General features: G+C 73.1%; 383 protein-coding genes, 6 tRNA genes and 8 pseudogenes. 224 read left to right on the top strand and 173 right to left on the bottom strand.

Going from position 1 to position 407,623, the window contains the following annotated elements:
- From H3H34_RS08680 to H3H34_RS08630, 12 genes and pseudogenes are all read right to left on the bottom strand, one after another.
- On the bottom strand, window positions 1–183 hold a 183-nt coding region (locus H3H34_RS08680), incomplete at its 3' end, for a hypothetical protein (RefSeq protein WP_194751893.1).
- 55 nt (window positions 184–238) lie between these two features.
- Window positions 239–646: a WYL domain-containing protein gene (locus tag H3H34_RS14140; RefSeq protein WP_194744840.1), complete on the bottom strand. Its 408-nt coding sequence runs from the start codon at window positions 644–646 to the stop codon at window positions 239–241.
- Between the two features lie 115 nt (window positions 647–761).
- On the bottom strand, window positions 762–2,042 hold the full coding sequence (locus H3H34_RS08670; RefSeq protein WP_194744839.1) for an AAA domain-containing protein: 1,281 nt from the start codon (window positions 2,040–2,042) through the stop codon (window positions 762–764).
- 54 nt (window positions 2,043–2,096) lie between these two features.
- Complete coding sequence (locus tag H3H34_RS08665; RefSeq protein ID WP_194744838.1) at window positions 2,097–4,115, bottom strand: AAA domain-containing protein; 2,019 nt, start codon at window positions 4,113–4,115, stop codon at window positions 2,097–2,099.
- Window positions 4,116–4,168: 53 nt separating this feature from the next.
- Window positions 4,169–4,627 carry a hypothetical protein gene (locus H3H34_RS08660; protein WP_194744837.1) on the bottom strand — a complete coding sequence of 153 codons (459 nt, stop codon included), beginning with the start codon at window positions 4,625–4,627 and terminating at the stop codon, window positions 4,169–4,171.
- Window positions 4,624–8,421, bottom strand: coding sequence for a type ISP restriction/modification enzyme (locus tag H3H34_RS13615; RefSeq protein ID WP_268978292.1), 3,798 nt, complete (start codon window positions 8,419–8,421; stop codon window positions 4,624–4,626). The genes H3H34_RS08660 and H3H34_RS13615 overlap by 4 nt, the downstream gene beginning before the upstream one ends.
- Before the next feature lie 22 nt (window positions 8,422–8,443).
- Window positions 8,444–9,415, bottom strand: a pseudogene (locus H3H34_RS13295) (restriction endonuclease); the annotation flags it as partial.
- Between the two features lie 405 nt (window positions 9,416–9,820).
- Window positions 9,821–9,897 (bottom strand) — tRNA-Arg (locus tag H3H34_RS08650).
- 79 nt (window positions 9,898–9,976) lie between these two features.
- Window positions 9,977–10,378, bottom strand: coding sequence for a DUF1178 family protein (locus tag H3H34_RS08645; RefSeq protein ID WP_194744836.1), 402 nt, complete (start codon window positions 10,376–10,378; stop codon window positions 9,977–9,979).
- A complete protein-coding gene (locus H3H34_RS08640) occupies window positions 10,375–11,211 on the bottom strand; it encodes a carbon-nitrogen hydrolase family protein (RefSeq protein ID WP_194744835.1) in 837 nt (278 codons plus the stop codon). Before H3H34_RS08640 ends, H3H34_RS08645 begins: the two co-directional genes overlap by 4 nt.
- Window positions 11,208–11,471 carry a glutaredoxin 3 gene (grxC, locus tag H3H34_RS08635; RefSeq protein WP_194744834.1) on the bottom strand — a complete coding sequence of 88 codons (264 nt, stop codon included), beginning with the start codon at window positions 11,469–11,471 and terminating at the stop codon, window positions 11,208–11,210. The genes H3H34_RS08640 and grxC overlap by 4 nt, the downstream gene beginning before the upstream one ends.
- Window positions 11,472–11,499: 28 nt before the next feature.
- A complete protein-coding gene (locus H3H34_RS08630) occupies window positions 11,500–12,273 on the bottom strand; it encodes a ComF family protein (protein ID WP_194744833.1) in 774 nt (257 codons plus the stop codon).
- A 16-nt stretch (window positions 12,274–12,289) separates the two neighbouring features.
- On the opposite strand from H3H34_RS08630, the gene H3H34_RS08625 reads away from it, so the two are divergent.
- Window positions 12,290–13,072: an SAM-dependent methyltransferase gene (locus H3H34_RS08625; RefSeq protein ID WP_194744832.1), complete on the top strand. Its 783-nt coding sequence runs from the start codon at window positions 12,290–12,292 to the stop codon at window positions 13,070–13,072.
- Here H3H34_RS08625 and H3H34_RS08620 read toward each other — a convergent pair.
- The 6 genes from H3H34_RS08620 to H3H34_RS08595 all read right to left on the bottom strand — a co-directional run bounded on the left by H3H34_RS08620 (window position 13,069) and on the right by H3H34_RS08595 (window position 19,294).
- Window positions 13,069–13,959 (bottom strand): alpha/beta fold hydrolase, encoded by an 891-nt coding sequence (locus H3H34_RS08620; protein ID WP_194744831.1) that lies wholly within the window; start codon window positions 13,957–13,959, stop codon window positions 13,069–13,071. The genes H3H34_RS08625 and H3H34_RS08620 overlap by 4 nt on opposite strands.
- Entirely contained in the window at window positions 13,956–15,047 is a 1,092-nt protein-coding gene (locus H3H34_RS08615; RefSeq protein WP_328831649.1) for an ABC transporter ATP-binding protein, read from the bottom strand. The genes H3H34_RS08620 and H3H34_RS08615 overlap by 4 nt, the downstream gene beginning before the upstream one ends.
- Window positions 15,048–15,151: 104 nt before the next feature.
- A complete protein-coding gene (locus tag H3H34_RS08610) occupies window positions 15,152–15,982 on the bottom strand; it encodes an ABC transporter permease (protein WP_328831647.1) in 831 nt (276 codons plus the stop codon).
- Complete coding sequence (locus H3H34_RS08605) at window positions 15,979–16,836, bottom strand: ABC transporter permease (protein WP_194744829.1); 858 nt, start codon at window positions 16,834–16,836, stop codon at window positions 15,979–15,981. Before H3H34_RS08605 ends, H3H34_RS08610 begins: the two co-directional genes overlap by 4 nt.
- A 51-nt stretch (window positions 16,837–16,887) precedes the next feature.
- Window positions 16,888–17,976, bottom strand: a complete 1,089-nt coding sequence (locus H3H34_RS08600) for an ABC transporter substrate-binding protein (RefSeq protein ID WP_194744828.1) — start codon at window positions 17,974–17,976, stop codon at window positions 16,888–16,890.
- A 340-nt stretch (window positions 17,977–18,316) separates the two neighbouring features.
- Window positions 18,317–19,294 carry a D-alanyl-D-alanine carboxypeptidase family protein gene (locus H3H34_RS08595; protein ID WP_194744827.1) on the bottom strand — a complete coding sequence of 326 codons (978 nt, stop codon included), beginning with the start codon at window positions 19,292–19,294 and terminating at the stop codon, window positions 18,317–18,319.
- 38 nt (window positions 19,295–19,332) lie between these two features.
- On the opposite strand from H3H34_RS08595, the gene lipB reads away from it, so the two are divergent.
- The 4 genes from lipB to H3H34_RS08575 are packed head-to-tail and all read left to right on the top strand — an operon-like array spanning window position 19,333 to window position 21,453.
- Window positions 19,333–20,037: a lipoyl(octanoyl) transferase LipB gene (gene lipB, locus H3H34_RS08590; protein ID WP_328831643.1), complete on the top strand. Its 705-nt coding sequence runs from the start codon at window positions 19,333–19,335 to the stop codon at window positions 20,035–20,037.
- A 54-nt stretch (window positions 20,038–20,091) separates the two neighbouring features.
- Window positions 20,092–20,520 (top strand): hypothetical protein, encoded by a 429-nt coding sequence (locus H3H34_RS08585; protein WP_194744826.1) that lies wholly within the window; start codon window positions 20,092–20,094, stop codon window positions 20,518–20,520.
- Between the two features lies 1 nt (window position 20,521).
- Window positions 20,522–20,824: an SCP2 sterol-binding domain-containing protein gene (locus tag H3H34_RS08580; protein ID WP_194744825.1), complete on the top strand. Its 303-nt coding sequence runs from the start codon at window positions 20,522–20,524 to the stop codon at window positions 20,822–20,824.
- Window positions 20,824–21,453, top strand: coding sequence for a hypothetical protein (locus tag H3H34_RS08575; protein ID WP_194744824.1), 630 nt, complete (start codon window positions 20,824–20,826; stop codon window positions 21,451–21,453). The genes H3H34_RS08580 and H3H34_RS08575 overlap by 1 nt, the downstream gene beginning before the upstream one ends.
- 24 nt (window positions 21,454–21,477) lie before the next feature.
- On the opposite strand, the gene H3H34_RS08570 is transcribed toward H3H34_RS08575, so the two are convergent.
- Window positions 21,478–23,001 (bottom strand): acetyl-CoA acetyltransferase, encoded by a 1,524-nt coding sequence (locus H3H34_RS08570; RefSeq protein WP_194744823.1) that lies wholly within the window; start codon window positions 22,999–23,001, stop codon window positions 21,478–21,480.
- A 115-nt stretch (window positions 23,002–23,116) separates the two neighbouring features.
- On the opposite strand from H3H34_RS08570, the gene H3H34_RS08565 reads away from it, so the two are divergent.
- A complete protein-coding gene (locus H3H34_RS08565) occupies window positions 23,117–24,424 on the top strand; it encodes a dipeptidase (protein WP_194744822.1) in 1,308 nt (435 codons plus the stop codon).
- A 101-nt stretch (window positions 24,425–24,525) separates the two neighbouring features.
- On the opposite strand, the gene H3H34_RS08560 is transcribed toward H3H34_RS08565, so the two are convergent.
- On the bottom strand, window positions 24,526–25,095 hold the full coding sequence (locus tag H3H34_RS08560) for a J domain-containing protein (protein WP_194744821.1): 570 nt from the start codon (window positions 25,093–25,095) through the stop codon (window positions 24,526–24,528).
- 39 nt (window positions 25,096–25,134) lie between these two features.
- Here H3H34_RS08560 and H3H34_RS08555 point away from each other — a divergent pair, with 39 nt between their 5' ends.
- The 3 genes from H3H34_RS08555 (at window position 25,135) to H3H34_RS08545 (ending at window position 27,762) form a co-directional block, all read left to right on the top strand.
- The gene (locus H3H34_RS08555) at window positions 25,135–25,410 is read left to right on the top strand and encodes a BolA family protein (RefSeq protein ID WP_194744820.1); all 276 of its coding nucleotides are present in this window, start codon (window positions 25,135–25,137) and stop codon (window positions 25,408–25,410) included.
- Complete coding sequence (locus H3H34_RS08550) at window positions 25,403–26,710, top strand: replication-associated recombination protein A (protein ID WP_194744819.1); 1,308 nt, start codon at window positions 25,403–25,405, stop codon at window positions 26,708–26,710. Before H3H34_RS08555 ends, H3H34_RS08550 begins: the two co-directional genes overlap by 8 nt.
- Window positions 26,711–27,111: 401 nt before the next feature.
- Window positions 27,112–27,762 (top strand): DUF3800 domain-containing protein, encoded by a 651-nt coding sequence (locus H3H34_RS08545; protein WP_194744818.1) that lies wholly within the window; start codon window positions 27,112–27,114, stop codon window positions 27,760–27,762.
- 592 nt (window positions 27,763–28,354) lie between these two features.
- Here the strand turns inward: H3H34_RS08545 and H3H34_RS08540 are convergent.
- The gene (locus tag H3H34_RS08540; RefSeq protein WP_194744817.1) at window positions 28,355–28,501 is read right to left on the bottom strand and encodes a hypothetical protein; all 147 of its coding nucleotides are present in this window, start codon (window positions 28,499–28,501) and stop codon (window positions 28,355–28,357) included.
- A gap of 124 nt (window positions 28,502–28,625) precedes the next feature.
- On the opposite strand from H3H34_RS08540, the gene H3H34_RS13875 reads away from it, so the two are divergent.
- The 7 genes and pseudogenes from H3H34_RS13875 (at window position 28,626) to H3H34_RS08505 (ending at window position 32,503) form a co-directional block, all read left to right on the top strand.
- Window positions 28,626–28,751, top strand: a complete 126-nt coding sequence (locus H3H34_RS13875) for a hypothetical protein (RefSeq protein ID WP_268978291.1) — start codon at window positions 28,626–28,628, stop codon at window positions 28,749–28,751.
- Window positions 28,751–29,593, top strand: coding sequence for a hypothetical protein (locus H3H34_RS08530; RefSeq protein WP_194744910.1), 843 nt, complete (start codon window positions 28,751–28,753; stop codon window positions 29,591–29,593). The genes H3H34_RS13875 and H3H34_RS08530 overlap by 1 nt, the downstream gene beginning before the upstream one ends.
- Window positions 29,594–29,640: 47 nt before the next feature.
- Window positions 29,641–30,006, top strand: a complete 366-nt coding sequence (locus H3H34_RS08525) for a FluC/FEX family fluoride channel (RefSeq protein ID WP_194744816.1) — start codon at window positions 29,641–29,643, stop codon at window positions 30,004–30,006.
- Window positions 30,003–30,953 (top strand): annotated as a pseudogene (locus tag H3H34_RS08520) (RluA family pseudouridine synthase); the annotation flags it as partial. The gene H3H34_RS08525 and the pseudogene H3H34_RS08520, both read left to right, overlap by 4 nt.
- The gene (locus tag H3H34_RS08515) at window positions 30,953–31,615 is read left to right on the top strand and encodes an HAD-IA family hydrolase (RefSeq protein ID WP_194744814.1); all 663 of its coding nucleotides are present in this window, start codon (window positions 30,953–30,955) and stop codon (window positions 31,613–31,615) included. The pseudogene H3H34_RS08520 and the gene H3H34_RS08515, both read left to right, overlap by 1 nt.
- A complete protein-coding gene (locus H3H34_RS13610) occupies window positions 31,608–31,802 on the top strand; it encodes a hypothetical protein (protein ID WP_194744813.1) in 195 nt (64 codons plus the stop codon). The genes H3H34_RS08515 and H3H34_RS13610 overlap by 8 nt, the downstream gene beginning before the upstream one ends.
- Window positions 31,803–31,810: 8 nt before the next feature.
- A complete protein-coding gene (locus H3H34_RS08505; RefSeq protein ID WP_194744812.1) occupies window positions 31,811–32,503 on the top strand; it encodes an ATP12 family chaperone protein in 693 nt (230 codons plus the stop codon).
- Between the two features lie 10 nt (window positions 32,504–32,513).
- On the opposite strand, the gene H3H34_RS13605 is transcribed toward H3H34_RS08505, so the two are convergent.
- Window positions 32,514–33,092 (bottom strand): PEPxxWA-CTERM sorting domain-containing protein, encoded by a 579-nt coding sequence (locus H3H34_RS13605; RefSeq protein ID WP_235945502.1) that lies wholly within the window; start codon window positions 33,090–33,092, stop codon window positions 32,514–32,516.
- Window positions 33,093–33,285: 193 nt separating this feature from the next.
- On the opposite strand from H3H34_RS13605, the gene H3H34_RS08495 reads away from it, so the two are divergent.
- The gene (locus tag H3H34_RS08495) at window positions 33,286–34,818 is read left to right on the top strand and encodes an acyl-CoA carboxylase subunit beta (RefSeq protein ID WP_194744811.1); all 1,533 of its coding nucleotides are present in this window, start codon (window positions 33,286–33,288) and stop codon (window positions 34,816–34,818) included.
- A 425-nt stretch (window positions 34,819–35,243) separates the two neighbouring features.
- Here the strand turns inward: H3H34_RS08495 and H3H34_RS08490 are convergent, their stop codons facing one another.
- From H3H34_RS08490 to H3H34_RS08480, 3 genes are all read right to left on the bottom strand, one after another.
- The gene (locus H3H34_RS08490) at window positions 35,244–35,981 is read right to left on the bottom strand and encodes a sigma-70 family RNA polymerase sigma factor (RefSeq protein WP_194744810.1); all 738 of its coding nucleotides are present in this window, start codon (window positions 35,979–35,981) and stop codon (window positions 35,244–35,246) included.
- Window positions 35,981–38,047, bottom strand: a complete 2,067-nt coding sequence (flhA, locus tag H3H34_RS08485; protein ID WP_268978304.1) for a flagellar biosynthesis protein FlhA — start codon at window positions 38,045–38,047, stop codon at window positions 35,981–35,983. Before flhA ends, H3H34_RS08490 begins: the two co-directional genes overlap by 1 nt.
- A gap of 171 nt (window positions 38,048–38,218) precedes the next feature.
- Complete coding sequence (locus H3H34_RS08480) at window positions 38,219–38,998, bottom strand: lysozyme family protein (protein WP_194744809.1); 780 nt, start codon at window positions 38,996–38,998, stop codon at window positions 38,219–38,221.
- Between the two features lie 157 nt (window positions 38,999–39,155).
- On the opposite strand from H3H34_RS08480, the gene clpP reads away from it, so the two are divergent.
- From clpP to H3H34_RS08460, 4 genes are all read left to right on the top strand, one after another.
- Window positions 39,156–39,836 carry an ATP-dependent Clp endopeptidase proteolytic subunit ClpP gene (clpP, locus tag H3H34_RS08475; RefSeq protein WP_194744808.1) on the top strand — a complete coding sequence of 227 codons (681 nt, stop codon included), beginning with the start codon at window positions 39,156–39,158 and terminating at the stop codon, window positions 39,834–39,836.
- Window positions 39,837–39,959: 123 nt separating this feature from the next.
- Window positions 39,960–41,471, top strand: coding sequence for a hypothetical protein (locus H3H34_RS08470; protein WP_194744807.1), 1,512 nt, complete (start codon window positions 39,960–39,962; stop codon window positions 41,469–41,471).
- Between the two features lie 182 nt (window positions 41,472–41,653).
- Complete coding sequence (locus tag H3H34_RS08465) at window positions 41,654–42,313, top strand: DUF4136 domain-containing protein (protein WP_194744806.1); 660 nt, start codon at window positions 41,654–41,656, stop codon at window positions 42,311–42,313.
- Between the two features lie 143 nt (window positions 42,314–42,456).
- Window positions 42,457–42,972, top strand: a complete 516-nt coding sequence (locus tag H3H34_RS08460) for a universal stress protein (RefSeq protein ID WP_194744805.1) — start codon at window positions 42,457–42,459, stop codon at window positions 42,970–42,972.
- 46 nt (window positions 42,973–43,018) lie between these two features.
- On the opposite strand, the gene H3H34_RS08455 is transcribed toward H3H34_RS08460, so the two are convergent.
- Window positions 43,019–43,534, bottom strand: coding sequence for a hypothetical protein (locus H3H34_RS08455; RefSeq protein WP_194744804.1), 516 nt, complete (start codon window positions 43,532–43,534; stop codon window positions 43,019–43,021).
- Between the two features lie 69 nt (window positions 43,535–43,603).
- Between H3H34_RS08455 and H3H34_RS08450 the strand changes: the two genes are divergently transcribed.
- The 6 genes from H3H34_RS08450 to H3H34_RS08425 all read left to right on the top strand — a co-directional run bounded on the left by H3H34_RS08450 (window position 43,604) and on the right by H3H34_RS08425 (window position 49,626).
- Window positions 43,604–43,680: transfer RNA gene (locus tag H3H34_RS08450), tRNA-Arg, on the top strand.
- 103 nt (window positions 43,681–43,783) lie between these two features.
- The gene (locus H3H34_RS08445; RefSeq protein ID WP_194744803.1) at window positions 43,784–44,752 is read left to right on the top strand and encodes a Coq4 family protein; all 969 of its coding nucleotides are present in this window, start codon (window positions 43,784–43,786) and stop codon (window positions 44,750–44,752) included.
- Window positions 44,753–44,811: 59 nt separating this feature from the next.
- Entirely contained in the window at window positions 44,812–46,227 is a 1,416-nt protein-coding gene (locus H3H34_RS08440) for a TolC family protein (RefSeq protein WP_194744802.1), read from the top strand.
- Window positions 46,224–47,279, top strand: a complete 1,056-nt coding sequence (locus H3H34_RS08435) for an HlyD family secretion protein (protein WP_194744801.1) — start codon at window positions 46,224–46,226, stop codon at window positions 47,277–47,279. Before H3H34_RS08440 ends, H3H34_RS08435 begins: the two co-directional genes overlap by 4 nt.
- The gene (locus H3H34_RS08430; RefSeq protein WP_328831628.1) at window positions 47,276–48,487 is read left to right on the top strand and encodes an ABC transporter permease; all 1,212 of its coding nucleotides are present in this window, start codon (window positions 47,276–47,278) and stop codon (window positions 48,485–48,487) included. Before H3H34_RS08435 ends, H3H34_RS08430 begins: the two co-directional genes overlap by 4 nt.
- Window positions 48,487–49,626: an ABC transporter permease gene (locus H3H34_RS08425; protein ID WP_194744800.1), complete on the top strand. Its 1,140-nt coding sequence runs from the start codon at window positions 48,487–48,489 to the stop codon at window positions 49,624–49,626. The genes H3H34_RS08430 and H3H34_RS08425 overlap by 1 nt, the downstream gene beginning before the upstream one ends.
- Before the next feature lie 18 nt (window positions 49,627–49,644).
- Here the strand turns inward: H3H34_RS08425 and H3H34_RS08420 are convergent, their stop codons facing one another.
- The 3 genes from H3H34_RS08420 to H3H34_RS08410 form a co-directional block, all read right to left on the bottom strand.
- Entirely contained in the window at window positions 49,645–50,304 is a 660-nt protein-coding gene (locus tag H3H34_RS08420; protein ID WP_194744799.1) for a peroxiredoxin, read from the bottom strand.
- A 173-nt stretch (window positions 50,305–50,477) separates the two neighbouring features.
- Window positions 50,478–51,545 carry a linear amide C-N hydrolase gene (locus H3H34_RS08415; protein WP_328831626.1) on the bottom strand — a complete coding sequence of 356 codons (1,068 nt, stop codon included), beginning with the start codon at window positions 51,543–51,545 and terminating at the stop codon, window positions 50,478–50,480.
- Between the two features lie 149 nt (window positions 51,546–51,694).
- Window positions 51,695–52,261, bottom strand: coding sequence for a DUF1826 domain-containing protein (locus H3H34_RS08410; protein WP_194744797.1), 567 nt, complete (start codon window positions 52,259–52,261; stop codon window positions 51,695–51,697).
- A gap of 111 nt (window positions 52,262–52,372) precedes the next feature.
- On the opposite strand from H3H34_RS08410, the gene H3H34_RS08405 reads away from it, so the two are divergent.
- The 3 genes from H3H34_RS08405 to H3H34_RS08395 are packed head-to-tail and all read left to right on the top strand — an operon-like array spanning window position 52,373 to window position 55,689.
- Window positions 52,373–52,744 carry a hypothetical protein gene (locus H3H34_RS08405; RefSeq protein WP_194744796.1) on the top strand — a complete coding sequence of 124 codons (372 nt, stop codon included), beginning with the start codon at window positions 52,373–52,375 and terminating at the stop codon, window positions 52,742–52,744.
- Window positions 52,745–52,795: 51 nt separating this feature from the next.
- Window positions 52,796–54,931 carry a TonB-dependent receptor family protein gene (locus H3H34_RS08400; RefSeq protein ID WP_194744795.1) on the top strand — a complete coding sequence of 712 codons (2,136 nt, stop codon included), beginning with the start codon at window positions 52,796–52,798 and terminating at the stop codon, window positions 54,929–54,931.
- A gap of 23 nt (window positions 54,932–54,954) precedes the next feature.
- Window positions 54,955–55,689 (top strand): class I SAM-dependent methyltransferase, encoded by a 735-nt coding sequence (locus H3H34_RS08395; RefSeq protein ID WP_194744794.1) that lies wholly within the window; start codon window positions 54,955–54,957, stop codon window positions 55,687–55,689.
- A gap of 28 nt (window positions 55,690–55,717) precedes the next feature.
- Here the strand turns inward: H3H34_RS08395 and H3H34_RS08390 are convergent, their stop codons facing one another.
- The 3 genes and pseudogenes from H3H34_RS08390 to H3H34_RS14135 form a co-directional block, all read right to left on the bottom strand.
- Window positions 55,718–56,188 (bottom strand): SgcJ/EcaC family oxidoreductase, encoded by a 471-nt coding sequence (locus H3H34_RS08390; protein WP_194744793.1) that lies wholly within the window; start codon window positions 56,186–56,188, stop codon window positions 55,718–55,720.
- Between the two features lie 32 nt (window positions 56,189–56,220).
- Window positions 56,221–56,388 carry a sodium-dependent bicarbonate transport family permease gene (locus tag H3H34_RS13870; protein WP_328831671.1) on the bottom strand — a complete coding sequence of 56 codons (168 nt, stop codon included), beginning with the start codon at window positions 56,386–56,388 and terminating at the stop codon, window positions 56,221–56,223.
- Between the two features lie 23 nt (window positions 56,389–56,411).
- Window positions 56,412–56,915: pseudogene (locus H3H34_RS14135) on the bottom strand (sodium-dependent bicarbonate transport family permease); the annotation flags it as partial.
- Window positions 56,916–57,078: 163 nt separating this feature from the next.
- Here H3H34_RS14135 and H3H34_RS08375 point away from each other — a divergent pair.
- A complete protein-coding gene (locus H3H34_RS08375; RefSeq protein WP_207790821.1) occupies window positions 57,079–58,026 on the top strand; it encodes a LysR family transcriptional regulator in 948 nt (315 codons plus the stop codon).
- Between the two features lie 10 nt (window positions 58,027–58,036).
- Here the strand turns inward: H3H34_RS08375 and H3H34_RS08370 are convergent, their stop codons facing one another.
- A complete protein-coding gene (locus tag H3H34_RS08370) occupies window positions 58,037–58,501 on the bottom strand; it encodes a phosphate-starvation-inducible PsiE family protein (RefSeq protein WP_194744791.1) in 465 nt (154 codons plus the stop codon).
- 370 nt (window positions 58,502–58,871) lie between these two features.
- Between H3H34_RS08370 and mnmE the strand changes: the two genes are divergently transcribed.
- From mnmE to H3H34_RS08330, 8 genes are all read left to right on the top strand, one after another.
- The gene (gene mnmE, locus H3H34_RS08365; protein ID WP_194744790.1) at window positions 58,872–60,149 is read left to right on the top strand and encodes a tRNA uridine-5-carboxymethylaminomethyl(34) synthesis GTPase MnmE; all 1,278 of its coding nucleotides are present in this window, start codon (window positions 58,872–58,874) and stop codon (window positions 60,147–60,149) included.
- A 66-nt stretch (window positions 60,150–60,215) separates the two neighbouring features.
- The gene (mnmG, locus tag H3H34_RS08360; protein WP_194744789.1) at window positions 60,216–62,063 is read left to right on the top strand and encodes a tRNA uridine-5-carboxymethylaminomethyl(34) synthesis enzyme MnmG; all 1,848 of its coding nucleotides are present in this window, start codon (window positions 60,216–60,218) and stop codon (window positions 62,061–62,063) included.
- Window positions 62,060–62,686, top strand: a complete 627-nt coding sequence (rsmG, locus tag H3H34_RS08355) for a 16S rRNA (guanine(527)-N(7))-methyltransferase RsmG (RefSeq protein WP_194744788.1) — start codon at window positions 62,060–62,062, stop codon at window positions 62,684–62,686. Before mnmG ends, rsmG begins: the two co-directional genes overlap by 4 nt.
- A 12-nt stretch (window positions 62,687–62,698) precedes the next feature.
- Window positions 62,699–63,454, top strand: coding sequence for a ParA family protein (locus tag H3H34_RS08350; protein ID WP_194744787.1), 756 nt, complete (start codon window positions 62,699–62,701; stop codon window positions 63,452–63,454).
- 163 nt (window positions 63,455–63,617) lie between these two features.
- Window positions 63,618–64,469, top strand: coding sequence for a ParB/RepB/Spo0J family partition protein (locus tag H3H34_RS08345; protein ID WP_194744786.1), 852 nt, complete (start codon window positions 63,618–63,620; stop codon window positions 64,467–64,469).
- Window positions 64,470–65,211: 742 nt separating this feature from the next.
- A complete protein-coding gene (locus tag H3H34_RS08340; RefSeq protein ID WP_194744785.1) occupies window positions 65,212–65,943 on the top strand; it encodes an SDR family NAD(P)-dependent oxidoreductase in 732 nt (243 codons plus the stop codon).
- Window positions 65,944–66,016: 73 nt separating this feature from the next.
- The gene (locus H3H34_RS08335; RefSeq protein WP_194744784.1) at window positions 66,017–66,616 is read left to right on the top strand and encodes a DUF2141 domain-containing protein; all 600 of its coding nucleotides are present in this window, start codon (window positions 66,017–66,019) and stop codon (window positions 66,614–66,616) included.
- The gene (locus H3H34_RS08330) at window positions 66,616–67,854 is read left to right on the top strand and encodes a glycosyltransferase (protein ID WP_194744783.1); all 1,239 of its coding nucleotides are present in this window, start codon (window positions 66,616–66,618) and stop codon (window positions 67,852–67,854) included. The genes H3H34_RS08335 and H3H34_RS08330 overlap by 1 nt, the downstream gene beginning before the upstream one ends.
- On the opposite strand, the gene H3H34_RS08325 is transcribed toward H3H34_RS08330, so the two are convergent.
- On the bottom strand, window positions 67,764–69,380 hold the full coding sequence (locus H3H34_RS08325) for a flavin-containing monooxygenase (protein ID WP_194744782.1): 1,617 nt from the start codon (window positions 69,378–69,380) through the stop codon (window positions 67,764–67,766). The genes H3H34_RS08330 and H3H34_RS08325 overlap by 91 nt on opposite strands.
- 130 nt (window positions 69,381–69,510) lie before the next feature.
- Here H3H34_RS08325 and H3H34_RS08320 point away from each other — a divergent pair, with 130 nt between their 5' ends.
- The 5 genes from H3H34_RS08320 (at window position 69,511) to H3H34_RS13600 (ending at window position 73,615) form a co-directional block, all read left to right on the top strand.
- Window positions 69,511–70,455 (top strand): SMP-30/gluconolactonase/LRE family protein, encoded by a 945-nt coding sequence (locus H3H34_RS08320; protein ID WP_194744781.1) that lies wholly within the window; start codon window positions 69,511–69,513, stop codon window positions 70,453–70,455.
- A 195-nt stretch (window positions 70,456–70,650) separates the two neighbouring features.
- A complete protein-coding gene (locus H3H34_RS08315) occupies window positions 70,651–71,967 on the top strand; it encodes an NAD(P)/FAD-dependent oxidoreductase (RefSeq protein ID WP_194744780.1) in 1,317 nt (438 codons plus the stop codon).
- Between the two features lie 198 nt (window positions 71,968–72,165).
- Complete coding sequence (locus tag H3H34_RS08310) at window positions 72,166–72,963, top strand: enoyl-CoA hydratase/isomerase family protein (protein WP_194744779.1); 798 nt, start codon at window positions 72,166–72,168, stop codon at window positions 72,961–72,963.
- 125 nt (window positions 72,964–73,088) lie between these two features.
- Window positions 73,089–73,397, top strand: coding sequence for a hypothetical protein (locus H3H34_RS08305; protein ID WP_194744778.1), 309 nt, complete (start codon window positions 73,089–73,091; stop codon window positions 73,395–73,397).
- Entirely contained in the window at window positions 73,289–73,615 is a 327-nt protein-coding gene (locus tag H3H34_RS13600) for a type II toxin-antitoxin system HicA family toxin (protein WP_235945500.1), read from the top strand. Before H3H34_RS08305 ends, H3H34_RS13600 begins: the two co-directional genes overlap by 109 nt.
- Before the next feature lie 61 nt (window positions 73,616–73,676).
- On the opposite strand, the gene H3H34_RS08295 is transcribed toward H3H34_RS13600, so the two are convergent.
- Complete coding sequence (locus H3H34_RS08295) at window positions 73,677–76,199, bottom strand: sensor domain-containing protein (RefSeq protein ID WP_194744776.1); 2,523 nt, start codon at window positions 76,197–76,199, stop codon at window positions 73,677–73,679.
- 175 nt (window positions 76,200–76,374) lie between these two features.
- A tRNA-Asn gene (locus H3H34_RS08290) sits at window positions 76,375–76,449 on the bottom strand.
- A gap of 1,142 nt (window positions 76,450–77,591) precedes the next feature.
- On the opposite strand from H3H34_RS08290, the pseudogene H3H34_RS14130 reads away from it, so the two are divergent.
- From H3H34_RS14130 to H3H34_RS08250, 8 genes and pseudogenes are all read left to right on the top strand, one after another.
- Window positions 77,592–77,687, top strand: a pseudogene (locus H3H34_RS14130) (PEPxxWA-CTERM sorting domain-containing protein); the annotation flags it as partial.
- Window positions 77,688–77,782: 95 nt separating this feature from the next.
- Window positions 77,783–78,718 carry a histone deacetylase family protein gene (locus tag H3H34_RS08280; protein WP_194744775.1) on the top strand — a complete coding sequence of 312 codons (936 nt, stop codon included), beginning with the start codon at window positions 77,783–77,785 and terminating at the stop codon, window positions 78,716–78,718.
- 37 nt (window positions 78,719–78,755) lie between these two features.
- On the top strand, window positions 78,756–80,648 hold the full coding sequence (locus H3H34_RS08275; protein ID WP_194744774.1) for a 2-oxoacid:acceptor oxidoreductase subunit alpha: 1,893 nt from the start codon (window positions 78,756–78,758) through the stop codon (window positions 80,646–80,648).
- Between the two features lie 330 nt (window positions 80,649–80,978).
- Window positions 80,979–82,016 carry a 2-oxoacid:ferredoxin oxidoreductase subunit beta gene (locus H3H34_RS08270; protein ID WP_194744773.1) on the top strand — a complete coding sequence of 346 codons (1,038 nt, stop codon included), beginning with the start codon at window positions 80,979–80,981 and terminating at the stop codon, window positions 82,014–82,016.
- A gap of 102 nt (window positions 82,017–82,118) precedes the next feature.
- Window positions 82,119–82,691, top strand: a complete 573-nt coding sequence (locus tag H3H34_RS08265) for a sigma-70 family RNA polymerase sigma factor (protein ID WP_194744772.1) — start codon at window positions 82,119–82,121, stop codon at window positions 82,689–82,691.
- A complete protein-coding gene (locus tag H3H34_RS08260) occupies window positions 82,688–83,065 on the top strand; it encodes a hypothetical protein (RefSeq protein ID WP_194744771.1) in 378 nt (125 codons plus the stop codon). The genes H3H34_RS08265 and H3H34_RS08260 overlap by 4 nt, the downstream gene beginning before the upstream one ends.
- Window positions 83,065–83,652 (top strand): periplasmic heavy metal sensor, encoded by a 588-nt coding sequence (locus H3H34_RS08255; protein WP_194744770.1) that lies wholly within the window; start codon window positions 83,065–83,067, stop codon window positions 83,650–83,652. The genes H3H34_RS08260 and H3H34_RS08255 overlap by 1 nt, the downstream gene beginning before the upstream one ends.
- Before the next feature lie 88 nt (window positions 83,653–83,740).
- Window positions 83,741–84,169 carry a periplasmic heavy metal sensor gene (locus tag H3H34_RS08250; RefSeq protein WP_194744769.1) on the top strand — a complete coding sequence of 143 codons (429 nt, stop codon included), beginning with the start codon at window positions 83,741–83,743 and terminating at the stop codon, window positions 84,167–84,169.
- Between the two features lie 326 nt (window positions 84,170–84,495).
- Here the strand turns inward: H3H34_RS08250 and H3H34_RS08245 are convergent, their stop codons facing one another.
- Window positions 84,496–86,730 (bottom strand): TonB-dependent receptor, encoded by a 2,235-nt coding sequence (locus H3H34_RS08245; protein ID WP_194744768.1) that lies wholly within the window; start codon window positions 86,728–86,730, stop codon window positions 84,496–84,498.
- Between the two features lie 78 nt (window positions 86,731–86,808).
- Here H3H34_RS08245 and H3H34_RS08240 point away from each other — a divergent pair, with 78 nt between their 5' ends.
- Complete coding sequence (locus H3H34_RS08240) at window positions 86,809–87,444, top strand: TetR/AcrR family transcriptional regulator (protein WP_194744767.1); 636 nt, start codon at window positions 86,809–86,811, stop codon at window positions 87,442–87,444.
- A gap of 75 nt (window positions 87,445–87,519) precedes the next feature.
- Here the strand turns inward: H3H34_RS08240 and H3H34_RS08235 are convergent, their stop codons facing one another.
- Both H3H34_RS08235 and H3H34_RS08230 read right to left on the bottom strand, forming a co-directional pair.
- Window positions 87,520–88,614 carry a DUF4268 domain-containing protein gene (locus H3H34_RS08235; RefSeq protein WP_194744766.1) on the bottom strand — a complete coding sequence of 365 codons (1,095 nt, stop codon included), beginning with the start codon at window positions 88,612–88,614 and terminating at the stop codon, window positions 87,520–87,522.
- 154 nt (window positions 88,615–88,768) lie between these two features.
- Window positions 88,769–89,653 carry an aminotransferase class IV gene (locus tag H3H34_RS08230; RefSeq protein ID WP_194744765.1) on the bottom strand — a complete coding sequence of 295 codons (885 nt, stop codon included), beginning with the start codon at window positions 89,651–89,653 and terminating at the stop codon, window positions 88,769–88,771.
- 82 nt (window positions 89,654–89,735) lie between these two features.
- On the opposite strand from H3H34_RS08230, the gene H3H34_RS08225 reads away from it, so the two are divergent.
- Window positions 89,736–91,103 (top strand): cryptochrome/photolyase family protein, encoded by a 1,368-nt coding sequence (locus tag H3H34_RS08225; protein WP_194744764.1) that lies wholly within the window; start codon window positions 89,736–89,738, stop codon window positions 91,101–91,103.
- Here H3H34_RS08225 and H3H34_RS08220 read toward each other — a convergent pair.
- Genes H3H34_RS08220 through H3H34_RS08210 form a run of 3 tightly spaced genes read right to left on the bottom strand, consistent with a single transcriptional unit; the run spans window position 91,100 to window position 94,400 of the window.
- Window positions 91,100–92,386 carry an ABC transporter permease gene (locus H3H34_RS08220; RefSeq protein WP_207790820.1) on the bottom strand — a complete coding sequence of 429 codons (1,287 nt, stop codon included), beginning with the start codon at window positions 92,384–92,386 and terminating at the stop codon, window positions 91,100–91,102. The two genes, H3H34_RS08225 and H3H34_RS08220, sit on opposite strands and share 4 nt — an antisense overlap.
- Window positions 92,383–93,177, bottom strand: a complete 795-nt coding sequence (locus H3H34_RS08215) for an ABC transporter ATP-binding protein (protein WP_194744763.1) — start codon at window positions 93,175–93,177, stop codon at window positions 92,383–92,385. Before H3H34_RS08215 ends, H3H34_RS08220 begins: the two co-directional genes overlap by 4 nt.
- Window positions 93,177–94,400 carry an efflux RND transporter periplasmic adaptor subunit gene (locus H3H34_RS08210; RefSeq protein ID WP_194744762.1) on the bottom strand — a complete coding sequence of 408 codons (1,224 nt, stop codon included), beginning with the start codon at window positions 94,398–94,400 and terminating at the stop codon, window positions 93,177–93,179. The genes H3H34_RS08215 and H3H34_RS08210 overlap by 1 nt, the downstream gene beginning before the upstream one ends.
- 258 nt (window positions 94,401–94,658) lie before the next feature.
- Here H3H34_RS08210 and H3H34_RS08205 point away from each other — a divergent pair, with 258 nt between their 5' ends.
- Together H3H34_RS08205 and H3H34_RS08200 are read left to right on the top strand one after the other, a co-directional pair.
- The gene (locus H3H34_RS08205) at window positions 94,659–95,408 is read left to right on the top strand and encodes a response regulator (RefSeq protein ID WP_194744761.1); all 750 of its coding nucleotides are present in this window, start codon (window positions 94,659–94,661) and stop codon (window positions 95,406–95,408) included.
- On the top strand, window positions 95,408–96,775 hold the full coding sequence (locus tag H3H34_RS08200; RefSeq protein WP_194744760.1) for a sensor histidine kinase: 1,368 nt from the start codon (window positions 95,408–95,410) through the stop codon (window positions 96,773–96,775). The genes H3H34_RS08205 and H3H34_RS08200 overlap by 1 nt, the downstream gene beginning before the upstream one ends.
- A 99-nt stretch (window positions 96,776–96,874) precedes the next feature.
- Here H3H34_RS08200 and H3H34_RS08195 read toward each other — a convergent pair whose 3' ends face one another.
- The 6 genes from H3H34_RS08195 to rpmF all read right to left on the bottom strand — a co-directional run bounded on the left by H3H34_RS08195 (window position 96,875) and on the right by rpmF (window position 100,730).
- Window positions 96,875–97,615: a ParA family protein gene (locus tag H3H34_RS08195; protein ID WP_194744759.1), complete on the bottom strand. Its 741-nt coding sequence runs from the start codon at window positions 97,613–97,615 to the stop codon at window positions 96,875–96,877.
- A gap of 10 nt (window positions 97,616–97,625) precedes the next feature.
- On the bottom strand, window positions 97,626–98,042 hold the full coding sequence (locus H3H34_RS08190; protein ID WP_194744758.1) for a MerR family transcriptional regulator: 417 nt from the start codon (window positions 98,040–98,042) through the stop codon (window positions 97,626–97,628).
- Window positions 98,039–98,341 (bottom strand): integration host factor subunit alpha, encoded by a 303-nt coding sequence (locus H3H34_RS08185; RefSeq protein WP_194744757.1) that lies wholly within the window; start codon window positions 98,339–98,341, stop codon window positions 98,039–98,041. Before H3H34_RS08185 ends, H3H34_RS08190 begins: the two co-directional genes overlap by 4 nt.
- A gap of 97 nt (window positions 98,342–98,438) precedes the next feature.
- On the bottom strand, window positions 98,439–99,419 hold the full coding sequence (locus tag H3H34_RS08180; protein ID WP_194744756.1) for a beta-ketoacyl-ACP synthase III: 981 nt from the start codon (window positions 99,417–99,419) through the stop codon (window positions 98,439–98,441).
- An 8-nt stretch (window positions 99,420–99,427) separates the two neighbouring features.
- Complete coding sequence (plsX, locus tag H3H34_RS08175; RefSeq protein ID WP_207790859.1) at window positions 99,428–100,450, bottom strand: phosphate acyltransferase PlsX; 1,023 nt, start codon at window positions 100,448–100,450, stop codon at window positions 99,428–99,430.
- A 97-nt stretch (window positions 100,451–100,547) separates the two neighbouring features.
- Window positions 100,548–100,730: a 50S ribosomal protein L32 gene (gene rpmF, locus H3H34_RS08170; RefSeq protein ID WP_194744754.1), complete on the bottom strand. Its 183-nt coding sequence runs from the start codon at window positions 100,728–100,730 to the stop codon at window positions 100,548–100,550.
- 311 nt (window positions 100,731–101,041) lie between these two features.
- On the opposite strand from rpmF, the gene nagZ reads away from it, so the two are divergent.
- Together nagZ and H3H34_RS08160 are read left to right on the top strand one after the other, a co-directional pair.
- Window positions 101,042–102,139, top strand: coding sequence for a beta-N-acetylhexosaminidase (gene nagZ, locus H3H34_RS08165; protein ID WP_328831602.1), 1,098 nt, complete (start codon window positions 101,042–101,044; stop codon window positions 102,137–102,139).
- On the top strand, window positions 102,136–102,993 hold the full coding sequence (locus tag H3H34_RS08160) for a segregation and condensation protein A (RefSeq protein ID WP_207790818.1): 858 nt from the start codon (window positions 102,136–102,138) through the stop codon (window positions 102,991–102,993). The genes nagZ and H3H34_RS08160 overlap by 4 nt, the downstream gene beginning before the upstream one ends.
- Here H3H34_RS08160 and metC read toward each other — a convergent pair.
- Both metC and sseA read right to left on the bottom strand, forming a co-directional pair.
- Entirely contained in the window at window positions 102,971–104,173 is a 1,203-nt protein-coding gene (metC, locus tag H3H34_RS08155; protein ID WP_194744753.1) for a cystathionine beta-lyase, read from the bottom strand. The genes H3H34_RS08160 and metC overlap by 23 nt on opposite strands.
- Window positions 104,163–105,005 (bottom strand): 3-mercaptopyruvate sulfurtransferase, encoded by an 843-nt coding sequence (gene sseA, locus H3H34_RS08150; protein ID WP_194744752.1) that lies wholly within the window; start codon window positions 105,003–105,005, stop codon window positions 104,163–104,165. The genes metC and sseA overlap by 11 nt, the downstream gene beginning before the upstream one ends.
- Before the next feature lie 198 nt (window positions 105,006–105,203).
- Here sseA and H3H34_RS08145 point away from each other — a divergent pair, with 198 nt between their 5' ends.
- Both H3H34_RS08145 and H3H34_RS08140 read left to right on the top strand, forming a co-directional pair.
- Window positions 105,204–105,998 carry a hypothetical protein gene (locus H3H34_RS08145; protein WP_194744751.1) on the top strand — a complete coding sequence of 265 codons (795 nt, stop codon included), beginning with the start codon at window positions 105,204–105,206 and terminating at the stop codon, window positions 105,996–105,998.
- A 271-nt stretch (window positions 105,999–106,269) separates the two neighbouring features.
- Window positions 106,270–111,003, top strand: a complete 4,734-nt coding sequence (locus H3H34_RS08140; protein ID WP_194744750.1) for an NAD-glutamate dehydrogenase — start codon at window positions 106,270–106,272, stop codon at window positions 111,001–111,003.
- 144 nt (window positions 111,004–111,147) lie between these two features.
- On the opposite strand, the gene H3H34_RS08135 is transcribed toward H3H34_RS08140, so the two are convergent.
- On the bottom strand, window positions 111,148–112,788 hold the full coding sequence (locus H3H34_RS08135; protein WP_194744749.1) for an NAD+ synthase: 1,641 nt from the start codon (window positions 112,786–112,788) through the stop codon (window positions 111,148–111,150).
- A 128-nt stretch (window positions 112,789–112,916) separates the two neighbouring features.
- Between H3H34_RS08135 and H3H34_RS08130 the strand changes: the two genes are divergently transcribed.
- From H3H34_RS08130 to H3H34_RS08115, 4 genes are read left to right on the top strand one after another with little or no spacing between them, the layout of a single operon-like run.
- Complete coding sequence (locus H3H34_RS08130) at window positions 112,917–114,083, top strand: acetyl-CoA C-acetyltransferase (RefSeq protein ID WP_194744748.1); 1,167 nt, start codon at window positions 112,917–112,919, stop codon at window positions 114,081–114,083.
- A gap of 1 nt (window position 114,084) precedes the next feature.
- Window positions 114,085–115,002: a crotonase/enoyl-CoA hydratase family protein gene (locus H3H34_RS08125; RefSeq protein ID WP_194744747.1), complete on the top strand. Its 918-nt coding sequence runs from the start codon at window positions 114,085–114,087 to the stop codon at window positions 115,000–115,002.
- Window positions 114,995–115,984, top strand: coding sequence for an alpha/beta fold hydrolase (locus H3H34_RS08120; protein WP_194744746.1), 990 nt, complete (start codon window positions 114,995–114,997; stop codon window positions 115,982–115,984). The genes H3H34_RS08125 and H3H34_RS08120 overlap by 8 nt, the downstream gene beginning before the upstream one ends.
- On the top strand, window positions 115,981–117,513 hold the full coding sequence (locus H3H34_RS08115; protein WP_194744745.1) for a class I adenylate-forming enzyme family protein: 1,533 nt from the start codon (window positions 115,981–115,983) through the stop codon (window positions 117,511–117,513). Before H3H34_RS08120 ends, H3H34_RS08115 begins: the two co-directional genes overlap by 4 nt.
- Here H3H34_RS08115 and H3H34_RS08110 read toward each other — a convergent pair.
- From H3H34_RS08110 to H3H34_RS08030, 17 genes are all read right to left on the bottom strand, one after another.
- Complete coding sequence (locus H3H34_RS08110; protein WP_194744744.1) at window positions 117,510–117,878, bottom strand: hypothetical protein; 369 nt, start codon at window positions 117,876–117,878, stop codon at window positions 117,510–117,512. The genes H3H34_RS08115 and H3H34_RS08110 overlap by 4 nt on opposite strands.
- Window positions 117,878–119,164, bottom strand: a complete 1,287-nt coding sequence (locus tag H3H34_RS08105; protein WP_194744743.1) for a hypothetical protein — start codon at window positions 119,162–119,164, stop codon at window positions 117,878–117,880. Before H3H34_RS08105 ends, H3H34_RS08110 begins: the two co-directional genes overlap by 1 nt.
- Window positions 119,161–120,144 (bottom strand): type II secretion system minor pseudopilin, encoded by a 984-nt coding sequence (locus tag H3H34_RS08100; protein ID WP_194744742.1) that lies wholly within the window; start codon window positions 120,142–120,144, stop codon window positions 119,161–119,163. Before H3H34_RS08100 ends, H3H34_RS08105 begins: the two co-directional genes overlap by 4 nt.
- Window positions 120,141–120,743 (bottom strand): type II secretion system protein GspJ, encoded by a 603-nt coding sequence (locus H3H34_RS08095; protein WP_194744741.1) that lies wholly within the window; start codon window positions 120,741–120,743, stop codon window positions 120,141–120,143. The genes H3H34_RS08100 and H3H34_RS08095 overlap by 4 nt, the downstream gene beginning before the upstream one ends.
- Entirely contained in the window at window positions 120,740–121,171 is a 432-nt protein-coding gene (locus H3H34_RS08090) for a type II secretion system protein (protein WP_194744740.1), read from the bottom strand. Before H3H34_RS08090 ends, H3H34_RS08095 begins: the two co-directional genes overlap by 4 nt.
- Entirely contained in the window at window positions 121,146–121,580 is a 435-nt protein-coding gene (gspG, locus tag H3H34_RS08085; protein ID WP_194744739.1) for a type II secretion system major pseudopilin GspG, read from the bottom strand. Before gspG ends, H3H34_RS08090 begins: the two co-directional genes overlap by 26 nt.
- Entirely contained in the window at window positions 121,580–122,674 is a 1,095-nt protein-coding gene (locus H3H34_RS08080) for a type II secretion system F family protein (RefSeq protein WP_194744738.1), read from the bottom strand. Before H3H34_RS08080 ends, gspG begins: the two co-directional genes overlap by 1 nt.
- A gap of 7 nt (window positions 122,675–122,681) precedes the next feature.
- Window positions 122,682–124,196 carry a GspE/PulE family protein gene (locus H3H34_RS08075; RefSeq protein WP_194744737.1) on the bottom strand — a complete coding sequence of 505 codons (1,515 nt, stop codon included), beginning with the start codon at window positions 124,194–124,196 and terminating at the stop codon, window positions 122,682–122,684.
- A complete protein-coding gene (gspD, locus tag H3H34_RS08070) occupies window positions 124,193–126,445 on the bottom strand; it encodes a type II secretion system secretin GspD (RefSeq protein ID WP_194744736.1) in 2,253 nt (750 codons plus the stop codon). Before gspD ends, H3H34_RS08075 begins: the two co-directional genes overlap by 4 nt.
- Window positions 126,442–127,038 (bottom strand): type II secretion system protein N, encoded by a 597-nt coding sequence (locus H3H34_RS08065; RefSeq protein ID WP_194744735.1) that lies wholly within the window; start codon window positions 127,036–127,038, stop codon window positions 126,442–126,444. Before H3H34_RS08065 ends, gspD begins: the two co-directional genes overlap by 4 nt.
- Before the next feature lie 165 nt (window positions 127,039–127,203).
- Complete coding sequence (locus H3H34_RS08060; RefSeq protein WP_194744734.1) at window positions 127,204–128,166, bottom strand: prepilin peptidase; 963 nt, start codon at window positions 128,164–128,166, stop codon at window positions 127,204–127,206.
- A gap of 76 nt (window positions 128,167–128,242) precedes the next feature.
- On the bottom strand, window positions 128,243–129,781 hold the full coding sequence (locus H3H34_RS08055; protein ID WP_194744733.1) for a long-chain-fatty-acid--CoA ligase: 1,539 nt from the start codon (window positions 129,779–129,781) through the stop codon (window positions 128,243–128,245).
- A gap of 62 nt (window positions 129,782–129,843) precedes the next feature.
- A complete protein-coding gene (locus H3H34_RS08050) occupies window positions 129,844–130,581 on the bottom strand; it encodes a PEPxxWA-CTERM sorting domain-containing protein (protein ID WP_194744732.1) in 738 nt (245 codons plus the stop codon).
- 104 nt (window positions 130,582–130,685) lie between these two features.
- The gene (locus H3H34_RS08045; protein WP_207790817.1) at window positions 130,686–132,227 is read right to left on the bottom strand and encodes a cryptochrome/photolyase family protein; all 1,542 of its coding nucleotides are present in this window, start codon (window positions 132,225–132,227) and stop codon (window positions 130,686–130,688) included.
- 53 nt (window positions 132,228–132,280) lie between these two features.
- On the bottom strand, window positions 132,281–132,769 hold the full coding sequence (locus tag H3H34_RS08040) for a glycosyltransferase (protein WP_194744731.1): 489 nt from the start codon (window positions 132,767–132,769) through the stop codon (window positions 132,281–132,283).
- Window positions 132,766–133,248 (bottom strand): glycosyltransferase family protein, encoded by a 483-nt coding sequence (locus H3H34_RS08035; protein ID WP_194744730.1) that lies wholly within the window; start codon window positions 133,246–133,248, stop codon window positions 132,766–132,768. The genes H3H34_RS08040 and H3H34_RS08035 overlap by 4 nt, the downstream gene beginning before the upstream one ends.
- Before the next feature lie 110 nt (window positions 133,249–133,358).
- Window positions 133,359–135,824: a penicillin-binding protein 1A gene (locus H3H34_RS08030; RefSeq protein WP_235945496.1), complete on the bottom strand. Its 2,466-nt coding sequence runs from the start codon at window positions 135,822–135,824 to the stop codon at window positions 133,359–133,361.
- Window positions 135,825–135,945: 121 nt separating this feature from the next.
- Between H3H34_RS08030 and cobA the strand changes: the two genes are divergently transcribed.
- From cobA to dcd, 7 genes are all read left to right on the top strand, one after another.
- Window positions 135,946–136,761, top strand: a complete 816-nt coding sequence (gene cobA, locus H3H34_RS08025; protein ID WP_194744729.1) for a uroporphyrinogen-III C-methyltransferase — start codon at window positions 135,946–135,948, stop codon at window positions 136,759–136,761.
- Entirely contained in the window at window positions 136,758–137,042 is a 285-nt protein-coding gene (locus H3H34_RS08020; protein WP_194744728.1) for a DUF2849 domain-containing protein, read from the top strand. Before cobA ends, H3H34_RS08020 begins: the two co-directional genes overlap by 4 nt.
- A complete protein-coding gene (locus tag H3H34_RS08015; RefSeq protein ID WP_194744727.1) occupies window positions 137,042–138,673 on the top strand; it encodes a nitrite/sulfite reductase in 1,632 nt (543 codons plus the stop codon). The genes H3H34_RS08020 and H3H34_RS08015 overlap by 1 nt, the downstream gene beginning before the upstream one ends.
- Window positions 138,666–139,220, top strand: coding sequence for a DUF934 domain-containing protein (locus tag H3H34_RS08010; protein WP_194744726.1), 555 nt, complete (start codon window positions 138,666–138,668; stop codon window positions 139,218–139,220). The genes H3H34_RS08015 and H3H34_RS08010 overlap by 8 nt, the downstream gene beginning before the upstream one ends.
- A complete protein-coding gene (locus tag H3H34_RS08005) occupies window positions 139,201–139,980 on the top strand; it encodes a phosphoadenylyl-sulfate reductase (RefSeq protein ID WP_194744725.1) in 780 nt (259 codons plus the stop codon). Before H3H34_RS08010 ends, H3H34_RS08005 begins: the two co-directional genes overlap by 20 nt.
- A 94-nt stretch (window positions 139,981–140,074) precedes the next feature.
- Window positions 140,075–140,548 carry a UPF0262 family protein gene (locus tag H3H34_RS08000; RefSeq protein WP_194744903.1) on the top strand — a complete coding sequence of 158 codons (474 nt, stop codon included), beginning with the start codon at window positions 140,075–140,077 and terminating at the stop codon, window positions 140,546–140,548.
- Window positions 140,549–140,570: 22 nt separating this feature from the next.
- Complete coding sequence (gene dcd / locus H3H34_RS07995; protein WP_194744724.1) at window positions 140,571–141,125, top strand: dCTP deaminase; 555 nt, start codon at window positions 140,571–140,573, stop codon at window positions 141,123–141,125.
- Window positions 141,126–141,132: 7 nt separating this feature from the next.
- On the opposite strand, the gene H3H34_RS07990 is transcribed toward dcd, so the two are convergent.
- Window positions 141,133–141,696, bottom strand: a complete 564-nt coding sequence (locus H3H34_RS07990) for a helix-turn-helix domain-containing protein (protein ID WP_194744723.1) — start codon at window positions 141,694–141,696, stop codon at window positions 141,133–141,135.
- A gap of 131 nt (window positions 141,697–141,827) precedes the next feature.
- Between H3H34_RS07990 and H3H34_RS07985 the strand changes: the two genes are divergently transcribed.
- From H3H34_RS07985 to H3H34_RS07875, 23 genes are all read left to right on the top strand, one after another.
- Window positions 141,828–142,325 carry a DUF6456 domain-containing protein gene (locus tag H3H34_RS07985; protein ID WP_408033949.1) on the top strand — a complete coding sequence of 166 codons (498 nt, stop codon included), beginning with the start codon at window positions 141,828–141,830 and terminating at the stop codon, window positions 142,323–142,325.
- Between the two features lie 232 nt (window positions 142,326–142,557).
- Entirely contained in the window at window positions 142,558–143,880 is a 1,323-nt protein-coding gene (locus tag H3H34_RS07980; RefSeq protein WP_194744722.1) for a DNA-packaging protein, read from the top strand.
- Window positions 143,881–143,957: 77 nt separating this feature from the next.
- Complete coding sequence (locus H3H34_RS07975; RefSeq protein WP_194744721.1) at window positions 143,958–144,152, top strand: hypothetical protein; 195 nt, start codon at window positions 143,958–143,960, stop codon at window positions 144,150–144,152.
- Window positions 144,152–145,309: a phage portal protein gene (locus H3H34_RS07970; protein WP_194744720.1), complete on the top strand. Its 1,158-nt coding sequence runs from the start codon at window positions 144,152–144,154 to the stop codon at window positions 145,307–145,309. The genes H3H34_RS07975 and H3H34_RS07970 overlap by 1 nt, the downstream gene beginning before the upstream one ends.
- Entirely contained in the window at window positions 145,306–145,719 is a 414-nt protein-coding gene (locus tag H3H34_RS07965; RefSeq protein ID WP_194744719.1) for an HK97 family phage prohead protease, read from the top strand. The genes H3H34_RS07970 and H3H34_RS07965 overlap by 4 nt, the downstream gene beginning before the upstream one ends.
- Before the next feature lie 66 nt (window positions 145,720–145,785).
- Complete coding sequence (locus tag H3H34_RS07960) at window positions 145,786–146,943, top strand: phage major capsid protein (RefSeq protein WP_194744718.1); 1,158 nt, start codon at window positions 145,786–145,788, stop codon at window positions 146,941–146,943.
- A gap of 72 nt (window positions 146,944–147,015) precedes the next feature.
- Window positions 147,016–149,820, top strand: coding sequence for a hypothetical protein (locus tag H3H34_RS07955; protein ID WP_194744717.1), 2,805 nt, complete (start codon window positions 147,016–147,018; stop codon window positions 149,818–149,820).
- 39 nt (window positions 149,821–149,859) lie between these two features.
- A complete protein-coding gene (locus H3H34_RS07950) occupies window positions 149,860–150,228 on the top strand; it encodes a hypothetical protein (protein WP_194744716.1) in 369 nt (122 codons plus the stop codon).
- A 37-nt stretch (window positions 150,229–150,265) separates the two neighbouring features.
- Window positions 150,266–150,541: a phage fiber-tail adaptor protein gene (locus tag H3H34_RS07945; RefSeq protein ID WP_194744715.1), complete on the top strand. Its 276-nt coding sequence runs from the start codon at window positions 150,266–150,268 to the stop codon at window positions 150,539–150,541.
- Window positions 150,541–151,074: a head-tail connector protein gene (locus H3H34_RS07940; protein ID WP_194744714.1), complete on the top strand. Its 534-nt coding sequence runs from the start codon at window positions 150,541–150,543 to the stop codon at window positions 151,072–151,074. The genes H3H34_RS07945 and H3H34_RS07940 overlap by 1 nt, the downstream gene beginning before the upstream one ends.
- A gap of 10 nt (window positions 151,075–151,084) precedes the next feature.
- Entirely contained in the window at window positions 151,085–151,420 is a 336-nt protein-coding gene (locus tag H3H34_RS07935) for a head-tail adaptor protein (RefSeq protein ID WP_194744713.1), read from the top strand.
- A gap of 27 nt (window positions 151,421–151,447) precedes the next feature.
- On the top strand, window positions 151,448–151,843 hold the full coding sequence (locus H3H34_RS07930) for a DUF3168 domain-containing protein (protein ID WP_194744712.1): 396 nt from the start codon (window positions 151,448–151,450) through the stop codon (window positions 151,841–151,843).
- Window positions 151,844–151,847: 4 nt separating this feature from the next.
- Entirely contained in the window at window positions 151,848–152,255 is a 408-nt protein-coding gene (locus tag H3H34_RS07925) for a phage tail tube protein (RefSeq protein ID WP_194744711.1), read from the top strand.
- A complete protein-coding gene (locus H3H34_RS07920; protein ID WP_194744710.1) occupies window positions 152,252–152,566 on the top strand; it encodes a GTA-gp10 family protein in 315 nt (104 codons plus the stop codon). The genes H3H34_RS07925 and H3H34_RS07920 overlap by 4 nt, the downstream gene beginning before the upstream one ends.
- On the top strand, window positions 152,563–152,757 hold the full coding sequence (locus H3H34_RS07915; protein ID WP_194744709.1) for a phage tail assembly chaperone: 195 nt from the start codon (window positions 152,563–152,565) through the stop codon (window positions 152,755–152,757). Before H3H34_RS07920 ends, H3H34_RS07915 begins: the two co-directional genes overlap by 4 nt.
- A complete protein-coding gene (locus H3H34_RS07910; protein WP_194744708.1) occupies window positions 152,750–153,307 on the top strand; it encodes a tail tape measure protein in 558 nt (185 codons plus the stop codon). The genes H3H34_RS07915 and H3H34_RS07910 overlap by 8 nt, the downstream gene beginning before the upstream one ends.
- Before the next feature lie 4 nt (window positions 153,308–153,311).
- Window positions 153,312–155,657, top strand: coding sequence for a DUF2460 domain-containing protein (locus H3H34_RS07905; protein WP_194744707.1), 2,346 nt, complete (start codon window positions 153,312–153,314; stop codon window positions 155,655–155,657).
- Window positions 155,654–156,484 carry a DUF2163 domain-containing protein gene (locus tag H3H34_RS07900; RefSeq protein WP_194744706.1) on the top strand — a complete coding sequence of 277 codons (831 nt, stop codon included), beginning with the start codon at window positions 155,654–155,656 and terminating at the stop codon, window positions 156,482–156,484. Before H3H34_RS07905 ends, H3H34_RS07900 begins: the two co-directional genes overlap by 4 nt.
- 100 nt (window positions 156,485–156,584) lie before the next feature.
- Window positions 156,585–156,890 carry an Ntn hydrolase family protein gene (locus tag H3H34_RS07895; RefSeq protein WP_328831581.1) on the top strand — a complete coding sequence of 102 codons (306 nt, stop codon included), beginning with the start codon at window positions 156,585–156,587 and terminating at the stop codon, window positions 156,888–156,890.
- The gene (locus H3H34_RS07890; protein ID WP_194744704.1) at window positions 156,891–159,056 is read left to right on the top strand and encodes a GTA baseplate fiber-binding domain-containing protein; all 2,166 of its coding nucleotides are present in this window, start codon (window positions 156,891–156,893) and stop codon (window positions 159,054–159,056) included.
- A 45-nt stretch (window positions 159,057–159,101) separates the two neighbouring features.
- Window positions 159,102–159,566 carry a DUF2793 domain-containing protein gene (locus H3H34_RS07885; RefSeq protein WP_194744703.1) on the top strand — a complete coding sequence of 155 codons (465 nt, stop codon included), beginning with the start codon at window positions 159,102–159,104 and terminating at the stop codon, window positions 159,564–159,566.
- Window positions 159,567–159,705: 139 nt separating this feature from the next.
- Window positions 159,706–160,878 (top strand): OmpA family protein, encoded by a 1,173-nt coding sequence (locus tag H3H34_RS07880; RefSeq protein ID WP_194744702.1) that lies wholly within the window; start codon window positions 159,706–159,708, stop codon window positions 160,876–160,878.
- A 234-nt stretch (window positions 160,879–161,112) separates the two neighbouring features.
- The gene (locus H3H34_RS07875; protein ID WP_235945597.1) at window positions 161,113–161,676 is read left to right on the top strand and encodes an HD domain-containing protein; all 564 of its coding nucleotides are present in this window, start codon (window positions 161,113–161,115) and stop codon (window positions 161,674–161,676) included.
- Between the two features lie 148 nt (window positions 161,677–161,824).
- Here H3H34_RS07875 and H3H34_RS07870 read toward each other — a convergent pair whose 3' ends face one another.
- Entirely contained in the window at window positions 161,825–162,283 is a 459-nt protein-coding gene (locus tag H3H34_RS07870; protein WP_194744700.1) for a PEPxxWA-CTERM sorting domain-containing protein, read from the bottom strand.
- Between the two features lie 154 nt (window positions 162,284–162,437).
- Complete coding sequence (locus H3H34_RS07865; RefSeq protein WP_328831578.1) at window positions 162,438–163,127, bottom strand: YggS family pyridoxal phosphate-dependent enzyme; 690 nt, start codon at window positions 163,125–163,127, stop codon at window positions 162,438–162,440.
- Between the two features lie 24 nt (window positions 163,128–163,151).
- On the opposite strand from H3H34_RS07865, the gene H3H34_RS07860 reads away from it, so the two are divergent.
- Window positions 163,152–163,736, top strand: coding sequence for a thiamine phosphate synthase (locus tag H3H34_RS07860; protein ID WP_194744699.1), 585 nt, complete (start codon window positions 163,152–163,154; stop codon window positions 163,734–163,736).
- On the opposite strand, the gene H3H34_RS07855 is transcribed toward H3H34_RS07860, so the two are convergent.
- The gene (locus tag H3H34_RS07855) at window positions 163,709–164,482 is read right to left on the bottom strand and encodes a hypothetical protein (RefSeq protein WP_194744698.1); all 774 of its coding nucleotides are present in this window, start codon (window positions 164,480–164,482) and stop codon (window positions 163,709–163,711) included. The two genes, H3H34_RS07860 and H3H34_RS07855, sit on opposite strands and share 28 nt — an antisense overlap.
- A 297-nt stretch (window positions 164,483–164,779) precedes the next feature.
- On the opposite strand from H3H34_RS07855, the gene H3H34_RS07850 reads away from it, so the two are divergent.
- The 6 genes from H3H34_RS07850 to H3H34_RS07825 are packed head-to-tail and all read left to right on the top strand — an operon-like array spanning window position 164,780 to window position 171,367.
- Complete coding sequence (locus H3H34_RS07850) at window positions 164,780–165,199, top strand: DUF3576 domain-containing protein (RefSeq protein ID WP_235945593.1); 420 nt, start codon at window positions 164,780–164,782, stop codon at window positions 165,197–165,199.
- A gap of 9 nt (window positions 165,200–165,208) precedes the next feature.
- The gene (leuS, locus tag H3H34_RS07845; RefSeq protein ID WP_194744697.1) at window positions 165,209–167,770 is read left to right on the top strand and encodes a leucine--tRNA ligase; all 2,562 of its coding nucleotides are present in this window, start codon (window positions 165,209–165,211) and stop codon (window positions 167,768–167,770) included.
- Window positions 167,771–167,787: 17 nt separating this feature from the next.
- On the top strand, window positions 167,788–168,279 hold the full coding sequence (gene lptE / locus H3H34_RS07840) for an LPS assembly lipoprotein LptE (protein WP_235945494.1): 492 nt from the start codon (window positions 167,788–167,790) through the stop codon (window positions 168,277–168,279).
- Window positions 168,279–169,289, top strand: coding sequence for a DNA polymerase III subunit delta (locus H3H34_RS07835; RefSeq protein ID WP_194744695.1), 1,011 nt, complete (start codon window positions 168,279–168,281; stop codon window positions 169,287–169,289). Before lptE ends, H3H34_RS07835 begins: the two co-directional genes overlap by 1 nt.
- 42 nt (window positions 169,290–169,331) lie before the next feature.
- Window positions 169,332–170,573 carry a sensor histidine kinase gene (locus H3H34_RS07830; RefSeq protein ID WP_194744694.1) on the top strand — a complete coding sequence of 414 codons (1,242 nt, stop codon included), beginning with the start codon at window positions 169,332–169,334 and terminating at the stop codon, window positions 170,571–170,573.
- Window positions 170,573–171,367, top strand: a complete 795-nt coding sequence (locus tag H3H34_RS07825) for a LytR/AlgR family response regulator transcription factor (protein WP_194744693.1) — start codon at window positions 170,573–170,575, stop codon at window positions 171,365–171,367. The genes H3H34_RS07830 and H3H34_RS07825 overlap by 1 nt, the downstream gene beginning before the upstream one ends.
- A 52-nt stretch (window positions 171,368–171,419) precedes the next feature.
- Here the strand turns inward: H3H34_RS07825 and H3H34_RS07820 are convergent, their stop codons facing one another.
- Genes H3H34_RS07820 through dnaK form a run of 3 tightly spaced genes read right to left on the bottom strand, consistent with a single transcriptional unit; the run spans window position 171,420 to window position 175,058 of the window.
- Window positions 171,420–171,953, bottom strand: a complete 534-nt coding sequence (locus tag H3H34_RS07820) for a YqhA family protein (RefSeq protein WP_207790815.1) — start codon at window positions 171,951–171,953, stop codon at window positions 171,420–171,422.
- Window positions 171,954–171,967: 14 nt separating this feature from the next.
- Window positions 171,968–173,101, bottom strand: coding sequence for a molecular chaperone DnaJ (dnaJ, locus tag H3H34_RS07815; protein WP_207790814.1), 1,134 nt, complete (start codon window positions 173,099–173,101; stop codon window positions 171,968–171,970).
- Between the two features lie 52 nt (window positions 173,102–173,153).
- Window positions 173,154–175,058 carry a molecular chaperone DnaK gene (dnaK, locus tag H3H34_RS07810; RefSeq protein ID WP_194744691.1) on the bottom strand — a complete coding sequence of 635 codons (1,905 nt, stop codon included), beginning with the start codon at window positions 175,056–175,058 and terminating at the stop codon, window positions 173,154–173,156.
- 232 nt (window positions 175,059–175,290) lie between these two features.
- Here dnaK and H3H34_RS07805 point away from each other — a divergent pair, with 232 nt between their 5' ends.
- Together H3H34_RS07805 and H3H34_RS07800 are read left to right on the top strand one after the other, a co-directional pair.
- Complete coding sequence (locus tag H3H34_RS07805; protein ID WP_194744690.1) at window positions 175,291–175,782, top strand: copper chaperone PCu(A)C; 492 nt, start codon at window positions 175,291–175,293, stop codon at window positions 175,780–175,782.
- Window positions 175,742–176,305, top strand: a complete 564-nt coding sequence (locus tag H3H34_RS07800) for a vgr related protein (RefSeq protein WP_194744689.1) — start codon at window positions 175,742–175,744, stop codon at window positions 176,303–176,305. The genes H3H34_RS07805 and H3H34_RS07800 overlap by 41 nt, the downstream gene beginning before the upstream one ends.
- Here H3H34_RS07800 and H3H34_RS07795 read toward each other — a convergent pair.
- From H3H34_RS07795 to hrcA, 3 genes are read right to left on the bottom strand one after another with little or no spacing between them, the layout of a single operon-like run.
- Entirely contained in the window at window positions 176,260–176,583 is a 324-nt protein-coding gene (locus H3H34_RS07795) for a putative quinol monooxygenase (RefSeq protein ID WP_194744688.1), read from the bottom strand. The genes H3H34_RS07800 and H3H34_RS07795 overlap by 46 nt on opposite strands.
- Window positions 176,583–177,119 carry a nucleotide exchange factor GrpE gene (locus H3H34_RS07790; protein WP_194744687.1) on the bottom strand — a complete coding sequence of 179 codons (537 nt, stop codon included), beginning with the start codon at window positions 177,117–177,119 and terminating at the stop codon, window positions 176,583–176,585. Before H3H34_RS07790 ends, H3H34_RS07795 begins: the two co-directional genes overlap by 1 nt.
- Entirely contained in the window at window positions 177,116–178,186 is a 1,071-nt protein-coding gene (gene hrcA, locus H3H34_RS07785) for a heat-inducible transcriptional repressor HrcA (RefSeq protein ID WP_194744686.1), read from the bottom strand. The genes H3H34_RS07790 and hrcA overlap by 4 nt, the downstream gene beginning before the upstream one ends.
- Window positions 178,187–178,298: 112 nt before the next feature.
- On the opposite strand from hrcA, the gene rph reads away from it, so the two are divergent.
- The 4 genes from rph (at window position 178,299) to H3H34_RS07765 (ending at window position 181,297) form a co-directional block, all read left to right on the top strand.
- Window positions 178,299–179,015, top strand: a complete 717-nt coding sequence (gene rph, locus H3H34_RS07780; protein WP_194744685.1) for a ribonuclease PH — start codon at window positions 178,299–178,301, stop codon at window positions 179,013–179,015.
- Between the two features lie 2 nt (window positions 179,016–179,017).
- Window positions 179,018–179,620, top strand: a complete 603-nt coding sequence (rdgB, locus tag H3H34_RS07775; protein WP_194744898.1) for an RdgB/HAM1 family non-canonical purine NTP pyrophosphatase — start codon at window positions 179,018–179,020, stop codon at window positions 179,618–179,620.
- Window positions 179,617–180,987, top strand: a complete 1,371-nt coding sequence (gene hemW, locus H3H34_RS07770) for a radical SAM family heme chaperone HemW (RefSeq protein ID WP_194744684.1) — start codon at window positions 179,617–179,619, stop codon at window positions 180,985–180,987. The genes rdgB and hemW overlap by 4 nt, the downstream gene beginning before the upstream one ends.
- A gap of 61 nt (window positions 180,988–181,048) precedes the next feature.
- Complete coding sequence (locus H3H34_RS07765; protein ID WP_194744683.1) at window positions 181,049–181,297, top strand: hypothetical protein; 249 nt, start codon at window positions 181,049–181,051, stop codon at window positions 181,295–181,297.
- A gap of 16 nt (window positions 181,298–181,313) precedes the next feature.
- Here H3H34_RS07765 and H3H34_RS07760 read toward each other — a convergent pair whose 3' ends face one another.
- Entirely contained in the window at window positions 181,314–182,327 is a 1,014-nt protein-coding gene (locus H3H34_RS07760; RefSeq protein ID WP_194744682.1) for an NADP-dependent oxidoreductase, read from the bottom strand.
- Entirely contained in the window at window positions 182,324–182,983 is a 660-nt protein-coding gene (locus H3H34_RS07755; protein ID WP_194744681.1) for a DUF2459 domain-containing protein, read from the bottom strand. Before H3H34_RS07755 ends, H3H34_RS07760 begins: the two co-directional genes overlap by 4 nt.
- A gap of 112 nt (window positions 182,984–183,095) precedes the next feature.
- On the opposite strand from H3H34_RS07755, the gene H3H34_RS07750 reads away from it, so the two are divergent.
- Window positions 183,096–183,779 (top strand): TetR/AcrR family transcriptional regulator, encoded by a 684-nt coding sequence (locus H3H34_RS07750; RefSeq protein WP_194744680.1) that lies wholly within the window; start codon window positions 183,096–183,098, stop codon window positions 183,777–183,779.
- Window positions 183,780–183,790: 11 nt separating this feature from the next.
- Window positions 183,791–184,465, top strand: coding sequence for an HNH endonuclease (locus tag H3H34_RS14005; protein WP_328831567.1), 675 nt, complete (start codon window positions 183,791–183,793; stop codon window positions 184,463–184,465).
- Window positions 184,466–184,484: 19 nt separating this feature from the next.
- Here H3H34_RS14005 and H3H34_RS07740 read toward each other — a convergent pair whose 3' ends face one another.
- From H3H34_RS07740 to prfB, 6 genes are all read right to left on the bottom strand, one after another.
- The gene (locus tag H3H34_RS07740; protein ID WP_194744679.1) at window positions 184,485–185,912 is read right to left on the bottom strand and encodes an NAD-dependent succinate-semialdehyde dehydrogenase; all 1,428 of its coding nucleotides are present in this window, start codon (window positions 185,910–185,912) and stop codon (window positions 184,485–184,487) included.
- Window positions 185,909–186,682 carry a twin-arginine translocase subunit TatC gene (gene tatC, locus H3H34_RS07735; protein WP_194744678.1) on the bottom strand — a complete coding sequence of 258 codons (774 nt, stop codon included), beginning with the start codon at window positions 186,680–186,682 and terminating at the stop codon, window positions 185,909–185,911. Before tatC ends, H3H34_RS07740 begins: the two co-directional genes overlap by 4 nt.
- The gene (tatB, locus tag H3H34_RS07730) at window positions 186,679–187,101 is read right to left on the bottom strand and encodes a Sec-independent protein translocase protein TatB (protein WP_194744677.1); all 423 of its coding nucleotides are present in this window, start codon (window positions 187,099–187,101) and stop codon (window positions 186,679–186,681) included. Before tatB ends, tatC begins: the two co-directional genes overlap by 4 nt.
- Before the next feature lies 1 nt (window position 187,102).
- Entirely contained in the window at window positions 187,103–187,354 is a 252-nt protein-coding gene (locus tag H3H34_RS07725; RefSeq protein WP_194744676.1) for a twin-arginine translocase TatA/TatE family subunit, read from the bottom strand.
- A gap of 38 nt (window positions 187,355–187,392) precedes the next feature.
- Window positions 187,393–188,046 (bottom strand): SMC-Scp complex subunit ScpB, encoded by a 654-nt coding sequence (gene scpB / locus H3H34_RS07720; RefSeq protein ID WP_194744675.1) that lies wholly within the window; start codon window positions 188,044–188,046, stop codon window positions 187,393–187,395.
- Window positions 188,036–189,164 (bottom strand): peptide chain release factor 2 gene (gene prfB / locus H3H34_RS07715; protein ID WP_194744674.1). Its coding sequence is split into 2 segments (ribosomal slippage): window positions 188,036–189,094 and window positions 189,096–189,164, totalling 1,128 coding nucleotides; the frame shifts between segments, so codons are not numbered across the junction. Before prfB ends, scpB begins: the two co-directional genes overlap by 11 nt.
- An 84-nt stretch (window positions 189,165–189,248) precedes the next feature.
- On the opposite strand from prfB, the gene H3H34_RS07710 reads away from it, so the two are divergent.
- A complete protein-coding gene (locus tag H3H34_RS07710) occupies window positions 189,249–190,685 on the top strand; it encodes a protein adenylyltransferase SelO (protein ID WP_207790813.1) in 1,437 nt (478 codons plus the stop codon).
- On the opposite strand, the gene H3H34_RS07705 is transcribed toward H3H34_RS07710, so the two are convergent.
- From H3H34_RS07705 to H3H34_RS07690, 4 genes are all read right to left on the bottom strand, one after another.
- Window positions 190,649–193,345, bottom strand: coding sequence for a cation-translocating P-type ATPase (locus H3H34_RS07705; RefSeq protein ID WP_194744672.1), 2,697 nt, complete (start codon window positions 193,343–193,345; stop codon window positions 190,649–190,651). The two genes, H3H34_RS07710 and H3H34_RS07705, sit on opposite strands and share 37 nt — an antisense overlap.
- Before the next feature lie 63 nt (window positions 193,346–193,408).
- The gene (locus H3H34_RS07700) at window positions 193,409–195,562 is read right to left on the bottom strand and encodes an RNA degradosome polyphosphate kinase (protein ID WP_194744671.1); all 2,154 of its coding nucleotides are present in this window, start codon (window positions 195,560–195,562) and stop codon (window positions 193,409–193,411) included.
- Window positions 195,563–195,569: 7 nt separating this feature from the next.
- Window positions 195,570–196,241, bottom strand: a complete 672-nt coding sequence (locus H3H34_RS07695; RefSeq protein WP_194744670.1) for an HdaA/DnaA family protein — start codon at window positions 196,239–196,241, stop codon at window positions 195,570–195,572.
- Window positions 196,234–197,475, bottom strand: coding sequence for a heavy-metal-associated domain-containing protein (locus H3H34_RS07690; RefSeq protein WP_194744669.1), 1,242 nt, complete (start codon window positions 197,473–197,475; stop codon window positions 196,234–196,236). Before H3H34_RS07690 ends, H3H34_RS07695 begins: the two co-directional genes overlap by 8 nt.
- Before the next feature lie 76 nt (window positions 197,476–197,551).
- On the opposite strand from H3H34_RS07690, the gene purM reads away from it, so the two are divergent.
- Both purM and purN read left to right on the top strand, forming a co-directional pair.
- Window positions 197,552–198,625, top strand: coding sequence for a phosphoribosylformylglycinamidine cyclo-ligase (gene purM / locus H3H34_RS07685; protein ID WP_194744668.1), 1,074 nt, complete (start codon window positions 197,552–197,554; stop codon window positions 198,623–198,625).
- Window positions 198,618–199,247, top strand: coding sequence for a phosphoribosylglycinamide formyltransferase (gene purN, locus H3H34_RS07680; protein ID WP_194744667.1), 630 nt, complete (start codon window positions 198,618–198,620; stop codon window positions 199,245–199,247). The genes purM and purN overlap by 8 nt, the downstream gene beginning before the upstream one ends.
- A 6-nt stretch (window positions 199,248–199,253) precedes the next feature.
- Here the strand turns inward: purN and H3H34_RS07675 are convergent, their stop codons facing one another.
- Window positions 199,254–200,888 (bottom strand): GMC family oxidoreductase, encoded by a 1,635-nt coding sequence (locus H3H34_RS07675; RefSeq protein ID WP_194744666.1) that lies wholly within the window; start codon window positions 200,886–200,888, stop codon window positions 199,254–199,256.
- A gap of 414 nt (window positions 200,889–201,302) precedes the next feature.
- Between H3H34_RS07675 and prsK the strand changes: the two genes are divergently transcribed.
- Window positions 201,303–203,483 (top strand): XrtA/PEP-CTERM system histidine kinase PrsK, encoded by a 2,181-nt coding sequence (prsK, locus tag H3H34_RS07670; protein WP_194744665.1) that lies wholly within the window; start codon window positions 201,303–201,305, stop codon window positions 203,481–203,483.
- A gap of 11 nt (window positions 203,484–203,494) precedes the next feature.
- Window positions 203,495–204,886 (top strand): PEP-CTERM-box response regulator transcription factor, encoded by a 1,392-nt coding sequence (prsR, locus tag H3H34_RS07665; RefSeq protein ID WP_194744664.1) that lies wholly within the window; start codon window positions 203,495–203,497, stop codon window positions 204,884–204,886.
- Between the two features lie 112 nt (window positions 204,887–204,998).
- Here prsR and H3H34_RS07660 read toward each other — a convergent pair whose 3' ends face one another.
- A complete protein-coding gene (locus H3H34_RS07660; protein ID WP_194744663.1) occupies window positions 204,999–205,454 on the bottom strand; it encodes a hypothetical protein in 456 nt (151 codons plus the stop codon).
- A 310-nt stretch (window positions 205,455–205,764) separates the two neighbouring features.
- Between H3H34_RS07660 and H3H34_RS07655 the strand changes: the two genes are divergently transcribed.
- A complete protein-coding gene (locus H3H34_RS07655; RefSeq protein ID WP_194744662.1) occupies window positions 205,765–206,412 on the top strand; it encodes a TetR/AcrR family transcriptional regulator in 648 nt (215 codons plus the stop codon).
- Window positions 206,413–206,547: 135 nt separating this feature from the next.
- Here H3H34_RS07655 and H3H34_RS07650 read toward each other — a convergent pair whose 3' ends face one another.
- The 5 genes from H3H34_RS07650 to H3H34_RS07630 all read right to left on the bottom strand — a co-directional run bounded on the left by H3H34_RS07650 (window position 206,548) and on the right by H3H34_RS07630 (window position 214,188).
- Window positions 206,548–209,775: an error-prone DNA polymerase gene (locus H3H34_RS07650; RefSeq protein ID WP_194744661.1), complete on the bottom strand. Its 3,228-nt coding sequence runs from the start codon at window positions 209,773–209,775 to the stop codon at window positions 206,548–206,550.
- A gap of 85 nt (window positions 209,776–209,860) precedes the next feature.
- Window positions 209,861–211,375 carry a Y-family DNA polymerase gene (locus H3H34_RS07645; protein WP_194744660.1) on the bottom strand — a complete coding sequence of 505 codons (1,515 nt, stop codon included), beginning with the start codon at window positions 211,373–211,375 and terminating at the stop codon, window positions 209,861–209,863.
- Window positions 211,284–212,096, bottom strand: a complete 813-nt coding sequence (locus H3H34_RS07640; protein ID WP_194744659.1) for a damage-inducible mutagenesis protein — start codon at window positions 212,094–212,096, stop codon at window positions 211,284–211,286. Before H3H34_RS07640 ends, H3H34_RS07645 begins: the two co-directional genes overlap by 92 nt.
- A gap of 105 nt (window positions 212,097–212,201) precedes the next feature.
- Window positions 212,202–212,864: a potassium channel family protein gene (locus H3H34_RS07635; RefSeq protein WP_194744658.1), complete on the bottom strand. Its 663-nt coding sequence runs from the start codon at window positions 212,862–212,864 to the stop codon at window positions 212,202–212,204.
- Complete coding sequence (locus H3H34_RS07630) at window positions 212,857–214,188, bottom strand: TrkH family potassium uptake protein (protein WP_328831556.1); 1,332 nt, start codon at window positions 214,186–214,188, stop codon at window positions 212,857–212,859. Before H3H34_RS07630 ends, H3H34_RS07635 begins: the two co-directional genes overlap by 8 nt.
- A gap of 122 nt (window positions 214,189–214,310) precedes the next feature.
- On the opposite strand from H3H34_RS07630, the gene H3H34_RS07625 reads away from it, so the two are divergent.
- Window positions 214,311–216,935, top strand: coding sequence for a M1 family metallopeptidase (locus H3H34_RS07625; protein ID WP_194744657.1), 2,625 nt, complete (start codon window positions 214,311–214,313; stop codon window positions 216,933–216,935).
- On the opposite strand, the gene H3H34_RS07620 is transcribed toward H3H34_RS07625, so the two are convergent.
- Together H3H34_RS07620 and H3H34_RS07615 are read right to left on the bottom strand one after the other, a co-directional pair.
- Window positions 216,932–217,651 carry a pirin family protein gene (locus H3H34_RS07620; protein ID WP_194744656.1) on the bottom strand — a complete coding sequence of 240 codons (720 nt, stop codon included), beginning with the start codon at window positions 217,649–217,651 and terminating at the stop codon, window positions 216,932–216,934. The two genes, H3H34_RS07625 and H3H34_RS07620, sit on opposite strands and share 4 nt — an antisense overlap.
- A 93-nt stretch (window positions 217,652–217,744) precedes the next feature.
- Window positions 217,745–217,978 (bottom strand): hypothetical protein, encoded by a 234-nt coding sequence (locus H3H34_RS07615; RefSeq protein ID WP_194744655.1) that lies wholly within the window; start codon window positions 217,976–217,978, stop codon window positions 217,745–217,747.
- Window positions 217,979–218,061: 83 nt separating this feature from the next.
- Between H3H34_RS07615 and H3H34_RS07610 the strand changes: the two genes are divergently transcribed.
- Window positions 218,062–218,712 (top strand): class I SAM-dependent methyltransferase, encoded by a 651-nt coding sequence (locus H3H34_RS07610; RefSeq protein WP_194744654.1) that lies wholly within the window; start codon window positions 218,062–218,064, stop codon window positions 218,710–218,712.
- Window positions 218,713–218,714: 2 nt separating this feature from the next.
- Here H3H34_RS07610 and H3H34_RS07605 read toward each other — a convergent pair whose 3' ends face one another.
- The 3 genes from H3H34_RS07605 to H3H34_RS07595 are packed head-to-tail and all read right to left on the bottom strand — an operon-like array spanning window position 218,715 to window position 219,555.
- Window positions 218,715–218,978: a DUF6489 family protein gene (locus H3H34_RS07605; RefSeq protein ID WP_194744653.1), complete on the bottom strand. Its 264-nt coding sequence runs from the start codon at window positions 218,976–218,978 to the stop codon at window positions 218,715–218,717.
- On the bottom strand, window positions 218,975–219,307 hold the full coding sequence (locus tag H3H34_RS07600; RefSeq protein WP_194744652.1) for a TraR/DksA family transcriptional regulator: 333 nt from the start codon (window positions 219,305–219,307) through the stop codon (window positions 218,975–218,977). The genes H3H34_RS07605 and H3H34_RS07600 overlap by 4 nt, the downstream gene beginning before the upstream one ends.
- Entirely contained in the window at window positions 219,304–219,555 is a 252-nt protein-coding gene (locus H3H34_RS07595) for a YdcH family protein (protein WP_194744651.1), read from the bottom strand. The genes H3H34_RS07600 and H3H34_RS07595 overlap by 4 nt, the downstream gene beginning before the upstream one ends.
- Window positions 219,556–219,701: 146 nt before the next feature.
- Here H3H34_RS07595 and radA point away from each other — a divergent pair, with 146 nt between their 5' ends.
- The 6 genes from radA to H3H34_RS07565 all read left to right on the top strand — a co-directional run bounded on the left by radA (window position 219,702) and on the right by H3H34_RS07565 (window position 226,624).
- The gene (gene radA / locus H3H34_RS07590) at window positions 219,702–221,069 is read left to right on the top strand and encodes a DNA repair protein RadA (RefSeq protein WP_194744650.1); all 1,368 of its coding nucleotides are present in this window, start codon (window positions 219,702–219,704) and stop codon (window positions 221,067–221,069) included.
- A 40-nt stretch (window positions 221,070–221,109) separates the two neighbouring features.
- A complete protein-coding gene (locus tag H3H34_RS13590) occupies window positions 221,110–221,760 on the top strand; it encodes a CvpA family protein (protein ID WP_194744649.1) in 651 nt (216 codons plus the stop codon).
- A complete protein-coding gene (cysS, locus tag H3H34_RS07580) occupies window positions 221,757–223,043 on the top strand; it encodes a cysteine--tRNA ligase (RefSeq protein WP_194744648.1) in 1,287 nt (428 codons plus the stop codon). The genes H3H34_RS13590 and cysS overlap by 4 nt, the downstream gene beginning before the upstream one ends.
- Before the next feature lie 107 nt (window positions 223,044–223,150).
- Window positions 223,151–223,612: an iron-sulfur cluster assembly scaffold protein gene (locus H3H34_RS07575; protein ID WP_194744647.1), complete on the top strand. Its 462-nt coding sequence runs from the start codon at window positions 223,151–223,153 to the stop codon at window positions 223,610–223,612.
- Between the two features lie 3 nt (window positions 223,613–223,615).
- Window positions 223,616–225,433 carry a monovalent cation:proton antiporter-2 (CPA2) family protein gene (locus tag H3H34_RS07570; protein WP_194744646.1) on the top strand — a complete coding sequence of 606 codons (1,818 nt, stop codon included), beginning with the start codon at window positions 223,616–223,618 and terminating at the stop codon, window positions 225,431–225,433.
- A 3-nt stretch (window positions 225,434–225,436) separates the two neighbouring features.
- Window positions 225,437–226,624 carry a CaiB/BaiF CoA transferase family protein gene (locus H3H34_RS07565; protein WP_194744645.1) on the top strand — a complete coding sequence of 396 codons (1,188 nt, stop codon included), beginning with the start codon at window positions 225,437–225,439 and terminating at the stop codon, window positions 226,622–226,624.
- Between the two features lie 87 nt (window positions 226,625–226,711).
- Here the strand turns inward: H3H34_RS07565 and rplI are convergent, their stop codons facing one another.
- The 7 genes and pseudogenes from rplI to H3H34_RS07530 all read right to left on the bottom strand — a co-directional run bounded on the left by rplI (window position 226,712) and on the right by H3H34_RS07530 (window position 234,500).
- Window positions 226,712–227,269, bottom strand: coding sequence for a 50S ribosomal protein L9 (rplI, locus tag H3H34_RS07560; RefSeq protein ID WP_194744644.1), 558 nt, complete (start codon window positions 227,267–227,269; stop codon window positions 226,712–226,714).
- A 10-nt stretch (window positions 227,270–227,279) separates the two neighbouring features.
- The gene (gene rpsR / locus H3H34_RS07555; RefSeq protein ID WP_194744643.1) at window positions 227,280–227,504 is read right to left on the bottom strand and encodes a 30S ribosomal protein S18; all 225 of its coding nucleotides are present in this window, start codon (window positions 227,502–227,504) and stop codon (window positions 227,280–227,282) included.
- On the bottom strand, window positions 227,504–227,875 hold the full coding sequence (rpsF, locus tag H3H34_RS07550; protein WP_194744642.1) for a 30S ribosomal protein S6: 372 nt from the start codon (window positions 227,873–227,875) through the stop codon (window positions 227,504–227,506). The genes rpsR and rpsF overlap by 1 nt, the downstream gene beginning before the upstream one ends.
- Before the next feature lie 167 nt (window positions 227,876–228,042).
- Window positions 228,043–228,150: pseudogene (locus H3H34_RS14125) on the bottom strand (PEPxxWA-CTERM sorting domain-containing protein); the annotation flags it as partial.
- Window positions 228,151–228,963: 813 nt separating this feature from the next.
- The gene (locus tag H3H34_RS07540) at window positions 228,964–230,142 is read right to left on the bottom strand and encodes a DUF445 domain-containing protein (RefSeq protein WP_194744895.1); all 1,179 of its coding nucleotides are present in this window, start codon (window positions 230,140–230,142) and stop codon (window positions 228,964–228,966) included.
- A 67-nt stretch (window positions 230,143–230,209) separates the two neighbouring features.
- Window positions 230,210–233,299, bottom strand: a complete 3,090-nt coding sequence (locus tag H3H34_RS07535) for an efflux RND transporter permease subunit (RefSeq protein ID WP_194744640.1) — start codon at window positions 233,297–233,299, stop codon at window positions 230,210–230,212.
- A gap of 4 nt (window positions 233,300–233,303) precedes the next feature.
- The gene (locus H3H34_RS07530) at window positions 233,304–234,500 is read right to left on the bottom strand and encodes an efflux RND transporter periplasmic adaptor subunit (protein WP_194744639.1); all 1,197 of its coding nucleotides are present in this window, start codon (window positions 234,498–234,500) and stop codon (window positions 233,304–233,306) included.
- A gap of 305 nt (window positions 234,501–234,805) precedes the next feature.
- Here H3H34_RS07530 and H3H34_RS07525 point away from each other — a divergent pair, with 305 nt between their 5' ends.
- Together H3H34_RS07525 and H3H34_RS07520 are read left to right on the top strand one after the other, a co-directional pair.
- Window positions 234,806–234,973 (top strand): hypothetical protein, encoded by a 168-nt coding sequence (locus tag H3H34_RS07525; protein WP_235945488.1) that lies wholly within the window; start codon window positions 234,806–234,808, stop codon window positions 234,971–234,973.
- 87 nt (window positions 234,974–235,060) lie between these two features.
- Window positions 235,061–235,786 (top strand): SIMPL domain-containing protein, encoded by a 726-nt coding sequence (locus H3H34_RS07520; RefSeq protein ID WP_194744638.1) that lies wholly within the window; start codon window positions 235,061–235,063, stop codon window positions 235,784–235,786.
- Window positions 235,787–235,908: 122 nt separating this feature from the next.
- Here the strand turns inward: H3H34_RS07520 and nrdR are convergent, their stop codons facing one another.
- Genes nrdR through rpiB form a run of 4 tightly spaced genes read right to left on the bottom strand, consistent with a single transcriptional unit; the run spans window position 235,909 to window position 238,635 of the window.
- The gene (nrdR, locus tag H3H34_RS07515; protein ID WP_194744637.1) at window positions 235,909–236,370 is read right to left on the bottom strand and encodes a transcriptional regulator NrdR; all 462 of its coding nucleotides are present in this window, start codon (window positions 236,368–236,370) and stop codon (window positions 235,909–235,911) included.
- Entirely contained in the window at window positions 236,370–236,882 is a 513-nt protein-coding gene (locus H3H34_RS07510; RefSeq protein ID WP_194744636.1) for a hypothetical protein, read from the bottom strand. Before H3H34_RS07510 ends, nrdR begins: the two co-directional genes overlap by 1 nt.
- A gap of 25 nt (window positions 236,883–236,907) precedes the next feature.
- A complete protein-coding gene (gene glyA / locus H3H34_RS07505; RefSeq protein WP_194744635.1) occupies window positions 236,908–238,203 on the bottom strand; it encodes a serine hydroxymethyltransferase in 1,296 nt (431 codons plus the stop codon).
- 3 nt (window positions 238,204–238,206) lie between these two features.
- The gene (gene rpiB, locus H3H34_RS07500) at window positions 238,207–238,635 is read right to left on the bottom strand and encodes a ribose 5-phosphate isomerase B (protein ID WP_194744634.1); all 429 of its coding nucleotides are present in this window, start codon (window positions 238,633–238,635) and stop codon (window positions 238,207–238,209) included.
- Between the two features lie 88 nt (window positions 238,636–238,723).
- Here rpiB and H3H34_RS07495 point away from each other — a divergent pair, with 88 nt between their 5' ends.
- Genes H3H34_RS07495 through H3H34_RS07480 form a run of 4 tightly spaced genes read left to right on the top strand, consistent with a single transcriptional unit; the run spans window position 238,724 to window position 242,011 of the window.
- Window positions 238,724–239,770 carry a phosphotransferase family protein gene (locus H3H34_RS07495; protein WP_194744633.1) on the top strand — a complete coding sequence of 349 codons (1,047 nt, stop codon included), beginning with the start codon at window positions 238,724–238,726 and terminating at the stop codon, window positions 239,768–239,770.
- Window positions 239,767–240,996 (top strand): acyl-CoA dehydrogenase family protein, encoded by a 1,230-nt coding sequence (locus H3H34_RS07490; RefSeq protein ID WP_194744632.1) that lies wholly within the window; start codon window positions 239,767–239,769, stop codon window positions 240,994–240,996. The genes H3H34_RS07495 and H3H34_RS07490 overlap by 4 nt, the downstream gene beginning before the upstream one ends.
- On the top strand, window positions 240,993–241,526 hold the full coding sequence (locus H3H34_RS07485; protein WP_194744631.1) for an NUDIX hydrolase: 534 nt from the start codon (window positions 240,993–240,995) through the stop codon (window positions 241,524–241,526). Before H3H34_RS07490 ends, H3H34_RS07485 begins: the two co-directional genes overlap by 4 nt.
- On the top strand, window positions 241,523–242,011 hold the full coding sequence (locus tag H3H34_RS07480; protein WP_235945486.1) for a hypothetical protein: 489 nt from the start codon (window positions 241,523–241,525) through the stop codon (window positions 242,009–242,011). The genes H3H34_RS07485 and H3H34_RS07480 overlap by 4 nt, the downstream gene beginning before the upstream one ends.
- Before the next feature lie 15 nt (window positions 242,012–242,026).
- Here the strand turns inward: H3H34_RS07480 and H3H34_RS07475 are convergent, their stop codons facing one another.
- From H3H34_RS07475 to H3H34_RS07460, 4 genes are all read right to left on the bottom strand, one after another.
- A complete protein-coding gene (locus H3H34_RS07475; protein ID WP_194744630.1) occupies window positions 242,027–242,248 on the bottom strand; it encodes a ribbon-helix-helix domain-containing protein in 222 nt (73 codons plus the stop codon).
- Between the two features lie 110 nt (window positions 242,249–242,358).
- Complete coding sequence (gene phbB / locus H3H34_RS07470) at window positions 242,359–243,081, bottom strand: acetoacetyl-CoA reductase (RefSeq protein ID WP_194744629.1); 723 nt, start codon at window positions 243,079–243,081, stop codon at window positions 242,359–242,361.
- A gap of 29 nt (window positions 243,082–243,110) precedes the next feature.
- Window positions 243,111–244,175 (bottom strand): ferrochelatase, encoded by a 1,065-nt coding sequence (gene hemH, locus H3H34_RS07465; RefSeq protein ID WP_194744628.1) that lies wholly within the window; start codon window positions 244,173–244,175, stop codon window positions 243,111–243,113.
- Complete coding sequence (locus H3H34_RS07460; RefSeq protein WP_194744627.1) at window positions 244,162–246,396, bottom strand: xanthine dehydrogenase family protein molybdopterin-binding subunit; 2,235 nt, start codon at window positions 246,394–246,396, stop codon at window positions 244,162–244,164. Before H3H34_RS07460 ends, hemH begins: the two co-directional genes overlap by 14 nt.
- Window positions 246,397–246,741: 345 nt before the next feature.
- On the opposite strand from H3H34_RS07460, the gene H3H34_RS07455 reads away from it, so the two are divergent.
- The 20 genes from H3H34_RS07455 (at window position 246,742) to H3H34_RS07360 (ending at window position 264,265) form a co-directional block, all read left to right on the top strand.
- Window positions 246,742–247,938: a sigma-54 interaction domain-containing protein gene (locus H3H34_RS07455; protein WP_194744626.1), complete on the top strand. Its 1,197-nt coding sequence runs from the start codon at window positions 246,742–246,744 to the stop codon at window positions 247,936–247,938.
- Window positions 247,935–248,273, top strand: coding sequence for a flagellar hook-basal body complex protein FliE (gene fliE, locus H3H34_RS07450; RefSeq protein WP_194744625.1), 339 nt, complete (start codon window positions 247,935–247,937; stop codon window positions 248,271–248,273). Before H3H34_RS07455 ends, fliE begins: the two co-directional genes overlap by 4 nt.
- A gap of 10 nt (window positions 248,274–248,283) precedes the next feature.
- On the top strand, window positions 248,284–249,882 hold the full coding sequence (gene fliF / locus H3H34_RS07445) for a flagellar basal-body MS-ring/collar protein FliF (protein WP_194744624.1): 1,599 nt from the start codon (window positions 248,284–248,286) through the stop codon (window positions 249,880–249,882).
- Window positions 249,883–249,885: 3 nt separating this feature from the next.
- On the top strand, window positions 249,886–250,917 hold the full coding sequence (locus tag H3H34_RS07440) for a flagellar motor switch protein FliG (protein WP_194744623.1): 1,032 nt from the start codon (window positions 249,886–249,888) through the stop codon (window positions 250,915–250,917).
- The gene (locus H3H34_RS07435; RefSeq protein WP_194744622.1) at window positions 250,910–251,473 is read left to right on the top strand and encodes a FliH/SctL family protein; all 564 of its coding nucleotides are present in this window, start codon (window positions 250,910–250,912) and stop codon (window positions 251,471–251,473) included. Before H3H34_RS07440 ends, H3H34_RS07435 begins: the two co-directional genes overlap by 8 nt.
- Window positions 251,470–252,840, top strand: a complete 1,371-nt coding sequence (locus H3H34_RS07430; protein WP_194744621.1) for a FliI/YscN family ATPase — start codon at window positions 251,470–251,472, stop codon at window positions 252,838–252,840. The genes H3H34_RS07435 and H3H34_RS07430 overlap by 4 nt, the downstream gene beginning before the upstream one ends.
- A complete protein-coding gene (locus H3H34_RS07425; RefSeq protein ID WP_194744620.1) occupies window positions 252,837–253,274 on the top strand; it encodes a hypothetical protein in 438 nt (145 codons plus the stop codon). Before H3H34_RS07430 ends, H3H34_RS07425 begins: the two co-directional genes overlap by 4 nt.
- A gap of 797 nt (window positions 253,275–254,071) precedes the next feature.
- A complete protein-coding gene (locus H3H34_RS07420) occupies window positions 254,072–254,491 on the top strand; it encodes a hypothetical protein (RefSeq protein ID WP_194744619.1) in 420 nt (139 codons plus the stop codon).
- A gap of 50 nt (window positions 254,492–254,541) precedes the next feature.
- Window positions 254,542–255,084, top strand: a complete 543-nt coding sequence (locus H3H34_RS07415; RefSeq protein ID WP_194744618.1) for a flagellar basal body-associated FliL family protein — start codon at window positions 254,542–254,544, stop codon at window positions 255,082–255,084.
- Complete coding sequence (locus tag H3H34_RS07410; protein WP_194744617.1) at window positions 255,084–255,971, top strand: FliM/FliN family flagellar motor switch protein; 888 nt, start codon at window positions 255,084–255,086, stop codon at window positions 255,969–255,971. Before H3H34_RS07415 ends, H3H34_RS07410 begins: the two co-directional genes overlap by 1 nt.
- Window positions 255,968–256,633, top strand: a complete 666-nt coding sequence (locus H3H34_RS07405; protein ID WP_235945484.1) for a flagellar motor switch protein FliN — start codon at window positions 255,968–255,970, stop codon at window positions 256,631–256,633. The genes H3H34_RS07410 and H3H34_RS07405 overlap by 4 nt, the downstream gene beginning before the upstream one ends.
- Window positions 256,630–256,995, top strand: a complete 366-nt coding sequence (locus tag H3H34_RS07400) for a flagellar biosynthetic protein FliO (RefSeq protein WP_194744616.1) — start codon at window positions 256,630–256,632, stop codon at window positions 256,993–256,995. The genes H3H34_RS07405 and H3H34_RS07400 overlap by 4 nt, the downstream gene beginning before the upstream one ends.
- The gene (gene fliP / locus H3H34_RS07395; protein ID WP_194744615.1) at window positions 256,992–257,804 is read left to right on the top strand and encodes a flagellar type III secretion system pore protein FliP; all 813 of its coding nucleotides are present in this window, start codon (window positions 256,992–256,994) and stop codon (window positions 257,802–257,804) included. The genes H3H34_RS07400 and fliP overlap by 4 nt, the downstream gene beginning before the upstream one ends.
- A 5-nt stretch (window positions 257,805–257,809) precedes the next feature.
- Window positions 257,810–258,079: a flagellar biosynthetic protein FliQ gene (locus tag H3H34_RS07390; RefSeq protein ID WP_194744614.1), complete on the top strand. Its 270-nt coding sequence runs from the start codon at window positions 257,810–257,812 to the stop codon at window positions 258,077–258,079.
- 4 nt (window positions 258,080–258,083) lie between these two features.
- The gene (locus tag H3H34_RS07385) at window positions 258,084–258,872 is read left to right on the top strand and encodes a flagellar biosynthetic protein FliR (protein ID WP_194744613.1); all 789 of its coding nucleotides are present in this window, start codon (window positions 258,084–258,086) and stop codon (window positions 258,870–258,872) included.
- Window positions 258,865–260,019, top strand: a complete 1,155-nt coding sequence (locus H3H34_RS07380) for an EscU/YscU/HrcU family type III secretion system export apparatus switch protein (protein WP_194744612.1) — start codon at window positions 258,865–258,867, stop codon at window positions 260,017–260,019. The genes H3H34_RS07385 and H3H34_RS07380 overlap by 8 nt, the downstream gene beginning before the upstream one ends.
- 34 nt (window positions 260,020–260,053) lie before the next feature.
- Window positions 260,054–261,289, top strand: coding sequence for an N-acetylmuramoyl-L-alanine amidase (locus tag H3H34_RS07375; RefSeq protein ID WP_194744611.1), 1,236 nt, complete (start codon window positions 260,054–260,056; stop codon window positions 261,287–261,289).
- Between the two features lie 41 nt (window positions 261,290–261,330).
- Window positions 261,331–262,203 carry a polysaccharide deacetylase family protein gene (locus H3H34_RS07370; RefSeq protein WP_194744610.1) on the top strand — a complete coding sequence of 291 codons (873 nt, stop codon included), beginning with the start codon at window positions 261,331–261,333 and terminating at the stop codon, window positions 262,201–262,203.
- Entirely contained in the window at window positions 262,200–263,096 is an 897-nt protein-coding gene (locus H3H34_RS07365) for a polysaccharide deacetylase family protein (protein WP_194744609.1), read from the top strand. Before H3H34_RS07370 ends, H3H34_RS07365 begins: the two co-directional genes overlap by 4 nt.
- Window positions 263,093–264,265: an alpha-hydroxy acid oxidase gene (locus H3H34_RS07360; RefSeq protein ID WP_194744608.1), complete on the top strand. Its 1,173-nt coding sequence runs from the start codon at window positions 263,093–263,095 to the stop codon at window positions 264,263–264,265. Before H3H34_RS07365 ends, H3H34_RS07360 begins: the two co-directional genes overlap by 4 nt.
- On the opposite strand, the gene H3H34_RS07355 is transcribed toward H3H34_RS07360, so the two are convergent.
- Complete coding sequence (locus H3H34_RS07355) at window positions 264,262–266,367, bottom strand: xanthine dehydrogenase family protein molybdopterin-binding subunit (RefSeq protein WP_194744607.1); 2,106 nt, start codon at window positions 266,365–266,367, stop codon at window positions 264,262–264,264. The two genes, H3H34_RS07360 and H3H34_RS07355, sit on opposite strands and share 4 nt — an antisense overlap.
- Entirely contained in the window at window positions 266,364–266,813 is a 450-nt protein-coding gene (locus H3H34_RS07350; protein ID WP_194744606.1) for a (2Fe-2S)-binding protein, read from the bottom strand. Before H3H34_RS07350 ends, H3H34_RS07355 begins: the two co-directional genes overlap by 4 nt.
- A 225-nt stretch (window positions 266,814–267,038) precedes the next feature.
- Between H3H34_RS07350 and H3H34_RS07345 the strand changes: the two genes are divergently transcribed.
- The 6 genes from H3H34_RS07345 to dapE all read left to right on the top strand — a co-directional run bounded on the left by H3H34_RS07345 (window position 267,039) and on the right by dapE (window position 279,091).
- Window positions 267,039–272,552, top strand: a complete 5,514-nt coding sequence (locus tag H3H34_RS07345) for an AMP-binding protein (protein ID WP_194744605.1) — start codon at window positions 267,039–267,041, stop codon at window positions 272,550–272,552.
- Between the two features lie 16 nt (window positions 272,553–272,568).
- Window positions 272,569–276,279 carry an SDR family oxidoreductase gene (locus H3H34_RS07340; RefSeq protein ID WP_235945481.1) on the top strand — a complete coding sequence of 1,237 codons (3,711 nt, stop codon included), beginning with the start codon at window positions 272,569–272,571 and terminating at the stop codon, window positions 276,277–276,279.
- Window positions 276,276–277,217 (top strand): acetyl-CoA carboxylase carboxyltransferase subunit alpha, encoded by a 942-nt coding sequence (locus H3H34_RS07335; protein WP_194744604.1) that lies wholly within the window; start codon window positions 276,276–276,278, stop codon window positions 277,215–277,217. Before H3H34_RS07340 ends, H3H34_RS07335 begins: the two co-directional genes overlap by 4 nt.
- 25 nt (window positions 277,218–277,242) lie before the next feature.
- Entirely contained in the window at window positions 277,243–277,449 is a 207-nt protein-coding gene (locus tag H3H34_RS14000) for a thioredoxin domain-containing protein (RefSeq protein ID WP_328831528.1), read from the top strand.
- A 144-nt stretch (window positions 277,450–277,593) separates the two neighbouring features.
- On the top strand, window positions 277,594–277,899 hold the full coding sequence (locus H3H34_RS13995) for a glutathione S-transferase C-terminal domain-containing protein (protein ID WP_328831526.1): 306 nt from the start codon (window positions 277,594–277,596) through the stop codon (window positions 277,897–277,899).
- Between the two features lie 52 nt (window positions 277,900–277,951).
- Window positions 277,952–279,091: a succinyl-diaminopimelate desuccinylase gene (gene dapE / locus H3H34_RS07325; RefSeq protein WP_194744603.1), complete on the top strand. Its 1,140-nt coding sequence runs from the start codon at window positions 277,952–277,954 to the stop codon at window positions 279,089–279,091.
- On the opposite strand, the gene H3H34_RS07320 is transcribed toward dapE, so the two are convergent.
- The 5 genes from H3H34_RS07320 to rsmI form a co-directional block, all read right to left on the bottom strand.
- Window positions 279,063–280,484 carry an aldehyde dehydrogenase family protein gene (locus H3H34_RS07320; RefSeq protein WP_194744602.1) on the bottom strand — a complete coding sequence of 474 codons (1,422 nt, stop codon included), beginning with the start codon at window positions 280,482–280,484 and terminating at the stop codon, window positions 279,063–279,065. The two genes, dapE and H3H34_RS07320, sit on opposite strands and share 29 nt — an antisense overlap.
- The gene (gshB, locus tag H3H34_RS07315) at window positions 280,481–281,452 is read right to left on the bottom strand and encodes a glutathione synthase (RefSeq protein ID WP_194744601.1); all 972 of its coding nucleotides are present in this window, start codon (window positions 281,450–281,452) and stop codon (window positions 280,481–280,483) included. The genes H3H34_RS07320 and gshB overlap by 4 nt, the downstream gene beginning before the upstream one ends.
- A gap of 138 nt (window positions 281,453–281,590) precedes the next feature.
- On the bottom strand, window positions 281,591–282,409 hold the full coding sequence (locus H3H34_RS07310; protein ID WP_194744600.1) for a SirB1 family protein: 819 nt from the start codon (window positions 282,407–282,409) through the stop codon (window positions 281,591–281,593).
- Window positions 282,406–282,780 carry a YraN family protein gene (locus H3H34_RS07305; RefSeq protein WP_194744599.1) on the bottom strand — a complete coding sequence of 125 codons (375 nt, stop codon included), beginning with the start codon at window positions 282,778–282,780 and terminating at the stop codon, window positions 282,406–282,408. The genes H3H34_RS07310 and H3H34_RS07305 overlap by 4 nt, the downstream gene beginning before the upstream one ends.
- On the bottom strand, window positions 282,767–283,657 hold the full coding sequence (gene rsmI / locus H3H34_RS07300) for a 16S rRNA (cytidine(1402)-2'-O)-methyltransferase (RefSeq protein WP_194744598.1): 891 nt from the start codon (window positions 283,655–283,657) through the stop codon (window positions 282,767–282,769). The genes H3H34_RS07305 and rsmI overlap by 14 nt, the downstream gene beginning before the upstream one ends.
- A 10-nt stretch (window positions 283,658–283,667) precedes the next feature.
- Here rsmI and H3H34_RS07295 point away from each other — a divergent pair, with 10 nt between their 5' ends.
- Window positions 283,668–284,909: a penicillin-binding protein activator gene (locus H3H34_RS07295; RefSeq protein WP_235945478.1), complete on the top strand. Its 1,242-nt coding sequence runs from the start codon at window positions 283,668–283,670 to the stop codon at window positions 284,907–284,909.
- Here the strand turns inward: H3H34_RS07295 and tilS are convergent.
- The 3 genes from tilS to H3H34_RS07280 all read right to left on the bottom strand — a co-directional run bounded on the left by tilS (window position 284,906) and on the right by H3H34_RS07280 (window position 287,909).
- Entirely contained in the window at window positions 284,906–285,883 is a 978-nt protein-coding gene (gene tilS, locus H3H34_RS07290; RefSeq protein WP_194744597.1) for a tRNA lysidine(34) synthetase TilS, read from the bottom strand. The two genes, H3H34_RS07295 and tilS, sit on opposite strands and share 4 nt — an antisense overlap.
- The gene (ybgF, locus tag H3H34_RS07285; protein ID WP_194744596.1) at window positions 285,871–286,806 is read right to left on the bottom strand and encodes a tol-pal system protein YbgF; all 936 of its coding nucleotides are present in this window, start codon (window positions 286,804–286,806) and stop codon (window positions 285,871–285,873) included. Before ybgF ends, tilS begins: the two co-directional genes overlap by 13 nt.
- 71 nt (window positions 286,807–286,877) lie before the next feature.
- Window positions 286,878–287,909, bottom strand: a complete 1,032-nt coding sequence (locus tag H3H34_RS07280) for a helix-turn-helix domain-containing protein (RefSeq protein WP_194744595.1) — start codon at window positions 287,907–287,909, stop codon at window positions 286,878–286,880.
- 184 nt (window positions 287,910–288,093) lie between these two features.
- Between H3H34_RS07280 and typA the strand changes: the two genes are divergently transcribed.
- Together typA and H3H34_RS07270 are read left to right on the top strand one after the other, a co-directional pair.
- Window positions 288,094–289,914, top strand: coding sequence for a translational GTPase TypA (gene typA, locus H3H34_RS07275; protein WP_194744889.1), 1,821 nt, complete (start codon window positions 288,094–288,096; stop codon window positions 289,912–289,914).
- A gap of 26 nt (window positions 289,915–289,940) precedes the next feature.
- The gene (locus H3H34_RS07270) at window positions 289,941–290,372 is read left to right on the top strand and encodes a nucleoside deaminase (RefSeq protein ID WP_194744888.1); all 432 of its coding nucleotides are present in this window, start codon (window positions 289,941–289,943) and stop codon (window positions 290,370–290,372) included.
- 26 nt (window positions 290,373–290,398) lie between these two features.
- Here H3H34_RS07270 and H3H34_RS13860 read toward each other — a convergent pair whose 3' ends face one another.
- The gene (locus tag H3H34_RS13860) at window positions 290,399–292,180 is read right to left on the bottom strand and encodes a hypothetical protein (protein ID WP_194744594.1); all 1,782 of its coding nucleotides are present in this window, start codon (window positions 292,178–292,180) and stop codon (window positions 290,399–290,401) included.
- A 21-nt stretch (window positions 292,181–292,201) separates the two neighbouring features.
- On the opposite strand from H3H34_RS13860, the gene H3H34_RS07260 reads away from it, so the two are divergent.
- Window positions 292,202–292,765, top strand: coding sequence for a shikimate kinase (locus H3H34_RS07260; protein ID WP_194744593.1), 564 nt, complete (start codon window positions 292,202–292,204; stop codon window positions 292,763–292,765).
- Window positions 292,766–292,767: 2 nt separating this feature from the next.
- Complete coding sequence (gene aroB, locus H3H34_RS07255; protein WP_207790846.1) at window positions 292,768–293,877, top strand: 3-dehydroquinate synthase; 1,110 nt, start codon at window positions 292,768–292,770, stop codon at window positions 293,875–293,877.
- On the opposite strand, the gene ribH is transcribed toward aroB, so the two are convergent.
- From ribH to H3H34_RS07215, 8 genes are all read right to left on the bottom strand, one after another.
- Window positions 293,874–294,287: a 6,7-dimethyl-8-ribityllumazine synthase gene (gene ribH / locus H3H34_RS07250; RefSeq protein ID WP_194744592.1), complete on the bottom strand. Its 414-nt coding sequence runs from the start codon at window positions 294,285–294,287 to the stop codon at window positions 293,874–293,876. The two genes, aroB and ribH, sit on opposite strands and share 4 nt — an antisense overlap.
- A 150-nt stretch (window positions 294,288–294,437) precedes the next feature.
- Entirely contained in the window at window positions 294,438–295,709 is a 1,272-nt protein-coding gene (gene ribB / locus H3H34_RS07245; protein ID WP_194744591.1) for a 3,4-dihydroxy-2-butanone-4-phosphate synthase, read from the bottom strand.
- Window positions 295,710–295,753: 44 nt separating this feature from the next.
- Window positions 295,754–296,362, bottom strand: a complete 609-nt coding sequence (locus tag H3H34_RS07240) for a riboflavin synthase (protein ID WP_194744590.1) — start codon at window positions 296,360–296,362, stop codon at window positions 295,754–295,756.
- Between the two features lie 10 nt (window positions 296,363–296,372).
- Entirely contained in the window at window positions 296,373–297,344 is a 972-nt protein-coding gene (ribD, locus tag H3H34_RS07235) for a bifunctional diaminohydroxyphosphoribosylaminopyrimidine deaminase/5-amino-6-(5-phosphoribosylamino)uracil reductase RibD (RefSeq protein WP_194744886.1), read from the bottom strand.
- Window positions 297,345–297,358: 14 nt separating this feature from the next.
- Window positions 297,359–297,808 carry a hypothetical protein gene (locus tag H3H34_RS07230; protein WP_194744589.1) on the bottom strand — a complete coding sequence of 150 codons (450 nt, stop codon included), beginning with the start codon at window positions 297,806–297,808 and terminating at the stop codon, window positions 297,359–297,361.
- Window positions 297,808–298,920 carry a DNA polymerase III subunit beta gene (dnaN, locus tag H3H34_RS07225; RefSeq protein ID WP_194744588.1) on the bottom strand — a complete coding sequence of 371 codons (1,113 nt, stop codon included), beginning with the start codon at window positions 298,918–298,920 and terminating at the stop codon, window positions 297,808–297,810. The genes H3H34_RS07230 and dnaN overlap by 1 nt, the downstream gene beginning before the upstream one ends.
- A gap of 90 nt (window positions 298,921–299,010) precedes the next feature.
- Entirely contained in the window at window positions 299,011–300,183 is a 1,173-nt protein-coding gene (locus H3H34_RS07220; protein WP_194744587.1) for a thiolase family protein, read from the bottom strand.
- 63 nt (window positions 300,184–300,246) lie between these two features.
- The gene (locus H3H34_RS07215) at window positions 300,247–301,785 is read right to left on the bottom strand and encodes an ABC transporter substrate-binding protein (protein WP_194744586.1); all 1,539 of its coding nucleotides are present in this window, start codon (window positions 301,783–301,785) and stop codon (window positions 300,247–300,249) included.
- Between the two features lie 66 nt (window positions 301,786–301,851).
- Between H3H34_RS07215 and H3H34_RS07210 the strand changes: the two genes are divergently transcribed.
- The 19 genes from H3H34_RS07210 (at window position 301,852) to ftsZ (ending at window position 322,654) form a co-directional block, all read left to right on the top strand.
- Complete coding sequence (locus H3H34_RS07210) at window positions 301,852–302,844, top strand: cysteine synthase A (protein ID WP_194744585.1); 993 nt, start codon at window positions 301,852–301,854, stop codon at window positions 302,842–302,844.
- Between the two features lie 50 nt (window positions 302,845–302,894).
- A complete protein-coding gene (locus H3H34_RS07205) occupies window positions 302,895–303,182 on the top strand; it encodes a hypothetical protein (RefSeq protein WP_194744584.1) in 288 nt (95 codons plus the stop codon).
- Between the two features lie 31 nt (window positions 303,183–303,213).
- Complete coding sequence (locus tag H3H34_RS07200; protein ID WP_194744583.1) at window positions 303,214–303,966, top strand: hypothetical protein; 753 nt, start codon at window positions 303,214–303,216, stop codon at window positions 303,964–303,966.
- Window positions 303,967–304,228: 262 nt separating this feature from the next.
- Entirely contained in the window at window positions 304,229–304,693 is a 465-nt protein-coding gene (locus H3H34_RS07195) for a division/cell wall cluster transcriptional repressor MraZ (protein WP_194744582.1), read from the top strand.
- Window position 304,694: 1 nt separating this feature from the next.
- Window positions 304,695–305,633 carry a 16S rRNA (cytosine(1402)-N(4))-methyltransferase RsmH gene (gene rsmH / locus H3H34_RS07190; RefSeq protein WP_328831517.1) on the top strand — a complete coding sequence of 313 codons (939 nt, stop codon included), beginning with the start codon at window positions 304,695–304,697 and terminating at the stop codon, window positions 305,631–305,633.
- Window positions 305,630–306,310, top strand: coding sequence for a hypothetical protein (locus H3H34_RS07185; protein ID WP_194744581.1), 681 nt, complete (start codon window positions 305,630–305,632; stop codon window positions 306,308–306,310). The genes rsmH and H3H34_RS07185 overlap by 4 nt, the downstream gene beginning before the upstream one ends.
- 59 nt (window positions 306,311–306,369) lie before the next feature.
- Window positions 306,370–308,034 (top strand): peptidoglycan D,D-transpeptidase FtsI family protein, encoded by a 1,665-nt coding sequence (locus tag H3H34_RS07180; protein ID WP_328831514.1) that lies wholly within the window; start codon window positions 306,370–306,372, stop codon window positions 308,032–308,034.
- The gene (locus tag H3H34_RS07175) at window positions 308,031–309,473 is read left to right on the top strand and encodes a UDP-N-acetylmuramoyl-L-alanyl-D-glutamate--2,6-diaminopimelate ligase (RefSeq protein ID WP_194744579.1); all 1,443 of its coding nucleotides are present in this window, start codon (window positions 308,031–308,033) and stop codon (window positions 309,471–309,473) included. The genes H3H34_RS07180 and H3H34_RS07175 overlap by 4 nt, the downstream gene beginning before the upstream one ends.
- On the top strand, window positions 309,470–310,843 hold the full coding sequence (locus tag H3H34_RS07170; protein ID WP_194744578.1) for a UDP-N-acetylmuramoyl-tripeptide--D-alanyl-D-alanine ligase: 1,374 nt from the start codon (window positions 309,470–309,472) through the stop codon (window positions 310,841–310,843). Before H3H34_RS07175 ends, H3H34_RS07170 begins: the two co-directional genes overlap by 4 nt.
- Window positions 310,840–311,913 (top strand): phospho-N-acetylmuramoyl-pentapeptide-transferase, encoded by a 1,074-nt coding sequence (mraY, locus tag H3H34_RS07165; RefSeq protein WP_194744577.1) that lies wholly within the window; start codon window positions 310,840–310,842, stop codon window positions 311,911–311,913. Before H3H34_RS07170 ends, mraY begins: the two co-directional genes overlap by 4 nt.
- On the top strand, window positions 311,910–313,235 hold the full coding sequence (gene murD / locus H3H34_RS07160; RefSeq protein ID WP_194744576.1) for a UDP-N-acetylmuramoyl-L-alanine--D-glutamate ligase: 1,326 nt from the start codon (window positions 311,910–311,912) through the stop codon (window positions 313,233–313,235). Before mraY ends, murD begins: the two co-directional genes overlap by 4 nt.
- Window positions 313,228–314,394, top strand: coding sequence for an FtsW/RodA/SpoVE family cell cycle protein (locus tag H3H34_RS07155; protein ID WP_235945474.1), 1,167 nt, complete (start codon window positions 313,228–313,230; stop codon window positions 314,392–314,394). The genes murD and H3H34_RS07155 overlap by 8 nt, the downstream gene beginning before the upstream one ends.
- Complete coding sequence (locus H3H34_RS07150; protein WP_194744574.1) at window positions 314,391–315,518, top strand: UDP-N-acetylglucosamine--N-acetylmuramyl-(pentapeptide) pyrophosphoryl-undecaprenol N-acetylglucosamine transferase; 1,128 nt, start codon at window positions 314,391–314,393, stop codon at window positions 315,516–315,518. Before H3H34_RS07155 ends, H3H34_RS07150 begins: the two co-directional genes overlap by 4 nt.
- Complete coding sequence (gene murC, locus H3H34_RS07145) at window positions 315,515–316,987, top strand: UDP-N-acetylmuramate--L-alanine ligase (RefSeq protein ID WP_194744573.1); 1,473 nt, start codon at window positions 315,515–315,517, stop codon at window positions 316,985–316,987. Before H3H34_RS07150 ends, murC begins: the two co-directional genes overlap by 4 nt.
- The gene (gene murB / locus H3H34_RS07140; protein WP_194744572.1) at window positions 316,984–317,889 is read left to right on the top strand and encodes a UDP-N-acetylmuramate dehydrogenase; all 906 of its coding nucleotides are present in this window, start codon (window positions 316,984–316,986) and stop codon (window positions 317,887–317,889) included. Before murC ends, murB begins: the two co-directional genes overlap by 4 nt.
- Complete coding sequence (locus H3H34_RS07135) at window positions 317,880–318,836, top strand: D-alanine--D-alanine ligase (protein ID WP_194744571.1); 957 nt, start codon at window positions 317,880–317,882, stop codon at window positions 318,834–318,836. The genes murB and H3H34_RS07135 overlap by 10 nt, the downstream gene beginning before the upstream one ends.
- Window positions 318,833–319,714, top strand: a complete 882-nt coding sequence (locus H3H34_RS07130; RefSeq protein WP_194744570.1) for a cell division protein FtsQ/DivIB — start codon at window positions 318,833–318,835, stop codon at window positions 319,712–319,714. Before H3H34_RS07135 ends, H3H34_RS07130 begins: the two co-directional genes overlap by 4 nt.
- The gene (gene ftsA, locus H3H34_RS07125) at window positions 319,714–321,021 is read left to right on the top strand and encodes a cell division protein FtsA (protein WP_194744569.1); all 1,308 of its coding nucleotides are present in this window, start codon (window positions 319,714–319,716) and stop codon (window positions 321,019–321,021) included. Before H3H34_RS07130 ends, ftsA begins: the two co-directional genes overlap by 1 nt.
- A 19-nt stretch (window positions 321,022–321,040) precedes the next feature.
- Window positions 321,041–322,654 (top strand): cell division protein FtsZ, encoded by a 1,614-nt coding sequence (gene ftsZ / locus H3H34_RS07120; protein ID WP_194744568.1) that lies wholly within the window; start codon window positions 321,041–321,043, stop codon window positions 322,652–322,654.
- Between the two features lie 30 nt (window positions 322,655–322,684).
- Here ftsZ and H3H34_RS07115 read toward each other — a convergent pair whose 3' ends face one another.
- The 3 genes from H3H34_RS07115 to queF are packed head-to-tail and all read right to left on the bottom strand — an operon-like array spanning window position 322,685 to window position 325,534.
- Window positions 322,685–323,854, bottom strand: a complete 1,170-nt coding sequence (locus H3H34_RS07115) for a deoxyguanosinetriphosphate triphosphohydrolase (RefSeq protein WP_194744567.1) — start codon at window positions 323,852–323,854, stop codon at window positions 322,685–322,687.
- A 48-nt stretch (window positions 323,855–323,902) separates the two neighbouring features.
- Window positions 323,903–325,033 (bottom strand): CaiB/BaiF CoA transferase family protein, encoded by a 1,131-nt coding sequence (locus H3H34_RS07110; protein WP_194744566.1) that lies wholly within the window; start codon window positions 325,031–325,033, stop codon window positions 323,903–323,905.
- A gap of 48 nt (window positions 325,034–325,081) precedes the next feature.
- Window positions 325,082–325,534: a preQ(1) synthase gene (gene queF, locus H3H34_RS07105; RefSeq protein WP_194744565.1), complete on the bottom strand. Its 453-nt coding sequence runs from the start codon at window positions 325,532–325,534 to the stop codon at window positions 325,082–325,084.
- Between the two features lie 78 nt (window positions 325,535–325,612).
- Between queF and H3H34_RS07100 the strand changes: the two genes are divergently transcribed.
- The 3 genes and pseudogenes from H3H34_RS07100 to H3H34_RS07090 all read left to right on the top strand — a co-directional run bounded on the left by H3H34_RS07100 (window position 325,613) and on the right by H3H34_RS07090 (window position 326,435).
- Window positions 325,613–325,688 (top strand) — tRNA-Thr (locus tag H3H34_RS07100).
- A 220-nt stretch (window positions 325,689–325,908) separates the two neighbouring features.
- Window positions 325,909–326,121: pseudogene (locus H3H34_RS07095) on the top strand (BrnT family toxin); the annotation flags it as partial.
- A gap of 26 nt (window positions 326,122–326,147) precedes the next feature.
- A complete protein-coding gene (locus H3H34_RS07090; protein WP_194744564.1) occupies window positions 326,148–326,435 on the top strand; it encodes a BrnA antitoxin family protein in 288 nt (95 codons plus the stop codon).
- A gap of 905 nt (window positions 326,436–327,340) precedes the next feature.
- Here the strand turns inward: H3H34_RS07090 and H3H34_RS07085 are convergent.
- A complete protein-coding gene (locus H3H34_RS07085) occupies window positions 327,341–328,564 on the bottom strand; it encodes a tyrosine-type recombinase/integrase (protein WP_194744563.1) in 1,224 nt (407 codons plus the stop codon).
- A 305-nt stretch (window positions 328,565–328,869) separates the two neighbouring features.
- Between H3H34_RS07085 and H3H34_RS07080 the strand changes: the two genes are divergently transcribed.
- Window positions 328,870–329,376 carry a glycine zipper 2TM domain-containing protein gene (locus H3H34_RS07080; RefSeq protein ID WP_194744562.1) on the top strand — a complete coding sequence of 169 codons (507 nt, stop codon included), beginning with the start codon at window positions 328,870–328,872 and terminating at the stop codon, window positions 329,374–329,376.
- A 63-nt stretch (window positions 329,377–329,439) separates the two neighbouring features.
- Here the strand turns inward: H3H34_RS07080 and H3H34_RS07075 are convergent, their stop codons facing one another.
- Genes H3H34_RS07075 through nadA form a run of 4 tightly spaced genes read right to left on the bottom strand, consistent with a single transcriptional unit; the run spans window position 329,440 to window position 333,729 of the window.
- A complete protein-coding gene (locus H3H34_RS07075) occupies window positions 329,440–329,751 on the bottom strand; it encodes a DUF952 domain-containing protein (protein ID WP_328831505.1) in 312 nt (103 codons plus the stop codon).
- Window positions 329,748–330,605 (bottom strand): carboxylating nicotinate-nucleotide diphosphorylase, encoded by an 858-nt coding sequence (gene nadC / locus H3H34_RS07070; RefSeq protein WP_194744561.1) that lies wholly within the window; start codon window positions 330,603–330,605, stop codon window positions 329,748–329,750. The genes H3H34_RS07075 and nadC overlap by 4 nt, the downstream gene beginning before the upstream one ends.
- Complete coding sequence (locus H3H34_RS13580; protein WP_194744560.1) at window positions 330,602–332,674, bottom strand: prolyl oligopeptidase family serine peptidase; 2,073 nt, start codon at window positions 332,672–332,674, stop codon at window positions 330,602–330,604. The genes nadC and H3H34_RS13580 overlap by 4 nt, the downstream gene beginning before the upstream one ends.
- Window positions 332,675–332,718: 44 nt before the next feature.
- Entirely contained in the window at window positions 332,719–333,729 is a 1,011-nt protein-coding gene (gene nadA, locus H3H34_RS07060) for a quinolinate synthase NadA (RefSeq protein WP_194744559.1), read from the bottom strand.
- Between the two features lie 67 nt (window positions 333,730–333,796).
- Here nadA and H3H34_RS07055 point away from each other — a divergent pair, with 67 nt between their 5' ends.
- Window positions 333,797–334,969, top strand: coding sequence for a 3-hydroxyacyl-CoA dehydrogenase (locus tag H3H34_RS07055; protein WP_194744558.1), 1,173 nt, complete (start codon window positions 333,797–333,799; stop codon window positions 334,967–334,969).
- A gap of 49 nt (window positions 334,970–335,018) precedes the next feature.
- On the opposite strand, the gene msrB is transcribed toward H3H34_RS07055, so the two are convergent.
- Genes msrB through H3H34_RS07025 form a run of 6 tightly spaced genes read right to left on the bottom strand, consistent with a single transcriptional unit; the run spans window position 335,019 to window position 341,070 of the window.
- On the bottom strand, window positions 335,019–335,429 hold the full coding sequence (gene msrB / locus H3H34_RS07050) for a peptide-methionine (R)-S-oxide reductase MsrB (RefSeq protein ID WP_194744557.1): 411 nt from the start codon (window positions 335,427–335,429) through the stop codon (window positions 335,019–335,021).
- A complete protein-coding gene (locus tag H3H34_RS07045; RefSeq protein ID WP_194744556.1) occupies window positions 335,429–336,100 on the bottom strand; it encodes a phosphorylase family protein in 672 nt (223 codons plus the stop codon). Before H3H34_RS07045 ends, msrB begins: the two co-directional genes overlap by 1 nt.
- Window positions 336,097–338,034: a squalene--hopene cyclase gene (shc, locus tag H3H34_RS07040; RefSeq protein ID WP_194744555.1), complete on the bottom strand. Its 1,938-nt coding sequence runs from the start codon at window positions 338,032–338,034 to the stop codon at window positions 336,097–336,099. The genes H3H34_RS07045 and shc overlap by 4 nt, the downstream gene beginning before the upstream one ends.
- The gene (hpnE, locus tag H3H34_RS07035) at window positions 338,031–339,329 is read right to left on the bottom strand and encodes a hydroxysqualene dehydroxylase HpnE (protein WP_194744554.1); all 1,299 of its coding nucleotides are present in this window, start codon (window positions 339,327–339,329) and stop codon (window positions 338,031–338,033) included. Before hpnE ends, shc begins: the two co-directional genes overlap by 4 nt.
- Complete coding sequence (locus H3H34_RS07030; RefSeq protein ID WP_194744553.1) at window positions 339,329–340,222, bottom strand: squalene/phytoene synthase family protein; 894 nt, start codon at window positions 340,220–340,222, stop codon at window positions 339,329–339,331. Before H3H34_RS07030 ends, hpnE begins: the two co-directional genes overlap by 1 nt.
- A complete protein-coding gene (locus H3H34_RS07025; protein WP_194744552.1) occupies window positions 340,219–341,070 on the bottom strand; it encodes a squalene/phytoene synthase family protein in 852 nt (283 codons plus the stop codon). Before H3H34_RS07025 ends, H3H34_RS07030 begins: the two co-directional genes overlap by 4 nt.
- An 81-nt stretch (window positions 341,071–341,151) precedes the next feature.
- Between H3H34_RS07025 and H3H34_RS07020 the strand changes: the two genes are divergently transcribed.
- Window positions 341,152–342,324 (top strand): glycosyltransferase, encoded by a 1,173-nt coding sequence (locus H3H34_RS07020; RefSeq protein ID WP_328831497.1) that lies wholly within the window; start codon window positions 341,152–341,154, stop codon window positions 342,322–342,324.
- Here H3H34_RS07020 and H3H34_RS07015 read toward each other — a convergent pair.
- The 3 genes from H3H34_RS07015 to H3H34_RS07005 are packed head-to-tail and all read right to left on the bottom strand — an operon-like array spanning window position 342,309 to window position 345,384.
- Window positions 342,309–343,277 (bottom strand): NAD-dependent epimerase/dehydratase family protein, encoded by a 969-nt coding sequence (locus H3H34_RS07015; protein WP_194744550.1) that lies wholly within the window; start codon window positions 343,275–343,277, stop codon window positions 342,309–342,311. The two genes, H3H34_RS07020 and H3H34_RS07015, sit on opposite strands and share 16 nt — an antisense overlap.
- Window positions 343,274–344,329: an SMP-30/gluconolactonase/LRE family protein gene (locus H3H34_RS07010; protein WP_194744549.1), complete on the bottom strand. Its 1,056-nt coding sequence runs from the start codon at window positions 344,327–344,329 to the stop codon at window positions 343,274–343,276. The genes H3H34_RS07015 and H3H34_RS07010 overlap by 4 nt, the downstream gene beginning before the upstream one ends.
- On the bottom strand, window positions 344,296–345,384 hold the full coding sequence (locus H3H34_RS07005; RefSeq protein ID WP_194744548.1) for a sulfotransferase family protein: 1,089 nt from the start codon (window positions 345,382–345,384) through the stop codon (window positions 344,296–344,298). The genes H3H34_RS07010 and H3H34_RS07005 overlap by 34 nt, the downstream gene beginning before the upstream one ends.
- Before the next feature lie 112 nt (window positions 345,385–345,496).
- Here H3H34_RS07005 and H3H34_RS07000 point away from each other — a divergent pair, with 112 nt between their 5' ends.
- Together H3H34_RS07000 and H3H34_RS06995 are read left to right on the top strand one after the other, a co-directional pair.
- Window positions 345,497–346,726 (top strand): parallel beta-helix domain-containing protein, encoded by a 1,230-nt coding sequence (locus tag H3H34_RS07000; protein ID WP_194744547.1) that lies wholly within the window; start codon window positions 345,497–345,499, stop codon window positions 346,724–346,726.
- 3 nt (window positions 346,727–346,729) lie between these two features.
- Window positions 346,730–347,749, top strand: coding sequence for an SO2930 family diheme c-type cytochrome (locus tag H3H34_RS06995; RefSeq protein WP_194744546.1), 1,020 nt, complete (start codon window positions 346,730–346,732; stop codon window positions 347,747–347,749).
- A 141-nt stretch (window positions 347,750–347,890) separates the two neighbouring features.
- On the opposite strand, the gene H3H34_RS06990 is transcribed toward H3H34_RS06995, so the two are convergent.
- Window positions 347,891–348,703 (bottom strand): universal stress protein, encoded by an 813-nt coding sequence (locus H3H34_RS06990; protein ID WP_194751885.1) that lies wholly within the window; start codon window positions 348,701–348,703, stop codon window positions 347,891–347,893.
- Between the two features lie 179 nt (window positions 348,704–348,882).
- Here H3H34_RS06990 and H3H34_RS06985 point away from each other — a divergent pair, with 179 nt between their 5' ends.
- Window positions 348,883–349,359, top strand: coding sequence for an SgcJ/EcaC family oxidoreductase (locus H3H34_RS06985; protein ID WP_194744544.1), 477 nt, complete (start codon window positions 348,883–348,885; stop codon window positions 349,357–349,359).
- 19 nt (window positions 349,360–349,378) lie between these two features.
- On the opposite strand, the gene fahA is transcribed toward H3H34_RS06985, so the two are convergent.
- From fahA to H3H34_RS06950, 7 genes are all read right to left on the bottom strand, one after another.
- Window positions 349,379–350,662, bottom strand: coding sequence for a fumarylacetoacetase (gene fahA, locus H3H34_RS06980; RefSeq protein ID WP_194744883.1), 1,284 nt, complete (start codon window positions 350,660–350,662; stop codon window positions 349,379–349,381).
- A complete protein-coding gene (hmgA, locus tag H3H34_RS06975; RefSeq protein ID WP_194744543.1) occupies window positions 350,659–351,951 on the bottom strand; it encodes a homogentisate 1,2-dioxygenase in 1,293 nt (430 codons plus the stop codon). The genes fahA and hmgA overlap by 4 nt, the downstream gene beginning before the upstream one ends.
- Window positions 351,948–353,039: a 4-hydroxyphenylpyruvate dioxygenase gene (hppD, locus tag H3H34_RS06970; protein WP_194744542.1), complete on the bottom strand. Its 1,092-nt coding sequence runs from the start codon at window positions 353,037–353,039 to the stop codon at window positions 351,948–351,950. Before hppD ends, hmgA begins: the two co-directional genes overlap by 4 nt.
- Before the next feature lie 42 nt (window positions 353,040–353,081).
- Window positions 353,082–353,534, bottom strand: coding sequence for a MarR family winged helix-turn-helix transcriptional regulator (locus H3H34_RS06965; RefSeq protein WP_328831492.1), 453 nt, complete (start codon window positions 353,532–353,534; stop codon window positions 353,082–353,084).
- A 24-nt stretch (window positions 353,535–353,558) separates the two neighbouring features.
- Window positions 353,559–354,572 carry a zinc-dependent alcohol dehydrogenase family protein gene (locus tag H3H34_RS06960; RefSeq protein ID WP_194744541.1) on the bottom strand — a complete coding sequence of 338 codons (1,014 nt, stop codon included), beginning with the start codon at window positions 354,570–354,572 and terminating at the stop codon, window positions 353,559–353,561.
- Between the two features lie 8 nt (window positions 354,573–354,580).
- Window positions 354,581–354,958, bottom strand: a complete 378-nt coding sequence (locus tag H3H34_RS06955; protein ID WP_194744881.1) for a VOC family protein — start codon at window positions 354,956–354,958, stop codon at window positions 354,581–354,583.
- Between the two features lie 84 nt (window positions 354,959–355,042).
- Window positions 355,043–355,756, bottom strand: coding sequence for a protein-L-isoaspartate(D-aspartate) O-methyltransferase (locus tag H3H34_RS06950; protein ID WP_194744540.1), 714 nt, complete (start codon window positions 355,754–355,756; stop codon window positions 355,043–355,045).
- Between the two features lie 744 nt (window positions 355,757–356,500).
- Between H3H34_RS06950 and H3H34_RS14120 the strand changes: the two are divergent.
- From H3H34_RS14120 to uvrA, 4 genes and pseudogenes are all read left to right on the top strand, one after another.
- Window positions 356,501–356,599 (top strand): annotated as a pseudogene (locus H3H34_RS14120) (PEPxxWA-CTERM sorting domain-containing protein); the annotation flags it as partial.
- Between the two features lie 116 nt (window positions 356,600–356,715).
- A complete protein-coding gene (purU, locus tag H3H34_RS06940) occupies window positions 356,716–357,579 on the top strand; it encodes a formyltetrahydrofolate deformylase (protein WP_235945465.1) in 864 nt (287 codons plus the stop codon).
- Window positions 357,580–357,736: 157 nt separating this feature from the next.
- Window positions 357,737–358,393: a PEPxxWA-CTERM sorting domain-containing protein gene (locus H3H34_RS13575; protein WP_194744539.1), complete on the top strand. Its 657-nt coding sequence runs from the start codon at window positions 357,737–357,739 to the stop codon at window positions 358,391–358,393.
- A gap of 184 nt (window positions 358,394–358,577) precedes the next feature.
- On the top strand, window positions 358,578–361,424 hold the full coding sequence (gene uvrA, locus H3H34_RS06930) for an excinuclease ABC subunit UvrA (protein ID WP_194744538.1): 2,847 nt from the start codon (window positions 358,578–358,580) through the stop codon (window positions 361,422–361,424).
- Between the two features lie 58 nt (window positions 361,425–361,482).
- Here uvrA and H3H34_RS06925 read toward each other — a convergent pair.
- Window positions 361,483–361,569, bottom strand: a tRNA-Leu gene (locus H3H34_RS06925).
- Between the two features lie 213 nt (window positions 361,570–361,782).
- On the opposite strand from H3H34_RS06925, the gene H3H34_RS06920 reads away from it, so the two are divergent.
- From H3H34_RS06920 to H3H34_RS06905, 4 genes are read left to right on the top strand one after another with little or no spacing between them, the layout of a single operon-like run.
- On the top strand, window positions 361,783–364,065 hold the full coding sequence (locus H3H34_RS06920; protein WP_194744537.1) for a S9 family peptidase: 2,283 nt from the start codon (window positions 361,783–361,785) through the stop codon (window positions 364,063–364,065).
- On the top strand, window positions 364,062–365,237 hold the full coding sequence (locus H3H34_RS06915; RefSeq protein WP_194744536.1) for a toxic anion resistance protein: 1,176 nt from the start codon (window positions 364,062–364,064) through the stop codon (window positions 365,235–365,237). Before H3H34_RS06920 ends, H3H34_RS06915 begins: the two co-directional genes overlap by 4 nt.
- Before the next feature lies 1 nt (window position 365,238).
- Window positions 365,239–365,976, top strand: a complete 738-nt coding sequence (locus tag H3H34_RS06910) for a hypothetical protein (RefSeq protein ID WP_194744535.1) — start codon at window positions 365,239–365,241, stop codon at window positions 365,974–365,976.
- A 23-nt stretch (window positions 365,977–365,999) separates the two neighbouring features.
- A complete protein-coding gene (locus tag H3H34_RS06905) occupies window positions 366,000–368,852 on the top strand; it encodes a M16 family metallopeptidase (protein WP_194744534.1) in 2,853 nt (950 codons plus the stop codon).
- A 420-nt stretch (window positions 368,853–369,272) separates the two neighbouring features.
- Here the strand turns inward: H3H34_RS06905 and H3H34_RS14115 are convergent.
- The 3 genes and pseudogenes from H3H34_RS14115 to H3H34_RS13850 form a co-directional block, all read right to left on the bottom strand.
- Window positions 369,273–369,374 (bottom strand): annotated as a pseudogene (locus tag H3H34_RS14115) (PEPxxWA-CTERM sorting domain-containing protein); the annotation flags it as partial.
- A gap of 564 nt (window positions 369,375–369,938) precedes the next feature.
- A complete protein-coding gene (locus H3H34_RS13855; protein WP_194744533.1) occupies window positions 369,939–370,724 on the bottom strand; it encodes an acyltransferase family protein in 786 nt (261 codons plus the stop codon).
- The gene (locus H3H34_RS13850; RefSeq protein ID WP_194744532.1) at window positions 370,721–371,047 is read right to left on the bottom strand and encodes an acyltransferase family protein; all 327 of its coding nucleotides are present in this window, start codon (window positions 371,045–371,047) and stop codon (window positions 370,721–370,723) included. The genes H3H34_RS13855 and H3H34_RS13850 overlap by 4 nt, the downstream gene beginning before the upstream one ends.
- Before the next feature lie 89 nt (window positions 371,048–371,136).
- On the opposite strand from H3H34_RS13850, the gene H3H34_RS06885 reads away from it, so the two are divergent.
- From H3H34_RS06885 to H3H34_RS06875, 3 genes are read left to right on the top strand one after another with little or no spacing between them, the layout of a single operon-like run.
- Window positions 371,137–372,555 (top strand): SLC13 family permease, encoded by a 1,419-nt coding sequence (locus H3H34_RS06885; protein ID WP_194744531.1) that lies wholly within the window; start codon window positions 371,137–371,139, stop codon window positions 372,553–372,555.
- 49 nt (window positions 372,556–372,604) lie between these two features.
- The gene (locus H3H34_RS06880; protein WP_194744530.1) at window positions 372,605–373,546 is read left to right on the top strand and encodes a ribose-phosphate pyrophosphokinase; all 942 of its coding nucleotides are present in this window, start codon (window positions 372,605–372,607) and stop codon (window positions 373,544–373,546) included.
- 18 nt (window positions 373,547–373,564) lie between these two features.
- Window positions 373,565–373,831 carry an EF-hand domain-containing protein gene (locus H3H34_RS06875; RefSeq protein WP_194744529.1) on the top strand — a complete coding sequence of 89 codons (267 nt, stop codon included), beginning with the start codon at window positions 373,565–373,567 and terminating at the stop codon, window positions 373,829–373,831.
- A 112-nt stretch (window positions 373,832–373,943) separates the two neighbouring features.
- Here the strand turns inward: H3H34_RS06875 and H3H34_RS06870 are convergent, their stop codons facing one another.
- Together H3H34_RS06870 and H3H34_RS06865 are read right to left on the bottom strand one after the other, a co-directional pair.
- Window positions 373,944–374,576, bottom strand: a complete 633-nt coding sequence (locus H3H34_RS06870) for a PAP/fibrillin family protein (RefSeq protein WP_194744528.1) — start codon at window positions 374,574–374,576, stop codon at window positions 373,944–373,946.
- 84 nt (window positions 374,577–374,660) lie between these two features.
- Complete coding sequence (locus H3H34_RS06865) at window positions 374,661–375,689, bottom strand: NAD(P)H-quinone oxidoreductase (RefSeq protein ID WP_194744527.1); 1,029 nt, start codon at window positions 375,687–375,689, stop codon at window positions 374,661–374,663.
- A 114-nt stretch (window positions 375,690–375,803) separates the two neighbouring features.
- Between H3H34_RS06865 and H3H34_RS06860 the strand changes: the two genes are divergently transcribed.
- The 12 genes from H3H34_RS06860 (at window position 375,804) to H3H34_RS06805 (ending at window position 384,731) form a co-directional block, all read left to right on the top strand.
- A complete protein-coding gene (locus H3H34_RS06860) occupies window positions 375,804–376,001 on the top strand; it encodes a DUF1192 domain-containing protein (RefSeq protein ID WP_194744526.1) in 198 nt (65 codons plus the stop codon).
- Window positions 376,002–376,007: 6 nt separating this feature from the next.
- Window positions 376,008–376,670 carry a heme exporter protein CcmB gene (locus H3H34_RS06855; RefSeq protein ID WP_194744525.1) on the top strand — a complete coding sequence of 221 codons (663 nt, stop codon included), beginning with the start codon at window positions 376,008–376,010 and terminating at the stop codon, window positions 376,668–376,670.
- Window positions 376,671–376,743: 73 nt separating this feature from the next.
- Window positions 376,744–377,118 carry an MCP four helix bundle domain-containing protein gene (locus H3H34_RS06850; protein WP_194744524.1) on the top strand — a complete coding sequence of 125 codons (375 nt, stop codon included), beginning with the start codon at window positions 376,744–376,746 and terminating at the stop codon, window positions 377,116–377,118.
- A 115-nt stretch (window positions 377,119–377,233) separates the two neighbouring features.
- A complete protein-coding gene (locus H3H34_RS06845) occupies window positions 377,234–377,983 on the top strand; it encodes a heme ABC transporter permease (RefSeq protein ID WP_194744523.1) in 750 nt (249 codons plus the stop codon).
- Between the two features lie 27 nt (window positions 377,984–378,010).
- Window positions 378,011–378,121, top strand: a complete 111-nt coding sequence (gene ccmD, locus H3H34_RS06840; protein WP_194744522.1) for a heme exporter protein CcmD — start codon at window positions 378,011–378,013, stop codon at window positions 378,119–378,121.
- A 2-nt stretch (window positions 378,122–378,123) separates the two neighbouring features.
- Window positions 378,124–378,612 carry a cytochrome c maturation protein CcmE gene (ccmE, locus tag H3H34_RS06835; RefSeq protein WP_328831477.1) on the top strand — a complete coding sequence of 163 codons (489 nt, stop codon included), beginning with the start codon at window positions 378,124–378,126 and terminating at the stop codon, window positions 378,610–378,612.
- Between the two features lie 7 nt (window positions 378,613–378,619).
- Window positions 378,620–380,554: a heme lyase CcmF/NrfE family subunit gene (locus tag H3H34_RS06830; RefSeq protein ID WP_194744521.1), complete on the top strand. Its 1,935-nt coding sequence runs from the start codon at window positions 378,620–378,622 to the stop codon at window positions 380,552–380,554.
- Between the two features lie 6 nt (window positions 380,555–380,560).
- On the top strand, window positions 380,561–381,085 hold the full coding sequence (locus H3H34_RS06825) for a DsbE family thiol:disulfide interchange protein (protein WP_194744520.1): 525 nt from the start codon (window positions 380,561–380,563) through the stop codon (window positions 381,083–381,085).
- Window positions 381,076–381,468, top strand: coding sequence for a cytochrome c-type biogenesis protein (locus tag H3H34_RS06820; RefSeq protein WP_408033948.1), 393 nt, complete (start codon window positions 381,076–381,078; stop codon window positions 381,466–381,468). Before H3H34_RS06825 ends, H3H34_RS06820 begins: the two co-directional genes overlap by 10 nt.
- Window positions 381,465–382,082 carry a tetratricopeptide repeat protein gene (locus tag H3H34_RS06815; RefSeq protein ID WP_194744519.1) on the top strand — a complete coding sequence of 206 codons (618 nt, stop codon included), beginning with the start codon at window positions 381,465–381,467 and terminating at the stop codon, window positions 382,080–382,082. The genes H3H34_RS06820 and H3H34_RS06815 overlap by 4 nt, the downstream gene beginning before the upstream one ends.
- Window positions 382,079–382,702 carry a glutathione S-transferase gene (locus H3H34_RS06810; protein WP_194744518.1) on the top strand — a complete coding sequence of 208 codons (624 nt, stop codon included), beginning with the start codon at window positions 382,079–382,081 and terminating at the stop codon, window positions 382,700–382,702. The genes H3H34_RS06815 and H3H34_RS06810 overlap by 4 nt, the downstream gene beginning before the upstream one ends.
- 196 nt (window positions 382,703–382,898) lie before the next feature.
- Window positions 382,899–384,731: a potassium transporter Kup gene (locus H3H34_RS06805; RefSeq protein ID WP_194744876.1), complete on the top strand. Its 1,833-nt coding sequence runs from the start codon at window positions 382,899–382,901 to the stop codon at window positions 384,729–384,731.
- Between the two features lie 112 nt (window positions 384,732–384,843).
- Here H3H34_RS06805 and H3H34_RS06800 read toward each other — a convergent pair whose 3' ends face one another.
- Window positions 384,844–385,155, bottom strand: a complete 312-nt coding sequence (locus H3H34_RS06800; RefSeq protein WP_194744517.1) for a hypothetical protein — start codon at window positions 385,153–385,155, stop codon at window positions 384,844–384,846.
- A gap of 269 nt (window positions 385,156–385,424) precedes the next feature.
- Between H3H34_RS06800 and hemC the strand changes: the two genes are divergently transcribed.
- From hemC to H3H34_RS06775, 5 genes are all read left to right on the top strand, one after another.
- Window positions 385,425–386,348, top strand: a complete 924-nt coding sequence (hemC, locus tag H3H34_RS06795; RefSeq protein WP_194744516.1) for a hydroxymethylbilane synthase — start codon at window positions 385,425–385,427, stop codon at window positions 386,346–386,348.
- Window positions 386,345–387,067, top strand: coding sequence for a uroporphyrinogen-III synthase (locus tag H3H34_RS06790; protein ID WP_194744515.1), 723 nt, complete (start codon window positions 386,345–386,347; stop codon window positions 387,065–387,067). Before hemC ends, H3H34_RS06790 begins: the two co-directional genes overlap by 4 nt.
- Entirely contained in the window at window positions 387,060–388,085 is a 1,026-nt protein-coding gene (locus tag H3H34_RS06785; protein WP_194744514.1) for a hypothetical protein, read from the top strand. The genes H3H34_RS06790 and H3H34_RS06785 overlap by 8 nt, the downstream gene beginning before the upstream one ends.
- Window positions 388,086–388,161: 76 nt before the next feature.
- Window positions 388,162–389,463: a UDP-glucose dehydrogenase family protein gene (locus H3H34_RS06780; protein ID WP_194744513.1), complete on the top strand. Its 1,302-nt coding sequence runs from the start codon at window positions 388,162–388,164 to the stop codon at window positions 389,461–389,463.
- The gene (locus H3H34_RS06775) at window positions 389,463–389,867 is read left to right on the top strand and encodes a DUF423 domain-containing protein (RefSeq protein WP_194744512.1); all 405 of its coding nucleotides are present in this window, start codon (window positions 389,463–389,465) and stop codon (window positions 389,865–389,867) included. The genes H3H34_RS06780 and H3H34_RS06775 overlap by 1 nt, the downstream gene beginning before the upstream one ends.
- Here H3H34_RS06775 and H3H34_RS06770 read toward each other — a convergent pair.
- Both H3H34_RS06770 and H3H34_RS06765 read right to left on the bottom strand, forming a co-directional pair.
- Window positions 389,861–391,624 (bottom strand): gamma-glutamyltransferase family protein, encoded by a 1,764-nt coding sequence (locus tag H3H34_RS06770; RefSeq protein WP_328831472.1) that lies wholly within the window; start codon window positions 391,622–391,624, stop codon window positions 389,861–389,863. The two genes, H3H34_RS06775 and H3H34_RS06770, sit on opposite strands and share 7 nt — an antisense overlap.
- Before the next feature lie 4 nt (window positions 391,625–391,628).
- A complete protein-coding gene (locus H3H34_RS06765; RefSeq protein ID WP_194744511.1) occupies window positions 391,629–393,893 on the bottom strand; it encodes a TonB-dependent receptor in 2,265 nt (754 codons plus the stop codon).
- Window positions 393,894–394,256: 363 nt separating this feature from the next.
- On the opposite strand from H3H34_RS06765, the gene H3H34_RS06760 reads away from it, so the two are divergent.
- Window positions 394,257–395,561, top strand: a complete 1,305-nt coding sequence (locus tag H3H34_RS06760; protein ID WP_194744510.1) for a polyhydroxyalkanoate depolymerase — start codon at window positions 394,257–394,259, stop codon at window positions 395,559–395,561.
- 177 nt (window positions 395,562–395,738) lie between these two features.
- Here the strand turns inward: H3H34_RS06760 and H3H34_RS06755 are convergent, their stop codons facing one another.
- Window positions 395,739–397,556 (bottom strand): ABC-F family ATP-binding cassette domain-containing protein, encoded by a 1,818-nt coding sequence (locus tag H3H34_RS06755; protein WP_194751883.1) that lies wholly within the window; start codon window positions 397,554–397,556, stop codon window positions 395,739–395,741.
- Window positions 397,557–397,661: 105 nt separating this feature from the next.
- On the opposite strand from H3H34_RS06755, the gene H3H34_RS06750 reads away from it, so the two are divergent.
- The 6 genes from H3H34_RS06750 (at window position 397,662) to katG (ending at window position 404,287) form a co-directional block, all read left to right on the top strand.
- Window positions 397,662–398,000 (top strand): PepSY domain-containing protein, encoded by a 339-nt coding sequence (locus H3H34_RS06750; protein ID WP_194744508.1) that lies wholly within the window; start codon window positions 397,662–397,664, stop codon window positions 397,998–398,000.
- A gap of 84 nt (window positions 398,001–398,084) precedes the next feature.
- Window positions 398,085–398,741: a response regulator transcription factor gene (locus tag H3H34_RS06745; RefSeq protein ID WP_194744507.1), complete on the top strand. Its 657-nt coding sequence runs from the start codon at window positions 398,085–398,087 to the stop codon at window positions 398,739–398,741.
- On the top strand, window positions 398,695–400,101 hold the full coding sequence (locus H3H34_RS06740; RefSeq protein ID WP_408033951.1) for a sensor histidine kinase: 1,407 nt from the start codon (window positions 398,695–398,697) through the stop codon (window positions 400,099–400,101). Before H3H34_RS06745 ends, H3H34_RS06740 begins: the two co-directional genes overlap by 47 nt.
- A 93-nt stretch (window positions 400,102–400,194) precedes the next feature.
- Window positions 400,195–400,269: transfer RNA gene (locus tag H3H34_RS06735), tRNA-Thr, on the top strand.
- Between the two features lie 112 nt (window positions 400,270–400,381).
- A complete protein-coding gene (locus H3H34_RS06730; protein WP_235945459.1) occupies window positions 400,382–400,930 on the top strand; it encodes a sterol desaturase family protein in 549 nt (182 codons plus the stop codon).
- Between the two features lie 1,149 nt (window positions 400,931–402,079).
- On the top strand, window positions 402,080–404,287 hold the full coding sequence (katG, locus tag H3H34_RS06725) for a catalase/peroxidase HPI (RefSeq protein WP_194744506.1): 2,208 nt from the start codon (window positions 402,080–402,082) through the stop codon (window positions 404,285–404,287).
- Between the two features lie 57 nt (window positions 404,288–404,344).
- Here katG and H3H34_RS06720 read toward each other — a convergent pair whose 3' ends face one another.
- Both H3H34_RS06720 and H3H34_RS06715 read right to left on the bottom strand, forming a co-directional pair.
- Entirely contained in the window at window positions 404,345–405,682 is a 1,338-nt protein-coding gene (locus H3H34_RS06720) for a vWA domain-containing protein (RefSeq protein WP_194744505.1), read from the bottom strand.
- Window positions 405,679–406,410: a MerR family transcriptional regulator gene (locus tag H3H34_RS06715; RefSeq protein ID WP_194744504.1), complete on the bottom strand. Its 732-nt coding sequence runs from the start codon at window positions 406,408–406,410 to the stop codon at window positions 405,679–405,681. Before H3H34_RS06715 ends, H3H34_RS06720 begins: the two co-directional genes overlap by 4 nt.
- Before the next feature lie 508 nt (window positions 406,411–406,918).
- Between H3H34_RS06715 and H3H34_RS06710 the strand changes: the two genes are divergently transcribed.
- The gene (locus tag H3H34_RS06710) at window positions 406,919–407,248 is read left to right on the top strand and encodes an Arm DNA-binding domain-containing protein (protein ID WP_194744503.1); all 330 of its coding nucleotides are present in this window, start codon (window positions 406,919–406,921) and stop codon (window positions 407,246–407,248) included.
- Window positions 407,249–407,623 lie beyond the last annotated feature (375 nt).

Below are 407,623 nucleotides of genomic sequence, written 5' to 3'. Positions count from 1 at the left end.
GCGGAACCCGCCCCCGCCCCACGTCCACGCCCTCGTCTTCGCCCGAAAGCTCACCCCCCAGGGCTGGGCGAGCTTCTCCCCCATCACCAGCCACAGGAACCACCCGGCGCTGGTGAGGGCGTGGGCGAGATGGCGACCATAAAAGTCGGGTAGCAGTCTTCCCAGTCCTGGTACTGCGGTCATGGCATATCGCACCGAGGAAGCTTTATCCCTGTGAAGTCTATCTGAAAAATATCGTCTATAAAAAGTAGTAGGCAATCTCTAAGCTGCCTCTTATTCTTTGTCCATCTGTGCGAACCTCGAGGATACGGTCAACACGGAAACAGCGCTCATCAGCACGCAAGTGGCAATGGCCGAACAAGTAAACATAGCCCCGCTGACTCGTCACCAAAACAGACCGAGCAGCTACGGTCCGGGTAGTCACTTCCCCTTCGTAGTCAGCATACTCGATTTCAATGTCCTTCTTGATGGGGTGCCGTCGGGCTCGAACCTCACCGTCCGATAGAGAGTAACATCGCTCGATGGGAAGATCGGCTTTAGCGCCGACGGACCTAGTTTGTCGGCGAGACGGTCGGGGCGCCGGCTCGATCTGCGCTACGGGTTCTGTAGATGCGAATGGCGAATGCAGGATGAGAGGGACGTCCACGTCCTCTTCATCCGGACTTTCAGCACGGGGCACCTTCTTTTTTCGGGACCAGAAGGCTCGGACGGCTAGGCCAATGACAATCAGCCAGAAGGCCCCCCCGACGGTTAGCAAAACGCTATCCACGCTGCCACTCGCAGACCTGGGCGACGCACCCCTCCAGGTCGTCCCGGATCTCCGGAACCCAGAAGCGCATCACGCCATAGCCAAGCTCGAACAGCCGCTGATTGCGCAGCTGATCACGACGACATAGTTCGCCCGTCCAGTTGCGATGGTAGCGTTCACCATCTACTTCGATGACCAATCGACGCTCGCCGTTGGTCACAAGGAAATCGACCACGAACTTTTCAATGGGAAACTGCGGAATTGGCCGAATTCCAGCTTGGTATAGAGCCCGATAGAATATCCGCTCCCAGTCCGAGACACGCTCCGGATTGCTCACAACGGGATAATCGGGGCCCAGGTCCGCGACGCAAGCCGCCTCCTCCTGCTCCTTTGCAGAGGCAAGATCCGCAACATAGGAAGCGAAGCGCGAAAGATAGCCGATCTCGGAGCGAGCGCAGGCGGTCCGATCTCCGACGACCAACAGCTGGGCGCGGGCGCGCGTGATGGCAACGTTGAAGAGATTGCCGTTCGCCTTCAGGAATGCCAACGCTCCTTGGGGGACCCCCTGGGCAACAACAGGGGAGAAGATCATCAGATCCCGCTCGTCACCTTGAAACTTGTGGACCGTGTCAGCCAGAAAGCTTTGGCGGATCACGGCATCGCTCAGCTCTTCATCGCTATTCACGGTCTCGGTGATGGCATTGGCCTGGGCGCGGAAAGGCGTGACAACCCCAAGCGAACCCGCGTACCCCTTGGCCAGCACCAGGTCGCGCAGCGTGTCGACGACGGCCTTGACCTCTGGCATGTTGACCGCGCCTCCGGTCGGCGGAAGCTGGCAAGCCCCTTTCACATGGATCCAGCGAATGCCCGGCTCACCCCGGCCCGGTGTCTTCAGACGGTCATAGCGCGTGGCGACTCGCAGTCGTTCCTCGTAGAATTCTGCATTCGAAAAATTGATGATGTCCGCATGTGACCGGTGGTGGTCAACAAGTCCGACAATGGCATCGCTGCGGACCTGCACCGCGGCTAGGCCAAATAGAAACTGCTGCGCATAGGACCAATGCATAAAGTCGTCGATCAGGCCGAACTTCTCCAGAAGACTGTGATCCTGCCCGCGCTTAAGCCCAGAGATGTGGGATAGCTGCTTCGGATCACCGATGACTGCAACAGCCTTGGCACGATAGAGCAGAGGAAGAGCCGAAGCAATATCGCACTGGCTCGATTCATCGAACACAACCAGATCGAACTGCCCCGCCTCAAAGGGAATCCTGCGGTGTGCTGAGAGGTTGGTCACAGCCCAGCAGGGCAGCAAATGAGACGCAGACCGAAGGAGTTCGTAATATTTGGCCTATACTCTGCCAGGTAATTGAGAGGCCCCATCGACTCCCGCTTCAATCAACATATTCAAGACAGTCGTGTATTGGCCAAGACGGTCGCGCTCCAAGGCCGGAAGTCGGGAGGGCTGCACCCGAAGCCAGAGCTTCCACATGTGAAGCGAATGCTCGGCAATCCGCTGCTGGAGCCTTGCCTCGTCAGCAGAGATGGCCTCCAGGCTTCGGCTGCCCTGAAGTGTGCGCAGAGCAGTCCAATACGCCCGCGCCTCCTCTAGGCTGGCCAGGCGCGTCTGCGCTTCCTCGATCAAGCTCCGTAACTGGCCCAGATCACTTTCGTCGGGCTGAGCCGGTAAGCCCTTAAGATCGATGCTGTCCAGCAAGTCTGCTGCGTCCGCAGAAGCCGACCTCAGTGCCTCTAGGCGCCCACCGCGGACAAACAGCCAGACAAGGCTGGTGAAGAATGGAGCTCTTGATCTATCCGCTCTCTCGACGGCGTAGTTCAGGCGTTGGATCGCGTCGTGAATAGGGGCAAGCCGGATCGATTCCGCCTTCGCGAAGAGCTCAGGTCCGAGTATCTGGCGGGCTGGCTCCGATGCCCGATCAAGCTGATCCACGTGGTTGCGGAGTGCGACGAGCCGCTCAGCCTCACTGGCCAGTCTTTCGTGGTGCGCAACCAGATCTCGGTGGATGCGCTGAGCCTCTTCAAACTCCTGTTTTTCCGAATCTGTCGTCGTCGCCGATAGCAGGGCCAGCAAATATTCGGCAACTTTGACTTGATGGGCCTGTGACCCGACTCGCAAGAGGATGGGTCGAGAGCCGAGCGCGTTGATGCGGGTCTCGACGACGTCCACCGCCTTGTTGTTCTTGCTGGCGAACAGGATCCGCTTGCCTACCCAGGCGGCATTGACGAGCAGGTTGGTGACAACCTGCGACTTGCCGGTGCCTGGCGGGCCCGTGATCACCGTCACCGGTCGTGACAGGGCAGCCGCAACGGCCTGGCGCTGCTCGCTGTTCATCGGCAACACTTCGATCAGCGGATCGGAAGGTGGCGGTTCGTCGGGCGTGTCGGAGGGGCCACGGAGCCACCGCCCGAGCGCCGTCGCGGCGAACTTCGCCTCCGGAAGCCTCGCCAGTTCCCGGAGCTCCTGTTCGAGACCTTGCGTGTAGGGGGATTTCTCCGCCATGATGATCACGGCGCGGTTGAAGATGCCCTCGGCTGCCACTTCGGCAAGTGCAGCCCGTTCCAATCCGAGATTGCCTGGATCAATCTCCTCCTGCCACGGCCATTCGGGGCGAACGGCCTGGAGCCTGAGCGCCAGTTCATCGAGCTCGGGCGGTTCGCCTTCCACCCCCAGCCCCAGCTCCTGCTCGAGCTGGACAAGCTCGTTCATCAGCTGGTCGCGCTCGGCATTGGTGAAGCGCTGAAGCGGCCTTTGGTTGACGATCGGAAAGTTGAGATCGACCCTGAGGCGCCCACCTTCCTGCTCGATGGGAAAGAGGAGGATGGGTTCCACCTTCCAGCCTTCCCAATCGGAGCGTGTGGATTTCAGGTGATGGAGGGCAGTCGGATAGCCGAGATAGAGCCCATAGCGGCCACGCTCCGTGCGCTTGCGCCCCAGCATGCGGCGGGCAGCCTCGGTTTCAGCGAGATCGAAAGCCCCTTGCGGCAGGCTCGGCAACTCGAAGAAATCCGGATCGCCATATTTCGAGGTCAGGAAGGTCGAGACGCCGGCGTCGTCATGGCCGAGGCAGGCAAGATAATAGCGGCAGAGTTTCGCAAGGTCGGTGTCGGCATAGCGTTCGGGCTCCTCGGCAGCCTCCTCGGGCCGCGGGCGACTGGTCTCCACGACCGACCAGCGGTAGCTCCGGTCCTGCCTCACCCGGCCCTTCAGGGGTCCGTACAGTATTGTGTTGGCCAAGCGCCTGTCGACACCAATTGCGCGGGCAATCTCCGTAGCCGTCTTCTTTGGATTCTCCAGCAGATACGCCAATATCCGCTCTGGCAGCGAAGGCTCGTGCGCGGTGGCCATCATTCAGCCTCCAAATTGCGCCTCATCAAACGGGGGCATTGAACTCTCGAGCGTCATCACAACGGCGTCTCGTGCTCAATCGCGCTGGCATCGACGATGTCCATGCTCTCCGCATAGGCGCGGCAGCCTTCGATGAAGCTCCAGCTGTTGCCGCTGCAGTCATCGGGGTCGGAGATCCCCATCCGGGAGGCCCATTGGTAGCCGGCTTCATGCCCGCTGCAGTCCACCGTGCAGCCGTAGCCCATGAAGCTCCCGCGCGAGCCGTCGAGCGCGTCCCGTCGGTCATCATATTCTGCATAAGTCTCTCCGGCGACGATCGCGTCCCCGAACGCCAGGGCATCGGCTTCATCCTCAGCCGCCATGTCTTCGCCGGCGTCGCTCGAGGCTTCGAGATCGGCGAACGCAGCGTTTTCGGCAGCACGCATTAGGTCGGCATCATCGGCTGCCTTCCGACGATCGGCGTTGGCGATGACGAGCAGAACGCAAGCGGCTGCCAGACTGACCGGCCACTTCATTCCCCGATCTCCAGCCTCGGCAATCCCTTCACGATCTCGACCGTCCTCATGCTGACGGTGATGACGCGGCAGAGGAGGTCGAGCGGGTAGCGCGGGTTGTTCTTCGTCTCAATGGCGTAGCGGTTGGCATCGTTGGTGATTCCGCTTGCCGAGTCGGTCGAGACCCCCTGCCGCTCCATCACCCATTCGATCGCCGGCTTGCCGTTCACCACATAGCCGTAGGCCTCAAGCGGAATCCCCGTCACCGTGATGTTCGGGTTGTAGATGATGGTCGTGCGGTCGAGGTTGGGGCGCTTGCCGGCAAAGCGCATCTTCTCCACGCGGAAGAAGCGCACCGGGTCATCGATGACGGCAAGGTCGAGCGAGCCTTCGGCAATGGTCACGGGCCAGGGCTCCACCGCCTCGAAGCCAAGGTGGAGCTCGGCAAGCTTCCGCCCGGCCTCGGCGAAGGCGCGGAAATCCCCCACCCGCTTCACGCGGGGGATGCGCGGCAGTTCCTTCGAGAGGTTGGCGGCGTAGCGCGCGCGATAGTCGGGCGAATGGAGAAGGCCGTAGACATAGTGGAAGAGGTCATCCTTGCTGATGGGCTCCCCCGGATAGGCCGCCTCGAAGTGGGCAAGCCCGGCATCGGTGATGGCGTCGCGCCGCACCAGGCGAGGCCGGCCCTGTGCATCGCGCACCGGCTTGCCCCACGCATCGCGTTCCTCCTCCCATAGCCAGCGGGGGAAGCATTGGGAGCCGGACTTCGCGGCAACATATGAAAGGTCGATCAACCGTTCCGCCATGAGGCAGGAAAAGGGCGTAACATTTCCGGGAGAAGGAAGCGCGATCACCCGGTTCCCGCACTCCGGTCGGCCGGGCGGAAAGAGCCGAGGCATTTGGTAGACCATTTCGTTCATGGCGCGGCTGTAGTAGAGCCACTGGGGCGTGAAGGGCCGGTAGAGGCCCGGTGTCGGAGCACTGGGCTCAAAAGCGTGGGTCTTTCCGCGGACGAGGTCGTTCCGGAGCGCGCGCGTCCAGCTGATCCGCTTCGAGTCCTTCGAGACAAACGCGTCGACCAGCGCCTCGCGCCGCTTTCGCTCGGCTCTCGGCACGGCCGCATCGAAACGGGCCAGCTCCTCGCCGTAGAAGCCGATCATTCGCTCCATGTTGCGCTCAAGCTCGTCGCGGCTGGCGTTCCACGCCCAGGCGTCCCGCTGGGTCTTGACCCCAGCCGAATAAATCTCGAAGAGCGGCTCCTCGACGCCCTCCTTGTCGCCCAGCGGAGTAAGGCGCGCGAAGCGTTCGTCGCGCTGGCCGATCCAGTCGGCATGCTCATTGGGGGTGATGCGCTGCCACAGTCCCTGCGCCGCCATGCCCATCACGCTTTCCAGCGCCTTCACCCGCGCAAGCTTCTCCTCGCGCGAGAGATAGTCGCCGATGTCGTGGAAGAAGATCCGGCCCTGCTCCAAGGCGCTGGGGTTGCGCGCGAGGATCAGGATGCAGATCGGCGCGCGCGTTCCTTCACCGAAGGCATTGCCCGCCTCCTGTCGCCGTCGCTCGCCCGAGGTGCGCGCGTTCCCCCGCAGGTGGAAGACGTGGATCGAGGAAAACTCCTCGGCCAGCGTGCGCCGGAGGCCATCGGCCGTGTTGCCGTCCACCCAGCCGGCGTTGGTCACAAAGCCGATGACCCCGCCTTCGGCCACCCGGTCAGACGCCCAGCGGATGGCGCGGATGTAGCTGTCGTAAAGCGAGTTCAGGTTCCGTGCCGTCGAGCGCGCGGCGTAGGTCTCGCGGATCCTCTGGTCGAGCTTCGGATACTTCCGGTTGGCGGCGGCATCGTTCGCGTTGTCCTGCCCCACCGAATAGGGCGGGTTGGCGATGATGACCTTCAAGGGCACCTCCTTCTGCCGCTGCCGGCGGTCGCTGTTCTCCGCCATCAGGTCAGAGAAGAGATCGCGCTCCTGCTCCCACAGCTCGAAGGTGTCCGTAAGGCAGATGCCCGGAAACGGCTGATAGTCCCCGCCGGCTGCCGTGTGGAACGCCGCCTCGATGTTGATCGCCGCGATGTAATAGGCGAGCAGCACGATCTCGTTGGCGTGGAGCTCCTCCTCGTACTTGCGCCGGAGCGCTTCCGGCGGAAGGAGCCCCAGCTCGATCAGCCGCACGAGGAAGGTGCCGGTGCCGACGAAGGGGTCGATGATATGCACCCCCTCGTCCGCAAGGCTGCGCCCGAACTCGGCCTTCAGCACCTCGTCGACCGAGCGGAGGATGAAATCGACCAGCTCGACCGGCGTGTAGACGATGCCGAGCCGCTGGGTGAGCCTGGGGAAGGCGGCGCGGAAGAACTTGTCGTAGAGCTCGACGATGATCTTCTGCTTCGCCTCCGCCGTCTCGACTCCCGCCGCACGGCGGCGGACGCTGTCGTAGAAGCCTTCGAGGCCGCTTGCCTCCTTCTCGATATGCTCGCCCTCCAGCGCCTCCACCACGCGCTGGAGCGCCCGGCTCACGGGGTTGTGGGCGGCAAAGCTGTAGCCCTCGAACAGCGCCTCGAAGACGGGGCGGGTAACAAGATGCTGGGCCAGCATCTCGATCGCCTCCTCCTCGGTGAGGCCGTCGTTGAGATCATCGCGAAGTTCCGCAAGGAAGCTGCGGAACGCTTCGGCGGCCGGGCCATCCGCCGATTTGACCGCTGCCCGGATGCGCAGGATATGCTTCTGCGCAATCTCCGCCACATCCTTCGCCCAGTCCTCCCAGTAGGTGCGGGTGCCGCAGCGCTTCACGATCGCAGCGCGAATGGCGCGCGCCCATTCGTCGAACTGGAAGGCATATTGCTCGCCCTCGGGCCGCTCCGGTGGGGCGAGATCGTCATCGTCGGGCGGGCTTCCGTTGCCGATGTCGATCGTCTCCGGTGTCTTCTCGGGCCGGCGCGGCAGCGTGTCGGTCATGATCTCGATGTGGATCCGGCCCCCGGCGGTATCGCCATGGGCCATGCGGTTGATCGCGCCATCCAGCCGCTCGTCGTGCGACCTGAGCGCGTTCAGCACCTGCCAGATGATCCGGTAGGGCTCGTTGGCATCCAGCGCGTCCGCCGGCTCGATCCCCGGCGCCACCGCCACCGGCAGGATGACATAGCCCCGCGCCTTGCCCGGCGCCCGGCGCATGACGCGCCCCACCGCCTGGACGACATCGATCTGCGACTTCCGGGGGTGGAGGAACAGCACGGCATCGAGCGCGGGCACATCCACCCCTTCGGAAAGGCAGCGCGCGTTGGTGAGGATCCGGCACTCCCTGCCGCTCTCGGCTTCGCGCAGCCAGGCAAGCAGCGCATCGCGCGCCTTGGCCCGGAAGGTGCCATCCACGTGTCGGACGTGGCAGGCGAGCTCGGGTAGCGTCTCGGCATCGGGAAGCCCTGCCATCGTCTGGCACCACTCGGCTGCGACCCGGGCGAACTGGCTCTCGAACAGCCTTGACGCCTTGATGCTGCGGGCAAAGGCGATCGCCCGCGCCATTGGCCGCGAGTCGTGCCCTACATCCTCGCCAAGCCCGGCCTTCAGGAGCGCCTTGTAGCAGCCGACGATCCGCGTCGCGTCATCCAGCTGGAGCTCGGTGCCACCGTCGGACAGCGCCGCCCTGACTCCGCGGGCGATCGCCTGCTCGTCGACCGCGAGAACGATGACCTTGTAGTCCGCGAGGAGCCCCTTCTCGACCGCCTCGCTGAAGCTGGAAGACGAAGAAGGTCTCGCCGAGCAGCTCGGGATCGTCCATCGACGCGAGAGTGACCGCCCGGCGGTCGGCCTCTGCCTTCGCCGCATCGCCGAACACGCGGGGCGTCGCTGTCATGTAGAGGCGCCGCCTGCCTCGAATCCACTCGGCGTCATGAACGCGGATGAAGTTGCTCTCGTCCTCTTCCGAGAGCGATGCGCCGGTCGTCCTGTGCGCCTCGTCGCAGATGATGAGATCGAACTCCGGCAGTCCGAACTGGTGCTGGGCCCGGTGGATGACATCCAGCGACTGATAGGTGGCGAACACCACTGTCATCCGCTCGGGGTCATGCCTCGTCGCATGGGCGGCAAGCGCATCGGCCCGGGTAGAGGCGGGGATCTCGAGGTCGCTTGCCGTGATGTCAGCAAGATCATCGTCGGCGGGCTTGCGCATGCCCACCTGGCTGTCCGAGCAGACCGCGTAGGACCGCAGCCCTACCTCGCTGTCGATCGACCATTCCCTGACCGTCTGCGACATGAGGGCAAGCGAAGGGACGAGGAACAGCACCCGCCCACCCTTGCCCCCCAGCTCCTCCGCGATCTTGAGGGCAGTGAACGTCTTGCCCGTGCCGCACGCCATGACCAGCTTGCCGCGGTCGATTCGTTCGAAGCCCTTCCGCACGGCCTCCACGGCGTCGCGCTGATGCTGGCGCGGCTGCTTCTTGGGATGGAGGCGGACTTCCTCGCGCTCGACATAGGCGGTCCAGTCGATTCCACTGTCCTCGAGCTCGTGCAGGCCGACTCGCAGCGTCTCAACCTGTTGCCCTTCCAGCATCGCCTCTGCTGGCTCCGACCAGTTTACCCTCGTCGAGTCGACAAACATGCGGCGCGAGAAGGGGTCGCGGCCTGAGGCATTGAAGAAGCTGTCGATGTCGCTCTTCTGGATGCGATCGCCTTCCGCCCGATACTTGCACTGGACCGCGCACCAGCGGCCCGGCTGCCCGGGGAGCTCGGCACAGAGGTCGACGCCAACATCCTGGGCGTTCTCGCCCCTCTCCTTCGCCCACTCCGCGTAGGTCAGCACCCGGCCATATTGTCCTCGCTGGGTCGGCGCATTCTCGAGTCAGACCTTGACCACGCGCTCGAAGGCCGTGCCCATGTCCCGCTGCGTGGGTGCAGCATCCCCGATACCGCATCAACAACTCCCGCAGTCCCGCCAACCAACCCTCCCCCGCCGACCTGTCGCGGTATCGGCATCTTTCTTGCCCGAAACTTGCCAGCCGTCCAGCGCTGTCGGTGACCCCGCAGAGGCAGGGATAACTCGCCTCCTCTGCTTGCCTTGGGCCTTGGTTCCTGTCGCATTTCTATCGGAAAATCCGGAACGTAAGCCGAACGATCTGTGCTCCCACTGTGCCCCTCAGTGTGCCCCGCTCAACGCTTGATTCGCGCTTTGTTCCAGCCGGCCCGTTCCACGCCGGACCGCGTAACCACTGATATTGCTAGGGAATTCTGGCGGTCCCGGCAGGACTCGAACCTGCGACCTCCGGTTTAGGAAACCGCTGCTCTATCCGGCTGAGCTACGGGACCGCACGCCTGCCCTATCGCCCGGCCGTCCAGACCACGCAAGCGCCCGCGCACCCGCGTCGGCCCATCCCCCGCAAGCCTCTCAGGCATCGGCCGCCGAGCGCGGGCGGAACGGCAGCGGCGCCACCGGCACACCCTCGTCGAGAAGCGCCCGCACCTCCTCGGCACTCGCCTGGCCATAGGCCCCGCGCACCGTCTCGCCCCGCTCGGCCGCCGCATGGCGGGCGCGCGCCTCCTCGGCAAAGCGGGGCCCCACGTCGTCGCACGCCGCCTCGATCGCCGCGCGCAGCCGTTCGAGCGGGTGCGACTCGCGCCCGGCCTGCCGCGCGACGGCGGGGGCCTGCGGTATCTTGCGCACCTCGCGGCTGTCGCACTCCGGGCAGGCCAGGAGTCCGCGCGCCTGCTGCTCGGCGAAGTCGGCCGAACTGCCGAACCAGCCCTCAAAGACGTGGCCCGCCTCGCAGCCGAGCGCGTAGACGATCATGCCGCCATGCCGGCCCGGTCGGGCGCCGGCACCGGCCGGGCATGGGCCAGCGCCGGGATTCGGCCACGCACCTCGGCCACGCGCGCGAGGTCGATCGTCACCAGCGCCTCGCCCGGCGCCTCGCCCATGTCGAGCAGCACCTCGCCCCAGGGGTCGACGACAAGGCTGTGCCCATAGGTCTCGCGGCCGTCGGCGTGCGTGCCCGTCTGCGCGGCGGCCACCACGAAGCAGCCGGTCTCGATCGCCCGCGCCCGCAGCAGCACGTGCCAGTGGGCCTGCCCCGTCGGCCGGGTGAAGGCGGCGGGCACGGCAAGAATCTCGGCCCCGGCGCGCGCCAGCGCCTGGTAGAGCGCCGGGAAGCGGAGATCGTAGCAGATCGAGAGCCCGAGGTGCGTGCCGGCCACCTCGGCGACCGCGGTCGCCTCGCCCGGCGCGAAGCTTGCCGACTCCCGGTAGCGGCTGCCGTCGGGGAGATCGACGTCGAACAGGTGGAGCTTGTCGTAGCGGGCGAGGATCGCGCCGTCCGGCCCCACCACGAACCCCCTGTTGGCAAGCCGGTCGGAGCCTGGCCTGCGCACCGCGAGCGAGCCGAGGTGCACGGCAACCCGGTGTGCGCGCGCGGCTGCCCGGACGGCTGCCAGCACCATGTCCTCCGCCTCGGTCCGCGCTGCCGCGGACAGCCGCGCCGGGTCGCGGTCGAGCAGGCCCGACATCTCGGGCGTGAACACGAGGCCCGCGCCGGCGCGGGCAAGCCGGCCGATCGCCCCGACCAGCGCTGCCGCGTTCGCCGCGGGGTCGAGCCCCGTCGTCGTCTGGACGAGCCCGAGCCTCATGCCGCCCCGGCGAGCAGCGGCGCGAGCCCGCCGGCGCGCTCGAGCGCAAGAAGGTCGTCGCAGCCGCCGATGTGGCGGCCGTCGATGAAGATCTGCGGCACCGTCGTCCGCCCGCCGCTGCGCGCCAGCATCTCCGCCCGCTTCGGCCCGCCGAGCGTGATGTCGTACTCGGTCACCTCCGCGCCGTGGGCGGCAAGCACCGCCTTCGCCCGGGTGCAGTAGGGGCAGAGGAACTTGGTGTAGATCTCGACCTTCGCCATGCCGGGCCCTGTGAACGGACAGGCCAAGCTAGGGTTGCGCTGCCTCGCGCGCAACCCGGGTGAAGGTCCGCACATGGACTGCCGACGCGCCCGCAGCGCGAAGCGCCCCGGCGCAGGCGCCCGCCGTCGCCCCGGTCGTCAGCACGTCGTCGACGAGCACGACCGCCCGGCCCTGAAGCCGCGCCCGGCCTGCCTCCGGCACCGCGAAGGCGCCGGCCACGTTCGCCTGCCGCGCGGCCCGCCCGAGCCCGCGCGAGGGCGGCGTCGGGCGGGTGCGGACGAGAAGCTCGGGCGCGTGGACAAGGCCGCTCGCCTGCGCGAGCGCGCCGGCGAGAAGCGCCGCCTGGTTGGCGCCGCGCTGCACGAGGCGCCAGCGGTGGAGCGGCACGGGGATGACGAGCGCGCGCTCCGGCAGCGGCCCGGCGGCCAGCATCATCCGCGCCATGAGCGGTGCCAGCTCCTCGCGGCCGGCCTTGAGGCGCACCACGAGGGTCCGTGCGGTGCCGGCGTGGGCGAAGGGTGCCAGCGCCGAGGCGAAGGGCGGCGGCGCGTCGCGGCAGGGGAGGCAGATCTCCTCGCCGGCGCCCTCGGGGCGAAGCGGCACGCCGCAGCGCCCGCACGCCGGGTGGGGCAGGTGCGGCAGGCTGGCGAAGCAGGCCGCGCACAGGCCATGGGGCGTGGCCACTGGCGCCTTGCACGCTGCGCAGGCCGGCGGCATCAGCAGGTCGAGCACGGCCGCAGCAGAGGCCCGGGCGAGTGACCGGGCGCGGGCGAGGGCAGGGGGCGCAAGGGCAGCCGCCATGGGCAAGGGCTAGCGCATGGGGCAGGATGAGGCCAGCCGGCCGTTCGACTCCCGGCTCCGCCGGCGGGCGCGGGCGCGGGGGCGCGCGACAGGCGGGGCAGGCTTCCTCCTCGCTCACGCCGCAGACGAGCTCGCCGCGCGCGAGGCGCTGATGCCGGAGGGGCCGCCGGGCCCGGTGCTGACCTGGGGCGCGGGGCCCTTCACGCCGCCGGGTCACATCGCCGCCGACCTCGTTCCCGAACGCCTTCCGGCCACGGGCCTGCGCCTCGTCTGCGCCGAGGACCAGCTGCCGTTCGGTGATGCGACGCTCGCGCGGATCCGCTCGGTCATGGGGCTGCACGGCGTCAACGACCTGCCCGGCGCGCTCCTGCTTGCCCGCCGCGCGCTCCTGCCCGGCGGGCGCTACCTCGCCGTCTTCCCCGCCGGCATCGCGCTGCCGCAGGTGCGGGCCGCCTTCCTCGCCGCCGATGCCGCGCACGGCGGAGTGGCCGCGCGGGTCGGCCCCACGGTCGATCCGGCCGGGGCGGCGGGTCTCCTCCAGCGCGCCGGCTTCGCCGAGCCGGTCGCCGAGGTGGTCGAGGTCAGGGCCCGCTACCCGGGTCTCGCCGCGCTCGCGCGCGACGCCCGGGCCATGGGCGAGACCGGCTGGCTCGCCGCGCGCAGCCGGGTGCCGGTGACCCGCGGGGCGTGGGCGGCCGCCGAGGCGGCCTTCGCGCGCGGCGCCGAGGCCGACGGCAAGGTCCCCGTCACCCTCGAGCTCCTCTTCCTCTCGGCCCGCAAGCCCCCAGGTCAGCCCTAGCCGAGGCCGGCCAGCGCGGCGAGGCGGGGCCTCACCGCCTCGGGCGACGTCACGGGAAAGAAGTGCCCGCCCGGCACCCGCGCCGCCAGCCGGCAGGCGGGGTGGCGGGCGAAGGCGGCGAAGTCCGCCTCGCCCACCGTCGAGCCGTCCGCGGCAGCCAGCAGGGCAAAGGGGGTGCGGAGCGCGGCGAGGCTCGCGGCAAGGGTGGTGGACACGCCGCGGAAGCTCGTCGCCTCCCAGCCCGGCGTGCAGCGGAGCCCTCCATCGTCGTCGAGGCCGTCCTCGAGATAGGCCTCGAGCGCGGCCTCGGGCCAGCCGGCGAAGACCCCGCGCTCCCGAAGGCGGGCCCGGGCCTCGGCGCGGCCGGCAAAGCCGGGCCGGCGGCGGAGCGCCCCCTCGGCCATGGGGTTGGGCGGCTCTTCGCCTGCGGCGCGCAGCGCCGCGTAGGCGGGCGCATGGTCGAACGGCACGAAGGCCGGGTCGAGGAGGAGGAGGGCTTCCACCCGCTCCGGGTGGGCAGCGGCAAGCTCGGCCGCCACGGTTGCCCCGAAGCTGTGGCCGGCAAGGCGCACCGGGGCCCCGGGCGAGACCGCGGCGAGGAAGGCAAGCAGGTCGGCACGGTAGGGCAGCCAGTCGACCGGCACGTCGCCGGGCGTGGCGGGCAGGCGCGTCAGGCCATGGCCGCGCATGTCGGGAAGCCAGATGGCGAAGTCCCGCGCCGGCTGCCCGGCGAGCGGGCCGAGGAGGTCGGCGTAGATGGCGCCGCACATGCCGGTTGCGTGGACGAGGACGAGCGGCGCGCCGCTGCCGCCCTCCGGCGCCGGCCAGGCCCGCGCGTGCATCGCCCCGCCCGCGACGGGCACGAAGGTTCCGGGCGGCAGCGTCACTGGAGGAGGACGGCCGCCGCCTCGGCGTGCCAGCCCAGCCACACGGGCTCGTCCCAGGTGAAGTCCTCCTGGTCCCAGCGGGTGAGGTTGGGGCGGATCACGCGGACCATCTTGCCCGTCTCGAGCCGCACTTCATAGACCGACTCCGAGCCGAGGTAGGCGATGTCGGCAATCGTGCCCGGCATCACGTTGTAGCCCTCGGGCGTGCCCTCCATCACCGGCGGCGCCGCGCCGTTCTCGCGCTTGTGGAGCTCCATCTTCTCCGGGCGGATGGCAAGCCAGATCTGCACCGTCTCCGAGGCGCCGGTGCCATGGTCGAGCCAGGCGGTAATGCCCGCCTCGGGCAGGTCGATGATGGCGTGGTCGCTCTCGTCCACCCTGACCCGGCCCTCGAACAGGTTCACCGAGCCGATGAAGTCGGCCACGAGGCGCGAGGACGGGAATTCGTAGAGGTCGGCAGGCGTTGCCACCTGGACGAGGCTTCCCTTGTGCATGACCGCGCAGCGGGTCGCGAGCGCGAGCGCCTCGTCCTGGTCGTGGGTCACCATCACGAAGGTGATGCCCACCCGGTCCTGAAGGCGCGAGAGCTCGAAGCGCAGCTCCTCCCGGAGCTTGGCGTCGAGTGCCGAGAGCGGCTCGTCGAGCAGCACCACGCGCGGCCGCTTGACGAGCGCGCGGGCAAGCGCGACGCGCTGGCGCTGCCCGCCCGAGAGCTGGTCGGGCCGCCGGTCCCCCAGCCCTTCCAGCTGGACGAGGGCGAGTGCCTCGGCCACGCGCTCGCGCCGCTCGGCCGCGCGCACGCCATCCATCTTCAGGCCATAGGCGATGTTCTCGCTCACCGTCATGTGCGGGAACACGGCATAGGACTGGAACACCATGTTGACTGGCCGGCGGTTGGGCGGCGTGCGGGTATAGTCCTCGCCGTCGATGAGGATCCGCCCCTTCGTCGGAGTCTCGAAGCCGGCCAGCATGCGCAAGAGCGTGGTCTTGCCGCAGCCCGACGGGCCGAGGAGGGCGAAGAACTCCCCCTCGGCGATGGCGAGCGAGACGTCATCGACCGCGACGACCGGGCCGAAGCGCTTGGTCACGCCCTGGACCTCGATGATGGGCCGCGCGGCCGCGGCGGGGCGCGGGGCGGCGGGGCCGGGGCCGGGGGGGAGGGGCGGAAGGGGTGGGCGTGGCGTGGCGGTCGTCAAGGCGCGAGCTTTTCTCCGGCAAGCGCCTGCACGCGAAGCGCAAGCGCGGTCAGCGCAACGGTCAGCACGAGGAGCACGGTCGAGACGGCGTTCACCTCCGGCGTCACCCCGAAGCGCACCATCGAGTAGACCTTGACCGGGAAGGTCACCGTGTCGGGTCCTGCGGTGAAGAAGGTGATGACGAAGTCATCGAGCGAGAGGGTGAAGGCAAGGAGCGCCCCTGCGACGAGGCTGGGCTTCAGGTGGGGCACCACCACGTCGAGGAGCGCGCGCCACGGCCCGGCGCCGAGGTCGCGCGCGGCCTCCTCGGTCTCGCGGTTGAAGCTTTCGAGCCGCGCGCGGACGATGACGGCCACGAACGGAAAGATGAAGGCCACATGGGCAATCACGATGGGCCCGAGCGAGAGCGGCCACGGCAGGCCGGCGGGCCAGGGGAGGATCCGGGCGAAGAAGATGAGCATGGCCACCCCCATGCAGATCTCCGGCACCACGATCGGGAGCGCGAAGGCGGCGCTGACGAGCCCGAGGCCCGGGAAGCGGAAGCGCCACAGCGCGATCGCGGCCAGCGTCCCGAGCAGCAGCGACAGCAGCGTGGCGAGCGCGGCGATCGCGAGCGAGTTGCCGAGCGCCGCCAGGAGCTCGAGATTGCCGCCAAGCCTTGCGTACCAGTCGAGCGTGAAGCCGCGCCACACCGTCGTCTGGCGGCTGTCGTTGAAGCTCATCGCCACCAGCACGAGGAGGGGGAGGTAGAGGAAGAGGCCGACGCTAGCGAGCACGAGCCGGAGCGGCCAGCGCCGCGAATAGTCGAGGAGGTCGGGCGCGCTCACGGCTCGGCCCTTCTTCCCCGGAACAGCCCCTGCGCGGCGAGTGCGAGGAAGGTGAGGTACATGAGGAGGAAGGCGAGCGCCGCGCCGAACGGCCAGTCGTTCGCGCGCTTGAACTGCCGCTCGATGACGTTGGCGATCATCTGGCTGTCGGGCCCCCCCATGAGGTCGGGGGTGAGGTAGCTGCCGAGCGCCGGGATGAAGGTGAGAAGGAGTCCGGCGAGGATGCCGGGCCGGGCGAGCGGCAGCACCACCCGGAAGACGGTGGCAAGGTGCGAGGCGCCGAGATCGAGGCTCGCCTCGATGAGCGAGCGGTCGAGCCGGTCGAGGCTGGCGTAGATGGGCAGCACCGTGAAGGGCAGGTGGACGTAGACGAGCCCGAGGATCACTGCGCCGTTCGTGTAGAGGAGCGGCAGGGGCGGCAGGCCGAGCGCGCCGAGCGCCCCGTTCACCAGCCCTTCGTCGCGCAGCACCGTCATCAGCGCATAGGTGCGGATGAGGAGGTTGGTCCAGAAGGGGAGCATGACGAGCACGAGAAGGAGCGTGCGCACGCGCGGCTGCGCGAACGCGATCGCCAGCGCCACGGGAAAGCCGAGGAGGAGGCAGACGAAGGTCGCCGCGCCGGCGATCGCGAACGACTTCAGGAAGATGGCAAGGTAGACCGGCTCGAGCGCGCGGGCGTAGTTGGCGAAGGTGCCGGAAATGGCGATGTCGGCCACGCCGACGTTGGTGCCGAAGCTGTAGGCCAAGACCACGGCGAGCGGCGCTGCGAAGAACAGCAGGAACCAGCCGAGCGGCGGCCCGAGGAGGGCCGCGAACGGCCCCGGGGCCTGGCGCCAGTCGACCCGCTTCTCCATGCCCGCCCGCGCCCCCTTCGTGCCTCGCCCCGCGCCCCAGCCCCCGGCGCCTCAGGCGGCGCGCATGCGGGTGATGAGCTCCTCGAACAGGCGCTGCATCTCTGCGCCCTCGAAGCGGCCCCACTCGCTTGCCTCCCAGCCGGGCCCCGAGGGGAAGATGACCGGGTGGGTGCGGTAGCTCTCGGGCATCAGCGCCTTCGCCGCGGCATTGGGCGTGGGATAGAGGATGGTCTCGGTGATGCCCCGGCCCACCTCGGCATCCAGCAGGAAGTTGAGGAAGTCGTGGGCAAGCTCCAGGTTCCTCGCCCCCTTCGGAATGGCGAGCGCATCCGCGTTGATGAGCGAGCCCTCGCGCGGCACCACGAAGTCGATGTCGGGGCCCTCGCGCATCCGCTGGGCGATGTCGCCGTTGTATTCGAGCACGAGATCGACCTCGCCTGCCAGCAGCAGGTCCTGCCCGTCGTCCTCGTGGAACCGGCGGATGTTGGGCTTCTGCCGCCCCAGCATGTCGGCCACCCTGCGCGCCGTCTCCGCGTCCACGCCCACGAGCGACGTCCCCATGTACTTGGCGCCGAGGCGGATGAGGTCGGCGGCATCCGTGATGAGGGCAATCCGGCCCTTGTAGAGGTCGCTGTCGAACAGCCACTTCCAGCTGTCGGGGGTGCCTTGCACGCGGGACCTGCGGTAGCCGATGCCGAGCACGAGCCAGGTGTAGGGCACGGAGTGGCGCGGCGCCGGGTCCCACGCGGCTTCGCGGAACTCGGGCGCGATGTTGGCGAAGTTGGGGATCTTCGCCATGTCGAGCGGCTCCAGCATGTCCGCCTCGCGCATCCGCGTCACGAACTCGTTCGACGGCACGATGACGTCGTAGCCCGGGTTGCCGGCCTTGAGCTTGGCGAAGAGCTCGTCGTTGGTCGCGAAGTAGGAGGGGGTGACGCGCACGCCCGTCTTCGCCCGGAAGTCGTCGAGCGTGGTCGCGCCGATGTAGTCCTGCCAGGTGTAGAAGTTGAGCCGGCCCTCGTCCGACTTGCCGCAGGCGGAGAGCGACAGGCCCACCGCTGCCGCCCCCATGCCGGCGAGCAGGCCCCGGCGCGTCAGGCCACCGGGTGCCGCCCAAGGGACAGGTGCCAACCGCGTCATTCCGACCCCCTTCGCCTGCGCGTCCAAGGAGTATCCGCAACCGTGCCGGCGGTGAAGCCCCCACCCCGCCACCTTGCCGCCCCGCCACCTTGCCGCCCCGCCACCTCGCCGCCCCGCCACCTCGCCGCCCCGCCACCTCGCCGCGCGAGGGTCGGCCTCCCGCGTGCGGGCCTCCCGCGTGCGGCCTCCCGCGTGCGGACCTCCCGCGTGCGGCCTCCCGCGTGCGGCCTCCCGCGTGCGGACCTCCCGCGTGCGGGCCTCCCGCGTGCGGGCCTCCCGCGTGCGGACCTCCCGCGTGCGGACCTCCCGGGGTCGGGCCGTGCGGCGGTCGGCCGCGGCGTCAGCGGCGCGGGGCCGGGTCGGCGCTCCCCTGCTCCACAAGCGTCGAGAGGAGGGCATCGTTGAGGTCGGCGGGCTCGGCGAGGAGGTCGGCCACCTGCACGCGCTCGCCGGCCTGGCGCGCGGCCAGCACCCGGAAGCCGGAGGCGAGCAGGGCTTCCACGTTCGAATCGCGGCCGGGCCGGGTCGGGCTTCCCAGCACCACGGCCAAGAGCCGCCGCCCGTCGCGCACGGCAGAGGCTGCGAGCGTGAAGCCGGCGGCGTTGGTGAAGCCGGTCTTGATCCCGTCGACGCCGGGCATCGTCCTCAGCAGGTGGTTGTGGTTGGGCATGACCCGGCCCTGGAAGACGAACTGCTGCTGCTGGAAGTAGCCGTAGTACTGCGGGAAGTCGCGGATGACGGCGAGGCTCAGCGTCGCGATGTCGCGCGCGGTCGTCACCTGCCGCGCGTCCGGCAGGCCCGAGGGGTTGACGAACCGGCTGCGGGTCATCCCGAGCGCGTGCGCCCGGTGCGTCATGAGGCGGGCGAAGTTCGCCTCGCTTCCGCCGACATGCTCGGCAAGCGCCACCGCCACGTCGTTCGCCGACTTGGTGGCAAGCGCGCGAATGGCCTCGTCGACCGACAGCGTCTCGCCGGCCTTGAGCCCCAGCTTCGAGGGCCGCTGGGCTGCGGCCCGTGCGCTCATCGTCACCCGGTCCTCGAGGCGGAGCTGGCCGGCCGCCAGCCGCTCGAACACGAGGTAGAGCGTCATCACCTTGGTGATCGAGGCCGGGAAGCGCTCGGCGTCGGGCTGGCGGGCGTAGAGCACCTCCCCGGTGCTTGCATCCATGAGGAGCGCGGCATAGCGGGACTGGCCGAACAGGCTGGTGGCTGCCGCCGGCGCGGGCGCAAGCGCTGCAAGCCCCGCGAAGACAGGCGGCGATGCGGCGATCGCGAGCGCGGCAAGCGCCCCGGTCAGCTTTGCATTCCAGCCACCCATCAGAGGGATGCTAACCCGGGTTGCCACGGAACGGAAGGGTGCACGGAACGGAAGCGCTGCGAGCGGCGGGCGTGGACCTCGAGGTCACCCCCGACCTCGTGCCCTATGCCGATGCGCTCGCGCGCATGGAGCGGGACGCCGCCGCCATCGCCGCAGGGGCTGCGCCCGAGCGCCTCTGGTTCCTCGCGCACGAGCCCGTCGTCACCGCCGGCACCTCGGCCCGGCCCGAGGAGCTCGTCGCCCCCGGGCGGTTCCCCGTGGTCATGACCGGCCGCGGCGGCCGCTTCACCTGGCACGGCCCCGGCCAGCGCGTCGTCTACGTCCTCCTCGATCTTCGCCGCCGCGGCCGCGACATCCGCCGCCTCGTCGCCGGGCTCGAGGGCTGGGCCATCGCCGCCCTTGCCCGGCTCGGAGTCGAAGCCCGCCGCAGCCCCGCCGGCACCGGAATCTGGGTGGGCGAGGGCGCCGAGGAGGCGAAGATCGGCGCCATCGGCCTCCGCGTGCGCAACGGGGTCAGCTTCCACGGCATGGCGCTCAACGTCTCGTGCGACCTCTCCGCCTTCTCCGCCTTCGTCCCCTGCGGGATCGCCGGCGGCCGGGTCACGCGCCTCGCCGACCTTCTGCCCGGCACGGAGGCGGCGGCGCTCATGGCCGCGCTCGATGCCGCGCTCGTTGCCGAAGCGCCGGCCTTCCTCGCCTGCCTCGGCGGGGCGCCGCCACCCCTTACCGCCGATTGCGCTTGAGCCCTCCGGGCAAGGTCGCTAGGCGGCGCCAACAGAGCTTCCGAGGGAGTGGCGATGCGCGGGGTCCTGCAGGCGCGGCAAGGCGCAGGGCGCTGGCCGGCACGGCCGGCCGGCCGCGGCGCGCTCCTTGCCCTCGCCCTCCTTGCTGCCGCCTGCAGCGGCGGGAAGGACGCAGGGGCAGCCGGGGACGACACGGCAGCCGCTGGCGCCGAGGCCACGGCCAGCGACGCCGAGCTTGCCGGGCTCGAGGCCGCCATCGGCGACAGCTCGGTCGCCGAGGTGGTGGCCGACGACCCCGCCGGCCGCCTCGGCGAGGCGCCCGCCGGCCCCGTCATGGCCGACCCGCTCGCCACCCCCATGCCCGAGGCGCCGGTGCCCGCCGCGGATGCCGCCGCGTCCCAGGGGCCGTCGAGCGGCGGCGGCGCCCCGGCAGCAGGGCCAGCAGCCACAGCAGTTCCCGCAGTTCCAGCAAGAGGAGAGTGAGATGAGCCTCAGCGACATCACCGCCGGCATGAAGGAGCGGATCGAGAAGAACGGCGCCATCCCCGGCAAGAAGGTCGTGTTCGACTTCGGCGAGGACGGCGCGGTCCTCATCGACGGCACCGGCGAGACCCCGGTCGTCTCCAACGACGGCTCGGCAGCCGACTGCCGGATCAAGGTCTCCATGGCCGACTTCACCGAGATCGCCGCCGGCCGCCAGAACGCCCAGATGGCCTTCATGATGGGCAAGCTCAAGGTCGAGGGCGACATGTCGATCGCCATGCAGCTGGGCAAGATCCTGGGCTGATGCGTCCTGCCCCTGCCGGCCGGCGGGCGGCAGCCGCGCTTGCCGTGCTCGCGCTCCTGGGCCCCGCGCCTGCGGCGGCCCAGGCAGCGTCCCCTTCGCCGGCGGCCGTCCCCGGGGACGTCGGGGGCCTGCCGGGGATGACCCCGCGCGAGCTTTCCGCCTATACCACCTGGTCGCTTCGCGCCGGGCTCAACGTGGCCGCGCTCCAGTGCGGCTTCTCGAAGTCGCTGCGCGCGGTCGATACCTACAACGCCTTCCTTCGCCAGCACTCCGACGAGCTCGCCGCGGCGGTCAAGACGCTTGCCGCCTACTTCAACCGCACTGCCGGCGCCCGCGCTGGCCCGCGCGCCTTCGATACCTTCAACACCAAGCTCTACCAGGGCTATTCCACCTTCGAGGCGCAGTACGCCTTCTGCGACCACTCGGCCATGCTCGGCCGCGCGGCGCTTGCCGTGCCCAAGGGCCGGCTCGGCCCCTTCGCCGAGGCCGAGCTGCCGGCGCTCCGGCAGGTGCTCGCCGCCAGCTTCCGCAACAGCCCGCTTGCCGAGCGCACCCTCGGCTACGTCGAGCTTCCCGATCTCGCCGCCGGCTGCCGGCCCCGCGGGCGGCCGCCCCGCCTCGTCTGCTGAGGCCCCCGCCCGCCGCGCGGCCGGTCAGCCGGCAAGCGTCGCGAGGTTGACCGGGTCGCCGGGTGCGACGCGGATGGGCCGCCCCACCGCCGGCCGGTCGATGAGCTCGGCGCACCCCTCGCGAAGCTGGGCGAGGAAGCGCACCTCGCCCGCGTCCAGCCGGCCGATGATGATGGCGAAGGCCGGCTCGCCCCGGTCGTGGACCACCGTCATCGTTTCGATCCGCCCCGCGCCTTCCGGCTTCTCGGTGAAGGGCGGCGAGGGGATGGCATCGAGCGCCGCCTGCGGGGCGGCGGGGTCGACCTCAGGGAAGGGCCGCGGCGCGGTGGACCAGACGCCGAAGGCATGCTTGGTCAAGTAGCCGCCATTCGCGAACACGAGGCCCCGCGTCCCCGGCGCCGCCCGGCACCGCGCCGCCACCTCGGCGATGGCGTGCATGGAATAGTTGTTGCCCGGCCCGCCGAAATAGGGAAGCCCGCCGGTCAGCGTCAGCCCGCGCGGGTCGTCGTGGGCAAGGCCCATCATGTCGGCGGCAATCTCGACCGCGCTCGGGAAGCAGGAATAGAGGTCCATGTGGGCGATCCCGGCCATGTCGGTCTCCGCCATGGCAAGGGCGTGCGCCGCGCCCTCGCGGATGGCGGGCGACGACCAGTAGTTCAGCCGCTCGGAAACCAGGATCTTCTCCACCGTGTCAGCCGCCCCGTGGAGGAACACGCGCTTCGCCGCCGGCACCCCCAGCCGGTCGGCAGCTGCCGAAGACATCAGCAGCACGGCCGCCGCCTGGTCCACGAACATGTTGCTGTTCAGATACTTGGTGTAGGGGTAGCCGATGTAGCGGTTGTCGTCGGTCGGCGTGATCAGCTCCTCGGCGCTGCGGGCGACCGGGATCTGCGCATAGGGGTTCCGCGCCGCCACCTCGGTGAACCGGGCCATGAGCGCGCCGATCGCCTGCCGGTGCGCCACCGGGTCGCGGCCGTAGTGGGCGCAAAGCGCGTTCTCGAACAGGGGGTAGACGTTGACGGGAAGGGCGATCCCGTGGGCGAACTCGTGCGGCGAGACGAAGCGCATCTCCCTGCCCAGCGTCTCGGCATCCGTCGGGCTCTCCTCCGCCCAGTCGAGCGTGATGCCGGCCTTCTGTGCCCGGCTCTGGGTGCGGATGGGCTCGCAGCCGGCAAGAAGCACCACCTCGTGGGCGCCGTCGGCGATCTCGCGCATGAAGCGGGTGGCCAGCATCTGCGGGGTGTTCCCGCCCACCGGCCCGTAGACCATCCGCCGAGGGCTCGCGCCGATCCGCCGGGCGATGCCGTGGGGCAGGTTGTTCTGCCGGCCGAAGGGCGCGCCGAAGCCCGAGTCCTGGAACAGCCGCACCACGACGATCGCGTCGATCGCAGACGTGATTGCGGCCGGGTCGCCGCCGGCATCGGCGATGGCCGCGCGGGCGACACGGGCCATCATGTCCTGCGGCGAGAGGCCTTCGCCGGGTGCGCTGTCGCGGTCGACGAACTGGGCGACGCCGACGAGGACGGGGGTGCGGGGGTCGAGGGTCATGCACCGCCGCTGCGCGGGCCCGGTTGCCCGGGCAAGCCCCCCAAAGCGCGAGCCGCCCCTCATCCTCCCCCCCGAACGCCTTGACGCCGCCGCGGGCGCCACGCGAGGGAAGGCCATGCGCTCCGCTCCTGTCTCCGTGTCCGCCCGGCTCCGCCCCCTCGCCCGCCCGCTCGCCGCCACCCTCGCCCGCGCCCTCGCGCCCTTTGCCGCGCTGGCCGTCGGCCTCGCCCCCGCCGCCTCCGCGCCCGCCGGCCCCGCCCGGCCGTCGCCCGAGGCCCTGGCCGAGCGCGTCCTCGCCTCCGTCCCCCTCGTCGACGGCCACAACGACTGGCCCTGGGCCATGCGCACCCACTTCGGCCTCGAAAAGGCGCGCGAGGCCGACCTTTCGGCCGACCCCGGCGTCCGCCGCCCGCAGCCCGGCCACACCTCCATCCCGCTGCTGCGCGCCGGGCGGGTCGGCGCCCAGCTCTGGTCGCTCTACGTCCCCATGCGCCTGCGCGGCGAGGAGGCGGTCCGCACCAGCTTCGAGCAGCTCGAGCTGGTCAGGCACTGGGTCGCCCGCCATCCGGAGACCTTCGCGCTCGTCACCACGGCCGACGAGCTCGAGCGCGCCTTCCGCCGCGGGCGCATCGCCTCGCTCCTCGCCTTCGAGGGCGCGCACCAGGTGGACGACGACATCTTGACCCTCCGCCGCGCCCACGCCGCCGGCCTCAGGGCCATGACGCTCACCCACTCCCAGCCTTCCGCCCTGTTCGACAGCGCCACCGCCGAGGCGCGGCACGGCGGCATGGCGCCTGCCGGCCGGGCCATGATCGCCGAGATGAACCGGCTCGGGGTCCTCGTCGATCTCTCCCACGTCTCGCCCGCGGTCATGCACCAGGTGCTCGACATCGCCGCGGCCCCGGTCATCTTCTCCCACTCCTCGGCCCGCGCCGTCACCGACCATCCCCGCAACGTCCCCGACGACGTGCTGAAGCGCCTGCCTGCCAACGGCGGGGTGGTGATGGTCACCTTCGTCCCCGCCTTCGTGAGCCAGGCCCGCGCCGACTGGGAGACGCGCCGGCAGGCGCAGCGCCTCGTCGCCGGCCAGGGGGCAGAGGCCGAGGCGCGCATGGCCGCCTGGGAGAAGGCGAACCCCCGGCCGGTCGCCACCCTTGCCATGGTCGCCGACCACATCGAGCATGTCGCCCGCGTCGCCGGCCACGACCATGTCGGGATCGGCGGGGACTATGACGGCGTGCCCGACCTGCCGCAGGGCCTCGAGACGGTCGCCACCTACCCCGCGCTCTTCGCCGAGCTTGCCCGCCGCGGCTGGAGCGAGGCCAATCTCCGCAAACTCGCCGGCGGCAACTTCCTGCGCGTGCTCCGCGCGAACGAGGCCACGGCGCGCCGCCTCGCAGCCGCCCGCCCGGCCCCGCGCTGAGCCGCCGCCCGCCCCCGCCGCTTCGCCCCGCCCCCCGCCGCTTCGCCCCACCCCCGGCCCCCGCCGCTTCGCTCCCCCCGCGCCCGGCTCCGGGCCCCGGCTCAGCGGCCGGCGAAGCTGCGGCTTCGCACCAGAAGATCGTGCGCGGCCCGCACCTCGAGGAGCCTTGGCTCGAACCGGCGGTCGCCGGCATTGGCATCGGGGTGGTAGCGGCGCACCAGCGCGCGGTAGCGGCGCTTCACCTCGGCGAGCGTCGCCGTCTCGGCCAGGCCCAGCACGGCGAGCGCCCGCCGCTCCTCGGGCGGCAGGCGCGGCCGCTCGGCGGCGGGCGCCGTGCCGAACAGCCCGAGCGGGTCGTCGAGCCGCACCCTTGCTGCCGGGCGGCGCCGCTCCGGGCCCGGCGCGAAGCGCGGGTAGGGGCTCTGCGCGGCGAAGATCTCCTCGGCCGTCATCCCCTCGAACCAGTTCCACGCCGCGTTGAACGCGCGGACATGCTCGAGGCAGAGATACTGCCAGCGCGGCGGCCCCGCTGGCGGCGCGAAGGCGCTCGGCGGCCGCTCGACCGGCGCGCGATACTCGCCCGGCGCGGTGCAGCCGGGGTGGGCGCAGGTCCGCCCGCCCGGGAAGCGGCCGCCCGCCGCGCGGCCCGTGGGTCTTCCGGCATCCGCCATCGCGGCCCTATATGGCAGGCGGCAGCGGAAGGGGAGCCGATGGCGGGCATCGAGGAGGAGATCCGGCGGCGGCTCGCTGAGGCCCTTGCCCCCAGCCGGCTCGAGGTGGTGAACGAGAGCGCGCTTCACGCCGGCCACGCCGGCGACGACGGCTCGGGCGAGAGCCACTTCCGCGTCACCGTCGAGAGCGCTGCCTTCGCCGGCCTCGGCCGGGTCGCGCGCCAGCGCCTGGTGAACGCGGCCCTTGCCGACCTGCTCGCAGGACCCGTCCACGCGCTCGCGCTCCGCTGCCTGGCCCCGGGCGAGGATGGCTGATCTCTTCGCCTCCGACGCGCCAGCCCCCGCCCCCGCTGCGGCGAAGCCGGTGCCGCTTGCCGAACGGCTGCGGCCGCGGCGCCTTGCCGACGTGGTCGGCCAGCCGCACCTCGTCGGCCCCGAAGGCGCGCTCACCCGGCTGCTCGCGGCCGGCCCGCTGCCCAGCCTCATCCTCTGGGGCCCGCCGGGCACGGGCAAGACCTCGATCGCCCGGCTGCTGGCGGAGGCAGCGGGCATGCGCTTCGCCGGGGTCTCGGCGGTGATGACGGGCGTGGCCGAGCTCAAGGCCCTGTTCGCTGCCGCGCGGGCCGCCGCCACCCCCACCCTCCTCTTCGTGGACGAGATCCACCGCTTCAGCCGCGCCCAGCAGGATGCCTTCCTCGGCCCGGTCGAGGACGGCACGGTGACGCTGGTCGGAGCCACCACCGAGAACCCGAGCTTCGCGCTCACCGCCGCCCTGCTCTCCCGCGCCCGGGTGCTGGTGCTGCGGCGGCTCGATGCGGCAGCGCTCGAGGCGCTCCTCGCCCGTGCCGAGGCAGACGCCGGGCGCGCCCTCCCCGTGACGCCCGCCGCCCGGGCCGCCCTCGTCGAGAGCGCCGACGGCGACGGCCGCTTCCTCCTGTCTCAGGCCGAGACGCTCCTTGCCGGAAGCGCCTCCGCCCCGCTCGACCCGGCGGCCATGGCCGCCCTCCTCCAGCGCCGCGCACCCGTCTACGACCGCGACCGCGACGGCCACCACGAGCTCGTCTCGGCGCTCCACAAGTCGCTGCGCGCCTCCGATCCGGATGCCGCGCTCTACTGGCTCATGCGCATGCTCGAGGCCGGCGAGGACCCATTCTACCTCCTGCGCCGGCTGGTGCGCTTCGCGAGCGAGGACGTGGGTCTGGCCGACCCGCAGGCGCTTTCCGTCGCGCTCGCCGCGAAGGAGGCCTATGCCTTCCTCGGCAGCCCCGAGGGCGAGCTCGCCATCGTCGAGGCCTGCCTCTATCTTGCGGCCGCGCCCAAGTCGAACGCGGCCTATGTGGCCGGGAAGGCAGCGCGCGCCGCGGCCCGCGCGCACGGCTCGCTCCCCCCGCCGCGGCACCTCGTCAACGCCCCGACGCGCCTCATGCGCGAGCTCGGCCACGGCGCGGGCTATGCCTATGACCATGACTGCCCCGACGCCTTCTCGGGCCAGGACTGCTGGCCCGAGGGCATGGCGGCCGAGACCTTCTACCGGCCGAGCGGCCGCGGCGCCGAACAGGCCATTGCCGAGCGCCTCGCCCACTGGGCGAAGCTCCGCGCCACCCGCCGCCCCTGAGCCCTGCCGCACCCGCCCCTCAGAGGTCCGGCGACCATGCCTCAGAGCACCTGCGCGTTCTCTACAAGAGTGGAAAGCGGTCCAAGCTGCGTCAGTCCTTGCCGCGTGACCCAGGTGCTAGATCCATCTTGGCCTGCAGGAAGATAGACGCCGTCCATCTTGCATCGCCGGCTGTAGACAATAAGGCCTCGAGGGATCTCGCAATGAACCACAATCCATAAGACGTATGGCTTCCATTGAAACCTCGCGCCATTGTGTTGGTCGGGTGCCGCAAGGCCAGAGCGTTGACAGACAGCTTCCTCAGTCTCCGCCATCATCGGAATTGCGAAGCGCTTGACGGTACGCGTCCGATAGGATATTTCGCTTCGATACGCACGAGTGCCTAGTCAACGAGGGTGCCGGTGATTTATCTCTTTGCGGACGAAGCTGGTGATCTCATATTTAAAAGGCCCCCAGAGGGCAGTCGGTACTTTATCTTGTGTACTGTGCTGACGAGCTCGCTAGACCTTTGCGTTGGCTTGGCGGAGTTGCGACGCAAGCTGATTTGGGAAGGGCGGAAGCTTGGTGACTGGTTTCACGCGACTGATGATCACCCAGACGTAAGAGACCGGGTGTTCAACGAGCTTTTGAAGCATGACTTCACCGTTCAGGCGACAATTTGCGAAAAGTCAAAGGCCCAACCGCAAGTGAGGAGGTCTAAGGCGCGTTTCTACCAATACCCATGGTATTATCACTTCAGCTATGGCCTCGCAAAGCGCTTTAGCTCGAATGATGAGCTGTTTATCACTGCGGCCTCCGTCGGCTCTCGTAAAGAGCGAAAGGTGTTCAGCGAAGCCATTGCGGACGTTATGGGACAGCACCTGTCAACGGACTGCTGGCGAGTTGATTTCAGGGTGGCGAAGGCCGATTATGGACTTCAGGCGGTGGACTACTGCGCCTGGGCTCTACAACGGGCGTGGGAGCGCGATGACAATAAGTATCTTCAACGGATCCGTCCGCCTATATCGTACGAGTATGACCTCTGGAATCATGGAACCAAGCACTACTACTGAGAAGTGCGAAATGGCATGCCACCAGTCTTGACCGTCTCTTGGAGTGTCTTGGGGGTTATGACCAATTACAGATCAATTGTGTTGAGTTGCTGACTGATACAGAAGATTGGAGGCAGTCAGTGCCTTTGGCCTCGCGCCTTGCGGGAGATTTCTTTGTTCGTGCAGGCTGTTCTTAACGATGTGTGACAGGCGCGTTTCACGCTCAACGAGAGACAACCCCTTGTCCTTGTCCCTATGGTTTTATGCATCCTCGGGTACTCGTTGCCGTCCCTGTTGGGGCGCCCCGCGGCCCCGGCGAGGGCGCCGTCAGCGCCGGCAGGTGCGAGACGCCGCTCTGCAAGGTTTCGCCGACGCGGTGTTTCGGGAACCGGGCGCTACGGCCGTTCGCGGCAGCCGCCCTCTGAAAGAGGCGCGGGAGCACGCGCCGGAGTCAGGGATCGCTACCCGATCCGGCACGCTCCGGGGTGTCCCCGGTCCCTATGCCAAAGAGCTTTGACACGGGGCGAAGCAGCCCCAAAACACCAGGTCAGCGTTCCTCGACACGGAAGCCCGTCATGCCCGCCCCGGCCTCTCCTTCCGTGAATCTCCGGCCTCAGCCAACGCCGCGCCCTTGCCCGTGCTCGCCGCCGGTCGGGTCGCCGCGCTCCCGGGCCATCGCGTCCATGGGCCGGGCCATCTCCTCTTCCCAGCCGTCGTCCTTGCCCTCCTCGTCTCGACAGTGGCGGAGCATGCGCTTCACGCTTGGCTGTTCCGCCGTGGCGCCTGAGCTGTGGGAAGGCGCCCGCCGATCACCAACCGGGTGAAGGCACTGCGCGAGGCGCATCGGGGCATGACGCAGGCCGAACTCGGCGCAGCGGTGGGGGGTGACGCGCCACATCATCATCGCCATCGTGCAGGGTCGCGACGCCCCCAGCCGCGAGACTGCCTTCCGCATCGCCCGGCGGTTCGGAGGCGGCCTCGAGGATGTCTTCGGCCGGGAGGGTGCGTGATGCTGCCGCGCTTTGCCCGCTTCGTCGCCGTCGACTGGTCGGGGGCGAGGGGCGCGCGGCATCGCGGCATCGCCGTCGCCGTCGCCGAGGCGGGCAACGGCCCGCCCCGCCTCGTCCCTCCGCCCCACCGGTCCGGCTGGGCCCGCGCCGAGGTGGCCGACTGGCTCCTCGGCCTTCCCGGCCCGGCGCTCGCCGGCTTCGACTTCTCCTTCGCGCCCCCCTTCCTTGACCGCGGCGCCTACCTCTCCGGCCTTGCCACCCCCGACACCGCGCCCGGCTTCTGGGCCTTCGTCGAGCGCCACTGCGAGGGTGACCCCGATCTTGGCGCCCACGGCTTCATGGAAGGCGTGGCCCGCCCGCATTTCTGGATGGGCGCGGCCGATGGCGAGAAGCGCGCCTTCCTGCGGTGGCGGCGCTGCGAGGCCGCGTTCAACGCCGGCGGCGGCGGCAAGGCGGCCACCGTCTTCGACTGCGTCGGCGCAGCGCAGGTGGCCCGCGCGAGCTTTGCCGGCATGCGCCTCCTCCACCGGCTCCGCGGGCCCTACGCGGTGTGGCCCTTCGACCCGCCGGGCCCGCGCACCGTCGTCGAGATCTACACCCGCGCCATGCTGCGCCACGCCGGCGGCCGGGGCCTGAAGCTCCGCGACGCACCCGCGCTTGCCGCCGCGCTCGCCGCCTTCGGCAGCGAGGTGCCAGAAGGCAGCTTCTCCGACCACGAGACGGATGCGCTGGTGGCGGCGGCAGCGCTCCGGCACCTCGCCGGCGAGGCCCGCTGGTGGTCGCCCCCCGGCCTCGCCCCTGACATCGCCGCAACCGAAGGCTGGACCTTCGGCGTCAGCTGAAACTTCGGGGGGTGCGAGCGGCCCGCGCGCTCGCCTATAGGGCGGCCATGACGCCCTTCCTCCTCGTCGGCCTCGGCGGCGCGCTCGGCGCCTGCGCGCGCTACGGAGTCGGCCGGCTCGTCGGCGCCGGCCTTTGGCCGTCGGCCACCTTCGCGGTCAACCTCGCCGGCGGCCTCCTCATGGGCCTGCTCGCCGGCTGGCTGGCAGCCAGGGGGGGAAGCGAGCAGGTCCGCCTCTTCCTCGGCGTCGGCCTGCTCGGCGGCTTCACCACCTTCTCCGCCTTCAGCCTCGAGCTCTGGCTCCTCCTCGAGAAGGGCGAGTGGCTCGTCGCCGCCGGCTATGCGCTCGCCTCGGTCGTCCTCGCGGTCGCCGGCCTCGGGCTCGGCCTCCTCCTCATGCGGAACCTCGCGTGAGCCGGGTCTTCACCGTGGCCGAGGCCGACGACGGCATCCGGCTCGACCGCTGGGTCGCCCGCAACCTCCCCGGCATTCCCTTCACGGCGGTCGCCCGCTGGGCGCGCACTGGCCGCCTCCGGCTCGACGGCGGGCGGGCCAGGCCCGGCGACCGGGTGCAGGCCGGGCAGCAGGTCCTGCTCCCCGACGAGGAGCCGCGGCAGGCCCCGCCGCCAGCGCGCGAGGCGCCCCCGCTCTCGCCCGAGGAGGCCGAGTTCGCGCGCAGCCTCGTCATCCACCGCTCGGAGCACGCGCTCGTCCTCGACAAGCCCCCCGGCCTTGCCGTCCAGGGCGGTACGAAGACCGCCACCCACGTCGACCGCCTGCTCGATGCGCTCCGCTTCGACGCGCGCGAGCGGCCCCGCCTCGTTCACCGGCTCGACAGGGACACCTCTGGCGTCCTCCTGCTTGCGCGTTCGGCCCGTGCCGCGGCCTTCTTCGGCCGCTGCTTCGCCCAGCGCGACACCAGGAAGATCTACTGGGCCCTCCTGGCGGGCGTGCCCGAGCTGGCGGACATCCGCGTCGACCTCCCGATCGGCAAGCAGCCCGGCACCGGCGGGGAGAAGATGCACCCTGACCCGAAGGGCCAGCCTGCGGTCTCCCGCATCCGCGTGATGGACCGGGCCGGCAACCGCGTCAGCTTCTGCGAGATGCGCCCGCTCACCGGTCGCACCCACCAGCTCCGCGTCCACGCCGCCGCCATCGGCCACCCCATCGTCGGCGACGGCAAATATGGCGGTGCCGCCGCCTTCGTGACCGGCGGCGTCTCGCGCAAGCTCCACCTCCACGCCCGGCGCCTCGTCATCGACCTGCCTGGCGGGGGAAAGCTCGACGTGACGGCCGAACCGCCGCCCCACTTCCGCGAGAGCCTCGAGCTCCTCGGCCTCGCGCCCGACCAGGGGTCCGCATGAGCCCGCCGCGGCTTGCCGTCTTCGACTGCGACGGCACGCTCGTCGACAGCTCGGCGAACATCGTCCGCGCCATGGAAGGCACCTTCGCCGCCTTCGGCCTTCCGCCGCCCGACCCGCACGCGGTGCGGCGCGTGGTCGGCCTCTCGCTCCTCGAGGCGATGCGGGCGCTCCTGCCCGAAGCCGAGCCCGCCCTCCACGCCCGCCTCGCCGAGGACTACAAGGGCGCCTTCCAGCGCCTGCGCGCCGACCGCCGGCTCGACCCTGAACCCATGTTCGCGGGCGTGCGCGAGCTCCTCGAGCGGCTGGCGGGGGACGGCTGGCTGCTCGGGGTCGCCACCGGCAAGAGCGACCGGGGGCTTGCCATGTGCCTCGCCCACCACCGGATCGCCCACCACTTCATGACGCTCCACACCGCCGACCGTCACCCCTCCAAGCCCCACCCGGCGATGCTCAGCGCCTGCCTCGCCGACGCCGGAGTGGCACCTGCCCAGGCGGTCATCATCGGCGACACCGTGTTCGACATGGGGATGGGGGTGGCCGCCGGCGTGCGCGCGCTCGGAGTCGACTGGGGCTATCACGAGGCCGCCGAGCTGCGCGCGGCAGGCGCGGCTGCCGTTGCCCGCGACGCCGCCGAACTCCTCGCCCTTCTCGATGGCTGAGCGCGACCCCTTCGAGCGGCGGCTGTGGCAGATGACGCTGCTGCGCCTCCTCGGGCTGGGACTTGCGGTCGCCGGCCTCTGGGTTGCCGGCACGTCCCCTCTGGGCCCTCAAAGCCCCTTCGCCGGCCTCGGCCTCATGCTGGCCGGGGCGGCGCTCGTCACCTTCGCCCCCCGGCTGTTCCGCTAGGGCCGGGCGTGCGGCGGTTCTGGCGCGAGGTGACGACCGCACCCGCCGGGGGCGGGCATGGGCTGCTGCTCGACGGCCGGCCGGTGCGCACGCCGAAGCGCGCGGCCCTCGTCGTGCCCTCGCCCGCGCTCGCCACTGCGATCGCCGCCGAATGGGCCGGGGCCGGCGAGACGGTCACGCCTGCCGACATGCCGCTGACCGGGCTTGCCAATGCCGCCCTCGACATCGTCGCGCCCGACCCCGCCGGCTTTGCGGCGGGCCTCGCCGCCTACGGCGCGTCCGACCTCACCTGCTACCGGGCGGAGGGGCCGGCCGATCTCGTCGGGCGGCAGGTGGCGGCGTGGGAGCCGGCACTCAAGGCCGTCGAGCAGGCCCACGGCCTCGTCTTCCGCCGCACGACCGGCATCGTCCACGTGGACCAGCCCGCCGGGACGCTTGCGCGGCTCGAGACGCTGCTTTCGGCGCGCGGCCCCTTCCGCCTCGCCGGGCTTTCCCCGCTCGTCACGCTCTCGGGCTCGGTCGTCCTCGCCCTCGCGGTCGCCGACGGGCTGCTCGAAGCCGGGCCGGCCTTCGCAGCGGCCGAAGTGGATGCGCTCTGGCAGGCCGAGCGCTGGGGGGAGGATGCCGAGGCCGCGGCCGCGCGGGCGAACCGGCAGGCGGCCTTCGTGGCTGCCGCGCGCTTCCTCGCGCTGCTCGGCTAGGTGCCCGTCCTCAGGCCGCCACCACCGCCTGCCGGCGGCGGCGGGCGGCAGCGCCCACGAGGCCAAAGCCGGCGATCAGCATCGCCCAGGTGGCGGGCTCCGGCACGGCGCCGGCGATGGCCAGCGAGACTCCGCCACGGTTGTTGGCGGGGCTGTCGTCGCGAACGTGGAAGCTCAGCTTCGCGCCGCCGGCCGGCACCACCAGCTCGAACACCCGGTCGGCGAGCGCGGCGAGCGCGCCCTCGGGCGTGCGGTAGAGGACGGGGCTGCCGATCGCGAAGCTCGTCGCGGCGCTCCCGTCGGCGGGGTGGAGGGTGACGATGGTCTCGGTCTGCCAGCCGAACCGGCAGTTGGCACCCGCCCGGTCGCAGCCGGCCGCAGCGCGACCATTGGCATTGTAGGCGGTGAACAGCCCGTCGGTGAAGCGCAGCTGGTAGCGCCCCTCGCCGAGGCCGATGGTGAGCGCGTTCGCGCCCGAAAGCGAGGCGTGGGCGCGGGCATCGACATCGACGATCGTCACGGCCCCGGCGGCGCCTGCCGCGGAGGCGAGCGTGGCAAGGGCAAGCGTCTTCAGCGTGCGGAGGAGCATGGCGGGCCTTTCTCGGGTTGGTCGGGGTGGCGCCGGGGTCGCGCCGTCCCCCTCCATATGGGGAGGGTCGCGGCCGGTGCCAGCATGGTGAATGCAACCAAGTGTTGCGCGCGCCCCGGCAGGCGCGGCGCGGCGGGGGTTGACGGCAGCGCGGCGGCGCGGCTTCGCGAGGGCAGCGTCAGGGGAGAGACGGATGCTGAAGGTGCTCGAGGAACTGGAACGGCGGCGCGCCGCAGCGCGGCTTGGCGGCGGCGAGAAGCGCATCGCCGCCCAGCATGCCAAGGGCCGGCTGACCGCGCGCGAGCGGCTCGAGATCCTTCTCGACGAAGGCAGCTTCGAGGAGCTCGACATGTATGTCGAGCACAACTGCACCGACTTCGGCATGGGCGAGACGGTCATCCCGGGCGATGGCGTGGTCACCGGCTCGGGCACGATCAACGGCCGGCTCGTGTTCGTCTTCTCGCAGGACTTCACCGTCTTCGGCGGCTCGCTTTCCGAGCGGCACGCGCAGAAGATCTGCAAGATCATGGACATGGCCATGAAGGTCGGGGCGCCGGTCATCGGCCTCAATGATTCGGGCGGCGCCCGCATCCAGGAAGGGGTGGCAAGCCTCGCCGGCTATGCCGAGGTGTTCCAGAGGAACGTGCTCGCCTCGGGCGTCATCCCGCAGGTCTCGCTCATCATGGGGCCGTGTGCGGGCGGGGCGGTCTATTCGCCGGCGATGACCGACTTCATCTTCATGGTGAAGGACTCGTCCTACATGTTCGTGACCGGGCCCGATGTCGTGAAGACGGTCACGAACGAGGTGGTGACGCAGGAGGAGCTGGGCGGCGCCATCACCCATTCGACCAGGTCGGGCGTGGCCGATCTCGCCATGGAGGACGACATCGACGCCCTCCTGCGCACGCGCGAGTTCGTGGACTTCCTGCCGCTCAGCAACCGCCAGGCGCCGCCCGTCCGGCCCTCTGATGACCCGTTCGACCGCGAGGAGCCCTCGCTCGACACGCTCGTCCCCGCTTCGGCCACCAAGCCCTACGACATGCACGAGCTCATCCAGAAGGTGGCCGATGACGGCGAGTTCTTCGAGCTCCAGCCCAACCATGCCGCCAACATCCTCGTCGGCTTCGGCCGGATCGAGGGGCACACGGTCGGCTTCGTCGCCAACCAGCCGATGGTGCTGGCGGGCTGCCTCGACATCGCCGCTTCCAGGAAGGCGGGCCGCTTCGTCCGCTTCTGCGACGCCTTCAACATCCCCATCATCACCTTCGTCGACGTCCCCGGCTTCCTCCCTGGGGTTGCCCAGGAGCACAACGGCATCATCAAGAACGGGGCGAAGCTGCTCTTCGCCTATGCCGAGGCCACGGTGCCGAAGATCACCGTCATCACGCGCAAGGCCTATGGCGGGGCCTATGACGTCATGGCGTCCAAGCATCTGCGTGGAGACCTCAACTATGCCTGGCCCACCGCCGAGATTGCGGTGATGGGGGCGAAGGGGGCGGTCGAGATCATCTTCCGCTCCGAGATCGGTGACCCGGAGGCGATCGCCCGGCGCACGGCCGAATATGAGGCGCGCTTTGCCAACCCGTTCGTGGCGGCGTCGAAGGGCTTCATCGACGAGGTGATCATGCCCCATGCAACCCGGCGGCGGATTGCGCTGGGCCTGAGGAAGCTCCGCACCAAGGTTCTTGAGAACCCCTGGAAGAAGCACGACAACATCCCGCTCTAGCCGCCGCCCGGCCCCTTCCGGCCCCGCCCCGACCCGCTTCGCCTGCCCCCTGCACCGGGGGCGGCGGGCGTCTGCGTCCGGATGGACCGCCCCGCCCCGCCCCGTCGCGCCGCGCCGTCGTGCCGACCCCTTCGCTCCGCGCGCCCGTCCTGCCGCCCGCCTCTGCCGCCCGTCGCGCCGCCCGCCTCTGCCACCCGCGTCCTGCGCCCGGCCCACCTCAGCCCGCCGGGCCCTGCCGCCGCCCCGCGCCGCCGCCTGCGCCCGGCCCCTCCCCGACCCGCGCCCCTGGGCCCTACCGCCGCCCCGACCCGCGCCGCCCGGCCCTGCCGCCGCCCCGCCCTGCCGCCGCCTGCGCCCCGCCGCCTCGCGTCCGGCCCCTCCCCAACCCGCGCCGCCCGGCCCTCCGGCCCTGCGCCCCCGGGGCCTCAGTCCTCCCAGCCGGCGAGCAGCTTGCGCACCTTGGTGAGCGCGGCCTTCTTGATCTGGCAGATCCGCGCCGCGCCCACGCCGAGGATCTGGCCGATCTCCTCGAGGTTCATCTCCTCCACGAAGTAGAGCTGCAGCACCATTGCCTCGCGCTCGGGGAGCTTGCGGATGGCCTCGGCGAGGTGGGCGCGCAGTTCCTTCGACTGGAGCTGGTCGAGCGCGTCGGGCTGGTCGTCGGCGAACCAGATGGAGTGGTCGGAGTAGACCTCGTCGATTGATTCGTAGCGCACCCCTTGCGTGCTGGCGTTGGCTTCGAGGAGTTCGGCGAGCGGGATGCCGAGGTCGTCGGCCAGTTCCTGGTCGGAGGGCGGGCGGCCGAGTGTTCCTTCCAGCCGCGCACGGGCGGCGTTGAGCTCGCGCCGGCGGCGCAGCGCCGAGCGGCACATGGTGGCCTGTTTCCTGAGCGCGTCGATCATCGCGCCGCGGATCCTGACGGTTGCGTAAGTGGCGAAGGCCGCGTGGCCGCGGTCCTCGAACGAGCGGGCGGCCTCGATGAGCGCGATCATGCCGATCTGCACCAGTTCCTCGACATCGAGCGCGGAGGAGACCCGGGCGTGGGTGTGCCAGGCGATCTTGCGCACGAGGGCCAGGTGGTTGTGGATCAGGCGCTCCGGCTCCACCCGGGCGAGCGCGGCGGGGGTGTAGAGCTTGAGGTCGAGACCGAGGCGGGCGTCCATCAGGCGTCCTCCGGCTGTGGCAGGCTGTGGTCGTTGGCGCCGACGACGGCGATCACCTCGACGGCGCGGCTGTCGGGAAGCTCGGTGAAGCCGATGACGGGGAGGTCGAGCCCGGCGCTCCGGAGCAGGCGCCAGAGCGGCCGCCGCGGGCCCGGCTGGCTGACGAGGGCCACGGCAAGCCCGCCCGCCTTGGCGAGCGCCTCGCGCACGGCCTCCACCACGCGGTTGCCGAGGCCTGGCTCGAACGGGAAGGCGGCAGTGGGGGCGGCGCGCACCGCGCCCATCAGCAGCGCCTCGAGCTCGGGGGCGAGCGCGATGAGCCGGAGCGGCTGGTCCGGCTCGGCGATGGCGCTGGTGATGAGCCCGCCGATCCGCGTCCGCGTGGCCTCGAGGAGTTCGGCCGGGTCGGTCGTGCTGGCCGCGGCTTCGGCGATGGCGCCGGCGATCCGGGCGAAGTCCCGGAGCGGCACCCCCTCCTCGAGGAGCGCGCGGGCGAGCGCCGTGAGCTGGGTGAGCGGCAGGGTCTTCGGCCCCAGCGCCTGGGCGAGCTGCGGGTGGCGGCGGCCGAGCTCGTCGAGCAGCGCCTGCACCTCGTCGAGCCCGAGGAGGGTTGCCGCGTGCTGGCGCAGCAGCTTGTGGAGGTGGGTGCCGATGACGGTGGCCGGGTCGACGACGGTGTAGCCCGCCTCGATCGCGCGCGCCTCGAGCGCCGGGTCGATCCAGCGTGCCGGAAGCCCGAAGGCCGGGTCGCGCGTCTCGCGGCCCGGCACCGGGGCGAGGATGGTCTCGGCCTCGAGCGCGAGGAGGTCGTTGGGCCAGGCCTCGCCGGCGCCGGCCCGTTCGCCGGCCACCGAGATCCGGTAGTGGTGGGGCGCGAGCGCCAGCTCGTCGCGCACCCGGACCATCGGCAGCACGAAGCCGAGCTCGCGCGAGAGCTGGCGGCGGATTCCGGTGATCCGGCTCATGAGCGGCGCCCCGGCGGCCTCGTCGACGAGCGGGATGAGCCCGTAGCCGATCTCGAGCGTGACGGCGGCGGTCTCGCCCACTTCGCTCCAGTCGATGAGGGCAGGCTCGGCCGCCGGGGCCGGCGGCGGCGGCGCCGGCTGCCCCGCGGCGCGATGGAGCCGCCAGGCGACGACGCCTGCGGTTGCCGCCGCGCCGGCGAGGATGGCGGTCGGCATCGCCGGCACGAGCGCCAGGAGCCCGAGGATGCCGGCCGCCGGCGCCCAGGCCGAGGCGTCGGCGAACTGGGTCCTGACCTGCGCCTCGAGCTTGCGGTCCTCGCTGGTGCGGGTCACGAGGATCGCCGCCGCGATCGAAAGGAGGAGGGCGGGGATCTGCGCAACGAGCGCGTCGCCCACTGCCATCACGAGGTAGAGCGAGGCGGCCTCGCCCACCCCGAGCCCGTGCGAGACGGTGCCGATGACGAGCCCGCCGATGATGTTGATGAGGAGGATGAGGATGCCCGCGCCCGCGTCGCCCTTCACGAACTTCGAGGCGCCGTCCATCGCACCGTAGAAGTCGGCCTCGGTCGCCACCTCCTGCCGCCGCGCCTTCGCCTCGTCGGGGGTGAGCATCCCGGCGTTCAGGTCGGCGTCGATTGCCATCTGCTTGCCCGGCAGCGCGTCGAGGGTGAAGCGCGCCGAGACTTCCGAAACCCGCCCCGCGCCCCGCGCGATGACCATCAGGTTGATGATCATGAGGATGGCGAAGACGATGAGGCCCACCACGAAGTTGCCGCCGATGAGCACCTTGCCGAACGCCTCGATGACGCGGCCGGCGGCGTCGGTCCCCTCGTGGCCGTCCATCAGCACCACCCGGGTGGACGCAACGTTGAGCGCCAGCCGGAACAGCGTCGCGAACAGCAGCACGGTCGGGAAGGCGGAGAAGTCGAGCGGCCGGTTGGCGTGGAGCACCACCATGAGCATCACGAGGGCAAGGAGGATGTTGCCCACGAAGAAGAGGTCGAGGAGCGGTGCCGGAATGGGCACCACCATGAGGAGGACGATGGCGAGGATGCCCGCCGGGAGAAGCGCAGCGAGGCCGCCGTCCGGCCCGCCGAGCAGCCGGCCGAGGAGCGTCCGGCCCGCCCCCGCCCCGGCCGCTGCCGCCGCCCCGGCCGCTGCGCCCGCCCCGGCCACGCCTGCCGCCCCCGCTCCGGCCGCTGCCCCCGCCCCTCCCGCGCCCGCCGCGCTTCCGGCCACCCCGGCCATGCCTCCCCCCGCGCCCGCCACGGCTCAGGCGCCCAGGCTCGCCAGCAGCAGATAGGCCGCCTGCGCGGCGCGCCTTGCCTCCGGATCGGATGCATCACGGGGCTGAAACATGGCTGGCGCCCCCCGCTCCGGCGCGTCGCTGCCGGCACGCGGCCGCGACTCCGGCACGGCGGTGCCGATTCGCCCGCTGCCGGCGCCTTCGCCCACCGGCGCGCCCGTCTCCGAGTCGAGCCCGAGTCGCCGGGCGAGGAGCGTGTGGATCTCGCCGAGGCTCCGCGCCGCGCCGCCTGCGAAGAAAATGCCGCGGTTGGCCTTGGCGGCCGCGGGGAACAGCGCCGCGCCCGGAGCCCCGGGGTCGTCGGCCAGCGCCTTCAGGAACCGGACTGCGCCGCCCGGCCCCAGGAAGTGGGCGAGGTAGAGGTCGGTCGCCGAGGCTGCCCGCCCCAGCGCCGCGGCTAGCCGCGCGCCGTTCTCGGCCATGAAGGCCCCGGCCATGAGCGCCGCAACCTGCGGGTCCTCGCGCAGCGCCAGCGCTTCGGCCCGGCTCTGCGGCGCGATCCCGTGGCGGCTGCCGTGCCGGGCGAGCATGGCAAGCCAGGTCGAATCGAGGAACTGGAAGAGCCCGGCGGCAGAGGAGGTGCGCGCGCGCGCGTCGGGCCGGAAGCCGCTCTCGAGCCGCGCCGTCTCGAACAGCGCGCGGAAGTCGGCGCCGGTCGCCGCCGCCGCCGCGCGGATCGCCGGGGCCACCGCTGCGCCGGCCCGCTGGAGCGCGGCCGGCAGCCGGGAGAGAAGGTCCGCCTGCATGCCGGGAGGCGTAGCAAGCGCCGTGCCAGGCTTGCCGCGGAGACGGTTTCGGAACGGTTGTTTTCAGCCCGGCAACCTTGCTGCGCCGCCCGCCCGCGTCCGCCCCGCGCCGCCCTCGCCCCTTGACGCCGTGCCGCCGAAGGCCGACGAGAGGGTCATGATCGACGCCCGCACCCTCGAGGCCCTCGTCCCCGGCCTCTCCGCCTCGGCGGCCGCAACCCACGCCGGCCTCGTCCCCATCGTCATCGAGCAGTCCTCGCGCGGCGAGCGCTCGTTCGACATCTTCTCGCGCCTGCTGCGCGAGCGCATCGTCTTCGTCACCGGCGGTATCGAGGACACCATGGCCTCGCTGGTGGTGGCCCAGCTGCTCTTCCTCGAAGCCGAGAACCCGAAGAAGGACATCTACATGTACATCAACTCGCCGGGCGGGGTGGTCACCTCCGGCATGGCGATCCACGACACCATGATGTACATCCGCCCCCGGGTCGCCACCGTGTGCATCGGCCAGGCCGCCTCCATGGGCGCCTTCCTGCTCTGCGCCGGCGAGCCGGGCCTGCGCGTCGCGCTCGCCAACGCCCGCATCATGATCCACCAGCCCTCGGGCGGCGCCCAGGGCCAGGCCACCGACATCGAGATCCAGGCGCGCGAGATCCTGCGCATCCGCGCCCGCATGAACGAGCTCATGGCGCGCTACACCGGCCAGCCGCTCAAGGTCATCGAGGACGCGGTCGAGCGCGACAAGTTCCTCGACGCGCAGGAAGCCAAGGCCTTCGGCCTCGTCGACGAGGTCATGGAGAAGCGCCCCGCCCCCACCGAGGAGGAAAAGAAGGCCGCCTGAGCCTTCGCCTCCGGCGCGGCGCGCCCTTCCCGGCCGGGCGGCACCCCTGCGGCGCCCCGCGACCGGGCCGAAAGATTGCGCAGGAGCAAGGTCTGCCGGCGTTCGGTCGTGTACCGGGTGCCGATGCGTGTTGCTCTTTCCGCTGCGCTCGCCGCCGCTCTCGCGGTCGCCGCCCCCGCCCGGGCCGACGAGACCCTGGACCTTCGCGCCACCAGCCCCGATCCGCGCCTGGGAGAGGTTGTCTCCCGCGTCTTCCTGCGGGACTGCCGCGGCGCCCGCCGCACGATCGACCGCCTCTGGGCTGACCCGGGCGTCGACGCCATGGGCCTCCTCGTCGCCTCCATCTGGGTCTCCGAGGCGTGCGAGCCGCCCGGGCGCCGCCCGGCGCTCCTCGCCGAGGCTGTCGCCCGTGCCGAGAGCCGTGACCCCGATGACCCGACGCTCGCCGCCATGGCGCTCAGCGTCATCCCGGCCGCGGCCGACCCCGCCGCCGCCGAGCGCCGCCATCGCGCCTTCCTCGCCCGCTTTCCGGACAGGGTTCCGGCCCTCAGCCTCGTCGTGCTGCGGCGCAATCTCGAGCCGATCGCCTCCGGCCTCGGCCAGGAGACGGCCGATCGCCTCCGTCTCGACCTGCTTCGCGCCGGCGCCGGCACCAGCCTGCGCCAGCAGCTCGACGTCCGCGACGGGCTCCTGCGCCACGAGGTGCGCTTCGCGCTGGCCACCGGCGACACCGCGCTCGCACAGTCGCTTGCCGACCAGCTCGTCCACCCGGGCGAGATCCGCCTCCTCCTCATGGACCGCGACTTCGCGCCGCTCTGGGCCGCCACCGAGGCGCGGGTCGGCCCCGGCATGGCCGCCGCCACGGCCCGCGGGCTCGAGGCTGCCCGCGCCTGGGCCCGCGAGACGGCGGAAGGCACGGCCGTGCAGCCGCGCGCCCTGCGCAACCTCGCGCTCGCCCTCTGGAACGCCGGCCACCGCCCCGAGGCCCTGGCCGAGGCGGGAGCCTTCTCCGCCCGCGCCCTCGAGGCCGGGAAGCCCGACGCCAGCTGGCTTCGGCTTGGCGCCACGCATGTCCACCTGCTTGCAGCCGACGGGCGCATGGCGGAGGCCGAACGCCGTTCGCGCGACCTTCTCGCCGCCGCCGGCACAGCGCCCGAACTGGTGGCCCCGCCGCTTGCGGTGCGCGCCCGGCTGCTCGTGCGCCACGGGCTCCACACGGAGGCGCTGGCGCTCGCCGAAACCTGGCGGCCACGGCGCGACGACGCCGCGCTTGCCCCGGCCGTCCCCGCTCTCCTCGCCGCCGAGGCCTGCGCCCGGCAGGCCCTCGCCCGCGCCGACGCCGGCGGGGCGCTGCGCCGCGCGGTCGAGGCCGCGGCTGCCGCCGACACCGGCACCGACTCGGCCGAGGCCCTCCTCTGCCTCGGTGACGCGGAGGCGGCGGAAGCCGAGCTCCTCGCCCTCCTCGCCGACCCGGTGGGGCGCGATGCCGCCCTCGTCGTCCTGCTGCCCGCGCCGTCCGGGGCGCTCGCCGACCCGCTCGCTGCCCCGCTCGCGCCGCTGGCCACCCGGCCGAAGGTTGCGTCCGCGCTCGCCCGGGTCGCCCGCCCGCTCCCCGCCACCCTCCTCCCGCGCTGACCGCGCCTCCCGCGCTGATCGCGCCCGCCCGTCCCCGGGGCCCCGTGCGCGCTCCGCCGCGCCGAGGCCCCAAGGCCGCGGGCGCAGTGCCGCACCCCGGCCCCGCCCCCCGGCCGGAAAGCTTCTGTTCACGCCCCGTGGCGCACTGCTATCACACGCAAGAACACCTGAGGGTCCGGTCCATGACCACTGCGTTCCGCCTCCCCGCCGCCCGCGCGTCGGTCGTCCTCCTCCTCGCGCTGGTGCTGGCCGCCTGCGCCACGCCGTTCCGCGCGCAGGTCTCCCGCTTCCAGGTGCTCCCGCCCCCCTCGGGCGAGACGTTCGTCATTGAGCCGGCGGAAGCCCGCAACCAGGGCTCCATCGAGTTCCAGACCTACGCCGCCGCCGTCCGCCAGGCCATGGAGCAGCAGGGCTACCGCGCTGCGCCCGATGCCTCGAGCGCCCAGCTCGTCGTCAGGCTCGACTATGGCGTCGGCCCGCCGCGCGAACGGGTCGACACCCGCCCCGGCGCCTGGGGCGCCTGGGGCGGCTGGGGCTGGGGTCCGGTCGGCTGGGGCGGCTGGGGCCGCTGGGGCTGGGCCGACCCGTGGTGGGGCTGGCCGGGCTGGGGCCCGGGCTGGGGGCCGGAAGTCTACACCTACACCGTCTGGCCGAGCTTCGTCGAAGTCCACATCCTCCGCGCTGCCGACGGCACCCGCCTGTTCGAGGGCCGCGCCCAGGCCACCACCCGCTCCTCCGACCCGGCCTTCCTCGTCCCGCGCCTCGTCGAGGCGCTGTTCACCGGCTTCCCCGGCAACTCCGGCCAGACGGTCACCGTCCGCCTGCCCGAGCGGCGGAGCTGAGCCCCGGAGCGCCGGGGGTCGCGAGGCACGGGAGGGCCGCACGGGAGGGCCGCACGGGAGGCGGCTTGGGGGGCGGTGGGGGGCCGGAGGGCTCGGAGACCCCGCGATTGCGCCCGCCCCGGCCCGCCGCTAGGCTCCGCCCCATGCAAGGGGAGGAGGGCGAGGCCGCCGCGCGGCTGGCCGAGGCGCAGGCGCCGACGCCGGCCGGCACCTACCTCGTCATCGTCGACGAAACGCCCGAGTGCGAGCTCGCGCTCCGCTTCGCCGCCCGGCGTGCCCGCCGCACCGGCGAGGATCTCGCCATCGCCCACGTCATCCGCCCGCCCCAGTTCGTCCAGTGGGGCCGCGTGCAGGACATGATCGCCGCCGAGGCCGAGGAGGCCGCCGCCGCCACGCTCGCCTTGGCCGCCCGCGAGGCCGAGGCGCTCCTCGGCCGTCCCGTCGCCACCGTCCTCCTCCACGGCAAGCCGGCCGACGCCGTCACCGCCCACCTGCGCGACCATCCCGAGATCCGCTCCCTCGTGCTTGCCACCGCCGCCCGCGGCCGCCCGGGCCCGCTCGTCGAGCACTTCGCCGGCGAGCGCGCCGGCACGCTGCCATGTCTCGTCATCCTCGTCCCCGGCGGGCTCGATGCCGCCGCGCTCGACCGCCTGACCTGACCCGCCCGCCCCCGCCGCTCCGCCCGCCCGGCCGCCGCGCCCGGCCTCAGCCGAGCCGCGCCGCCGCCTGCCGCTGCCGGTCGGCGAGGGCGTCCGCCTCGCGCGCCACCCGCGCCGCAAGCGCCTCGAGCCTCTGGCGGTCCGGGTCGTCGGCGGGCGCCGGGTCAGCCAGCCGCTGAAGCGGCGCCAGCATCGCCTCCACCTCGCCATAGCCGGCCAGCGCCTGGTCGAGGCGGGAGAGGAGCAGCTGCGCATCGGCCCAGGCATTGCTCCCGGGCGCGGCCCCGCGCGCCCGCGCGAGCGCCGGCTCCAGCGCCCGGAGCGCGGCCTCCGCCTCGCGTGCTGCCGCTGCCGCCCGCGCCTCCGCCTCGACGAGCCCCGCCACCAGCGCCTCCCGCTCGGCAGCGGCAAGGCCGGGCGGGGAGACCGGCACCTCCACCACCTCGCGCGGGCGCTCGTGCGGGCGCGGCAGCAGGTCGGGGAAACCGCCGCCGGCCGCGCAGCCCCCCAGCAGCCCGGCCCAGAGGAGCGCAAGAGAGACGGGCAGACGCAGCGCGCGCATGGGGTGCCCCTGCCCGCCCGCAGCCGCGCTTGCAATCCGCGGTCCATCGGCTATGCGGCGGGCGGCGACGCGCCCGTAGCTCAGCTGGATAGAGCAACAGACTACGAATCTGTAGGTCGGACGTTCGAATCGTTCCGGGCGCGCCATCGCCCACCGGGCCAGCCTCCCGCGGCGGCATCGCGTCCCGCCCCTTGCGCTCCCGCCCCGCCCCGCCCATTCTTCCCGGCATCGCGGGCGGGAGGAAGCGCCATGGCCACGGCAGCAGAGCGAAGCGCGTTCGAGGAGGCGGTCGAGACCGGCCGCATCGCCCCCGGCGCCGAGCCCTGGTGCGCGGCCGCCCTCATGGCCCACGCCGCCTTCGTCGACCCGCGCGCCGTCCCGGCCGTGTTCGACACGCTCGCCCGCGCCATCCTCGATTCGCCGCCCGCCGCCCGGGCCGAGGTCCTCGCCTCCGGCCTCCCCTTCCTCGCCGAAGGCTCGCCGGCCGCCCGCCCGCTCCCGCGGGCCCTCTGGGAGGCCTTCTGGGCCATCGCGGGGGCCATGCCGGCCGGCCCGGTCGATCCGCTCGCCTTCACCGCGTCGGTCGTCGCCCTCGGCACCCATTATGATGCCGACATGCTCGCCCGCACCGAGGCCGCCCTCCTCGACTGGCCCTGCGTCCCGGAGCTGCTCGCGGCGCCTGAAGTGCGCATGAAGACGGCCGACCTCGCCGGCCGCCCGCCCGAAAGCCTCGGCAGCCGGCTCCTCGCCATGCTCGAGGCCCAGGGCTATGACCTCGAGGTGATCGACGCCGACACCGTGGTCCTCCCCGGCCCCTACCCGGCCCAGAACCGCACCAACCGCCGCATCCTCCAGCTCCACGACATCTGGCACCTTGTCGCCGGCTACGGCTTCACCGGCGCCGGCGAGGTCGCCATCTCCGGCTTCCAGCTGGCCCAGTTCGGCCAGAACTACTCCACCCGCTTCCTCGCCACCGTCGCCACGCTTCTCGCCTTCCACGCACCCCCCGTCGCCGAGCCGATGCTGCGCATCATGCTCGAGGGCTGGCGCCACGGCCGCGAGACGCCTGCGCTTCTCGCCCTTCCCTGGCACGCGCTCCTCGACGAGGAGATCCCCGCGCTCCGCACGCAGCTCGGCGTCCGCCCCTTCGAGAGCCCGACGGCGCGCCTCTTCGAGGAGATGGAAGCGCAGCAGAAGGCAGCGCTCGCGGCCGCCTGAGGCCCCCGGCGCGGGCCCGCGGCGCCGGGCTTGAGCCTTCGTCCGCCCCGTGCCAAGCCATGTCCGTGGGCAGGGGCAGGCAGGCGGCGCGGCAACGGGCGTGGGGGTCGCGCGCCCTCGCGCGTGCCGCCGTCCGCGCCTGCGCCCTGGCGTCCGCGCCCGCCCTCGCCCAGCCCGCCCTCGCCCAGCCCGCCCTCGCCTACGCCGCCGCGCAGGAGCGCCTTCTCGCCCAGTCGGACGCGCTCGCCGCTGCCGCTGCCGGCCTGCGCGCTGCCGAAGCCCGCGCCGAAGCCGTCGAAACCCTCGGCCGCCGGCCCGAGGTCGAGGTCGAGGCGCAGGTGCTCGACTTCCGCAAGACGCTCTTCCTTCCGCTCGGGCCGCTCGCGCCGGTCGCCGAAGCCTTCGGCCTTCCCGATCCGCTCCGCTTCCGCCTCGAGCGGCCGGTCCGCCGCCCGCTCGTCACCGCCACCTGGCCGCTCTACGCCGGCGGCCAGATCGGGGCCGCGAAGGCCGCCGCCGGGGCCCGCGTCGGCATCGAGGAGGCAGGCCGCGACGCGGCGGCCGAAGAGGCGCTCGCCCGGCTCGCGCGCGCCTACTTCGGCGCGCAGCTCGCTGCCGAGGCGCACGCCATCCGCCGCGCCGTCGTCGCAGGCGTCGCCGCGCACGTCGCTGCCGCCCGGGCGCTCGAGCGCGAGCAGCAGATCGCGCCCGCCCAGCGCCTCCAGGCCGAGGCCGCTCTCGAGGAGGCCGAGCGCGAGGCCGAGCGCGCCGCCGCGGACCTCGCCGCGGCCACGGCGGCGCTCGAGGGGCTGCTCCGGCTCGACGGCCCCGTCCGCCTCTCCACGCCCCTTGCCGTCCCGCCCGCGCCGCTCCCCCCGCTGGCGGAATTCCTCGCCGCCGCCGAGGCCCGCCACCCGGCGCTTCGCCGGCTCGAGGCAGGCACCCGGCTCGCGGAGGCCGGAGTCGCGGCCGAGCAGGCGAAGCTCCGCCCCACCGTCTACGCGGTCGCCCAGGCCAACCTCGACACCCGCAATTCCCTCCTCGTCGACCCTGACTACATCCTCGGCGTGGGGCTGAAGTACCAGCTCGTCTCCGGCGCGAACCGCCGCCGCGAGGTCGCCGCCGCGCGCGAGACGGTCGCGCAGGCCGAGGCGAGCGCGCGCGAGGCCCGCGCCCAGCTCGAGACGGGCGTGCGCGTCGCCCACGCCCGCGCCGAGGCCGCCCGCCGCCGCCACGCGCTCTACGCCCGCACCATCGCCGCCGCCGACGAGGCGCTTCGCGTCGCCCGCCTCTCCTTCCGCGAGCTCCAGGGCACCAGCCGCGACGTGACCGACTCCGAGCTCCAGGCCGGCCGGGTCCGGGTCGAGCAGGCCCGCGCCGCCTACGACTATGTCGAGGCCCTCGTCGACCTGCTCGCGGCCAGCGGCCAGCTCGCCGAGCTGCCCCGCTTCCTCGCCGCCGGAGCCGCGCCGTGACCGCCGCCGACCCTCCCGCCGCCGACCCTCCCGCCGCCGACCCTCCCGCCGCCGGGGCCGCGCCCGATGGCGGGCCCGTCCGCGGCGCCGCGCTCGCCCTCGCCGGCGCCGCGGTCGCGCTCCTGCTCGCGGTCGGGCTCTGGCTCGGCTTCCGCCCCGCTCCCGGCCAGCTCCAGGGCCTGGTCGATGCCCGCGAGCTGCGCGTCGCCAGCAAGGTCACCGGCCGGCTCGCCGCCATCCACGTCCGCGAGGGCGAGCGGGTCGAATCCGGCCAGCTCCTCGCCACCCTCGACAGCCCCGAGGTGGCGGCGAAGGAGCGGCAGGCGGCCGCCGCGGTCGAGGCGGCCGAGGCCATGGCCGCGAAAGCCGAGGCCGGCGCGCGGCCCACCGAGATTGCCGCGGCCGAGGCGCAGTGGCGCCGGGCGGAGGCGGCGGCCGAGCTGGCCCGGGTCACCTTCGCCCGCATCGACCGCCTCGCCCGCGAAGGGGTGGTGCCAGGCCAGAAGCGCGACGAGGCCCGCACCAACATGGTCGCAGCCGAAGAAGCCGCGCGCGCCGCCCGCGCCCAGTATGAGACCGCGGTCGAGGGCGCCCGGGTCGAGGACCGGCGGGCGGCGAAGGCGCAGGCCGCCCAGGCCGCCGCTGCCCGCGCCGAGGTCGAGGCGGCCCGCGCCGAGACCCGCATCGTCGCGCCTGCCGCCGGCGAGGTCGGCCGCCGCCTCGCAGAGCCGGGCGAGATCGTCGGCGCCGGCTACCCGGTGATGCTGCTGACCGAAACGGCCGCCCCCTGGGTCACCGTCACGCTCCGCGAGGACCAGATGCCCGGCGTCCGCCCCGGCAGCGCGCTGGTCGGCACCGTCCCCGCGCTCGGCGACCGCCGCGTCCGCTTCACCGTCGAGATGATCGCCCCTGCAGGGGACTATGCCACCTGGCGCGCCACCCGCCAGTCGAGCGGTTTCGACGTGCGCGGCTTCGAGGTGAGGCTCCGGCCTGCCGAGCCGGTCGAGGGCCTCCGGCCCGGCATGTCGGTCCTCTTCGCCTGGCCGCAGTGAGCGGCGCCGTCCCCGCTGCGCCCCGCCCGGCCGCCCCGTTCCCCGCGGCCGCGGCTGGGGCGCGCGCCGGCTTCCGGGCGAGCCTGCGCCGCGAGATCGCGTTCCTGGGCCGAAGCCCGGTGGACCTCGCCCTCCTCGCCGTCCTGCCCCTCCTGCTGTGCGCGCTCCTCTCCTGGCAGCTCGCCGGCGGCGTGGTGCGCGGCCTTCCGGTTGCCGTGGTCGCAGCCGACGGCAGCGCCATCGGCCGCGGCCTCATGGCCGCGATCGAGGCCGCGCCGGGCCTGCGGCTCGCCGCCAAGCCTGCCGACATGGCCGAGGCCGAGCGCCTGCTCCGTGCCGGCGCCGTCCGCGCCGCCGTGCTCGTCCCGGCCGACGCGCCGGCGCGGATCCACGCGGGCGCCGCCCCCGTCCTCCTCCTCGTCAACGCGAGCGTGCCGGCTGCGGCGGCGACGGCCGAGCGGGAGATGGCCGCCATCGTCGCCCACGCCAACGCCGTCCTCGCCCGCGAGCGCCTCGCCGCCGTCGCGCCGCCCGGCGCGGTCCGGCCGCCGCCGGTCGCGGCCCTCGCCACGTTCGCGTGGAACGCGCCGGCAAGCCAGGAGTTCCAGCTCCTGAGCCTCCTCCACCCCGCCATCCTCCACCTCCTCTTCATGCTCGCGGCCGTGTCCGCGCTCGGCCGCGAGCTTCGCGACGGCACGGCCCGCAGCTGGGCGCCCGCGGGCCCGGCGGCGCTTGCCGGCAAGCTCCTCCCGCACCTCCTCGTCTTCCTCGGCTGGAGCGCGCTTGCCATCCTCTGGCTTGCCGGCGTGCGCGGCTGGCGGGTCGAGGGCTCGCTTCCCCTCCTCCTCCTCGGCAGCCTTGCCATGTATCTCGCCTATGCCGGAGTCGCCCTTCTCCTCGTGGGCGCCACCCGCACGCTCTCGCAGTCGCTCTCGCTCACCGGCCTCTACGCCGGGGCCTCCTTCGCCTTTGCGGGTGCCATCTTCCCCCAGCAGCAGGCCAACGCCTTCGGCCGGGTCTGGAGCGACCTCCTGCCCTTCACCCACTTCGCCCGCCTGGTGGCCCGCACCTGGGTGGCCGATGCGCCGCTCGCCCTTGCCGCCCAGCCCCTCCTGCCGATGCTCGCGATCGCGCTTGCCGCCGGCATCCCCGGCGCCCTCCTCTACCTCCGCGCCGCGCGCGCGCCTTCGGCCTGGGGCCGGCGCTGATGCTCTCCGCGCTGCGCGCCTTCCTCGCGGCGGTCCTTGCCGACCGCGCCGCCGCGCTCCTCCTCGTCGGCGCGCCGCTCCTCTACGCCCTCTTCTACCCCAGCGCCTACTCCGGCGAGGTGGTGCGAAAGGCCCCGGTCGTCGTCGTCGACGAAGACGGCAGCGCGATCAGCCGCCGCCTCGTCGCCGCGCTTGCCGCCGAGCCCCGCGTCCATCTGGTCGCGTCGCTTGCCAGCCCGGCCGAGGCCCAGCTCTGGCTCGCCGAAGACCGCGCCGTCGCCGCCGTGCTCGTGCCCGCCGACTTCTCGCGGCGCATCGCCCGGGGGGAGACGGGGACCGTCGCCCTCGTCGGCCACGGCGCCCACCTGCTTCAGGGTTCCGCCGCGCTCGCCGGCGCTGGCGCCGCACTTGCCGAGACCGGGCGCGAGGCCGCGCTTGCCCAGGCCCGCGCCGCCGGCCCGCCCGCGCCGCCGGCGCTCGCGCTCGTCACCCGCCCGCTCTTCAACGTCCGCGAGGGCTATGGCGCCGCCGTCTTCCCCGGCGTCGCCTTCGTCATCGTCCACCAGACGCTGCTCCTCGGCCTTGCGCTCGTTGCCGGCACCGCGCGCGAGCGGCTCGGCCGCCCGCTCCGGCTGCCGCTCCGCCAGCTCGCCGGGCTCGCGCTCGGCGGCCTCGTCCTCGGCATGGTGCAGACCGTCTGGTTCGTCGGCTTCGTCTTCTGGCTTCACGACTATCCGCGCGCCGCTGCGCCTCTGGCCGAGGTCCTTGCGGGCGCTGCCCTGTTCGTCGCCGCCACCGTTGCCGCCGCACTCGCCGCCGCGAGCCTCGTCACGGCCCGCGAGCAGCCGCTCCAGCTCGGGCTTGCCCTCTCGCTCCCCCTCTTCTTCCTCGCCGGCATCAGCTGGCCGGCCGAGGCCACGCCCCTTCCCCTCCAGGCCTTCGCCCGGCTCTTCCCCACCACCTCGGGGCTCGAGCTCATGGTCGGCCTCAACCAGATGGGCGGGCGGCTCGCCGATCACCTGCCCGCCGTCCTCAACCTCCTCCTGCTCGCGCTTGGCTACGGCCTTCTCGCGGCCGCCCGCCTCGCCGCTCCGGCGCCCGCGCCCGCTCCCGGCGCTGCGGCGGGCCGGCGGCGCTGAGCCGCCGGCCCCGGCCCGTCAGCCAAGCGTCCTGCGGCTGAAGTACCAGTCCACCGTGTCGAAGCCCTGGCCCATGCGGGCGTCGGCATCCGCCACCGTCTGCGGCGGCGGCACGATCACCGGGTCGCCCGGCCGCCAGCCCTCCGGCGTTGCCACCTTCTCGCGGTCGGCGGTCTGCAGCGCCTCGAGCAGCCGCAGGAACTCCTCGATCGAGCGCCCGTTCGACATGGGGTAGTAGACCATCGCCCGCAGCACGCCCTCGGGGTCGATGAAGAAGGTCGCGCGCACCGCCTGGGTGTCGGAGGCGCCGGGGTGGATCATCCCGTAGGCCGAGGCGACCTCCATCGAGATGTCCTCGATGATCGGGAAGGGGATCTCCACGCCGAACTTCTCGCGGATGTTCCGGACCCAGGCGATGTGGGCGTAGTTCGAATCGATCGAGAGCCCGAGAAGCTCGGCACCCAGCGCCCGGAACCGCTCGGCGTTGCGCGCAAAGGCGATGAACTCGGTCGTGCACACCGGCGTGAAGTCCGCCGGGTGGGAGAAGAGGATGAGCCATCTGCCCCGGTAGTCGGCAAGCCTGCGGGGCCCATGGGTCGTCTTCGCCGCGAAGTCGGGGGCTGGCTCGTTGATCCGGGGAAGGCCCCGGCGCGGCTCGGTCGAAGCGCTCTCGGTCATGCTCGGTCTCCTGTGCCTTGCCTTGCTCTTGAGGCTATCCTCATAGCCTCATGAACCTCCGCGCGCCAGCGAAGCCTTTCGCTCGCCGTCATCGACTCCTTCGATCAACCGGCCCCAGTCTCCCCGCGCGCGCCCGCGCGCGCGCCGGGTCTTCCGCCCAGCCGCCCGTGCCGCTAGCGGCTGCCGCCCGCCTCTGGCGCGATCCCCTGGAAGCGGAAGGGCTCCGCCCGCACGAACCGCGCCGTGACATCGCCCGAAAGCCCGTGGGCCTGCCGCTCGCCAAGCGCCAGCTTCCGCACGCCCGCCCCCGGCCGGAAGTCGACCTTCCGCAGATCCACCCAGATCGCGCTCGGCGCGAAGGTCGAGTCAAAGAGGTAGAGCTTCCGCTGGTGGTCGAAGAGCGTCCGCCAAAGCGTCGAGGAATTGTTCGGCGACTGCGGCGTCACGAACCCGAAGGGCGTCGAGACATTGCGGATCACCCCCATCATCGAGGCCAGCGCCACGTCGGGCGAAAGGTCCTTCGGCAGCGCGTCCACATAGAAGCTCGCGCGCACGAACCGGTCCGCCGCCCGCGACGAGCCGGGCAGCATCGCCGTCCCCCCCACCGCCTTCCAGTAGGCGTCAAGCGCCAGCTGGGCATCGTAGAAGGGCTCGTTGGTCATCACCCGGTAGGCGCGGCCGTGGTGGATCACCTGCTTGCCATCGACATACTCGATCACCGCCGAATCGCCGCTCGCGTCCGAGATCGACAGGTGCACCGTCGTCAGCCGCCCCGGCTGGCCGGGGAGATCGTCGGTCACCAGCGTGAACGGCTCGGCCCGCATCGCCTCCACCGCCTCGGCCACGGTCGCGAAGTTGTCGAGCACCCACTGCGCCCAGAGCGAGATCGCAAGCCCCGGCTTCGCCCCCGGCCCGAACGGCGCGTAGCGCGAGGGCGTCAGCCACAGCAGGTTCGCGGCAAGCCCCGCCTCGTTCACCCCGTCGGTCGTCGCCACCCCGAAGCCCGAGGCCACCACGCTGCCGTGCTTCGCAGTCCACGTCAGCGTGTTCGCGCCCGTCTCCCCGGTCCGGGCGATGCCGCGCGGCAAAATCCAGAGCTCCGTCGGAATGTCGACGGCAAAGTCCATCGAGCGCGCCGTGATCACCTGCCCCGAGCTTCCCTGCCACACCGCCCGGGTGCAGGCCGCAGCCGGTCCTGCCGCCGGCGCTGCCGCCACCGCCAGCGCCGCTGCCAGCGCCACCCGCAAGCGGTGGCCGCGCCCCCGGCCTCCCCGCCTCGCGCCTCCGTCCGTCCCGTCCCCGCCCATCCTCGCCTCCTCCCGACTGCGCCTCTGCCCCACCTAGCAGGCCGGCCCGTCCCGGCCAACGCCATCCGCCTCCGCCCGGTTCATCACCAGGCCGCCTCCGCCCGGTTCATCACCAGGAGCAGCCGCCTTGCCCCCGTCCCGGCAAGCGGCGGGGAGCGGTGCAGGCAGGGCGGGTGCCGCCCCGGTCCGGCGCCCGGGAACAGCCGCCCCTTGAGGAGGGCGACGTGGCCGGTCGGCACCCGCCGGAGCGGCGCACCAGGGTCGTCGCCGCCGGCGTGCTCCGTCCCCAGCCCGGCGAGGGTAAGCAGCAGCCGCACGTCGGTCCAGTCGGCATGCAGCTTCCGGCAGGCGTCGTCGGCCACGCCTTCCACCCGCAGCTCGAGCGCCCCGGCGCCCGTGACCGCCGCGAACCGCCGCGCCAGCCGGTCCGCGAGCCGGCGCAGCGCCGCCGGCACGCCCGGAAGCAGCGCCGCCACCTCCCCGGGCGCGCCCGAGACCCGCTCGGCGAACGGCGCCTCGGCGGCGAGCGCCCGCACCCAGCGGGCGCCAGGCCCCGCCACCGGCACCGGGTCCACCACCACGGAGATCTCCGGCGCGAGGATCGCCGCCCACGGGTCGCCCGCCGCCACCCCGTCCCCCACTCCAGCCATGCCGCCGTCCGACAGCCCTTGCATGTAACACTGTCTCATGCTTCTGGCCCCGCCATGTCCTGGGGTCAAGCACCGCGCCGTCACCGCGCTCCCGCGTGCGCGCGCCCCCGCGTGCTCGGCCTTGCCGCCCTCCTCCTGGCGCTCGCCGGCCTGCTGCCGCCGGGGTGGATGCCGCGCGCCGGCGCGGCCGGCCTCGAGCTCGTCATCTGCACCGCCGCCGGCCCGGTCGCCGCCACGCTCGACCCGGGCGCCAATGAACCGGGCGCCGATGACCCGGGCGCCGGCGCGCCCGGCAAGGCCGGCCCCGCCGCCTCCTGCCCGGCCGCACTGGCCAAGGCCCCGGCGCCGCCGCTGGCCCCGGCCGTCGCGGCCCCGTCCGCGCTCCGCCCCCCGCCCGCGCCCCTCCCCGCTCCGGCCGCCCTCCCGGCGGTCACGCCGCCGGTCCGCCTGCCGCCGCCCCACGCCCCGCCTGCCTCCGCCTGAGCGTCCCGTCCCGGGCGCCTGCCCGGCCCTTCCACGCATCGCGGAGGTTCCATGTTCGCTGCCGTCTCCTGCGGGCGCCGCGCGCCCGCCTGCCGTCTCGCCCTGCTGCTCGTCCCGTTCGCCCCCGCTCTCGTCCCCGCGCCCGCGCGGGCGGGCGCGGAAGATGCCGCCGGCGAGCGCCCGGTCATCGTCGTCACCGGGCGGCTCTCCCCCTCGCTCACGGTCGACTCGTCCGAAGATGCCGCCCGCGCGGTCGACCGGCTTCCCGGCGGCGCCTCGGTCGTCGCGCTCGACGATGCCGAGGGTCGCCGCCGCGCGACCCTCGCAGACGCGCTCCGCCTCGCTCCCGGCGTCTTCGCCGCCCCCCGCTTCGGCCCGGAGGATCTCCGCCTCTCCGTCCGCGGCTCGGGCCTCGTCCGCACCGGCCACGCCAAGGGCCTCCTGCTTCTGCGCGATGGCGTGCCGGTGAACGCGGCCGACGGCAACTTCGACCCGCCGACCCTCGATCTCGCGAGCGGCGCCTTCCTCACCATCCTGCGCGGCCCGGCCGCGCTCGGGGTCGGGGCCACCACGCTCGGCGGCGCCATCCTCCTCGAGTCGCGCACCGGCCGCCTCGACCCTGGCGGCGGCACCGACGGCGAGGGCGGCAGCTTCGGCAGCTGGCGGGGCGGGGCCTTCGCCGGCGCGGCAGGCCGCAACCTCGACGGCTTCTTCGCCTTCTCCAGCTCGGCGACCGACGGCTGGCGCGAGCAGTCGGCCACCAGCGCCACCCGCGTCTCCGGCAACCTTGGCGTCCGCCTTGCGCCCGCGCTCGAGACCCGGGTCTTCGCCGGCCACGTGGATTTCCGCAGCAAGTGGCCGGGCGTCCTCACCTTCGCCGAATACGAGGCCAACCCGCGCCAGGCCTCGCTGGTTGCCCGCCGCCGCGACCAGGACAACGACATCCGCCAGTCCCACGTCGCCAGCCGCACGGTGTGGGCGCCGGGCGACCACCGGGTCACCTTCGCGCTGGCTCATGACGACCGCTTCAAGGACCACGCCACGCCCCAGGGCATCCTCGAGGAGACCAACCGCACCACCAGCGCGAGCCTCGGCTGGGCGCTCGGCGCGGACTCCGGCCCCGAGCCCTTCGCGGCCAATCTTGGCCTCCGCTTTGCCGCAACCGAGCAGGAGGCGCGGACCTTCGCCTACGCTGGCGGCCTCATGAGCCCGCTGTCGGCGGTGAAGGGCGCGCTCTCGTCCAGCCGCGACCGGCTGGCCCGCAACCTCGAGGCCTTCGGCCGGGCGGAGTGGGCGTTCGCGCCCGGCCTTGTCGCCACCGCGAGCTTCGCGGCCGTCCGCACCAGCCGGCGCGACGAACCCGGCCCCGGGGATCCGCCCACCGGCGGCCCGGCCTACGACCAGCGCTTCTCGGCCTTCCTGCCCGGCGCGGGCCTCCTCTGGCGCCCGGCCGCCGGCGTCACGCTCTTTGCCGGCTGGGCGCGGAGCTTCGAGGCTCCCGCCTTCTTCGACCTCGGCGGCAACATCCCCCTCCAGCCCGACCGCATTCCCCGCCTCGAGGCCCAGCGCGCCGGCACCTTCGAGATCGGCAGCCGCGGCCGGGCCGGCGCCTTCGGCTGGGACGTCACCCTCTACCGCAGCCGGATCGAGGGCGAGCTCCTCCGCCTCGATGCCGCCGGGGCCCTGAACCCGCCCATCGTGAACGCCGGCGTCACCCGCCGCCACGGCCTCGAGGCGGCCGCGACCGCCGACCTTGCCGCCCTCCTCGGCCTCCCGCCGGCCACGCTCGACCTTGCCGCCAAGTGGGACTGGCTCTCCGCCCGCTTCGTCGACGACCCGGTCTACCGCCGCAACCGCGTGGCCGGCCTTCCCGAGCACGCCGCCTATGTCGAGCTTGCCGTCCGCCCGGCGGAAGGGCTCGAGCTCCGGCCGAACGTCACGCTCCGCTCCCGCACCGAGACCGACCTCTTCAACACCCCCGGCGCCGCGGCGGATGGCTTCGTCCTCCTCGGCGCGTCGGCCCGGCTCCAGCGCGGCCGCGTCGTCCTCTGGGTCGACGGCCGCAACCTTGGCAATCGCACCCACGTCTCGGCGGTCAATCTCGTCAACCGCGCGACGCCGTCGTCCGCCCTCGTCTTCCCCGGCGACCCCCGCGCCGTCTACGGCGGCGCATCGCTCCGCTTCTGACCCTGCCCATGAAAGGAGTTCCCATGCCCCGCCCCCGCTCCCCCGCCGCCTCCGCCCTTGCCGCGCTTGCCCTCGCCTCCGCCGCCCCGGCCGTCGCGCAGCACGCGGGCCACGCCCCCGGCGCCTCCCACGCCCCCGCCTCCCACGCAGAGGAGATGAACCAGCGCTGGCTCGCCCCCGACCTCGACGCCGCCGCCTGGGCCCGCCGCTTCGAGGACCCGGGCCGCGACGTCATCGCCAACCGCGAGGCGATCGTCACGGCGCTCGGCCTTCGCCCCGGCCAGGCGGTCGCCGACGTCGGCGCCGGCACCGGGGCCTTCCTCGGCGCGCTCGCCCGCGCGGTCGGCCCCGAGGGCCGCGTCTACGCGGTCGACATCTCGCCCGGCTTTGCCGCCTTCATGGCCGAGCGGGCTGCGCGCGAGGGCCTCGCCAACGTGACCGTCATCCTCGGCCGCGCCGATGACCCGACGCTCCCGCCCGCCGCGCTCGACGCCGTCCTCACCGTCAACACCTTCCACCACTTCGAGGCACCCGAGGCCATGCTCGGCCACCTCCGCCGGGCGCTGAAGCCCGGCGGCCAGCTCGTCGTGGTGGATTTCGACCCCGCCCGCCGCAGGGCGGGGCAGGGGGCGGGGATGGACGCCCTCGACAAGGCGAGCCTCGTCCGCCTCGTCGAGGCCCACGGCTTCCGCCTCGCCGAGGACGTCCCCCTCCCCACCCTCCGGGAGAACCACATGCTCCGCTTCACCCGGCGCTAGCCCGGGCGCGGCCCCTCGCCCGGGGGCCTCAGGGCGCCGGCTCCGGCATTGCGCTCGAGTGGTGGTGGAGGATCTTCCACGTCCCGCCCTCGGGCACGTAGACGAAGCTGTAGCGCGCCCTCACCTGCCGCGGCGCCCCGTCCGGCCCCTGGAGCGTGAAGGTGTAGACCCCGACGTCGGTCGCCACGTCGCAGCCGATGGTCACGTGCCGCTCGTCGATCTTCCCTTGCGGCTTCTGCTTCAGGAAGGTCACGAAATAGTCGGTGATGAGCGCCGGCGTCGTCCGCGGCAGGTTCGAGACGGTGGGCAGCAGCACCGCAGCCCTGGCATAGTTCGCCGCCACCCGCGCCGGGTCGAGGGTCGCAAGGCTCGCGTTCCACCGGTCGAAGAGCCGGGCCACCTCGGCCTCGCTGATCGCGTCGCACGTCTCGGTGCGCGCGGCGGCCGGCCCGGCTGCCGCCGCCGCCAGCATCGAAAGGGCAAGCATCCTCGTCGGCATCTCGCGTCTCCTTTCCGTCACGGTCGAGAAGGTCACAGCCCGGCCCACGTCCGGGCGAACATGTGCACGAGCGGCACGCCGGCCAGCATCCGCCCCGCCACCCTGCCGAAGCGCCGCAGCTGCCGCGCCGCTGCCATCCCCATCTCCAGGATGAAGAGCACCAGCACGCCCCGGAACAGGTCCACGAAGAAGGGCTCGATCCGCTCTCAGGGGTCTCGCCGATCGCCGCGCCCATGAGGAGCCCGCCGCCGAGCAGCAGCCCCCGGCCCCGCAGCGTCTCGAGGAACAGGCCCGGGAGCGGCGCGCCCGGCGCCTCGGCCCGCGCGCTCGCGAAGCGGTCGAGAAAGAGCGCCACCAGAATGGCACGCTCGAGGAGCGCAACGAGCCCGATGACGTAGCCGTCCATCGGCGTCCCCATGGTGTCGGCATAGGTCCGCCCCACGAGGAAGGTCACCGACGGGACCGAGCCGTCGAGCGCGGCCACGCCCGTCGCATCGGGCACCGAAAGCTCCAGCACCCGCCGCGCCACCAGGAAGGCGCCCGCCGGCAGGAGCAGCACGAGCGCTGTTCCCGCCGCAAGCCCGGCGGCAATCTCGGCGGGGCGCACGTCGGCCCGCTCGTGCCGGCCCCGGATTTCGATCGCGAACCGCAAGGGAGATCGGGGGGATCCGGATGACGGGCTCGGGGCTCCCGAGGTCCGAGCGCGCGCGCTGCGCCACCCCCCCATGAGGAAGGCGATGGTGATGGGCGAGACCAGGGTCCCGATCAGCCGCGTCGTCGGTACCCGGCGCCCCTTGGGCACGGCACCGCTGCTGGACGCCCCCCTCCGCTCCCAAGACCGAAGAATTCCTGTCGAACGCATCGCTCGGGTTGCCGACCGGGCGTGCGCCATGCCCCCCAGCTCTATCCGCGGTCCCCTGACCGGGGCCGACCTCGCCCGCCTGCGCACCTTCCTCGCGCTTGCCGAGACCGGCAGCTTCACCCGCACGGCCGCGCGCGTGCTGCGCACCCAGTCGGCCGTCTCGGCCCAGATCCGCCGCCTCGAGGCGCTGCTCGGCGCGCCCCTCTTCGCCCGCACCACCCGCCGCGTCCTCCTCACCCCGGCCGGCGAGCGCCTGCTCCCCCACGCCCGCGCGGTCGTCGAGGCGGCGGGCGCCCTCGTCGCCGCCTTCCGCGACGGCGAGGTCGTAGGCGACGTCCGCCTCGGCTGCCCCGAGGACGTCGCCGGCACCGACCTCCCCGCCATCCTCGCGGAGTTCGCCCGCGCCCACCCCCGGGTCCGGCTCCACGTCGGCTGCGACCTCACGCTCCACCTGGTCGAGCGGTTCGAGGCCGGCGCCTTCGACCTCGTCGTCATCAAGCAGGATCCGCAGGCCGTGCTCCCGGGCGCGCGCCTGCTCCGCCACGAGCCGCTCGCCTGGGTCGCCGCCCGTGCCCTTCCCGCCCCCCTCCCGGGCGCGCGGCTGCCGCTGGTCCTCGCGCCCGCCCCTTGCGTCTACCGCGCGCGGGCCATCGCGGCCGCGGCCGCCGCGGGTCTTGCGCCCGACGTCGTCTACGCCTCGCCGAGCGAGGCGGGGCAGGTCGCCGCCGTCCGCGCCGGCCTCGGGGCCACGGTGCTCCCCCGCCGCCGTGTCCCGGCCGGTCTTGCGGTGCTCGGGCCCGGCTGGCCGCCGCTCCCGGAGTCCGCCATCTGCCTGCTTGCGACGGCCCGGCCGACGGCCGCGGTCGAGGCCTTCGCCCGCTTCGCCGAGGCCCGGCTCGCCGCGCCATCCGACCCCGCTCCGGCCTCCCCGGCCTCCCCGGCTTGCCCGGAGCCCGCGGCGCCGGCCTCCGCCTGACCGCGGCGCCTCAGCCGCGCCCCATCTCCTGGGCGCGGATCAGCCAGTAGATGAGCCCCAGGCTCACCGTCACGAACCCGAGCGCGGCGATGGTCGCGGCGTCGGTCTTCTCGAGGTCGAGGATGATGAACTTCCTCAAGAGCGCCAGCAGAGCGACGAGGATCACGGTGCGCACGTGGAACACCGTGTCGCGGTTCTCGACCGAGACCACGATCGAGCGCTTGAACTCGAGCGCGATCATAACGGTGAAGATGGCCCCGAACACCGACTGGAACACGGCGTGGTCGGTCGGGTCGAGCGAGCCCTTGACCACGAGGCCGAGGAGCACGCGCAGGAAGAGGTTCCACATCGCCGCCAGGATGATGACGACGAGGAGGATCGAGAGGGTGAAGGTGACGAGCTGCTCGAAGCGCTGGTAGGCCGACATCACGGCAAGCCGCGCGCGGAATTCGCGCCAGTCCGAGCCGAGCGACATGTCAGCCCCTCCCCGCCCGCAGCCCGGCGCGCCGCTCGCGCGGGGCACGCCCGCCCCGGGCGGGCCCGGTCGCCGCGTCTTCCGCCCTCCGTGCCGTCATGCCGCCTTCCCGCCTCCTCCGCCAAACCTCCGGCAGGTCCAGCGATGCTCCCCCCGCGCCGTCATGCCGCCTGCCCGCCTCCTCCGCCCACTCGTCCGGCGCCCGCGCCCGCGCGGCCCGCCCGGCCCCGCCCGGCTCCCGCCCGGCCCGCGGAACCCCCGGGCGGCGCCCGCGGCTGCCGCGTGCCGCGCGGCAAGATAGGAGCCCGTGGGCCGCGCGCAACGGCACGGCCCTTGCAACCCCGGCGCCGCGCGCGCAACCGGCCACCCGATGATCTTCGCCCTCTCCTCCGGCCTGCCGCCCTCGGGCGTCGCGGTCCTCCGGCTGTCGGGCGCCGGCGTCATCCGGGCTGCCGCGCAGCTCCTCGGCGGGCAGGCCCTGCCGCCGCCGCGCACCGCCATGCTGCGCAGCATCCGCCGCGTCGCCGACGGCCGGCTTCTCGACCGGGGCCTCGTCCTCGTCTTCCCCGGGCCCGCCAGCTTCACCGGGGAAGACATGGTCGAGCTCCACCTCCACGGCTCGCCCGCGGTCGTTGCTGCAGTGCAGCAGGAGTGCCTCGCGCTCGGGCTCCGGCCGGCCGAGCCGGGCGAGTTCACGCGCCGGGCGTTCGAGAACGGCCGGCTCGACCTCACCCAGGCCGAAGCGCTCTCCGACCTCCTTGCGGCCGAGACCGAGGCGCAGCGCGAGCAGGCGCTGGCGAACGCCGGGGGCCGGCTGCGGCGGCAGGCGGAAGCCTGGCGCGAGGCCATCCTGGCGCTGCGTGCCGAGACCGAGGCGGACCTCGACTTCGCCGACGAGGCCGACGTCGCGCCGGCCCTGACCGCGGGGCCCATCCGGCGGCTGGCGTCGGCCATCCGCGAGGCGCTGGCGTCCGCACCGGTGGCCGAGCGCGTCCGCCACGGGCTCGTGGTCGCGGTCGTGGGCCCGCCCAACGCCGGCAAGTCGAGCCTCGTCAACGCGCTGGCCGCGCGCGAGGTCGCGATCGTGACCGACGTGCCTGGCACCACGCGCGACGTGCTCGAGGTCCATCTCGACCTCGGCGGGGTGCCGGCGGTCCTCCTCGACACTGCGGGCCTGCGCGAGACGGCCGACGTCGTCGAGCAGGAGGGGGTGAGGCGCGCGCTCGCGCGGGCCGAGGCGGCCGACCTCGTGCTGGCGGTGGGGGAAGGGGAGGTGCCGGCCGGGGGCGAGGTGCTGCGGGTCGTGAGCAAGGTGGACCTGTCGGGCGAGGCGCCGGGGGTGCGCGAGGGGGTGGCCTATGTCTCGGCTCGCACCGGCGCGGGGCTCGAGGCGCTGCGCGCCCACCTCGTCGCCTGGGCGCGCGGGCGGGTGCCGAGGGGCGAGCCTGCGCTCGTCACCACCGCGCGGCAGGCGCACCTTCTGGAAGAAGCGGCGGGGTTCCTCGAGGCGGCGGCGGCGGAGGCGGACGCGGTGCTGCGGGCGGAGGCGCTGCGGCTGGCGGCGGCGAGTCTCGGGCGGCTCACGGGGGCGATCGGGGCGGAGGAGGTTCTGGGGGCGATCTTCGCGCGCTTCTGCATCGGCAAGTGAGGCCAAGAAAATGACACTCACCATGCCATCATTGTTCCACGTGGAACATTCGGCTAGGAGCGGCGCATGACGAGTCCCGATGTCATCGTCGTCGGCGGCGGCCATGCCGGCGTCGAGGCGGCGGCGGCTGCCGCCCGCCTCGGCGCGCGCGTCGCGCTCGTCACCCTCTCGGCGGCCAACCTTGGCCAGATGAGCTGCAACCCGGCCATCGGCGGGCTCGGCAAGGGGCACCTCGTCCGCGAGATCGACGCGCTCGACGGGCTCATGGGCCGCGCGGCCGACGCCGCCGGGATCCAGTTCCGGCTGCTCAACCGCAGCCGGGGGCCCGCCGTTCAGGGCCCGCGCGCCCAGGCCGACCGCCGCCGCTACGCCGCCGCCATCCGCGCACTCCTCGCCGGGGAGCCGCTCGTCACTCTCGTCGAAGCCGAGGTCACCGACCTCCTCGTCGAGGCCGGCCGCTGCGCGGGCGTCGAGACCAGCCGCGGGCCGATCCGGGCGAAGGCCGTGGTGCTCACCACCGGCACCTTCCTCGGCGGGGTCATGCACGTCGGCGAGCGCAGCATTCCCGGCGGCCGCACTGGCGAGGCGGCAGCCACCCGCCTTGCCGCCCGCCTGCGGGCGCTCGGCCTGCCCGTCGCCCGGCTCAAGACCGGCACGCCGCCGCGGCTCGACGGCCGCACCATCGACTGGGCCGGGCTCGACATCCAGCCCGGAGACCCGGAGCCCGTCCTGTTCTCGGCGCTCTCGGCCGGCCCGCCGCCCGCCCCGCAGGTGGACTGCTTCCTCACCCGCACCACGGCAGCCACCCACGCCCTCATCCGCCAGAGCCTCGACCGCTCCCCCCTCTACACCGGGCGGATCGAAGGGGTGGGCCCGCGCTACTGCCCCTCGATCGAGGACAAGGTCGTCCGGTTCGGCGACCGCGAGGGCCACCAGGTCTTCCTCGAGCCCGAGGGGCTCGACGACCCGCTCGTCTACCCCAACGGAATCTCGACCAGCCTGCCCGCAGACGTCCAGGAGGCGCTCGTGCGCTCCATCCCGGGCCTCGAGCGGGCGCGGATCGTCCGGCCGGGCTACGCCGTGGAATACGACCATGTCGACCCGCGGGCCCTTGCCCGCAGCCTCGAGCTCCGCGCCCTCCCCGGCCTCTTCCTCGCCGGCCAGATCAACGGCACCACCGGCTACGAGGAGGCTGCCGCCCAGGGCCTCGTCGCCGGGCTCAACGCCACCCTCGACCGGCCGGTCGTGTTCGACCGCGCCTCCTCCTACATCGGCGTCATGATCGACGACCTCGTGACCCACGGGGTGACCGAGCCCTACCGCATGTTCACGAGCCGCGCCGAGTTCCGGCTGCGGCTTCGGGCCGACAACGCCGGCGACCGGCTCACTCCGCTTGGGCAAGCGCTCGGCTGCATCCGGGCGCCCCGTGCGGCCCACCAGCGCGCCCGCGCCGCGGCGGTCGCCCGGCTCGAGGCGATGCTCGCCCGGCCTGCCACCACCCGGGAGCTGCAGGCCGCCGGCGCCGAGGTTTCCGACCAGGGCCAGCGCCTGCCGCTCCGCGACTGGCTGCGCTTCCCCGGCGTCACCCTCGACCATCTCGCCCGGCTCGCGCCCGAGATCGCCGAGGCGCCGCCGGCGGTCCGCGAGACGGTCGCAACCGATGCCCGCTACGCCGTCTACCTCGAGCGGGCCGAGGCCGAGCTTGCGGCGCTGCGGGCCGACGAGGCCGTCCCCATCCCGCCCGGCTTTGCCTTCGCCGGCGTGCCCGGGCTTTCGGCCGAGATGGCCGAGCGGCTGGCCGCCGCTGCGCCCGAGACGCTGGGGCAGGCGAGCCGGGTGCGGGGGATCACGCCGGCGGCGCTGACCGCCCTTGTTGCCGCGCTGCGGAGGCCGGCGGCCGCGCGCGCCGCGTGACGCCCGAGGCCTTCGCGGCTGCCCTCGCCGCGGCCGGCGTGAATGTTCCACGTGGAACATTCGAGCGGCTCGCCCGCTACGAGGCGCTGCTCCGCGACTGGCAGGGCCGCATGAATCTCGTTGCGCCTTCCACCCTCTCCGCCGTCTGGGAGCGCCACTTCCTCGATTCGGCCCAGCTCGCTGCCCTCGTGCCGCCGGGCCGGCTCTGGCTCGACATCGGCTCGGGCGCGGGCTTTCCCGGCCTGGTGCTTGCCGCGATGGAGCACGGGCGGTTCCGGCTCGTCGAGTCGATCGGCAAGAAATGCGCCTTCCTCCGCGCTGCCGCGGAGGCCATGGGCCTCGCCAACGTCGAGATCGTGAACGCCCGGGTGGAGGACCTTCCGCCGCAGCGGGCAGACGTCATCACCGCCCGGGCCGCCGCGCCCCTTGCCCGGCTCCTCGACTGGTCGCTCCGCCACGGGACGCCCGGGACCTCCTGGATCTTCCCCAAGGGCCGGACCTGGGACGCGGAGGTGGCGGACGCCCGCCGGGCTTTCCGCTTCGCCCTCGACGTGGCAGAAAGCCGGACCGACCCCGAGGCGCGGATCCTCCGCATCTCGGACCCCCGGCGGGCGAAGGGCTGAAGGCGAGGCCGCATGCGCACGATCGCGATCGCGAACCAGAAGGGCGGCGTGGGGAAGACCACCACCGCCGTCAACCTCGCCACCGCGCTCGCCGCCACCGGCGCCAGCGTGCTCCTCGTCGACTTCGACCCGCAGGGCAACGCCTCGACCGGCCTCGGCCTCGGCCGCGCCGAGCGCGACCCCTCGGCCTACGACCTCCTCGCCGACCCGGGCCGCGCCGCGGCCGCCGCCCGGCCGACCATGGTGCCGGGCCTCTCGGTCATCCCGGCCACCCAGGAGCTGGCCGGCGCGGAAGTGGAGCTCGTGGGCGAGGACAACCCGACGGGCCGCCTGCGCGCCGCGCTCGGCCCGCTTGCCGGCTTCGACTGGTGCTTCATCGACTGCCCGCCCTCGCTCGGGCTCCTCACCCTGAACGGGCTCGTCGCCGCCGACCGGGTGCTGATCCCGCTCCAGGCCGAGTTCTATGCCCTCGAGGGCCTCTCGCAGCTCCTGAAGACGGTGGAGCAGGTGAAGGCGCGCTCCAACCCGCGGCTCGACCTTGCCGGCGTGGTCCTGACCATGTTCGACCGGCGCAACAATCTTTCTGAACAGGTTGCGCAGGACGTGCGAGCGGCGCTTGGGACGCGCGTGTTCCGCACGATGATTCCACGGAATGTCAGGCTCTCGGAAGCGCCCAGCCACGGCCTCCCGGCCCTTCTCTACGACCTCCGCTGCCCGGGCTCGGAAGCCTACATGGCGCTGGCGCGCGAGTTCCGCGAGGCCGCCTGAGGGGCGAGGGCCAGAGGGCGGAAGGCGGGAGGCAGGGCGGGCGACGGGCGGCGGGACGGGCGGCGGGCGGCAGGACGGGCGGGAAGACGGGCGGGGGGCCGGGCGGCGGGACGGGCGGCAGGACGGGCGCGCGGCGGCGCGGCGGGAAGAGGAGAGCAAGGGCATGGCAAAGGCGGCAGGACGGCTGGGCAAGGGGCTCGCGGCCCTTCTCGACGAGATGGGCACGGCCCCGCCGCTCGCGACCGCAACCGGCACGGTTGCAATCGACCTCATCGACCCCAACCCGCGCCAGCCGCGCCAGGACTTCGACGAGGCCCGGCTCGAGGAGCTGGCGCAGTCGATCCGCGAGCGGGGCATCCTCCAGCCGCTGCTGCTCAGGCCGCGTGGCAGCCGCTACGAGATCGTGGCGGGCGAGCGGCGCTGGCGCGCCGCGCAGCGGGCGGGGCTGCACGAGGTGCCGGCGATCGTCCGCGACTTCGACGACGCCACCACCTTCGAGGCCGCGATCATCGAGAATGTCCAGCGCGCGGACCTGAACCCGCTCGAGGAAGCGGACGCCTACAACCGGCTGGCGCAGGAGTTCGGCCACACCCAGGAGACCATCGCGCGGCTGACCGGCAAGGCCCGGAGCCACATTGCCAACCTGCTGAGGCTTCTCGATCTTCCGCGCAATGCGCAAGCCGCCGTCAGGGCCGGGCAGGTGAGCCTCGGCATTGCCAAGCTGGCGCTCTCGGCGCCGGACCCGGAGCTCTTCATCCGCGAGGCGGCGGCGCGCGGATTTTCGGTGCGGCAGGCGGAAGCGTGGCTGGCCTCGGCCGGCCGGCGGGCGAAGGTGGCGCGGGCGCGGGCTGCCGCGCGCGACCCGGACATTGCCGCGCTCGAGGCGAGCCTCGCCGACGCGCTGGGGCTTGTGGTGATGATCCGGCAGGGGGCGGGGACGGGGCACGGGGAGCTCGTGATCCGCTACGAGAGCCTGGACCAGCTGGACCAGGTGATCGCCCGCCTGCAGGGCTGAAGGCGCACGGCGCCCGCGGAGCTGGCGCCGAGACGCCGGAAGCGCGGCCGGCGGGGCAGGCCGCACCGGCGGCTTGGCTGCCGGGAGGCCTGAGCCCGACCGACGAGTCTGGCTGAAGGCGCACGGCGCCAGCGGAGCTGGCGCCGAGACGGCGGAAGCGCGGCCGGCCGGCGGGCCCGCTTTGCGGGCTTTGCCCGCGAACGCGGGACCGACCGGACCGACGACTCTGGCTGAAGGCGCACGGTGCCCGCGGAGCTGGCGCCGAGACGCCGGAAGCGCGGCCGGCCGGTGGGCCTGCTTTGCGGGCTTTGCCCGCGAACGCGGGACCGACCGGACCGACGACTCTGGCTGAAGGCGCACGGTGCCCGCGGAGCTGGCGCCGAGACGCCGGAAGCGCGGCCGACGGGGCAGGCCGCGCCGGCGGCTTGGCTGCCGGGAGGCCTGAGCCCGACCGACGAGTCTGGCGGGCGGCGCACGGTGCCAGCGGAGCCCAGGCCGAGACGCCGGAAGCCCGGCCGGCACCGCCCCGCGGGGCCGCCCTTTCCCGTTGGATGGACGGAGGGCGGCCCCGCGGGGCGGTGCGGCACCCTCGGGAAAGCGCCGGCCGCGCCTGAGGGAGAAAATGACCGAACTGGCGGCCGCGAGGAGCCTCTGCGTGCCGATATGGCAGGCTTCGACGCGCCGCCGGCGTGCGGCGGGCTGGCGGTTGGCGGCAGCCCGGACGGCGGCTAGGCAGCGCGCGATGCCAGACCCTGTCCCGCCCGCGCCCGCCCCTTCCTCCGCCCCTGTCGCTGCGCCCGCCTCGCCCCGAACGACGCTCGTGGTGGGGGCCTCGGGGGGCATTGGCCGGGCGCTCGCCGACCTCGCCGAGGCGCGCGGCGAGCGGGTGCTCCGCCTTTCCCGGCCGGAAATCGACGCGATGCGCCCCGAGACCTTTCTCGCGGCGGCCGACGCGCTCGACGGGCCGCTCGACCGGGTGGTGGTGGCAACCGGCCTCCTCCACCGCGACGGGCGGATGCCGGAGCGGGACTTCCGGATGCTGGACCCCGGATGGCTCATCGAGACCTATGTGGCGAACGCGGTGGCGCCCGCGATGGCGGCCAGGGCCTTCCTGCCGAAGCTGGCCCGGGAGGGATGCGCGGTGTTCGCGGTGCTGACGGCGCGCGTGGGCTCGATCGGCGACAACCGGCTGGGCGGCTGGCACGGCTACCGGATGGCGAAGGCGGCAGCGAACCAGCTGGTGAAGACGCTTGCCGTCGAGATGGCGCGGAAGAACCCGAGAGCGTGCCTCGTCGCGCTCCATCCGGGGACGGTGGACACGGGGATGTCGAAGCCGTTCCAGCGGAACCTGAAGCCCGGGCAGCTGGTGACGGCGCAGGTGGCGGCGGCCAATCTCACGCGGGTGATGGATGCGCTGACGCCCGCGGACTCGGGGCGGTTCCTGGCCTGGGATGGAAGCCCCATTCCCTGGTAAGGCGCGGCCGGCTGCCGCGGGGGTGACGCCGCGCTGCCCCGATTGCGCCGCAATGCCTTCCTAGCTGGGCCGGATGCGACCGACGCTGACCCTTGTTGCCCTGCTGGCGCTTGCGCCCGTGCTGGCCGCCGAGGCCGCCCCGGGGCTTGTGGAGGGTGCGCCGAACACCCGGCCGATCGTGATGGGGGACGATGCGCCCGCCTGCGCGCCCGGGAGCCGCGAGGCGGCCGTGCGCGTGCGGGTGGAGGGCTTGCGCGCGCGCAGCGGCACGGTGAGGGCGGAGCTCTACCCCGCGACCGAGGCCGACTGGCTGAAGCCCGACCGGCTGCTGGAGCGCGAGGGGCGGCCGTTCCGCCGGGCGTGGCTGCCGGTGCCGGCGGCGGGGCCCGTCGAGCTGTGCCTGAAGGTGCCGGCGCCGGGGGTCTATGGCGTCTCGGTGGTGCACCAGCCGAGCCCGCGGTGGAAGTTCGACATCTTCCGCGACGGGGCGGGTTTTTCGGGCAACCCGCGGATCGGCCGGGCGAAGCCGCGGCACGACGAGGTGGCGTTCCAGGCAGGCGCGGGGCGCGTGGAGCAGCTGGTGGTGATGAACTACCTGCAGGGGCTTGCCTTCCGGCCGCTTCGGCGCGCGGAGGAGCGGGTGGCCGGGCGCCGGCCGGAGGCGGCCGAGTGATGCACATCGTCGATGTCGCCGAGTTCTACGCGCCGCTCGGCGGGGGCGTGAAGACCTACATCGACGCCAAGCTCGCGTTCGCGGCGGCTGCCGGGCACCGGGTGACGGTGCTGGCGCCGGGGCCGGAGGACCGCGAGGAGGTGCGGCCGGGCGGGGTGGTGCGGTATCTCAAGGCGCCGGCCATTCCGGTCGACCGGCGCTACCACCTGTTCGCGGGCGTGAAGCGGCTCCATGCCGAGCTCGATGCGCTGAAGCCCGACGTGGTGGAGGCCTCCTCCTTCATGCTGGGGGCGGTGGCGGTGGCGACCTGGCAGGGCCGGGCGGCGCGCGAGGCGCGGCGCGCGCTCGTGCTCCACGCCGACTTCGTGGCGCAGCACCCGCAGACCTGGTTCCGCAAGCTGCTGCCGCCGGCGTGGGTGGACGGGGCCTGCTTCTGGTACTGGGGCTATCTTGCGCGGCTGGCGCGGCGGTTCGACCGGGTGGTGGCCGGCACGCGCTGGATGCAGCGGCGGGTGGCGGCCGAGGCCGGGATCGCAGCCGACATGGTGCCCTGGGGGATCGACCTCGAGCTGTTCCGCCCGGAGAAGCGGGACGAGGGGCTGAGGGCCGAGCTCCTCGCGCTGCTTGGCCTGCCTGCGGAGGCGCGCCTGATGGTGGCCATCGGCCGGCACCACCACGAGAAGCGCTGGCCGATGCTGTTCCGCGCGGTTGCCCGCGCCGGCCGCGAGGTGCCGCTGGGGTTGGTGCAGCTGGGCGACGGGTTCGACCGGGCGCGCGTGGAGCGGGCAGCGGCGGCCGCAGGCAACGTGCGGCTCCTCGGCCACGTGGCGGACCGCGAGCTGGTGGCGCGGATCCTCGCCTCGGCCGACGGCTTCGCGCACGCCAGCCGGGCCGAGACCTTCGGCCTCGTCGCCTCGGAGGCGCTCGCGTCTGGCACGCCGCTGGTGCTGCCCGATGCCGGCGGCTGCTCGGACGCGGCCGACCCGGCCTGGGGCGAGAGCTACCGCGCCGGCGACGAAGCCGACGCGGCCCGGGCGCTCGTGGCCTTCGCCCGGCGCGACCCGGCGGCGCTGAGGGCGGCGGCGTGCGTGGGGCGGCGGCGGTGCGTGATCTCGACTGCCGAGCACTTCGCCCGGCTGTTCGCGCTCTATGCGGGCACCGTGCCGCCGGTTGCGGCCGAGGCGGTGGAGACGGGCGCGGAGGCGCCGGTGGCGCTGCCGGGGATGGCGGCGGCCTGAGCCTCGGCCGGGGCGGGCGCGGCAGCGGGCGCGGCAGAGGCGGAGCACGCGGCAGCGGGCGCGGGGGCCCAGCGGCGGTGGAAGCCGAGCACGCCATCCTCAAGCGGGGCGTGGCGGATGAGGCGCAAGTCCTTCAGATAGTTCTGGTGGACCTTCCAGGGCACCTTCGACCCGCGCTTCGGCAGGAGCGGGAGCGCGCGCTGGACATAGCCCGAGGTGAAGTCGAGCCAGGGCTCGTGCGCGAGTTCGGGGTCCCGGTTCTCGGCCACCGCGACGGCCGCGCCCTTCGCATCGAGCGCGTTGAGGAGGCGGCAGGCGAATTCGGCCGTGAGATCGGCCTTCAGCGTCCACGACGCGTTGGTGTAGCCGAACACCGAGACGAGGTTGGGGATGCCCTCGAACATCATCGCCTTGTAGGTGAAGCGGTCGGGGAGGTGCTGGGGCACGCCGTCGATCGAAACCGCGAGTCCGCCCATGAGGCGAATCGTGAGGCCGGTCGCCTTGACGAGGATGTCGGCCTCGATGTGGCGGCCCGAGACGGTGGTGATGCCGGTTGCGGTCACTTCCGCGATGGTGTCGGTGACGACCTCGGCGCGGCCGGAGCGGATGGCCCTGAAGAGGTCGCCATCGGGGACGAGGCACAGGCGCTGGTCCCAGACATTGTAGCGGGGCGTGAAGTGGGCGGCGATCTGCTCTGGCGGGAGCTCGGCCTCCAGCATCGCGAGAAGCCGCCTGCCGACCTGCTCGGGGCGGCGGCGGGCAAGCTCGAAGACCCAGCGCTGGAGGGCGATGTTGCGCCAGCGCACCAGCCAGTAGGCAAGGCGCCCGGGAAGGAGGGCGCGGATGGCGTTCGCCACGCGGTCCTCGCTCGGGCGGCTGACCATCCAGGTGGGCGAGCGCTGGAGCATGGTGACGTGCGCGGCCGTCTTGGCCAGCGCAGGCACGAGGGTGACGGCAGTCGCCCCCGAGCCGACGACCACCACGCGCTTGCCGGCATGGTCGAGGGCGTCTGGCCAGTGCTGGGCGTGGAAGCGGATGCCGGCGAACCGCTCCTCGCCGGGGAGCGGGGGGTCGTGGGGCTCCTCGTAGCTGTAGTAGCCGGCGCAGGCGAGGAGGAGCCGGCAGGTGAAGCGGCGGGGGCCCTCGGGCGTTTCGGCGGTGACCGTCCAGCGGTTCGCCTTCGTGTCCCAGTCGGCGGCGGTGACGCGGTGGCGGAAGCGGATGAGGCGGGTGATGCCGGCCTCCTCCGCCGTTTCGGTCAGGTAGCGGAGGATCGCGGGGCCGTCGGCGATCGCCTTCGCCTCGCGCCAGGGGCGGAAGCGGTAGCCCAGCGTGAACATGTCGGAATCCGAGCGGATTCCGGGGTAGCGGAAGAAATCCCAGGTGCCGCCGAGGCGGTCGCGGCCCTCGAGGAGGAGGATGCGCCGGCTCGGGCAGCGGTTGAGGAGGTGCCAGGCCATGCCGATGCCGGAGAGGCCGGCGCCGACGATGAGGGCATCGAGATGGGGGACGGGCTCGCTGGTCATGGAACTCCCTCGCGCCGAGCGTGGCAGGGGCGGCGGCCAAGCGCAAGCATGGACGGCCGCCGGCGCGCGTGGCAGGGCAGCGGGCGCAGGGAGGCGCAGGGAGGCGCGGGGCAGCGCGGGGAGGCAGGCGATGGCGTGGATGGCGGCGTCCGACTTCGTGGCCGTGGCGAAGGGCATCGACCGGCCCGAGGACGTGGTGGTGGGACGCGACGGGCGGGTCTTCGCCTCCGAGCACCAGGCTTGCGTGGCCGAAATCCACCCCGACGGCAGCTTCACCCGGCTGGGGCCGAAGGGGGGCGCGCCCAACGGCATCACCATGGACGCCGGGGGCCGGATCATCGTTGCCAACTTCGGGATCTATGACGGCGAGCCGGGGCCGCTCGAGCGGTTCGACCCGAGAACGGGCCGCCACGAGACGCTGGTGGCCGGGATCGGCGGGCGGCGGCTCGTCTCCTCGAACTACCCGGTGGTCGCCGCCGACGGCACCATCTGGTGCACCCATTCGACCTGGGCTGCGACCTGGCCGCAGGCGCTCGACGGGCGCAGCGACGGCTTCGTCTTCGCGCTCCTGCACTCGGGCGAGGTGCGGGTGGCGGCCGAGGGCCTGCGCTTTGCCAACGGCTGCGCCTTCGACGAAGGGGAGCGGCACCTCTATGTCTGCCAGACGAGCGCGGCGAACGTGCTGCGCTTTCCCGTGCTGGGGCCGGGGGAGCTCGGGCCGGGCGAGCCCTACGGGCCGCAGCTCGGCACCCTGCTTCCCGGCCCCGTGGACCCGGCGAATCCGCCGCCGCCCGAGATCTTCCGCAACCTCGGCTATACCGACGGCTGCGGCTTCGATGCCGACGGCAACCTCTGGGTGGCGCTGCCGGCGGCCAACCGGATCGTGGCCATCACCCCGTCGGGGGCCGTGGAGACCGTGGTCGAGGACCCGGAGGGGCTGCTGTTCGACCACCCGACCAACGTGACCTGGGGGGGTGAGGACATGCGCGACCTCTATGTCGGCTCGATTCGCGCGGACTTCGTGCTGAAGGCCAGGAGCCCGGTGCCCGGGCAGCGGATGGTGCACCAGCGCTGAGGGCGCCGGGGCCGCCCGGGCCGGTGGCGGGCGCGGGGGGGCAGGGCGCGCGGGCGGCCGGGACGGCGCGGAAGGGGCGGGGGCGGAAGGGGCTGGGGCGGAAGGGGCGGGGGCGGAAGGGGCGGGGGCGGAAGGGGCTGGGGCGCGGCGGCAGGCGCGCTTGCGAAGCCCTGCTGCAGGTGCGAGGGGGCGGCCATGGCGGAGCGCAAGACCCAGATCGTGATCGCGGGCGGCGGGGCCGGCGGCCTCGAGCTCGCCCGCCGGCTGGGCGCGAAGTACGGCCGCCGCAGCCACGACATCATCCTCGTGGAGCGCAACCGGACCCACATCTGGAAGCCGCTCCTCCACGAGGTGGCGGCCGGCTCGCTCGACGCCAACCTCGACGAAGTGGGCTACCGGAGCCACTGCCACCGCTGGGGCTACCGCTTCTTCCACGGCAGCCTCTCCGGGATCGACCGGGAGGCGCGCGAGGTGATCCTGGCACCCATGCTGGACGAGGACGGGCGCGAGCTCGTGGGCGAGCACCGGATCCGCTACGACTGGCTGGTGGTGGCGGTGGGTTCCGTCACCAACGACTTCGGGACCCCGGGCGTGCGCGAGCACTGCCTCTTCCTCGACGACCGCGCGCAGGCCGACCGGTTCCGCAACCGGCTCCTGAACCACTGCCTGCGCGTGTCGCGGAAGATGTCGCTCGGCCACGGGACCGACGAGTTCGTCGACGTGGTGGTGGTGGGCGGGGGCGCGACGGGCGTGGAGCTTTCGGCCGAGCTCTACAACGCCGCCGCGGGCCTCCGGCACTATGGGCTCGAGGTGTTCGACGAATCGCGCCTGCGGGTCACCCTCGTCGAGGCGGGTCCGCGGATCCTGCCGGCGCTGCCCGAGCCGCTGGCGGCGGCGGCGAAGGCCGAGCTGGAGGCGCTTGGGGTGAAAGTGCGGGAGGGGACGAAGGTGGTGCGGGCCGAGGCCGGCGCGATCGTGACGGCGGACGGCGAGCGCATTGCCGGCGACCTCCTCGTCTGGGCGGCGGGCGTGCGCGGCGCCGACTATCTCAAGGACATCGGCGGGCTCGAGACGACGCCGAACGCCCAGCTGGTGGTGCGGCCCACGCTCCAGACGACGCGCGACGACCGGATCTTCGCGATGGGCGACTGCGCCTTCTTCCGGCCCGAGGGCGCCGACCGGCCGGTGCCGCCGCGCGCGCAGGCGGCGCACCAGATGGCCGAAACCGTGTTCCGCAACCTGGTGGCGGCCCAGGAGGGCCGGCCGCTTCAGCCCTTCGTCTACCGCGACCGGGGCTCGCTCGTCTCGCTCTCGCGCTTCTCGACCGTGGGGAGCCTGATGGGGAACCTGGTGGGCGGGCGGATGGCGGTGGAGGGCAGGCTTGCGCGGCTGATGTATCTCTCGCTGTACCGGATGCACCTGCTCGCCATCCACGGCTGGCTAAAGGGGATGGCGCTCATCCTCGTGGGGCATGTGAACGCGGTGGTGCGGCCGAAGCTCAAGCTGCACTGAGCCGGAGCCGGGGGCCGGAGGGCGGGGCCGGAAGGCAGGGGGCGGACGAGGCCGCAGCCGCGAGGGGCCGGGCGGGGCAGGCGGCGGGGCCGGGAGGAGGCGGCGCGAGGGGCCGGGCGGGGCAGGCGGCGGGGCCGGGCGGGGCAGGCGGAGGGGCCGGGCGGGGCAGGCGAGAGGGGCCGGGAGGAGGCAGCGCGGATGGCGTTGAGGCTCGAGCGCGACGGGGATGTGCTGAAGGTCACGCTGGCGCGCGCGGAGCGGCGCAACGCGCTGACGGTTGCGATGCTCGCCGAGCTGGAGCGGGTGGCGGACGCGCTCGCGGCCGACGCGGAGGTGCGCGCCGTGGTGCTGATGGCCGACGGGCCGGACTTCTCGGTTGGGATGGACATTGGCGCGATGGAGGGGGGTGCCATGGAGGCGGGCGCGGGCGGGGAGCGGCCTGCGCTTGGCGTGCTGCGGCGGATGGCGCGGCAGGGGGCGCGGACGCTCCGCGCCTGGCTCGAGGTGGACCAGCCGGTGGTGTGCGCGATGCGGGGGGTGGCGACCGGGGGCGGGGCGTGCCTGGCGAGCGTTGCCGACTTCCGCGTGGCAGCACCCGACGCGCGCCTCGGCTATGGCGAGGTGCGGCTGGGCATTCCGCTGATGTGGAACGCGATCGCGCCGCTGCTGGCGCTCACCGGCCCGGCGCGGGCGAAGCGGCTGGTGCTGACGGGCGCGCTCTTGGGGGCGGAGACGCTTGCGCGCTGGGGGCTGGTGGACGAGGTGGCCGACGACCCCGAGGGGCGCGCGCTGGCGCTGGCGCGGGAGCTTGCCGCGCTGCCGCCGGTGGCGGTGCAGATGGCCAAGCGGAGCATCAATGCGCTGGCCCATGCGCTTGGCGGGGCGGTGCTGCATGCGGATGCCGACCAGTGGCTGCTTGCGACCCTGACGGCGGACCACCGCGAGGCGCTCGCGGCCTTCCGCGAGAAGCGGGCCGGGCGGTTCGAGGGGCGGTAGGAGCGGAGCGACCGACCATCGGCGACGATCGCATTGCGCCGTCAGGCTTGCTATATGGGAAGTGAACTTGAGGTTGCGCGTGCCGTTCTGGGGAGAGCGGTCACCGGACCGGAGGATGGTTGAGCGTGCGGCACGATCTGCTTTGCTACGCCTATCCCGTCGGCGAACGGTGGGAGGCGATCTGCGTCGATCTCGACATCGCGATCGAGGCGGAAAGCCTGCCTGAGGCGCAGGCGACGCTCCGCGATGCCATTCGGAGCTATATCGAAGCTGCGATGGAGGAGGAGCCGGAGACGCGCAAGAAACTTCTGTCTCGTCGCGCGCCATGGTCCGTTCGACTGAAGCTGTGGCTGGCGTTTCAGCTTCAGCTCTTGCGCCGCCGGGCATCGGATCGGTCACTCCCGGCGGTGTTCGGGGTTCCGTGCCCCGCCTGAGAGCCACTTACCGGGACGTCATCGAGGTGCTTCTGGCTTCCGGGTTCGTCCGGCAGCCGACCGGCGCTACAAGCCATCAGCAGTTCAGGGGCGAGGTGGCGGGGATAGTCCGGATCGTGACGGTGAAGCCGCATCGCATGAACGACGACGTTCCGCTCGGAACCTTGAAGTCCATCATCCGCCAGTCCGGACTGCCCGAGCGGCTGTTTCGTCGATAGGGACACAAGCGGAAGCAGAAATCAGCCGGAGCGGGGGGCGGCGCGGGGGGCGGCGCGGGGCTCAGCCGGAGCGGGCGCCGGCGGTGTAGGTGCGGCGGCGGACGGCCTGGGCCGCGGGCCGGCCGGGACTGGTGGCAGCGACGACGGCGCGCGCGGCATCGAGGGGCATGGGGCGGCCGGTGAGCCAGCCCTGGATATGGGTGCAGCCATGGGCCTCGAGGAAGCGGCGCTGGGCCTCGGTCTCCACGCCCTCGACGACGCAGGCAAGATCGAGGCCGCGGGCGAGGCCGAGGATGGTGCGGGTGAGGAGCTCGCCGCGGCGGTCGCGGCCAATGGCGGCGGTGAAGCTCCGGTCGACCTTGAGGCCGTCGACCGGAAGCGTGCCGAGGTGGACGAGCGAGGCATGGCCGGTGCCGAAGTCGTCGAGCGCGATGCGGACTCCGGCGGCGCGGAGCGCGTCGAGATGGGCGGCGAGGCGGGCGATGCCGCGGTCGAGGAGGACGTGCTCGGTGATCTCGAGCTCGAGGGCGCAAGGGGGCACGCCGGCATCGGCGAGGAGGGCGAGGACGTCGCGGGCGAAGTCCTCGGCCATGAGCTGGGCGGTGGAGACGTTGACGCCCACGCGGATGGGGCGGCCGGCCGCGGCGGCAAGCTGGCGGGCGGCGTCGAGCGCCTGGGCGAGGACGGCGCGGCCGAGGAGGGCGGCAAGGCCATGCTCGTCGGCGGCGGCGACGAACTCGGGCGGGGGGACGGGGGTGCCCTGGTCGGTCCAGCGGGCGAGCGCCTCGAAGCCGTCGACGCGGCCGGAGGCGAGGTGGACCTGGGGCTGGAGGGCGATGGCGACCTCGCCGTGGGCAAGGGCGCGGCGGAGCCGCTCGGCGAGGCGGCGGCGGCTGGCGAGCTCCTCGGCGAGATGGGCGGTGTAGGCGACGGCGCGGCCGCGGCCCTGGCCCTTGGCGGCGTAGAGGGCGCGGTCGGCGCGGCGGAGCAGCTCCTCGCAGTCCTCGATGTCGGGGGTGGCGGACGCCGCGCCGATCGAGAGCGAGGGGACGAGCGTCATGCCGGCAAGGCGCAGCGGGCGGGTGCAGCGGGCGAGGAGCTCGGCGGCGCGGGCCTCGGCCTGGTCCGCGCCGACCTCGGCGAGGAACAGGGCGAACTCGTCGCCGCCGAGGCGGGCGGCGAGGTCGGTCTTGCGGACCGCGCGGGCGAGGCGGCGGGCGACGAGGCGGAGGAGAAGGTCCCCGGCCTCGTGGCCGTAGCTGTCGTTGACCGACTTGAAATGGTCGACGTCGACGAGGAGGAGGGTGCCGGCGGGCGGCGTGCCGGGCCCCATGCGGGCCTTCATGGCCTTGAGGATGGCCATGAAGCCGGCGCGGTTGAGGAGGCCGGTCAGGGCATCGCGGCTGGCGGCGTCGCGCGCCTGGAGCTCGGCGGACTTCAGCGCGCTGATGTCGGTGCGGACCCAGATGAGGTTGCCCGAGGGCGAGCGCTTCGAGGAGGAGAGGAGCCAGCGCCCGTTAGGCAGGCGGGTCTCGAGCCCGTCGACTCCGGCGGCAATCATGGCGGCGCCCTCGCGGGCGAGGTGGTCGAGCCTGCCGCTGCCATCGTCGGCGATGCCGAAGGCGCGATTGTACCAGGCGCGGGCCGAGGTCTCGAGCGGGCAGCCGGGAACGAGGACGTCGGCGATCTCGGGGAACCAGTCGAGGAGCCTGCGGTTGGCGAGCAGCAGCCGGTTCTCGCTGTCGTAGGCGGAGATGAGGACGGGGACGCTGTCTATGACATCGCGCAGCAGCGTCTCGGCGTTGCGGCGGGCGGTCACCTCCTCCTCGATGCCGACGAACCCGGCGAGCGTGCCGTCCTCGCGGCGGACGGGGGAGATGGCAAGGCGGATCCAGTAGGATCGGCCGCTGGCGTGATAGTTGAGGATCTCGCCTTCGAAGGGTTCGCCGGCGCGCAGCGCCGCGCCGATGGCGCGCACGGTGGCCGGATCGGTGCCGGGGCCCTGGAGGAGCGACCCCGGCTTCCGGCCGACGAAGGCGGAGACCGGCCGGCCGGTGAGGCGCGCGAAGGCCGGGTTGGCCCAGACGGCGCGGCCGTCCGGGTCGGCGACGATCGCGGCGTTCGACATCTGCTCGACGACGAGGGCGAGGCGGCGGTGCTCCTCGGCGCGGGCGGTCGTCTCGGTCACGTCCTCGCAGGTGCCAAGGAGCCAGCGCATCGCGCCATCGGGGCCGGGGAGCGCGCGGCCGCAGGAACGAAGGAGGAGGGGACGGCCGGCGGCGGTGACGAGGCGGTTGGTCTGGTCCCAGGGGTCGCCGGTGGCGCGGGCGGTGGCGATGGTGGCGGCGAGGCGGTCCCGGTCTTCGGGCGCGTAGAAGGCGAGTGCCGAGGCGAGGTCGGGGGCGAAGCCGGCGGGGACCTCGTGGATGCGGCGGGTGAGCGCGCTCCACCAGACGCGCTCGGTTGCGAGATCGACCGCCCAGACTCCGAGGCCGGCCGCCTCGAACAGGGGCTCGAGCCGGCGCAGCGCCGGGACGGGGGAACCCGCGGCGCTGCGGCCAAGCGGAGGGGCGAAGTGGCGCAACGGAACTGCCTCGACACCATGGCCCGACGCCGCGCCGCGCGCACGTCGGGCCCTGGAGGTGAACGGCTGGGCGCGGGGGAAGCTTAGGGGCGCGGGCGGGAACGGGGCGCTCTGGCTCCTCGGGTAGGATTGGCTCGCGCCGATCCTCCTCTCTCCGGAGCCCGCGCTGGCGCGCTGGCTCCTCGGGTAGGATTCGAACCTACGGCCGTCCGATTAACAGTCGGATGCTCTACCGCTGAGCTACCGAGGACCAGCAGGGGCGGGAATCGCCGCCGCGGAACGCGATGTCAAGCCGGGCGAACCGGCTTCGCCGATCCTCCTCTCTGCGGTGCCCGCGCTGGCGCGCTGGCTCCCCGGGCAGGGTTGGCTGCGCTGGTGCGCGACGCTCTTCCCGCCGTGGTGCCGGCGGCGCTCCGGCTCGAACCCGCGGCCGCCCGATGAACTGTCGGATGCTCACCCGCCGAGCGACCGAGGACCAGCAGGGGCGGGGAAATCGCCGCCGCGGAACGCGATGTCAAGCCGGGCGAACCGGCTTCGCCGATCCTCCTCTCTGCGGTGCCCGCGCTGGCGCGCTGGCTCGGCGGGCAGGGTTGGCTGCGCTGGTGCGCGAGGCCCCTCCCGCCGTGGTGCCGGCGGCGCTCCGGCCGGAACCTGCGGCTGTCCGATGAACTGGCGGATGTGCACCCGCCGGGCGACCGGAGACGAGCAGGGCGCGTGCGTCGCCGCGCTGCTGCGGAATGTCGGGACGGGCCGACCTGGACGCGGCGGCCCTCCCCGGGGGCGATGCCCGTTGCCGGGGAGGCGAGGGGAAGCTAGCCTGATGTCGGGGCAGCGCGCCCACGGGTCGTCCCGGCGCGAAGGAAGGAGGGATCCATGACACGGGTGCGAGGCGGGCTTGCGGCGGCGGCGCTGGCGCTGGCGCCGGCGGCGCAGGCGGCAACCAACATCATTCCGGCGGGCTTCAGGGTGATCAGCTGGCCCGGCACGGCGGGCGTGCTCCGGGCCGGCTCGCCCTGGGGCCCCGGCTCGACGCTGTCGAACCCGTTTGCGCCGGTCGACGGCCTGTTCCGGCCGGAGATGACCCAGTGGAACAACGGCAGCTTCTGGTGGGACCAGCACCCGAGCGTGAACCCGTTCGAGCTGTTCTGGACGGTGATCCTCGACAGGCCCTACACCCTCAACCGGCTGGTGGTGCAGGCCGACAACAACGACAGCTACATCGTCGAGGCCTGGGATGGCGCGCGCTGGACCGTCGTGTTCGACGTTCCGGAGGTGGACGGCTTCGGGCTGATGACCCGCGACAGCGGCATCCTCCCCGCTTTTACGACCGACCGGCTGCGGTTCCGGGCGACCGGCGGCGATCTCTACCATGCGCTCTCGGAGCTGCAGGCCTTCGCGGTGCCCGAGCCCGCGACCTGGGCGATGCTGATCGCCGGCTTCGGCCTGGTGGGCGGCACGCTCCGGCGGCGGAGGGCGCTGCCGGCCTGACGGGCGAACGCCAGGGCGGGGACGCGGGGGCCGGGGCCGGGGCGGGAGACACCGCGCCATCTTGACCGGGGCGGCGCCTGGCGTCGGGTGGGGTCATGTTCGTCTTTCACGAGGCCTATGCGGCGGCGCTGCCCGCCGGGCGTCGGTTTCCGGGCGGCAAGCACCGGGCCGTCAAGGACGCGCTTGCCGCCGTGGTGCCGGCGGCGCGGTTCGTGGAGCCCGGGCCGGCGGGACGGGAGCTGCTCCTCGCGGTGCACGGAGCGGCCTATGTGGAGGCGGTGCTGGCAGCGCGCGTGCCCGCCCCGCTCGAGCGGCGGATCGGCTTTGCCGTGACGCCCGCCGTTGCCATGCGGGCGCGGCTCGCGGTGGGCGGAACGCTGGAAGCGGTGGCGCTGGCGCGCGCGACGGGCTTTGCCGCCAACCTTGCCGGCGGCGCCCACCACGCCATGCCGGACTGGGGCGCGGGCTTCTGCGTGCTCAATGACCTGGCAGTGGCTGCCGCAGCGGAGGTGCGCGCGGGGCGGCGGGTGCTGGTGGTGGACATGGACGTGCACCAGGGCGACGGCACGGCCATGTGCCTCGCGGGCGTCGAGGGGGCCTTTACCTTCTCGATCCATGGCGAGCGGAACTTCCCCGTGCGCAAGGCGGTCTCCGACCTCGACGTGGGGCTTCCCGACGGCTGCGGCGACGACGCCTACATGGAGGCGCTGGCGGCCGGGTTGGCCGCAGCCTTTGCCCGCGCGCGGCCGGACCTCGTGCTGGTGCAGGCTGGCGTTGACGTGCACGAAGGCGACGCGCTGGGGCGGCTTGCGCTTTCCGACGCCGGGCTTCGCGAGCGGAGCCGGCTGGTGCGCGAGGCCTGCCTTGCCGCCGGCGTGCCCGTGGCGGCGACGCTCGGCGGCGGCTACGGGCCGGAGCCGGGGGTGCTGGCGCGGCGGCACGCGCTGGCGCTGGCGGGGCTGGCCGGCCTCCCCTCGCCATCGTTGCAGGATGATGAAAAGGCGCTTCCCCGCGCGGGGCTTGGCGCCTAGGTTCGGCGCCCGAGCAGAAACCGAAGCGGAGCAGACGATGGCCACCCTTGCGCAAGCCCCGGCCGGGGACGCCTCCGGCCAGCCCGGGCTCGACCCCCACGCCGACCATGTGGTGGTGCGCTTTGCCGGCGACTCGGGCGACGGGATGCAGCTGACCGGCGGGCAGTTCACCATCTCGACCGCGCTTGCCGGCAACGACCTTGCGACCTTCCCCGACTTTCCCGCCGAGATCCGCGCGCCGCAGGGCACGCTGTTCGGAGTCTCGGCCTTCCAGATTCACTTCGGCTCGAGCCGGATCGACACGGCAGGCGACCAGCCCGACGTGCTCGTCGCGATGAACCCGGCGGCCCTGAAGGTGAACCTCAAGGACCTGCGGGTGGGCGGCATGATCATCGCCGACTCGGGCGAGTTCGGCGAGCGCAACCTGAAGAAGGCGGGCTACGAGACGAACCCGCTCGAGGACGGGAGCCTGGCGAAGTACCAGCTGCTCGCCTTCGACATCAGCCGGCAGACGCTGGAGGCGGTGAAGGAGTTCGGCCTGGGCAACAAGGATGCGCTCAGGTGCAAGAACATGTGGACGCTGGGGCTGGCGCTCTGGATGTTCGGCCGGCCGAGGAAGCCCGTGATCGACTGGCTGACGCGCAAGTTCGGCCCCAACGCGCTGCTGAGGGACGCCAACATCGCGGCCTTGAACGCCGGCCACGCCTATGGCGAGACGGCGGAGCTCTCGGGGCCGCTGAAGCAGTTCCGGGTGGCGCCGGCGGCGGTGGAGCCCGGCTTCTACCGGACCGTCACGGGGGCGGAGGCCCTGTCGCTGGGCCTGGTGGCCGGCGCCAAGCTCGCCGGGCTGCCGCTCTTCTTCGGCGGCTACCCCATCACCCCGGCCTCGTCGCTCCTCCACGCGCTGGCGCGCCTCAAGGAATATGACGTGACGACCTTCCAGGCGGAGGACGAGATCGCCGCCATCTGCGCGGCGATCGGGGCGAGCTATGCGGGGAGCCTTGGCGTCACCTCCTCCTCGGGGCCGGGGATTGCGCTCAAGACCGAGGCCATGGGGCTTGCGGTCATGACCGAGCTGCCGCTCGTCATCGTCAACTCGCAGCGCGGCGGGCCCTCGACCGGGCTGCCCACCAAGACCGAGCAGTCGGACCTCTACCAGGCGGTCTATGGGAGGAATGGCGATACGCCGATGCCGGTGATTGCCGCGAGGAGCCCTTCCGACTGCTTCGAGGTGGCAATCGAGGCGTGCCGGCTGGCGCTCATGTTCATGACGCCGGTGATGCTCCTGACCGACGGCTACATTGCGAACGCCGCCGAGCCGTGGCGCGTGCCGAAGGTGGAGGACTTCCCGCCCATTCCGGTGCGCTTCCACACCGAGGTGCCAGCGGAGGGGCACATCAACCCCTATGCGCGCGACCCGGAGACGCTGCGGCGGATCTGGATCAGGCCGGGGACGCCCGGGCTTACCCACCGGATCGGCGGGATCGAGAAGAGCTACGCGACAGGGAACATCGACTACAGCCCGGAGAACCACCAGAAGATGACCGACACGCGGAAGGCCAAGGTGGACGGGATTGCCCGCTACATTCCGGCCCAGCGCGTGGAGCTGGGTGAGGAGACGGGCGACCTTGCCGTGGTGGGCTGGGGCTCGACCTTCGGCCCCATCCGCCAGGCGGTGGCGCGGTGCCGGGCGCGGGGGATCAGGGTATCGCACATCCACCTGCGGCACCTGTGGCCGCTGCCGGCGAACCTTGGGGCGCTTCTTGCCGGCTTCCGCCGCGTGCTGGTGCCGGAGATGAACACGGGGCAGCTGAAGACGCTGCTCCGCGACCAGTATCTGGTGGATGCGCGGCCGTTCTCGAAGGTGTCGGGCCAGCCGTTCCGGATTGCCGAGATCGAGGCGGCCATCGAGGGCATGCTGGCCCACTGACATGCCGCCGGGGAAGGCAATCGGACAGCGCGGCTCATGGTTCGCGACCGCCGGGGGCGGAAGGCTTCCGTGCGTCCACAAGCATGTCTTCCGGAACGGTCGATACGAGGCGCCGCGCGCCTGGCAGAGTGACCCGAAGCACGTCGAGCTGGTGGAGGGCATCAGGCGGCTTCGGCGGGTCATCCTGAGCGACGACAAGGTGATCGGGGACGGCGAAGGGTTCGAACGGACGGGCTATATCGCGATCTGGGAGGTGGACGACGTCTCCATGGGAGAACGACGTGCTGACCTTCCGGTTCGTCAGGCGACTGGAAGACCTGAGGTGATCCGATGAACGAGATGACGAAGCCGGTGCCGGCGACGCGGCCGGAGGACTGGGCCTCGGATCAGGAGGTGCGCTGGTGCCCGGGCTGCGGGGACTATGCCATTTTGAAGGCGGTGCAGCGGACCATGCCGGAGCTCGGCGCCCGGCCCGAGACCACGGTCTTCATCTCCGGCATCGGCTGCTCGAGCCGCTTTCCCTATTACATGGAGACCTATGGCTTCCACACCATCCACGGCCGGGCGCCGGCGATCGCAACAGGGGTGAAGCTCGCCAACCCCGAGCTCGACGTGTGGATCGTGACCGGCGACGGCGACGGGCTCTCGATCGGCGGCAACCACATGCTCCACCTGCTCAGGCGCAACCTCGACTGCCAGGTGCTGCTGTTCAACAACGAGATCTATGGGCTGACCAAGGGCCAGTATTCGCCGACCTCGCGGGTGGGGACGAGGAGCCCGTCGACGCCGTGGGGGTCGGTCGAGCGGCCGGTGTTCCCGTGCGAGTTCGCGCTGGGCGCGGGCGCGCGCTTCATCGCCCGTGTGATCGACACCGCGCAGAAGCAGATGCCCGACGTGCTGAAGCGGGCCTACCGCCACAAGGGCACGAGCTTCGTCGAAATCTACCAGAACTGCGTGGTCTACAACGACGGAGTGTTCGAGGACTTCACCGACAAGCGGAACGCGGCCAACACCCAGATCTGGCTGGAGCACGGCAAGCCGATGCTGTTCGCCAACGGGACCAAGGGCCTGGCCGTCAACCGCGAGACGCTCAGGATGGAGGTGGTGGACACCTCCGACGGCGACCTCTCGCGCGTGACGGTGCACGACGAGACCAACAAGGCCATTGCCAAGATGCTGGTCTCGATGCGCTTTCCGGAGTTCCCGGTGGCGCTCGGCGTCATCTTCTGCGACCCCCGGCCCAATTTCGGCGAGGCGCTCGAGCGGCAGAAGACCGAGCACACGCAAGGCCTGGTGGCCGACCTCGACGCGCTCCTCAGGAAGGGGCCGAGCTGGGAGGTCAGGCCGCAGGACGCCGGGCCGGCCTGAGGCCGGGGCCGGGCAGCGCCGCGCGGGGCTGCCGAGGAGGCCGCGGGGGATCGGCAGGGCGGCGCCCGTAAGGACGGGCGGGAGCCGACGAGGGCCGGAGCCATGCGCCTGCCGACGGAACCGCTTGCCTCCGAGCCGGATGCCGAAACCCGGCTGTTCCTCCGCGTGCGGGACGGCGACCCGGGGGCCTTCCGGCAGCTGGTGCGGCGGATCGCCGGCCCGAGCCTTGCGCTTGCCACGCGGACGCTCGGCGACGTGGCGCTGGCCGAGGAGGCCGTGCAGGAGGCGCTGACGAAGCTGTGGCGCGAGGCGGCGCGCTTCGATGCGGGCCGCGGCGGCTTCTGGCCCTGGTGGCGGCGGATCCTCGTGAACGCCGCGCTCGACGGCCGGCGGCGGCTGCGGCCCGCGGCACCGCTCGAGGCGGCGGGCGACCCGCCGGACCCGGCGCCGGGGCCGGGCGAGCAGGCCGAGGCCGCCGACCTCGACCGCCGGCTGGCGGCCGCGATGGCGAGGCTTCCGGCGCGGCAGCGGGCCGCGCTTGCGCTCTTCCACGGCGAGGGCCTGGCGATGGCCGAGGTGGCGGACGCGCTGGGCACGAGCGCCAAGGCGGTGGAGGGGCTGCTTGCGCGCGGGCGGGCGGCCTTGCGGGCGATGCTGGACGGAGAGGCGCGATGACGGACGAGGGACGGCAGGGGACGCGGCGGCCGGTGGACGGCGCGGCGCTCGATGCGGCGCTCGATGCGGCGCTCGATGCGGCGCTGGCGCGCTGGGCGCGGGCGCCGTTCGCCGCGCCGGCGGGGGAAGCCGCGGCGATCGCGCGTATCGTGGCGCATGGAGACGGTCTTGCCTCGGCGCCTTCCCGACCGGCCCTGCCGGCGCGGCGGCGCTGGTGGCCGCTTGTGACGGGGGTGGCGGTGGCCGCCTCGGTCGCGCTGCTGGTGCTGGTGCCGCGGCCGGGGCCGGACCTGCCTGAGGATGGCGCCGGCGCAGGCGAGGCGAGCTTCGCGCTCCTGTTCACGCCGGTGCCCGAGGAGGAGATGCCGTTGTGATGCGAAGGTTCGTGAAGGTGGCCGCGGCGGCGCTGCTGGCGGCGCCCGCACTGGCGCAGGGCGCGCCCCCTGCGCCCCCTGCCTCGCCCGCAGGCCCGGGGAAGGGCTGGGAGCCCCGGGCCGAGCGGCCCGAGCTGCGCGGGCCGAAGGGCGCGCGGATGTTCGGCGATGTCTCCGAAGAGGGCCGGGCGACCCTTTCGGCGGCGATGCGGGCGACCACGCCCGAGGAGCGGGCCGAGCTTCGGGCCGCGCGCGACCGGGTGAACGCGCTGATCGGCGCCGAGCGGCTGGATGTGCCGGCGCTCCGGCGGGCGATGGAGGAGGAGCGGCGGATCGCCGACCGGCTGCAGGCCAAGCGGCAGGCGGCCCTGCTCGAGGCGGTGCAGAAGCTCTCGGTGGCCGACCGCAAGGCCTTCGCCGCCGACGCCATGGCCGGCCGGCGGCGGGCCGAGGAACGGGCTGCGGCCTGGCGGGCCTGGGCCGAGGAGCAGCGCGGGCGGATGCGCGACCGGCCGGCGCCGCCCCCGCCGCCGCCCCCGCCGCCGCCTCCGCCGCCGCCGCCGGGCGGGGGCGCGATTTCCGGCTGACCGGGACGCGCGGGGACCTTGCCCCTTTCGCCCCGCTCGGACAGGGAGGAGGCGGGGCGCAAGGGGGCGGCGACGCGGGAGACGGACGATGCGGAAAGACGTTCTGAGGGCAGGCCTTCTCGCAGTGGCGCTGGCGCTGGCGGCGGGCGCCGGGCCGGCCGAGGCGCAGGGACGGCGGGGCATGCAGGGTTCGGACATGTTCGCCGGCATGTCGCCGGAAGGCCGGCGGGTGATGAGCGCGGCGCTGCTCGACTCCCGCTCCGACCCGCTGCGCGCGCAGGTGGAGGCCGCGCACGAGGCGACGCTCAGGCTGCTCGAGGCCGACCCGCTCGACCGCGAGGCGCTCGCGCGCGCGATGCAGGAGGAAGACGCGCTGCTTGCCCGGCAACTCGAGGCACGGCGGGAGCGGCTTCTCGAGGCGTTCGCGAAGCTCTCGGCGGCCGACCGCCGCGCCTGGGCGGCGGGCAACCGGGCGCGGCGGGCGGAGATGCCGGGCCGCGGCCTCGGGCGGCCCTAGGCCGACGGGGCGCGGCCCCCGGGGAGCGCGCGGCCGGCGACAGTGGGGCGCCGGGGCTCCCGGAAAGGGGAGAATGTCTTGGCCTGACCCCGTGTGGCTTCGGGGAGAGTCGTGGGTCTGGTCAGGCCCGCGAAGGGGACCCGCCGGCCAGGGGCCCCCGCGACGCCTGCGTCGCGGGGTGGGCTCGGCCAGGGGCCCCCGCGACGCCTGCGTCGCGGGGTGGGCTCGGCCCGGGGTCCACGCGGCGCCTGCGTCGCGGGGTGGGCTCGGCCCGGCCTGCGGCGGCTCCGCCGGTCAGGCTTCGCCCGAGGGCAGCCGCCTGCGGCCTAGTAGCGCCACTCGACCGTGCCGGTGAAGGTGCGCGGCGGGCCGTAGAAGCCGATCACCGAATCGCCGAAGAGCGCGCCGGGGAAGTTGTAGCCGCCGACGCGGTAGCGCGCATCGGTCAGGTTCCTAGCATGGAAGCCGAGCCGGAAGCGGTCGTTGGCGCTCGTCCAGTTGATGTTGACGTCGACGAGGACATAGCCGTCCTCGTCGAGGAGGGGAGTCTTCACCTCGAAGAGCTGGTAGGAATCGCGGAAGGCGAGCATCGGGTTGACGGCGAGCGTGCCGCGGGCGAGCGCGACCTCCCAGGTGAGGCCGGCGTTGATCGTCCAGGCCGGGGTGTTCTGGAGGAAGCGCTCATTGGAGACGTCGACCGGTGCCGTGCCGCCGAAGATGAAGGTGAGGAACTCCCGGTAGTCCCCGTGGGTGTAGCCGATGCCGAGGTTCGCCGAGACGCCCATGGGAAGGCGGGCGGTGGCTTCCGCCTCGAAGCCCCAGATGACGAGCTGGCCGGCATTGTCGACGAAGCTCGCGATTCCGCCGAGCGCGTTGGGGACCTGGATGGTGACCTGCTGGTCGCGGTAGTTGGAGCGGAAGCCGGCGAGCGCGACGAAGAGCGACCGGTCGAGGAAGCTGCCCTTGAGGCCGGCTTCGACCGTGCCGATGGTCTCGGGGGCGTAGCCGTTGACCGTGGTGGGGGTGAAGAGGGCATCGCCGCGCATGTCGAAGCCGCCTGACTTGAAGCCCTTGCCCCAGCTTGCGTAGACGTTGACCTCGGGCGTGAGCGCGTAGGTGGCGCTGATGCGGGGGGTGACGCGGTCGTCGGTGCGGTCGTTGGTGTAGTCGGTGCGCACCAAGCCGGGGATGGCGGCCGGATTGCCGAAGAGGGGCGAGCGAATGCCGGTGAAGTTGCGGCGGAAGACGGTGCCTTCCTTGCGGTCCTCGGTCCACCGGAGGCCGGCGGAGAGGGTGAGCCTTTCGGTCAGGGCGTAGGAGAGGTCGCCGAAGAGGGCGATCGAGCGGGTGTCGACATCGCCCGACGTCAGGATGGTGAGGTTGGCGCCGCCGAGGACGGTATCGAAGGCGCCGGCGGCATTGCCCTCAAGATAGAAGACGCCGGCGACGCCCTGGAGCCGGCCGAGGCTGAGGAGCGCCTGGACTTCCTGGGTGAACTGCCAGTCCTCGTAGAAGGCGGGGACGTCGAGGACCGGGCCGGGGGTGTTGTCGAAATCGATGAGCGTGTCGGTGCGGCTGCCGCGATAGGCGGTGATGGACTTGAGCGTGAGCGCATCAGAGGCAGTGAACTCGGCCGTGGCGGAGACGCCCCAGGTGGTGACCCTGTTGTCATCGCCGAGGCCGGCGCGGGTGTCATACTTCGACGGCAGCGGCGCGAAGACGGGGTTGCCGGCGAAGCCGATCTCGCGGTGGCCGTGGCGGGGATTGCTCGTGTCGACCATGCGGTCGCCGGCGAGGCGGAGGAAGAGGCGGTCCCCCGGAGTCCATTCGGCGGCAGCGCGGAAGGCAAGCACGTCCTTGTCATAATGCGCGGCGCCGGTCGTCAGGTTCTCGCCGAAGCCGTTGCGGTTGTACCAGCCGACGGCGCCGCCGACGGCGAGCGTCTCGCCCAGCGGCAGGGAGGCGCGGACGACGGCGTCGGCCTGGCCGTAGCTGCCGAACTGGCCGCGGACCATGAGCGAGGGATCGCGGCCGAGGCGGCGGGTGACGTACTTGATGGCGCCGCCGATGGTGTTGCGGCCGTAGAGCGTGCCCTGGGGCCCGCGGAGCACCTCGATCCGGTCCATGTCGAGGATGTCGAGGACGGCGCCCTGGGGCCGGGCGATGTAGACGTCGTCGACATAGAGGCCGACTCCGGGCTCGAAGCCCCAGAGCGGATCCTGCTGGCCGACGCCGCGGATGAAGCCGATGAGCGTGGAGTTGGAGCCGCGGGCGACCTCGAGGGTGAGGTTGGGGGTCTGGCGCTGGAGGGCCGTGATGTCGGGGGCGCCCTGGGCCTCGAGGGTGGCGCCGGCGACGACGGAGAGGGAGATGGGGACGTCGACGAGGCTTTCCTCGCGGCGGCGGGCGGTGACGACGATGTCGGTTGCCTCGCCCTCGGCGATGGCCGGGGCGGGGGCCTGCTGGGCGCGGGCGGGGGCGAGGCCGGTGACGAGGCTGGCGAGGAGGGTGGAGGCGAGGGTGGAGGCGCGGAGGGTTGCGCGGGCGGCATGGGTGGACATGGGGCTCCCCGAGGCTTGATTGGCGGTTGGCCAGGCGATTACTGAAAGTTGAATCGGATTTCAACTGAGGAGGCGGGTATGGGCGGTGCGGGCGATGGCGGGGCGGACGGTCCGGCTGGGGCCGTGGCGCGGGCGCCACGCACGAAGCGGGGGGAGCGGACGCGGGCCGCGCTCATCGACGCGGCGGCGGCCGAGTTCGGCGAGAAGGGGTTCCACGCGACCGGCATCACCGACATCACCCGCCGGGCGGGGGTGGCGCTGGGGAGCTTCTACACCTGGTTCGATTCGAAGGAGGCGATCTTCCGCGCGGTGGTCGCCGACATGTCGGGGCGGGTGCGCGACGCGGTGGCGCCGCGGCTTGCCGGGGTGGAGGGGGCGCTCGCGCGCGAGGCGGCGGCGCTTGCCGCCTTTCTCGAGGTGGTGGCGAGGGAGCGCCTCCTCTACCGGATCATCGACGAGGCCGAGTTCGTGGCCCCCGACGCGCACCGGGCGCATTACGAGACGACGGTGGGGCGGATTGCCGAGCGGCTGCGGGCAGGCGCGGCGGCGGGCGAGCTCAGGGACGGCGTGGGCGAGGTGGAGGCCTGGGCGGTCGCGGGGATGAACGTGTTCCTCGGACTGCGCTACGTGCTGTGGGCAGGCGACGGGGACCCGGGGGCCGACGAGGTGGTGGCCCGCGCGAACCTGCTGCTGGCGGAGGGGCTGGGGCGCTAGCGGAAGGGGATGTGGGGGCCGCAGTGGCCGATGATGACGGCGCGGCAGGCTCCTTCTAGGTCCGCGGCGCCTTCGTCAGAGGGGGATTTTTGCGATGCGCGGACGAAGCGCCGTATCGAGCCGGACAATGGCATCGATCATCCGGTCCTGGATGGCGGGCCATTCCGCTCGGTCGGAACGGTAGCCGCCTGGCTGCCGGAACTCGATCGACCGCCCGAGCTGTCCTTCGGACTCGATCCAGCTCAGGGCCGAGCCGAACTCGGCCTCGATCGCGTCCTTCTCGGCAAGGAGGTCGTCGAATGCCGGCTTGCTGTTCGAGATCCAGAGAAAGACGCTGTTGTCGAATTTTCTGATCCCGTAGCCGATAGACATTCCGGCGCGGCCGATACCGCCCAAGAGCCAAGGGCTGTACCCTGGGGTTCGCGTGGCATGGATTCTGGTCTTTTGCTTTGCCCGTTCCAGCAGACCTTCCCAAAACTGGTAACGCAGCAGGTCACGCTCGCGCAGTTCCTTGCGCTCTGCCTGGCGCTTGGCGCCGATTTGCGTCTGGAATTCGGCAGCCTCGGGCAGGGGGATCAGCTGCTGGATGTCGACAAGGAGGCGCCCATCCTCGATCCGGTAGGGCTTCATCCGGATGCAGCGGATGTCGATGTCGCGGTCGCGAAGCCAGAGAACCGAGGTGGTCAGTTCCTTGCCGAAATCTTCCTCGACAAGGATGATGCGGACGTCCGTCGCGAAATCCTCTTCCCTCGGCTCGCTCCATCCTAGGAATTCGAGAATGGCACGGCGCGCTGCCTCATGGTCGGCCGGGCCAGTCCCGTGCCTCGCCCGGTCCTGGGCCAGCGCGTCCGCTGCCTGATCGAAGGTCATGGAGGACACCATGGCGGCATAGCGGATGGCCTGCAGTTCCATGTGGCTGCCGTCGCCGGTGCGTTTCAGCTCCACAACCACCAGATTGGCGTCGCGGTCGAGGCAGAGAAGGTCGATGCGGCGGCTGCTGTCCACCCAGTTCCCATATTCCTCGGCCAGCACCATCAGCCCTTCCTCGAGGCAGCCGATATTGCCCTTGACGAGGCGCTGAAGATCCCTGCGTTCACGCAAGTTCTCGTCCCGGAAGCTGGTGCCTTGGACGGCTGTCAGCGAATTGGCGTCCAGGATAAAGACGGCCACGGTGGCTACGCCTCGCGCCCGGCGTTGTCGCGGCCGGGCGCAAGCCCGGGTTGTCGCGAGGATCGTCCTGCTGTCTGTGATGCCTCCATGCAGGTCGCCTTCGCCGATGGATACTGGCTGGTTGTGGCGTGGGAGGCAAGCGGTGGGCCGGAGGTCAGGGGCGCCAGCCGGTCTGGCGGGCGATCTCGGACCAGAGGAGGGTGGCGAGGCGGGTGGCCACGGGGCCGGGCCGGCCCGCGTGCGCCGTGCCGGTGCCGACGGGGGCCCCGTCGAGGCGGGTGATGGGAAGGAGCGGCCCGGTCGTCGAGGTCAAAAAGAGCTCGGGGGCGGTGCGGGCCTCGTCGAGCGTGAAGGGGCGCTCGGCAACCGCCATCCCGGCCGCGCGGGCAAGCCGCATCGCGGTCTCGCGCATGATGCCGGGGAGGATGCGCGCGGAGAGCGGGTGGGTGACGAGGGTGCCCGAGGAGGCGACCATCCACAGGTTGGTGGAGGCGCCCTCGGTCACCGTGCCATCCTCGAGGTGGAACATGGCCTCGAAGGCGCCGAGCCGGCGCGCCTCGGCCTTGCCGAGGACGGCGCCGAGGAGCCCGGTCGTCTTGAGGTCGCAGCGCTTCCAGCGCTGGTCGGGAAGCGCGACGACGGCGACGCCTTCCTGCTGCTGGGCGAGGCGCTGGCGGAAGTCGAAGGGCCGCGCCGTCATGACGAGGTTGGGCCGGACCCCTGCCGGGAAGCCATGGTCGCGCCGCGCGGTGCCGCGGCTGACCTGGATGTAGAGGAGGCCGTCGGCCAGGTGCGAGCGGCGCCAGAGCGTCTGCGCGATGGCGTCGAGCGCGGCGTCCGACGGCGCCCCTTCGATGAAGAGGGCGGCAAGCCCGCGCCGGAGGCGCCAGCGGTGCGCCGCCCAGTCGAGCGGGCGGCCGGCGAACATGGCGACGACCTCGTAGACGGCGTCTGCAAACTGGGTGCCGCGGTCCTCGACCGGGAGGCCTGCGTGGGCAAGCGGCAGGTAGCGGCCGTTGACGTAGGCGGTGGCGGGCATGGGCCGGCGCCCTAGGGCGACCGTGCCGGCGCGGCAAGCCGCCGGCGTTGCCGCGCGGCCGGGGGCCGGGCATGGCGGCCGGATGGTCGAGATTCTCTGGTTCCGGCAGGATCTCAGGCTCGCCGACCAGCCGGCGGCCAGTGCGGCGGCAGCGGCGGGCGAGGTGCTGCCGGTCTATGTGTGGGACGAGGTGTCGGACGGCGTGCGGCCGCCGGGCGGCGCGTCGCGCTGGTGGCTGATGCGGAGCCTTGCCGCGCTCGATGCCGACCTCAGGGCGCGGGGCGGGCGGCTCCTCGTGCTGGAGGGGCGGGCGGCGGACGTGCTGGCGAGCCTGGCGCGCGAGACCGGCGCGCGGGCCATCCACGCGACGCGCCAGACCGAGCCCTGGTGGGCGCCCATCGAGGCGAAGCTCGGCGGGCTTCTCAAGCTCCACGGCTGGCCGACGCTGCACCCTGCCGGTGCGCTGGTGACGAAGGCGGGCGGGCCGTTCCGGGTGTTCACGCCCTTCTGGCGGGCGCATGTGGCGAAGGGCGCGCCGGCTGCGCCCTGCCCTGCCCCCGGGACGATGCGCTTTGCCCCCGTGCCCGGGGGGCTGGCGGGGCGGGGGGTGCCGCGCTTTTCGCCGCGCTGGGCAGCCGGGTTCGATGGCGTGCCGGGCGAGGCGGGCGCCAGGGCCGCGCTCGCTGCGTTCCTGCCCAAGGTTTCGGCCTATGCGGCGCGGCGGGACTTTCCTGCCGAGGACGCGACCTCGCGGCTTTCGGCCCATCTCCACTTCGGCGAGATCTCGCCCCGCGCCTGCTGGCACGCGGTCGAGGGGCGCGACGGCGCGGAGGCCTGGCAGCGGCAGCTGGTGTGGCGCGACTTCGCCCACGAGCTCATCCGCCAGCACCCGGACTCGGCGGAGGTGCCGCACCGGCAGGCGTTCGCGGCGATGGCATGGACCGACGTGGAGCGGGAGCCGGGCCGGGGGTGGCTTGAGGCCTGGCAGGCGGGGCGGACCGGCTATCCGCTGGTCGATGCCGGGATGCGCCAGCTGTGGCGGACGGGCTGGATGCACAACCGGGTGCGCATGGTGGTGGGGAGCTTCCTCGTGAAGCATCTCGGGATCGACTGGCGGCTTGGCGAGCGCTGGTTCTGGGACACGCTCACGGATGCGGACCTTCCGAACAACGCGATGGGCTGGCAGTGGGTGACGGGGTGCGGGGTGGATGCCCAGCCCTTCCACCGGATCTTCGCGCCGGTCGGGCAGGCCGAGCGGTTCGACGCGATGGGCTACATCCGCCGCTGGGCCCCCGAGTACCGGAGCGTGGAGCCTGTCGACCCGATCGTCGAGCATGGCGCGGCGCGGGCGGCGGCGCTTGCCCGGCTGGCGGCCATCCGGAAGGAGGCGGGCGGCGCGGCGGACGGCGGCGCGGCGGACGGCGGCGCGGCGGACGGGGCCAGGGGCTAGCTGCGCAGGGCCTCGATGGGGGAGAGGCGGGCGGCGCGGGTGGCGGGATACCAGCCGAAGAAGATGCCGATGGCCGCCGAGATGGCGAAGGCGGCAACCACCGAGGCCGGCGAGATGATGGTGGGGAAGGGCAGCAACTGCGAGGCAAGCAGGGAGAGGCCCGTGCCGAGGAGGACTCCGAGCGCGCAGCCGACGAGCGAGAGCATGAGGGCCTCGAGCAGGAACTGGAGGCGGATGGCCGCGCGCGGCGCGCCAAGGGCCATGCGGATGCCGATCTCGCGCGTGCGCTCGGTGACCGAGACCAGCATGATGTTCATGATGCCGATGCCGCCGACGACGAGGCTGATGCCGCCGATGGCGCCAAGCAGCAGCGAGATGGCGCCGGTGGTTTCCTGGAAGGTCTGGCCGACGGCGGTCAGGTTGGTGATGGAGAAGTCGTTTTCCTCGCGGGGGCCGAGGCCGTGGCGGCGGCGCAGCAGCTCGGTGATGGCCTGCTCGACGGCCGGCATCGCCTCGGGGGTTGCGACCGCGACCGAGATGGTGCGCACGAACCGGCGGAAGGCGCCGCCCCCCTGGACGAGGCGGAGCGAGGCGGTGAGCGGAAGCACGACGACATCATCGCGGTCGACGCCGCCGATGCCCTGGCCGCGCTCGGGAAGCACGCCGATGACGGTGAAGGTGACGCCGCGCACGCGGAGGAGCTCGCCCAGGGGATCGCTCGCGCCGAAGAGCTGGCGGGCGACCGTCTGGCCGATGACGGCGACGCGGGCGGCCTGGCGCTCCTCCATGGCGGAGAAGGCGCGGCCGTCTTCGGGATACCAGTTCTGGACGGTGAACCAGGCGGGCGTGGAGGTGGTGACCTGGGTCAGCCAGTTGGTGGGGCCGGCCACCACCTGCGCCGTGAAGCCGGAGGAGGGGGCGGCAGCGATGACGTCGGGCAGGCGGGCGATGGCCTCGGCGTCGTCGAGGGTGAGCGTGGGCCGCGAGCCCGCGCCCTGGCTGAAGCCGCCGCCGGTGCGCGCTGCGCCCGAGTTGACGATGAGGAGGTTGGAGCCGAGGGCGGCGATGGAGCGCTGGACCTGGCCCTGCACGCCGTTGCCGATGGCGAGCATGAGGATGACGGCCGCGACCCCGATGATCATGCCGAGCATGGTGAGGCCGGAGCGCAGCCGGTTGGCGGCAAGGGCTGCGACCGCCTCGGCGAGCATGGGGCCGAGGAGAGGGGCGACGCCCGGGGCCGGTGCGCGGGCGACGGGCGGGGCAAGCGGAAGCGGCGCGTTCACGAGGCAACCACCTCTGGCGAAGCGGCGGGGCCGGGGGTGGCAAGGACGCGGGCAGGGGGCCCGTCGTCGACGATGCGGCCGTCCTGGATGCGCACCACGCGGTCGGTCGCGGCGGCGACGCCCGGATCGTGGGTGACGAGGATGACGGTGACCCCGTTCTCGCGGTTGAGCGCCTTGAAGAGCGCGAGGATCTCGGCGCCGGTGCGGCTGTCGAGCGCGCCGGTGGGCTCGTCGGCAAGGAGCAGGCGCGGCCCGACGGCAAGCGCGCGGGCAATCGCGACGCGCTGCTGCTGGCCGCCGGAGAGCTGGGAGGGCCGCGAGCCGCCGCGGTCGCCGAGGCCGACGCGGGCGAGGAGCGCCTCGGCCCGGGCGCGGCGCTCGCGCGCGGGCACGCCCGCGTAGACGAGGGGAAGGGCGACGTTGTCGCGCGCGGTGAGGCGGGGCAGCAGGTTAAACTGCTGGAAGACGAAGCCGATGGCGCGGTTGCGCAGGTGCGCGAGCGCGGGCTCGGACATGGCGGAGGTGTCCTCGCCGTCGATGAGGAAGCGGCCGGCGCTCGGCGTGTCGAGCGCGCCGATGATGTTCATGAGGGTGGACTTGCCCGAGCCGGACGGCCCCATGATGGCGAGGAACTCGCCCGGGTTGACCGTGAGGCTGACGCCGGCGAGCGCGCGGAAGCTGCCGGCCTCGGAGGCATAGTCCTTGACGATGTCCTCGAGGACGAGGAGGGGGCGGGGGCGGGGGCCGGGCCCGGGGCCGGAGGGTGGCGGGGAGACGGGAGGGCCGGGCATCAGCCGCCTCCCCCGGGCCGGCCGCCGGTCGGGCGGCCGCCGCTTCCCGCGCGGGGGTTCTTGAGGTCTGCAAGGATGACGCGCTCGCCCTCGGCGAGCGGGCCGGAAAGCACCATCGTGGAGTCGTCGTCGGAGGCGCCGACGCGCAGGCGCCGGGGCTCGGGCCGGCCGCCCTGTCCCAGCACGAAGACGGTGGCCGGGAAGCCCTCGGCCACCTCGCCGGGGGGCCGGCTGCTGCGCGCGCGGCCGCCGGCGCGGCGCTCGGCGTCGCGCAGCGTCTTCGGGTCGAAGTCGGCCGGGCGGAAGGCGAGCGCACCATTGGGGATGAGGAGGACGCCGCGGTGGTCCTTGACCGCGAAGCTGGCGGTTGCCGTCATGCCCGGGAGGAGCGCGCCGTCGGGGTTGTCGACGGCGATGATGACGGTGAAGGTGACGACGTTCTGCTGGGTGGAGGGGTTGAGGCGGATCTCGTCGACCCTGCCCTGGAAGCGGCGCTGGCCCCAGGCATCGACCGTGAAGCTGACGTCCTGGCCGACCCGGACCCGGCCGATGTCGGACTCGGCGACCGCGGCCTCGATCTGCATCTTGGTGAGGTCGGCGGCGATGGTGAAGAGGGTGGGAGTCTGGAAGCTGGCGGCGACCGTCTGCCCGACGGCCACGTCGCGGCTGATGACGATGCCCGAGACCGGCGCGCGCACGACCGAGAAGAGGAGGTTGGCGCGGTCCTGGGCGACGGCGGCCTCGGCGGCCCTGACGTCGGCCGCGGCGACGGCGGCGGTGGCGACGGCCTGGTCACGGGCCTGGGCGCTCAGGAACTCGCGGGCGAACAGCTGCTCGGCGCGGCGGCGGTTGGCCTCGGCGAGCGCGGCCTGGGCGCGGGCGCGGGCGAGATTGGCTTCCGACTGGCCGAGGCGGGCGCGGAACAGGCGCGGGTCGAGCTCGAGGAGGACCTGGCCGGCCGTGACCCGGTCGTTGTAGTCGGCGTGGATCTTCTCGACCGTGCCGGAGACCTGGACGCCGACGTTGACGACGGTGACGGGGCTCAAGGTGCCGTTGGCGCTGATGCGCTCGGCAAGGTCGCCGCGGACGACCTCGGCGGTCTGGTAGCGCTCGGCGGCGCGCTCGCCGCGGCCGAACTGCCACCAGGCGAGCCCGCCGGCGGCAGCGAGCACGACGAGGACAAGGGCGAGGCGTATCGCAGCGCCGGACCGGCGGGCGGTCATGGCGCTGCGCTTTCGGCGCCACCCCTCGCGGGCGCAGGCGCTGCGGGGCGGTTGCCCGCGGGGAGGCAGCACGACGGCGAGGCCACGGACGTCCTACGGCGCAGGGCTGGCCGATCCCCCGGCGGGGCGGCGGATGGTGGGGCGAGGCACGGACGCCCGTTAGGGGCGGGCGTGCGGGGAGGCAAGGCCGGGGCTTGCACCGATGATGCGAAATCGGCCAGTTGGCGACGGGGGCGGAACATGCTCTAGGAGAGCCCCATGGATCAGGTGATGGCGACAGCGGCGACGGAACGGGCGCCGCGGATCCTGGTGGTGGACGACGACGTCGGCATCCGCTCGCTGGTCTCGACCTACCTCAGCCGCGAGGGCTATGCGGTGGAGGTGGCGGGCGACGCCGCGGCGATGGACCGGGCGCTGGCCGAGGCAACGGCAGCCGGCGAGCCGTTCGATCTCGTGGTGCTCGACCTGATGCTGCCGGGCGAGCCGGGGCAGGAGGCCCTGAAGCGCATGGCGCCCAATGCGCTGGCCCCGGCCGTGGTGGTGCTCTCCGCGCTCGGCGACGTGGCCGACCGGATCGAGGGCCTGGAGCTCGGGGCCGACGACTATCTCGCCAAGCCCTGCAACCCGCGCGAGCTTCTCGCGCGGATTCGCGCCGTGCTCCGGCGGCGGGCGGCGCGCGGGGCAGGTGCGGGAACCGTGGTGGGCTTCCGCGGCTGGACGCTCGACCTCGTGCGGCGCGAGCTGCGCACGCCCTCGGGCGTGCTCATCAACCTGGCCGACTCCGAGTTCCTGCTGCTCAAGCACTTCGTGGAGCACCCGGGCGAGACGCTCTCACGCGAGACCCTGCTCGCGCTGGCCGGCTCGGCCGAGGCGGGGGGGCGCGCGATCGACGTGCAGGTGAGCCGGCTCCGGCGCAAGCTCTCGGTGGAGGGCGAGCTGGCCGAGGACCTCATCCGCACGGTCAGGAACGGCGGCTACATGTTCACGGGGCGGCCGGTCTGGGGCTGATGCGGCGGCGCTCGCCCCCGCTGTTCCTCGCCATCTTCGGGCTGGTGCTGCTCACCCTCCTCGTGTCGCAGCTGGTGGCGGCCGGGCTCCTCGTGCTCGTGCGCCCGGGCGGACCCGCGGCCATGTCGACGGCAGCCGTTGCCGCCGAGATCCGGGGAGGGAGCGGCCAGCTTCGGGTGCGGACGCGCGCCCTGCCGCCGCCGCGTGCCCAGAGCGAAGCGGAAGCGCGGGTGGCCGCCGAGCTCGCCCGCGCGCTCGGGGTGGAACCTGCCGACGTGCACGTGGACATGGCGCGGATGCAGCGCGACCGTTTCATCCTGGTGGACATGGGCACGGCGGATGCGCCCGACGTGCGCCCGGTGCTGGTGGGGGACTTTTCCGTTTCCGTGCGCGGGAGCGACGGGCGCTGGCGGAGCTTCTCGCCGGTGGGCGAGGCGGTGTTCGACACGGTGGAGAAGCGCTACGTCCTGCTGTTCGTGGCGGGCGCGCTCCTGATGCTGCCGGTGGCCTGGTGGCTCTCGCGCCTGCTCGCGCGGCCGTTCGCCGAGTTTGCGCGCGCGGCCGAGCGGGTGGGACAGGACCCGGAGGTGCCGGTGCCCATCATCCGCGCGCCGCTCGAGGCGCGCCTTGCGAGCGAGGCGCTGGCGGCCATGGCCCGGGCTCTCGCCGGCCAGGTCCGGCGGCGGATCGCGATGGTGGGCGCGCTGGCCCACGACTTCCGTACCCCGCTGACCCGGCTTGCCTTCCGGGTGGAGGGGCTGCCCGAGGAGGTGCGGGCGCCGATGGCCGCCGACATCCGCGAGCTGGACCAGATGGTGACGGCAACCCTTGCCTTCGTGCGCGGCGGGCCGGTGCTCGGCGAGCGGACGCGCCTCGAGCTGGGCTCGCTCGTCGAGGAGGTGGCGGACGCGCTCGGCGGGTCGATCGCCTTTGCCGAGGTGCAGCCGGCGGTGGTGCTCGCGGACCCGCTCGCGCTCAGGCGGATGTTCGCGAACCTTCTCCAGAACGCGCTCACCTACGGCGAGCGGGCGACGGTGACGGTGAGGGTGCGCGCCGCCCATGCCGAGGTGGACATCGCCGACGAGGGGCCGGGGCTGCCGACGGAGGACCTCGTCAGGGTGTTCGAGCCCTTCTACCGGGCCGACCCCTCGCGCAACCGCGGCGGGATCGGCCTTGGCATGCCGATCGCCGCGGCCGTCGCCCGCGCGCACGGCGGCAGCGTGACCCTGCGGAACCTCGAGCCGCGGGGCCTCCGGGTGAGGGTCAGGCTGCCGCTTGCGCCGCGCGGCGAGGCGCAGGTGCGGGCCGGCGCGGAGGCCGGGGGAACCGCGGGGACCGAGGCGAACCGGGCCGGCGCGCGGGCCTGAGCCGCGACGACCGGCGGGCCGGAGGGCCAGAGGGAGCGGGGGACGGGGGCAGGCGGGCGAAGGGGTGCAGGGCGCGGCGGAGGGGCGCGGCGGGGGCGGTCAGGCCCTGAGGAGGGCCATTTCGACTGCCGACCAGAGCCGGGCAAAGGCACGCGCAGCAGGGCTGCCGGGCGCCGTGACGGCAAGGGGCGCGCGAGTCTCGGCCATGGCTTCGACGACGGCAGCGGCGGGGATGACCGGGCGCTCGGGGGCGGCCTCGACGAGGCGGCGGTGGAGGCCGCGCCGGCGGTCGACCATGTTCCAGAAGGCAAGGACCGGCGGCGCGTCGGCGCCGAGGCGGGCGAGCTCGCCGGCGAGCGCGGCCTCGGCCGCGGCCGAGAGCGGCGCCGGGATCGCGGGAACGACGAGGAGGTCGACGGCGCGGAACAGCCGGTCGGCGAGCGCCGAGCGGCCGGGGGGCACGTCGAGGATGATGCGGTCGAAGCGGGGGCCAAGCGCCTTCAGGTGCCGGCGCATGGCCTTGGGCTCTGCAGCGGCGGCGAGGTCCGCCTCGAGCCGGCGGAGGCTGCGGTCGGCGGGCAGGAGGGAGAGGTTGGGAAAGGCGGTGGGCTCGACGAGGGCCTCGAGCGGCGCGTCTCCGGCAAGGACGGCGCGGGCCTTGACCCGCGCAGCGGGCGGCGGCGGCGCGGCGCGGAGGAGGAGCGTGGCCGCGCCTTGCGAGTCGAGGTCCCAGAGAAGCGTGCGGCGGCCGCCCGAGGTGGCGGCAGCGTGGGCGAGGTTGACGGCCGCCGTCGTCTTGCCGACGCCGCCCTTCAGGCTGAAGACCGCGAGGCTCTTCACCGCCCGCGGCTCAGGCGAGCGCGCGCGCGAGGCGGTCGCGGATGGCGGCGAGGCGGCCGGCGAGGGGCTCGGGCAGGGCCGGGAGGGCGGCGGGCAGGGCCGGAGGCGGCGCAGCGGGCGGCGCCGGCTCCGCTTCGCCGGCGAGGCGGGCGACGAGGCCGCGCGCGCCCTGGCTCGCCAGCAGCCGCTGCACGCCCTTCACCGTATAGCCCTCGGCATGGAGGAGGCGGTGGAGCGCCCGGCACAGCGCGACGTCGGCCGGGCGGTAGTAGCGGCGGTTGCCGCCCCGCTTCATCGGCCGCAGCTCGGGAAAGCGCGTTTCCCAGAAGCGGAGGATGTGCTGCGGCACGCCGAGCTCGGCCGAGACTTCGCTGATGGTGCGCAGCGCCGCCGGCGCCTTGCCCGGCAGCGGGGCGGCCTCCGTCATGGGCACCCGCCGTTGATCCGCTCGCGCAGGATCTGGCTGGCGCGGAAGCTGAGCGTGAGGCGCGGCGCGATCGGCACCACCACCCCGGTCTTGGGGTTGCGGCCGACCCGCTGGCCCTTCTGCCGGAGGAGGAAGCTGCCAAACGAGCTCAGCTTCACGTTCTCGCCGCGCAGCAGCGCCTCGGTGATGCAGTCGAGCACCTGCTCGACGAGCTCGGCCGACTCGGCCCGCGAGAGCCCGATCTCGTGGTGCAGCCGCTCGGCAAGGTCCGCGCGGGTCAAGGTGCGGGTGTCCGGCATGCGCCCCTCCATGGCCCACTCTAACCTGCGGGGGTGACGGGGGAAAGATGGGGCGACGGGGAAGGCGCGGGGGGCGCGAAGAAAGGCGGAAGCTGTTTCAGACGCGCAACAGCGCTGCACCCCAGGTGAAGCCGCCGCCCATCGCCTCAAGCAGGCAGAGCTGGCCTTCGCGGATGCGGCCGTCGCGCACGGCGGCATCGAGCGCGAGCGGGATGGAGGCGGCGGACGTGTTGGCGTGCTCGTGGACGGTGACGACGACGCGCTCCATGGGAAGCCCGAGCTTCCGGGCGGTTGCCTCGATGATGCGGAGGTTGGCCTGGTGGGGGACGACCCAGTCGATCGCGGCGATGGGAAGGCCGGTCTCCTCGAGCACCTCGTGGCAGACGCTGGCGAGGTTGTGGACGGCGTGGCGGAACACCTCGCGGCCGGCCATGCGGAGCTTGCCGACGGTGCCGGTGGAGCCGGGGCCGCCATCGACGTGGAGGAGGCCCTCGTGGCGCCCGTCGGCGTGGAGGCGGATGGCAAGCAGGCCGCGGGCTGCGCGGACGTCGTCGGCCTCGGGCGGGTCGCGGCGCTCGAGGACGACGGCGCCGGCGCCGTCGCCGAAGAGGACGGCGGTCGAACGGTCCTCCCAGTCGAGGAGCCGGCTGAAGGTCTCGGCGCCGATGACGAGGGCGCGGGTGGCCTGGCCGGCGCGGAGCATCGAGTCGGCGACGCCAAGCGCATAGACGAAGCCGGAGCAGACCGCGGCGACGTCGAAGGCGGGGCCGCCGGCGATGCCGAGCCGGGCCTGGACCCGGACGGCGGTGGCCGGGAAGGTGAGGTCGGGGGTGGCGGTGGCGACGAGGACGAGGTCGATCGCCTGCGGCGGGAGGCCTGCGGCGGCGAGTGCGGCGGCGGCGGCCTCGGTCGCGAGGTCGGCCGTCGTGGTGGAGGCGTCGGCGATTCGGCGGGCGACGATTCCGGTGCGCTCGCGGATCCAGGCGTCCGACGTGTCGAGGCGGGCGGCGAGGTCGTCGTTGGTGACGCGGGTGGCGGGAAGGGCGCTGCCGGTGCCGAGGAGGACGCTGCGCGGCATGGAAGGGCTCAGGCCGCGTTGGCCGCGCCGGCGGACGGCAGGTGGGCGCGGACATTCTCCATGTCGGCGCGGATCCGGCCGAGGATGTTGTCGGCGACGAGATCGCGGGCGACGCAGATGGCGTTGGCGAAGCCGCGCGTGTCGGCGGCGCCGTGGCTCTTCACGACGACGCCGTTGAGGCCGAGGAAGACCGCGCCGTTGTGGTTGTTGGGGTCGAGCTGGTCCTTCAGTGCCCGGAGCGCCGGGCGGGAGAGGAGCGCGCCGAGGCGGGTGAGCCAGGAGGCGCGGTAGGCGCGGGCGAGAAGCCCGGTGACGAGCTTCGCCGTGCCCTCGGCCGTCTTGAGCGCAATGTTGCCGGAGAAGCCGTCGGTCACGACCACGTCGACCTGGCCCTGGCCGATGCCGTTCCCTTCGACGAAGCCGGCGAACTCGAGCGGGAGGTCGGTGGCAGCGGCGCGGAGCAGGCGGGCGGCCTCCTTCAGTTCCCCGGTGCCCTTCATGTCCTCCTCGCCGATGTTGAGAAGGGCGACGCGCGGCCGGGGGAGCGCGAGCACCGTGCGGGCGAAGGCCGCGCCCATGACCGCGAACTGGACGAGGTTGTCGGCATCGCACTCGGTGTTGGCACCAAGGTCGAGGACGACCGAATCCGAGCGCATGGTGGGCATGAGGGCGACGAGCGCCGGGCGCTCGATTCCGGCAAGGGTGCGCAGCGCGATCTTGGCCATGGCCATGAGCGCGCCGGTGTTGCCGGCGGACACGGCAGCGGCCGCCTCGCCCGCCTTCACCGCCTCGATCGCCTGGCCCATGGAAGTGGTGCGCGCCCGGCGGATGGCCTGGCTCGGCCGGTCGGTGCCGAGGACCACGCCTTCGACCGGCACGACCTCCGCCTCGGCGGCCACCTTCGGCGCGCGCGCGAGCGCAGCGCGGATGGGCGCTTCCTGGCCGTAGAGGCGGAAGCGCAGGTCCGGGTAGCGCTGGCGGGCGATCTCGGCCCCGGCGAGCACCACCTCCGGGCCGTGGTCTCCGCCCATGCAGTCGAGCGCGAGGACGTGGGTCACGCCCGGGCCCGGGTGCGGCGGGGGGCAGGCGGACGGCGCGCCGCGGAAGCCACGCGCACGGCGGCGGCCGTCAGGCCTCGGGCTGGGCGAGGACCTCGCGGCCGTCGTAGAAGCCGCAGGCCGGGCAGACGTGGTGCGGCAGCTTGAGCTCGCCGCAGTTGGAGCATTCGACCGCGAGCACCGGCTTCAGCGCGTGGTGGCTGCGCCGCATGTTGCGCCGCGAGGGCGAGGTCTTGCGCTTGGGAACGGCCATCGGGCACCTTCGAGAACCTGAACCTTCGGGCGGGACGCCCTGCGCCGGCCGGGTGCCCGGCTGGCGGAATCGAGCGCGCTTTCATAATGGAACCGCGCGCGGATGCAAGACCGGGGCGGGCGGCGGGCGCGCCGGACGGGGGCACGGCGGGCGGGGGCACGGCGGGCGGGGGCGCGGCGGGCGGACCGGGTGTGGCGGAACGGGTGTGGCGGAACGGTGGAAGGGGTGAGGGTGGAAGGCGGGCAGGTGCGCGGCGGCGGCAGGCGGCAGGGCGGCAGGGCGCCGGGGCAGGCGGGCCGGGAGCGCAGCCGGTGATCCCGGCGATCTTCGGGCTTTCCGGACCGGTGCTGACGGCCGACGAGCGCGCCTTCCTCAAGGCCTGCCGGCCGGCCGGCTACATCCTCTTTCGCCGCAACATCGGCACGCCCGAGGAGGTGCGGGCGCTGACCGATTCGCTCCGCGCCCTCCATGGCGATGCGCGCCTGCCCATCCTCATCGACCAGGAGGGCGGGCGGGTGGCCCGCCTGCCCTCCCCGCCGTGGCCGGCCTTCCCGGCCGCCGCGCGCTTCGCCGAGGCCTGGGACCGGGCGCCGGCGACCGCCATGGCGGCCGCGCGCGCCAATGCCGAGGCGATCGCCCGGACGCTCCTCGCGCTCGGCATCACGGTCGACTGCCTGCCGGTGCTCGACGTGCCGGTGCCCGGCGCCGACCCGGTGATCGGCGACCGGGCGCTGGGCCGCGAGCCGCTCCAGGTGGCGGCGCTCGGCCGTGCGGTGCTCGACGGGCTCCAGGCCGGCGGCGTGGTGGGCGTGGTGAAGCACGTGCCGGGCCATGGCCGGGCGACGGCCGACTCGCACCTCGCGCTGCCCGTGGTGACGGCGAGCGCGGAGGCGCTCGAGGCCGACCTCGCCCCCTTCGTGCGGCTGGCGGATGCGCCGATGGCGATGACCGCGCATGTCGTCTACGCCGCCTGGGACGGGGAGCTCTGCGCCTCGCTCTCGCCGACGGTGGTGGGCGAGGTGATCCGCGGGCGGATCGGTTTTGACGGACTCCTGATGTCGGACGATCTCGGCATGGCGGCGCTCGCCAGCCAGCCGGGCGGAGAGACCATGGGTGGCCGCGCGGCGGGGGTGCTGGCGGCCGGCTGCGACGTGGCGCTGCACTGCTCGGGCGTACTGGCCGAGATGGAGGAGGTGGCCGCAGCCGTGCCGGAGATGGGCGAGGCCGCCCGCGCCCGCCTTGCCCGTGCGATGGCCTGGGCGGAGCGGCCGTGGCGCGGGGCCGAGGCCGGGGCGGGCGAGCCGGGGAGGGAGGCGGACGGGGTCGCGCCGACGGTGTCCGCGCTTCTTGCCCGGCGCGACGCGCTGCTGGCCGCTGCCGGGGTTCCGGGCGCGGACGCGCGCGCGTGAGCGGGGCGGCGGGCGCGGGCGTGGGGGCGCAGCAGCGCGGGGCCGACCCGGCGGGGCCGGCGGCTTCCGGAGGGGACGGTGCGGGGGACGGCGGCGCGTCCGGAGGGGGTGGCGCGGCGGCGGCCGACGAGGTGCTCCACGTCTCGCTCGCGCAGTGGGAGGGGCCGCTCGACCTCCTTCTCGCGCTCGCCCGGGCGAACCGGGTGGACCTTGCCGCAATCCCGATCCTGCCGCTCGTCGACCAGTATCTCGCCTTCATCGCCCGCGCCCGGGCGCTCCGGATCGAGCTTGCCGCCGACTATCTGGTGATGGCGGCGTGGCTCGCCTACCTCAAGTCGGCGCTCCTCCTGCCGAAGCCGGCGCCCGAGGAGGCCGATGCCGAGGCGATGGCGGAGCGGCTGCGCTGGCGCCTTGCCCGGCTCGGGGCGATGCGCGAGGCGGCCGCCAAGCTCCTTGCCCGCGATCTCCTTGGCCGCGACGTCTTTGCGCGCGGCGCGCCCGAGGGGCTTCGCCGGGTGACGAAGGCGCGGGTGGAGGCGAGCCTCTACGAGCTCCTGGCCGCCTATGGCGCGATCGCCGGGCGGCGCGAGCGGGGCAGCTGGGCGCCGCCGGCGCGGCCCGAGCTCATGACGCTGGAGGAGGCGCTCGCGCGGGTCGAGCGCCTGCTCGGGGAGCGGCTGGACTGGACGGTGCTGGCCGAGTTTCTGCCCGAAGGCCTCGACGGCGCGGCGCGGCGCGGGGCGCTGGCGGCCGGGCTTGCCGCTGCGCTCGAGCTGGTGCGGCAGGGCCGGGCGGAGCTTGCGCAGGCAGGGGCCTTCGCGCCGCTCTTCGTCAGGCCGAGGCGGGCGGACTGACGCGGTCGAGCGCGGCGGCGAGGTCGGCGATGAGGTCGGCCGGGTCTTCGAGACCGATCGAGACACGGAAGCGGGCCCCGGCGGGCGGCGGGGCGAGGCGCCGGTGCGGGCGGGCCGGGACGATGAGCGATTCGAAGCCGCCCCAGGAGTAGCCGAGGCGGAAGTGGTGCATGGGGTCGCAGAAGCGGGCGGCGATGTCGGGGCCGTCGACCGCGAGTTCGAAGGCGAAGACGCCGGAGCTTCCGGTGAAGTCGCGCCGGAAGCGCGCGTGGCCGGGGCAGGAGGGAAGCGCCGGGTGGAGGACGCGGGTGACGAGCGGCTGCTCGGCGAGCCAGCGGGCGACCGCAAGCGCCGAGGCGGCGTGGCGCGCGAGGCGGACGCCGAGCGTGCGGTAGCCGCGCAGCGCAAGCGCGGCATCGTCGGCCGAGACGCACTGGCCGAGCGCATGGGCGGTGCGGCGGAGCTGCGGCAGCAGCGCGGGGGTGGCCGAGACCGCGCCCATGAGGAGGTCGGAATGGCCGCCGACATATTTGGTCAAGGACTGCATGACCATGTCGCAGCCGGCGGCGATGCCCTTGAACACCCAGGAGGCGGCCCAGCTGTTGTCGAGGAGGGTGGTGACGCCGGCCGAGCGGGCGGCAGCGGCAAGGCCGGGGACGTCCTGGACCTCGAACGTCATGGAGCCCGGGCTCTCGAGGAGGAGGAGGGCGGTCCCGGGGCGGAACAGGCGGGCGATGCCCGCGGCGTCGAGGAGCGGATCGTAGACGTCGGCGGCGATGCCATGGTCCCGGGCGAAGCCGAGGACGAAGCTGGCGGTGGGCTCGTAGGCGCTGTCGGGAATGAGGACGTGGCTGCCGGGCCGGCAGACGGCGAGGATGGCAGTGGCGAGCGCCGCGACGCCCGAGGGGAAGAGGAGGGTGCCGGCCGCGCCCGGCTCGAGCGCGGTCAGCGCCTCGGCGAGCGCCCAGTGGGTGGGGGTGCCGCGGCGGCCGTAGTAGAGGCGCGTATCCGGCGCGCGGGCGGCGGCCTCCATCTCGGCAACCGAGGCGTAGACGACGGTGGAGGCGCGGTAGACCGGCGGGCTGACGATGCCGTGCGTCCACTCCGGGCGGCGGCCGGCGGCCGCGAGCGCGGTTTCGGGCGAAGGCGGGCGGTGCGGGTCGTGCCCGTCAGTCGGCACCGGTGACGACCGGCGTGTCGGGCTGGCTGCCCCATTCGGCCCAGCTGCCGTCGTAGAGGGCGGGCGCGGGCGCGCCGAGGAGCGTGGCAGCGAACACGATGGTGGCGGCAGTGACGCCGGAGCCGCAGGTGGCAACCAGGGGCTTCAGCGGATCGATGCCGGCGGCGGCGAAGGCGGCGGCGAGGCCCTCGCGGTCCCTGTAGCGGCCGTCCTCGCGGAACAGGGTTGCGTAGTGGAGGTTGCGCGCGCCGGGCATGTGGCCAGGGCGCAGGCCCGGGCGCGGCTCGGGCTCGGTGCCGGCGAAGCGGCCGGGCGAGCGGGCATCGGCGATCTGGGCGGCGCCGGTCTTGAGGAGCTCGCGCATGGCGGCAAGATCACGGACGCCGCTGCGGTCTTCCCAGGCGGTGAAGTGGCGGTGGCGGACGACCGGCCGGCCGCTCTCGAGCGCGCCGCCGGCGGCCTTCCACGCCTCGAGCCCGCCGTCGAGCACGGCGACCGCATGGGCGCCGAAGACGCGGAACATCCACCAGGCCCGCGCCGCCGAGCGGAGCGGGGAGTTGTCGTAGACCACGATGCGGCTGCCGTCGCCAAGGCCGAGCGCCTGGGCGCGGCTGGCGAACTTCTCCGGCGGCGGCAGCATGTGCGGGTAGGGGCTCGAAAGATCGGCCACCTCGTCGAGGTCGAGGAAGACGGCGCCGGGGATGTGGCCGGCCTCGTACTCGGCGCGCGCGGAGCGGCCGTGCTCGGGGAGGAAGACGGTTGCGTCCACCACCCGGAGGTCGCTCGCGTGGAGCTCCTGCCGGAGCCATTCGGCGCTGACGAGATGATCCATGCCCTGCCCGCTTCTGCGCTTCACCGGGGCGCTGGCGCGCCCATGGCCCGCCTTAGCGGCGCCCTTCCTGCGCCACAAGCGGGCCGGCCCCCGCAACTTCCGCCGGCCGCTGCCGTGAAGCGGTTCTGGACCACGGCGCCTCGCGCAACGGGCGCTGCGGCCAGGTCGCGGCAGGCGAGGCGGAGAGGCGGTCCGGCCATGGACCAGACGGAGCAGGAGCGGGAGCGAGAGCGGGTGGTGCCAGGGCCGGTAGCGCGCAGGCGGGCAGGGCCGGAGCGGGCTGGGCCGGAGCGGGCAGGGCCGGAGCGGGCAGGGCCGGGCGCAGGCGCGGGCCGCGAGGCTGGCCCCTGGCCGCGCGGCCAGCGCCACGGACCGCACGCCGACTCCTCGCCCGCCGACCCAGGGGCGCTCGCCCTGCCGCCCGTTGCAATGCCGGTCCTCGGGCTCGAGCGCCGGCTGGTTCGGCGGGCGGAAGCCGTGTGGGAGCAGCTCCGCCCGGCCGGCAGCCTCCCGCCCGCCGCCGCCATCCACGCCTTCGAGACTCCGCTCTTCGCCGAAAGCGCCGCCCTCTTCGCCCTGCCGCCCCACCCGCTCGCCCCCGACTGCCCCCACCCCCGGATCCTCCGCATCGGCACGCGCCTCGGCGAGCTCGGCCTCGTCGAACCCGGCCCCGTCGCCCCCGACACCGCGCCAGCCGCAACGGTCGCCGCACGGCTCGCCGCCATGGTCGCCCGCGCGGTCGCCGAAGGCGCCCCCGTGGTGGTCGAGATCGACACCACCGCCGCCGGCCCGCGCAGCGGCGGCGCGGACAGCCGCCGCGGCATCCTGCTCCGGGCGATCGCGCTGCCCTTCGCGCCACCCCCGCGCGAGGCCCCGGCCGGGCACCTCGCGGTGGTGGTGGCCTCGTGGCGCACGCTCCTCTCCGCGGAGGAGACCGCCGACCTCCAGCGCGAGCTGGCCGCGGCGATGGAGTGGCTGCGCGGCACCCACTGAGCCGCCGCGCCGGCGGGCCGGCGCGGGAAGCGGCGGGCAGGGGGCGCGGGGGCGCGGGGGTGCGGGGGTGCGGGGGCGCGGAGGGCCGGGGGCAGGACCAGGGGAGGAGCGCAGGAGAAGGCGCGAGCGGGGAGGGACGCGGGCGCGTTGAACCCGCCCGCCGGCTGGCCTAAGGCGCCTGTGCCCCCTCTGGCCGCAGGGCCGGAACGGGGCGGAGACAGGGCGGCGGGAGAGCCCGGACCGGCCGAGCCGGAATCAGGAGAGCCCGGAGATGGCGAGCACGGCACCCGGCAGCGAAGACGGCTCCGCACGCCGCGACCCCCGGCAAGCGGACGCGGCAGGCGCCGCGGAGGCTGCAGCCGGGGAGGCTGCGGCGGCGGCGGCGGCAGGCGACCCGGAGGGCGCGGCCGACGGGGTCAGGGCGGCGTTCCTCGCCGCGCTCGAGCGCGCCGGCCCGCGCTGCGAGCTCGAGGCGCTCGCGCCCGGCCAGCGCGACCGGCTGCTCGAGCTCGCCTGGGAGACGGCTCGGGTGCGCCAGCCCGGGCAGCACCGGGTGAGCGTGGGAGTGGCCGACGCCGAGGCGGGCCTGCGGCGGATGCCGGTGGTGCTGGTGACCGACGACATGCCCTTTCTCGTCGACTCGGCGACCGGGGCCATCACCCGCGCGGGGCTCGAGATCCACTGCCTCATCCACCCGGTACTCGCCGTCCGGCGCGACGCGCGCGGCCGGATGGTGGCCCTGGGCGAGCCCGGCGACCCGCGCGAATCGGTGGTGGCGATGGACGTGGAGCGGGCGCCGGCCAGGAAGCGCGCGGCGCTCCAGGCCGAGCTCGAGCGCGTCTATGCCGACGTCCGCCTCGCGGTCTCGGACTGGCAGCCGATGCTGGAGCGGCTGCGGCTTGCCGCGCGGCGCCTGAACGACCGGCCGCCGCCGGTGGCGCCGCACGTGCTTGCCGAGACCATCGCCTTCCTCGAGTGGCTGGCGGCGGACAACTTCACCTTCCTCGGCGTGCTGGACGACGCCGGGCCGAAGGGGATCCTCCGCGCGCCCGACCGCTTCCCGCCGCCGGAGCCGCCCGCAGGCGACGCGGCGAACGGGCTCATCGTCTCGAAGTCGCGCCTGGTCTCGACCGTGCACCGCTCCGTGCCCATGGACATGGTGACGGTAAGGCACTTCGACGGCGAGGGTCGGGTGGCGGGCGCGGCCCTGTTCCTCGGGCTCTTCACCTCTGCCGCGCTCAACGAGAGCCCGCGCCGCGTGCCGCTCGTGCGCCGCAAGGTGGCCCATGTGATGGAGCGGCTGGGCTACGACCCGCGCGGCCATGCGGGCAAGGCGCTCGCCCACGTCATCGAGACCTTCCCGAGGGACGAGCTGTTCCAGATCGACGCCGAGCGGCTCCAGGAGATGGCCGAGGGCCTGCTCTCGCTCATCGACCGGCCGCGGCCGCGGCTGTTCCTGAACCTCGACTCCGCCGCCCGCGCGCTCTCGGCGCTGGTCTACATCCCCCGCGACACCTACTCCGCCGAGCTCCGGACGCGGGTGGGACGGCTGCTCGCCGAGGCAAGCGGCGGCACGCTCTCCCGCTATGACGTCGAGCTCCGGAGCGAGGGACTCGCGCGGGTGCACTATGTGCTCCACGACGCGGTCCGGGCTGCCGACGAGGCTGCGCTCAACGCCGCCCTCGAGCAGCTGACGCGCGGCTGGGACGCGGCCGTCGAGACCGCGCTCGCCGAACGCGCGGGGCCGATGCGCGCCGCGCGGCTTGCCATCACCCACGGCCGGGCCTTCTCGGCCGGCTACCGCGCCGAGTTCTCGCCCGCCGAGGCCGCCGAGGACATCCTGCGGCTTGCCGACCTCTCGACGCCTGCCGACCGCGACGTGAAACTCTATGTCCGCGACGGCGACGGCCCGACCACGCTGCGGCTCAAGATCTACCGGCTGGGAGAGGTCATCCCGCTCTCGGACGCGGTGCCGATGCTCGAGAACTTCGGCTTCCGCGTGATCGAGGAAGTGCCGTTCGACCTTGCCGGCGGCGCGATCGGCTGGATCCACGACTTCAGGCTGGAGGGTGCGCCGCGCGGCGAGGACTTCCCCGCCTTCGCCGAACGGCTCGAGCCGGCGCTCGACGCCGTGCTGACGGGGCTCCAGGAGAACGACCCCTTCAACGCCCTCATCCCGGCCGTCGGGCTTTCGGCCGAGGAGGCCAACTGGTTCCGCGCCTGGTTCCGCTATCTCCGGCAGACCGGGGTCTCCTACGGCATCTCGACCGTCGTCGACGTCCTGAAGCGCAACGCGGGGCTCACGCGCGCGCTCGTCGACCGCTTCCGCGCCCGCTTCGGACCCGGGGCCGACCCCGAGGCCGAGGCGGCGGCCGACGCCCGGTTCGGCGAGCTGCTGGCAGGCGTGAGCGCGATCGACGACGACCGCATCCTCTCGCTCTTCCGCGATCTCGTGGCCGCGATGCTGCGCACCAACGCCTTCCTGCCGGGCGGGCCGGAGGCGCTGGCGTTCAAGCTGGACAGCGCACGGATGCCCTGGCTGCCGAAGCCGCGGCCGTGGCGGGAGATCTGGGTCTATTCGCCGAGGGTCGAGGGCATCCACCTGCGCGGCGGCCGGATCGCCCGCGGGGGCTTGCGCTGGTCGGACCGGCGCGACGACTTCCGCACCGAGGTTCTCGGGCTCGTCAAGGCGCAGGTGGTCAAGAACGCCGTCATCGTGCCGACCGGGGCCAAGGGCGGTTTCTACCCGAAGCAGCTGCCCGACCCTGCGAACCGCGAGGCCTGGCTGGCCGAGGGCGAGGAAGCCTACCGCGTCTTCATCCGCGCGCTCCTTTCGGTGACCGACAACCTCGACGCGGAAGGCCGGGTGGTGCCGCCCGCGCACGTGGTGCGCCACGACGGCGACGATCCCTACCTCGTGGTGGCGGCCGACAAGGGCACCGCGACCTTCTCCGACACTGCCAACGCGATCGCCGAGGACGCGGGCTTCTGGCTCATGGACGCCTTCGCGAGCGGCGGCTCGGCCGGCTACGACCACAAGGCCATGGGGATCACCGCCCGCGGCGCCTGGGTCTCGGTGACAAGGCACTTCGCCGAGATGGGCATCGACGTCCAGAAGGACCCCGTGACGGTGGCCGGCGTGGGCGACATGTCGGGCGACGTGTTCGGCAACGGGATGCTGCTCTCGAAGGCGCTGAAGCTGGTGGCGGCCTTCGACCACCGCCACATCTTCCTCGACCCCGACCCCGACCCGGCCGTCGCCTTCGCGGAGCGGCGCCGGCTGTTCCGGCTGCCGCGGTCCTCCTGGGCGGATTATGACGCAGCGAAGCTCTCGAAGGGCGGGGGCGTTTTCCCGCGCACGCAGAAGGCCATTCCGGTCTCGAAGGAAGCGGCTGCCGCGCTCGGGATCGAGCCCGGCCCCCTCGCGCCCTCCGAGCTCATCGCGGCGATCCTGAAGGCGCCGGTCGACCTCCTCTGGTTCGGGGGGATCGGCACCTTCGTCAAGGCCGCCGCCGAGAGCAACGCCGAGGTGGGCGACCGGGCGAACGACGCCCACCGGGTGGACGCGGAGGCGCTCCGCGCGAAGGTGGTGGGCGAGGGAGCCAACCTTGGAGTGACGCAGCGCGGGCGGATCGCCTTCGCCAGCCGGGGCGGGCGGATCAACACCGACTTCATCGACAATTCGGCCGGAGTCGACACCTCGGACAACGAGGTGAACATCAAGATCGCGCTGAAGCGGGAGATGGATGCCGGCCGGCTGGACCGGGAGGCGCGCGACCGGCTGCTCCACGCGATGACGGACGAGGTGGCGCACCTCGTGCTCGCGCACAACGCCGCGCAGACGCTGGCGCTCTCGATCGCCGAGGCCGGAGCGGCGGGCGCGCTGCCCGCCCACCTGCGGCTGATGGCAGCACTCGAGGCGCGCGGCCGGCTCGACCCGGCGCTCGAGCATCTCCCCGATGCGCGCGAGGTGGAGGAGCGGCGCCGCACCGGCCGGGGGCTGACGCGGCCCGAGCTCGCGGTGCTGCTCTCCTACGCCAAGATGGACCTGAAGGAGGCGCTGGTGGCCGCGCCGGTGGTGGACGATCCGCTCGTCGAGGCGGACCTCTTCGCCGCCTTCCCCGCGCCGATGCGCGAGCGCTTCGCCGACGCCATCCGCAGCCACCCCCTGCGCCGCGAGATCATCGCCACCCGGCTTGCGAGCCTGCTCGTCGACCGCGGCGGGCTGACGCTGGCCCACGGGCTTGCCGCCGAGCTTGGCGTCGAGCCGGCGCGGGTGGCCGCAGCCCATGTCGCAGCGCGGCACCTCTTCGCGCTCGATTCGCTCTGGGACCAGATCGGCGCGGCGAAGCTCGCCGAGCCGGTCAGGCTCGCGCTCTATGGCGAGATGGCGCTGGGGCTGCGCGCGCTGGTGGCGGACCTCGCCGTCAGGACCGGGGCCGAACGGCCGAGCGCGCTGGTCCAGCGGCTGGAGGCGCCGCTCGGGCGGATCGAGGCGAAGCTCGACCGGCTGCTCCGCCCCGAGCCGCGCGCACAGGTGGAGGCGGTGAAGGCGCGGCTGGCGGCGCTCGGCACGCCGCCGCGGATCATGGCGCGGATCGCGACGCTCCATGCGCTGACCGGCGCAGTCGGCATCGCGGCGCTGGCGACCGACCTCGGGCTCGACGAGACCAGGGTGGCAACCGCCTACACGCGGCTCGGCGAGGCGCTGGGGCTCGACTGGGCGCGCGGCGCCTCGGCCGCGATCGTCTCGCAGGATGCCTGGGAGCGGCTGCTGCTGGCCGGTGTGGTCAGGAGCTTCGAGACCATGCGGTTCGACCTCATGCGGCGGATCATTCCGGCCGGAGGCGACCCGGAGGCCCGGGTGGAGGCGTGGCTCGCCGCGCACCGGCCGGCCGCCGAGGAACTCGGGCGGATGATCGCGAGCGCGCGCGCCGCGCCGCCGAGCGTGGCGATGGTGGCGCACCTCGCCAACGTGGCCCGGGCGGTGCTGGCGGGCGACTGAGCCCCGGCCGGACCGCGGCGGCGGGGCGGCGGGCCGGCGGGGCGGCGGGCGGCGCGACGGGGGCCGGGGGGCGGCGGGCGGCGCGACGGGGGCGTCCGGACAGGCGCCGGGCCGGCGGGGGCGGCGTGGAGCTGGCCCCGGGGGCTAGCCGGTGCGGAAGGCGTTGGTGATGGGGTAGCGCCGGTCCCGCCCGAAGTTCCGGGGGCCGATCTTCACGCCCGGAGGCGCCTGGCGGCGCTTGTACTCGGCAACATAGAGGAGCCGCTCGACCCGCGCGACGGTTTCGGGGTCGAAGCCGCGGGCGGCGACCTCGGCGGCCGAGAGCTCCTCCTCGACCAGACCCTCGAGGATGGGATCGAGCACGTCATAGGGGGGGAGCGAATCCTCGTCGCGCTGGTTCGCGCGGAGCTCGGCGGTGGGCGGCTTCACGATGACCCGCTCGGGCATGACCGGCCCATCCGGGCCCTGGCCGAGGCGGGGGCGGTGCGCGTTGCGCCAGCGGGCGAGCTGGAACACCGTCGTCTTGTAGGCGTCCTTGAGGACGGAATAGCCGCCGGCCATGTCGCCGTAGAGGGTGGCGTAGCCGACCGACAGCTCGGACTTGTTGCCGGTGGTGACCAGCATGTGGCCGAAGCGGTTGGAAAGCGCCATCAGCGTCACCATCCTGAGGCGCGACTGGATGTTCTCTTCCGCGAGGTCGGGCGGGTGGCCGGCGAAGTGCGGGGCGAGCATCGCGCCGAGCGCGGCGACGCCTGGCTCGATGCCGATGGTGTCGAGCCGGACGCCCAGCAGGCGGGCGCAGGCGGCGGCGTCTTCCACGCTCTCGCGGCTGGTGAAGCGCGAGGGGAGCATGACGCACCAGACACGCGCGGGGCCCAGCGCATCGACCGCGATGGCCGCCGAGAGCGCGCTGTCGATTCCGCCGGAGAGGCCGAGGACGACTCCGGGGAAGCGGTTGCGCGTGACATAGTCCCGCAAGCCGACCAGCATGGCGTGGTAGATTTCCTCGGGGCCGCGGTCGGGGAGATGGATGGGGGCGGGCGCGAAGCCTTCCTCGCGGGACCAGTCGAGGCGGGCGAGGCCCTCCTCCCAGTCGGCCATGCGGGCCATGACCGTGCCATCGGGGTTCAAGGCGAAGCTGCCGCCGTCGAAGACCAGCTCGTCCTGGCCGCCGGTGCGGTTGACGTAGAGGAGGGCAAGGCCGGTCTCGCGCACGCGGGCGCGGGCGAGCGCGAGGCGCCGCTCCTCCTTGCCGATCTCGTAGGGGCTGCCGTTGGGGACGATGAGGAGCTCGGCGCCCATGCGGGCAAGATGCCGGGCGACGGGCGCGGTCCACATGTCCTCGCAGATGGGCAGCCCGAGCTTCACGCCGCGGAAGGGGACCGGATCGGGCAGGCGGCCGGGCTCGAACACGCGCTTTTCGTCGAAGACGCCGTAGTTGGGGAGATCGTGCTTGGTGGAGACGGCGACGACGCGGCCTGCCTCGAGGAGGGCGTAGCCGTTGTGGAGGCCCTGGGGGGTGCGGTGGGGCGTGCCGACGAGGAGGCCCGGGCCGGCGCTGGCCGTGGCGGCGGCGAGGCGCTGGAGCTCGGCTTCGGCGGCCTCGACGAGGGCGGGCTTCATGACGAGGTCTTCGGGCGGGTAGCCGACGAGGGAGAGCTCGGGCGTGACGAGGAGGTCGCAGTCTCCGGCCTGGGCGCGGGCGGCGAGGATGGCATCGGCATTGCCGGTGAGGTCGCCCATGACCGGGTTCATCTGGAAGGCGGCGATGCGGAGGCGGGCCATGGCGGCTGCCTAGGCCATGGGCGGCGGCGGGGAAAGCCGGCCCTTGGCAAAAGCGGGGGGATTGAGGGGAGGCGGCGGGCGGCGCATGGAGGAGCCGCGACCCAGGGGACGAAGCGACGGAGGTGGCGATGGGCGAGGCCTATATCGTGAAGGCGCGGCGGACGGCGGGCGGCCGCAAGGGCGGCAGGCTCCGCGAATGGCACCCGGCGGACCTTGCCGCGCAGGTGCTTGACGATCTCGTCGGCGAGCTTGACCCGGCGATCTTCGAGGACGTGGTGATGGGCTGTGTGGGCCAGTTCGGCCAGCAGTCGACCAACGTGGCCAGGAACGCCGTGCTCGCCTCGAAGCTGCCGGAGAGCGTGCCGGGAACGACGGTCGACCGGCAGTGCGGGAGCTCGCAGCAGGCGCTGCACTTTGCCGCGGCGACCGTGATGGCAGGCGCGATGGACGTGGTGATTGCCGCCGGGGTCGAGAGCATGACGCGGGTGCCCATGGGGCTTCCCTTCAAGCTGGCGCGCGACGCCGGCGCAGGCAGCTACAAGAGCCCGGCGATGGAGCGGCGCTACCCCGGGATCCAGTTCAGCCAGTTCACCGGTGCCGAGATGATCGCCCGGAAATATGATCTTTCGAAGGACGCGCTCGACGCGTTCGGCTTCGGCTCGCAGCAGAAGGCGGCGGCCGCCGCGCGGTCGCGCGCGTTCGACGCCGAGATCGTGGCCGTCGAGGGCGTGGACGCCGAGGGGAACCCGGTGGAGCATCGGGTGGACGAGGGGATCCGCTTCGACGCGACGCTCGAGGCGACGAAGGCGGTCAAGCTCCTCTCCGAAGACGGGCGGCTGACGGCTGCGACCTCGTCGCAGATCTGCGACGGGGCGAGCGGCGTCATCGTGGCGAACGCGGCGGGCCTGAAGAAGCTGGGGCTCGAGCCGATTGCCAGGGTGCACCAGATGACGGTGATCGGCGAGGACCCGGTCATCATGCTGGAGGCGCCGATCAATGCGACGAAGCGGGCGCTCGCGAAGGCGGGCATGACGATCGACGACATCGACCTCTTCGAAGTGAACGAGGCCTTCGCGAGCGTGCCCATGGCGTGGCTGAAGGAGACCGGCGCTGATCCTGCGAAGCTCAACGTGAACGGGGGGGCGATCGCGCTCGGCCACCCGCTCGGTGCCTCCGGCACCAAGCTCATGGCAACGCTCGTCCACGCGCTCCGGGCGCGGGGCAAGCGCTGGGGCCTGCAGACCATGTGCGAGGGCGGCGGGCTTGCCAACGTGACGATCGTCGAGGCGCTCTGAGGTGGGCGCGTTCGAGGAGATCCGCCTCGAGGTGGACGACGGCATCGCGACGCTGACGCTCAACCGCCCGGAGAAGCTCAACGCCTTCACGGGCCGCATGATGCACGAGATGATCGCCGCCTTCGACGAGACGGATGCGCGGGACGACGTGCGGTGCGTGATCGTGACGGGGGCCGGGCGGGCCTTCTGCGCCGGGGCCGACCTTTCGGCAGGGGCCAGGACCTTCGACTATGCCGCGCGCGACGATGCGCTCTCGACGCGGGCGGGGGCGGCGGGCCCGGTCAGGCCCGATGGCACGACCGACTATGCCCACGAGGCGGTGCGCGACGGCGGCGGGCGGGTGACCTTGCGGATCTTCGAGAGCCTGAAGCCGGTGATCGCAGCGGTGAACGGGCCGGCCGTCGGCGTGGGGGTGACGATGCAGCTCCCCATGGACATCCGGCTTGCGTCTGCCGACGCGCGGTTCGGCTTCGTCTTCGCCCGGCGCGGGATCGTGCCCGAGGCCTGTTCGAGCTGGTTCCTGCCGCGGATCGTCGGCATCTCGCAGGCGATGGAGTGGTGCGCGACAGGCCGGATCTTCGGTGCGGAGGAAGCGCGCGCCGGTGGCCTCGTGCGCTCGGTCCATGCGCCGGACGCGCTTCTGCCGGCAGCGCGGGCGCTGGCACGCGAGATCGCCGACAATGCCGCCCCCGTCTCGGTTGCGCTGACCCGGGCGATGCTGTGGCGGATGCTGGGCGCCGACCACCCGATGGAGGCGCACCGGGTGGACAGCCGCGCCATCTGGGCTCGCGGGCGGCAGGCGGATGCCCGGGAGGGGGTGATGAGCTTCCTCGAGAAGCGGCCGCCGCTGTTCCCCGACCGGGTCTCGGCCGACATGCCGGACTTCTTCCCCTGGTGGGAGGAGCGGCCCTATGCCTGAGGCGCGCGCCTCGGGCGTGGCGGAGGAAGGGGGGAGAGCGGACGCACCGGACCTCAGCGCGACCGACGAGCCGTTCCGGCCGGCAGCCGGCGACCCGGCGCTGAACGCGCCGCTGGCCGGGCTCGGCGGCGCGAAGCCGCCGGCGCCGGCCTGGTTCGAAGCGGCGGTGGCCGCCCCCCACGTGCGCGCGCGGGTGATGGTGGAGGGGGCGGAGGTGGAGTGGCTGGCCTGGGGCGAGGAGGGCCGGCCCGGGCTCCTCCTGCTCCACGGCAACGGCGCGAACGCCGACTGGTGGCGCTTCACCGCGCCGCTCCTCGCGGCGGGGGGCCTGCGGGTGGCGGCGCTCTCCTGGTCGGGCATGGGGAACTCGGACCACCGGGCGCGCTACACGACCGGGCTGTTCCTGGCCGAGGCGCTCGCGGCGGCCGAGGCGGCGGGGCTTGGCGAGCGGTTCGCGGTGGCCGGGCACAGTTTCGGCGGGGTGCCGGCCGCAGCGCTCGCCGCGCACCATGCCGACCGGGTGGCGCGCGCGATCATCATCGACACGCCGTTCGGGCTGCTGGGGGACCGGCGGCCGCCGCGCGGGCCGGCGCGGCCGCACCGGGTCTACCCGGACCTTGCGTCTGCGCTTGCGCGCTTCCGCTGGGCGCCGGTGCAGCCTTCGCCCAACCTCTACATCGCCGACTTCATCGCCCGGACCTCGCTCAAGGCCGTGGAGGGCGGCTGGACCTGGAAGTTCGACCCCTTCCTCTGGGAGCATTTCGCCTTTGGCGACGCCAACCGGTGGCTCGCCGGCGCGAGGGCGCCGCTCGACTATGTGTGGGGCGAGCAGTCGCTGCTCGTGGGGGCAGGCGTGGTGGCAGGCGTGCGGGCGCTCGCGCCCGCGGGCACGCGCTTCGTTCCGATCCCGGAGGCGCACCACCATGTGATGGCGGACCAGCCGCTGGCGCTCGTCGCGGCGCTGCGGGCGCTGCTCGCATGAGCGCGCGCGACCTGCCCTTCGTGCCGATGGGGGCGCTGGTGGCAGCGCACGGCCGCGACCGGGCCGAGGCGCCGGCGCTGACGGTGGGCGAGGCAACCTGGAGCTGGGGGCGGCTTGCAGCGCACGCGGCGCGGGTGGCCTCCGCGCTCGCGCGCGAGGGGCTCATGCCGGGCGACGCAGTGGCGACGCTTGCCGGGAGCAGCCATGCGCACGTGGCGCTGTGGCTGGGGGCGCTCATGCGCGGCGTGGCGGTGGCGCCGCTGCCGACCTCGGCGACCGCGGAGCAGCTTCAGGCCATGGTGGCGGACTCGGGCGCGCGGCTGCTGTTCCGCGATGCCGCAGGCGCCGGGATGCTGGCGGGCGCGGAGGTGGCGGTGCGGCAGGTGGCCCTGGACGCGCTCGACGGCTTCCTTGGCGATGCGCCGGCCGAGGCGCCCGTGCCGGAGCTCGATGCGGCCGCGTGGCAGGCGCTGCCGTTCAACATCATCTACTCCTCCGGCACGACCGGGGTGCCGAAGGGGATCGTCCACAGCCACGCCATGCGCTTCGCGCACCTGGTGGGCGGGCGGGCGGCGGGCTATGACGCGAGCGCGGTGACGCTGCTCTCGACGCCGCTCTACTCGAACACGACGCTGGTTGCGGCGCTGCCGACGCTCGCCTGGGGCGGGCACCTCGTGCTGATGCCGAAGTTCGACGCAGGCGAATGGCTCAAGCTTGCCGAGCGGACGCGGGCCACCCACACCATGCTGGTGCCGGTGCAGTACCGGCGGCTGCTCGCCCACCCGGACTTCGACCGGTTCGACCTCTCGGCGCTGAAGACCAAGTTCGCGACCTCGGCGCCGTTCGATGCGGCGCTGAAGCGCGAGGTGCTCGACCGCTTTCCGGGCGGGCTCATCGAATATTACGGCATGACCGAGGGCGGCGGCGGCACCGTGCTGGTGGCGCACGACCACCCGGACAAGCTCCACACCGTGGGCCACCCCATTCCGGGCCACGAGATCCTGCTCATTGGCGAGGACGGGGCGCCGGTGCCGGTGGGCGAGGTGGGCGAGATCGTCGGCCACTCGCCGGCGACCATGCTGGGCTATGCCAACCGGCCCGAGGCGACGGCTGCGACCCAGTGGCGCCACCCGGACGGGCGGATCTTCATCCGGACCGGCGACCTCGGCCGGTTCGACGCCGACGGTTTCCTCGAGATCGTGGGGCGCAGCAAGGACATGATCATCTCGGGCGGGTTCAACGTCTACCCCGCCGACCTCGAGGCGGCGCTCGCTGCCCACCCGGACGTGGAGGAGGCGGCGGTGGTGGGCGCGCCCTCGGCCGAATGGGGCGAGACGCCGGTGGGCTTCGTGGTGCCGCGCGCCGGGGCGGAAGCGGATGCCGAGGCGATTCGCGCCTTTGCCAACGCGCGGCTTGGCAAGGTGCAGCGGCTCTCTGCCGTGCGGCTGGTGGAGGCGCTGCCGCGGAGCGCGATCGGCAAGGTGCTGAAGCGGGAGCTCCGGGAGATGCTCGCGCGCGGGACCGGCTAGCGGCAGGCCCTGAGGCCGGCGACCGCGATGGCGAGCTCGTCGGCACCCGGGCGCTCGAGGCGGAGCACGCCGGAGGCGACGTTGGCCGCCGGCAGGCCGGGCGCGGGCTCGAGGCTGATGTCGAGGGTGACGCGGACGGCGGCGCTGCCGTAGGCGCCGGGCTCGGGAAGGCGCGGGAGCTCGGTCTCGCGGCCGTCAAGCACGAGGCGGAGCGTCTGCCGGGCCTCGGCCAGCATGGCGATGCGCCGCGGCGGCTCGCCCCGCGTCCACAGCACGATGGCGCAGCCCGAGCCGGGGGGGAAGGGCTGCGGCGGAAGCTCGGCGAGATCGGCCGTGGCGGCAAGGAGGGCGGCAAGCGCGAGCATCAGCGGACCTCGAGATCGGCGGCGAGGGTGGAATCGGCGTTGCGGCGGACCTCGACCCGGACGAGCGCGAGGCCCTCGGCCTCGGCCCGGGCGAGAAGGGGGAGGAGGAGGCCTGCGCGGATCGCCGGCAGGCGGGCGGTGGCGGTGCCGTCGGCCCGCGGCTCGACCGTGGGGTCTGCCACGCCGGTCTCGGCGAGGAGGCGGGCGAGCGCCGGGCCGGCGGGGCCGGGCGGGCGGGGGCGGACGGCGGCGAGCCCCTCGGCGTCGCGGCGGACCTCGGCGAGGCGGGCAAACGCGGGTGGCGTGCCTTCCGGCGCGGGCGGGCGCGGGGCGCCGAGCCGCATCACGTCTCCCTGCTGGACGAAGGCGAAGGGGCCTTCTGCGAGGCGGGCGGCGACTGCGTTGATGGGCGCGGCCTCGCCGGCGAGCGTTGCGGCAAGGCCGTCCGTGGCAGTGAAGGCAAGGCGGGCGAGACGGACGCCCGGCTCCGGCTCGAGCGCCGCCATGAGGTGCGCGAGCCGCGGGGCAAGCTCGGGGACGCCGCGTTCGGTCCGCAGGCGGGCGACGGCCGCGGCCGCGGCCTCTGCCGAGTCGAACGGCTGACCGGCAACCCGGGCGGCGATGGCGACGGTGGCTTCGTCGGCGAGACGGGCGGCGGCTGCTGCGCGCAGCCGCTCGGCCACCGGTGGCACGAGGGCGAGGAGGAGGGCGAGGCCGGCGAGGAGGGCGGCCGCGGGACGGAAGCCGGGAGCCTGCCAGAAGGGCCGGCGCGGCGCGAAGCGGCCCTGGAGGAGATCGAGCCCGGCATCGTCGAGCGGGAGGCCGGCAAGCGGCGGCGCGCCGGCGGCGTCTGGAAGGAGGGCCTCGGCGGCTGCGGCGGGGAGGGTGGCGGCGAGCGTCTCGGTGCGGAGCAGCACGCGGTCGCCGAGGCGGGCGGCCGACGTGCCGCCGGGGGGCGGCGGGGGGAGGAGGAGGGCGGCCGGGACGAGCCGGGCGGGCGGCGCGGGCGCGGCGGCAAGGGCGGCCTCGACCGCCTCCGGGTCGGCGATGGCGAGCCAGGCCTCGCCGTCGGGGGCGACCGGGCCGAGCGCGACGTGGGTGGCCTCGGGCGGGGTGGCGGCGAGTTCCGCGGCGAGCGCCTCGGCCTCCGCAGCCCGGGCGCGGGCGCCGGTGGCAGCGAGGCGGACGCGGTGGGCGACGACGCCGTGGGCAAGGACGCCGACGGGCGGCGTGTCCCCCGCCTCGAGGGGGGTGGGGCCTTCGGGGCCGAGGAGGAGGAGGCTCATGCGCCGGGCTCCGGCTGGGCCGCTGCGCCTTCGGGGCCGGGCGCGCGGCGGACGGGGGGACTCCACTCGGCGCGCGCGACCCGGGCGGGAGTCGCGGCGGCATCGAGGAGGAGGCGGCGCTCGACGCGCCAGGCGGGAGTCTCGACCGTCACGACGAGCCGGTACCAGCGGCTGGTGGTGCCGGCGAGGCGGGCGGTCTGGTCGGCGGGATCGTTCGTCTCCCCTTGCTGGCCCCAGAAGTCGGACATGGAGCGGAAGCCGCCCTCGGGGCGGGCGGCGAGCGCGCGCATCGCCCGCTCGCGGGGGAGGCCGAGGGCTTCGAGGAGCGGCAGGTCGGCTTCGGTCAGCGCGTTCACGTTGAAGGGGGCGGCCTCCATGGTGGGGAGGGTGCAGAGGTGGCGGGCGAGGCGGGCGAACACGGGGGCGGGTGCGCCGACGAGCGCCTGCCATTCGGCCGGGTCGACGAGGAGGAGGCCGCGGCCGCCGAGCGCGGCGCGGCTGGCCTCGGCGAGGCGGGCGGCCTCGGCGGGTGCGAGGCCGGCGCTGGCGAGGAGGGTGGCAAGCGACTTCGCCGCGCCGTCGGCGACGCTCGAGGCGGCAAGGGTGTTGAGGTTGAAGCAGGCGGCGGCGTCGGCGAAGCGGAGCGTGACCGCGCGGCCGTCGAGCGCGAGGCGGATGGGGCGGGCGATGGCGGCCGAATCCCGCCCGGCGGTGGCGCGCAGGCGGGCGAGGAGCGCCTGGGCAAGCGCGGTGGCCGAGGTGGCGGCGAACTGGGCGTCGGCGAGGGTGGCGGCCTCGTCGGCGGTGGCGGTGGCGGCGCGCAGGCGGGCGAGGCCGACGGCGGCGAGCCCTGAGAGGAGCGCCAGCATGACGAGGACGGCCATGAGGGCCGCGCCGCGCTCGCGCGCGGGGGCAGGCGCGGCCGGGAGCGCCGGGGGGCGGGCCGGAAGGAGGGAAGGCGGGGCCGGGCGGTGGCTCATGCGGCGACGAGGAAGAGGAGGACGACCGGCGGCCGGCCTTCGGGCACGAGGGTGAGCTCGACGGCGCGGGGCAGGGCCTGGGGTTCGCGCGGCTCCCAGCGGTCGGCGAAGCCCTGGCCGGCATCGACCCGGACGCGGACCTCGCGGATTGCGGCGAGCATCACGTCAGGCGTGGAGGGCGCGCTGCCGTCGACCGCGGGCCAGGACTGGCGGAGCAGGTTCCGGCCGTCATGGCCCCAGGCGATCTTCTGGACCCGCGCGGGCACGCCGGTGACGCCGCCGCGGACGAGGACGAAGCCGGAAGGGGTGAGGGTGAAGGCCTGGAGCCGGTCTCCGGACTGGCCGAGGCTGAGGCGGGGCGCGGCCTGGCCGAGATCGGAGGCAAGGAGCGCGCGGGTGCGCTCGAGCTGCTGGAGGGCGGCGGTTGCCGTCTCGGTGCGGGCGAAGGCCTGGACGGCGGAGCCGGAGACGAGGGTGACGACGGTGGCCACCACGGCGAGGAGGAGGAAGGCGACGAGCACCTCGACGAGGGTGAAGCCGCGCGTGCCGGCGGGGGGCCGGGGGGGCGCGGGCGACGGCAGGCGGGTGGCGCGAGTCATCGCGGGCGGATGACCTCGCGGCGGGCGAGCACCGGGCCGCCCTCGGCCGGGCTCACGCGGATGTCGAGGGTGACGAGGCCGGGGAAGGCCTCGGGCGACGGCGAGGGGCCGGGCACCGTCTCGACCCGGAAGGGGATGCCGCCGTTGACCGACGGGCTGGCGGTGGGGCCGGCCGGGGCGGCGGGGGCAAGGAGGAGGCGGATGGCCTGGTTGTCGGCCTCGATGCGGGCGAGCGTGGTGGCGGTGAGCGCGGAGGCGCTGCGGAGCTGGATGCCCTGGAACTCGACGAGGGCGAGGCCGGCAACCGCCACGAGCGACAGCGCCACGAGCACCTCGACGAGGGTGAAGCCCGCGGTGCCGGCGCGGCGGGGGCCGGGGCGCGGGCCGGTGGGAGCCTGCGGGCTACCAGTTGCCGATGTCGGCGGCATCGCCGTCTCCGCCCTCCTGGCCGTCGGCGCCGAAGGTCCAGACGTCGAACGGGCGGCCGTCGCGGCCGGGCTGGGCATAGTTGTAGGGCCGGCCCCAGGGATCCTCGGGGAGGCGCTTTAAGGGCGCGCCGACGGCGGTGGGCTTCGTCAGGATGGCGAGGCCCTCGGCGGCGTCGGGGTAGCGGCCGGTCTCGAGCCGGTAGAGCTCGAGGCCCTGCTCGATGAGCGCGATGTCGGCCTTCGCCTTCTGGATGCGCGCGGTGTTCTGCGCCGGGAGCACGTTCACCACGACGACGGTGGCAAGGAGGCCGATGATGGCGAGCACGACGAGGAGCTCGACGAGGGTAAAGCCGCGCTCGCGGCGGCGGGCGGCGGGGCGGGGGCGGTGCGGGCGGGGGTGGGGGGGCATCAGGAGGCTCCGATGGCCTGGCTCGCAAGGGCGTTCAGGCGGAGGATGGGAAGGAGGACGGCGAGGATGATGAGCCCGACGACGCCGCCGAGGACGACGATGATGAGGGGCTCGAGGAGCGAGAGGAGGACCCGGCTCCGGTCGGAGAGCTGGCGGTCGATCGCCTGGGCGGCGCTGTCGAGGAGGGGGGCGAGGCGGCCGGAGGCCTCGCCGGAACGGGCGAGGGAGAGGAGGAGGGCCGGCGCGCGGGGGAGGAGGGCGAGCGAGGGGGCGAAGCCTGCACCGGCGCGGACGCGGGCGGCAATCGCCTGGGTGCCCTTCTGCCAGGGGCGGGTGCGCATGGCGGGCGCGACGAGCTGGAGCGCCTCGGCGACCGGGAGGCCGGCGGCGAGCATGACGCCGAGCAGGCGGGCGAAGCGCACGCCCTCAGAGGCGGCGACGAAGCCGCCAATGACGGGGGTGGCGATGAGGGCCCTGTCGAGCCGGGCGCGGCCGCCTTCGCGGCGGCGGGCGACCAGGACGGCAAGCAGGCCGGCGAGGATGAGGAGGCCGAGCACCCAGCCCCAGCTGCGCAGCAGCGCGGAGGCGCCGAGGATGAGGCGGGTGACGAGGGGGAGCTCGGCGCCGGCCTCGGCATATTGTTCGGCGATTCCGGGGACGACGAAGACGAGCATGCCGACGATGACCGAGACGGCGACGAGGACGAGGAGCGCGGGGTAGGCAAGCGCGGCAAGGAGCTTCGAGCGGAGCGCGAGCTCGGCCTCGAGCGTGTCGGCGAGGCGCTGGAGGAGGAGGGGAAGGCGGCCGGAGGCCTCGCCGGCGGCGACGGTTGCCCGGATGTCGGGCGGGAAGGCGGCAGGGGGGAGGGCGTGGGCGAGGCTGTGGCCGGCCTTCACCTGCCGGTTGACCTCGGCGAGGACGGCCTGGGTGCGGGGCTTCGCCGGCTGGCGGGCGAGCGTGTCGACGGCATCCGAGACCGGCATGACGGCAACCAGCGTGGCGAGCTCGCGCACGAGGGCGGCGCGGTCTGCGGCCGAGAGGCGGGCGCCAGCGCCGGGGCGGGCGAGGCGGGGAAGGGTGGCAGGGGCGTTCATGGGGCCCTCATGCCGCGGCCGGGGCCTCGGCGCGCGGCGGCGCGGCGCCCGGAGGAGCGGCGCCCGGCGGCGGCGCGCTGCCGCGCTCCTCGAGGAAGAGGGGCATGGCTTCCTCAGGGGTGGTGCGGCGGGCGGCGACCAGCGCCCGGGCGGATTCAGGGAGGCTGCGGGTGAGGCCGGCCGCCTCGATCGCGGCTTCGCTCGCGCCGTCGTTGACGAGGGCGCGGACGGCGGAGTCGATGCGGATGAGCTCGAACAGGCCCTGGCGGCCGACGAAGCCGGTCATGCGGCAGGCGGGGCAGCCGTTGGCACGGGCGACGGGGGTGCCGGGGGGAAGGCCGATGCGCCCGGCGAGCGCGGCGGCGAGCGGCTCTTCCGAATGGCAGGCGGGGCAGACGAGGCGGACGAGCCGCTGGGCGACCACCGCGCGCAGCGTGGCCGCGATGAGGAAGGGCTCGACTCCGAAGTCGCGCAGGCGGGTGATGGCGCCGGCGGCCGAGTTGGCATGGACGGTGGAAAGCACGAGGTGGCCGGTGAGCGCGGATTCGACGGCGACGCCCGCGGTCTCGCGGTCGCGGATCTCGCCGACCATGACGACGTCGGGGTCCTGGCGAAGGATGGCGCGCAGCCCCGCAGCGAAGGTGAGGCCGATGCGCGGGTCGACCTGGGTCTGGCCGACGCCGGGGACGGCGTATTCGACCGGGTCCTCGACCGTCAGGATGTTGCGGCGGCCGTCGTTCAGGAGCTTGAGCGCGGCGTAGAGGGTGGTGGTCTTGCCCGCGCCCGTGGGGCCGGTGACGAGGATCATGCCGTTGGGGCTGGCGAGCGCGGCGCGCAGGCCCGCCTCGGTCGCGGAGTCGAGGCCCAGCGTCTCGAGGGTCAGGCTGACGGCGGCCTGGTCGAGGATGCGGAGCACCACGCGCTCGCCGCCGCGGGCGGGCAGGGTGGAGACGCGGACGTCGGCCTGGCGGGCGCCGAGGGCGACCGAGATGCGGCCGTCCTGGGGGAGGCGGCGCTCGGCGATGTCGAGCCGGGCCATGACCTTGACCCGGCTGACGAGCATGGGGGCGACTTCGCCGGGCAGGCGGAGCACTTCCTCCATGACGCCGTCGCGGCGCATGCGCACGACGGTGCCGTCGGGCGCGGGCTCGAGGTGGATGTCGGACGCGCCCTGCTGGACCGCCTGGGCGACGAGCGCGTTGATGAGGCGGACGACGGGGGCCTCGTCGTCGCTGTCGAGGAGGTCGGCGGCATCGAGGCCGAGGAGGCCGCCCTCGCCAAGGCCCGAGGCCTCGGCGAGCGCGGCGATGCCGTCGGCGGCGTAGGTCTCGGCGAGCAGGCGGTCGAAGGCGGCGGCGTCGAGCCGGTCGAGGCCCGCAGGGACCCGGGCGGGGCCGAGGGCGCGGCAGGCCTCGGCGACGGCGGCGAGCGTGGCGGCAGGCGACAGGGCGAGCCGGCCGTCAGGGCGTGCGAGGACGCCGGCGCGGCGGGCGAAGGCGTAAGGGAGGCGGGGCGCGCTCATCCGGGCCGGGTGCCGTTCTTGGGCGAGAGGAGGGCGGGATCGGGCGCGGGCGGAGCGGCAGGTGGGTCCGCCGGCCGGGGGAAGGGGGGCTGGCCCTGGTATTCGGGGCCGGGGAAGGGGCGGGGCCGGTAGGGCGGCAGCGTGCGGAGATAGTCGAAGGCGAGCGCGTCGAGGCTGGAGAAGCCGGTCGTGGCCTCCTGCATCTCGCGCAGGTAGTTCCAGCGGTTGGCGGTGACGGCGGCGGCCTGCTCGCGGCCGCGGACGATGGTGGGGCGGAGGAAGACCATGAGGTTGGTCTTCTCGCGGCTGCTGCTGCGCGAGCGGAAGAGTTCGCCAAGCCCGGGGATGTCGCCGAGGCCGGGGACCTTCTGGAGCGAGCGGCGCTCCTGGTCGGACAGGAGGCCGCCGAGCGCGAGGATCTCGCCGTCGGCGACCGTGACGACGGTCTCGACCTCGCGCTTGTTGAGGACGAAGTCGCGCTCGGCGACGGTCGAGGCGATGGAGGAGACGGTCTGGCGGATCTCGAGGCGGATGGTGCCGCCGGCGTTGATCTGCGGGCGGACCACGAGCTGGACGCCGACGTCCTGGCGCTGGACGGTGCGGAAGCTGTTGTCGAGGTTCTGGCCGAGCGCCTCGCCGGTGGTGATGGGGATTTCCTGGCCGACGAGGAGCCGGGCCGGCTGGTTGTCGAGCGCCACGACCGAGGGCGTGGCGAGGATGTTGGAGGCCGCGTCGTTGCGGGCGGCGCTCACGATGGTGCCGAAGACGGCGTTGCCGACGTTCCAGCTGAAGACGCCGGCGCCGCCGGCGACGGGGGAGGCGGCGGCGGCGCGGATGGCGTTCTGGACGAGGGCGTTGGCGAGCGTGGGGTTGGCGATGGCGCCGCGCTCGACCGCGACTGCGCCGGCGAGCGCCAGGATGTCGGGCCCGGCGTTGGTGAAGTTGGCGGCAAGGAAGGGGGTGGCGGCGTCGGCGGGCTTGGCCAGCCACTGGACTCCGAGCTGGCGGGCGAGCGAGTCGGAGATCTCGACGATGATGGCCTCGACCTGGACCTGGGCGCGGACCTGGTCGAGCTGGCGGACGACCTCGCCGAGCTCGCGCTGGACGTCGGCGCGGGCGGAGATGACGAGGGCGTTGGCGCCGTCGTAGCGGGCGATGATGGCCTGGCGCGGGCGGGGGCCGGCGGCGACGCCGAGGTCGGCGCCGGCGGCGGGCAGGGCCTGGACCTGCGGGACGGGCGCGGGGGCGCCGCCGGCATCGCGCGGGGCGGCGCCGAAGGGAGTGCCGGCGAGCGCGGAGAGGGGGGCGGTGGAGGCGGTGGGGTTGGGCGTGGGCGTCTGGCCGACGAGGGACTGGAGGACGGGGAGGATCGAGGCGGCGTCGGCGTGCTCGAGGAAGATGACGCGGGTCTCGGCGCCCTCGGCGGCGCGGCGGTCGAGCTCGGTGGCGAGCGCGACCATCTGGGCGACGATGGCGGCGTCTCCGCGGATGGCGATGGCGTTGGCGGCGTCGATCGCGACGACGGTGGCCGTCGGGCCCATGTTGTCGGCGCCGCGGCTGCGGCGGAGGAGCTGCTCGAGCGCCTGGGCGACTTCGCGCGGGCCGGCGTGCTTCAGGGCGACGAGGCGGGTGCCCGAGCGGTCGCGGTCGATCTCGCGCAGGGTGGCGCGGGCGCGGGCGACGACGTCGGCGAAGTCGGTGACGATGATGGCGTTGCCGGCGCGGTTGGCGGCGACCGTGCCATTGCGGCTGAGGACGGGGCGGAGCGATTCGACCGCCGAGTTCGAGTCGATGTTGGCCAAGGGGATGACGGCGGTGACGAAGCGGTCGCCGCCCCGGACCGAGCCGGCCCCGGCTTCGGCGGGCTGGACGCGATACTGGCCGGCGCCCGTGGGGACGGCGACGAACCCGTTGGCGCGCAGCGTGGCGAGGAAGAGCTCGAAGTAGGCGGCGCGCGAGAGGGGCCGGTCGGAGATGACGGAGACGCTGCCGGAGACGCGCGGGTCGATGACGAAGCTCGCGCCGGTGACGCGGGCGACATCGGCGATGAAGGTGCGGATGTCGACGTCGCGCAGGTTGAGGGTGGGCTCCGACGCTGGCGCCGGGGCGGCGGGCGGCGCGGGCGGGCCGGGCTGGCGCGGCGGCTGCTGGGCGGCGAGCGGGGCGGGCGCGAGCGCGAGGCAGGCGGCGGTGGCGGCAGCGAGGTGCCGAGGTGCGCGGCGGGGCCGGGGGCGGTGGGGAAGGATCAATCGGCGTCTCCGGGGGCGGGCGCGGGCTCGAGCGCGGGTTCGTCTGGCATGGCGGGCGCGGGCGCGGCGGGCGTGGCCGGGCCGGGTGACGGCATGGCGGCCGGGGGCGGGGGCGGGGGCGGGGGGGACGAGAAGACGGCCGGGAACGGGCCGGAGGCCTGGTCGAGCCAGAGGGTCTCGGGCGTGCCGGCGCGGTCGAGGATGACGTGGTCGCCGTGGACGGCGGTGAGCGCGACGCCGTCGAGCACGGTCTCGCCGGGCTCGCGGATCTCCTGGCGGCCGTCGGGCCCGGCGAGGATGGCGACGCCGCGGCCGGAGATGGGGTCGAGGCGGACGCCCTTCAGCACGAGGGGGAGGGCGGTGACGGGGAGCTCCTCGGCCGCGGGCGCGGGCGGGGTGCGGGAGAAGGGATCGAATCGGGCGAGGATGGCGGGATCAGGGGGCGGCGCGGCACGGGGGAGCGGCGGCACTGGCTGGCGAAGCGCGGCGGCCGCGCGCACGCCGAGGAGGACGGTGAGCGCGAGGAGGAGGGCGAGGACGAGGAGGGCGAGCGGCGGGAGCGGCAGGCGGAGCGCGGCGGAGCGGGCAGTCATGCGCGGTCTCCCTTCACGGCGGGCGGGGCGGGTGCCGGCCCGGCGCCGCGGCCGCCTTGCGGCAGAAGTCTTACAGTTCGGTTGCGGCGGAGGCCATGGCGCGCGGGCGGGGCGGGAGCCGAAGGAGCCGAGGGGGACGAGGGGGCGCGGGCGGGCATGGGCTCCTCAGCTTGCGTCGGCGAGCGCGGCGGCGAGCCAGAGCGGCCAGGCGGCGGCGGCGAGGAAGGCGCCGAGGGGCACCTCCGGCCAGCCGGCTTGCGGCGGGCTGGCAAGGCCTTCCCCGGGCCCCTGCCCGGCGCCCCGCCCGCCCTGCCCGGCCGCCTGCCCGGCGCCTGCCCCTGCGCCTCCCGCGCCTGCCCCTGCGCCTCCCGCGCCTGGCCCGGCCGTCTGCCCTGCGCCCTGCCCTGCTCCCACTGCCGTGCCTTCCGCGCCTGCCCCGGCCCGCGCCCGAACGAACGCGGCCCAGAGGAGGCCGGCAAGGGCCGCCAGCAGCAGCAACGGCGGAAGAAGGACGGGGTTTACCCAGGCGCCAAGGGCGGCGGCGAGCTTGACGTCGCCAAGCCCGAGCCCCTCGCAGCCGCGGAGCCGGAAGTGGGCTTCGCGGACGAGCCAGAAGAGGAGGAGGAAGCCGCCGGCGGCGGCGGCCTGGGCGGGGAAGCCGGACGGATCGCGGGCGAGCGACAGGCCGAGGCCGAGGGCGAGCAGCGGCAGGGTGAGCCAGTCGGGCAGCCAGTGGTGGCGCAGATCGAGCGCGGCCGCGGCAAGGAGGAGCCAGCCGAAGAGCGCGCCGGCAAGGCCGGGGCCGGGGCCGAGGAGGCCGAGGGCCAGCGCGCCGACGAGGGCGGCGGCGGCCTCGAGCGCGGGGTGGACGGGATCGATGGCGGTGCCGCAGTGGCGGCAGCGCCCGCGCTGGGCGGCGAAGGCGAGGAGGGGCAGGAGCGCGGCGGCGGGGAGGGGCGCGCGGCAGGAGTCGCAGCGGGAGCGGCCGGTGAGCGGCAGGCCTTGGGCTGCGCGGACGACGAGGGTGGCGAGGAAGCTGCCGACCGCGAGGCCGAGGAGGCCGCCGAGGCCCGCGAGCCACGGGCTTCCGGGCGGGAGGAGGGAGGCCAGGGGCCAGGGGCCGGGCATGGCCGTGTTGACGGCCGCTCGCGCGCTTCTGTCAAGGCGCGCGAGGGGCGGGCGCGGGACGCGGGGACGGCGACGGTCAGGCGACCTGGCGGTCCATGCCCTCCCAGTAGGGCTTGCGGAGCTCCTTCTTGAGGATCTTGCCCGAGGGGTTGCGCGGCAGCTCGGCGACGAAATCGACCGACTTCGGGATCTTGTAGCCGGCAATGAGGGGACGGCAGTGGGCGATGAGCTCGTCTGCGGTGGCTTGCGCCCCTTCCTTCAGGACGACGATGGCCTTGACCGCCTCGCCCCACTTCGGATCGGGCACGCCGATGACGGCGGCGTCCTTCACTGCCGGGTGGGTGTGGAGCGCGTTCTCGACCTCGGCGGGGTAGATGTTCTCCGCACCCGAGACGATCATGTCCTTCACCCGGTCCTGGATGTAGAGATAGCCGTCTTCGTCCATGTAGCCGGCGTCTCCGGAGAGATACCAGCCGTCGCGGATGGCCTTCGCGGTTGCCTCCGGCCTGTTGTGATAGCCGGCCATGACCGAGACGGAGCGGATGGCGATTTCGCCGATGGTGCCGCGGGGGAGCTCGCGCATGTCGGAATCGACGATCCGGATCTCGTTGCCGGGGAAGGGCTTGCCGCAGCCCTTCATGCGGGCGTTGCCCTCGACGCTGTGGTCCTCGGGCGGGAGGTAGACGACGGTGCCGGAGGTTTCGGTGGCACCATAGCACTGGACGAACTGGGCGTTGGGGAAGCGGGCGATCGAGCGGGAGAGGACGTCCAGGGGGATGGGCGAGGCGCCGTAGAGGAGGGCGCGGACGCAAGCGAAGTCGGCGCCCTGGGCGGACGGGTCATTGAGGATCATGTTGAGGACGGCGGGCACTGCGAACATGCGCGTGACCCGGTGGGTGGCGATGGCTTCGACCATGGCCGGGATCTCGGGGCGGGGGAGGATGACCATGGTGGCGCCCGCGTGGAGCGCGTGGAGCGCCCAGCCGGTGCCGCCGATGTGGAAGAGCGGCATGGCGACGAGCGCCACGTCATCGTCGCGCCAGAGCGACCAGGATTCGCCGGTGAGCGCGCCCTTGGCGATGGTGCCAAGCAGGCTGCGGTTGGTGAGGAGGGCGCCCTTGGGAAAGCCGGTGGTGCCCGACGTGTAGAGCTGGAGGGCGACGGTTTCGGGGCCGGTGTCGGCGAGGGCGTCCTCGGGGGTGGCGCTGGCGAGGAAGGCGTCGAACTCGTCGGTCCAGACGATGGTGAGGCCGTGCGCGCCGGCGCCGGCGATGACGGGGCCGAAGGCGCGGTCGGCGAGCAGGAGGCCGATGCCGGCGTCGTCGAGGACATAGGCGACCTCGCCGGCGACGAGCCGCCAGTTGATGGGAGTCATGATGGCACCCAGCCGGAAGCAGGCGCACATGAGGACGACGTAGGCCGGGTGGTTGAGCCCCATGTGGCCGACCCGGTCGCCGGGCTTCACGCCCGCCTTGCGGAGCGCACCGGCGGCGGCAAGGACGCGGGCGTGAAGGCCCGCCCAGGTCTCGGCGGTGCCCTCGTAGAGGATGGCGGTGCGGTCGGGCGTGGCGGCGGCCCAGTGGGCCGTCATGTCGGCGAGACGGGCGAATTCCATGGCTGAACCTCCCGGGAGCGCCTTGTGCCGCAGGCGGGCGCGCCATGCCGCTCGCGGTTGCGCTAGGCCGAAAGCGGCCGGCGCTGGCGGCTGAGCGCGACGCCGACGATGCCGAAGCCGGCGACGAACATGGCCCAGGTGGCGGGCTCGGGGACGAAGGCGTAGGCGAAGCTCGCGGCGAAGCTTGCCCGGGCGATCTCGAGCACGGCCCCGGGGGAGAGGACCAGGGCGAGCTCGAGGCTGGCGGCGCGCGAGAGTGAATCGGCGCCGAAGGGGCCGGTGAAGAAGCCGCCGGAGAGGTCGGCGGAGTCGCCGAAGCTTGCCGGAAGCGTGCCGGAGACTCCGGTTCCAGCGAAGCGGAAGGTCCAGGTGCCGAAGGCGTTGGCGAAGGCCAGCCGCCCCGCGGTCTGGACCGAGAGGTCGATGCTGCCGGCAAGGCGGAAGGCGAGGGGGGCGTCTGCCGCGCCCTCGTTCACGAAGCGCAGGAGGGGGGCGGCCTCGAGGCCGGCGGTGGCGGCGTGGACGCCGTAGGCCGGCTGGGCGAGCGCCGCGCACTCGGCGAGCCCGGCAAAGCCACCGGCGGCGAAGACTCCGCCGGCGGAGGCCGCGCTGCCGCCGGCGCCGTCGGCGAGACCGAAGTCGAGGATCTCGACGGGCGCGAAGCTGAGGAGGGTGAGGCCGGCGGCGGTCGCCCCGTGGGCGACCGTGGTGCTGCCAGTGGCAGACGCAAAGGCAAAGGGAAGCGCGGCTGCGGGCGCGGCGAGGAAGGTGGCGAGAGCGGCAGCGGGCGCGAGCTTCATGTGACGGCCCCCTGACAGACACTGCGTGGGGCGGTAGCCGCGGGCCGTTGCCGGACGGCGTCGGGGCGGCCCCCCGATGCGGCCTGCTGCCGCGGGCGGCGCCGTCAGGAGAGGGTGGCGAGGAAGGCGGCGGCGTCGTCGCGGATGGCCTGCTGGCGGGCAGGCGGGAAGCGGCGCCAGGCATCGAGCGTGCGCCACATGCGCTGGTTCGACGCGAAATGGCGTTCGTTCCGGGCGATGAAGTCCCAGTAGAGGCGGTTGAAGGGGCAGGCCCCCTCACCGGTCTTCGCCGTCACGTCGAAGCGGCAGTGGCGGCAGTGGTCGCCCATGCGGCGGATGTAGGCGCCCGACGCCGCGTAGGGCTTGGAGCCAAGGAGGCCGCCATCGGCCCACTGGCTCATGCCGATGACGTTGGGCGCCTCGACCCATTCGTAGGCATCGGCATAGACGACGAGGAACCATTCGTGGACGTGGAAGGGGTCGACGCCCGCGAGCAGGGCGAAGTTGCCGAGCACCATGAGGCGCTGGATGTGGTGGGCGTAAGCCAGGTCGCGCGTCTGGGCGAAGGCCGAGTCGAAGCAGGCCATGCCGCTTGCGCCCTGCCAGTAGATGGCCGGAAGCGGGCGGGTGGCGGCAAGGGCGTTGCGGCGGACGTAATCCGGCCCTTCGGCGAGGTAGATGCACCGCACATATTCGCGCCAGCCGAGGATCTGGCGGACGAAGCCCTCGACGGCGTTCAAGGGCGCGTGGCCGGCGGCGTGGGCGGCGAGCGCCGAGTCGACGAGCTCGCGCGGGGTGAGGAGGCCGAGGTTGAGGGCAGGCGAGAGGAGCGAGTGGAAGAGCGTCTCCTGCCCATGGGCGAGCGCGTCCTGGTAGTCTCCGAAAAGGGGCAGGCGGTGAGTGACGAAGTCGGCGAGGGCGGCGAGGGCGTCGCTGCGGGTGACGGGCCAGGCGAAGCGGTCAAGCGTGCCGAAGTTCGACGGAAAGCGGGCTGCGACCATGGCGAGCACCTGCGCCGTGATGGCATCGGGCGGGAAGCGCGGGGGCGGGGGCGGGACGAGGCCCCTCGGCAGCGGCCTGCGGTTCTCGGAATCGAAGTTCCACCGGCCGCCGACGGGTTCATCGCCGGCCATGAGGACTCCGGTTTCGCGGCGCTGCCAGCGGTAGAAGTCCTCGAGGCGCAGCCGGCGGCGGCCCGCGCGCCAGGCGGCGAAGGCGGGGAGCGAGACGAGGAAGCGGTCGTCCTCGCAGATGGTGGCGCCGGGGATGGCGCGCTGGAGGGCGCGGACGCGGTGCTCGCCGGCTTCCGTCATGCGGATGGCGGTGGCGCCGTGGCGGGCGGCGGCGGCGCGGATGGCGGAATCGAGGCCGGGCGGTGCGTCGGGGTCGTCGAGGCGGTGGTAGGCGACATGCCAGCCGTCGGCGCGGAGCGCCTCGGCAAAGTGGCGCATGGCCGCGAAGACGAGGGCGAGCTTCTGCCGGTGGTGGGGGACGTAGGAGGCTTCCTCCATGACCTCGGCCAGGAGGATGACCGAGGAGGCGCGGTCGGCGCCGCGGAGGCTGGCAAGGGTGGGGGTGAGCTGGTCGCCGAGGACGGGGAGGAGGAGCACGGGTGTGCGGGTGGCGCGGGCGCGCGCGATGTGCAACGGGCGCCTCTGCCGCAGCCGGCAGACGCGACCGGACGGTGTGGCGCGGGGCGTCAGCCGAGGATGAAGCGGCGGACGGCGGCGATGAGCTCGGGGCTGGCGGTGGCCGAAAGCGCGGCCTCGGGCGCCTCTGGCGCGGCGAGGAGGCGGTCGAGGAGGGCGGGAAGCTCCCGCTCGTCGGCTGCCACGTGGAGGCCCGGCCGGCCGGCGAACTTCTCGGCGGTGGCGAGCTGGTGCTCGTTCCGGTGCTCGCCGAGGCTGGCGCGGCGCGGCAGCATGAGGAGGGGCTTCATGGCGGTGAGGGCGGAGATGATCGAGCCCATGCCGGCGTGCGCCACCATGAGCCGGCAGGCGGCGACCTTCTCCTCGTAGAGGCGGGCGGGGAGGAACTCGGCCCATTCCATGTGGGCCGGGCGGTAGCTCGCGGGCGTGAGCGCGCCGAGCTGGCCGAAGACCGGCATGGTGGCCGTGGCCGCCCACTGGTCGACGGCGCGGACCAGCCGGTCGAAGGGCTCCTGGGTGCCGACGGTGAGGAAGATCACAGGACCTGGCCCTCGTAGCGGGGGCCGCCGGGCCGGGCGAGCTCGGGCCACTGGGTGAGCCACAGGTGGGCGATGGGGCCGGCGCGGGCGCCGGAGAGGGAGAGCTCCTTCGCGTTGGCGATGCTGTCGAGCCACAGGGTGCGCGCGCCGAGGAGGCGGCCGAAGCGGATGGCGAAGTAGCCGACCGAGGCGCCGGTCGTGACGATGACGTCGGGCCGGAGGCGGAGGAGGAGGAGGAGAACCTCGACGGCCTGGCGCAGGAGGCGGAGCTTCTGCCAGCGGTTGGCATCGGTGAGGACGTGGTAGCCGGGTGCGGGCTGGCCGCGGGATGCGGCGAGACGGGCGACATGGTCCCGGAAGTCTGCCGAGGTGGTGGCGTAGGCGACTTCGCAGCCGTCCCAGGCGGGGGCGAGCCGGAGCAGCTGGATCCAGTGGCCGCCGGCGGAGGCGACGGCGAGGACGCGGGGGCTGCCGCTCATGGGCGCGTCGGCCGCAGGCGCGCCGGGCGGAGCGGGGCCGGGCGGAGCATGCGGCTGCGTCTAGCCAGCGGGGCGGGAGCTGCCAAGCGCTGCGGGCGGTTGACGGCGGTTCAGTAGATGCCCCCATGCTCGGCGAGGAAGTCGCGGTCGGTGCGGATGGCGCGGCCGGCGCCGGCGGCAAGCGGGGGCGGCGGCGGCGGGCCGACGATGCGGCGCGGCTCGGTCTCGGGCTTGAAGGCCTCCCAGATGACCGCGGCCTTGGGCGCATCGGACGGCCACACGCCGAAGACGCGCCGGCCCGAGCGGCGGTCGATGCGGACCATGCGGATTCCGGCAGGCGCGAGGAAGGGCGAGGGCTCGGGCGGGTCCTCGGCGTAGGTCGCGGTGTACCAGTCGCGCCAGATGGGGACGGCGACATTGCCGCCCTGGACCCAGCCGCCGAGGTTCTGCGGCCGGTCGAAGCCCATGTAGAGCCCGGCGACGATGTCGGACGTGCCGCCGACGAACCAGACGTCCTTCGGACCCGTCGTGGTACCGGTCTTGCCCATCAAGGGCACGCCGAGGTTGTTGAGGCGGGTGGCGGTGCCGCGCTCGACCACGCCTTCGAGCATGTGGACGACCTGGTAGGCGGTGCGCGGGTCGAGGACCTGGCGGCGGGTGTCGACCGGCTGCGGCATGGCCTGGCCCTTCCAGGGCGCGCGGCAGCCGGGGCAGCGGCGGGTGTCGGCCTGGAAGATGGGGCGGCCGTTGCGGTCCTGGACGAGGTCGAAGACGACGGGCTCGATCTCCTTCCCCCCGTTCACCAGCATGGAATAGGCGTTGACGAGCTTCATGGGCGTCGTCTCGCCGGCGCCGAGCGCGATCGCGAGGACCGGCTGGTAGTCGCCGATGCCGAGGTCCCTGGCGAGCTTGACCACCCTGTCCATGCCGGTCTGGGCGGCGATGCGCACCGTCATGAGGTTCCGCGACTGCTCGAGGCCCCAGCGCATGGTCTGGAGGCCCGCCGAGCCGCCGCCGAAGTTCCGGAAGCATTTCCGCCCCAGCCGCGCCGACTGGTAGACGCAGAAGGTGCCATCCGAGACGAGGCTTGCCGGCGTCATGCCGGCCTCGAGGCCGGCGGCGTAGACGAAGGGCTTGAAGGCGGAGCCGGGCTGGCGCAGCGCCTGGGTGGCGCGGTTGAAGCTGGCGCCGCGCGAATCGAACCCGCCGACCATGGCGAGGACGCGGCCGCTGTGGGCCTCCTGGACGACGAGGGCGCCGGAGACGAGCGGGATCTGCCGCAAGCCCCAGCTGCCGGCGCCGGTGGGCGCAACGGGGACGACGTCACCGGGCTTCAGCTGCTGGTGGGCGGGGACGCCGCCGCGGGACATCATGGCGTCTCCGGCGAACATGGTGCCCGTCGAGCCGTCCTCGAAGCCGAGGCGGAAGCCGCCGCCGGTGCGGGCGAGGATGACGGCGGCGCGCCAGCTCTCGTAGCCGACGGGAAGGTCGAGCGCGCGCAGGCGTGCGGGCCAGCCGTCGCCGAGGTCGATGGTGGCGGCAGGCCCGCGCCAGCCGCGCAGCCGATCGTAGCGGACGAGGCCGTCACGCAGCGCCTTCTCGGCCGCCTTCTGGATTGCGGGGTCGATGGTGGTGCGGACCCAGAGGCCTCCGGCGTAGAGGCTGTTGGGGCCGTCCGCGGCCGTCTCGCCGAAGCGGGCGATGAGCTGGCGGCGGACCTCCTCCATGAAGTCGCGGCCGTAGGGCGCGACGTTGGCGGTGGCGCGCGGCTCGGCGGCAACCTGGATGGGAAGGGCCCGAAGGCGGGCGAGATCCTGGCGCGGGAGCCAGCCGTTCGCCGCCATCTCGCCCAGCACCCAGTTGCGGCGCTCGAGCGCGCGGGCGTAGTTGCGGCGGGGATCGAAGGCGGAGGGGGCCTTGGGGAGGCTGGCGAGGAAGGCGGCCTCGTGCGCGGCGAGCTCGGCGGCCGGCTTGCCGAACCAGGTGCGGGCCGCGGCCTCGACTCCATAGGCGTTCCGGCCGAGGAAGATCTCGTTGAGGTAGAGCTCGAGGATCTGCTCCTTCGTCAGGATCTCCTCGATGCGGCGGGCGAGCACCGCCTCGCGCAGCTTGCGGGTGAGGGTGACCTCGTTCGAAAGAAGCAGGTTCTTGGCGACCTGCTGGGTGATGGTGGAGGCGCCGACCGGGCGCGACTGGCCTGAGAAGAGGCCGCGGATGTTGGTGACGATGGCCGTCGCGATGCCGGGGAAGTCGAGGCCGCCGTGGGAGAAGAAGGTCTTGTCTTCCGCCGAGAGGAAGGCGTGGACGACGACCTGGGGGATCTCCTCGTAGGGGAGGAAGATGCGGCGCTCGCGGGCGAAGGCAAAGAGGGGCTCGCCGGTGCTGCTGCGGATCTGGGTGGGAAGCGGCGGCTGGTAGGCGGCGAGCCGCGCGGCATCGGGCAGGTTGCGGAAGAGGGTGGCCCAGAGGAGGCCGGCGGCGACGGCGCCCACCACGAGGAGCGCCGCGGCGGCCACCGCGAGCCGGCGGAGCCAGCGGCCGCGGGCGGAGCGGGCGGGCCGATCGGGCGCGTGCATGGCCGCACCCTAGTCCGTTCCCCGGGATTCGGCAAAAGCGCGGGCGGAGCAGAAGACCGGCTTTGCGGGGGGCAAGGAGGCGTGGCTGGCGGCCGCGGGCGCTTCGGGCCAGTCGGGCGCCATGGCCGAGACTGCGGACGGACGCGTGATCCTGGTGGGCGCCGGGCCTGGCGCACCCGACCTTCTGACCCTGCGCGCGGTCCGTGCACTCGAGGCGGCCGACGTGGTGGTGCACGACGGGCTCGTCGACGGACGCGTGCTGGAGCTTGCGCCGGCGCACGCGCGGCGCGTGTCGGTTGCCAAGCGCCGCGACCGCCACACGCTGCCGCAGGAGGAGATCAACGCGCTTCTGGTCGCCGAGGCGAAGGCGGGCCGGGTGGTGGTGCGCCTCAAGGGGGGCGACCCCTTCGTCTTCGGGCGCGGCGGCGAGGAAGTGGCGGCGTGCCGCGCGGCGGGCGTGGCGGTCGAGGTGGTGCCGGGGGTGTCGGCTGCGCTGGGCTGCGCGGCGGACGCCCACCTGCCGCTGACCCACCGGGACCTTGCCTCGGCGGTGAGCTTCGTGGCCGGCACCTGCCAGGGCCTCAAGGAGCAGGACTGGCGGGGGCTTGCCGGGCCGGGGCGGACGCTCGTCGTCTACATGGGAGTGACGACGGCAGGTGCGATCGCCGAGAAGCTGATGGCGGACGGCGTGTCGCCCGACATGCCGGTTGCCATCCTCGAGCGGGGGACGCTGGATGGCGGGCGGGCGCTCAGGACGCTGCTTGCCGACCTTGGCGACGCCGTGGTGCGGGCGCGGGTGGCAAGCCCGGCGCTTCTCGTGGTGGGGCGGGTGGCGGGGCTTGCCAACGCCGAGGACCTGACCGGGCTTGCAGCGCTGGTTGCCGCCGGAAGGAGGGACGGGGTGCTGGCCGCCGGCGCGATGGAGCAGGCGGCGTGAGGCTCCTGACCGGCAACGTCTCGCGGACCGGCGAGGTCGTCTGGTGGGCGGGCGACCGCTGGAGCCCGGACGTGGCGGACGCGGTGGGTCTCGAGCCGGCCGAGGGCGAGGCGCTGCTCGCGCGCGAGGCGGTGGCCGAGAAGGTGAACGACCTTGCGCTCGTGGAGGCCGAGCCGGGGCCGGACGGGCGGCCGCGGCCGCGGCACATCCGCGAGCGGATCCGCGCCTTCGGGCCGACGGTCCGGCCCGACCTCGGCCGGCCGGGCAGGGACTGGCGCTGATGTACCGCTACGATGCGATCGACCGGGCGCTCGTGGACGCGCGGGTTGCCGAGTTCCGCGACCAGGTGGCCCGGCGGCTCTCGGGCGCGCTCGACGAAGACCATTTCAAGCCGCTCCGGCTCAAGAACGGGCTCTACCTCCAGCTGCATGCCTACATGCTGCGGGTGGCCATTCCCTACGGCACGCTCTCGTCGCGGCAGCTGCGGATGCTGGCCCATGTGGCCCGCCGCTACGACCGCGGCTACGGCCATTTCACCACCCGGCAGAACATCCAGTACAACTGGATCAGGCTCGAGGAGGCGCCCGACCTGCTCGCCGACCTCGCGTCGGTCGAGATGCACGCCATGCAGACGAGCGGCAACTGCATCAGGAACATCTCGGCCGACCAGTATGCCGGGGCGGCGGCGGACGAGGTGGCGGACCCGAGGCCCTGGGCGGAGCTTCTGCGGCAGTGGTCGACGCTCCACCCCGAGTTCAGCTACCTGCCGCGCAAGTTCAAGATCGCGCTGACCGGGAGCGCTGCGGACCGGGCGGCGATCCGCTTTCACGACATCGGCCTGCAGCTGGTGCGCGGGCCCGACGGGGCGCTCGGCTTCCGCGTGTTCGTCGGCGGGGGGATGGGGCGCACCCCCTTCGTTGCCCCCTTGATCCGCGACTTTCTGCCGGCCGGCGCGTTCCTCTCCTACATGGAGGCCATCCTTCGGGTCTACAACCGCTTCGGAAGGCGGGACAACATCTACAAGGCGCGGATCAAGATCCTGGTCCACGACCTCGGGGCGGAGGAATTCGCGCGGGCGGTTGAGGCGGAGCATGCGCACCTGCGGACGCTCGGGATCGACGCGCCGGAGGCCGAGGTGGAGCGCATCGCCGCCTTCTTTGCCGACCCGCCGTTCGAGACCGGGCTTGCCGACGCGGTCGAGGATGGTGGCGACCCGGCCTTTGCGGCCTGGCTTGCGCGGCAGGTGGAGCCGCACCGGGTGCCGGGTTACCGGATCGTCAACGTGAGCCTGAAGCCCGCCGGCGGAATCCCGGGGGATGCGAGCGCGGAGCAGATGGAGGCAGTGGCCGATCTTGCCGAGCGCTTCAGCTTCGACGAGGTCAGGGTGACGCACGCGCAGAACCTGGTGCTGCCGCACGTGCGGGCCGCCGACTTGAGGGCGGTCTACGAAGGCCTGGCGGCGGTGGGGCTTGCCGCGGCCAACCTTGGCCTTGCGAGCGACGTCATCGCCTGCCCGGGGCTCGACTATTGCACGCTGGCCAACGCGCGCTCGATCCCCGTGGCGATGGCGGTGGCGGACCGGCTGCGGCCGCGCGAGGCGGAGCTCGGCGAGCTGAAGATCAAGGTCTCTGGCTGCATCAACGCCTGCGGCCACCACCACGCCGGGCACATCGGGATTTTGGGTGTCGACCGGAAGGGGACGGAGAACTACCAGCTGCTGCTCGGCGGCTCGGGCGCGGAGGATGCGAGCATCGCGCAGATCCTGGGGCCGGGGTTCACGGCCGACGGGGTGGTCGACGCGGTGGCGAAGGTGACGGAGGTCTACCTGCGCGAGCGGCGGTCGGGCGAGCGCTTCCTCGACACCTTCCGGCGGATTGGCGCGCAGCCGTTCAAGGAGGCGGTCTATGGGTGAGGCTGCGGTGGCCGAGGCGGCGGTGGCTAAGGCGGTGGCTGAGGCGGCCGTGGCGGAAACGGCGGCGGTGGCGGCCGCAGTGGCGGAGGCCGGGCCCCGGCTGCTGGACGGGGGCATCCTTGCGCTGGACCCGCGGGCGCGGGCGGGGGCGCCCGAGCTCGTGATCGCGCCCGGGGAGGACGTGCGCGCGCATGGCGGCCTTGGCAACCTCGCGGTGATCGGCGTGGCCTTTCCGCGGTTCCGCGACGGGCGGGGCTATTCCTCGGCCAGGATCCTCCGGGAGAGTGGCTTTGCCGGCGACGTGCGGGCGGTGGGCGACGTGACGCTCGACCAGCTCCTGTTCCTGAAGCGGGCGGGCTTCTCGTCGGTGGCGCCCGAGCGGCCGATCGACCCTGCGGCCGCTGCCGTGGCGCTGGCGCGCTTTCCCGCCTTCTACCAGGGCGGGGCCGACGGCAGCGTGCCGGCCTTCGCGCTGCGGCACGGCACGGGATCCGGGCGGGGGCCGGCGGGGAGGAACGGCACGGGGCATGACGGCGCGGCTGGCTGAGGCCTCTGCGGACGGGCCGGGGGCGGCGCAGCGAGCGGACGGAGCGCCGGGCCGGTTCGGCCCTGCGGACGCCGGCCTGCTTGCCGCGCGCTATGCCGATGCCCCGGCCGAGGCGCTTGTCGCGGCGGCCTTCTCGGACCCGGCCTGGGGGCGGGTGTGCGTCGTCTCCTCGTTCGGGGCGGAGTCCGCGGTTCTTCTCGACATGGTGGCGCAGGTGGACCGGGCGGCCCCCGTGCTGTTTGTGGACACGGGCCGGCTGTTCCCGGAGACGCTCGCCTATGCGCGGGCGCTTTCCGCGCACCTCGGCCTCTCCGACGTGCGCTGGATTGCCCCTGAGGCGGACGAGCTGGCGCGGCTCGACCCCAGGGCGCTGCGCTGGAGCTACGACCCCGACGGCTGCTGCGACGTGCGCAAGGTGCGGCCGCTGGCCCGCGCGCTTCAGGGCTTTAACTGCTGGATTTCGGGCCGGAAGCGCTACCAGGCCGAGACTCGGGCGAACCTGCCCAAGGTGGAGGCGGATGGCGTGCGCCTCAAGCTGAACCCGCTGGCCGACTGGCCGGCAGCAGCCATCGCGGCGCGGGCGGCCGAGCGGAAGCTGCCGCCGCACCCGCTGGTGGCCGAGGGCTATCCCTCGATCGGCTGCATGCCGTGCACGACCCGGGTGGCGCCGGGCGAGGACCCGCGCGCCGGGCGCTGGCGCGGCTGGGACAAGACCGAGTGCGGGATCCACGCGCCGCCGGGGAGCGAGCCGGCCTTCTGAGGCGGGAGGCGAAGCGGGGCGGGGTGGCGGGTGCTTGCCACCGTTGCGCCGGATTTCCTAGGCAGGGGCCCGGTCACGGAAGCGCCGGGTGTTGCTGGACAGCCATCGGATCATCGCCATCGAGCTCGACGAGAGGACCGTCCTGTGGCGGAACGCCGATGTCGAGCAGGAGCGGCGCGTGGCGATCTTCGACCTGCTCGAGGGCAACAGCTTCCGGCCGCTCGGGATTGCCCACGATGGCCCCTACCGGCTGTTCCTCCGGGTGGAGGAGGGGCGGCTGGTGATGGAGATCTCCGACGAGGCGAAGGTGCCGCTGGGCGCGATCCAGCTGGGGCTTGCCCCCTTCCGGCGGACGGTGCGCGAGTATTTCGCGATCTGCGACAGCTATTACAAGGCGATCAGGAACGCGAGCCCGAGCGCCATCGAGACGATCGACATGGCCCGGCGCGGCATCCACAACGCAGCCGCCCAGCTGCTGCTCGAGCGGCTGGAGGGGAAGGTGGAGATGGACTTCGATACCGCGCGGCGGCTGTTCACGCTGATCTGCGTGCTGCACATCCGCCAGTGACGGAGCCAGGGAGGAGGCGGGCATGGGGGTAATGCCGGACTGGTGGATCCGCGAGCAGGCGCTGACGAACGGCATGATCGAGCCCTTCGTCGAGGCGCAGCGGCGCGAGGGGTGCGTCTCGTTCGGGCTGTCGTCCTACGGCTACGACGCGCGGGTGGCCGACGAGTTCAAGATCTTCACCAACGTGGACAATGCGCTCGTCGACCCGAAGGCCTTCTCGGCGGCGAGCTTCGTGGACCGCAAGCAGGCGGTGTGCGTGATCCCGCCCAATTCCTTCGTGCTGGCGCGGACGGTGGAATATTTCCGGATCCCGCGCGACGTGCTGGTCATCTGCCTCGGCAAGAGCACCTATGCCAGGTGCGGGATCATCGTGAACGTGACGCCGCTCGAGCCGGAGTGGGAGGGGCACGTGACGCTCGAGTTCTCGAACACCACGCCGCTTCCGGCGAAGATCTACGCGAACGAGGGGGCGTGCCAGTTCCTGTTCCTGAAGGGCGAGGGCGTGTGCGAGACGAGCTATGCCGACCGGGCGGGCAAGTACCAGGGCCAGCGCGGGGTGACGCTGCCGCGGCTGTGAGGCCGGACTAGAGGCGGCGGATGAGCATGGCGGCGCGGCCGATCCAGGGCGGATCGGCCACGACGACCTGGCGGCTGCCGGGCGCGGGCGGGAGGATCTGCAGGCGGCCGGCCTCGACGGCGGCGAGGCGGCCGAAGGCGAAGCGGCCGACCGGGCGGGGGACAAGGACATCGGTGTTGACGGCCTCGGCGAAGCGCTCGGGCGGCAGCTGCTCGAGCCAGAGCGTGTCGCCCGCACGATAGTCTCCGGCCGAGGCCTGGACGAGGAGGGCGATGGCGCCGGCGACGGGGACCGGGACCGGGGCCATGAGCGGGGCGGATGGGGCTTGTGCGCCGTCGCGGCCGAGGACGGCGGCGACGGGCAGGCTGGTGGCCGAGCGCTCCGGCAGGAGATCGGCCGGCGCGACGTCGAGGGCTTTTGCGATGCGCTCCATCCAGGGGAGGGTGAGGCGGCGCATGCCGGTCTCGAGGCGGCCGATGGTGACGGCGGTCGTGGGCGGATCGCAGCGTGCGGCGAGTTCGGCGAGCGTCAGTCCGCGCGCCTTGCGGAGCTCGCGCAGGCGTGACGTCATGATCCCTGTTCCTCCCCCAAGGTCTTCCCGGCCGTCTCCGGCGCCTTCGCTGCCTCTGGCTCTGGAAACCCCATGTCCTACACAAATGCCAATATGGCAAGACCGCGCGGCACTGTCGAGAGGAGACTGCCGTGATCGATGCGAAAGCCTATCCGAATCGGACAATCGGGCGCAGGCGGCTGGCACCTGCCGACGCGATCGACCGCCAGCTGGTCGCGGTCAACCTGGACGAATCGCCGCTCTCCTGGCTGCACCGGCGGAAGTTCATCGACGACCGCCAGCTGGCCGCGGGCGAGCGGCTGCGGCGCGACCATCATCTGGCCCGGCTGGATGCGCGCGTGACCATGCGCTGGGATCTCGCCGCACCTGCGGACAGCGCAGCGCCCCGCGGCGCGGACGCGCAGATCCTCGGCAGCCTTGCCGCCCGCGCCCGCTTCCATGCCGCCATGGAGGCGGTGGGGCCGGGGCTTGCCGACATCCTCTGGCGGGTGGTGTGCGCGGGCGAGGGCCTCGAGCCGGCCGAGAAGGGCCTGGGCTGGCCGGTGCGTTCGGGCAAGCTGGTGCTGGGCATGGCACTGGAGCGGCTGGCCCGGCACTATGAAAACCATAGTGGTTCTTTTTCTGCTTGACAAGCGTCACGCTCTGGTATAGGGGAGTGGTCACGCTCCGGAACTGGGTCTGGAGCGCCTCCCCTCCCCGACGGCCCGCCGCGCGACCCTCGCGCTGCCGGGCCACCTCCGGCCGCCGCCGGGGCCCCGCGCCCCGGCGGCGGCCCGCCTTTCCGCCCCCTGGCAGCCGGCCACGCCGGTATCAGGGCAGGGCGCGACCGGGGAGGTGACCCGCGAAGGACTGTCGGTGAAGATGACCGAGCTGCCGGCGCCGTCGCTCTCGCTCATCGAGCGGCTGGCGCTCCTCCCGCCCGAGGCGCGCGCGGCCTGTCTCGCCGGCGTGCCGCTTAAGGACCAGTGGCGTCTCCTGAACGACTGGCGGTTCCGGGCGCGGCCCGCGCAGCTGGCCCCCGAAGGCGACTGGGCGATCTGGCTCATCCTCGCAGGGCGCGGCTTCGGCAAGACCCGCGCAGGCGCCGAGTGGGTGAACCGGACCGCGCTCATGACCCCGGGCTGCCGGATCGCCCTCGTTGGCGCCACGCTTCATGACGCCGAGACGGTGATGGTGCGCGGCGAATCGGGCATCCTTGCGACCGCGCCCCCGGAGAACCGGCCGCTCTTCCTGCGCTCGAAGCGCGAGCTCCACTGGCCGAGCGGGGCAGTGGCGACCCTCTTCTCGGCTGGCGAGCCCGATGCGCTGAGGGGCCCGCAGTTCCATGCCGCCTGGTGCGACGAGATCGCCGCCTGGAACCGGCCGCGGCCGGCCTGGGACAACCTGCGGATGTGCCTGCGGCTCGGCGCGCGGCCGCAGGTGGTGGTGACGACGACGCCGCGGCCGACCGCCTTCCTGCGCGCGCTGACGAAGATGGACGGCGTGGTCATGACCCGCGGGTCCACCTTCGACAACCGGCTGAACCTGCCGGCCTCGTTCCTCGCCGACATGGAGGCAGGCTACGGCGGCACCGCGCTCGGCCGGCAGGAGCTCTCGGGCGAGATCCTCGAGCGGATCGAGGGCGCGCTGTGGAGCCGGGATGGCCTCGAACGCTGCCGGATGGCGCCCGAGGGGCCGCTCGACCGCGTGGTGGTGGGCGTGGACCCGCCGGCCGGGCCGGGGACCTGCGGGATCGTGGTGGCGGGACGGGATTCGGCCGGCAAGGCCTATGTGCTCACGGACGCGAGCCTGCCCGATGCCTCGCCCGACGCCTGGGCAAGCGCCGTGGTGCGCGCCCACGCCGAGCATGGCGCGGACTGCATCGTCGTCGAGGTGAACCAGGGCGGGCGGATGATCGAGTCGGTGCTCGAAGCCCATGGCCACCCGCGGCTGCCGCTGAAGCCGGTCAGGGCCAGCATCGGCAAGGTGGCCCGCGCCGAGCCGGTGGCCACGCTCTACGCGCGCGGCCTCGTCGCCCATGCGCGGCCCTTCCCCGAACTCGAGGACCAGCTGTGCGGCCTCATCCAGGGCGGAGCCTACCGGGGCCCGGGAAGCTCGCCCGACCGGGCCGACGCGCTGGTCTGGGCACTGACCGAACTCATGCTGGCGCCGCGCCCGCCGGCGCCGACGCTGCGCAGCATCTGAGCGCCGCCCGCGGCAGCGACAGCGCGCGCGGCCCGACCTCCCGGCGCCGGCGGGCGCCAGACGAAGAGGACCATGACATGGACAGACTGCTGACGTGGCTGGCGATGCGGGCCCGCGAAGGCTCGACCTGGGTAGGCCTGGCGATGATCGCGGTGGCGGTGGGCAGCGACCCGATGAAGGCGATGCACCTTGCCCAGGCGATCTCGTTCATCGTCGGCGGCGGACTGATCGCGGTGGGCCCGACGCCGGCGCCGCCGACGGAGCGCCGCTGATGCGCTGGCCGGTCTTCCAGCGCAAGGACATGGCCTTCCCGCGGCCGGCGGCCGCCGGCCTGCGGGCGGGCGCGACCGAGCTTCCGGCGAGCTACGAGGCCCGGGTGGAGGAAGCCTATGGCCGCAACGCCATCGCCCAGCGGGCGGTGCGGCTGGTGGCCGAGGCCGCCGGCCACGCGCCCCTCGTGGTGGCAGGCGCGGACCACCCCGCCCTCGCGCTGCTCTCGGGCATGCTGCGCGAGACGATCGCGACCCACCTGCTGCTCCATGGCAACGCCTACGTGGTGTTCGGGCTCGATGCCGCCGGGCGGCCCGCCGAAGCCTGGCCCCTGCGGCCCGAGCGGGTGCAGATCGAGCTCGACGCGGACGGCTGGCCCCGCGCCTATCTCCACAAGGCGGGCGGGCGGGCGCAGCGCTTTCCGGCCGACTGGGATGGGGAGCGCCCGCCGCTCCTCCACCTGCGGATGGTGAACCCGCTCGACGACCATCTCGGCCTTGGCTGCCTCGGTGCCGCGGCGGATGCGGTTGCGCTCCTCAATGCCGCGGCGCGGTGGAACCGCTCGCTCATCGCCAACGCGGCGAGGCCCTCGGGCGCGCTCGTCCACGAGACGAAGGACGGCACCCCGCTTTCCGCCGAGCAGTTCGAGCGGCTGCGCGAGGAAGTGGAGGGGGCCTTCCAGGGCGCGGTCAACGCCGGGCGGCCGATGCTGCTCGAGGGCGGGCTCAGGTGGCAGCCGATCGCGCTGACCCCGGCCGAGCTCGACTTCGGCCGGGCACGGGAGGCGGCCGCGCGCGAGGTGGCGCTCGCCTTCGGCGTGCCGCCGATGCTCCTCGGACTTCCGGGCGATGCGACCTACGCCAACTATGCCCAGGCCAATGTGGCGCTGTGGCGGCTGACGGTGCTGCCGCTTCTCGGCCGGATCACCGACGGCTTCTCGCGCCAGCTTTCGCGCTGGTGGCCGGGCCTCAGGATCGAGCCGGACCTCGACGCCATTCCGGCGCTCTGGGCCGACCGCGAAGCGCTGTGGCGGCACGTGGCGGCCGCCGACTTCCTGAGCGTGGACGAGAAGCGCGAGCTCCTTGGCTGGGGCCGGCGCGGGCGGACGGGCGAGGCGCCGGGCGGCGCGGACGCGGCGGTTGCGGGAGACGCGGCATGAGCGGCGCAAGCGTCAGGGTGCGCGGCTACGTGAGCCGCTTCGACACCCCGGACCGCTCGGGCGACGTGGTGCGCCGCGGCGCCTTTGCCGGCAACCGCGCCGACGTGCCGCTGCTCTGGCAGCACGACGTGGAGCGGCCGATCGGCCGGGTGGTCTCGCTCGTCGAGGATGCGCATGGCCTGCGGATGGAGGCGCTGGTCAGTGCCGACTGCCGCGACGGGCGCGACGCGCTGGCGCTCATGCGGGCGCGGGCGGTCGACGGCCTCTCGTTCGGCTACCGGGTGAAGACGGCGCGCCCCGTTCCCGGCGGCGGCCGGGAGCTTCTGAAGCTCGAGCTTCTCGAATGTTCGGTGGTGACCCTGCCGATGCACGAGCGCGCGCGCGTGACGGCGATCGTGGCCGACGCGTGACCGCCTTGAGGGATTGGCCGGTGGCCCGGTCCCCCTGTTCCTGACTGCAAGCGTGGAGAGCAGACGATGACCTACGAGACCAAGGCCGACGCCCTCGCGGCGCCGGCGGCGCCGGCGTTCGTGGCAAGCGAGATCGACCCGGCCGAGATCGCGACGATGAAGGAGACGGTGGCGGCGGTGAAGTCGGAACTGGCGGCGCTGAGCCGCCAGCTGGTGGAGCGCGCCCGGCCTGCGCTGGGTGGCACGCGCGCCGACCCCGAGCGGGCGGCCTTTGCCGACGGCTATCTCCGGAAGGGCCTCGACGGCGGCTTCGAGGTGAAGCGCTTCCAGGGCAATGTGCCGGGCGACGGCGGCGTGGCGGTGCCGCGCGAGATCGACCAGATGATCGAATCGACGCTCCGGTCCATCTCGCCGATCCGCTCGGTGGCGAACGTGGTGAAGGTGGGCAGCGCGAGCTACCGCCGGCTCATCACGACCGGAGGCTTTGCGAGCGGCTGGGTGAGCGAGTCGGCCGGCCGGCCCGAGACCAACACGCCGACCTTCCAGGAAGTGGCCATCCCGATGGGCGAGCTCTACGCCAACCCGGCGGCGACCCAGGCGATCCTCGATGACGCGATGTTCGACGTGGAGGCCTGGCTTGCGAACGAGATCGCGCTCGACTTCGCCCGGGCCGAGGGGACGGCGTTCGTGACGGGGACGGGCACCGACCAGCCGCGCGGCTTCCTGACCTACCCGGTCGCGACGACCCCCGACGCGACGCGGCCGTTCGGGACGGTGCAGGTGGTGCCCTCGGGTGCAGCTGGCGCCTTCCCGGCCGCCAACCCCTCGGACCGGCTGATCGACCTCGTCCATGCGCTGCGCGCGCCCTACCGGCAGGGGGCGGTGTGGGTGATGAACGCGAACACCCTCTCCGTCATTCGCAAGTTCAAGGACTCGACCGGCCAGTTCATCTGGCAGCCGGCGCTGGCCGCCGACCAGCCGGCCACCCTCCTCGGCTACCCGGTGATCGAGGCGGATGCGATGCCCGACATCGCCGCCAACTCGCTCTCGATTGCCTTCGGCCAGTTCCGGACGGCCTACACGATCGCCGAGCGGGCGGAGACGACCGTGCTGCGCGACCCCTTCTCGAACAAGCCGTTCGTGCACTTCTACGCGACCCGGCGCGTGGGCGGGGCGCTCGTCAACAGCGAGGCGATCAAGCTGATGCGCTTCTCGGCCAGCTGATGCTTCGGCCCCGGGGCCGCCGCGGCGCGGCGGCCCCCCTTCGTTTCGAACCCCTTCGCCCAGGATCGCTTCATGGGACTTGTCACCGCCTGCGCCGTGGAAGCCGACGGCTGGACACTTGCCGTGAACTGCGCGGTGGGCGCGCCTTCGCTCGAGGCCGACTTCGCGCTCTTCCCCGGCCCCAACGCGGTGGACCAGACCGAAGCAACGGCCCGCGTGGTGGCGACCGTCTCGGGCCCTGGCCATGGGCGCGGCCCCGGCGGCGCGGCAGTGCCGGGCGTGCGCACGCGCGAGGTGGTGGCCCATTCGCTGCGCTACGCCCCCTACCCCGACTTCCCCGGCACGCCCGTGCCCTCGGGCTTCTCGGGCGAGGCGTTCAAGCCCAACAACCGGCCGCTTGGCGAGCAGGATCTCGGCGGAGGCATCCGCCAAATCCGCCTGATGCTGCACAAGCCGGTTGCGCCGGGCGAGACGGTCTCGGTGCGCTTTCGCGCCGGCTGGCGGACCGGGGCAGCAAGCGACCAGGTGGTGGCGGCGACCAACGGCTCGACGACGCCGCTCGAGCTGCCCTCGGCGCGCTGGGCAACCGTGCCCTACGAGGCCATCCGCGGCACGCCGGCCGCGCCAGCCAACGCCGTGCAGGTGGACCTGGTTGCCGCGCATGGCCTGCCCGAAGGCAAGGCGGGGCTGGCGGCGGTCAGGATCATCGCGACCGACGGGACCCGGCGGAGCGTGCCAACGTGGCTCGCGATCGGCACCTCCACCCGCTACGGCGACTCCGTCCGCCTGTGGACCGGGCAGGTGAGCCTGGAGGTGGAGGGCGAGCCCGGCACCTACCTCGGCGACGGACTGATCGCGCTTCACTGGACGCTTTTCCCCTGGTTCGGGCCGGTGCGCCATTCCTCGGGCGCCCTCGACCCGGCGACTGCGGCGCCTTCCGCGCTGCATCCGGGCGCGTCTGCCCCGAGTGCAGGTGCAAATGCCGAAGCGGAGCGGCCGCTCCTCCTCGCCTATGACCGGACGGGCACCCGCTACGGCTACACGACGCAGGCCAACCCCGGCGGCGGCACCAACCCGCTGGGGCACGCGCCCTCGACCTACTACCGCTACGTGTGCGTGGTGGTGGACCCCGCCGGCACGCGGACGAGCAACGTGACGAGCCGCAACGAGGCCGAGCGGTTTGCCGGGCTGGGCAACACGCCGGAGGAGGCGCGGGCCAGCGCGCTCGCGCTTCCCGTGGCCGACCGCTGCGCGAACCAGGCAGTGGCCGGCTCGGTCGTGCGCTGGCTCTCCCGCACGCTTCCGGCCGCGAACGGGGTTGCCGCAAGCGCCAATGCCATGGACGGCGCCGAGATCTTCTTCGTGGCCGGGACCCACGACTGGAGCACGGCCACCGCCGTTTCGGGGACCTCGAACGAGACCTGGATCACCTGGCAGGGTGCCGCCGGTGCAGTGATCCGCGGGGCGACGTCTGGCACCCACAACTACGGCGGGCATGCGCGGCTGCGCACGCGCAACCTCGAGTTCCGGATGCGGAACGTCGGATTTCCGACCGCTGCCGGCCGCTACCACTGGTTCGACGCAGGCACGCTCATCCGCGACGACAACCCGGCAACGCCGCTTTCGACCTTCGGGGTGAACCCGACGACCGGAAGCGACATGCCGAACTGGGCGACCGCGATGACCATGGACCTGGTCTCGGCCGGGTTCACCCAGCTGAGCTGCGCAACGATGGTGGCGCGCTCGTGCGTGGCCCGCCAGAGCTTCGCCTCGCCGGTCGTCATCGGCTGCGCGAAGGCGCTGCCTGCCTCGACCCAGACGCCGCTCTTCGCGCCGGCGCTCCATGGAACCGCGAGCCCACGCTGCCGCGAGGACGTGCACTGGTGGTTCAACGACCTCCGGCACGTGCACGCGGCGACCTGGGCGTTCCAGACGCCGACCTACACGGACACGGACGGGCGCCTGAAGAGCGTGCGCCTCAACGTGGTGGGCAACCTGTTCGAGAAGTCCGGCGGTGCCGATGGCCCTGCCTACCAGCAGGGCGAGCTCAACGCCACCGAGTTCGACATGCGGGGCGCGATCATCGAGCACAACACGTTCATCGGCGACCGCGCCAACCACATGTACAACCAGCCCGGCTGGACGACGCTCGAGAATGCGCTGACGCGCTACAACAGCTACGCCGGGTGCCGGATCGCCAACAACTACTATGACCGGATCGTCTCGAAGCACGGCGAGTTCTTCACCGGCTCGCTGGCCAGCGCGCGAGGACCTGGAGCCCACGGCTACCGCGGGCACCTCGTGCAGGGCTGGCAGGTGTTCTTCGGGCACCTGAACGAGGGGAACGTCGACGGCTGGCGGATCGTCCTCGGCTCACTGAACGGCGCGACCATCGAGAACCGCGGCCTGCGCTGCATCGTGTCGCCGGTGGAGGCGGTGTCGTCGGTGCCGCCGGGCAACGTCGCATGGCCGCGGTTTTCGGCGCCGGCCGGGGTGGCCGATGGCGGCGCCGGCAACGGCGACTACCGGCCGCTTGCCGGAAGCCCGCTCCTCGGCCGTGCAACGACCGCCCAGGTGGATGCCGACCGCGCCGGCACGCTCAGGACCGGCGCGACATGGACGGCGGGCGCGATCGAGGCCGAGCCCATGGGGCCGCCGGAGGCCACGCTCGGGACCGGTTCGGGACGGCATGCGCACCGGGCGACGACCCCGGCGCTCGGCGTGGCCTTCGCAGCCGCGGCGACGTCGGCGCGCCACGCGCTGGCAAGCCTCGCGGCGTTTCTGGGTTTCGCACCCGGGTCAGGAGGCGGCACGCGTGGCATGCGGGTGACAAGGGTGCCGCGCGACCTGCGCACCGCGCGCCCCGAGCGGGATTGACGGGCCTGCTGCCGGGGCCCCGCGAAGAGGAGACGGACGATGGCGAAGTGGGTCTCTCCCACGGTTCTCGATGCTGCACTTCAGGCGGTGGCGGCCGCCGACCGGATGGTGGCGCTGGCCGCCCAGCCCGCGACCTTCGCCGAGGCGATGGCGGGCCGGCTGGCCGAGGCGCCGATGGCGCCGGCGGATTTCGCCCTTGGCGCTGGCGACGTCTCGGGCCGGAAGGTGACGGTGGCCGCGAAGTCGGGCCTGCCCGTGCTGGCGGGCGGGACGGCGAACCATGTCGCGCTCCTCGACACGGCAGCCTCACGGCTCCTCTACGTGACCACCTGCCCCGACCAGGCGGTCGCGCCGGGGGGAACGGTGACGATCGCCGGCTGGGCGATCGAGATCGCCGACCCGGTGTGAGCGGGCGACGGCCCCCTGGCGGACGGAGGAGCGGACGATGTTTCTGAAGGACCCCGATGCACGCCTCGACTACCGCTTCGACTGGTCGGACTGGACCGAGGGCGGGGTGGCGCTCGCGGCAAGCGAATGGGCGGTGGAGCCGGCGGTGGCCGGCGGCCTCGTGGCCGAGAGCCCGGCGATCGAAGGGACGGCGACGCTGGTGTGGCTGACCGGCGGCGCGCCCGGCCAGGTCTATGCCGTCCGCAACCGGGTGACCTTCTCGGATGGCGCGATCGACGAGCGCTCGATCGTGGTGAGGGTGGAGAACCGCTGATGCTGACGATGGAGGCAGCGCCGCCGGTGGCGCCGCTGGGCGAGGCCAAGGCCTATCTCCGGATCGAGACGGATGCCGAGGATGCGGTGCTTGCCGGCCTGATGCGGGCGGCAACCGGCCTTGTGGAGGCATGGCTCGGGCGGCTCCTGGTGGCGCGCGCCGTCGAGGAGCGGTTCGCATCTGCCGGCGCCGAGGTGCGGCTGTCGGCCGGGCCGGTCATCGCGCTCCTCGAGCTCTTCGCGACCGATGCGACGGGTGGGGAGGTGGCGGTGGAGCCCGGGGACTGGCGACTCGCCCTGGGGCCTGCCGGTGACGGCACGGTGAGGCTGCTGCGCGGCCCCGGGCGGCTGCGGCGGGCGCGCTACCGGGCGGGGATGGCCGAGGACTGGAACGGGCTTCCCGATCCCCTGCGGCTCGCGGTGCTGCGGACCGTCGGTCACCTGCACGCCCACCGGGACGGGAGCGCGGAGGCCGGCCTGCCCGCGAGCGTCTGCCAGATGCTGGCGCCGTGGCGCCGGCTGCGGCTTTCGTGAGGAGGGGAGGATGACTGCGGAGATTGCCGGGCGGCTGAAGCAGCGGGTGCGGCTGGAGCGGGCCGTCCATGCGCCCGATGGCGCCGGGGGCTCGCACGAGCAGTGGCGCACGGTGGGCGAGCACTGGGCCGAGATGCGGCCGGTGGATGCGCTCAACCTCTCCACCCTGGTGGCGGAGACGCGGGTGCCGTTCCGGCGGTGGCGCATCATGCTGCGCAGCAGTGCGGAAGTGGCGCTCGGGATGCGCCTCAGGTGGCGCGACCTCGATCTCCGGGTGACGGGGATCGACCGCGACCCGGCCGCGCCGGACCGGCTGATGGTGGTGGCCGAGGAGTTCGGGGGCTGAGCGCCCCCATGCTTGCGGAGAGACGGGATGGACGCGAGCCTCAGGCTCCAGCGGCTGCTGGTGGCAGCCCTCGAGGCCCATCCGCCGCTGCGCGCGGCGGGAGTGGCGGTGCATGACGGGCCGCCGGCCGACGCGCGGCCCCCCTTCATCGGCCTCGGGCCGGACAGCATGCAGCCCTGGGCCTGGAAGGACGGCGGCGGCCACGAGCACCGGCTGACCGTTTCGGTCTGGATCGGCCGGGACGGCATGGCGGGCGCCAAGGCGCTGATGGGCGAGATCGAGGCGGCGGTCCTCGGGATGCCGCGGGCGGGGGAGGGCCTCAGGATCGTGGCCCTGCGGCTGCTGCGGTCTCTGGTGAAGCGCAACCCGCGCAGCTGGACCGAGGGGCGCCTCGAGTTCCTTGCGCGCACGATCAGGGAGTGATGTCATGGCGGTCGAGAGTGGCGCGGCCTTTCTTCTGAAGCTTTCCGACGGCGGCGAGCCGGAGCAGTTCCGGACCGTGGCCGGGCTCAGGACCACCCAGCTCAGCATCAGCGCGCAGCAGGTGGTGGTGACCAACAAGGGCTCGAACGGCTGGCGCGAGCTCCTGGGCGGGGCCGGAGTGCGCGCGGTCTCCATCTCGGGAGCCGGGGTGTTCACCGGCTCGGCGGCGGAGCTGCAGCTGAAGAGCCGGGCGCTCTCGGGCGCGCTCGACCGGTTCGAGGTGAGCTTCGAAGGCGGGGAGCGGCTGCGCGGGACCTTCCAGGTGGTGCGCCTCGACTATGCCGGCGACTTCAACGGCGAGCGGAGCTACACGGTTTCGCTCGAGAGCTCGGGCCCGGTGGAGGCGCTGTGAACGCCGCTTCCGCGAACCCGCTCCGGGGCGAGGTGGAGCTGGCGCTCGCCTCGGGAGCGGTGCGCCTGCGGCCGAGCTTCGCGGCGCTGGTGGCGGCCGAGCAGGAGCTCGGGAGCCTGCCGGCCCTCCTCGAGCGGGTGGCGGGTGGCGACGTGCGGCTGGCCGATGCGGCGGCGCTCCTGTGGCATTGCCGCACGGGCGACGCCTTTGGCGAGCGCGCCGCCTTCGAGGCGGCGCTCGCCGAGGCCGGGCTCCGGCGGGTGCTCTCGGCCTATCGTGCGCTCCTTGCCGCCGTGTTCGGCGGGGCATGACGCGGTTTTCGGAGTTCGCGCTGGCAGCAGCGCGGCTGGCCACCGGGCGGCTTGGCTGGACTCCGGACCAGTTCTGGGCGGCGACCGTCTGCGACCTGGTGCTGGCGTTGGAGGGTCGGTTCGGCGGCCAGATCCCGGCGGCGGTGCGCGCGGATCTGGAGCGGCTGATGCGGGAGTTTCCCGATGGATGACGGGTTCGACTCGATGGCGGTGGCCGTGAGGGCGGACATGGACGCCTTCCGGCGCGACGTGCTCGAGATGCGGCAGACGCTCGAGACCGGGCTTGGCGCGGGAGCGGAGGCTGCCGGACGCGGAATCGAGGCGGCGCTGGCGCGCGCGGCGCGCGGCGGGCGGATGGAGTTCGAGGATCTGGCGAAGGTGGCGGCGCGCGCCCTCGGCGAGATCGCCGCGGCCGCGCTCAGGATCGAGTTCGGCGGCGGCGGGCTTTCCGGGATGCTCGCCGGGCTTGCGGGAGCCGGCCTGCCTGGCCGGGCGACGGGCGGACCCGTCAGCCCCGGGCGGGCCTATCTCGTGGGCGAGGCGGGGCCGGAACTCTTCGTGCCGACCGCGAGTGGGCGGATCGAAGCCGCGGGCGCGCGCGCGGCGACGGTCGTCAATCTCTCCGTGCAGGTGCAGGGGGGTGCGGCCGGGGCGGGCGCGCGGCAGCCGCAGTTCCTCGCCGAGACGGGGCGGCAGGTGGCGCGCGCCGTACGCCAGGCGCTCGTTCAGGCGGAGCGCTGAGCCCATGCCCTTCCGTCTTGCGAAACGGTCCGACCCGGTAAGGGAGGACGTGGTGCGGCGCTTCGCGCCGCGGCTGTGGACCGTCGACTTCCCGCGGCCGATGATGGCGGCGCTGACCAACCCCGAGCCCCGGACCATCCGCGTCGACCTCGCGTTCCTCGCCCGGCGGGATCTCGCCGGGCTCATCTGGGAGTCGGAGGACCGCTGGTCGCACCCGCTGTGCGCCTATCGCACGATGAAGGACTATGCGGGCGTGACGCTCGCGTTCGACTGGGTGGCAGGCCCGGGCCTCAGGGCGCTCGACGCCGTCAACGGCCCGACGCTGACCATCGAGGGGCGTGATGCCGGGGGCCAGCCGCGGACCTGGTACGTGCGGCTGTGGAACTATGCGGAAGGCAGCCCGGCGAACGCCCGGATCCGGCTGCCCTTCTCGGCGCTCGACGCCGGGTTTCTGCTGCCGGCCGAGGCGCAGCGGGTCCACCCGAACGACATCGACCGCATGTTCATCTCGCTGATGCCCGAGGGGCACGCGGACGCGGACGGGCCGCTCCCGGCGCCCGTCGAGACCTGGGTCGAGCTCAGGGACGTGACGGTGACGGGCGGGAACGCAGCGCTGGTCGTGAACGACGCCTTCCTGCCGGAGCACCGGCTGCGGATCGCGAGCGGCTTCGACGACAGCTACAATCAGGCGCCCGAGCGGATCGTCGACCAGTGGCTGGCGCTGGGCTACCGCGGCGTGGTGACCCACTATGTGGGGATGAGCCACTACCCGGCCCTCGTCTTCGATGGCGAGCGCTACGTGGCCGACCCCTCGCGGGAGATGAACGCGCCCACCCGCGCCTGGCACCAGGCGTTCGCGGCGGCGCTTGCAGCGTACGGATATGACCTCATCGTCTCGCTCTCCTACGAGCTGTTCGATGCCTATGCGCCGGCGGCCTGGGTGCAGCGGAAGGGGAACGGCGAGCGCGGGCTGACCGGTTGGGACCCGCCGTCGGCGCTGCTCTCGCCGACCAACGTCGACGCGATGGCGTGGCTCGGCCGGGTCGCTCGGGCCTTCATCGCCATCTCGCGCGAGAATGGCCTCCGGCCCTGGTTCCAGGTGGGCGAGCCCTGGTGGTGGGTGGGCCCCGACCACCGGCCCTGCTTCTACGACGCGGCAACGGTTGCCGCGCACGTGGCGGAAAGGGGGAGCGCGCCGCCTGTCATCCATGACATTCGCGGCGAGCGCTCGGCAGCGGAGATCGCCTTCCTCGACTGGCTCGGCGGCAAGCTCGCGGCCTCGACGGCGGCGCTGGTCGCCGCGGCGCGCACCGATGCCGGCCCGGAGTTCCGGAGCTTCCTGCTGTTCTTCTCGCCGCAGGTGCTCGACCCGGCAGCCCCCGAGCTCATCCGCGCCAACATGCCGGCCGGCTGGGCGCGGCCCGCGTTCGACGTGCTCCAGCTCGAGGACTATGACCTCGTGGTTGCGGGCGACCAGCACCTCCGCCGGCGCGGCTGGGCGGAGGTGGCGGGCCGGCTCGGCTACCCCGTGGACGAGATGCACTATTTCGCCGGGTTCGTGCTGAGCGGCGGGGATGCGGCGGCCCAGTGGCCGCGGATCATGGCGGCGGCGGCCGATGCCGAGCGCCGCGGCGTTACCGAGGTGTTCGTGTGGGCCTGGCCCCAGGTCCGCCGGGACGGGCTGCTGTTCCACGGATCGCTCGAGGAGGAAGCGATGCAGGCCTTCCACGACGTGCGGTTCCCGCTTGCGATCGGGCTCGATGCGGTGAGCGGGCCGGAATTCCTGACCGACGTGACCATCCTGCCCTCGGGCCACGAGCGGCGGAACGTGATGTGGGACCAGCCGCTCATGCGCTTCGACGCTGGCCTTGGCGTGCGCTCGGAGGAGGACCTGCGGACGCTCCTGCGCTTCTTTCGCGCGCGGCGCGGCCAGGCGATCGGCTTCCGCTTCGAGGACCCGCTCGACAGCAGCTCGGCGCTCGACGGCGGAGCACCGACCCCGTTCGACCAGCGCCTCGGGGTGGGCGACGGCCTCCAGACCCGTTTTCCGCTCATCAAGGACTATGACCCGGACATCGACGGGGCGGTGCGGCGGATCACCCGGCCAGTGCCGGGGAGCGTTCGCGTGTCGGTTGCAGGCGCCGAACGCCTCTCCGGCTGGACGGTGGCGTCCGGAGGCTTCGTGGTCTTCGACGAGCCGCCGGCGCCGGGAGCCGAGATCCGCTGCGGGTTCCGCTTCGACGTGCCGGTGCGCTTTGCAGTCGACCGGCTGGACGTGTCGCTCACCGGGTTCCGCTCGGGAGCGGTGCCGTCGGTTCCGCTGGTCGAGATCCGCGAGGATCCGCAGTGACGGGCCGCTGGTTTCGCGACGGGGTCGCGACCATCTGTCTGTGCTGCCGGCTGATGCGGCAGGATGGCGTGGCGCTTGGTCTGACCAGTCACGACCGGCGGATCACGGTAGATGGGCTGGTGTTCGAGCCGGCCGCTGGCATGGCGCCTTCGGCCATTTGCTGCTCGGCGAGCTTCGAGGCCGACAGCATGGCGGTGGAGGGCTTTCTCGACTCCGCCCGCATCACGGAAGCGGATCTGCGCGCCGGACGATGGAATGGTGCGACCTTCGAGCTGTTTGCCTGCGACTGGCAGCGGCCGGAGGCGGGCGTGCAGATGCTGATGCGGGGACTCATCGGCGATGTGCGGCGGCTGGGGCTGGACGGGGACGGCAGCTTCACCGCGGAGCTGCTCTCGCCGCTCGTCCGCCTCGCGCGTGCGCGCCGCCTTGCGGTCTCGCCGACATGCCGGGCCGAGCTTGGCGACGCGGTGTGCGGGGTGGACATGGCGGGGCGGACGCGCGACGTGCGCGCGGTGGCCGTCGGGGCCGACGTTCTCGAGCCGGTACCGGCGCTCGATTCGCCCGAGCGGTTCCTGCATGGCCGGCTGCGGGTGCTGACGGGCCCTCTTGCCGGGCTCGATGGACGGGTGGCCGCGGTGGAGGGGCCACGCGTCTTCGTTTCGGCTCCGTTCCGCTTGGCCGATGGGGACGCACTGCGCCTCCGGCTGTGGGAGGGGTGCGACAAGACCTTCGCGACCTGCCGGGAGCGGTTCGGCAATGCGGCGGCGTTCGACGGCGAGCCGCACCTCCCGGGCAACGATGCCCTGGTGCGCTACGGTGTCGGCTGAGGGGGGAGGCGCGACAGGGGAGCGGGTGGCGGCAGCCGCGCGGGCGCTTGTTGGAGTACCGTTCCGGCCGCAGGGCCGGGGGCCGGCAGGCGTGGACTGCGTGGGCCTCGTGCTCCTGGCGCTGGAGGCGGCGGGCGTTCGTCTCAATGTGGTCCAGGACTACCCGCTCCGGCCCAATCGGGTGGAGGAGGCGGAACGGCGGCTTGGCCAGCTCGGCCTCCTGAGGGTGGACGGGCGGGATGTCCGCCCTGGCGACATCGTGCTGACCGAGCCCCAAGCCGCGCTCGTGCACTTCGTGGTCGCGACTGGAAACGGTCTCGTCGAGGCGCACGCTGGCCTGCGTCGCGTGGTCGAGCGGCCGTGGCGGCCGGACGAGGCCATCGTGTCGATCTGGAGCGTGGCGTAGATGGGATCCGTTCTTCTCTCGACCGTCGGCACGGCCGTCGGCGGGCCGCTCGCCGGCGCCGTTGCAGCCTCTGCCGGTGCGGCACTCGACTCCGCCCTGTTCGGGCGCGGGCACAGGCAGGCTCCACCCGAGTTTCGGGCGCCGACGTCGGCCTATGGCGACCTGGTGCCCGCGGCCTATGGCAGGGCCCGGCTGTCGGGCGTGCTGGTCTGGGCGACTCCGTTCAGGCGGGCGGTCCGAGCCAAGGGTGGCACCTCGGACCGCACGGCCTACACGGCGTCGTTCGCGGTCGCCCTGTCTTCGCGGCCGATCGAAGCGGTCGGCCGGATCTGGGCCGACGGGCGCCTCATCAGGGACGCAGGCGGGGCTTTCGCGTTCGACGTGACGATGCGCGTGCATCGCGGCACGCCCGGTCAGCCGGTCGACCCGCTGATCGCGGCTGCCGAGGGCATGGATGCCTGCCCGGCCTACCGGCGCCTGGCCTACGTGGTGTTCGAGGACTTTCCGCTGGCGCACTTCGGCAACCGCATTCCAGCACTGAGCTTCGAGGTGGTCGCCGACCCGGAGGGTGTGGCGCCGGCCGCGTGGGTGGAAGAGCAGTTTCGGGAGGCGGGGCTCGCCGACGTGACGTGCGCTGCGGCGGAGCCGCTCGAGGGATACGTCGGCCTCGGCCGGTCGGTGCGCGAGGACGTGGTCGCGCTCGGCGAGGTTCTCGGCATCCGGCCGTCGTCGGCTGCCTCGCCCGTTCGCCTCGCAACCGTCGGTCGCTCCTGGACCGTGCCGCGTGGCGAGCTCGGCGCGAGGGGCGCCGGCTCGGCCGAGGCCAGGGCCGTGGTCTCCTCGGCCAACGCCGATGCACCGGGCGCCTGCATCGTGACCTATCTCGACCCCGACCGGGACTATCAGCTGGGAAGCCAGCGGTACGGGACCGGAGCGTCCGATCGCGCCCTCGAGCTTTCGGCGGCGGTCGTGGCGAATGCAGGGGATGCCCTGGCGGTTGCGAAGCGGCGACTGGCGGACGCGGCTGCGGCGCGCGAACGGCTCGAGATCGCGCTGTCGTGGGATTGGCTCGAGATCGCGCCCAACGACCTCATCGTGCCTGAGGGCGATGGGCGGGCCTGGCGGGTGGTCGAGACCCGGATCGAGCCCGGCGTCGTGCGGCTGCGCTGCGAGGCGGTGCCGGGGGGGCAAGTTGCGGGCCATGCGACCGATCCGGGCCGGGTGCTGCCCGCGCCTGTGGAGCGTTCGGTGCCGACAAGGTTGGCGATGGCCGAACTGCCGGGCGCGATTGCGCCGGGCGGCGGGCCTGCGCTCAACGTGTGTGCGCTCGCGGAAGGGGGATGGGCGGGAGCCGCGATTGGCTGGGCGTTCGGCGGGGACGACGGTTTCCTTCCGCTCGGGACCCTGCGGGCGGGCGTGCCCTACGGCGAGCTTCTCGAGCCCCTGCCCGAGGGACCCGCGGAGATCTGGGACGAAAGCCTGTCCGTCGTGCTTGCCTGCCACAGCGGCGCCGAACTCATGCAGTCGCGCGCGCGGCTGGCCGTGCTCAACGGCGCCAACCTCCTCCGCATCGGTGACGAGGTGATCCAGTACCGGACAGTCCAGTCGGAGGGGGCGGACCGGTTTCGCCTGCGTGGCCTACTGCGCGGCCGGCTGCTAACCCGCGCCGCCGCCCATGCCGTCGGGACCTTCTGGCACGGTCTGCCGCCTGCGGCGCTGCTTGCCCTCCGGCTCGAGCCGGCGTGGACGGGCCGCGAGCTCCTTCTCGAGGCCTCGGGCGCCGGCGATCCGGCGGGCGGGACGCTTGCGACCCATCTGCTGACGGGGGCTGGGAGCGCGCCGCTTGCGCCCTGTCATCTCCGGCTGGCGCCGGAGGAAGGCGGCGGACTTCGCCTGCGCTGGATCGCGCGCGACCGCGGAAACCTCGATTGGGCGGGGCAAGCCTCCCCGGAGGCTCGCGCCTATCGCGTGCGGCTGGACTGGGAGGGGTCCGGACTTCCTCAACCCCTGACCCTGCTTGCGACAGGCGACTCGGTCGCCATACCCGCCCCTGTGGTCGCCGAAATCCGGGCGCGCGGACTTCGCGAAGTCGGCTGCGAGATCGTCGCCGAAGGCGACGGCCCGCTCGCGCTGCGCTCGACCGGCTGGCGCTCGGTCCGCATCTGAACGGACCTGCGCCGCCACCAAAGGTTCATGCTGCGGAGGAGCCCCATGGAAAACAGTGTCCGCTTCGGCCTGCCGCTTCTCGTGGCGGGACAGGGCCAGAAGGACATCACCCACAACGAGGCGATCGTGGCGCTCGACTGCCTGCTCCACGTGGCGGTCGAGTCGAGTGGCCTCCTGCAGCCGCCCGCGTCCGCCCAGGCGGGCTCCGCCTGGATCGTGGGCGCACCCGCCGAGGGCGCCTGGGAGGGACAGGAGGGGCGCATCGCCTGCCTCACGCCTGGCGGATGGCGCTTCTTCGCGCCGGCTGCTGGTGTTGCCGTCTGGAACGTGGAGTTGGGACGAGCCCAGCGGTTCGACGGGACAAGTTGGCGGCTCGAGCCCGTGCCGGCCAGCTCGGTTCCGGCGGCGCCAGCGGTGAGTGGCGGGACCGTGGTTGATGCGGAAGCGCGCGCAGCGGTCTCGGCCATCGTGGCGCGGCTGCGAGACCTCGGCCTGTTCTCGACGACCTGACGGGAGGGCCCGCAGCGAACGCTCTCAACCTGTTGCCCCGCCGTCACAGTTCCTTTCCCGTTGCCGCTTGCCATTGCGCATGACGCTCGGCTAGATGGCCCAGCACTGAACTCGACAGGTGCGTCGGAAGGGGATCAGCATGAACAGGTTTGCCATCGGAGTGGCGCTCGCGACCACGGCGCTGGCCGGGGCTGCGCACGCGCGGGACAAGGCCTGGTACATCGGGCTGGAGGGCGGTGGCATGATCGCCCAGTCCGAGAGCTTTGACCTAACGACCACAGGCGCCTCGCCGCGCACCACCGAGAACGCGCTGCGCAACAAGTATGAGGTGGGCTACGACATTGGGGGCGTCATGGGCTACGACTTCGGCGGCCTGCGTGCCGAGTTCGAAGTCGCCTACAAGGACGCGAACCTTGATGCCGTTACAGTGAACGGCGCCATCCCCGCCATTCGGGGCGGCGGGTGCGGAACAGCTGGCTTGGTTGGCCCATGCACCCGTACGGGCGTGCCGGTCGCGGGCGTCTACGACACCGCCGACGGGAATGCCCGCATCCTCTCGTTCATGATGAACTTCCTGCTGGACTTCGGCGGCAACGACGGGAGTCGCTTCGGCGCCTCCGTCGGCGGCGGTGCGGGTATTGCGCGAACCCAAGCCCACATCTGGCAACTCTCCAAGTTTGGTTCTGCCTTTGCCGACGACAGCGACACGGGCTTCGCGTGGCAGGGCATCGCGGCGATCCGCTATGCCCTCAGCGACAAGGTCGACCTTGGCCTCAAGTATCGCTACTTCAACGTCAACTCGGTCGATCTTCAGACCACGAACGGGCTTGACCTTTCGGGCAAGTTCCGCAGCCACAGCCTGCTTGCGGGTCTCACGTTCAACCTCTTCGAGCCGGAGGCTCCGCCGCCTCCGCCTCCGCCTCCGCCTCCGCCTCCGCCTCCGCCGCCTCCGCCGCCTCCGCCGGCGGTGACGCCGGGGCCCTTCCTGGTCTTCTTCGACTGGGACCGCTACAACATCACCCCCGAGGCCGCGGCCATCCTCGATCGGGCTGTTGAAGCCTACATGCAGACGGGTCAGACTTCGGTGGTCATTGCGGGCCACACCGATACCTCTGGCTCCGCATCGTACAACATGGGTCTCTCCCAGCGTCGTGCCGACGCGGTGAAGGCCTACATGGCGTCCAAGGGCATCCCCGAGAGCCAGATGACGACCCAGGCGTTCGGCGAAGAGCGGCTCCTCGTTCAGACGGCAGACAATGTGCGCGAGCCGCAGAACCGCCGCGCTGAGGTCACCTTCGGCGGCCGGATGTAGCGGCTACGTTCCGGAGCATTGTCGAGAAGGGGCCCGGAGGCATTCCCTCCGGGCCCCTTTCCTTCGGGATGTTTCCCGACGCTGGACGAGCCAGCGCTGTCACGGCGCACTTGACCTTTCCGGCCGACCCGGTCAGCTTCCCCTCTAGTCGCGAGCGCCTCGGGCCGTTGCCGTGAGGCGGGCCGGTCAATGGAGGGAGAGGTGGAACAGGAGACGCGGGCCCGGTTCCGGGCGATGACCGAAGGCACGGCCGAGGACTGGGCCATCATCGCCTCGCACGCAATCCCGTTCAACCGGGCGGGCGGGCAACGCGTGCTCGATCACCTCCGGTTGCTGCAGGATGACCATGGCGGCTTCCCGGTCGACCGCCTAACCCACTGCCTGCAGACCGCGACCCGTGCTTACCGCGACGGGCGGAGCGAGGAGTACGTGGTGATGGCGCTACTCCACGACATCGGCGATACGCTCGGCGCCTACAACCACCCCGACATCGCTGCCGCGATCCTGAAGCCGTTCGTCTCCGAGGAACTCCACTGGATCTGCGAGAAGCACGGCATCTTCCAGGGCTATTACTTCTTCCACCACCTAGGGCTTGACCGGGACATGCGCGAGCAGTTCAGGGGCCACCCGCATTTCGAGGCCTGCGCCGAGTTCTGCGAGAAGTATGACCAGACCGCGTTTGACCCGGCCTACGATACGGCGCCGCTCGCCTTCTTCGAGCCAATGGTGATGCGGCTGTTCGAGTTCCCGAAGCGCAGCATCTACCTGCCGCGGACGGAAGCGGCGGCTGCGGCCTGACGGCCTCCTGCTCCTGCCTCCCCCGCCTCTCGCCGCCCCGGACCTCCGCCGCCCCTTGAACCTGTCCAGAAGAGTTACGGGCGCCCCTGTCCGGAGACATCGGCCGGAAGCTTCGCTCGCTGACGCTGCCCCCGGCGACGCCTGCGGTTCAATCCTCCGCTACCGGCCCGGTCTCCGCCGGAGACCTGCGGCGCAGTGCCAGGCCGATGAGGCCGAAGCCCGACACCATCATCGCCCAGGTCGCCGCCTCGGGGATGGCGCCGGTCACGGGAGGCGTCGGGATCGGCCGCGGTGCGATGACCGGGCCGATGAGAGTTCCCGGGCCGGGGTCGCCGGGCACTACGAGCGGCGGCTGGCCGGTGCCGGGGAGCGAGGGCGGCAGCGGCCGGCCGAGAGCGGTGACGTTCGGCATGTCCGGGAGCAGGCCGTGGCCGAGCGGGGCAACGATCACCGGGCAGTCTGGAAGCTTCGGGCGCGGCCGCGCTGCGGCCGGGCGCGCCGCGGGCTTGGCAGCCTTGGGCGCGCGCGCCTCCCTCCGTTCCGGGGCCTTGACCTTCTGCACCGCAACCACCGAGCCGGCGCCCATCCCGCCGGCGAGCAGCAGCACGCAAAACTCCTTCAGTCCCATCGTCCGACCGCTTCCATTCGGGGTGCGCCGTGCACCCCTCACGTCTTACGGACAATTCGGGCTTCTCTTGCGCTGTTTCAAGTCCGGTGCGCCAGTCTTTGCAATGATTTACCGATGACATGGTAAACAGCCGTCAGCGTGCGCCGAACAGCGCCGAACCCACCCGGACATGCGTTGCCCCAAGCGCTGCCGCAATGTCCCAGTCCCCACTCATCCCCATGCTGAGCCCCTCAAGCCCGTGCCGTCGCGCCAGCTTGGCAAGCAGCGCGAAGTAGGGCGAAGGCTCCCTGTCCGCCGGCGGAACGCACATCAGCCCCCGGACCGGAAGGCCGGCATCCCGCGCCTGGGCGAGCAGCGTCGGCAGCTCCGGAATCGCCACGCCGCCCTTCTGCGGCTCCGCGCCAATGTTCACCTGGACGAAGAGCCTCGGCGTCCGCCCGGCGCGCGCGACGGCCCGCGCCAAAGCGGTCACCAGCGACGGCCGGTCGAGCGAATGGATTGCGTCGAACAGTGCGACCGCCGCCTCGGCCTTGTTCGACTGCAGCTGGCCCACGAGGTGGAGCTCCACCTCGGGCCATTCCTCCTTAAGCGCCGGCCATTTCGCCTGCGCCTCCTGGACCCGGTTCTCCCCGAACAGCCGATGCCCCGCCTTGAGGAACGGTCGCACCGCTTCCGCCGGAAAGGTCTTCGCAACTGCCACAACGCGGGGCGGCAGATGCCCGCCACGCGCGGCGGCAGCTCTCAGCCCATCGGCAAGCCGCGCAAGGCGCTCTGCCGGGCCGCCTGCAAGCGTCGGCGGGGGAGGGGCAATGGCCTTCTTCACGCGCCCGGCCTACGGCCTCGGGCCATGCTCCGGCAACAGCTTCCCCGCACCTGGCTCTTCACCGACGAGCGCCTCGGCGACTGGCTCCCTGCTGCGATCGCGGCGCTGCCTTGCCGCAGCGGGATCGTCTTCCGGCACTACGGGCTCTCGCCCGCCGCTCGCCTCGCCTGCCTTGCCCAAGTGCGGCGGGCCGCGCGGCGCCGCGGGCACCTCGTTCTCGTCGCACAGCCGCCGCACGGCACCCGGTCCGACGGTGTCCATCTCCCCGGCCACGTCGCCCGGCTGCCGCTTCCCCGGCCCCGGCTTCTCACCGCTGCCGTCCATGACATGCGCGAACGCGCGCGGGCAACGCGACTTCGCGCCGATCTCCTCTTCGTGTCGCCCGTCTTTGCGACCGCCTCCCACCCGGGCGCGCACCCCCTCGGCCTCCTCGGCCTGGCCCGGATCGCCCGCCGCGCGCCCGCTCCGGTCGTCGCACTCGGCGGCCTGAACCTCCGGCGCTTCCGCAGACTTCCTCGTGGCGTTCGCTCCCGCCTGCACGGGTTCGCGGCCATCGTCGGCTGGGCGCCGTGCCGGCCGGGTCAGAACGACAGGGCGCCGCCCACGTAGACGCGCTCGTCCTCGCGGTTCGGCTCGAGGGGGCCAGGCGAGAGCGGGGCCGTCCGGTAGCGGAGCCCGCCGGTCACCGCGAGCGACCGTGACAGGCTGACGGCGCCCGCGGCCTCGAGCCCGAGCCGCTCGCTCCGGCCGGCCGCCAGCGGCGCACCGATGAGCGACCCTGTCTCGGTCGAGGCGATGATCCCGGTGCGCCAGCGACGTCCGCCGTAGGCGAGGCCGATGTCGAGCTCCTGCCGCTGTGCGCCCGCGCCGCCAGGGTTGATGCGGCTGACCCCTCCCGAAAGCGAGAAGCGCTGCCAGTCGAGGCTCATGTCCACGCTGTAGCCCGACGCTCCGGCGCTCGGGTTGCCGCCGGCCCCAAGCACGCTGCGGAGCGATGGCGACGCCGCCTCGGTCGTCGCCACGACCGGCCGCGTCGTCACCCCGACCGTCACCGGCCGCCGGTCCGACGACCGGGACGGCGTGAACCGGAAGCTCCGCTCCGGGCCGGGTACGCCGCCAGGCAGGCCGGCTCGCGCGGCATCCCCGGGGAGCGTGAAGTTGAAGCGGCTGAAGTCGAGCGAAGGGGCTGCCGAGGCCTGCGCCGGTTCCGCGCGAAGGCCGAACCCGGGGCCTTCAGCGTCCGGCGCCTTCCGGGATGAGGCTGCGGCGGGAGTGCCCGCAAAGAGAACGGCAAGCCCGAGGGTCACGGCGCCCGTCGCTGCCCACTCCACCACCGATTCGCCCAGCCGGACCATATCTCCCCCTACCTCGCCTCGCGCCCGAGTCCCACGGTCGAACGCGCTCGCCGGCCGCCCTGCCGCATTTTCGCCCCCTTTTCGCCCCGCTGTGGCGGGGCTGCAACGGAGGCCGACACCCGGCCGCTGCCAAGCACCCTAGCGCGCTGGCATGAAGCCCGGATGACGGGTATGCCCTCTCCCGCTGCGTTCCGGCAGCGGTGCCAGCAGGGAGAGAAACGGTTGGCTCGAGCGCACAAGGCAGTCGGCGTTGGCCCGGCCCGGCATGGCCGCGAGGGCGTCCGGTCAGGAGGTCTTCTGCTTTTCGCGGTCCTCGCCGCCGCGCTCGCGCTTGCCGGCTGCAAGCGGCGGGGGAAGCCGGAGCCCGCAGTTGCCCGCCCGGAGATCACTGCCATCGGAGTTAACAGCTGGCTGTGGCAGTCGGCGCTCTCGACCCTCCAGTTCATGCCGCTGGCCACGGTCGACTCGGCCGGCGGCGTCATCGTGACGGACTGGTATCAGAACCCGAACCAGCCCGACGAGCGCATGAAGGTGCAGGTGCTCATCCTCGATGCGGCGCTCCGGGCCGACGCCCTTCAGGTCTCGGCCATCCGCCAGGTCCGCCAGGGCGGGCAGTGGGTGCAGGCCCCCGTCCGGGCCGGCACGGTCCAGCGCCTCGAGGAGATCATCCTCGAGCGTGCGCGGAACCTGCGCCAGGCGGCGGTCATGCCGCGCTAGGGGGAGAGCGTGAACGCCCCCGAGCTTCCCCGGCAAGCGTCCGCCGATCCTGAGACCTTCTCCCCGTCCGAAGCTGACGCCCGCTGGCAGCGCGTCTGGGAGGAGCGGCAAACCTTCCGTGCGCCGCGGGCGCCGACCGGCCGGCCGCGCACCATGATTCTCGAGATGTTCCCCTACCCCTCGGGGCGCATCCACATGGGCCATGTCCGTAACTACACCATGGGCGACGTGCTGGCCCGGGTGCGGCGCATGCAGGGGCATGACGTTCTCCATCCCATGGGCTGGGATGCGTTCGGCCTGCCGGCCGAAAATGCCGCGATCGAGCGCGGCATCCACCCCGAGACCTGGACCCGCGCCAACATCGCCACCATGCGCGCCCAGCTCCGCCGTCTCGGCCTCGCGATCGACTGGACCCGCGAGTTCGCCACCTGCGATCCCGCCTACTATGGACACGAGCAGGCCCTCTTCCTCGACTTCCTCGAGGCCGGCCTCGTAACCCGCCGCGAGGCGGACGTGAACTGGGACCCTGTCGACCAGACGGTGCTCGCGAACGAGCAGGTGATCGATGGCCGCGGCTGGCGCTCCGGCGCGCCCGTCGAGCGCCGTAAGCTCACCCAGTGGTTCTTCCGCATCACCGCGTTCGCCGAGGAGCTGCACGCCGCGCTCGCCACCCTCGACGGCTGGCCGGAGAAGGTCCGCCTCATGCAGGAGAACTGGATCGGCAAATCGCGGGGCCTCAGGTTCCGCTTCGCGCTTGCGGATCCGCCGCCGGGCCTGCCCGCCCACTTCGACGTCTTCACCACCCGGCCCGACACGCTCTTCGGCGCGAGCTTCGCCGCCCTCGCCCCGGACCATCCGCTGTCGCTCGCCCTTGCCGAGACCAACCCGCGCCTTGCCGCCTTCATCGCCGAATGCCGGCGAACAGGCACGTCCGCCGCCGAGATCGAGACGGCGGAGAAGCGCGGGTTCGACACCGGCCTTGCCGTCATCCACCCGCTCCTGCCCGAGCGCCGTCTCCCGGTCTTCGTCGCCAACTTCGTCCTCATGGACTATGGCACCGGAGCCCTCTTCGGCTGTCCGGCGCACGACCAGCGCGACCTCGACTTCGCGCGGAAGTACATGCTTCCTGTCCTCCGCGTGGTGGCCGCTCCCGGCGAGGACGAGGCGCCCATCGGCGAGGAGGCCTATGTCGGCCCCGGCCGGCTCGTGAACTCCGGCTTTCTCGACGGCCTCGAGGTGGAGGAGGCCAAGGCCGCAGTCATCGCCCGTGCCGAGGCGGAGGGCTGGGGCGAGGGCACCACCCTCTTCCGCCTGCGCGACTGGGGAGTCTCCCGCCAGCGCTACTGGGGCACGCCCATTCCCGTCATCCACTGCCCGGTCTGCGGCGTGGTACCCGTGCCCCGCGACCAGCTTCCGGTCACGCTCCCGCCCGACGTCGCCTTCGACCGGCCGGGCAAGCTCCTCGACCTCCACCCCACGTGGAAGCACGTCCCCTGCCCGGCCTGCGGCGGTCCCGCCGAGCGCGACACCGACACGCTCGACACCTTCGTCGACTCCTCCTGGTACTTCCTCCGATTCGCCGGCCCGTCGGACGCTGCCCCGTTCGACCGCGCCGAGGCGGAGAGCTGGCTGCCCGTCGCCCAGTACATCGGCGGCGTCGAGCACGCGATTCTCCACCTGCTCTACGCCCGCTTCTTCACGCGCGCGCTCCACGCGCTTGGCCGGCTCGGCTTTGCCGAACCCTTCGCCGGCCTCTTCACCCAGGGCATGGTCACCCACGAGACCTTCCGCGCCGCCGACGGCCGCTGGCTCGAGCCTGCTGCCGTCGAGCGGCGCGGCGACCTCTGGGTGGAGCGGGAAACGGGGCTTCCGGTCACCCAGGGGCGGGCCGAGAAGATGTCGAAGTCGAAGAAGAACGTCGTCGACCCCGACTCCATCCTCGACCGCTACGGCGCCGACGCCGTTCGCTGGTTCATGCTCTCCGACAGCCCGCCAGACCGCGACCTCGCCTGGTCGATTGCGGGCATCGAGGGAGCGGCGCGCTTCGTCCAGCGCCTGTGGCGCATCGCCCGCCTCGCCCGCGATCGCGCCGGTGGCGAGGATCTCGTGCTGCGCCGCCTTGCCCACCGCACCATCGCCGGCATGACGGCCGACATCGACCGGCTCCAGTTCAACAAGGCGGTGGCCCGCGCCCACGAGCTTGCGAACGGAATCGAGCGCGCCGGTCCTTCCGTCGATCGCGCCTTCGCTGCCCGCACTCTGCTCCTCCTGGCGTCGCCCATGGTGCCTCATGTCGCCGAGGAGGCATGGGCGATGCTCGGCGAGGACGGCCTCATCGCCGATGCGCCCTGGCCGGTCGCCGACCCGGCGCTCCTCGTCGACGACGAGGTGACGCTCGCCATCCAGGTCAACGGGCGGCTGCGCGACACCCTGGTCGTCCCCCGCGGGCTCGACCGCGCTGAGCTCGAGGCCCGTGCCCTGGCCGCTCCCGGTGCCGTCCGGGCCCTTGCCGGCAAGGCCCCGCGCAAGGTGATCGTGGTGCCCGACCGGCTCGTCAATCTCGTCGCATGAGTCCGCCGCGCCCCCTCTTGCCCCTCCTCGCCGCGGTCGCGTGTCTCGCCGTGCTTCCCGCCTGCCAGCTCCGCCCGGTCTACTCCGCGTCGACGGGTGCGGCCGCCACCGGCCTTCTCGGTGGCGTGGAGGTCTCTCCCATCCCCGAGCGCACCGGCTTCCTCGTGCGCGACCAGCTCGTCAGCCGGCTTGCCCCGCAAGGGGCAGGCGCGGCGCCACGCTACCGGCTCGACGTCACCCTCGACGACCGGATCGAAGGATTTGGCGTGCGCGGCGACAACACGATCGTTCGCGAGCGGCGGACGCTCAGGGCCCGCTACGCCCTCGTCGAGACGGAGACTGGCCGCAAGGTGTTCGAGTCGGTCGCTGGCGCCGATGCCGGGATCGACGTCGTCGCCTCCGAATATGCGGTGGTCGCAGCCGAGGTCACGGCAAGCGAGCGGCTGGCCGAGGCCATCGCCGAGCAGATCGTCGGCCGGCTTGCCATCTTCGCCCGCCGGGGCAGCTGATGCTCCTGAAGCGGGCCGCCTGGCTCGCCGCGCTCGAGGCGCCCGATCCCCGGGTGCGTCTCTGGCTCGCCTTCGGGCCTGACACGGGCGGCGTCGAGGCCCTTGCCGCCGCCGCCCGCCGCGCGCTTTCGGCCGCAGCCACCACCGACCTCGGCGGCGTGCCGCTGGCCGAAGCGCCCGGGCGACTTCTCGAGGCCGCCGCGAGCCTCTCCCTCTTCGGCGAGCGGCAGCTGGTCCGTATCGATGGCGCCGGCGACGAGGCGGCCGAGGCCGTCCGCCTGCTGCTCGAAGCCCCGGCCGTCGCCAACCCCGTGCTCGTGACGGCGGGCAATCTTCCGCGCGGGTCATCCTTGCGCCAGCTGGCCGAGGCGCATCCGCTTGCCCGTGCGGTCGCCGCCTACGAGCCCGACGCGCGCGAGTGGCCGCGCCTCGTTGCCGAGGCAGCGATGGCGGCGGGCGTCCTTCTCGGCCCGGGGCAGGATGCCGCGCTCTGGGCGGCGGCCGACGGCAACCTCCAGGTGCTGGCCGCGGAGCTTGCGAAGCTCGCCACGGCGGTCGCGGCGAGCCCGGAACGGCCCGCGCGGGTGCCGCCCCCCCTGTTCTCGGCCCTTGTCGCCGGAAGCCCGGGCGAAAGCCTCGACCGCCTCCTTGACGCGCTGGTCGCCGGCGACCTTCCCGCGCTCGACCGCGAGCTTCAGGCCTGGGGGTCCGAAAGCAGCATTCCGCTCCTGCGGATGGCCGGCCGCCGGCTTCTGCTGCTCGCCGCGCTGCGCCGCGCCGTCGATGCCGGGGCGACGCCGCGGACCGCGGTCGAGGCGCGTCGCCCGCCGGTCTTTCCCCTGGCACTGCGGGACCGGCTGGTCGCCGCGCTCCCGCGCTGGCCGCTTGCGCGCCTCGAAGCGGCGCTTGCCGCCCTCGTCGAGGCAGAGCGGGCCATCAAGCGTTCACGAAGCCCCGGCGACCTTCTCGGGCGCGCCGCCCTCCTGGTCGCCGCCGCCCCCCGCCCCTGAGACCCTTGGCCTTTGGCCATCCGCCGCCTACCTTGGGCGTGCATGGCGACGCTCCCGCTCGACCGCCGCGGCTTCTTCGCCGACCGCAACCGGGCTTTCTGGACTCTCCAGATCGGCGGCTGGACCGGCTACTTCCTGCTCCGCACGCTGGGCGGTCTCGCCAACGCCATGGGCGTGGCCTTCATCCTGCCCGCCATCCTCGTCACCGTCACCGGCTTCTCCATCACCCTCCTCATGGCGTCCGCCTACCGGCGGATCATCCGCATGCGCCCGGTCTGGGTGTGGAGCCTCACCATCCTTATCCTCGGCACCGGCGCCGTGCTCTTCTCGACGATCGAGGTCTGGGCCCACGCAACCTTCTACCGCCCCGACTGGCGGCCGAAGGGCATCGAGTTCATGGGCGCGATCCTGCTCACGCTTGCCGTCCTCGGCGCGTGGACCGCTCTCTACTACGGCATCAACTACTATCTCATGCTGGACGAGCAGGCCGAGCGCTTTGCCCGCCTCGAGGGGCAGGCAAGCCGGGCCCAGCTTGAGATGCTGCGCTACCAGCTGAACCCCCACTTCCTCTTCAACACCCTGAACTCCATCTCGACCCTCGTGCTCCTCGGCGACACCGAGAAGGCGAACGCCATGCTCTCCCGTCTCTCCTCCTTCCTGCGCTACACGCTTGTCGGCGACCGCGAGGGCCTCGCGACCGTCGCCCAGGAAGTGGAAGCGCTGAAGCTCTACCTCGACATCGAGAAGATCCGCTTCGGCGAGCGGCTGCGCGTCGCCTTCGACATCGCGCCCGAGGCGGCCCCCGCGCGGCTGCCCTCGCTCCTCCTCCAGCCCCTTGTCGAGAACGCGGTGAAATACGCGGTGACGCCGCAGGAGGAGGGGGCCGACATCCTGGTCTCGGCGCATGCCGAGCGCGGCCGGCTTCTCGTCGAGGTCGCCGACACCGGCCCCGGCATCGGCCCCGGCGGCCCCGGCCCCTCGAGCGAGGGAACCGGTCTCGGCCTCGACAACATTCGCGAGCGGCTCCTCCAGGCCTATGGCGCCGACCACCGCTTCGAGCTGTCCCCGGCGCTGGCACCCGAGGCCGTCCAGGCCCGCCAGGCCCGCGGGGAGGGCGGCGGGCCCGGGCTTCGCGTCACCATCGATCTTCCCTTCCAGACGGCCCGCGAGGAGCCGTCCGGGCCGGCCCACCGCGCCGAGGCGGCGCTCGGGCTTGCCACGCGTCGCCCGGCGGCGCCGGCCCCGCTTCTTGCTGCGGGCCATGAACCGAAAGAGGTCGCCTGATGCCCATCCGCACCCTTCTCGTCGATGACGAGGCGCTCGCCATCCGGGGTCTCCGCCACCGGCTTGCCGCCCACCCCGACATCGAAATCGTCGGCGAGGCCATGAACGGCCGCGAGGCCATCCGCACCATCCGCACCGAGCGCCCCGACCTCGTCTTCCTCGACATCCAGATGCCGAGCTTCGACGGCTTCGCGGTCGTCTCCGCACTCGCCGACGTCGCACCCCCGCTCGTCATCTTCGTGACCGCCTATTCCGACCACGCCATCCGCGCATTCGAGGCGGAGGCGGTCGACTATCTCCTGAAGCCGGTCGAGGAGGATCGGCTTGCCCAGTCGCTTGACCGCGTCCGCGCCCGGCTTGCCGAGAAGCGCCTCCGCGAGGAAGCCGAGCGCCTCGCCGCGCGCCTTGCCGAGGTGGACCCGGAGGCAGTCGCCTCGCTCGAGCTTCCCGCCGACCCGCCGTCCGATCGCTACGAGCGGGTCATCAACGTCCGCGACCAGGGCCAGATCTTCCGGGTGGAGGTCGACTCGATCGAGCGCATCGACGCCGCCGGCGACTACATGTGCCTGACGACGGCTGACCGAACGCTGGTGCTGCGCGAGACAATGAAGGATCTCGAGCGCCGGCTTGATCCCCGGAAGTTCCAGCGCGTCCACCGCTCGACCATCGTCAACCTCGACAATGTCCGGCAGGTGAAGCCGCACACCAACGGCGAGTGCTTCCTGACGCTCGCCTCGGGTGCCACGGTCAAGGTTTCCCGCTCCTACCGCGAGGTGGTCGCCCGCTTCCTCTGAGGGCGCGCCCGCGCGGCAGGCAATGTTCCACGTGGAACATGTTCCTGTGGGGTCACTTCCGCCCCTTGGCCTGGGAGGAGATCCACTCCGAGAGCGCTGAGAGCAGGGTGGAGACCACGAAGGTGACGTGGACCACGACCAGCCAGAACAGCGTGGTCTCGGCCGGCGGGTTGGGCCCGTCGAGCCCCATGAAGAGCTTGAGCAGCTGGATGCCGGAGATGGCGACGATCGAGCTGAAGAGCTTCAGCTTCACGTCGCCGAAGCCCAGCGCGCCCATCCAGCCCGGCCGCTCGGCATCGGTGTCGATCCGCGAGACCATCATCTCGTAGGAGGCCAGCACCACGATGACGACAAGGTTCGCGACGAGCGCGATGTCGATAAGGGCGAGCGTCGCCAGGATGACGGTGTCGACGTCGAGGGCAAGGAGCTTCGGCAGGTAGGCGAGAAGCGTGCGGGCGAAGACGACGAACAGCATGAGAAGCGCGAGGAGCAGCGCCGCGTAGAAGGGCACGACAAGCCAGCGCGCCGCGAAGAGCGCGCGCTCGACCATGACCTGCCAGCGCGGTTCCGGGCGGGGAGCCGTCACGGACGGGGGCGGGCTCAGTCGGCCAGCCCGTCGAACGCGTCCTTGACGCGTTCCCAGAAGCCCTTTGCCTTGGGGCAGTTCGCCTCACCTTCCTCGATGCAGCGGAACTCCTCGAGCAGTTCCCGCTGCCGGGGGGTGAGCCTGGTGGGCGTCTCGAGCTCGACCTGGAGCACCAGGTCGCCTGGACCGCTGCCGTTGAGGCTCGGGAAGCCGCGGCCGCGCACCCGGAACTGGCGGCCGGTCTGGGTGCCGGCCGGGATCCGGAGTTCGACCGGCTGGCCGTCGAGGCCGGGGATGGTCAGCGTGCCGCCGAGCGCCGCCGTCACGAAGCTCAACGGCACCTGGGCGAAGAGGGTGGTCCCGTCCCGCTTCCAGACGGGGTGGGGCTTCATGTGAACGAAGATATAGAGGTCCCCCGGCGGGCTGCCCCGAGGGCCGGCCTCGCCCTCCTGGGCAAGGCGGATGCGGGTGCCCTCGTCGACCCCGGGCGGAACCTTGACCTTGAGAGTCTTTCGGCGGACGACCCTGCCCTCGCCTCCGCAGGTGGCGCAGGGGTCGGAGAGCTGGGCGCCCTCGCCATGGCAGGCAGGGCAGGTGCGCTCCACCACGAAGAGGCCGTTCTGCATGCGGACCTGGCCACGCCCGCCGCAGGTCTGGCAGGCCACCACGCGGGCACCCGGCTTCCCGCCCGAGCCGCCGCAGGCGTCGCAGGTCACCGCCGTCTCGAAGGCGATCTCGGCCTCGGTGCCGTGGAAGGCCTCCTCGAAGCTGACCTCCAGATCGTAGCGGACGTCATTGCCCCGGCGCGGCTGCCGAGCGCTGCGGCCCCGGCCGAAGAAGTCTCCGAAGACGGTCTCGAAGATGTCGTCGATGCCGCCGAAACCGGCGCTGCCGAACGGCCCCGCTCCGCCGAAGGGGCCCTCGCCGCCGTTCCTGAAGGCGGCGTGACCGAAGCGGTCGTAGGCAGCGCGCTTCTGGGGGTCCTTCAGCACCTCCCACGCCTCGTTCACGGCCTTGAACCGCGCCTCGGCCTCGCGGTCGCCCGGGTTGCGGTCGGGATGCCACTTCATCGCCGCCCGGCGGTAGGCAGCCTTGAGCGTGGCCTCGTCGGCGCCGCGCGGCACCTCGAGCAGCTCGTAGTAGTCCATCTGACCCTGCACGGCGCCGAACCCTCAGTACGACCGGGCCCCGGTCACGCCCTCACTTCTTGCTGTCGTCCACCTCGGTGAAGTCGGCGTCGACCACGTCCTCCGACGCGGAGCCCGACGCCGCCCCGCCCGTGCCCGCGGCCTGCGCCTGCTCGGCCTGGTAGATGGCCTGGCCCATCTTCATGGCGGCAGCGCCAAGCGCCTCCGTCTTGGCCTTGAGCGTTGCGGTGTCGCCGCTGTCGAGAACGGCCTTCGAATCGGCGATCGCGGCCTCGACCGCGGCCTTGACGTCGGCTGGCACCTTCGCGCCGTGCTCGGCGAGCTGCCGTTCGGTGGTGTGGAGCAGGCTGTCGAGCTGGTTGCGCGCCTCGGCCTTCTCGCGGCGCGCACGGTCTTCGGCCGCGAACTGCTCGGCCTCCTTCACCATCCGGTCGATGTCTTCCTTCGAGAGGCCGCCCGAGGGCTGGATCCGGATCTGCTGCTCCTTGCCCGTACCCTTGTCCTTGGCCGAGACCGAGACGATGCCGTTGGCGTCGATGTCGAACGTGACCTCGATCTGCGGCACTCCGCGAGGCGCAGGCGGGATGCCGACCAGGTCGAAGGCGCCGAGGAGCTTGTTGTCGGCCGCCATCTCCCGCTCGCCCTGGTAGACCTTGATGGTGACGGCCGACTGGTTGTCCTCGGCGGTCGAGAAGGTCTGGGACTTCTTGGTGGGGATGGTCGTGTTGCGGTCGATCATCCGGGTGAAGACGCCGCCGAGCGTCTCGATGCCGAGCGAGAGCGGGGTCACGTCAAGGAGGAGGACGTCCTTCACATCGCCCTGGAGCACCCCGGCCTGGATCGCCGCGCCCATGGCCACCACTTCATCCGGGTTGACCGACGTGTTGGGCTCGCGGCCGAACAGCTCCTTCACGAACGCGCGGACTGCGGGCATCCGGGTCATGCCGCCAACGAGGATCACCTCGTTGATCTGGCCGGCCGTCACCCCGGCCTCTTTCATGGCGTCGAGGCAGGGCTTGCGCGTCCTCTCGATGAGGTCGGCCACCAACCGCTCGAGCTCGGCCCGCGTGATGGTCTTGACGAGGTGCTTCGGCCCCGTCTGGTCGGCCGTGATGAAGGGGAGGTTCACTTCGGTCGAGGCCGAGGAGGAGAGCTCGATCTTGGCCTTCTCGGCGGCCTCCTTCAGGCGCTGGAGCGCGAGCCGATCGTTCCTGAGGTCGATGCCCTGCTCCTTGCGGAACCCCTCGGCGAGATGGTCGACGAGCTTGGCGTCGAAGTCCTCGCCGCCGAGGAAGGTGTCGCCCGCGGTCGACTTCACCTCGAACACGCCGTCTCCAAGCTCGAGGATCGAGATGTCGAAGGTGCCGCCGCCAAGGTCGTAGACGGCGATCGTCTTGGCATCCGTCCGCTTGTCGAGCCCGTAGGCGAGCGCAGCGGCGGTCGGCTCGTTGATGATGCGCAGCACCTCGAGCCCGGCGATCTGGCCGGCGTCCTTGGTGGCCTGGCGCTGGGCGTCGTTGAAGTAGGCCGGAACCGTGATGACGGCCTGCGTCACCGTCTCGCCGAGGTAGCGCTCGGCAGTCTCCTTCATCTTCTGGAGGATGAAGGCGGAGATCTGCGAGGGGCTCCAGTCCTTGCCACCGGCGTGCACCCAGGCGTCGCCGTTGGGCCCGGGCACGATCCGGTAGGGGACGAGGCCCATGTCCTTCTTCGTCATCGGGTCGTCGAAGCGACGGCCGATGAGGCGCTTGACTGCGAAGATGGTGTTTTCGGGGTTGGTTACCGCCTGGCGCTTGGCCGGCTGGCCGACGAGCCGCTCGCCATCCTTGGTGAAGGCCACCTGCGAGGGCGTGGTGCGCGCGCCTTCCGCATTCTCAATGACCTTGGGCGTCGCGCCTTCCATCACCGCGACGCAGCTGTTGGTGGTGCCAAGATCGATCCCGATGACCTTCGCCATGTCCTCTGCCTTCCTTTCCCGGACCGTACCCAGAGGGGACCGCCCGTTGTCGTTATCCAGTCTCAAGGCCCCCGCCTTTCGGGCGGGCATGCCGGCCAGACGGGGATATAGGTGGGGGCGAGACCGCATCAATGGGCCGCAGGCCTTGCAGGCAACGCGGCCCGTTCGCGACATTCTGGCGGTTGCGACAGGCGAGGGTTGCAGCCTAGAGCGGCGACGTCAGGAGATGCCGATGCGAAAGACTGTCGTGCGCGGGTTCGGCCTTGCGGCCTGCGCCGTTTCGACGATGCTGCTCGTGGCCGCGATTGCCGGCGGCTCGGGGCTCGAGATCCCGGCGCGGGCCGAGGCTTCGGCGCCGCGCGTGACGGGGGCGTGGATCCGGCTGCCGGCAGCGCCCGGTCGCCCGGCTGCCGGCTACCTCGAGCTGGCGGCCCCTCCCGGCGAGGCACTCGTGGGGGCATCGTCGCCTCGCGCGGGCCGGATCGAGCTCCACTCCATGACGAACGTCGACGGCGTGATGCGCATGCGCGCCGAGCCGCGGTTCGAGGTGCCCGCCTCGGGGCGCCTGAGCTTCGCGCCGGGCGGCGCGCATCTGATGCTGTTCGACCTCGCGCCCAACCTCAAGCCGGGAGACCGCGTGCCGGTGACGCTCCGGTTCGCGAGCGGTGCGGAAGTGACGGTGAGTGCCGAGGCCCGCGCGCCCGGAGCTCACGCCGGTCACTGAGCCCGGCGGCAGCCGGGCGCTGACTCCCGGCGAGCGGGGGCTCGCCGCCGACGTGTTCGGCGACGCGCTCGCTCCTGACCCGGTGCGGCTCCACCGCGCCAAGTGGTGGATGTGGCAGCCTGCCTGGGTGGCAATGGCGCCCGACGGCCACGTCTGGTTCCACCCGAACGGCACCGACTGGTCGGAGGATTTCGCCGCCGAGCCGCTCGCCGCGCGCGGCCATTTCGTCCACGAGCTCGTCCACGTGTGGCAGCACCAGCAGGGCATCCGCCTGCCATGGCGGCGGCTGCCCTTCGCCCGCTATCGCTACCTGCCGCTGGCGCCGGGCCCGCCGTTCCACGCCTACGGCATCGAACAGCAGGCCGAAATCGTGCGCGAGGCCTATCTCCTCGCCGCAGGCTGGCGGCTGCCGGGCCGGCCGCCGCTCGCCGCCTACCAGGCGCTCCTGCCCTTCGCCTCGGCGCTCTCCGGCCGGGCTCAGGCAGGAATCGAGGGGAAGGGCAGTTCTTCCGCGATGCGATAGAGCCTGACCTCGAGGTCGCGGAGCAGGCCCCCCGCGCTGCGGGTGAACTCCGCCATGTGCGGGGCCCTGAAGTGCGCCTCGAGCGCGGCCGCATCGGCCCAGCATTCCGAGATGGCGATGACGGCGGGCTGGCCGGCGCTGCCCTCGTCCTCGATGGCAAGCGCGTAGTGCAGGCACCCGGGCTCCGCGCGCGAGGCCGCCATCATGGCGGCAAGCGCTGGGCGAAGCGCCGGGAGCGACTCGGGGTCGGCTCGCGCGTGGCCGAGGATGGCGAGCATCAGCCCTTGGCCGGGTCGGCAGCCTTGGCGACGCTGACGAGCGCCGGGCGGAGCAGCCGGTCCTTGAGCAGCCATCCCGCCTGGAGCTCGGCGACCACCGTGCCGGGTTCCGCCTCGCTTTCCACCTCGACCATGGCCTGGTGCTGGTTGGGGTCGAGCGGGCGGCCCACGGCCTCCACCCGGCGGATGCCGTGGCGCTCGAACACCTGCAGCATCTCGCGCTGCGTCGCCTCGAGGCCGGCCAGAAGCGGCTTCAGGGTCTCGTCAGGCTCCTTCGGCATGGCAGCGAGCGCGCGCTCGAGGTTGTCGGCCACCACCAGCATGTCGCGGGCGAAGGCGGCGGCTGCGTAGGCCACCGCGTCGGCCTTCTCGCGCTCGAGCCGGGTGCGGGTGTTCTGCGCCTCGGCGATGGCGCGCAGCGCCTGGTCGCGCTCGAAGTCGCGCGCGGCAGTCAGGGCCACGATCTCCTCGCGGGCGAGCCGGAGCTGCTCCTCGAGCGGGTGCTCTTCGGCAACGTCGGTCGTCTCTTCGGTCATGCCTGTCCCATCAGTCTGGAAAGCCGGCTGGCAGTGAAATCGACCATGGGCACGACCCGGGCATAGTTCAACCGGGTGGGCCCGATCACGCCGACAACGCCCACCACCCGCCCGTCGGCGCTGCGGTAGGGCGCGGCCACCACCGAAGAGCCCGAGAGGGCGAACAGCTTCGTCTCGGCGCCGATGAAGATCTTGAGCGCGTCGGCCGCGCGCGCCTCGTCAAGCAGGCGGGCGAGCTGCGCCTTCGTCTCCAGCTCCTCGAGGAGAAGGCGGGCGCGGTCGACGTCGGCCGAATCGAGGAGATGCGCCTGGCCGCGGACGATGAGCACCGGCCCGCTCGCGTCCCGGCTCCAGGCGGCCAGGCCCTCCTCGACGAGACCCGCCGTCAGCCGGTCGAGCTCGGCACGGCCGCTTGCGATCTCGGCCTTCAGCCGGGCGGCGGCATCCGCGAGCGTCATGCCCGAAAGCCGCGCGTTCATGTAGGCCTCGGCCTGCTGGATGGCGGCCGCGGGCAGTGGCTCGGCAAGCTCGAGGATGCGGTTCTCGACCGTGCCGTCCGCGCCGACCAGGACCGAGAGGATGCGGCCCGGAGCCAGGGGTACGAGGTTCAGCTGGCGGATGACGGCATCGGCCTTCGGCGCCACGACCACGGCGGCGCACTGGGCAAGGCCGGAGAGCGCGCTCGTGGTGCGGGCCAGCACATCCTCGAGGCTTGCGCCGCTGGCGCGGGCCTCGGCCTCGATCGCCGCCGTCTCCTCGGGCGAAGGCTCCGAGACCTGCATCATGGCATCGACGAACAGGCGCAGGCCCCGTTCGGTCGGCATCCGCCCGGCAGAGGTGTGGGGGGCGGCCAGCAGGCCCAGCTCCTCGAGGTCCTGCATGACGTTGCGGATGGAGGCGGCGGAGAGGTTGAGGCCGCCGTGGCGCGCGAGCGTGCGCGAGCCCACGGGCTCGCCGGTTGCGAGATAGGCTTCGACGATGTCGCGGAAGATGGCGCGCGCCCGCTCGGAGAGGTCGCCGAGCGTGCCCGCCTTCGGGTCCGCGGCGCGAGACGGTGCAGCCTTCATGGCAGACGCGGATGTAGGTCATCCCCTGCGCCGTCTCAACCGCGCCCCGGTTGGACGCACTGCACCCGGCACGCTAGGGCGCCAGCGCCTGCAACCTGCAAGAGAGCCGCCCATGCGCCCTTCCGGCCGTGCGCCCGACATGATGCGCCCCGTCGAGATCATCCCCCATGTCAACCCCCACGCCGAGGGCTCGGCCCTTGTCAAGTTCGGCATGACCCACGTGCTGGTGACGGCCTCGGTCGAGGAGCGGGTTCCGCCGTGGCTGCGCGGCCGCGGCGAGGGCTGGGTGACGGCCGAATACGGGATGCTCCCGCGCGCGACCCACACGCGCGGCGAGCGCGAGGCCGCGCGGGGGAAGCAGTCGGGCCGGACGCAGGAGATCCAGCGCCTCATCGGCCGGTCGCTGCGTGCGGTGACCGACCTTGCGGCGCTCGGCGAGCGGCAGGTGACGCTCGACTGCGACGTGCTCCAGGCCGACGGCGGCACGCGCACGGCTGCCATCTCGGGCGCCTGGGTGGCGCTTCGCCTCGCGCTCGACCGGATCCACGGCCAGACCCCCTTCGCGCAAGATCCGCTGCCACGGGCGGTGGCGGCCGTCTCCTGCGGGGTGTTCGAGGGCACACCGGTGCTCGACCTCGACTATGCCGAGGACTCTGCCGCCATGACCGACGGCAACTTTGTGCTGACCTCGGATGACCGCGTGGTCGAAGTGCAGGCGACCGCCGAAAAGGACCCGTTCGACGAGGAGACGCTCCTCCGTCTCCTCCGCCTTGCCCGCATCGGCTGCGCGGAGATCTTCGCCCACCAGCGGAAGGCAGTGGGGCGGTGAGCCTGCCACGCCCGGAACGGCTGGTGGTGGCCACCCACAACCCCGGCAAGCTCGGCGAGATCGAGGCGCTCGTGGCCCCGCTCGGCATTGCCTGCGTGGGGGCCGGCGCGCTCGGCCTTCCCGCGCCGGAGGAGACGGAGACGAGCTTTGCCGGCAACGCGCTGGTCAAGGCTCGGGCGGCCGCGCGCGCGGCCGGCCTGCCGGCACTCGCCGACGACTCGGGCCTCTGCGTCGACGCGCTCGGCGGCGAGCCCGGCGTGCGCACGGCCGACTGGGCCGAGACAGGGGAGGGCCGCGACTGGGACATGGCGATGCGCAAGGTGGAGGAGCGGCTCGCGGCGCTGGGGCCCGACGCGCCGCGCGATGCGCGCTTCGTCTGTGCGCTGGCGCTCGCCTGGCCGGACGGGCGCGAGGCGGTATTCGAAGGAGAGGTGCGAGGCCGGCTCGTGTGGCCTCCGCGTGGGGAGCGCGGCTTCGGCTACGACCCCATGTTCGTGCCCGACGGCCAGGACGCAACCTTCGGCGAGATGGACCCGGGCCTGAAGCACCGGATCAGCCACCGGGCGGACGCGTTCGCGAAGCTGCTTTCGGCCTGGGGCAGATGAGCGGGGCCGAGGCGCCGTCGGTCGGGCCCGCGTTCGACGGCAAAGCCGCTGAAGCAGCCACGCCGGCCGGAGCTCCAGCGAGTCCGGAGACGAAGGCTGCGCCTTCGCTCCGGCCGCTTGCGCGCGAGTCGTCGGTCGGGCCCGCGTTCGACGGCAAAGCCGCTGAAGCAGCCACGCCGGCCGGGGCTCCAGCGAGTCCGGAGACGAGCGCCGGGCGCTCGCTCCGGCCGCTTGCGCTCTACATCCACTGGCCCTTCTGCGTCACCAAGTGCCCCTATTGCGACTTCAACAGCCATGTCCGCCCCGGAGTCGACCCGGCCGACTGGGAAGCCGCCTATCGCGCCGAGCTGGCCCACGAGGCGGCCGCAACGCCGGGCCACCGGCTCGTCTCCGTCTTCTTCGGCGGCGGCACGCCCTCGCTGATGCCGCCGGCCCTCGTCGGCCGGCTGCTCGAGGCCGCCGCCCGGCTCTGGCCGCTTGCGCCCGGCCTCGAAGTGACGCTCGAGGCCAACCCCTCCTCGGTCGAGGCGGCGAATTTCGCCGCGCTTGCCGCAGCGGGCGTGAACCGGGTGTCGCTCGGGCTCCAGGCGCTCGACGATGCCGCGCTCCGGCAGCTCGGGCGGCCGCACGATCTCGCCGAGGGGCTCGCCGCGCTCGACGTGGCCCAGCGCCAGTTCCCGCGGGTCTCGATCGATCTCATCCATTCGCGGCCTGGCCAGACGCCCGCGGACTGGGAGGCCGAGCTTGCACGAGCGCTTTCCTTCGGGACCGGCCATCTGTCGGCCTACCAGCTCACGATCGAGCCGGGCACGCGCTTTGCGACCCTTCACGCGAAGGGTCTCATCGACCTTCCCGCCGAGGAGGACGCGGCCGAGATGCTCGAGCTGACGGAGGCGCTGTGCGCGGCGGCTGGCCTTCCGCTTTACGAGGTCTCGAACCATGCCCGGCCGGGTGACGAGTGCCGGCACAACCTCCAGTACTGGCGCTACGGCGCCTACGCGGGCGTGGGCCCCGGCGCGCACGGCCGCCGGGCCGGCCGGGCCACGGTGCGACAGCGCCGGCCCGAGGCGTGGCGCGCGGCCGTCGCCCGGACGGGCCATGGCATCGAAGCGGAGACCTCGGTTCCGCCCGCGGAGGCCGCCCGCGAAGCCCTGCTGATGGGCCTGCGGCTTGTCGAAGGCATCGATCCCGACCGGTTCGAGCAGGCCACCGGCGTGCCGCTCGGGCGGGCGATCGATGCGGACGCGCGTGCCCGTCTCGAGGCGCTGGGGCTCCTTGCGCCCGGGCCGCGGCTTGCCGCGACCGCCGCCGGTCGGCGCGTTCTCGACCGCCTGCTCGTCGAGCTGGCTCTCGATCCCGTGCTCTGACGGGCGCTTGACGCCGGCGGCCGCCGCGCCACATCAGGGCAGCTCAGGAGGAGATGCGCCGATGCTCGGCCAGATCGTGACCGCGCTAGCCGGACGCCAGCTCGCCCGCACCGTCGGCGGCGCGGGTGCCGGGCCGATCGGCGCCCTTGTGGGGGCGGCGCTGCCCACCGCCATTCCCTTCCTCGCGAAGCGTCTCGGGCCGGCCGGCATGGTGGCAGCCGCGCTCGGCAGCTACATCGTCGCTCGCGCCATGGCCCGGCGGGCGGGCTCCGCGGCAGCTTCGCCGCCCCCGCCCCCGCCACAGGCCTGAGCCGCCTCGGGGGCGGCTACTCCGGCGAGACCGCAACCAGGAGCTTGCCGAAGTTCCCGCCCGAGTAGAGCAGCTTCACCCATTCGTCGGCGCGGTCGAGGCCGGGGCGGATGTCCTGCCGGGTCTTGAGCTTCCCCTCGAGCATCCAGCCGGCGAGCTCCTGAACGCAGTGGGGGAAGCGGGCGGCAAAATCTGTCACGATGAAGCCCTGGATCCGCAGGCGCCGCATGAGGATGAGGGTCCAGCGGCCCGGCTCCTCGGCTGCATCGGTCGCGTTGTAGCGCGAGATCATGCCGCACAGCGGCATCCGTCCGAAGAGGCGCATGCGCTGAAGCACGGCCGACATGATCGGGCCGCCCACCTGCTCGAAGTTGATGTCGACGCCCTCGGGGGCGAGCCGATCGAGCGCGGCGCCTACATCCTCGGCCTTGTAGTCGATGGCGGCATCGAAGCCGAGCTCGTCCACCACGAAGCGGCACTTCTCCGGGCCGCCGGCGATCCCGATCACGCGGCAGCCCTTGAGCTTGCCGATCTGGCCGACGATCTGGCCGACGCCTCCGGCTGCGGCCGAGACCACGAGCGTCTCGCCCGGCTTCGGCTGGCCGATCTCGAGGAGGCCGAAGTAGGCGGTGGGGCCCACCACGCCGAAGGTGCCGAAGGCCTGGGGCACGGAGATGCCAGGGATCTCCGGCATGGGCTGCAGGCCGGTGCCGTCGGAGACGAGAAGGTCGGTCCACTGGCCCAACCCGGCGACGAGCTGGCCTTCCGGAAAGCCGGGGTGGCGGCTGGCCACAACCCGACCGACGATCCCGCCGCGCATCGGCTCGCCGAGGCCGACGGGCGGCATGTACTGCTCCATGTCTGACATCCAGATCCGGTTCGTCGGGTCGAGCGAGAGATAGTGGACCCGGACATGGACCTGGCCATCGGCGAGTGGCGGCACCGGCTCCTCGACATAGACGAGGTCGCCTTCGGCGATGTCGCCCACCGGGCGCCGGGCCAGCTTCCAGACATGCCGCGTGCCGCTCATTCCCTCTCCTTTCCATTCGCGTTCGGGAACCGCCACAGGAGGCCCTGCGGCAGGGGGGTCCAGCGCCCGACGCGCACTCCGGCCGCGGCGAGCGCGTCCCGGGTCCACTGGTTGCAGGTCCGCCACGGGCTGTAGCGGCCATGGGCGGGGAGGAACAGGTCATCCTTTCCATAGCCCGGAAGGGGCGGGCCGGGCGCGATTGCCGCCTCGATGTGGGCGGCAAGACGGAGGTAGGCCTCCTCGGAAAGCCGGATCGGCCGGCCCGAGGGCGCCTCGAGGCGATACACGTGGAGAAGCGTGGCATGGCCGGCGACGAGCGCGCGGAGCGCGAGCCGGAGGTCGACGTCAGCCCAGGTGGGCGTGGCGAGGAAGAAGTCCCGCTCGCCCCAGGAGACGCTCACGAAGTGCTCGGCCGTGCGGCCATCGGCAAAGGTGGGGAAGCGGCGGCGCCAGTCGTGGCCGGCCGCTGCCACGGGAAGGACGAGTTCGGTGTGGACAACACTGGAGTCGAGGTGGATGGTGACGGGGCGAGGGCCCGGGTCGGCAAGTGGCCGGTTTTGAGGCACGAGAGCGCCGAGCAAGGCGGCGAGGAGGTAGAGGGGGGGAAGCGCGAGCGGCACGAGGGCGAGTCGGGCAAGGGCGGGGGGCCGGGCCATGCCGTATGCTAGCCGCGGCGAGAGTGCGGTCCCAAGGTCCGTTCCCGGACGGTTTTTTGACTGGCACTCAAATCTGAGTCATAGGGCGGCGGAAGCAAGGAAAGGACTGGCATTGGCGACACGCGCGATTGATTCGGCTGGCGAGCCGCAGCGGCGGGCGGCTGCGCGGGTCAAGGCTGCGCCGGCGCCGCGCCGCTACGCGCCGGAGGAGACGCGCGCGCGGGTGCTGGAGGCGGCCTACCAGCTCTTCTCGCTTCAGGGCTACCAGGGCACCGGCACGGCCGACATCGCCCGAGCCGCCAATGTGTCGGAAGGGTCGATTTTCTACCACTTCGGCTCGAAGCGGGCGCTGCTCGCAGAGCTCGGGCGGCTGCACGGCGAGAAGCTGGTGGCGGCCATGCAGGGCGACGATGCGCTCGAGACGCTCGACCCGCGCGACGCGATCAGCCGCTGCTTCCGGTTCTGCGAGCTCAACACCACCTGGGAGGCGATCCAGGGCGAGGAGGAGTGCAAGGGGGGCTACCAGAAGGCGGCGCCTGACCCCGAGGCAGAGCCCTTCTTCCTCGCCGCCCGCGAGGTGACGCAGGCGTGGGTGGAGCGGCACGTCGAGGCGTGGAACCGGCACCATGGCATCACCGGGGTGGACCCGGCGATTGCCGCTTCGCTCACCTTCGCGGCCGTGGGGGATGCGCTCCACCTGGCCTTCCGCCACGGCGTGACGCCCGAGGAGCGCGCCCACATCCTCGAGCAGACCATCCGCTTCGTGAAGGCGGCCTGCATGGGGGGCGAGGGCTAGGACCGCGCGGCGTGGCGTCGCGCTGGAAGGCGGCGGTCTGGGCGGCGGTGCAGCGGCAGGCGGTGCGGAGCCGCGGCGCCTTCACCCGCGGGCAGCTGGTCGGGGCGGAGCTTGGCCGCATCGTTTCCGACGCCGGCTCGACGGGGCGCACGCCGGCGCAGACTCTGAGCCGCGCGCTTCAGGAGCTGCGTGATGCCGGGCTTCTCCTCTTCGACGGCCGCGGACGCTACCGGCTGGCGAAGAGCACGGCCGCGGAACCCGAGGTGGACAAGGCGATCGCGACCCAGGTGGAGCTCAGGGTCATGGCGCGGCTGGGGCAGGGCCGATTCCGGCGCGAGCTGCTGGCGCGCTGGGACGGCCAGTGCCCGCTCACCGGAATTGCCGAGGGCGGGTTGCTTCGTGCCTCGCACATCATCGCCTGGCATGCCTGCACCGAGGAGAGCGAGCGGCTGGAGCCGGACAATGGCCTGCTGCTCTCGGCGCTCTGGGACGCGGCGTTCGACCGGGGCCTGGTGAGCTTCGCCGACGATGGGGCGCCGATCGCCTTTCCCGCGCTGGGCCGGGCCGCGCGCACGGCCTTGCGGATCGAGGGCGCGCCGAAGCTCGGCCGGCTTTCGGCCGGGAACCGGAAGCGGCTGGCCGCGCACCGCGCCTTCTGTGCCCTGGGGGAGTGGCCGGCGCCCTGATCCGGCCGGCCCGCGCGGACTAGACGGCGATGTTCACGTACTTGAGTTCGAGATACTCGTCGAGGCCGTAGCGGGAGCCCTCGCGGCCGAGGCCGGACTCCTTCACCCCGCCGAACGGGGCGACCTCGTTCGAGATGATGCCGGTGTTCACCCCGACGATCCCGTACTCGAGCGCCTCGGCCACCTTCCACACCCGGCCGAGGTCGCGCGCGTAGAAATAGGCGGCAAGGCCATATTCGGTCGCATTCGCGGCTTCGATCACCTCGTCCACCGTCTCGAACCGGAACACGGGGGCGAGCGGGCCGAAGGTCTCCTCGGTTGCGACCTTCATGGCGCCCGTCACGCCGGTGACGAGCGTGGGCTGGAAGAAGGTGCCACCGAGCGGGTGGCGGCTGCCGCCCGCGGCGAGCCGCGCACCGTGGGCAAGGGCGTCGGCCAGATGCTCCTCGACCTTCTCGACTGCGGCCATGTCGATGAGCGGCCCGATCTCGGTGCCCTCGGCGTCACCGGGGCCGACCCGGAGGGCTTCGACCCGCGCGGCGAGCTTTTCGACGAAGGCGTCATGAATGTCCGCCTGGGCGTAGATTCGGTTGGCGCAGACGCAGGTCTGGCCGGCGTTGCGGAACTTCGACGCGATCGCGCCTTCGACGGCGGCATCGAGGTCGGCATCGTCGAAGACGATGAAGGGAGCATTGCCGCCAAGCTCGAGGGAGAGCTTCTGCACATGGCGGGCGGCCATGGCCATGAGGCGCTTGCCCGTCTCGGTCGAGCCGGTGAAGGAGAGCTTGCGGACCGTCGCGTTGGCGGTGAACTCTTCGGCAATCTCGGCGGCCGGGCCGGTGACCACCGAAAGCAGCCGTGGGTCGAGCCCGGCTTCGTGGGCGAGGCGGGCGAGCGCAATGGCGGTCAGGGGCGTGGAGGTGGCCGGCTTGACGATCATGGGGCAGCCGGCGGCGAGCGCGGGCGCGGCCTTGCGGGTGATCATCGCGGCCGGGAAGTTCCACGGCGTGATCGCGGCCGTCACGCCGACCGGCTGCTTCAGCACGAAGATCCGGCGGCCGGGCGTGGGGGAGGGGATGATGTCGCCATAGGCGCGCTTTCCTTCCTCGGCGAACCACTCGATGAAGGAGGCCGCATAGGCGATCTCGGTGCGCGCCTCGGCGAGCGGCTTGCCCTGCTCGGCGGTCATCAGGCGGGCGAGCGCCTCCTGCTCGGCCATGACGGCCTCGAACCAGCGGCGCAGCACTGCGCTGCGCTCCTTCGCGGTCTTGGCAGCCCAGGCCGGCATGGCCTCGGCCGCGGCGGCGATGGCGCCCGCCACTTCGGCGCGGGTGAGGCGCGGCACATGGGCGAGCACCTCGCCGGTTGCCGGGTTGGTGACGGGGATCTCGGCGCGGGCAACCGTCGCCCCGCCGACCGGCAGGGCACCATCGGACAGGCTGGTCATTCGGCGACTGTCTCCTCAGGCGCAAGCCGGGCGCGCCGGCGCTCGGTCAGGCGGATGGCGACGATCGCGACCTCGTAGAGGATGCAGAGCGGCACGGCGAGGAGGAGCTGCGAGACGACGTCGGGCGGGGTGAAGATGGCGGCGATGACGAAGGCGATGACGATGGCGTAGCGGCGGCCCTTCACGAGCTGGTCGAGCGTGAGGATTCCCGCGCGGGTGAGCAGCATGAGGAGGATGGGGAGCAGGAAGGCGGCGCCGAAGGCGAACAGGAACTGCATGACGAAGGAGAGATACTGGCCGACCGAGGGCAGCGCCTCCTGCGTGACGCCGCCGAGCTCGCCCTGGAAGCCGAGCAGGAAGCGGAGCGCGACGGGGATGGCGACGAAATAGGCGAAGGCGGCGCCCAGGGAGAAAAGGAAGGGGGTGGCGACGAGGAAGGGCAGGAGCGCGGCCTTCTCCTGCCGGTAGAGGCCGGGCGCCACGAAGCGCCAGGCCTGCGTGGCGATGACCGGGAAGGCGAGCATGAGGGCGCCAAAGAGGGCGACGCGGACCTGGACGAAGAAGGCCTCGAACACCTGGGTGAAGATGACCCGGTCCTGGCCCGCGGCAACCAGCGGCTGGACGAGGATGGCGAAGAGGGGCCGGGAGAAGGCGAAGCAGACCAGGAAGGCAGCGACGAGGGCCGCGAGCGACCAGAGGAGGCGGGTGCGCAGCTCGATCAGATGCTCGATGAGCGGCTGCTTCGTCTCGTCGATGTCGGAAATCTTCATCGCGCCGGCTCCGGCGGCGGGGCAGGTGCATCAGGCTTCGGGGCGGCATCTGCGGGGCTGGGCGAGCCAGCGGTCGGTATGTCGGCGGGCGGCAGGCCGAAGTCGACCACCGGCGGCTCGCCGGCGTGGTTAGGTTCGGCGGTCGGCGCCGCGCCGGGGGGGAGCGGCGCGGCCATGTCGGGCAGCGGGGCGGCGGCCATGATGGCCTCGTTGTGCCGCTTCCACTCCTTCTCCATTTCCTCGAGCTCGGCCTGGCGGACCATCTCGTCGAAGCCGGCGCGGACGTGGCGCGACATGGCGCGCGCCTTTCCCACCCAGCGGCCGACCGCCCGCATGGCGACCGGCAGGTCCTTCGGGCCGATCACGATGAGGGCGACGGCGGCGACGAGCAGCAGCTCGGACCAGCCGAGGTCGAACATCTCAGGGCTGGCGGCTGGGGTCGCTTGCGGGCGTCGCCGGGGTCACGGTGGAGTCGGCGCCGATCCGGGGCGTGACCGGCGGCTCGGCCGCCTTCGCAGGCGCTGCCGGAGTCTCGTCGTCGGCAAGGCCCTTGCGGAACGCCTTGATGCCCTTGGCGACGTCGCCCATCATCTCCGAGATCCGGCCGCGCCCGAACAGGAGCAGCACGAGGACCCCCACGACGATCCAGTGCCAGATGCTGAAGCTGCCCATCACGTCCTCCTGAAGGGCGCGCCGCGCCCGCGGCCCATCTAGGTCTCGCGAGACGATTCTGCCAGCCCGGGGGTATCGCCGCCGGCAGCCTCGGGCGGCAGCGGGTCGAGGAGACCGGCGGCTCTGAGCTCCGCAAGGCCCGGGAGATCGCGCCGCGAGGCAAGTCCGAAGTGGGCGAGGAAGGCCGGGGTGGTCGCATACTGGAGCGGCCGGCCCGGAGTCTCGCGCCGGCCGGCCGGGCGGATGAGGTCGGCCTCGAGAAGCGAGTCGAGTGTTCCGCGCGAGATCTGGACTCCACGAATGTCCTCGATCTCGGCGCGGGTGGCCGGCTCGTGGTAGGCGATGATGGCAAGCGTCTCGAGGGCGGCACGGCTCAGCTTGCGCGGAGCCTCGCGCACCGCCGTCAGCACCGCAGCGCAGTCGGGCGCGGTCTGGAAATGCCAGCGGCCGCCCCGGCAGACGAGGTTGACTCCGCGCGAGGCATAGTCGGCCTCGAGGCGGGCGAGCGCGGCGCCGAGGTCGCCTTCCCCGGCATAGGCGCGGATGTCGGCCGGCGCGAGCGGCTCGGCGGCAGCGAAGAGCACCGCCTCGACCCGGCGGGCGTAGGCGGCAAGCGCGCAGGCGCGATCGTCCGGCGGCAGCTCCGGGCCCTCCGCGTCGGCGCGGGCCGCGGTGCTGCCGTCAGTCGACATCCTCGACCTCGACCCTCTCGCCCGTCACTCGCTGGGCGAGCGCCGCGGCGATGAACGGGTCGAGCGCGCCGTCGAGCACCTCGTGCGGCGAGGTGGAGGTAACGCCCGTGCGCAGGTCCTTCACCAGCTGGTAGGGCTGGAGCACGTAGGAGCGGATCTGGTGGCCCCAGCCGATGTCGGTCTTGGCGGCGTTCTGGGCGTTGGCCTCGGCCTCTCGCCGCTGGAGCTCGGCCTCGTAGAGGCGGGCGCGGAGCATCTTGAAGGCGGTGGCCCGGTTCTTGTGCTGGGAGCGCTCGGACTGGGAGGCAACCACGATGCCGGTGGGAAGATGGGTGATCCGCACGGCCGAGTCGGTCGTGTTGACGTGCTGGCCGCCCGCGCCCGAGGAGCGGTAGGTATCGATCCTCAAGTCCTTCTCGTTGATCTCGATTTCGATCGAGTCGTCGATCTCCGGGTAGACCCACACGCTTGCGAAGCTGGTGTGGCGCCGGGCGTTCGCATCGAACGGGCTGATCCGCACCAGGCGGTGGACTCCGCTCTCGGTCTTGGCCCAGCCGTAGGCGCCCTCGCCCTTGACGAGAAGGGTGGCCGACTTGATGCCTGCCTGCTCGCCGGGGTGGGAGTCGATGAGCTCGGTCCGGAAGCCGCGGCGCTCGGCCCAGCGCTGGTACATGCGGAACAGCATCTCCGCCCAGTCCTGGCTCTCGGTGCCGCCGGCGCCGGCGTTGATCTCGATGAAGGCATTGTTGGCGTCGGCCTCGCCGGAAAGCAGGGCCTCCACCTTCTCCTGCTCGGCGCGCGCGGCAAGCCGCGCAAGCGCCTCCACGCCCTCGGCCTCGAGCTCGGAATCGCCCTCGGCCTCGGCGAGCTCGATCAGCTCGACCGTGTTCCGGAGCTCGTCCTCGAGCGTCCGGGTGGCGGTAAGGGCTTCCTCGAGCTTGCGGCGCTCGCGCATGACCGCCTGCGCCGCCCGCGGATCATTCCAGAGCGCCGGGTCCTCGGCGCGGGCGTTCAGCTCCTCGAGCCGGCGCTGGGCGCGGTCCCAGTCAAAGAAACCTCCTCAGCAGGCCGACGGCCTGCTCGACTGTCCGCGCATGGGCTTCGGCTTCGGCACGCATCTTCAAAGCATATAGGGGCAGCACCAGGCAAAGGAAAGCTCGGGGATGTTTGCAAAAGGCCCCCTGCGCCCCCATGGATGGCCCGTGGCGCCGTTCCGCTTCGACACCAGCTACGCCCGTCTTCCCGAGGCGCTGTTCGCCCGCGTGGCGCCGACCCCGGTCAGGGCGCCGCGCCTCGTCATCTTCAACCAAGGGCTCGCCGCGGAGCTGGGGCTGGGCGCGGCGGAGGACTGGGCGGCGCTGCTTGCGGGCAACCGGCTGCCCGAGGGCGCGACCCCGCTCGCCCAGGCCTATGCCGGGCACCAGTTCGGCCACTTCACCATGCTGGGCGACGGGCGGGCGGTGCTGCTCGGCGAGCATGTCGCACCCGACGGCAGGCGCGTAGACATCCAGCTCAAGGGCGCCGGCCGCACCCCCTTCAGCCGCATGGGCGACGGCCGCGCGGCGCTGGGGCCGATGCTCAGGGAGTATCTCGTCTCCGAGGCGATGCACGCGCTCGGGGTTTCGACGACGCGCAGCCTCGCCGTGGTGGCAACCGGCGAGCCGGTGGTGCGCGAGGAGGTGCTTCCCGGCGCGGTGCTGACGCGGGTGGCGGCAAGCCACATCCGGGTCGGCACCTTCCAGTTCGCGGCCGCCAAGCGCGACCGCGAGGCGCTCGCTGCCCTCCTTGCCCACACGATCGCCCGCCATGCCCCCGAGGCGGCGGAGGCCGAGCGGCCGGCGCTGGCGCTCCTCGAGGCGACCAGCCGCAAGCAGGCCGCGCTGGTCGCCCGCTGGATGGGGGTGGGGTTCATCCACGGCGTCATGAACACCGACAACATGACGCTCTCGGGCGAGACGATCGACTATGGCCCCTGCGCCTTCATGGATGCCTTCGAGCCCATGACGGTGTTCAGTTCGATCGACCGGCAGGGCCGTTACGCCTACGCGAACCAGCCGGTCATCGCCCACTGGAACCTGGTGCGCCTCGCCGAGGCGCTGCTGCCGCTCATCGACCCTGACGAGACGGCGGCGATCGACATGGCGAACGCGGCAGTGCAGCGATTCCCCGCGCTGTTCGAGGCCGAGTGGCTCGCCCAGTTCCGGGCGAAGCTGGGGCTTGCCACGGCCGAGGAGGGGGACCGGGCGCTCGTCGAGATGCTGCTGTCCGTGATGCGCGACACCGGCTGCGACATGACGGGCGGCTTTCGCGCGCTCGCGGAAGGGGCGGCATGGCCGGTCGACGCGGCCGACCAGGCGGCTTTTGCCGGGTTCGAGGCAGCTTGGGCGGCGCGGCTCGCCCGCGAGGGCACGGCGCTTCCCGACGCGCGGGCGCGGATGCTGGCTGCCAACCCCGCCATCATCCCTAGGAACCACCGGGTCGAGCAGGCGCTCGCGGCAGCGGGCGAGGGCGACATGGGCCCGTTCGAGCGGCTGCTTGCCGCCGTCACCCGGCCCTATGCCCCGCGGCCCGAGGACGCGCCGTTCCGCAGCCCCCCGCTCCCTCACGAGCGGGTGCTGGCCACCTTCTGCGGCACCTGAGCCCGGGCGGCGAGCCGCCGGGCGATCGCCTTCTCGGCCTCGACGAGGAGGAGCAGGAGCACGCCGACCGCCACCACCATCAGGAGCTCGAGCGCGGTGAGCGGCGTTGTCGAGAAGACGCGCTGCATCGGCGGCCAATAGGTGAAGAGGAGCTGGGCGGCAGACACCAGCACGACCGCAATCAGGACTGCGGGCGTGCCGGCAAGGCCGCGAAGGCTGAGCCCGGCCGCATGGGCGTAGCGCACCGCGAACAGGTAGAAGACCTCCATCGCGACGATGACGTTGACGACGAGCGTGCGGGCGTGGGCGAGGTCCCACCCGGAGGCCTTCGCCCAGGCGAACATGCCGAAGGCGCCTGCAGTGACGAGGAGCGAGACGAAGGCGACCCGCCACAGAAGGCGCCCGGAGAGGATGGGCTGCGCACGGTCGCGCGGGGGGCGCAGCATGGCGCCCTCCTCGCCGGGCTCGAAGGCGAGCGCGAGGCCGAGCGTGGTGGCCGTCACCATGTTGATCCAGAGGACCTGGAGCGGGGTCAGGGGAAGGACGAGGCCGAGCGCAAGGGCGGCGAGGATGGTCATGGCCTCGCCGCCGTTTGTGGGAAGCGTCCAGCCGATCACCTTCATGAGATTGTCCCAGACGGTCCTGCCCTCGCGCACCGCTGCGGCGATCGAGGCGAAGTTGTCGTCAGCGAGGACCATGTCGGCGGCTTCCTTGGCGGCCTCGGTGCCCTTCCGGCCCATCGCGATCCCGATGTCGGCGCGCTTCAGCGCCGGCGCGTCGTTCACGCCGTCGCCCGTCATGGCAACGACATGGCCCTGGCGCTGGAAGGCCTCGACGAGCCGCAGCTTGTGCTCGGGCGCGGTGCGGGCGAAGACGGCGGTGCCGTCGAGGCGGGCGGCAAGCGCGGCGTCGTCGAGCCGGTCGAGCTCGGCTCCGGTCAGAACGCCGGGTTCGTCGGCGAGCGCGAGCGCGCGGGCGATCGCCTGCGCGGTGCCGGCATGGTCGCCGGTGATCATCACGACGCGGATGCCTGCCCGACGGCAGGCGGCAACGGCCTCGATGGCCTCGGGCCGGGGCGGGTCGATCAAGCCGGCGAGGCCGAGGAGGCGTGCGCCGGCAAGCGACGCGGGCGAGGCGACGTCGGCCGCCTCGGCCTCGGCGAAGGCCAGCACGCGCAGGCCCTCCGCAGCGAGCGCGGCGGCTCTCGCCTGCCACTGCGCCTCGGCGTCAGCGTCCAGCCCGCAGAGCGGCAGCACGGCCTCGGGCGCGCCCTTGATGGCGGCAAGCCGGCGGCCGTCGGCGCGGACGTCAAGCGTGGCCATGAGCCGGGTCTCGGGCGCGAAGGGGAGGACCGCCTCCCGCCGCGCTGCCGCGCGCTCTCCCGCAAGGTCCGCCTTCATCGCAAGGGTGACCAGAGCGCCCTCCATCGGGTCGCCGTCGACCACCCACTGGCCGTCGCGCTCGGTCACGCGGGCATCGTTGCAGAGAAGGCCGACGCGGGCGAGGTCGGCGACCTCGGGGTCGACTCCGCCGTCGATCTCGCCGTCCGGCGCATAGCCCACGCCCGAGACCGCGCGCGTCGACGAGGGCAGCGCCAGCACGGTCACCGCCATCTCGTTGCGCGTGAGCGTGCCGGTCTTGTCGGAGCAGATCACGGTGACCGAGCCCAGCGTCTCGACCGCAGGCAGGCGGCGGATGAGGGCGTGTCGCGCGGCCATGCGCCGGACGCCGATGGCGAGCGTGACGGTGAGCACCGCGGGCAGGCCTTCGGGAATGGCTGCCACCGCGATCCCCACCACCAGCATGAAGGCCTCGGCGAACGGCAGGCCGCGGACCACGACGGCAAAAGCGAAGGCAAGTACCGAGAGGCCGAGGATGACGAAGGTGAGCTTGCGGGCGAAGCGGCCCATCTGCTCCATGAGCGGCGTCGTGGTGCGGCCGACGTCGGCAAGCATGCCCGAGATGCGGCCGAGCTCGGTTGCGGACCCCGTTGCGACGACAACGCCCCGGCCCTGGCCGGCCGTCACGAGGGTTCCGGCAAACGCCATGCCGGCCCGGTCCCCGAGCGGGGCGTCGGCCGGCACGGCAGCGCCGGTCTTGGTGACGGGAACCGACTCGCCGGTCAGCACTGCCTCGTCAAGGCGCAGGCCGCTCGCCTCGAGGAGGCGAAGGTCGGCCGGCACCCGGTCCCCGGGCTCGAGGAGCACGATGTCCCCCGGCACGAGGGTGGCGGCCGGCACCGTGGTGCGCGCGCCCCCGCGCACAACCGAGGCCATGGGGTCGATCATCGCGCGGATGGCGGCGAGCGCCTGCTCGGCGCGACCCTCCTGCAGGAAGCCGATGGCGGCGTTGACGAGGACGACCGCGGCGATGACGAGCGAGTCCGCGCCGTGGTCGAGCCCGGCCGAGATGGCAGCCGCCGCGATCAGGAACCAGATGAGCGGGTTGTCGAACTGGCGGAGCAGGCGGCGGAGCGGGCCGTCGCGCCGCCGCTCGGGCAGGCGGTTCGGCCCGTGCCGGGCGAGCCGGGCCTCGGCCTCGGCCGGATCGAGGCCAGCGGGCGTCGCGCCGAGCCGGGCGAGGACCGCGTCGGCCGGGCATGCGTGGGGCGGAAGATCGCCTGCCGAGTCCGCCGCTCGTGCCGAAGGTGCCTCGCCCATGCCGCCATCGTGGCGGCACCGCGTGACGGGTGCAACCGTCGCCGGGCTGCGTCGCTGCAAGGCTCAGGCCGCGGCCGCGTCCGTCTCCGCGGGCGGGCCGACAACGAGCTTCGGCACCCGCCCCTCGCGCAGCGCCGAGCCGCGGCCCGAAAGCGAGGGGTTGGCCATGAAGTAGCGGTGGAGGTTGAAGCCCTCGCCCTCGGGCTTCAGGCGGACGTAGCTGCCGTCCGCGCGCATCTCCCAGCTCTGCTCGTTGTCCTTGAGGTTGGCCACCATCACCTGGTCGAGGATCTGGGCGTGGACCGTCGGGTTCTCGATGGGGACGAGGAGCTCGACCCGCCGGTCGAAGTTGCGCGGCATCCAGTCGGCCGAGGTGATGAACACCTTCGCCTTGCGCGACGGGAGCGGCCGGCCGTTGCCGAAGACGACCACCCGGCTGTGCTCGAGGAAGCGGCCGATGATCGAGCGCACGCGGATGTTCTCGGAGAGGCCGGGGATGCCGGGCCGCAGACAGCAGATGCCACGCACCACCGCCTCGATCCGCACGCCAGCCTGGCTTGCCTCGTAGAGCTTGTCGATGATGACGGGGTCGACAAGCGCGTTGAGCTTGACCCAGATGGTGGCAGGGCGCCCGGCCCGCGCATGGGCGATCTCGGCGTCGATCAGCTCCATCAGCCGGGGCCGGAGGGTGAGCGGGGACATGGCAAGCCGCCTGAGGCCGCGCGGCTCGATGTAACCGGTGACATAGTTGAAGACCTGCGCCACCTCACGGCCGAGCGCCGGGTCGGCAGTGAAGAAGGAAAGGTCGGTGTAGATGCGCGCCGTGACCGGGTGGTAGTTGCCGGTGCCGAGGTGGAGGTAGGTGGCAAGCTCCTGCCCCTCGCGGCGCACCACCATCGAGGCCTTGGCATGGGTCTTGAGCTCGATGAAGCCGTAGACCACCTGCACGCCGGCGCGCTCGAGCTCGGCGGCCCAGGTCAGGTTCTGCTCCTCGTCGAAGCGGGCCTTGAGTTCGACGAGCGCGGTGACCGACTTGCCGGCCTCGGCCGCGTCGATGAGCGCGCGGACGATCGGCGAGTTCTTCCCCACCCGGTAGAGCGTCTGCTTGATGGCAACGACGTCAGGGTCTTCCGCCGCCTGGCGGAGGAAGGCGAGCACGACGTCGAAGCTCTCGTAAGGGTGGTGGACGACGATGTCCTTCGCGCGGATGGCCGCGAAGCAGTCCCCGCCGAAGTCGCGGATCCGCTCGGGGAAGCGGGGGGTGTAGGGCTCGAACTTGAGGTCGGGGCGGTCTTCCTCGACGAGCTGGGCGAGGTCGGCAATGCCGAGGATGCCGTCCACCTCGGTCACGTCGGCATCCGTCACGCGCATGGCCGAGCGCACCAGCTGCTTCAAATTGTCGGGCGTCTCCGCGGTGATCTTGAGGCGGATGACCTGGCCCCGCCGGCGCTGCTTGATGGCGGTCTGGAAGAAGCGGACCAAGTCTTCCGCCTCCTCCTCGATCTCGATGTCGCTGTCGCGGATGATGCGGAAGGCGCCGCTGCCGAGCAGGGTGAAGCCCGGGAAGAGCAGGGGCAGGAAGTGGCGGATGACGTCCTCGAGTGCGATGGTGCGCACGGCCGCGCCCGGCAGGCGGACGAAGCGCGGCAGCATCGGCGGCAGCATGAGGAGCGCGACCAGCGTCTCGCCATCGGCGTCGCGCCGCATCTCGAAGATGAGGCTGAACCCCTTGTTCGGGATGAAGGGGAAGGGGTGGGCCGGGTCGATTGCCTGGGGGGTGAGCACCGGGAAGATGCGGGCGAGGAAGTGGCCTTCGAGGAAGCGCGTCTCCTCGGCGGAGAGATCCGAGGGCTTCAGGATCCGATAGTCGGCGGCGGCGAGCAGCCGGACGATTTCCTGGTAGACCGCCTGCTGCTGCTGCATGAGGCGGTCGGCGGCCTCGGCGATGGCGGCAAGCTGCTGCGCGGGTGTCGCCCCTTCCGCGGAAGGCAGGTCGATGCCTGCATCCACCTGGCCGCGCAGGCCGGCCACGCGCACCATGTAGAACTCATCGAGGTTGTTGCCCGAAATCGAGAGGAAGCGCAGCCGCTCGAGAAGCGGGTGGGCAGGGTTGGTGGCCTCCTCAAGCACCCGGGCGTTGAACGCGAGCCAGGAGAGCTCGCGATTCACCAGCCGGTCCGACATGAGGCGGTTCGGCACCGCGGAGAAGGCTTCCATGGGCCTTCTATGCGCCCGGATCGTGAACGGGGAAAGACGGCAGCGCGTCTTCCGCGGCGGTGCTGCGTGCCAGGTCGAGGAGGGCGGCGCGCGCCAGAGGGATCGACAGCGGCCGCCGCTCGGCGAGCGCGGCGGCATCGAGCGCGGCGACGGCCGCGGCAACCGCAGCGAAGCTGCGCTCGATTCGCTTCAGCACATAGGGGCCGAGCTCGGGCGGCGGCGTGATCCCCCGGTCCCGCCAGAGCTTGGCGAAGAGGTGGAGGAGAAGAGCGTCGTCGGGCGGGCCGATCCTGACGATGGGGGTGGCCGCGAGGCGCGAGCGAAGGTCGGGAAGCTTCACGTGCCAGTCCGCAGGTGCGCTGCGGGCGGCAAGGAGGAGCGGGCGGCGCGCGTCCACCGCCTCGTTCCAGGCATGGAACAGGGCCTCGTGCGAGACCGCGCGGTCGGCGTCGTCGAGGAACCGGGCGTTGGCGCGGCGGGCGAAGATCTGGCCGAGGTGGGTCTTGCCCGAACCCTCCGGCCCCACGAGGAGCGCCACGGGCACGGGCCAGATGGCCCAGCCGTCGAGGAAGCGGACGGCCTCGGCATTGGCGGGCGAGACGTAGAAGTCCTTCTGGCCCCGCGCTGCCTTCCAGGCGAGCGGAAGCGGCAGCTGGCCTCCCCTCCCGCCCTCAGCCATCCCCGCCTCCCGGCAGCGCTGCCGGGTCGGGGGGAGGCGCCGGGGCCGCGGGCGGCGGCGGGGCCTCCTCCGCGCGGAGGCGGCGGAGAAGCCGGCCCTCGAGCCGGAGGCCCTGCTCTTCCACGGCGCGCGCAAGCGACTCGAGCTCGAGCGCGGTTGCAACCGCCAGCGTCGAGCGGCCGCCGATGACGAAGCTCTGCAGCCGGACCGAGGTCACACCCGGCGTTTCCCGGAGCGCCCGCTCGATCGCCTCGAGGGTCGCGCTGTCGGGCGTGTCCACCTCGAGCGTGACGTTGGCGACGGCGACCCGGGCGCCAAGCTCGGGCGCGAGCTCGGGCACCTCGGCCTCCTCCTGGGCGGGCAGGGACAGGAGCGCGTCCGGAACGAGGAGCCCGGAGGCCATCGCGGTGGTGTAGACCCGGTCGGCCTCGCGCACGGCAGCGTCGAGGAGGGCGGGAATGTCGCCGTCCTCCCGCGCAAGCTCGAGCCGGGCGAGCAGCCGCGCCGAGGGGCCGAAGCGCAGGAACAGCCGGGCGCGCGCCGGGCCGCCGAGGTGGGAGCGCTCGAGGACAAGCTCGGGGATGAGGACGTCGGCGGTCTGGTAGCGGTCCATCAGCAGGCGCCAGAGCGGGATGTCGAGCCGCTCGGCCTGCCAGGCGGTGAGCAGGAGCGAGTCGGTGGCGTTCGCGCGCAGGCGCACATAGTCCACCGCCGACTCGCCGGCGCGGAACCGGAGCCACGCCTCGACCCAGGGATTGCCCGGCTCGTAGCCCATGCGTGTGCCGGCATCCTGGAGGACTGGAAGCACGAGCATCGGCGGCGACTGCACGAGCGGGGCGTAGCGGCCGAGCCAGGGCGCGGCGCGGGCCCGGTCGAACACGACGGCAAGGCGCGCGATGTAGCGGCCGTTGCGGACCGCCTCGCGCTCCACCTCGATCGCCGCCACCATCTGGTCGAGCGCAGAGTCGGTGACGCGCGGGGCCTGGGCCGGCGGCGCGCCAGACAACCGCGCCCAGAGCTGCGGCCAGGCGAGCCTCTGGGCCTGGCGCCAGCCCGCCTCGCGCGCGGCGCGGTTGGTCTTGGCCGTCTCGTCCACCTCGATTCCCGGCACGACGAGTCCCCCCGATTCCCCCACCGCCTCGGGCGCGGCCGGCATCGGGTTGGCGCGCTGGGCCGAGGCCGGGGCCGCAAGGAGCGCGAGGATGGCGAGACAGGCGGGCGCGCGGGCTGGCACTCGGGCTCCTTGCCCCGCCGCGCCCGGCGAGGAAAGGGGTTGGGCCTCCGGGTGGCTGCGGCTAGGGCAGGCGGCCATGCAGGAGTCGCCCCCGCCGCGCCCTTCGACCTACGCCGAGGCCGGAGTCTCGATCGCCGCGGGCAACGCGCTCGTGCGTGCCATCGCCCCGCTGGCCCGCGCCACCCGGAGGCCGGGGGCGGATGCCGAGCTCGGCGGCTTCGGCGCCTTCTTCGATCCGAGGGCGGCCGGCTTCCGCGACCCGCTGCTGGTGGCGGCGACCGATGGCGTGGGCACCAAGCTCCGGCTCGCCATCGCCACCGGGCGCCACGGCGGCGTGGGGCAGGATCTGGTCGCGATGTGCGTGAACGACCTTCTCGTGCAGGGGGCCGAGCCGCTGTTCTTCCTCGACTATTTCGCGACCGGCCGGCTTGACCCTGACGTTGCCGAAGCTGTCATCGCCGGCATCGCCCGCGCCTGCGCCGAGGCGGGCTGCGCGCTCGTCGGCGGCGAGACGGCGGAGATGCCGGGCATGTACGCGGCCGGCGACTATGATCTCGCCGGCTTCGCGGTGGGGGCTGTGGAGCGCGGGCAGCAGCTGACGGGGGCCGCCATCCGGCCCGGAGACGCCGTCCTCGGGCTCGCCTCCTCGGGAGCCCACTCCAACGGCTATTCGCTCATCCGCCGGCTGGTCGAGGGACTCGACCTTGACGCGCCCGCCCCCTTCGCGCCGCACGAGACGCTTGCCGACGCCCTCCTCCGCCCGACCCGGCTCTACGTGCGGAGCCTCTTGCCCCTCATCCGCGCCGGGCAGGTGCGGGGCCTTGCCCATGTGACGGGCGGCGGGCTTCTCGAGAACCTGCCGCGCGTGCTGCCCGAGGGCACGCGTGCCCTCCTCGACGGCAGCGCCTGGCGCTGGCCGCCGCTCTTCGGCTGGCTCGCCGAACGGGGGGCAGTGACACCGGCGGAAATGCTGCGCACCTTCAACTGCGGGGTGGGCATGGCGGTCGTCGTGGCGCCCGGCGAGGCGGACGCGGTGGCGGCTGCGCTTCGCGCGGCAGGCGAGACGGTGCTCGCCCTTGGCCGGATCGAGGCCGGGCGCCGGGGGGTCGAGATCGCGGGCGACGGCTGGACTGCCGCGCACGATGCCTGAGCCCGACGGCGCGGGCGGCGGGCCGACGCGGCCGGGCCGGCGGGTGCGGCTGGCCATCCTCATCTCGGGGCGGGGCAGCAACATGGAGGCGATCGCCCGGGCGGCGCAGGCTTCCGACTATCCGGCCGAGGTGGTGCTCGTGGTCTCGAACCGGGCGGAGGCGGCGGGTCTGGCCCGGGCCGCGGCGCTCGGCGTGCCGACCGCGGTGGTGCCGCACCGGGAGTTTCCTTCGCGCGAGGCGTTCGAGGAGGCGCTCCATGCCCTCCTCGCGGCCCATCGCGTCGAGGCAGTGGCGCTTGCCGGCTTCATGCGGGTGCTGACCGAAGGGTTCGTCCGCCGCTGGGAGGGGCGAATGGTCAACATCCACCCCTCGCTGCTGCCGCTCTACCCGGGGCTCGACACGCATGCCCGGGCGCTGGCCGCTGGCGACCGCGAGGCGGGGGCCACCGTCCATCTCGTGACGCCCGTCCTCGACTCCGGCCCCGTGCTGGCACAGGCGCGGGTGCCGGTGCTGCCGGGCGACACGCCCGAGACGCTTGCCGCCCGCGTGCTCGAGGCCGAGCTTGCGCTCTATCCGCGGGCGATCGCCGACTGGTTGCGCCCCTGGGCCGCCGCAGGCTGAGGCACCTCAGGCGGCAAGCGCTCGGCGCGCGTCGGCGAGGATCGAGTCGGCCAGCTTCTCCGCCATCATGATGGTCGGCGCGTTGGTGTTGCCCGAGACGAGGCGCGGCATGAGCGAGGCATCGACGACCCTGAGGTTCCCGATGCCGTGAACCCGCCCGGCCGGGTCGGTGACGGCAAGCGGGTCGGACGCCGGGCCCATGCGGCAGGTGCCGACCGGGTGGTAGATGGTGGAGCCGTGCTCGCGGACGTGGGCGAGGAGATCCTCGTCGCTCGTCACGGCAGGGCCGGGGAGGATCTCGCGCTCCATGTAGGGCGCGAGCGCGGGCTGGCTCGCGATCACCCGCGCGAACTTCATGCCGGCGACGATCGTCTGGCAGTCGAGCGGGTCGGCAAGGTAGTTGGGGCGGATGGCGGGGGCCGCAAAGGGGTCGGGCGAGGTCACGTGGATGGTGCCGCGGCTCTCTGGCCGGAGCTGGCAGGGCGCGATGGTGAGGCCCGGCGCGCGCTCGAGCTCCCACTCCTGGGTCTCGACGAAGCGCGCCACGTCGACCGTGGCGGGGAGGATGTGATACTGGACGTCGGGCCCGGCAAGGCCCGGGCGCGAGCGCCAGTAGGCCTGCACATGCGCAGCCGAGAGGGTGAGGAGCCCCCGGCGCGTCGCGAGGTAGCGCAGCGCCTCGACACCGAGCCGCCAGCCCCGGCTCATCTGGTTCACCGTGACCGTGCCCGGCTTCAGCCGGAACTGGCACGAGGTGACATAATGGTCCTGCAGGTTCGCCCCCACGCCGGGGAGGGCATGCCGCACGGGAATGCCGGCGGCTGCGAGCACCGCAGGGTCGCCGATGCCGGAAAGCTCGAGGAGCTGGGGTGAGTTGACCGTGCCGCCGCAGAGCAGCACCTCGCGCGTGGCGCGCACCTCGATCGACCGGCCGCCCTGGCGGTAGCGCACGCCCGTCGCGCGCCGCCCCTCGAACAGCACCGCTTCCGCCTGCGCGCCCGTCTCGACCCGGAGGTTCGGCCGGCGCATCGCCGGGCGAAGGTAGGCCATCGCCGCCGACCAGCGCCGGCCGTTCTTCACGGTCAGCTGGAAGTAGCTGATGCCGTCCTGCTCGGGGCCGTTCACGTCGTCGTTGAAGCGCAGGCCGGCCTGCATGCCCGCGGCCACCACCGCGTCGGACACAGGGTGGCGGGTGGTCGCGTCGGAGACGTGGAGCGGACCGTCGGTGCCGTGCCACGGGTCGCCCAGCCGCTCGTTCGCCTCGGCCCGGCGGAAGTAGGGCAGCACGTCGGCATAGCTCCAGCCGGTCGCCCCGAGCTGCGCCCAGCCATCATAGTCCGCCGGCTGGCCGCGCACGTAGAGAAGGCCGTTGATGGACGAGGAGCCGCCGAGCACCTTGCCTCGCGGCCAGACGTGGACGCGCCCGCCGGAGCCCGGGTCGGGCTCGGTCTGGAACAGCCAGTTGACCTTCGGGTCCTTGAGCGTCCGGGCGTAGCCGACCGGCACGTGGATCATGAGGCTCCGGTCCTCCGGGCCGGCCTCGAGCAGCAGCACCCGCAAGGAGGGGTCTGCCGTCAGCCGGTTGGCCAGCACGCAGCCGGCCGAGCCCGCGCCCACGATGACGTAGTCGACCTCGCTCACGGCGTCTCTCCCTCCACCGCTCCCCCGGGCCCGACGCCGCCAAGATCCCGCGCCTGGCCCTTGCGCCGGCGCAGATTGGCGCGGAGCGCCGCGGCGAGGCGGGCGGCACGATCCCCCGCCGCGCCAGCCGCGCCGCCCCTTCCCCTGCCAGCGCGACCCTGCGTTGGGCTCTCTGGCTCGTGTGGCCTCTTTCCCTGCACCTGACCGCCGGACCCGTTGCTGCGCGCCAACTGTCGGAAGATTTGCCACCCCTTGTAAAAAATGGCTACACGGCTGTCGAGGTCGGCCGTCCAGACTTGGCGCGGCTGGCCCGCCGGGGCATCAGGCGCGAGGCCGGACGGATGCGGGCCGGCGCGGGTTGGAGAGCGGCGCGCAGGTCAAGGGCGGCGGTCGGGAGTCGGGGAGGTCGGGGCGATGGCGGCCGGAGTGGCGGGCTCGGTCAGCGGCATCGGGATCGTGAGCCACCTCGTCGCGTGCGGCGCGTTTCTCGCACTCGCCGTCTGGCTCCTGTTCCACGCGCGCGAGCGCATCTTCGGCCTTCTCGTCGCCGGAGCCTCGACGATCGTCGCCGGCTGGGCCGGGCTGACCGCGCTCGCCTTCGCCTACGGGTTCGAGCGGGTCCCGGGCGTTGGCCAGGCCGAGACGCTCCGGACCGCGGGCTGGCTGGTGGTGCTGCTCCTCGTCCTCCAGCGCCCCTGGGGGATGGACCGGAACCTCCGCTCCGGCTTCGTCGTTGCCGCAGGCCTCGGCTTCCTTGTCGCCCTCGAGCTTGCTCTCGACTCGGTCCTCGGGCCCGCCGTCGCCCTACGCCCCGACCTCGTGAGCGCACCGGCCCCCCTCCTCTCGGTCGTGGCGCGACTGGTGCTCGCCATTTCGGGGCTGGTTCTCGTCCACAACATCCACGTCTCTTCGCGCGACACGCGCGGCCCCGCGATCCGCTTCTTCCTGGTCGCCCTCCTCGTCGTCTTCGCCTACGACCTCAATCTTTACACCCTCCAGTTCCTGCTGGGCGAGCTGTCGGTCGTGCTCGTCGAGCTCCGGGGTGCCGTCAACGCGCTTGCCGTTCCCCTGCTCTTCATCGCCTTCCGGGATGAGGCGACCAACCGCTTCGCCCTCTCGCGCGACGCCGCCTTCTCGACCATCAGCTTCGCGGCCATCGGCGTCTACCTCATCTTCATGTCGCTGCTCGCCTACGGTCTCCGGCTCGCCGGCGGCGACTGGGGCGTCGTGCTGCAGGTGATGTTCCTCGCCGTCACCCTCGTCGGCGGCGCGTTGGTGGCCCTCTCGCCGGCGGTCCGCGCCCGCCTTCGCGTGCTGATCGCCCGCAACTTCTACCGCTACCGCTACGACTACCGGGCGGAATGGTTGCGCTTCCTCGACAAGCTCGACGCCGTGGGGAGGCCCGGCGCGGCCCCGCAGCCCATCCGCGAGCGCGTGATCGAGGCGGTGGCGACGGTCGTGGACGCCCCCGGGGGGCTCCTCCTCGAGCCGGACGAGGAGGGCGGCTTCCGCGAGACCGCGCGCTGGAACTGGGGCGGGCTCGATCCGGAGGCGGTGGCCGAGGCATTCCGGCCGGACTCGCCGCTCGTCGCCTTCATGGCCGAGACCGGCCGGGTGGTCGACTTTGACCAGGTTCGCACCGATGCGCCGGGCTCCGGCCGCAACGAAGGTCACCCGCGGCGGGCGGACTGTGCGGAGGTGCTGCTCGCCGACCGGACCGTCTGGCTCGCCGTTCCGCTCCCGCATCGGGGCCGGCTGCTGGCTGCTCTCCTGCTCGAGCGAAGCCTTGCCGTCCGCGACCTCAACTGGGAGGACTATGACCTGCTGCGAACCCTGGGGCGCCAGGCGGCGAGCTACCTCGCCGAGGCCGCAACCCAGATGGCACTCGACGAGGCGCGGAGCTTCGAGGAGTTCAACCGCCGCTTCGCCTTCGTGATGCACGACCTCAAGAACGTCGTGAGCCAGCTCGCGCTCGTCACCCGCAATGCCGAGAAGCACATGGAGAACCCCGCGTTCCGGGAGGATCTGCTCGCGACGCTCCAGGCCAGCGTGACCAAGATGACCGACCTCCTGGCGCTGATGGGCCGGCAGCAGGAGGCGGACACCCCGGCCCCGCCTGCCGCGGACGCTCCGGCCGAGGTGGTCGATCTCGCGCGGGTTGTTGCCGTGGTGGCCGCTTCCGCCCGCCGCGCTCATGCCGCGCTGGAGGTCGAGGGGATCGAGGAGAGCGTACCCGTGGCCGGAGACGCCGGGCGGCTCGAGACGATGCTCGCCCACATCGTCCAGAACGCGATCGACGCAAGCGCGCCCGATGCGCCGGTCACCATCCGCCTCGAGCGCACGGCGCGCACCGCGCGCCTGTCGGTCATCGACCGCGGCCATGGCATGTCGCGGGCCTTCATCCGCGAGGAGCTGTTCCGGCCGTTTCGGTCGAGCAAGGCGAAGGGCTTCGGCATCGGCGCCTTCGAGGCGCGCGAGATCGCCCGGACGCACGGCGGGCGGATGGAGGTCACCAGCAAGCCCGGCGAGGGAAGCCGATTCACCATCACGCTGCCGCTCGCGGCGAAAAGCCGCCCGCGGCTCGAGCGGGCCTGAGGAGACGAGCCATGCCGAGAAGCGCAACGAGTGCCAGGCGCGTCGAAGGGACGGAACGTCCCGTCCTGCTCGTCGTTGAGGACGACCTCGGGCTCCAGCGGCAGCTGAAATGGGCCTACGACGGCTACGAGGTGGTAGCCGCCGCCGACCGGGAGGCCGCGCTCGCCCTCGTCGAAGAGCACCGGCCGGATGTCGTGACGCTTGATCTCGGGCTGCCGCCCGACCCCGACGGTGTGAGCGAAGGCTTCGCGACCATGGAGGCAATCCTCTCTCGGGCGCCCCATACCAAGGTCATCGTCGCCTCCGGCCACGGCGCCCGCGAAAGCGCCCGCCGGGCGATCGCCATGGGCGCCTTCGACTTCTACCAGAAGCCGGTCGACATCGACGAGCTCGGCTTCATCGTCGGCCGGGCGTTCCATGTCGCCCGGCTCGAGGCGGAGAACCGCCGCCTTCAGGAGCAGAGCGCGGCAAGCCCCCTTGCCGAGGTGGTCACCGGCTCGCCCGAGATGCTCCGGGTCTGCGCCATGGTCGAGCGCGTGGCCTCCAGCAACGTCTCGGTGCTGCTGCTCGGCGCGTCGGGCACGGGCAAGGAAGTGCTCGCACGCGGCCTTCACCGGGCCTCGCCGCGCCGGGACGGCCCGTTCGTCGCCATCAACTGCGGCGCCATCCCCGAGAACCTGCTCGAGGCCGAGCTGTTCGGCTACGAGCGCGGCGCCTTCACCGGTGCCTTCAAGACGACCGAGGGCAAGATCGAGCTGGCCCAGGGCGGCACGCTCTTCCTCGACGAGGTGGGCGACATTCCAATGCCACTCCAGGTGAAGCTGCTGCGCTTCATCCAGGAGCGGGTCATCGACCGCATCGGCGGCCGCAAGCCCATCCCGGTCGACGTGCGGATCGTCTGCGCGACCCACCAGAACCTGAAGCAGATGATTGCCGACGGCAGCTTCCGCGAGGATCTCTATTACCGCATCGCCGAGGTGAGCATCACCATTCCGCCGCTCAAGGACCGGGGCGGAGACCCGGTTCTGCTCGCCAACCACTTCCTTCGCCGGCACGCGGCCGCGCAAGGAACGGTGCCGCTGCGTCTCTCACCCGGCGCGCTCGCTGCCATCAACGCCCACGGCTGGCCCGGCAACGTCCGCGAACTGGAGAACAGGGTCAAGCGCGCGGTCATCATGGCCGAGGGCCCGGCGATCACCGCCGAGGATCTCGATCTGGTCGACTCCGCGGAGACCCGCCCGGTGACGCTGCGGGAAGCCCGTGCCATCTCCGACCGGCGGGCGATCTCGGCCGCGCTCGCCGCGTCAGGGGGCAGCATCAGCCAGGCCGCCAAGCTGCTCGGGATCAGCCGGCCCACCCTCTACGACATGATGCGCGACCTCGGCATCGACGGCGACGCCTGACCGGGCGGCCCTTGAGCGCCCGCACCGGCGCGGGCGAGGCCGGCAGCGATGCCGCCCGGGCTTCGGGAGCCGCCCGGCCGCCTTGGCGAAGGCACGGGTGGGACCGGCGCGATCAGTTCCGGCCCCGGGCCGCTTCCGCCTCGGCAATGCGCGCGGCCACTTCTGCGATCAGCCGGTCGATCCGTTCCTGCTCGGCGCGGGGGTCGACCGGCTCCGGGCCCCGCGGGGAAGGATCGATGGGCCGGCCGGCCCCAGCGCGACCCGCCGCGCCGGACGCCGACGTCGTGGCAGAGGTCCGTGCGTTCCATGGCCTCTCGCGCAGGTTCGAGAGGATCCAGCGGGCAAGCCGCGTGTCGTCGGGGGCGCGTGCCCCCGAGCCGGAACCGAAGGGCGCCATCGTCTCGGCCACGCCGCCGATCGCCCGGCTGAGAAGCCGGGTCTCGAGCACCTCGAAGGCGCACTCGAGAACCGAGTCCCAGCGCGCTGCGAACAGCGGGTCGCGGGCGCGCTCGGCAAGCGCCGACGTGCGCGTGCGTCCCACGAGCCGAGCTGCCTCGACCACGGACATGCCCTCGGCAAGGCGGGCAATGAAAGTGGTGCGCTCCCGCTCGGTCCACGGGGCGGCCGGGTCACGGGGGCGTCGCGGGCGGCGCACAGCCCGTGCCTCGGCGTTGCGCGCGGGGTGGCGCGGCTCCTTCCGCTTCCGCGTCCCCGCAGCGGATGGCGTTCTCGACGGAACGGAGGCGTCAGCGCGGTTCGCTCGATTCATGCATCATTCATAACCATAATGGACATTGTAGGACAGATGCGTCATTCTGTCAGAAGCCCTTGCGCTCGCCGGCTTGCCGCTGGCCTTCCGGCGACGTAACAATCGAGCGATGCACGTTTCGGAGCCGGGACCGGTTGCCCTTCGGGAGGATCCCCAGCCTGCGGGCCGGCCCGACGGCCGTCGCCTCCGCTCCCTCTCCAGCCGCAATCGGATCGTGGCCGCCCTCGTCGCCCTCGTCGAGGAGGGCAATCTCGCGCCCACGGCCGAGACGGTGGCGGACCGGGCCGGCCTCTCGCTCCGGACCGTCTTCCGCCACTTCGAGGACATGGACCGGCTCTACCTCGAGATTGCGGGGGTGATCCTCGATCGCGCGCAGACGTTCATCGACAAGCCGTTCGCGGCAAGCGGCTGGCCGGAGATCCTGCCGGAGATCGTCGCCCGCCGGGCCGAGTTCTACGAGGCTGTCGCGCCGTTCAAGCGGGCGCTCGACATCTACCGCAACCGGTCCGCGGCGCTCGATGCCGCGGGTGCCGAGATTGCCCTCATGAGCCGGAACGTCTTCCTCGCGCGCGTGCCCGAGGACGCGCGGCCGGATCCCGCGAGCCTTGAGGCCATGGTTCTCCTGATAAGCATCGAGAGTTGGCTCCAGCTGCGCAAGGTCCACGGCCTGGACATTGCCGCTGCCCAGGCGGCGGTCCTGGCCGGCGTGCGGGCGCTGGCGGCCAATGGCCGGTCCGGACTCATGGCCGCCAGCTAGCCCTCGTCGGGTCTTGGGCATTGGCAGGCCGCGTTCCGGTCGGGGGCGGCCGTGGTGCTTCGGCAGGCGGCCGCCTTCAGGTGGTGGGCAAAGGTTCCGGTGCATGCTGCGCCATTGGCCAGCCAGCGCGGCCGTTCAGCGCGCGACCCGAATGGCCCGCGGGTGGCCGATGCCCGAGGAGCGGAAGGCAAGGCGCGGCGCTTCGTCCCGCACGCGGGCATCCGGGCCGCCGCCGCCGCGCGCCTCGTCGCCCCGGCTTGCCGGCACCCTCCAGTCCCGTTCGCCGACGGTGGCAAGAAGCGGGGAGAGGTCGGCAAGGCGGCGGGCGACGAGGTGGATCACCTCCCCCTCGCGCTGGACGACGCCGTCGACGCCCAGCATCGAGGCCGAAAGGATGAGGCGCCGCTCGGCCTCGAACAGCTGCGGCCAGATGACGACGTTGGCCTGGCCCGTCTCGTCCTCGAGCGTTGCGAACATGACGCCCTTCGCCGAGCCCGGCTTCTGGCGGACGAGGATGATGCCGGCACCCCGGAACGGCCGGCCGTCTGGCACCCCGGCAAGCGCGGCGAGCGGGCGGTGGCGGGTGCGTGCGAGCTCGGCGCGGAGGAAGGCGAGCGGGTGGGCGCGCAGCGTGAGTGCGGTTGCCCGATAGTCCTCGACCACTTCGGCGCCTTCGCGCATGGGCCTGAGCACCACCTGGGGCTCCGGCCCCTGCTGCGCAGCATCGGCCGCAGCAAAGAGGGGGAGAGGCGTTTCGCCGAGGCCCTTCACCCCCCACAGCGCCTGCCGCCGCGAGAGGCCGAAGGCGCGGAAGGCATCGGCCTCGGCAAGCCGCTCGAAGGCAGCGCGGGAGGCGCCGCTGCGGCGGTGGAGAAGCGCAAGCTCGGACACACCGGCGCGGGCGGCGAGGATCCGCTCCGCGTCGGCTTGCGCGAGACCCTTCACCATGCGCAAGCCGAGCCGCAGCGCAAGCCGGCCGCCCTCGCCCGGTTCCAGCGTGCAGTCCCACTGGCTTGCCGCGATGCAAACGGGCCGCACCTCGACTCCATGCTCGCGCGCGTCGCGGACGATCTGGGCGGGCGCGTAGAAGCCCATCGGCTGGGAATTCAGAAGCGCGCAGGCGAAGACCTCGGGGTGGTGGCACTTCATCCACGAGGAAGCATAGGCGATGAGGGCGAAGGAGGCGGCGTGGCTTTCCGGGAAGCCGTAGGAGCCGAAGCCCTCGATCTGGCGGAAGGTCTTCTCGGCGAACGCGGCATCGTAGCCGCGGGCGACCATGCCCGCGACCAGCTTGTCGCGGAAGTGGGAGACGCCGCCAGTGAACTTGAAGGTCGCCATCGAGCGGCGGAGCGCATCGGCTTCTGATGCCGTGAAGCCGGCGCAGACGATCGCCACCTTCATCGCCTGCTCCTGGAAGAGCGGCACGCCGAGCGTCTTGCCCAGCACGCGCTCGAGCGCGGGCGAGGGGAAGCTGACCGGCTCCTTCCCCTCGCGGCGGCGGAGATAGGGGTGGACCATGTCCCCCTGGATGGGGCCGGGGCGGACGATCGCGACCTCGATCACGAGATCGTAGAAGGTGGCGGGCTTGAGCCTCGGCAGCATCGCCATCTGCGCCCGGCTCTCGATCTGGAAGACGCCGAGCGTGTCGGCGCGGCGGATCATGGCGTAGGTCGCCGGATCCTCGGCCGGGATGGTGGCAAGGTCGAGGTCGAGCCCCTTGTGGGTGCGCAGCAGGGCGAAGGCGCGGCGCAGGCACCCCAGCATGCCCAACCCCAGCACGTCGACCTTCATGAAGCCCAGCGCCTCGATGTCGTCCTTCTCCCACTCGATCACCTGCCGGTCGGGCATGGCCGCGGGCTCGATGGGGACGAGGCGGTGGAGCGGCGCCTCGGTCAGCACGAAGCCGCCGGGGTGCTGGGAGAGGTGGCGCGGCGTGCCGATGAGCTCGCGGGCAAGCGCGAGGGTGAGCGCCAGGCGCCGGTCCGTCGGGTCGAGCCCGAGGTCTGCCGCGTGGCGTGCCTCCACCCCTTCGGACGACCAGCCCCAGACCTGGCCGGCAAGCGCTGCGGTCACGTCCTCAGGAAGGCCGAGCGCCTTGCCCACCTCGCGCACCGCGCCCCGCGCGCGGAAGCGGGAGACGACGGCGGTGAGCGCCGCGCGGTCGCGGCCATAATGGTCGTAGATCCACTGGATGACCTCCTCGCGCCGTTCGTGTTCGAAGTCGACGTCGATGTCGGGCGGTTCGTTGCGCTCGGTCGAGATGAAGCGCTCGAAGAGAAGCTCCGAGCGGACCGGGTCGATCGCGGTGATTCCGAGCACGTAGCAGACGGCGGAGTTGGCCGCCGAGCCGCGCCCCTGGCAGAGGATGCCGCGCGAGCGTGCGAAGCGGACGATCGCATGAACGGTCAGGAAATAGGGCGCATAGCCCATCTGGCGGATGAGGCCGAGCTCGTGGGCGAGCTGGGCACGGACGGCGGGCGGGACGCCATGGGGGTAGCGGGCGGCAGCCCCCTCCCAGGTGAGCTTCTCCAGCGTCTCCTGCGGGGTGAGCGACGGGTCCGGCCGTTCCTCGGGATACCGATAGCGGAGGTCGGCGAGCGAGAAGGCGAGGCGCTCGGCAAGCCGCTCCGCCTCGGCAAGCGCCTCGGGATAGAGCGCGAAGCGCCGCGCCATCTCGGCAGGGCCGAGCAGGTGGCGGTCGGCATGGTGGGTGCGCCGGGCGCCCAGCGTGTCGATGGTGCATTTGAGCCTGATGCAGGCGAGCACGTCGGCGAGCATCTGGCGCGACGGCGCGTGGTAGAGCGTGTCGGCAAGCGCGATGGTGGGAAGGGCGAGGCGGCGGGCGAGCGCGTCGAGCCGGGCAAGCCGCGCCGCCTCGCCCGGAAGCCGGCGCAACGCGAGGCCGATGCGGCCCGAGCGGGGGAAGATGGCAGCGAAGGCTTCGGCGTCGGCAAGGGTCAGGCGCGCCGGCACCAGCACCGCCTCGAGGCCATGGGCGTGGGCCGCCACATCCTCCCAGCCGATGCGGCACTGCCCCTTCCCGGCGCGCCGCTTGCCGATGGTCAAGAGCGTCGTGAGCTCGCCCCAGCCGGCAAGGTCGCGCGGGTAGACGAGGAGCGAGGCGCCGGCCGTGCCATCATCGCGGGTGAGGTCGAGCCGGCAGCCAGGAATGTGGCGCAGGCCCGTGGCCTTCGCAGCGAGATGGGCGCGCACTAGGCCCGAGACCGTGTTCCGGTCGGTGATGGCGAGCGCCTTCCACCCCTGCGCGGCGGCGGTTGCGAACAGCTCGTCGGCCGAGGAGGCGCCGCGCAGCAGCGAGAAGTGGGACGTGACCTGAAGGAGCGTGGAAGGCGCGCGACTCACGTCGCCAAGCTAGCCTGCGTTCTTGTTCCGTTCCACCCTGACCGATGACCGGCCCTCCTCCGCGCGCGTCGGGCCGGGGGTGTCGTCAGCCGCCGAACAGGCCGTGGAGGTGCCAGGAGAAGTCCCCGGTGGCCGGGTCCTCGCCGTCGCCGCGGCGGAACAGCCAGAAGCGGGTGCCCTCCTCGTCCTCGACCAGGAAATAGTCGCGCACGGCGCCTTCCCCGGCGGTGCCCGTCCACCATTCGCCGTGCATCCGCTCGGGGCCGTCGGCGGCGCGCACGCGGTGGCGGCGGCCGCGCCAGACGAAGAGCGCGGGCGGCCGGTCGGGCAGCATGGCGATCGCCTCGACCCGCTCGGGCGGCTCGACGAGGCGGGTGGGGCGCGGGAGATGCGCGGGCCAGCCGCCGGCGACGGGCGCAAGCGGCGACGCGCGCGCGACGCTTGATTCCGGGAAGGCGGCGGCGCGCGGGGCGAGGCGGAAGACCGCGCCTTCGCCGAGCCGGGCGGCGAGCCGGTCCACCGTCTCGGCCATGCCCGGCGCCATGTCCGCCCCCCGCTGTTCGGGCGGGAGCGGTGCGGCAAGCGGGCAGGCAAGGGTTGCCGCCTCGATCCCGAAGCCGGGGTCCACGCCTTCGACGAGCAGGTGGAGGAGGCGGGAAAGATGCGCGACCTCGCGGCTGGGGGCGGCGGTGCCGGCGCGGACGGCGGCGACCGAGCCGTCGAGGCGCTGGAACAGGAGGTCGAGCCGGCGCGCGCCCTGCCCCCTTTGCGCGAGCTTCTGGCAGAGCAGCGGGACCAGCCGGTCGATGAGGGCGTGGAGTGCCTCGGCGTGGGACACCGGTTCGGCGAGGCGGAGCGTGGCGGCGAGCGGCTCCGGGTGGGGGAGGAAGGCGAGCGGCTCGCCCGCGCGGCCGAGCGCCTGGTCGAGCCGGCGGAGGAGGTCGAGCCCGAAGCGCCGGCCAAGGCTGGCGCGCGGCAGGGCGAGGAGATCGCCGATGCTGGCGATCCCCAGCCGGACAAGGCCTGCGGTGTCCTCGGGAGGCAGGCGCAGGGCCGCGACCGGAAGGGGCGCGAGCGCCTCGGGCTGGGCATGGGGTGGCACCACCAGCGTCGCCGCTGGCCCGAAGCGGGCGAGCGCATGGGCGGCACCGGCCGTGTCGGCAAGCGCAGCGCGGGCCGAGAGGCCGGCGCGCCCAAGCCGGGCGACGAGGCCGTCGAGCATCCGCGCTTCGCCCCCGAAGAGGTGCGAGGCGCCTTCCGCCTCGAGGAAGAGGCCATCGGGCAGGTCGAGGGCGACGAGCGGGCTCATCCGCTGGCGCAGCCAGTGGCCAAGCCGTTCAAGCGCTTCGGCATCGGCGGCGGCGTCGTGCGGCTCGGCATGGAGGCCGGGCAGCCGCGCGCGGACGCGGGCGAGCGGCTCGCCCGGCCTGACGCCGAGGTGCAGCGCCTGCTGCGAGGCAGCCGCCACCTCCTGCCGGTTGCCGCTGGTGCGGACGAGGACGAAGGGCTCAGGCGGCGGCCCGGCCGGCGCGCTGCGGCGGGCGCGCAGCAGCCGCTCCGCCGGCCAGTTCGGCAGCCACAGCGAGACGAGACGGGGCATCGGATGCTCCGGAGACGTCGACGAGCCAGGTGCGGGGAAGCGCTGCGGCGGCAGCGCCGCGGGCGCGGGCGAGGGTGAGGGCGAGCCGCGCCGGCCCGAGGCCTGCGCCGCCGACCCCGGCGAACAGCGGGCGCGTGGCGGGAAGGGCGGAGGGTGCAGGCGCGACCTGCCAGGCAGTGCGGGCGGCGGTGGGAAGGGCGGGCCCCGGCGTGCGGACGAGGAGGAGGGCGAGCGTGCCGCGGGCCTCGCAGCGGAGCTGGAGCCGGCGCGAGGCGGTCATGAGCCAGGGGCCGGCCCTGCCGATCTCGCCGACCACCACGGCGGCTGCGCCCATCGCCTCCTCCATGGCGGCGAGCGTGGCATGGTCCCCATCGGCGCAGGCGACGACGAGACGGCCGGGCGCGAGGCCGGCGCGGGCAAGCCCGGGGGCGAAGAGGTCGCGCAAAGGTGTTGCCCACAGCACCTCGCCACCAGTGCTGGCGAGGCGGCGGGCGGCGAGGTGCGCGGCGAGGAAGGCGGTTGCGGCATGGGCATGGGGGGTGTCGGGGAGGAGGAGGTGGAGGGCGTGGGCTTCGAGCCCGCCGCCGAGCGCCGTGTCGATTGCGGCGGCGCCGAGCGGCAGGCGTTCGACCGGGCCGGAGGGGCCGGTCTTCGCGAGGGTGGCGAGGCGGGCCAGCCGTTCGGGTGGGACGGGGGCGAATCGGGGTGGGGCGGAGCGCATCGTTCGTCTTTTGTTCTATTTCTGTTCCGAGCGTGCAAGCGGACTCTTTGTCCCCCTCCCCCCAGCGCGGGCCGGCGATGCCCGTCGTGCCCCGCGCCGGCTCTCTCAGGCCAGCTGGGTGAAGCGCTCCACCTGCTCGGTCGGCCCCGAGACGATGAGGATGTCGCCGCGCTCGATCACCGTCGCCTCGGTCGCGTAGGTGAAGCAAGCGCCCGGCCGCTTCACGCCCACCACCGTCACGCCGTACTTTTCGCGAATGTGCGTGTCGGAGAGCGGCCTGCCCACCAGCACTTCGGGCGGGGTGGTCTTCACGAAGGCGTAGCCGTCATCGAGCTCGATGAAGTCCATCATCCGTGTCGAGACCAGGTGGGCGACGCGGCGGCCGCGGTCGGCCTCGGGCATCACCACGTGGTGCGCGCCGGTGCGCTGGAGGATGCGCTTGTGGCGTTCGTTCACCGCCTTGGCCCAGATGACCGGCACTCCGAGTTCGGACAGCGCCAGCACCGTCAAGACGCTCGCCTCGAGGTCGCTGCCGATGGCCACGACCGCTGCACCCAGCTCGTGCACGCCAAGCCGCTTCAGCGTCGCCGGGTTGGTCGCATCCGCCTGGACGACGTTCGCGAACTCGTCGGCCATCTGCTGGACGATCTCCATCCTCTCGTCGATCGCGAGGAAGTCGCGGCCCATGCGCGCGAGCTCGCGGGCAACCGCGGTGCCGAAGCGGCCGAGACCGATGACGGCGACGGCATCGATGCGGCTTTCAGCCAATGATCGGGCGCTCCTCCGGGAAGCGATACTGCGGCCGCCCGGCGCGGAGTGCAACCGCGGCGGCCACCGTGATGATGCCCACCCGGCCGACGTACATGAGGGCCGCCATCACCACCTGCCCCTCGGGCGGCAGTGCGGCGGCAGCCCCGGTCGAGAGCCCCACGGTCGCGAACGCCGAGATGGCATCGAAGATCACGAACTGGATGGGAATCTCGGCCATGGCGAGAAGGATGAGCACGGCCAGGCTCACCGTGCCGACCGAAAGCAGGGCAAGGAGGAGGGCCTGGCGCTGCACGTCGGGCGCGATCCGCCGGCGGAAGATGTTGGCATCCGCCTGGCTGCGCGCCTCGGCGAGCGCCACGAAGCCGAGGAGGAAGAAGGTCGTCACCTTGATCCCGCCGGCGGTCGAGGCGCTGCCGCCGCCGATCATCATGAGCCCCCAGGTGAGCGCCTGGGTCTCGTCGTGCAGCGCCGTCATGTCCATCGTCGCAAAGCCGCCGCTTCGGGTCATCACGGAGTGGAACAGGGCTTCGAGAAGCTTCCAGCCGGCAGGCGCAGGGCCGAGCGTCTGCGGATTCGCCCATTCCGCCACCAGCGTGACGAGCCAGCCCAGGAGGAGCAGGAACGCGCTTCCGGCAAGCGTCAGCTTGGTGTGGATCGACCAGGCCGACGGCGTCCGCCACTCCTGCCGGAGCTCGTGGAGCACGGGAAAGCCGAAGCCGCCGAGCAGCACGCCCAGCATGAGGCCGCAGAGGAGGAGCGCGTCGCGCGCCATGCCGGGCATGGCAACGGCGGAGAGCGCGAAGCCGGCGTTGTTCCACGCCGAGACCGCGTGGAACAGCCCGTTCCAGAGCGCGTCGGGAAGCGCCATGCCGTCGCCCAGCAGGAAGTTCGCGGCAAGGACCAGCGCGAGCACCCCTTCGACCGCGAAGGTGAGCGTGACGACCACCCGGATCACGCCGCCGACATCGCCCATGTCGAGCGAGCGCAGCTCGGCCCGCTGAAGGATTCGCGATGACAGCCGGTTCCGCCCGGTCACCAGAAGGCCCAGCAGCGTCGCTCCCGTCATGATGCCGAGGCCGCCGAGCTGGCAGAGCAGCAGGATGACGGCGTGGCCGAGGCCCGACCAGTAGCTCGCCGTGTCGACGACGGTGAGGCCGGTGACGCAGAAGGCCGAGGTGGCGGTGAACAGGGCGACGACGAAGGGAGCCGCGCCTTCGCCCGCGCGCGCGGCCGGCAGCATGAGGAGCGCGGTGCCAAGGGCGATTCCGGCGAGGAACGCCGCCGGAATGATGCGTGTGGGATGGAGGATGGTGGATGTCACGCTGCCCTGCCGGCCCTTCTTGCCCCACTTCGCCCGGCCCGCAAGGGACGGGTCTTGGCGGCGCGCAAGGCGCAGCCTAGGCTCGCGCCAGTCCGGACCGCGGGTCCGATGCGGAGCGACAGATGGTCCGGATCCTCCTTGCCCTGCTTGCCCTCGTCCTTTCGCCGGCGTCGTGGGCCGGCGTGCCGGCCGGCGAACTGCCGGACACCGCCCGACCGCTCGCCTACCGGATCGCGCTGCGGATCGATCCGGCTGCCGCGCGCTTCTCGGGCGAGACCGTCATCGACGTCGCGCTCGAGGCCCCGGCCGAGACCCTCTTCCTTCACGGGCGCGGGCTTGCCATCACCCGTGCCGAGGCCGTGACGGCAGCGGGCAGGCGGATCCCCACGACCACCCGGCAGGTTCACGACACCGGCGTCCTCGAGCTCCGCTTCGCCCGCGCGCTTCCCCCCGGCCAGCACCAGCTGCGCTTCGTCCACGAGGCCCCCTTCATGACCGCAGCGGAAGGGCTCTACCGCGTGCAGGTGGGCGAGCGCTGGTATGCCTGGACCCAGTTCCAGGCCATCGACGCCCGCCGCGTCTTCCCCGGCTTCGACGAGCCCCGCCACAAGACCCCCTTCACCCTCTCGCTGACCGTGCCGGAGGGGGTGAAAGCCTTCGCCAACACGCCCGAGGTCGCGGCCCGGCCCGTCGGGCGGGGCTGGACCCGGCATGATTTCGCACCCTCCGAGCCGCTGCCCACCTATCTCGTCGCGCTTGCCGTCGGCGACTTCGACGTCGTGGAGTCAACCATCCCGCCGAACGCGGTGCGTGCCCGCCCGCTGCCCTTCCGCGCCATCGCAACGAAGGGGCAGGCGCCGCAGCTCGCCTTCGCCGTCACCGAGACGCCGAAGATCCTGGCGCTCGCCGAACGCTACTTCGGCACGCCCTATCCCTTCGCCAAGCTCGACGTGATCGCCTCCCCCATCATGGGCGGCGCCATGGAGAATGTCGGGCTCGTGACCTTCGATGACACGCTCCTCCTTCTCGGTGCCGATGCGCCGCTCCAGCAGGTGCGCGCCTTCGGCGTGGTGATGGCCCACGAGCTTGCCCACATGTGGTTCGGCAACCTCGTCACCCCGCGCTGGTGGGACGACATCTGGCTCAATGAGAGCTTCGCGACCTGGATGGGCAACCAGCTCGCGCTCGAGTGGCGGCCCGACCTCGGTATCCGCGAGCTCGAGCTTGCCGAAGCGCTCGAGGCCATGGACGAGGATTCGCTCGCGGTCGGCCGGCCGGTCCGCCAGCCGATTGCCGACAGCGCCGACATCAATGCCGCCTTCGACCGGCTGACCTACCAGAAGGGCGGCCAGATCATCCGCATGTTCGAACGCTACCTCGGGCCCCAGACCTTCCAGCGCGGCGTCCGCCTCCACCTCGAGCGCTACCGCTTCGGCACCGCCGACTCGCAAGCCTTCTTCGCCTCGATGGCCGAGGCGAGCGGCAACCCCGGCCTCGTCGACGCCTGGCGGAGCTTCGTCGACCAGGAGGGCGTGCCGCTGGTGCGCTTCGCCACCGCGCCGGGCGGTACCTACACGCTCGCCCAGTCGCGCTATGCCCCGATCGGCGGCGCGACCGACGACGGCCGGCTCTGGCGGGTGCCGGTCTGCGCGTCCTCGGGCGAAGGCGTGGCCTGCACGCTCCTCGACGCGCGCGAGGGGCGGATCGGCCCCGTGACTGGGACCGCGCCCTGGGTTGCCGGCAATGCCGGCGGGGCCGGCTACTACCGCTTCGACCTGCCGCCAGCGGACTGGAGCCGGCTGCTTGCCGCGGGCCCCGCCCTCCCCGCCGCCGAGGCGATGACCGTAGCCGACAGCATCTGGGCCGGCTTTGCCGCGGGCACGACGCCGTTTTCGCGCGTGCTGGCCGCGGCCGAGGCCTTCGCCCCGCACCCCGAGCGGCTGGTGGCCACCTGGCTCGCCTTCGATGTCACGCGGGTCGCGCGCGAGGCGCTTCCGGCAGCGGAGCATGGCCGGCTGGAGGCCCGGCTGCGCGCCCTCTACGGCCCCCGGCTTGCCGCCCTCGGCCTCGACCCGGCGCGCGGCCGCTACGCGAGCGAGAACCCGGACACCCGCCAGCTCCGCCAGACGCTCGCCGCCATCCTCGCGCTCGACGCCCGCGACCCGGCCGTGCGGGCAACGCTGCGGACGGCCGCCGAGGCCGCGCTGGCCGGCAACCCGGACGCGCTCGACCCGGCCTTCCGGGCGATGGCCTTCGCGGTGCTGGCCGAGGAGGGCGGGCCGGCTGCCGCCGACCGGCTGCGGGACGCGCTCGTCGCCTCGGAGGATCCGCTGTTTCGCCGCCATGCCGCAAGCGCGCTCGGTGCCCAGCGCGACGTGGCAGGCGCGGCCCATGTCCTTGGCTTCGTGACCGACGCGCGCCTCCAGAACCTCGAGGCGCTGTCGATCCTCGGCGGCCTCTTCCAGCGCCAGGCCACGCGGGCGACGGCGCTCGCCTTCGTCGAGCGTGACTGGGTGCGTCTCAAGCCCCGGATCGGCGGCCTGCTCGGCGGCTTCGCGGGCGCAGCCGGCGGCTTCTGCGCGGAGGCGGACGCGCGCGAGGTGGAGCGGGTGTTCCGTCCGAGGCTTGCCGAGCTGGGGGCAGGAAGCCTCGAGCTCGACCGGCCGCTCGCCGCCATCCGCCGCTGCGCTGCGCTTCAGGCCGCGACCGGCGCCGATGTCCGCCGGAGCTTCGGCCTGCCGCGCTAGGCGCCGCCCACCGGCGTCGCCGGCAGCGTCTCGACGAGCAGCAGTTCGCTGGCCTCGAGCGCCTCGATCTCGAGCGCATCAAGGTCGCGAATGGCCACGCCGTCGCGCGCGGCAACCTCGATCCCGTTGACCCGGAAGCGCCCCGTCGCGCCGACGAGATAGGCGCGCCCGCCAGGCGCCAGCGCGACTTCGGTCCTCTGCCCGGCCGCGAGCGTCGCACCGAGCAGCCTGGAGTCGGCCTCGATGGAACATGCGTCCTCGTCGCCGAGGCCCGAGGCGAGGGCCACGAACCGCCCGGCGCGCGCGGTCTTCGGGAAGGCCTTCATGCCCCAGGCCGGGACGATGCCGCGCACGCGGGGCTCGATCCAGATCTGGAAGATGCGGGTCTCGACGGGCTCCTCGTTCCACTCGGCGTGGGTGACGCCGGTGCCGGCCGACATCACCTGCACGTCGCCGGCTGCGGTCCGGCCGCGGTTGCCCAGGCTGTCCTCGTGAGTGATTGCACCCTCGCGGACATGGGTGATGATTTCTCTGTCGCGGTGCGGGTGCGGCGGAAAGCCCGAGCGCGGGGCGATCCGGTCGTCGTTCCAGACGCGCAGGCTCCCCCACCCCATCCGCTCCGGATCGTGGTAGGAGGCGAAGGAGACGTGGTGGCGCGCGTCGAGCCAGCCGTGGTTGGCCGCTCCGAGCGTCGCCAGCGGGCGGACGTCGATCATCTGGGTCTCCAGATGTTGGGGGTGTGCCAGAGAGGTGGGCACGTCTCGGCGCCTGGCAACGCCGCAGGGCGAGGCGCTCCCGCCCTCTCGGCCTCAAGGCTCGGGGAAGGCGGTGCGGCAGATGGGCGAGAGCTTGTCGCGGTTGGCGGCAAGGCAGCGCCTGACCCCCTCGCGGCGGGCGAGCGCGACCTGGCCGGGGCACAGACGGAAGGCATCGTCCCGGCAGCTGCGCCGCAGCGTCTCCCGGTCGGGCGAGGCAGGAGGGGCAGGGCCGGTCGCGCCGGCGGAGCCGGCGGCAGCGAGAAGCGCGAGAAGGGCAAGGCGCATGGGGGCGTGCCCCTCGCCCGGCAGGCGGGCTGGCGTCAACCCGCCCCTTTGACCTGCGCCGCCTCCTCCGCCATGCCAGGGCCATGGCTCGCCTCCTCGCGCTCCTCCTCCTGATCCTTGCCCCTTCCGTCCCGGCGCTGGCGCAAGGGGTTGCAGCGCGGCTCCAGGCCCACCCGCTCGAGGACCCGGCGCGCGGAGTCATTGCCAACCGCCCGGCGATCGTCGCCGCGCTCGACCTGCGGCCGGGCCTGGTGGTCGCCGACATCGGCGCCGGAACCGGCGCCTTCATGGAGCCCATCGCCCGGGCCGTCGGGCCGCAGGGGCGCTACATCGCGGTCGACATCGACCGCGACTCTGTGGGGCTGATGCGCGACCGGGCCCGCGCGCTCGGGCTCGGCAATGTCGAAGTGCTGCTCTCCCGGCCGGAGTCGGTGATGCTGGCGCCCGCGAGCGTCGACCTGATGGTCGTGATCGACGCCTACCACCATTTCGACCCAGTGAAGCCGATGCTCGCCTCGATGCTGGCGGCGCTCCGGCCCGGCGGGCAGCTCGTGGTCGTCGACTTCGACCGCACGCCGCAGTCGCCGAAGTGGGTCCGGAACCATGTCCGCGCGGACAAGGCGACCTTCGTGCGGGAGATCACCGAGGCCGGCTTCCGCCTCGACCGGGATCTCGCGGTGCCGGGCCTTGCCGGCCACTTCGTGACGCGGTTCGTGAAGCCGGCGGCCCGCTGAGGCTACTTCTCTTCGGGCTTGGCGCCGCCGCCGAGCCCCGCCGCCGTCCAGAACAGCTGCTGCCAGCGCTCCATGTTTTCGGTGAGGCCAGGCACGCCGGCGGTCCAGCTCCGCATCATCCGCTCGACGTCCGCAGGAGTCAGACCGTTCGTCATCAGCTCCTGCATCCGCGCGACCCACGCCTCGTGCAGCGGCGTGACGTCGGGGAGCCCGAGGAACTGCCGGGCCTCCACAGGAGTTGCCTCCACCTCGATCTCGATCTTCACCGACCGTCTCCGCCCGCCGCGCAGTCGATGCAGGTGACGGCAGTCGGCAGCGCCTTCAGCCGGGCCTCCGAAATCGGGCCCCCGCAGACCACGCAGGTGCCGTAGCTGCCATCGGCAATCCGCGCGAGCGCCCGCCGGATGGCGGCCATTTCCTGAAGCTTCGCGCTTTCCAGCGCCTCGAGCGTGACCTGCTCCTCGATCTCGTTCGCCTGCTCGGCGAAGTCGGCGTCGAGCGGCTCGCGGAGATCCGCCTCGATTTCGGCGAGATCCCCGCCGAGCTCGGCATAGCGGCGCCACAGGCGCACGCGCAGGCTCTCGACCTCGCTCATGCCGCCCCTCGCGCTTCGGCCAGCACCGTCGCCAGCTCGTCGAGCACGTGGAGGCGCGCCTTCTTCAGCTCCTCGGTGCGCGCGTCGGAGGCCGCCTCGAGCCCGAGGCCGATCTGGCCGATCTCCTGGTCGAGCGCGGCATAGCGGTCGGCCAGCGCCCGGAAGTGTCGGTCCTCGGCCTTGAGCCGCCTGAGCAGCGCCTCGTCGTGCGGAAAGATGTCGTGCAGGTCCTGGGGAAGATGGCTCATTCCTGTCCTTTCCTTGGGCGCTCCCTCGCACACCCTGCCGGCGCCGCACCTTGACCGCGGTCAGGAACCGGCCGGGTGTCACCCTAACAGCGCGGGCGGCGCGCGTCACCTTCCGTTCGCGGCCGCGCGCGCCTAGGGTTCTGCCCATGGCACGGCCCCAGGTTCGTCACGTCTGCACCGCCTGCGGCAGCGTGCAGGCGAGGTGGAGCGGGCAGTGCCCCGACTGCGGGGCCTGGAACACGCTCCAGCCCGAAGCGGTGCCGGCTGCCACCCCGTTCGCGCGCCGCCATGCTCTCAAGACCGGCGGCCAGACGCTGGCGCTTGCCGCGCTCGATGCCGCCGTCGCCCTGCCGGAGCGGGTCTCGACCGGGATCGGCGAGCTCGACCGCGCGCTCGGCGGCGGGCTGGTGCCGGGCTCGGCCATCCTCGTCGGCGGCGATCCGGGCATCGGCAAGTCCACGCTTCTCCTCCAGGCGGCCGGCCGCATGGCCCGGGCCGGACGCGCCGTTGCCTATGTCTCGGGCGAGGAAGCGGCCGACCAGGTGCGCCTGCGCGCCCGCCGCCTCGGCCTGGCCGACGCCCCGGTGGCCCTGGCCGCCGCCACCTCGGTGCGCGACATTCTCACCACCCTTGCCGCCCGGCCGGCGCCCGACCTCCTTGTCATCGACTCCATCCAGACCATGCACTCGGACCAGCTCGAGGGCGCGCCGGGCACGGTCTCCCAGGTGCGGGCCTCCGCGCTCGAGCTGGTCGCCTTCGCGAAGGAACGCAACACCGCCCTCGTGCTCGTGGGCCATGTCACCAAGGACGGGCAGATTGCCGGCCCCCGCGTGCTCGAGCACATGGTCGATGCCGTGCTCTACTTCGAGGGCGAGCGCGGTCACCAGTATCGCCTGCTCCGTGCAGTCAAGAACCGCTTCGGCGGCACCGACGAGATCGGGGTCTTCGCCATGGCCGCCGACGGGCTTGTCGAGGTGCCCAACCCCTCGAGCCTGTTCCTGACCGAGCGGGAGCGCCCGGTCCCAGGCGCGGTCGTCTTCCCGGCGCTCGAGGGCACGCGGCCGGTCCTCGTCGAGATCCAGGCGCTGACCGTGCGCGTGCCAAGCGGGGCCACGCCCCGGCGCGCGGTCGTCGGCTGGGATGCGGGGCGGCTCGCCATGGTGCTCGCCATTCTCGAGGCCCGCGCCGGGCTCGCGCTCTCGGGCCACGAGGTCTATCTGAACGTGGCGGGGGGCCTCCGGGTGACCGAGCCGGCGGCCGATCTCGCCGTTGCCGCCGCCCTCGTCTCCGCGCTTGCCGACCGGCCCGTGGCAGAGGGCACGGTCGCGCTGGGCGAGCTTGCGCTTTCGGGCGAGGTACGGCGGGTGGCCCATGCCGATCTTCGCCTGAAGGAAGCGGCGAAGCTCGGCTTCACTGCCGCGCTCGCTCCGCCGGGCACCCGCGGAGTCGGCGCCCTTGGCATCCTCCCCTGCGCCAGTGTCGCAGCCCTCGTCTCCCGCCTCGGCCTGCGCTGAGGCCCTTCCGCGGGCTCCGGGGCGAAGGTAGGAAGCGGCGATGGCTGCGCTCACCGGGTTCGACTATGTGGTGCTTGCGCTCGTCGGGCTGTTCCTGCTCGTCGGGCTTGCCCGCGGGCTCGTCACCGAGGCGCTCTCGCTTGCAGCCTGGGTGGCGGCGGCGGTCGCCGTGCGGCTGTTCCACGAGCCCGTCACCCTGTTCCTCGTGACGAAGACGGGGGGCAAGCCCTCGGCCGCCATCCTCGCCTTCCTCCTCCTCTTCTTTGGAACGCTGCTCGCTGGGCGCCTGCTGGCATCGGCTGCCGGGCGGACGACTCGGGAATCGGCGCTCGGGCCCCTCGACCGGCTCGCTGGCGGCGCGTTCGGCGCGGCCAAGGGCGGGATCCTCGCCACCGTCCTCTTCCTGCTCGTCCTGTTCACCACCGGCTTCTTCGACCCGCGCCGGGAATCACCCGAGTGGCTCACCCGCAGCGCGAGCGCCCCCTACCTCACCCTTGCCGCCACCAGCATGATCCACTGGATGGAGGAGGCAAGCGGCGAGGACCTGCCCGACCTCCCCGGCCTGCCCCGGGGCCATCCGCCCATCGGGCCCGGGGCGCTGCCGGGCCGCGAGGGCGAGCCGGCCTACCTGCCCGAGGACAACCGGCGCCTCGAGGAGCTCATCGCGAAGGGCGAGGCGGTCGAGCTGTGACCGCGTCCGCCCTCCGGCTCTGGAACAGCGCGACGCGGCAGAAGGAGGTCTTCGCGCCACGGCCGGGCAGGCCCGTCACCATGTATGTCTGCGGGCCGACCGTCTATGGCCGCGCCCACATCGGCAACGCGCGCGCGGCCGTCGTGTTCGACCTCCTCTTCCGCCTGCTCCGCCACCTCTACGGCGCGGAGCGGGTGCGCTACGCCCGCAACTTCACCGACATCGACGACAAGATCATGGCGCGCGCGGTGGCGGAGAACGTGGCCCCGGCCGTGATCGCGGCGCGCTACGAGGCCGCCTACCGCGAGGACATGGCGGCACTCGGCTGCCTGGAGCCCACCTTCACCCCGCGCGCGACCGAGCACATCGAGGGGCCGCACGGCATGATCGCCATGATCGAGGCCCTCATTGCCCGCGGCGTCGCCTATGAGGCGGAAGGCCATGTGCTCTTCGAGGTGGCGAAGTTCCCGGGCTACGGCAGCCTGTCGCGCCGGCCCATGGAGGAGATGGTGGCGGGCGCGCGCGTCGAGGTCGCCCCCTACAAGCGCGGGCCGGCCGACTTCGTGCTATGGAAACCGAGCCGCGAGGACCAGCCCGGCTGGGAAAGCCCCTGGGGCCGCGGCCGGCCCGGCTGGCACATCGAGTGCTCGGCGATGATCCGCTCGGTGCTGGGCGAGGAGACGATCGACATCCACGGCGGCGGGCTCGACCTCCTGTTCCCGCACCACGAGAACGAGCAGGCGCAGAGCTGCTGCGCGCATGATGGCGCACCGCTCGCCCGCTTCTGGGTGCACAACGGCTTCCTCCAGATGGGCGAGACGAAGATGTCGAAGTCGCTCGGCAACATCGTCACGCCCCGGGAGCTGCTCGATGCCGGCTGGCCGGGCGAAGCGATCCGCCTTGCCCTCCTCTCGGCCCACTATCGCCAGCCGCTCGTCTGGACCGACCGGCTGCTCGAGCAGGCGAAGGCCCAGCTCGACCGGCTCTACCGCGCGGGCGGCAGCGGCGACGGCGTGCCCGCCGGCCTGCTCGATGACCTCAACACGCCCGAGGCGCTTGCTGCGCTGCCGGAGGGCGCTGCGGTGCTGGGTCTCCTTGGCGATGCCGCCTGGTTCACGACCGGCGCCGACGCGGCACGGGTGGAGGACGAGCTCGCGCGCTACCGCGCAGCGCGCGCCGCGCGGGACTGGGCCAAGGCCGATGCCATCCGCGACGCGCTGAAGGCCGAGGGCATCCAGCTGGAGGTCGCCAAGGACGGCAGCGTGAAGTGGCGGAAGCTGTAGCGCGGGCCGGAGGCTCTCGCGCTTCTCGTTGGCGCAGCCTCACCAGATGCACGGGTGCGGAGACCGGCCCGGTCCGCGGCTTTCCTTTTGCCCCGGCTTCTTCCTATATGCGCCCCGTGGACGCGCCCCTCTACAACGCCCGGATCCTGAGGCTCGCCACCGCCATCCCGCATCTCGGCACGCTCGAGGAGCCGGAGGCGCGGGTGCAGAAGGTCTCGCCCATCTGCGGCAGCCGCGTGACGGCGATGCTCGACCTCGATGCCGAAGGCCGCGTGGCGCGCTTCGCCCAGGAGGTCCGGGCCTGCGCGCTGGGGCAGGCGGCGGCCGCCATCCTCGGCGAAGGCGTGCTGGGTGCCGACGCGCCGACGCTCCGGGCCGCCCATGCCGCGCTCGAGGGCTACCTGAAGCGCGCCGAGCCGCTGCCGGAGGCCGTGCTGGCCCGCTTCCCCGAACTCACGCTCTTCGAGCCGGCGCGGCCGCATCTCGCGCGCCACGGCTCGATCTGCCTTGCCTTCGACGCCGCCGCCACGGCTGCCGAGCAGGCCCGACAGGCCCGACAGGCCGCCTGAGCCTTGGCCGGCCCGGCGAACACCGAGGTTCTCCGGGAGGCGGTCATCTACCTTGCCGCCGCGGCCGTCGTCGTGCCCATCGCCACCCGCCTCAGGCTCGGCGCGGTGCTCGGCTACCTCGGGGCGGGCGCGCTCATCGGGCCGATGGCGCTCGGCCTCGTGCGCACGCAGGAGACGGTCGCGGCCTTCGCCGAGTTCGGGGTTGTCCTCCTTCTCTTCGTGATCGGGCTCGAGCTGCGCCCGGCGCGGCTCTGGGCGCTCCGGCGCGAGATCTTCGGGCTGGGCACACTCCAGGTCCTCGTCTGCGGGCTGGCGCTGTGGGGTGCGTTCGTCCTGACCACCGCCTTCACCTGGCAGGCCGCCCTCGTGCTGGGGCTTGCCCTCTCGCTCTCCTCGACCGCGCTCGTCGTCGGCCTCCTCAAGGAGCGGGGCGAGCTTTCAACCCCCGTCGGCGAGCGGGCGTTCGCCATCCTTCTCCTGCAGGACATCGCCATCGTCCCCCTGCTCATCGTGGTGGCGGCCTTCTCGCGCGCGCCGGCGCCCGACGCGCCAGAGGGGCTCACCCTCGTGCTCTCGAGTCTTGCTGCCATCGTCGGCCTCGCGTTCGCCGGGCGCTTCGTCCTGAACCCGCTGTTCCGCCTCGCTGCCCATGTCGGCAACCGCGAGGTGTTCGTGATCGCGGCGCTCCTCACCGTCACGGGGGCGAGCTTCCTCATGGCAAGCCTCGGGCTCTCGATGGCGCTCGGCGCCTTCGTCGCCGGCGTGATGCTGGCCGACAGCCCCTACCGGCACGAGGTGGAGGCCGACATCGAGCCCTTCCGCGGCCTGCTTCTCGGGCTGTTCTTCATCTCGGTCGGCATGGGGCTCGACCTCTCGGTCCTTCTCGAGCGGCCCCTCCTGGTGCTCCAGCTGGTCGCGATCCTCATGGCGACGAAGCTCCTCCTCGTTGCCGCGCTTGCCCGCCTGTTCGGCTCGAGCCCGCGGGCCGCGTGGCGGCTGGGGCTGCTGCTCGCGCAGGGCGGCGAGTTCGCGTTCGTGCTGTTCAAGGCCGCGGTCTCGGGCCTCCTCATCACCGAGGGCGCCGCGTCGCTGTTCGGCGCCGTCGTCACGCTCTCGATGGTGGCGACCCTCGTCCTCCTCGCCCTCGTGCGGCGCTTCGTGCCCGAGAGGCCGCAGCGCGAGCCCCAGCGGCCCGACCTCGAGGGCCCCGCGCCTGCGCGGCCGGGCGCCGTCATCGTCATCGGCTACGGCCGCTTCGGCCAGATCGTGACCCAGATGCTCCACGCCCGCGGAGTCGATGTCGTCCTCATCGACCGGAAGCCCGAGCAGATCGATCTCTCGCGCCGGTTCGGCTGGCGGGTCTACTATGGCGACGGCTTCCGTCCCGAAGTGCTGCGCGCGGCCGGCGCCGAGCAGGCGCGCCTCGTCATCATCACCACGGGGGGCGGCGCCTGGGATCCGGCGCTGCTCGAGCCGCTCAAACTCTCCTTCCCGCACATGAAGTTCGTCATCCGGGTGCACGACCGGCTGCACGCCATGCGCATGATCGCCGCCGACCAGGAGCTGGTCGTGCGCGAGCTCTTCTGGAGCGCGATCGAGATGGGCCGGCTCGTGCTAAAGGAGCTCGGCACGCCGGAGGAGGTGATCGACGAGATCGTCGAGGAGTATGTGCGCCGCGACAGCGAGCGGCTGGCGCTGCAGGTCGCCTCGGGCGACCCGATGGCAGGCCAGGACCGGATGTTCCGCCCCGGGCATGACTGGCGGCCGGAGCACCCCGAGACCTCGCTCGGCGAGATCCCGGTCGCCGAGGCGGTGAAGTAGCCCATGGGCGCGCTCGAGGGGCTTCGCGTGCTCGAGGCCGGCACGCTGATTGCCGGCCCCTTCTGTGGCCAGCTTCTGGCCGACCACGGCGCGGAGGTCATCAAGATCGAGCCGCCGCCGGCGCGGCGCCCGGGCGGGGACCCGATGCGGCAGTGGGGGCAGGGCAAGCCGGTGTGGTTTCCGGTCATCGCCCGCAACAAGAAGACGATCACCCTCGATCTCTCCGACCCGCGCGGCCAGGCGCTCGTACGCCGGCTCGTCCGGCGCGCCGACATCATGGTCGAGAACTTCCGCCCCGGCACGCTCGAGGGCTGGAACCTCGGGTGGGAGGTGCTCCGGGCCGAGAACCCGGGCCTCATCCTCGTGCGGGTCTCGGGCTACGGCCAGAGCGGGCCCTATGCCCGGCGCGCGGGGTTCGGGGCCATTGGCGAGGCGATGGGGGGGCTGCGCGCGCTCGTCGGCGAACCCGACCGGCCGCCGGCGCGGGTCGGCATCTCGATCGGGGACTCGCTCGCCGCCACATTTGCCTGCCTCGGGGCGCTGATGGCGCTTCACCACCGCCACCGCACCGGCGAGGGGCAGGTGGTGGACAGCGCCATCTACGAGGCGGTGCTGGCCGTGATGGAATCGACCGTGCCAGAATATACCGAGGCCGGCGTGGTGCGGGAGCGCTCGGGGAGCATCCTTCCCGGCAACGCGCCGTCCAACGTCTATCCCTGCCGTGACGGCGAGATCCTGATCGGCGCCAACCAGGATGGCGTGTTCCGCCGGCTGTGCGAGGCAATGGGCGCGCCCGAGCTTGCGCGCGATCCGCGCTACGCCACCCATGCCGCCCGCGGCGCCAACCAGGCCGAGCTCGACGCGCGCATCGCCGCGTGGACCGCCGGCCTCGCGGTTGCCGAGGCGCTTGCGCGCCTCGAGGCGGCTGGCGTGCCCGCAGGCCGGCTCTATCGCGTGCCCGACATGCTGGAAGACCCGCACTTCGCCGCGCGCGAGGCGCTCGTGGCCGTGCCCCACCCCGAGTACGGCAGCCTGATGATGCAGGCGGTCGCCCCCCGCCTGTCGGCCACGCCGGGCGCGGTGCGCTGGGCGGGCCCGCCGCTCGGCGCGCACAACGACGAGATCTACCGCGGCCTGCTTGGCCTTTCCGACGCCGAGCTGGCCGACCTTCGGCAGGCCGGCGTCATCTGAGAAGACCTGGCCCGTGGAAGCCCCGCCCGCCGCGCGGGGCAGCTTCCCGCCGGCCCGCACTGCCGGGCGGGAACCCGAGGCGAGGGGTCAGGCCTCCGGCGTGGCGTCCGGCGCAGCCTCGGCGGGCGCCTCGGCCTCCTCCTCCGCGGCGCGGTCGAGCGCGGTCACGTCCACGCCCTGGGCCTGAAGCTCCGCTTCCTCCGCCGAGCGGGCGACGTTCGCCGTCACCATGACCGCCACTTCCGGGTGCAGCACCACCTTGACCGCGTGCAGCCCCAGCGTCTTGATCGGGCGGTCGAGCACGATGGCCTGGCGCGCCACCTTGTGGCCCGCCTCGGCCAGCGCTTCGGCGAGGTCGCGCGCCGCGACCGAGCCGTAGAGGGCGCCCGTGTTCGAGGCCTGGCGGATGAGGACGAGCGAGAGCCCGTCGATGACCTTTGCCTCCTCTTCGGCCACGGCCCGGCGCCGGGCATTCTCCGCCTCGAGCTGCGCGCGCTCGGCCTCGAACTTCGCGCGGTTCGCCTCGGTCGCCCGCAACGCCTTGCCGCGCGGCAGGAGGAAGTTGCGGGCGTAACCCGGCTTCACCTTCACGACATCGCCGATCCGGCCGAGCTTCTCCACCCGTTCGAGCAGGATGACTTCCATCTCCGCCTCCCTACTGCACGACGAAGGGCAGGAGGCCGAGATGGCGCGCCCGCTTGATCGCCTGCGCCAGCTCGCGCTGCTTCTTCGCCGAGACGGCCGTGATGCGCGCGGGCACGATCTTGCCGCGTTCGGAGATGAACCCCTGGAGCAGGCGGACGTCCTTGTAATCGATCTTCGGCGCGTTGGGACCCGAGAAGGGGCAGGACTTGCGACGGCGGAAGAAGGGGCGTGCCATCACCAGCCTCCCTCGTCGCGGCCGCGGCCACGGCCGCCACGGTCCTTGTCGACCTTGCGCACCATGGCCGAGCCCTCGGTCTCGAGCGCGTCGACCTTCACCGTCTGCCAGCGGATGATGTCCTCGTTGAGCGCGACCTGGCGCTCCAGCTCGGCAATCGCGGTGGCCGGCGCCTCGATGTTGAGGAGCACGTAGTGCGCCTTGCGGTTCTTGCGGATCCGGTAGGCGAGGTTCCTGAGGCCCCAGTACTCCGTGCTGGCCACCTTGCCCTTCTGGCCGGTGATGATGGCGGTCAGGGCTTCCGTCAGCCCCTCGACCTGCGCAGGCGCCAGATCCTGGCGCGCGAGGTAGACATGCTCGTAGAACGGCACTGGCAACTCCTCTTGCCGATCGCAGCGGTCGGCCCGGGGTGCCCGGGCTCCGCCCTCCGGCTGGCTTCGTGAAGCGGCGGCGTTAGCGGCCCGGCCCGGAAAAGGCAAGCTCCGAAGCGGCAAGGCCTCGCCGTCGCCGGCGAGGCCCCCCGCCCCTCGACTGGATGTCAGGCGCTGACGCTGGCGACCGACTCGCGGCGCCGGCGCATGGCCGAACCCGCGAGCCCGAAGCCGGCGATCAGCATCGCCCAGGTGGCTGGCTCGGGGATGACGCCGGTCTTGTAGAGGATGGCCGTCGAGCCAGCGCCCCAGTTGAGGTCGATGACATTCGTCACGCCCGGAAGGTAGAGGCGATAGAAGGCCGTGCCGCCGCCGGGGAAGCCGGCCACCGGGCCATCCCGGCCGGCGCCGAAGTGGATTGCGATCCATGTCTGGCCGATCATCGGCACCCCGAAGTCGGCCGGGCCGTCGCCCGTGTCGTCCCTGGGCGCTGCGCCGAAGAAGGCGGCGGTGATGGGCGGGCCGTCGTAGCCAATGAGGTCGAGCGCTGCCTGCTGGTCGGCACGGGCGCTTGCCGTCCCGGCGATGAGGTTGCCCTGATAGAAGCCGGCGCAGGCGACGGCGTTGGGCGTGATGTCGGTGTTCGCGCAGGGCACGATCACCGGCCCGAGCGCGAGTGCGGGCACTTCTGCGAAGGCAGCGGCCAGGACGGCAGCGCCGATTGGAATGAGAATGCGCATGGTCCAACCCCGTCTCTCCGCGGCCCCTCCCGCCGCGTCTGCTGCAGAACCGTCACCCCCTCTTCCGCACTCCACAACATTAGCGAAACTGCATCCGGAATGACGACAGAAACATTCTTAACGGACGGCAAAAAAGTTTGAACGATCGTTTCCGGCGTTGCAGCCGGCACGTCGCCCTTGGCAACGGTGCGAAGCGAAAAAAGGACGGCGCGGGGAAACGCCGCCGCGCCGTCGAGTCTGCCACAGGAGGAGACCCGCGTCGCCGCGCGCCTCCCGCCAACGCACATAGGGTGCGCGGAAATGTCGCGCAAGATGACCGAATGATGACGGAGGGCAACCGGCCGGGCCTCAGTGGGCACCGACGGCGACGAAAATCGCGTGGAGAAGCACCCCGATCGAGCCGCCGATCAGCGTGCCGTTGAGGCGGATGTACTGGAGGTCGCGGCCGACGGCGGACTCGAGCTTGGCGGTGATCGTCGCGGTGTCCCAGCCCTTCACCGTGTCGGAGACGAGCGCGACGATCGCATCGCCATGGTCGCGGACCAGGCCGACGACGGCGCGCCGGGCAAGGCTGTTGACGGCGCTTGCCAGCGCTCGGTCCTCGCGAAGCGCCGTGCCGATCCGCCGGGCGAGATCGCCCGCGCCATCTCCTTCCGCGAACCGGCCGATCGCCGCGCGGGCCTGCTCCCACAGCCCCTCCACCCACTGCCCGACGGCGGGGTTGTCGATGAGCGCCTGCTTCCACCGCTCCACCTTGGCCTGCGTCTCGGGCAGGTGGCGGAGGTCGAAGATGAAGGTCTCGAGCGCGAGATCGGCCCGCCGGCGCACCGGATGCTCCGGGTCGGCCGCGACCTCCGCGAGGAAGCCGCGCAGGCCGGCGAGGATCTCGTTCGCTACCCGCTCGTCGACCGCAATCAGCCGTAGCAGCCAGTTGGTCCGCTCCTCGATCATCGCTCTCAGCGCCGGCTCCTCGGCATCGAGCGTGCGCGACGCCCAGGCGACGAGGCTGTCGATGACCGGGTGATGCCGGCCTTCGGCGAGCGCCGCCTCGAGCGTGCCGGCAAGAAGCGGGGCGGCATCCAGCGCGCGCAGGCGTCGGAGCACGCCCGCCTTCACCCGTTCGCCGAGCGCGTCGGCAGCCGGCGTGTCGGCCAGCTGCCGGACGAGGCCGACAAGGCCCTGCCGCACGCGGGCGGCACCATCCCCCGGCCCCGTGGCGCCTTCGGCGAGGAAGCGGCCGAGGAGGCCGGCGGCGTCGAAGCGCTCGAGCCGTCTCGCGACGATCCGGGGGGTCAGGAAATTGTCGCGGAGGAAGGCGGCGAGCGCGTTGCCGATCCGATCCTTGCTGGCCGGGATGATGGCGGTGTGGGGAATGGGAAGGCCGAGCGGGTGGCGGAACAGGGCGGTCACTGCGAACCAGTCGGCCAGCCCGCCGACCAGCGCTGCCTCGGCGAAGGCCTGCACCCAGGCGAAGCCCGGGTGAATCGCCTGCATCGCCCAGGTCGAGGCGGCGAGCACGATCGCCATGAGCACGAGAAGGCCGGTCGCAAGCCGCCACAGCCGGCGGGCGACGATCTCGCGCTCGCTCGGAGCCTCATTCCGCAGGTTGCGGCATCCCCTTCCGGGGCTCGGGCGGGCCGCCCGTCAGCAGGCGGGCAAGCCGCGGCCCGATCCAGCGTTCGAGATCGTCAGCGAGCGTGAAGCCGGCCGGAACGATGATGAGGGTGAGCACGGTCGAGAGCAGGAGGCCGCCGATGACGACGATTGCCATGGGCGCCCTGAAGCTGGTGTCGCCGTGGAGACCGAGCGCCACCGGGAGCATCCCGGCCGTCATGGCGATGGTCGTCATGATGATCGGCTGGGCGCGCTTGTGGCCGGCATCGACGATCGCGGTCTCGCGGTCCACGCCCTGGCGCATCTCCTCGATCGCGAAGTCGACGAGGAGGATCGAGTTCTTGGCCACGATCCCGAGCAGCATGAGGATGCCGATGTAGACCGGCATCGAGATGACATTGCCGGTGAGGATGATGGCGATGATGCCGCCGAGCGGCGCGAGCAGCAGCGAGCCCATGTTGACGAAGGGCGGCAGCACGCGGCGGTAGAGCAGCACGAGCACCGCAAACACGAGGATCACGCCGGCGACGATGGCGAGAATGAAGTTGGCGACGAGCTCCTCCATCACCTCGGCCTGGCCGAACTTCACCTGGCGCACGCCTTCCGGAAGGTTCGCCATGGTGGGCAGCCGGTTGATCTCGGCAAGCGCCGGGCCGAGCTCCATGCCGTTCAGGTCGGCAACGAGGGTGATGCGCCGGCTCTGGTTGTAGCGCCTCAGCGTGGTCGGCCCGGTGCCGAAGCCGATGTCGGCGACCACCTTGAGCGGCACCGAGCCGCCGCTCGCGGTGGGCACGGGCAGGTTCTCGAGCGCGGCAAGGTCGGCACGCGCGGCCTCGACGAGGCTGACCCTGATCGGCACCTGCCGGTCGGAAAGCGAGAACTTGGCGAGGTTCTGCTCGATGTCGCCGATGGTGGCGATGCGGATGGTGCGCGAGAGGTCCGCGACCGAAACGCCCATCTCGGCGGCGATGTCGAACTTCGGCCGGATGAGGATCTCGGGCCGGTCGAGGTCACCCTGGATCCGCGCTTCGCGCAGGAAGGGAAGGCCCTGCATCTCCTTCTCGACCTTGCGGGCGGTTGCCTCGAGCAGCGCCGGGTCGTCGCCGGCAAGCATGATGTTGATGTCGCGCCCGCCGCCGCCGGGCCCGAACGACTGGAAGTAGAGCCTGACGTCGGGAAGCGCGGTGAGCGTCGGCGAGATGCGCCGTTCCCATTCCTTGGTGGTGACCGCGCGCGCCTCGCGCGGGACGAGGTCGATGTAGAGCGTGGCCCTGCGGACGTCCCCATCGCTGCCGATGAACTCGAAGATCGAGCGGACCTCGGGTTCGCGGCGGAGGAGGGTAGTGATCTCGTCCACCTTGGCGACGGTGTCGGCGAGCGTCGCGCCCGGCGGAAGCTCGATGGCAAGCTGTGCCGAGCCGCTGTCGTTGTCGGGCGCGAAGGTCTGCGGCACCTGCGCGAAGAGGAGGACGGTGAGCGCGAAGGAGAGCGCGCCGACGGCCACCGTCTTCCAGCGGTTGTGGAGCGACCAGCGCAGGAAGGCGAGGTAGCGGTCCATAAGCGGGCCGTCGCCGTGGGCGCGGGCGCCGTGGGGCTTCAGGAAATAGGCCGCGAACAGCGGTGTGATGAGCCGGGCGACCAGCAGGCTCATGAACACCGCAACCGAGACGGTGAGCCCGAACTGCTTGAAATACTGGCCCGAGATGCCCGGCATGAACGAGACGGGCAGGAACACGGCGATGATCGCGAAGGTGGTGGCAACCACGGCAAGGCCGATTTCGTCAGCCGCCTCGAGGGCGGCCTGAAACGGCGTCTTGCCCATGCGCATGTGGCGGACGATGTTCTCGATCTCGACGATGGCGTCGTCGACGAGGATGCCGGCAACGAGGCTGAGCGCCAGCAGGCTCACGGTGTTGAGCGTAAAGCCCATGACCTCCATGAACCAGAAGGTGGGGATGGCCGAGAGCGGAATGGCGAGCGCCGCAATCACGGTCGCGCGCCAGTCGCGCAGGAACAGGAACACGACGAGGACGGCAAGAAGCGCGCCTTCGACCATCGCGGTGATGGCACTGCGATACTCTTCCTTCGTGTACTTGACCGTGGTGAAGAGCTCTTCGAATTCCACGTCCGGATACTCGGCGCGGAGCTCGTCAAGCACCTTGTTCATCCGCTCGTAAACCTGGACGTCGGAGGCGCCCTTGGCCTTGAACAGGCCGAAGCTCGTCACCTGCCGGCCATCGAGCCGGGCGATCGTGCGCTGCTCGGAGGTGCCGTCGCGCACCTCGGCGATGTCGGAGAGGCGCACGAAGCGGCCGCCGGGAAGCGAGATGCGCGTCTCGCCAAGCTGCAGCGCACTCTTCGCCCCCCCCAGCACGCGGACCGCCTGCTCGGCGCCCGAGACTTCGGCGCGGCCTCCGGGCACATCGAGGTTGAGGTTGCGCAGCTGCGCGTTCACCTGCGCGGCGGTGATGCCATAGGCCTGCAGCCGGTCGGGCTTCAGGTCGACGCGGATCTCGCGGGAGACTCCGCCGCCGCGCGACACCTGGGCAACGCCGGGAATGGCGACCAGCCGCTTGGCAATGGTGTTGTCGACGAACCACGAGAGTTCCTCGAGTGACATGGCGGTCGACTTGACCGCCACATAGGCGAGCGCCCCGCCCTCGATGTCGAGGCGGGTCACCTGCGGCTCGAGGATCCCCTCCGGAAGGTCGGAGCGCACCTTGGTGACGGCGTCGCGCACGTCGTTGACGGCACGGTCGACCGGTGTGCCGATCTGGAACTCGACCGTCGTCAGGCTCAGCCCCTCCTGCACCACGGAGGAGATCGACTTGATGTTGCCGATGCCGGCAACCGCGCCCTCGATCTTGCGGGTGATCTGGGTCTCGATCTCGGTCGGAGCGCCGCCCGGCTGCGAGACCTGGACGTTCACGATGGGCGCCGAGATGTCCGGCATCGAGTTGATCTTCATCCGGCTGAAGCTGAGCGCGCCGAGCAGGCTCAGCATCACAAACAGCAGGATGGGCGGGATCGGGTTGCGGATTGCCCAGCTGGAGATGTTGCGCAGGTCCATGCGCTCAGGCCCTCCGGAGAACCGGGGTCACCTTCTCGCCCGGCCGGATGAAGGCGCCGGCCGAGACGACCACCTTCTCGGTGCCCGAGAGGCCCTCGGCGATCGCCACGCCCGCCTCGCTGATCCTCGCGATGCGGACGTCGCGGCGCACCACCCGGTCATCGGCATCGACCACGTAGACGTAGCTTCCCGACTGGTCAGCGAGGACCGCCGACTGCGGCAGCACCGGTCGAAGCGCGCGACGAGTCTCGATTTCCGCAACCGCAAAGCCGCCGGCCCTGATGGAGGGATCCGAGGGAAGCGCGATGCGCGCCGTCCCCAGCCTGCGCTGCGGGTCGATCAGGGGCTCAACGAGCCAGACGGTCCCGGTCACGCTCTGCGCGGCGCCGGCCGGCGTCACCATCACCGGCTCGCCGACGGCAAGCGCCGGCATATCCTGTTCGGCGACCTCCGCGCGCAGTTCCATCTGGCCGCCGGCGGCGATGCGGAAGAGCGCGCCCGACGCCGGCGAGACCACCTGCCCGGGCTCCACCATGCGGTCGAGCACGAGGCCGGCCTCGGGCGCGCGGATGACGAGCCGAGCGAGCCGCTCCCGCATCTCGCGCACCTGGGCGCGCGCAACCTCCGCCCGGGCCCGGGCCGCGTCGCGCGTCGCGGTGCGGCGGTCGATGTCGGCCTGCGACACGAAGCCACGCTCGACGAGCTTGAGGGCCCGGTCGAGTTCCGACTGCGCGAGGCGCACGTCGGCTTCTGCCTGGGCGACCGCCGCCTCGAGCTGGGCGAGCTGGGCGCGCTGCACGCCCGAGTCGATCTCGGCCAGAACCTGCCCGGCCCGGACATACTGGCCGGCTTCGGCGCGGATGGCGACGATGGCGCCGCCCTCGCCGACGACACCCACCGGCAGCTCCCGCCGCGGGGCGATCGTCCCCGTCACCCGGATCCGCTCGGCCACCTCCACCTGCCCGGGCACCATCACCGAGACGGCCGGTGGCCCGGACGGCGGGGCGGTCGGCCCCGGGGCCTGCGCCCGCTCCACCAGGTACCAGACGAAGCCGGCAAGCGCCGCCACGACGAGAAGGGCGATCCCGACCCGCTTCCACGGCGCGCGCGCCACGAACGGACGCGCCGCAGCGCTTTCGACGCGCGCCAGACCGTCTGGCGTCAGCCCGTCCATCTGCTGGGAGGGGAGATGCATGTTCATGGGCCCAGGTTCCACTTGGTTCGACGAGGCGCACGCCTCAAGCCCCCGGTCGCTCCCCTCAAGAAACCGGACGCCCGCGGCCATACATCAAGGCCGGGGAGGTGGAAAGCCCCCAGCCCGAGCAGTCGGCCGCCTTGCCGGCTTGCGGGGTTGGGCGCGCGTCCACGACCTGCTAGACCCGCAAGGGCGCAGGGCAGGGAGGCGAACCCATCGGCTACGGTCTCTTCGGCTGGATCATCGTCGGGCTGGTTGCCGGCGCGCTGGCGAAGGCAATCCACCCGGGCCGGGACCCGGGCGGCCTCGGCGTGACCCTTCTCGTCGGCATCGCCGGCGGCATCCTCGGGGGCTTCGCCGGCCGGCTCGCCGGAGCAGGTCCCGACTCCACCCTTCTCAACCTGCTGCTCGCAACCGCGGGCGCGCTCCTCCTGCTCGTCCTGTGGCGGGCGCTCGAACAGCGCGGCCGGCGGCGCTGACATGTGGGTGCGACGCGCTGCCGCGCTTCATGCCTGCGAAAGCCGGCGGCGGCGAGGGAGCGCCGCGCCCGAAGGAGCCATGCCCCGATGCCCACCCGTCTCCGCCGTTCCGTCCTTCCCCTTGCCCTCCTCCTGCTTGCCGCAGCCCCTGCCGTGAAGGCGCAGGTGCCGCCCCCGCCACCGGCGACGCTCGTGGTCCGCGCCGAGGCCACCCGCACGGCCGCGCCCGATCTCGCGGTGCTGAGCGCGGGCGTGGTGACCCAGGCGCCGGATGCCGCTGCAGCCATGGCCGAGAACGGCCGGCGCATGAACGCGGTGGTCGCCGCGCTGCGCCGGGCCGGCGTCGAGCCGCGCGATCTTCGCACCAGCCAGCTCTCCGTCCAGCCCCAGTATCGCTACGGCGAGGGCCGGGCGCCCGCGATCACCGGCTACCAGGCCGCAAACCAGGTGACGGTGCGGCTGCGGGATCTCGCGCGGATCGGCCCCGTGGTCGATGCGCTGGTCAAGGAGGGTGCCAACCGCATCGACGGGCCGAGCTTTGCGATCGAGAAGCCCGAGCCGCTCCTCGACGAGGCGCGTGCCGAAGCGGTGAGGGCGGCGCGCGCTCGTGCCGAGCTGCTTGCCGCCGCTGCCGGTGTCCGGATTGTCCGCGTGCTCGCGATCGAGGAGCAGGGGGCAGCACCCGAGTTCCGGCCGGTGATGCGCAGCATGGCGGCCGCGCCGATGGACTCGGCCGTGCCTCCGGTCGAGGCCGGCGAGAGCGAGCTCCGCGCCGGGGTCACCGTCACCTACGAGATCGCCCCGGCCCGCTGAGCCCCGGCCCCTCGCGCCCCCGGCCCCTCGCGCCCTCGGCCCCTCGCGCCCCCGGCCCCTCGCGCCCCCGGCCCCCCGCGCCCCCGGCCCCTCGCCCCGCTGCCTCGCGCTTCCCGCCCGTCTCAGGCCTTGACCGACTTCGACAGCTGGCCGACGAAGGTCTCGAAGTCCTTCGCTTCGCGGAAGTCCTTGTAGACGCTGGCGAAGCGCACATAGGCCACGGGGTCGAGCTGCTCCAGGCCCTGCATCACGAGCGCGCCGATCTGGCCAGCCTCCACTTCCGTCTCCCCAAGCGCCTCGAGCTGGCGTTGCACGGAGGAGACGAAGCGCTCGATCCGGTCGGGGTCGATGTCGCGCTTGCGGCAGGCGATCAGGATCGACTGCGCCAGCTTCTCGCGGTCGAAGGGCTCCTTCTTCCCCGACTTCTTGATGACGACGAGCTCGCGCAGCTGCACGCGCTCGAAGGTGGTGAAGCGCGCGCCGCAGTTGTGGCACTGGCGGCGGCGACGGATCGCGGTGCCGTCCTCGGTCGGACGGCTGTCCTTCACCTGGGTGTCTTCCGAGTGGCAGAAGGGGCAGCGCATCAGCCCTTCCGCGTGAGGGTCCGCAAGTAGCCGAGCCCGCCGCCGATGAGGGCGCCGAGCAGCGGGTTCAGGATGAGGAGCCCGGCCGCCGCTCCCACCCCGGCGCCGATCGCCACGTTGCGGCCGAGCGGGGTCTTGAGCACCGCGCGCGCCGTGCCCGTCACTTCCCGGCCCTTCTCGCTCTCGAGCGCCCGGCGGCCTGCCGCCTGCGCCCGTTCGAGCGCCTGCTCCGCCGTCTCGAACGCCTTGTCGGCCACCTCGGCCACCTTCTGCCCCGTCTCGGTCTCGAGGAGCTTCCGGCCCTTCTCCACCGCTTCCTCGGCCAGCTGCTCGACCCGCTCGGCAAGCGGCGCCGGGGAAGCCGCCCCGGCCGTCGCGCCGTCGGTCGGCGCCTTCGCGTCCGCCTTCGGCGCGCGCGGCTTGCGCGGCGTCTTCGGCTTGGCGGGCGCATCCGGAGCGGCAGCAGCGGCCGGCTTGCGGCGGACCCTGGGCTTCGGCGCCTCCTCGGTCATCTCTCGGTCCTCCCGCGCTGGCGCGTCATGCGTAGATGGGGAAGCGGGCGGTGAGCGCCTTCACCCGCGCGCGCACTTCGGCTTCCACCTTGCCGTTGCCCTCGTGGCCGTTGGCCCTGAGGCCGTCGAGCACGTCGGCGATCATCTCGCCGATCGCGGCGAACTCGGCCTGGCCGAAGCCGCGGGTGGTGCCGGCCGGCGAGCCGACGCGGATCCCGCTCGTTTTCGTAGGCGGCAGCGGGTCGTTCGGCACGCCGTTCTTGTTGCAGGTGATGCCGGCGCGCTCGAGCGCCTCGTCGGCGTCCGCCCCGGTCAGGCCCTTGGGCCGCAGGTCGACGAGGGCGAGGTGGGTGTCGGTGCCGCCGGCGACCAGCGCGCAGCCGCGCCGCTCGAGCGTGGCCGCAAGCGTCTTGGCATTGGCGACGACGGCCGCTGCATAGTCGCGGAAGGCCGGCCGCAGCGCCTCGCCGAAGGCGACGGCCTTCGCCGCGATCACGTGCATGAGCGGACCGCCCTGAAGGCCGGGAAACACGGCCGCATTCAGCTTCTTGGCAAGGTCCGGGTCGTTGGCGAGGATCATCCCGCCGCGCGGGCCTCGGAGCGTCTTGTGGGTGGTCGTCGTCACCACATGGGCGTGGGGGAAGGGCGAGGGGTGGACTCCGGCCGCGACCAGCCCGGCGAAATGCGCCATGTCGACCATGAGATAGGCGCCGACCCGGTCGGCGATCGCGCGCATCGCCGCGAAGTCGATGATGCGCGGATAGGCAGACCCCCCGGCGATGATGAGGCGAGGCTGCTCGGCCACCGCCTGTGCCTCGACGGCGTCATAGTCGATCCGGTGGGTCTCGGGGTGGACGCCATAGTGGACGGCGCGGAACCACTTGCCCGACTGCGCCGCCTTCGCCCCGTGGGTGAGGTGGCCGCCGGCGTCGAGCGACAGGCCCATGATCGTGTCCCCCGGCTTGAGCAGCGCGAGGAACACCGCGCCATTGGCCTGCGCGCCCGAGTGGGGCTGGACGTTGGCGAAGGCGCAGCCGAAGAGGGCCTTCGCCCGCTCGATCGCGAGGCTCTCGACGATGTCGGCGTGCGCGCAGCCCTGGTAGTAGCGCTTGCCCGGATAGCCCTCGGCATATTTGTTGGTGAAGACCGAGCCCTGCGCTTCGAGAACGGCCCGGCTCACGATGTTCTCTGACGCAATGAGCTCGATCTGCTCCTGCTGGCGGGCAAGCTCGCCCCTGACGGCGGCGGCGACCGCCGGGTCGGCCTCGGCAAGCGAGTCGGTGAAGAAGCCGTCGAAGAGGGGCAGCGGTTGGGTGCTCATCGTCTATCCCAGCTTGGCGACGCGGGCGGCGTGGCGGCCGCCGGCGAAGGGGGTGGCAAGGAAGGTGGCCAGCGCATCGCGCGCCGTCTCGGTGCCCACGAGGCGGGCGCCGAGCGCAATCATGTTGGCATCGTTGTGCTCGCGGGCGAGGCGCGCGGAGAGATGGTCGTGGACGAGCGCGCAGCGCACGCCGGGCACCCGGTTGGCGGCGATCGCAATGCCGATGCCCGACCCGCAGACGACGACGCCCAGGTCGGCCCGGCCGCCGGCCACCGCCTCGGCGCAGGCGCGGCCGAAGTCCGGGTAGTCGACCGAGGTCTCGGCGTCATGGGCGCCCAGATCCTCGAGCGCGTGCCCGCCGGCGCGCAGATCCTCGGCAAGCAGCGCCTTCAAGGAAAAGCCCGCATGATCGGAGGCGATGGCAATGCGCAAGGCGCGACCTCAAGCGCTGGTGGACAGGCAAGTCCTATGCACCAACTTCTGGCCATGGCCAAGCGCGCCCGCCGGTGGCATCGCGGCCATGATGGAGGAGCCGTTCCGCCCCGCCGCCACCCCGCAAGACTGGCCGGCGATCGCCGCCTCGCTTGCCGCGCGTGGCCACGCGCTCGATCTCGCCGAGCCGCCGCGGCAGTTCGCCGGCGGCCTTGCGAACCTCAACTACCGCGTGCGGCTCGACGGCGCGCCTGCAGTCTTCCGCCGCCCGCCGCCAGGGCCGCTTGCCCATGGTGCGTCCGACATGGTGCGCGAGGCGAAGGTGCTGGCGGCGCTCCACCCGGTCTTTCCGCTGGCGCCCCGGCTGCTTGCCTTCTGCCCCGACGCCAGCGTCATCGGCGTGCCCTTCCAGCTCCTCGAATGGCGGCCCGGCCTCGCTGTCGCTGGCGAACTGCCGCCCGGCCTCGGCGCGCAGGCCCATCGCTGGATGCTCCCGGCCCTCGTGGGGGCGCTCGCCGCGCTGCACCGGCTCGACCCGGCCGGGGTCGGCCTTGGCGACCTCGGCCGCGCCGAGGGCTTCGCCGCGCGCCAGCTCTCGGGCTGGGCGCGCCGGGCGCACGCCGCCTTCGCCGACGAGGCGCCGCCGGCGCTGTCCCCCCTTCTTGCCCGGCTAGAGGCAACCCTGCCCCCCGACGTCCCCGCGCGGCTCCTCCACATGGACCCGAAGTTCGACAACCTGCTCGTCGATCCCTCTGCCGCCACCGCCACCGCGCTCATCGACTGGGACATGGCGACGCGCGGGCCCCCCACCTTCGATCTTGCGGTGCTGCTCTCCTACTGGATCGAGCCGGGCGATCCGCCGGCGACCCACGCGCTCCAGGCCGTGCCCTCGCTGGCACCGGGCTGGCCGGGGCGTGCCGCCGTCGTCGCCGCCTATGCCGCAGCCGCCGGCCAGCGCCCGCCGCACCTCGGCTGGCACCTCGCGCTCGCGCGGCTCCGGCTGGCGACGGCCTGGATGCAGCTCTATCGGCTTTGGCAGCGCGGCAGCCTCGAGGGCGCGCGCTACAGCGGGTTCGCCCGGCTCGCCGGCGCAATCCTCGCCCAGGCGCTCGACCAGTTCGGAGAGGAGCCATGATCGACTTTGCCGTTCCGCCTGCCCTCGCCGCGCTCGCTGCCCGCGTGCGCGCCTTCGTCGCCGACGAGATCGTGCCCTACGAGCGGGACCCGCGGCTCACCCACCACGGCCCGACCGATGCGCTGCGCGCCGAGCTCGTCGGGAAGGCGCGCGCCGCCGGCCTGCTGACCATCCAGGCGCCGAAGGCCCTCGGCGGCATGGGCCTCTCCCACGTCGAGCAGGCGCTCGTGTTCGAAGCGGCCGGCTGGTCCACGCTGGGGCCCATCGCCATGAACTGCGCTGCGCCGGACGAGGGCAACATGTTCCTGCTTTCGAGGATCGCCCGGCCCGACCAGGTGGAGCGCTTCCTCCTTCCCATGATCCGCGGCGAGCGGCGCTCGGTCTTCGCCATGACCGAGCCCGACGGCGCCGGCTCCGACCCGGGCCAGCTGAAGACCGAGGCGGTCTTCGACGGCGAGGCCTACAGCATCACGGGGCGCAAGTGGCTCATCACCGGTGCGGAAGGGGCGAAGACCTGGATCATCATGGCCCGCGTCGCCGACAATCCGCACGGCCCCTCGGGCCCGACCCTGTTCCTCTGCGAGGGCGGCACGCCTGGCATCGTCATCGAGCGGCGGATGAACTCGATGGACCGCAACTATGTGGAGGGCCATGCGGTGGTGCGGTTCGAGGGCCTGCGCCTGCCGCCCGAGGCGGTGCTGGGCGAGGTGGGCGAGGCCTTCCGCTACGCCCAGATGCGCCTTGCGCCGGCGCGGATGACGCACTGCATGCGCTGGCTCGGCGCGGCCAGCCGTGCGCAGGCCATTGCCCTCGATCACGCCCGGCGGCGCACCGCCTTCGGCAAGGTGCTGGGCGAGCACCAGGGGGTCTCGTTCATGCTCGCGGAGAACGAGATCGACCTCAAGGTCTCGCGCCTCCTCGTCTGGGAGACGGCATGGCGCATGGACCGGGGCGAGAAGGCGCGCCACGAGAGCTCGATCGCCAAGGCCGAGGTCTCGGAGCGGCTGTTCCGGGTCGCCGACCGCTGCGTCCAGGTGCTGGGCGGCATCGGCACGACGGACGAGACGGTGGTCGAGATGATCTACCGCGACATGCGCGGCTTCCGCCTCTACGACGGCCCGACCGAGGTTCACAAATACGCCATCGGCCGCCAGCTGATGCGCGCGGGAAGCGCGTTCACGGCAACCCCCGAAGCCGACGACGCGCTCCCGCGCGCGGCCGAATGAACGGGGGGAAGGCGGCGGAACGGCTCTGGCAGGGCCGGTTCCTCGAAGTCCACGCGGCGCCCTGGGGCGAGGGCGGGCGCTGGGAATATGTGACGCGGGTGAACCGCATCGCGGCGGCCGTCATCCTCGCCGTGACCGATGCCCGCGAGGTGGTGCTCGTCGAGCAGCACCGGCCGCCGCTCGGCAGGCCGGCGATCGAGCTTCCCGCGGGGCTCGTCGGCGACGAGACGGCGGGCGAGGATCCGCTTTCGAGCGCGCGGCGCGAGCTTCTCGAGGAGACCGGCTTCATGGCGCGGCGATGGGAGGATTTCGGCACCTTCGCCTCCTCGCCCGGCATGCTGGGGGAGATCTTCCACTTCTTCCGCGCGACCGGCCTCGAGCGCGTCGGGCCCGGCGGCGGCGCGGGCGACGAGCGGATCACCGTGCACCTCGTGCCGCTTGCCGAGGTGCCGGCGTTCGTCGCCGCCGCCCGCGCGCGCGGCTGCGCCATCGACACGCGCCTCCTCGCGCTCCTGCCGCTGCTGCCATGACGTCGCCTGCCCCGACGGGTGCCGGCAACCGCGCCGCGGTCGCCGCCGCCATGCCCTCGCTCCTGGCCCACGAAGGCGTGTGGGAGGGGGAGTATCTCCACCTTGACGCGGACGGGGCGCTTCTCGACCGGCACCACGCCCGGGTGGAATGCCATTTCCCCGACGACGGACCGTTCCACTATGTCCAGCGCAACCTGTTCCGCTGGGCGGACGGGCGGGAGCGCAGCGCCGAGCTTCCGGGCGTGCTTCGGGAGGGCCGGCTGTGGTGGGACGTGCAGGCCTTTGCCGGCTGCGCCTGGGAGGGCGGCGAGGGCGTCATCCTGCTCCGCCTCGACCGCCGCGACGCCCCGGGCCTCTCCTTCACCGAGGCGATCGTGCTGGGAGAGGGCGGCAAGGAGCGCGCGCGCACCTGGCACTGGTTCCGCGGCGGGCGGCTGGTGCGGCGCACGCTGTGTGCCGAGCGCCGCGTGGCAGGGCCGGGCTGAGGGCCGGCCGCCGGTTCAGCGCCCGAGCGCTTCCTCGAGTGCGAAGAGCCGGAGCGCGCGGGCGAGCGGCACGCTGCGCGCCTCGTCCACCTGCGCCACGAGTGCGCTCGTTGGCACACCGCGCCGCGCGGCCGCGGCGTCGAGCACGGCCCAGAATTCCGGCTCGAGCGCGACCGAGGTGCGGTGGCCCTGGATGGTGAGGCTGCGCTTCTCGAGCCCGTCGTCGCGCCCCGGCATGGGCAGACCTTCCTCCCCGGCTCCGGAAGGGCCGGCGCCTCTCGCCCGGCCCGGGGGCCGCTTTGTCCCTGCCCCGCCGCTCCGGCCCCGCCGACCCCCGGCCGCCGGCCTCAGTACATGTGCTGGCCGCCGTTGATCGAGAGCGTCGAGCCGGTGATGAAGCCGGCGTCCTCGGCGGCGAGGAACACGACGCCCCGGGCGATCTCGTGGGCCTGGCCGAGGCGGCCCATGGGGATCTTCGCCACGATCTTCTCGAGCACGTTCGGCGGCACGGCGGCCACCATGTCGGTGTCGATGTAGCCGGGCGCCACCGCGTTCACCGTCACGCCGAAGCGCGCCCCCTCCTGGGCGAGCGCCTTGGTGAAGCCGTGGATGCCCGACTTGGCCGCGGCATAGTTCACCTGGCCGATCTGGCCGGCCTGGCCGTTGATCGAGCCGATGTTGACGATGCGGCCCCACTGCCGCTCGCGCATGCCGGGGAACACCGCCTTCGCCATGTTGAAGCAGCCGCCGAGGTTCACGTCGATGACCTCCTTCCACATCTCGTAGGTCATCTTGAGAAGCGTCGCGTCGCGCGTGATCCCGGCGTTGTTGACGAGGATCTCGACCGGGCCGTGCTCCGCCTCGATCCGCGCGACCGAATCGAGACAGGCCTGATGGTCGGCCACGTTCCAGCGGTAGGCGGGGATGCCGGTGCGCTCGGTGAAGGCCTTCGCCCGCTCCTCGCTGCCCACGTAGTTGGCCACCACGCGCCGGCCCGCCTCCTTCAGCGCCAGCGAGATCGCCTCGCCGATGCCCCGCGTTCCCCCCGTCACCAGCGCAAGCCGTTCCATCGGTTCCTCCCTCTCTCCCGGCAGGAACCCTAGACCGCGCCCGTCACCCCTTCAAGCTGGAGCCAGCCGGAAAGCTCCTGCCGCACCAGCACTTCCAGCATCTCCATGCCCGTCTCCGTCGCATTGAGGCAGGGGAGGTAGGCATAGTCGGTTCCGCCCGCGGCAAGGAACGCCGCGCGCGCCTCGATCGCGATTTCCTCGAGCGTCTCGAGGCAGTCGGCGGAGAAGCCCGGGCAGGTGACCGCCACGCGCCGCACGCCGGCGGCGGCAAGCTCGAGAAGGCGCGGCTCGGTGTAGGGCTGGAGCCACTCGGCCGGCCCGAAGCGCGACTGGAAGGTCACTTCCACCCGGTCGGCCATGCCGAGCGCCTCGCCGAGGAGGCGCGCCGTCTTGCGGCACTGGCAGTGGTAGGGGTCCCCCTTGAGAAGGGTCGAGACCGGCATGCCGTGGAAGCTCATGACGAGCCGCTCGGGCACGAAGGGCAGGGCGGCGAGCTGGTCTCCGACGAGCCGCGCAAGTGCGGCAATGTGCGCCGGGTGGTCGAAATAGGGGGGAAGCGTGCGCAGCGCCGGCATCCAGCGCTCGCCGGCCAGCTGGCGGAACAGCTCCTCGAGGGCCGTTCCCGTCGTCGCGCTCGAGTACTGCGGGTAGAGGGGGGCCACGAGGATCCGGTCGCAGCCGGCCTCGCGCATCGCCCGCAGCCGCTCGGCGATCGCCGGCGCGCCGTAGCGCATGGCGAAGTCGACATGGACCTCAGGGCCGAGCCGGGCGGCGAGCGCCTCGGCCTGCGCCCGGGTGATGACGCGAAGCGGGCTGTCGTCCGCCTCGCGGTCCCAGATGGCGGCATAGGCCTCGGCCGTCCGCGCCGGCCGGCTCAACAGCACGAAGCCGTGGAGCACCGGCAGCCAGATGGCGCGGGGGAGCTCGACCACCCGCGGGTCCGAGAGGAACTGGCGCAGCCACGGCCGCACGGCAGCAGCGGTCGGCGCCTCAGGCGACCCGAGATTGATGAGGAGCACGCCGACCCGGCCGACCGAGACGGGCGGATGGTCCGCCGGCCGGTGCGGGTCGCTGCCCCGCTCAGGCGTCTGCATCAGCAAGCGGCAGTCTCCGCGCGCGGGTCCCCGTCGCCCGGGCGAGCGCGTTCGCAAGGGCCGGCGCAGCCGGCGGCGTGCCCGCCTCTCCCACGCCGCCGAGCGGCCCGCCGCCTTCGATGATCCGGGTGGTCATGACCGGCGTTTCGGCAAGCCGCAGCAGGGGGTGGGTGTCGAAGTTGCGCTGGACCGCCATGCCGTCCTCGAAGTCCACCCGCCCGTGGAGCGCCGCGCACAGGCCCTGCAGCACCCCGCCCTCCACCTGCGCCTTCACCGAATCCGGGTTGATGGCCCGTCCGCAGTCGATCGCCGACCACACCCGGGCGATGCGCACCGCGCCGTCGACGACGCCGGCCTCGACGACGACGCCCACGATGGAGCCGAAGCTCTCGTGGAGCGCCACGCCCTTGGCGAGGCCTTCCGGCGAGGGCTCGCGGAACCGGCTGTCCTCGGCGACGGCGCGCAGCACCGCGGCGTGGCGCGGCCGCTCCTCGAGGTGGGCGAGGCGGAAGGCCACCGGGTCCTTGCCTGCCCGCTCCGCCAGCTCGTCCATGAAGCACTCGACGAAGAAGGCCGAGAAGCTGTGGCCGACCGAGCGCCAGTAGCCGAGCGGCACCGGGGTCACGACCGGCACGTGGGTGGCCCGGAAGGCGCCGGTTGCGTAAGGGATGGTCTCCGCCCCCTCGATCGCCTGGGCGCTCGCCGAGTCCGGCGCAGGGGCGAAGCGGGGCATGTTGCGGCTCATGAAGCTCGCCGAGAGGTTCGGCACCGCGATCCGCACGTCGAGGGCCGCAACGCGCCCGTCCTGCCCAAGCGCGCCGCGCAGCCGCGCCGCTGCGGCAGGGCGGAAGCGGTCGGCCTGGAAGTCCTCCCCGCGGCTCCACTGCAGCTGCACCGGCCGGCCGATGGCCTTGGCGATGAGCGCGGCCTCGACGAAGTGATCGGCCTCGGCCTTCCGGCCGAAGCCGCCGCCCAAGAGCGTCGGATGCACGGTGACCTGCTCCTCGGGCACGCCGAGCGCGCGGGCGACGGCCATGACGGCAAGCGTGAGCGACTGGGTGGGCCCCCAGAGCTCGACACGCCCCTCCTCGATACGGCAGGTGGCGACCATCGGCTCCATGCAGGCGTGGGCGAGGAAGGGCACGGCATAGTCGGCAACAAGCGGCCGCGCACCAAGCGCCTCCTCCACCGAGTCCGCCCCCGCCACCCGCTTGCCCCCGGTGTCGCCTGCGGCGGCCGCCTCGAGCGCGGCGGCAATCCAGTCGCCGGCCGGCTCCCCGTCGGTCTCCCACACCGGCTCGAGCCGTTCGAGCGCGCGCATCGCCTCGAAGGTCGTCGCTCCCGTCGTCGCCACCCAGTTCGCGCCGCGAATGGCCCGGCTGCCCTCGGGCCCCCTGACCGTCACCAGCCGGCCGTTGCCCGCGGGGCCGTGGGCGATCGCGGCGAAGACCATGCCGGGCACGCGCACGTCGGCGCCGAAGCGCGCCGAGCCGTCCACCTTGGGCGGCAGGTCAAGCCGCGGCAGCGGCCGGCCCACCAGCCGCCGCTCTCCCTCCGGCCGAAGCGTTGCATGCTCGGCATCTGCCGGGTCCGCCACGCGGACTGCGTCGGCAAAGGGCATGCGGTTCGCCTTGTGGATGACGAACCCGTCCCGGGCGTCGACGGCATCCGCCGGCACGCCCCACGCTCTTGCCGCCGCGCCGCAGAGCATGGCGCGCGCTGCGGCGCCTGCCTCGCGCAGGATGTCATGGTAGCCGCGGATGGAGGTGCTGCCGCCGGTCAGCTGCAGGTTCATCCGGCGGATCACTTCGGCCCCGGCGAAGGCAGCGATGTCGCGGATGACCGGCGGCAGCCCGGCGGTCCCCAGCTTCGCCATGCCGACGTGCGCATAGGCCGGGTGGAGAGGCGCGGGCTCGACGGCGACCGTCCGCCAGTCGGCGCCCATCTCGTCGGCGAGGATCTGGGCAAGGCCCGACCAGGCGCCCTGGCCCATCTCGGCCTGCGGCAGGGCGAGGATCACCCGGCCCTCGGGCGAGACGCGCACCCAGGCGTTGAGCGCGACCTCCCCGTCCCGCGCCAGCGGCGGCGCGCCCCAGTCGCGCGGCCAGACGAGGAAGCCGATGGCAACCCCGAGCGTTGCCCCGGCGCCGATGAGGAAGCCGCGCCGGCTGACGCGTGCGCCGCGCGCAGGGGCGGGTTCAGGGGAGGACCGCTGCAGCATCGCGCGCGCGTAGCATGGCGGGCGCCGGCCACCAACAGGCCTGGCCGCCGCATGGCATGGCCGGCCGCTGCGCTGGTTCCGCTGTGCCCCCGCCCCGCCGCTCGTCCCCTTGGCTGCCGCGCCGCCCCGCCCGCCCCTCCCCGGCCGGCTTTTCCCGCCTCGGGAGCGTCAATTTCCTGACGCTTCCGCCGTCAACGTCTTGACGGCTTTCCGCCCGCCCGCGGCCCCCGGGGCCCTGCCGCCCGAGGGACCGGGGGTTGGCACGGAACTTGCACCCCTCCGCCCCGGTAACGGCCGGGGTCCGCAAGGGTTGCGCGGAACCCGGCAAGATCCGGGAGAAACGCCTTGGAAGAGACGAACCTGGACCGCCTCTGCCACTCCGACGTCCCCGACTTGGGCGCGGATCCGGCATCGCCCGCGCAGCTTGCCGAAGCGCTCGCGCGCGCCGGCGTCAGCCCGCCCGCATGGCCGGCCGACAGCCCGCTGCAGCGCCGCTTCCGCGCGGTGCTTGCCCGCGTGCTTGCCGCCCCGGATGCGCCTGTCGCCGAAGACCCGGCAAGCCAGGCCCTGTTCCGCGAGGCCGCCCGCGCCGCCGCCACCCAGGTGAGCGTGCTCATCGAGGGCCCGTCGGGCACCGGCAAGGAGCTCGTCGCCCGCGCCGTCCACGCGGCCAGCGCCCGCGCCACCGGCCCGTTCGTTGCCGTCAACTGCGCCGCCCTCCCCGAGACGATGCTCGAGGCGCTCCTCTTCGGCCACGAGAAGGGGGCCTTCACCGGGGCGGCGGGTGCCTCCATCGGCCTCGTCCGCGCGGCTGACGGCGGCACCCTCTTCCTCGACGAGCTCGGCGAGCTGCCGCTCCCACTCCAGGCCAAGCTGCTCCGCGTCATCCAGGAGCGCGAGGTGCTCGCGATCGGTGCCGTCCGCCCCGTCCCCGTCGACGTCCGCCTCGTCGCGGCCACCAACCGCGACTTGGCCGCCGCGGTCGCGGAAGGCCGGTTCCGCGAGGATCTCTACTGGCGGCTTGCCGTCTTCCCGCTGCGCACGCGGCCGCTTGCCGAGCGCCCGGCCGACATCCTGCCGCTCGCCGCAAGCTTCCTCCTGCGCTTCGCCCGTGCCGAGGGCCGGCCGCTCCCCGTGCCCGACGACGGCGCGCTCGAGGCGCTCCTCGACCATGGCTTCCCCGGCAACGCCCGCGAGCTCGACAACCGCCTCCAGCGCGCGGCGATCGTCGCCGGCGCTGCACCCATCGGCCGGCTCGACCTCGGGCTGCCGTCCCCGGCCGTCGCGCCCGTCGGCGCCGCCCACGATCCCGAGAGCGCCGGCGGCCTCATCCTCGCCGTCCGCCTGCGCGAGGCCGAGGCCATCCGCGAGGCGATCGCCGCCACCGGCGGCCGCAAGGGGCTGGCGGCCGCCCGCCTCGGCATCAGCGAGCGCACCCTGCGCTACAAGCTCGCCGCCCTCGCCGGGCGGCCGCGCACGCCGGGCGACGGCCGGCGGCGGGCCGCCGGCGGCAGCACCCGCGGCGGAGACACGCTCCAATGAGCGCGATCGACGCCCGGCTCGGCCTTTCCGGCGTGCTGGCACTGCGCGCCCAGCTCCTCGAGCGCAGCCAGACTCTCGGCAAGGCAACGCTTGCGGCCTCCGCGAGCGCGCCCTCCGAGAGCGGCAGCGCGAGCTTCGCCGACGCGCTTGCAGCCGTGAACCGCCTCCAGAAGGCAAGCGAGGCGAAGACCGCTGCCTTCGAGCGCGGCGAGACCCACGATCTCGCCGAGGTGATGCTCGCCCGGCAGAAGGCCTCCATCGCCTTCGAGGCGACGCTCCAGGCGCGCAACCGCCTGCTCGGCGCCTACCGCGACATCATGAACATGCCGGTCTGAGGGGGCGCCCGTGGCCGATCCCGTTCCCGCCCTTGCCCCCGGCGCCGACGGCGCGGAGGCGCCACGCGCCACCCGGCTGCCGGCCTTCCTCGCCGGCCCGCTCGCCCGGCTGCGCGAGAACCCGCTCCTCTCCCGCGCGCTTCTGCCTGCGCTCGGCGTGGCGGCCCTCGTGCTTGCCGCCATGCTCTGGCTGCTGTTCGCGCCTGCCGAGCGCACGGCCCTCTTCCGCAACCTGCCCGATGCCGACAAGGCCGCGGTCTTCGCGGCCCTCGAGGCGAACGGCCTCGACGTCGCGCTCGATCCGAAGAGCGGCGCCGTCCTCCTGCCGCCGCAGGACCACGCCCGGGCGCGGATGCTGCTTGCCGCGGAAGGCCTGCCCAAGGCGGCGCCCGGCGCGCTCGACATGCTGGGTGACATGCCGCTCGGCACGTCGCGCGCGGTCGAGGCGGCGAAGATCCGCAAGGCCGGCGAGCAGGAGCTCGCCCGCGCGATCGAGACGCTCGACGGCGTCGAGCGCGCGCGCGTCATTCTCGCCGTGCCCGAGCCCTCGCCCTTCGTGCGTGAGCGGCCCGAGCCCAAGGCTTCGGTGACCGTGACGCTCGCGCGCGGGCGCTCGCTGTCCGCCGAGGAGACCCGGGCCATCGCCCATCTGGTCGCCGGGGCGGTGCCCGGGCTTGCCGCCGACTCGGTCGCAATCGCCGATCAGACCGGCCGCCTGCTCGCCGGCGGCCCGGGGAGCGCCAGCCAGACCGCGCTTGCCCGGCGCCTCGAGCTCCAGCTGCGCATGGAGCAGCGCGCGCGCGACGCCATCCTCGCCCTTCTCGGCCCCATCGTCGGGCCCGAGGCGCTGACCGCCGAGGTCGCGATCGAGCTCGACCTCTCCACCCGCGAGGCGGCGACCGAGCGCTTCGACCGGGACGGCGCGCTCCGCTCGGAATCCCTCTCCTCCTCGACGGCGACCGAGCCGCGCGCCATCGGCATCCCCGGCGCGCTCACCAACACCACGCCGGCCGCGCCCCAGATGACGGCCCAGGCCCCGCCGCCCGCGACGGGGCCGACCGAGTCCACCACCCGCAGCGAATCCGCCACCCGCAACTACGAGCTCGGCCGCTCGGTCGAGGTGATGGCGAACGCGGGCGGTACCATCCGTCGCATGACGGCGGCCGTCGTCATCCGCGACGATGCGCTCGGGCCGCCTGCGCAGCGCGCTGCGATGCTGCGGCAGATGGAGGCCCTCGTCCAGGGCGCCATCGGCTACGACCAGGCGCGCGGGGACCGCGTCACGGTCGTCGCCCGCCCCTTCGCCCCGCCCGCGGTCGAGACGGTGCCCGTCTGGCGCGAGCCGCTGGTGATCGAGGGCGCGAAGTGGCTTGCCGCCGCGCTCGTTGCCGTCGCCATCCTCCTCTTCGTCGTGCGGCCGCTGCTTGCGAAGTGGCCGAGGGAGGCCCCCGCGCCCCAGCGCCCCAGGCCGGTCGAGACCGCCATCCGGCTCGAGCCCCGGGTGATCGACTATTCCGCGAAGCTGACCGAGGCCCGGCTCCTTGCCTCGACCGACGCTGCCCGGGCCACCGCCGTCGCAAGGCGGCTCCTGGCCGAGGAGGATGTCTGAGCCGTGCCGCAGCTCCCCGGCCCCACCCTCAGCCTCGCCGAGCCGGCGAAGCTCACCGGCGCGCAGAAGACCGCCCTTCTTCTCCTGCTCCTCGAGGAGGACCAGGCGGCAGCCCTCCTCGCCCGCCTCGAGCCCGCGGAAGTCGAGGCGGTCGGCAGGGCCATGCTCGATGTCGCGGAAGCGAACCCCGCCACCGTCGACCGCCTGCTCGACGAAGTGCTGGCCATCGCGGATGAGACGGTCGCGCTCGGCGAGGGTCCTCAGACCGTCCGCCAGCTTTTCGGCAAGGCCCTTGGCGACGACCGCGCCGGCGGCATGATCGACCGGCTCGGCGAAAAGGCACGCCCCCAGGCCTTCGCCCGGCTCGGCTGGATCGAGCCCTTCGCCATCGCGACCGTGCTCGAGACGGAGCATCCGCAGGCCCAGGCGCTCGTGCTTGCCCACCTTCCGCCCGAGCGGGCGGCGCGCGTGCTTGCCCAGCTTCCCGCCGAGCTCCAGCCCGACCTCGTGCGCCGGGTCGCCACCATGGGGCCAGTCAGCCAGCACGTGGTCGACGCCCTCGACGACGCCCTTTCCGCCCGGCTTGCCGCCTCCCCACCGCGCCAGCCCATCACCGACCTCGGCGGGATGAAGCGGGCCGCCGACCTCATCAACCTCTCCGGTCTCGACGAGGAGCTGGCGCTCGCCGCGCTGGGCGAGGCCGACCCGGATGCCGCCGACATCCTCGCCGAGACCCTCTTCACCTTCGAGGATCTCGACCGGCTCGACGACAAGGCGCTCCAGACCGTCATCCGCAACGTCGAGGCCGACGTGCTCGTGCCCGCCATCCGCGCCGCGAGCGAGGCGCTGAAGAGCCGGATCCTGAAGGCGATGCCGGCGCGCGCCGCCCAGGCGCTCGAGGACGAGATCGCCAACCGCGGCCCGGTCCGGGTGGAGGACGCCGAGGCCGCCAAGAAGGCCATTGCCGCTGCCGCGCGCCGCCTCTCCGCGGACGGCGTGATCAGCCTCCCCGGCAAGGGCCCGGCCTATGTCTGAGGCCGGCCCGCCCGTGCGGCCGGTGCCGCTCCGGCTCTTCCTTGGCGGGGACGCGCCCCCGGCCGAGCCTCCGCCCCCGCCTCCGCCCGACCCGGAGGCCCTCTTCCGCGACGGGTTCGAGGCCGGCGTAGCGGCCGCCCGCGCCGAGGCGGAGGCGGCGCTGGCGGCCGCCGAGGAACGTCATCGCCTTGAGCGCGCGGCCGCCGACGCGGCCGCTGCGGCGCTTCTCGACTCGCTCACCGATGCGCTGGCCGAGACGGCACTCGCGGTCGCTCGGGCCGTGCTCGCCGGCGAGCCGGCGGTGCGGCCGGAGCTGGTCCGCCGCCTCGTCGCCGACGTGCTGGCCGCAGCCCCCGCCGAGGCGCGCGGCCGCCTTCATCTCCACCCCGAGGCCCTGCCCCACCTCGCCGGGGCCGAGCCCCCCGGCTGGGTCCTCCTCGGCGACCCGACGCTCGATCGGCACGAGGTCAGGGCGGAGCTCGGCAGCCGCCAGATCCTCGCCAGCCTTGCCGAGCGCCTCGCCCACGCCGCCGGCGAGCTCGCAGGCCGCGCATGAGCGTCGAGCTTCTCCCGCGCGCTCATGCGGCCGCCGCGCGGGCGGCCGTGGCCGCCGCCGTTCTGAAGGATGCCGCCGCCGGCCTGGTCTTCCCGCCCGTCGAGTCCGGCGTCGTCACCGCCTTCGATGGCCTGCTGCTCACGGTCGAGGGCCTGGCCGACGGGCCCGGCGTGCTTCTCGAAGTGGAGGCGGAAGGCCCGCCGCTTCCTGCCGAGGTCATCGGCTTCCGCCGCGATGCCCTTCTTGCGATGGCGCTTGCCCGCGGCTCGGTGCGGCCCGGCGCCCGAGCCCGCCGGGTGGGCCGGGCCGACCGCGTCGCCCTGGGCCCCGAGCTCCTTGGCCGCGTCGTCGATGCGATGGGCCGGCCGGTCGACTCCGCCGGCCCGATCCGCGCCGCCGCCTCGGTTCCGCTCGACGGCCGGCCGGTCGCGCCCCTCGACCGCGCCGAGGTGCGCGAAGCCGTGCCCACGGGCGTGCGGGCGATCGACGCCCTCCTCACCCTCGGCCGCGGCCAGCGCATCGGCCTCATCGCTGGAACCGGGGTGGGCAAGTCCACCCTCATGCAGGATCTCGTCCGCGGCGTGCGCGCCGACGTGACCGTGGTCGCCCTCGTCGGCGAGCGCGGCCGGGAGATCTCGGGGTTCGTCGCCGGTCTCGGCGAGGCGTCCCGCGTCCATGTCATTGCCGTGCCGGCGGATGAGGCCGCCCCCTTGCGCGTCCGCGGCGCGCGCCGGGCGCTCGCGGTTGCCGAAGGCTTCCGTGGCCAGGGCGCGCACGTCCTTCTCGTCATGGACAGCCTGACCCGCGTGGCCCACGCCCAGCGCGAGGTGGGCCTTGCCGCCGGCGAGCCGCCCGGCCAGCGCGGCTACCCCGCCTCGGCGCTGGGCCTCATTCCCCGGCTCGTCGAGCGGGCCGGCTGCGACCGCCGGAGCGGCGGCGCCATCACCGCCGTCTTCACCGTGCTGGCCGACGGTGACGACCTTGTGGCCGACCCCGTGGTCGATGCCGCCCGCGGCGTGCTCGACGGCCACATCGTCCTCACCCGCGAGCTCGCCGCCCGCGGCCGCTTCCCCGCCATCGACACCTCGGCCTCCGTGAGCCGCACCATGGCCGCCTGCGTCGACCCGGCGCACCGCGCCGCGGCCGCGGCCTTCCAGCGCGACGCAGCCCTAGTCGAGGCCAACCGCGACCTCGTCGCCATGGGCGCCTACGCCGCCGGCCAGGACCCGGTGCTCGACCGCGCCATGGCCCGCGCGTCGCTCATCGAGCAGTTCCTTACCCAGCCGCCCGGCACGCCCGAACCCATGGAGACGACGCTTGCCCGGCTCCTCGCCACCTGGGGCGAGCCGGCAGGAGAGGCGCCATGACGGCGCGCCTCCGGCAACGGCGGGCCGGGCGCCTTGCCGCGCTCCGCGCGCGGGAGGCGGAGGCCGCCGCCCGCCTTCTCGCCGCCCGGCTGGTGGCCGCAGGCCAGGCCGAGGCGCTCGCGCAGCGGGCTCGGGCTCTCGTCACCACCGCCGGGCCGCCCGCCGGGGCGGTCCCGGCCGCCACGCTCGCCGCCGGTGCTGCGCTTCGCGCGCTCCTCGCGCCCGTCCTCGTCGATGCCGAGGCGCGCCGTCGCGACGCGGCGGTCGCAGCCGACGCCCAGGCACGTGCCGCCGCTGCAGCCCGCGCCCGGGCGGACTCAGCCCGCCGCGCCGAACGCCGCGTGCACGCCGAGGCGCTTGCCGAACGCGAAGCCGCCGACGCGGCCGATTCTCCCCGTCCCTCCTGCGCCCGCGCCCCGGAGCCCGCCCCATGATCCCGGTCCTTCCGCCCGACCTCCCGCGCTTCCCCGCCGGAACTCCGGACTCCGGCCCCGAGCCCGACGATGGATTCGACCTGCTGCTTGCCACTGCCGACGCTGAGGCGGCCGAGGTCGCCGCAACGGCGCCAAGTGCCGCGCGCCGGCGCAGCCTCGGGCAGGGCTCCGATGTCTCCGCCGAGGCGCAGCTCCCTTCGCCGCTCGCCGCCCTGATCGCCGTCTCGGCAGAGCCTGCCGTTGCCCCGTCTCCCTCCGCCGAGCTTCCGCCTGGCGGCGCACCGGGCACGGGGGCGGACGTCCTCGAGGCGTCTCCCGCCGCATCGGGGGAGTTGCCCGCGCACATGCCCGCCTCCGGCCCCGCGGTGTCGGCCGCCGAGCCGCCCGCCGGGCCAGGCGGAGCGGCGCCGCCGCTGCCGCAGATCTCGGCCGCGGCCGCCCTCGACCCCGCGCCTGCGCGTCCGGCGCCCTCGGCTGCGGCACCGTTGGCCGCGCCGTCGCCTCGGCCTTCGCCCCAGCCTGCCTCGCCGGGCCCGCCGTTCGCCATCACTGTCGATCCTCCCCGCCCCGACCGTCCCGCGAAGGGTGCGGACGCGGCTGCCAGCCGGTCGCTGCGACCCGCGGGCGCGGCCGCCCCCGCCCCTGCGCTTGCCGAGTCGGCAGGCCCGGCGCGCCTCCTGGCGCCCGTGCCGCTTCCCCTCGCCCCCGCCCCATCCCCCGGTTCGCAAGGCTTGCAGACAGGTCAGACAGGTCCGGAATGGACCGACAGCCCACCCGAAGACCCCGCGTCCTTCTCCTTGCCCGACTCTCCCGCCGAAGCGGCCGAAACTGCGCCGCCTTCGGGGCATGTGGTGGGGGCGCGGCTTGCCGTGGGCAGTTCCGACCGCCTCCTCGTCACCCTTGCCGCTGCCTCGGCGGCCAGCCGCGACCTCCTCGAGCGCGAAACCGGCCAGCTCGCAGCCGACCTCTCCGCCGCTGGCGCCAGAGTGGAGGCAATCCGCGTGGACCTCGCCCCCCGCGTTAACCCAGATGGGCGTGGGGATGCGGCCGGCGGGCAGCATCCCGGCCCGGGGCAGGGTGGTGGAGCACCCTGGGAGCCGGCGCCGCCGCAGAAGCCGGCAGCGCTCCGGCAGCCCGATGTCCCGGGCGAGCATCCGGCGCGCGGGGCAGGCCAGCTCCGCCGGGCCGACGGGGGAAAGGTTGACCGCTATGCATGAGGCACGTGCAGCCGCGTCCGCGCGCCGTTTCGCTGACGGAGCCGCCCGCCATGGCTGAGGCGCTCACCATCACCGAGGACGCTCCCGCACCCCCGGCCAAGAAGCCGGGGCTCCTCAAGCGGCTCCTCCTGCCGCTCCTGCTCCTCGTCCTCGGCCTCGGTCTCGGCGCCGGCGGCATGCTCGTCGCGCCCACGCTCTTCCCCGACCTCTTCCCCTCCACCGCCGGGGAGGGCGAGGGGGAGGGTGCCGCACCCAAGCCGCGCAAGGTGAAGCATGCGCCGCTCAGCTACATCGAGCTGGACAACAGCTTCACCGCCAACCTCAAGGGCAGCGGCCGCTACATCCAGATCAAGATCGCCATGTCGACCCACGGCGGCGATCCCGTCGCCAAGGCGGTCGAGCAGCACAAGGTGGCCATCGTCGCCGCAACGCTCGCCGTCCTCGCCGACACGACGAGCGAGGACCTCGAGGCGCCAGGTGGCCGCGACCGGCTGGCCACGCGCATCCGCATGGCCATCAACGACGTCCTCATGCGAAAGTCGGGCGCGGCCGGCATCGACGACGTCTTCCTGACGAGCTTCGTGGTGCAGTGATGGCAGAGGCCCGGTCCGCGCTCCGCTGGCGGCCGGCGAGGGCCGAACCCGCGTCCGCGCCGCCGCCGCCACCGCCTCCGCCGACCCTCCCGCCGGGCACCGTCGATCTTCCGGCCTTCATCGGGTCCGTCGCGCCAGACCTCACGCGGCTCATCGGCGCCAGGGTCTCGCTCCGGGCCAGGGGCTGGCCGGAGGAATGCCCGGACCTCGTCGAAATCGTTCGCCTTCCGCTCGCTGGGCAGTCCATGCGCATCCTCCTCGACCAGGATGCACTCGAGGCCATGGTCGAGGCGATGTTCGGCGGCACGCCGTCGATGAGCCCGCACCGGGCCACAATCCTTCGCCTGCCGCCGTCGAGCGGCACCTGGGTCGCGGCCGGCCGCCTCATCAGCCAGGCCATGGCAGCCGGGCTCGCGGCCTCCGGAACGCGACCGACCGGGGCGGCCGTGCCCCCGCCCCGCATCCTCGCCGAGCCCGCGGACCGCAGCGTCCCGCACCTGTGGTTCGATCTCCTGGTTGCTGGCCGGCCCGGCAGCCTCGCACTGTCGCCGGTCCCCGCCCCGAACACGGCGGCGCCCTCTGCCGGCGTCGACGGGCAGGCTGCGGAGCCCCCCGCGGCCGCTCGGGCCGATGCCGCCGCCCGCCAGCCCGCGACGCCCGATTCCGCCGAATGGCGCGCGCGGGCCATGCGGCTTGCCCGCAGCGTCGAGATGGCCGTCGGCGTGCGCGTTGCCGAGCTGCGGCTGCCGCTCGCCGAGGTGCTGGCGCTGAAGCCGGGCAGCATCCTTCCCATCGCGCCGCCCGCCTCGCTCGGCCTCACCGTGGAGGGCGAGCCGCTGCCGCTGCCCGGCCGCGCCGCCGGATCCGCCGAGGAGACCGGCCAATGAACCAGATGACCCCAGGGCGGATGTCGCCCGAAAAGGCAAGGCCGGTCCGGCCGGGCAAGCGCCAGGGGCTCGAGATCGCCTTCGACCCCGAGGCCGATCCACTCGAGGACCTTGCCGATGCGGCCGCGTCCGCACCGCGCCAACGCGCGGCTGCAGGCGAGCCGGGAAACGATGCTCGCCAGACGCCCAACCTCGAACACCTCGACGAAGGGAGCGAAAGCGCCGCGCCCGGCCCAGCCGAACCCGAAGTTCCGGCAGCCGATCCGTTCGCTCTCCCCGGGGCTCCGGCCGGGCGTGGTGCGGATGCGCGGGAGACCGGGCGCGGGGTCGATGCAGAAGGTGCGTGCGGTGCGCCGTCAGGCGCGGCCCGTCCGGGCACCCGCCGGGCCGACCCGGCCGCTGCGGCGCGGCTCCTCGGCATTCCCGTGCCGCTTGCGAAGATCGAGGTGACGGTTGCCGTCGAGGTCGGCCGCACCCGGCTCACCCTCGCCGATCTCGTCTCCATCGAGCCGGGCGAACTCGTCGCGCTCGACCGCATGGCCGACGCACCCGTCGACGTCCTCGTCAACGGCAAGCCGTTCGCGAAAGGCGAGATCGTCGCCATCGGCGACCGCTTCGGCGTTCGGCTCACCGAACTCGTCGACTCCGGAGACCTGCCGTGATCGCCGACTTCCTCCTGCGGCTTCTCGTCGCCCTGCCGCTCGTGCTTGGTCTTGCCGTCGGCGCCCTTCTCCTCATGCGCCGCGGCTGGCTGCCGCTTCCCGCCGAGCTTGCGGCCCGCTGGCGAGCGGCTGGCGCCGGGCGCGGCGGCGCCTCGGCCGAGCCCTGCGGTTCCCGGCTCGACATCGTGGCCAGCCGCATGCTCCAGCCGGGCGTCCGCGTCGTGCTGCTGCGCCACGCCGGGCGCGACCATCTCCTTGCTGTCTCGCCCCAGGGCGTCACGGTGCTCGGCTCCGAGCCGGCACCGACCGAAGCCGTCGCCGAGCCCCTCCTCCGGCCGGTCCGCAGCGGAGCGGCGGCATGACCGGCCGCCTCGCCTCGTCCGCCCGCCCGCTGCGCCACCTCGCGGTGCTCGCGCTTGGCGTTGCCGCGCTGTTCGCGGCCGGGGCCGCCCGGGCGCAGGGCATCGCCCCGGCCGAGGCCGAGGGCACCCTGTTCGGCGGGCTGAAGGCGCTGGCCGAGGCCGGCGGGGATCGGGGCGCCCTGTCGCTCTCGCTCCAGGTGCTGCTCCTCATGAGCCTGCTCACGGTGCTGCCGTCGATCATGCTCATGATGACCGCCTTCCTGCGCATCATCATCGTGCTGGCCATCCTCAGGCAGGCGCTCGGGCTGCAGCAGGCCCCGCCCAACCAGCTCCTCGTGGGGCTCGCCCTCTTCATGACCTTCTTCGTGATGCAGCCTTCGCTTTCGGCCATCAACGCCGAGGCTGTGCAGCCCTGGGCAGCGGACCGCATTCCGGCCGAGGTCGCCATCGCCCGCGCCGGCGACGTGCTGCACGGCTTCATGATGGCCAACACGCGGGCGACCGACCTCAAGCTCTTCGCCGACATGGCCGGCGCCGGCCCCTTCGCGAAGCCCGACGAGGTGCCGATGCGGGTGCTCCTGCCGGCCTTCGCCACCTCCGAGCTCAAGACCGCCTTCCAGATCGGCGTCCTGCTCTTCCTGCCCTTCCTCGTCATCGACCTCGTGGTCGCAAGCGTCCTCATGGCGCTCGGCATGATGATGGTCTCCCCCGTCATGATCGCTCTCCCCTTCAAGCTCATGCTCTTCGTTGCGGTCGACGGCTGGAGCCTGGTGATGGCCTCGCTCGCGGCAAGCTTCGCCGGCGGGTAAGCCGCATGGGCGAGGACCTCCTCTACGACCTCGCGCGCCGCGGCCTTCTGGTGCTGACCCTTGCCGCGCTTCCGCCGCTCGGCGCCGCGCTGGCCATCGGGCTCGTCATCGGCCTCGTGCAGGCCGCAACCTCCATCAACGAGGCCACCCTCTCCTTCGTCCCCAAGCTCGTCGGGGTCTTCCTCGTGCTCGTCCTGTTCGGCGGGCTGATCGGCGGCCTCCTCGTCGACTTCACCCGCGAGGCGATCGAGGCGATCCCCGCGCTCGTCCGCTGACACGATGCTCTCGCCCGACCTTTCGCGCGCCGTCGCCGACCCGGAAGCCTATCTCGTCGGCCTGCTCTGGTGCTCGCTCCGCGCCGGCGGGGCGCTCGCCCTTCTCCCCTCGCTCGGCGGTCAGTCGATCCCCGTCCAGGTCCGGGTGGGCCTTGCGGCTGCGGTCGGCGCCTTCCTGCTCGCCGGGCCCGAACCACCCCGGCCGCCCGCCGACCTCCTCGGCCCCGCCGGGCTCCTCGGCGCGGCCGGCGAGCTTCTCATCGGCCTTGCCATCGCGCTTGCCCTCCATGCCGCCTTCGCCGCGGCACTGGTCGCCGGCGAATGGATCGCCCAGTCCATGGGCCTCGGCTTTGCCATGGTGGTGAACCCGACCGCCGGGCCCATGTCGGTGCTCGGCGCGCTCTTCCTGCTTCTGGCCTGGACCCTCTTCCTCGCCGCCGGCGGCCACCTTCTCGTCATCGAGGTGGTGGTCGAGAGCTACCGCGCCATGCCCTCGGCCGGCGCGCTCCTCGAGCCCGAGCGCCTGTCCGCCATCATCGGCTGGGGCGGGTTCGCCCTCGCGAGCGGTCTCGTCGCGGCGCTGCCGATGGGCGGCGCCCTCCTCCTCGTCAACCTCGTCATCGCCGTTGCCGCCAAGTCAGCCCCCCAGCTCAACCTCTTCGCCGTGGGCTTTCCGCTCATGCTCGCGGGTGGCATCGTCGCCCTGCCGCTTGCCCTTCCCGGCATGGCGACCGCGCTCGGCAACACCCTCCTCGACCTCCAGACAATGCTCCGGGCGGTGCTCCTTGGCTGAGCAGCCCGACAAGGACGAAAAGACCGAGGCGCCGACCCAGCGGCGGAAGGAGGAGGCGCGCCGCGAGGGGGACCTGCTCGCCTCGCGCGAGCTTGGCACTGCCTTGAGCGGCGTGGCCGGTGCCCTGTGGCTCTTCCTGTTCGGAGAGTCGCTCTCCGGCCGCTTCCGTGACGCCGGCGCCCACGCGCTCGCCTTCGGCCACGACGATCTCGTCGGCTGGAACCCGGTCGCCACGCTCCTCGGCCTCCTGGGCGCCATCGCCATCCCGCTCGCCGCCCTGGCCCTGATGGTGATCGTGGCCGTTGTCGCCGGCCGGGCCGTCACCGGCGGGCTCGTCTTCTCCGCGAAGCTGCTCGTGCCCAAGCCGGAACGGCTCGACCCGCTCAAGGGCTTGGCGCGGATCTTCGGCCGCCAGGGCGCGATCGAGCTCGTGAAGTCGCTCGCCAAGGCCGCCCTCCTCCTTGGCGTCGGCGCGGCCTTCCTCTGGAACGCCCGCGGCCTGCTCCTCGGGCTTTCCGCCGTGCCGCTCGAGGCGGCCATGCCGGCGCTTGCCGATCGCGCCGCGCTCCTCTTCCTGACTCTGGCCGCCGGGCTCGTCGTGATCGCCGGCGGGGACCTCCCCGTCCAGTTCCTGCAGTGGCTGCGGAAGCTCCGCATGACACGTCAGGAGCTCAAGGACGAGATGAAGCAAACCGAGGGCCGGCCCGAGGTGAAGGCGGCTTTGCGGCGGATGCAGGCGCAAGTGCTGAAGGCCGCCAACCGCAAGGCCGTCGCCGAGGCCTCGGTCGTCCTCGTGAACCCCAGCCACTTCGCGGTTGCGCTGCGCTACCGCCCGGGCGAGGATGCCGCTCCGGTCATCGTCGCCCGCGGGCGCGGCCCGGTGGCACTTGCCATCCGCGCCCTCGCCCAGGAACTCGGGGTGGTGACACTTGCCTACCCCGCCGTCGCCCGCGCCCTCTACTTCACCGGCCGCGTTGGCCAGGCCATCCGCGCCGATCTCTACGTCGCAGTCGCCACCATCCTCGCCTTCGTGATGCGCATGAACGAGCGGCCGGCCGATGCACGCGCGTGGGACCATCCGCCCGAGGTCGAGGTGCCGCCAGGACTGCGCTACGATTCCGAGGGGCGTCGCGAAGCCGCTGTTTGAGCGTTCATGCCGGCGGTGGCATGGGCGCTGACCGATGCCCGGCCGGATCCTGCTCGTCGTGCTGCTCCTGCTTGGTGCCGTCGGCGCCGTGGCGCAGCCCGTCGCCGTGGCCCGGTCGCTGGCGGTCGAGGCAACGGCCGAGGGTGCCCGGGTGCGCCTCGGGCTGGGGCGCGCGCCGGCGGGCGAGGTGACACGGTTCCACCTGACCAGCCCCGAGCGCCTCGTCGTCGACATTGCCGGCGCGCGGGCCGACCGGCGGGAGGCCCCCGGCACCGGACCGGTGCGGGCAGCGCGCGTCGCCCAGTTCGACGCCCAGACCGTCCGGCTGGTGGTGGAGGGCGCCGGCCCCTTGCGGCTTGCCGGCGCCCGGTTCGTTCCCGGTCCTTCGGGCAGCACCGTTCTCGAGCTCGATGTGGCCGCAACCGACGCCGCGGCATTCGCCGCCGCGGTCCGGCAGGGGCGCGCCACGCTTGCCCTCGCCCGGCCCGAGCCCGGGCCGCTTGCCGAGATCGCCGCGCTCCTCGACGGCAGCGCCGGCCCGCCCGCCACCCCGGCCGCGGTGCCGGCCGAAGCCGTCCGCCGGGCAGCCCGCCGTCCTGTCGTCGTCCTCGACCCGGGCCACGGCGGCCGCGACGTGGGCGCCATCAGCGTGACCGGCGGTCATGAGAAGGACGTGACGCTGGCCGTTGCCCGGGCAGCAGCCCGCGTGCTGGAACGCTCAGGGAGGGTCGAGGTGCGCCTGACCCGCAGCGACGACCGCTTCCTGACGCTCGGCGAACGCGTCGCGCTCGCCCGCGCCTGGGGCGCCTCGCTCTTCATCTCCATCCATGCCGACAGCGCGCCCAACCCCGAGGCACGCGGCGCCAGCGTCTACACCCTCTCGGAGACGGCCTCGGACCGCGAGGCGGCGCGGCTTGCCGCCAAGGAGAACCGCGCGGATGCGATCGCCGGGCGCGACCTCTCTGCCGTTGATGGCGAGGCGCAGGGCGTCCTCATCGACCTTGCGCTTCGCGATTCGATGAACGCAAGTGCCGACTTCGCCCAGGCGCTCCAGCAGCGCATGGAGCCCATGGGCATCCGCTTCCGTAGCCAGTTCCACCGCTTCGCCGGCTTCCGGGTGCTGCGCAACCTCGGCGTCCCCGCCGTCCTCCTCGAGTGCGGCTATCTCTCCAACGCCGAGGATTCGGCCTTCCTCTTCTCGCGCGAGGGCCAGCGCCTGCTCGGCGAGGGCATCGCCCGTGCCGCCGAGGCATGGCTCACCGGCAGCTGAGGCTTGGCAAGCGGCCCCGGGCGCGGCCATAGGCCCCGCGCATGCAGGATCCGGGCCTCTATCCCTACCGCGGCTGGCGTGACCGCGCGAAGCTCGTCTGGCCCGGCGGCAAGCCGATTGCCGTCTGGGTCGCCCCCAACCTTGAATATTACGAGATCGACCCGCCGCCCCACCCGAAGCGCCGCGCCTGGGCCCGCCCCCACCCGGATGTCGTGGGGTTCTCCCACCGCGACTATGCCAACCGCGTGGGCCACTGGCGCATGGCGGACGCCATGTCGGAGTTCGGCTTTCCCGGCTCGGTCTCGCTTTCGGTCGCGCTCTGCCAGCATCACCCCGAGGTGGTGGCCGACGCCGCTGCGCGCGGCTGGGAATTCTTCAGCCACGGCATCTACAACACCCGCTACGCCTACGACATGGAGCCGGACGAGGAGCGGGCCATCATCCGCGATTCGATCGAGACCGTCCGCGCCGCCACAGGCCAGACTATCCGCGGCTGGCTCGCACCTGCCCTGACCCACACGGTCAACACGCTCGACCTCCTCGCCGAGGCCGGGCTCGCGTACACCTGCGACCTCTACCACGACGACCAGCCGACCTGGGTCACGACCCGGAACGGCCCGCTCGTCGCCATTCCCTACAGCCTCGAGGTGAACGACCACTACGGCTTCTTCGTCTACAACATGAGCCCCCGCGAATATGCCGAGACGCTGATCCGCCAGTACGAGCGCCTTGCCGCCGAAGGCGAGGCGGGTGGCACCGTCATGTGCATCCCGCTCCATTCCTACCTCATCGGCCAGCCGCACCGCATCGGCCCGTTCCGCGACGCGCTGCGCCACATCGCCCGCGACGGCCGCGCCTGGATCACGACAGCGGGCGAAATCGTCGATGCCTTCCGCGCACAGGTGGCGCCATGACGCTGGGGCCCGCCTACCTCGCCTATCCGCGCCGCCGCCACGGCTATGACCATGATCTCTACCCCTGGTCGGCCGCGCACCTGCGCCCGCCGGTGCAATGGCCCGAGGGCAGGCCGCTTGCAGTGATGGCCGTGATCAAGGCCGAGTTCTTTCCCCTCACGCCCGTGGACACGCCGTTCCGCGCGCCCGGCCACATGCAGACGGCCTTCCCCGACTACCGCCACTTCACCGCGCGCGACTATGGCAGCCGGGTCGGCATCTGGCGCCTGCTCGATGCCTTCCGCGCGAGGGGCCTCGCGGCCTCGGTCGCGATGAACGTGGCGCTTGCCGAGCGGGCGCCGGCGCTCCTTGCCGCCATCCGCGCCGAGGGCCACGAGATCGTCGCCCATTCGACCGACATGAACGGAACCGTCGACGGCAGCCTCCCGCCCGAGGCCGAGGAAGCGCTCGTCGCCGAGACGGTCGCCCGCTGGGCGGCGCTCGGCGAGCGGCCGCAGGGCTGGCATGCAATCGCCCGCTCGCAGAGCTTCCGCACGCCCGACATCCTGGTGAAGCACGGGTTCGGCTTCACGCTCGACTGGGTGAACGACGACCAGCCCTGGCGCTTCGCCAATGGGCTGTGGAACCTGGCCCTGAACCACGAGCTCTCCGACCGGCAGATTCTCAACGTCTGCCAGGCGTCGGTCGACAGCTATGCCGAGCAGATCGTGGACGCCGCCGACTGTCTCGCCGCCGAGGGCGGCCGGGTGCTGGCGCTCGAGCTCACGCCCTACATCATCGGCCTGCCCTACCGGATCGCCGCCTTCGAGGCGCTCCTCGACCATCTCGCTCCGCGCGGCTGGTTCGCGGGCCCCAGCGCCATCCTTGCCCACTGGCGGCAGCAGACGGCATGAGCCGGCCCGGCGGCGCGCCGCGCCGGCTCGCCGACTGCCACAATGTCGAGGATTTCCGGCAGCTCGCCCGCCGGCGGCTGCCCGCGCCCGTGTTCCACTACATCGACGGCGGTGCTGACGACGAGGTGACGAAGGCGCGCAACACTGCGGCCTTCGAGGCCTGCGATCTGGTGCCCGACGTGCTCCGGGGCGTGGCCGAGGTGGACCTCTCGACCCGCGTGCTCGGCCAGCGCATCGCCATGCCGCTCTTTCTCTCGCCCACCGCCCTCCAGCGCCTGTTCCACCATGAGGGCGAGCGCGCCGTCGGCCGCGCGGCCGAGGCTTTCGGCACCTTCTTCGGCATCTCGAGCCTTGCCACCGTCAGCCTCGAGGAGATCGGCCGCACTGTCAGCGCCCCGAAGATGTTCCAGTTCTACGTCCACCGGGACGAGGGCCTGAACCGCAGCCTCATCGAGCGGGCGAAGGCCGCCGGCTTCGATGCGCTGACCGTCACCGTCGACACCCAGGTGGGCGGCAACCGCGAGCGGTGCCTGAAGACCGGCTTCACCTCCCCCCCGCGCATCACCCCGGCCTCGTTCCTCTCCTACGCGACCCGCCCGCGCTGGGTGTTCGACTTCTTCGGCCGCGAGCGCTTCCGCCTGCCCAACCTCGACACCCACCTCGCCGAAGGCAGCCGCACGGCGATGGGGATCGGCGACTATTTCACGAAGATGCTCGACCCCGCGCTCGACTGGGCGAAGGCCGAGGCCATCCGCCGTGCCTGGGGCGGGCCCTTCTGCCTCAAGGGCATCATGAGCGTGGCCGATGCGCGCCGGGCGGTCGCCATTGGCGCCGATGCCATCATGGTCTCGAACCACGGCGGCCGCCAGCTCGACGGGTCGCGCGCGCCCTTCGACCAGCTTGCCGAGATCGTCGATGCCGTGGGCGACCGGATCGAGGTGATCTGCGACGGCGGAATCCGCCGCGGCACGCATGTGCTGAAGGCGCTCTCGGTCGGCGCCCGGGCCTGCTCGGGCGGCCGGCTCTACCTCTATGCCCTCGCCGCCGGTGGCGAGGCGGGCGTGATGCGCGCGCTCGGCCTGCTCAGGGCCGAGATCGAGCGCGACATGAAGCTCATGGGCAAGCGCCGCCTCGACGAGCTCTCCCGCGACAATCTCCGCTGGCGCTAGGCGGAAAGGATGGGCAGCCGGCGGATGGGCCGGCCGGTCAGCGCGAAGAGCGCGTTGACGAGCGCCGGCGCCGCTGGCGGCAGCGGCGGCTCGCCCACACCGCCGATCGCCTCGCCAGATTCGATGAGGTGCACGTCGATCCGGGTGGGCGCATCGGGCATCCTGAGCAGCCGGTAGCCATCGAAGTTGCGGTTGGCGACCGCACCGCCGGCAATCTCGACCGCCTCGCCGAGCGCGGCCGACAGGCCCTGCACCACGCCGCCTTCCACCTGCGCCAGCGTGCCGTCGCGGCTGATGACGCGGCCGCAGTCAAGCGCGACCGTCACCCGGTGCACTTTCGGCAGGCCCTCCTCGAGGCTTGCCTCCACCACTTCGGCGCAGAGGCTCCCGTAGCTCTCGACATAGGCGATGCCGCGGGCGTGGCCCGGGGGCAGCGGCGTTCCCCAGCCGGCCTCCTGCGCTGCGGTGTCGAGCACGCGGAGCGCGCGCGCATCATGGGCAAGGAGCCTGCGCCGGAACCGCCAGGGGTCCACGCCCGCCGCCTTCGCCACCTCGTCGAGGAAGCATTCGAGGAAGTAGCCGTTCTGGGTGGACCCCACCGCCCGCCACGGCGCGGTGGGAACGGGAAAGCGCGCCATCGCATAGTCGAGCCGGTAGGCCCCGAAGCGGTAGCGGGTGTCGGCGAGCGACTGCACCGAGCTGGCATCGAGCCCGCCCTCGGGGATGGGCGTGGCGGGTGCTGCAAAGTCCATCACCATCGACGGGCCGGCGGTGCGGATGGAAAGGCCGAGCAGCCGGCCGTCTTCCGCCAGCGCGGCCTGCATCCGTGCCATCTGCGCAGGCCGGAACCAGCCCTGACCGAGCTCCTCTTCCCGCGACCAGTGGAAGTGGACCGGGCGCTTCACCGCCTTCGCCACGAGCACGGCATCGCGCATCCCCTCCATGTCGCGCAGCCGCCGTCCGAAGCCGCCGCCGAGCAGCGTGGTGTGGATGCGCACCTTTTCCGCCGGAAGGCCCGCGGCCGCCGTGATTGCGGCCATGAGGCGATCCTGCGCCTGGGTCGGCGCCCAGACCTCGAGGCTGCCGTCGGCATGAAAGCGCACGATGCAGTTCCAGGGCTCGAGCGGCGCATGGGCGAGATAGGGCACCTCGTAGTCCGCCTCGATGACCCGCGCGGCTGCCGCCCGCGCGGCCGCGAAGTCGCCGTCGGCGCGCGGGGCGGCCGCCGCCTCCGCTCGACCGAGCGCAGCGGCCATGCCCTTCGAGATGGCGGCGCTGTCGAGGCGGTCATGGGGGTTTGCCCGGAAGCGGAGCCGAAGCGCCTCGGCACCGCGGATCGCTGCCCAGTTGCTCGTTGCGACCACGGCGGCCCCGGTCGGGAGGCGCACCACGTCGAGGACGCCGGGAATGGCGCGCGCGGCCCGGTCGTCGACCGCCTCGACCTCGGCACCGGTCATCGGCCCGAGCCGCGCCCAGGCATGGACGAGGGCCGGCAGCGTCATGTCGGAACAGAAGACCGGCTCGCCCCTGACCTTCGCCGGAATGTCGAGGCGGGCCACTGCCGTGCCGGCGAGCGGGTGGCGCGCGCGCAGCACCGGGTCCGCCGGCAGCGGCCGCGCGGCAGCGCCTGCTGCATAGGCGCCGATCCCGCCCAGAACCCGGGTACCGTGCCGGACCTCGCCCTCGGCGATATCGAGCGCGGCCGGGTCGAGGCCGTGCCGTGCGCCCGCCTCGGCAAGCAGCACGGCCCGCGCCTGCGCCGCGGCCCGGCGCAGCGGGCCCTCCCAGGCGCGCACGCCCCAGCTGCCGCCCGACGACATCTGCCCGTTGCGCCGGAACGGGTCGGCGGGATGGGCGGTCTCGACGGTCACTGCGGCAAGCGGCACGCCGAGCTCGCCGGCCACCAGGAGCGCGTGCGCCGTGTGGGTGCCCTGGCCCATCTCGGTGGTGGGGGACCAGAGCCTGACGCGCCCGTCGGGCGCCACCTCGAGGAAGGCCGTGAGCTGAGCGGAGCCGGCGCCCGGCGCGGCCGAGGCGGGGCGGACGGCAAGCGCCACCACCAGCGCGCCGGTCGCGGCAAGGAACTCCCGGCGGGTGGTCATGCCGCAGCCCCGGCGGCCGCCCGGATGGCAGCGCGGATGCGAAGATAGGTGCCGCAGCGGCAGAGGTTCCCGGCCATGGCGGTGTCGATCTCGGCGTCGGTCGGCTGCGGCGTCTCGGCAAGCAGGGCAGCGGCCTGCATGATCTGCCCCGGCTGGCAGTAGCCGCACTGGGGCACCTGCAGCGCGATCCACGCCTTCTGGAGCGGATGGTCCCCCCCAAGCCCCTCGATCGTCGTCACTTCGCTCCCTGCGACCGCTTCGAGCGGAGTGATGCAGCTTCGGACTGCCCCGCCGTCCACCAGCACGGTGCAGGCGCCGCACTGGCCGATCCCGCAGCCATATTTCGCGCCCTTGAGGTCAAGCAGGTCCCGCAGCACCCAGAGAAGCGGCATGTCCCCTGGGGCGTCGACCCTCCGCGTCTCGCCATTCACCACCAGCTTCGCCAATGACTCCGCCTCCTTGCCCGAGACCCAAGCCTAGCCGCGGAGCCTGGGTCCGTCGAGCGTGCCGCACGCGCGATGATGCACCGCCACATCGCGCAGGCAGCATTCGTTGCAAATGCGGGCGGGAAGGCTTCCGGCGGCGCGGCTTTTGTGGAATCGGCCGCCGATGCCACGCACGCATGACAGCCATGACCGATTCGCACGGCGGGGCCGGAAGGGGAGCAACTGATGGCCGACCAGCCCGATCCGCGCCCGTTCCGCCCCGCGGTGCCGGAGGCGCAGGTGAACCCGTTGCGCACCCGCGCCGCCTTCGAGCGCGCCCGCGCAGCCGTCCTTGCCGACCCGGGGGCCTTTCACGGCGCGATTGCCGCGCGCCTCCTCCACTGGTTCTGGCCCGAGGTGGGGCCGGCCGGCGCCTGGCTCGCGCGTGACGAGGCCTCGGGCCGCTGGACCGGCTGGGACGCCGCCACGCTCGAGCCGCTCGTTGCCGACCTGCCGGCAGATGCGGTGCCGTGGCGCCGCGCCTTCAACGCCGATGAAGCGCCACACTTCCGCTGGTTCGAGGGCGGGCGCACCAACGCCGGCTTCAACGAGGTCGACCGGCACGTGATCGCCGGCTTCGGTGCCGAGACCGCCCTCGTCTTCGAGGGCGACCGCTGGGACATGTCCTTGGATGGCGGCCGGGGCGGGCCGGTCGACTGCTGGTCGGTCTCGCGCCGCGAGCTCCTCGTCGAGACCGCCAAGTGCGCGGTCGCGCTCCAGGCGCTCGGGCTTCGCGCCGGCGACCGGATCGCCCTCAACATGCCGTCCATCCCGGCGCAGATCTTCTGGACCGAGGCAGCGAAGCGCCTCGGCATCCTCTACACGCCCGTCTTCGGCGGCTTCTCCGACAAGACGCTGTCCGACCGCATCGCCGACGCTGGCGCGCGCATCGTCATCACTGCCGACGGCGGCTACAGGAACGCCCAGGTCGTCCCCTTCAAGGCCGCCTACACCGACCCTGCGCTCGACAATTTCGTGCCGGTGCCGGTGGTGCTCGAGACGCTTGGCAAGGCGCTTGCCGACCCGGCGCTCGGCCTTGCCGAGGCCCATCGCGACCGCGTGCTCGAGACGGTCGAGGCAACGCTCGCCGGCGAAGTCACGGTCGAGCGGGCGGATGCGATGCGCGGGGTCGGCCGCGCGCTTGCTGCGCTGGGGAAGGAAGGCCGGCTCGACTCCGCGGCGGCCGCCCGGGTGCGGATTGCCGCCGCCGCGGCGCTGGTCGCAACCCCGCCCCGGGTCGAGGCGGTCATCGTCTGCCGCCACGCCGGCGTTCCTGACCTCGTCTGGCGCGAGGGCCGCGACCGCTGGGCCCATGAGCTCACCGCCGCCGCGCTCGAGACCCTGCTCGCCAACGCGCGGGCCGCGGGCTTTTCGGTTGCGACCGAAGCCGAGCTCCTCGCCCTTTCCGACCGCGATCTCGTCCGCGCCATCTGGGCGAGCGTGCCGCCGTTGCCCGTCGATGCCGATTACCCGCTCTTCTTCATCTATACCTCGGGCTCGACGGGGAAGCCCAAGGGCGTCGTCCACGTCCATGGCTACACCGCCGGCATCGCCCACACGATGGCGGTCGCCTTCGACGCCCGGCCCGGGGACACGCTCTTCGTCGTCGCCGATCCGGGCTGGATCACTGGCCAGAGCTACCTCATCTCCGCGCCACTCCTGACGAGGGTGACCACGCTCGTTGCCGAAGGCTCGCCCGTCTTCCCCCACGCCGGCCGCTTCGCGGCGATGATCGAGCGCCACGGCGTCACCATCTTCAAGGCGGGCGTCACGTTTCTCAAGTCGATCATGGCCGACCCGGCGAACCTTGCCGACCTTCGCCGCTACGACCTCTCGCGCCTGCGCGTCGCCAGCTTCTGCGCCGAGCCCACCTCGCCCGCGGTCCAGGCCTTCGCCATGGCCGAAGTCACGCCCTGGTACATCAACAGCTACTGGGCGACCGAGCATGGCGGGATCGCGTTTACCCACATGTTCGGCAACGCCGACTTCCCGCTGCGCGCCGACGCCCACTGCTGGGCGCTGCCCTGGGTGGTGGGGGACGTGTTCGTCGAGGATGCAGAGGGCGCGGGCGTGCCGCTTCCTTTCCGCCGCGCGGACACGGGCGGCGTGCCCTTCCGCCGCGCCGCCGATGGCGAGAAGGGCGAGATCGTCCTTCTTGCGCCCTACCCCTATCTCGCGCGCACCGTCTGGGGCGATGCCGAGAACTTCCGTGTCGAGGATGGCCGCGTCGCTCCCGGCTGGAAGGGGGATGCGGCGCGCTGGGAGGCGAACTACTGGACGCGCTGGCGCGGCGGCTACGCCTACACCCAGGGCGACTTCGCCATCCGCCACCCCGACGGCAGCTTCTCGTTCCACGGCCGCTCGGACGACGTCATCAACGTCTCCGGCCACCGCATGGGCACCGAGGAGATCGAGGGCGCGATCTTGCGCGACAAGGCGCTCGACCCCGGCTCGCCGGTGGGCAATGTCCTCGTCGTCGGCGCGCCCCACCGCGAGAAGGGCCTGACGCCGCTCGCCTTCGTCGTGCCCGCACCGGGCCGGAGGCTCACCCACGAGGACAGGAAGCGCCTTGCCGAGCTCGTCCGCAGCGAGAAGGGCGCAGTCGCGGTGCCCCAGGACTTCCTCGAGGTCTCGCAGTTCCCCGAGACGCGGTCGGGCAAGTACATGCGCCGCATGGTGCGCGCGCTCGTCGAGGGCGGCGACATCGGCGATGCCTCCACCCTGCGCAACCCCGAGAGTCTCGACGAACTCCGGGCCGCCATCGCCGCCTGGCAGCGCCGCCAGCAGCTTGCCGACACGCAGCAGATCTTCGAGCGCCACCGCTACTTCCGGGTGCAGTACAACGCGGTGTCGGGCCGCACGGTCGCAACCGTCACCGTCACCAACCCGCCGGTCAACGCATTGAACGAGCGCGCGCTCGACGAGCTCGCCATCGTCGTCGAGCATCTCGCGCGGAACGACGCGGTGGCCGCCGTGGTCTTCACCGGCGAGGGCTCGGCCTCGTTCGTGGCGGGCGCCGACATCCGCCAGATGCTGGAGGAAATCCACGACGAGGAGGAAGCGCGCGTGCTGCCCAACACCGCGCAGCTCGCCTTCGCGCGGATCGAGCGGATGGGAAAACCCTGTATCGCCGCGATCCAGGGGGTCGCGCTCGGCGGCGGCATGGAGTTCGCGCTGGCCTGCCATGTCCGCGTCGCCGAGCCGACCGCGCGCTTCGGCCAGCCCGAGATCCGGCTGCGCCTGCTCCCCGGCTACGGCGGCACCCAGCGCCTCCCCCGGCTGCTCGCCGAGCGGCGCGGCACCGCCGGCCTCGTCGACGCGCTCGAGCTCATCCTCGGCGGCCGCAGCATCGACGCCGAGGCGGCGCTGGCCATGGGCCTCGTCGAGGAGGTGGTGGAGGGAGCCGACGATGCACTCTCCCGCGCCCACGCACTCGTGCGCGCCTTCCTCGCGGAGGGCGAGGCGAGCGTGCTCGGGGCGGCCTTTGCCGCGCGGCAGGCGATGACCGCGCGCTGGGAGCTGCCGGCGACCACCGCCGATCTCGCCGAAGCCGAGGCCGACCCTCACGTCGCCCGCATCCTTCGCCAGCTCGCCTGGGCCGGGCGGGGGAGGGCAGGGGCGCGCGCGCTCGATGCCATTCGCACCGGCTGGCGCGAGGGGATGGCCGCCGGGCTCGCGGCCGAGGCGCGCCACTTCGCGCAAGCCATCGTCGACCCCGAGGGCGGCAAGGCGGGCATCCGCCAGTTCGTCGAGAAGGTGAGCCCGCCGCTCCCCGTCCGCCGCGACGGAATCTTCGACTATGCTGCGCAGCAGGAGCGCGCCGCGGCGCTCGCAGCGGCGGGCAAGCTCCTGCCGGTCGGCGCGCCCTTCTTCCCCGGTGTCACGCCGGTGCCGCCATTCCAGCTTGCCCACGGCATCGCCCGCGACCCCGAGACCGGCGCGCCCCGCTTCGGCCCGCCCGCCACCCACGAACGCGAGCTCGTCGTCCCCGTGCCCGAGCCGGGGCCCAATGACGCCCTCGTCTACATGCTGACGTCCGAGGTCAACTTCAACGACATCTGGGCGCTGACCGGCATTCCCGTCTCCCCCTTCGACAACCACGAGGAGGATTTCCAGACGACCGGCTCGGGCGGGATCGGCCTTGTCGCGAAGCTGGGCAGCGAAGCGCGCGCGGAAGGGCGGCTCAAGGTCGGCGATCTCGTCGCCGTCTATTCGGGCACCAACGACCTTCTTTCCCCCATGGTCGGGCTCGACCCCATGTTCGCCGACTTCGCGATCCAGGGCTACGAGACCGACACCGGCAGCCACGCCCAGTTCCTGAAGGTGCAGGCGCCGCAGCTCCACCCGGTGCCGGCCGACCTCACGCTCGAGCAGGCGGGAAGCTATGTGCTGAACCTCGGCACGGTGGTGCGCTGCCTGTTCACCACGCTCAAGGTCCAGCCCGACCGCACCATCTTCGTCGAGGGTTCGGCGACCGGCACCGGGCTCGACGCGCTGAAGTCGGCCGTTCGCACCGGCCTCCACGCGACCGGCCTCGTCTCCTCGGCGGAGCGCGCCGCCTTCGTGACGGGGCAGGGCGCGGTCGGCGCCATCAACCGGCGGGACCCGCGCTGGGCAGACGCCTTCACGCCCGTGCCCGAGGACCCGGCCGAATGGGCAGCCTGGGAGGCCGCCGGCGAACCGCTCCTTGCCGCGATGCGCGAGCTGAACGGCGGCCGGCTTGCCGACTATGCCGTCTCCCACGCCGGCGAGACCGCTTTCCCCCGCACCTTCCAGCTGCTCGCCGAAGGGGGCCGGCTCGCCTTCTACGGCGCGTCGTCGGGCTATCACTTCTCCTTCATGGGGAAGCCCGGCCGGGCGAGCCCGGAGGAGATGCTCAGGCGGGCCGAGGCGCGGGGCGGCGAGGCGCTCCTCGTCTTCTACGGCACGCCCGGTGGCGCACTGCTGGATGAGACCGGGCTCGAGATGATCGAGGCGGCCAGGCGCTTTTCTCTCAGGACCGTGGTCGCCACCGCAACCGAAGGCCAGCGCGCCTTCCTCGCCGGGCTCGGCCTCGAGGATGCCGTCGAGGGCCTCGTCAGTCTCGAGGACATCGCCCGTCGCAGCGGCAGCGCCTTCCACTGGCCCGAGACCATGCCCCGCCTGCCGGATGCCAAGGCGGATATCGACCGGTTCCGCGCCGGCGTGCGCGACTATCAGGAGCGGACGCTCAAGCCCTTCGGCAACGCGGTCGGGCGGATCCTCCGCTCGGCCGACAACCCCCGCGGCGCCCCCGACCTCGTGTTCGAGCGGGCCCACCAGGATTCCCTCGGCGTCTCGACCAGCCTGGTCAAGCCCTTCCTGGGCCGGGTGCTCTACGCCGAGGACATGTCGGGCCGGCGCTTCACCTTCTACGCGCCGCAGGTCTGGACCCGCCAGCGGAAGATCCTCATGCCGACCGCCTCCATCCTCGGCACGCATCTGTGCAACGCCTGGGAGGTCAGCCGCATGAACGACATGATCGCGGCCGGCCTCCTCGAGGTGACCGAGCCGACGGTGGTGCCGTGGGCGGAGCTGCCGCAGGCGCACCAGGCGATGTGGGAGAACCGCCATTCGGGCGCGACCTATGTCGTCAACCACGCGCTGCCGGCGCTGGGCCTCAGAAGCCGCGACGAGCTGTTCGAACTCTGGGCCGCGGGCGTGACGCCCGGGTCCGCCTGACACCGGGGAGACGGGGATGACGACGATGGCGGCCGCACGCAGGCGCCCGGCGAGGAAGGCCGGCGCCATGCCCGAGCTCACCGGCCGGCTGGCCGGAAAGGTCGCGGTGGTGACGGGTGCGGCCGGCAACATCGGCGGCGAGATCACCCGCCAGTATCTGAAGGAAGGCGCGATCGTCGTGATGACGGGGCGTACGCCCTCGCGCATCGAGGCGGCGCGCGAGGCGGTGCTGGCGGCAACCGGCGCTCACCCCGAGCAGGTCGCGACCGTCGTCCTCGACGGTGCCGACCCGGACTCGGTCCGCGCCGGGGTTGCCGAGGTGGTCGCCCGCTTCGGCCGCATCGACATCCTCGTCAACAACGCCGGGTCGGCCGGGCCGAAGCAGCCGCTCGAGAATGTGCCCATCACCGAAGACGAGCTTGCGGCCCTCAGGGCCCGGGGGCTTGCCGACGACGAGACGGTGCCGGCCGCCATCCGCAACATCCTGGGCGTTGCCTGGAACATGGCGCGCGCCTCGGCGCCCCACATGCGTGCCGGGGGGAGCATCATCAACGTCTCCACCATCTTCTCGCGCACGCCCTACTTCGGCCGCACCGCCTATGTGGTGCCCAAGGCAGCGCTCAACGCGCTCTCGCGCGAGCTCAGCCTCGAGCTCGGGCCGAAGGGCATCCGCGTCAACCTCGTCTACCCCGGCCCGATCGAGAGCGACCGCATTCGGACCGTGTTCGCCGCAATGGACCGGATGCGCGGCGACCCGCCGGGCACCACCGCCAAGCAATATTCGGACATGATGTCGCTCAACCGGGACCTCTCCCGCACCGACGGCGAGAAGGCCTTCCCGACGCCCGCCGATGTGGCGGCCACCATCGTCTTCCTCGGCTCGGACGCGAGCGCCGCCTTGAACGGCCACGACATCGAGGTGACGCACGGCATGACCGTGCGCAAGGAAAGCCGCTCGACCTGGCTCGCCCGACCGACCATGCGCTCGATGGACGGCACCGGGCTTGCCGTGCTCATCGCCGGGGGCGAGCAGTGGGAGGACGCGCTCGAGATCGCGAAGGTGAAGGTGGCGGCCGGCGCCCACGTGCTCCTCGGCCTCTCGCGCCAGGCCGATGTCGCGCTGGCCCAGGCCCGCGCCCGGGCCGAGGGCGCGACCGAGCGCCTTTCGATCGTCCGCTTCAACCGCACCGACCTTCCCGGCATGGAGCAGGCGCTCGAGGACTTCACCGCGGAGGCACTTCCCGTCACCTCCGCGCTCGTCATGCCGGCCAGGGGGCCGGGCGTGCTTGCCGGCACCGTGGTCGACGCGAGCGACGAGGACGTGACTGCCTTCATGGACGTCGAGCTCCTTGGCGCGATCGCGATTGCGCGGACGCTCAGCCGCTACTGGAAGCGGCACGACAGCCTGGTGCAGGACCCGCGCTTCGTCTTCCTCTCCAACCCGACCGACGGCCGGGGCGACATCGTGGCCAACCTGCTGCGCGCCGGGCTCGAACAGCTCATCCGGGTGTGGCGGGACGAGTCCGAGCTCGACGTGAAGTATGGCCGCCGCCGCCAGGCCGAGTGGGGCAACCAGATCGTCCGCTTCACGAACGACGAGGCGGAGAACCTGCGCTTCGCCGCCGGGCACGCGGCGCGGATCCTGCTCAAGGAGAACCGGATCCAGGAAGTGACGCTCTACCTGCCGCAGAAGATCGGCGAGGCGACCGGCGCGCGCAAGGCCATGCCGGGCTTCTCGGAGAACATCACCGGCCTCCATCGTGGCAAGGTCGCCCTGATTACCGGCGGCTCGGCCGGCATCGGCGGGCAGGTCGCGCGGCTGCTCGCGCTCGCCGGCGGCAAGGTAATGATGGTTGCGCGGCGCGAGAGCGAGCTGGCGGTGGCCCGTGCGCGTATCGTCTCCGAGCTCGAGGACGTGGGCTTCGCCGGCGTTGAGCGGCGCGTGCGCACGCTCTCCGGCATCGACGTCGCCGACTTCGACTCGCTCCAGCGCGCCGTCGACGAGACGGTGAAGGCCTTCGGCCGCATCGACTATCTCATCAACAATGCCGGCATCGCCGGCGCCGAGGAGATGGTGGTCGACATGGACCCGGAGGCCTGGCGCCGCACGCTCGATGCCAACCTCGTCTCCAACTATGTCCTCATGCACCATGTGGTGCCGCTCATGAAGGCGCAGGGCTCGGGCTATGTGCTCAATGTCTCGAGCTATTTCGGGGGGGAGAAGTTCCTGGCCGTCGCCTACCCCAACCGCGCCGACTATGCCGTCTCCAAGGCCGGCCAGCGCGCCATGGTCGAGAGCCTCGCCCGCTATCTCGGCCCCGAGATCCAGTTCAACGCCATCGCCCCCGGCCCGGTCGATGGCGACCGGCTGCAGGGCACGGGCGGCAAGCCGGGCCTGTTCGAGCGGCGCGGCCGGCTCATCCTCGAGAACAAGCGGCTGAACGCGGTCCACGCCGCGGTGGTGAAGGCGGTCAGGCGCGGCGCGCGCGTCGAGGCGGTGCTGGCCCGCCTTGCCCGCAACGACACCGCACAGCTGAGCCATGACCCGAACTCGCCGCGCGAGCTTCGCGACCTCGCCCTTGCCTGCGCCCGCGAAGGCGACGGCGTGTGCACCTGGGACCGCTACCTGCTGACGCCCAAGGTCGCAGCCCGGCTCGTCGGCCGGCTACGGCTCGGCGGCTATTTCCTCGATGCGCCGGGCTGGAGCGACCGGCCCGACACGCCCGAGGCCAACGAGGGCTGGCTCCTGCGCGTGCCGCCCGAGGACGTCCCCTGGCTGCCCCCCGAGCGAATCCGGGGCGAGGCAGTCAAGGTGCGCTCCGGCGTCCTCTCCCAGCTCCACCTCGGCCGCATGCCGACCGAGGCCGACGTCGCCCAGGCGACCGTCTTCTTCCTTGCCGACCGGGCGGTGTCGGGCGAGACCTTCATGCCTTCTGGCGGGCTTTCGGTCGAGCGTTCGACCACCGAGCGGGAACTCTTCGGCAGCCCCAAGCAGGAACGGCTCGACATGATGCGCGGCAAGACCGTGTGGCTCATCGGCGAGCACCTGACCGACTATCTCGCCGAGGCCGCCCGCCAGCTACTCGAGGACTGCCATGTCGCCCGAGTCGTCTTCCTCGCCGCGAGCGAGGCGGGTGTGGAGGCGCTCCAGCGGCAGCTCGGCGAACTCGCCGGAAGCGGCCTTGAATGCCTCCTCTGCGCGCCCGGGGTCGAGGCGGCGATGGACGAGGCGCTGGCCCGCTGGGGCCGGCCGACCACGGTCGTCTCCACCCCCTTTGCGCCACTTCCCGACCGGCTGTTCGAGCCCGAGCACCCGCTCGAGCCCGAGGCTTTCCGCCAGATGGTGGAAGACAACCTCACCCACCATTTCCGGGTGGCGCGCAAGGCCTCGCTCTACGACGGCTGCCAGCTTGTCATCTGCTCGCCCGACGTGCCCATGGGAACGCCCGGCCCTGCCTTCGCGCTGGCCAATTTCCTCAAGACCACGCTGCACGCCTTCACCGTCACGCTCGCGGTCGAGAACGAGCGGCTGGTGCACGACGTGCCAGTGAACCAGATCAGCATGACCCGCCGGGTCCGCTCGGAGGAGCCGCGCAACCTCGATGAGCATCTGGAGGAAGTGAAACGGTTCGCGCGCGCCGTCCTGCTCGCTGGCGCACCGCTTCCCGACGCCGAGGATTCCCGCTACCGCGCCCGCATCTATCGCGGCATGGCCATGACGGTGTGAGCACCTATCTCGAATTCGAGGCGGGCGTGGCAGCGCTCGAGACGAGCGCGGCACGGGCGGAAGGCGAGGGCAGGGCGGCCGAGGCCGCCGAGCTTCGCGAGCGCGCCACCCGCCAGCTGAAGGACCTCTATGCGCGCCTCACCCCCTGGCAGCGGACGCTCGTCGCCCGCCACCCGGCGCGCCCGCACATCCCCCACTATCTCGCAGGCCTCTTCACCGAGGTGATGCCGCTCGCCGGCGACCGGCTCTATGGCGAGGATCCGGCGATCGTCGGCGCGCTCGCCCGCTTCGAGGGCCAGAGCGTCGTCGTCATCGGCCACGCCAAGGGGGAGGATACCGAGAGCCGCCTGCGCCACAACTTCGGCATGGCCCGGCCCGAGGGCTATCGGAAGGCGCAGCGCCTGATGCAGCTCGCCGACCGTTTCGGCCTGCCCGTCATCACCTTCGTCGACACGCCGGGCGCCTTCCCCGGCGTGGATGCCGAGGAGCGCGGCCAGGCCGAGGCGATCGCCCGGACCACCGAGACCTGCCTTGCCATCGGCGTCCCGCTGGTTGCCCTCATCGTCGGCGAGGGCGGCTCGGGCGGCGCCGTCGCCATCGCCGCAGGCAACCGCGTGCTCATGCTGGAGCACAGCATCTACTCCGTCATCTCGCCCGAAGGCTGCGCCTCGATCCTCTGGCGCACGCCCGCGGGCCGCGGCAGCAAGGCCCCGGAAGCCGCCGAGGCGATGAAGGTGACGGCTGCCGACCTGCTGCGGCTCGGCGTCATCGACCGCATCGTCTACGAGCCCGTGGGCGGCGCCCACCGCGACCACGCGCTCACCATGACCCGGGTGAGAACCGCGCTTGCCGAGGAGCTGGCCGCGCTCGAGGCCCAGCCGCGTGCGGCGCTGCGCGAGGCCCGGCGGGAGAAGTTCCTGAAGATGGGCGCGCTCTGACGCCCGCCTGACCGGGGTTTTCGCGATGACGCTTCGCCTGTTCATCGGCAACCGCGCCTATTCCTCCTGGTCGCTGCGCGGCTGGCTCGCTGCGAAGCAGTCGGGCCTCCCCTTCGAGGAGATCTTCCTGCCGCTCTACGAAGCCGACTGGGAGGAGACGAGGCGCCGGGCCGAGCTTGCACCCTCGGGCGGCAAGGTCCCCATCCTCTGGGATGGCGCGGTGGCGTCGTGAAACGCGCTTGGAATCATCGACCATCTCGACCGCCTCTCGGGCGGCACCCGCTTCTGGCCGGCGGACTCGGCCGCGCGCGCCTTCGCGGTCTCGGTCGCGGCCGAGATGCAGGCGGGCTTTCAGGCGCTGCGCGGCTTCTGCCCCATGAACACGCGCCGGCAGTATCCGGGCTTCGCCCTCGCGGCCGATGCCAGGGCCGATGTCCGCCGCGTCGAGGCGCTGTGGGAGGAAGGCCTCGCCCGCTTCGGCGGGCCGTGGCTCGCAGGCCCGGACTGGGGCGCGGCGGACATCATGTTCACCCCCGTCGCCAGCCGCTTCACCACCTATGATGTCGCCCTGTCCCCGGCGGCCGAGGGGCTGCGCCAGCGCCTCATGGCCCACCCCTTCATGGCCGAATGGTGCGCGGCCGCCGAAACCGAGGGCCACGTCCTTGCGCGCTACGAGCGTTGACCGCGACGCCGCTCCGCCTTGCAGCGCTGCTGCCCTGCGCTAGGGCAAACCGGTGAGCGTCATCGAGCTTGCCCGCGCCCTCGTCCGCTGCCCCAGCGTCACACCCGCTGACGCCGGCGCCATCCCGCTCCTCGAGGCCGAGCTTGCCGCGCTCGGCTTCCAGACCTTCCGCCTCCGCTTCGGCGAGGCCCCCGACGGGCCGGTCGAGAATCTCTTTGCCCGCCTCGGCAACGGCGCCCCGCACTTCGCGTTTGCCGGCCATACCGACGTCGTCCCGCCGGGGGACCTTTCGCGCTGGTCGGTCGACCCCTTCGCCGGCCATGTCGAGGGCGGAGTCCTCGTCGGCCGCGGCGCTGCCGACATGAAGGGCGCGCTCGCCGCGATGGTCGAGGCCGCCCGCCGCCATGTCGCGCGCGGGAGCCCCGGATCGCTATCCTTCCTCGTCACCGGCGACGAGGAGGGCCCGGCCACCTTCGGCACCGACCGCCTCCTCGACTGGATGGCAGCGCACGGCCACGTGCCCGACTTCTGCCTCGTCGGCGAGCCCACCTCCGTCCGCCGCCTGGGCGATTGCGTGAAGATCGGCCGCCGCGGCAGCCTCAACGCCTGGATCACCGTGCTCGGCGCCCAGGGCCATGTCGCCTACCCTGACCGGGCCGACAACCCGGTGCGGCGCCTCGTGCGGATTCTCGCCGAGCTCCAGTCCCGCCGGCTCGACGAAGGGAGCGCCTGGTTCGCGCCCTCGAACCTCGAGGTGACCGACCTCGAGGTCGGCAACCCCGCCACCAACCTCATCCCCGCCAGGGCTTCCGCCCGGCTCAACATCCGCTTCAACGACCAGCACCGGGGGGCCGAGCTCGCCGGCTGGATCGAGCAGGTGGTCGCCACCCACGCGCCCGCGGCGGAAGTGAAGGTGCGCATTTCGGGCGAGGCCTTCCTGACCGAGCCGGGCCCCTTCTCGACCCTCGTGCAGGACGCGGTCGAGGAAGTGACGGGGGTGAGCCCTGCGCTCTCCACCTCGGGCGGCACGTCGGACGCGCGGTTCATCCGCCGGCTCTGCCCCGTGGTCGAGTTCGGCCTCCCGGGCGAGACGATGCACCGGGTCGACGAGCAGGCGTCGCTCGCCGACATCGCGGCGCTCGCCGACGTCTACGACGCCGTCCTCAGGCGGGTGTTCGCTGCGCCTCGCTGAAGGCGGCAAGCGGCAGCGGCGTGCCGCCCTGCGCGTAGAGCACCCGGCGCCGGAGGAAGCGGAGCAGCCCCTCGTCGCCGGCGCGCGACGGCCCGAGACCGGAGAGCCGAAAGTTCGTCTTTGGTGCGTCGGCGAGGAGCGAGGTGAGCGCGCCGTCGTTGAGCGAGACCGCACCCGCCTCGAGCCGCCGGCCCACCGCCTCGGCCTCGGCAAGGCTGCCGGCCACCACCGCGGCCGAGAGGCCATAGTCCCCGGCGTTGGCGAGCGCGACTGCCTCCTCCTCGGTGTCGAACGGCATCACCGGCATCACCGGGCCAAAGGTCTCCTCGCGCCACACCGCCATGTCGGGCGTGACGTCGACGATCACGGTCGGGCGCAGCCACAGCCCGCCATGGTCCTCGATGCGGCCGCCCGTCAGCACCCGCGCGCCCTTCGCCACGGCGTCTGCGATCTGGGCGGCCACGATCTCCGCCTGCTTCGCGAAGATGAAGGGGCCGAGATCGCCCGAGTCGATGTCGGGCCAGTTGAGCGTGACCGCCTCGGCCGCGGGCACCAGCGCGGCGAGGAAGGGCTCGAGGAGGGGCCGGGCGACGAGGATCCTCTCGATCGACTGGCAGGCCTGGCCGGTTGCCCGGCACGAGGCCGAGAGTGCGATGGCGGCCGCCCGCTCCGGGTCGGCCGAGGCCAGCACGAGGAGCGGATCCTTGCCGCCAAGCTCGAGGCTCGCTGGCACGAAGGCGCGCGCCGCGGCCTCGGCCACCCTGCGACCGGTCGCAACCGAGCCGGTGAAGGCGAGGAAGTCGACGAGCGGCACCAGCGCCGCCCCGGTTGCGCCATCCCCTTCCACCACCGCAAGCGGAACGTCGCCCACGGCCTCCACTGCGGCCATCAGCGGGCGGATGAAGCGCGGGGTCACTTCCGAGGGCTTGACCAGTACGGCGCAGCCCGCGGCCAGTGCCGGCACCGCGTCGGCAAGGCCAAGAAGCAGCGGGAAGTTCCACGGGCTGATGACGCCGACCAGCGGGTAGGGAACAAGCGAGACGCTGTGGGTGACGCCGGGCATCGCGCCCGGCCGGTCGCGGACGGCTGCTTCTGCGATCAGGGCGGGGGCGCGGGCGGCCCAGCGGCGGAGACTTGCCGTCACCGTGTCGATCTCGCGGGCGGAAAGGGCGCGCCGGCCGGTGTCGGCCTCGAGCGCGGCCTGGAGGGCCGGCCGCCCCGCTTCGATCGCGTCGGCGAGCGCGACGAGGCGGCCGGCCCGGCCCTCGGGGCCCAGCGCCTCCCACGCCGGCTGGCGCGCGCGCAGCCCGGCGGCAATGGCGGCGAGCGCCGCGCCGTCGAGCGGGGCGATGGCATGGTCGAAGGCCCCGGTCCGCGGATTCCTGACCTTCATCGTGCTGCTCTCCGCCGCTCGATCGCGTCCCAGATCCGGCCGGCGGTGTTGGTGCCATTGAACGCGTCCATGGCGACGATGCCGGTCGGCGAGGTCACGTTGATCTCGGTGAGCCACCCGCCGATCACGTCGATGCCGACGAACACGAGGCCGAGGTCCCTGAGATGCGGCCCCAGCCGGTCGCAGATGGCCTTCTCGCGCGGTGTCAGCGTGGTGGCGTGGGCCGAGCCGCCGGCGGCGAGGTTCGAGCGGATCTCGCCGTCGCGGGGCAGGCGGTTGATGGCGCCCGCCGGCTCGCCGTCGACGAGGATGATGCGCTTGTCGCCCTGCGCCACCTCGGGGAGGAAGGCCTGCACCATGAAGGGCTCGCGCCAGACGTGGCGGAACATCTCGACGAGCGCGGCGAGGTTGGCATCCGTCCGCGCCACGTGGAACACGGCCGTGCCGGCATTTCCGTAGAGCGGCTTTACCACCACCTCGCCGTGGCGGGCGCGGAACGCCTGCGCGGCCTCGAGCGAGCGGGTGACGAGGGTGGGGGGCATGAGGTCGGCGAACGCGAGGACGAAGAGCTTCTCCGGCGCGTTCCTGACCGACGCCGGATCATTGACGACGAGAAGGCCCTCGGTTGCGGCGCGCTCGAGCAGGTGGGTGGCCGTCACATAGGCCATGTCGAACGGCGGGTCCTGCCGCATGAGGACCACATCGAAGGCGCGCGCGAGCTCCGCCCGGCGGGGCGGGCCGAGCCAGCGAAAGTGGGGTTCGCCGGGTGCCGCGGGGCGACGCACGCTAATGTCGCGGACGGTCGCCTCGACCCGGCCTTCCACCCAGTCGAGGTCGCCCGGCAGATAGTGGGCGATGGCGTGGCCCCGGGCCTCGGCCTCGAGCATGAGGGCGAAGGTCGAATCGCCGGCGACGTTGATTCCCTCGATGGCGTCCATCTGGACGGCGATCCTGAGCGGCCGGGCCATGCGCCCCGCCCTAGCGGCCGCTGACGGCCGTGCCTAGCACGCCCACGCGGCGCGGCACCTCCCTCCGCGCCCGGGCCCCTCGCGTGGCACGCCCACCTCCGCCCCCGGCCCGGTGCGCTGCCGCCCCTCGCCCCCGGCCTAGCGGGCGAGGGCGTCTTCCGCCGCGCGGATGCGCTTCAGCACCGCAGGCTCGCGGGTCGTCTCGCGCATGCTCGAGAGCGACCGGCGCGCGGCCGCCTTGTCGCCAGCGAGCTGCTCCAGCCGCGCCCGTTCCCACCACAGCTCGGCCGAGGCCGGGGCGATCAGCGTGAGCCGCTCGGCAAGAGTCCGCGCCCGGGCAAGGTCGCCGGCCTTGCGCGCGCGCACCGCCTGGTTGGAGAGCAGGCGCACGAGCGTCTCGCGGTTGGAGAGCGGCTGGAGGTGCCGCGCCTCGGGCCGGGCGTTGCGGCCGAGCGCGCGGGCGACCAGCATCTCGAGCCCTGCCGCCCCCAGCGTGCGGCCGTGGGTGAAGGGGTCGAGCAGGACCGAATCGGCGGTGCCGCCGAGGCGCACGATGACGTGCCCGGGAAGCCCGATCGGTGCCGCCTTCCACCCCATGCGGCGGGCGAGCCCCACGTAGAGGATGGCGAGTGTCACGGGCAGGCCGCGCCGCCGCTTCAGGAGCGCGAGGAAGTCGGCATTCTCCGGCGCGTCGTAGGTGTGGCTGTCGCCGGTGAAGCCTTCCTCGTGGGCGAGAAGCGTCACCAGCGCCTCGGCGCGCTCCGCCGTGCCGCTGGCAGTGCCCGCCATGGCCGCAAGGCGCTGCGCGAACCCGCCGATGAGGCTCCGGGCCCGGCCGAGGTCGGGCCGCGCCCGGTCGGCAGCGGCCACGACCAGCGCCGCCTCGTCGAGCACGATGTCCGCCTCGTCGAGGAGGCCGATGGCGGCAAGCGCGTCGGGGCCGGGCACGTCGGTCATGGGCGCACGCCGCGAATATGGCGCGGCCAGGCCCAGGGCGCCAGTGCAATCAGGTCCACGCGCACGTTTGCCGCGACCGGGCGTGGCCAGCGCCGCCAGCCGGCCTCGGCGGCAAGCTGGCTGGCCAGGCGCTCGAGCCGGCGCACCGCCTCGGGCTTCAGGGCGAACACGGCTTCGTCCAGCGTGCGCCGGTACTTCACCTCGACGACGACGAGCGTGTCCCCCTTCTCGGCGAGAAGATCGATCTCGATCGGCGCCCGGCGGATCCGGCGGCCGCGGATGCGGTAGCCCTTGAGCTGGAGATAGAGCGCGGCCACGCGTTCGGCCCACCGCCCGGCCTGCTCGGCCGAAGCGCGGTCACGTCGCGTCACACCCGCCCTCCCCCTCGTCTTCGGCGGCAAGCGCAAGCGCCCGGGCGTAGAGCGCTCCGCGCGGCACGCCGAAGGCGGCCGCCACGCTCGCTGCCGCCCGCCCCGGCGGCATCGTGGCGAGCGCGCGTCTGAGCGCTGCCTCGACCTCGTCATCGGTGGCCGCCTCCTCGGCCCGCGGGCCCACCAGCACCACGATCTCGCCCCGGGGCGGGGACTGGGCGAAGCGCGCCGCAAGCTCGGCGAGCCGGCCGGTCACCACCTCCTCGTGGCGCTTCGTCAGTTCCCGGGCGACCGCCGCCGGCCGGTCGCCGAGAATCGCCGCGAGCGCTGCGAGCGTTGCGGCAAGCCGCGGCGCCGTCTCGTGGAAGATGAGCGTGCCGGGTACGGCGGCGAGCGCGGCGATGGCCGCCTCGCGCGCGCGGGGAGCGGCGGGCAGGAAGCCGGCGAAGAAGAAGCGGTCGGCGGGCAGGCCCGAGATGCTGAGCGCGGCGACCGCAGCACAGGGGCCGGGCGCGGTGGTGACCGGAACCCCCGCCTCCCGCGCTGCCCGCACCAGCACGAAGCCCGGGTCGGAGACGAGCGGCGTGCCCGCATCGGAGACGAGCGCGACCGACTCGCGGGCCATGCGCGCGACGAGCGCGTCGGTGCGTGCGCGCTCGCGATGGTCGTCGAGCCGCAGCATCGGCCGCCGGCTTCCGGCCGCGCGCAGGAGAGTTGCGGTCACCCGCGTGTCCTCGCAGGCGATGAGGTCGGCCCGGCGGAGGATGTCGGCTCCCCGCGGCGACAGGTCGGCGAGGTTGCCGATGGGCGTAGCAACGATGTAGAGCCCGGGCGCCAGCGGAGCCGGGGCCGCGGGGCCATCGCGAGGGGCGGTCACGGGAGGAGCTATGGCGACGATGCTCGAAGGGGCGCAAGCCTCGGTCCGGTTGCCGGGCGGCCGTGGCGCCTGGCGCGGGCTCGCGCTCGCCGCGCTGGCGGCGCTTGCGGCCTGCGCGCCGCGGACGCCGCCCCCCGCGCCGTCGCCCCCGCCGCCGCCCGTCGTCGAGGAGGCGCCGCCCGATGCCCCGCCGCCCGAGCGCCGCCACCAGGTGGCCGTGCTCGTCCCCCTTTCCGGTGCCAATGCCGCCGTCGGCCAGTCGCTTGCGAACGCCGCCAACCTCGCGCTCGCCGACACCGGCCGCACCACCGTACGGATCACCAGCTACGACACCGCCGCCCCCGGGGGCGCGGCCGCTGCTGCCGGCCGCGCGCTCGCTGACGGCGCGAAGCTCATCCTTGGTCCGCTGCTGGCGGCCGACATCCCTTCTGTTGCCGCACCTGCCGCCCAGCGCGGCGTGGCCGTGCTCGCCTTCTCGAACGATGCCGCGCTGGCGCGGGACAATGTCTACGTCCTCGGCTTCCAGCCCGCCCAGTCGATCGAGCGGGTGGTGGCGCATGCGCGCGGCCGGGGCATCACCCGGTTCGCGGCCCTGGTCCCGAACGGCGCCTATGGCGAGCGCGCGGCGGTAGCCTTCACGCGCGCTGTCCAGGCAGGCGGCGGCGAGGTGGCGGCCGTCACCAGCTTCGCCCGGGCCCGCGAGCAGCTCCCTGCCGCGGCCCGCCGCATCACCGCCTATGACGCCCGCGTCAAGGCGGGGACGCCGGGGAACCCGGCTCCCATCGGCTTCCAGGCGCTCCTCATCGCCGACTCCGGCGCAACCGCCAACGCGCTCGTGCCAAGCCTTGCCCAGTTCGGCGCACGCCCGCCGCAGGTCATGCTTCTCGGCACCGAGCTCTGGGCCGCCGACCCGGGCCTTGCGCGCGTGCCGGCGTTTCACGGGGCGCTCTTCGCCGCCGTCCCCGATTCGCGTTTCGCTGCCTTCGAGCGCCGCTACCGCGAGCGGTTCGGCTCCAACCCCTCGCGCCTTGCCAGCCTTGCCTACGATGCGACGCTGCTCGCGATCGGGCTTGCCGGCCGGTGGGAGATCGGCACGCCCTTCCCGCCGGCGCTCTTGCGCGACCCCAAGGGCTTCGCCGGCGTCGACGGCATCTTCCGCTTCCGCGACAATGTCGTCGAGCGCGGGCTCGAGGTCCGGCGCATCACGCCCTCCGGCTTCGTGACCGAGTCGCCGGCGCCCACCAGCTTCTAGGCGCTCGGGTGCCCGGCCGGGCGGCGCCGGGGCGGCGCGGGGAGAAGCCGCCACCGGCCATCGGCCAGGGGCCGCGCGGCGATGCCGCCCAGCGTCGCGCGGCGCCCCGCCTCGAGAGAAGCGATGAGCCGCGCGAGCGCCGGCCCGCGCGGCGCCGGCGCCCCAAGCGCAGCGAAGCCTTTGAGCAGCAGCCGTCGCCTGAGCTCGCCCGGCAGGGCCTCCGGGTCCAGCTCCCAGCCGCCGCCCTGCGCTCGGGCGCGTGACGCCCAGGCCCGCTCCGCCGCCCAGGCGAGCGCCTCTTCCGCGTCGGCGAGATGCGCGGCGCTGGCGGCGAGCCGCGCCGGTGCCAGCCACCGGCACGAACCGAGGAGCGCGCGTGCGCGCGTGCGGTCGAAGCGGGGGTCGCGGTTCGAGGGATCGTCTGCCGGAACGAGCCCCGCCTCGCGGGTGATGCGGGCAAGCGTGGCCCGGGGCCAGTCGAGCAGGGGCCGGAGCACGGGGAGGCCGGCAATCACCGCCCGCGCCCGGATCCCGGCAAGCCCGGCAAGGCCGCTGCCGCGCGCGAGGCGCAGCAGGAGCGTCTCGGCCTGGTCGTCCAGGTGGTGCGCCGTGAGGAGTGCCGCCATGCCGTTGCTCCGGCACCAGTCGGCCATGGCCGCGTAGCGCGCGGCCCGCGCGTCCGCCTGCAGGTTCGAAGGTCCCGGCGGGGCGATGGCGAGGATGGCGTGGGGCACGCCGCGCGCGGCCGCGGCCCGCGCCACGGCCTCGGCTTCCGCGCGGGCCTCCGGCCGGAGCCCGTGGTCGACGGTGAGTGCGGCCACGCGGCCCGCGAAGGCCTCCGCGGCAAGGACGAGGAGGGCAAGCGAATCCGCGCCGCCCGAGACGGCGAGCGCCAGCGGCGCCGATGGGTCGGCCGCGGGGCCGAGAAGCGCGTGGACGGTTGCCGCGAAGTGCCCGGACGTCAGGGTCCGCATTGGGCGTCTGCGCGGGCCCTGCGGTTTTCGGCCTCGAGTGCGCCGGTCAGCCGCTCCGGGTAGGCCGTGCGCAGCTGGTCGAGCGCCTGGCAGGCCGCCTTCGGCTGCTTCATCGCCGTCAGCGCCTTGCCCAGCCAGAGCAGGCTCTCGGCCGCGCGCTGGCCGCGCGGCCAGGTCTGGTAGCCGGCGAGGAAGAGCTTGGCCGCCTCGGCATGCCGGCCGAGCTGCATCTGCGAGCGGCCCGCCCAGTACTGGGCGTTCGACGCCCGCGGGTGGTCGGGGTGGGCCTTGGCGAAGGCCTCGAGCTCGGCGGCGGCCTTCTGGTAGTCGCGCGCGGTGTAGAGGCCATAGGCGGCAAGATAGCGGGCCTCGGGGTCGGTGGCGGCAGGCGGGGCCGGGCGCGGCGCCGGCGTGGGCGCGGTTGCGGGCGGAGCGGCTGGGCCGCCGGCCGCAGGGGGCTTCGGCGCTTCGGCCGGGGCGGGGGCGCTTGCGCCGGGGCTGGCTGCGGCCGGCCGCCTGCCTTCGAGCGAGTCGAGCCGGAACTCGGTGTCGGCGCGCGCGCGCTCGAGGGCGGTTTCGAGGGTCTTGAGGCGGAACTGCAGCTCCTCCACCTGGCCGGTCAGCGTCCGCTGCTGCGCCTCGAGGCGGTCGATCCTCTGCACGAGCTCGAACAGCTGCGGGCCGGCATCGGCCGGCGCCGCCTCCGGAGGCGGGGCGGGCGGCGGGGCCGGCTCGGCGGCGAAGAAGCGCGGGTCGCCGCCCGGGAACACCTTCCGCTGGACGGCACGCATCTGGCTCTCGAGGGTGGAGACCCGCTTCTCCACGTTGCGGAACTGCTCGGCAGTGGCGACCGAGACCCCCTGCGCGGCCGCCGCTCCCGCGGCGAGCCCGGCAATGGCGGCGAGCGGCAGGCGAACCCGCATTCCTTCCCCTTTCTCGCGCAATGGGCCCCCTGAAGGCCCCCGGCATGCTGAGCGCAAGCTGAATCGGCGGGTCAGCCGGCTCCGCCCGGCTCTTTCGCCACGTTCTCGGGCTTGCCCTCGCCGACGCGGGCGCGAAGGTCTTCCGGCAGCAGCGACTGGGCGGCCAGCACTTCCCCCGGCCCCCCGAGCGGCGGCAGCGGCGCGCCGCCGATCGTCACCTCGAGCGCGCCCGCGCGCCCGGCGCGCAGCACCCACGGCCGGCCGGGCGGGATATCGAGCGCCTCCCCCTTCTTCAGCGTGCCCTCGAACAGCCGCTCGCCCCGCGGGCCTTCCTGCACGCGGATCCAGACGTCCTCGCGTGCCGCGAGCCGCACCGGGCCGTCTGCCGGTGCAGGCGCGGCCGGCGCGGGCGGCGGAGGCGCGGGCTCCGCCAGCGCTGGGGGTGCCGCGGAACCGGAGGGCGGCGGCGGGGCGGGAGGGTCGAAGGCTCCTGCGCCCCAGGCGACGAGAAGGCCGATGCCGAGGAGGCCGGCGGCAACCGAGGCCATGACGAGCCCGCGGCCGGGCATTCGCCGGGCGTCGAGGGGTTCGATGTCGACAAGCGTCGGCTCGGGGTCGCTGCGCCGGGATTCGCGGCGGTAGCGCTCGGCTGCCTCTGCCGGGTCAAGGCCCACGGTCCGGGCGTAGGCTTTCACGAACCCGAGCGTGTAGGTCATGGCCGGGAGCCGGTCGTGGGCGTCCGCCTCGATGCTGGCAAGGATTCCGGGCCTGACCTTGGTGCGGTCGGCCACGTCGGCGATCGAGAGTCCGGCCCGCTCGCGGGCGCGGCGCAGGTCGGCGCCGAGGCTTGCGGGCTCCGCGACCGGAAACGGCCGGACATTGTCGGGGAAGTCGCCGCTCGCGCCGGTGCCGTCTTGTGCGCTCCCGGCTTCTTCCGCCTCTGCGCCTGCCCGCGCGCCCTCCGCTCGTGTCTCCGCCCCCGCCGGGACCGCGTCGTCGTCGGGTGCTGCGCCGTCGTGGCCGCGCGCGCACGCCGCTTCATCGGGGAGGTCTGCGTCCGCAGACCGCCGCCCGCCCGGCACGCTCTCACCCGGCAACGCCATCCGCCTCTCCATGGCGCAGCTCCGACCCGAGTCAAGCGTGCTAGACGAACTCCATGAAAGACCGATGAAAGGCGGGCTCGGCCGGGTGATGACGGCGGTCCCGGCCCGGCCCGGCCTTGCCGGCGCCGAGGGGGCCGGCTATGCCGCCCTCGCCCTTTCCGCCCCTGCAGCCGGAACCTGTTCCATGCCGCTCCGCAACGTGGCGATCATCGCCCATGTCGACCACGGCAAGACCACGCTCGTCGACCAGATGTTTCGCGCGTCGGGCACCTTCCGCGACAACCAGAAGGTGGCCGAACGCGCCATGGACTCGAACGACCTCGAGCGCGAGCGCGGCATCACCATCCTCGCCAAGTGCACGAGCGTCGACTGGTGCGGCACCCGCATCAACATCGTCGACACGCCCGGCCACGCGGACTTCGGCGGCGAGGTGGAGCGCATCCTCTCCATGGTCGATGGCGTGCTCCTCCTCGTCGATGCCGCCGAGGGGCCGATGCCGCAGACCAAGTTCGTCCTGTCGAAGGCGCTTGCCCTGGGCTTGAGGCCCATCGTGGTCGTCAACAAGGTCGACCGGCCCGACGCGCGGCCCCAGGCGGTGCTCGACGAGGTGTTCGACCTGTTCGTGGCGCTCGGCGCGAACGATGCCCAGCTCGACTTTCCCGTGCTCTATGCCTCGGGCCGCGCGGGCTACGCCGGGCCCGACCCCGACATCCGAGGGGGCACGCTCGCCCCCCTGTTCGAGCTCATCCTCGCCCACGTGCCCCCGCCTGCGGCCGACCCGCACGAGGCCTTCCGGCTCCTCGTCTCGCTGCTCGACCGCGACCCCTTCGTCGGGCGGATGCTGACCGGCCGGATCGCCAGCGGCCGGCTTCTCGTCAACATGCCCATTCGCGCGCTCGGGCCCGGCGGCGCGGTGGTCGAGCAGGGCCGGGCCACCAAGATCTTCGCCTTCCGCGGGCTCGAGCGCGTGCCGGTCGAGGCGGCCGAGGCAGGCGACATCGTCTCGATCGCCGGGCTCGAGACGGCAACGGTTGCCCACACCATCGCCGACCCCGCGGTCGCCGAGCCCATCCCGGCACCTCCCATCGACCCGCCCACCTTGAGCATCCGCTTCTCGGTCAACGACAGCCCGTTCGCCGGCCGCGAGGGCAGCAAGGTCACGAGCCGGATGATCCGCGAGCGCCTCCTGCGCGAGGCGGAGGGCAATGTCGCCATCCGCGTGGCCGAGAGCGAGGAGCGCGACAGCTTCGAGGTGGCGGGCCGCGGCGAGCTTCAGCTCGGCGTCCTCGTCGAGACCATGCGCCGCGAGGGCTTCGAGCTCACCATCGGCCGGCCGCGGGTGATTCTCGAGACCGATGCGCTCGGCCACCGCCTCGAGCCCCACGAGACCATCGTCGTCGACGTCGACGAGGCCTTCCAGGGCATCGTCGTCGAGAAGCTGGCGCTGCGCAAGTGCGACCTCCTCGACATGGCGCCCTCGGGCGGCGGCAAGCTGCGCCTTACCTTCTTCGGCCCCACCCGCGGCCTCATCGGCTACCACGGGGAGTTCCTCTCCGACACCCGCGGCACTGGCATCATGAACCGCCAGTTCGCCCGCTACGCGCCCTGGCGGGGGCCGATTTCCGGCCGGCAGAACGGCGTTCTCGTCTCGACCGAGACGGGCACGGCCGTCGGCTACGCGCTGGGCAGCCTCGAGGAGCGCGGCGTTCTCATGATCGCGCCCGGCGAGCCGGTCTATGCCGGCATGATCATCGGCGAGAACGCCCGCGGCGAGGACCTCGAGGTGAACCCGCTGCGCTCCAAGCAGCTCACCAACTTCCGCGCTGCCGGCAAGGACGAGGCGCTGCGCCTCACGCCGCCGCGCCGGCTCGGGCTCGAGCAGGCGATCGCCTTCATTGAGGAGGACGAGTGCGTGGAAGTGACGCCGAAGTCCATCCGCATCCGCAAGCGCTTCCTCGACCCGCACGAGCGCCGGCGCCAGGCGCGCGCGGCGAAGGCGGGGTGACGCAGGGAGCAGCCTTCTGGTCGGCCATGCCGCAGGCGCTCGAGGCGGCGCGGGCGGCCGCCGCGCGCGGCGAGGTGCCGGTGGGCGCCGTGGTGACCGGCCCCGATGGCGCCGTGCTGGCGGCCGCCCACAACCGCACCCGGCTTGACCGCGACCCGACCGCCCATGCCGAGATCCTTGCCATCCGCGCGGCGGCGGCAGCGCTGGGCTCCGAGCGGCTTGCCGGCTGCACCCTCTGGGTCACGCTCGAGCCCTGCGCCATGTGCGCGGGCGCCATTGCCCATGCCCGGCTTGCCCGCCTCGTCTACGCCGCCCCCGACCCCAAGGGCGGCGGCGTCGCGCATGGCGCGCGGGTGTTCCAGCAGCCCACCTGCCACCACCGCCCCGAGGTCATCGCCGGAGTCGGCGAGACGGAGGCGGCGACCCTGCTCCGCGCCTTCTTCGCAGCCCGCCGCTAGCCCCGCGTCGCCGCCTCGGCGACGATCTAGCCGCGCGTCGCCGCCTCGGCGACCATGAGGCCCGCCTCGTCGCGGAGCCCGGCGGCGACCAGCGCCGCCACGATCCGCCGGAAATGGTCGGGCGGGAGATCGGCCATGGGCCCCTGCATGCCGGTGGCGGCAAGCACCAGCGCTTCGCCCCGCCGCCCGGCGGCGAGCGCGGCATCGATGGCAGCCGTCCAGCCGTTGGCAAGCCGCGGCACCGGGTCCCCCTCGACCCGGCGGCCCAGCCCCTCGAGCCCGGCGCGCAGCAGCGCTCCGCGATGGGCGGTGGTTGCACGGGCGAAGCGGTCCGGCTCGGCCGGCACGTCGGCGTCCACCCCGGCAAGAAGGCCCGCGACCCTCGCCGCCACGTCACCGCCGGCCTCCGCGGCCACTGGCCACCAGGCCCGCGCGTTGCCGACGAAGCCGGCCGCGAGCATGGCCTCGACGAGCGCCGGCGCCTCGTCTGCCAGCCCCGGGTCGGGCGCGACCCGCGCGGCCGCCTCCGCTGCCACCACCCGCCAGCCGTGGCGCGCTGTGGACTCCTCCGGCACGCGGGCGAGAAGCGCGCGCAGCGCTGCCAGCCGCTGCGCGCGCGCCGGCGCCTCGAGCGCCTCGCGCAGCTGGCCGCCCGGCCGTGCCGCCGCTTCGCCCGCAGGCGCCGCGCCGGCGTCGAGCGCAAGAATGCGGCCCGCTTCCGCTGCGCTCAGCGCACCCACCGCCGCCGCTTCCGGGACGAGCGCTGCCCGCTGCTCCACCGGCACGCGCGGCAGGCGCACCATCCACGCCCGCATCGCCGGGGGTGCAGCCTGCGCGAGCTCGGGCGGAATGGCCGTGCCCGTCGCGCCGGCAAGGCCCACGCGCCAGGCCGAGAGCCGGTCCACCTCGCGCCACACGGGGTTGCCTGCCGAACGCGTCGCTGCGGCGGTCGAGGCCACCCGCTCGGCGAGCTGGATGTCGAACGGGTCGGCAAGCCTGCGCCGCCGCGCGGCGTCGAAGAGCTGGTTGGCGCTGAACGGGTCCCCGGCGAGCGCCGAGCACCAGCCGTCGGCCAGCACGAAGGCCGGGTTGTCGTCGGAGACGGCGCGGCCGTCGGCGACGAACGCGCACAGGCCGATGGGGTCGCCGGCAGCGAGCGCGGCGTGGGCGGCGGCGGCGATGAGGCGCGGGGTGTAGTCCGCACGCCGCACGCGCAGGAGCATGCGGTGCGCATCGGCCGCGGCCCCGACGGCGACGAGCGCGCGCACCCGCGCCGCGAGCCAGTCGCCCGGGTGGATGCCGGGTGGCGGCGCCGCCTCGGTCAGGAGCGCCCGCTGCACCACGATCTGGCCCCAGCGGCTGGCCAGCGGCCCGTCGAGCCGGTTGAGGAGCGCGGCGAGGAAGCGGCCGTCGGAGCCGGCGAAGAGATCGGGCGCAAGGCCGACCGTGGCCTCCGTGACGAGGCCTGCGCTGGCCGCCGGGCGGCTCGGCCCCGGGAGTTCGGGCGGGGCGGCGCCGGGGAGAGGGCCGGGGGTGACGGGTGCCGCCGCCGGCCCGGCGGCAGGGGCCGAAGCGGCCGGCGCGGCGCCGGGAAGGGCCGCAGGCCCGGGCGGCGGGGCGGCGGGCGGCGGCGGGCGCACGGGCTCCCGGGCCGGCACCTCCTCGAGGACGTCCGGCAGGAGCGAGGTGGGGGCCTCGGAGGGGGCGGGCGGAGCGGGCGGGGGGGTGGGGGCCTCCTGTGCGGTCGCCGCCGCCGCGAGGGCGGCCGCCATGGCGGGGAGGAGCAGCCGGTTTGCCTTCGCGCGCACGCCCGCCCTATAGCCGCCCGGATGGCGACGGAAAGAGCCGCAGCGACGGGCCCGGCCGGCGCGGTCCGGCGCCCCCTCGTGCTCGTCGGCATGCCGGGCTCGGGCAAGTCCGCCATCGGCAGGCGGCTCGCCGCCGCGCTCGACCTCCCGTTCGTCGACAGCGACGCCGAGATCGAGGCTGCAGCGCAGATGAGCATCTCCGAGATCTTCGCCCGCTTCGGCGAACCCCACTTCCGCGACGGCGAGCGGCGGGTCATCGCCCGCCTGCTCGATGGCACCCCGCGCGTCATCGCGACGGGCGGCGGTGCCTTCCAGGACCCGGACACGCGCGCGCTTGCCCTTGCGCGCGGGTTCGTCGTCTGGCTCGATGCCGACCTCGACACGCTTGTCGCCCGCGTCGGCCGGCGCGATCACCGGCCACTCCTCGCGGGCAGGGATGCGCGCGCGGTGCTGGCTGCCCTGCTCGCCGAGCGGGCGCCTGCCTACCGCCAGGCCCACCTCCGCGTGGTCTCGGGCGATGCGCCGCACGAGGCGACCGTTGCGGCCATCCTCGCCGCGCTCACGGGTCAGGAGATGGTGCCGTGAGCCTGGGCGCCCGCATCGACGTGCCGGTCGACGTTGCCGGCCGCCCCTATGCCGTCAGCATCGGCCCCGGCCTCATCGCCGAGGCCGGGGAGCGGGTGCGGGCGCTCTGCCCTGGCCTCCGGCGGGTGCCGGTCGTGACCGATGCCACTGTCGCCGACCTCCACCTGCCCGCCCTTGCCGGGGCTCTCTCCGCGGCCGGGCTCGAGGCCGTGCCCGTCGTCGTGCCGCCGGGCGAGGGCGCCAAGAGCTTTCCCGAGCTCGCCCGCCTCGTCGATTCGCTCCTTGCAACCGGCGTGTCGCGCTCCGGCCTTCTCGTCGCGCTTGGCGGCGGGGTGGTGGGCGATCTCGCCGGCTTTGCCGCCGCCATCCTGAAGCGCGGCGTTCCCTTCGTCCAGGTGCCGACCACGCTCCTTGCCATGGTCGACTCCTCCGTCGGCGGGAAGACCGGCATCAACACCGCGGCCGGCAAGAACCTCGTGGGGGCGTTCCACCAGCCCGTCGCGGTCTGGGCCGACACGGACGTGCTCGCCACCCTGCCCCTTCGCGAGCGGCGGGCGGGCTATGCCGAGGTGGTGAAGTACGGCCTCCTCGGCGATGCCGCCTTCTTCGCCTGGCTCGAGGCGCACGGCCCCGCGGTGCTCGGCGGCGACGCCGATGCCCTTGCCCACGCCGTTGCCACGAGCGTGCGAGCAAAGGCAGCGATCGTCGCCCGCGATCCGGAGGAGCGGCACGACATCCGCGCGCTCCTCAACCTCGGCCACACCTTCGGCCATGCGCTCGAGGCCGAGTGCGGCTTCTCCGACCGGCTGCTCCATGGCGAGGCGGTCGCGGTCGGCATGGCCCAGGCGTTCCGCTTCTCGGTCGCGGAAGGGCTCTGCCCGCCCGAGGACGCCGCGCGGGTCGAGGCGCACCTCGCCGCCGTCGGCCTGCCGACGCGGCTGCCGCTCCCCGCCGGTCGGCTGCTTGCCCACATGCTCCACGACAAGAAGCGGACCGAGGCGGGCCTGCCCTTCATCCTCGTGCGCGGCATCGGCCGGGCGTTCGTGGCCCACGGCGTGCCGCTCGCCAGGGTCGAGGCCTTCCTTGCAGCGGAGGAGCAGGCAGCCGCCTAGGCGGCGATGCCGAGCTCCTCGCGGAGCTTCAGGAGCGCAAGCGCCGCCGCCACCGCCTCGGCCGCCTTCCCGACGCGGGCGAGCGCCTGCGCCTCGGTCTCGACCGTCAGGATGCCGTTGCCGATGGCGAGGCCGTCGAGCGCGAGCGCCATCAGGCCGCGGGCGCTCTCGTTCGCCACCACATCGAAATGGTAGGTCTCCCCGCGGATGACGCAGCCGAGGGCGACATAGGCATCGTAGCGGCCGGTCCCGGCGGCAAGCGCGATGGCCGGCGGAATCTCGAGCGCGCCCGGCACCTCGACCAGCGCGTGGGAATGGCCGGCTGCCTCGAGCGCCTGGCGCGCGGCGGCGAGCTGGGCGGCGTGGATGTGGGCGTAGAAGCCCGCCGCAACGATGAGCACATGCGCCATGCCGAACCCTTTCCTTCGCCCCGCCCCCTGTCGCCCCGCCCCCTGTCGCCCCGCCCCCTGCTTCCCCGGTCTGCCGCTCCGCGCCCCGCCAGCCCCTTCGCGCCCCGGCTGCCCCGGCCCGGCCGCCTTCGCCCCCTGGCCCCAGCCCGGTCAGTCGATGCGCCGTTCCGCCACCACCTCGAGCCCGTAGCCCGACAGGCCCACGAAGCTCCGGTGCGCGTTCGACAGCAGCTCGATCTCCCGCACCCCGAGATCGACGAGGATCTGGGCGCCGATGCCATAGTCGCGCTGCTCGAGCGGCTCCTGCACGCCGGCCTCGCGCGCGGCGATCATGCGCGACAGCCGGTCGGGCCGGTTGTCGCGGATGATGACGACGATCCCTGCACCCGCCTCGCCGATGATCTCCATCGAGCGCTGCAGCGCCCCCGTGCGCGGGCCGTCCTCGCCGAGGATGTCGGCAAACGGCGAGAGCACGTGCATCCGCACGAGCGTCGGCCGGGCAGGGTCGACCCGGCCCTTCTGGAGCACCAGATGCTCGGCATATTCCGCCTTGTTGATGTAGGTCTTGACCTGCCATTCGCCGCCGTGGCGGGAGACGAGCCGGGTCTCGGCGATGCAGGCGACCAGATTGTCGTGCCGCCGGCGGTAGGCGATGAGGTCGCGGATGGTGCCGATCTTGAGCCCGTGGGTGCGGGCGAAGGGGATGAGGTCGGCGAGACGCGCCATCGTGCCGTCGTCGTTCATGATCTCGCAGATGACGCCCGAGGGGTTGAGCCCGGCGAGCCGGGCGATGTCGACCGAGGCCTCGGTGTGGCCGGCGCGGACGAGGACGCCGCCGTCGCGGGCGACGAGCGGGAAGACATGGCCGGGCGAGACGAGCGCCTCCGGCCCCTGGGCGGCATCGATCGCAACCGCGATGGTGCGCGCGCGGTCGGCAGCCGAGATGCCGGTCGAGACGCCGTGCCGCGCCTCGATCGAGATGGTGAAAGCGGTCTCGTGGCGGCTGCCGTTGGCCGGTGCCATCATCGGCAGGCCGAGCTGTTCGACGCGCGCGCGCGTGAGCGCAAGGCAGATGAGGCCGCGGCCGTGGCGGGCCATGAAGTTGATGGCCTCAGGGGTTGCCATCTGCGCCGGGATGACGAGATCGCCCTCGTTCTCGCGGTCCTCGTCATCGACGAGGATGAACATCCGGCCGTTGCGCGCCTCGTCGATGATGGTCTCGATGCCGACGAGGGGCGAGGCGGCAGCTTGGTCGAGGAAGGCCTCGAGCTTGGCGATGGTCTCGGCGGTCGGGTTCCAGGCGGGCGAGGCGAGCTGGCGCAGGCTGTTGGGGTGGAGCCCGGCGGCGCGGGCGACGGCGGCGCGGCTCATGCCGGTTGCGCGCACGTGGGCGCGGATGCGGTCGAGAATCGCGGTGGCCATGCGGGGGCATTGTCACATCGGCGTGTGACTTTCAACCGCCTGCATCACACTCGGGTGTCGAGCATCCGCTTCAGGTAGCGCGCGAGAATGTCGATCTCGAGGTTGACCGCGTCCCCTTCCGCCACCGTGCCAAGCGTGGTCCACTTCGCCGTGTGGGGAATGATGTTGAGGTCGAAGAGGCAAGAGTCCGCCTCGTCGCGCACCGCGTTGACGGTGAGCGAGACGCCGTCGACGGCAATCGCGCCCTTCTCGGCGATTGCGCCGGCGAGCGCGTAAGGGGCAGCGAGCGTGAGCGCGATGCTGCCCTCGCGCGCGACGCGCGCCACCACCCGGCCCACGCCATCCACATGCCCGGTCACGATGTGGCCGCCGAGCTCGTCGCCGACCTTGAGCGACCGCTCGAGGTTGAGCCGCCGCCCTTCCCTCCACATGCCGGGCGCGGTCCGCGCCCGCGTCTCGGCCGAGACGTCCACCCGGAACCGCCCGTCGGCCTTCCCGGTCACGGTAAGGCAGACGCCCGAGCAGGCGATCGAGGCGCCGAGCGCCACCTCGCCAAGGTCGAGCCCGCAGGCGATGGTGACGGCGAGGTCCTCGCCCGGCCGCGCGGCGACCGCGTCGATGGTGCCGATGTCGGTGATGATCCCGGTGAACATGGGGCCCGGCCTAGCGGGCGCGGGCAGCCGGCGGAAGGGCCCGCACCAGGAGCTCGAGCCGGTCGTCGCCGAGCCGGCGCTCGTCGACACGGCGGAAGCGGCCGTGGGCCGCAGCGAGGTCGTCGACAGCAAAGCCGGAGATGCCGCGGCCCTCGCCGAGGAGGATGGGGGCCCGAAGCAGCAGCAGCCGGTCGACGAGGTCGGCGGCAAGCAGGCTCCCGGCAAGCCGGCCGCCCCCTTCGACGAGCAGCCGGAGCCACCCGCGCTCCCGGGCAAGCGCCAAGAGGGCGGGAAGGTCGGGCGCGGCAAGCCACCCCTCGGGCGCGTCGCCCCGGCCCACGGCCACCCGCGCCGGCTGCCGCCCCCGCCAGCCGGGCAGGCGGACGTCGAGCCGGGGCGCGTCGGCTGCGAGGGTGCCGCGCCCGACCACCACGGCATCGGCCCGGGCACGCTCCATGTGGCCGAAGGCGCGCGCCGTCTCCCCGGTGATCCAGCGGCTGCGGCCGTCGGCGAGCGCGATGCGGCCGTCGAGCGAGAGCGCGAGCTTCAGCGTGATCTCCGGCCGCCCGAGCGTCACGCGCTGGACGAAGCCGGCGAGCTCCGCCTCTGCATCTGCCAGCGCGAGCGCGGTCACCGGGATGCCGGCGGCCCTGAGCCGCGCGATGCCCTGGCCGGCGGTGCGCGGGTCGGAGTCCGTCATGCCGGTCACCACGTGGGCGACCCCGGCAGCCACGAGGAGGTCGGCGCAGGCGGGCCCGCGGGGGGAGAGGTGGGCGCAGGGCTCGAGCGTGACGTAGGCGGTCGCGCCGCGCGCCGCCTCGCCGGCGGCGGCAAGGGCCACCGCCTCGGCATGCGGGCGGCCGCCGGCGCCGGTCCAGCCGCGGCCCACCACCCGGCCGTCGCGGACCAGGATGCAGCCGACGTTGGGGTTGGGGGTGGAGGCGCCGGCAGCCCGGCGCGCGAGGGCAAGCGCGGCCCTCAGGTGCCGCAGGTCGGTCACGCGGGCGGCGCGGCGGTCTCCGCAGGTGCCCCCCGGTCTGCGGCCGGGCCACTCCCTTCGTCTGCCGGCGGAGCGGCGGGGGCCTTGCGGCCGGGCACGGGCGCCGAGAGGTCCGGCCGGCCCGACCAGTCCTCGATGTAGATGATGGCGGGCCCCGGGGTCATGAGCCCTGCCCGGGAGAGGGCAAGGAAGGCGCCGACGAGCGCGCCGCCCATGAGCGTCGCGACTGCCAGGAACGGCAGCTGGCGCGTCGCGAGGCGGCGGAGGCGTTCGCGCAGCGAGACCGGCTCAGGCCCCCGGTTCCAGCTGAACCCGCCGGCGCGGTCGAGCTCGACGTTGGCGAAGCGCTCCATGGCGCGGCGGCGCGCGGCCTCGCGCTCGGCCCGGCGGTTGCGGAACGGCAGCGGCAGCGGCTCGAGCGGCTTCGGGCGGAGGCTCCGGAACATCAGACCCGCATCGGCATGAGGACGTAGAGCGCCTTCGCGCTCTCGCCCTCGCGGATGAGGGTGGGGGCAGCCGCGTCGGCGAGGTGCACTTCCACCTGGTCCCCTTCCACCTGGGCGAGGATGTCGAGCAGGTAGCGGCTGTTGAAGCCGACGTCGAAGCCCGGCGCGCCATAGTCGGCCGGCAGCTCCTCGGAGGCGGTGCCGTTCTCGGGGCTGGTGACCGAGAGCGTCACGCGGTCGTGGTCGAGGCTGAGCTTGACGGCGCGCACCTTGTCGGAGGCGATGGCCGTTACCCGGTCGACCCCTTCGGCCAGCGTGTGCGGGTCGATCCGGAGCAGCCGGTCGTTCGCCGTCGGGATCACCCGGCTGTAGTCGGGGAAGCTTCCCTCGATGAGCTTCGAGGTGAGGACGGCCGCGCCGATGGTGAAGCGGATCTTGGTGGGCGAAAGGGCAATCGCGACCGTGCCGTCGCGCTCGTCCAGGAGCTTGCGCACCTCCGCGATGCACTTCCGGGGCACGATCACGTCGGGCATCGACTCCGCGCCCTCGGGCAGCGGCAGCTCGAAGCGGGCGAGCCGGTGGCCGTCGGTTGCGACTGCGCGCAGCACCCGGGGGGAGACGCCGGCGGGCGCGTGGAGGAAGATGCCGTTCAGATAGTAGCGGGTCTCCTCGGTCGAGATGGCGAAGCGGGTCTTGTCGATGAGCTCGCGCAAGGTCTCGGCGGGCAGCTCGAAGGTGACGGGAAAGTCGCCGTCGCCGATGACGGGGAAGTCCTCGCGCGGCAGGGTCTGCAGCTGGAACCGCGCCCGGCCGGCGGTGACCGTCACCCGCCGGTCGGCCTGCGAAAGCGCCACCTGCGCGCCGTCGGGCAGCTTTCGCACGATGTCGAAGAGGGTGTGGGCGGAGACGGTGGTCGCGCCCGGCACTTCGACATCGGCCGGAACCGTCTCGACGATCTGCATGTCGAGGTCGGTCGCCATGAGGCGCAGGCCAGCGGGCTCGGCCACGAGGAGGACGTTCGACAGGATGGGGATGGTGTTGCGGCGTTCGACGACCGACTGGACATGGCCGAGGGCTTTCAGGAGGGTTGCGCGCTCGACGACCAGTTTCATGCCTCACTCCCCCGTGCCGGCCGGGCACCGGCGCCGATTTCCCAGCGTCTAACGCGCCGCGGCGCGCGCGCAAAGGGGCTTGCGTGGCGCTCAGTCCACCCTGAGCGTGACCGCGGTCGCCTCGCCGCCGCCGATGCAGATGGCGGCAAGCCCGGTGCCGCCGCCGCGGGCCTTGAGAGCGTGCACGAGGGTGACGAGGATGCGCGCGCCGGAGGCGCCGATCGGGTGGCCGAGCGCGCAGGCTCCGCCGTTCACGTTAAGGCGTGCGTGGTCGAGCCCGAGCTCCTGCATGGCGATCATGGCGACGACGGCGAAGGCCTCGTTCACCTCGACGAGGTCGAGGTCTCCGACCGAGAGTCCGGCCTTCGCCAGCGCCTTCCGCGCCGCTGGCACGGGGGCGGTCGTGAACCAGGCCGGCTCCTGGGCGTGGGCCGCGTGCGAGAGGATGGTGGCAAGCGGCCGCAGCCCGCGCGCCTCGGCGGTTTCGCGCCGCATGAGGACGAGGGCGGCCGCGCCATCCGAGATCGAGCTGGCGTTCGCTGCCGTCACCGTGCCGTCGGGGGCGAAGGCGGGCTTCAGCTGCGGGATCTTCTCGGGCTTCGCCTTGCCCGGCTGCTCGTCGACGGTGACGGGGCCCGCTCTCGTCTCGACCGCCACCGTCTCGGCAGCGAAGGCGCCCGTCTCGATCGCGGCGCGGGCGCGCATGAGGCTTGCGATCGCATAGTCGTCCTGGGCGGCGCGGGTGAACTGGTAGTGGCTGGCCGCCTGCTCGGCGAAGCTGCCCATGAGCCGCCCGGGCTCGTAGGCGTCCTCGAGACCGTCGAGGAACATCGAGTCCATCACCCGGCCGTGGCCCATGCGCAGGCCCCCGCGGGCCTTGGGCAGGAGGTAGGGCGCGTTGGTCATCGACTCCATGCCGCCGGCCACCACCACGTCGCGGCTGCCGGCCTTCAGCGCATCATGCGCGTGGATCACCGCCTGCATGCCGCTGCCGCACATCTTGTTGAGCGTGACGCAGGGGGTCGAGTCCGCAAGGCCCGCGCCGCGCGCGGCCTGGCGCGCCGGGGCCTGGCCCTGGCCGGCCGGGAGCACGCAGCCCATGAGCACCTCGTCGACATCTGCGGGTGCCAGCCCGGCGTCGCCGACCGCCGCGCGGATGGCCGCTGCGCCGAGCTCCGGGGCGGCGAGGTCGCGGAAGTCCCCCTGGAAGCCCCCCATCGGCGTCCGCCGCGCCGCCACGATCACCACGTCCGATGCTGCCATGTCGTCCTCCCGTTCGCCTCTCATTCTTCCCGCCCCGGCGGGGCCTCGCCCTTCGAGTCCCTCTCAGTCCGCCCGGCGCATGGCCGCGAGCGGATGCACGCCGCCCGCGTTGGGCACGAACCCGCGCACCCGTTTCGAGACCAGCGCCCAGCGCAGCGGCTGGATGAGTGGGATGGTCGCCACATCCTCCTGCCACAGGCGTTCGGCAAGGGCGAGACGCGCCATGCGTTCGGCAAGTGTCGGCGCTTCCCAGCCGGAGGCAAGCACCCGGTCGGCTTCCTCGACGCAGAGGCCGAAGGCGTTGGCGCTGCAGCGCAGGCCGAGAAGGAAGGGCAGGGGCGAATCGATCGCGGCCTCCGCACTCGCGAGCGCGAGGTCGAAGCTTCCTTCCGAAAGCGCTGCCGCGTGGCCTCTCGGCGAGCGCTTCTCCACCACCACCTCGGCGCCGAGCGCCGACCAGCCGGCCACCAGCACGGTTGCGACCCGCTCCTCCTCGACCGAGTTGCCGATGGCAAGGCGCAGGCGCAGCCGGTTCATGGAGTCGAAGCCGGCCTCGGCAAGCCGCTGCCGGGCCTCCTCGAGCCGTTCGGCGGGCGCAAGGCCAACCCACTCCGGGTCGGGCGGCGGCACGTAGCCGGAAAGACCGGGGGGCGTCAGGCCATGGAGGGGCACGGCCGCATCGGTGCCGTAGATGGCACGGCCGATCTGCGCGCGGTCGATGACGCGGGTGAGCGCCTCTCGCACCGCGAGCTCATCGAGCGGTGGCCGCCGGCGGTTGATGGCGACGAACAGGGTGGCGCGCGCCCGCTCGAGCACCAGCGCTTCGCGCGGGGCGCCGACCCGCGCTTCCGAGACGCCGGCGTGGAAGCCGCCGAGCACAAGGTCGGTCTCGCCGCGGGCGAAGCGGCGCACGGCCTCTGCCACCGCCGCAGTGCGGAGGACCACGCTGCCCACGCCGACGTTCGCGGCATCGAAGAAGCGGGGGTTGGCAACCAGCCGACGGGTCCCGGGCTCGGCAGCTTCGGCGGGCGCGAAGGGCCCCGGCATCGCCGGGGGCATGCCCCGCCCGCGGTGGCGGGGGCGGATGGCGAGCTCGGGCCGCGCGAGGAGCTCGAGGAGCTCGGGCTGGGGCGTGGAGAGCCGCACTTCCACCACGTCGTCGAGCGGTGCGAAGACCCCCGAGACTCCAGCGAGGAGGCCGCGCGTCAGCGGGTCCGCGCCTGCGCGCGCTGTCGTCAGCGCGCGGGCGACCTCCCGGCCGGCCAGCGTCTGGGTGTCGGCGCCTTCCGCCTCGCGCAGCCGGAAGACGATGAAGCTGCCATCGTCGCTCACCCGCCAGCTGCGGGCGAGGCCGGGCACGATACGCCCGGCAGCGTCCGCGCGGGTGAGCCCGACCCCCGTCGACTCGGCAACAAGGCGCGCTGCGGCCTCGTCCGTCAGCACGTCGATGCGCAGCGTGTCGGCCGCGCCGCCGCCGCGCCCGCAGGCCGCGAGGGCGCCGAGCAGGCAGACGAGGAGCGCCGTGCGCCACCGCCGCGCCGGCCGGGCGGGCGCGACGCCACCGGGCGCGAAGGGCGGGGCAGGCGAAGGCGAAGGGTGCACGGGCGCCATGCCTTTCTCCAGGAGCGCGGCGCTGGCAAGCCGCGCGCGACCTGCTATCCGCGCGGCATGACACGGATCGGTCAGCAACTGGGCGACCTCGTCGGCAATACGCCCCTCGTCCGTCTTTCCGGCCCCTCGGCGCGGACCGGCTGCACCATCCTCGGCAAGTGCGAGTTCATGAACCCGGGCGGGTCGGTGAAGGACCGCGCGGCGCTCTTCATCATCCGCGACGCCGAGGAGCGCGGGCTTCTCAAGCCCGGCGGCACCATCGTCGAAGGCACGGCAGGAAACACCGGGATCGGGCTCGCGGTGCTCGGGGCGGCGCGCGGCTACCGCGTGCGGATCGTGATGCCCGAGACCCAGAGCCAGGAGAAGAAGGACGCGCTGCGGGCGCTCGGCGCCGAGCTGGTGCTGGTGCCTGCCACGAGCTACGCCAACCCCGGCCACTATGTGCACACCTCGCGGCGGCTCGCCGAGGAAACGCCGGGGGCGGTCTGGGCCAACCAGTTCGACAACATCGCCAACCGCCTCGCCCACATCAAGACGACGGCGCCCGAGATCTGGGAGGCGACCGGCGGGCGGCTGCACGGCTTCACCTGCGCGGCCGGCACCGGCGGCACCATCGCTGGCGTCGGCATGGGTCTGAAGGCGTTCGACCCCGCCATCCGCATCGCGCTCACCGACCCGGAGGGCGCGGCGCTCTACAGCTGGTTCACGACCGGCGAGCTCAGGGCCGAAGGCTCGAGCGTGGCCGAGGGCATCGGCCAGAGCCGGGTCACGGCCAACCTCGAGGGCGCGCCGATCGACTGCGCCTACCGCGTCCCCGACCGGGAGGCCATGCCCATTCTCCACGAGCTCATGGCCGAGGATGGGCTCCACCTCGGGCTGTCCTCGGCCATCAACGTGGCCGGCGCCGAGCGTCTCGCGCGCGACCTCGGTCCGGGCCACACCATCGTCACCATCCTCTGCGACAGCGGCAGCCGCTACCTCTCCACCCTCTGGAACCCGGTCTGGCTCCGGGCCAAGGGCCTGCCGCTGCCGCCCTGGTATGACGCCTGACCGCGCCTCCGCCTCGACAGCAGGGTATTCTCCTGCTAACCGACGGGGCCATGCAACGGCTCCGTGCGGGTCTGACCGGGCTTGCGCTCGTCTTCCTCGTGACTCTCGTGGGCTCGATCGCGCTCTCTCCCTCCGACACCCAGTCGCCGCGTCCGGCCGACCCGGGCGAGCCGCTCGCTGAGCTCGGCGTCGCGCCGTCTCCGGGCGATCGGGCGGCCGGAACAGAGCCGGTCGCGCCGCCCGCGGCGCCTGCGCCGCCCGTTGCCGGCCCGGGCGAGGAGCGCCCCATCGCCGGCAGCCGCAGCCCCGCGTCCGGCTCCGACCAGGTCCTGATCTGAGCAGGGTCCGGCGCCAGCCCTCCGCTGCGCCATGACGCCGCGGGCGGCTCTCCTCCTGGTGGCGGCGGCGGTCGTCTTCGGCGCCGTCTTCCTCCTGCGGTCCGGGGGGGTCGCGGATGCGCCCGCCGTCTCCCGCATCGAGATGGCACAGGGCCGGGACCAGCTCGTCCTCGAGGCGCGCCGCGACACCGGCGCGTGGGTGCTCGCCTCCGCCCATGACGCCCCCGGGGACGCGGAGCGGATCGCCGCGTTCGTCGAAGCCGTGCGCGACCTCGAGGAGGGTGCACCGGCAGAGCGCCCCGCCGGCGAGCCCCTCGAAGTCCGGCTCACGGCAGAGGACGGCACGGTCATCCGCCACCTCGCGCTCTGGCCCGGCATCGCCGAGGCCCGCCCGATCGGCAGGCTCTTCGTCTCCACGCTCCCGGTGCCGGACCTTGGCCCGTCGGCCTGGTCGCGCCTCGCGCCCCCGGCGATCGACCCGGCCGGCCTCGTCGCCGCGCGGCGGATCACGCCTGCGGGCGCCACCGCGCTCGACCCTGCCGCTCGCGCCGCGCTTGCCGCCGAGCTTGCGTCCCTCTCGGCCGACGGCTGGGTCCCCGCCCGCAGCCTCGACTGGAGTGCGGCCGAGTATCTCCAGGTGACGCGCGCCGACGGCGCGATCCTCGAGGTCCAGCGGCTCGCGCGCCCCGACGGCCGGCGCTTCGTCCGCCTGACGGCCGAGCGCGATCCCGCCTTCCGCGCCGTACGCTTCTTCGCCTTCCCGGTGGCGGCGCCCGCGCCATGAGCGTGGCTGCCCCACAGGCTTGTCCACAGGCGCGGGGCGCCTGCGGGCAGGATCCGCCGTGCGCGCGAAACCCGTGGCTTCGCAGGAGGTTGGCAGAAATCCCGCCGTTTTGACCACGAATCTCCATTGCTTTCCCATGAAAGCCCATGCTATCCCTTTTCCCCAGGGACGGCCGCGCGCGACTCCCGCCTCACCAGCCCGGATCCCCGCCCCGGGCTGACCCGGGCGGGGCGGGTGCCGCCGCCCGGGCGCGGGGACAGGAATGCGGGGCTTCTTCCAGGGCACCTATCTGAACCAGGTCGATGCCAAGCATCGGCTCTCGGTACCCGCCCCCATCCGCGAGACCATCGAGGCCCGCTCTGGCCGCCGCACCGTGGTGCTCGCTCCTTCCGAGCACGCGCCCTGTCTCGTCGGCTACGATGTCACCCACCTCGAGACGCTGCACCGCCAGCTCGAGCAGCGTTTCGCCGGCGATTTCGGCCCGGCGCGCGGCAACCTCGCCCGCACGCTCTTCGCCAGCGCCGAGACGCTTGCCTACGACGACACGGGCCGGATCATCCTGAGCCCCATCCTGCGCGACCTCGGCGAGCTTGCCGGGCCCGCGCTGTTCCTTGGGGCGGGCGACTATTTCGAGCTCTGGTCGCCGGCGCGGTTCCTCGAGACGGAGGGAATCGATCCGCGCCTCGTGCGCACGGTGCGCGCGCTCCTCCAGGCCAAGGGGGGCTGAGGTGGGCGATGCGCACCGCCCCGTGCTTCTTCCCGAGGTGCTCGCCGCGCTCGCGCCGGAGCCCGGGGACCATGTGGTCGATGCCACCTTCGGCGCCGGCGGCTACGCCCGCGCCTTCCTTGGCCGCGGCGCGCGCGTGACCGCCTTCGACCGCGACCCGCGGGTCGCGCCCCGCGCCGCCGAACTTGCCGCCGCCCACCCCGGGCGCTTCGCCTTCATTGAGGCGCCCTTCTCCCGGCTCGAGGCGCACCTGCCGCCCGCCTCCGCCGACGCCGTCGCCTTCGACCTCGGCGTCTCCTCGATGCAGCTCGACGACCCGGCCTACGGCATGTCGTTCCGCCACGACGCCCCGCTCGACATGCGCATGGGAGCCGACGGGCCGACCGCTGCCGACGTCGTCAACGCCGCCGGGGAGGAGGCGCTGGCCGACATCCTCCACCGCCTCGGCGAGGAGCCCGCGGCGCGCCGCATTGCCCGCGCCATCGTCCGCGCCCGGCCGATTTCCACGACGGGCCAGCTTGCCGAGGTGGTCCGCGCCGCGCTCGGGCACCCCAGGGGCCAGCGGCGGGACCCGGCCACCCGCACCTTCCAGGCGCTGCGCATGCACGTGAACGACGAGCTCGGCGAGCTGGCCCGTGGCCTTGGTGCTGCCGAGCGGGTGCTGAAGCCCGGCGGCCGGCTCGCGGTGGTGAGCTTCCACAGCCTCGAGGACCGAATGGTGAAGCGCTTCCTCGCCGAACGGTCCGGCGCCCGCCCGTCCGCCTCGCGGCACCTGCCCGAACGGGCGCGCACCGGCCCTGCCCCGAGCTTCGAGCGCCCGGCGCGGCCGGTGAAGCCCGGGCCGGCCGAGATCGCGGCCAATCCGCGCGCCCGCTCGGCGATTCTCCGCAGCGCCCGCCGCACCGCGGCGCCGGCCTTCCCGCAGGAGCTTGCCGCATGAGTCGCGAGGGATGGATCGCGCCCGCGCGCCGGGGCGGGCGCCGGCCGCCACCTGCCCGGCGCCCGGCGCCGGCCCTCGCGCTCGCGCCGCAGGCGCGCAATGCCGGCCGGCGGAAGCGCTCGGGCGAGCTCCTGGCCGTGCTCGTCACGCTGACGGTTGCCGTCGGCAGCTACACGGTCTCCGCCCGGGTTTCGGCCGAGCGGCAGCAGGTGGAGGCGCTCGCCCGGGCCAATGCCCGGCTCGCGCGCGAGGTGCGCACGCTCGGCCAGGAGCTGCGCGTGCGGATGCGCCTGCCGCAGCTCCAGAGCTGGAACGACGCGGCACTGCGGCTGCAGCCGGCAAGCGCCGAACAGCTCCTCGGCGGCGTCGCCCAGCTCGCCGTCTATGCGCTCCATGCGCCGCCCGCGCCCGGGCCGGTGCTCGTCAGCGGCGAAGCCGAGGCGCTGCCCCGCCTCGCCATTCTGCCGCCGCCCGCCGCTCCGGCCGCGCGACAGGACGCGCCCGTCACGCCCCAGGCGCCCTCGGCGGTCGCATCGCCGACCCCGGCCGTGCCGGGGCTCGTGCTTGCCGCCGTTGCCGCCGAGCCTGCGCCCGGGGCCGAGGCGGGGCCAGAGGAGGGAAGCGGAGACGGGCCCGGCGGCGAGCCGGCCGCACCCGCGCGTTCCGGCGGCAACTGATGCCGCCGGCCTGGCCCGCCACCCTGGCAGAGGCGCGGCCCGGTTCCCGCGCGCCGAGCGTGCGCCTGCCGGGCGCGCGCCAGGCGGCGCTCGGGGTCGCCCGCCAGCGGCTCGTCATCGGCCTGCTCGCCTTCTGCGCCCTCATCCTCCTCCTCGGCGCCCGGCTGGTCGAGCTTGCCGTCGCGGCGCCGCCGGCGGCGCGTGCCCATGCGGCCGCTGCGCCGGCCCGCGCGGACATCATCGACCGCAACGGCGTCGTGCTTGCCACCAGCTACCGGGCGATGGCGCTCGGGGTCCGCCCGCACGACGTCATCGGCGACCGCGAGGCGCTTGCCCTGGCGATCCACGCCATCCTTCCCCGCCGGCCGCTCGAGGCCATCCGCGCCGCGCTCCATCATGACGCGCCCTTCACCTTCATCGCCCGCCGGGTCATGCCAGATGAGGCCGAGGCGCTCCGGGCGCTGGGCCAGCCGGCGCTCGTCCTCGAGCGCGAGCCGGAGCGGCTCTACCCCCACGGCGCGCTCGCCGCGCACCTCCTCGGCTTCACCGGAATCGACGGCGAGGGAGCGATGGGCGTCGAGCGCGCCTTCGAGGAGCGGTTGACCGACCCTCGCCGCAGCAGCGAGCCGCTGGTGCTCTCGATCGACGCCCGGGTGCAGCAGGTGCTCGAGTCCGAGCTGGCTCGCCAGAAGGAGCGCCAGAGCGCCGAGGCGGCAGCCGGCGTCGTGATGGATGCCGAGACCGGCGAGGTGCTGGCGCTTGCCTCGCTGCCCGCCTTCGATGCCAATGCCCCCGGCGGGCTGGCCGGTCTCCCGAGCCACATGAACCGGATCACGCTCGGCGTCTACGAGCTCGGGAGCACGCTGAAGCCCCTGACGGTCGCCATGGGTATGGAGGCCGGCACCATCCGCTCGCTTGCCGAGACCTACCCGACGAGCGGTCTCAGGGTGGGCCGCCACAGCATCCGCGACCTTCACCCCAAGGGCCGGCCCCTCACCGTGCCCGAGGTGCTCATCTTCTCGTCGAACGTGGGGACGGCGAAGATGGCCGAGGCGCTGGGCGCCGAGCGCCAGCGCATGTTCCTGCGCCGGCTCGGGCTTCTCGACCCCGTGCCCATCGAGATCCTCGAGAAGGGACGCACCCTCCACCCCTCGGAGGCCAGCTGGGGCCTTGCCTCTCTCCTCACCATCGGGTTCGGGCACGGCATCGCCGTGACGCCCCTCCATCTCGCCAGCGCCTATGCCACGCTCGTGAACGGCGGCGTGCATCACCCGGCCACCATCCTGAGGCGGCCGGCCGGGCGCGCCGTGCCCGGCGAGCGCGTCTTCTCCGAGGAGGTGTCGGCGGCCGCGCGGGCGATGCTGCGGGTTGCCGTGACCGAGGGCACCGGCCGCCGCGCGGATGCGCCCGGCTACCGCGTGGGCGGCAAGACCGGCACGGCCGAGAAGCCCCGGCCCGGCGGCGGCTACGACCGCGGCCGCAACATCACCACGTTCGCAGGCGCCTTCCCCATGGATGCGCCGCGCTACGTCGTCGTCGTGATGCTCGACGACCCGCGCGGCGACCCGGAGGCCGGTGGCGGACGCACCGCCGGGGCCACCATCGCGCCCGCCTTCCGCAACGTCGTGCTGCGGATCGCTCCCGTCCTCGGAGTCCGGCCCGACCCGGCGCGCGAGCCCGACCTCTCGATGATCGCCGGCCTCTACCAGGAGCGCCGCCGGTGACGCTCGCGGGCACGCCGCTTGCACCGCTTGCCGGCCGCATCACCGGCTTTGCGATCGACCACCGCCAGGTGGCCCCCGGCAACGTGTTCGGGGCCTTCCGCGGCGCCAGCTTCGATGCCGAGACGGTCATCCCCGAGGCGGTGCGCCGCGGCGCGATCGCGGTCGTCGCCCGCCCGGAGGCCCCGGTCGAGGGCGCGCTCCACGTCGCCGCCAGCAACCCGCGCGCTGCCTTCGCCCGGCTCGCCGGGGCCTGGTACGCTCCCTTCCCGCGGGTGACCGCCGCCGTCACCGGCACCAACGGCAAGACCTCGACGGTCGAGATTGCCCGCCAGCTCTGGCACCTGCTCGGCGAACGGGCGGCCAGCATGGGGACGCTCGGCGTGACGACCGCCGACGAGCGCGTCCGGGCGGGCCAGTCGGCGCTCACCACGCCCGACGTCGTCACCTTCCTTGCGACCGCCGCGGGGCTTGCCCGCGAGGGCATCACCCACCTGGCGTTCGAGGCCTCGTCCCACGGGCTTGACCAGCACCGCACCGAGGGCCTGCCGGTTCGTGCTGCGGCCTTCACCAACCTGTCGCGCGACCACCTCGACTACCACGGCACGATGGAGGCCTATTTCGCCGCCAAGCTCCGCCTCTTCACCGAGGTGGCCGAGCCCGGGGCGCCCGCCGTCGTCTGGCGTGACGACCAGGCCGAAGGCGCGGACTGGGGCGCCCGGGTGCGCGCGGGCGCCGCAGCGCGCGGCCTTCCCGTGCTTGCCGTCGGTCCCGACGGGGATTTCCTCCGCCTCGTCGACCGCCGGCCCACGCGCCTCGGCCAGGAGCTCGGAATCGTCCACGAGGGCCGCCGCCACGCGGTGCTGCTGACGCTCATCGGCGGCTACCAGGCAGCGAACGCGCTGGTGGCCGCCGGCCTCGTCGTCGCGCTCGGCCACCCGGCCGATGCCGTGCTTGGCGCGCTTGCTCGCATCACCGCCATCCGCGGCCGCCTCGAGCGCGCGGTGGTGACGCCTGCCGGCGCGCCGGTCTACGTGGACTATGCCCACACGCCCGACGCGCTGGCGGCCGCCATTGCGGCGCTTCGCCCCCACACGGCGAACCGGCTCATCCTCGTCTTCGGCTGCGGCGGCGACCGCGACCGCGGCAAGCGGCCGCTGATGGGGCGGGTGGCCGGCGAGATGGCCGACCTCGCGATCGTGACCGACGACAACCCGCGAAGCGAGGACCCGGCCGCGATCCGCGCCGCGATCCTCGCCGGGCACCCGGGCGCCGTCGAGGTGCCGGGGAGGCGCGCCGCGATCGCCCGCGCCATCGCCGAGGCCCGTGACGGCGACGTGGTGCTGGTGGCGGGCAAGGGCCACGAGCAGGGGCAGATCGTCGGCACCGAGGTGCTGCCCTTCGACGACGTGACGGTCGCGCGCGAGGAGGCCGGGCGGTGAGCGGCCTTCCGCCGCCGCTGTGGACGGCAGCGGAGGTCGCCGCCGCGACCGGCGGCACCCCGTCGGCCGGCTTCGCGGCCGGCGGCGTCAGCTTCGACAGCCGCGAGGTGCTGGCCGGCGACCTCTTCGTCGCGCTTCCCGGCACCCGCCACGACGGCCACGCCTTCGTGGCCGATGCGCGCGCGGCAGGGGCTGTCGCGGCAGTGGTCGCCCGGCCGGTCGAGGGGCCGCACGTGCTGGTGCCCGACACCATGGCGGGGCTCGAGGCCCTGGGGAGAGCGGCGCGGGCGCGCACCGGCGCCACCATCGTCGGCGTGACCGGCTCGGTCGGCAAGACGGGGGTGAAGGAAGCGCTGCGGCGCGCCTTCCAGCGCATCGCGCCCGATGCCACCCACTGGTCGGAGAAGAGCTACAACAACCACACCGGCGTGCCGCTTTCGCTGGCGCGGATGCCGGCTGCCACGCGCTTCGGCGTGTTCGAGATGGGCATGAACCACGCCGGCGAGATCCGCGCGCTCGTCGCCCAGGTCCGCCCCCATGTCGCGCTCGTCACCTGGGTGGCCGCCGTCCACATCGAGAACTTCGCCGACGAGACGGGCATCGCCGAGGCCAAGGCCGAGATCTTCGAGGGGCTGGAGCCGGGCGGCACCGCCATCCTGCCGGCCGACAATGTCCATGCGCCGCTGCTGCGCGCCCGCGCCAAGGCGCGCGCGGCGCGCGTGCTCGCCTTCGGCGAGGGGCCGGGCGCCGACGTTCGGCTGCTCGACGCCGCGCCAGACGCCGACGGCACCGACATCGTCGCCGACGTCCTCGGCGAGCGGGTTGCGTGTCGGGTGGGGCTGCCCGGCCGGCACTGGGTCTCGAACGCGCTGGCCGTGCTTGCTGCCGTTGCCGCAGCGGGCGGCGACCTTGCCGAGGCGGGCCTGGCGCTTGCCGCGCTCGACGGGCTCGACGGCCGCGGCGCCCGGATCCGCCTCGCGCTTCCCGGGGGGGAGGCGACCCTCGTCGACGAGAGCTACAACGCCAACCCCACCTCCATGGCCGCGGCCTTGGCCGTGGTGGGGGCGATGCCGGCGCGGCGGCGCCTTGCCATCCTCGGCGCGATGAAGGAGCTCGGCCCCCACGCGCCCGCGCTCCACGCGGGGCTTGCCGGGCCCGTCGCGTCGGCGGGCATCGCCGCGCTTGCCCTCGTCGGCGAGGAGATGCAGGCGCTTCGCGTCGACGGCGCGACCCATCTTGCCGACTGGCAGGAGGCGCTTGCCTGGGCCCGGGCGATGCTTGAGCCCGGCGACGTGCTGCTGGTGAAGGGCTCCAACAGCGTCGGCCTCGGCCGGCTGGTCGCCGCCCTCGCTGCGGAGGGCCGCCCATGATCTACCATCTCGTCGAGTGGCTCGGCTTCCCGGGGCCGCTCAACGTCGTCCGCTACCTCACCTTCCGCGCCGGCGCGTCGACCTTGACCGCGCTCCTCCTCGCCCTCCTCATCGGCAGGCCGATGATCGCCTGGCTGCGCGCCCGCCAGGGCAAGGGCCAGCCCATCCGCGCCGACGGGCCGGAGAGCCACCTCCTCACCAAGAAGGGCACGCCCACCATGGGCGGCATCATGATCCTCGTCTGCATGACGGCCTCCACCCTTCTCTGGATGGAGTGGGACCGCCCCTTCGTCTGGACGGTGCTGTTCGTCACCCTCGGCTTCGGCACCATCGGCTTCCTCGACGACTACGCCAAGGTCACCCGCAACTCGTCGGCCGGCATCTCGGGGCGCATGCGCCTCCTCCTCGAGTTCCTCATCGCCGGCGCGGCCGTCTGGTTCATCTCCCGCCAGACCGGCACCACCCTCTACGTCCCGCTCCTCAAGGACGTCGGGCTCGAGCTCGGGCCCGGCTACATCGCCTTCGGGGCGCTCGTGATCGTGGGCGCCGCCAATGCGGTCAACCTCACCGACGGTCTCGACGGCCTTGCCATCATGCCGGTCATCATCGCCGCGGCCACCTTCGGCATCATCGCCTACCTCGTCGGCAACTTCGTCTTCGCCGACTATCTCGGCGTGCGCTTCGTCCGCGGCGCGGGCGAGCTCATCGTCGTCGTGGGCGCGATCGTCGGCGCCGGGCTCGGCTTCCTCTGGTTCAACGCGCCGCCGGCAGCCGTCTTCATGGGCGACACCGGCAGCCTCGCGATCGGCGGCACCATCGGCACGCTCGCCGTCATCACCAACCACGAGCTCGTGCTCCTCCTCGTCGGCGGCCTCTTCGTCGTCGAGGCGCTCTCGGTCATCGTCCAGGTGGCGAGCTTCCGCATGACCGGCCGGCGGGTCTTCCTGATGGCGCCCATCCACCACCACTTCGAGAAGAAGGGCTGGTCGGAGCCCACCATCGTCATCCGCTTCTGGATCATCTCCATCGTGCTGGCGCTTGCCGGCCTTGCGACGCTGAAGCTCCGATGAGCGGACCCGCCCTCCACGCGCCGTCGCTTGCCGGCCGGCGCTACGCCGTGTTCGGCCTTGCCCGCTCGGGCCTGGCCGCGGTCGGCTTCCTGCGCCGCTCGGGCGCCGACGTCGCGGCCTGGGACGACCGCGCCGAGGCCCGTGCGGCGGCCGAGGCCGCCCACCCCGGCCTCGCCCTTGCCGACCCGATGGCCGTACCACTTGCGGGGCTTGCCGGCCTCGTCGTCTCGCCCGGCGTGCCCCTGAACCGCCACCCGCTCGCCGCCCGCGCGCGCGAGGCCGGCGTTCCCGTCATCGGTGACATGGAGCTGTTCCAGGCCGCCCGCGCCACCTTCGGCTCCCACCGCCTCGTCGGCATCACCGGCACCAACGGCAAGTCGACGACGACCGCGCTCCTCCACCACATCGTGGCCGGGGCGGGCGTGCCCGCCGCCCTTGCCGGCAACATCGGCACCCCCATTCTCGACGCCGCGCCGCTTCCCGCCGGCGGCGTCTGGGTCGTCGAGATCTCGAGCTTCCAGGTGGACCTCTCCCGTACGCTTGCCTGCGACCTTGCCATCCTCACCAACATCACCCGCGACCATCTCGACCGCTACGCCTCGTTCGCGGCCTACGCTGCCGCCAAGGCCCGGCTGTTCGCCATGCAGCCCGACGGCGCCACCGCCGTCATCGCGACCGACGATCCGCAAACGCGCGCGATCGCCGATGCCGAGGCCGCGCGGCTCCGCGTCATCCGCGTGTCGGCGGCCGACATCGCGCCCGCCGAGCAGGCCGGCTGGCCGGCGCTCGCCGGCCCCCACAACGCCCAGAACGCCGCCTGCGCCATCGCCGCCGCCCGCGCGCTCGGCCTTCCCGCAGACGCCATCGCCAGGGGGCTCGCCACCTACCGGGGCCTCCCCCACCGGCTCGAGACGGTGGCAACCGTCTCCGGCGTCCGTTTCGTCAACGACAGCAAGGCGACCAACCCCGAGAGCGCAGCGCCCGCGCTCCGGGCCTTCCCCGGCATCCACTGGATCGCCGGTGGCCAGGCCAAGACCGACGACCTCGACGCCTGCCTCCCTCATCTCGGCAACGTCCGCGCCGCCTATCTCGTGGGCGAGGCCGCCGCGCGCTTCGCGGCGATCCTCGCGCCGCACGTGCCGGTGGTGCGCTCGGGCACCGTCGAGCAGGCGGTGCGCGATGCCGCCCGCGCCGCCCGGCCCGGCGAGACGGTGCTGCTCGCCCCGGCCTGCGCGAGCTTCGACCAGTTCCGCGACTATGCCGAGCGCGGCGAGGCCTTCCGTGCCGCCGTCGAAGCGCTCGGGGAGACGGCCCATGGGTGACCTCTTGCGCCTCGGCCGTGCCGACCGCTCCTTCCTCGCCCGCTGGTTCTGGACGGTGGACCGGCCGCTCCTCTTCCTTCTCCTCGCCCTCATGGGCTTCGGGCTCATCGCGGTGGCTGCCGCCTCGCCGGCGGCGGCGCTCCGCCTCTCCGACGCCGCAACCCGCATCCCTCCGCTCTTCTTCCTCGAGCGCCAGCTGCTGTGGGCCGCGCTCGGGCTTGCCCTCATGCTCGCCGTCTCGATGTTGGAAAAGCGCGCCGCGCGCACGCTCGCGCTCGCCGGCGCGCTCCTCGCGCTCGTGGCGCTTGCCGCCGTTCCCTTCATCGGCACGGACGTGAACGGCGCCACCCGCTGGATCCAGCTGCCCGGCTTCCAGCTCCAGCCCGTCGAGCTCCTGAAGCCGCTCTTCGTCGTGCTCTCCGCCTGGCTGCTCGCCGCCCGCTTCGATGACCCGAGCCTGCCGGTCATCCCGCTCTCGGCGGGCCTCCTCGCCCTTGTCGTCGGCCTCCTCGCCCTTCAGCCCGACTTCGGCCAGGCCGCGCTTCTGATGGCCGTGTGGCTGGCCATGGCGGCGCTTGCCGGCCTGCCCCTCCTCCTCGTCTTCGGCGGCCTCGGCCTCGGCCTCGTCGGCCTCGCGCTTGCCTATGTCACCAGCCCGCACGTCGCCCGCCGCATCGACGGCTTCCTCCACGGCGAGGGAGACACCTACCAGGTGGACCGCGCGCTCGACTGCTTCCGCGCCGGCGGCCTGTTCGGCACCGGGCCCGGCGACGGCACCGCCAAGTTCCGCCTGCCCGAGGCCCATACCGACTATGTCTTCGCGGTCATCGGCGAGGAGTTTGGCGCCATCGCGGCCTTCGCGCTTGCCCTACTATATCTGGTGATTATACTCCGGGTCGTTCTACAACTTGTGGAGGAGGACGATCCGTTCACCCTGCTCGCGGGGGCCGGGCTCGCACTCCAGTTCGGAGCCCAGGCCTTCATCAACATGAGCGTCAACCTCGCGCTCGCGCCGTCGAAGGGCATGACGCTTCCCTTCGTCTCCCACGGCGGCTCCTCCTACCTCGCGACCGCGCTCGGCATGGGCCTCCTGCTCGCCTTCACGCGCCGCAACCGGCACGTGCAGGCCTCCCCCTATCTCCGGGCGCAGCCGGCATGAGCGCGGGCGCGATCCTGCTGGCCGCGGGCGGCACCGGCGGGCACATGGTGCCGGCCGATGCGCTCGCCGGCGAGCTCCGCCGCCGCGGGCGCGCGGTCGCCCTGGTGACCGATGCGCGCGGCACCCGCTTCCCCGGGCTGTTCGAGGGCGTGCCGGTCCACGTCATCCCGGCCGCCACCGCCGCCGGGCTCGACCCGGTGGGCTGGGTGCGGGCCGGGCGCGCCATTCTGGCCGGCCGCAGCGCCGCCTGCGGGCTCCTGCGCGCGCTCGGCGCGCGTGCGGTGGTGGGCTTCGGCGGCTATCCGGCGCTCCCGGCGATGCTCGCCGCCCGCGCCGAACGGCAGGCGGCCCTCCTCCACGAGCAGAACGCCGTGCTCGGCCGGGTGAACCGGTTCCTCGCCCGCCGCGTCTCGCTCCTGGCCCTCTCGTTCGAGGAGACGGCGCGCGTGCCCGCAGGCGTCCGTACCGTCGTCACCGGCAATCCCGTCCGTGCCGAGGTGCTGGCCGCGCGGGAGCGGCCGTTCGCGGCTCCTGCGCCGGATGCGCCGTTCCGGCTTCTCGTCGTGGGCGGCAGCCAGGGGGCGCGCATCCTCTCGCAGGTTGTCCCGGCAGGGCTTGCCCTGCTTCCCCCGGCGGAGCGGGCGCGGCTTGCCGTGGTCCACCAGGCGCGGCCCGAGGATCTTTCCGCAGCGGATGCCGCCTACCGGGCCGCCGGCATCGCTGCCGAGTGCCTGCCCTACATGGTCGATCTTCCCGCGCGGATGGCGGCCGCCCATCTCGTCGTCTCCCGCGCCGGTGCCTCGACCCTTGCCGAGCTCACGGCGATGGGCCGGCCGGCCATCCTCGTCCCCTTCGCCGCCGCAACCGACGATCACCAGAGCGCCAACGCCCGCGCCTTTGCCGCCGCGCGGGCCGGCCGCGTGCTCGCCGAGCGGGACTTCACGCCGGCCGCGCTGGCCGGGGCGGTCGAGGGGTTCCTGCGCTCGCCCGAGAGCCTGGTTGCAGCCGCGGCCGCGGCGCGTGCGCTCGGTCGGCCCGATGCCGTGCGCCTCCTCGCCGATCTCGTCGAGGCCGAGGCCGGGCTGGCCCCTGCCGCTCCCCCTGCCGCGCGGGAGGCGGCATGAGCGCGCCGCCGCTCGCTTCCGGCCGGGCCCGCTTCACCCGCGAGGTGGGGCCCATCCACTTCGTCGGCATCGGCGGCATCGGCATGTCGGGGATTGCCGAGGTGATGGCGAACCTCGGCTTCCGCGTGCAGGGCTCCGACATCGCCGAGAACGCAACCGTCGAGCGGCTGCGCGCGCGGGGCATCCCGGTTGCCATCGGCCACGCCGCCGCCAACCTCGGCGAGGCGCAGGTGGTGGTGGTCTCGACCGCCATCAGGCCGGGCAACCCCGAGGTGGAGGACGCCCGCGCCCGGCGCATCCCCGTGGTCCGGCGCGCCGAGATGCTCGCCGAGCTGATGCGGCTGAAGTCCACCGTGTGCGTGGCCGGCACCCACGGCAAGACGACCACCACCTCGATGGTGGCTGCCCTGCTTGACGCCGGCGGGCTCGATCCCACCGTTATCAACGGCGGCATTATCAACAGCTACGGCTCCAACGCCCGGCTGGGCGCGGGCGAGTGGATGGTGGTGGAAGCCGACGAGAGCGACGGCAGCTTCCTCCGCCTGCCGCCGACGCTCGCCATCGTCACCAACATCGACCCCGAGCACCTCGACCACTACGGCAGCTTCGACGCTGCGCGCGCCGCCTTCCGCGCCTTCGTCGACAAGGTGCCCTTCTACGGCGCTGCCATCCTCTGCCTCGACCACCCCGAGGTGCAGGCGATGCTGCCCGACGTCGCCAGCCGGCGGATCGTCACCTACGGCTTTGCCGGCCAGGCCGACGTCCGCGGCGACCGGGTGGAGCCGGTGCCGGGCGGCAACCGCTTCGACGTCACCATCCGCCGCCATGGTGCCGAGCCGCGCGTGATCGCTGGCGTCGAGCTCCCCATGCCCGGGCGGCACAATGTCCAGAACGCGCTCGCCGCGATCGCCGCGGCCGATGTCCTCGGCCTTGCCGACGCGGAGATCCGCGAGGGCTTCCGCCGCTTCTCGGGCGTGAAGCGCCGGTTCACGAAGGTGGGCGAGGTGCCCCTCCAGGGCGGCCCCGTCACCATCATCGACGACTATGGCCACCACCCCGTCGAGGTGCGGGCAGTGCTGGCCGCCGCCCGGGAAGGCGCGCCGGCCCGGGTCGTCGCCGTGGTCCAGCCGCACCGCTTCACGCGCCTGCGCGACCTCTTCGAGGAGTGGCGGACCGCCTTCAACGACGCCGACACGGTGGTCATCGCCCCCGTCTACCCGGCGGGCGAAGCGCCCCTCCCGGGCATCACCCACTTGGCGCTTGCCGAGGCGGTGCGCGAATCCGGCCACCGCGACGTGCTGACGGTCACGGGGGAGGCCGAGCTTGCGCCCCTGCTTGCCTCCCGGCTCGGGCCGGGGGACATGGTGATCTGCCTCGGCGCCGGCGACATCACCCGCTGGGCAGCCCGGCTCGGGCCGGCGCTGGCCCGGGCGCTCGGCCACCCCGGCGCTGCGGGGGAGGGGGCATGACGGCCGCGGCCACCCTTCTGGCCGACGTCCGCGGCACGGTCGCGCGCGACGCGCCGCTTGCCGATCTCATCTGGTTCCGCTGCGGCGGCCGGGCCGATCTCCTGTTCCGCCCCGCCGACGAGGCCGATCTTGCCGAGGCCCTGGCCAGCCTCCCCGCCGACGTCCCGGTCTTCCCGCTTGGCGTCGGGTCCAACCTCATCGTTCGCGACGGCGGCGTGCGCGGGGTTGTGGTGCGCCTGCCCAAGGCGTTCGCGCGCGTCGCCATCGAGGGCAGGCGCATCCGCGCCGGCGGCGGCGCCCTCGGCATCACGGTGGCAAGCGCCGCGCGCGACGCGGGCATTGCCGGGCTCGAGTTCCTGCGCGGGATCCCGGGCACGGTGGGCGGCGCGGTGGCCATGAACGCCGGAGCCTATGGCCGCGAGGTGGCCGACATCCTCGTCGAGGCCCGGCTGGTGCTCCGCGACGGCCGCATCGAGACCTGGCCGCGCGCGCGGCTCGGCTTCGGCTACCGGGAAAGCGCCGTGCCCGAAGGCGCCGTCGTCGTCGAGGCGCTGTTCGAGGGCGCGCCCGGAGACCCGGCAGCGATCGCCGCCGAGATGGACCGCATCGCCGCCGAGCGCGAGGCCAGCCAGCCGCTCCGTTCGCGCACCGGCGGCTCCACCTTCCGCAACCCGCCGGGCCAGAAGGCCTGGGCGCTCATCGACCGCGCCGGCTGCCGCGGCCTCCGGCTGGGGGGTGCGATGGTCTCGGAGAAGCACGCCAACTTCCTCCTGAACACCGGTGGCGCCACGGCTTCCGAGCTCGAGGCGCTCGGCGAGGAGGTCCGCGCCCGCGTGAAGGCTGCAACCGGAGTCGAGCTCCGCTGGGAGATCGTCCGCGTGGGAGAGCCGCCATGCGGGTGACGGTGCTGATGGGCGGCTGGTCGTCCGAGCGGGAGGTGAGCCTCGTCTCCGGCCGCGGCGTGGCCGAGGCCGCCCGCAGCCTCGGCCATGGCGTGACCGAACTCGACATGGGCGAAGAGCCAGCCGCCGGCGCGACGCTTGCCGAACGCCTGCTCGCCACCCGCGCGGACGTCGTCTTCAACGCGCTTCACGGCACGCCCGGCGAGGACGGCACGGTCCAGGGCCTCATGGACCTCCTCGGCCTTGCCTACACCCACTCAGGTGTCGCCGCCTCGGCGGTTGCCATCGACAAGGCGCTCACCAAGGCCCTCCTCGTGCCGCAGGGCATCCGCATGCCGGCCGGCCGCGTCGTGACCCGGGCGGAGCTGTTCGCCGCCGACCCGCTGCCGCGGCCCTATGTGCTGAAGCCGGTCGCCGAGGGCTCGTCGGTGGGGGTGGCCATCGTGACGGCGGATGGCGGTCTGCCCACGCCCATTCCGGCCGGCGCCGAGGGCCCCTGGCAGCAGCACGAGACGCTCCTGGCCGAGCCCTTCATCCCCGGCCGCGAGCTCACGGTTGCCGTGCTCGAGGACCCGGCGACGGGCGTGGCCGAGCCGCTCGCGGTCACCGAGCTCCGGCCCGACTCGGGCTTCTACGACTATGCCGCGAAGTACACGCCCGGGCGCACCGTCCACCTCTGCCCGGCCGAGCTTCCCGCCGAGGTGGAGGCCGCCGCGCTCGAGGCTGCGGCCCGGGCGCACCGGCTGCTCGGCTGCCGCGGCGTCTCGCGTGCCGACTTCCGCTGGACGCCGGAGGCCGGCCCCGCCGGGCTCTTCCTCCTCGAGGTCAACACCCAGCCCGGCATGACCCCCTTGAGCCTCGTTCCCGAGCAGGCCGCCGTGCGCGGCATCGGCTACCCCGCGCTCGTCGAGCGGCTCTTGGCAGTCGCGCTGGAGGGCCGGCGATGAACCGGCCGCTTGCCCGCCCGGCAGCCGTCGCGCCGGCCGCGCCGCCGCTCCGGCTTGCCATGGCGCCGAGGCGCGTCTGGCGCCTTCTCCTCCTCGGGTTCGGCGCGCTCGCGCTCGCGGCAGCTGCCGTGTGGGCGGTGGCGCTCGGCCTGCCGCAGCGCCTGCTCCTCGCCGCGGCCGTCGCCAGCGCCGATGCGGGCTTTGCCGTCCGCCAGGTCATCGTCGAGGGCGACCGCCGGCAGGATCGCCTCTCGATCTACCGCGAGGTCCTCTCGGGCGGCACCGACGCGATGATCCTCCTCGATCTCCCTGACCTTGCCGCGCGCCTCGCCCGGCTTCCGTGGGTGGCCGAGGCCGAGGTCCGCCGCATCTGGCCCGACACGGTCAAGGTCAGGCTCCACGAACGTGAGCCGGTCGCGGTCTGGCAGGCCGGCGGCCGCTACCGCCTGCTCGATGCCGGGGGCCGGCCGCTTCCCATGCTGCCGGCCGCCGAGATCGCCGGGCTGCCGCTCCTCGTGGGCGCGGGCGCCGATGCCGCCGCGCCCGGCTTCCTGCGGATGATGGCCCGCCACCCCGAGCTTGCCGCGAGCCTCGTCGGCGCGGTGCGCGTCGGCGGCCGCCGCTGGGATCTCCGGATGAAGACCGGCGAGACGATCGCGCTGCCTGAGGATGCGGCCGCACCCGCAGCGCTTGCCCGCTTCGCGGCCGCCCACGCGGCCCGGCCGCTCCTCGGCCAGGGCTTCGCCCGCTTCGACCTCCGGATCGAGGGCCAGATGGCCGTCCGCCTCACGCCCGAGGCCCGGATCGAGGCCGAGAAGCGCGCCCGGGCGCGCCTGCTCGCGCCCGCGCTTCCGCCTGCCCCGGAGGTCCGCACCTGATGGCCGTTGCCGCCCTCTCTCCTGCCCAGCTGCTGCGCCCGAAGGCCGACCGGGTGATCGCCGCGCTCGACGTCGGCACGTCGAAGGTGGCCGCGCTCATCGCCGAAGTGGACGGCGAGGGGCCGCCGCGGGTGCTGGGTGCGGGCGTGCGCGCCTGCAACGGCCTGAAGCGCGGCCTCGTTGCCGACATGGCCCGCACCGAGGACGCGGTGCGCGCGGCGATGCAGCAGGCCGAGCGCGCGGCGGGAGTCGAGATCGAGCGGGTGCTCGTCGCCATCTCGGCCGGCGGGCTCGAGAGCTCGGTCACCTCGGTCGAGATCGACATTGCCGGCCACCGGATCACCCAGGCCGACCTCGAGCGGCTGCTCGGCGAGGGCCGCGACCGCATCTTCGAGGCCATCCGCGGCAGCGGCCGGTCGATGCTCCACGCCGAGCCGGCGCTCTTCATGGTCGATGGCCTCGAGGGCGTGACCGACCCGGTCGGCTTCCACGCCCACCAGCTCGGAGTCGACATCCACGTCATCACCGCCGCCACCCCGCCCTGCCGCAACCTCGACCTCGCCGTCCGCAACGCCCACCTCGACGTCGAGGCCATCATCGCCTCCGGCGTCGCGGCTTCGGCGGCCGTGCTTGCCGAGGAGGAGCGCGAGCTCGGCGTGGCGCTCGTCGAGATCGGCGCAGGTGTCACCACCATCGCCGTCCACGGCGGCGGCGTGCTCGCGGGGCTTGCCTCGGTGCCGATGGGCGGCGCCGACATCACCGCCGACATCGCGTCGGCCTTCGCGACCCGCCGGGCCGCCGCCGAGCGGCTGAAGACGCTCCACGGTGCTGCCCAGGCGGTGCCACGGGACAACCACGATATGGTGGACATCCCCCCGCTCGACCCGGATGATGCCGGCGAGCCGCGCCGGGCGCCGCGCGCCGAGCTCATCGCCGTCATCCGCACCCGGCTCGACCTGCTGTTCGGCGAGATCGCCGCCGCGCTCGACCAGCTCGGCTTCCGCGGGACCGCCGGCCGCCAGGTGGTGCTGACCGGCGGCACCGCCGAGCTGCGCGGCATCGCCGACTTCGCCGCGGGCGCGCTTTCCAGAAGCGTCCGCATCGGCCGCCCGCGCGGGCTTGCCGGCCTTCCCGAGAGCCACGCCTCGGTCGCCCATGCGACGCTGGCCGGGCTCGTGCTCGCCGGGGCGCGCCCCGGCCTCGATCTCGCGCGGATGCCTCTTCGGGCCGCCCCGCGCGGACTCGCCCCTGCCGCGCCTGCCTCCTGGCTCGGCAGGCTCGTTGCCGTCCTGAAGCGCCAGTCCTGACACCCGAGGGAGACGAGAGATGCCGTTCGATTTCCAGAAGTCCGGTTTCACCGAGCTGAAGCCGAGGATCACCGTCTTCGGCGTGGGCGGGGCGGGCTGCAACGCCGTCGCCAACATGATCGCCGACGGCCTCGCCGGCGTCGATTTCGTGGTGGCCAACACCGACGCCCAGTCGCTGGCCCTTTCGCCCGCCGAGCGGCGAATCCAGCTCGGGCCGCGCATCACCCAGGGGCTCGGCGCCGGCGCCCGGCCCGAACTCGGCGCTGCCGCTGCCGAGGAGGTGATCGGCGAGATCGACTCGGTGCTCGAGAGCACCCACATGTGCTTCATTGCCGCCGGCATGGGGGGCGGCACCGGCACGGGCGCCGCCCCGGTCGTCGCCCGCGCCGCGCGCGAGCGGGGCGTGCTCACCGTCGGCGTCGTCACCAAGCCCTTCGCCTTCGAGGGCGCGCGGCGGATGCGCGTGGCAGAAGCTGGCATCGCCGAGCTCGAGAAGCACGTCGACACCCTCATCGTCATCCCCAACCAGAACCTCTTCCTCATCGCCTCGCCGCAGACCGGCTTCCGCCAGGCGTTCCAGATGGCCGACCAGGTGCTGAACCAGGGCGTGCGCGGCATCACCGACCTCATGCTCCTGCCTGGCCTCATCAACCTCGACTTCGCCGACGTGCGCACGGTGATGAGCGAGATGGGCAAGGCGATGATGGGCACCGGCGAGGCCTCGGGCGAACGGCGGGCGATCGAGGCCGCCGAGAAGGCCATCTCCAACCCGCTTCTCGACGAGGTCTCGCTGCGCGGCGCCAAGGCCGTCCTCATCAACATCACCGGCGGCGACGACCTCGGCCTCATGGAAGTGGAGGAGGCCGCCCAGCACATCCGCGACATGGTGGACCCCGATGCCAACATCATCCTCGGCTCAGGGTTCGACCCGGCGCTCGAGGGCCGCATGCGCGTCTCGGTCGTGGCCACCGGCATCGAGGGCAACCAGCGGGTGATCCCGGGCCTTGCCGAGACCTTCGCCCGCCCGCAGCCGGGCGCCATGTTCGGCCGCACCGGCGCCGGCATCGGCCGTGCGCAGCCCGGGGCCGGGGAAACCCCGCCGCCGCCGGCCCCCGGGCCGGCCGCGCCGCCGCCCTTCGCGCCGCCCCCGCCGTTCGCCGGCCCCCCGCGGATGGCGCCGGGCAGCACGCCGGCACCTGCGCCGGCGGCCACGCTCGCCCCTGTGCCCGAGGCTGCGCCCGCGCCGGCCGCCCCCTTCCCGGCGGTTCCGGAGGCCGCGCCCGCGCAGGACTCGCCGGCCGCCCCCGAGCCCGCCCCCGAGCCCGCGCCCGCGGCGGCCGAGGCCGAGGACGACATCCTCGATCTCCCCGAGCCGGTCTCGGGCCCGCGGCCGCCCGCCGTCGTCGAGCTGCCGCTCCCCGAGCCCGAGGCACGCCCGGCCTCGCCCGCAGCCCCGGCGCCGGAGGAGGAGCCGGTCCGCAAGCCCACCCTCTTCGAGCGGATGATGAACCTCTCGCGCCGGCCGAAGCCGGAGCCTGCGCCGGTCGAGACGCTCGCGCCCGAGCCGGAGCCCAGGGAGACGGCGGACGACGGGGTCACCATCCCCCCGTTCCTGCGCGTCCAGCGCAACTGAGGGCCGGCCGCGGCCGGCCGGCGCGCGGGCTCAGAAGAGGGCGAGGTCGGCCGGCATCGGGTTGGTGCCGGTGAGCTCGGCGTGGGTGCGGATGGCGTAGCGGTCGGTCATGCCGGCGATGAAGTCGCCGATCACCCGGTCGGCAACGTCGGGGGCCGCTTCTGCGTGGAGCGCGCGCCAGCGGCCCGGCAGCCTTGCCGGGTCGGCCTGCAGCGCCGCGAACAGCCCGCGCACCACCGCGGCCGCCGGCTCGCGCAGAGCCTGGACGCTCGCCGCCTCGTACATCCGCGCGCGCAGGAAGGTTCTCAGCGGCGCGAGCTCTTCCTCCATGCCCGGCCCGAAGGCGACGGTCGCACGGCCGGCCCGGCGGATGTCGTCAGGGAACTCGGGGGAAAGCGCCCGCAGCCGGTCGCGCGTCTCGGCGAGAAGGCTGTCGACCATCGCGCCGATGAGCTCGCGCACCAGCTGGGGCACAAGGAGCCTGCGCCGCGTCTCGCCCGGCCACTCCGCCTTGACCTGCCGCCAGAGTACGCCGATGAGCGGCACTTCGGCCGCCGCCTCCTCCACGTCGACGAGCCCGGCGCCCAGCGCATCGTCGAGGTCGTGGGCGTTGTAGGCGATGTCGTCGGCAAGAGCCGCGAGCTGCGCCTCGAGCGCGGGCCAGCTCTCGAGCTCGAGCGGGAAGGCCGCGTCCACTTCGGCGAGCGCCCAGCCCGGCGTGCCCGTCACGGGGCCATTGTGTTTGGCGAGCCCCTCCAGCACCTCCCAGGAGAGGTTGAGCCCGGCAAAGGCGGGGGTGCGCAGCTCGAGTTCGGCGAGCACCCGGAGCGCATGGCCGTTGTGGTCGAAGCCGCCGACGTGCGCCATGGCCGCCGCCAGCGCCTCCTCACCCGAGTGGCCGAACGGCGGGTGGCCCACGTCATGGCCGAGCGCCACCACCTCGGCGAGATCCTCGTTGACGGCGAGCACGCGGGCAAGCGTGCGGGCGATCTGCGCCACCTCGAGGCTGTGGGTCAGTCGCACGCGGAAATGGTCGCCCTCCGGCGCCACGAACACCTGCGTCTTGTGACGCAGCCGGCGGAAGGCGGTGGCGTGGATCAGCCGGTCGCGGTCGCGGGCGAAGGCGTCCCTCAGGCGCGACGGCGGCTCGGAGTGAAGCCGCCCGCGCGAGCGGGCCGGGTGGCAGGCGTAGGGCACCATGGCTGCCTCCCTGCCAGAGCGGCCCCGCCGAAGCCAGCCGCGCCCGGCCTAGCGGCCGAGCGCTCCGGAAGCGCGCAGCGCCGCGATCCTCCCTTCGTCGTAGCCGAGCTCGGCGAGCAGCGCGTCGGTGTCGGCGCCGGGGGCCGGCTGCGGCGTGGGCATGGCGGTTGCGGTGGCCGAGTAGCGCGGCGCCGGCATGGGCTGCACCATGCCGCCCACCTCCCCGAAGGTGCCGCGCGCCACATTGTGGGGGTGGGAGGGTGCCTCGGCCATGGAGAGCACGGGGGCGAAGCAGACGTCCGTCATTTCCATCAGGCGGCACCAGTGGTCGCGCGGCTGGGTCGCGAACAGCGCCGCCAGCTTCTCCTTGAGCGCCGGCCACTGCGCCTGGTCCATCTGCGCGTCGAACGCGGGGTCGGCATCGAGCCCGGTCAGCCGCCGCAGCTCGGCGTAGAACTGCGGCTCGATCGACCCGATCGCGATGTAGCGGCCGTCGGCGCAGGCGTAGCTGTCGTAGAAGTGGGCGCCGGTGTCGAGCAGGTTCACGCCCCGCTCGTCCTTCCAGGCGCCAAGCCCGCGGAAGCCCCAGATCATGCCCATGAGCACGGCCGCGCCCTCGGTCATGGCGCAGTCGATCACCTGCCCCTCGCCGGTGCCGCGGGCGTGGAGGATGGCCGAGACCATCGCGAAGGCGAGCAGCATGCCGCCGCCGCCGAAGTCGCCCACCATGTTGATCGGCGGGGTCGGCTTGTCGCCGGCGCGGCCATAGGCGTGGAGCGCGCCGGCAAGCGCGATGTAGTTGATGTCGTGGCCCGCGGCGTGGGCATAGGGCCCGGTCTGGCCCCAGCCGGTCATCCGCCCGTAGACGAGCTTCGGGTTGTCGGCGAGCAGCACGTCGGGCCCGAGGCCGAGCCGCTCCATCACCCCTGGCCGCAGCCCCTCGATCAGCCCGTCGGCGGTCTTCGCGAGGTCGCGCACCACCGCGACCCCGTCGGGGGACTTGAGGTCCACCACGATCGAGCGCCGGCTGCGCCCCAGCACGGGCTCGGGCGCCTGCCGGCCCGGCCGGTCCACGCGGATCACCTCGGCGCCATGGTCGGCGAGCATCATGCCGCAGAAGGGCCCCGGGCCGATGCCCGCCATCTCGATGATCCGCACGCCCCGGAGCGGCCCCGCCATTCCCGTCCTCCCTCTCGTTCGCCTGCCTGCTAGCGGCCGGGCCCGTTCTCATCCCCTCCCGCGATAGGGAGGAACGCCCTGGTCCGGCACCCAGAGGCCGGCGGGCGGTGCGCCGGTCTGCCAGAAGACGTCGATGGGGATGCCGCCGCGCGGGTACCAGTAGCCGCCGATCCTGAGCCAGGCAGGCGCCATCTCCTCGGCGAGCCTGCGGCCGATGCCGACGGTGACTGCCTCGTGGAACCCGGCGTGGTTCCGGAAGCTGCCAAGGAAGAGCTTGAGCGACTTCGACTCGACGATCCGGGCGTCGGGCACATAGTCGATGACGAGGTGGGCGAAGTCGGGCTGGCCGGTCACCGGGCAGAGCGAGGTGAACTCGGGGCAGGTGAAGCGCACGAGGTAGGGCACGCCCGGGTGCGGGTTGGGCGGGTAGTCGAGGACGGCGGCCTCGGGCGAGGCGGGCAGGGGGCTTGCCTGGCCGAGGTGGCGGAGCGGGTCGGTCACGCTTGCCGCCTAGTCCGGCCGTGCCTTGAAACCAAGGCCCGCCGCTGGTAGGCCCCTCCTGTCCTCCCGAGGGCCCGGGCCGCTTTAGCTCAGCCGGTAGAGCACATCATTCGTAATGATGGGGTCGTCAGTTCGAGTCTGACAAGCGGCACCATAGTTTCCAGACAGACCGCTGTTTCGACTGGGGTCTTTGGACGGCTTCCGAGCCAGGCCATGCGGCTGCCCCTGGGGCGGCGCCGTCCGAGGCCGGCTGAGGCGGGTTCCACGATACCTTGTGGGGCGGCGGTGCCCCGCCGGTTGCCAGCTTCCCGCTTGGCCCGGGCTTCAGCAAGCCTGGCCTTGTCGCGGGGGTTTCGCGTCGCCACGGGAAATCGGTGGACATCGCGTTCGATCCGGCCAAGGATACCGCGACCATCGCCAAGCACGGCCTGTCGCTGGCCCGGGCGGTCGAGGTCGAGGTTCTGGCCGTGGTGCCGGACGCGCGGTTCGAGGAGCCGCGCTTTCGCCTCTTCGGCCTCATCGACGGCCGGCCGCATTGCACCGCCGTCACGCTGCGCGAAGGGCGGGTGCGGGTGATTTCGCTCCGCCGCGCGCAGGAAGGCGATCAGACGCCATGCCGCGCAGGACTGAGCGTCCGCCCGTGTTCGACGATGACAACCCCGAATGGACGGCGGAGGATTTTGCCCGCGCCCGGCCGGTTTCCGAGTTTCCGGAGCTTGCCGCCGCCTTTCCACGGCGGCCCGGGCGGCCGAAGGGCTCCACGCGCTCGGACAGGCAGCAGGTGGCATTGCGGCTGCCGCGCCATGTGATTGCCCATTTCCGGGCTGGCGGGCCGGGCTGGCAGACGCGCATCGTCGCAACCCTCGAAGGCGCAGTGCGCGAGGCCGAGAAGCAGGGCTAGCGCCGCGTCCGGGGGTGGGGGGGTAGGAACCTTCTGGCGCGGGCTGCTGGAAACCGCCGGCCAGCCGGTTTTAGGCGCGTGGGGAGATTTTCGCCCGGAGCCGGGCTTCCAAGAGGTCCGCGAGGTCCGTGCCCTCGGCCTTGGGCCGGATCAGCTCGGCATGCCGGCCCCCGTCCGTGTCGCGCCGACACAGGGTCCGCGCTGCGTCGAGACCCGGGGCGTCGCTGTCCGCTCAGGCCCGGAGGAACTCGATGCCGGGCAGGATCGGGAACCGCGCCAGCTCTCCGGCCGAGAGCGCGGCCCAGGCGGGGAACCAGGGCCGCCGCCGCGCGCCGCAGGAGGTCCGCAAGCGCCTCGGGGTCGAGGCCCGAGCGCCACGCCGGCGCCTCGACCGCCGCCGCCAGCCCCTCCGGGTTCCCGACAAGGGACGCCATCCGCGCCGCCCGGTCCAAGGCCCTGACATAACTCCGGACTTCCTGCCGGATGGCGACGGCAGCCGGCTCCTGCGAGGGTTCGCCCGGCTGTCCGGAGGCGGCAAGGTCGTGCCCGGCCGGCCGAGTCCGAGCGCTCAGGGCCGCGAGACGCGCGATCTCCCCGGGCCGGAACAGCGTCCACCGCCGATTCTGGCCGGCCGGAGCGCCCCGACCTGGATTCATCGGAAAAGCTTAGCTCTTGAGACGCATAGCCGCTCGCAGCCTGCGCGCACGGTGACGAGCACAACGGCACCTTATCGGAGGTGGGGGGGCATGGCTTACACGGAGCGCGGCTGCCCCGGTGGCATCCCGCCAATCGCGGCAGGAGCGTCCCGCCGCCCGCCCGAAGGACCGTCCCTCGGCGCATCCCGCCCCGGCTCGCGCCGGTCACCCGCGCGCGCCGTGGCGAACATGTCAAGAACGCTCAGCGAGTCAACCGCAGTCTCCGGCCTCCAGCCCCACGCCGCGCAGCGGCACCACCCGGCCCGCTTCGGCCTCGCCGGTGACGAAGGCGGCCCATGCGTCGAGGAGGCTGCGCTTGCGCTCGATCATCGCCGCGCGCTGGTAGGCCCGTTCCACCGCGCCGCCCTCGGGGGCATGGGCAAGGCACGCCTCGGCCACCTCGCGGCTTGCGCCCGTCTCCGCCGCCCATGACCGGAAGGCCGAGCGGAAGCCGTGGACGGTCGCGCCCTTGTGGCCCGCCTCGCGCAGCAGCCTGGCAAGCGCCACGTCGCTCAACGGCTTGCCGCTCGCGGGGCTCGGGAACAGCAGCGGGCAGTCCGGATGCAGCGCCTGCCCCTCCTCCCGGCAGCGTTCGAGGAGCGCCAGCGCCGGCTTCGAGAGCGGCACCAGATGTTCGCGGCGCGCCTTCATGCGGCTGGCGGGGATGGTCCACAGGCCCGCCCCCGCGTCGATCTCGGCCCATTCTGCGCCTCGCGCCTCGCCCGAGCGGCAGGCGGTCAGGAGCACGAAGGCGAGCGCCCGCGCCGCCCAGGTGTCGCGCGCTGCAAGGTGGCGCCCGAAGCCCGGCACCTCAGGTAACGGCAGCATGCCATGGTGCGCCACCTCGCGCCGCACCGAGGGCAGCGCCTCGGCCACCTCCTCCCAGTCGATGCCGCCGCAATGGCCCTGCGCCTTGGCAAGCCGGAGCGTGCCCCGCAGCCGCTCCATGAGCTTGCGCCCCGTCTCCTGCCGCGCGATCCACACCGGTGCGAGCGCGGCCACGATGGTCTTTTCGTCGATGCGGTTGACGCGCCGGCCCATGAGCGCCGGCAGGTGGCGGGCGAACAGCCTGGGCGTTGCCCGCGCCGTGTGGCCGTCTGCGCCGCCCTTCCAGCCCGGCGCTTCCTTGGCGATCCACGCCTCGAGCGCCTGCGCCAGCGTCGGCACCGCCCGCGCGGCCCTGCGCTCGGCCACGGGGTCGCGGCCCTCGGCAATGGCGCGGCGCATTTCGGCGGCCCGCTGCCGCGCCATGGCAAGGGACACGTCAGGCCAGCGGCCAAGGCCGATGTCACGCTGGCGGCCGTCCATGCGCACCCGGAGCACCCAGGAGCGGCTATTGCCCCGCACCCGGAGCGCGAGGCCCGAGCCTGCCCCGTCGAAGTGCCAGCCCTCGCCGGCCGTCTCGACGCGCCGCGCCGAAAGCCGCCTGCCCATGCCCCGCGCCTCCGCCTGTCCACGCAGCGGTCCATACACCTGCATGCGTTTGGTGCATGCCCTGAGTGCGCCGGTCAAACACAACGGAAGTCTAAGACGCTGAAGCCTTTGTCTTCGAGAGACGCGGTGGCACGCGCTGAGACACGGGTCGGTCCCGCCCGCGGCATCACGCCTTCCGTTGCCTGATCCTGGCCTTCCTTCGCGCCGTCCCGCACAGGGCACGCTTGCCCGCAGCTGAACTGGATGTTGCGGCAAATTCAGGGCCCCTGAGGCAGCATGCATGGGCCAACCTGAGGAGACGACCGATGCAACCGAGGATCCTGCGCGCAGCGCTTGCCACCGCCGTTTCCGCGGCGCTTGCCGCACCGGCGCTCGCCGGCCCGCCCGGCTGGGCTCCGGCCCACGGCTGGCGGGAGGCCCGCTGGGATGACCGCTGGGATGACCGGCGTTTCGACCGCCGTGCGTATGAGCGGGGCTTCGAGGATGCGCTGCGCGACCGGCGCTACCGGGTGCGGGGCGACGCGCGAAGCTACGAGGCCGGCTGGCGCGACGGCCTTCGCGAGGCCCGCCGCGATGACCGGCGCTGGCGCGACGCCCGCTGGGACGACCGCCGGGACGGGCGGCGCGACGCCCGCTGGCGCGAGGAATGCCGCCATCGCGACCGCGGCACCGGCGGGCTGGTAGCCGGAGCGGCGCTCGGCGGGCTTGTCGGCAGCCAGGTCGCCCGCGACCGCACCGCAGGCGCCATCGCGGGTGCCGCGGCCGGCGGGCTCATCGGCCGTTCGATCGACCGCAACGACGGTCGCTGCTGACCCGACGCGGGCCGCCCCGGCGGCCCTGCCGACCCCCGGGGAGCGGACCAGACCAACGGGCTCTCAGCCCCCTGCCCGGGGGCGGCACTCCTCGCGGCGAAGCGGGCGGTAGAGGTGGGGGAAGAGCTGGCCGCCGCGCGAGGGCTCGAAGCGCAGCGCCGGGTCCCCGGGCGGAAGGACGACCTCGGCGACGATCAGCCCTGCCTCGCCGGCGAAGTGCTTCGCGAGCGTGCCCTCGAGCTGCTCCTCGGTCGAGAGGTGGATGAAGCCGTCGCGCCGATCGTCGGGCGAGCCGGCGAAGCCCCCATCCTTCTGAAGCGTTTCCCATTCGGCCGCGCGGAACACCTTGAGGAGCGTGACGGAGGCGCGCGTCACGGCGCATAGTCCATGCCGATGTCGGCGGCCGGTGCCGACTGGGTCAGCCGGCCGACCGAGATGAAGGTGACCCCGGTCTCGGCGATGGCGCGGATGGTCTCGAGCGTGACGCCGCCCGAGGCCTCCGTCGGCACCCGGCCGGCGACGAGGGCGACGGCCGCGCGCAGCGTGGGCACGTCCATGTTGTCGAGGAGGAGGCGGTCGGCGCCGGCAGCGAGCGCCTCCTCGATCTGGTCGAGCCGGTCCACCTCGACGGTGATACCGGCAAGCCCGGCGGCCTTGCAGGCAGCGACTGCGGCCCGCACCGACCCGGCGGCGGCGATGTGGTTGTCCTTCACCATCGGCGCGTCGAAAAGGCCCATGCGGTGGTTGGTGCCGCCGCCCATGCGCACGGCGTATTTCTCGAGCGCGCGTAAGCCCGGCAGCGTCTTGCGCGTGTCGAGCAGCGTCGCGCCCGTCCCGGCGATGGCGTCGACATGGGCGCGGGTGAGCGTCGCGATGCCCGAGAGGTGCTGGAGCGTGTTGAGCGCGCTGCGCTCGGCGGCGAGCAGCGCCCGGGCGTTGCCCGAGACGCGCAGGAGCGCCGTGCCGGCCGCGACCGGCGTGCCGTCCTCGGCGAGGGGTTCGCAGCGGCTCTCCGGGTCGAGCGCAGCGAAGAAGCGCGGCACGAGCCACAGGCCGGCCGGAACGAGCGGCTGCCGCGCGGCAAGGACCGCTGAAAGCGTCGCGCCGGCCGGAATGGCTGCCACGGCGGTGATGTCGCCCTCGACCGAAACCCGCCCGCCGAGGTCCTCGGCAAGCGTCGCTGCCACGAAGGCGCCCGCGTCGAACCCGGGAAGCGAGGGCGAGGTCACTTCAGTTCGCGGTTCAGGTAGGCGAGGAACAGCGCGGCGCGATAGGCGCTCTCCTTCAGGTTCGCGACCCCGGCGTGGCCGCCGTCCACATTCTCGTAGTAATAGATGGGGTGGCCGAGCTCCTCCATCCGCGCGGCCATCTTGCGGGCATGACCAGGGTGGACGCGATCGTCCTTGGTGGAAGTGTAGAAGAAGACGCGCGGATAGCGCACGCCGGCGCGGATGTTCTGGTAGGGCGAATAGCGGGAGATGAACGCCCAGTCGTCGGTGTCGGGGTTGCCATATTCGGCCATCCACGAGGCGCCAGCGAGGAGGAGATGGTAGCGGCGCATGTCGGCGAGCGGCACGCCCACCATCGCCCCATCGTAGAGGTCGGGGCGCTGGGTGTAGGCGACGCTTGCCATCAGCCCGCCGTTCGAGCGGCCATGGACGGCGATGCGGCTGGCCAGCTTCCGGCGCTTCAGGTCCTCGGCGATGGCGTGAAGGTCGTCATAGCTCGCCTGCCGCTTCTCGCGCAGCGCCGCCTGGTGCCAGCGGGGGCCGAACTCGCCGCCGCCGCGGATGTTGCCGAGCACATACTGCCCGCCCTGCTCGAGCCACATGATGACGTCGGGGCTCGGATACGCCGGCACCATCGGGATCTCGAAGCCGCCGTAGGCAAAGAGCAGGGTCTTCAGAGGCCCCTTCGTCCCCCTCGGGCGGACGACGAAATAGGGTACGCGCGTGCCGTCCTTTGAGGTCGCGAAGCGCTGCGTGACCTCGAACCGGCTGCCGTCGAAGAAGGCGGGGTTGCGCGCCAGCTCGCGAGGGGGAGTCGTGCCCGAGGCGAGCATCAGCCGGTCGGGCGTGGTGAAGTCGGCAACCGTGAAGGCGAGCGTGTCCCGGGTGTCGGTCGCCAGAAGGGTCACTGCCGAGTTGGGAGGCACGGGCACGTCGCGCACTGCCCAGCCGCCTGCGGTCGGCGTCAGCCGGAGGACCCGCGCGGCGACATTGTCGAGGAGGTGGACGTAGAGGGCCTGGCCGGTCGCCTGCACGTCTCGGATCGCCTGGGTGGGGCCGGGCGTGAACACCCGCTCGACCGGCCCCAGCGGCGTGACGTTCGGGACCGTGTAGGCGACGAGGCTGCCGGCAGGGATGCCCGCGAAGTCCGAGCGGAGCAGGGCGAAGGCGCGGGGGCCCTTGCCGTCGCCGAGGTCGGCGATGAAGCGGAAGTCGGCGTCATCGGGGAGCGGGGCCGGGGCGAGCGACCAGTCGGCCATCAGGTGCAGAAGCTTGCCGGTCCAGAAGGTGACGCGGCGGTCGATGACGTGGCGGCGGCCCTCGCCGGTGCCGAACGCCTGGGGCCACATGCCCATGTCGGTCGCCTCTCCCTCGGCGAGCAGCCGGGCCGAAGCGAAGGGGGTGCCCCGCTCCCACAGCCGCACCTCGCGGGCATAGCCCGAGGTGGTGACGGGCTCTGCCGCAGTCGCCACGAGGAGCCGGTTCTCGTCGAGCCAGGCGACCTGCTGCTTGGCGTCGGGCAGGCGGAAGCCGCCGTCCGCGAGCGGCACGAAGCGGCGCTCCGCGGTGTCGAACTCGCGGATCTCGACCGAATCCTTCCCGCCGACCGACAGGCGGACGAGGCAGCGGCGGACGTCGGGCGGCAGGCACGTCGCGCCGCCCCACTGCCAGTTCCTCTTCTCCTCGGCCTCGAGCGCGTCGAGGTCGAGAAGGGTGGTCCATTCCGGCGCCCCCGCTTCCCACGCCGCGCGGGGGCTCATCCGCCAGAGCCCGCGCACGGCCTTCGCATCGCGCCAGACGTTGAAGACCTGCGTGTCGGTCAGGCCCGAGGGCAGGGCACCGGTTGGCAGCGCCAGACGTCGGGGGTCCTCGAGGATTTCCTGGGCGCGGGCCTGCCACGCGCGGAAGCCGGGCACCGACTCGAGCTCGGGGAGGTAGCGGGCGTTCTCTGCGCGCACCCAGGCAAGCGCCTGCTCGCCCTCCACCTCCTCGAGCCAGAGATGCGGGTCTTCGGCGGCGGGTAGAGGGGCGGCGGCAAGCAGCATCAGGGCAAGAAGGGCCTTTCGCATCCTGCCGCTGCTAGCGGCAACGGCCGCCGGCGGGCAAGGCGCGCTCAGTCGCCGGTGACGGGCGGGTCGGTCTGGGCGGGCGTGAGGTCGGTCGCGGCGCCGCTCGCAATGGCAAGCATCCGGTTCAGGGGCAGGAGCGCGCGCAGGCGCAGGTCCTCGGGCACCTCGATCCGGGGTTCGAGGTCGCGCAGCGCCAGGTAGAGCTTCTCGAGCGTGTTCAGGGCCATGTAGGGGCACATGTTGCAGCTGCAGCGGCCGTCGGCGCCCGGCGCGCCGATGAAGCGCTTGTGGGGGGCGGCCTTCTCCATCTGGTGGATGATGTGCGGCTCGGTGGCCACGATGATGGTCTCGGCCGGGCTCTCCAGCGCGAACTTCAGGATGGCCGACGTGCTCCCCACCATGTCGGCATGGTCGAGGATGTGGGCCGGGCACTCGGGGTGTGCGGCAACCGGCGCCTCCGGGTGGAGCGCCTTCAGCTTGAGCAGCTCGGTCTCGGAGAAGGCCTCGTGGACGATGCAGGTGCCCTCCCACAGCAGCATCTCGCGGCCGGTCTTCCGCGCAAGCCAGGCGCCGAGATGCCTGTCGGGCGCGAACAGGATCGGCCGGTCCTTCGGCAGCGCGTTGATGATCTTCTCCGCGCTCGAGGAGGTCACGATGATGTCGGAGTGCGCCTTCACCGCTGCCGAGCAGTTGATGTAGGTGAGGCTGATGTGGTCGGGATGCGCCGCCCGGAAGGCCGCGAATTCCTCGGGCGGGCAGCTGTCCTCGAGGCTGCAGCCGGCGTCCATGTCGGGGAGCACCACGATCTTCTGCGGCGAGAGGATCTTGGCGACTTCGGCCATGAACCTGACCCCGCAGAAGGCGATGACGTCGGCATCGGTCTCGGCGGCCTTGCGGGAGAGCTCGAGGCTGTCGCCGACGAAGTCGGCGAGGTCCTGGAGCTCGGGCGTCTGGTAGTAGTGGGCGAGGATCACGGCGTTGCGCTCGCGGCGCAGCCGGTCGATCTCGGCCCTGAGATCGAGGCCCCGGAGGTCTTGCGCGGGCGCGATGTTCATGGTCGGGGGTCTCCTCCGCTCTCTCATGTAGGGTGCGGAAGCCTGGAGCAAAAGCGGGGAGGACGGCATGGACGACGTGGAAGCGGCCCTTGCGCACATTGCCGCGGCGGAGGCGAAGGCGCGCGAGGTGGAGGGCATCGGGCCGGAAGTTTCGACGCGGCCGGTCGCGCGCGTCGGCGTGGTGGGCGCCGGCACCATGGGCGGCGGGATTGCCATGACTTTCCTCAACGTCGGCATCCCGGTCACCATCGTCGAGCGCGACGCAGCGGCGCTCGAGCGGGGTGTGCGGGTGATGCGCGGCAACTACGAGCGCTCGGCCGCGCGCGGCAAGCTGACGGGGCAGGAGGTCGAGGCGCGGATGGGGCTGCTGACCCCCGCGCTCGACCTTGCCGCGCTTGCCGACTGCGACCTCGTGATCGAGGCGGTGTTCGAGAACATGGACCTCAAGAAGCAGGTCTTCGGCGAACTCGACCGCGTGGCGAAGCCCGGCGCCATCCTTGCCACCAACACCAGCTACCTTGATGTCAACGCGATTGCCGCGGCCACCGGCCGGCCGGAGGACGTGCTCGGCATGCACTATTTCTCGCCGGCCAATGTCATGAAGCTGCTCGAGATCGTGCGGGGCGCGAGGACCGCGCCCGATGTCTTGAAGACCGCGATCGAGGTGGGCGTGCAGACGGGCAAGGTGCCGGTGGTCGCGGGCGTGTGCCACGGCTTCATCGGTAACCGGATGCTGAGCAGGCGCCAGCAGGCCGCCCAGCAGCTGCTGATGGAAGGGGCGATGCCCTGGGACGTGGACAGGGTGCTGACCGATTTCGGCTTCCCCATGGGCCCGTTCCAGATGTCGGACCTGGCCGGGCTCGACATCGGCTGGAGCCGCGAGACGAGCCGGGGGGAGACCATCCGCGATCGGCTGTGCGAGATGGATCGGCGCGGCCAGAAGACCGGCGCCGGCTTCTACGACTATGACGCCGAGCGGCGCCGCACGCCCTCGCCCGTCGTCGAGCAGCTGATCCGCGACTATGTGCGCGAGAAAGGCGGGACGGTCAGGGAACACACGGCAGACGAGATGCTCGACCGGCTGCTCATGCCGATGGTCGAGGAAGGCAAGGCCATCCTTGCCGAGGGGATCGCCCAGCGCCCGGGCGACATCGATGTCGTCTGGGTCAACGGCTATGGCTGGCCGCGCGCGACGGGCGGCATCATGTGGTGGGCCGGGATCGGCCGCGACCGCCTCTAGTTCGCTCGCGGACTCGACTGCGGCCCGGCCGGCGGGGCTCGCGGTCGGCTCAGGCCGGCTCGAAGAAGAGGGCGACGCCGTTGATGCAGTAGCGGAGACCCGTGGGCGGAGGGCCGTCGGGGAAGACATGGCCGAGGTGGCTGCCGCAGCGCGCGCAGTGCACTTCCTCGCGGATCATGCCGAAGCTGGTGTCGATCGAGACTCCGACCGCGCCGGGCACGGGGCGGTCGAAGCTCGGCCAGCCGGTGCCGCTCTCGAACTTCCCGGCGCTCCGGAACAGCGGGTTGCCGCAGCCGGCGCAGCGGAAGGTGCCCGGGCGCTTCTCGGCAAGAAGCGCGCAGGAGCCGGGCGGCTCGGTGCCATGCCGGCGCATCACCCGATACTGCTCGGGCGTCAGGCGGCGGCGCCACTCCTCGTCGGAGAGCTCGACCGGGAAGCGGAGCGTCTGGCTGTCATCCATCACCCGCCTTCATGGGAGGGGACGGCGAGCCGTGCAAGGGCGGGCGCAAGCTGCCGCAGCCGAGCGTGGGCCGCAGCCGAAGCGCGGCCGAGCGCGACGAGGGCAGGAAGATCCTGCGGGCGGGCGAGGAGGCGCAGAAGGGTTCCGGCGATGTCGACCGAGCCGTCGGAGCGCACGCTCGCCCGCGCGGCCGGCGGGATGGCGGCATCGGCCGGGTCGGCGATGACGCGCAGCGCCAGGAAGCGGACGCAGGCGGCGGCCGCGGCGCGGGCGACGGCGTGGCTCTCCATGTCGACCGCGACGGCGCCAGTCGCGGCGTGGAGCGCGGCCTTGTCCGCGGGGCTGGCGACCAGCGTGTCGGACCCGAGGAGCGTGCGGCCGTCGAGCGCGAGGCTGAGCGCGGCGGCAAGCGCGGCATCTGCTTCGAACCCCCTGCCCTCCGCCGTCACCACGCGCGCCGGCACCAGCAGGTCGCCGGGGGCAAGGCCGGGGGCGAGCGCGCCGGCAAGCCCCACCGAAAGCAGCGCCTGGGCCCCCTCCGCGGCCAGCCGGCGGGCATGGGCTTCGGCCATCTCCGGCCGCGCGCCCGAGACTGCGACTCCGGGCAGGCCGAGCGCGGCAGCCTCTGATGCCAGGCCGCAGACGATGCCGACCCTCGTGGTCGGGTTCACATGCCCCACGGCAGGTCGCGGGCGTTCGAGTCCTTCAAGGCCTGGTAGCGCGCCACCGCCCAGAGCGGGAAGAAGGCGGCGTAGCCATGGTATTTCAGGTAGAAGACGCGCGGGAAGCCGGTGCCGGTGTACATGCGCTCCACCCAGCGCGGGCCTTCCTCGCGCGGGGCCTCCTCGAGCCAGCGGATGCCGCGCGCCACTTCCGGCGCATCCACCTCGCCCGCTGCCATCAGGCCGAGGAGGGCCCAGGCCGTCTGGCTTGCGGTGGACTCGATGGCAAAGCCGCGGCGGCCCGGCTCGTAGGTCTCGAGGCCCTCGCCCCAGCCGCCGTCGTCCCGCTGCTGCGCCTTGAGCCACTTGACCGCCTTCTGCACCCAGGGCTCGGCGGGGTCCACTCCGGCGGCGCGCAGCGCCACCAGCACCGACCAGGTGCCGTAGATGTAGTTGGCGCCCCAGCGGCCGAACCAGCTGCCGTCCGGCTCCTGCTCGCTCCGGATCCACGCCAGCGCCCGGGCGATGGGCTCGGCGTAGCGCTCGCGGTCCACCTGGGCGAGGAGGCCGACGCAGCGCGCGGTGACATCAACGGTGGGCGGGTCGAGGAGCGCGCCATGGTCGGCGAACGGAATGGCGTTCAGGTAGAAATGCTCGTTCTCGGGCTCGAAGGCGCCCCAGCCGCCGTTCGAGGACTGCATCCCGACGATCCACTCGCAGGCCCGCTCGATCGCCTCGGCATATTTCGGGTCGCCCTGGCGGTGCATCGCCATGGCGACGACGGCGGTGTCGTCGACATCGGGATAGTCGGGGTTGGCATACTGGAAGGCCCAGCCGCCGGGCCGCACATCGGGGCGGCGCACCTTCCAGTCCCCCCGGTGGTCGAGGATCTGCCGGTCCTTCAGCCAGTCGAGGAGGCCCAGCAAGCGCGGGTCGTCGCGGTCCCCGGTCTCGAGGAGGGCGTGGGCAGAAAGCGCCGTGTCCCACACCGGCGAGACGCAGGGCTGGAACCAGACCATGTCGCCGCGCTCGACCTTGAGGCGCTCGATCGCCCGCCGCGCCGTCTGCATGGCCGGATGGTCGTCGGGGTAGCCGAGCGTGCGGAACATCATGACCGCATTGGCCATGGCGGGGTAGATGGCCCCGAGGCCATCCTCGCCGTTCAGGTGCTCAAGCACGAAGGCCTCGGCCTTCCTGATGGCGGAGCGGCGGATGGGGCCGGGGATGAGCGGCTCGAGCGCGCGCAGCACCCGGTCGAGGACGAGGAAGGCCTCGCCCACCTTCGTGCCATTGGGGTTCACCTGATACTGGCGGACCTTCTCGGGCGGCACCACGAAGAGCTCGGCAAGACCGCGCCCGGTGGGGTTGACGGCGCGGGCCTTCATGGCTGTCAGCACGAAGAGCGGCACCATGACCGTGCGGGACCAGTAGGCCACCTTCGAGATGTGGAAGGGAAACCACAGCGGCAGGTGCATCACCTCGACCGGGATGACGGGGACGCCGCGCCACGGGATGTGGCCGAAGAGGGCAAGGGCGATGCGGGTGAACACATTGGCCTTCGCCGCACCCCCGCGGGCCAGGATCCACGCCCGCGCGCGCACCATGTGCGGCGCATCGACAGGGTCGCCGATCAGCTTCAGGGCCCAGTAGGCCTTGACGGTTGCCGACAGGTCCCCGGCGCCCGCCCTGAAGAGCGGCCAGGAGCCGTCTGGCGCCTGCTCGGCGCGGAGGTAGAGGGCGATCCTGCGCTCGGTCTCGGCGTCCACCTCGCCGAGGAAATGCTTCAGCAGCACATACTCGGCCGGGATGGTCGTGTCGGCCTCGAGGTCGAAGACAATGTGGCCGTCGGCCTTGCGGAAGGCATAGAGCTTCTCGGCCCGTTCGCGGATGAGCTCGCGGCGCGCCTCGCGCGTGAGCGCCGTGCCGTTGACGGCAATGTTCATCGCCCACTCCCTGATGCCGCACGCGGTGCCGCTCCGTTCGACCTCGCGGGGGTCCCGAGCAGCCTCGCGGCGGTCTCGCCCGACCTTGCCGCCCCCTCGATGGTCGCAGGCAGGCCGGTATCGATATGATCCCCTGCAAGCACGAGGTTGGGAAGCGCTGTCAAGGCCTGGGCGCGGCGGGCGGCGTTCGCAGGAGTCTGCAGGAAGGTGGCGCGGCGCTCGTGGACGAGGCGCGCGGCGAGCGGCCGGAGGTTCTCCGGCAGGCCGAGCGCGGCGCGCGTCTCCGCCCAGAGCGCGTCAAGCAGCGCCTCCTCCTCGGCATCGGTCCCCTCGACGAAGCCGGCAGCCGAGATGGTGAGCGAGATCAGCTCGTCCTTCAGGAAGATCCACTGGGTGCGCGCTCCGGTCACGCCGAGGAGTGGAGGGCCAGCGACGGGCGCTGCGAGCCGGAAATGGGCGTTGAGGATCGACGAGGCCTCCTCGGGCGCCCGCGCGTCGGGCCAGAGCGCGTTCACGCGCTGCGGCGGCACGGCGAGCACCACGGCATCATCCGGGCCGAGCGGCACCGCCTCGCCGGCGACGTGAAGGCCCGCCACGCGCCCGCCCTCGACGCGGAGCGCCTTCACCTGCGCGCCGAAGCGGACGTCGGCGCCGGCGCGGCGGAGTGCTGCAAGCGCTGGCTCGACGAGGGCGGCGCCAAGGCCATGGGGGGCGAACATCGGGCGGCAGAGGCGGCCGTCGCGCCAGGCCTCGATGACCGTTGCCCGCATCAGCCGGGCCGAGGCGAGCGTTGGGGGCAGGTTCATGACCGCCAGGCTCATCGGCTCCCAGAAGCGGGCAAGCGCAGGGCCCCGGGGCCGGACGGCCTCGGCGATCGTCGCGTGCTCCCCGGCCCAGAGCAGGGGCAACGCGGCCACGAAGGCGCCGAGGCCGACGCCCGCAGGCCGGCGCGACGGGACAATCGGCCACCAGGGCAGGGGGCCGTCGTTGATGTGCACCTCCCACCGCTCGCCTGAGGCGAGATCGACAAAGGGAAAGCGCGCCTCCGGCGCCATCCTGAGCGCGTGGGGAGCGCCGGCGCGGGCGAGATAGGCCAGGGTCGAGCGGTTGCCCGAGAGGACGAGATGGTTGCCGTTGTCGATCCGGCAGCCGAGCCGCGCGTCATCGTAGCTGCGGCAGCGGCCGCCTGCCTGGCGCGCCATCTCCCAGACGGTCACGCGCCAGCCGCTCTCGGCCAGCGCGAGCGCCGCGGACAGGCCGGCGACGCCGGCGCCGACGACGTGCGCGGTCGCCATCAGCCGCGCGGGCGCCCGGGGCCGAACAGCGCGCAGGCAAGCCCGCGCACCAGCTTGGCGCGCCGCGAGAGCAGCGGCTCGGGCAGTGGCCGGGCCCAGCCGAGCGCCTCCATGCGGTCGAGATAGGCCTCGTAGGCGCCCATCATGACGAGCGCGGGGGCAAGCCGGATGCGGCGGTGGGCAGGCGCGAGCCGGCGCGCCTCGTCATAGGCCGCCCGCGCCTCCTGGCCGAGGTCGCGGGCAAGCGCGGGCAGCGCCGGGTGGCCGGGCACGCGCGCCGGGTCAGCCGGGATGCCGTGCGCGGCGAGGAGATCGGCCGGAAGGTAGAGGCGGCCGATGGCGGCATCGGCCTCGATGTCGCGCAGGATGTTGGTGAGCTGGAAGGCGTCGCCGAGGGCAAGCGCGAAGCGGTCGGAGACGGGGCCGGCGAAGGCACCGAAGATGCGGATGGAGAGCGCCCCGACGGCGCCCGCGACGCGGCGGGTGTAGCGGGCAAGGAGGGACCGCTGCGGCGCGACGATCGGGCCGTCGGCATCCATGGCCATGCCTTCGATCAGGAGGTCGAACTCGCTTCGCGGCAGCGCGAAGGCCCGGACTCCGGGGAGCAGGGCATGGCCGATGGCCGAGGCGGGGCGGCCGGCGTAGAGGGCGTCGATCTCGGCGCGCCAGGCGTCCAGCGCGCGGTGCTTCTCGGCCGGCGGGAAAGGCCCGTCGGCGATGTCATCCACCACCCGGCAGAAGGCGTAGACGGCGTGCATCGCCTCGCGGCGGGGCCGCGGCAGGATGGCCATGCCGGGGCCGAAGCTGGTGCCCGAGGCTTCCGTGATGGCGCGCGCAAGCGCCGCCGGGTCGCCGTCCGCAGCGCGCGGCAGGAGCGCGGCGAGCGCGCTCATGCCGCCCGGCGCAGCAGGCTGGCGACAAGCCCGCGGCCCAGCGCCGCTGCGAAATCGGCTCTCGAGAGCTGGACGCGGGTGGCGAGCGGATCCTCGCGGCGCAGGCGGGCCGCGAGTCTGCGGGCGAGCGCGCGGATGGCGGCGGCCTCGCCGGCGAGCGAGCGGGTGCTGAGGGCCACCAGGCCGTCGGCCGTGTCGAGCAGGCGGTCGACCTCGTCGAGGAGCCGGTCCATCACCCGCCGCAGGCCCGGCGAGACGCGGCGGGCGGCAAGCGCCCCGACCGTCTCGCCTTCCGCCTCGAGCCAGTCGAGCGGCACATAGGCGCGGTCGAGCCGGGCCAGGTCCTCGCCCATGTCCTGCAGGTGGTTGAGGATCTGGAGCGCGGTGCAGAGCGCGTCGGAGGCGGGGTAGAGGGCGGGGTCTTCGCGGTGGAGGTCGAGGAGAAAGCGCCCGACCGGGGCGGCCGAGTGGCGGCAGTAGGCGAGAAGCTCGGCGAGGCTCCGGTAGCGGGTCTTCGTCGCGTCGGCGCGGAAGGCGACGAGAAGGTCGGTTGCGCGGACGGTCGAAATGCCTGTCGCAGCTAAGCTCGCGGCGAGGGCTTCCGCCTTCGAGAGCCCGCGAGCCCGGCCCTCGAGCACGGCCTCGAAGGCGTCGAGCCTGCGGATCTTCTCCTCCGGCGCCAGGCAGGGCGCATCGGCGATGTCGTCGGTTGCCCGGGCAAAGGCGTAGTAGGCGAGGAAATGGGGCCTCAACTGCGGGGCGACGAGGCGCGAGCCCACGGGAAAATTCTCGTCGCCCGCGCCCTTGCCGCTGTTCGCCTCGATGTCGCCGTCGGCGAAGACCTGCATCGGCTGCTTCTAGCGCGCGGGCGCGCGCCGGGGGAAGCCCGGGCCTTGCCAGCGCGCCCCGGGCCCGGCCATGGCGCGGGCGTGGCGCTCACTCTCGTCGGCCTCGCAGCCCTCCTGGCCTGGGGCTACCTGCTGCTGCTCCGCCACGGCTTCTGGCGCCTGCGGGAGCGGTTGCGCCCGGCGCCGCCGCCTGCCGCCTGGCCCGAGGTGGCCGTGCTCATCCCGGCGCGGAACGAGGCGGCGCAGGTGGGGGAGGTGGTGGCCGCCCACATGGCCTCGACCTACCCGGGCCGCTTCTCCCTCATCCTGGTCGACGACGGATCGGAGGATGGCACGGCCGCAGTCGCGCGGGCCGCTGCCGGCCCGGCGCCGCCCCGCCCGCTTCACGTCATCGAGGGCCGGCCGCTGCCTCCGGGCTGGTCGGGCAAGCTCTGGGCGCTCGAGACGGCGCGGGAGGCCGCCGGCAGGCTCGCTCCGGCCGCGCGCTGGCTGCTGCTGACCGACGCCGACATCCGCCACGGGCCCGATCTCCTCGCCCGTCTCGTGGCCCGCGCCGAGGCGGCCGACCTTGCCTTGCTCTCGGTGATGGCGCGGCTCGACTGCCGGGGCTTCTGGGGCACCCTTCTCATCCCCGCCTTCCTCTACTTCTTCCTGAAGCTCTACCCGTTTGCGGCCGTGAACGATTCGGCAAGCCGGGTGGCCGGCGCGGCTGGCGGGGTGGTGCTCATTCGCCGCGACGTGCTGGAGGCCATCGGCGGCTTCGGGGCGCTCAAGGGCGCGCTCATCGACGACTGCACGCTGGCCGCGCGGGTCAAGGCCGGGCCGCCGCGCCGGCGGATCGAGCTGGTGCTCGCCGACGGCTTCGCCGACGCGGTCAGCCTGCGCGACAACCGCGGGCTTGCCGGCATCCGCGACATGGTGGCCCGCACGGCCTATGCCCAGCTTCGCCATTCGCCGCTGCTGCTTCTCGGCACGGTCGCGGGGCTCGCCCTTGTCTACCTTGCCCCGCCGCTCCTGTGGCTCCTGTGGCCGCTTCACGGCAGCGCGCCGGCGGCCATGGCCGGCGGGCTCGCCTGGCTGGTTATGGCGCTCACCTACCGCCCCATGGTGCGCCACTGCAGGGTGCCGGGGGTGATGGCGCTGTCGCTGCCGGTGGCGGCCGCCTTCTACGCCGGGTTCACCCTGCTCTCCGCCTGGCGCCACTGGCGCGGGCGCGGCGGCCAGTGGAAGGGCCGGGTCTACCCTTCGGCCTGAACGGCGGCGACGGCGCGCGCCACCGTCTCGCGCCAGCCGGGCGGGTCGAAACCGAGCTCGGTGCGGGCGCGGGCGTTGGAGAAGTCGACCGGCCGGGCCGCGAGCCTGACCCCCGTCAGGGGCGCACCGGCCGGCCTGCCGGAAAGCCAGGCGCCCCACTCGCTGAACAAGCCGGCGAGATAGGCCAGGCGGTAGGGCACCTGCCGCGCGGGCGGCCGCACGCCGGCAAGCCGCGCGACCTCCGCCGCGATCTCCGACAGCCACGCATCCTCGCCGCACAGCAGGTAGCGCCGGCCGGTCGCGCCGCGTTCGAGCGCGGCGAGCACGCCCCGGGCCAGCGCCTCGACATCGACGAGGTTCATACGCGTCTCGAGGATGGCAGGCAGCCGCCCCTGCACCAGGTCGCGCATGAGGCGCATGGGTGCCGTCGGCGTGCGGTCGCCGGGGCCCACGGGCGAGGAGGGCAGCACGATAACGGCGTCGAGCCCGCGCGCCACTTCGGCGGCGACCGCCTGCTCGGCGAGGCGCTTGTAGGCCGGGTAGCCGCCCATGAGAAGGTTGGGCGGAAGTTCCACCGTCTCATCAAGCGTCTGCCGCTGGCCGCGCGGGCCGCCGACGAGCGTCGTATAGGAGGAGACGAACAGCATCCGGGCGCCCGCTGCGCGGGCGGCGGCTGCCACCTTCTCGGTGCCAACGAGGTTCACCTCGAACCAGCCCGGCCGGTTGTCGGCCGAAAGCGCGGTGACCGCCGCAGCGTGGATCACGGCTGCGGCGCCCTCCATGGCCTTCGCCACGTCCCGCCCGTTCGTCACCGAGGCGCGGATGGCCCGGTGCGCGAAGCCCTCGGGAAAGCGCACGTCAAGGCCCGTCACGTCCCAGCCGGCCTCCGCGGCGAATCGGCACAGATGCTGCCCGAGGAAGCCGCCCGCGCCGGTGACGAGGAGGCGCTTCATGCGCGGCCTCCCTTGTGGCAGACGAGCAGCCCGGGCGCGCGCACCGCGCCCGCGACGAGCATGCCGTCGGCAAGCAGGCCGACGGTGACGCCGGGAATCAGCCGGCCCTCGGGGTCGTCGAACAGCCATTCGACCGCGCCGGAGGCGGGGTCGAGCGCGACGACGCGCGAGGGGGCGCGCTCCCGGTGGCCGAAGAGGTGCAGGCCGAAGCGCCAGAGGCTCGGGATGACGCCGACGACCAGCCGGCCGTCGGGCGCCACCGTCAGGTTGTCGGGGTGGCCGGGCACGGCAAGCGTCCGCCCGTCCGAGAGGCGCACCCGCTCTCCCCGCGTCTCGGCCACTGCGATCACGTCTCCCTCGAGCACGGCGATACCATTGGCGAAGGCGAGGTCGCGGGCAAGCACCTGCGGCGCTCCGTCGCCCAGGAGAAGCAGGCTGCCGCCTGCCCGGGGCACGAGCAGTTCGCCGAGGAGCGTCCGGGGGCAGCGGGCGCGGTCGAGCGAAGCGACGAGCTCGCCCTTCCAGAAGGCGACGTCGTTCAGGGCGCAGAAGCCGGCCCCGCGGCGGACGCCTTCGAGCCGCGCCTCCGGGCCGGACAGGTCGAACTCGAGAACGACCGGGTCGACCCGGCCGTCGGCGCCGATGCGCCGGTTGACGACGGCAAGCCGTTCGCCGTTCACGGCGATGCCATGGGGCCGGAGGCCGCCCGCGATCCGGCCTTCCGGCACGAGTCGCACCGCGCGCGGCGCTGGGTCGGCAAGGTTGCCGAGCGGCAGCGCCCACAGCCCGCCCTCGGGCACGGCGTCGCCGGGTTTTGCGCGGCGCACGGCGAGCCGGTCGTGGGCGGAGAGGAGGAGCCGGTCGCCGGCGAGCGCCAGGTCCTCGATTCCGGAGATGGGCGCCCCCGTTGCAGAGTCGCGCACCGCGGCCACGCGGCAGTCGGCAGGCCCGAAGCGCGGCGGAGGCCCGGGCGCGCGCGCGCAGGCCGCGAGCAGCGCGCCTGCCGCAAGGGCGAGGCTCAGGCCGCGGGCGACGGCGTGGCGTAGCCCCATTTCGCGATCCAGTGGGCCCAGCGCTGCGAGACCTTCGCGACTGCCTCGGCGTCACCCCGGAAGCGGTTCTTCTCGAAGCTTTTCACCGTCTCGAGATAGGCCGCCATTTTCGGGCGCACTGCGTTGAAGCCGGGCAGCGCGAGCGCCTCGTAGATGTGCGCGACCGTCTCGAGCGGTCGGGCGTCGAGGTCAGCGTAGGCCACTTCCACGAAGTCGGGCGCGGCCCAGCCCCGGGTCTGCTCCTCGAAGGCGGTCATCATCCGCGCGTAGGTCGAGAGCACCACCTCGTCGATGTCGACATGGTCGAAGGGCTGGAGGGCGAGCGCCTCGAAGAGCCGTGCCCAGAAGTTCCGCATCGAGAGGAAGACGTCGAACGGGTCGCGGTGAATGTGGATGAACTTCGCCCGCGGGAAGAGCTTCCGCAGCATCCCGGCGCGGGCGGTGTAGACCGGGTTCTTGACGAGCGCGGGCTTCCGCCCGGCGGCCCAGCTCACTTTCCGCGTGAAGAGCACGAACGCCTCGGTCCACTCCGCCACGTCGGCCTTCGAGGCCCCCTCGAAGAAGAGGCCGCGGGGCACGAAGCGGTCGAAACCGGAGGGCAGGTAGATCCCGTGGTAGAAGGAGATCGCCGACATGTTGGCGATCGCGATCTCGTCCTCCTGCGGGCTCGTCGGTGTCACCGCCACCCTGTCGATGTAGCGGCCCTCGGGCAGCGCGCGCTCGAGAAGCGGCCGCAGCAGGCGGCCCAAGGTCAGCATCTCCCACGGCATTCCCACCGCCACCGGAGGCACGTAGGCGAAGTCGGCCTGGCCCAGGATGTTGACGAGGTGGGTGGTGCCCGAGCGCCAGTGGCCGAGCACGAAGAGCGGCGGCGGAAGCTCGGAGATGGGGGGAACGAGGGCGGCGGTCACCGCCTTCTCGAGAAGCGTGAAGGGAAGCCGCCCGAGGATGGCGGCGCGGATGGGGAGCAGGCGCGACGCCGGCACCTGCCCGCCCGCCTCGCGCAGCACGCGCGAGAGCGTCGCCCAGTCGGCCCCGTTCAGGGGATGCGCCACGCCCGCCTCCGCCGGTCCTTCCGAAGGCGGGCGGCTTAGCCGCTGGCGCCCGGCTGGACAACGGCCGCCCCCGCGCGCCATTCTGCCGGCAACGGGAGAGGGGAGGAACGGCATGGGAAACGCGCTGGCACTGGGCCTTGCGGCACTGCTTCTGATGGCCGCCGCCCCGCCGGGGCGGGTTCTTCTGGTTACGCCCGGCCCGCACGCGGCCGAGCGCGCACAGGAAGCCCTCATCGACGCCAAGCCCGGAGACACCGTGCGGTTCGCGGCCGGCACCTTCGCCTTCCAGACGGGCCTGTCGCTCGACGTTCCGGGCGTGACCGTCGAGGGCGCCGGAGAAGGCAAGACCATCCTCGACTTCTCCGGCCAGGAAGGCGCGGGCGAAGGCCTGCTCGTCACCTCGAGCCGGGTGCTCGTCAGGAACCTGACCGTCCGCGACACGAAGGGGGATGGCATCAAGTCCAAGGGCTCGGACCGGGTGACGTTCCAGGACCTCAGGGTCGAGTGGACCGGCGGGCCGAAGCCGACCAACGGGGCCTATGGAGTCTACCCGGTCTCCTCGACCAACGTGCTCATCGAGCGGGTGACGGTCAGGGGCGCCTCCGACGCGGGCATCTACGTCGGCCAGTCCAGGAACATCGTCGTTCGCGACAGCCTCGCCGAGTTCAACGTGGCCGGCATCGAGATCGAGAACAGCATGCACGCCGATGTCTTCGGCAACACGGTCAGGCACAACACGGGGGGCATCCTCGTGTTTGACCTCCCCAACCTGCCGGTGATGGGGGGGCACTCGACGCGCGTGTTCAACAACCGCGTGATCGACAACGACACGCCCAACTTCGCCCCGCCCGGCAACATCGTCGCCTCGGTGCCGGTCGGCACCGGCATCATGGTGATGGCCAACCGCAACGTCCACGTCTTTGGAAACGAGGTGGCCGGCAACGCGAGCGCTGCCTTCATGGTCATCGCCTATGCGCAACCCTTCGAAAGCGAGGGTTACAACCCGCTCCCGCGCGACGTGGTGGTCCGCGGCAACCGGGTGGGGCGGAACGGCTTCGCCCCCGCCTTCCCCGGCGGGCGGGAGATTGCTGCAGCGGTCGGTGGAACGCTGCCCCCCGGCCTGTGGGACGGGGTGGACCGCTACGTGACCGCCGGGCGCGAGCTGGGGGAGCCGGTCCACGTCCACTTCCTCGACGTGCCGGCGCTCACGCTTGGCCTCGGCGTCGCGGGGGCGCCGCCGGAGACGGCCAGCCCGGCGCCCAAGCCCGCGCCGCCGGCGCCGCCGCCGGCCGAGCCGGCGCCCGTGGTGCTCCCGGCCGACCAGCCGGGCCTCGGCCGCTAGGCCATGCGGCGGCTGCTGGCGCTGCTGGCGGCCCTCCTCGCGGCCATGCTGCCGGCGCCGGCGCTGGCCGCGGTTGCCTTTGCCGCGCTCCAGGCCGAGGCCCCGCCGGCGACGCTCTCGGCCACCGGGCTCTTCGCCGACCTGGAGACCAAGCGCCTTGCCCCCGGCGTGGTGCCCTACACGGTTGCCGCCCCCCTCTTTTCCGACCATGCGGAGAAGGTCCGCGCAATCGCCCTTCCTCCGGGTGCACGCGCGAGGCTTCGGGGAGACGGCCTCCTCGAGCTGCCGGTTGGCACCGTGCTCATGAAGAGCTTCGGCTACCCCGCCTCGGCCGCCGGGCCCGCCGTCACCATGGAGACGCGGCTCCTCGTGCGCCGTGCCGACGGCTGGGTGGCGCTGCCCTATGTGTGGGATGCCGATGGCCGCGAGGCCCGGCTCCGGCGCGCGGGCGCCCGGGTGCCGGTGCGCTTCGCTGCCGGCGGGGAGGTCCATGCGCTCGCCTGGGCCGTGCCCAACGTGAACCAGTGCAAGACCTGCCACGCGGTGGGTGCCTCGCTCCAGCCGCTAGGCGTCAAGGCGCGCAACCTTGCTGCGACCGGCGATCTCGCCCGGCTCGCCCGCCTCGGCCTGCTCGACGGCGCCGAGCGGCTGGCCGAGGTTCGCGCCGTGCCCCGCCCTGACGATGCCGCCCAGCCCCTCGCGCTGCGGGCGCGCGCCTGGCTCGATGCCAACTGCGGCCACTGCCACGCGCGCTCGGGAAGCGCCTCCAATTCCGGGCTCTACCTCGACTGGGAGGAAGCGGACCGGGTCGCGCTCGGCATCGGCAAGCGCCCGGTGGCAGCCGGCCGCGGTTCGGGCGGGCGGGAGGTGGCGATCGCGCCGGGCCACCCGGATCGCTCGATCCTTCTCTTCCGCATGGAGTCGACCGAGCCCGGCGTGATGATGCCGGAACTCGGGCGCACCCTGCCCGATCCTGAAGGCATCGCCCTCGTCCGCGCCTGGATTGCCTCGCTCGGACGCTAGGGCAGGACCCGCCGGTCCGGTCGGCCCACGAAGCGCGCGGGCCTTGCTGGGGGACGCGAAGCGGGCGTCGGGGGGTGGGGCCCGGCGGCCCTGCGGCGAGTCTGCCGGTCAGGCCTTGCCCGGTCGCAGCGGCCTTGCCGCCTAGTGCGCCATCACCAGCGGGACTGGGCTCGAATCGAGGAAGTCGCGGGTCACCCCGCCGAGCAGGAACTCGATGGTGCGCGAGCGGCTGTAGGCCCCCATCACCATCCAGCCCGCGCCAAGCTCGCGCACCGTCTGGGCCAGCGTCTCGGCCACGCCCTGGCCGCCGGTGCGCCGGTCCTTGACATGTGCCGAGATGCCGTGGCGGGAGAGGTAGCGGGCAGCCTCGGTCGGGGGCAGGTCCCCGCCCTCGGGCGGGTCGACCACCACCACCACCACTTCCTCGGCAAGCGCCAGCATGGGCACTGCCGCGCGCAGGGCCTTGGCGCTCTCCATGCTCGCCTTCCACGCCACCACCGCGCGCTTGGTGAGGTCGATCCCGACATGGCCGGGCGGCAGCGCGAGCACCGGCGTCTCGGCGCGCACCAGCACCTCGGCCACCGAGGCCTGCGGCGTGGTGCCGGGGGAGGAGAGGCTCATCACGATGAGATCCATGAGGATCGAGCCCTCGATGAGGAGGTCGGCGGGTTCGCCCACCGCATCCTCCCACGAGAAGGGCACGTCCTCCTTCGCAAGGTCCGCCTCCACCTTCTGGCGGAACTGGCGGGCGGCCTCGGTCTCCTGCTCGATGAGCTCGGCCACCAGCGCTGCGCCAGCGCCGAAGCCTGCCGCATCCGCTCCGAAATAGGCGGGAATGCGCCGTGGCTGGAGGCAGTGGACATGGCCGCCGAACGCGCGGGCCACGTCGAGCGCGGCCTCCTTCCGCCCCGGAAAGTCCGCATCGGGCGCCACGTGCAGCAGGATCGACTTCATCACCATCCCCTCCTCGTTGCCGCGACATTGCGCAGCCGCCTTGTTGCCATCCAGCCATGGCCGCTAAGGCATGTCCTTGACCGCGCGCAAGATGACGCCGTTCAGATTCCGGACGGGATCGCTCACCTATAGCGGTGAATGCCCCGATCCGCGGGCATCGTGAACACGAGGGGAAACAGATGCATCCTGCTCCCGCCCTTGCCGCGATCGCCGCCGCGGCCGTTGCCGCAGTCCCGGCCGCGGCCCGTACGCCAGCCCGCTGCGCCAGTGTCACGCCCGCCCAGATCGAGGCGCAGTTCGAGCGCTTCAATGCCGCCTGGGCCACCCGGAACCCCGACGAGGTGGTCGCGCTGTTCGCGCCCGACGCGACGCTGCTTGCGACCGTCTCCAACGCCGAGCGCACCAGCCCGGAGAAGATCCGCGACTATTTCGTGAGCTTCCCGAAGGGCGAGCCGGTCGGCCGGATCGAGACCTCCACCGTCACCGTCGACTGCAACCTCGCCACCCGCACGGGCAACTGGGTGGTCAACATGAACAACGCCAACGGCGAGCGGGTGGATGTGCCCGCGCGCTACAGCTTCATCTACAAGTGGGACGGCAAGGACTGGAAGATCGCTCACCTGCACTCGTCGGTGCGCCCGCCGGTCAGCCCCTGACGGCTGCCGGGCGGGGCCGTCAGCCGACCACCTCGCCCGTGCAGGCGCCGAAGCCGAGGCGAAGCCCGCCGCGCTCGGCCCGGGCGGTGAGCATCACCCGGTCGCCGGCCTCGAGGAAGGTTCGCGTCTCGCCCGTTGGCAGGACAAGCGGCCGCCTGCCGCCCTCGGTCAGCTCGAGGAGCGAGCCGGCGGAGTCGCCTTCCTCGCCGGAGATGGTGCCGGTGCCAAACAGGTCACCCGGCCGCAGGTTGCAGCCGCCGCTCGTGTGATGGGCCACCATCTGCGCAGGCGTCCACCAGAGGTCGCGGCTGCTGCCGCGGCTGATCCGGGCAGGGGGCAGGCCGGCCTTCCGCATCGCGGTCGTCTCGAGATGCGCCTCGACCACGAGGTCGAGCCCGCCTTCGCGCTGGTCGCCTGCGTCGAGGAGATAGGGGAGCGGTGCCGGATCGTCGGCCCCGCGCGCCATGGCCGGCGCGCGGAAGGGGGCGAGCGCTTCCGGGGTCACGACGAACGGCGAGACGGTGGTCGCGAAGTTCTTGGCGAGGAAGGGCCCCAGCGGCTGATACTCCCAGGCCTGGATGTCGCGCGCCGACCAGTCATTCAGGAGACAGTAGCCGGCGATGTGGTCGGCCGCCTCGGCGATGGACACGGGCTCGCCGAGGGCATTGCCGGGCCCGATCCAGATGCCGAGCTCGAGCTCGTGGTCCAGGCGTTCGCTCGGCGCGAAGCGCGGCCCGTCCGGCCCCGGGATCTGGCCCATGGGGCGGCGCACGGGGGTGCCCGAGACGACCACCGACGACGCCCGGCCGTGGTAGGCGATGGGCACGTGCCGGTAGTTGGGGAGAAGCGGGCTGTCGGGCCGGAACAGTGCGCCAACCCTTCGGGCGTGGTGAATGCCGGCGTAGAAGTCGGTGTAGTCGCCCACCTCGCAGGGCAGGAGCAGGCGGACACCCGCGATAGGGTGAAGGCGCGGGGTGGCGTGCGGCTCCGCCGCCGGGTCGGTGAAGAGGGCGAAGAGCGCATGGCGCAGCCGGGTGCGCGCCTCCCGGCCCAGCGCCATGAGCTCGTTCAGCCGGTCGTGAAGCAGCTCCTCGAGCGCCTCGTCGACGCCGGGAAGCAGCCCGTCTGCAAGAAGGCCGGGCAGGTCGGCCACCCGGTCGCCGATCGCGACGCCAGCCCGCGGCCGGCCATCCGCCACCGCGAAGAGGCAGAAGGGCAGGTTGGTGACCGGGAAGTCCGGGTGGCCATCGGCGCCCGGCACCCAGGAGCGGGCTGCGGGATCGTGGGTGGCGTCGAGGCTCATGGCAGCCGCGCCGGCGGGAAGCCGTTCCACGCCGCGTCATAGTCGCGCTGGCGGCTCGGGTGGGCGAGCGCAGCGTCCGAAAGCGCAAGCGGCCCCCTGGTCTCGAACATGAAGGCCAGCCCCTGGTCGAGCTTCACCGGGGCAAGCTCGGCCTCGGTGGCACGGCGCCAGCTCTCGACGTCCGGCCCGTGGGCGACCATGCGGTTGTGGAGCGAGCTGCCGCCCGGCGCGAAGCCGCCGCCCTCCTTCGCATCATAGGTGCCAGAGATGAGGCCCATGAACTCGCTCATGACGTTGCGGTGGAACCAGGGCGGGCGGAACGTGTCCTCGGCGACCATCCACCGCGGCGGAAAAAGGACGACATCGCAGTTGGCCGTGCCGGGCGTGTCGGAGGGCGAAGTGAGCACGGTGAAGATGGAGGGGTCGGGGTGGTCGAAGCTGACGGTTCCCATCGCGTTGAAGCGGGCGAGGTCGTAGCGGAACGGCACCAGGGTCCCGTGCCAGGCGGCGACGTCGAAGGGGGAATGGGGAAGGTCGGTCGCGAACAGCCGGCCGCCGAGCTTGAGGTAGAGCCGCGTGGGGCCGTCGGGCTCGAACGCGGCGTGCGGCGCCTCGAAGTCGCGCGGGCTCGCCAGCGCATTGGCGCCGAGCGGCCCGAGCTCGGGCAGGCGGAACGGGCTCCCGTGGTTCTCGAGCGCCCAGCCGCGCGCCGGGCCGTCCACCTCGACCCGGAAGCGGACGCCGCGGGGCAGGAGCGCGATGTGGCCGGGCGGCACGTCGAGCGGGCCGAACTCGGTCATGAGGCGGAGCCGGCCCTGCTGCGGCACCAGCAGCCACTCGCCGTCGGCCGAGGCGAAGGCGCGGCCCTCCATGGGCGCGCTGCAGGCGTAGAGAAAGATGGAGACGCCAGTGCCCTCGGCGGCCGAGCCGGTCGCGGCCCAGAGCGTGAGGCCGTCGAGCCAGTCGGTGGGCGCGTCGGGCAGGGGATGCGGGCTCCAGCGCTCGCGGTTGGGCGAGAGGTGACGGGCCGGGGCGAGGCCGGGGTGGGACACTTCGGCGAAGGGCCCGTGCATGGCCGAAGGCCGGCGGCGGTAGAGCCAGCTCCGGCGGTTCTCGTGGCGGGGAGCCGTGAAGGCGGTGCCGGAGAGCTGCTCGGCATAAAGTCCGAAGGCCGGGCGCTGCGGCGAGTTGCGGCCCACGGGCAACGCGCCCGGCACCGCCTCGCTCGCGAGGTGGTTGCCGAAGCCGGCGAGCCGCGCTGCGGCGACGGGGGCGAAGGGCCGGTTCACGCCCGCATGCCCTCGGGCAGCACGCCGCGGCGGATCTGGTCGAGCTCGAGGCTCTCGAACAGGGCCTGGAAATTGCCCTCGCCGAAGCCGTCGTTGCCCTTCCTCTGGATGACCTCGAAGAAGATCGGCCCCACCATGTTGGCGGTGAAGATCTGCAGCAGAAGTCCGCCGCCGGTCTCGGGTGCGCCGTCGACGAGGATCCGCCGCGCGCGGAGCGCTGCCACGTCCTGCCCGTGGCCCGGCAGGCGCGAATCCAGCAGCTCGTAGTAGGTGTCGGGGGTGTCCTGGAAGGTGACGCCGTTGGCACGGAGCGCATCGACGGTCGAGAGGATGTCGTCGGTCGCAAGCGCGATGTGCTGGATCCCCTCGCCATTGTAGGCGCGCAGGAACTCGGCGATCTGCGAATGCTCGTCCTGGCTTTCGTTGAGCGGGATCCGGATCTTGTTGTCGGGCGCCACCATCGCCTTCGAGAAGAGGCCGGTGGCGCGCCCGCGGATGTCGAAGAAGCGGATCTCGCGGAAGTTGAAGATGCGCTCGTAGAAGTCAGCCCACTTCGCCATGTCGCCCCTGGCGACATTGTGGGTGAGGTGATCGAGCGTGTGGAGGCCGACCGAGCGGTCATTGCGCGAAGCGCCCGGCACGGGCCGGAAGTCCACGTCATAGATCTCGGCGGCCCCGTAGCGGTCGACAAGGTAGAGGTTGGCCCCGCCGATGCCCCGGATGGCCGGGATGTTGAGCTCCATCGGGCCGATCTTGCCCTCGACCGGCTCGGCTCCGCGGCGCACCGCCTCCTCGAAGGCGAACCGCGCGTCCTTCACCCGGAAGGCCATGGCGTTGGCCGAGGGCCCGCGCTTCGCCCGGAACTCCGCCACCTGCCCTTCGGGCTCGGCGTTGAGGAGGAAGTTGATGTCGCCCTGCGCGTAGCGGCGCACGTTCTTGGAGCGGTGGGTGGCGACATGGGTGAAGCCGAGAGCTTCGAAAAGCCGGCCGAGCGCGTCAGGGTCGGGCCCGGTGAACTCGACGAACTCGAAGCCGTCGAGGCCGAGCGGGTTGTCCTGCGGGTCGCTGTCGCGCGCGGCCGTCGCCATGGTGGCCTCTCCTTCCCGGGAAGGCGGTTCCCGTAACACAAGTTACGGTCTGGCGCAAGCCGCGAGGCGGGCCAGAAGCGCCATGAGCATGGCCCGCTCGGCCTCGGTGAAGCCGGAGAGCAGCTCGGCCTCGATGGCGAGCGCGTGCGGTGCCACCTCGGCGTGGAGCCGCTCGCCCTCCGGCGTCAGCGCCAGAGCGAGCGTCCGCCGGTCCTTCGCGCGGGTGCGCGCAAGGAGGCCGCGCGCGACGAGCGCCTTCGCCGCGCGCGACACCGTCATCTTGTCCATGGCGGTCTTCTCGACCAGCTCGGCCTGCGTTGCGGCACCCTCGGCCACCACCGCGAGCACCCGCCATTCCGGGATGCGGAGGCCGAAGCGGGTGCGATAGACCTGGGCGACCCGGTCGGCGACGGCATTGGCTGCCACCGACAGCCGGTAGGGCAGGAACTCTGCCAGGATCAGCTGCTTCGCCCCCACGGGCCCGGAGTGTGCCACGCCCGCCCCGGGGCGCAAGGGGTGTCAGGGCCGGAGCACGAGGGCCCCTTCGACCTGCCCGGCGCGGAGCCTCGACAGCGCGGTGTCGGCCTCGGCGAGGGGGAGCGTCTCGACGTGGGGGGAGAGCCCGGCCCGCGCGGCGACAGCGAGAAAGGCGTGGCCATGGGCACGGGTCAGGTTGGCAACCGAGCGAAGCTCCCGCTCGCCCCACAGGAGCGCATAGGGGAAGGTCGGGATGTCGCTCATGTGGATCCCGCCGCAGACGACGCGGCCGCCCTTGCGCACGGCGGCGAGCGCGCGGGGCACGAGTTCGCCTGCGGGGGCGAACAGGATCGCGGCATCGAGCGGCTCGGGCGGCGACGTGTCGCTGCTGCCGGCGAAGCTGCAGCCAAGGCGCCGCGCGAAGGCTTGGCCGGCCGCATCGCCGGGCCGGGTGAAGGCGAAGACCTCCCGGCCCTGCCAGATCGCCACTTGCGCCACGAGGTGGGCGGCAGCCCCGAAGCCGTAGAGCCCGAGGCGCGCGGCGTCACCGGCAGCCTCGAGCGCCCGCCAGCCGATGAGGCCGGCACAGAGCAGCGGCGCGGCGTGCGCGTCATCGAGCCCGTCGGGAAGCGGAAGGACGAACCGGGCGTCGGCGAGCGCGTGGGTGGCATAGCCTCCGTCCCGGTGGCAGCCGGTGAAGACCGGGGCATCGCAGAGGTTCTCGCGCCCGTCGCGGCAGAAACGGCAGGCACCGCAGGCCCCGCCCAGCCACGGAATGCCGACGCGTGCGCCTTCCGCCAGCGTCTCGGGCACGCCGTTGCGGCCGGGCTCGACGCCGGGCCCCAGCGCTACCACGCGCCCGACCGCCTCGTGGCCCGGCACCACGGGAAGCCGCGCGGGCACCTCGCCGTCGAGGATGTGGAGGTCGGTGCGGCACACGCCGCAGGCGGCCACTTCCACGAGGAGCTCGCCCGGCCCGGGCTCGGGGACCGCGCGGGCCTCGGCGACCAGCGGGCCGCCTACCCGGCGCAGCACCATCGCCCTCCCCGCGGTCATCGCCGCCTTCAGCCCATGCGGTGGAGCGCGCAGACCTTGTTGCCGGCGGGGTCGCGCAGATAGGCGAGGTAGAGGCGCATCGGGCCCTCGCGCACGCCCGGCGGATCCTCGATGGACGTGCCGCCCGCCGCCACGCCGGCCGCGTGCCAGGCGTCCACCTGCTCCGGCGAGGCAGCCGCAAAGCCGATCGTGCCGCCGTTGGCGCAGGAGGCGGGATTGCCGTCAATCGGAATGGTGATGGCGAAGATGCCGGTCGGCGTCATCCAGAACACGCGGCCCTTGCCGTCGGCGAAGCCGGGCGGGTGGCCGAGCGCGCCGAGGATGGCGTCGTAGAAGGCCTTCGAAGCCTCGAGGTCGTTGGCGCCCACCATCACGTGGCTGAACATGTCACCTCCTCCGTCTCCCGGCTGAAGAACCGCGACCGCCATGGCCCCTCCGCGCCGCCCGGTCTCCTGCGCAAGCCGAGAGGGTCAGCCGGCATTGGCTTCCGCGCCTGTCAGCGGTACGAAGCGCACGTCCGTCACGGTCCGTTCGGAGACCGCTCCATCCTCCGCCCGGGTGACGAGGATGAGCCGCTGGATCCCGCCCTCCGGCCCGACCGGGACGACCATCCGCCCGCCCGGCTTCAGTTGCTCGACGAGCGCCGGCGGCACCCGGGGGGCAGCGGCCGTCACGATGATGGCGTCGAACGGCGCCTCCTCCGGCCAGCCGAGGCCGCCATCGCCGGTGCGGACCGCAACCGTGCCATAGCCGAGCCGCTCCAGCCGCTCGGCCGCCTCGGCGGCAAGCTCGGGGATGATCTCGATCGAGAACACGCGCGCGCCCATTTCCGCGAGGACGGCCGCCTGGTAGCCCGAGCCGGTGCCGACCTCGAGCACCCTGCCCCCGGGCTTCAGGGCGAGGAGGTGTGTCATCAGCGCGACGATGGTCGGCTGGCTGATCGTCTGGCCATGGGCGATGGGAAGCGCCCGGTCCTCATCTGCCGCGTGGCGCCACGCGCCCGGCACGAACGCGGCGCGCGGCACGGCAGCGAGCGCGGCGAGCACGCGCGCATCGTCTGCCTCTCCCGGTCCGATGAGCCGGGCGTAGCCGTGGACCGCCTCCACCATCCGCACCTCCGGCGCCGGGCCTGCCTCCGGCGCGGCACAGGCCGCGACGAGGAGCAGGGCCAGTATCCGGCGCATGGAAGGCCTTTAGCAGCTCTGGCGGGCAAATGCGCGCGGCACGCGGACCGACCGGGCCACCCGCGCGGCGGTCAACGCCATGCCCTTGCATGGACCCGCCGAAACTTGACTCGCCGGAGTTGTGCCAATACCGTTGATACTTGATGCCGAAGGGGCGGCATCGATCGGGGGGCTCATGAAACCGCTTGCAGGATCACTCGCTGCCATCGCGCTCGTCGCCGGGGCCAGCTCGGCCCATGCGCTCACCGTCCACACCGCCCCGTTCATCGGGGTGGTGACCGCCACCAACGCTTTCGAAGCCGCTCCTGCCGGCTGCTGCTACGACGGCACGGCGGGCTATACCGAGCAGGGCATCACCGCCACCTATGTGGGGCGCCCCGGCACGATCACCTTCGGCTTCCCGTTGAACGGCGCGAGGACCTGGTATCCGGACGGCGGCGGCTATGGCTACACGCGGCTCACCTTCGGCGGGCCGGTCAGCGCCGTCCAGTTCCTCGTCGGCAGCGGATACGCCTGGTTCGATCCCGCGCCTTTCCTCTTCTATGACGTGCTCCTCGGCGGCGTCTCCATCGGCACCGGCATCGCCGGGGGGGGGCGGTGTTCGGCTCCAGCGGCTTCTGGTACGGGTTCTCGGGCGCCACCTTCGACGAGGTCCGTCTCCAGGTCCGCAACGACGGCGGCGCGGCGTTCGACCCGGTCGCCTACGAGGCCGGCGCGTTCGACATGATCCAGATCGGCGCGGCGGGAGTCATCCCCGAGCCCGGCACCTGGGCGCTGCTCGTTGCCGGCTTCGGCCTGGTGGGCGGCGCGCTCCGTCGCCGCCGCGAGGCGCTCGCCGCCTGAGCGGGTGCAGCGGGGCTGCGCGCCTCCTTCCGCCGGAGAGTGCGGCCCGCGCTGCGCGGCAATCGGCGCGGCAATCCTCGCGGAAATGCCCGTGCCCCCCTGCGCCCGGCGCGGGCATGGCCGGTGCCATGGCCGCCGCCCGCCGCATCCTCCGCTTCACCTGCCCGGACCGCCCCGGAATCCTCGCCGAGGTCGCCCCCGCGCTCGCCGCCGACGGCTGGGACATCCGCGAGGCGCGCCTGTGGGGCGACCCCGAGACGGGCATCTTCTTCGTCCGGATGGAACTTGCCGGAACCGCGGACGCAGCACCGCGGCTTCCCCTCCTCCTCGCACCATTCGTGCACTCGCTCGGGCTTGCCTTCACGCTGGCCGACCAGGCCGCGAAGCTGCCGGTTCTGGTCGCGGTCTCGAAGGCCGACCACTGCCTCCTCGACCTTCTCCACAAGACCCGGATCGGCCAGCTCCCCATCCGCATCACCGGGGTGGTCTCGAACCACCCGGATCTCCGCGCCGTGACGGAGTGGCATGGGCTTCCCTTCCACCATCTCGCCGTGACGGCCGAGACACGGGCCGCGCAGGAGGCCGCGCTCGAGGCGCTGATGGCGGAGACGGGCGCCGAACTCCTCGTGCTCGCCCGCTACATGCAGGTGCTTTCGCCCGGTCTTGCTGCCCGGCTCGCCGGCCGCTGCATCAACATCCACCACAGCTTCCTGCCGAGCTTCAGGGGCGCCCGGCCCTACCAGCAGGCCCATGCCCGGGGCGTGAAGCTCATCGGCGCAACCGCCCACTATGTGACCGAGGCGCTCGACGAGGGCCCGATCATCGAGCAGGACATCCGCCGGGTGACGCACGAGACGACCGCTGCCGAGATGGCCGCGCTTGGCCGCGAGACGGAAGCGAGCGTGCTCTCCCGCGCGGTCAAGTGGCACGCCGAGCAGCGGATCTTCCTCGACAACGGCCGCACCGTGGTCTTCGCCTGAGGGCGGACGCGCGCGACGGGGCCCCGCCCGGCGACGGTCGGCAAGATCCTGTCCACCCTCATCCTTAACGCGCGTGAATAAAACTTGACTGGGCGCCGGCACCGTCATAACCTTTTCTGCCGCTGGCGAAGTGCCACCGCAAACAGGGGAACAGAAGATGCGGAGATTGCTTGCCGCCGTCGCGCTCGTCGCCGCGGCCACCTCGGCCCATGCGCTCACCGTCCACACCGCGCCGTTCATCGGCACGGTCACGGCCACCAACACCTTCGAGCTCGCTGCACCGAGCGTCGGCTATCCCGGCGCCTCGGGCTACACCGAGGATGGAATCACCGCGACCTATGTGGGGACTCCGGGCAGCATCTGGTTCACCGGCCCCGTCCTCGAGGGCAACCAGAGCTGGTATCCCGATGGCGGCAGCAATGGCTACACCAGGCTCACCTTCGGCGGGCCCGTCGATGCGGTCCAGTTCCTCGCCGGGAGCGGCTGGTTCGGCGGTTCGCCCGTCCTCTACTATGATGTGCTGTTGGGCGGCGTTTCGATCGCGACCGGCGTTGCCGGCGCTGTCCCGGTGTACCTGGGCGGCGGGGTCTGGTACGGCTTCTCCGGCGCCACCTTCGACGAGGTGCGCCTGCAGGTCCGCACCGATGGCGGCACGTTCTTCAATCCCATCGCCTACGAGGCCGGCGCCTTCGACAAGATCCAGATCGGCGCGGCGGGAGTCATCCCCGAGCCCGCGACCTGGGCGATGCTGATCGCCGGCTTCGGCCTGGTGGGCGGCGCGCTCCGTCGCCGCCGCGACGCCCTCGCCGCCTGAGCGGCTCCGGCCGCCGGGCCTGTCGCGCCCGGCGGCACCGGCTCCGTCATCCGCGCCTGCGTCACCGGTAGCCGCTGGCCTTTGCCGGCGGGCTGGCGCATCCTGCCTCCGTCCCCCTAATCGGAAACGGCGATGGAACGCAGGCGGCCATGAGTCGAACCCCCTTCCTTCCGGTGCGCGCCCGATGCTGACGCACATCCGCGTGCGTGGCGCGCGCGAGCACAACCTGAAGGGCATCGACGTCGACCTGCCGCGCGACCGGCTCGTCGTCATCACGGGCCTGTCCGGCTCGGGCAAGTCGAGCCTCGCCTTCGACACCATCTACGCCGAGGGCCAGCGGCGCTATGTCGAGAGCCTCTCGGCCTACGCCCGCCAGTTCCTCGAGCTCATGCAGAAGCCCGATGTCGACCACATCGAGGGCCTCTCGCCGGCCATCTCCATCGAGCAGAAGACCACCAGCCGCAACCCGCGCTCAACCGTTGCGACGGTCACCGAGATCTACGACTACATGCGCCTGCTCTGGGCGCGGGTCGGCGTGCCGCACTCGCCCGCAACCGGCCTGCCCATCGAGGCGCAGACCGTCTCGCAGATGGTCGACCGCGTCATGGCGCTGCCCGAGGGCACCCGCCTCCTGCTGCTCGCCCCCGTGGTGCGCGGCCGCAAGGGCGAGTACCGGAAGGAGCTCGCGGAGTGGAAGAAGGCGGGCTTCCAGCGGGTCCGCATCGACGGCGCCATCGTCGAGATCGACGAGGCCCCCGCGCTCGACCGCAAGCTGAAGCACGACATCGACGTGGTGGTGGACCGGCTCGTGGTGCGCGAGGGGCTTGCCCAGCGGCTGGCCGAGAGCTTCGAGACCGCGCTCAGGCTGGCCGATGGCCTCGCGACGGTCGACCTCGTCGACTCGGGCGAGAGCCTGCTCTTCTCCGCGACATTCGCCTGCCCCGTCTCCGGCTTCACGCTGCCCGAGATCGAGCCGCGCCTCTTCTCCTTCAACGCGCCGCAGGGGGCTTGCCCCAGCTGCAACGGCCTTGGCGAGAAGCTGTTCTTCGATCCCGACCTCGTCGTGCCAAACCCCCTCATCAGCCTCGAGGATGGGGCCGTCGTCCCCTGGGCGAAGTCGTCGCCGCCCTCGCCCTACTACATGCAGGTGCTGGCCTCTCTCGTGCGCGCCTATGGCGGCTCGCTCGCCACGCCGTGGGCGCAGCTGCCCGAGGCGACGCGCCACGCCATCCTCCACGGCACCGGCGGCAGGGCCATCCCCCTCGTCTTCGAGGATGGCCGCAGGCGCTACGAGGTGGAAAAGCCGTTCGAAGGGGTGCTGGCGAACCTCGACCGCCGCTTCCGCGAGACCGAGTCGACATGGATGCGCGAGGAGCTGGCCCGCTACCAGTCGGCAGCGCCCTGCGAGGCGTGCGGCGGCGCGCGGCTCCGGCCCGAGGCGCTCTGCGTCAAGGTGGCCGGCGAGGACATCAGCGCGGCGACGCGCCGCTCGGTCGCCCAGGCAGCCGACTGGTTCCGCGCCCTTCCCCATCGGCTGACCGCCCGGCAGAACGCCATTGCCGAGCGGATCCTGAAGGAAATCAACGAACGGCTCGGCTTTCTCGTCAGCGTCGGCCTTGGCTACCTCGGGCTCGACCGCGCCTCCGGCACGCTCTCGGGCGGGGAGAGCCAGCGCATTCGGCTTGCCTCGCAGATCGGCTCGGGGCTGACGGGCGTGCTCTACGTGCTCGACGAGCCCTCGATCGGCCTCCACCAGCGCGACAACGACCGTCTGCTCGAAACGCTGAAGCGCCTGCGCGACCTCGGCAACACCGTGATCGTGGTGGAGCACGACGAGGATGCCATCCGCGCTGCCGACCACATCGTCGACATGGGCCCCGGGGCCGGCCGGCACGGCGGCGAGGTGGTGGCCGAAGGCACGGTGGCCGAGATCGTGGCCAACCCGCGAAGCCTCACCGGGGACTATCTGGCCGGCCGCCGTGCCATTGCCGTGCCTCCCCGGCGCCGCCCGGGCAACGGCCAGCGGCTCGTGCTGCGCGGCGCACGGGCCAACAACCTGAAGGGGGTGACCGTCGAGATCCCGCTCGGCACCTTCACCTGCGTGACCGGAGTCTCGGGCTCGGGCAAGTCCTCGCTCGTCATCGACACGCTCTGGCCTGCCGCCGCCCGCGCCCTCAACGGCGCGCGCACGCCCGTCGGCGCGCACGACGGCATCGAGGGCCTCGCGTTCCTCGACAAGGTGGTCGACATCGACCAGTCCCCCATCGGCCGCACCCCGCGCTCGAACCCCGCCACCTACACCGGGGCCTTCACTCACATCCGCGACTGGTTCGCGCAGCTCCCCGAGGCCCGGGCGCGCGGCTACAAGGCGGGACGCTTCAGCTTCAACGTGAAGGGCGGCCGCTGCGAGGCCTGCCAGGGCGACGGCGTCGTCCGGATCGAGATGCACTTCCTGCCCGACGTCTACGTCCAGTGCGAAGTGTGCCGGGGCCGGCGCTACAACCGCGAGACGCTCGAGGTCACCTTCAGGGGTCATTCCATCGCCGACGTGCTCGACATGACGGTCGAGGACGCGGTGCGACTGTTCGAGGCGGTGCCGCCGATCCGCGATCGCCTGCGCGTGCTCGCCGAGGTGGGTCTCGGCTACATCCACGTCGGCCAGCAGGCGACGACCTTGTCCGGTGGCGAGGCGCAGCGGGTGAAGCTGGCCAAGGAGCTCTCCCGCCGGGCGACGGGGCGCACCCTCTACATCCTCGACGAGCCGACGACGGGGCTCCACTTCGAGGATGTGCGCAAGCTCCTCGAGGTGCTCCACGCCCTTGTCGACCAGGGCAACACCGTGGTCGTCATCGAGCACAACCTCGACGTCATCAAGACGGCGGACTGGATCCTTGACCTCGGCCCCGAGGGTGGCTCGGGCGGCGGCGAGCTCGTGGCGGCGGGAACGCCCGAGGCGCTTCTCGGCGAGCCGCGGAGCCACACCGCGCGCTACCTCGCGCCCCTTCTCGCCCGCGCCCGCGCGGCCGAATAGCTGCGTTGCCCCCTGCCATCCCGCCCGCGCGCAGGGCGCCTCGCAACCCGTCGATGGATGGTGCGGTCGAGAAGACTCGAACTTCCACGGCCTTTCGGCCACAGCGACCTCAACGCTGCGCGTCTACCAGTTCCGCCACGACCGCACGTCAGGGGAGCGCGGGGCACGCCCCGCCTCGGGTAGCGCCGGGCGCCTAGCAGCGGCGGCCGGGCAGCGCAAGCCTCGCGCGGCACGTGCCAAACGCCCCTTCGGTGGCGCGGCCCGATGCGGCACGGCGGTTGCCGAGACCCGCACGAGGCGTCACAAGAGCCGCGGATGGCCGGGCGCATCCGGCCCGGGCGCGCGCGAAGGGGAAGGGATGCGGCAGGCACTCGGGCTTCTCGTGGGGGCAATGCTGATGGGGAATGCCACGACCGCGCGCGACCTCCCGCTCGAGCGGGTGTTCGCAAGCCCGCCGCTCTCCGGCACCGTGCCCCGCGCTCTCACCCTCTCGCCCGACGGGCGGCATGTCGCCTACCTCAAGCCCCGCGCCGAGGACCCGCTCAGGTCCGACCTCTGGGTGCGCGAGGTGTCAACCGGCGCCGAGCGTCTCGCGGTCGACAGCCTGGCGCTCTCGCCCGCGCCCGCGAGCCTCTCCGAGGCCGAGCTCCAGCGGCGCGAGCGTGCGCGCCTCGCGAGTGCGCGCGGCATCGTCGAGTATCGCTGGGCGCCCGACGGCCGCGCCCTTCTCGTCCCGCTCGACGGCGACCTCTGGCTCCAGCCGCTTGACGGCCCGGCCCGCCGCCTCACCCGCTCGGAGGAGAGCGAGGTGGACGCGAAGCTCTCGCCCGACGGACGCTTCGTCTCCTACGCGCGCGGGGCCAACCTCTTCGTGACCGAGATCGCGACCGGCAGCGAGCGCGCCGTCACGACGGAGGGGGAGGGGCCGGTCTTCTACGGCCAGGCCGAGTTCGTGGCCCAGGAGGAAATGAAGCGGATGACGGGGCAGTGGTGGTCCCCCGATTCCGCGCGCCTCGCCGTGACCCGGGTGGACGAGCGCGCCGTCGCCACGGCCGTCAGGGCGGCGATCGGCTCCGACGGCACGCGCGTGACCGCGCAGCGCTACCCCTTCGCCGGCACGGCCAACGCCCGGGTGTCGCTCGAGATCCGCGCGCTCGACGGGGGCGCGCCCGTGATGGTCGACCTCGGGCCGGACCCCGACATCTACCTCGCCCGGGTGACCTGGGCGTCGCCCTCGCGCCTCCTCGTCCAGACGCAGCCGCGCGACCAGAGCCGGATCGACCTGCTGGACGTGGACGCCGCCACCGGCCGGAGCCGCCGCATCCTCTCCGAGACCGCGACGGCCTGGACCAACCTCCACGACAACCTGAAGCTCCTGCGCGACGGCGGCTTCCTCTGGACCTCCGAGCGCGACGGCTTCTCGCATCTCTACCGCTTCGACGGCCGGCGGCTGGTGCAGATCACCCGCGGGCCGCACGTGGTGGACGAGCTCCTCGCCGTCGACGAGGGAGCCGGCCTCGCCTTCGTGACGGGCTTCTTCGAGACGCCGCTCGAGAAGGCGCTCTATGCCGTCAGGCTCGACGGGCGCGGCCGGCCCCGCCGGATCTCGCCCGCCGGCATGTCGGCCGAGGCGGTGATGGACGAGCGCGGCACGGTTGCGCTGGTGACCGCCTCGTCGCCGGCGCAGCCGCCGCAGGTCTCGCTCGTGGACCGCGAAGGCGTGCGCCGCTTCTGGATCGCCGAGAACCGGCTCGAGGACACGCCCTACGCCCCCTATGCCGAGGCCCATGTGCTGCCGCGCTTCGGCACCCTCAAGGCTGCCGACGGGCAGCTCTTGCACTGGATGATGCTGGTGCCGCCCGGCCTTGCTGCGGGCGCGCGGGCGCCGGTCTTTCTCGAGGTCTACGGCGGCCCCGGCGTGCAGCGGGTGCGGCGGCAGTGGGGCGCGATGCTCCACCAGTATCTCGTGCGCCGCGGCTTCGTCGTCTTCCAGATCGACAACCGCGGCAGCGCCAACCGCGGGACGGCCTTCGAATTCCCCATCCACCGGCGGCTCGGCACGGTCGAGGTGGAGGACCAGCTCGCGGGGCTCGCCTGGCTCAGGCAGCAGCCCTTCGTCGACCCGGACCGGGTGGCGGTCTACGGCTGGTCCTACGGCGGCTACATGGCGCTCAGGCTGATGACGAAGGCGCCGGAGGCCTTCGCGGCCGGAGTGGCGGGCGCGCCGGTCACCGACTGGCGGCTCTACGACACCCACTACACCGAGCGCTACCTCGGGAACCCCGCGCGCGACCCTGCCCCCTATGACGCGAGCGCGATCGTGCCGGATGCCGCACGCCTTGCGCGCCCGCTCCTTCTCCTCCACGGCCTTGCCGACGACAACGTGGTCTTCGACCATTCGGCAAAGCTCATGGCCGCGCTCCAGGCAGCGGGCCGGCCATTCGAGACCATGGTCTACCCCGGCCAGACCCACGCCATCCGCGAGCCGGCGCTTGCCACCCACATGTGGACGACCATCCTCGCCTTTCTCGAGCGGTCGCTGTGCCTGCCGCAGCGCGCCGGGACCGCCCCTTGCGGACACGCCGGCAAGGGCCACATGGAGCCCCGAGAGGCGGCGCCTGCCAAGGGGACGAACGGATGACGACCGAGACCAGGCTCACGCTCGAGGCCCCGCCACCGGTGATGACCGTCGAGCCCGAGAAGGCCGCAGGGCTCGTGCCCCTTTCGGATGCGGAGAAGACGAAGCTCGAGGCCAAGGTCGACGAATTCGTCGCCGACCTCGTCGCCCAGGACGCCAACAGCCCCGAGTTCGGCAAGCGCGTGGATGCGATTGCCAGTCTCGGCCGCGCCCAGATCGCCGAGGCCGCCGGCCATTCGAACCGCTTCCTCGACCGGCCGGTGAAGGCGATGGACCGGGAGACCAGGATCGGCGCGGATCTCTCCGAGCTCCGCCGCACGGTCGAGGATCTCGACCCGGCGAAGCGCGGCTCGCTGCTTGCGCCGCGCAGGCTCTTCGGCATCATCCCCTTCGGCAGCAAGGCGCGGGCCTATTTCGACAGCTACCGGTCGGCGCAGAGCCACATCGCCGCCATCCTCGACCGGCTTGCGAGCGGCAAGGACGAGCTTCTGCGCGACAACGCCGCGATCGACGTCGAGCGGCGCAAGCTCTGGGAGACGATGGGCAAGCTCGAGCAGATGATCCACGTCTCGAAGACGCTCGATGCGAAACTCGAGGCGAAGGCCATGGAGCTTGAGGCGACCGACCCGGAGAAGGCCCGGGCCATCCGCGAATCCGCGCTCTTCTACACCCGCCAGCGCACCACCGATCTCCTGACCCAGATGGCGGTCACGGTGCAGGGCTATCTCGCGCTCGACCTCGTCAAGAAGAACAACCAGGAGCTGGTGAAGGGCGTGGACCGCGCCTCGACAACCACGGTGGCCGCCCTGCGCACCGCCGTCACCGTCGCCCAGGCGCTCACCAACCAGAAGCTGGTGCTCGACCAGATCACCGCCCTCAACCAGACGACGGCGAACGTCATCGACGCCACCGGCACGATGCTCCGCACCCAGACGGGCGAGATCCACAAGCAGGCGGCCTCGTCCACCATCCCGCTCGAGACGCTGAAGCAGGCCTTCGCCAACATCTACGCCACCATGGATTCGATCGACCAGTTCAAGATGCAGGCGCTGGCCTCGATGAAGCAGACGGTGGACGCGCTCACCGACGAGGTGGAGAAGTCGCGCGGCTACATCGCCCGGGCGGAAGGGGCGGCCCAGGGCGCCGAGTCGCCGTTCGAGCCGCTGAAGGGCTGACGTGCCCGGCCGCCCTCCTGCAACCGCGCGCGAGTCGGAGCAGGCGCTCCTCAAGGCGGAACTCCTCCTCGAGGGCGTGCGCGCGCGCTCGGAGTCGCGCGAGGTCCGCCGCGTGCGCCGGCGCCGGAAGGTGCGGCGCATCGTCAACAAGCTGCTATGGGTGGTGGGCAGCTGGGTCGCCATCGTGATCGGCGCCTTCGCCTTCTCGGGCCTCGTCATGCCGCTCGGCTTCTGGGGCCTCCTCATCGTCCCGCTCCTCATGCTGTTCGCGACGCTCGTCGTCGTCCGCCTTCCGGGCAGCCCCGGCCCCGAGGAGCGGCCCCGCTTCGAGGGCGTGGCCGCGCGCGACCTCGCCCCCCGGCTCGACCAGTGGCTCGATGGGAAGCGGCCGCTCCTTCCCGCGCCGGCGCGGCGCGAGCTGGACCGGATCCTCTACCAGCTCGACACGCTCGGGCCCGAGCTTGCCGCGCTTCCGCCCGAACGCCCCGAGGTGGCCGAGGCGCGGCGGCTCATGGCCGACCACCTCCCGCGCCTCATCGAGACCTGGGAGGCCGTGCCGGCAGGCGTCCGCGCGCGCGACCCCGAGGCCTCGCTCCACCTGCGCGAGGGGCTGCGCCTCGTCGGCGCCGAGCTCGAGCGCCTCAACCACCGTCTTGCCCAGGAGCGCCTCGAAGCGCTCGAGGTGGAGGGCCGGTTCCTCGAGAAGCGCTACGCTGGCCCGCCGCGGCCCGAAGCCTGACGCCCCCACTGGAGAGACTCCCGATGTGCCGCCCCTTCTGCCTCGCCGTGCTTGCCGCCGTGCTCGTCGCCGCCGGCCTCGCGCCCTCTGCCGAAGCCCGAACGCGGGCCGCGGCATCTGCCGCCGGCCCTGCTGCCGATGCGCCGGCGCCGCTCGCCGAGCTCGTCCGCCGGGTGGACATTCCCTACGAGCAGTTCACCTTGCCCAACGGCCTTCGCGTCATCGTGCACACCGACCGAAAGACGCCGATGGTGGCCGTCTCGGTCTGGTATGGCGTGGGCTCGGCCGACGAGCCGAAGGGCAAGACCGGCTTCGCCCACCTCTTCGAGCACCTCATGTTCAACGGCTCGGGCAACTGGGACGGCGAGTTCTTCGAGCCGCTCGAGGACGTGGGGGCCACCAGCTACAACGGCACCACCTGGTACGACCGCACCAACTACTTCCAGAACGTGCCGACCGGCGCGCTCGACCTCGCGCTCTTCCTCGAGGCCGACCGCATGGGGAACCTGCTTCCCGCCGTCACCCAGGCCAAGCTCGACAACCAGCGCGGGGTGGTCCAGAACGAGAAGCGCCAGGGCGACAACCAGCCCTATGGCCTGACCTTCTACGCGCTTGCCGAGGGCCTGTTCCCGCCGGGCCACCCCTATCGTCACTCGACCATCGGCTCGATGGCCGACCTCGACGCGGCAAGCCTCGAGGACGTGCGCGCCTGGTTCCGCCAGCACTACGGCCCCAACAACGCCGTCCTCGTCCTTGCCGGGGACATCGATGCGGCAACCGCCCGCGAGAAGGTGACGCGCTGGTTTGGGGCGATCCCGCGCGGGCCCGAGCCGGTGCGGCCCGCAGCGCCGCTTCCCCCGCCCGCGAACGGGCGCGACATCATCCGCGACCGGGTGCCCAACGCCCGGCTGCTGTTTGCCTGGACCGCGCCGGGCCTCCTCGACCCGGCGTCCACTGACCTTGCGGTCGCAGCCGCCGTGCTCGCAGGCGGCCCGTCGTCGCGCCTCTACAACGACCTCGTGCGCGACCGCCAGCTCGCGGTCGGAGTGTCGGGCAGCGTGCTGCCCTTCCGCCTTGCCTCCATGCTGGTCATCGGCGTGGACGTGAAGCCTGGCGTGGACCCGGCGGTCGTCGAAGCCAGGGTCGAGGAGCTTCTCGCCGCCTTCCGCCGCGAGGGGCCGACGGCCGACGAGGTGCGGCGGGTGGCAACCGTCGCGGTTGCCGGGCGGATCCGCGGGCTCGAGCAGGTCGGCGGCTTCGGCGGCAAGGCGGTGGCTCTGGCCGAGGGTGCGCTTTACGCCGACGACCCGGGCTTCTACCGCAGGCGCCTCGAGGAGCTCGCCACTGCCACGCCCGCGCGGGTGCGCGCGGCAGCAAGGCGCTACATGGCCTCGCCCGGCTTCCGCCTCGCCACCCTTCCCGGCGAGCGTGGGGCGCGCGAGCTGGCCCTTGTCGGCGAGTCCGGCGTGCCGCCGGCCGCGGCCGACGCGCCCGGGGCGAGCGCGGCCACGCCCGACCGGGCGAAGCTGCCGCCGGTCGAGCGGCGCGAGGGCCTTGCGTTTCCCGCGATCGCGCGCGCGCGGCTTTCCAACGGCATTCCCGTGGTCTTCGCGCGGCGCGACGCCGTGCCCGTCGTCGAGGTGATGGCGAGCTTCGCGGCCGGCAACGCCGCCGACAGAGCCGACCGGCCGGGCACCGCGGGCCTCATGCTGGCGCTGCTGCGCGAGGGCACGACGCACCTCACCGGGCGCGAGATCGTCGAGGCCGAGGAGCGGCTCGGCGCCCGCATCGCCGTGGGCTCGGGTGCGGACCGCACGCGCGTCGTCCTCTCCGCGCTCGTCCCGAACCTTCGCCCCTCGCTTGCCCTCATGGCCGACATCATCCGCAACCCGGCCTTCGCCCCGGCCGAGGTCGAGCGGCTGCGTGCCATCCGGCTTGCGGCGCTCGCGCAGGAAGAAGCCAACCCCGGCGCGCTGGCCGGCCGGGCGCTCGCGCCCCTCGTCTACGGCCCCGGCCACCCTTACGCGCTTCCCGCCTCCGGACTCGGCACGGCAGAGGGGCTCAGGGCCGCAACGCGCGAGGATCTCCTCGACTGGCACGCCCGCTTCGTGCGGCCCGACCGCATGACCCTCTTCGTGGTGGGCGACACCACGCTCGACGCGCTTCTTCCCGAGCTCGAGCGCGCCTTCGGCGACTGGCAGGCGCCGCCCGTGCCCGCCGGCGCGGTGCCGGAAGCCCCCCTCCGGCAGCCGGAGGCGCCGCGCATCCTCCTCCTCGACCGGCCGAACTCGCCGCAGGCGTTCATCGCGGCCGGCCAGCCGCTGCCAGTGACCGGCCGCGACGACCGGCTCGACCTTGCGCTTGCCAACGAGACGCTGGGCGGCAGCTTCACCTCGCGCCTCAACATGGACCTCCGGGAGGCCAAGGGCTGGAGCTACGGCGTGCGCTCGGCCGTCGCGCCCGTCGTCGGCCAGATGGCCTTCCGGATCCTCGCACCCGTCCAGGCCGACCGAACCGGGGACTCGATCGCCGCGCTGATCCGCAATGTCCAGGCCTTTGCAGGACCCGAGCCGGTGCGGCCCGAGGATCTCGCGCGCGCCATCAACTCCAACGTCTACGCGCTTCCGGGCGAGTTCGAGACCTCGGGCGCCGTGCTCGGCGCGCTCGAGACCATGGCGGTGCTCGGCCGGCCTGACGACTATTATGCGCAGCTTCCTGCCCGCTACCGCGCGCTTGACCAGGCGGCAGTGACGCGCGCGGCGGCCACCCTCCTCGATCCGGCGCGGCTCCAGTGGGTGGTGGTGGGCGACGCGAAGGTGGTGGAGCCGCAGCTCCGGGCGCTTGGCCTGCCGCTCGAGGTGCGCGCCGCGCCCTAGGTCCCCGGTCCCCCGGAAGGGCCGGCCCGGACCCGATGACCGGCCAGAGCGCGGCATGCCCGGCCAGCGTGGCACCTTGCTGCCTCAGGCGGTCGGTGTGCCATGGGAGGGCATGCCGTTCGTGCTGGCCATCTCCGTCGTCGGCTGGCCTCGACTGGATCGGCGGCGGAACCCTTCGCGATCTGCAGCTCAGGCTCCCGGTCTTCTGCGTGCGGGAGCCGGCCTATCTGATGCTGTGCGTCGCCGTGTCGGCGGCCATCTCTTCACGGCCCATCTCGCCCTCAGCCGCTGGCGGGCGCTGCTCCGGGCAGACGCCTTGGGCCTTGCGCTGTTCGCGGTGGCGGGCCCGGCCGGGGCGGTCGCCCGACGACATTCCCCGCTGACGCCCGCGTCCGGCACCGGGCGGGCGCAGGAAAGGACTCAGGCCGCGACGACCACGCGACGGCGGCGGAGACCCGCGCCGACGAGACCGAACCCGGCGATCATCATCGCCCAGATGCCGGGCTCGGGAATGACTCCGCCCCCAGCGAGCAGGATGTCGCCCGGACCGCGGATGGTCATCTCCCACTGACGGAAGTCGTCATTGGAAAAGCCGCTCGTCACGGCGAAGTAGGTGACGCCGGCCAACAGGCCGAAGTCGAACCCGGACCGGCCGATGAAGCCCAGGTCATCGTTGCCCGCGAGAAGATTGGTGAACTGGGCGAGCGGGTTGAAGCTGTCCCGGTAGAGGTGGAGGTAGTTGTCCCAGTTGACCGGGTTGATCCCGAGATTCACGAAGGGATAGAGGCCATCGGCGGTCACGGTGAACTCGGTCACCTCGTAGGGCACGTTGGTGCCAACGCCCGACAGCGGCGGCACCGGCGGATTGCCGGCGACCGGGCGGTTTCAGGTGGGCTTGCCGGTTGTGTCGCCGGTGACGACGAGAACGCCGGCGAGCGCCGGGGTGGCAAGGATCGAGCCGGCCAGAAGTGCCGCGGCCAAGGCACTGCGCATGGTGGTCCCCTCCATTGAGGAAGGAGCCTCCGCCCCCGCGGATTTCGGGAAGCTATCGGACGGTTTCCATCCTGACAAGACGGCGAGGCCGGATCAGGCGGCAGCGCGGCGGCCGGCGAGCGAGAAGCGCTTGCGCAGCACGAGGGCCGGCTTCTCGACGAAGTGCCAGGAGGCGGCCGCCACGAGCAGCACCGGAAGCGCGGCCATCAGGGCAAGGAGCCACCAGTCCCGCACCCCCGTCCACAGCACCAGAAGCTGGAGGATGGGAAAGTGGAAGAGATAGATGCCGTAGCTGAAGTCGCCGCCGCCCAGGATCTCCGGCTTCGGCAGACGGGCGAGACCGAGCCAGACGGTGAGATAGGCGAGCACGGGGCCGAGCGCGAGCCAGAAGAGGGGAACCTTGAGCCAGGAGGCCTCGCCGACGAGCCCCACCGCCGGAATGGCGGCCGCGGCAAGCGCGGCGAGGCGGGCATCGAAGGGCACCCGGTCCCTCAGGACGTAGAGAAGGCCGCCGAGGAGGAAGTAGGGCAGCACCTTCATCGCCTGCGGCAGGATGCCTTCGCCGATGGGGAGCGTTGCCCCCGCCTCGGCCCCGGCGGCCCGGGCGACCGCCAGCCAGACGGCCACGAGCAGGAGGAGGAGGTAGGCCAGCGCATAGGGCCACCAGCGCCGGGCGAGGCCGAGGAGGACGAGCCCGCCGAGGCCGACGTAGCAGGCATATTCGAACCGCACGGTCCACAGGCTGCCGTTGACGACCGAGGGCGTCGGCAGCGTTTCGAACACGCCGGGAAGCCGGTAGGCGACGAGCCCGACCGTGTTCAGCACGTAGCGCGGCACCAGCGGATCGGCGAAGTAGGAGGCAAGGGGCGTCGACGTCACCAGGGGCCGATGACGAGGGCGGAGAGGGTGACGACGACGAAGAGGGCAGGCACGATGCGCGCAACGCGATTCAGGAGATAGGGAACGAGGCTCACCCGGTGGGCGCTCGCCGTCACCAGGAAGCCGGAGACGACGAAGAACATCGGCACGAACACATTGACAAGGAACCACAGCGGCGTGGCATCGATCAGCCGGGCGTTGCCGGTGGTGAGGGGGAAGCAGTGCCAGACGACGACGCCCGAGGCGAGCACGACCCGCAGCAGGTCGAACCCCGGCCCGACGCCCTGGAAGCGTTCGAGCCGTGCGCCGATCGTCTCCGCCATGCCGTCTCCGCCTGCCCTGCCGGGCTGCGCCTAGGGCGCGGCCGCCGCAGTGTAAACACGGCCGGCGCCGGCCAGGCTCGAGGGGCGGCATGAGCGCGCGCCGTCCGCGTGCCATCCCGGGCGGGGTGGTGGCGGCCGCTGCGGCCTTCCTGCTGCTCCGGCTGCTGCCGGTGCCGGCCGGCCTGTCGCCGGAGGGCTGGCTGGTGGCCGCGGTGGCGCTCGCCATGGCGATCCTCTGGGTGACGGAGGCCATTCCCATCGCCGCCACGGCGACCCTGCCGTTCGTGCTCCTGCCGCTGTTCGGAAAAGCCTCGCCGGCGGAGGTGGCCCAGAGCTACTGGTCGCCCATCCTTTTCCTCGTGCTCGGCGGGGCGATGGTCGCGCGCGCCATCGAGAAGGCCGGGCTCCACCGCCGGATCGCGCTTGGCGTCGCTGCCCGCACGCGCGGCAGCGAGCGCCGCCTCCTCCTCGGCTTCATGGCAGCAACCGCCCTCACCTCGATGATCGTCTCGAACACTGCGACCGCGCTCATCATGCTCCCCGTGGCGCTGGCCGTCATCGGCGCGCTCGAGGCCGCGCGCGGTGCTGCGGCAGAGGCCGGCTTCGCGCGCGCGCTGGTGCTGGGCGTCGCCTGGGCGGCGACCATCGGCGGCCTCGGCACGCTGGTCGGCTCGCCCACCAACGCGGTCGCCGCGGGGATCCTCAACCGCGCCCTCGGCACCGAGATCGGCTTCCTCGCCTGGCTCGGCTTCGGCCTGCCCGTGGTCGCGCTCGCGATTCCGCTGGCTGCGCTGCTGCTTGCCCGGCTCCACGGGCTCTCGCGCGCGCCGGTGGACCAGGCGCTGGTGGCGGCCGCCATCGGCCGACCCGGCCCCCTGTCAGTGGCCGAGACGCGCCTGCTGCCCGTGCTTGCCCTGCTGCTTGCCGGCTGGGTGGTGCTGCCGCTCGTGCGCGAGCCGCTGGGGCTTGCCGCTGTCGACGACGCCGTCGTCGCCATGGTGGCGGCGCTCCTGCTCCTCGTCGTGCCCGATGGCAGGGGCGGGCGCCTGCTCGGCAAGGAGGACCTTCCGCACCTGCCGTGGGAGGTGCTGCTCCTGTTCGGCGGCGGACTGGCGCTCGCCGAGGCGATCACCGCCACCGGGCTTGCCGCCTGGCTCGGCACCCGGCTCGACGGCCTCGGGGCGCTGCACCCGCTGCTCCTCGCCATGCTGCTCGTGGCCCTCATGGTCTTCGTGACCGAGTTCGCCTCCAACGTGGCAACCGCCAGCGGCTTCATGCCGGTGGTGGCGGCGGTTGCGGCCGGCGGGGCGGCCCCGCCGCTTGCGCTTGCCATGCCGGCGGCGCTCGCGTCCTCCTGGGGGTTCATGATGCCCGCCGGCACGCCGCCCAACGCCATCGCCTTCGCGAGCGGCCGAATCCGGGTGGCCGACCTCGCTCGCGGCGGCCTGTGGCTCAACCTCCTCGGGATCGTCCTTCTTCCCGTCACCTGCTTCCTTCTCGCCCGCTGACGCTTTCCCTTTCCCGCCCAGGCGCTAGAAGGACCCCAAGGGGACACGGATGAAGCTTCTCGCCGGCAACAGCAATCCGAAGCTTGCGCGCGACATCGCCGCCTATCTCGAGGTGCCGCTGACCAACGCGAGCGTCCGCCGCTTCGCCGACGAGGAGGTGTTCGTCGAGATCCACGAGAATGTCCGCGGCGAGGACGTGTTCGTCATCCAGTCCACCTCGGCGCCGGCCAACGACAACCTGATGGAGCTCCTCATCTGCATCGATGCGCTCCGCCGCGCCTCGGCCCGCCGCATCACTGCCGTCATCCCCTACTTCGGCTACGCCCGGCAGGACCGGAAACCGGGGCCCCGCACCCCCATCTCGGCCAAGCTGGTTGCCAACCTCATCACGGTTGCCGGCGCCTCGCGCGTGCTCTCCGTCGACCTCCACGCCGGCCAGATCCAGGGCTTCTTCGACCTGCCCGTGGACAACCTCTATGCGGCCCCCGTGATCGCCGCCGACATCGATGCCCGGCACCCGAAGGACCGCGAGCTCCTCACCGTGGTCTCGCCCGACGTCGGCGGCGTGGTCCGCGCGCGGGCGCTTGCCCGCCGGCTCGACAACGCGCCGCTTGCCATCGTCGACAAGCGCCGCGAGCGGCCGGGCGAGTCGGAGGTCATGAACATCATCGGCTCGGTCAGCGGCCGCTCGTGCATCCTCATCGACGACATCGTCGACTCGGCGGGGACACTCTGCAACGCGGCGCGCGCGCTGCGCGAGGCGGGCGCTACCTCGGTCTCGGCCTACGTCACCCACGGCGTGCTCTCCGGCGGGGCGGTCGCCCGCGTCGAGGGCTCGGATCTCGACGAGCTGGTGGTGACCGACTCGATCGCAACCCCCGAGGCGGCTCTTGCCGCGCGCAAGATCCGGGTGCTCACCATCGCCCCGCTCGTCGGCGAGGCCATCCGCCGCATTGCCGACGAGAGCTCGGTCTCGTCCCTGTTCGACTGACCAGCCCCGGAGAGCTCCATGCGCATGCCCGTTGCCGCCCTTCTTGCCGCAACGCTCGCGACGGCTGCCCAAGCCCAGCCCGGCCGGTTCTTCGACGCAGTCGATGCCAACGGCGACGGCGTGATCTCGGCAGCCGAGTGGAAGGCCTCTGGCCGGCCGCCCGAGGGCTTCCGGATGATGGACCAGAACCGCGACGGCAAGGTGACGCGCGCGGAAGGCCGGGCGGCCATGGAGCGGATCCGCGCCGGGGCAGCGCCCGCGGCGCCTGCCGCCAGCCCGAAGTAGGGCGCCTCGGCCCGCCCTCCCGCTCGCCCCCTTCGCTTGCGCGGCACTGCCTCGCTGCTCTCCCCGCGTGTCCCGCCCCTCCCGACCGCGCCTCCCCCGGCCGGGCGCGCCCTCAGCCGTCGCGGGTCCAGCGCATCGGCTGCGGGTCGAGCCGCTCGAGCACGTAGAGGCTGCCGTTCACGCCCCTCATCAGGCGGAAGCCGTCGTCGAGGTAGCTGATCCGCGCCTGGATCGGCCCGACCGAGCCGCCCCCGAACGGGTGGATGCTGCGCCCGGCCGCGGTTGCGAGAATGGCGCGGTCGAAGCGGATGTCCATCGTGCTGTCGTCCTCCACCCGATAGTCGCCGGCAAGCACGAGCGTGCCCGGCTCGCCGCTCCAGTCGAGGTAGTGGACGATGTTGTCATAGTGACCGGTCGCCGGGTCGGTCTCCTGGAAGATCTCGACGACGTGGATCGGCACCTTGGGCAGGAGGCCGAAGCTGTAGCGGGCAAGCGTGGTCTCCCGCAGCAGCCCGAGGCCGGAGTAGAGCAGGTGCCAGCGGCCCTTCAGCAGCGCCTGGGCGCGGGCCGGCTCGGGCGTGGGATTGAGCGCCTCGAGCTCGAGGGCGAGCGCCTGCAGGCGCGCCACTTCAGCCCCGCCCTCGGCGAAGCCCACCTCGGTGGTGGCGCCGAGCGCGGCAAGCTCGGTCTTGAGACGCGCAGCGGCCACGGCGGGCCGGACGGCAGTGGCGGTCGCGGATGACATGCCCGAACGCTGCGGCGGGGGCTGCCGCCGGTCAACCTCCCGCATTTGCCCGCTCGCGAGGGGAGGCGGGGGCGCAGCGTTCGTCTACTCGACCACGGTCAGCACGATCTTGCCCACGTGCCGGCCCTGCTCCATGTGGCGGTGGGCAGCGGCCGCCTCGGCGAGCGGAAAGGTCTTGTCGATCCGCGCCTTCAGGCGCCCGTCGGCGAAGGCCGGCCAGACCTTCTCGCGCAGCGCGGCGGCGATGCGGGCCTTGAACGCGACGTCGCGCGGGCGGAGCATCGAGCCGGTGAGCACGAGGCGCCTGCGCATCACGAGGCCGAGGTCGATCTCGGCGCGCTGGCCGCGCTGGAAGGCGATCGAGACGTGCCGGCCGCCTTCGGTGAGGCAGACGAGGTTGCGCGGCACATAGTCGCCGCCGACCATGTCGAGCACGATGTCGACGCCGCGCCCGCCAGTCAGCTCGCGGATCTCGGCCGCGAAGTCGCGGGCATTGTAGTCGATGGCGCGGGTCGCCCCCACCAGCTCGGCGGCCGCGCACTTCTGGCCCGAGCCGCAGGTGACGTAGACGTCGATTCCGAAGAGCTTGCAGAGGTCGACGGCGGTGACCCCGATGCCCGACGTGCCGCCGTGGACAAGCACCGAATCGCCGGGCTTCGCGCCTGCGGTCTCGAACAGGTTGGACCAGACGGTGAAGTAGGTCTCGGGCAGGCCGGCGGCCTCGACGAAGCGCATGCCCGGCGGCACCGGCAGGCACTGGCCCTCGGGTGCCACGGCATATTCGGCATAGCCGCCGCCGATGAGGAGGGCGCTCACCGGGTCGCCGATCCGGAGCGTCGAAACCCCGGGGCCGAGTGCGACCACCTCGCCGGCCGCCTCGAGGCCGGGGATGGTCGTGGTGCCCGGCGGCATGGGGTAGAGGCCGAGCCGCTGGAGGATGTCAGGCCGGTTCACGCCTGCGGCGTGGACCCGGATGAGCACTTCGCCCGGCCCCGGCTCCGGCACCGGCCGGGTCACGGGCACGAGCACATCGGGCCCGCCGGGGCCCTCCGGATCGATCGCCGTCATCGTCTCCGGGAGCCTGCGCTCCGTCTCCGCGGCCGCGGTCGCCATGCCGTCCTCCACTGGTGCGGCCGCCTGAAAGCAGCCCCTCAGCCCGCGCGCAAGCGCGAGGGCCCGGTCGTCCGGGGCTTGCGGCAGGGGGCGGCTTCGGCCGAAAGAGCCGTCATGGAGCCCGACGACCTGCCCCGCCGCGCGGATGACCCTCTGCGCCTGCTTGCCGCCCAGGATCTCGACCGGCTTTCGGTGGCCGAGCTCGAGGCGCGGATTGCCGCCCTCGAGGCCGAGATCGCGCGCACGCGGGCGAAGCTCGAGGGCGCGGCCCGGTTCCGCTCGGCCGCCGACGCCCTGTTCCGCAAGCCCTGAGCCGGGGTGGGGGGGCTTTCGCTTCTCGTCCGGCTCGTCCGGCGCGACCTCGCCCGGGTGGCCGCCCGCCCGGGCGAGGCGCTGCTGCCGCCCGCCTTCTTCCTGCTTGTCGCGATCGTCTTCGCCTTCGCCCTCGGCCCGGAGCCCGCGCTTCTTGCCCGCTCGGCCGTGGCCGTCCTCTGGGTAGGGGCGCTTCTTGCGAGCCTGCTCCCCGTGGCCGGCCTGTTCGCGGCCGACGCGGCCGACGGCACCCTCGACCAGTATGCCGTGCGCGGGATTGCCGCCGAGACGGTGGCGCTCGCGCGGATGCTCGCCCAGTGGCTGGTGCTCGGGCTTCCGCTGCTTCTCGCCCTGCCGATCGCCGGCGCGCTTCTCGCCACGCCGCCCGCGCTGCTGCTGGCCACGGCACCGCGGTTCGCGGCCGGCACGCTCGGCCTCGCCGCCGTCGCCACGGCCGCCGGCGCGCTGATGGTCGGCGCCCGGGGCGGCGGCGGGCTTGCGGCCCTGCTCGCCGTGCCGCTGGCACTTCCCGTGCTCGTCTTCGGCGCCGGTGCCGCGGGCGAAGGCGAAGCCGCCGGGGCCGATCGGCTGCTGCTCGCCGCAGCACTTCTCCTTGCCGCGCTTGCGCCGCTCGCGGCCGGCGCGGCGCTGCGCCTCGCGCGCGGCTGAGGCCCCTGTCCCTGAAGCCCTTGTCACGAAGCCGCAACTCGGGGATGGGAAGGGCTCGCCAAGAGGACATGCCATGGACCTGAACAGCCTCATCGCCAAGATCAGCGCCGAAACCGGAGAGACGGTGGAGGCCGTCCAGGCCCGACTCTCGGAGGCAAGCGGGGTCACCGCCGAGAAGCTCGCCGAGATCCGCGAGGCGATCAGGGCGCGCACGGCCGAGGGCACGGCCGATGCGCGCGCCCTCATCGCCGAGGTGGCGGCGAAGGTCGACGTCGGCGCGGACAAGGTGACGGCGCTCTTCGAGCAGCTGAAGTCCGAGGTGGAGGGCAAGGGCCTCTCCGGCCTCTGGGCCGAGTGGACGGCTGCCCTCGACAAGGACGGCGACGGCAGCATCCTCGACGATCTGAAGGACCGGATTGCCGGGCTCTTCGGCCGCCGCGACGGCTGAGAGGGCACCGCCCTCGCAGGGACTGGAGCAGCGGGCGACAGGCGCGGAAGCCGCGCGCGCCCTGCGGCGCCGGTTTCTGCTGACAGGGCCCCGCGCCCGCTGCTAGGGAAAGTGCATGGAGCCCGTCCGCAGCGCGTCGAGCTGGCATGACCTTGCGAACCCGCACCGGTTCCGCCGCGTCGCCGGCCAGGCGCTCCCCTGGCTTCTTGCCGCGGCGCTGGGTTTCCTCGCGGCCGGGCTCGGCACCGGCCTGTTCCTCGCTCCGGCCGACTATCTTCAGGGCGAGTCCGTCCGCATCATGTACGTTCACGTGCCGTCCGCCTGGCTGGCGCTCGGGGGCTACGCCGGGCTTGCCATTGCGGCCCTGGCCGCCCGGATCTGGCGCCACCCGCTCGCAGACCTCGCCGTCAGGGCCGTGGCACCGGTCGGCGCCGCCTTCGCGGCCGTGTGCCTTGCCACCGGCTCCCTCTGGGGCCGCCCGACCTGGGGCACCTGGTGGGTGTGGGACGGCCGGCTCACCTCGATGCTCGTGCTCTTCCTGCTCTACCTCGGCGTCATCGCCCTCATCCACGCCTTCGAGGACCGGATGCGCGGCGCGAAGGCAGCCGGGATCCTCGCCATCCTTGGCGTCGTGAACCTGCCGGTCATCAAGTACAGCGTGGAGTGGTGGAACACGCTGCACCAGCCGGCGAGCATCCGCCTGTCGGGCTCGTCGATCCACGCCGAAATGCTGCAGCCACTGCTCCTCTCCGCCACCGGCTTCGCGCTCCTCTTCGCGGCCATCGTCCTCATGCGGATGCGCGCGCTCATTGCCGAGCAGAAGCGGGCGATGCGCCAGCTCCGCCGTGCGGCGCTGGCGGGCTGACGGTCGGGGGAAGGCGACCGGGGCGAGATGAATCACCTGCCGTTCATCGTCGCGGCCTATCTCGTCACCCTCGTCGTGATCGGCGGACTGGCGCTCGCCTCCTGGCGGCGGATGCGCCGGGCCGAGCGGGAGGAGTGAAGGTGGCGGCCGAAGTCCGGCGGAGCGCGCGGAACCAGCGGCTGGTGCTCGCTGGCCTAGCGCTTGCCGCCGTGGTCGGCGCCGGCCTGCTTGCCATCCCGGCGCTCGAGGACAAGGCGACCTTCTTCTACGCCCCCTCAGACCTCGCGGCGAACCCGCCCGCGCCCGGCGCCCGGATCCGCCTTGGCGGCCTCGTCAAGGACGGCTCGGTCAGCCGCGAGAACGATGGCCTCACCCTCGTCTTCACCGTGACCGACGGCGCGCGCGAGACGCGCGTGCGCTACACCGGCCTCGTGCCCGACCTGTTCCGCGAGGGCCAGGGCGTGGTGGCGACCGGCCGCCTCGGGCCGGATGGCGGCTTCGCGGCCGAGGAGCTGCTCGCCAAGCACGACGAGACCTACATGCCGCCCGAGGTGGCAAAGAGCCTGGGCCGGGCGGGGGGCGCGGGCGCCGCCGGCGCCATGCACCGCACCGGCTCGCTTTCCGAATGATGGCGGGATGATCCCGAGCCCCGCCGAGCTCGGCCACCTCGCCCTCTGGCTCGCGGCAGCCACCGCGCTCGTCATGGCCGCCGCGCCGCTCCATGCCGCGCTTGCCGGGCTCGCCCGCCCGGCCGCGGTCACCCACGGCCTGCTCCTCGTCGCCGCCTATGCGGCGATGACCCACGCCTTCCTCGTCTCCGACTTCTCGGTCTCGCTGGTGGCCACCAACAGCCACACCGCCAAGCCGCTCCTCTACAAGGTGACGGGCGTCTGGGCGAACCACGAGGGCTCGATGCTTCTCTGGGTGCTCATCCTCGGGCTTGCCGGGCTTGCGGTCGCGCTCGTGCCGCTGCCGCTCGGGCCCGCCTTCCGCGCCCGCACGCTCGGCAGCCTCGGCGTCGTCGCGCTCGGCTTCCTCGCCTTCCTCCTGTTCGCGTCCAACCCCTTCGCGCGGCTGGACCCGGCGCCCCCGGAAGGGCTCGGCCTCAACCCCCTCCTCCAGGACCCGGGCCTCGCCTTCCACCCCCCCACGCTCTACCTGGGCTACGTTGGCCTCGTCGTCGCGTTCGCGCTTGCCGTTGCCGCCCTCCTCGACGGCAAGGTCGGCCCCGCCTGGGCGAAGGCGACGCGCCCCTGGGTCACGCTTGCCTGGGCCTTCCTCACCCTCGGCATCGCGCTCGGCTCCTGGTGGGCCTATTACGAGCTCGGCTGGGGCGGCTGGTGGTTCTGGGACCCGGTCGAGAACGCCGCCCTCATGCCGTGGCTGGCGGCGACCGCGCTCCTCCACTCCATCCGCGTGCTCGAGACCCGGGATGCGCTCCGCAACTGGACGCTGATGCTCGCCATCGCCGGCTTCGCGCTCTCCATGCTCGGCACCTTCATCGTCCGCTCGGGGCTCCTCACCTCGGTCCACGCCTTCGCGGTCGACCCCACGCGCGGTCTCTTCCTCCTCGCGCTCCTCGTCGGGCTCACCGCCTGGGCGCTCCTCGTCTGGGCACTCCGGGCGCCGAAGGTCGCCGAAGGCGCCCGCTTCGCCGCCACGAGCCGCGAGGGGCTGCTCGTCGTCAACAACCTGCTGCTGATGGCGCTTCTTGCCATCGTCTTCATCGGCACCCTCTATCCGCTCGCGCTCGAGGCCTGGAACGGGCGGCAGATCTCGGTGGGGCCGCCCTACTTCAACGCGACGACCGTGCCCCTCGTCCTCCTCCTTGCGGTCCTCATGGGGGTCGGGCCCTTCCTTGCGTGGAAGCGCGGGGCGACGAAGGGGCTCGGCCGGCGCCTGCTCCTGCCCGGCCTCCTCGCGACGCTCGCGGCGCTCGCCATGCTCGGCCTCCTCGGCGTGACCGGCGTGCTGACGCTCCTCGGCTTCGCTGCCGCGGCCTGGCTTGCCGTGGCCAGCCTGCAGCTCCTCGCCCGCCGGGGCCTCACCCTCGGCCGGGCGGGCACGGCGCTCGCCCACCTCGGCGTGGCGCTGACGATCCTGGGCGCGACGGCGAGCGGCGCGCTCCAGCGCGAAGCCCTCGTCTCGCTCCGCGTCGGCGAGGGCTTCGAAATTGCCGGGTTCACCGTGACGCTCGAGGACGTGGCGCCCAAGGCCGGCCCCAACTGGACGGCGCTCGAGGCGACGCTCGCCGTTCAGCGCGAGGGCGCGCCGGTCGCCACGCTCCGGCCGCAGTCCCGCACCTACACGTCGCCGCCCATGGAAACGACCGAGGCGGGAATCGCCATGTGGCGCGCCGGCGACCTCTACGGCGTGCTCGGCAAGCCCGACGGCTCGGGCCGCTGGCAGATCCACTTCTGGGTGAAGCCGCTCATCCACTTCATCTGGTGGGGTGCGCTCCTCATGGCCGCGGGCGGCGTCCTCGCACTCGGCGGTGCGCTCCGGTTCGCACAGCTTGGCCGCCGGCGGCCCGCGGCGCGCGCCGCACCTGTGCCGCTGCCCGCGGAATAGGCCCTCGTGTCACCGGCGCGCCTCCTGCCGCTGCTGGCACTCGCCGCGCTCGGCCTGTTCCTCGCCGCCAACCTCGGCCGGCCGCAGCAGGCCACCATCCGCTCGGCCATGGTGGGCAAACCGGTGCCGGCCTTCGCGCTTCCGGGCCTCGGCGACCGACCGGGCCTCGCCAGCACCGACCTCGGGGGAGGCGAGGGGCCGGTGCTCGTCAACTTCTTCGCCAGCTGGTGCCTGCCCTGCCGGGTGGAGGCGCCGCAGCTCAAGGCGCTCGCCGATGCCGGCATTCCCATCCACGGCATTGCGCTGCGCGATTCGCCCGAGGACATCCGCGCCTTCCTCGCCCGCCACGGGGACCCGTTCCGCCGCATCGGCCTCGACCGGGACGGGCAGGCGGCGATCGCCTTCGGCTCCTCGGGCGTGCCGGAGACCTTCCTCGTCGACGGCCGCGGAGTCATCCGTCTCCAGCACCAGGGCGAGATTCGCCCCGAGCAGGTGGCGGAGATCCTGCGCGAGGCGCGCCGGTGGCGGTGAGGGTCGCGCTTCTTGCCCTGCTGCTTGCCGCCGCGGCGCCTGCCCCGCCGCCGGTCGATCCGGCGCTTGGCAGGACGCCGCTTGCCGACCCGGCCGCCGAGGCGCAGGCCATGCGCCTCATGCACGAGCTCCGGTGCCTCACCTGCCAGAACCAGTCGATCGCCGATTCGAACGCCGAGCAGGCGGAGGCCATGCGGGCGCTCGTGCGCAGCCGCATCGCCGCAGGCGAAAGCCCGGAGGCGGTGCGCGCCGACCTGATCGCCCGCTACGGGGACTGGGTGAGCTTCCGCCCGCCCGCCCGGCCGGACACGCTGGCGCTCTGGGCGGTGCCGGCGCTGGCGCTCCTCGTCGGCGGTCTCGTGGTGCGGAGGCTCTTCCGGTGAGCCGGCTGCTGCCTGCGCTCCTCGTCCTCGCCGCGACCGCAGCGGGCGTCACGGGCTATGCGCTCGAGGGGCGGCCGGGGCTTGCCGCTGCGCCTGCGCCGCCGCCCACGGCCGCCGAAGGCGCGGCAGACGCCCGCGAACGCGCGCGCGCCACCCTGCTTGCCGACCCGACAGACGTCGAGGCCTGGATCCGGCTCTCGAACGCGTTCATCGCTGCCGGCGAGACGGGGAAGGCCGTGGAGGCGATGGAGGTGGCGACCGCCGCGCTTCCGCAGGACGTCAACCTCCGGGTGCAGCAGGGGGTCGCGCTCGTCGCCCACGCCGAGGGCGAGGTGGTGCCGGCCGCGCGGCTGGCCTTCGACCGCGCCTCGCAGCTGGACCCGACGCACCCGGCGCCGCGCTACTTCCTGGGTCTTGCCTGGCTCCAGGCCGGCCGGCCGAAGGAAGCGCTGGCCGTGTGGCGCGAGCTTGCCGCCATGACGCCGCCCGATGCCCCCTGGGCGGAGGAGCTCACGCGGATGATCGGAGCTGCCGAGACCATGGCCTTCCTCGGGGTGGGCGAGCGCGCCATGCCGCCCGAAGCGGCCGCACCTGCCGGAGGAGGCGCGCGATGATCACCGTCCATCACCTGAACGACAGCCGGTCGCAGCGGATCCTCTGGCTGCTCGAGGAGCTCGAGCTGCCCTACGCCATCGTCCATCACGCCCGCGATCCGGACACCCGGCTTGCCCCGCCGTCGCTTCAGGCGGTCCATCCGCTCGGCAAGAGCCCGGTCGTCGAGATGGACGGCGAGCTTCTGATCGAGTCCGGAGCCATCGTCGAGACCCTCCTGCGGCGCAGGGGCGGGGGCCGGCTGGTGCCCGACCCGGCCTCGGCGGACTACGACCGCTATCTCCAGTGGCTGCACTATGCCGAAGGGTCGGCCATGCTGCCGGTCATGCTTCGCCTCTACGTCTCGCGCCTGGGCGAAGCGGGCACACCCCTCCACCCCCGCATCGAGAGCGAGACGGCGAATCACTTCGGCTTCATCGAGGCCTCGCTCCGGGGCCGGGACTGGCTGGTCGGCGACCGCCTGACCGGCGCCGATATCCAGATGAGCTTCCTCGGCGAGATCGCGAAGGCGCAAGGGATGCTGCCGCGCTTCCCCGCGATCGCCGCCTGGGTGGCCCGCTTCCAGGCCCGTCCGGCCTATGCCCGGGCGCTGGCGAAGGGCGGCCCCTACGCCTTCGCCTGAACCTTCGGCGAGGGCTGTCATGGCCGCGGGGCGTGCGCCGCATTGCCCGCCCCCTGCCCCCGTGCTAGGCGCCGCTGCCTGTCGTCGAGGGGCATGACGCGCCGCAGCACGGTATGAGCGCTTGACCAGCGAGAACGCGACGGCCGGAGCGGCCAGCCAGTCCCCCGGCCATCAGGGGGATGGCCTGCCGAAGCTCATGCTCGGCGCGCTCGGCGTGGTCTACGGCGACATCGGCACCTCGCCGCTCTACGCGCTGCGCGAGACCTTCATCGGCCACCACCCGCTCCCGGTGGATGCCTTCCACGTCTACGGCGTCATCAGCCTCGTCTTCTGGACGCTGATGCTCATCGTCACCATCAAATATGTCGGCATCATCCTCAGGGCCGACAACCGCGGCGAGGGCGGCGCGATTGCGCTGCAGGCGCTTCTCATGCGCCACGGCCAGGGCAGGCGATGGTATGGCCTCGTCATCGTCCTGGGCGTCCTCGCGACGTCGCTCTTCGTCGGCGAGAGCATCATCACCCCCGCCATCTCGGTGCTTTCGGCGGTGGAGGGCCTCACGGTCGTCGAGGAACGGCTGCAGCCGCTGGTGCTGCCGGTGGCGCTCGCCATCATCCTCGGCCTGTTCCTGTTCCAGGCACGCGGCACGGCGCGCGTCGGCGCCCTGTTCGGGCCTGTCACTCTCCTCTACTTCCTGACCATCGGGACGTTCGGGGCGCTCTCGATTGCCTCGCGCCCCGAGATTCTCGAGGCCCTCTCGCCGCACCATGCGGTCGCCTTCTTCCTGAACGACGGCCTCTTCGCCTTCCTCGCCATGTCGTCGGTGTTCCTCGTGGTGACCGGCGCCGAGGCCCTCTACGCCGACATGGGCCACTTCGGCCGCCGGCCGATCGCCTTTTCCTGGCTGTGGATCGTCTTTCCCGCCCTCATGCTCAACTACCTCGGGCAGGGCGCGCTTCTGCTCCGCGATCCGGAGAGCATCCGCAACCCCTTCTTCCTGCTCGCGCCCGAGGCACTGCGGCTGCCGCTGGTGTTCCTTGCCATGCTGGCCACGATCATCGCCAGCCAGGCGGTCATCTCGGGGGCCTTCTCGATCACCCGCCAGGCGGTCCAGCTCGGCTTCCTGCCGCGGCTGCGGATCCTCCATACCTCGGAACGCGCCGAGGGGCAGATCTACATCCCCTTCGTCAACTGGGGGCTTCTCGTCCTCGTCATCCTCCTGGTGCTGGGCTTCGGCTCGTCCTCGAAGCTGGCCGCGGCCTATGGCATCTCGGTGGCGGGCACGATGATGATCGTGACGCTCATGACGGCCATCCTCGTCACCCAGGTGTGGAAGTGGAACCGGTGGCTGGCGGGTGCTGCCATCCTCCTCTTCCTCATCGTCGATGGCGCCTATTTCGCCGCGAACCTCACCAAGATTCCCGAAGGCGGCTGGTTCCCGCTCCTCATTGGCATCATCGCCTTTACCCTGCTCACCACCTGGGCGCGTGGCCGCTTCCTCATGCAGAAGCGGCTGAAGGAAGCGGCGATGCCCATCGAGATCTTCATCAAGTCGGCCGCGCGGACGGCGACGCGGGTGCCGGGCACGGCGGTCTTCATGACTTCGGCAGCCAGCGGCGTGCCGCCGGCGCTCCTCCACAACCTGAAGCACAACAAGGTGCTCCACGAGCGGATCATCCTCTTGACCGTCGTCATCGACGAGGTGCCCTATGTGGACGAGGAGGATCGGATCGAGGTCATCGACCTCGGCCAGAACTTCTTCCGGATGGTGCTGCGCTACGGCTTCATGCAGCAGCCCGACGTGCCGGCGGCGCTTGCGAAGGTCGAGACCTGCGGGCCGCAGATCCGGATGATGGACACGAGCTTCTTCCTTGCCCGGCAGACGCTCCTGCCCTCGGAGCGGCCGGAGATGGCGCTGTGGCGCGAGAAGCTCTTTGCCTGGATGCTGCGGAACGCCGAGTCGGCCATGGAGTTCTTCCGGCTGCCCACCAACCGGGTCGTGGAGCTGGGCAGCCAGGTCGAGATCTGAGCCGGGCAGCGTTGCGGGAGCAGGCCAGCCCGAGTGGCGCGGCCGCCCCCATGCGAAAGGGGCCGGGTGTCGCCACCCGGCCCCTCGCATTCGTGCAAGGGCTCCGCCGCGCTTACTGCTTCATCTCGGCAGCGGCGTCCTTCGCGGCCTGACCGGCAGCGTCCATCGCGGTCGCAGCGGCGTCGGTCGCCGTCGTGGCAGCCGCGTCAGCCGTGGCAGCAGCCGCGTCGCCGGCGGCGCCGGCCGCGGCGGCCGCAGCGTCGCCCGCCGCTTCGGCGGCGGTGTCGGCAGCGTCGGCGGCGGTGTCGGCCGCGGCTGCAGCTTCGGTCGCCGCGTCAGTCGCGGTTTCGGCCGCCTTCTTCTCGCCGCAGGCGGCGACCAGCGCGAGGCTCGCAATCGCAGCGAGCGAGAGAACCTTGTTCATTCCTGACCTCCGTTGAGGGCAAAAGTGCCCGAGTTTCGCCTCGCCCGGTCTCGTCTGGACCTTTCTGGTGATCGACCCACGCGCCGAGCGCCCCGGACCAAAGCGCGGCGCCCTTGCAACAGCGTTCATCGAAAAGCAAGCCCTTGCATGACGAATAGGTGTCAGGCTGCGACCATCGGAAAAGGCATGGCCGATGCTAGGGCGTGGCAAGCGCCAGCCCCATTCCGAACAGGCTTGACCCTGCCGTGCCGTGCCTGAACAGAAGCGGAATGGCCTCCCCGCCGGTCTCCTTGCGCCTTGGCTCGCGCGGCTCGCCGCTGGCGCTCGCCCAGGCGCACCTCGCGGCCGGGGCGCTCGCCGCGATCGGCGTCTCCTCCGGCCTCGTCACCGTCGAGACCGAGGGCGACCGCGTGCGCGACCGGCCCCTGGCCGCGCTCGGCGGCAAGGGCGTGTGGACCAAGGAGCTGGATGCGGCGCTGCTCGACGGCCGGATCGACGCCGCCGTCCATTCGCTCAAGGACGTGGAGACGCGGCTTCCGGAATGTCTGGTGCTCGCGGCCGTGCTGCCGCGCGCCGACCCGCGCGACAGGCTCGTCGGCGCGGCTTCGCTGGCAGGCCTGCCGCCGGGCGCGCGCGTCGGCACGTCTTCGCCGCGCCGGGCCGCGCAGCTTGCCGCCCGCCGGCCCGATGTCTCGGCCGTGCTGCTCCGGGGCAACGTCGCCACCCGGCTTGCGCGCGTTGAGGAAGGCGCGGTGGATGCCACGTTCCTCGCCGCCGCCGGGCTCGAACGGCTGGGCATCGCAGCGGGTGTGGCGCTTGATCCCAAGGACTGGCTGCCCGCGGCCGCGCAGGGGATCGTGGGCATCACAGCCCGGGCCGACGATACCGAAACCCTCTCGGCGCTCGCCCGAATCGATCATCCGGCAACCCATCTCGCCGCGCTCGCCGAGCGCGCCGTGCTTGCCGGGATTGGCGGCTCGTGCCGGACCGCCATCGCCGTCCATGCCCGGCCGGTGGCGGAGGGCAGGCTCGAGCTCGGTGCCGAGCTCTACAGCCCGGACGGACAAGACCGGGTGGACGCCGGGCTTGAGGCGGCTGTCCGCACCCGGGCGGAGGCCGAGGCGCTGGGCAGAGCGGTTGCGGACTCGCTGCTCGCGCAGGCGACCCCGGCGATCCGCGCCTCGCTCGGATGACCGGGCACCCCACGCTCCTCGTCACCCGCCCTGAGCCGGAAGCAAGCGCGACCGTGGCGGCGGCTCAGGCCGCCGGGTTCGAGGCAGTCGCCGCGCCCCTGCTGCGCATCCGCCCGCTTCCGGTAACACCGGCAGTTCCGGGCGCGCCGCCCGAGGCGATCCTGCTGACCTCGGCCAGGAGTGCCGCGCTGCTGCGGGCGGCCCGCCCGGAACTGCCGGCGGACCTTCCCGTCTTCGCGGTGGGTCCGGCGACGGCGGCGGCGGCGCGCGCTGCCGGCTTCTCTCGCGTGGCGGCAACCGACACCGACGGACAGGCCGCGCTCGAGGCGGCGGTGGCGGCCGGCCACCGGCGGATCCTCCACGCCCGGGGCAGCGACAGCCGGCCGCTTCGGCCGCCGGCCGGCATCGAGATCGCTCCGCTCGTCCTCTACCGGGCCGAGCCGGTCCGCCGGCTTGCGGCGGCGGCGCGGAACGCGCTCGGGAAGGGTGCGATCGCCCTCCTGTTCTCGCCGCGGACGGCCCGCCTGTTCCGCCAACGCCTCGGCGCGGCCGGGCTGGTGCCGGAGGCGGTCGCGGTGGTGGCGCTGTCTGCGGCCGTGGCGACGGCTGCAGGGCCGGGGTGGCGGGCGCTTGCCGTTGCCGGTCGCCCCACCACGGCCGAGGTCTTGGCGGCTGCGCGCCGGCTGTGGCAAGGCGCTCAGGGAGGCGCCCATGGCTGACGGCCCCGGCGAAGACGGTTTCGAGGCGCTGCGCGCCGGGCGGGAGCCCCGCGCGGAGCCGACCGCCTCGGCGGAGGAGAGACGCCCGAGCGGACGCTGGCGCGCCGGCGCCTGGGTGCTGCTGCTTCTGGGCCTGCTGGCTGCCGCGGTCGCGCTGGTGCCGGGCTGGCGCGCGCGCCTCCCGCTCGCGCCGGCCGCTCCCTCCGCCGACGCGCCGGCGGCCGTCCGGCCCGCCCCCTCCGAGGCGGAGGCGCTGGCGGCCCGCGTGGCCGCGCTCGAGGCGCGGCTGGCGGAAGGCGCCGCGACATCGGCTGCCCGGCCGGTCGCGGAGACCGCCATCACACCGGCCCTGGCCCCGCTTCTGGCGCGCCTCGAGGCGCTCGAGGCCGAGGCCCGGCGGCTTGCCGAGGCGGAAGCGACGACAGCGGGCCGGGTGTCGGCGCTGGCGGCCGACCTCGCCTCGGCCGGCGTGACGAGCGGCGCCGTGGCCGCGGCAACGGCGGAGGCCCGCGATATCTTCACGGTGCTTGCGGTGCGGCGGCTTGTCGAGCGCGGCCGGCCGCTCGGCGCCTTCGATCCGCTGCTTCGCCGCCAGTTCGAGACGCGCGAGCCCTCGGCGGTGGCGGCGCTCGTGGCCTGGAGCAGGGCGCCGCTCGGGCGGGCGGCGCTGGCCGCGCGGCTCGAGGCGCTCGATTCCGCCGGACCGGACAGCCAGCCGGGTGGGAACCGGCAGCCGGACCGCGAGACCGGGTTCTGGAGCAGGCTGTGGCGCGGGCTGACGGGCCTCGTCGAGGTGCGGTCCGCGCGCGAGCCCATCTCGCCGCCGCTCGCACGCGCCCGCGCACGCCTTGCCGAAGGCGAATTGCCGGCAGCCATCGCCCTCGTTGCCGCGGAGCCGGAGAGCCCCGAGCGCGCCGCCTGGCTCGAGGATGCGCGCCGGCTTCTCGCCGCCGAGGACGCGCTCGACCGGCTCGACCTCCTCGTCGTGCAGGCGGCGTCCGCCTCCGCAGCCGGCTAGGCGGGCGGCGCTTGGCAACTTGGCAAGCAGCGCGGCGCTCGGCTAGGCGCGGGCCCATGCACGCAAAGGGGGCTTCATGCGCGTCGCGATGATCGGTGCCGGCTACGTCGGCCTCGTCTCGGGTGCCTGCTTCGCCGACTTCGGCCACGTGGTCACGCTCGTCGATGTCGACGCGGGGCGGATCGAGCGGCTGAAGATGGGCGAGATGCCGATCTACGAGCCGGGCCTCGAGGATCTCGTGGCTGCGAACGTGCGGGCCGGCCGCCTCGCCTTCACCACCGACCTCGCCGAGGCCATGGCCGGAGCCGAGGCGGTGTTCATTGCCGTGGGCACGCCCTCGCGCCGCGGCGATGGCCATGCCGATCTCAGCTTCGTGCATGCCGCCGCACGCGACCTCGCCGCCAACCTCGCCGGCTTCACGGTCGTCGTCACCAAGTCCACGGTTCCGGTGGGCACGGGCGACGAGGTGGAGCGGATCATCCGCGAGGCCCGCCCCGATGCCGATGTCGCGGTGGCTTCCAACCCCGAGTTCCTGCGCGAGGGCGCAGCCATCGGCGACTTCAAGCGCCCGGACCGGATCGTCCTCGGAATCGAGGACCCGCGCGCCGAGGCGACCTTGCGCGAGCTCTACCGCCCGCTGTTCCTGAACGAGGCGCCCATCCTCGTGACCCGCCGGCGCACCGCCGAGCTCATCAAATATGCGGCCAACGCCTTCCTCGCCACCAAGATCGCCTTCATCAACGAGATGGCCGACCTCTGCGAGAAGGTGGGCGCGAACGTGCAGGAAGTGGCGCGCGGCATCGGCCTCGACAACCGCATCGGCGCCAAGTTCCTGAACGCCGGGCCGGGCTACGGCGGCTCCTGCTTCCCGAAGGACACCCGGGCGCTCATCCAGACCGCCGAGGACCATGGCGTGCCGCTCCGGATCGTCGAGGCCGCGGTCAAGGCGAACGACCTCCGGAAGCGCGCGATGGGCCGCAAGGTGATCCAGGCCTGCGGCGGCGACGTGCGGGGGCTGACCCTCGCGATCCTCGGGCTCACCTTCAAGCCCGGCACCGACGACATGCGCGAGGCCCCCTCGATCGCCATCATCCAGGCGCTGCAGGACGCCGGCGCCCGGATCGTCGCTCATGACCCGGCCGGCATGGAGCAGGCCCGCCATGTGCTCGCCGACGTGACCTATGCTGCAGACCCCTATGCCGCGCTCGACGGGGCCGATGCGATGGTGCTGGTGACCGAGTGGGACCAGTTCCGCGCCCTTGATCTTGCGCGCGTGCGGCGGCTGCTGCGGCAGCCCGTGGTCGTCGATCTCCGCAACATCTACCGGCCCGAGGAGATGGCCCGGCACGGCTTCCGCTACACCGGCGTCGGCCGCTGATGCGGGCGGGGCGGGCGCGCTGGCTGCCGGCGGTTGCGGCGCTCAACGCCATCCTTGCCCTCACCTTCGGCACCTTCGCAGTCCACGGCCTGCCGCCGGGGCAGGCGCGCGACTGGATCATGACGGGCGTCCTCTTCCAGCTTCCGCATGCGGCAGCGGTCTTCGCCGTGCTCGCCTGGCGGCCCGGGCGCGAAGGCCGGATCGGCGCCTGGGGGCTCGCCCTCGGCTCCCTCGTCTTCGCAACCGTGCTCGATGCCCTGGCGCTCGGCGCCCCGCGGTGGGTGGCTGCCCTTGCGCCCATCGGCGGCACGACGATGATGCTCGCCTGGACCTGGATCGGCGGGCTCGCCCTCATCGGCGACCGGCTGCCCGGCGCCGGCGTGCCGCGCGATCCGCCTCAGTAGCCCAGCGCGATCCCGTCCTTCCGGCTCTCCGAGGCGCCGCGGTAGATGCCGCGGGCGGCGTCGCGCAGCACCGCCTGGTAGCCGCCGACGTCGTGGTGGCCATCGAGCAGCACGTGGCCGCGCGCGGCAAGGCTCGCCCGCGTGGCAGCGCCGAACCCGCTCTCGAGGAACAGGCCCGCCCGCGCTTCCCGCCCGTCACCGGGGTCGGGGCTGCCGAGGTGCCGCGCGCGGGGCGCATCACCGGCCGCCTGCACGTCGAGCCCGAGGTCGACGAGGTTCACGAGCACCTGCACCTGGCCCTGCGGCTGCATGGTTCCGCCCATGACCCCGAAGGCGAGAAGCGGCGCGTCATGGGCGGGGCCGGGGCGGGTCACGAAGCCCGGGATGATGGTGTGGAACGGCCGCTTGCCTGGCGCGATGGCGTTGGCCGCGCGGGGGTCGAGGGAGAACTGGGCGCCCCGGTTCTGGAGCATGAAGCCCCAGGTGCCGCGGCCGCCGGGCACGGGCACGCGGCGCGGCACCACCACGCCCGAGCCCATGCCCCGGTAGTTGGACTGGATGAGCGACACCATCATGCCGGAGGAATCGGCGGTCGCGAGATAGCTGGTGTCCGAATGCTCCTCCGGGTCGCCGGGAGGCACGTCATCGGGCAGCGCGCTGCCCATGGCGATGCGTGCGGCGCGGGCGGCGACATAGGCGTCGGAGAGGAGGGCCTCGACCGGCACCCGGACCTTTCGCGGGTCGGCGAGGAAGCGGGCGCGGTCGGCAAAGGCCAGCTTCTTGGCCTCGACGAGAACGTGGAGGCGGTCCGCCTCGGCAAGCTCGGCCATGGGGAAGCGTTCGACGATCCGGGCCATCTGGAGGGTGGTCACCCCCTGCGTTGCCGGCGGGATCTGCCAGAGCCGCACCCCGCGATAGGGCGCGGAAATGGGCGTGACCCATTCGGCCTGCATGGCGGCGAGGTCGGCCGCGCGCATCGGCCGGCCGTGGGCGCGGAAATGTGCCTCGAGGTCGGCAGCGAAGGGGCCCCGGTAGAAGCTCGTCCAGCCGTCGCGGGCGAGGCCCTCGTAGGTGGCGGCAAGGTCCGGGTTGGTGAAGCGGTCGCCCTCGGCCGGCAGGCCGGCGGGCGCGAACAGGGCGAAGGCAAGGTCGGCGGCCTCTATGCGCGCACGGCCGGCCTCGAAGCCGCGGACGTTGGCGGCCCAGCCGCGGGCGATGACGGGGGCGAGGGGCACTCCCTCGCGGGCCACGGCGATGGCGGGGGCAAGCAGGACGGCAGGCGGCAGCCGGCCGAAGCGGGCGTGGAGCGCGGCCCAGCCGGCGACCGCGCCTGGCACGGTGACGGCATCCATGCCGAGCGGGTCGATGGCGCCCCGTGCCCGGTGCCGGCGGACGAGTGCGTCGACGTCGAGCCCGGCCGGGGCAAAGCCCGAAGCATCGAGCCCGAGGAGGCGCCGTTCCGCCGGGTCCCAGACGAGGGCGAAGAGATCACCCCCGATTCCGCAGCCCGTGGGCTCGACGACGCCGAGCATGGCATTGGCGGCGATCGCGGCGTCGACCGCCGAGCCGCCGGCCTTCAGCACTTCGACCGCCGCAAGGCTCGCAAGCGGGTGGGCGGTGGCGGCCATGCCGTTCGCACCCAGTGCGGCCGAACGGGTCTGGAACGGCGGGTCCCCGGGCCGGTCTCCTGCAAAGACGGCTGGCGGCCGGAGGAGGGGCGCGGCGGCGAGACCGCGGAGAAGGTCGCGCCGCCGCACGGGTCTAGAAATCGAACCCGATTTCGCCGCCGAAGGTGCGAAGCGGCCGTGCAGCCCCGAAGGTGAACAGCCCGGCCACCGGAAGAGCGGACTGAAGCCCCTTGTCGTTCAGGATGTTGCGCCCGAAGATGGACGCCCGCATCCGTGCCTTGCCCAGGTCGAAGAAGTAAGTGGCGCTGGCGTCGACGATGTTGCGCGCATCCGCAAGGCCACGCGGGTCATTGACCGTCGGGTCGAACCACGCGCCAACGATCGTCGTCTGATATTTGCCGACGTAGCGCCACGCAGCCGAGAGCACCAGTTCGCGGTCGTCGCCGCCGACGGGAAGCGTCCAGTCGCCGCCGATCGAGGCCGACCAGCTGGGCGTGCGCCGGAGGTCGCGGTTGGAAATGTCCGTCACCACGCCCCCGATGAGGCTGTTGAACCTGTCGTAGCGCGCATCGAGCCAGCCGACCGAACCATAAAGATTGAGACTATCGAAAGGAAGCGCCCGGAACTCGAACTCGATGCCCGAGATGGTCGCAGTGGCCGCGTTGGCGACGATCGTCTCTTGTCCCGCCGGGGGCGGCGCTGGCTGTACGATCTCCTCCTGCTTGTCGTTGTACTTGGTGATGAACCCGGCAAGGTTCATCGTCAGCCGGTTGTCGAGCCAGTTCGTCTTGAGGCCAAGCTCGTAGCTGTTGACGGTCTCCGGGTCGTAAGGGGTGTTGGCCGAGAAGGCGGTCTGACCCCGGCCGTTGAAGCCGCCCGCGCGGTAGCCACGGGCAAAGGCGAAGTAGGCGAGCTGCCCGTCTGCGAAGCGGTAGTCGATCGACGCCTTGGGCTGGAACTGCTCCCAGCTCGCCGAGGGCCTGGCGATGAACTGCGGCAGACCCGTCTTCAGATAGTCGTTGACGTAGTTCTTGTCGTCCCAGTTGTAGCGCCCGCCAAAGGTAATCCTGAGGGCGTCTGTGACCCGCCACTGCACGTCGCCGAAGATTGCCATGGACGAGCTGTTGTGATCGACCCGGTTGCCGCCGGTGGGCGGAAGCCCTGCGGCGAACTGAAGGAACGGGCCGAAGAAGGTGGTCTGGTCGAGCTTGTAGTTGGCGAAGAAGTAGTAGGCTCCCACGACGAAGTTCATTGTTGGCGTGATGTTGCCTGCTGCGCGGATCTCCTGGGTGAATTGCTTGTATTCCTGAACCCGCAGCGTGTCGAAGAAGTTCACCGAGGTCGAGTCGAAGTCCTGACGGACGCTTTCGTCGCTCGTGCGGTAGCCGGTGATCGACGTGATGACGAACCGGTCCGTGTCGATCTCGATGTTGGCGGTGAAGGCATCGCCCTTGTTCTTCGCAACACCCGGCACGTTGGTGAAGGTCTCGTAGAGCTGCGCCTCGGTCGTGCGGTCGCACTGGTTGCGAGGTGGCAGGAAGCCCGGGGGCAGCCCGGGAATGGGGGCACAGATGAGGTCGACGCCGGTGCGCCCGAGCGGGGTCGTGTCGATCTCGGACACCTCGTCCACCCGCTCGTAGATGAGCACCGCGTCGAGCGCGCCCCTCTGGATCCGCGCCGCGATGCCATACTGGTCGTAGTTCCGACCGCCATAGTCCCGGCCGAGGATCTTGTTGTCGTAGAAGTCGTTGGCCTGGTTGTGGAACCAGAAGGCCTTGAGGCTGAGAAAGTCGCCGATCTTGGGCAGGTTGACCACGGTGCGGACGTCGCGGCGGCCGTTGTCGTCGAAGGTGGCGAGCAGTTTCATGCCGAGCTCGCCGGTCGGCTTGCTGCGCCGGATGTTGATGACGCCGGCGGTCGTGTTGCGGCCGAACAGCGTGCCCTGCGGCCCGCGCAGGACCTCGATCGACTCGAAGTCGAAGAAGTCGAGGAGCTGGCCGGTGTTGGTTCCGAGGAAGACGCCGTCGACGAGCACGCCGACGGCCGGGTCGAAGCTCTTCTCAATGTCCTCGAAGCTGATGCCCCGGATGGAGATGGCGGCCGCCGAAGGGCCGGCGTTGACGGGGTCGATGACGAGGTTCGGCACCCGGCCGACAAGGTCGCGGATGTCGGGCGCGGCTGCGCGCTCGAGCTGGGTGGGCGGGATCGCCGAGACGGAAACCGGCGTGTCCTGGATCGACTCGGCACGCAGCGTCGCCGTCACGATGATTTCCTCGAGCGCGCTTGGAACCGCAGCGTCCTGCGCGGCCGCAGGCAGGGTGGCGGCGAGGCCGGACAGGAGCGTTCCGGCCCGCAGGAGCGCGCGCCAGGGCGCGCGGGCGAAAGCGTGAGTGCGCATGGACCTCTCCCTCATGGCCGGCCGTGCTCTTGTCGCGGGACCGGCGATTGCCGCCCGTCTAGCGTCGATTGCGGCGCTGGGTGCTCGCGAATCCGCCAGCCGTCACATTTCTGCAGCGCAGTGAAGCTTCCGCGCAACGGCCCTGCCCAGGGCGTTCACCACATCCGCACCGAAAGAGGGTGGACATCCGGTCATTCCTGCCCCACCTTCGGCAGAACGTTGGTGCGGCGCAGGCCGGGCGAGGATCCTTGCCGGTTTCCCGCACCGCAACAGGGGTCGGCGCGTCTGCCGGGCTTCGGCCGGCCGCGAGGGTCGGCGAGCGGGCATGCGCGCCGGCCACAAGCGAGCCGGAAGTCTGAAGGCATGCTCTACGACGCCTACGAAGTGTCCCGCGGCTGGTTCGCCGGCGCGACCGCCGCTGCCCGGATCGGGTCGGGCTGGATGACGAGCTTCCTGAACCCGCTGGCCTACACGGGTGGCGCGCCGGTGGCCGCGGCCGCGCTCGACGTGTTCGCTCACGCCATGAAGCCGCGCGGCAAGCCCGCCTTCGGCCTCACCGAAACGGTCATCGACGGCTGGCGCGTGCCAGTCGAGGAGCGGATCATCGATCGCCGCCCGTTCGGCCAGCTGAAGCACTTCGCACGACCCACGGTCGAAAGCTACGACCCGACCGTCCTCGTCGTCGCCCCCATGTCGGGCCACTATGCCACGCTGCTCCGCGGCACGGTCGAGCGGCTGCTCCCCAACCACGACGTCTTCATCACCGACTGGCGCGACGCCAAGCTGGTGCCGCTTGCGGACGGCCTCTTCAGCCTCAACGACTACATCGACTATCTCATCGACTGGATTGCGCTTCTCGCCGCGCGTGGCGAGCGCCCGCACGTGCTTGCCGTCTGCCAGCCCTCGGTGCCGGCCTTCGCGGCCGTCAGCCTCATGTCCGCCGCCGGTCACCCGGGCCGGCCCTACACGCTCACCATGATGGGCGGGCCCATCGACACCCGCGAGGCCCCCACCGCCGTCAACCGCCTCGCCATGGAGCGGCCGCTCGCCTGGTTCGAGCAGAACGTCATCACCACGGTGCCGCTGGCCTACCCGGGCCGCGGCCGGCGCATCTACCCCGGCTTCCTCCAGCTGGCCGGCTTCATGGCCATGAACCTCGGCAACCACCTCGTCTCCCACTGGGAGATGTTCAAGCACCTCGTCCAGGGCGACGACGAGAGCGCCGAGGCCACCAAGCGCTTCTACGAGGAGTATCTCTCCGTCTGCGACATGGACGCCCGCTTCTACCTGCAGACGGTGGACGAGGTGTTCCAGCGCCACCTCCTGCCCAAGGGCCAGTTCGTCCACCGCGGCTTCCGGGTTGACCCCGGCGCCATCACCGACGTCGCCCTTCTCGCGATCGAAGGTGAGCGCGACGACATCTCCGGGCTCGGCCAGACGAAGGCCGCGCTCGGCCTTGCCCGCAACCTGGACTCCCGGTGCAAGGAATATTTCATGGTGCCGGAGGCGGGCCACTACGGCATCTTCAACGGCCGCCGCTGGCGGGAGATCGTGGCGCCCGTCGTCGAGGACTTCGTCCGCCTCCACGGCGCGCGCGCGCCGCTGCACCGGCCCGGCCCCTCGCTCCTGCCGCCCCAGGAGATCCCGCCGGGCGCCGAGTTCGCCTGACGGCATGCGGGGGGCCTCGAGGCACGAAGGGGAAGGGAGGGGACGCCTGCGGGCGGCCCGGCGCCGGCCGCGTGCGCGGGGAGCGGACGCGGGGACACGCCGACGGGGGCGGCCGGCGGGCGAGGGCTTTGGGCGGGGGTGGCGGTCTGGCGGGGGCGCCGCGCGGGGGCAGCGGTGTCAGCCGCCGAGCGCCTCGGCCTTCGCGGCAACCTCCAGCCACCGGTCCTCGGCGCGGGCGAGTGCCGTGCGCACCGCGGCCAGTTCCTCGCCCAGCACAGCGAACCGGTCGGGCGCGCGGCCGTAGAGGCCCGGGTCGGCAAGCTCCGCCTCGAGCCGGTCGCGAAGGGCCTCGAGCCGGGCGATCTCGGCCGGCAGCCGCTCGAGGTCGTGCCGGTCGCGGAAGGAGAGCTTGCGCCCCTGCTCCTGTGCCCCCGCCCGCGCCGCGGACGGGGCTGCCAGGGAAGGGCCAGAGGCAGGCGGGGCCGACCGGCGCGGGGGCGGCTCCTGCGCTCTGCCCTGCTGCAGCCGTTCGAGCTCGGCGTGGCCGCCGGCCACCAGCTCCACCTTCCCCGAGCCGTCGAGGAAGCAGGTCATCGTCACCGTCCGGTCGAGGAAGTCCCGGTCGTGGCTGACGAGGAGCACCGTGCCCTCGAAGTCGGCGATGACCTCCTGCAGGAGGTCGAGCGTCTCGAGGTCGAGGTCGTTGGTGGGCTCGTCGAGCACGAGGAGGCTCGCCTCGCGGGCGAACTCGCGTGCCAGCAGCAGCCGCGCCCGCTCCCCGCCGGAGAAGCTGCCGATCTTCGCGTCGAGCGCGTCGGGCGGGAAGAGGAACTGCTTGAGATAGCCCCGCGCATGGGTGCGCACGCCTCGCACCATCACCCAGTCGCTGCCGTCGGCAAGGACATCGCGCACGCGCTTCGCGGGGTCGAGAAGCGCGCGCTGCTGGTCGATCGCGATTCCGGTGAGGCCTGCCGCGCGCCGGATCGTGCCCGAGTCGGGCGCAAGGTCCCCGGTCAGGAGCCGCAGCAGCGTGGTCTTGCCCGTCCCGTTCGCCCCCACGATCCCGATCCGGTCCCCGCGCAGGATGCGAATCGAGAGGTCGCGGATGACAGTGCGGCCGCCGAGCGTCTTCGAGACGCCCTCGGCCTCGATGACCATGCGCGCCTTCGCCTCGTCGGCCTTCAGCCCGAGCTTCGCGACCCCCGGTGTCCCCAGCATCGCCCGGCGCTCGGCCCGAAGGGCCTCGAGCTTCGCGAGCCGGCCCTGGTTGCGGCGGCGCCGCGCCGTCACGCCGCGGTGCAGCCACTCGAGCTCCTGCGCGAGCTTCTGGTCGAGCCGCTCGGCGGCGCGCGCTTCCTCGGCCAGCACCTCCTCCGACCAGGCCTCGAACCCGCCGAAGCCCACCTCGCGGCGCCGCAGCCGGCCGCGGTCGAGCCACAGGCACGCGCGCGTCAGCCGGGAGAGGAAGGCACGGTCGTGGCTGATGACGACGAAGGCGCCAGCGTAGCGCGCCAGCCACGCCTCAAGCCAGGCGATGCCGGAGATGTCGAGATGGTTGGTGGGCTCGTCGAGGAGCAGCAGATCGGGCGCGCTCGCAAGCGCGCGGGCGATGGCGGCCCGCCGTCGCTCCCCGCCCGAGGCGGTGGCCGCCGGGCGGCCGAGATCGAGGCCGAGCTGGTCGGCAACGGCGGCAACCGCGTGCGCCGGCGGCGCGCCTGCGCCCGAAGTGGCGAAGTCGGCGAGCGTTCTGAACCCGTCCATGGCCAGGTCCTGGGCGAGCGTGACCACGCGTGCCGAGGGCCGGACGATGCGCCGGCCCCGGTCGGGCTCGAGGCTGCCGTCGAGCAGGCGGAAGAGCGTCGTCTTGCCGGCCCCGTTGCGGCCGATGAGGGCGAGCCGGTCGGCCGGGCCCACCTGGAGCGACAGCCCGTCGAACAGGAGGCTTCCTCCCTGGCGGAGCGACATGTCCTCGAGGGCAACGAGCGGTGGCGCCATGGTCGGCCCCGTGGCACGAAGCTCCAGCGCCTGCCAAGCCCGGCGCGGCGTGTGCCCGCGGCCAGTTCAGAGGGTGTTCACGGCCCTGGCCGCAGCAGGAGAGCCATGCGACCGAGCCGACTCATCCTCGCCGTGCTGGTGGCCGGGGCTGTACTCCCCGTGGCCGCGCCGGCCGGGGCCGAGGAGCAGGGTGCCGCCGCGATCGGGCGCGAGCCGGCCCGGCCGGTGAGCGACCAGGACATGGCCCGCACCGGACGCGAGCGGGGCGAGATTCTGCCGCTCGACGTTCTCATGAGCCGGGCCCAGCGCTATGGCCGGGGGGATTTCCTCGGGGTGGAGACCGGCAGCTTCGTCTACCGGTTCAAGTTCCGCCGCCCGGCGGGCGAGGTGGTGTGGGTCGATCTCGACTCCCGGTCCGGCAATCTGGTGGCGCTGCGGCAGTAGCGGCGGCGGGCAGCGGGGTTCGCAGGCGGGAGGCGGAAGCCGGGAGAAGGCGCGGGGACGGAGGAAGGGGCGGAAGGAGGCAGCATGCGCGTTCTGGTCGTCGAGGACGAACCCACCCTTGCCCGGCAGCTTCGCCGGAACCTCGAGGCGGTCGGCTACGCCGTCGACCAGGCCCCGGACGGCGAGGAAGGCCTGTTCCTGGGCGAGACCGAGAACTACGACGCGGTGGTGCTCGACCTTGGCCTCCCCGAGATCGACGGGCTCGAGGTGCTGCGCCGGTGGCGCGCGGCCGGCCGGCGCATGCCCGTCCTTGTGCTGACCGCGCGGGACAGCTGGTCCGACAAGGTGACCGGGCTTGACGCCGGTGCCGACGACTATCTCGCCAAGCCCTTCGAGACCGAGGAACTGGTGGCCCGCCTGCGCGCCCTCATCCGCCGCGCCAGCGGCAACGCCTCCGCCCAGCTGACCGCAGGCGACGTCACCCTCGACACCCGCACCGGCCGCGTGACCAAGGGCGGCGAGCCGGTCAAGCTCACGGCGCAGGAGTACAAGCTTCTCTCCTACCTCATGCATCACAAGGGCAAGGTGGTCTCGCGCACCGAGCTCATCGAGCATATCTACGACCAGGACTTCGACCGGGACTCGAACACCATCGAGGTCTTCATCACCCGCATCCGGAAGAAGCTTGGAGCAGATCTCATCACCACCATCCGCGGTCTCGGCTACAGCCTCGAGGGCTGAGCGCCGGCCGCGCCTGCCCGGCTCGATCAGCCGGCGCATCCTCCTCCTCTCGCTCGCCTGGATCGCCGGGCTCACCCTCGTCGGCGGCCTCGCCCTCGACCGGCTGATGACGACGACCTTGGTGCGCAACTTCGACGCCCAGCTCGCCGAGACCCTGCCGATCATGATCGCCGCAGCCGAGCTCGACCCCTGGGGCGACGTCAGGTTCAACCGGCCGCCGGCCGAGCCGCGCTTCGAGGAGCCCTACTCGGGCCGCTACTGGCAGGTCTCGGCCAAGGGGAAGAGCGACTTCCGCTCGCGCTCGCTGTGGGACCGCACGCTCGCGCTCGACCTCGACAAGGCATGCCTCACGCTGTGCACTTCGCGCGACGAGAGCTTCGAGGGCGAGCCGCTTCGGCTCGTCGAGCAGGATGCCATCATCCCCGGGTCGCCCACCGTCTTCCGCTTTGCCGTCGCCGCCTCGGCTGCCACGCTCGATGCCGAGATCGCCATCCTGCGCCGGACGCTCTGGCTGGCGCTCGGGGCACTCGCCCTCGGGCTCGTGGCGCTGGCTGCGCTCCAGGCCGGCGTTGGCCTGCTGCCGCTTCGGCGGATGTCGGCCACCATCGCCGACATTCGCGCCGGGCGCCTCGCCCGCGCGCCCGAGGCGGGTGTGCCGCCCGAGATCGCGCCCCTTGTCGCCGAGCTCAACGCGCTTCTCGACCACAATGCGGCGATGACCGAGGCCGCGCGGATGCACGCCGGGAACCTTGCCCACGCCCTCAAGACGCCGCTCTCGGTTCTGCTCAACGAGGCGGCGGCAGAAAGTCCGGATCTGGCCGCCACCGTCCGCCGCGAGGCGCTCGCCATGCGCCGCCACATCGATCACCACCTCGCCCGCGCCCGCGCCTCGGCCAGGCGGGCCAATGCCCAGGCCCGCGCGCCAGTGTGGCCAGTGCTCGAGCGGCTGCAGCGCGCCGTCGGCCGCATCTACGCCGACCGCGGCGTCGTCATCGACATCGCCGGCGACCGCGGTGCCAGCTTCCGCGGCGAGGCGCAGGACCTCGAGGAAATGGTTGGGAACCTCGTCGACAATGCCGCGAAATATGGCGGCGGGCGGGTGTTCGTGACGGTCGCCAAGGCGGGCGAGCGACTCCTCGTCACGGTCGAGGACGATGGCCCGGGCATTCCCCAAGGTGTCGAGCGGCACCTGTTCGAGCGTGGCGCCCGGCTCGATACCCGCCAGCCCGGCACCGGCCTCGGCCTTGCGATCGTGCGCGACATCGCCGGCATGTACGGCGGTTCGGTGAGCCTTGCCCGGAGCGAGGATCTCGGGGGCCTGATGGTCGCGCTCGACCTTCCTGCCGCACCTGGCGCCTGAGGGTGCCGCACGCTTGTGCCTCCCGCGCTTGCTTGACAGGCGGGGCACCGTTCGGCCAAGGGCGCGCGTCCGCCGGTTGGCCGGGGCCGGGCTGCTGCCGTAGCTCAGTGGTAGAGCGCATCCTTGGTAAGGCTGAGGTCGCGAGTTCGATCCTCGCCGGCAGCACCAGCCATCCACTGTCGACCGGCAGGGTGCAGCGGCAGGGCGCGGCCGCCGCCGCGGGCAGGGTGCGGCAACCCGGGTCTGGAAGCCTCCCCTCCAATCCTCTAGGGCTTGAGCCATGCAGGTGTTTCACGGCGACATGCCCGTCTGGGCCGGGCTTCTGGTGGCGCTGTCGACCACGCTTTTGATGGAGCTCGTCGCCATCGTCTCCCACCGCTACGTGATGCACGGCGTCCTCTGGTCGCTCCACAAGTCGCACCACGAACCGCGCACCGGCCGGTTCGAGAAGAACGACTGGTTCGGCGTCATGGGCGCCATCCCCTCCATCTTCCTCATCTTCGCCGGCTCGCTCCTCGGCTGGGGCGATCTCGCCACCTGGATCGGTATCGGGATTGCCGGCTACGGCCTCATCTACTTCGGCTTTCACGACATCATCGTCCACCGCCGGATCGAGACGGGGTACGTGCCCCGCTCGGCCTACATGAAGCGGATCGTCCAGGCCCACCGGCTGCACCACGTCGTCCAGTCGAAGGAGGGGACGGTGAGCTTCGGCTTCCTCTGGGCGCCGCCCATCGAGGAGCTGCACCGCCAGCTCGAGGAGAACCGGCGGAAAGGGCTTGCCGTCATCCGCCAGAGCCCGGTGGGCCGGGGCATGGCCGACGCCTGACTGCGTGCCAGCCCCGGCTGGAGCGAAGGCCGAGCCAGCTGGGTTGCCGGGGGTCAGGGCGTAGGCCCGAGCGGGGTGGGGCGAGCGGACGACCAAGCGCCGCGACCTCCCTGGACCAGACCTGGGCAGCCCTTTCCGAACGGCGCCCCCCTCATGCGGCGGACACGGCGGAAGCAGCAGCTCCTCGCAGATGTCGCGATCGTGGTTGTAGAGTCCGGAGGAAGTCCTCCGGGAACGGCCTACAGGGCCAAGCCACGGGCGTCTGGCGTGGTGGCGGGACGGCGACACTCCGCGCGCTCGCTGCTGTGCGCGGGCGGGCGCTCGGCTTCGGCCTCACTGCGGGCAACAGCTCCGACATCCGGGGCGTGGGCCTGCCCATGGCGCGACAATCGGCATGAAGGGCGACACGTCGACCGGGGCGACAGCGCCAATCGCATCCACGACACCCTGCACGGGCAGGGAGCAGTCACGGCAATCCTCGGCGCACGCGATCAAAGGCGGCCCTTCCCGCGTGACGCACGCGGCGACAAGCACCGGGGTCGCGTCCACGTCATGCTCTGCCGCCTGACGGAATGGGCTTCGTCGCCCTTCGGGTCCGCCGCATCGCCACTCGCCATGACGGGCTGGGCGCAGCCTCCCGCGCGAATGGCCAGGCTCGCTTGCAGCAGACTGCGGCTGCCCCACCTTGAGCCCACGACCCAAAAAGCCGCGAACTGGGGAATTCATCCGCCCGGGCAACACAGGCGGACGATGAGACCGGGGGTGTTGCAGGGTCCGGAGATCGCGGGCTCGGCAGCCCGAGGGAGGCGGGCCTCGAACTTCGCGGAGGTTTCCACGAAGGGGCCGGGGTCTGGGCTCTAGGCCAGGAGGACCCGCAGCACCGCGCCGGCGCGCACGACCACCGGCGGGATCGCCAGATCACCGGCTTGGGCTCCCGGGATCGGGAGGGGCACCAGCGCATCCTTCGTCTTCGAACCGAAACCCGGAGCGATCAGGGCAGCTGATGCCCGCCAGTCGCAAGCGCCATCGGCCGATGACCGCCAACATCATGGCCTTTTTCGATGACTCTGTCTCTGTCAATCGATTGGACAGATGAGAGTCAATGGGCGAGAAGACAGCTCCTCAAGACTCGAAGGAGGAGGAGCACCGATGAATATCGAAGCGACCTGTCCGATGGGCCGAAGCCAGGGCACCATCCTCTACACCGTTGCCAACAAGCTCTGGTGGCCGAACCAGCTCGACCTTTCCATCCTGCACCAGAACCCGCCGGCCGGGGACCCGTTCGGCCCCGCCTTCGACTACCGCAAGGCCTTCCTCAGCCTCGACCTCGCGGCCGTCAAGGCCGATATCAAGGCGCTCATGACCCAGTCGCAGGCCTGGTGGCCGGCCGACTGGGGCCACTATGGCCCGCTCTTCATCCGCATGGCCTGGCACGCCGCCGGCACCTACCGCATCCATGACGGGCGCGGCGGTGCAGGCTCGGGCACGCAGCGCTTCGCGCCCGAGAACAGCTGGCCCGACAACGCCAACCTCGACAAGGCGCGCCTCCTGCTCTGGCCGGTCAAGGCCAAGTATGGCCGCAAGCTCTCCTGGGCGGACCTGCTGATCCTTGCCGGCAACTGCGCCATCGAGAGCATGGGCGGCAAGACCGTGGGCTTCGGCGGGGGCCGGGCCGACATCTGGGAGCCCGAGCGCGACGTGTGGTGGGGCCCGGAGACCGAGTGGCTGGGCGACCAGCGCTACCACGGCGACCGCGAGCTCGCCAAGCCGCTCGCGGCGGTCCAGATGGGGCTCATCTACGTGAACCCGGAAGGCCCGAACGGCCGGCCCGACCCGATCGCGGCGGGCCGCGACATCCGCGAGACCTTCGCCCGCATGGCCATGAACGACTATGAGACGGTGGCGCTGACCGCCGGCGGCCACACCTTCGGCAAGTGCCATGGTGCAGCCCCCGCGGCCGGCAACGTCGGGCCCGAGCCCGAGGCCGCGCCGATCGAGGCGCAGGGCATGGGCTGGCTCAACAGCCATGGCACCGGTCGCGGCCCCGACACCATCACGAGCGGCATCGAAGGCGCCTGGACCAACAACCCCACCCGCTGGGACAACGGCTATTTCGAGAACCTGTTCCGCTACGACTGGGAGCTGACCAAGAGCCCGGCAGGGGCCTGGCAGTGGACTCCGAAGAACCCCGAGGCCGAGGGCACCGTGCCCGACCCGCACCGCCCCGGCGTGTTCCACAAGCCCATCATGACGACCGCCGACATGGCCATGCGGATGGACCCGGCCTACGAGAAGATCTCGCGCCACTTCCTCGCGCACCCGGAGGAGCTGACCGAGGCCTTCGCCGAGGCCTGGTTCAAGCTGACCCACCGCGACATGGGGCCCATCACCCGCTACCTCGGTGCCGAAGTGCCGAAGGAGCCGCGGATCTGGATGGACCCGGTGCCGCCGGTCGACCATCCGCTGGTCAACGCGAGCGACGTGGCGGAGCTGAAGCGCCGGGTGCTCGCCTCGGGCCTCTCCGTCTCGCGCCTCGTCAAGACTGCCTGGGCCTCTGCCGCCACCTTCCGCGGCTCCGACCGGCGCGGCGGCGCCAATGGCGCGCGCATCCGGCTTGCCCCGCAGAAGGACTGGGCGGTGAACGAGCCCGCCGAGCTTGCGAAGGCGCTGAAGGTGCTCGAGGGCATCCGCGAGACCTGGAACGCGGAGGCGCCGGGCGGCCGGAAGATCTCGCTGGCTGACCTGATCGTGCTCGCCGGTTCGGCCGCGGTCGAGTCGGCGGCGAGAGCTGGCGGCCATGACGTCGAGGTGCCCTTCACGCCGGGCCGGACGGATGCGACCGAGGAGATGACGGACGCGGCCTCCTTCGCCGTGCTCGAGCCCTGGGCCGACGGCTTCCGCAACCACCTCGGGCCGCGGCCGGAGGGCGCGCCCGACTGGTCGGCCGAGGAGCTCCTCGTCGACAGGGCCCAGCTCCTCACGCTGACCGCGCCCGAGATGACGGTGCTGGTGGGGGGGATGCGGGCGCTCGGCGCCAACGTCGGCGACAGCCGCCACGGGGTGCTGACCGAGCGGCCGGGGGTGCTCTCGAACGACGTGTTCCGGAACCTCCTCGCCGCCTCGACCGCGATGCGCTGGGAGGCGCTGCCCGACGGGACCTTCGTCGCGAAGGACCGGGCAACCGGCGAGGCGAAGTGGACCGCGACTCGCGTTGACCTCATCTTCGGCTCGAACGCCCAGCTCCGCGCGCTCGCCGAAGCCTATGCCGCGGACGACGCCGAGGACATGTTCGTCGACGCCTTCGTCAAGGCCTGGGTCAAGGTGATGGAGCTCGACCGCTTCGACCTCCACGCCTGAGGCCGCGGCCCCGGTGGCGGGGGGCGGCAGGGCCGCCCCCCGCCCTGCCGTCAGGGCCTAGCGCTCGTCACGCGGGCGGCGCGAATCCCGCCCTTGCATGATCTTCCGGCGCAGGAAGCCGGGCTTCACGGCCTCGAGGTCGAGCGAGAAGACATCCTCGGCATCCCCGGACTCCGCCAGGCGGGCCATGCGGGCGGCAGCACCATAGAAGGCCTCCTTCGCCAGGCGCTCGCGCTCGCGGCGGCGCCCCAGCGCCTCGAGCGCGGCAAGCGAGGCCTCGAGCCACGGCTGGCCCTCGGCAGCTTCGCGGGCCTCGGCGAGGAGCCGGTCCACTTCCGCCCAGTCACCCAGCCGCGCGGCAGCGGCTGCCGCCGCCTCGATCCGGGCGAACCGCACTTCCCCGGCCCGGCGGGCAACGAGTGGATCCTCGGCGACCGCCGCGAAGGCGGCGGGTGCGAGCACGGGGAGCGCGAGCAGCCGCGCCCGGGAGACCTGTTCCCGGCCGTCCGAGTCGAGGAACGTGACTTCCCCCGAAAGGAGCGGCACCGGCCCGGCCCCGGCTTGGGGCACGCAGGCCGCCGGCACGCGCAGCCGCACCACCGCCCAGGCCTCGCTGCCGTGGGCGACATCGGGCAGGCGCCAGCCGTCGGGCCCCTCCCCGAGCGCGTTCAGCATCTCGCAGGCGATGCCAGGGCCGGGGCGCAGCCGCAGCCGCACCCGGCGGGCCGCCAGCGCCTGGAGGAGGTCGAACTCCTCCTCGAACGGCTCGGCAAGGTCGGCCGCTGTTTCGCCATAGCGGGCGATGCCGCCGCCAGCGGCCGCCATGGCGTGCATCAGCTCCTCGTTGAAGTGGCGGCCGAGGCCGTAGGTGGAGGTGGAGACCCCGGCTTCGGCCATCTTCCGGCAGTGGGCGGCGATCCGGTCCGGGTCGGTCAGCCCATGGTTGGCGCAGCCGTCGGAGAGGAGGAGGACGCGGGCGACATCGGCCTCGGCAACGGCGCGCGCGGCCTCTTCGGCGCCGGCCGCCCAGCCGGCGTGAAGCGCGGTGGAGCCGCCCGCCTCGATCCCGGCGATGGCAGCGAGAATGGAGGCGCGCTCGCCCACGGGGCGCGAGGGCACGGGCACCTGCACCTCGTCGTCGTAGGTGACAATGGCGATGCGGTCGCGCGGGTCGAGCCGGGCCACCATCTCGGCCGCAAGACGCTTCGCCTCGGCGAGCGGCTGGCCTGCCATCGAGCCCGAGCGGTCGATGACGAGCGCGAGGTCGAGGCGGCGGCGGTGGCCGCCCGCTTCGGGAGCGGGGGCTGCTTCGGCACGCGCCAGCACCTCGAGCGCGTTGTCGAGGCCGGCGAGCAGCGCCGGGCGGCGGGGCTGGAGAGAGAGGGTCAGGGTCATCGCGGCGGTCCTTCCTTTGCCGGGGTGGGGGAGACGAGAGCGGCGGCGACCGCGCGGCCGATGGCCTCGGCCTCCGTGGCAGTGATGCGGCGGAGGCGGTCGCGGTCGATGAGCACGGTGAGCCAGGGGGCAATCTCGAGGCAGGCGACCTCGCGGCGCGTAAGGGCGCCCGGGTCGGCACCGATGGCAACCAGCACGGCCGGCAGCTCGGCGCGGAGGCGGGCGCGAGCCGAGAGGAGATCGCGCATCTCGTCCCACGGCGAAGCCGGGGACGGCGGGAGAGACGCAGCGAAGGCCTCCCCCTTCGCGGGCCGATCCATCGCCCGGAAGCGCCGCGCGAGCGCGAGCGCCGCGTTGTCCGTCGGCTGGCCGGGGATGAGGGCAAGAAGCTCCGCCTCACCCAGCCCGCGCAGATGCGCGGCGATGTGGTCGAGCGGCCAGCCGTCGGCGAGGAGGACGCGGGCGGCCAGAAGCTCGAGGAGGTGGCGGAAGCCGTAGATGCCGCCGCGGCCCGTCTCGGGGTTGGTGCGCGTGGGGCTCAGGATGCCGCGGCGCAGATAGTCGCGGACGAGGCGCTCGGAGATGCCGTCCTCGGCCGGGGGGCGGCCGCGCAGGCCCGGCGGCCGGCCGATGCCGAGAAGGTCGGCGAGCCGGCTTGCAAGGCGCGCGAACTCGGGGAGCTGGCCCTCGAAGCCGGCGTGGAGGCGGAGATCGGTTGCAAGACCCATGGCGCGAATCTGGGTCTGACGTCTAGAAATGTCAAGACGCTTTCCTATGTCATGTCACGGGCGAGCCCGCGAGCGCGGCCCGCGCGGCCCGCAGCGCAGGGCCGCGGGATGTCGTCCCCGATGCCTGATCGGCGTCACTCTTTGTCGGTGGAGGTTGTCTGGCCGAGGTCAGGCGTCCTGACCGGTGCCGCGCCGCAGCGGCCGGCCGCGTTCCGAACGCTGGCTGTGGCAGCCGCACGCGGCGAGAACCCCGAAGGCGGGACCGTGCTCGCGCAGGAGCGTCGGAGCATGCGTCACCCCACCCCCGAGACGTCGCGCCTGCCGCGCGCACGGACGCCGTGCTGCCGCTTGCCGGCACCGAACCCTGGTCTCCAGCCATGCACTGGCGTATCTGGATACACGCCGTCCCAGTGGCCTAGCCTCTCCCCTGGCTCCAAGCTGTCCTGAATCATGCCCCAAACGCATGCAGGTGTATGGACTGCTGCGTGGACAGGCGGAGGCGCGGGGCATGGGCAGGCGGCTTTCGGCACGGCGAGTCGAGACCGCGGCCGAGGGCTGGCACTTCGAGGGGGCGGGCTCGGGCCTCGCGCTCCGGGTGCGCGGCAACGGCCGCCCCTGGGTGCTCCGGGTCCGCATGGACGGCCGCCAGCGTGACATCGGCCTTGGCCGCTGGCCCGACGTGTCCCTTGCCATGGCGCCGCGGCGACGTCATCGCCTTTTTCGCAAGGTCAGAAGCCGCGCGTGCCTGCAGGGCCGGACACCGCAGCAGCCGCCGCGGATCGCGAAGCCGAGCGCCCTCGTCTTGGCGTATGAGCGAGGGGGCAGACGCGCCCCGTGAGGGGTCGCGCATCGACGGCGTCGTGGCCCTCCCGAGATTCCATGCCGCCGGGCCAATCCGACCTCGAGGGAGACGCGGACAGAACCCAGCGCGGCGCCTCGCCTGGCTCCGCGTGCCCCGCTCTTTTCAGGGTCATGGGCGCAAGGACAGGCAGCCGTTTCGCAGCCCCATCGGCCGAAGTCTCCGGACCGCCGCGTTCCCGCGCGGGAGACCGGACGCACGCCTGCTTCCGATCGCGCGGGCCCCGTTGGAGACGGTCGTGCTAGCCTCCAACCGGTCCGCAAGCGCCAAGGTCCCGAGGCGCCAAGTCCATCCTCGGGGACGCTTTCCAAGGACCGATCGGACCTTCCAGCGAGGCCCATGGTCTCGCCTCTG

The organism is Thermaurantiacus tibetensis, from assembly GCF_015354055.1.
Lineage (GTDB): Bacteria > Pseudomonadota > Alphaproteobacteria > Sphingomonadales > Sphingomonadaceae > Thermaurantiacus > Thermaurantiacus tibetensis.
Note: the sequence above shows the minus strand (reverse complement) of the source record. Positions and strands in the feature narration are given on the sequence as shown.

Coding starts and splice junctions, on each gene's coding strand:
- H3H34_RS07875 (WP_235945597.1), top strand. CDS start 161,113: ATGACCGAAGGCACGGCCGAGGACTGGGCCATCATCGCCTCGCACGCA.
- H3H34_RS07240 (WP_194744590.1), bottom strand. CDS start 296,362: ATGTTCACCGGGATCATCACCGACATCGGCACCATCGACGCGGTCGCC.
- dnaK (WP_194744691.1), bottom strand. CDS start 175,058: ATGGCGAAGGTCATCGGGATCGATCTTGGCACCACCAACAGCTGCGTC.
- H3H34_RS08200 (WP_194744760.1), top strand. CDS start 95,408: ATGCGGCGGCGCTCGCCCCCGCTGTTCCTCGCCATCTTCGGGCTGGTG.
- H3H34_RS08260 (WP_194744771.1), top strand. CDS start 82,688: ATGACGGACGAGGGACGGCAGGGGACGCGGCGGCCGGTGGACGGCGCG.
- H3H34_RS07980 (WP_194744722.1), top strand. CDS start 142,558: ATGACCGAGCTGCCGGCGCCGTCGCTCTCGCTCATCGAGCGGCTGGCG.
- H3H34_RS06915 (WP_194744536.1), top strand. CDS start 364,062: ATGACGACCGAGACCAGGCTCACGCTCGAGGCCCCGCCACCGGTGATG.
- H3H34_RS08330 (WP_194744783.1), top strand. CDS start 66,616: ATGCACATCGTCGATGTCGCCGAGTTCTACGCGCCGCTCGGCGGGGGC.
- H3H34_RS07405 (WP_235945484.1), top strand. CDS start 255,968: ATGAACCAGATGACCCCAGGGCGGATGTCGCCCGAAAAGGCAAGGCCG.
- H3H34_RS14000 (WP_328831528.1), top strand. CDS start 277,243: ATGACGCTTCGCCTGTTCATCGGCAACCGCGCCTATTCCTCCTGGTCG.
- glyA (WP_194744635.1), bottom strand. CDS start 238,203: ATGAGCACCCAACCGCTGCCCCTCTTCGACGGCTTCTTCACCGACTCG.
- H3H34_RS08395 (WP_194744794.1), top strand. CDS start 54,955: ATGCCCCGCCCCCGCTCCCCCGCCGCCTCCGCCCTTGCCGCGCTTGCC.
- H3H34_RS07370 (WP_194744610.1), top strand. CDS start 261,331: ATGCAGGATCCGGGCCTCTATCCCTACCGCGGCTGGCGTGACCGCGCG.
- H3H34_RS07625 (WP_194744657.1), top strand. CDS start 214,311: ATGGTCCGGATCCTCCTTGCCCTGCTTGCCCTCGTCCTTTCGCCGGCG.
- H3H34_RS06875 (WP_194744529.1), top strand. CDS start 373,565: ATGCGCATGCCCGTTGCCGCCCTTCTTGCCGCAACGCTCGCGACGGCT.
- H3H34_RS08265 (WP_194744772.1), top strand. CDS start 82,119: ATGCGCCTGCCGACGGAACCGCTTGCCTCCGAGCCGGATGCCGAAACC.
- H3H34_RS07410 (WP_194744617.1), top strand. CDS start 255,084: ATGGCAGAGGCCCGGTCCGCGCTCCGCTGGCGGCCGGCGAGGGCCGAA.
- H3H34_RS08550 (WP_194744819.1), top strand. CDS start 25,403: ATGGCTGATCTCTTCGCCTCCGACGCGCCAGCCCCCGCCCCCGCTGCG.
- H3H34_RS07150 (WP_194744574.1), top strand. CDS start 314,391: ATGAGCGCGGGCGCGATCCTGCTGGCCGCGGGCGGCACCGGCGGGCAC.
- H3H34_RS07945 (WP_194744715.1), top strand. CDS start 150,266: ATGTTTCTGAAGGACCCCGATGCACGCCTCGACTACCGCTTCGACTGG.
- H3H34_RS08060 (WP_194744734.1), bottom strand. CDS start 128,166: ATGCCCGGCCCCTGGCCCCTGGCCTCCCTCCTCCCGCCCGGAAGCCCG.
- H3H34_RS07755 (WP_194744681.1), bottom strand. CDS start 182,983: ATGGCCCGGCCCCCCGCCCTTGCCCGACTCGCCCTCGTGCCGCTCGCG.
- H3H34_RS08310 (WP_194744779.1), top strand. CDS start 72,166: ATGGCGTTGAGGCTCGAGCGCGACGGGGATGTGCTGAAGGTCACGCTG.
- H3H34_RS07090 (WP_194744564.1), top strand. CDS start 326,148: ATGCCGCGCAGGACTGAGCGTCCGCCCGTGTTCGACGATGACAACCCC.
- H3H34_RS07530 (WP_194744639.1), bottom strand. CDS start 234,500: ATGAACATGCATCTCCCCTCCCAGCAGATGGACGGGCTGACGCCAGAC.
- H3H34_RS07480 (WP_235945486.1), top strand. CDS start 241,523: ATGACGTCGCCTGCCCCGACGGGTGCCGGCAACCGCGCCGCGGTCGCC.
- H3H34_RS06760 (WP_194744510.1), top strand. CDS start 394,257: ATGCTCTACGACGCCTACGAAGTGTCCCGCGGCTGGTTCGCCGGCGCG.
- H3H34_RS07495 (WP_194744633.1), top strand. CDS start 238,724: ATGATGGAGGAGCCGTTCCGCCCCGCCGCCACCCCGCAAGACTGGCCG.
- H3H34_RS07295 (WP_235945478.1), top strand. CDS start 283,668: ATGGCGACGATGCTCGAAGGGGCGCAAGCCTCGGTCCGGTTGCCGGGC.
- H3H34_RS07270 (WP_194744888.1), top strand. CDS start 289,941: ATGCCGCAGGCGCTCGAGGCGGCGCGGGCGGCCGCCGCGCGCGGCGAG.
- mnmG (WP_194744789.1), top strand. CDS start 60,216: ATGACGAGTCCCGATGTCATCGTCGTCGGCGGCGGCCATGCCGGCGTC.
- purM (WP_194744668.1), top strand. CDS start 197,552: ATGCAGGAGTCGCCCCCGCCGCGCCCTTCGACCTACGCCGAGGCCGGA.
- H3H34_RS07210 (WP_194744585.1), top strand. CDS start 301,852: ATGACACGGATCGGTCAGCAACTGGGCGACCTCGTCGGCAATACGCCC.
- H3H34_RS07390 (WP_194744614.1), top strand. CDS start 257,810: ATGGGCGAGGACCTCCTCTACGACCTCGCGCGCCGCGGCCTTCTGGTG.
- gspG (WP_194744739.1), bottom strand. CDS start 121,580: ATGCCCCCCCACCCCCGCCCGCACCGCCCCCGCCCCGCCGCCCGCCGC.
- dnaJ (WP_207790814.1), bottom strand. CDS start 173,101: ATGGACTACTACGAGCTGCTCGAGGTGCCGCGCGGCGCCGACGAGGCC.
- H3H34_RS08640 (WP_194744835.1), bottom strand. CDS start 11,211: ATGAGGCTCGGGCTCGTCCAGACGACGACGGGGCTCGACCCCGCGGCG.
- H3H34_RS08110 (WP_194744744.1), bottom strand. CDS start 117,878: ATGCTCGCGCTTGCCGCCCTCCTTGCCGCCACGGCCGATCTCGCCGAG.
- H3H34_RS07135 (WP_194744571.1), top strand. CDS start 317,880: ATGCGGGTGACGGTGCTGATGGGCGGCTGGTCGTCCGAGCGGGAGGTG.
- H3H34_RS07595 (WP_194744651.1), bottom strand. CDS start 219,555: ATGAGCCATCTTCCCCAGGACCTGCACGACATCTTTCCGCACGACGAG.
- hemH (WP_194744628.1), bottom strand. CDS start 244,175: ATGCAGACGCCTGAGCGGGGCAGCGACCCGCACCGGCCGGCGGACCAT.
- H3H34_RS08470 (WP_194744807.1), top strand. CDS start 39,960: ATGCGTGTTGCTCTTTCCGCTGCGCTCGCCGCCGCTCTCGCGGTCGCC.
- ribH (WP_194744592.1), bottom strand. CDS start 294,287: ATGGCGCATGTGCTCATCGTTGCGGCGGGCTTCTACGCCCACATCCAC.
- H3H34_RS07740 (WP_194744679.1), bottom strand. CDS start 185,912: ATGACCAGCCTGTCCGATGGTGCCCTGCCGGTCGGCGGGGCGACGGTT.
- H3H34_RS07185 (WP_194744581.1), top strand. CDS start 305,630: ATGAGTCGCGAGGGATGGATCGCGCCCGCGCGCCGGGGCGGGCGCCGG.
- H3H34_RS08240 (WP_194744767.1), top strand. CDS start 86,809: ATGGGCGGTGCGGGCGATGGCGGGGCGGACGGTCCGGCTGGGGCCGTG.
- H3H34_RS07230 (WP_194744589.1), bottom strand. CDS start 297,808: ATGTTCCGGAGCCTCCGCCCGAAGCCGCTCGAGCCGCTGCCGCTGCCG.
- H3H34_RS07610 (WP_194744654.1), top strand. CDS start 218,062: ATGGCTCGCCTCCTCGCGCTCCTCCTCCTGATCCTTGCCCCTTCCGTC.
- H3H34_RS07960 (WP_194744718.1), top strand. CDS start 145,786: ATGACCTACGAGACCAAGGCCGACGCCCTCGCGGCGCCGGCGGCGCCG.
- H3H34_RS08100 (WP_194744742.1), bottom strand. CDS start 120,144: ATGAGCCACCGCCCGGCCCCGCCTTCCCTCCTTCCGGCCCGCCCCCCG.
- H3H34_RS07640 (WP_194744659.1), bottom strand. CDS start 212,096: ATGCGCTCCGCCCCACCCCGATTCGCCCCCGTCCCACCCGAACGGCTG.
- rpsR (WP_194744643.1), bottom strand. CDS start 227,504: ATGGCACGCCCCTTCTTCCGCCGTCGCAAGTCCTGCCCCTTCTCGGGT.
- H3H34_RS07080 (WP_194744562.1), top strand. CDS start 328,870: ATGCAACCGAGGATCCTGCGCGCAGCGCTTGCCACCGCCGTTTCCGCG.
- hppD (WP_194744542.1), bottom strand. CDS start 353,039: ATGGCGACGGCCGCGCGCGACAGCGACCCGCAGGACAACCCGCTCGGC.
- sseA (WP_194744752.1), bottom strand. CDS start 105,005: ATGGATCATCTCGTCAGCGCCGAATGGCTCCGGCAGGAGCTCCACGCG.
- H3H34_RS08275 (WP_194744774.1), top strand. CDS start 78,756: ATGGCCACCCTTGCGCAAGCCCCGGCCGGGGACGCCTCCGGCCAGCCC.
- H3H34_RS07705 (WP_194744672.1), bottom strand. CDS start 193,345: ATGGGCGAGGCACCTTCGGCACGAGCGGCGGACTCGGCAGGCGATCTT.
- murD (WP_194744576.1), top strand. CDS start 311,910: ATGAGCGGACCCGCCCTCCACGCGCCGTCGCTTGCCGGCCGGCGCTAC.
- H3H34_RS08010 (WP_194744726.1), top strand. CDS start 138,666: ATGGGTGAGGCTGCGGTGGCCGAGGCGGCGGTGGCTAAGGCGGTGGCT.
- H3H34_RS07925 (WP_194744711.1), top strand. CDS start 151,848: ATGGCGGTCGAGAGTGGCGCGGCCTTTCTTCTGAAGCTTTCCGACGGC.
- H3H34_RS08135 (WP_194744749.1), bottom strand. CDS start 112,788: ATGGCCCGCCTCCGCATCGCCGCCTTCCAGATGAACCCGGTCATGGGC.
- H3H34_RS08185 (WP_194744757.1), bottom strand. CDS start 98,341: ATGCCGGACACCCGCACCTTGACCCGCGCGGACCTTGCCGAGCGGCTG.
- H3H34_RS07030 (WP_194744553.1), bottom strand. CDS start 340,222: ATGAGCGCGCTCGCCGCGCTCCTGCCGCGCGCTGCGGACGGCGACCCG.
- H3H34_RS07935 (WP_194744713.1), top strand. CDS start 151,085: ATGACTGCGGAGATTGCCGGGCGGCTGAAGCAGCGGGTGCGGCTGGAG.
- mraY (WP_194744577.1), top strand. CDS start 310,840: ATGATCTACCATCTCGTCGAGTGGCTCGGCTTCCCGGGGCCGCTCAAC.
- H3H34_RS08660 (WP_194744837.1), bottom strand. CDS start 4,627: ATGAAGTGGCCGGTCAGTCTGGCAGCCGCTTGCGTTCTGCTCGTCATC.
- H3H34_RS07340 (WP_235945481.1), top strand. CDS start 272,569: ATGACGACGATGGCGGCCGCACGCAGGCGCCCGGCGAGGAAGGCCGGC.
- H3H34_RS08075 (WP_194744737.1), bottom strand. CDS start 124,196: ATGAGCGCGCCCCGCCTCCCTTACGCCTTCGCCCGCCGCGCCGGCGTC.
- H3H34_RS08400 (WP_194744795.1), top strand. CDS start 52,796: ATGTTCGCTGCCGTCTCCTGCGGGCGCCGCGCGCCCGCCTGCCGTCTC.
- prsK (WP_194744665.1), top strand. CDS start 201,303: ATGGCGGCCGGAGTGGCGGGCTCGGTCAGCGGCATCGGGATCGTGAGC.
- H3H34_RS07155 (WP_235945474.1), top strand. CDS start 313,228: ATGGGTGACCTCTTGCGCCTCGGCCGTGCCGACCGCTCCTTCCTCGCC.
- H3H34_RS07200 (WP_194744583.1), top strand. CDS start 303,214: ATGACGCCGCGGGCGGCTCTCCTCCTGGTGGCGGCGGCGGTCGTCTTC.
- H3H34_RS08210 (WP_194744762.1), bottom strand. CDS start 94,400: ATGACCGCCCGCCGGTCCGGCGCTGCGATACGCCTCGCCCTTGTCCTC.
- H3H34_RS08115 (WP_194744745.1), top strand. CDS start 115,981: ATGAGCGCGCGCGACCTGCCCTTCGTGCCGATGGGGGCGCTGGTGGCA.
- H3H34_RS07905 (WP_194744707.1), top strand. CDS start 153,312: ATGCCCTTCCGTCTTGCGAAACGGTCCGACCCGGTAAGGGAGGACGTG.
- shc (WP_194744555.1), bottom strand. CDS start 338,034: ATGAACATTGCCGTCAACGGCACGGCGCTCACGCGCGAGGCGCGCCGC.
- H3H34_RS07565 (WP_194744645.1), top strand. CDS start 225,437: ATGGGCGCGCTCGAGGGGCTTCGCGTGCTCGAGGCCGGCACGCTGATT.
- msrB (WP_194744557.1), bottom strand. CDS start 335,429: ATGGATGACAGCCAGACGCTCCGCTTCCCGGTCGAGCTCTCCGACGAG.
- mnmE (WP_194744790.1), top strand. CDS start 58,872: ATGATCTTCGCCCTCTCCTCCGGCCTGCCGCCCTCGGGCGTCGCGGTC.
- H3H34_RS08665 (WP_194744838.1), bottom strand. CDS start 4,115: ATGATGGCCACCGCGCACGAGCCTTCGCTGCCAGAGCGGATATTGGCG.
- H3H34_RS07220 (WP_194744587.1), bottom strand. CDS start 300,183: ATGGCAGCATCGGACGTGGTGATCGTGGCGGCGCGGCGGACGCCGATG.
- H3H34_RS07825 (WP_194744693.1), top strand. CDS start 170,573: ATGCCCATCCGCACCCTTCTCGTCGATGACGAGGCGCTCGCCATCCGG.
- H3H34_RS07510 (WP_194744636.1), bottom strand. CDS start 236,882: ATGACCGAGGAGGCGCCGAAGCCCAGGGTCCGCCGCAAGCCGGCCGCT.
- scpB (WP_194744675.1), bottom strand. CDS start 188,046: ATGTCGACTGACGGCAGCACCGCGGCCCGCGCCGACGCGGAGGGCCCG.
- H3H34_RS13850 (WP_194744532.1), bottom strand. CDS start 371,047: ATGGCGGAGACGATCGGCGCACGGCTCGAACGCTTCCAGGGCGTCGGG.
- H3H34_RS06865 (WP_194744527.1), bottom strand. CDS start 375,689: ATGGCGACCGCGGCCGCGGAGACGGAGCGCAGGCTCCCGGAGACGATG.
- purU (WP_235945465.1), top strand. CDS start 356,716: ATGGCCGGTGCCATGGCCGCCGCCCGCCGCATCCTCCGCTTCACCTGC.
- H3H34_RS07490 (WP_194744632.1), top strand. CDS start 239,767: ATGATCGACTTTGCCGTTCCGCCTGCCCTCGCCGCGCTCGCTGCCCGC.
- H3H34_RS08455 (WP_194744804.1), bottom strand. CDS start 43,534: ATGCGCGCGCTGCGTCTGCCCGTCTCTCTTGCGCTCCTCTGGGCCGGG.
- clpP (WP_194744808.1), top strand. CDS start 39,156: ATGATCGACGCCCGCACCCTCGAGGCCCTCGTCCCCGGCCTCTCCGCC.
- H3H34_RS07700 (WP_194744671.1), bottom strand. CDS start 195,562: ATGGAAGCCTTCTCCGCGGTGCCGAACCGCCTCATGTCGGACCGGCTG.
- H3H34_RS07885 (WP_194744703.1), top strand. CDS start 159,102: ATGGAAAACAGTGTCCGCTTCGGCCTGCCGCTTCTCGTGGCGGGACAG.
- H3H34_RS13575 (WP_194744539.1), top strand. CDS start 357,737: ATGCGGAGATTGCTTGCCGCCGTCGCGCTCGTCGCCGCGGCCACCTCG.
- H3H34_RS08480 (WP_194744809.1), bottom strand. CDS start 38,998: ATGCAGGCGGACCTTCTCTCCCGGCTGCCGGCCGCGCTCCAGCGGGCC.
- H3H34_RS07475 (WP_194744630.1), bottom strand. CDS start 242,248: ATGCCGGGGCGCGACGACGGGCTCGAGAAGCGCAGCCTCACCATCCAG.
- H3H34_RS08140 (WP_194744750.1), top strand. CDS start 106,270: ATGGCGAGCACGGCACCCGGCAGCGAAGACGGCTCCGCACGCCGCGAC.
- H3H34_RS07085 (WP_194744563.1), bottom strand. CDS start 328,564: ATGGGCAGGCGGCTTTCGGCGCGGCGCGTCGAGACGGCCGGCGAGGGC.
- H3H34_RS06905 (WP_194744534.1), top strand. CDS start 366,000: ATGTGCCGCCCCTTCTGCCTCGCCGTGCTTGCCGCCGTGCTCGTCGCC.
- H3H34_RS08410 (WP_194744797.1), bottom strand. CDS start 52,261: ATGGCTGGAGTGGGGGACGGGGTGGCGGCGGGCGACCCGTGGGCGGCG.
- tilS (WP_194744597.1), bottom strand. CDS start 285,883: ATGCGGACCCTGACGTCCGGGCACTTCGCGGCAACCGTCCACGCGCTT.
- H3H34_RS07130 (WP_194744570.1), top strand. CDS start 318,833: ATGAACCGGCCGCTTGCCCGCCCGGCAGCCGTCGCGCCGGCCGCGCCG.
- H3H34_RS07760 (WP_194744682.1), bottom strand. CDS start 182,327: ATGAGCGGCACGCGGCATGTCTGGAAGCTGGCCCGGCGCCCGGTGGGC.
- H3H34_RS07660 (WP_194744663.1), bottom strand. CDS start 205,454: ATGTCCGTGGTCGAGGCAGCTCGGCTCGTGGGACGCACGCGCACGTCG.
- H3H34_RS08565 (WP_194744822.1), top strand. CDS start 23,117: ATGCGCTCCGCTCCTGTCTCCGTGTCCGCCCGGCTCCGCCCCCTCGCC.
- typA (WP_194744889.1), top strand. CDS start 288,094: ATGCCGCTCCGCAACGTGGCGATCATCGCCCATGTCGACCACGGCAAG.
- H3H34_RS06850 (WP_194744524.1), top strand. CDS start 376,744: ATGGACCTGAACAGCCTCATCGCCAAGATCAGCGCCGAAACCGGAGAG.
- H3H34_RS08335 (WP_194744784.1), top strand. CDS start 66,017: ATGCGACCGACGCTGACCCTTGTTGCCCTGCTGGCGCTTGCGCCCGTG.
- H3H34_RS06715 (WP_194744504.1), bottom strand. CDS start 406,410: ATGGGTCTTGCAACCGATCTCCGCCTCCACGCCGGCTTCGAGGGCCAG.
- H3H34_RS07485 (WP_194744631.1), top strand. CDS start 240,993: ATGAACGGGGGGAAGGCGGCGGAACGGCTCTGGCAGGGCCGGTTCCTC.
- H3H34_RS08465 (WP_194744806.1), top strand. CDS start 41,654: ATGACCACTGCGTTCCGCCTCCCCGCCGCCCGCGCGTCGGTCGTCCTC.
- H3H34_RS07385 (WP_194744613.1), top strand. CDS start 258,084: ATGCTCTCGCCCGACCTTTCGCGCGCCGTCGCCGACCCGGAAGCCTAT.
- phbB (WP_194744629.1), bottom strand. CDS start 243,081: ATGGAACGGCTTGCGCTGGTGACGGGGGGAACGCGGGGCATCGGCGAG.
- H3H34_RS08460 (WP_194744805.1), top strand. CDS start 42,457: ATGCAAGGGGAGGAGGGCGAGGCCGCCGCGCGGCTGGCCGAGGCGCAG.
- dcd (WP_194744724.1), top strand. CDS start 140,571: ATGGGGGTAATGCCGGACTGGTGGATCCGCGAGCAGGCGCTGACGAAC.
- H3H34_RS07260 (WP_194744593.1), top strand. CDS start 292,202: ATGGCGACGGAAAGAGCCGCAGCGACGGGCCCGGCCGGCGCGGTCCGG.
- H3H34_RS08605 (WP_194744829.1), bottom strand. CDS start 16,836: ATGGAGAAGCGGGTCGACTGGCGCCAGGCCCCGGGGCCGTTCGCGGCC.
- H3H34_RS07365 (WP_194744609.1), top strand. CDS start 262,200: ATGACGCTGGGGCCCGCCTACCTCGCCTATCCGCGCCGCCGCCACGGC.
- H3H34_RS06765 (WP_194744511.1), bottom strand. CDS start 393,893: ATGCGCACTCACGCTTTCGCCCGCGCGCCCTGGCGCGCGCTCCTGCGG.
- H3H34_RS08090 (WP_194744740.1), bottom strand. CDS start 121,171: ATGCCGCCGACATCGGCAACTGGTAGCCCGCAGGCTCCCACCGGCCCG.
- H3H34_RS06960 (WP_194744541.1), bottom strand. CDS start 354,572: ATGACCGCGGGGAGGGCGATGGTGCTGCGCCGGGTAGGCGGCCCGCTG.
- H3H34_RS06720 (WP_194744505.1), bottom strand. CDS start 405,682: ATGACCCTGACCCTCTCTCTCCAGCCCCGCCGCCCGGCGCTGCTCGCC.
- H3H34_RS08570 (WP_194744823.1), bottom strand. CDS start 23,001: ATGACCCTCGACCCCCGCACCCCCGTCCTCGTCGGCGTCGCCCAGTTC.
- hemC (WP_194744516.1), top strand. CDS start 385,425: ATGGCCTCCCCGCCGGTCTCCTTGCGCCTTGGCTCGCGCGGCTCGCCG.
- H3H34_RS13590 (WP_194744649.1), top strand. CDS start 221,110: ATGGCTGCGCTCACCGGGTTCGACTATGTGGTGCTTGCGCTCGTCGGG.
- H3H34_RS07205 (WP_194744584.1), top strand. CDS start 302,895: ATGCAACGGCTCCGTGCGGGTCTGACCGGGCTTGCGCTCGTCTTCCTC.
- rpmF (WP_194744754.1), bottom strand. CDS start 100,730: ATGGCCGTTCCCAAGCGCAAGACCTCGCCCTCGCGGCGCAACATGCGG.
- hemW (WP_194744684.1), top strand. CDS start 179,617: ATGAGCGGGGCCGAGGCGCCGTCGGTCGGGCCCGCGTTCGACGGCAAA.
- H3H34_RS08080 (WP_194744738.1), bottom strand. CDS start 122,674: ATGAACGCCCCTGCCACCCTTCCCCGCCTCGCCCGCCCCGGCGCTGGC.
- H3H34_RS08215 (WP_194744763.1), bottom strand. CDS start 93,177: ATGCCCGGCCCTCCCGTCTCCCCGCCACCCTCCGGCCCCGGGCCCGGC.
- H3H34_RS07725 (WP_194744676.1), bottom strand. CDS start 187,354: ATGGGCAGCTTCAGCATCTGGCACTGGATCGTCGTGGGGGTCCTCGTG.
- ftsA (WP_194744569.1), top strand. CDS start 319,714: ATGGCCGTTGCCGCCCTCTCTCCTGCCCAGCTGCTGCGCCCGAAGGCC.
- H3H34_RS08425 (WP_194744800.1), top strand. CDS start 48,487: ATGCTCTCCGCGCTGCGCGCCTTCCTCGCGGCGGTCCTTGCCGACCGC.
- H3H34_RS06805 (WP_194744876.1), top strand. CDS start 382,899: ATGCTCGGCGCGCTCGGCGTGGTCTACGGCGACATCGGCACCTCGCCG.
- murC (WP_194744573.1), top strand. CDS start 315,515: ATGAGCGCGCCGCCGCTCGCTTCCGGCCGGGCCCGCTTCACCCGCGAG.
- H3H34_RS08190 (WP_194744758.1), bottom strand. CDS start 98,042: ATGACGGAGGCCGCCCCGCTGCCGGGCAAGGCGCCGGCGGCGCTGCGC.
- H3H34_RS06780 (WP_194744513.1), top strand. CDS start 388,162: ATGCGCGTCGCGATGATCGGTGCCGGCTACGTCGGCCTCGTCTCGGGT.
- H3H34_RS07460 (WP_194744627.1), bottom strand. CDS start 246,396: ATGCTGCAGCGGTCCTCCCCTGAACCCGCCCCTGCGCGCGGCGCACGC.
- H3H34_RS07375 (WP_194744611.1), top strand. CDS start 260,054: ATGCCCGGCCGGATCCTGCTCGTCGTGCTGCTCCTGCTTGGTGCCGTC.
- H3H34_RS06745 (WP_194744507.1), top strand. CDS start 398,085: ATGCGCGTTCTGGTCGTCGAGGACGAACCCACCCTTGCCCGGCAGCTT.
- H3H34_RS07975 (WP_194744721.1), top strand. CDS start 143,958: ATGGACAGACTGCTGACGTGGCTGGCGATGCGGGCCCGCGAAGGCTCG.
- H3H34_RS07435 (WP_194744622.1), top strand. CDS start 250,910: ATGTCTGAGGCCGGCCCGCCCGTGCGGCCGGTGCCGCTCCGGCTCTTC.
- ccmD (WP_194744522.1), top strand. CDS start 378,011: ATGAATCACCTGCCGTTCATCGTCGCGGCCTATCTCGTCACCCTCGTC.
- H3H34_RS07540 (WP_194744895.1), bottom strand. CDS start 230,142: ATGGCGATCGTGCTCGCCGCCTCGACCTGGGCGATGCAGGCGATTCAC.
- H3H34_RS08105 (WP_194744743.1), bottom strand. CDS start 119,164: ATGAGCCTCCTCCTCCTCGGCCCCGAAGGCCCCACCCCCCTCGAGGCG.
- H3H34_RS06995 (WP_194744546.1), top strand. CDS start 346,730: ATGCGGCGGCTGCTGGCGCTGCTGGCGGCCCTCCTCGCGGCCATGCTG.
- H3H34_RS08495 (WP_194744811.1), top strand. CDS start 33,286: ATGCTGAAGGTGCTCGAGGAACTGGAACGGCGGCGCGCCGCAGCGCGG.
- H3H34_RS07310 (WP_194744600.1), bottom strand. CDS start 282,409: ATGACCGACGTGCCCGGCCCCGACGCGCTTGCCGCCATCGGCCTCCTC.
- H3H34_RS07615 (WP_194744655.1), bottom strand. CDS start 217,978: ATGCGCCTTGCCCTTCTCGCGCTTCTCGCTGCCGCCGGCTCCGCCGGC.
- H3H34_RS08180 (WP_194744756.1), bottom strand. CDS start 99,419: ATGCCGCGCAGCGTCCTCCTCGGCACCGGCAGCGCCCTTCCCGCCACC.
- H3H34_RS06955 (WP_194744881.1), bottom strand. CDS start 354,958: ATGTTCAGCCACGTGATGGTGGGCGCCAACGACCTCGAGGCTTCGAAG.
- H3H34_RS07855 (WP_194744698.1), bottom strand. CDS start 164,482: ATGGTCCGGCTGGGCGAATCGGTGGTGGAGTGGGCAGCGACGGGCGCC.
- H3H34_RS08420 (WP_194744799.1), bottom strand. CDS start 50,304: ATGACCGAGAGCGCTTCGACCGAGCCGCGCCGGGGCCTTCCCCGGATC.
- H3H34_RS06920 (WP_194744537.1), top strand. CDS start 361,783: ATGCGGCAGGCACTCGGGCTTCTCGTGGGGGCAATGCTGATGGGGAAT.
- radA (WP_194744650.1), top strand. CDS start 219,702: ATGGCACGGCCCCAGGTTCGTCACGTCTGCACCGCCTGCGGCAGCGTG.
- H3H34_RS08600 (WP_194744828.1), bottom strand. CDS start 17,976: ATGACGCGGTTGGCACCTGTCCCTTGGGCGGCACCCGGTGGCCTGACG.
- H3H34_RS08555 (WP_194744820.1), top strand. CDS start 25,135: ATGGCGGGCATCGAGGAGGAGATCCGGCGGCGGCTCGCTGAGGCCCTT.
- H3H34_RS07055 (WP_194744558.1), top strand. CDS start 333,797: ATGGACGACGTGGAAGCGGCCCTTGCGCACATTGCCGCGGCGGAGGCG.
- H3H34_RS07010 (WP_194744549.1), bottom strand. CDS start 344,329: ATGGGGCTACGCCACGCCGTCGCCCGCGGCCTGAGCCTCGCCCTTGCG.
- H3H34_RS07600 (WP_194744652.1), bottom strand. CDS start 219,307: ATGAGCGAGGTCGAGAGCCTGCGCGTGCGCCTGTGGCGCCGCTATGCC.
- H3H34_RS06755 (WP_194751883.1), bottom strand. CDS start 397,556: ATGGCGCCACCGCTCGTTGCCCTCGAGGACATGTCGCTCCGCCAGGGA.
- H3H34_RS06785 (WP_194744514.1), top strand. CDS start 387,060: ATGGCTGACGGCCCCGGCGAAGACGGTTTCGAGGCGCTGCGCGCCGGG.
- H3H34_RS07535 (WP_194744640.1), bottom strand. CDS start 233,299: ATGGACCTGCGCAACATCTCCAGCTGGGCAATCCGCAACCCGATCCCG.
- H3H34_RS07915 (WP_194744709.1), top strand. CDS start 152,563: ATGACGCGGTTTTCGGAGTTCGCGCTGGCAGCAGCGCGGCTGGCCACC.
- H3H34_RS08050 (WP_194744732.1), bottom strand. CDS start 130,581: ATGAAGCTCGCGCCCGCTGCCGCTCTCGCCACCTTCCTCGCCGCGCCC.
- H3H34_RS07355 (WP_194744607.1), bottom strand. CDS start 266,367: ATGACCACCCGCCGGGAGTTCCTTGCCGCGACCGGCGCGCTGGTGGTG.
- H3H34_RS07790 (WP_194744687.1), bottom strand. CDS start 177,119: ATGACCGAAGAGACGACCGACGTTGCCGAAGAGCACCCGCTCGAGGAG.
- H3H34_RS08230 (WP_194744765.1), bottom strand. CDS start 89,653: ATGCCCGCCACCGCCTACGTCAACGGCCGCTACCTGCCGCTTGCCCAC.
- H3H34_RS08005 (WP_194744725.1), top strand. CDS start 139,201: ATGACGGCGCGGCTGGCTGAGGCCTCTGCGGACGGGCCGGGGGCGGCG.
- H3H34_RS08245 (WP_194744768.1), bottom strand. CDS start 86,730: ATGTCCACCCATGCCGCCCGCGCAACCCTCCGCGCCTCCACCCTCGCC.
- H3H34_RS08035 (WP_194744730.1), bottom strand. CDS start 133,248: ATGAGCGGCAGCCCCCGCGTCCTCGCCGTCGCCTCCGCCGGCGGCCAC.
- nrdR (WP_194744637.1), bottom strand. CDS start 236,370: ATGCGCTGCCCCTTCTGCCACTCGGAAGACACCCAGGTGAAGGACAGC.
- H3H34_RS08315 (WP_194744780.1), top strand. CDS start 70,651: ATGGCGGAGCGCAAGACCCAGATCGTGATCGCGGGCGGCGGGGCCGGC.
- H3H34_RS07880 (WP_194744702.1), top strand. CDS start 159,706: ATGAACAGGTTTGCCATCGGAGTGGCGCTCGCGACCACGGCGCTGGCC.
- H3H34_RS07110 (WP_194744566.1), bottom strand. CDS start 325,033: ATGGCGGGGCCGCTCCGGGGCGTGCGGATCATCGAGATGGCGGGCATC.
- cobA (WP_194744729.1), top strand. CDS start 135,946: ATGGCCGAGACTGCGGACGGACGCGTGATCCTGGTGGGCGCCGGGCCT.
- H3H34_RS08250 (WP_194744769.1), top strand. CDS start 83,741: ATGCGGAAAGACGTTCTGAGGGCAGGCCTTCTCGCAGTGGCGCTGGCG.
- H3H34_RS07830 (WP_194744694.1), top strand. CDS start 169,332: ATGGCGACGCTCCCGCTCGACCGCCGCGGCTTCTTCGCCGACCGCAAC.
- fliP (WP_194744615.1), top strand. CDS start 256,992: ATGACCGGCCGCCTCGCCTCGTCCGCCCGCCCGCTGCGCCACCTCGCG.
- H3H34_RS08320 (WP_194744781.1), top strand. CDS start 69,511: ATGGCGTGGATGGCGGCGTCCGACTTCGTGGCCGTGGCGAAGGGCATC.
- H3H34_RS08345 (WP_194744786.1), top strand. CDS start 63,618: ATGGCAAAGGCGGCAGGACGGCTGGGCAAGGGGCTCGCGGCCCTTCTC.
- H3H34_RS08055 (WP_194744733.1), bottom strand. CDS start 129,781: ATGGAATTCGCCCGTCTCGCCGACATGACGGCCCACTGGGCCGCCGCC.
- H3H34_RS08095 (WP_194744741.1), bottom strand. CDS start 120,743: ATGACTCGCGCCACCCGCCTGCCGTCGCCCGCGCCCCCCCGGCCCCCC.
- H3H34_RS06985 (WP_194744544.1), top strand. CDS start 348,883: ATGCATCCTGCTCCCGCCCTTGCCGCGATCGCCGCCGCGGCCGTTGCC.
- H3H34_RS06730 (WP_235945459.1), top strand. CDS start 400,382: ATGCAGGTGTTTCACGGCGACATGCCCGTCTGGGCCGGGCTTCTGGTG.
- H3H34_RS06950 (WP_194744540.1), bottom strand. CDS start 355,756: ATGCGCCGGATACTGGCCCTGCTCCTCGTCGCGGCCTGTGCCGCGCCG.
- rplI (WP_194744644.1), bottom strand. CDS start 227,269: ATGGAAGTCATCCTGCTCGAACGGGTGGAGAAGCTCGGCCGGATCGGC.
- H3H34_RS08645 (WP_194744836.1), bottom strand. CDS start 10,378: ATGATCGTCTACGCGCTCGGCTGCGAGGCGGGCCACGTCTTTGAGGGC.
- H3H34_RS06860 (WP_194744526.1), top strand. CDS start 375,804: ATGGAGCCCGACGACCTGCCCCGCCGCGCGGATGACCCTCTGCGCCTG.
- ftsZ (WP_194744568.1), top strand. CDS start 321,041: ATGCCGTTCGATTTCCAGAAGTCCGGTTTCACCGAGCTGAAGCCGAGG.
- H3H34_RS07805 (WP_194744690.1), top strand. CDS start 175,291: ATGCGAAAGACTGTCGTGCGCGGGTTCGGCCTTGCGGCCTGCGCCGTT.
- H3H34_RS08530 (WP_194744910.1), top strand. CDS start 28,751: ATGCTGCCGCGCTTTGCCCGCTTCGTCGCCGTCGACTGGTCGGGGGCG.
- H3H34_RS08130 (WP_194744748.1), top strand. CDS start 112,917: ATGGGCGAGGCCTATATCGTGAAGGCGCGGCGGACGGCGGGCGGCCGC.
- H3H34_RS07015 (WP_194744550.1), bottom strand. CDS start 343,277: ATGAAGCGCCTCCTCGTCACCGGCGCGGGCGGCTTCCTCGGGCAGCAT.
- katG (WP_194744506.1), top strand. CDS start 402,080: ATGAATATCGAAGCGACCTGTCCGATGGGCCGAAGCCAGGGCACCATC.
- plsX (WP_207790859.1), bottom strand. CDS start 100,450: ATGGGCGGAGACCACGGCCCGGAGGTGGTGCTCGCCGGGGCCGAGATC.
- H3H34_RS08205 (WP_194744761.1), top strand. CDS start 94,659: ATGGATCAGGTGATGGCGACAGCGGCGACGGAACGGGCGCCGCGGATC.
- H3H34_RS13615 (WP_268978292.1), bottom strand. CDS start 8,421: ATGCGGCGAAGGCAGAGGCCGACCGCCGGGCGGTCACTCTCGCGTCGA.
- H3H34_RS06775 (WP_194744512.1), top strand. CDS start 389,463: ATGCGGGCGGGGCGGGCGCGCTGGCTGCCGGCGGTTGCGGCGCTCAAC.
- H3H34_RS08350 (WP_194744787.1), top strand. CDS start 62,699: ATGCGCACGATCGCGATCGCGAACCAGAAGGGCGGCGTGGGGAAGACC.
- H3H34_RS07965 (WP_194744719.1), top strand. CDS start 145,306: ATGAGCGGCGCAAGCGTCAGGGTGCGCGGCTACGTGAGCCGCTTCGAC.
- uvrA (WP_194744538.1), top strand. CDS start 358,578: ATGCTGACGCACATCCGCGTGCGTGGCGCGCGCGAGCACAACCTGAAG.
- H3H34_RS08440 (WP_194744802.1), top strand. CDS start 44,812: ATGTCCGTGGGCAGGGGCAGGCAGGCGGCGCGGCAACGGGCGTGGGGG.
- H3H34_RS06800 (WP_194744517.1), bottom strand. CDS start 385,155: ATGAACAAGGTTCTCTCGCTCGCTGCGATTGCGAGCCTCGCGCTGGTC.
- H3H34_RS08560 (WP_194744821.1), bottom strand. CDS start 25,095: ATGGCGGATGCCGGAAGACCCACGGGCCGCGCGGCGGGCGGCCGCTTC.
- H3H34_RS06810 (WP_194744518.1), top strand. CDS start 382,079: ATGATCACCGTCCATCACCTGAACGACAGCCGGTCGCAGCGGATCCTC.
- H3H34_RS08270 (WP_194744773.1), top strand. CDS start 80,979: ATGAACGAGATGACGAAGCCGGTGCCGGCGACGCGGCCGGAGGACTGG.
- H3H34_RS08580 (WP_194744825.1), top strand. CDS start 20,522: ATGAGCCTCAGCGACATCACCGCCGGCATGAAGGAGCGGATCGAGAAG.
- H3H34_RS07955 (WP_194744717.1), top strand. CDS start 147,016: ATGGGACTTGTCACCGCCTGCGCCGTGGAAGCCGACGGCTGGACACTT.
- dnaN (WP_194744588.1), bottom strand. CDS start 298,920: ATGAAACTGGTCGTCGAGCGCGCAACCCTCCTGAAAGCCCTCGGCCAT.
- H3H34_RS06845 (WP_194744523.1), top strand. CDS start 377,234: ATGGAGCCCGTCCGCAGCGCGTCGAGCTGGCATGACCTTGCGAACCCG.
- gshB (WP_194744601.1), bottom strand. CDS start 281,452: ATGGCCCGGCCGCTCAGGATCGCCGTCCAGATGGACGCCATCGAGGGA.
- H3H34_RS07025 (WP_194744552.1), bottom strand. CDS start 341,070: ATGCAGGTCTTCGCCGACGGCGACATCGAGGCGAACAGCGGCAAGGGC.
- H3H34_RS07195 (WP_194744582.1), top strand. CDS start 304,229: ATGCGGGGCTTCTTCCAGGGCACCTATCTGAACCAGGTCGATGCCAAG.
- ribB (WP_194744591.1), bottom strand. CDS start 295,709: ATGGCCACCGCGATTCTCGACCGCATCCGCGCCCACGTGCGCGCAACC.
- H3H34_RS06990 (WP_194751885.1), bottom strand. CDS start 348,703: ATGAAGTCGATCCTGCTGCACGTGGCGCCCGATGCGGACTTTCCGGGG.
- H3H34_RS08445 (WP_194744803.1), top strand. CDS start 43,784: ATGGCCACGGCAGCAGAGCGAAGCGCGTTCGAGGAGGCGGTCGAGACC.
- H3H34_RS07430 (WP_194744621.1), top strand. CDS start 251,470: ATGAGCGTCGAGCTTCTCCCGCGCGCTCATGCGGCCGCCGCGCGGGCG.
- H3H34_RS08575 (WP_194744824.1), top strand. CDS start 20,824: ATGCGTCCTGCCCCTGCCGGCCGGCGGGCGGCAGCCGCGCTTGCCGTG.
- H3H34_RS06830 (WP_194744521.1), top strand. CDS start 378,620: ATGATCCCGAGCCCCGCCGAGCTCGGCCACCTCGCCCTCTGGCTCGCG.
- H3H34_RS07645 (WP_194744660.1), bottom strand. CDS start 211,375: ATGCCCCGTCTCGTCTCGCTGTGGCTGCCGAACTGGCCGGCGGAGCGG.
- H3H34_RS13610 (WP_194744813.1), top strand. CDS start 31,608: ATGGCTGAGCGCGACCCCTTCGAGCGGCGGCTGTGGCAGATGACGCTG.
- H3H34_RS06790 (WP_194744515.1), top strand. CDS start 386,345: ATGACCGGGCACCCCACGCTCCTCGTCACCCGCCCTGAGCCGGAAGCA.
- H3H34_RS08515 (WP_194744814.1), top strand. CDS start 30,953: ATGAGCCCGCCGCGGCTTGCCGTCTTCGACTGCGACGGCACGCTCGTC.
- H3H34_RS07000 (WP_194744547.1), top strand. CDS start 345,497: ATGGGAAACGCGCTGGCACTGGGCCTTGCGGCACTGCTTCTGATGGCC.
- H3H34_RS08630 (WP_194744833.1), bottom strand. CDS start 12,273: ATGGCGGCTGCCCTTGCGCCCCCTGCCCTCGCCCGCGCCCGGTCACTC.
- grxC (WP_194744834.1), bottom strand. CDS start 11,471: ATGGCGAAGGTCGAGATCTACACCAAGTTCCTCTGCCCCTACTGCACC.
- H3H34_RS07280 (WP_194744595.1), bottom strand. CDS start 287,909: ATGGCGTTGCCGGGTGAGAGCGTGCCGGGCGGGCGGCGGTCTGCGGAC.
- H3H34_RS08340 (WP_194744785.1), top strand. CDS start 65,212: ATGCCAGACCCTGTCCCGCCCGCGCCCGCCCCTTCCTCCGCCCCTGTC.
- H3H34_RS06750 (WP_194744508.1), top strand. CDS start 397,662: ATGCGACCGAGCCGACTCATCCTCGCCGTGCTGGTGGCCGGGGCTGTA.
- H3H34_RS07765 (WP_194744683.1), top strand. CDS start 181,049: ATGCTCGGCCAGATCGTGACCGCGCTAGCCGGACGCCAGCTCGCCCGC.
- H3H34_RS07415 (WP_194744618.1), top strand. CDS start 254,542: ATGGCTGAGGCGCTCACCATCACCGAGGACGCTCCCGCACCCCCGGCC.
- H3H34_RS07620 (WP_194744656.1), bottom strand. CDS start 217,651: ATGATCGACGTCCGCCCGCTGGCGACGCTCGGAGCGGCCAACCACGGC.
- H3H34_RS07345 (WP_194744605.1), top strand. CDS start 267,039: ATGGCCGACCAGCCCGATCCGCGCCCGTTCCGCCCCGCGGTGCCGGAG.
- H3H34_RS07890 (WP_194744704.1), top strand. CDS start 156,891: ATGGGATCCGTTCTTCTCTCGACCGTCGGCACGGCCGTCGGCGGGCCG.
- H3H34_RS07950 (WP_194744716.1), top strand. CDS start 149,860: ATGGCGAAGTGGGTCTCTCCCACGGTTCTCGATGCTGCACTTCAGGCG.
- H3H34_RS07320 (WP_194744602.1), bottom strand. CDS start 280,484: ATGAAGGTCAGGAATCCGCGGACCGGGGCCTTCGACCATGCCATCGCC.
- tatB (WP_194744677.1), bottom strand. CDS start 187,101: ATGTTCGACCTCGGCTGGTCCGAGCTGCTGCTCGTCGCCGCCGTCGCC.
- H3H34_RS07360 (WP_194744608.1), top strand. CDS start 263,093: ATGAGCCGGCCCGGCGGCGCGCCGCGCCGGCTCGCCGACTGCCACAAT.
- H3H34_RS08120 (WP_194744746.1), top strand. CDS start 114,995: ATGCCTGAGGCGCGCGCCTCGGGCGTGGCGGAGGAAGGGGGGAGAGCG.
- hrcA (WP_194744686.1), bottom strand. CDS start 178,186: ATGAAGGCTGCACCGTCTCGCGCCGCGGACCCGAAGGCGGGCACGCTC.
- fahA (WP_194744883.1), bottom strand. CDS start 350,662: ATGAGCCTCGACGCCACCCACGATCCCGCAGCCCGCTCCTGGGTGCCG.
- H3H34_RS07425 (WP_194744620.1), top strand. CDS start 252,837: ATGACGGCGCGCCTCCGGCAACGGCGGGCCGGGCGCCTTGCCGCGCTC.
- H3H34_RS08225 (WP_194744764.1), top strand. CDS start 89,736: ATGGTCGAGATTCTCTGGTTCCGGCAGGATCTCAGGCTCGCCGACCAG.
- nadA (WP_194744559.1), bottom strand. CDS start 333,729: ATGAACATCGCGCCCGCGCAAGACCTCCGGGGCCTCGATCTCAGGGCC.
- H3H34_RS08065 (WP_194744735.1), bottom strand. CDS start 127,038: ATGACTGCCCGCTCCGCCGCGCTCCGCCTGCCGCTCCCGCCGCTCGCC.
- H3H34_RS07930 (WP_194744712.1), top strand. CDS start 151,448: ATGGACGCGAGCCTCAGGCTCCAGCGGCTGCTGGTGGCAGCCCTCGAG.
- H3H34_RS07835 (WP_194744695.1), top strand. CDS start 168,279: ATGCTCCTGAAGCGGGCCGCCTGGCTCGCCGCGCTCGAGGCGCCCGAT.
- purN (WP_194744667.1), top strand. CDS start 198,618: ATGCCTGAGCCCGACGGCGCGGGCGGCGGGCCGACGCGGCCGGGCCGG.
- H3H34_RS06710 (WP_194744503.1), top strand. CDS start 406,919: ATGGGCAGGCGGCTTTCGGCACGGCGAGTCGAGACCGCGGCCGAGGGC.
- ybgF (WP_194744596.1), bottom strand. CDS start 286,806: ATGCGGGTTCGCCTGCCGCTCGCCGCCATTGCCGGGCTCGCCGCGGGA.
- H3H34_RS06880 (WP_194744530.1), top strand. CDS start 372,605: ATGAAGCTTCTCGCCGGCAACAGCAATCCGAAGCTTGCGCGCGACATC.
- H3H34_RS08325 (WP_194744782.1), bottom strand. CDS start 69,380: ATGACCAGCGAGCCCGTCCCCCATCTCGATGCCCTCATCGTCGGCGCC.
- H3H34_RS08375 (WP_207790821.1), top strand. CDS start 57,079: ATGCCCCCCAGCTCTATCCGCGGTCCCCTGACCGGGGCCGACCTCGCC.
- H3H34_RS13580 (WP_194744560.1), bottom strand. CDS start 332,674: ATGCGAAAGGCCCTTCTTGCCCTGATGCTGCTTGCCGCCGCCCCTCTA.
- murB (WP_194744572.1), top strand. CDS start 316,984: ATGACGGCCGCGGCCACCCTTCTGGCCGACGTCCGCGGCACGGTCGCG.
- H3H34_RS08370 (WP_194744791.1), bottom strand. CDS start 58,501: ATGTCGCTCGGCTCGGACTGGCGCGAATTCCGCGCGCGGCTTGCCGTG.
- H3H34_RS07695 (WP_194744670.1), bottom strand. CDS start 196,241: ATGGCTGAGGGCGGGAGGGGAGGCCAGCTGCCGCTTCCGCTCGCCTGG.
- H3H34_RS08145 (WP_194744751.1), top strand. CDS start 105,204: ATGGACCAGACGGAGCAGGAGCGGGAGCGAGAGCGGGTGGTGCCAGGG.
- H3H34_RS08280 (WP_194744775.1), top strand. CDS start 77,783: ATGTTCGTCTTTCACGAGGCCTATGCGGCGGCGCTGCCCGCCGGGCGT.
- H3H34_RS08625 (WP_194744832.1), top strand. CDS start 12,290: ATGGGGCAGGATGAGGCCAGCCGGCCGTTCGACTCCCGGCTCCGCCGG.
- H3H34_RS08015 (WP_194744727.1), top strand. CDS start 137,042: ATGTACCGCTACGATGCGATCGACCGGGCGCTCGTGGACGCGCGGGTT.
- H3H34_RS08595 (WP_194744827.1), bottom strand. CDS start 19,294: ATGGGTGGCTGGAATGCAAAGCTGACCGGGGCGCTTGCCGCGCTCGCG.
- H3H34_RS07655 (WP_194744662.1), top strand. CDS start 205,765: ATGCACGTTTCGGAGCCGGGACCGGTTGCCCTTCGGGAGGATCCCCAG.
- H3H34_RS08585 (WP_194744826.1), top strand. CDS start 20,092: ATGCGCGGGGTCCTGCAGGCGCGGCAAGGCGCAGGGCGCTGGCCGGCA.
- H3H34_RS07795 (WP_194744688.1), bottom strand. CDS start 176,583: ATGCTCGCCATCCTCGGCCACGCGCGAGCCGACCCCGAGTCGCTCCCG.
- H3H34_RS13600 (WP_235945500.1), top strand. CDS start 73,289: ATGGTCCGTTCGACTGAAGCTGTGGCTGGCGTTTCAGCTTCAGCTCTT.
- H3H34_RS08525 (WP_194744816.1), top strand. CDS start 29,641: ATGACGCCCTTCCTCCTCGTCGGCCTCGGCGGCGCGCTCGGCGCCTGC.
- H3H34_RS08255 (WP_194744770.1), top strand. CDS start 83,065: ATGCGAAGGTTCGTGAAGGTGGCCGCGGCGGCGCTGCTGGCGGCGCCC.
- H3H34_RS13995 (WP_328831526.1), top strand. CDS start 277,594: ATGAACACGCGCCGGCAGTATCCGGGCTTCGCCCTCGCGGCCGATGCC.
- H3H34_RS07575 (WP_194744647.1), top strand. CDS start 223,151: ATGCGCCCCGTGGACGCGCCCCTCTACAACGCCCGGATCCTGAGGCTC.
- tatC (WP_194744678.1), bottom strand. CDS start 186,682: ATGAAGATTTCCGACATCGACGAGACGAAGCAGCCGCTCATCGAGCAT.
- H3H34_RS06885 (WP_194744531.1), top strand. CDS start 371,137: ATGAGCGCGCGCCGTCCGCGTGCCATCCCGGGCGGGGTGGTGGCGGCC.
- prsR (WP_194744664.1), top strand. CDS start 203,495: ATGCCGAGAAGCGCAACGAGTGCCAGGCGCGTCGAAGGGACGGAACGT.
- hpnE (WP_194744554.1), bottom strand. CDS start 339,329: ATGGCGACCGCGCACGTCGTCGGCGCCGGCGTCGCCGGCCTGTCCGCG.
- H3H34_RS13605 (WP_235945502.1), bottom strand. CDS start 33,092: ATGCTCCTCCGCACGCTGAAGACGCTTGCCCTTGCCACGCTCGCCTCC.
- H3H34_RS08030 (WP_235945496.1), bottom strand. CDS start 135,824: ATGCACGCGCCCGATCGGCCCGCCCGCTCCGCCCGCGGCCGCTGGCTC.
- H3H34_RS07520 (WP_194744638.1), top strand. CDS start 235,061: ATGCCCACCCGTCTCCGCCGTTCCGTCCTTCCCCTTGCCCTCCTCCTG.
- H3H34_RS07940 (WP_194744714.1), top strand. CDS start 150,541: ATGCTGACGATGGAGGCAGCGCCGCCGGTGGCGCCGCTGGGCGAGGCC.
- H3H34_RS07970 (WP_194744720.1), top strand. CDS start 144,152: ATGCGCTGGCCGGTCTTCCAGCGCAAGGACATGGCCTTCCCGCGGCCG.
- H3H34_RS07860 (WP_194744699.1), top strand. CDS start 163,152: ATGCTCCGGCAACAGCTTCCCCGCACCTGGCTCTTCACCGACGAGCGC.
- H3H34_RS07990 (WP_194744723.1), bottom strand. CDS start 141,696: ATGACGTCACGCCTGCGCGAGCTCCGCAAGGCGCGCGGACTGACGCTC.
- rph (WP_194744685.1), top strand. CDS start 178,299: ATGCGCCCTTCCGGCCGTGCGCCCGACATGATGCGCCCCGTCGAGATC.
- H3H34_RS08390 (WP_194744793.1), bottom strand. CDS start 56,188: ATGCCGACGAGGATGCTTGCCCTTTCGATGCTGGCGGCGGCGGCAGCC.
- H3H34_RS07910 (WP_194744708.1), top strand. CDS start 152,750: ATGGATGACGGGTTCGACTCGATGGCGGTGGCCGTGAGGGCGGACATG.
- H3H34_RS08490 (WP_194744810.1), bottom strand. CDS start 35,981: ATGGACGCCCGCCTCGGTCTCGACCTCAAGCTCTACACCCCCGCCGCG.
- fliE (WP_194744625.1), top strand. CDS start 247,935: ATGAGCGCGATCGACGCCCGGCTCGGCCTTTCCGGCGTGCTGGCACTG.
- H3H34_RS06870 (WP_194744528.1), bottom strand. CDS start 374,576: ATGTCATCCGCGACCGCCACTGCCGTCCGGCCCGCCGTGGCCGCTGCG.
- H3H34_RS07115 (WP_194744567.1), bottom strand. CDS start 323,854: ATGGTGCCCTACGCCTGCCACCCGGCCCGCTCGCGCGGGCGGCTTCAC.